Genomic DNA, 461,373 nt, shown 5'->3' on the forward strand with positions numbered 1-461,373 from the left:
GACCTCGAACCGGAACCACCGTAATGCTGGCCTTTCAAGATCTGTAGCGACGGCCATGATCCGCTCCCGCGTCGTCTTGTCCGCACCGCAGCGCCCCAACAGCGTGCCGATCTCCCACCCACTCGTACCGCGGCTACCGGTCTCCAGCTTGCTCAACTTGCCCAACGACCAGCCCAACGCCTCGGCCAGCAACCCCGACGACATCCGCGCCCGGCGCCGTACGCGGCGCAGTTCCTCCCCCAGCTCCCGACTACGAGCCGAACTCAACCTGACCGGCTGCTTGTCCTCGACGATGGTCTCCACGCCTGCTTGCGACACCACTGACCTCCCGGCAATATGCCAATGCGGACAATGTCGGTAGCGTCAATCAAATCGGGGAACACACCCCGGAAAAATCTTCCGGGTCAAATGGACGATCACCCGAGAGGATGAAGCGGTGCGCGGAATGACGAACGGCCTGACCATCGGAGAGCGCGTCGCCTGGTACCGCCGCCGACGAGGCGTGTCGCAGGAAGTACTGGCTGGGAGGGTCGGCCGCACCACCGACTGGCTGAGCAAGGTGGAGAACAACCGGATCGACCTCGACCGCCTCTCGGTCATACGCAGCCTCGCGGGTGCCCTGGGCATCTCGGTCGGCGACCTGATCGGCGAACCGACACTGCTCGACTGGAGTCCTGAGAGCGGCATGGCGAGCGTCTCCGCACTCCGAGCCACGCTCATGGACTACCGCCAACTCAGTCCACTACTTGCGACGCCCAACGGTGACGCTGGCCCTATCGACCTTGATGGCCTGCGTAGCGAAGTGGAAGCAGTCTTCAACGCCTACCAAGCCTCCAAGTACGGGTTCGTCGCTAATCGAGTCCCACTCCTGCTCGCCGACGCCGTCCAAGCGGTGCAGACCCACAGCGTCCAAGCTCAACGACTCCTGGCCCTCAGCTACCAGGCCGCGACGTCCCTGCTCACCAAGCTCGGAGAAGCAGACCTCGCCTGGATCGCCGCCGAACGCGGCCTTGCGGCCGCCCAGCAGACAGGCGATCCCGTCATCCTCGGCTCACTGTTCCGCTCAGTCGTACACGCCCTGCTCTCAACCGGCCGCTACGCACCAGCCATGCAGCTCACCGAAGCAGCAGCCGCGGTGCTCCACCCCGGGCTGCCTCGTGCTAACCGCACCATGCTCTCGATCTACGGCAGCCTGTTCCTCGCCGGGGCGATGGCGGCAGCGCGCGCCAACAACCGCACGCGCACCCAGGACTTCCTGTGCGAAGCGAACGACACGGCACAACGCCTGGGCGCCGACGCCAACCACATGTGGACCGCCTTCGGCCCGACCAACGTCAAGATCCACCAAGTCGCCACAGCGATGGAACTCGGAGACGTCCAGATAGCTGTAGACCTCGGTCCTACGGTCGACACCTCCGGCCTTCCCGTCGAGCGCCAAGTACGACACTCCTTGGAGGTAGCCCGCGCATTGAGCGCATGGAACAAGACCGACGAAGCGCTCACGATCATGCTCGACGCCGAGCAGCGCGCACGCGAACAGGTCCAACACCACTACCTCAGCCGCCAACTGGTGCTGACGTGGATGCGCCGACAACGCACCAAGCCCAGCCACGCCCTTGCCGACCTGGCCCAACGCCTGAACCTGGAGTAGCGCAGCCGTCCGACGACCTCCGTAGGCTCAACGCATGGCTACAGACGCCGACCGCTTCGCAACACCTCGCATGGCCGCCGGAGCCTTGTTCGTCGACGATCAGGACCGAATCCTGCTGGTGCACAAGACCTACAGCAACGGCTGGGATATCCCTGGTGGTTACGTAGACATCGGAGAGTCGCCAGCAGCGGCCTGCCGCCGGGAACTACGCGAGGAACTCGACCTTGACCGCGAGCCGCAACGCCTGCTCGTCGTGGACTGGGCGCCCAACGATGGTGAAGGCGACAAAGTGCTCTGGCTGTTCGACTGCGGAACGCTCGACGACGACGAACAGCGGATCATCCTGGATGACTCAGAATTGGACCGCTGGGAATGGGCTCCGGTGAACAAAATCGGCGACTACGTCATTCCCCGGCTTGTCCGCAGGCTAACCCAAGCTTATCGTGCATATGTTCATGGATATTCGGTCTATTTGGAGCACGGGCAACCGCCTGGTCGATGACCGTCAGCGGCATCCCGAAAAGTCGCTCTCATGTGATCAGGGCATCGTCATCACCGGAGCGCGCTCAATCACTATTGCGAACAGTAGATGCCTCAAGAACCCTCTTAACTGATTTCATCTGTTCTCCGCGATCATGTCACGCACGACTCCCGGGTCGCCACCCCGATCTCGCTCACGCTGGTAACCAGCGCTCCCATGCCGTCGCCTATCCGCGACGGCGGCGCGTCGACCGCCTCAACCGTTGGCGCCCAGTACGCGTCGCCGCAGTGCCGATCCACCGGATCGTGCGTTCGCGGTACGCGGTCTACAACGCCACGCGGCGCGTGCCACGCCTTCGCCTATGGTGTCGGGTCTGCGCATGGGCGCGGATTGCCAGAGGCGTCCCCGCCGCGTCGTTCGACATGTCCTGCAGCGGTTGGACGTGCTCGATCGGCCCGCGCACCGTAGGAGGCCAGCGTGCCTGTCGGGCCGGGTAGACGCCGAACGCTTCCAACCCGACACCGACCAGCCGGAACCCGACAACGTGTCGAGTTCCCACTGCTCGATCGGGCGGAGCAGCACGGTGGACGGTTGGCACGGCACGCGCCGTACGCATCGGATGGCATCGACACAACACCTGCCGTGCGGCGTCCAGCGCCTGCGCGAGCACGTCCCCATGGCCCTGAACCGCGCCCGCGTGTTCGCGTAGCTCGCCGAGGGGCAGCCTCGAAGCCCACTGGACGCTTCCGTTCCAGTAGCGATACTGCATTGGATCTTGTACTCGACACGAGGGCGGGCCCTCCGGAAGTCGAGAGTGTGTAGCCCGATCGGCCGTGTTGGCTCGACATGTCCAATCGAACGGCACTTGACGCCCACTCTCGGTGTGTTTTCCCTATTTTTCATACTACCCGTCAGCTGTACAGACAGTAAAGCCGGCTGTCGGTTTTCCTGGAGATCTTGGTCTTTCCCAGCATGACGGGAGCGGACTATGCCTGCCCGCAGAACGCCACGTCCCGAGACCGACTCCATCGACTTCGACCAGGTCATCGCCGCGTTCGGCCGTGAAGTGACAAAAAAGCTGCGAACCCGTGAAGGTTCACCCGAGGACCACTTGCGAGGGCCCTTCGAACACATGGTGTCCAAGATCGCTGACGGCTTGCTCCTCAAGGTCACGATGATCGGCGAGACGCGACTGCCCGACCTGTCCGTACGCCCGGACTATGCGGTCAACGTCGACAAGGCTCGCATCGGGTACGTCGAGTTGAAGAGACCCGGCTATGGCACGCCGGAGACTTGGACCGCCCCGACCAAGCACGACCGCAAGCAGTGGGAGGCGCTGCGTCTGTTACCCAACGTCCTGTACACGGACGGGGAGAGCTTCGCCCGCTACGCCTACGGCAAGCTCCAGGGCAGGGTGGCGCGCCTCGAGCCTGGCCTCGACCGGGCGGGCGGCAAGCTGCACACGGTCGGCTCGGACTTTGCGCAGGTGATGACCGGCTTCCTGCTCTGGCATCCCCAACCACCGCGCTCCCTGGACGACATGGTGCGCATGATCGCGAACCTGTGTCGCCTGCTCCGCGACGACGTGGCCGCGGAGTTGGAGCGCGAGCGGCGCGGCCAGTCGAGCAGCGGCACGTTCAGCGGGCTCGCGACGGACTGGCGTCAAGCGTTGTTCCCTAACCTGACCAACCAGGAGTTCGCCGACCAGTATTCGCAGACGGTGACCTTCGCGCTCCTGCTCGCCCGCGTGGAAGGCGTGGACTTCGACGGCAAGCCGATCCGTGAGATCGCCAGGCTGCTGGGCAAGAAGCACTCGCTGATGGGCCGAGCCCTCGCCGTTCTCACCGACCAACCTGAGGAGGAGCACAGCGTCGCGTTGACCACCATGCTCCGAGTGCTGGAGGTGGTGGACTGGACGCAGTTTCCAGACGACTCCTACGCGACGCTGTACGAGAGCTTCCTGTCCGAGTACGACCCGGAACTGCGCAAGAAGAGCGGCGTATACTACACCCCCGCGGAACTGGTCGCCTTCACCACCCGGTTCGTCGACGAGGTACTGCGCTCCCACCTCGGTCGCGGTAGAGGCTTCGCGGAGCGCGACGTCATCGTGGTCGACCCGGCGATGGGCACCGGTAGCTTCCTGGCCGAAGTCGTCAACACCGTGGCGCGCACCGTCGAGACCGAGGAAGGGCCTGGAGCTGTCGCACCTCACCTGCGTGAGTTCTCGGACCGCTTGATCGGCTTCGAGAATCAGGCCGCTCCCTACGCCGTCGCCGAACTGCGCATCCACAGCCTGCTCAAGAAGCGGCACCAGGCCGAGGCTCCTGCCAAGGAGCGCCGGTTCCTCGCCGACACCCTGGACGACCCTCGCGTGCAACGCCTGCCTTTGGGCAGCATGTACAGGCCGTTGGAGACGTCGCGGCGCGGGGCGAACCGGGTCAAGCAGGAGACGCCGGTCATGGTGGTGATCGGCAACCCGCCGTACGTCGACAAGGTGCGCGGCACGGCACCGTGGATCGAAGAGAAGTCGGAGAGCAAGGTCGCGGCACCTAGCCTTCATGCGTTCCGCACACCCGGTCAGGGCAGCCGCGAGTACACGCTGCACAACAAGTACGTCTACTTCTGGCGCTGGGCCACCTGGAAGGTCTTCGACGCCCATCCCGAGCACCCCGCCGGCGTTGTCGCGTTCGTCTGCTCCGCAGGCTTCACCACGTCTCCTGGACTCGCCGGCATGCGTCGGTACCTACGCGAGACCGCCGACGAGGGGTGGATCATCGACCTGACTCCGGAGGGGCACCAACCGCCGGTCAATACCCGCTTCTTCCGCGAGAACCAGCAACCCATCTGTATAGCCGTCTTCGTCCGCCGCGGCGAAGCCGACACCACCACGCCGGCGCGCATCCGGCGGATCTCGGTCACCGGAACCGTCACCGACAAGATCACCGCACTCGGCACCCTGCACGCAGACTCATCCGAGTGGCAGCAGTGCTCCGACGGCTGGCACGACCCGTTCCAGCCGGCCGCCCGTACGCAGTGGCTGTCCATGCCGGCAACGACCGACCTCATGCCGTGGGCATCTCCCGGCGTCAAGCCCAACCGCACCTGGGTCTACGCACCCGACGAGGACACACTCGCCCAACGCTGGCACCGACTCGTTTCGGCGCCACCAGGGGTCAAACCCGCCCTCTTCCAAGAGAGCCGAGACGCCGACCTGCGACGGATCAACCCGCCGCTCCCGGGCTTCCCGCACAGCAATGTCCCCTTTTCCCAGGAACGAGGAGACATGCCACCACCGGTCCACGTGGGATTCCGTGCCTTCGACCGACAGTGGCTGATCCCGGACTCCAGACTGATCGCCACGCCCAGGACGGCGCTCTGGTCGACTCTCGGCAGCAAGCAGATCTTCCTCGTGGAACAGCACGCCCACCCGATCGACACCGGACCAGCCCTGGTGTTCACCTCATTGCTGCCCGACATGCACCACCACTCGGGCAGAGGCGGCCGGACACAGCCCTTGTACGCAGACCCCGGAGCAGCACGCCCAAACATCACTCCAGGACTGCTCACCCACATGGCGGAGCAACTCGGCAGGCACGTCAGTCCGGCTGACCTGATCGCCTACGTCGCCGCCGTCACGGCCCACCCCGGCTTCACCCGGCACTTCGCCGCGGACCTGACAACCCCCGGTGTCCGCATCCCCCTGACCCGTGACCCACACCTATGGGCTGAGGCCGTCCGCGTCGGGAAAGAAGTCGTCTGGCTGCACACCTACGGCGAGCGCTTCGTCGACCCCGCTGCGGACCGCCCGGCCGGTGCTCCGCGCAACACCAGGGAGCGGCCACTGATCCAGGTCGCGATCCCGGACACCGAACAAGGCATGCCGGATCGGATCACCTACGACGAGAACACGAGGACACTGCACGTCGGCTCAGGCAGCGTCGCCCCGGTCGCCCCCGAGGTGTGGAATTACGAGGTCGCCGGCATGCGGGTGCTCAAGCACTGGTTCGGCTACCGCAAGAAGAACCCCTCCGGCAACCGCAAGTCCCCGCTCGACGACATCGTCCCGACCACCTGGACGCCGTCAGCCACCACCGAACTGCTCGACCTCATCCACGTGCTCGGACGACTCGTGGCACTCGAACCGCTCCAGGACGACTTGCTTCACCGCATCCTCGGAAGCCGACTGATCACGGTAGACGATCTGACCGACGCCGGTGTCCTGCCAGTGCCGCCCGCCGCGAAGAAGCCGACGAAGGAGAACACCCAGCCGGACTTGTTCTCGACGGATTAGAAGTTGCAGTTCACGGCAGGGGCCGACGGCTACGACACTGTGCGGACTGCGGCCACGAGCTGCGTCAAGTCGACCTCCAGCCGATCGGCGAGCTGGCTCACCTGAGGTGGAGCGGCGTCCAGCGGGTGCTGGCTTACCGCAGCTGGGAGCCCTTCCGGGTTGCCGAGCAGCGACAACGGGGTGCCGAGTGGCGAGAGCCGGTATACACGCCACCTTGGTGCGGTGGACTCGGCGAAGTAGAGCGTGGCGCCATCGCGGAGAACCAGAGCGGCCCGGCTGGCGTTGCGGGCGAGGACGGCGGACTGCTTCCCCGCCACGGTCGCCGCCTGGGCGGCGGTGCGTCGCGGGTTGCGGAATTCGCCGTCCACCACCCACACACCGTCCACCAGCCGTGCGGGCAGTCCTGCCTGCGCGAAGGCCGCCCGGACTTCGGCTCGGGGATCGTCTACGGCTGCTTCGGCGAGGTGGATGATCTCGTCCACCTCCGATTCGGACACCACCCTGGCGTGTGGCTGGGCGGCGCGGTGAAGGTATTCCACCGCGAGTCGACGGTCGGCGAACGCCACTGACTCGCGCGCAGCCTCCCAGGCGGCTTTGGCGATGATGTCGTGTTCACCTCCGCCGTGCGGCGAGGCGCCCTGGAAGAGCAGGGCGAGGCACACCGCCGTCAACGAGCACTGGTAGGAGATGGTGCGCCCAGGGAGCGCATCCGTTTCCTCATCATCGGGCAGCAGGGCATGAACGAGGTCCCGGACCTCCGTCCGCCAGCTCTCCTCCGTGCCCCACACACCTGCGGCGAGGAGGTCCAGGTAGAGCAGGACGACGGTCATCCGCAGTTCCAGGGGTGGACGGGCGGGACGGGACACCGCCTTGACCCATCGCGTCGCCCAGGTCCGCAGCTTGCGGTGTTCGGACGGCGGGATGGTCCGGTGCGTCGAGTCGGGCTCGATCTCGGTGTCCACGACGTCCTCGTCCTCGCCGTCGGCGAGTTCGGTGTCGTCCGGGTCCGCTCCGACCGTCCATCTCGTGACCGTGCCGTCGGGCAGCCGCGGAGAGGAGGGGAAGACGAGTCCCGTCAGTGACGGACCGAGCATCCCCTCCACGTGGTGCAGCCACGCACCCCAGCGGTCTTCGGAGGAGGCGACTTCGACTGCGGATGGTTGCGTTCGCAGAGCAGAGGTGCCGGTGGAGGGCCGCTGCTGCACCTGACCGAGCAGGCGCAGAAGATCGGCGTTGAAGCGGGCGGCCAGCGCGGGGTCGGTGATGGTCTTGTCCAGCTCGTAGTCACGGACGAGACGGGGCCGGTCCTGTTCATCCTCGCGCGGCAGGCAGCGCACGGGGTCCGTGAGGTACACCGCGGAGGACACGACGCGCTCACCCGAGACCTCCACCCACGCGCGCACGGCACCGCCGAGCTGTTCTGGCGTCGGGAACCTCAGGGTCGCCGAAGTCTCCCCGATGGGGCGCCAGACGTGGAACGCCGTCCAAGTCCCGGGGGTTCCGTCAGGGGACGATTCGATGGTGACCGGCTCGCGGGCGGTGGTCGTGAGCTCCACGACCAGGTCCTGTTCGTGGCGTCGCGCCCCCAGCAGGACCAGCTTGACCGCGTGGCGAGGTTGTGTTGCCAACGCGTGCGCCTGGCTGGGCGGGATCGTGGTCGCCGCGGTGCCCTCCGGGAGGAGGCTGTCGAGGACGGGTGCGAGAGCGACCAGTTCGCAGTTGCCGCCTGCCGAGGTGGTGCTCAGCATCGCGGCCGCTGTGCAGTTCGCGCTGCCCACCAACGCCGTGGTGGCCCCGTCGACAGCCCACTCCACGAGTTTGCCGTGATAGGTGCGGCTCTCGTCGAGCAACCGGAACCCGGCCGTCGGGACGGTCGCCGCGACTTGTATCAGGGCAGCGGCGTCGTACTGCGACAACGTCGGTTGCAAAGCCACGTCCAGTGCGGCGGGGGAGAACCGGTCGACCAGCGCCCGCAGGGCCGCGCCACGCGGGTCGAAGAACGGCGAGCTGACCCGCAGCGCGTCCACGGGCCCTGGCGACAGCCGGCTGAGGATCGGCTGTTGCAGGTTGCCGAAGATCCGCAGGTCCGGAAGCGAGTCGTCAACCTCGTCGGGGGCCACGTAGCCGCCCACGCGGACGACCGCGTCTGCGATCCACGTGGGCATCGCCACCACCTCGGGCAGATCGACCAACCAGGCGGCGAGGTCGCGTTGCGCGGCCGGTCCCTGCCGCGTCGACGTGCGCAGCACCAGCCAGAGCTCCTGGTTGTGCCCCCACCCGGACCACGTGGGGTTGCCCGAGCCGATAGCCGCCCACACGTCGTCGTCGCCCACCAGGACGACGAGCTTGGGGTGGAACGCCCCGGCGCACGCCGCGTGGCCGTGCTGGTAAGTCCTGCCCGCGTACCGGACGTCGACCGGTTCGTGCACGGCCTGCCCCGCGTCCCCGAGGACGGTGACGCGGGCGCCCAGGGCACGCGCGGTGGGAACGCAGTGGCGTTCCAGGAAGACCAGGTCGTGCGTGAAGCCGGTGATGAGGACTTCGCGCAAGCGGGCACCGTCAGACCGGTCGCGCCATGCGCGCAGCAGGGTCAGGGGGGAGTGGAACTCGTGATCCACCTGGCTCATCCGGCCAACTCCAGCAGTTCGGTGCAGAGCGGGGTGACCCCGTCCGCGGTGAAGAGGCCGAGCTGTTCGGCCATCGCCGAGAGTTGGTAGATGCGCAGGCCCACGTTGCCCGCGCCCTCCGCCTGCTCGGCGAAGTACCGGCCGTTGCGCTCGTGCAACTTGCTGAACACGGTCATCCGGCCGTCGTCACCAACCCGGAGCTTGCGCAGGGCGACCCTGCGGGACTGCGCGATCATGTCGTCCACGAAAGCACGGGCGAGTTCGGGCAGCGGCCGGTCCTCGTGCTCGAACCTGCGGAAAGCGACCCAGTTGGGGTCCAGGAACTGGCCGCGTCCGGATGAGCTGCGGCGACGTCCCAGGAACGCGTCGAGGCTGCGACCTTCCAGGTGCTCAAGGCGCCGTGCGCCGAGCAGCAGCACGGCCAGGTCGGCCTCCGGGGAGAACGGCTCACCGAGGAAGGACTCCTCCGCGGGCAACGGGTACCCATTCCGGTCCACGGCCGGCGGGAGGGACCGGGCGAACTCGCGAACGGTCACGTCGGAGACCTCGGAACTGATCCACGCGTGGAGGTCGTCCCTGGTCGCGGTTCCGCTCTTGTCGAGCACCTGCTGGACGAGCGCCGCCCACATGCGGCGCCACGCGCCCACCGAGTGGTGCCGGAGCAGCACACCGCGCCACGCCCGCGCTCGCCCGTCGCCGATCAGGACCGGATCGGTGTCCAGGGTGTCGCCGTAGGCCAGGTAGTGACGGAATGCATTGACGTGCGCCTTGCCGGGCATCCGCTGCACCGCTCGTGCCAGGAAACGCAGTGTGGCTCGCCGCGTGTGGTCGTCACCGCTCCACTCCTCCGGCACGTGACGCCCGTCGCGAGTCGCGGCGAAGAGATCGCGCAACGGCGGCAGGTCGGGAGTGTCCGGAGCCTCCATCGCCAGCGCGGCAAGCCGGTCGACATCGCCCATCTCCTCACGCGTCGCCAGGTCGACGAGCGGCCGGAACATCCGGCGCACCGAGGCGGGACACCGGTGCTTGCCGGCACGAAGCGCACCGGCCTCGACGGTGACGGTGCCCATGGCCATGCTCGGACCGTTGTACTGCGACCAGAAACCCCAGGAACGAGGCGAGTACGAAGAACGCCCAGGCTCCGCCAGACCGTTGGCCGAGCCTTTGCGTAACAGTGCTTTGACGGTATCGGTGCCGTGCGCGAACAGATCCCGGTCATGGGTTATCGATATGAGAGCCAGACCGACCTCGGTACGGCGCACCAGCGCCTGGCACGCCGCAGCGTCGAGGTCGTGTTCCTCCGCGTGGTCGGCCAGCGCCCAGTACAAGGAGTAATAGCGGACCAGTCTGGTCAGCGTGGACACACCGGGCACCAGTGTGTCCACCATGCTCGTCACCGGCGCCTCGACCGACAGCGGGTAGCGGCCACCGCGCCGGTCCAGGCCGGGCTCGCACCACCGGGGCCCGTCGACTTCAGCGGGGATCACAGTGCTCCGCCGGATCCGAACTCAATACCGCGCACCTCGTGATGATCGCTCGTGACCGCGTCTTCGTTTCACCACTGCCGGCCGGGTGCGGCATCCCTCGGCGCGACCGACACATGTGGCACGTAGTCCAGAGGTGTGTCGCCCAGATGGAGGGGTGGGGGTCGGCAAATGCGCTCGATGTGAACAACATCGGTCGGTTACGTGCTCCAGTTGCACTCGTGCGGCGGTCATATCTTCGATGGAATGGGTGCTGAGTCCGCATTTGTGCGGACTGGTGTGGTGTGGTGCTCACTAGCATCGGTACCAATTAGGCGGACTTGTCCGGGCAGGGTGTCGCTAAGCAGTATTGCCGGGATCACATCGAGTGCAAGGGGATTTCATGAGTCGCCCTTGGGAAGCCGACCCCGTCGCGCACTTCGCCAAACGTCTTGGCAGGTCAGCCGCGCAGTTGGGTGTCACGAACGACGACCCCTCGTGTCCGGACATCTGGGAGTTGGCCAACGGCGACATCGCGGTCATCGGTCGAGACCTCACAGCGGACTACGAATCCCGCCTACCCGACGGCGTTCACATCGGCGAGGACGAGAAACTCGTCGTAATCCCCGGTGTCATGCTGCGGGCAGCCAAGACGGACATCGCCGATGAGTGACCCCGAGACCGTCCTGAGCGGCACCAGACTGAGCGTCGACGAGTACCTCGACGACTTCAAGACCAACTTCTGGCACGACAACAGCGGCGTGAACTGGAAGCTGGAACGGCGTCAGGAGTTCGTCGAGTCCTCCAACGAGAGCTGGGAGGCGTCCAGGCGCAACGACTGGCGCAGATCGCTCGCCCTGCTGGAGGAAGGGCGCGCGAACGTCGCCGCTTACGAGCGCAGGATCAGCGACAAGGGCATGGAGGTGCGTCGTGTGCGGGTGGTGGAGAAACCGATCACGCCGTACCTGCTCTGGGAGTTGACCTCGCTCCACGTCCGCCACCAGGTGGGCGGGAAGATCCGGGTGGTCGAGCCCGCCCAGGTCCGCGCGCTCGAAACCGGCGGCACGGTGCTCCCCGAACTCTTCCTCCTCGGCCGGACCATCGCCTACCAGGTCCTCTACGACGACGAAGGCGTGTTGAGCGGTGCGGTGAGGTGCACGGTTCCCGATGAGGTCAGGCACTGGGGTGACATCGTGGCCTCCCTGTACGACCAGGGCGAAGAACTCGGCTCGTTCTTCGACCGTGAGGTGGCCGGGCTATTACCTCTGGCGGGCTGACAGGTCATGGCCGGACCCGACAGGCACGGATGGGGTGAATCGCACAACGACCTGAGCGGATCAGCCGAAGACGTCGTCCAAGCCCGTGATGTGATCGGCGGTGTGCACTTCCACCGTTCCGGGCGTCCCGCCACACCAATGCCGCGACAGCTGCCTGCCGACGTGCGTGGTTTCGTCAACCGTTCCGACGACCTCGAATCGCTCACTCTCACCTCGGCGGAGGTGGCGGATCGAGTCGTGGTGTGGGTGGTGGTCGGCACCGCCGGAGTGGGCAAGACGTCTCTGGCGGTGCGTTGGGCACACCAAGTTGCCGGTGACTTCCCGGACGGTCAGCTCTACGTCAACCTGCGCGGTTACGACGCCGGGCTGCCGATCAGCCCGGATGAGGCACTCGACCGCTTCCTGCGTGCCTTGGGAGTGCCTGGCAACCTCGTGCCGGCCGACCTGGACGCACGCTCGGCGATGTTCCGATCCCTCCTGGCGGGGCGCAGGTTCCTGATCCTGCTTGACAACGCGGCCTCACCCGCCCAGGTGAGGCCGCTCCTCCCGGGTACCGCGGGCTGCCTGGTGCTGGTGACCAGTCGCGACAAACTCGCAGGTCTGGTGTCCCGGGACGGCGCGCGTCGGCTGCGACTGGATGTCCTGCCACTCGACGAGGCCGTGTCGTTGCTGCGAGAACTGATCCACGAATATCGCTCCCAGGACGACGACGAAGATCTGGCACAACTGGCCAGGCTGTGCGCCCGCCTGCCATTGGCACTGCGCATAGCCGCGGAGCGGGCGATCGGCAAACCGCAGACGTCACTGCGGGACATGATCACCGAACTTCGCGACGAGTCGAGTCTGTGGGATGCCCTGGGATCGGACGACAGTGACGCCGTCCGCACCGTCTTCGCATGGTCCTACCGGGCACTGTCCAAGGAAGCGAGCCGGCTGTTCCGCATGCTCGGCCTGTACCCCGGTGACGACTTCGGCCCCGCAGCCGTCGCGGCGCTGCTCGGCGAACCCGTGCCCACCGTGCGGCGCCTGCTGGACGACCTGGCCGGCGTGCATCTGCTGGAGAGCACGGCATCGGACCGCTACGAGTTTCACGACCTGCTCCGCCTCTACGCTCAAGACCAGGTACGAACCGAGGAATCACCGGAGTCGGCGACCGCTGCGCTGGAACGCCTGACCGCCTGGTACCTGCACGCGGCGTGGAACGCCGTCCGGGCGCTGATCCCCGAAGCCGCTACCCGCGAGCTGCCGGCACTGCCCCAGGACGTGTCCGCCCCGGCATTCGCGGACCATCAAGATGCTTTGACCTGGTACGAGCACGAGCGCCGGAACCTCCGGTCGATGATCCGCGTCCTGGGCGAGCGGGCGCGGGACGAAGTGGTGGCGCTCTTGGCTGACGTCCTGCGTGAGATCTACGCCCGCTACAACCATTTCGACGACTGGATCACGACGGGCGTGGCAGGTCTGGACGCAGCCCGCCGATCGGGTAACCGCCGGGGCGAAGCAGATGCGTTGGAGAGTCTGGGCAAGGCATACACGCAGCAGGGAAACCGGACCAAGGGAATTGAACACCAAACACTGGCGCTGTCGATCAGGCAGGAGATCGGCGACCGGCGTGGCGAGCTCGCGTCCACCAACGCGCTCGGTCTGGCGTACCTGCGCAACCATGAACCGGATACGGCGCTGCGGCACTTCCGGCGTTCCCGGGAGATCGCGGATGACCTGGCCGACGGCTACTGGACAGCAGTGACGTCCAACAACAGCGCCAACGCCCTGATCGGACTCGATCGCCCAGAGGAGGCCGTTCCCCTGCTCCACGCCGCCTTGAACGGGTACCGGCGTCTGTCGATCCCAGGTGGCGAAGGCGACGCGTTGCGCGGGCTGAGCCACGCGCACCGCCTACTCGGTGTTCCGGATCAAGCACACCGCTTTATCAGCGACGCGCTGTCGATCGCAAGGGACCGCAAGAACCCCGCGTGGGAGGCGTTCTGGTCATTGGAGGCAGGGCAGGTGTCCTTGGCTCTCGGTGATCCCGAAGCGGCCTTGGTCCTCTACCAGCGCGCGGCGTCGCTCCAGCGGCAGCTGGGCGACCGGATCAGGGAGGCTGCTGTCCTGGACGCCACCGGTGAGGCGTACCGGCAGTCGGGGCGACCTGCGGATGCCGTTGCGTTCCACCAGTATGCGGTGGACGTGTTCCGTCGATCCGGTGAGAAGTGGCGGATGGCCGTAGCTCTTCAGAACCTGGGGGCCGTCCTGATCGCCACGGATGGCGCGGAAGCCGCAGCGAGCGCCCTCGACGAGGCCGCAGCCCTGTTTGCTGGGTTCGACGACCCAGCCGCCCACCGCCACAGCGCCGAGGTCGACGCACTCCGTCGAGGTGGAGCAGACGATCCTGCAACGTTCTGAGCGGCTCGTGCCCGGCAGAGGTACGGAGTCCTGGTCGTGCTTTGCTGAGGATGCGGACCGAAGCCGTCGGTCTGCGCCAACCATGTCCGCAGCCGGATTTGCGCAGGTTTGGGCGCAGGTCGAGGAGCGGTTTGGTTGTATGATCCGACGGGATAGGGGTGTACTGGACGAGGCGACCGCTGTGGCGTGGCACGAGCGGGGTGAGTGGTTGGCGGCGATGCTGCAGGTGCGGATCGAGTTCCATACCGCCCGCAGGATCGTGTGTTTCGAGGGATTAATCTCAGTGTGCGGCAAGTAGGAATCGTCTGCTCTTGTCGAAGCGGAGAACGGTGTAAATCCCGAGAAGCTCACCGCGCGTTTGATTGTCCGTACGGCTGATTGGTACTTCGAATACGGACCGGTGGTGCCTCTGGTGTGGAACCGGCCGATATGAGCTATTCGGGCATGTGTGACTCGTCAGTTCGACTGATCGGGTTACGTGTTCTCGATCCGACGGTCGTCCGTGGGTCGGTCGCGTACAAAGGCTGCTGTTCGTACCGCCGACGGGACGGGGAGGCTCGGGTGGCGTTCGAGGTGGTGCCCGGTGAGGTTCGGGAGCACGCCGGGCAGGTCCAGGGGCAGGGGGACGTGTTGGCGCAGGCGTTGGACGCGGCGCGTCAGGTGTCGATGTCCGCGGATGCGTATGGGGTGCTGTGTCATCCGTTCACGGTGATGCTCGACCCGCTGGAGAAGTGGGGCGTGGAGGCGTTGTCCCAGGCGGCGGAGGCACTTGACGCGATGGCGGAGTCGTTGAAGGCGACGGCCGAGGTCTACGAGCAGGTTGAGTCGGACAACGTCGACCGGTTCGACAGGTTGGGGCGCGGGTGAACAACCCGTTCGTCGCGGAACCGGAGGACGACACCACCGCGATCACAGGGATCGGCCTATTGGAGGCCGGGCAGGCCGCTTTGGATGGGATCAACAACGGGGATTGGGTCGAGGCGGGTCTGGGAGTCGTCGGCGCTGGGCTTGAAGCGCTCGGTGTCTACATGGACCCGGTTGGCACGTTGGCGGCCTATGGGGTCGGGTGGTTGATCGAGCACGTGCAGCCGTTGCAGGACATGCTGAACGACTTGGCCGGGACGCCGCCGGTCATCCGCGCTTATGCGCGGACCTGGCAGAACGTCAGCGAAGGCGTCGAGCGAGCGGCCGGGGACTTGCAGACGACGTCGCGTGATCGCACGGCCGGGTGGCGCGGTGCTGCGGGTGATGCGTATCGGGCGCGTGCTGGAGAAGTGGTCGATGCGCTGCGTGGTGCGTCGAGGGTGTGTAGCGGTGTGGGCGCCGTGGTCACGATCATGGGTGAGGTCGTGGCGGCGGTGCGGGAGTTCGTGCGCGACCTGATCGCGGATGCGGTCGGCAGGCTCGTGGTCTGGGGACTGGAACTTCTCGTCACGGGTGGTGCCGCGGCGCCGGTGGTGGCGATGCAGGCGACCAGCCTGGTCGCCAAGTACGCCGCCAAGATCGCGGACGTGGTGCGCAAGCTGCTCAAGACCATTTCCAACGTGGCCAAACGGCTCGACGGGCTCGCCGAGGTTTTGCGCATGGCCTGGCGCAAGCTCAAGGAGTTGGTCGACAGGCTTCGTCGGAAGGACCCGGATCCGCAGCACAAGGATCCGCGCGAGGTCGACCGGCAGCGTCGGGAGCGGGAGAAGCAGGAGCTCATCGACGAGGCGCTGCGTGATGGGGTCAAGCTCGATCCGGAGAAGGTCGTCGAGATCGGCAAAGACCCCAACGGGAAGATCGTCTTCCTGGAGGAGGGCGGGGTGAACCCGAGGACCGGTAGAGAGGCGGGTCTGGCGCATGTGATGAAGCACAAGGGCGAGTTCGTTGCCGCGGGCATTCCCGAGGAGAAGATTGCCGAGGTCGTGCACCGCGCCGCTACGGAGGGCCGGTACACGGGCTATTGCCAGGGCAGACCGCCGGGTCGACCGATCTTCGAGGTTGAGTACGGTGGGCAGACGCACTACATGTCGGTGCAGGTGGGCAGCAACGGCTTCATCGTCGGGGCGAACATGCGCAGTGCCAACGATCCGTTCGACGGTGCGCGACGCGATCCACGAGCCGAGACCGATGAGGACTACCGGGGGCGGGGACGATGAACGGCGTGATCTCGGTTCGGTTGGCACCTGAGTGGGGCACCGACCCGCTGTGGGTGCGTAAGGACAGTGATCCGATCCCGGCGAACTACTCGGCCGAGCGGCTTGCGAACGATTTCGGTGTACCCGCGGATCTCGTCGCGGCCATCGACGCGTGGGACGACGAGTTCCAGGCCGTCTACGACCCGGACGACCCGATGGACTCCGGATTTCCGGACGAGGCGACCACGGTGGCGTGGCACGAGCGGGGCGAGCGATTGGCCGAGCGGTTGGCAGGGGCGTTGCCGGTGCGGGTCGAGTTCCACACCGCGCGCGGGGACCGTGTGTTCGGGGTTTGAGGCGACACCTGTTGCCGCCGTTCACACTGCGGTGTGTGGAGCAAATCTGGAGCAGACGGAAGAGCCGAACGGCGTGCGACGGCTTCGAACGGCTGTGAACTGCGCCGGCTGACGTGCCGGTTCTCTGTTTGCGCTGGTCAGGGCACTTGTGGAACAGCACTGGCAGAGAGAGGCTCAGCTTGTTGGCTGCTCCTCGCCGCAGTTGGCATAGTTTGGCGGGTGCTGGACGCAGTTCGTTGATGCGGTGCGGTTCGTGCGTCTCGGGTGTGACTGCGGCACACAGCGGCGACGAAATTCCGCTCGGCGGCGCAGTGTTGAAGTTGCGTCGAGTTCACCGGGTTGCGGCTATCGCAGAGTATCGCGTTGGTGCAGCGCGGCGGTCGTCGTCGCTGAGGCCGAGAACGCAGCGGGCGGGCAATTCGACCACGGCACCTCGACGCCCCCCTGTGGCGAGCGACGACGGGATGCGATGCGACGCTGGGGGCAGCCTGGCGGGGTCAGCGGCTTACGGGGCGTCCGTCCGGGTCGGTCATGGTTATGGCGCCATCGCGTGCCTGCAGGACCACGTCCGCGTGGTATTCGCCCTCGGCGAGCGCGGCGAGTTGTCCGAGGCTGACCATCCGCATGGTCTCGCCGTCACGCTGGAACACCAGCAGGTTGCCGTCCTGGACGTAATCGCCGTCGTAGGTGCCGTCGCCGTCCAGTTCGACGGGCCGCCCCAACTCCCGCTCGATCCGCGTGCCGGATGCGGGCCCGGTGAGGACGCGCACTGAGGTCCAATCGCCGGGTACCAATTCCTTGAGCGGTCTGGAGTCGTCCGAGCGGGCCAGTTCGCCGATCGTCTTTTCGAGGTTCTCGTCGAATTCCACCGTCACTCCCGAGGCGGTCTCGCTGCATCCTGCCAGCAGGGTGAGGAGTGCGATCAGGGTCAGTATCGAGCGCATGGTCAGTACTGGTCCGGAGTAGCCGACGGCTTGCCGGGGTCGTGGTCGTCGTTGCGCCCGGGGTTGTCCGTGGGCCACGGTGTTTTCTTGGTCTCGCGAGTCTCGCCAGGTGGTACCTCGTTGGAGGGCACGAGGGTGTCGTTCTTGTCGATGACCACCATCTTGCCGTGCTTGACCGCCTGTTCGACCAGATTCGCCAACTGCTCGGGACTCGCGTCCGGGTTGGCCTGCGCGATGCTGCGGCCGACCTCGTTGTTGTGCAGGTCCATGCCCACCGGGATGTGGTGGCTCGACGGGTTGCGCTCGTGGGCGGTGGCGAACTCGCGGGCCCACTCCTCACCGTACCGCTGCGTCATCAGCGCATTCCAGTAGGCGTGCCGGAAGGCGTCCGCGTGCCCGTCGGTCCCGCCCTTGCCGTCGAACTTGCCCTCAGCGACGTGTAGCGCGTCCTGCCGGATGTCGCCGAACTCCTTGAGACCGAGCAGTCCCTTGCGCATCTGCAGGTCGTCGAGCATCTCTGCCTCGGCCTGGGTGACGCGCTCCTTCTTGATGCCTCTGCGTTCCGCGAGCCAACCGGTCAGACCGCTCGGCCAGATCGTCGTGCCATCGGTCTTGACCTGGTACTTCTCCAGCAGCTCGCGGTGCCGCCGCTCATCGACCACGTGGTCTTCGCCCGCCGTCGCGGCCGCCGCCAACGTGGTCGCCCCGGCGTCACCGATCCCATTGGACAGGATGCGCTTGAGCACGGAGTTCAACTCCGTGTCGATCTCGGCTGCGCGGGCGAGGATGCCCTGGACCTCGGCTTGGAGGATCGCGATGTCCAGGAAGCCGCCGACGTCCAAGGTCTTCACGACGGTGCCGTTCTCGATGCGGTAACCGTTCTGCGCGGCGAACTGCTCGGTCGCCTCGACGCTGCGGACCAGGTCCCGTGCGGACTGCTCGGAGTCGTCGACGACCTTCCCCGCCGCGGACAGTCGCGCGGCGAGCTCCTCGAGTTCCTGACGACGGGCGCGGAGGTCGTCAGCCGCTGCTTCCGATGCCTTCCCGGTCCACCCGACCGGCTTGGCACCGTCGAGTTCGTCCTGCAGGCCGATTACCTGTCTTTTCTGTGCGGAGAGGTGGTCGCCGACCTGTCCGATGACGTCCGGCTGCCACTGCCTGACCTCGGACCACGTGGCCATCAGCGGCCTCCTACCTTGCCGAACCCCCGCGCGGCGTCGTCGTCCTGCGCCTCGTAGTCGTCGGCGGCCGCGGTTAGCGCGTCCGCGTAGAAGTCCACGCCTCGGGCCCACTTGTCGGTGGTGGCCTCCCAGTGCGGACCGAGCTCGCCGGCGGTCCCGGCGGACTCCGTGCCCGGCAGTGCGGCGGCGAGTTCCGCCACCCGGCCGAGCTCCAACTTGCGCACAACCCCTGCGGCCTGCTTCGCGCCCTCGGCCGCGGCGCGCAGCGCTTGCGGATCGACATCGAACCCAGTCATCTGCCCCTCCCCGGACATGACCCAGAGTATCAGTGTCATCGCAGAGCGTATCCTGATTTATGCGGGCAGGAGAACACTGAACCCTCGACGTACGTCCTCGCCGTGAGGGCTGGGCCGCACGGTCTGTTCATGCCCGATGGGTGACCGGCCTGCCGCTGTCGTCGCGCCATCCACATCGGGCATTGTCACCGGTTCCGGCACGGCCTGTCTCCACGGCCGTGGAGACGCTCGAGTAGCCGTGGCGCGACCTCGAGGTGACGTAGGAGCGGGTGTGCCGGGCCGGAGACGAGCAGTTCGCCACCGAGTGGAAATAATGGGCAAGCCCCTCCGACGAGGTGGCGACGACGGCGTGGCAAGAGCGGGGCGAGCGGTCGACTGCGGCGCTGAGTGCGGGCCGAGTTCGCGCTGCACAAGGAAAACGTGTGTTCGACGGTTGGGTTCGACCTCTTCAACCATTCATGCTGCGGTGGGTGGAGCAAATCTGGAGCAGGCGGTGGAGTTGAACGACGTGCGACGGCTTCGAACGGCAGTGAACGGCACCCGCTGACGTGCCGGTTCTCGGTTTGCGCTGGTCAGAGACCTTGTAGAACAGTGCTGGCGGAGTGCGGCTCAGGTTTGTTGGCTGCACTTCGCCGCGGTTGGCGTGCATTGGTGGGTGTTGGGCGCAGTTCGATGATGCGATGGACTTGCGCGTCTCGGGTGTGACTGTGGCACGAAGATGGTCTGGCTGGACAGACCGCAGGCGACCTGAACCCGTGCACCCGCTTTGATCGAGGCCTGGCTCCAAACATGACACCGTCGGTTGGAGCTTCCCGCAGGTGTGAAGCTTGAACTGTTCGCCGTGCTTGTAGAGGACGTTGGGCTGCGGGTGCCCGGTGCCTGTCACTGCCTGAGGTCCTGCTGCTGGCAGAGGTGTAGTTCTCCGGTGTGCCATGGCTGTGTTTTTTCAGTTCGACCTACCCGATGCGTGCGCCGTTGAAGATCGCCTTCTTGGAGGAGGGCGGGGTGAACCCGAGGACCGGTAGAGAGGCCGGTCTGGCACACGTGATGAAGCACAAGGGTGAGTTCGTTGCCGCGGGCATTCCCGAGGACAAGATCGCCGAGGTCGTGCATCGCGCCGCTACGGAGGGCCGGTACACGGGCTACTGCCAGGGCAGACCGCCGGGACGGCCGATCTTCGAGGTTGAGTACGGTGGGCAGACGCATCACATGTCGGTGCAGGTGGGCAGCAACGGCTTCATCGTCGGAGCGAACATGCGCAGCGCCAACGATCCGTTCGACGGAGCGCGACGCGACCCACGAGCCGGGACCGATGAGAACTACCGGGGATGGGGACGATGAACGGCGTGATCTCGGTCCGGTTGGCACCTGAGTGGGGCACCGGCCCGCTGTGGGTGCGAAAGGACAGTGATCCGATCCCGGCGAACTACTCGGCCGAGCGACTCGCGCACGATTTCGGTGTACCTGCGGACCTCGTCGCGGCCATCGACGCGTGGGACGACGAGTTCCAGGCCGTCTACGACCCGGACGACCCGATGGACTCCGGATTTCCGGACGAGGCGACAACGGCGGCGTGGCACGAGCGGGGCGAGCGATTGGCCGAGCGGTTGGCCGCGGCGTTGCCGGTGCGGGTCGAGTTCCATACCGCGCGTGGGGATCGTGTGTTCGGGGTTTGAGGTGGCACCTGTGCCGGCGTTCACACTGCGGTGTGTGGAGCGAATCTGGAGCAGACGTAAGAGCCGAACGGCGTGCGATGGCTTCGAACGGCTGTGAACTGCGCCGGCTGACGTGCCGGTTCTCCGTTTGTGCTGGTCAGGGTGCTTGTGGAACAGCACTGGCAGAGTGATGCTCACCTTGTTGGCTGTACTTCGCCGCCATCGGCATGTGTTGGCGGTTGTTGGTGCAGTGTATTGATGTGATGTGATTTCTCCGCCTCCGGGTCCGACCTCGGCGCGCGGATCGTCTGGTGGGACCAAGGCCTAATGGGTGTTTTGAACCGCGTGCGCTGACTTGCGGTGTGAGGTCAGGTCCTGGTGTCGGATCCCGTTGGTTCGGTGGGGCTCGTGCCGGTACTGTCGATCTCTCCGGCCGCGTCGGTAGAGGTGTAGCGTCGCCGTTGGAGCTCGTCGCGTTCGGCGTCCGGGATCGTCATCGACTCCGCGAGCACGGCGGCGAGTGCGTTCACTTGATTGGTGTCGATGTCGGCGTGGAAGAGCCACCGGATGTTCTCGTCGCGCGTGATGAGGTCGATCGTCAGGCGTGAGCTGCTGTCCCGTGTGGTTGTTGCTCGGACGTATCGCACCTGGTCGATTGGGAATTCTTGGCGGATCTCCGCTTGCTCGAGGAACGCATTTGTCCTGGCCGTGATGATGCGGCGGTCCGTGATGGCGACCAGTGTATTGGTCGTCGTGGTCTTGTCCCACGCCGCCGTTAAGATCTCCTTTGCTCCGCCGACAATCGCGGAAATGGGGTCGAGGGTGTCGGGTTGGTCGGAAAAGCCGAGGGCGCGTAGGGTTTCATCGTCCTCGAAGTGCCATCGCAGAATGCGCAGGTACGGCTGTGGATCCAGCGATTCGGGTGCGCAGACGACGTCCGGAGCCTCGAGCGGGGGGACCGGTGGGTGGAGGGTGTCGGCAAGGGGCTCGATCGCCTCCAGAAGCCGGGCGGAGGCTTCGCGGGCTGCCTTTACGTCCTTCCGCTTCCCCAGCAGTGGCCACGCGTCGGGGCCGGGGAGTTCGGCGGTGATCCGCAGCTCCCGCGTCAGCGCGTCGACGAGGCTCGTCGTCTCGGCGAGCGTGGAGTCGAACTCCGCGCGGCTGTCGCGCGCGATGACCTCGGCGTACTGCGCCTCGGCGGCGTCCTCGCGTCCAGCGGCTCTCGCCCTCGCGGCGCGCAGCGCGTGATACCCGGTCCACGCCTGGAGGGAGGACAGGAGCGCGTAGACGTCGAAAGCGATCGCCTCGGCGTTCGTCTGCAGGTACTCGCGGTGGCTGCGTGTGCCGGCGCGACCGATCTGTTTGACGTGGTCGCGGATGTTCCCCTGATAGAGCTCGAGCTGCTTCTGCAGCAGCGCTCCACTGCCCGCGACGTCCTCCCACAAGGACGTCGGGACCGACTCGATCTCTCGCGCTTGGTCGACCGCGCGATCGATGGCGGCGACGAGCCCTGCCATTTCGGCCCACTGATCCTTGCGGATGGTGGTGAGGACTTGGTTCGTCACCGCGAGGTTGGTCCTGACGAGGCCCGAGACCTCACTCAGCATCATCTGAAGGGCGACCATGGCCAGCGCCGGCCCAATCGAGGCCGCGACCCGTGCCTTGCTCACCGCGTTCACGGAGTAGAAGCGGGCCTGGTGCACGATGCGGCCGGAAACCGTCACCGCCCCGAGGTTCCCGCCGTCTTTGACGGCGAGCGCCGCGCCGTTGTTCAGCAGGGCCTGTGCCTTGGCGCCGATCCGGTAGAGCCCCTGCACGCTGGAGAACGCGTTGCCGAGATTGCCGGCCACGGTCGCGGCGTTCCCGATCGAGGCGAGGATCGCTGAGATCTGCTCGCGGTCGGCAGCCGGCACGATCCCGAAGTCGATCAGATCGGGCTTCAGCTCCGGCGGGACCTCACCGGCGACGACAGCCACCCCTGGGAGCACCTCCACCAGGACCGTCGAGGTCGTCGTCGAGTCGATGTCCGAGACGGACTCCGAAGGGTCCTGCATGCGATCTCCTCCCACGGGCGCGCGCAACGGCCGAACCCGCTGATCGTTCAATCATCGCCACCAGGTCACCACCCGTTACCACCCATGCGCTCCGACATGCCGTGACGGCAGCAGCCCACTCACGGGCAGGCTTCACGATGGTGAGCGGTGCACGCGGTTGCCGTTCCCTGTGGGAGTCCGGTCAACGGATGTGGGAACCTCACGGTCGACTGCCATGAAGAGGGGGACGTGAACCCGGATGGATTCCTTGCCGGAGCTGGTTCGGTTCACCGAGGAGGAGGCCCTGGCCAACCTGCGCGCCGTGCTGGGACTGTGCGCGGCCGGGGAGGTCAGGTGCAGTGAGAAGACCGGTCACCCGTCGGCGGCGACCGTGCGAACCGTCGGTGCGCACTTGGTGCGCGGTGACTTCTACCCGGAAGAGCCCATCGCGGCGTTCGCGTGGCCGTTGCTGCTCCAGGCCGGTGGCTCGCCTCGCTCGACGGCAGCCGCCTCCGGTTGACCGTGAAGGGCCGTGCGGCGCTCGGGAAGCCGTCTGCCGATGCCATTCGGGGCCTGTGGCGGCGCTGGCTCAGCCAGCGGTGATCGACAAGTTCAGCCGGGTGGAGCAGATCAAGGGGCCAACAAGCCCGCAACGTGCTCACCGCGGCGAAGACCCGGCGACGGGCGGTCGCCGCGGCGCTGGCCACCTGCCCGCCGGACAAGTGGGTCGACGTGGACTCCCTGTTCACCGCCATGCGGCGCGGCGACCTGAGTCCCACGATCGCCCGCACAGAGATGGCGCTGTGGAAGCTCTACCTGGTCGACCCGGAGTACGGCAGCCTCGGCTACGGCGGGCACCACGACTGGAACTCCTCGAAGGTCGCTACACCCTGGCCGTGTTGTTCGAGTACGCGGGCCCGCTCGGGTTGATCGACCTCGACTACGTCGACCCGTCCGGTGCGTGCGACGACTACATCGACAACTGGGGCGGTGAGGACCTGGACGCGTTGAGCCGCGACGACGGGCTCGTGGCGATCAGGCTCACCGCGCTCGACAACGGCCGCGGCCTCGGTGAGTTCGTCGACTTCCTCGCCGAGCGGACCGAGCACGACCTGCCCGACGCGTTGCGCACGTTGATCGCGGACGTCGAGCGGCGGAGTTCGCAGCCGACCGATCATGGCCACGTCCGCGTCATCGAGTGCGCCGATCCCGCGCTCGCCGCGTTGATCACCCGCGACCGCGCGACCCGCGCGCTGTGCCGTCCGATCGGTGACCGCCACCTCGCCGTTCGGCCGGACCAGGAGCTGAAGTTCCGGAAGGCCCTGCTCAAGCTGGGTACGTCCTCCCGGCCGGAGTCGGCGGGGGTGGGCTCTGAGAGGGTGGGGGGCGTGCGCTCGTTGAACGGGCTCGATTCCGTCGCCCTGCGGCCCTTGTGGCGGGCCGTGCACGATCGGTTGTCGTCGGGGCGGCCGGTCAGTCGGGTGAAGGTCGGTCCGCTAGAGGAGGAAGAGCGGTCGGCGGTGGCCGATTTGTTGGGGGCCGATCGGCTGCCCGGTCGGTACGTGACGGTGTCGGTGGCTGGGCTTGACGAGTTGCTCCGGGAGTCCGTGGACGTGGGGGTGCGCGAGGTCGTCGTGGCGCTGCTCGGTCCGCTGGACGACCGGGCCGGGCGTCGGGCGCTCGCCGCCGATGCCCGGTCCGAGCTGTGGGTGTGGTTGGTCGAGCACCCTGTGGTGACGGCGCAGCCGGTGTTGAGGGATTGGGTGGACGCTGTTCGGCGGGCCGGGCTCGTCGGTGGTTCGGTCGAGCGCACCCGGGATGAGCTTGACCGCGCACTGCGGGTCGTGGCCGCGTTACCCGCGACGGGTGTGCCGCTGCCGGTGTTGGCGGAGGCGGTTCTCGGCGATCCGCACGCACTGGACGAGGGGACGCGGTGCGCCGGGTTGGTCCTGCGGGCGCTGGCGGCGCTCTACGGCGTGGACCTGCCGGGAGACGCGCAGGAGCGGCGGGCGCTGTGGGAGCGCGCCGGGGTGGTCGAGGACGAGTTGTCCTCGGTCGTCCTGGTCGCCGGCCTGCGGTTGGGTGGTGTCGGAGGTGACGTGCTGCGGGTGTGCGCCGACGCGGGGCACGTCGCGGCCTTGACGCTGGCGCAGGTTCGGGCGACTTCGTTCGTCGGGACACCCGAGGACGTGTGGGTGTTCGAGAACCCGAGCGTGCTCGCGCTGGCGGTGGCCCGATTCGGTGCCTCGTGCCCGCCGGTGGTGTGCACGTCGGGCTGGCCCAACAGCGCGGTGATCGTGCTCCTGCGCGGTCTGGCCGCGGACGGGGCCACGCTGCACTACCACGGGGACTTCGACGGCGAGGGTGTGCGGATCGCCGCGCACGTGATGGCGCGCACCGGTGCCGTGCCGTGGCGCATGGCGACCGACGACTACCTGCTGGCGTTGGGCGGCGCACGTGTCGGCACCTCGGTGGGGCGGGTCACCGAGGCGCCGTGGGACGGTGGGCTCGCGGACGCGATGCGCGAGCACGGGCTGGCGGTCCCGGAGGAACGGGTCACCGCACGGCTGTTGGATGAACTCGACGATTGCGGACGGGATGTCGGCGGTCTGCCGTAGCGTGCTCGACCGATGGCAGGAGGGTGGTTGGAGGCCATGCGCGTGCCGCCGGAGATGTTCCGGTTCACCACGGGCGAGCGGGCCGAGCTGTACGTGGCGATCCTGCACGCGTTCGGCGAAGCGAACGAGCGGTTGGAGACCGCTCTCGGGCTGGACGACGTGCGGGCCAGGCTCCGCTCGGTGGGGTGGCTCGACCCGCTGGCCGACAAGGACCTGAGCGAAGCACTGGGGAGCCTGCGCGACTGGCGGCTGCTCGACGTCACCCAGAACCACGCCGAGAACTACCGGACCGCCGACGAGTACGAGCGCCGCAACCTCCAGTACTCCTTGACCAAGCGCGGTGAAGCCGCACTGGCCGGTGTGGTGCACGCGATGGGCGTGCTGGCCTCGACGGGCGCTCTCCAGACGGCGGTGCTCGACGCGATCGCGGACCGGCTCGGCGAGCTGGTCGCGCAGCTGGGCGATCCCGGTGTGCCGGATCGCCGGATCTTCAGCACGCTGGTCGAGCTGGAGGGGCACCTGGAGGCGTTGCGGGGCAACACCAAGCAGTTCAACGGCGAGCTGCAGCGCCTGTTGCGGGCGGAGGGCGCCGATCAGGAGACGTTCCGCGAGGTCAAGTCGGCGACCGTGGCCTACCTGCAGGAGTTCACCACGAACCTGGAGCAGCGGGCGCACGCGATCGCCAACCGGGTCGAGTTGGTCGAGGACCGGGGAGTGGCTCTCCTGCACCACCGCGCGCTGGTGGGCGCCGAACTCCCGCCCACCCCGGGCGGTGATCCGGCGGCGGCGTGGCTGGAGCTGCGCCGGGCCAGGTGGGAGGGGTTGCGGGCGTGGTTCCTGCCGGTGGACGGCGGCACGCCCAGGGTTCGGCAGCTGTTCGTGGTCGCCAGGCGCGCGATCATCGCGTTGTTGCAGGTGCTCGACCGGATCACCGAGTCCAGGCGCAGGTCGACCAGTGCGGCGGCCGACTTCCGCGAGCTGGCGCGCTGGTTCGCGGTCGCGCCGACCGAGGACGACCTGCACCTGCTGTGGTCGACCGCCTTCGGGCTCGGCTCGGCCCGGCACGCGCACCTCGCGCACCCCGACCCGGAGCTCGTGGCGTCGTCCGCCCGGTGGGTCGACGCGCCACCGGTGGAGGTGTCGGCGTTGCTGCGCAGCGCGGGGCGGACCGAGCGGTTCACCCGCACCGGGCGGGTGCGCGACGTGGCCGCGGTCAAGGCGGCGCGCGCCGAGTCGGCTCGCGAGGAGCGGGCCGCGCTGAAGGCCGCCTGGGACCGGTTGGACACCGGTGGTGGCATCACGTTGTCGCAGTTCGGGCGGTTGGACCACGAGGTGCTCGAACGACTGCTCGACCTCCTCGGGCGGGCCTTGACCGCGGCACCGGACCGGCACGGCGTCCACCAGGCCACCACGGGCGACGGGCGGGTGGAGATCCTGTTGCGCCCGCCGGCGGCGCACCGCGAGCAGGCGGTGCTCAGGACGCCGCGCGGTGTGTTCACCGGCCCCGACTACGACATCGAGATCCGCAGTCCGGGTGGTCGGCGCAGGACTGCCGGAGGGGCGGCGACCGGATGAGCAATTTGGCGAACCAGCTGGTCATCGTGGAGCGCGAGGAGGTCGCGCGGGCGATCCGCTTGCTGCTGGCGACACCGCTGATCGGCGCTGAGGCCGCGCCGGAGGCCTTCGACCTCGTGCGCAGGCGCCGCGAACCCGTCGAGAAGTGGTTCGACTACTACTGCGGGTGGTCGCTGATCGTCGAACCCCGCCTGGGGTACGCGCGGTTGGCCAAGGTCCGGGTCGCCACCGACCCCACCCGTCCGGCGCGACGGCACCGCACGGGACGGGCACCGTTCGACCGCCGCCGGTACACCCTGCTGTGCGTGGTGGCCGCCGAGCTGCTGGGGGTGCCGGTGACCACGGTCGGACTGCTGGCGGACCGCGTCGTCCAGGCGTCGGCCGCGGATCCGGTGCTGCCGCCGTTCGACACGTCCAGCCGCGCCGAGCGGATGGCGTTCGTCGACGCGCTGCGACTGCTGGAGTCGGTCGGCGCGGTCGAGGTGGTGGACGGCGCCACGGAGTCGTTCGTGGACTCCGCCGACGCGAAAGTCCTCTACCGGGTGGACGCGACGCTGCTCATGCGCCTGCTGGTGCCCCCGGTCGGCGCGTCGCAGGTCGCGGTACCTGCCGACGAGGTGCCGCTGCGCTTCACCGAGCTGCTGAACCGGCTGTCCCTCGAACGGCGTTACGGCGATGCCGACGAGCCGGCGTCCGAGGTCCAGCGCAACCTGTGGCTGCGGCACTCGGTGTTCCGCAAGCTGGTGGACGACCCGGTCGTGCACCGCGATGACCTGACACCCGCGGAACTGGCCTACCTGTCGTCACCGACCGGCGGGCAGCTCTTGCGCCGGGCCGCCGATCAGGCGGGGTTGCTGGTGGAGGAACGTGCCGAGGGCGTCATGTTGATCGACCCGGACGGCGTGGCCACGGACAGCCGGTTCCCCGACGACTCCGGCAACGCCAAGGTCGCCGCCCTGCTGCTCCTCGACGTGATCACGTCCGCGCCCGGACCGGTCGCCGTCGAGCAGCTGCGCACCGAGGCCGACGCGCTGCTCGGTCGCTTCCCCAAGTGGGCCAAGGGCTACCGCGGCGAGGACGGGGCCACGCGGCTGGTCGCCGACGCGTTGGACGTGCTCAGGGCGTTCGGCCTCGTCCGGCTCGACAGCGGTGTCGTGCGCGCCCGGCCCGCCGCCGCCCGCTACGCGGTGACCCGAACGAGTACCGACGTCGAGGACGAGTCATGACGGTGACCGAGCTGCCGCGCACGGAGAGCGGTGCCGCGCCGGAGGCGGTGGCCAGGTGGGTGCCTGAACGCGCCGGAATCCTGAACGTGTGGCGCTACTACGACGAGGTGTTCAAGTTGCACAAGGGACGGTTGTTGCTACGCGGTCCCAACGGCACCGGCAAGTCGAAGGCGCTGGAACTGCTCCTGCCGTTCCTGTTCGACGCCAACCTGCGCGCCAACCGGCTCTCCACGTTCGGCACGTCCGAGCGCACGATGCACTGGAACCTGATGGGGGAAGGGGCGACCGGCACCACGAGAGTCGGGTACGTGTGGCTGGAGTTCCGCTTCCCCGGCGCGGACGGCTCACCGGACAGGTGGTTCTCGTGCGGCGCGCGGCTGGCCGCGACCAAGCACACCAACACGGTGCACCCGGATTACTTCACCACCGGTCAGCGCATCGGCGTGCCGGGTGGCCTCGACCTCACCGACCCGAACGGCGCCCCGCTGACCAGCAAGGCCCTGGAAGCCGCGCTCGGCGACCGGGGCACGCTCCACCAGAACGCGGCCGACTACCGGGCCGCCGTGCGCTCGGCCCTGTTCCCCGGCCTGAGCGAGCAGCGCTACGACGCGCTCATCACGGCCCTGCTCCAGCTCCGCACGCCGAAGCTCTCGCAACGGCTCGACCCCGGGCTGCTGTCCACGTTGCTGTCCAAGGCGCTGCCGCCGTTGGGCGAGGCGGAGATCAGCGACCTCGCGGAGGGCTTCGAGCGCTTGGACCGGCAGCGTGACCAGCTCAACCGCCTCGACGCGGAGGTCGAGGCCGCGCGGCAGCTCAAAACCAGGCAACGCGCGTACGCGCAGCGCGTCCTGCGCGCCGCGGCGGCGAAACTGATCTCCTCCACCACGGAGCTGGGCAACCTCGCGGACGCCGCGAAACTCTCCGAGGACGAGCACCGCCGCGCCGCTCGGCGCAAACAAGAGGCCGAAGAACGCGGTGAGCTGCTGGAGCAGCGCATCGTCGAGACGGAGGGGCGCATCCAGGGCCTCACCGGCAGCGAGGCGTACCGGAAGGGTGAACAGCTCGACCGGCTGCGGAGCCGCGTGCGGGAGGCTCGTGCGGCAGCCGGGAAGAGGCGCGCCGACGCGATCCGCCACCGCCAGGTCGCCCGGACCGACGAGGAAGCGGCCGACACCGCCGCCCGGCACGCGGAGGCACGCGCCGCGAACGCCGCAGCGCTGGCCGACGGCGCCTCGACCTCCGCCGCCCGGGTCGGTCTCGCCTCGGTGCACGCCGAGATCGCCCGCGTCCTCGCCGACCCCTCGCGGTCGCGCGCACTGCTGCGTGCCGCGGTTCAGGCACGTGCCGAGCAGGTCGAGGCCGTGCGCGCCGCGCTCAACGAGCACGAGGTCGCGGTCGCCGGCAGGCGGGACGCGGAACAGGTGCTCGAGGAGGCACGGGACGCCCTCGCGGAGGCCACCGAACGGCGAGCCGAGCTCGCCGACCGGCGCGAGGCCGCGCTCGCGGAACTCCGGGCCGCCATCCTGGCGTGGGTGGCCGGCTGCCGCGAGCTGACCTTCGCCGACTCCGAGGCGCTGGCGGACCTCTCGGCGTCGGAAACGGCCGTGCTGACCGAGATCGACTCCGCGGCGAGCCGCGTGCTGGGCACCATCACCCGGGAAGAGACCCTGGTCGGGACGGCGCTGGCGACAGCCGAGCGTGATCGGGATGCGCTGCGCGACGAGGTCCGGCGGCTGCTCACAGAGGAGGACCTGCCTCCCCAGCCGCCGCACACGCGCACTGCCGACCGCGGGACCATGACCGGCGCGCCGCTGTGGCGCCTGGTCCGCTTCGCCGACGCGGTGCCCGACGACGTCCGCGCGTCGGTGGAGGCCGCGCTCCAGGCATCCGGGCTGCTGGACGCCTGGGTCGGCCACGACGGCGCGGTGGCCGGGCACGACACGTTCGCCGTGCCCGGTGCCGTGCCGCCGGCGCCGGGTCGCTCACTCGCCGACGTCCTCGTACCCGAGATCGACGCGCCCGTGGCCGCCGACGTCGTCGTCCGCCTGCTCAGTGGCGTGGCTTATGGAGAAGTCCTGCCCGGAGCCCACCCGGTCGCCATCGGAGCCGACGGTGGTTGGCGCGTGGGCAACCTGCGCGGCACTTGGCGCAAGGAGGAGGCCTCGCACATCGGCGCGCTCGCCCGGCAACGTGCGCGGCAACGCCGGTTGGCCGAACTGCGTGAGCGGATCACCGTGGCGGAAGAGCTGATCGGGACGCACGCGGCCACCTTGCGGTCGCTGAGCAAACGCAGGTCCGACGTCGAGGCCGACCGGCGCGCTCGGCCCGACCACGGCAACGCGAACGCGGCGCTGGAGGACCTGACCCGGGCGGAGTCGACGGTCTCCAGTGCCGACGGGGTGGTTCGGCGTTCGTTGGACGGTCTGGCGAAGAGCGAGCAGCGCGTGGACCGCGCCCTGCGCGCGTTGACCGCGACGGCAGCCGAACACGGCCTGCCCACCGAGCGGAACGCGCTCACCGCCGTCCTGGCCGCCCTGGACGCCTTCCGGACCGCGTCCGACGCCTGGATCGACGAGCACGCCGTTCTGCTCGCGGCACGTCGGGAAGCGGACCGGACCGCCGAGCAGGCCCGGCGATCCCGGCTCGCCGCCGAGCAGCACGAGGACGAGGCGGACGAGGCCGAAGTCGTGGCCCGCGGGCTCGACAGCGAGCTGGACGCCGTGGAGGGCACCATCGGCGTCGACTACCGGCAGGTGCTGGACGAACTCGCCGCGCTGCGCGAGCGGTTGGGCTCGACCAGGAGCGAGGCGAGTGCCAACCAGAAGGAGATCGGCACCCTGGCCGTGCGCCTGGGCGAACTCACCGCCCAGCGGGCCACCGACGCGCGTGACCGCGACCGCGCCACCGAGGTGCGCGACCAGGCCGCGGTGCGATTCCGGCACCTGGCCGACGGCAGCCTGCCCGCCGACAGCGGTCTGGACGACCTGTCCGCGTTCAGGCAGGTGCTGACGGCGTCGAGTGGCGTCCGGGCAGCGCTGGACGCGGCGCGGTCGGTCGCGGCGGCGTGGCCGTCACTGCCGCACTCGCCGAAGAACCTCGGCGATGCCGCGCACCGGTTGGCTGAGGAGGTGCACGCCTCCCGCGAGGTGCTGGGCGGTCGCGCCGACCTCGAACTGGACTCCGACGAGGACGTCCAGGTCTTCTCCGCGATGGTGGACGGGGTGCGGATCGGTGCTTCGGCGCTGTTCGACCTGCTGCGGTCGGATGCGGAACGCAGCAAGGAGGACATCACCGCGCAGGAGCGCGAGCTGTTCGACCGGACCCTCACCGGGGACACGCGCCGCCACCTCGCCGCCCGGATCCGGCAGGCGCACGACCTGGTCGACGGCATGAACGCCCGCTTGGAGCGCGTGCGCACCGCCTCCAAGGTGGCGGTGCGGTTGGTGTGGGAGGTGTCGCCGGAGCTGCCGCCGGGCACGAAAGCGGCGCGTGACCTGCTGCTCAAGAACCCGGTGCGGCTGACCGAGGAGGACCGCGAGTCGCTGCACCGGTTCTTCCGTGATCGGGTGGAACAGGCCAAGGGCGACGCGACGGCCACCAACTGGGGACAGCAGCTGGGGCAGGTGTTCGACTACACGGCCTGGCACAGGTTCGTGGTGAAGGTCGACCGCATGAACGGGACGGGCTGGGAGCCCTTGACCAAGAAGCTCCACGGTGCGCTGTCGGGTGGTGAGAAGGCGATCGCGCTGCACCTGCCGCTGTTCGCCGCCGTGGCCGCCCACTACCAGGCCGTTGTCGGCGCGCCGCGGGTCATCCTGCTGGACGAGGTGTTCGTCGGTGTCGACAGCGTCAACCGCGGCCAGGTGTTCGCACTGCTGTCGGCGCTGGACCTCGACCTGGTCCTCACCTCCGATCACGAGTGGTGCACCTACCGCGAGTTGGACGGCATCGCGATCCACCAACTGATCAGCGGTGGCGACGACGACGCCGTCACCACCGCCCGGTTCGTGTGGAACGGCGCCGAGGTGGTCGACGCGGAGGTGGCGGAGGACGCCTGAGCCCGAATCGAGCAGAGGCCATGTCGCCGGCCATGTCGCGGCAAGGCGGAACCGGCCGCATCAGCCAGGGCGCAGCCGCGCTCGCCCGTCGGGCCGAGTGATCCGGTGAGGGGCCCGTGTCGGTCACCGGCTCAAGCGGGTCAGGCGGCGGCATATCGTCGGTGTATCGAAAAACGCATACGGGCCGGCAACACCGTGCTGTCTTGACTGGGGGCATGACCGACAGCGAACCGGCACGAACGTCGGTGCCCTGGGCCTCGTCGGCCGGCCCGATGACGGGGATCACGGTGTACGGGTGCGAGGCGGACGAGGCCGTCCTGTTTCGGGAGGTGGCGCCACGCTTCGGCGTTGTGCCGACAACCACCGGGGATGCGGTGTCCGAGGCCAATGTCGATCTGGTCGCGGGCAACCGTTGCGTCAGCGTCGGCCACAAAGCGCGGATCGCGAATTCCGTGCTGCTTGCGCTCAGCAGGGCTGGGGTGAGGTACATCTCCACGAGGAGCATCGGGTACGACCACATCGACGTGGACTACGCGGCGAGCGTCGGTATTTCCGTGGAGAACGTCGCCTACTCGCCGCACGGCGTGGCCGACTACACGGTGATGTTGATGCTGATGACGGTGCGGAACGTGAAATCCGTCATCACGCGTGCGGTCGTCCATGACTACCGGTTGCACGAGGTGCGCGGGAGGGAACTGCGCGACCTCACCGTCGGGGTGATCGGTACCGGGCGCATCGGTGCGGCGGTCATCGATCGGCTGTGGGGTTTCGGCTGCCAGACGGTGGCCTACGACATCCGTCCCCGGACCTCCGCCGATTACGTTCCGCTGGACGAACTTCTGCAGCGCAGCGACATCGTCACGCTGCACACGCCGCTCAACGCGGACACGCACCACCTGCTGAACCGCCGACGCATCGAGCAGATGAAGCACGGTGCGGTCGTCGTCAACACCGGGCGAGGTGCGCTCCTGGACACCGAGGTACTGGTCTCAGCGTTGGAAAGCGGCCGACTCGGTGGGGCGGCGCTGGACGTCCTCGAAGGCGAAGAGGGCATCTTCTACGCCGACTGCCGGGGTCGGCCCGTCGAAAGCGCACACCTGTCGCGGTTGCGGGAACTGCCGAACGTGCTCATCAGCCCGCACACCGCCTACTACACCGACCGCGCTTTGAGTGACGCGGTCGAGAACTCCATCATCAACTGCCGCGACTTCGAGCGCAGGAAGCAGCACTGGATATGAGAATCGGGATTGTGTTCGGCGGTCGCTCCGAGGAGCACGCCGTCTCCGTCAAATCCGCGCGGGAAGTGGCGAAGCACCTCGACACGGAGAAGTACGAACCGCACTACATCGGGATCACGAAGAGCGGTGCCTGGCGGCTGTGCGACGGGCCCGAAGGGGATTGGGAGAACGGTGGTGGCAGTCCGGTCGTGCTGTCGCCGGACAGCGGGGCGCGCGGACTGCTCGTGCTGGAGCAGGGCAGGTACCGGACGATCGACCTGGACGTGGTCTTGCCCGTCCTGCACGGCAGGTTCGGCGAAGACGGTGCGGTGCAGGGCTTGCTGGAGCTCTCCGGCATCCCCTACGCCGGTTGCGACGTCCAGAGTTCCGCGCTGTGCATGGACAAATCCCTGACGTACCTGGTCGCGCGCGGCGCCGGAATCGCCACGCCGGAGTTCTGGACCGTGCCGGCGGACGAGCACGTCGAACCGGATCGGCTGACGTATCCCGTCTTCGTGAAGCCGGCTCGTTCGGGATCTTCGTTCGGGGTGAGCAAGGTGTCCCGAAAGGAAGAACTGTTCGGCGCAGTGGAAACCGCCAGGCAGTACGACTCGAAGGTGTTGATCGAAGCCGCTGTCGTCGGCAGCGAGATCGGCTGTGCCGTCCTGGGCAACGACGGCGAGCTGTTCACCGGCGAGGTGGACCGGATCGCGCTGTCGCACGGGTTCTTCCGGATCCACCAGGAGAGCGAGCCGGAAAGCGGATCCGAGAACTCGACCGCGATCGTTCCCGCGGACATCCCGGCCGAGTCGCGTTCGCTCGTCCAGGAGGCGGCGAAGGCCGTGTACCGCGCCCTCGGGTGCAGAGGGCTGGCGCGCGTGGACATGTTCCTGAAGGACGACGGAACAGTGGTGCTCAACGAGGTGAACACGTTGCCCGGCCTGACCTCGTACAGCCGGTACCCGAGGATGATGGCGGCTGCCGGGTTGCCGCTCGGCGAAGTGATCGACCGGGTCGTGTCGCTGGCCCTGACCGGGAAAACCCGATGAGAGACGACTTCGTCTTCCTGGACGAGTTCGTGCCCGGCGTTCGCTGGGATGCCAAGTACGCCACCTGGGACAACTTCACCGGCAAACCCGTGGACGGCTACCAGGCGAACCGGATCGTCGGCACGAGAGCGTTGTGCGCGGCCCTGGAGAGCGCGCAGGAGAAGGCCGCCGCCCTCGGCTTCGGCTTGCTCGTCTGGGACGGTTATCGCCCGCAGCGCGCAGTGGACTGCTTTCTGCGCTGGGCGCAGCAACCCGAGGACGGTCGGACGAAGCCGCGGCACTACCCGGACATCGACCGCGCCGAGATGTTCGAGCAGGGGTACGTGGCCGCCAGGTCGGGGCACAGCCGGGGCAGCACCGTCGACTTGACGCTCTACCACCTGGCTACCGGTGAACTCGCACCCATGGGCGGCCACCACGACTTGATGGACCCGATCTCACACCACGGCGCACCGGGGATCACGCCGGTCGAAGCGAGGAACCGGCAGCACCTCCGTTTTATCATGGAGGCCTGTGATTTCAGGGCGTACGAACGCGAGTGGTGGCACTACACGCTCAACGGTGAACCGCACCCGGACACCTACTTCGACTTCCCCGTCACCTGCGCGCGACCGGCAGTCGCACCGTGATGCGAAGCCCTCCGCCGGGCCGCGGGGTGAGGGTGAGGGTGCCGTCGTGGGCTTGGGCGATGCTCTTGACGATGGCCAGGCCGAGCCCGACACCGGCGTGGTCGGCGCGTACGCGTTGGGTGCCGCGCTGGAACGGCTCGGTGAAGGTCGAGATCAGCTGCGGCGTGAGTGTCTCGCCGGTGTTCTCGACCGTGAGCACGGCGTTCTGGGCGTCGACACCGGTCGTGATCCACACGGTGCCTCGATCAGGCAGGTTGTGGACGATCGCGTTGTGCACGAGGTTCGTCGTCAGCTGCAGCAGCAGCGCGTGTGAGCCGCTGGTGGGGCTCAGGTCGCCGGAGGTCTCGATGGTGAGGCCGCGTTTCTCGGCGAGGGGGAGGAGCGTTTCCGCGACTTCCTCGGCGATGAGGGACAGGTCGACGCGTTCCCGGGTGAACGTCCGCTGGTTGACGCGGCTGAGCAGGAGCAGCGTTTCGGTGAGGTCGATCGCCCTGGTGTTGACGAAGTGCAGGCGTTCGACGAGTTCGTCGGCATCGCGGTCCGGGTCGTTGCGCGCGACGTCGAGCAGCGTCTGCGTGATCGCCAGCGGGGTGCGCAGTTCGTGGGACGCGTTGGCGGCGAACCTCCGCTGCTCGGCGTCGTGCGCTTCGAGCCGCGCGAGCATCGTGTCGAAGGCGTCGGCGAGTTCGCGGAACTCGTCCTGGCGGCCTTCCATCGCGATCCGGTGGGAGAGCGATCCGTCCGCGGCCAGGCGGGTGGCGTGGGTGATGCGGGTCAGCGGCGCGAGCATGCTGCCGGCGAGGAGCCACCCGCCCACGAGGCCGAACACCAGCAGGAGCGCCATGACCAGGCCCGCCTTCGGGACGAAGGCCCGTTCCAGGTCGGAGCGGTCGGGCACGGCCGGGCCGGGGCGGAAACTGCCCGGCGGGGACGTGTAGATCACCTCGGGCACGTAACGCAGCAGGAACACCCACACGACAGCGAGCAGCAGGCCACCGGCCAGCATGAGGAACCCGGCGTAGCTGAGGGTGAGCTTGAGGCGAACGCTCACACCGGGCTCCCTAGCCACGGTCACGACTTTCCGCCGTGTCGATGCGGTAGCCGACGCCGGGCACGGTGGCGATGATCCACGGTTCGCCGAGGCGCTTGCGCAGTGCCGAGACCGTGATGCGCACGGCGTTGGTGAAGGGGTCGGCGTTCTCGTCCCACGCCCGTTCCAGCAGCTCTTCGGCGCTGACCACACCGCCCTCGGCGGCGACGAGGACTTCGAGCACGGCGAACTGCTTCCTGGTCAGGGCGACGTACCGGCCGTCGCGGTAGACCTCGCGGCGGAACGGGTCCAGCCGCAGCCCGGCGATCTCCCGCACCGGCGGCCGGTTGTGCGCACGCCTGCGGTCGAGCGCTCGGAGCCGGAGCACGAGTTCTTTGAGCTCGAACGGCTTGGTGAGGTAGTCGTCCGCGCCGAGCCCGAACCCGGAGGCCTTGTCGTCGAGCCGGTCGGCGGCGGTGAGCATCAGGATCGGCAGGCCGCTGCCGGAAGCGACGATGCTCTCGGCGACCTCGTCACCGGAGGGACCGGGAACGTCGCGGTCCAGCACGGCGATGTCGTAGGAATTGACGCCCAACAGCTCCAGCGCCGTGTCCCCGTCACCGGCGATGTCCGCGGCGATCGCTTCCAGGCGCAGCCCGTCGCGGATCGCCTCTGCCAGATAGGGCTCGTCCTCGACGATCAACACCCGCATGTCCTCGATGCTACGGGCGGGTGCATATCGTCGGCATATCGAAAAGCTCGAACGTGACGGCAACACCGCGTCGCGTTCATTTGAGGTATGGGTTACCGCGAACCAGCACGTACAGCGACCCGCCCCACCCGATTGCCGGTGTCTCCGGCCGTTCGGCGCGCACACGGCGCGGTCCCCGTCCCCGTGACGGTCTTCGACGACGGTGTTCCGGCCGTGGCGAATCTCGACCCCGATCTGCTCGCCGCGCTGCGCCAGGCCGCGACCGCTGCGGCGGAGGACGGGGTCGGATTCTTGGTGAATGGCGGTTGGCGTTCTCCGGAATACCAGGAAGAACTGTTCCGGCAGGCGGTGTCGAAGTACGGGTCGGACCTGGCGGCGGCCCGCTGGGTGGCCACCCCGGACAGGTCCGCGCACGTGTCGGGGGACGCCGTCGACATCGGGCCGTCCGAGGCCAGGGCGTGGCTGTCCGCGCACGGCGCCGGGTACGGGCTGTGCCAGATCTACCGCAACGAACCCTGGCACTACGAACTGCGCCCCGAAGCCGTCACCAACGGCTGCCCGCCGATGTACGCCGATCCCACGCACGATCCGAGGATGTGGCGGTGATCAGGACCTGGCCAACGGCCGGCGATTGTCCGGATGGCACTTTCCTCTCGCTTTCACGGCGGTGAAAGTGCCCGGGTTGCCGGGAGTTGTGGCGATGTGAGGACATCTCGGTACCTGACGCGCTAACGTCCGCCCATGATCTTTCTGCGGATTGTCCGGGTCATCCTCATCGTCCTCGGCATCGGCACGGCGGCATTGGGGATAATCCTGATCGGGTTCGACGCCCGAATGACGGGCGGTCCCATCTCGGCGACGTGGAGCTGCAAGTCCGAGGGCAGCGGCGCTTCGGCGCGCATGACGTGCCAGACCGGCTCGGCCACCTACGCCGGGCCGGGTGGGCTGGTCGACACCCTCGGCTCCCTCAGCCTCACGGTCGGCGGCGTCGTGCTCATCGGCGCGGCCGTCGCGATCGGGCAGTTCGACCGGACCCGCATCTCGGCCGCGCCGGCGCAGGGTCCGGCGGGGCCACCGGCCGGCCCGCCACTGCCGCCGTCCGGCTACGGCCCTCAGGCCGCTCAGGGACGGGGTCCCGCCGGCACGTGGTGACGACCCGGCGCCCTGGACGGCCGGCACCCTGACGACGCGCGAGTCCGTCGTCAGGGTGCCGGCCGCCCACATCGGCGATTGTCCACTTTTTGTCCGGTACCGCGCTTATTGCCCACTTTTTTGTCTTTTTTCGACGTCTCGCGGCCACATATCATCTGCCGCGTGTCCGGCTACGAGTTCGACTTATTCATCAGCTACGCCCGTCGCGGCACCGTTCAGCAATGGCTGCTGAACCACTTCCTGCGGAAGCTCAAGGATTGTCTGGCCGACCAGTTCGCGCCGACACCGAAGGTCTACGTCGACCGTGAGATGCCCCGTGCGGTGCACTGGCCCTCCAACCTCCAACACGCCCTCCGGCACAGCAAGATCATGATCCAGCTGCTCAGCCCGCAGTACTTCGCGTCCAGGTGGTGCCTGGCCGAGTGGCACAGCATGTTGGAGCGCGAGAAAATGCTGGGCCTGGCCAGCCCGGAGAAACCGCAAGGGCTGATCTACCCCATCCTGTACTCGGACTCGGACAACTTCCCGCTGGAAGGGAAGACCCGAGCCTGGTGGAACTTCAAGGAATTCGCTTACCCGGATCCGGTGTACCAGCAGACGCACGAGTTCGTCCGCTTCCACCACGAGGTCAACGAGCTGGCCGCCGACCTCGTCGCGTTGCTCCAGCAGGTGCCTCCCTGGCGACCCGACTGGCCGGACGTGGACCCGCCTGATCCCGTGCTCCCGCCGACACCTCCGATGCCGAGGTTCTGATGACCACCGGGACTGTCATCACGTTCTACTCCTACAAGGGCGGGGTCGGGCGCAGCTTCACGCTGGCCAATGTCGCCGTGTTGCTGGCCCGTTGGGGCTTCCGCGTGCTGGCCATCGACTGGGACCTCGAAGCACCCGGCCTGCACCACTACTTCGAGCCGGTGCTGCCCACCGAACCCGAGGGCGGCGTGATCGACCTCGCCCACGACTTCCTCGCGGGCGCGGAAGGTCCTCGCCAACACGCCGTCCGGCTCAACGTCGAAGGAAACACCCTCGCGCTGCTGGCCGCGGGTCGAAATGACGACTCGTACGTGGAGCGGATGCAGAGCATCAACTGGGAGGACCTCTACCGGCGCGGATTCGGTGCCTTCCTGGAGCGCTGCCGGGAGCAGTGGACCGAGGACTATGACTTCGTGCTCGTCGACAGCCGGACGGGCCTCTCGGACATCGCCAGTATCTGCACCGCGCAACTGCCCGACCGACTGGCCGTCCTGATCACCGCCAACGAGCAGAATCTCAAGGACATCGTGAACGTGGTGCGGCGTGCCGACTCCGCTCGGGATCGCCTGCCGTACGACCGGCCGAGGCACCTCGTGCTCCCGATCCTGTCCCGGCTCGACACGAAGATGGAGTACGAGCGGGCCGAGCAGTGGCGGCGCAAGTGCGGCGAGGTTCTCGCGCCGTTGTTCCGCAACTGGCTGGTCAAGACCGTGTCGGAGGAGTTGGCGCTGCGGCACCTCACGGTGCCCTACGTCTCCTACTGGAGCTTCGGCGAGCAACTGTCAGTGTTGGAGGAGGTCGTCCCCTCCTCGGACCAGGTCTCGTTCGCCTTGGAGACGGTGGCGGCGGTGCTGGCGCAGCAGTTCGACCGCACCGACCTGCTCGCCGACAACCGGGACGCCTACGTGGCGGCGGCACGCGATCGGCGGCGGGACTTCGAGCTGGACGTGCTGGTCTCCAGTCCGCGAACCGCCTTGCGCATCGCGGACCAGTTGATCGAGGAGTTGCGCGTCCTCGGCGTGCGGGTCGAGCGGTCGGCGTCCGGTGACCTGGAGATCCTCGACCGGACCAGTGAACTCGCCGAGCACCTGTGCCTCGTGGTGGACGAAGGCTTGAGCCGCTGGCAGGTGACGGAGGTGGAGCGCTTCCTGCGGCACACGATCGGGCCGGACGGTGGTCAGCGGCGGTTGTTCTGCGTGCTGACCGACGGCACCGACCCCGAGAACCTGCCCGGTTTCCTGCGCAACCTGCGGTACCTCGGGTTCGAGCCGGGAGTGCGACCCACTCGCGTGGCACGAGAACTGCACGACCTCATCACCGGTACGCCCGCCGGTGCGGTGGACCCGGATCGGGAAGCCCTGCGCAACGCGGTGTCCGCGCTGCGCGCCGTGCCGGATCGGTTGCCCACCGCCGGGCGGTTGTCCGTCGTGGAGCAGGTGGTGCGCGACATGTCCGCCGCGCTCGACGACGGCGATCTCGCCGCGCTGCGCGACCTGTCGGTGGACCTCGACGTGCTGTCCAAGTCCCACTCGGACGGCGGCTGGTTCGCCCCGTCGAACGGCCTGCGGGCCGATATCCAGACCCTCCTCGACCGGATCGACCGTCGGATCGACGCGTCCACCAACTGAAAGGCGGCGCCATGCCGGAGGAATTCGCCAACGACGAGCGAGCGGCGCTCATCGTGCTGATGCTGGAGAACCGGGACGTGCGCAACCGGGAGCTGACCGAGGAACTCAAGGTCAAGCTCAGCAAGCAGGGCCGTGAGCGGCTGAACGAGATGGGGTTGCTCCAGTCGTGGAAGGAGAAGAACGGGATCCTGCACCGGATCACCGACGAGGGGATCGCGTGGTGCATGGAGGACTTGGCGGCGGGCGGGCCGCCAACGCGGTCGGGTCCGCTGTCCCGGGCCCACTTCGCGGTGCTGAAGCTCTTCATCCGCTACCACCAGCGGCGGAACACGCTGGCGGAGGTGATCCGGTCCGGCGGTGACCTGGAGTCGGTGATCCGGGCTGCCTACCAGGCACTCTCGGTCAAGCCGCAGGACTGGGTCGGCCTGGCCAGGCTCCGCCCCGAGCTCAACGGCGCGAACAGGGACGAGGTGGACAGCACGCTGCTGGAGATGTTCAAGAACGGCGAGATCCACCTGGTGCCGGAATCCAACCGCAAGGCGCTGACCGAGGCCGACCACGCCGCGGCGATCCGGATCGGCAGCGAGGACAAGCACCTCATGGCGATCGAGGAATCATGACCGAGCAGCAACGCGAAGCGCTGGCCGCCCTGCGCTTCAACTCCGCCGAGACGCCGGACGACGTCTGGCACACCCCGCCGTCCCACGTCGAAGGTCTGCACGTCGGCGCCGAGCGCCGCATCCGGGGCGGTATCGCGGACGCCGTCGCGAGCACCGGCTCCAGCCCGATCGGCCTGGTGCTCCAGGGGCAGAAGGGCGTCGGCAAGACGCACCTGCTGGGCTCGGTCCGGCGCATGGTGCAGGGGGAGGGCGGCTACTTCTTCCTGGTCGAGCTGACCACCGGCCCGGAGTTCTGGAACGACGTCGCCGACGCGTTGCGCAGCGAGCTGCGCCGGCCGACCGACGACGGCGAATTGCAGCTGACCGTGCTGCTGCGGCAGCTGTGCGAGCGGGCCGGTGTGCCGGGCATGGTCGCCGGGGCGATCAAGGGCGACGTGCCGCTCACGCCGGACGACCTGCGCAAGTTCCTCCACCACCTGGGCAGCCTGGACAGGTGGGTCGTGGTCGAGTGCGCGGACACGATCCGCGCGCTGGTGCTCTACGCGTCCGAGCACTTCGACGTCGGTCTCGCCCACCTCCAAGGCGTGGTGGACGCCGGCGACGAGCGGCGGTACTGGGGCATTCAGGGCAGGCCGAAGACGCCGCGCGAGCTGGTCCGGGACATCTCGCACATCCTGGCCCTGACCGGCCCGAGCGTGATCGCGGTCGACCAGCTGGACACGCTGGTCAACAAGAGCCAGGACGCCACCGACCGTGGAGGGGCGAACGGCGAGCTGGCGCAGGAACTCGCGCTGGTGTCCGACGGGTTGATGCAGCTGCGGGAGACGACCAGACGGACGCTGTCGCTCGTGGCGTGCCTGCCCCACACGTGGAAGCAGCTGCACGCGATCGCGAGTGACACGGTCTCCGACCGGTTCACCGAGATCCCGTTCCTGGGCTCGATCACGGATCCGCGCATCGGCCAGGCGTTGGTGGCCCGTTGGCTGGGGGTGGTCTACGAGCGCACCGGCTTCACGCCGCCGCACCCGACGTGGCCGGTGGCGCCGGAGGCGTTCGGTGCGGCCTGGCTGCCGCTGACGCCACGACAGATGCTCAGGGCCATCCACGCGCACGCCGAGTCCTGCCTGTACGGGGAGATCCGGGAGCTGGGCTCGTTCACCGAGAAACCCGTCGAGACGCCCGCGCCCCCGCCCGTGCCCGATGGGCCGGAACCCGACTACCTCCAGGAGTTCGACGCCCAGTTCGAGCGGCTGAAGGAGAAGGCGGAAGTGTCGGTGGCGGTGTTGCAGCGGCACAACGAGGATGAGGTGATGCCGGGGCTCCTGGTGGCCGGGCTCAAGTCGTGGATCAACGAGGTCGGTAACGACGACATGGCGTGGCAGGCCGAGCAGTTGCAGGGCGGGAGCGATGTGCACGCTCGGCTGCTGCGCACCGTGAACGAGGACCTGGACACCGACGAGCGCTGGGGTTTCCGGCTCATCGCCAGCGCCCACGGCACCTCCGTGCTGCACCGGATGCGGAAGGTGCGGGACGCGGCGCGGTTCGGGACGCAGAACCGGCACCTGGTGCTGCTCCGCAACGGGCATGTCGGGTGGAAGGGTGCGAAGACCAAGGCCGAGGTCGCGGAGTTGGAGCAGGCGGGTGGTCGGCGGATCGAGATCTCGGACGACGATCTGCGGACGTTGAGCGCCTTGAAGGAGATGTTGTCGTCGCAGACGCACCAGTTGTTGGCCTGGCTGGTGGCGCGGAAGCCGGCCAGTCGGACGACGTTCCTGCGGGAGGTCCTGCCGGGGTCGGCGCGGCCGGAGGCGGGGCACCAGGAGACCCGGCCGCCGCCGGCGGCGGACGAGATCGCGCTCGGCCAGGACGGCGGGATCCGCATCAAGTTGGAGTCGTTGCGCAAGCACGCCATCGTGTTCGCGGGTTCCGGCAGCGGGAAGACCGTGCTGCTGCGGCGGATCGTCGAGGAGTGCGCCCTGAGGGGGGTGTCGGCGATCGTGCTCGACCCGAACAACGACCTGGCGCGGCTGGGTGATGCGTGGCCCCGACCACCCGCCGACTGGCTGCCGGGTGACGCGGACAGCGCCGCGGAGTACCTGGCGAACACCGAAGTGGTGGTGTGGACGCCGGGTCGGGCGGGTGGACGGCCGCTCAGCTTCCACCCGTTGCCCGACTTCGCCGAGGTGCTCGGTGACCCGGACGAGTTCACCGCGTCGGTGGAAGCGGCGGTGGCCAGGCTCGTCCCGCACGCCAGGGTGGGTGGTGGTTCGAAGACCGCCGTCCGCGGCCAGGCAGTGCTGCGGGAGGGCCTGACGCACTACGCGCGCACGGGCGGGCGTGACCTGTCGGCGTTCATCGAGGTGCTGGCCGACCTGCCGGAGGGGGTGAGCAAGCTCAGCACCGCCCGCGCGACGGCGGCGGACCTGGCGGAGACGTTGCGTGCCGCGATGGTCAACGACCCGCTGCTCGGCGGCGCGGGCGAGCCGACGGACCCGGCCATGCTGCTGACCCCGGCGCACGGCAAGCGGGCGCGGATCTCGGTGATCAGCTTCATCGGGCTGCCGTCGGAGCAGCAGAAGCAGGGGTTCGTCAGCCAGCTCCAGCTGGAGGTGTTCGCCTGGATCAAGCGCAACCCCGCGGTGGACCGACCGCTCGGCGGCCTGGTCGTGATGGACGAGGCGCAGACGATCGCGCCGTCCGGCGCCTGGACGGCGAGCACGCAGAGCACGATCATGCTGGCCTCGCAGGCCCGCAAGTACGGGTTGGGCCTGCTGGTCGCCACGCAGGCGCCGAAAGGCGTGCACAACCAGGTCGTCGGCAATGCGACGACGCAGTTCTATGGCAGGCTGCAAACATCGGCGCAGGTCAACGCGGCGACCGAGATGGCGAGGGCCAAGGGCAGTTCGGTCGGGGACATCGCGCGGTTGGAACGCGGTCAGTTCTACGTCACCGGCGAGACGTTCGGCTTCCGCCTGATGCGCACGCCGCTGTGCCTGAGCCACCACCCGCCCAGCCCGCTGCGGTTGGAGGAAGTGCTCGACCGGGCACGCGACGGACGGCACTGAAACCGGCACGACGCGCTCCCCACCCGGACGAGTGGGGAGCGCGTCGCACGGTCAGCCGACGGTTGAGGTGAGCACGGCGTCGATCCGCTGCCAGAGCGCGGTGAACAGCTCCTCCCGGCGGTAGGTCCGCGGTGCGCCACCGCCGCCCAGCACCGAGAAGTCGTGCACCTCCAGCACGGCCGCGCCGACGGCGGTGTCGTAGACCGGACGTGCCCAGCCGTTGGTGAGGGCGACGCCGTCCTGCTTGCCGACCACGAAGTTCACCGTCTCGTCGCCGCCGATCCCGCCGCGCTGGACGTCGAGCGCGTACACGGTGTCACCGGCACGCTCGACCCGCACGGCGATCCGCGTCTCGCCGACGTGCGCGGTGCCGACGAATCCGCGCCGCTCCAGGCTCGGCAGCGCCGCGGCGAACTGCGCGCCCAGGTAGCGCAGCGTCGCGTCCTGCTCGGTGTAGCGGCTGAACGTGACGGGCACGACCGGCTCCGGCTCCTCCGCCACCGCGACGACGCCCTTGGCCCTGGTCACCACCTCGGCGACCGGCGCGCGTTCCCGGCCGACCGCCTCCGCCGCCTCGATCCGGGTGACCAGCGCCTCGGTGAGCTGGTCCGGCCGGTGGGCCGTGCCGCGGAGGTAGGCCACGTGCGGGTGCACCAACCCCGGCGGCACGGTCACCTCGCCGAACAGCACCGGCAGCACGTGCTCGTCCCCGTCCTTGACCGCGCGCAACGCGGCCGTGGTGAAGTCGTCCACCTCCGACACGAACGGGACGAAGAACCGCACCCGCGCGTCCGGCAGGTCGCCGCCCTCCTTGTGCGCCCACCACTCGTGGGTCTGCTCGGGCCCGTGCAGCACGGTCAACCCCCGCTGCTTGAACGCCTCGACCACGCCTTCGACCGCGGAGCGCTGCTCCTCGGCGAACGACACGGCGACGTCGTACTCGCTCACGACCGAACCTCCCTGTTCACACCGGCCCGGTGACCGGCTGTCCTGGTCTGCGGCGCACAGCATCGGCGGCCCGTGTCGACCAGAAGTGGACGAGGAGTGGATGCGCCGGTGTCACCCGTTGCCCGGACCGCTGGGAAACGGGCAACACCTGGTCACCCGCAGGTCGCCGATGAATCATTGTGGTGAGGGCGAAATGGTTGGGTAAAAGCCCTCGATCGCATTCATCGGATACCTGTGGAGGATTTCCCATGGCCAAGACCATGTCCTTTTTCGCGCCCAAGGCCGGTGTGGTGCTGGCCGGTTTGGCCGCCGTCGTCGCCGTGTTCGCGTCCAGTGGTGGTGCCACCGCCGCGACGTTCGAGGAGTGCCCGCCGCCCGCCACCACCACGGTCACCGTCGGCCCCGACGGCAACCCGTGGCACGGCTGATCGCGCGGCAAATGCACGTCCGGCCGTTCGCGAACATTTCGTGAGCGGCCGGGCGATTGCGTCGGATCAACAGCGGTGGTGTACTCGACTTCAGCCGGATCGGGAGGCTCACGTGGGTGGATCGTTTGGTGAATTATTGCGGGAATGCCGGGTCGCCGCGGGCCTGTCGATAGGTCAGCTGGCCAAGCGCGTGCACTACAGCAAGGGTTATCTCAGCAAGATCGAGAACGGCCTGAAGCTGCCGCACGACACGATGGCGCGGCTGTGCGACAGCGTGCTGGGCGCGGGTGGTGCCCTCATCGAGGCGGCTCGCGCGGCACGTGACCAGGTCGCCGAGCGGGCCGCGGACACCGGGCTGGCGCTCGACCGCCGCCAGGTGCTGGTCGCGGGCACGGTGCTCGGCATGGCGCTCGCGGGCGGACCGCGGCCGGTGCCGGACGAGCGGGTGGTCGCCGGGATGCGGACCTCGTTCGAGCACCTGAGGGCCCTCGGCATGCAGACGAGCCCCGTGGTGGTCCTCGAACCGCTGGTGGCCCTGGTCCGCACGGTGCACGCGCTCGCGCTGGAGAACCCGCAGCCGATCAGGACGCGGCTGCTGCTGCTCGCCGCGCGGATCGCCGAGTACACGGGGTGGATGAACCAGGAAGCCGGCGACGAGCAGAGCGCGCTGTCGTGGACCCGGCACGCGTCCGAGCTGGCGCGGGCGGGTGGTGACCGGGAGATCGTGAGCTACGCGTTCGTCCGGGAAGCGGGGCTCGCGCTCTACCGGCAGGACGCGCTCGGCACCATCGACCTGGCCCGGCAGGCGCAGCGGGTCGAGGCGAGCCCGCGGACCCACGCGCTGGCGTCCCGGCGGGAGGCCCAGGGCCACGCGCTGGCCGGTGACCGCGGCTCGTTCGACCGCGCCCTGGACCGCGCCGCCGACCTCCTCTCCAAGTCCACTGCGGACACGCGTGCCTACCCCGCGCTCGGCTCGACCGCGCCGGACCCGGCGGAGCTGGCCAGGGGGTGGTCGTTGTGCGACCTCGGGCGCACGGTCGAGTCGGCGGCCGTGCTGGACCGGGAACTGGCCGGGTTGCCCGCCGCGGCACGCCGTTCGCGGGCCCGGTTCGGTGCCCGCCGGTCGCTCGCGCACGCGCTCGCGGGCGAGGTCGACCAGAGTTGCGCCACGCTCGCGGGCACGCTGGACGACGCGGCGCAGGTCGACTCGGCGACCGTGCGGACGGACCTGCGGGAACTGGCCAGGACCCTCGGCCGGTGGCGCAACCACGGCGCGGTCCGGGAGGTCTACCCCGAACTGCGGCGCGTGCTGCAGCAGCGGTACTGATCCGCCGGTGCCCGGCCGGTCACGCGACCGGCCGGGCACGGCCGCGCGTTCAGCGGCACGCGCAGGTCAGGGCCGCGTGCTCGGCCCGGACCTCGCCCGCCTCCGGTTGGCCGAGCGCGACGAACCCCGCCTCGGCCGCGTCCCAGTGCTCGGCGGCGGTGGTGTGCCTGCCCAGCGCGTGCAGCGTCCGGGCGACGCCGCGGTGGGCGTGGGCGCCGTGGCCGCGGTTGCCGGTGCCCGCCGCCAGGTCCAGCGCGGCGCGGTAGGAGCGCAACGCCCCGTCCCGGTCGCCGGCCGCCTGCGCGGTCGCGGCGCGGTCGAGGTAGAGCCTCGTGCGCAGGTCCGCGTCGGACACCTCGGCCGCCACCGCCTTGGCCCTGTCCTGGTAGCGCGCGGCCTCGGCCAGCCTGCCCCGCGACCGGTGCACGTTGCCGGTGTAGTTGAGCGCGTAGGCCGCCAGGCAGTCGTCGCCCAGCTCGCGGGCCAGCTCGAATGCCTCCGCGTGCGCCGCCAGCGCCTCGTCGGCCAACCCGAGCCGCTGCTGCACCGAGCCCAGGTTGTTCAACGCGTGGGCCAGGCCCTGCCGGTGGTCGACCTCGCGCAGCAACGGCACCGCGGCCAGGTGCCGGCGCAGCGCGACGTCGAGGTCGCCGCGTTCCTCGTTGAGCATGCCGAGCATGCTCAACGCGTGCCCCTGGCCGCGCAGGTCGCCGCACCGCCCGTACTTCTCCAGCGCGACCTCGAAGTGCTCGATCGCCTCGTCGTGCCGTCCGAGTTCCATCAGCGGGATGGCGATCGCGCACAACGTGGCCGCCTCGCCGGGCACGTCGCCGAGCCGCCGCCAGACCGCCAGCGCCCGGGTGGCCAGGTCCAGCGCGTCCGCCAGCCGCCCGACCCGGTCGTAGGCGGTGGCCAGTCGGAGCATCACGTGCGCCCGGCCGTAGTCCTCGTCCGGTTCGGCGGACACGACCCCGTGCGCCAGCTCCATCGTCTCGACCCAGTCCTCGAACCGGCTCGTGGTGTGGAAGTGGCGCCAGATCAGCACCGCCAGCCGCCACGCGTGGCCGGGCAGGTCGTGCTCCACGGCGTGGCGGATGGCGGCCACCAGGTTGTCCCGCTCGGCGGCGATCCACGCCGTCGCGTCGCGCCGGTCGGCGAAGACGGGCACGACCCGGCTGGTGCGGTGCACCGCGGGCAGCTGCGCGCGGTCGAACGGGTAGGCGGTGCCCACCGCGTCCACCAGACCCACCAGGTAGAAGTCGAGCAGCCGCAGCAGGGCGTCCGCGCGCTCGGTCGGCGTGGACGGCGACGGTTCGGCGGCGGCGAACTCCTTGAGCGGGTCGAGCATCCGGTACCGCTCCGGCGCGACCTCCTCCAGCAGGCACACCTCGTGCAGGTCGTCCAGCACGGCACGGACACCGGTCACGTCGCGGTCCGCCAGCGCCGCCGCGCCGACCACGTCCAGGTCCGGCCCCGGCAGGTGCCCGAACAGCCGGAACACCTCCCGCTGCGGCCCGTCGAGCTGCTGGTAGGACACCCGCACCGCGGCGGTGCCGTCCGCGTCGGTGTCCGCGCGCCACGGCCCGCTCTCCTCCAGCAGCCGCAGCAGGTGCTCCAACGGCCACCGGTCGTGCCGCCGGAACACCGCCGCCGCCAGCCGGATCGGCATCGGCAGGTACCCGCACCGCTCGACCACCCCGGACACCCCGGCCGACCGGCCGTGCAGGCGTGACGGCCCGACCAGCGCCCGGAACAGCGCGAAGGCGTCCTCGGGCGGCAACGGCGACAGCCGGACGTGCTCGCCGGTGTCCGGCTCGCCCATCCGCCTGCTGGTCACCACGGCCAGGCAGCCCGACGCCTCGGGTAACAGCGGACGGACCTGCTCCGGTGAGCGCGCGTTGTCCAGCACCACCAACGTCCGCGTGCCGTACAGCTCCGTCTGGTAGAGCGTGAACTTCCGGTTCACCGAGGACGGGATCTGCTCGGGCGGCACGCCCAGCTCGACCAGCAGCTGGGTGAGCGCGTCCGAGACGGTCACGGGCGACAGGTTCGGCGTGAACCCGTTGAGCCGCACCAGCAGCTGCCCGTCCGGGAACCGGTCACGCAGCCGGTGCGCCGCTTCGACGGCCAAGCCGGTCTTGCCGACACCCGGCGCGCCGCTCACCCACACCGCGCGGCGTTCACCCGGTGTCGCCGCGACCGCCTCGATCGCGGCCAGCTCCGCGTCCCGACCGGTGAACCCGCCCGGCCGCGACGGCAGGGAACTGGCCGGCTCGCCGCGTTCCGCCCGCGCGGCGAGCTTGCGCAGCCGCGGCCCCGGCTCCAGCCCCTGCTCGGCGAGCGCGGCCCCGGTGCCGTGGAAGACCCGGATCGCCTCGACCCAGTCGCCGCCCGCGATCAACGCCCGCATGAGCAGCTCGGCGTGCTTCTGGCGGGTCGGGTCGGTGCGCACCACGGTGCGCAGCCGGTCGCGCGCCGACCGGTGGTCGCCCGCGTCCAGCTCCAGCTCGGCCAGGTCACCGACCGCGTCGAAGTAGGCCGGTTCGGGGGAGATCACCTCGGTGCCGCCCACCCGGTCGATGTCGATGTCTTCCAGGAACCCGCCGCGCCACAGGTCGACGGCGTCGCGCAACAACCCGATGGCCCGGCGCGGGTCCTCCGTCCGCACCGCCTCCGCCTCCTCGCGCAGCCGGGCGAACCGGGCGGTGTCGAGCTGGTCCCCGCCGACCCGCAGCAGGTAACCGGTCGGCGTCGTCTCGATCGACACGTCGTCGACCTTCCGCAACGCGGTGCGCAGCTTGCTGATGTAACCGCGCACGAGGCCGCGGCGCTCCGGGTTGCCGCCCCACACGACCTCCGTCAACTTCTCGGTGGACACCGGCCTGTTCGCGTGCAACAGGAGCACGACCAGGACGAACCTCTGCTGCTGGTCACCCAGCTGCAGTCGGGTGCTCCCGTGCCATGCCTCCAACGGACCCAGCATCCGAAATTCCACGCCGCCTCCCGGTTCACGAGCTCGATGTCTACTGCGGATGTCGCACGAAGGGCTGTCCGTGTGTCGGAATCCGCCTCGGGTCCACCTTCGGTAGACAAACACCGGTCACGCTCCGACCTGTCCGCAAAAGGTGTGCGAAGGGTGGAGCCGCATGGTTTCCGATGTGCTGCCGTGCTACGTGGTGTGCGACGTGTCGCTGTCGATGTCCGACCACCTCCCCGAGGTCGACGCCGGCCTGCGCGAGTTCCGCGGCGCCGTGCACGCCGACCCGTCGGCCACCGCGCGGACCAGGGTCTGCGTGGTCGGGTTCGCGGCGGCGGCCACCGTGCTGCAGCCGTTGCGCCCCGCGGCGGAACTCACCGACCTGGCCGTGGCCAGACCCGGCACGGGAACCAACTTCGGCCCGGTGTTCGCCCTCCTGCGCGAGACCATCGCGCACGACGTCCGCACCCTGAAGGCCCGCGACGTCCGGGTGCACCGCCCGGTCGTCTTCTTCGCCTCCGACGGACGGCCGACCGACCCGGCGACCTGGCCCGCCGCGTTCGCCGCGCTCGCGGACCCCGCCTGGCCGTTCCGCCCCACCGTGGTCGCCTTCGGCCTCGGCGCGGTCGACCGCGACACGCTGGACCGCATCGGCACCTACCGCGTCTACCTCGGCCAGGACGGAATCCGCCTCGGCACCGCGCTGGCGGTGTCGGTGACCCGGACGGCACGGCGCCCCGACCGCGGGTAGCACGGCGGGCGGACCATCCACGATCCGTCCACCGCCGGTCCACGGGCCGATCGCACGCTGCACGCGGAGAACACCGTGGAGATCGACGGGGGTGAGCCGATGAACGCCTACGTGGACCTGGTCCGGGAGCTGAAGTCGCTCCGCAAGGGTCGCGGCGTGCTGGCCGGCCGGATCGCGGAGCGGGTCGGCCCGACGCTGCGCGCGACGTGCGGGGTGACCGAGGCCGACGCGCCGGGCGCGATCCGCCGCAAGGTGGCGGACCGGCTGACCGAGCTGGCCGGGCAGCTGCCGGCGGACCTGCGCCTGGCCACGCTGGCGGCGTTCGCGATAGACGACGAGGCGCGGCTGCCGCTGTACCAGGACCGGGTGTACTGGGCGGCGGTCCGGATGGACCGCGACCCCCGCACGGTGCGCCGCCGGGTCGATGAAGCCATCAGCCACCTCGCCGAACTGGCCGCCGACGTGCCGCGCGACCGACCGGACGGGCGGACGGGCGGCTGGCGCACCACCGAACTGCACGCCGTGCTGACCCTGGACCGGCCGCACCCCGAAGTGATCGAGCGGCACCGGGTGCTCGCCGACCGGGACGGCCTGGGCGAGCTGGTCCTGACGCCGCCGCTGCCGCTCGACCGGCCGGACCTCGACGTCCGGGTGCTGTACGGCGGCACCCTCGTCCGCCGCACCACCCCGACCCTGGTGCTGCCGACCCCCGTCCTCGGCGGCCACTCCCACGACTTCGCGATCCGGTTCCGCCCGCCGACCGCGGACGCGACCAGGTCGTACCTCGTCTACGTGCCGCGGCACCCGGTGGACCTGCTCGACCTGAGGGTCCGCTTCGACGGCACGACCGCGCAGCCCCGCGTGTGGGCGCTGCACGGCGCGTACCCGCACGACGGCGTAGACCCGACCCACGGCCACCGGCACCCGGTGGACCAGGCGGGCGAGATCCACCTGAGGTTCCGCGACCTCACGCCGGGCTTGGCGTACGGCGTGCGGTGGGAGGCCCCGGGCTGAGCTTGGCGGCCAAGGTGGCGGCTTGGGGCATGCCCAGGCGGCGGTAGCGGGCCAGGGCGCGTCGCCAGTGGTCGATGGCCCCCTCATGGTCGCCGAGGGCGGCGTGGACGTCGCCGATGCCGGTCAACGCGTGGGCGTACCCGTCCCGCCGGCCGGCTCCCCGGACGGGTTCCAGCGCCTCGCGGTAGAGGCGGAGGGCTTCCCGGTGGTTGCCGGTGGACGCGTGCGCGGCGGCGAGGGCGTTCAAGGAGGCCACCAGTTGGTCGATGTCGCCGACGGCCCGGGCGATGTGCAGCGCCGTGTCGAGGTGGCGCAACGCCTGGTCCTGGTCACCGCAGTGGCGGTGGGCGACGCCGAGGATGCGGGTGGCGCTTCCTTCGAGGCTGCGGTGGCCGGTGGCGCGGGCGATGGCCAGGGCGCGGCGGGCGTAGTCCAGGGTCCGCGCGCACTGGCCTGTCGCGTCGCTGACCTCGGCCAGGCCGCACAGCGCGTTGGCCTCGCTGGTCCGGTTCCCGTTGTCCCGCGAGATGGTCAGCGCCCGCTCGAACAGCTCGAACGCCTCGTCGTAGCGGCCCAGGGCGTGGAGGATCCGCGCGTGGTTGTTGGTGGCGGGCGCGCGCATCCGCTGGTCACCGAGTTCCTCGTAGCCGGCCAGCGCTCGGTGGAAGTGGTCGGCGGCCTCGGCCAGGTTGCCCTGCTGCCAGTGCGCCACGCCGATGTTGTTCACCGTGGCGGCCTGCAACGACCGGTCGCCGACCTGGCGGTACAGGGCGAGCGCGCGTTCCAGGTGCTCGACGGCTTGGGCGGGCAGTCCCACGCGGAGCGTCGCGGCGCCGAGCACCCGTCGCGCGTTGGCTTCCGCGGCGACGTCACCGAGTGCCTCGGCGGCGTGCAGCGCCCGGGTGTGCAGGGTGATGGCGTCGTCGTGGTACCCGCCGATGATGAGGTAGCGCCACACCGTGTCCGACACCTTGACGACGTGGTCGAGCTCGCCGTGGTGGGTGGCGGCGAGCAGGTTGGCCCGTTCGCGGTCCAGCCAGCGGAACGCCGACTCGTAGCTGTCGAACGCCGGTGACCGGGTGCCGGGCGGTGCGACGTCCGGCCGCCGTTCGGCCTCGTGCGGTGCGATGACGTCCATCGCGGCGGACGCGGTGCCGAGGTAGTAGCCGAACAGGCGGGTCAGCGCCGCGGCCCGGTCGCCCGCGTCGTCGGTGCCGGCGGCCAGTTCGGCGGCGTAGGCGCGCAGCAGGTCGTGCGGCTGGTACCGCCCGTCCGGGCTCTGGTCGACGAGGTGGGCGCGCACCAGCACGTCGAGCGCCCGGCGGGCCTCGCGCGGCTCGGCACCGGCCAGCGCGGCGACCGCGTGCACGTCCACGTCCTGCCCGTGGTGCAGGCCGAGCAGCCGGAAGACCCCGGCCGCGGCGGGGTCGAGCCGCTGGTAGGACCAGGAGAACACGGCGCGCACGGCGGTGTGCGGGTCGTCGTCGCCCATCAGGACGTCCAGCGCGTCCTGCCGGTCGGCGAGCTCACCGGCCAGCTCGCCGAGGGCGCGACCGGGCCGGGACCGGACGATCTCGGCCGCGATCCGCAACGCCAACGGCAACCGCGCGCACCGCTCGACCAGCGCGGTGACGGCTTCCGGCTCGGCGTCGGCGCGCGTGCCGAGCAGTTCGCGCACCAGGGCGATCGCGTCGGCCGAGGACAGCCGGTCCAGGTCGATCCGGTGCGCGCCGTAGCGGGCGACCAGGCCCGCCAGCGAGTCGCGGCCGGTCACCAGCGTGAAGCAGGACGAACCGCCGGGCAGCAGCGGGCGCACCTGCTCGACGCTGTGGGCGTTGTCCAGCAGGATCAGCACCCGGCGCTGGTCGAGCAGGGTGCGGAAGCGGGCGGCGCGCTCGTCGAGGTGTTCCGGGATCGCGGCGCCGTCCAGGCCGAGCGACCGCAGGAAGCCCGCCAGCGCGTCGGCGGGCGACACCGGCTCGTCGGGCCCGTACCCGCGCAGGTCGGCGTAGAGCTGCCCGTCCGGGAACCGGTCGCGCACGCGGTGCGCCCAGCGCACGGCGAGCGCGGTCTTGCCCACACCGGCGGTGCCCGCGATGGTCGAGATCGGCACCGGCGGCTCGGTGTGCGGCAACCCGTCCAGCTCGGCGAGTTCGGCTTCCCGGCCGACGAAACCACGCACGTCGACGGGGAGTTGGGCCGGAACGTCCACACGGGACAGTCGCACCGCGGGCGCGTGCGCGGGCAGGTCGTCGGCCAGGATGCGGCGGTGCAGCTCGCGCAGCTCCGGCCCCGGCTCCAGGCCCAGTTCGGACACCAGCGCCTGCCGTGCCCGGCGGTAGGCCTCCAGCGCTTCGGACCGGCGCCCGGCCCGGTACAGGGAGGTCATCAGCAGCCCGTGCAGCCGCTCCCGCCACGGGTGCTCGCGCACCAGGTCGGTGAGCTCGCCGAGCACCGCCTCGTGCAGACCGCAGGCCAGCTCGGCCTGGTACAGCGCTTCGATCGCGGCGAGCCGGCGCTCGGCGAGGCGTCGTGCCCAGTCGGTGAGCACCGGCACCTCCAGGTCCGCGAACGGCGTACCCCGGCACAGCGCCAGCGCGGCGCGCAGCGATTCCACCGCGCGCTGCGGCTCCGCGTCCGCGACACCGGTCTTGACCAGCGCTTCGAACCGCTCCGCGTCGACCTCGTCGGTCCGCGCCCGCAACCGGTAGCCGCTCGCGCCGAACGACAGCCGGTCCGGGGTGTCCAGCACGCCGCGCAACCGGTGGACGTGCAGCTGCAGCTTCTGCGCCGCGCGCGGGTCCGGCCGATCACCCCACAGCGCGTCGGCGAGCACGTCCACCGGCACCGGCTGGTCGGCCCGCTCCAGCAGCACGCCGAGCAGCGTCCGCTGCAGCCTCCCGGACAACACGTCCACGCGGTCGCCGCACCGGACCTCCACCGGCCCGAACACCCGAAACTCCATGAGCCTTCGCCCCCCAGCGCTGCCACGTGACCCGCCGCATCGTAGACATCGCGGCCCTGCCGGGCTTGTCAGGCGTTCACCGGACAGGGGCCAAGTCGGGGACGGCTCAGTCGTCGCCCCGCCCCGGCCGCCAGCGGTCGGCCGAGCCGATGGCCGCCGCCGCCGACCACGACCACACCACGAGCCCGGCGACGAGCGCCGCCGCGCAGCAGACCGCGACGAACGTCGGCGTGACGAGGTCCAGCTCGGTAACGGCCAGGGGACGCACCACGAAGTCGCCGACCACGAGCCCGCCCGCGACCGCCGCCGTCAACGGCAGCAGCGACACGAGAGCCGAAGCGCGCCAGTAGATCCGGCGGTTCCCGGTGAGGACGCTCACCGGCGCGATCGACCGGCCGAAGCGGAGGAACTCGCCGGCGAGCCCCAGCCCGGTGGCCAGGATGAGCACGGCGAGCCCGTACCCGCCGATCACCGCGATCCAGTCCGACTGCTGCAACGGCGGCGCCGCGCCGACGTGCCAGGATTCGCCCGGCACGCTGGTCGCCACGCCGAACGGGAAGGCGACACCGGCGTTGTTCAGCACGCCCGGCGCGATGTCGCCTCCGTCAGGGGTGAAGGCGAGCAACGCGAAGGAGCCGTCCGCCAGGGCCGACGACGGGGTTCCCGGTGACACGGTCAGCGTCGGCTCGCGCCCGCCGCCCGCCGACCGAAGCCAGGCGGCGAACGCGGCCTCGGCGGGGTCGACGCGCACCTGCTGCTCCGCGGCGCACGGCAACGTCAGCGATGCGAGCGTGGCGCAGTCGCCCGTCACGTGGACCTGCGCGGTGCGGTTGGTCCTGGTGACCGTGTAGGCGGCCACTTCGACGCCGTCGGGCACGGCCGCCACGAAGGCGTCCACCGCCCCGGTGGTGGCCGGACCGCGCGGGTGCACGTCCACGAACGAGTGGCCGTGCTCCTCGACGAACCCGTCGGACCCCTCGGCGGTGGCGGCGAAGTTGCCCTGCATGGTGAGGGCGAACAACAAGAAGAGGATGCAGGAGCACACCCCGAGCACCTGCCGGGCGATCGCGTCGGGGCGGTGGGCCATCCGGCGTCCGGAGGTGAGCAGCGCCGGCCGTCCGCGCTCGTGGCCCACCCGGGCCAGCGCGCGGCCCATCGCGCCGACTCCGGCGCCGATCGCGGTCGGCATGGTCAGCACGACGCCGACCAGCCCCGCGTACGCGACGAGCACGTGCACCAGCTCGAAGGGGGAGAACAGCGACGGCCCCCAAGCGGCGAGGAGGGCGAAGCACGGGAACAGCGCGACCCGCGTGCCACGCGTGTGTCCGGCGAGTGCCCGCAACGGCCGGATGACGCCGAACGCGCCGATCGCGCCGCGCAGGACCGCCGCGGACAGCACGAATGCGACGGCCGCGAGCGTGCCGAGCCCGAACGCCCACCACAGGCCGCGGACGTCGGCGCCGGGCACGACGTAGTCCACGAGCGGCAGGCGCCGGTCGGCGGCGGCGAACCAGGCGATCACGCCGACCGCGCCGAGCGCGCCCAGGGAGACCGGCGCCCACGCCTCGCCGAGCGCGATCAACAGGCGGTGCGGCAAACGACCGCCCAGCGCCGTGATCAGGGCGTCCCGTCGATCCCGGGAGTGCGCGGCGACGCCGGAGGCCACCAGGGCCAGCAGCAGTGACGGGACCAGGCCCAACAGCACGAGCAGCACGACCAACGCGTCGGCGGAGAAGTCCTGGTCCGCCGCCAGCCAGTGGATGTTCTCGGCCGGCACCACGCGATCGGAGCCGCCGAAGGCCGACACCGCCGTGCCGACCGCCGGGGGGACGTCCTGCGCGGGTCGGACGTAGGCGAGCAGTTCGGTCGCGTCGGCCAGGCCGGGTGCGCCGATCGTGCCGACGAGCCGGCCGTAGCGTCCGGAGATCCCCTGGTCGGCGCCGTCCCGGAGCAGTTCGGGCGAGACCACGGCGGTGCCCCGCTCGGGCCACGCGGCGAGCCCCGGCGGAAGGGGTGCGTCGTCGCCGGCGGGCGAGAGGTAGGCGACCGTGTACTGCCTGCCCCCTTGCAGGTGGTCGATCACCAACTTGACCCGCACGGTCGATCCCGGAGGGGCCGACGGTGCGGCGGGCACGAGGTGGCCTGCCACCATGCGGCCCGCCCGGGAGGATTCGATCGCAGGCGCGGCGATCACCGCGGCCGTGGCCGAGGCCAGCGAGAGGCTCGCCAGCGCGAGCGCGACGAACCGGATGCCGCCGGACTCGGACCTGGTCGAGGCCGCCCGGCCGATGCCGAGCAGCCGGGACCGCAGGAGTCGGCTCACCGCCTGCCCCCGGCGGCCGTCCGCGGCACGAGGTCGCGGCTGCGGACGGTGAGCACGTGGTCGGCGCGTTGCGCCACCGTTTCGTCGTGGGTGACGACCAGCAGGCCGCACCCGTGCCGCTCCGGCAGTGCGAACAGCAGGTCGGCGACCAGGTCGCGGTTGCGCTCGTCGAGCGATCCGGTCGGCTCGTCGGCCAGCAGCAACCGCGGCCGGTTGATCAGCGCGCGGGCGACGGCGGTGCGCTGGCGCTCGCCGCCGGAGAGCGTGGCGACGGACCTGGACCGGGGCACGCCGAGTTCGCGGAGCAGTTCGGTCACCTCCGCGTCGAGGTCGGGTCCGGACCGGCCGGCGAGCAGCGCGGCGAGCGCCACGTTCTCCTCGGGGCTGAGCTCCGGGAGCAGTTCGGCGAACTGGAAGACCATGCCCACCGACTCGGCCCGCAGCCGCGCGAGGTCTTTCCCGCGCAACGCGGTGATGTCCCGGCCGTCGACCTCGATGGTCCCGGACTGCGGCTTGACCAGGCCCAGCGCGAGGGACAGCAGGCTGCTCTTGCCCGAGCCGCTCGGTCCCAGGACCGCGGTGGACCGGCCCAGCGGGAGCGTCAGGCTCAAGTCCTCGAAGAGCTGCCGGTCGCCGACGCGGTAGCTGAGCCCGTCGACCCGGAGCGCGTGGTGCGCGGTCATGTCGATCCCTTGCCTGGAACGGGGACGGCCCCACCTCCGGGTGAGGCCCGGAGGTGGGGCCGCAGTCGCCGGGGTCGGCTCACCACACCCACTCGTTCCAGGGGCCGCAGCTGTCCACGTGGTTGTTCCAGTCGGTGCACGCCTTGATCTCCAGGACGGCGTTGCCGGTGTCGCCCCAGACCTCGGTGTTGCACCCGTCCCGGTTGTTCTTCCGCTGGATGTCCGGGTCGCCGCTCTCCTTGACCTTGGCGTAGGCGGCGCGGCCGTCGCACTTGGTGTCCTTGACCACCCACGCCCCGTCGTTCCAGCCCCACGCCTCCGAGCCCGTGGTGTCGGAGCCGACTTTGTAGGCGGCGCCGGCCGGCGACGAGGCGCCGACCGCGGCGAAGATGGCCACCGCCGCGATGGCGGAGCGCAGCAGGAACTTCTGCTTCATGGTGGTGGATCGACCTCTCGTGGTGCGGGCTCGGCTGCTGGAGCCTCTTGGCTTCGGAGCGAGGTGAGGTCCCCCCGGACCCTCGACCTCGTGCTCCAGCGTCGGCCGCACGCTTTCGGTGGGCTTTCACCGCGGTGAAAGCGCGACCGCGTCAGTCGAGCACCGCGAACGCCTCCACCTCCACCAGCACGTCGGGCTCGAACAGGTAGTCGACGCCGATGAGCGACACGGGCGGGAGTGGCCGCGGGATGCCCAGTTCGTCGGCGACCCGGTCGATGCCGCCCATGAAGGTGTCCATCAGGTCCGGCCGCCAGCCCGTGACGAAGAACCGGAGCCGCACCACGTCGGTGAACGCCGCGCCGGCGCCGGCCAGGCCGATCGCGGTGTTGCGCAGGGCTTGCGCGACCTGGCCGGTGAGGTCGCCGGTCGCGACCGGGTTCCCCTCGGCGTCCCGCGCGATCTGACCGGCGACGTGCACGTGCCGACTGCCCGTGCCGATCGAGACGTGGTGGTAGGGAACGGGCTGGAACATGCCTTCGGGGGACAGCAGCTGCACGGTCACGGGAGTTCCTTCGCGCTGGTCATGAGTGGTATCCAAGGTCTACCTGGTACACGAAGGGAACTTCAACGAGACTAGGTGTCGTGCAGGAAACCGCCCAGGGCCCCCAGATCACCGCCCCACACCGCGAGCTGCTCGACCAGGTGCTCGACAAGTGGTCGCTCCAAGTGCTCGACAAGCTGTGCGGACAGCCGTTGCGCTTCAACGAGCTGCGCCGCGAGATCCCGGTGGTGACGCAGAAGTCGTTGACCGCGACGCTGCGGCGCCTGGAGCGCAACGGGATGGTCGAACGGGTCGTCACGAACACCCGGCCGATCGCCGTGGAGTACCGCATCACGCCGCTCGGCACGACCCTGCAGGACCTCATCGACGCGCTCCTGCGGTGGAGCACGGTCAACATGGCCGACGTCGAACGCGCCCGCGCGCGGTTCGACGCCGAGGCGTGACGGGTCAGCCGTCCAGGATGCCGCGCCGGTAGGCGGCGGCCACCGCGGAGGCGCGGTCGGTCACCTCCAGCTTGGCGTAGATGTGCAGCAGGTGGGTCTTCACGGTGGCCTCGCTGAGGTAGAGCCGGGCCGCGGTCTCGCGGTTGGTCCGGCCTTCCGCGACGAGCGCCAGCACCTCCCGTTCCCGGGCGCTCAGCCGTGCCTCGGTCAGCGGCGGCCGCGGCCGGATGCGGGAGAGCAGGAGGGCGGCGACGGACGGTGCCAGCACGGTCTCGCCGCGGGCGGCGGCACGCACGGCGCGGAACAGCTCCTCGCGCGGTGCGTCCTTGAGCAGGTAGCCGATCGCGCCCGCCTCGATCGCCGGCAGCACGTCCGAGTCGGTGTCGTGGGTGGTGAGCACGAGGACCCGGGTCGCCGGGACGCGGTCCAGCAGCTGCCGGATCAGGGCACCGCCGCTGGGGTCGGGCAGCCGCAGGTCGGTCAGCACGACGTCCGGCCGGGTCGCGGCGACCACGGTCAGCGCCTCGGTCCCGGACGCCGCCTCGCCGACGACGTCCAGGTCCGGTTGCGTGCCGAGCATGCCGCGCAGCCCGTCCCGCACCACCGGGTGGTCGTCCACGACCACCAGCCGCAGCGTCACCGGTCCACCCCGATCACCGGGACGGTGACGCTGACCGCCGTGCCGCCACCCGGCGCGGACTCGATGTCCACCCCGCCCGCCAGCGCGCGCACCCGCTCGCGCAACGCCGTGAGGCCGAAGCCGCCGGTCCGGCCGGGTGTGAACCCGCGACCGTCGTCGCACACGTCCAACACGACCACGTCCTCCATGTAGGACAGTGTGACGTCCACGCGTCGCGCCCCGGCGTGCCTGCCCACGTTGGACAGGGTTTCCTGGGCGGCGCGCAGCACGGTCACCTCGACCTCCGAGTGCAGCGGCTGGGGCGTGCCGGTGACGGTGAACGTGGCCGGCACCCCGTACTGCTCCCGCCACGTCGTCACGGCCTGCCGCACGGCGTCACCCAGCCTGGCGTCCTGCAGCGGTCCGGGGCGCAGTGCCTCGATCGAGCGGCGGACCTCCACCAGGCTGGTGCGGGCCAGGTCGGCGGCGATCTCCAACCGGGAACGCGCGGGCCCGGGTGGGAGTCCGTCGACCGCTTCCAGCTGCGTGACGATCCCGGTCAGCCCCTGGGCGACGGTGTCGTGGATCTCCCGGGCCAGTCGTGCGCGTTCTTCGGCGATGCCCGCGGCCCTGGCCTGTTCGACCAGGAGCCCGTGCAGCCGGGTGTTCTCCGCGGCCACGGCGACCAGTTCGGCGTTGGTCTCGCGGCGGCGGATCGCCTCCCGCTCCATCGCCCTGACCATGCCGCCGACCAGCGAGGCCAGCACCGTGCCCAGGGCGACGTTGATCAGCTGTTGGCGCAGGTCGTCACCGGAGAGCAGGAGGAACGGGACGTTCGCGGCGACCACGCCCGGGTACGCGCGCCACCCGGGCAGCGCGACGAACGCCAGCACGTAGCACATGGGGACGAACATCAGGAACGCGTCGCTGCGCAGCACCAGGACCGAGCTGAACGCGAGCATGCCCACGAAGTACACGGCCATCGCCCACACCCAGCGGTCCCACCACTGCGGGTGCGCCACCACGAACCACCAGTGCCACACCGCGAGTCCGGCGGCGACGCCCAGCGTGACCGCGTGGCCGGTCCCGTCGCGCGGGTCGGTGACCACCGACACCGCGCACGCCAGGACGAGCAGGCCGAACGGGGCCAACGCCCAGGTCTGGTTCCACCGCCGTTCCCGCGACAGGCCCAGCCGTTCCTCCACCGTCGTCACACCGCCATCTTCGCCGCCGTGCGGCGATAAGTCAGGCGGCGCAGCAACGCCTCCGCGGGTCCGCGCTTCCCGACGTGCCGCAGCAGAACGGCGAGGAACAGGGAAACCAGCCACGTCCCGAGCGCGACCGCGGACAGCCCGGCGGTGCCCAGCGTCGCGCCGAGCCCCAGGGTGTACGGCATCAGCAACGCCACGAACACCACCGACTGGAACAGGTAGCAGCTCAGCGAGTACTGGCCTCCGGCTTCGAGCAGTCGCACCACCGGTCCCCGGCGTTCGCCGACGCGGACCGCCACCAACGCGATGAGCGCCGCGTACCCGAGACCTCCCGCGACACCGGTGACGGCGTGCAGCGCCGCGATGCCCCACAGCGTGAGCGGGCCCGTCGGCTGCCAGAACTCGCCCACCGCCAAGGCGATCGGCAACCCGCCCGCCACGGCCGCCGTCAGCCCGATCACGGCGGTGCGGACCAGCAGGGCACGGTGCGCGGTCGGGTCGGTGAGCACGTTCCGCCTGGCCGCCCACGTGCCGATCAGGACGGCGCTGCCCACGCCGATCATGCCGAACGGCGTCAGCAGCCACTCCGTCGGCCGCAGGGCCGCCGCCGCGACGGGGTCCGCGGTCTCGAAGGACAGGAAGTGGTGCCGCGTGCCGTCCGACGGCGCCAGTTCGGACGCACCCTGCACCAGTGCCACGACGACCAGCCACAGGCCGGCGGCGACGAGCAGCTTGCGGTCCGACGCCCGCAGCCACCCCAGGACCAGGAAACCGAGGATCCCGTAGCTGATCAGGATGTCACCGGGGAACAGCAGCACCACGTGCACCGCGCCGAACACGATCAACCAGCGGCTGCGCCGCCGCAGCAGCCGCTTGGCCTCGCGGTCGTCCGCCCCGGCTTCGCGCTGGCGCCGGTAGGAGTGCACGACCCCGTAGGCGAAGAGGGCGGCGAACATCGGGTACGCGCGCCCGCCGACCGCGGTCACGTTCAGCACGGCGGCGATCCGGTCGAGCAGGCCGTGTTCCACGATGTGCTGGCGCACCCCGTACTGGCGGCCGTAGAGGTACGGCACGGAGTTGGCCAGCGCGATGAGGGCGAGCATGAGGCCGCGGGCCAGGTCGGGCGCGAGCACCCGTTCCCGGGTGGAGACCGGCCCCACCGCGGTAGTCGTCTGAGTCATGGGCTCAGCGTTGTTGTGGGGCACCCGGTCGCGGATCGACGATCCGACCGACTCGGGGCATCCACCCCGGACCTGTGCGGATCAACCGATCGGTCGATGGTGGCGAAGCGCTTCGATGCAGGTCATTGACAAGATCCGGGACGCGTCGCACAGTTTGGGAGCGCTCCCAGATCATCACCGTCGATGAAGGAAACGTCCTATGAGACCGCGTCTCGTCGTGCTCCCGGCGCTCGCCGCGCTCCTGGCCGCCCCAGCCGTGCTGATCTCCCCGGCACAGGCGGCCGACACCCCGGTCACCGTGACCGTCAACACCAGGGCCGGGTTGGAGGTGGTGCACGAGGCAGCGACCGGCGTCAACCACGCCATCTGGGACACCCACCTGGGCAGTGACGCGGTCGCCGACCTGCTCAAGGACGCCGGCGTGAAGGCGATGCGCTACCCGGGCGGCTCGTACTCGGACATCTACCACTGGGCCGACCACACCGCGCCCGGCGGGTACGTGGCGCCCAACACCGACTTCGACACGTTCATGAAGGGCGTGCGGAGGGCGGGCGGGCAGGCGATCGTCACCGCCAACTACGGCACGGGCACGGCCGAGGAAGCGGCGGCCTGGGTGCGGTACGCCAACGTCGAGAAGCAGTACGGCGTGAAGTACTGGGAGATCGGCAACGAGAACTACGGCAACGGGCACTACGGCTCCGGCTGGGAGGCCGACCACCACCCGGACAAGAGCCCGCGCTACTACGCCACCCTGGTCCGCGACTACGCCACGGCGATGAAGGCGGTCGACCCGACCATCAAGATCGGCGCGGTGCTGACCACGCCGGGCGAGTGGCCGGACGGCATCACCGCCGCGGGCGACAGCGGCTCGTGGAACGAGGTCGTGCTGTCCATCGCGGGTCCCGTGGTCGACTTCGGCATCATCCACTGGTACCCGGGCGGTGACACGGCGGCGCAGGTGCTGGCCAAGACCGACCGGGTCAAGGACCAGGTCGCGCTGGTGCGCGAGCAGTCGCGCCGGCTGGCGGGCAAGGACCTCGGCATCGCGCTGACCGAGGTGAACACGTCGTTCGGCCGCAACACCCAGCCGGGCGCGCTGTTCGCCGCCGACGCCTACGCGACCATGATCGGCCACGGCGTGTTCAACGTGGACTGGTGGAACGTCCACAACGGCATGGGCCAGGTGCGCGAGATCGCGGGCCACCCCGACTACGACGACTACGGCCTGCTCTCCAGCGGCAACTGCAACACCGACGGCACGGTGTGCCAGCCCGCGCTGAACACGCCGTTCGCGCCGTACCACGCGATCTCGATGGTGTCGAAGTTCGCCCGGCCCGGTGACCAGCTCATCACGGCCGCGTCCACCGACCCGCTGGTGCGCAGCCACGCGGCCCGGCGCACCGACGGCGGCCTGTCCGTGATGCTGATCAACCAGGACCCGGACGCCGCCAAGACCGTGGACCTGCGGCTCTCGGGCTACACGGCCGCCGCCGACGCGACCGTGCTGACCTTCGCCAACGGCGACACCGGCATCGCGACGGCCACCGGCTCGTCGTCCTCGGTGACGCTGCCGCCGTACTCGATCACCACCGTCGTGCTCAGGCCGCACGGCTCGGCGACCGGACCGGCCGCGCCCGCCCGCCCGGTCGCCGCCGAGGTCACCGACCGCACGGCCGTGCTGTCCTGGCCCGCGCCGCCCGCCGGCGTGAAGTACGAGGTGCACCGGGTCAACGGCGCGAACACCGAGCAGTGGGGCGAGACCACCGGCACCACGTTCACCGCCGCCAACCTCACGCCCGGCACGCCGTACACGGTCAACCTGGTGGCCCGGGACAACGCGGGCAAGGTCTCGTGGTCCTCGCCGCCGCTGACGTTCACCACCGGCACCCCGGCCGACTCGACGTGCGCGGTGACCTACAAGGAGAGCACCAACTGGGGCAACGGCTTCGTCGCCGACCTGCAGATCACCAACACCGGCACGCGGCCGGTCGCCGGGTGGACGCTGACCTACACCTGGCCGACCACCTGGCAGCAGGTCTCCAGCGGCTGGAACGCCACCTGGTCCCAGACCGGCAACCAGGTGGCCGTCGCCAACACCGCGACGCTCGCGCCCGGCGAGTCGACCACGGCCGGGTTCGTCGGCGCCTACCAGGGGCCGAACGTGCACCCCGTGAAGTACTTCCTCAACGGCAAGCTCTGCACCACCCGGTGACGTGACGCCGTCCCCCGCCGGCCGCCGGCGGGGGACGGCTCACCTGAGGTGCAGGTCGAGCCCGCTCGTCCCCTCCGGTTCCAGGTCCGGCAGCAGGCGCATGTCGCGGCCGTAGTCGGTGGTGAGCGACCGGTACGGGACCGGGTCGTCGGTGAACAGACCGGCCAGCCGGCGCCGGTACTCCTCCCGCGCCGCCGCGAACCGCTCCGCCGGCACGTCGACCGACTTGTACACGACGAACGGTTCGAGGGGCACCAAGCCGGTGAACCACAACACGCCGTGCTGCAACGGGAAGAGGACGTCCGCCAGCCGGCCGTGCGCGCCCCGTTCGGAGAACGCCGTCTCACGCGCGCCGATCGTCACCGACAGCAGCGCGCGCCGCCCGCCGAAGGCGGCCTTGTCCGAGTACGGCGGTGGCACGGCCGGTCCGTGCGCGAAACCGTTGGTGAACACGCGGTCGAGCCAGCCCTTGAGGATGGCCGGCACCGAGAACCACCACATCGGGAACTGCAGGATCACCGCGTCCGACCAGCGCACCTTCTCCTGCTCGGCGGTGACGTCGGCGGTCAGCCGGCCCGCCAGGGTGGCCCGCTCGTGCGCGGCCAGCACGTCCAGCGGCCGGTCACCGGTGTCGGCGGGGAAGTCGTCGGCGTCGATCGCGGCCTTCCACTTCATCGCGTAGAGGTCGGACACCCGCACCTCGTGCCCGGCCGCGCGCAGCTCCTCGACCGCGAACGAAGTCAGGGCGCCGTTGAGCGACCGCGGTTCGGGGTGTGCGCTCACCACGAGGATCTTCTTCCTGGTCATGTGATCACGTTCGCGTGAGTCGGACGCGGTAGCCAGCACCCGGTTCAACCGGCGGAACCGCGATCCTGGTACCGCGAGGGCCACGCATACTTGATCCCATGGACCGCGTGGAGATCCGCAGCGACGACGTCGACGGGATCGGTGACGTGGGGCGGGCGCTCGGCGGTTTCCTGCGCGCCCGCCGGGATCGCGTCGCACCGGAGCACGTCGGGCTCGCGGCGGGACGTCGCCGCCGGGTGCGCGGGCTGCGCCGCGAGGAGCTGGCCCAGCTCGCCGGGATCAGCGTGGACTACTACGTGCGCCTGGAGCAGGGGCGGGCGACGCAGCCGTCCCCCGAGGTCCTCGACTCGCTGGCCCGCGCGCTCGACCTCGACGCGGCGGAGCGCAAGCACCTCGCGACCCTGGCCGCCGCCGGGGAGGGCCCCCCGCCGCGGGCCCGCGTCAGCCCGCTGTTGCGGCGGCTCCTGGCCGCGGCGGGCGACTTCCCGGCGTTCGCGACGGACCACCGCCTCGACGTGGTGGCGTGGAACGACCTGGGGTCCGAGCTGTTCGGCGGCCTGGCCGACCCGGGCCGCCGGGACCGCAACAACGCCAGGTTCCTGTTCCTCGACGACGCCTCCCGGGCCGTGTTCCCCGAGTGGGAGCGGCGGGCGGCGGAGGCGGTCGGCCAGCTGCGGGTCGCCGCCGGGCGCTACCCCGACGACGCGGAACTGGCCGCGCTCATCACCGACCTGTCCGCGCGCAGCGCCGAGTTCCGGCGGATCTGGGCCGGTGGCGAGGTGGTGATGTGCGCGGCGGGGCGCAAGCGGTTGCGGCACCCGGTGGCCGGGCTGCTCACCCTGGACTACGAGACGCTGCACGTGCCCGCGTCGCCCGGCGAGACGGGCCTGGTCGTGCACGTGTTCAGCGCCGAGGAGGGCAGCGCGGAGGCCACCGCCCTCGCCCGGCTCCGCTAGGGAGACGCTTTCACCGCCCGTCGCCGCGTCCCCGGTCGTCCAGGACGAGCGGGGCGCGGCCCTGGACGGCGTAGCGGACGTGGGTGACGTCCGGGGCGTGCAGGACGCGGATCGACGTCAGCTCGATGCCCTCCTTGTGGCCCAGGCCGAGGTCGGCGTCCAGCAGGCGCAGGCCGGTGCCGAGGACCACCGGGGCGATGTGCAGGTCCAGCTCGTCCAGCAGGCCGGCGGCCAGGACCTGGCGGACCAGCGAGCCACCGCCCGCCACGGCGACGTCCTTGCCGCCCGCGACGGCCTTGGCCTGCTCCACCGCGCTCGCGACGCCGTCCGTGACGTAGGTGAAGCTGGTGCCGCCCTTGCGCTCCAGCTTCTGCCGCGGCCGGTGGGTCACCACGAAGACGGGCGCGCGGAACGGCGGCTCCTCGCCCCACGGCACCTCGCCGCCATCGGCCATCCGCCGACCCATCACGTACGCGCCGGCGGCTTCGAAGTTCTCCTCGATGACGTCGGAGTTGAGGTCGCGCTCGCCGCCCGCGAAGCCCTGCCGCTCCCGCCACGACATCGCGCTGATCGCCCAGCGGGTGACGCGGAAGAACGCCGCCGCCTCCGCCGAGGCCAGCCAGTCGCCGTCGCCGTCGTGGCGCGGCCCGGCGTAGAAACCGTCGAGGGACACCGACAGCTGCGCGGTCACCTTGGTCATGTGCGTTCCCTTCTCCCGGCGACGCCCGGACGGGGTCGCTCGGGAGGGGATCGGAGCCGTCGGGGTGATTTCTACGTCGACCCGGAAAAATCTTCGGCGGACGCGCAGCGGGCCGCCCGCCGCAGGAGGAACCGCTGCTCGGCGACGTTGCCGGCCAGTCGGGCGGCCTCGCGGAACGCCTCGCCGGCGGCGGCCGGGTCACCCGCCCGCTCCAGGAGGTGGGCCCGCACGGCGAACAGCCGGTGGTGGCCCGCCAGGGCTCCGCGCTCCAGGTCGGCGAGGACGTCCAGCGCGGCACGGGGACCGCGCACCTCGCCCAGGGCCACGGCCCGGTTCAGCGCGGTGACCGAGCTGGGCGCCAGGCGTTCCAGCACGTCGTACAGCGCGAGGACCTGCGGCCAGTCGGTGTCCTCGGCCGTGGCCGCCTCGCTGTGCACGGCGGCGATCGCCGCCTGCACCTGGTACGGGCCGACGGGGTGGGCCGCCAGGCTGCGGGTGACCAGCGCGGTGCCCTCGGCGATCGCCGCGCGGTCCCACCGCGACCGGTCCTGCTCGGCCAACGGGACCAGCATGCCGTCCGCGTCGGTGCGCGCGGCGGCGCGCGCCTCGGTCAGCAGCATCAACGCCAGCAGACCGGCGGTCTCACCGGAGTCGGGCAGCCGGTCGTGCAGCTCACGGGTCAGCCGCAGCGCCTGCCCGGTCAGGTCGGGACGGCGCAGCCGCGGACCGGCGCTGGCGCTGTAGCCCTCGTTGAACAGCAGGTACAGCACGTGCAGCACGACCGCCAGCGCCTTGTCCTGGTCGGCGGGCAGTTCGAACCGGGCGCCCGCCTCCAGCAGCCGCTGCTTGGCGCGGGAGATCCGCTGGCCCATCGTCTTGTCCGGCACCAGGAACGCCGCGGCGATCTCGGCGGTGGTCAGCCCGGCCACGGCTCGCAGGGTGAGCGCCATCTGCGACGGCGCGGTCAGCGCGGGGTGGCAGCACAGGAACAGCAGTTCCAGCAGGTCGTCACGCGCGGGCTCGGCGTCCGGCGGCGGTGCGAGCAGCTCGTCGCGCGGCACGGCGTCGAACAGCGCGTGCTCCCGGCGTTCCCGGGCGGCGTCGGACCGCACCAGGTCGACGTACCGGCGGTTGGCGACCGTCGTGAGCCAGCCGAGGGGGTGTTCGGGGAGGCCGCTGCGGTACCACGCTTCGGCGGCGTCGATCAACGCTTCCTGCACCGCGTCCTCGCACCGCGCGAAGTCGCCGTGCCGGCGCACGAGGATGCCGAGCACCCGCGGCGTCAGGGTGCGCAGGGCTTCCTCGACGGCGGTCAAAGCTCGTCGCCGCCGTGCCGCATGAGGGGCCACACCTCAAGGCCGCCGCCCAGGCCCCGGCTGTAGCGCAGGGCCGGGTAGGACCGCGCGATCTCCAGTGCCCGCTGCTCGCTGTCGACGTCGACCACGAAGTAGGAGCCGACGTACTCCTTGGCCTCCAGGTACGGGCCGTCCGTGACGACGGGTGCCTCGTCCACCACGCGCACCGCCTGCGGGCGGGACACCAGGCCCTGAGAGTCGACGAGCTCGCCGGACTCCCGCAGGTACGCGTTGAACGCGTCCACCTCGGCGACCAGCTTCGCGAACTCCTGCGCGTCCACGCTGTTCCACACCTGCTCGTTGCCGTAGATCAGCATCAGGTACTTCACCGCGGGCCTCCCGCCGTCGACTTCGGACAGTGGGGATTCTGCCGGCAGCTCCCGCTTTCGAAACTTTTGCGAAAGCTGACCCTCTTCTTGTCGGGTCGCGTGTCGGACCTGCGCCTTTTCGGGTGAATCGTTGCAGTTCAGAGCTTCGTTGTGTTTCGTGAGATTTCCGATAGTGTCGGACCGTGAGCGCGCTGAAGATCCTCGAACGCACGTGCGTCGCGCGCCGGGCGCGGAACGACCGGCCGCACCCTCCCGCGCCGGTGGTGGAACTGGTCTTCCCCGCCTTGAACAGCGCGTGGGCCATGGAGGTGATGTGGGGCGTCGTGGACTCCGGGCTCGACGTGGTGATGTCCACGGCGGTCGGTCGCGGCACGTCCTGGGCCGCCGACGTGGTCGAGGCGCGGCGCGCCGGCGTGCTGCTCGTGACGTGCCCGATCAGCGTCGCCGAGGAGCGGGTGTTCGCGCGCGCCGGGGTGCCGCTGGTGCACATCGACCCGGTCGACGCGGCCACGCCGGACCTGCTCAGCGTCGCCGCCACCAACCGGGCGGGCGGCGTCACGGCGGTGAAGCACCTGCTGTCGCTCGGGCACCGGCGGATCGGTGTCGTCGGCGGTCCGCGTGACGTGCTGTGCAGCCGTGCCCGCGTGGACGGCTACCGGTTCGCCCTCGAACGCGCCGGTATCCCGTTCGACACCGCGCTGGTGCGCCACGCGGATTTCACCCGGGAGGGCGGGCGGCGGGAAGCGGCCGAGCTGCTGCGCGGGCCCGACCGGCCCACGGCGGTCTTCGCGGCCAACGACGAGCAGGCCCTCGGCGTGGTCGAAGCCGCCCGCGCCGCGGGCCTGTCGGTGCCCGCGGACCTCAGCGTCGTCGGCTTCGACGACCTCCCGGCGGCCCGCCGCGGCACCCCGGCCCTGACCACCGTGCGCCAACCGCTGGCCGCGATGGGCAGGCAGGCGGGCTGGATGCTGGCCGATCTGATCGCCGGCCACCAACCACCCACCGACCACGTCGAACTGCCGACCGACCTGGTCGTCCGCGCCTCGACCGCCCCGCCGAACCCGTGGTGAAGCCCGCGCCGTCGCGTCAGCCGGTGGTCGTGATCGTGGTCGGCGGGACCGGTGTCGTCGGTGCGGGGGACTGGGTGGCGGACGACGGTGGCGCGGTGGTGGTGGCGGGCGGCACGGTGGGCATGACGACGGTGAACGGGACGCCCGGTTCTTCGCGGCAGCCGCGCTCGTCGTGGACCACGCGGGGGCGGGGGTAGCGGTTGTCGTGGCGGTCGTCGCCGGCGCAGCCGTACCACGGGGCGTTGAGCGGGCGGCCGTCCTCGTCGTAGAGGTGGACGTCGGTCAGCGGCTTGCCGTCCTTGTCGAACACGTAGATGTTCTGGCGGGCAGGCGGTGCCGGGTTGTACGAGACCGGGGCGCTCCTCGGGTAGCGGTCGAAGCTCGTGACCAGTCCGCCGAGGACGGTCAGCAGGACCCCCAGGGCGAACCCGGTCGCGGGCAGGCTGATCCACAGCCAGCGGCGGTCGGTCCTCGCCTTGGGGCCGGCGAACAGCGACAGCGCGGCCAGCACCAGGGCGAGCACGAACATGAGGTCCGGCCGGTAGACCAGGATGCCGCCCGCGGCGATCAGCAGCGCACGGCCGATCCACCACACCGGCTGGAAGACGCGCAGCGACTCGAACCCCTTGGCCAGGTCGGACTCGAGGGCCCGGGTGGACACGTCCTTGATGGCGACGGTCTCCGGCAGCCGCGTGATCGCGGCGAGCAGGTCCTTCTGCCGGAACACCAGCAGGGTGGCCGCCGCGGTGCACAGGCCGACGAGCAGGGTCGCACCCAGGGTGTCCCCGCGGGTGACGGCGAAGCCGAACGCCATGACCGTGCCGGCCAGCAGGCTCCACAGCGCGAACCGGGCCGCGAACGACAGCCGGTCGCCGTCGGTGTCCGGGGTGGTGGACGTGGGGGAGGGGTAGCCGGCCGCGGCGCGCAGTTCCTCGGCGTACGCGCGCGGCGTGCCCAGCCGGTCGATCAGGGCGGCCAGCGAGAACTCGTCGCCCATCTCCTCGGCGACCTCGGCCACGTGCGCGCCGGCGTCGTCCATGATCTCGGCGACCTCGGCGGCGGGCAGGTCGGCCAGCGCCTCGCGCATACCGTCCAGGTAGTGCTTGACCTCGGTGTTCGTCTGCGTGTTCATGCACCCTCCCCCAACAGGTCGTCCAACGCCCGCGCGAACGACTTCCAGGTCTGGCCCGATTCGACGAGCCGTTCCCGGCCCGGCTCGTTGAGGCTGTAGTACTTGCGGTGCGGGCCCTCTTCGCTGGGCACGACGTACGACGTGAGCAGTCCGGCGTTGTAGAGCCGGCGCAGGGTGCCGTAGACCGACGCGTCGCCGACGCCGTCCAGGCCGCCCTGGCGGAGTCTGCGCAGCACGTCGTAGCCGTACCCGTCCTCCTTGCGCAGCACCGCAAGGACGGCGAGGTCCAGCACCCCCTTGAGCAGCTGGCTGGTGTCCATGCGCTTCTCCCCGGTGGTGTGCGATCGATGGTACTACGGAAAGCGGAGTACCGCGTACGGAGGGGTAGTGCGAGGATCACGCCCGTGGCAACGGAGTTCGTGGGAGACCCGTCGTGGGTGTGGGGCCTGGTGTCGTCCGACGACGACGTCCGCCGGCAGGCCCTGGCCCGGCACCAGGCGTCGATCAAGGCGGCGGCGGACGCCCTGCGCTGGTCGAACGACGTGTGGGCGCGGGCGGGCACCCCCGCGCCGAGCGAGCCGCACCTGGCCGCCGAGATGGACCAGGCCCGCGCCGCCTTCCGCTACCACTACGGGCAGACGATCATGGAGCTGACCGCCTCGGCGTGGGGCGACGACCGGGAACTGCGGGACCGCCACGCGCCGTTCGTGCTGCTCTACCTGGACTGGGAGGGTCGCTACCCGGACGAGTGGGGTGCGCCCGCCTCACGGCTGTGGTCGGCGTGGGGTCGCAAGGCGGTGCTGTTGCGCGCGCTGGCCAAGGGCGGCGTGCCGGACACCATCCGGCCGGGGATGACCGACCTGATCGCCGACGTGGTCCGCCGCCGCTACCGCTGCAAGGACTGGCTGTACGCGCGGCTGGTCCGGCACATCGCCGACGATCGGTTCGAAGAGCGGATGCGGGCCCTGCTGGAGCACGACGACCCGGAGGTGCGGCTGCGCGCGGAGTTCCTGCTGCACGTGGCCGAGCACCCGGAGCCGAACGTGCGGGTGACCACCTGGGGCCGGTGGCTCGCCGCCCGCTGACCGGGGCCGTCCCGCGTGGGACGACCCCGGTGACCGGTGCTCAGGACTTGAGCACCGCCGTGCCGCCCGCGGGCACGTGCAGCTCGGACTCACAGTGCGTGCCGGTGAGCAGCTCGGTGCCGGACGCGGCCAGGCGCACGTCGTCGTCGGTGTGGTTGAGCACGAACAGGTAGTCGGCGTCGGCACCGCGCCGGCGCACCACCTCCACATCACGTGGCAGGTCGTCGCGCACCTCCACGCCCGCCGCCGGGTACACCTCGCGCAGCACCCGGTCGAGCGCCGCGCCGCGCAACCGGGTCGAGACGTACCAGGCGGTGCCCGTGCCGAGCCGGTGCCTGGTCACCGCCGGACCACCGGCCGCCGGACCGTCCACATAGGAGTGAACGGCTTCCGCGCCGTCCAGGCGGACGTGCTCGGCCCACACATCACCGCGCAGCCCGCCGTCCAGCGCGACCTCCTCGCCGGCGCGCAGCGGCAGGAACTCCTCCACCTCCAGGCCCAGCACGTCCCGCAACGCACCGGGGTGCCCGCCGGGGTGCACGGCGTCGTTGGCGTCCACGATGCCGGAGAAGTACGAGACGACGAGCGTGCCACCACCGGCCACGTACTCGTGCAGCACCTTCGCCGCCGCCATCGAGGTCAGGTACAGCGACGGCACCACGACGAGCCGGTAGCCGCCCAGGTCGGCCTCCGGTGCGACGAAGTCCACGGTCAGCCGGGCGTCCCACAGCTGCTCGTAGAACGCCCCGACCCGTTCCCGGTAGGACAGGTCCACCGACGGCCGCCAGGGCAGCTCCAGCGCCCACCACGACTCCCAGTCCCACAGCACGGCGACGTCGGCCCGCACCAGGCTGCCCCGCACCTCGTGCAGCGCGCCGAGGTCACCGCCCAGCCGCACGACCTCCTGCCACATCCGGCTGCGCGTGCCGGAGTGGGGCAGCATCGCCGAGTGGAACTTCTCCGCGCCGAAGCGGGAAGCGCGCCACTGGAAGAACATCACCGCGTCCGCGCCGCGCGCCACGTGGGCCAGGCTGTTGCGGCGCATCTCGCCGGGCCGCTTGGCGAGGTTGCGCGGCTGCCAGTTCACCGCGCCGGTGGAGTGCTCCATCAGCATCCACGGCCGACCGCCCGCCACCGCGCGGGTCAGGTCCGCCGACATGGCCAGGTCGATGTGGTTGCGGTCCGCCTCGGCGGTCAGGTAGTGGTCGTTGGCCACCACGTCGACCTCGCGGCCCCACCGCCAGTAGTCGATCGACTTGCAGTTGGTGGTCATGAAGTTCGTGGTGACCGGCACGGTCGAGTGCGCGCGCAGGATGTCCCGCTCGGCGGTGTAGCAGGCCAGCAGCTCGTCCGAGCAGAACCGGGCGAAGTCCAGCTCGTGCGCCGGGTTGCCGGTCGTGCCGGACACCCGCGGCGGCTCGATCTCGGCCCACTCGCCGTAGCGCTGGCCCCAGAAGCTCGTGCCCCAGGCCTCGTTGAGCGCGTCCAGCGAGCCGTGCCGGGCACGCAGCCAGCGCCGGAACGCCGTGGCCGACTCGGGGCAGTAGCACGCGCCGACCGGTGCGCCGTACTCGTTGTGCACGTGCCACAGCGCCACCGCCGGGTGGTCGCCGTAGCGGGTGCCGAGCTGCCGGGTGATCGACGCGGCGGCCTGGCGGTAGGCGGGTGCGCTGGGGCAGAACGTCGCCCGCGACCCGCGTTCCAGCTCCGTGCCGTCCTTCGTGACCGGCCGGATCTCCGGGTGCGCGCGGTAGAGCCAGGCGGGCGGCACGACGGTCGGCGTGGCCAGGTTGACCGCGATGCCCGCGCCGTGCAGCAGGTCGAGCAGCCGGTCCAGCCAGCCGAAGTCGAACTCGCCGGGGCGCGGCTCCAGCAGCGCCCACGCGTGGATGGCCACGCTGACCAGGTTGACCCCGGCCTGCCGCATCAGCTCGACGTCCTCGGCCCACACCTCTTCCGGCCACTGCTCGGGGTTGTAGTCCCCGCCGTAGACGAGGCCGTCCACGCCTACCGGCATCCGCGGTGCGAACGGGTCACCCAGGGCCCGTTCGTCGGCCTGGCGAGGCACCACAAACGTCATGAGCACTCCAGTGGCTGTGAACGTGCACGGTCTGATCGCAGATTACGGTGCAGATAAGAGGGGCCGTCAAGTGGTTGACAGGCGTAACCGTGGTCCAACTACTGTGCACGTTCACAGCGCGGTTCTCGCTGGCAGCGGCGTCAGCGACGCGGAACCCCCGGAGACCTCATGCGACTCGACATCGCGAAGAAGGCCGTGGCACTCGGCCTCGGCCTCGCCCTGCTCGCCGGCTGCGGCGGCGGCACCGAGCAGGCCGCCGACGGCCCGGTCGAACTGTCTTTCTGGGCCTGGGCGCCCAACATCGACAAGGTCGTCGACAAGTGGAACGCGAGCCACCCCGACACCAAGGTCGTGGTGAGCAAGCAGGCCCAGGGTGACGACCTGGTGACCAAGCTCCTGACCAGCGCGAAGGGCGGCAACCCGCCGGACCTGGCGCAGGTGGAGTTCCAGGCGCTGCCGACCCTGGTCAGCAACGACGTGCTGGCCGACATCTCCGAGGGCGCCGCCGCGGTCAAGGACAAGTTCGCGGCCGGCATCTGGGACCAGGTGACGCTGGGTGGCAGCGGTGTCTACGCCGTGCCCCAGGACTCCGGCCCGATGATGTTCTACTACCGCGCCGACCTGTTCTCCCAGTACGGCCTGAAGGTGCCGACGACCTGGGACGAGTACGCGCAGACCGCCCGTGACCTGCGGGCCAAGGCGCCGGACAAGTTCCTCGGCACGTTCTCGGCCAACGACCCGGGCTGGTTCGCGGGCCTCGTGCAGCAGGCGGGCGGCTCGTGGTGGTCGGTCGACGGCGACGCGTGGAAGGTCTCCGTGGACGACGCCGCGACCAAGAAGGTCGCGCAGTACTGGAGCGGCCTGATCGCCGAGGGCGCGATCGACAAGTCCCCGATGTACACGCCGGAGTGGAACAAGGCGCTCAACGACGGCGTCCAGATCGGCTGGCTGAGCGCGGTGTGGGCGCCGGGCGTGCTCAAGGGCAACGCGGAGGGCACGGCGGGCAAGTGGGCGATGGCCCCGATGCCGCAGTGGGACGCCGCCAAGCCTCGCACCGGCAACTGGGGCGGTTCGACCACGGCCGTGACGGCGGGGTCGAAGAAGCAGAAGGCGGCCACCGAGTTCGCCGTGTGGCTCAACACCGACCCGACCGCGGTCGAGCTGCTGGTCAAGGAGAGCGGCATCTACCCGGCGGCGACGTCGGCGCAGGAGGCGCAGGCCCAGCCGCCCGCGTTCTTCCCGAACCAGCCGGACTTCTACACCCAGGCCGCCAAGATCGCCGCCACGTCGTCCGGCTTCACGTGGGGGCCGAACGTCAACGTCACCTACACCGCGTACAAGAACGCGATGGGCGAGGCGATCAGCTCCGGCGCCGACCTGGTGCCCGCGTTGGCGAAGATGCAGGCCGCGACCGTGGACGACATGAAGGCCAACGGCTTCACGGTCGGCGGCTGAACCGTGGCGACTCGTGTGCGGGGCGGTACGGCGCCGAGGCTGGCGCCGTACGCCTTCGTGGCCCCGGCCGTGGTGCTGTTCCTGCTGGTGTTCGCGCTGCCGATCGCCTACACGGTGTACCTGAGCCTGTTCCGCACCGAGGTCAAGGGCCTCGGGCTGGGCAAGGGCAGCCGTTCCGAGGTGTTCGTCGGGCTGGACAACTACGTGCGCGCGCTGACCGACTCCGAACTCGGCGCGGGCGCGTTGCGGGTGCTCGGCTACGGCGCGATCCTCGTGCCGACGATGCTGGGGCTGGCGCTGGTGTTCGCGTTGCTCCTGGACGAGGAGCGGGTGCGGGCCCGCGGGTTCAGCCGGATCGCGATCTTCCTGCCGTACGCGGTGCCGGGTGTGATCGCGTCGCTGCTGTGGGGGTTCCTGTACCTGCCGGGCACCAGCCCGTTCAACCAGGCGTTGCGCGAGCTGTCGCTGCCTGGTGTGGACCTGCTGTCGCCGACCGGGATCTACTTCGCGCTGGCCAACATCGCGGTGTGGGGCGGTGTCGGCTACAACATGGTCGTCCTCTACACCGCGTTGCGCTCGATCCCGCGCGAGCTGTACGAGGCGGCCCGGATCGACGGCTGCACGCCGTGGCAGGTCGCGGTGCGGATCAAGATCCCGCTGCTGGCGCCCGCGCTGGTGCTGACGTCGTTGTTCTCGATCATCGCGACGCTGCAGGTGTTCGCCGAGCCGACCACGCTGGCGCCGTTGACCAACTCGCTCTCGCTCACCTGGACGCCGTTGATGAAGGTCTACCAGGACGCGTTCGGCCGCGGTGACCTCTACTCCGCCGCCGCGACGTCGGTGCTGATCGCCTTGGTGATGTTCGTGATCTCGTTCGGGCTGCTGCGGGTGACGCGGTCGCGGGCGTTCGGGGGTGAGCGGTGAGGGCGCGTCTGGGCGGGTTGCCGACGTTCGTGTTGTTGTTGGGTGCGGCTTACTGCCTGTTCCCGGTGGCTTGGGTGTTGATCGCCGCGACCAAGAGCACCGGTGAGCTGTTCTCCACCTCGACGCTGTCGGTGGGCTCGTCGCTGGTGGCGAACCTCGGCGAGCTGCACGGGTACCGCGGCGGTGTGTTCTGGCAGTGGGTGGCCAACTCGGCGCTGTACGCGGGCGTGGGGGCGCTGCTGTCGGCCGCGTTGTCCGGGGTGACCGGGTACGCGCTGGCCAAGTACGCGTTCCGGGGGCGGGCGCTGATCTTCAACGCGTTGATCGCGGGCGTGCTGGTGCCCGCCGTGGTGCTGGCCATCCCGCAGTACCTGCTGCTGTCGAAGGTCGGGTTGACCGACACCTACCTGTCCGTGCTGCTGCCGAGCGTGATCAGCCCGTACGGCATCTACCTGGCCCGCATCTACGCCGCCGCGTCCGTGCCGGAGGACGTGGTCGAGGCGGCCCGCACCGACGGGGCGAGCGAGGTGCGCATCCTGGGCTCCATCGCGCTGCCGATGATGGTCCCGGGCCTGGTCACGGTGTTCCTGTTCCAGTTCGTGTCGATCTGGAACAACTTCATGCTGCCCTACATCATGCTCGCCGACGACGGGAAGTTCCCGGTCACGCTCGGGCTGTACACGATGCTCAAGCAGGGCAACACCACGCCCGCGCTCTACACCCTGGTCGTCACCGGCTCGCTGGTGTCGGTGGTGCCTCTGATCGCGCTGTTCCTCACGTTGCAGCGATACTGGCGCATCGACTTGCTCTCCGGAGCGGTGAAAGCATGAGGGAGTCATGACCGGGAACAGGGCGCCGCGCAACCGGCCGACCATCCACGACGTGGCGGCCGCCGCCGGCGTGTCGCGAGGCACCGTCTCGCGCGCCCTGAACGGCGGTCGCAACGTCAGCCCGGCGGCGTTGGAGGCCGTGCTGAAGGCCGTGCGGACCACCGGGTACGTCGCCAACCCGGCCGCGCGCAGCCTCGTCACGCAGCGCGCGCACTCGGTGGCGTTCGTGCTCACCGAACCGCAGCAGCGGCTGTTCGAGGACCCCAACTTCAGCATCCTGCTCCAGGGCTGCACGCAGGAACTGGCCGAGGTCGACGTGCCGCTGTTGTTGATGACCGCGAACACGGAGGTCGAGCGCAAGCGCACCAGCCGCTTCATCGCCGCCGGTCACGTGGACGGCGTGCTGCTGGTGTCGTCGCACACGGGCAACCCGTTGCTGGAGGAGCTGCGCGACTCGGGGATTCCCGTGGTGGCCTGCGGCAAGCCGATCGGGCACGAGGGGCAGGTGGCCTACGCGGCGGCCGACGACCGTTCGGGTGCCCGGCTGATGGTCGAGCACCTGCGGTCACGCGGGCGTCACCGGATCGCCACCATCACGGGTCCGCCCGACACGCCCGGCGGTGTCGAACGGCTGGCCGGCTACCGGGACGTGCTCGGCGCCGACGCGTCCCCGGACCTGATCGCGCACGGCGACTACAGCCGTGCCGGTGGTGAGGCGGCGATGGCCTCGCTGCTCTCGCGGGCACCGGACCTGGACGCCGTGTTCGTCGCGTCCGACCTGATGGCGGCCGGTGCGCTGAACGTCCTGCACGACTCGGGCCGCCGCGTGCCCGAGGACGTCGCCGTGGGCGGTTTCGACGACTCCAGCATCGCCACCTCCACCCGCCCCGCCCTGACCACCGTGCGCCAACCGTTCCAGCGCATCACCCGCGAGATGGTGCGCCTGCTGCTGGACCAGATCCAGGGCGAACCGCCGGCGGCGTCGATCCTGCCGACCGAACTGGTCGTGCGCGCCTCGACCTAACGCTCACGCCAGGCGAGCGGCGACAACGTCACCGCCGCCTCCGCGATCCGGCGCGCGGTGTCGGTCTTGAGGCTCTTGCGGGCCGAGTCGATCCACCCGCCGACCCGTTGCACGCCGGTGTCGCGGTATTCGACGGCCTGGAGCAGCATCTCCAGCTTGTCGGCGTCACTCGCGCACCGCGCCTCGCCGGACTCCTTCGCCTCGTACTCCTCGACCGCCTCCCGCACCACCTGGCGTGACCTCTCGGGCAACCGCCCCGTCTGATCGGCCGTGATGGCCCGCGGGTCCGGCTTCACGACGTACCCGCTGATCGTGTGGGGCAGGTCCCCGGTGCGGGTCTCCTGCGTGTCGTGCCACAGGGCGAGGAACGACGCGCGAGCCGGATCGACACCCTCCTCGGCCGCTATGAGCGCCGCCAGCTGGGCGACCCGCATGGTGTGCTCGGCCACCGACTCGGGATCCCGCACCCCCGCGTGCCACCACCCGGCCCGCCGCATGCGCTTGAGCACACCCAACTCGTACCCGAAGGCGGCCAGTGCCGCGGCGTCGTCTGACACTCGTTCTCCTTAGCGACCGAAAATGCGGAGGGCGTACCGGAGACCGGCCACCTGGTCCCGTCCTGTCCGGGTCAGCGAGTCGCCGGAGGCCAGCCGGTCCAGGGACTCCGTCAGCGAGGCGCGCAGCCGCGGCCGACCGTCGAGCAGTTCCGGACGTGAGGCGACGAGGGCGTGCAGCGTGTGCAGGTTGAGCGGCAGGTGGGGCGTGGTCGGATCGAGGCGGTTCGAGAGGTGCGCGAGGAGCACGCTCCCGCTCCACGAGCGGGTGTCCACGTCCCGCATGAAGGAGTCGTCCGTCCGCACGTCGCCGAGTTCGCCGATCCAGTAGGCCCAGTAGTTCAGGTTCGCCACCTCGTCGCGGTCCGACATCCGACTCACGAAGTCGTGGATGTGCTCTCCCTCGCCGGTAGCGGCGAGGGCCACCGAAGCGGAACGTGCTTCGAGCAGTCCGGTGACGTCGTCGCCGGGGATCGTCCGGCGGCCGACCCGATGCCACTCGTCGCGCAGCCAGTCGACCACGTGCGCACGCCGGTCAAATCCGAGCAGGTACACGGCCTGTCGTCGCAGGAGCGGTTCAGACGCGTACCCGGCCCTTTCCGTGACGTGCACCAAGTGATCCAAGAAACGCGTGCGCTCGTCCACGTGCAACAGCGGGCGTGTGGTGACCGGGCCGCGTCGGGGCACCTTGGGGATGAATTCACCCAATTGTGGTGGTGTGCTGCCGGTGAATGGCCAGGTGATCAGGTTGGTGAGAGTCCTGCGGTGCACCGCGGCGGCGAGCGGGTGGTGATCCGGATCGACCCACGAGTCACCGGCCGTGATCCCGGTGGCGAGCACGAGGTCCGCCTCGATCGCCTCACCCAGATGTCGCCCGGTGGACGCCGGCGCACCCGCCCGGGAGAGCCTGGCGCCGAGCTTCAGCAGCTCACCGGCGCCGATGGCGGCCAGCGGGCGTCGTCCGGACTCCCACCCTTGCACGGTGGTGGGGTCGACGCCGAGGAGTTCGGCGAACTTCTCCTGGGTGAGCCCGGCGGCCTGCCGGCTCAGCTTCAGCACGAACCCGGCCACAACGCCCGTGGCACGTGAACCCCGACCACCGGTCAGTGTTGCGGCACCGATCCGCATGGACACCCCCGCGCCGCCGTTCGCCGTGTCGGACGCACTCGCACCATCAGTCAGTTCTCACCGTTCCCCGCCGATCGTAGCGTCTTGGTCGGGCATCAAGAGTTCTGTGGTCCGCCGAATACCGCACGAGGGAAGCGGGCCCGCGTCAAATGCTTGATCTCTGCCGAATGTGTGCGAACCAGGAAACGAGGAAGTGCAGTGCCGGGTATGACATCGAAGTCGCCTATCGCGATCGAGCCCTGGAGCGAGGAGGAGTTCGCCACGGTCATTCACAGGCTCGCGGCAGGTGAGGCGCCTCGGCTGTTCGCCATCGTGGAGGAGTACGGGGAAGCGGAGGACGCCCGCGTCGCGGGTTACGGCCTGGCCTACGCCGACCGCGCCGAGGTCCACGCCGTGGAGGGTGGCTTTCACCTGGGTTCCCGGAGTGCGGAAACCGCCCGGATCCTGTTCGAGGTCAGCTCCCGGTCGGCGGGTACGCGGCGAGCGCACCTGGTGTGGCTCGACGGGACAAGTACCGGCTGCTGGACAGAATAAGCCCAGCAGGCTTGGTGAACGGCGCCAGGCGGACCGGCTGTGCGGTACTCAGCGCGCGATTGCCTCCAGCGCGCTGCGCCGGGTGGTGACGTCGTCCGGGTCGTCGCCGTGGACCAGCAGTTGGAGGGTGCTCCCGTTGGGGTGAGTCGGGACGGTCGCGCCTGCCACACGGTGGTGTGGACGTCGATGCCGTGCGAACCCGCGTGACGCGGGTGTGAGCGGTGTGCCGTGCCGATGGGGCGTTCACCGTCGGCCCGCTCGATGCTCGGGCCCGGATTCGTGAACCGTGCGACCAGCCCGGATGCGGGCTGTGTGCGCTCAGCCTCCCACGCCGCCCTAACCTCACCCAAGCACCCGCCGCGAGAGTTCAACGACTCACGGGTTAGTGGGGGGTGAAGGTCAGGCAGAGGCGGAGGGGGTGTTCGCCCCACGTGTTCATCGCGTACATGGCCAGCATGCCGCCCGCCTCGATCGACTCGCGGGTGGCCGGTGCGGTCAGGGACGACTGGCCCAGCCACATCGGGGTCTCGGCGGGCGGGGTCGGTGCGGTTTGGGCGATCGACAGCTCGTCCTGCACGGCCAGCCGCACGTAAGGCTCGGCCAAGTCATCGGCGTGCGTCCCGGGCTCCACGGTGACGTACTCACCGCGCTCCGCCGCCGCCACGCTCACCCGCCCGATCCAGCGGAACGCCTCCAGCAACGTGTCGGTGGTCAACGCCTCGTGCGCCTCACGCCCGGTCACGCGCGTGAGCCCCGCCACGCCACTGGCGATACCGCCGTCCTCGGACCGGTACCGGTTGAGCAGCATGATCGTGCCCGACGACTCGTCCAGCGCGACCAAGTCGCGGAACCGCCGGTCGGTCAACGGCGTCCGCGCCAGCGCGCCGAGCGCCAACTTGGCCAGCACGGCGTCCGGCTCCGCCATGCGCCAGAACGTGCACTCGTCGTCGATCCACAACGGCAGGTAGCCGCCGATCGGCAGCCCCGGCACGACCGTCGTCAACGTCGAGCCCACCGAGGGCACGGCAGGGGCGGGGTCAGGAGCGGGGACGGCAGCGGGAGCGGGGTCGGGGGTGAACGGCGGCAGGGCGGCGAACCGCGGGTCGACGCGTGCGGTGCGGATGGTGTGGTGCGCCCAGGCTCGCACGCGGGACAGCGGGTGGTCGGCGAACTGCGCGTCGTACCGCGGGTCGTCACCCTTGTGGAACGGCAGCCGCCCCTCCACCTCCGGCGCGTACGGGTGCGGCATCACCCAGCCCTCGAACCCGAGCCGCGCCACCAGCACCGCCTCGCGCATCCCGGTCATCCCCCGCTCCACCGCCTGCAGCTTGAGCACGGCGCTGCTCTTCGCCTTGGGCACGGTGAACGAGCCGATGAACGCCTGCCCGGACGGCTGGTCCGGCAGCGGCACCTTCACCACCTGGAACAACGCGGGCACGTCACCGAGTCGCACGTGGTGCGCCTCGATGAGGCACCCGACCTGGCCGGCGGTGACCGCCAGGTCGTGCCGCAGCTTCGGCAGGTCGTCCAACGACGCGGGCAGGTCCGGGACCAGGTCGAAGTACGTGAGGCTGACCTGGTCGCCGTTCGCCGGGTTCACCCAGGTGGTCTGGTCGTGTTGCTGGAGGCCGGTCGTGTCGAAGGCGATAGGCACCCGTCGACCCTAGTGGGGTGACGCCCGATCGGGTCAGTTCATTGGTTGAGATAGGCCAGTACCGCCCGGACGCGGCGGTGGGTGTTGTCGGCCGGTGGCAGGTCCAGCTTGGTCAGGATGTTGCTGATGTGCTTCTCGACCGACGGCGGCGCGAGGACGAGTTCGGCGCAGATGGCCGAGTTGGACAGGCCCTGCGCCACCAGCGCCAGGACCTCCCGCTCCCGTGCGGTCAGGGTGGTGATCCGCTGGTCACGGGTGTTGCGCGCGAACAGCTGGCGGATCACCTCCGGGTCCATCGCGGTGCCGCCGGCGGCCACGCGTTCCAGGGCGTCGAGGAACTCGTCCAGTGCCGTCACGCGGTCCTTGAGCAGGTAGCCGATCGCACCGTTGCCGTCGGCCAGGAGTTCGGTCGCGTACGTGCGCTCGACGTACTGCGACAGGATCAGGATCGGCGCCTTCGGGTCCCGCTCGCGCACCGACAGCGCGGCGCGCAGCCCTTCGTCCCGGAAACCCGGCGGCAACCTGACGTCCACAATGGACAGATCCGGTCGGTGCTCCAGCACGGCGCGCTCCAGGTCGGGTGCGTTGTCCACGGCCGCGACCACGGTGTGCCCGGTGTCGGTCAGCATCCGCACCAGACCGTCGCGGAGCAGCAGCAGGTCTTCGGCGATCACGATGCGCATGGCAACTCCGCTTGGACGGTGGTGGGCCCACCCGGTGGACTGGTGACCTCCATCGTGCCGTCCAACGCCTCGACCCGGCGCTGCAGCCCGTCCAACCCGGAGCCGGACGGGTCCGCGCCGCCGCACCCGTCATCCCGCACGGCCAACGCCAGCACGTCACCCGACCGGCGCAGCGTCACCACGCACTCGTCCGCCGCGGCGTGCTTCACGGTGTTCGCCAACGCCTCCGCCACCACGAAGTACGCCGCCGACTCTACCGCCGCCGGCAGCTCGCCCAGCTCCGACGCCTCCACCACAACCGTCAGCGGCGCGTCACCGGCCAACGCCGTCAACGCCGCCACCAACCCCCGGTCGGTCAGGATCGGCGGGTAGATGCCGCGCACTAGGTGAACGACAGCAGGGCACTGGCCAGCGTGGTCAGCACCGCCCACCCGAACGAGGCAGGTCCGATCACCAGGCCGGCCACCAGGTGGACCAGTGCCCTGGCCGCTCGCGAAAACACCTGGTCAACCCTAGTGCCGTGACCGGCGGCCTTCACCGCGTCTTCCGGCGCTCGGCAGGGCGCCTCGCGGCACCGGCCCCACGCCCCCATCCGACCAGGATGAGGACGTGGGGCCGGCGCCACGATCCACCCGTCCGACCGTCGGAATACGGGGCAAAGGCCGCCGGTCACGGCACTAGCTCAGGCAATGCGCGGAACCGGACCACCGCACGGGCCGGCACGGCACCGGCCACCAGCCCGAGCACCCCCACCCCCGCCACCATCCCGAGGTACCGCAGGGGATCGGCGAACAGCCGCCACTGCCCGTCCTGCGCCACGCTGAACGCCCCGACCACGACCCCGCTGATCACGCACCCGAGCACCAGCGCGACCACCACCGTGATCAACGCTTCCCGGTCGAGCAGCCGGTGCACCTGCCGTGCCGTCGCACCGGCCAACCGCAACCCGGCGAACTCCCGCCGCCGCGCCCCGGTGGCGATGGCGAACGTGTTCACCACCGCGATCGCCGTGAAGCCGAGGGACACCGCGACCATCAACTCCCACGCCGCCTGCTGGTTCTCCGCCTCCGGCACGGCGCGGGAAGCCGCCACCACCGGGAACCCCGTCAGGTCAGGCTCGCCACGCAGGTAGACCGAGCCGACCAACCCCCGCGGGTCGTGCGCCGCGACCACACCCGCGTCCAGCACCAGATCACCGAACCCGCGCCAGCGCTCGAACACCGCCACCACGCGCAGCGCCACCCGCGTGCCGTCCGCCAGCCAGAACGTCGGCCGGTCACCGAGCCGCCAGCCGCGCTGCCCGGCCAACGGCGCGCTCACCGCCACCGACCCGCGGTCCAAGTCGGTCAGGGTCCCCGCCGTGACGCCCAGGTCGAGCGCGGGTTCACCGGCCGACCGCAGGCCTTGCGCCGGGTAGTCCTCCGGCTTGCCGTCCTGGTCGACCACGACCCGGGTGCCGACCGTGAGGGCGGATCCCGTGACGGACGGCAGGGCCGCCACCCGGTCCGCGACGGCCAGCGGCAGGCCGGGCGCGTTCGACGCCGTGATGCGAGTCGTCGCCGGTGCGCCGCGCGCCGCCTCCTGCTCGGCCGTCACCTCGCCGACGATGTCGCCGTTGACCAGCATGGTCGCGTTGATCGCGAACATCAGCGTCAACGGGATCGCCACGCCCACCACCCGGCGGCTCTCGACCCGGGTCATCGCACCGGCCACCCGGCCGAGCACCCCGGTCAACCCGACGAACCGCGACACGACCGCCGTGACGCCGCCCACCAGGATCGGCCCGAGCGTGGCGACGGCGCAGAGCAGCAACGCGCACGACACGAAACCCATCCCCATGCCGAACGGCCCGCCGAGCGGGACGAGCCCCAGGATCGCCGCCGCGCCCGCCGTCAGCAGGACCGCCGCCACGACCCTCGGCACCCGGCTGCCGCGTGCGTCCGTCACCGTTTCGCGCAACGCCTGCGTCGGCGGGATCCGCACCGCCCGCCGTGCCGCCACGGCCGTGGCCAGCCGGGCCACCAGCAGGCCCAGCACGGCCGAGGCGATCAGCACCACCGGGTTCAGCGCCACGGTGAACTGGGCCGGCACCGCGCCCAGTCCGCCGAACCGACCGGCCACCACCTGCGCCACCAGCACGCCGATCGGCAGCGCCGGCACCGTCGCCACCACCGTGACCAGCGTGGTCTCGGTGCCCAGGAGACGGCGCAACTGGCGCGGGGTCGCACCGGCCGTGCGCAGCAGGGCGAGTTCCCGCAGCCGTTGCCGCACCGCCAGCGACACCGTGCCGGTGAGCACGAACACCGCCGCGAAACCCGTGATGCCCAGGAGGAACCCGAAGATCGAGACGGCCCCGACGTAGTCGGGGACCGCGCCCGGGAGGTCGCCGTTGACCTTCTCGTCGCCGGTGAAGACGTCGGCGTCGAGTCCGGCGAGCGCGGAGACCACGTCGTCGCGGGAGGAGCCGGGTGCCACCCGCACCGCGACGGCCGTGGGGCCGCTCAGCCCGGACCACTCGCGGACCTGTCCGTCGGCCACGAAGATCGCCGCCTGTCCGGGCACCCCGCCGGTCACCACACCCGACACCCGTGCGTCACGCGTGCCCGTTTTCGTGGTCAGCCCCACGGTCTGGCCGACGGTCAACCCGAACTCGGTGCCCACTGCCACCTCGTCGGCGGCGGGCGCGGTCCCGTCACGCAGGACGTACGGGGTCAAGGCGGAGGAGGCCCAGCCGTGCGCCACGACCGCCGCACGCTCCGGTGCGCGCACCGGAACGCCGTCGAGGTGCAACGCCACCGGGAACGCCGAGTCGGCCACCACCTCGCCAACACCGGTCGTCGCCGCGACGGCCGTGACCAGTCCGGCCGGCAACGGCACCGCGCCGGTCAGGCGTTCGGTCTTGGTCTTCTCCTTGACCTCGTCGCCCTTGTCGTGCCTGGTCGTCAGCTCGACCGACCGCTTCCGGGCGACCACGACGTCCACGCTCGCGAACCGGTCGGCACCCGGTCCCGCGGTCAGCACCGAGTACAGCAGCAACCCACTGCCCGAGATCAACGCGACGGCCAGGAACGCCGTCAGGAACGTGCCGACGAACGCGCCCAGCCGTCGTCGCACGCTCGCCACCGCCAGCTTCAGCGTCATCGGGTCAGCTCCGTCATCCGGGCCGCGACCTGCTGCGCCGTCGGTGCGGCCAGCTCACCGGCGAGCCGCCCGTCGGCCAGGAACACCACCCGATCCGCCCACGCCGCCGCGGCCGGGTCGTGCGTGACCATCACGACGGTCGCCGCGTGGGTGTCCACGAACCCGCGCAGCAACCCCAGCACCTCACGCCCGGTCGACAGGTCCAGCGCGCCGGTCGGCTCGTCACCGAAGATCACCTCGGGCCGTCCCGCCAACGCCCGCGCCAACGCCACCCGCTGCTGCTGCCCACCGGACAACTCACCCGGCCTCGACCGTTCCCGGCCACCGAGCCCGACCCGCTCCACCACCTCCCGCGCCCACGCCTTGTCCGGCCGCACACCCGCGAACCGCTGCGGCAGCAGCACGTTGTCCCACACCGACAACGCGTCGACCAGGTTGAACGACTGGAACACGAACCCGACGTGCCGCCGGCGCACCGCGGTCAACTTCGGTTCGCGCAACGCGCCGACGTCCTGCCCGGCCAACACCACCCGTCCACCGGTGGGCAGGTCCAACCCGGCCGCGCAGTGCAGCAACGTCGACTTGCCCGACCCCGACGGCCCCATCACCGCGGTGAAGGACCCTTTGGTGAACCCGACCGTCACCCCGTCGAGCGCCCGCACCCGTCCCGCGTACACCTTCGTCACGTGGTCCAGCCGCACGACGTCCGTCGTCGTCGCCGGCGTAGCCGCCACCCGCGTTCCCGCCCTCAGCACCATGCCGAGAACCCTGCCGCCGTGCCGGCCGCGAACCCACCGGGCGACCTCGGATCTCCACGGTATGGCTGGCCATACCACGGTCACCGGACGAGACCGTGCTCGTACGCGTAGATCACCGCGTGCACGCGCGTCCGAAGGCCGAGCTTGGTGAGGATCCGGGCCACGTGGGTCTTCACCGTGCCCTCCTCGATGGTCAGCGCCGAGGCGATCTCCGCGTTGCTCAACCCGCGCACGACGTGCGCCAACACCTCCTGCTCGCGTGGCGTGAGCTGGTCGACCTCCCGGGGCACGGGCTGTGGTGACAGTTGTGCGAAGCGGGCGATGAGTCGTCCCGTCACCTTCGGGTCGATCAGGCCGCGGCCCTCGTGCAGGCCGCGCACCGCGTCGAGCAGCAGCGCGGGATCGCTGTCCTTCAACAGGAAACCGCCCGCTCCGGCGGCGAGCGCGCCGAACAGGTACTCGTCCAGGTCGAACGTCGTCAGGGCCAGGATCTTCGGCCTCGGCTCCACCTCACCGAGCCGGCTGATCGCGGAAATCCCGTCGCCGTGGGGCATCCGCAAGTCCATGACGACCACATCCGGTCGCCGGGTCAACGCCACGTGGACGGCTTCCGCACCGCCGGCCGCCTCACCGACCACCTCGATGTCCGGTTCACCGTCCAGCACCATCCGCAACGCCTCCCGCACGGCGGCCTGGTCGTCGGCGACGAGCACGCGGATCACCGGTCCGCCCTCCCCGTCGGCAACTTGGCCCGCACCCGCCACCCGCCCGCCTCGCCCGGCCCGACCGCGAGCGTGCCACCGACCTGCCGCACGCGCTCCCGCATCCCGCGGATCCCTTGCCCCTCGCCCTCGACGTCACCGGCCACCGATCCGTCGTCGACCACCGTCACGACCAACCGGCCCCGATCCCGGTGCAACGACACCTCCACCTCGCCGGCGGTCGAGTGACGCGCGATGTTGGTCAACGCCTCCTGCACCACCCGGAACGCCGCGTGGTCGACGCCGGGCGGCACGGCGGCAGCCGGACCGGACCGCCGCACGGTCACCCGGCGATCCGGTCCCGACAGCCTCCCGGCCACGCGGTCCACGTCGGCCAGCCCCATCCCGGGCGGCACGTCGCGCAGCGTGCTCAGCAGGTCCCGCACCTCGTCCAACGCGGACAGCGACAGCTCGGCGATGGTCCCCAGCGCCCGATCGGCGACGGGTGGTGCGCCGGCCAGCACCCGCCGGGCCGCGGTCGCCTGCAGGCGGATCGCGGTGAGGTGGTGGCCGACGCTGTCGTGCACGTCCCGCGCGAGCCGGGCCCGTTCCTCCGCGAGCACGCGATCGGCTTCGGCCCGCTGCACCCGCGAGGCCTGCTCCGCCCGTTCCCGGTGCAGGCGCAACGCGTACCCGGTGGCCACCGGCGCCACCCCCATCACGACGAGGTCCGTGACCGTGAAGACCCGCACCGGGCTGCCCGCGATCATCGCGCTGACCAGCACCCAGCACCCGCACACCGCGAGCACCAACCCCGGCCCGCGCTCGCGGTGGTAGACGGCGGCGGCGAACGCGCCCATCGTCACCAGCATCCCCGGCCACGCGGGCAGGAACCCGAGACCGCCCAACCCCACCACCGCCGACAGCACCGCCCCCGTCAACGGCAGCACGCGCCGCAGCAGCAAGGGCAGGCTGACGAACAGGGAGCCGACCACCGCCCCGGGCGGCAGGTGGCCACGCCCTTCCCAGAGGGTCAGGAGCACCAACACCACCGTGACCGTCACGACGAGCAGCACTTCCCGGACGTGTCGCATGACGGCCATCGTCTACGCCGCGCCGCAGGCCGTTCCGTCGGGTGGCAACGTGCCCGTCGTCAGGTAGCGGTGGACGTGCTCCCGGACGCACGGGTGCCCGCTCAAATACAAGGCGTGCCCACCCTTCACCGGCAGGTACCGCGCGTTCCCCCACTGCGCCGCCACTCGCCGAGCGTCCCGGGGCGGTGTGGTGCTGTCGTACTCGCCACTGGCCACCAGGATCGGCGCCGACCCGGAGACCCGCAGCCGGTGCGGCGGGTAGGTCCCGGTGTCCGGCAGCCCGGCGCAGTGGTAGGCCATCGGCCACGTCGCGACCCAGCCGATGTGGGGCGTGACCCGCCGCAACCCCGCCTCCCACGACTTGAGCACCCGGTAGTCGTCCGGGTAGGGGAAATCGGCGCAGAACACGACCCGCGACAGGTCGGGATCACGCCCGCCGGCCGGCTGCTCGGCGAACCGAGTGGCGTCGCCCGCATGTGCCTCGGCGATGGCCCGCGCCAACTGCGGCCACTCCGCCTCGAACCCGGGATTGGTCCGCGACACGATCCTCGACGCGTTCACCGTCGTGTCCCCGGCGGGGATCGGTTCCCGTGCCGCCCGCGCGAGCACCTCGTCCCAGACCCGCAACACGTCACGCCCGTGGAGCGCGCAGCCCGCGTCCCCGTCGCACCACTGCGCGAACCGCACCATGTTGCGCTCCATGGTCCGCGCCCGCGGCAACAGCCACTCGCTCCAGGACCGGGTCGTGTGGTCGAGCACGCTGTCCAGGTACACCCGCCCGAACCGCCCCGGGAAGAACCGCGCGTACGCCTGGGCGAAGACCGTGCCGTAGGAGTTGCCGTAGTAGTGCAGCCTCGGCTGCCCCAGCGCCACCCGGATCGCGTCCATGTCGTGCGCGACCTGCCGGGAGTCGAGCCGACCCGCCAGCGGCCCGGCGGCCACCCGCCCGCAGTCGACGCCGAACCGCCGGTTCGCCTCCCGGTACCGCTCGTACGCGGCCTGGTCCGGTGACGCCCACTCCAGGTTCTCGGGCAGCGGTGCCGGGTACGGGCAGGTGATCCCGGCGCTCGCCTCGAACCCGCGCGGGTCGGAGACCACGACGTCGAACCACCGCGTCAAGTCCTCGAACGCGCCCTTGGCGACGCGCAGCACCGAGATCTGCTGCGCGGGCCCACCGAGGTTGACCAGCAGCACGCCCTTCTTCGCGGCCGGGTCGCGGGCGGGCAACCGCGCGACGGCCACCGTCACCCGTGCGCCGTCCGGTTCGTCCCAGTCCGCGGGCACGACGACCTCACCGCACTGCAACCCGTCCCCGCAGTCGACCCACGACACCCGCGCCTGCGCTCCACCCACCGCCTGGGCCGCGCCCGGCGCGACGGTGAGCACGCCGATCAGACCCACCACCGCCGCCACACCTTTGATCGTCTTCCTCATGCGCCCAGCGTGCTCACCGCCCGCGTGCCCGCGCGTCTGCCTTTCGACAGATCTTCGGGCAAAAGCGGCACACGTGATTTCTGACCCGACGGACAACACATCGACTCGCGAGATGAACTCGCGATGAGGTGAAATAATCCCGACAACATTGTCGCAGCAGTTACTTGCTGATGGTGTTTCTTCCGCAGTGGTTCGGTGAAGTTCGGAGTGCTCGGGCCGCTCACCGTGTCCGGATCGGATGGTGCGCACGTACACATTCGGGGCCGACGTCTGCGGACCCTTCTCGCTGTTCTGCTGATGCACGCGGGCAAACCGGTTTCGGTCAACCACCTCGTCGACGCGATATGGGACGGTGACCCGCCGAAGTCGTACCTGTCCAACCTGCACACCTACGTGTCACGGCTGCGCGAACGGCTGCCCGGCCTGCGGATCGACCACGTCGACGGCCAGCGGAATGTGTGCGCGGGTGAGCCCGTGGCCCACCGGAATTGCGCGGCGCCGGGCCGTTCGTCGTTTCGGGGAAACGTCGGGGTAAATGACGCACGGGGCGTCGGCGTCGCATAGCCTTGCACGCGTCACCACACGCCCCGCACACACGCCGTGCACAGTTCGAGAGGGGGCGGCTTACCGCGCGGTGGGGTATTCCGATCGGGTCGGCTGGTCGACCTGCGGCAAGTCGTGGCCGAGTCGGTCGCGCTTCGCGGTGAGGTAGCCGATGTTGTGCTGGTTGGGCCGCACCAGGTGCGGCACGCGGGCCGCGACCGCGATGCCTTCGGCCTCCAGCGCCCGGACCTTGTCCGGGTTGTTCGACATCAACCGCACGGACGCGACACCGAGGTGCTTGAGGATCCGCGCGGCGGGGGAGTAGTCGCGGACGTCGACCGGCAGGCCGAGCGTGGTGGCGGAGTCGAGCGTGTCCAGGCCCTGTTCGTCCTGCAGCACGTGGGTGCGCACCTTCGCCACCAGACCGATGCCGCGCCCCTCGTGGCCGCGCAGGTAGACCAGGATGCCGCCGCCCTCGGCGACGATCCGGTCCAGCGCCGCGTCCAGCTGGTCGCCGCACTCGCAGCGCATCGCGCCGAAGAGGTCGCCGGTCATGCACTCCGAGTGCACGCGCACGAGCACGTCCTCGCGCGGTCGAGTGGTGCCGTAGACCAGCGCCATGTGCTCGTGCCCGTCGGCCTTGAACGCCACCGCGCGGAACGTGCCGCGGCGCGTGACCAGCTCGGACTCCGCCACGTCCTCGTCGTCGAACCCTTCTTCGCGCATCCGGCCCCCTCGTCACCCGACACCCGGCCCGTTGTTCACTACGCTCGGCCGGAGCCGCACCGTAACTCGCTCACTCGGCGGAGGTCACCCTGTTCAGCATCACCGTCCGCGATCACGTGATGGTCGCCCACAGCTTCCGCGGCGAGGTGTTCGGTCCGGCCCAGCGCCTGCACGGGGCAACGTTCGTGGTCGACGCGCGGTTCAAACGGGACGCTCTCGACGCCGACAACATCGTGGTCGACATCGGACTCGCGACCGAGCGGCTGCGTGCCGTCCTCGCCGAGCTCAACTACCGCAACCTGGACGACGTGCCCGAGTTCGCCGGGGTCAACACGTCGACCGAGTTCCTGGCTAAGCACATCGCGGACCGGCTCGCGGACGCCGTGCACGCGGGATCGCTCGGCGAGGGTGCGCGCGGTCTGGCCGGGATCGAGGTCACGCTGCACGAGTCGCACGTCGCTTGGGCGAGCTACGAACGCCCGCTGTGACGGTCCACTTCGTCCTGCCCGGCGGGGTGGACGACCCGGCGTCGCCCAGCGGCGGCAACGCCTACGACCGGCAGGTGGCCCGACGGCTCGCCGTGCGCGAGGTCGCGGTGCCCGGCGCTTGGCCGCAACCCGATCCAGGCGCACGCGCGGCGTTGGACCGGGCGTTGGGCGGGATCGAGGACGACTCGGTGGTGCTGCTCGACGGGCTCGTGGCGTGCGGTGTGCCGGAAGTCGTCGTGCCGCACGCTGGTCGGTTGCGGTTGGTGGTGTTGGTGCACCTGCCGTTGGCCGACGAGACGGGCTTGTCGCCGGCCGTGGCCTCGCGGCTCGACGCCGCCGAGCGGGAGTGCCTGCGTGCCGCCCGGGCCGTCGTCGCGACCAGCCCTTCGGCGGCACGGCGGCTCGCGGAGCACCACGGGTTGGCCCGGGTCCACGTCGTCCCGCCGGGTACCGACCCCGCGCCCTTGGCCACGGGTACGGACGGTGCGTCCCGGTTGCTCTGCGTCGCGGCCATCACGCCCCGCAAGGGGCACGACGTGCTGGTGCGCGCGCTGGCTTCGGTCGCGGACCTGCCGTGGACGTGCGCGTTCGTCGGGCCGCGGCGGTGGCCGGTCGGTGAGCTGATCTCCCGGCACGGGCTCGCCGGGCGCATCGAGCTGACCGGTCCCCTGCACGGTCCGGCGCTCGATCGCGCGTACGCGACGGCGGATCTCTTCGTGCTGGCGTCGTTGGCCGAGACGTACGGGATGGTGGTGACCGAGGCGTTGGCGCGGGGCTTGCCGGTGGTGGCGAGCGCCGTGCCGGACGCGCTCGGTGCCGGCGGGGTGCTGCTGCCGCCGGGCGACGTGGCGGCGTACGCCTCGGCCTTGCGGCGGTGGCTGACCGATGACGACTGGCGGCGTGACCTGCGTGACCGTGCCGCGCGGCGGCGTGGTGAGCTGTCCACTTGGGACGAGACGGCGGCCGGTTTGGCGGGTGTGCTGGTTAGTCTGCGGCCATGAGCACCTTCGCACCGGAATGGCTGTCCCTGCGCGAGAAGGCCGACGCGGAGGCCCGCGCGCTCGACCTGGTCGACCGGCTCCGGGAGATCGATCTGAACCGGACACCCCTCGTGGTGCGTGATCTCGGGTGTGGGACGGGATCGTTGGGACGGTGGCTCGCCGGACGGCTGGGCGGTCCGCAGCACTGGGTGCTGCACGACCGCGACGCCCGGCTGCTCAGCATCGCGGCGGCGACCATGAGCGGGGTGACGATCGAGACGCACGAGGGCGACCTGACCTGTCTCACCGCCGCCGACCTGGCCGGTACGTCGCTGGTCACCGCGTCGGCGCTGCTGGACCTGCTGACGGCGGAGGAGGTGGACGGGCTGGCGGGCGCGTGCGTGGGCGCGGGCTGCCCGGCGCTGTTCACGTTGTCGGTGGCGGGTCGGGTGGAGTTCGCCGAGCCGGAGGCTTTGGACGCCGAGTTCGAGGCCGCGTTCAACGCGCACCAGCGGCGGGTGGTCGACGGGAGGCGGCTGCTGGGCCCGGACGCCGTGCCTGCCGCGGTGGAAGCGTTCGAACGGCGGGGTGCTGAGGTGACCACGAGCCCCAGCCCGTGGCGGCTCGGCCCGGAGCAGGCCGCGCTGGCGGGGGAGTGGCTGCGCGGGTGGGTGGAGGCGGCGGTCGAGCAGGAACCCCGCTTGGCCGCCGAGGTGCCCGGGTTCCTGCGGCGGAAGCTCGAACACGGGCCCGGTGTGGTGGTGCACCACACCGATCTCCTGGCGGTGCCCCGGTGAGGCGGGCTTGGCCGTGGCTCCGGTTGGTGGGCGCGGTGGCCATCCTGGTGGCGTTGGGTCGGCAGCTGGGTGCCGAGGCGTTCTTGGCCGGGGTGCGCGCGATCGACGGCTGGGCGGTGGTCGCCGCGTTGGGCATCGGGCTGGTGACCACCGTGGCGAGCGCTGCGCGGTGGTGCCTGATCGCCCGCCGGCTCGGGTTGCCGCTCACCCTCGGCACCGCCGTCCCCGACTACTACCGCGGGCTCCTGCTCAACGCCGTCCTGCCCGCGGGCGTGCTGGGTGACGTGCACCGGGCCGTGAGCCACGGGCAGCGGAACGGTGACGTGGCGCGCGGGGTCCGGGCGGTGGTGTTCGAACGCGCCGCCGGTCAGGTGGTGCTGGTCGTCCTCGGTGTCGCCGTCCTGTGCACCGGTTCCCTGCCGATCGACGTGCCGGGTCTCGACGTGCCGGGTCTCGGCGTGCTGGGGCTCGGTGTGCTGGGGCTCGGTCCGCTGGTGGCCGCGTTGTCCGCGAGAGTCCGCCGAGCCGTGCGGACGACGTGGGCAGACGCCCGCACCGGCCTGCTGGACCGCGAAGTCCTGCCGAAGGTCGCCCTGCTCTCCACCGCGGTGTTGGCCGGGCACGTGGCGTTGTTCCTGGTCGCGGCACGGGCGGCGGGCAGCGGGGCGCCGATCAGCCGCCTCGTCCCGCTGGTCGTGCTCGCGCTGCTGGTCATGGCCGTGCCGCTGAACGTCGGCGGCTTCGGGCCGCGGGAGGCGTTCCTGGCGGTGGCGTTCGGCTCGGCCGGGCTCGGTGCCGCGCAAGGGCTCACCACCGGTGTCGTCTACGGCGTGTTGGCGCTGATCAGCAGCCTGCCCGGCATCTTCACGCTGGTCCGGTGGCCCTCACAGCACCGCCAGGTACGGCCCGAACGACTCGACCAGCGCCGCGAGCACGTCCCGACCCTTGTCGGCTGACGCCAGCGACGGCCGCCCCACCACCCCTGACGACGTGTACGGCGCGAGCCCCAGCGTGAGCAGGTGCGGCCGGTCGTCGGCCAGGTGGTCGCTCGTCTCGTAACCGGGCCGCACCAGCTCGGGGTGGGCGTGCAGGAGGATCGACGTCTCCAGCTCACCGGCGTGCATGTCGCTGCGGGACGTCGTCGCGATCCCGGCGGCGTCCCGTGCCGCGGCCCAGTCGCCGCTGCCCGGGAACAACGCCATCCCCTCCGACTCCTGCACGACGTTCGCCAGCACGTAGTTCCCGCCGTGCCCGTTGACCAGCACCAGGTGCGATACCCCGGCCCGCCGCAACGAGTCCGCCACGTCCCGCACCACCGCGTACAGCGTCCGCGCCGAGATGCTCACCGTGCCGGGCCAGGCGGCGTGCTCCTGCGAGCACGAGATCGTGATCGGGGGCAGCAGTTGGACCGGGTGGGCGTCGGCGATCGCCCGCGCGATCGCGCAGGCCACGACCGTGTCCGTGGCCAGCGGCAGGTACGGGCCGTGCTGCTCGTGGCTGCCGACGGGCAGCACCGCCACGGTCGCCGCCCGCGCCCGCACGTCCTCGGTGGTGTCAGGCAGGTACATGCCCGGCACCGTAGTCAACGCGGTGGCACAGCGGCGGCAGCGTGCCGGCCAGCACGGACGGCAGGTCCTCGAACCGACTCTCGCCGGTGATCAGCGCGTCGAACGCGGGATCGGCGAGCAGGTCCAGCGCCAACGCCATCCGCTCGCGGTAGGTGCGGTCCGGCCGCGCGACCACACCCACCTGGCTGCTGCGCAACCGCAGTCGTCGGGAGTGGAAGAACTCGCCCAACGGCACCGACACGCGCCGGTCGCCGTACCAGCTCAGCTCGACCACCTGGCCTTCCGGCGCGAGCAGCGCCAACGACCTGGCCAGCCCTTCCTCGGACGCGCTCGCGTGCACGACCAGGTCGCAGTTCCCCTGGGCCTGCGTGGGCGACGCGAAGTCCACCCCGAGCGCGGCGGCCACCGCCGCACGGTCCGGGTCGGCGTCCACCAGTTGCAGCCGCACGCCGGGGAACCGGGCCAGCAGGGCGGCCACGCTGCACCCCACCATCCCGCCGCCGACGACCGCGATCCGGTCACCGATCAACGGCCTGGCGTCCCACAGGGCGTTGACCGCCGTCTCCACCGTCCCGGCCAGCACCGCTCGCGCCGCAGGCACCGAGTCCGGCACCGGTGTCACGGAGTCGGCGGGCACCACGTAGTGCGTCTGGTGCGGGTAGAGGCAGAACACGGTGCGGCCGAGCAACGGTCCCCGCTCCACCACACCGACGTTGAGGTAGCCGTACTTGACCGGCCAAGGGAACTCGCCGTCCTGGAACGGCGCCCGCATCACGTCGTGCTGACTCTCCGGCACCCCACCGCGCAGGACCAGGCTCTCCGTGCCCCGGCTGATCCCCGAGTACAGGGTGCGCACCAGCACGTCGCCGGGTCCGGGGTCGGCCAACGGCACGGTCCGGATCTCACTTTTTCCCGATGAGGTGAACCAGAGGGCCCTCGCAGAGCGTGTCATCTGTACAACCTCCCGACGACGAGGGGCACGATGACCACACTTCAGCACAGCGCGCCCACCACCACCGAACCGTCCGCGTGGGCCGGCCTCCAGGTGATCCTGCTCGGTGTGCTGGAGGGCACGGTCGGGTTGGGGACCGCCGGGTGGCTCGCGGGCATCGCGTACGCGGTGGGCACTCAGGCGTTGCTCAGCGGTGCGGTGCAGCGGTCGGCGCAGATGTCGGCGCAGATGTCGGGGCGCGGGGTGCTGGGGCCCGCCGACCGGGTCACGTCGGCTAGGGGGCTGCTGGTCGGCGCGGTCACGGCGTTGGTGGCCGACGGCAGTGGGGAGACGGTGCTGCTGGTGGCGCTCGCGGCGGTCGCGTTGGCGTTGGACTTCGTGGACGGGCAGGTGGCCCGTCGCACCGGCACGGCGTCGGCGATGGGCGCGCGGTACGACATGGAGGTCGACGCCTTCCTGATCCTGGTGCTGAGCGCGCACGTCGCGTTGGGCGTCGGGCCGTGGGTGGTGGTCATGGGGGCGCTGCGGTACGCGTTCGTGGTGGCGTCCTGGTCACTGGTTCGGCTGCGTGGCGCGCTGCCGCCGAGTTATGCGCGCAAGGTGGTGGCTGCGGTGCAGGGAATCGCGCTCGTGGTCGCCGCGTCCGGTCTGGTGCCGTACCCGTCTGTCCTGGTTGGACTCGCGTTGGCGGCGCTCGTGTGGTCGTTCGGCCGGGATGTGGTGTGGTTGTGGCGCAATGCGCCTGAAAGCCTTGAAAAGCTTGAAAAGCGTCCTCGCCGGATGGGCAGATCAGCAGGATGACCTCCCGTTCGTCCCGTCTCGGTCTTGTTCCGTCGGGGATGTCCTGTTGCGTCGTGGGCCGGGGTACGTGTCATCCCACCGACCTCCCTCCGGGCTACCACACGCGTCAAGGGGGCCTCGAAGTTGGAGTATGAGGCAGCGCTTGCACGAGGCCCCCTTGACACGTGCGGTAGGGCTGCGCCAGGTCGGCGGGATGACACGAACCCCTCCCAATGAAAAGCGGGAGCAACGCCGCCGCACACGCCCCGGGCCCGTTCGTCCCCGCGCTCGTCGGCGCCGCTCGGCTCGTGCCACTGGCGGCGCTGTTTGCCCTTCCAAAGGTAGGGCTTCGTGTCATCCCGCCGACCTGGCTTTGCCCTACCGCACGTGTCAAGGGCGGCGCGTCCAACTTCGACTGTCACTTCACTGGGACCGCGCGCCGCCCTTGACACGTGTGGTAGCCCGGAGGGAGGTCGGTGGGATGACACGGAGTCCGGGACCACGACCCAACAGGGGGTTCCCAACGGGACAAGACGGAGACGGAACCGGGGGATGTCATCCTGCTGATCTGCCCGTCCGGCGAGGACGCTTTTCAAGCTTTTCAAGCTCTTACCCCCAACACTCAAGGAACCAGCCATGTCTGAGGCAGCTCAACCCAACCTCGCCCGCAATGTCGGCAACATCGCCCTCTGGGCGTTGCAGGTGCTGCTGGCCGCGTACTTCGCCTACAGCGGGGTGTCGCTGCTCGGTGACGACTTCGTCGGCAAGTTCGACAAGATCGGCTTCGGCCAGTGGCTCCGGTACGTGACGGGGGTGTTGGAGTTGGCCGGCGCGCTCGGCCTGTTGATACCGAGGCTGTGCGGCCTCGCCGCGCTGGGCCTGGTCGGCGTGATGTCGGGAGCGGTCGCTACGGAGTTGGTCATCCTGGGTGACTCGGACGGCGCGGTCTTGCCCGCACTGCTGCTCGTCCTCGCCGCCGTCGTGGCGTGGTTCCGCCGCGACACGATTCGGGCGTTGCTTCAGGCCTTCGGGAAGTAGCGCAGCACGGCGACGTCGCCCAGCTTGGTCACGTCCTCCAGGTGGAAGCGGCGGGCCGGGCCGCCCGGGAACTCGGCCGGGTTGAGGAATCGGGGCGCGGCGGCCTGGCCGATCAGCATCGGCGCCACCGCCATCCGGATCTCGTCGGCCAGCCCAGCCGACAGGAACGCGGTGTGGATCGTGCCGCCTCCCTCCACCATGAGCCGGTCCACGCCGCGTGCGCCGAGGTCGTCCAGCAGCGCGCCGAAGTCGACGGCCGGGCCGAGCGGCACCACGTCCGCCAGGTCGCCCACTGCCGCGACGGCACGCCCATGCCCGGACGACGAGGTGTAGACGAGCTTGTCGCCGCCGTGGTGCCAGAACGCGAGCGCCGGGTCCAGGTCGCCACTGCCGGTCACGGTCACCTTCACCGGGTACTCGGGGCGGCCCCGTGCGACCCGGGCGGCACGGCGGTGCGCGTCGTTGACCAGCAGGCGCGGGTTGTCGCGGCGGATCGTCGCGGCGCCGACCAGGATCGCGGCGGACTCCGCGCGCGCCTGGTCGACGTGGTCGAAGTCCTCGGCGTTGGACAGCGGGAACCGTTGCGCGCTGCGGTCGTCGATGTAGCCGTCCACGCTGACGGCCACGCTGAGCAGGACGTACGGGCGGGTCACGAGGCCACCGTACCGACGCCCACCAGACCCGGGTCCGTCGTACTTTAAGCCGATCCGACGCGGGCTCGGCGCTCGTACGATCAGCGGGTGCTCCCAGTCCTCCGCGCCGCCTGGGGTGAACCCCGGCCACACCAGCCGCCGCCGCGGGTGTGGCGTGACTGGGTGCTCGTCGGCGTGCTCGTGTCGCTCGCCGTGCTGGAAGCGGCCCTCCGGACGGACTTCCCGTGGCGGTGGTTGTGGGCGGTGGTGGTGATCGGCCTGGTGCCCGCGGTGCTGTGGCGCCGGACCCGACCGCTGCCCGTGCTCGTCATCGCCTTCGGCGTCACGGGCCTGGTGTCGCTGGCCATCGGCCACGACCGCGACGAGCCCCACACGGCGGCGTTCGTCCTGATCCTGGTGTACGCGGTGGTCAGGTGGGGTTCCGGGCGTGAGGCCGTCCTCGGCCTGGCCTTGGTGACCGGCGCCGCGACCCTGTCCATGGTCCTGCGCGACCTTTCCTTCGCCGACGCGATCGGCGGGCTGACCGTGCTGTTCGCGGCCACGGCCCTCGGTGTCGCCATGCGCTACCGGGCCCGGTTGCGGACCCGTGAGCTCGACCGGGTCAAGCTGCTGGAACGGGAACGGCTGGCCCGGGACCTGCACGACACGGTCGCCCACCACGTGTCCGCGATCGCGATCCGCGCCCAGGCCGGTCTCGCCGTGGCGCAGCCGGACGCCGCGACCGACGCGTTGCGCCTGATCGAAGCCGAGGCCACCCGCGCGCTCACCGAGATGCGCGCGATGGTGCGCGTCCTGCGGCGCGGCGAATCGGTCGACCTCGCACCGAGCCCCCGCATCGCCGACCTCGAACAGCTCGCGGCGGCGCACCGCTCCGGCCCGGCCGTCGAGGTGGGCATCACCGGCGACCTGGACGGCGTGCACCCGTCGATCGACGCGGCGGTCTACCGCCTGGCCCAGGAAGCCGTCACCAACGCGCAGCGGCACGCCCGGCACGCCACCCGCATCGAGGTCCGCGTCGCCGCCGACGACACCTCGGTGCACCTGCGCGTGAGCGACGACGGCGAGGGCTCCGCGCAGACCACCCCCGGCTACGGCCTGATCGGCATGTTCGAGCGCGTCGACCTGCTCGGCGGCACCTGCGCGGCGGGTCCCGACCGCGACCGCGGCTGGACCGTGACCGCCACCCTGCCCCGGACGGGATCGGCCGCGTGAGCGTCCGCGTGGTCGTGGCCGACGACCAGGAAATCGTGCGCACCGGCCTCACCATGATCCTCGACGCCCAACCCGGCATCGAGGTGGTCGGCGCGGCGGCCGACGGGCGGCGGGCCGTGGAACTCGCCCGGCGCCTGCGCCCCGACGTGTGCCTGTTCGACATCCGCATGCCCGGTGTGGACGGCATCGAAGCCACCCGGCTCCTGGCCGGGCCGGACGTGGCGGACCCGCTCGCGGTCGTCGTCATCACCACGTTCGACCTGGACGAGTACGTCTACGCCGCGCTGCGCGCCGGTGCCGTCGGCTTCCTGCTCAAGGACGCCGGACCGGCGCTGCTCACCCAGGCCGTCCACGCCGCCGCCGAGGGCGACGCGCTGATCGCACCGAGTGTCACCGCCCGGCTCCTCAAGACCTTCGCCGCCGGCGAACCCGCGGCGTCACCCGCGCAACCCCTCGAACCGCTCACGGACCGCGAGGAGCAGGTCCTGGCGACCGTGGCGCGGGGACGGACCAACAGCGAGATCGCCGCCGAGCTGCACATCACCCTGAGCACGGTCAAGACGCACGTCGCGAGCCTGATGACGAAGCTGGGCGCCCGCAACCGGGTCGAGATCGCCCTGTGGGCCTACGAGACCGGCCGGAAGTACTAGCCCGCACCCGGCCGCCGGTACCGCCCGGCTCCGGCCCTTCTCCCGATGTCCCGCGCCGCCCCGGTCCGCAGACTCGGACCGGCACCCGGACGCGAAGAAGGGCCTCCACCATGACCTCCTCCCGCAGCTGGCTCCTACCCGCCGCGCTGATCGCGCTCACCCTCATCCCGATGGCGGGCGGCGCGCTGCGCCTCACCGACCTGGCCGGCGGCGAGGTCACCCCGGAGAACGCGAGGTTCTTCGCCGCACCCGTGCCGGTCGTGCTGCACATCTTCGGCGCCGTCGCGTACTGCCTCGGCGGCGCCTTCCAGTTCTCGCCCGGGTTCCGCAGGCGCAAGCCACGCACCCACCGCTACCTCGGTCGGATCCTCATCCCCGCGGGCCTCCTCATGGCCCTCACCGGCCTGTGGATGACCGTCTTCTACCCCTACCCGGAAGGCGACGGCGACCTCCTGGCCGCGTTCCGCCTGGTCACCGGCTCGGTCACCACCCTGGCGCTGGTCCTCGGCTTCCTGGCGATCCGCCGCCGCGACCTGCCCCGCCACCGCGCGTGGATGATCCGCGGCTACGCGCTCGCCCAAGGCGCGGGCACCCAGGCGCTGGTCACCGTCGCGTGGATCGTGCTCGTCGGCCCGGCCACCGGCTTGACCAGGACACTCCTGCTCGGCCTCGGCTGGATGATCAACGCCGCCGTCGCAGAATGGGTCATCGCTGAACCGCGCCGCCGCCGGCGCACGTTGTACCGGGCAAAGCGAGCAGAGAGGACCGCATGACCGTCGCAGCCTGGGCACTCGTCCTGCTCGCCCTGCTCATGCCCGGCGACGTCGACTCGCTGACCCCGGCGACGTTCCTGCGCCTGCCGGTCGAGGCGCTGCTCGCGGTCGTAGTGGTGCTGGTGCTGCCGGAACGGGCGCGCCACCGGGCGGCCATCGCGGGCGGCGCGGTGCTCGGCGTCCTGCTCGTGGTCAAGGCCCTGGACCTGGGGTTCGACGCGGTGCTGCACCGGCCGTTCGACCTGGTGCTCGACTGGCCGCTGCTGGTGCCCGCGGTGGACTACGTGGACGCGACGGCGGGCCGGTTCGCCGCCGTCGCGGCCGTCATCGCCGCCGTGCTGCTGGCGGTCGCGATCGTCCACCTGACGGCACGTTCCGCCGCACGGCTGACCCGCGCGGTCGGCCGTCACCGCCTCGCCGTCACCCGCACGGTCGCCGTCCTGACCGCCTGCACCTTCGCCGCACCCACGCTGGCCTCCCACGACACCACGAGGTTCGTCCACGACCAGGCCGTCCGGGTCCAGGACAGCCTGCGCGACCGCGCCGAGTTCGCCGCGGAGTCGGCCGTCGACCCGTTCGCCACCGGCGAGCTGCTGACCGCGTTGCGGGGCAAGGACGTCATCGTGGCCTTCGTGGAGAGCTACGGCCGTTCCGCCGTGGAACACCCCGACATCGCGCCACGCGTGACCGCCGTCCTCGACGCGGGCACCGAACGCCTGGCCGGTGCCGGTTACGCCGCGCGCAGCGCGTTCCTGACCTCCCCGACCTCCGGCGGCGGCAGTTGGCTGGCCCAGGCCACCCTGTTGTCCGGCCTGTGGATCGACAACCAACAGCGCTACCGCACCCTGCTGACCGGTGACCGGTTGACGCTCGGCAGCGCGTTCCGCCGTGCGGGCTGGCGTTCGGTCGGGGTCATGCCGGGGATCACGAAGGCGTGGCCGGAAGGCGAGTTCTTCGGCTACGACCGGATCTACGCGTTCGACGACCTCGGCTACCGCGGCCCGCGCTTCGGCTACGCGACCACGCCCGACGAGTTCACCCTGGCCAGGTTCGAGCAGTTCGAACGCGGCGACGGGCCCGTCATGGCGGTCATCCCCCTGCTGTCCAGCCACGCCCCGTGGTCACCCGCGCCGACCACCGTCGGCTGGCCGAACCTGGGTGACGGCTCGATCTACCACTCCATGACCTCGGGCGAGGCACCGGCGGAGGCCATGTTCGGCCGCGACCCGGCGCTGGTGCGGGCCGACTACGCGCGGACGGTCGAGTACTCCCTCAACACCCTGGTGTCCTACGTGGAGACCTACGGCGACGACGACTTGGTGCTCGTGTTCCTCGGCGACCACCAGCCCGCGCCGTTCGTGACCGGTCCCGACGCGGGCCGCGACGTGCCGATCACCATCGTGTCCCGCGACCCCGCCGTTCACGCCAGAACCGCCGACTGGGGCTGGACCGACGGCCTCGAACCGGGCCCTCATGCACCCGTGCGCCCCATGAACACCTTCCGCGACCAGTTCCTGACCGCGTTCCGCTAAGCCAACCGCCGAACCGGTTGGCGGAGCACGGTCTTCAGCTTCGCCGGTTCGGTCCGGCGCGGGTCGCCGAGGTAGACCTCGTGGTGCAGGCCCGCCAGGGTCAGGCCGTTGCCCGGCACGTACTCGTCGTGGAGTTCGGCGAGCAGCGGGGTTTCGTCGTCGTACGAGCCGATGTGCAGCACCTGCGCGCAGGTGCCTTCGGTCAGGGTCTCGTGGCGGACGTCGGCGATCGTGGGCTGCTTCTTCTTCGCCGACGCGGTGGCGACGGCGTCGGTCACCTGGTCGGTGGTCACCCAGTCCGGCAGGCTGATCAGCATCCGCCAGTGCCACGACTCCTTGGCCCGCGCGGTGAACACGCTCGGGTCGTCTGCCCACCACAGGCCTTCGAGCGGGCCGACCACGAAGTCACGGCCGGCGCGCTTGCTCGCGAACTTCAGCGTGTACGCCACCGCGTACAACGCCTCCACGGCACGCGTGTAGTCCGGTGACGTGTTCGGGTCACCGGCGCCGTCCACCGCCAGGAACCGCTGGGTCGGCACCTCCACCAGCGCCCACGCGCGGTTCTTCGGCGCGTACAGCTCTTTCAGCTCACGCTTCACGTCGTAGGGCATCGAGTTCCTCTCGGTACGCGGCGAGCCACCGCTGTTCGGCTTCGAGTTGGCCGAGCGAGTAGTCGAAGATCGCGCGGACGAACGGCGGCGCGTCCGGCCGTGCGGCGGCCCGGACCTCGGCGACCTTGGCCGCCAACGCCTCCGCCCGCCGTGCCAGCGCGGCGCGCAGCCGCTCCGGCGGGATCACCGGCTGGTTCGCCAGGCCGACGAGCACCGGCGGGAACACCGGCCGGAGCGCGGCGACGGCCTCCTCGGCGGCTCGGGCGCAGGCACGGACACCGTCCGGGGTCGGGGCGAACACCTTGCGGGCCTTGCCGCGCGCCGGCCCGTCCGACCCCGCCTCGGCGATGAGGCCGCGGTCGCGGAGCTTGCCGAGCAGGTAGTAGATCGAGCTGAACCCGATCTCGGTCCACTCCCGCAGGCCGCGGGCCGTGATGACCTCCTCCAACTCGTAGCCGTGACGTGGTGCTTCCACGAGCAGGCCGAGGAGCGTGAGTTCGGCGGGGGTCAGGTCCACGGCGCTATTCTAGCGCTAGAATACGAGGTGCCGCACGACGGCGTCCGATGCACTACGGTCGGCGACGCAAACGGATCACTTCATGGGGGAGCGCAATGAGATCCTTCCGACGCAGGCTGCTCGCCGCCACCGCCCTCACGGCAACCGCGGTGCTGGTCAGCTCGGTGACCACGGCGACGACCGCGGGGGCGGTCGCGCAGGACGTCAACGTCCTGCTGGCCGAGCAACTGCGCCAGGCCGTGGCGGCGCAGAACTTCCGGGACGTGCTCGACCTGACCCCGCCGGAGCTGGTCGCGGCGTCCAAGGCCGGTGCGCCGGAGAAGTACGACCCGCTGTCCGCCGCCGAGGCGGGCACCGCCCGGTTCGACGCCGCCGCGGCCAGGCCGCTGCACCAGACGCCGAACCTGGACATCGCGGTGATCGAGCTCGACCGCTTCGGCCGGCCGAGCGCGATGGCCGACGTCCTGCTCAGCCCGCAGTACCCGAACGGCGTCGTGGTGCCGCTGGACCAGCGCAAGCTGTCCACCGACAAGGTGCGCTACCGCTGGTGGGACGACACCGAGTGGGACGTCAACGGCGGACGGGGCACCCGCGACGTGCTCGCCGGCCGGGAGGGCGCGCCCATCGACTTCTCCTCGCCCTACCCGGCGTCGGTGCTCAAGCTGATGGTGGGCTTCGGCGTGCTGCGGCTGGCCGACCAGGGCCGGGTGAACCTCGACGCGGTCTACGACTACGTGCCGGTGACGCCGCACCCGGTGTGCGGTGCCGCGTCCAGCAAGGTGATCCGCCAGCACTTCGACGAGATGATCACCAAGTCGCAGAACGAGTCCACCTGCGCGCTGATCAAGATGATCCACGACCTCGGCGCGTGGGACGAGATCAACCGCACGTTCGTCGAGCTGGGCATGCCGACGCTGATGGTCACCGGCACCAACCCGGAGAACGGCGGCCGGTGGATCGGGTCGAACATGAGCAGCATCGACACCGCGAAGCTGCTCCTGCTGGTCAACGGCGCCACGGGCACGCTGTGGACGACCGACGCGGGCAAGGCGGTCACCCGTGACGAGCTGAGCCTGGCGTCCCGGGTCCAGTTCCTGAAGTCGCTGGCCGGTCAGGGTCACAACGAGATGCTGTCCACCACGAACCACTGCGGTCGCGCCTACCCGGTGCAGGGCATCGCGCAGCGGACGCCGCCGCGCTGGGTCCAGCCCGACGGCACCATGAAGGTCGGCGACGCCGTGTACGACAGCGACGTGCGGCCGTGCGACGCGGTCGCCGAGGTGACGTTCGGCCACAAGACCGGCTGGGTCGACACGACCGGCAGTGACGCGGGCATCGTGAAGGCACTGCCCGGCAACGGCAGGCGCAACTACATCGTGGTCGTGTTCTGCAACCTCGGCACGGACTACGTCGACACCTACCGGCCCGCCAACCGCCCCGGCGTCTTCCCGGTGCTCTACACCGAGAAGTACGCCAAGCTGGGCGCGGCCGTGGACGACATCATGACCGCGCTGCAGGCGGTTCCGCGGATCGTCGCCCGCCCGGCTTAGTCGGCCGTGGGTGGCCACTCGGCGCAACGCCTGCCGAGTGGCCACCAGGGTCATCGCGCCGGCGCGTCCGCCGTGACGTACCGGCCCAGTCGCCAGGTCAGCCGGTGCCGGCCGGATCCCAGGTCTCGGGTGCCGTCCGGCCGGACCACCTCGGCCACCGCGTTCACCGGCACCTCCACGTCCAGCACGAGCGTGCCGCCGTCACGCCGCCAGGACACGCCGACCCGGCCGCGCACGGTGTCGAGCGTGGCGCTCGCGCTCGTCAGCACGGGCGTCGGCGCGACCCGGAACCGTGCCCACCCCGGTGCCAGCGGCTCCACCCCGACCACCCGTTCCACCAGCCACGACACCGGTGAGCTGAGCGTCGGGTCGTTGTGCCCGCGCGAACCCGCCTCCCACGACTCCCAGAACGTCGTCGCGCCCAGGTCGCGCAGGTAGCCGTAGGACGGGTAGTCGCGCTGCCCGAGCACGAGGTGCGCCAGCTCGGCCCGGCCGTGGTCGGACAGGGCGTACGGGAGCGCGCCGACGCCCAGCGCGCCCGTGTCCAGGTGCCGCGTGGCCTCGACCTCGGCGGCCAGCCTGGCGGCGACGGCGGCCGTGCGGCCGGCGGGCACCAGCCCGAACGCGAGCGGCACGGCGTTGCTGGTCTGGCGGTAGCCGGTGGGCACGTCGGTGCGGTAGGCGTCACCGTGCAGGAACACCTCGTTGAACCGCCGCGTGAGCTGCTCGGCCTGCGTCGTCCAGGCGGTGGCCTGCGCGGTGTCGCCGACCACCTCGGCCACCGCGACGGCGTCCCGCAGGGTGCTGATGACGTACGCCGTGCCGACGAGCGTGTTGCCCTCCGGCGGACGCGGGGTGGGGCCGGGCCGGGGCGGGTACCAGTCGCCGAACTGGTCGTCGGCGATGCCGTCGCGCAGCTTGCCGAGCAGCCAGCCGACGTAGTGCCGCACGGGCTCGTAGTGCTTCTCCGGCACGGTCCGGTCGCCGTAGGTGAGCCAGTCGCCAGGTGTCCGGGTCCCCGGAGGCGATGTACTCGTCCACCTGGAACCGGCCGTCGACCATCGAGTTCTCCAGGCCGCCGGGGGTCTGCACCTCGATCCGGCCGCTCGCGCCGAGCTTCTCGCTGTGCAGCAGGCGGATCGTGGTGCCCGCGGGCAGGGTCGCGGTGAACGACGTCCAGCCGGACAGGACCACGCCGAAGTCGTACAGCCACGCGTCACCGACCCGGGTCACCGCTTGGGGCTTGACGACGCCGCCCGCGCGCACGGGTGCGCCCACGTACGCCTCCAGCCTGCCGCCGGGCCCCTCCAGGGCGGAGCAGCGCGGTGACGTCGTGCGTGGTGTAGAGCGAGCGGACGTCGAAGTCCGTGCTCGACGGGGACAGCTCGCCGTCGCCGACCCTGGTGCCGTTGACCAGGGCGACGGCGTGACCCAGGCCCGCGAGGTAGAGCCGGGCGGACGCGACCGGCGCCGGGACGTCGAACTCGTCGCGCAGCAGCGGTTCGGCGGGCGGTGCGGGCGGGATCCCGCACACCCAGCGGTCACCGGTGTCCGCCCGGCCGTCCACGTGGGCCGTGCCGTGGGGGTAGGCGTCGTAGGGCAGGCCGTACCAGCGCACGTCACCGCTCGCGGCGGACAGCTCCACGTAGTACGGGCCGGGTCCGAGCGGTTCCGGGAAGTCCAGCCGACCGTGGGCCTGCCCGTAGCGGTCGGGGGTGAGGCCGTCGAGCCTCTTCGTCGCGACCACCGTCCCAAGTGGACCGTCACGGTGCAGCGCCATGGTGCAGCCGGTGGTGCCGGCCACCTTCAGCAGCACGGTGAGACCGGTGAGCGGGCCGTCCGACCGGAACGTCTGGCCGAGCGTGTGCCCGGCCTCCACCGGTACCGCGGCGTACTCGCGCGGCGGCAGCACCCGCAAGGCGGGCGGTACCGCGGCTCCGGTGCCGATCCAGTCGGCGGACCAGTCGTCCTCGGCGAGCAGCGCCGTCTCGAACCACCCGACCTCGCCGTGCCCCGGCCGCCCGGCCTCGTCCCACACCCGAACCGTCCAGTGGTACCGGGTGCGGCTGCGCAGCGGCGGCCCGGCGTAGACCCGCGCGGTCTGCTCGCCGGACCGGACCTCTCCGGAGTCCCACACGTCCGGCGTGCCCAGCCGTTCCGGTCGACTCGCCACCAGGATCCGGTAGGCGCTCTGCGACCGACCCGTCCCCGACGCGGCCAACCGCCAGGAGAACCGCGGCGCGCCCACGTCGATGCCCAGCGGGTCGACCACGTGCTCCACGGTCAGCCGCCGGGCCCGCATCTCGGCCGCTTCGGTCGCCTGTCCCCGCAACGGCGCGACCGTCAGCGCCGCCGCACCCGCCATCCCGCCGAGCACGACCCGGCGCGTCACCTCTGCCATGACCTGACCCCCTGACCTCGGACGTCGGCCCATCGTGGCGGCCACGCGCCGGTACCCGCGTCGGCCCAGGAGCGGCACTCCCGCGTACGCGGACCGACGTACACCCGATCGGAAAACCGGTTGGCGTGGTGCGGCGGAATCCGGTGCACTTCCGGTCATGAGCGATCAGCCCCTGGTGAGACCGGTGCCCGTCGGCGGCTTCCCCGAGTGGCTGCCGCATGTGCGCCTGGTCGAGCTGCGGTGGCTGGACCGGATCCGCGCGGCGTTCGAGCGGTACGGGTTCTGCTCCGTCGAGACGCCCGCGGTCGAGCGCATGGAAGTGCTGGTGGCCAAGGGGGAGACCTCGAAGGAGGTCTACGCGCTCGGGCGGGCGCAGGGCGCGGAGGAAGGGCAGCTCGGGCTGCACTTCGACCTGACCGTGCCGCTCGCGCGGTACGCGGCGCAGCACTTCAACGAGCTGGTGTTCCCGTTCAAGCGGTACCAGGTCCAGCGGGTGTGGCGCGGCGAACGGCCGCAGGACGGGCGGTTCCGCGAGTTCACCCAGTGCGACCTCGACGTGATCAACGTGGACGACGTGCCGCTGCACTTCGACGCCGAGCTGCCGCGCATCGTGCACGAGGTGCTGACCTCGCTGGACCTGCCCGCGTGGACCATCAACGTGAACAACCGCAAGGTGTTGCAGGGCTTCTACGAAGGCTTGGGCATCGCCGACCCGGTCGACGTCATCCGCGCCGTGGACAAGATCGACAAGATCGGCGCGGACGGTGTCGCGGGCCTGCTGGCCGACCGGCTGCGACCCGGGCAGGTCGACGCCGTGCTGGAGCTGGCGCGGTTGCGGGACGTCGAGGCGGTGCGGCGGCTGGGCGTGCGGTCGGCCCTGCTGGACGAGGGCCTGGCGGAGCTGGACTTCGTGCTGCGGGAGCTGTCCGACCTGCCCGAGGTCGTCGTCGACTTCTCCATCGCGCGCGGCCTGGACTACTGCACCGGCACCGTCTACGAGGGGAAGTTCGTGGACTGGCCGGAGTACGGCGCGATCTGCTCCGGCGGTCGGTACGACGACCTGGCCGGGTCGTTCATCCGGCGCAGGCTGCCCGGCGTGGGCATGTCGATCGGATTCTCCCGGATCTTCGCCAAGATGCTGTCCGCCGGGCTGCTCGACACCGGCCCGAGCACGCCCGCCGACGTGCTGGTCGTGCTGCCGAAGGACCGGCGGCGGGCGGCGACCGGGACGGCGAAGGCGTTGCGGGACAGGGGATACAACGTCGAGCTGTACCACCAGGAGGACAAGGTCGCCAAGCAGGTCCGGTACGCCTCGCGCAAGGGCGTGCCGTTCGTGTGGTTCCCGCCGTTCGAGGACGGTCGGCCGCACGAGGTGAAGGACCTGGCCACCGGCGAGCAGACCGCGGCCGACCCGGCGACCTGGTCGCGCGAGCGGGACTGACGCCCGCGCGACCGGACGCCGGGGTCAGCGCGCGGCCAGCCGGTTCGGGATGGGGGCCAACGGGTAGGCCTGCCAGAAGAACCGGTCGGCCGCGTGCTGGTCGGCGGCGAAGTTGACCGCCTCCACGATCCGCCGCGCGCGGATCCGGAACGCGAGCGCCCACGTGATGTCCAGGCCCGCCGGCCGGGTGCTCCAGCCGTGGTGCAGGTCGACCACCCAGTCGCCGTCCGCGGCCAGGAAGATCGGCTCCGCGCGGAAGCCCGCCTTGGCGAGTTCGGCGAAGAACGCCAGCACCTCCTCGACCCCGACCTTCGTGCCGGACAACGGGTGGTGGCCGGGGATCGTCCACCGGATGTCGGCGGCGAAGAACCGGCGCAGGGCGGCCACGTCACCCGAGCCGTAAGCCGCGTAGTAGTCCTTGATGAGCATCACGTTCGGGTGGTCGGCAGCGGCGGACGCGGTGCCGGTGCCGAGCAGCGAGCCCGCCGCCACGCCCACCGCCGTCGCACCCAGGCCGCGCAGCACGTCGGCCCGGGACAGGTGTTCGGTCATGTGCACTCCAGATGCCGATCGAGGGGGATCAACTGCTCCACTTGGTGCTCGCGCCCGCCGTCACGTCGAGCACGGTGCCGGAGACGTACCGGGCGCGCGGCGAGGCGAGGAACGCGATCGAGTCGGCCACGTCCTCCGGCTCGATCAGCCCGACCGGCTGCGTGTGGTAGGCGCGCAGGGCCTGCTCCAGGTCTTCGACCGTGGTGCCGCCCGCCCACCGGTAGGTGGCCTCGTTGAGCACCATCGGGGTCCGCACACCGGTCGGCGCGACGCCGCTGACCCGCACGCCCGCCGGCCCCACCTCCGTCGCCACGGCCTTGACCAGGCCGATCACGCCCCACTTCGCCGCCTGGTAGTGGGCCAGTCGCGGTGCGCCATGCCTGCCCTCGCTGGACGACACCACGATGATCGAACCGCTCCCGCGCGCGACGAGGTGCGGGATGGCGGCACGCATGGTGTTCGCCACGCCGACCAGGTTGACGTCGATGACGTCGGCGAACCGGCGCGGTGACAGGGCGTCCAGCGGCGCGTACGTGGTGATGCCCGCGTTGGCGACCACGATGTCGAGCCGGCCGAACTCGCGGACCGCCTGCCGTGTGACGTCCTGCAGCCGTGCGGCGTCTCGCACGTCCGCCTTCACCGCCACCGCGCGCCGACCGGCCGAACGCACCGCGCGCACCGTCTCGTTCAGCTCGTCCTCGCTGCCCAGCGGGTAGTCGAGCGCGATCGCGCGCGGTGACGCGATGTCCAGCGCCACCACGTCCGCGCCCGCCTTGGCCAGCGCCAGGCACGTTGCCCTGCCGATGCCCCGCGCCGCGCCGGTGACCAGCGCGACCTGACCCCGCAGTTCACCTGGGTCCGGCTGTTCGTGTTCGGGTTGCGCTTGGGCCGTGCCGATGCTCGCGGCGACCAGACCCGCCGTTCCGGCGCCTGCCAACAACGTCCGCCTGCGCACGCTCTGACCGTCGTCCATGGTTCCGATCGTGGGCAGCGGACGGGTGGGGTGTCCAAGACCTGTGCCCATGCCGTCTGGTTATGACCCGAAAATCGGGCGGCCGGAAAGGGCGGGGTGCGTCACGATGCGGGGGTGGAAGAACTGGAACGGCTGCTCGACCAGCCGCACCGCGTGGGTTGGGACGAGGTCGACCCGGTGTTCTTGTCGCTCGCCGCGATCGAGGCGTCGGGTGACGAGGCGGCAGGCTTGGCGGCGTTGGCGACGCTGGCCCGTCGGCCACGTGAGCTGATCCGGCTGGACGCCGTGGCGCGGCGGGTGCGGTGGTGGAGGTGGACCGCGCGGCCTGAGGTGTCGAAGAGCGTTTCCCGGATCGGCAAGGGGATCGCGTCGCCGTTGGGCATCGCGCTGGCGAGCACGCACGGCGACGGGCGGATTCGGGAACGGGCCGTCCGGGACATCATCGCCCGACCGCTGCCCGAGCTGGTGCCGTTCCTGGTGCTGCGGACCGGCGACTGGGTGCGCGAAGTGCGTGCCGTGGCCGGTGCGGGGCTGGCCGAGGTGCTGCACGACGATCCCGCGCGGAACCTGCCGGCCGCGTTGGGAGTCGGTCTGCGGGTCGAGCGGTGGTTGCGGGGGTCGTTCGTGCGCAAGCAACTCCTCGCCACGGCGGTGGACGCGCGGGCGCCGTTGGAGTCGTTGCTGGAGTCGCCGGACCGGGAGGTGCGCGCGTTCGCGTTCGGAGCGGGGACGTGGCGGATGGACCGGAAGGTGTCGGTCGCGTTGACGGCTCCCGACGTGCGGCTGCGGTCGTCGGCGGCGGAGGCGGCGGCACGGGACTGCGTGTGGACCGGGCGGGTGGAGGTGCTGCGGCGATTGGCCGCGTCACCGCACGCCGAGGTGCGGGTGCAGGCGTTGACCGGGTTGGTGCGGTCGGGGCGTGACGCGGAAGTGGTGGCGTACTTGGACGACACGTCGTCCCTGGTGCGCGCGTTGGCGCGGGTGGCGGCGTCACGGGAGGGCGTGGACGTGCCCGCCTACTACCGGTCGCGCGTGACGGCGGGCGCGATCGACGGGTTCGCCGAGGTGGGTGGCGACGGGCGGCACCTGGTGGAGCTGTTGGCGCACCCGTCGGCCACCATCAGGGCAAGGGCGGTCCGGGCGTTGCGGTTGTTGGACCAGGTGCCCGACGACCGGGTGCGGCCGATGCTGCGCGACCCGTCGTCGGCGGTGGTGCGTGAGGCGACCGTGGCGGTGCGGTCGGTGCCGGAGGAGTTGCCGTGGGAGTTGCTGGCCGACGAGCGGCCCGCCGTGCGGCTGGCCGGGTATCGGTTGGCGCGGCGGTTCGGGCCGGTGGCTGAGCTGCGCGCGGCGTTGACGGTGGTGGTTCGCGCGGACGAGCGGTTGGCTCGGCGCGGTCGTGCGGATGCCGCGCGGATGGCACGGTCCCTGGAATCGGTGCCGTGGCGGCGTCGGACCGTCGAGCCGTTGGAGGTGAGGGCGGCGGAGGCGCCGGTGCTGCGGGCGTTGCTCGAGCGGGCCGCGGTTGAGCTGGATGAACAAACCGGGTATCTACTGCGCAAGCACTTGGCCCGAGCACCTGGCTGAGCACCTGGCTGAGCACATGGCTGAGCACTTGGCCTGAGCCGGTGTGCCATGCTGTCGGCCGGCCTTGGGGGAGGAATCGCAGTGGAAGGCTTGGCACCGCCGGAAGTCCGGGACGCCGCCGAGTTCACCGCGGCCCTGCGCGAACTGCGGGTGCGGACGGGGTTGAGCTACCGGCAGTTGGAGCGTCGTGCGGAGCGGGCGGGGGATGTCCTGCCGGCGTCGACGCTGAGCACGGCGCTGTCGCGCAACACCTTGCCGAGGCAACAACTGCTGAGCGCGTACATCCGGGCGTGCGGTGGTGACGATCAGGTGGTTCAGGCGTGGACGGATTTGCGCACGGCTCTCGCGGTCGCCACGGTGAATCCGGTCGACGGGGCTACGGGCGTGGAGCGCGTCGCCGATCCCGCTCTCGATCCCGCTCCTGATCCCGCTCCTGCTCCCGATTCCGAAACCGCTCGTGATCCCGCTCCGGCCCATGATCCAGCGTCGGCGGGGTCCGCCACGTTCACCCGGCGGCGGTTGACCGTGGTGGCCGGTGTGCTGGCGGTGGTGGCGATGGTGGTGTTCGCGGTCGTGCTCGCGGACGGGAACCAGGCGCCGGCGCAGAACAACGCCGCCCCTACCAGCGCGACCACGACGACGGCCGAACCGGCACTCGCGCCGACGTCCACCGAACCGTCGTCCCAGCAGCCGCCGACGACCACCAGCGCACCACAGCCTCCCCCGCAGGCCCCACCCGTCACGACGACGACCACGAAGGTCGTCGCGCCCCAGCCACCCCCGGCGCAGGGGCCGAAGGACGGTGTCCAGCGGATCCGGCTCGCGCACTCCGGTCTGTGCGTCGGTGAAGGCCCGGAGCCGGCCAACCCCGACCGGATCGTCCTCGGCCAGTACGACTGCGCCGCGGCCACGCCGCCCACCGGGTTGGAGCGCCTCGCCGACGGCACCTACCGCATCAAGCTGCACAACGTGGAACACGGTCTGGGGTGCGCGACCGTGGACTACGGCGGTTCGGGGAACGGACTGCTCCTCGCCGGCGACTACTGCGACGAGAACCGGCCCGAGCAGCGGTTCACCCTCGAACCGGCCAATGGCGGCTATCGGCTGCGGTCGGTTCCCGGGGCGGCGTCGTGCATCGGGATCCTCGGGGGTCGTACGGGGTCGGGGGTCCAGCTCATCCAGAATCCGTGTGACGGTCAGGCGAGTCAGTCGTTCGTGTTCGGGTGAGGGGTCGGTGTTCCGGTCCGGCTCGATTTGACATGGGGCCCCTTACGGGTACTCCAGGCAGGCCGAAGCCGGGCAGGCCTGGCGGATAAAGCGCCCGCCAAGCCTGCCCGGCTTCGACCAGCCTAAAGCACCCGAACCCCATGTAAAATCGGGCCTTCTGCGGTTGGTTGCGGGTCCGTTGTGGGCGCGTTTGGATGCCTCGGCGGTTGGTTGCGGGTTCGATGGGGTGTCGTTCGATTGGGCGATAGATGCAACCTTTGACAACCTGAATCGCATTTCTCACGTTAGCCGGAGAAAACGGCCGGCCCGGCGGCGGGGAGGCGTGGGCAGGTGTGGTTGGGGTGGTGGTCAGGTGCGCATTTCGCGGGTTCGCCAGAGCACGAGGACGAAGTACGGGGTGCCGATCAGGGCGATCACCAGGCCTGCCGGTACCTGCGCGGGGGCGATGACGGTTCGGCCCACGGTGTCCGCGGCGCTCACGAGTATCGCGCCGACGGCTGCGGCGACCGGGAGGACGCGGCTGTGCCGGCCGCCGACCAGGGATCGGGCCAGGTGTGGTGCGACCAGGCCGACGAATGCGACTACGCCGATGGCCGACACGGCGGTGGCCGCCAGCACGCCGGCTGCCACCAGGATGACCAGGCGGGAGCGTTCGACTCGCATGCCGAGCACGCGTGGCGTGTCTTCGTCGAGGCTGTGCAGGTCCAGTTCGCGGTGTCGGGCCCACAGGAGGGGGGTCAGCAGGAGGAGGGCCAGTGCGGTGGGTAGGACCTGTTCGAGGGTTCGTCCGTAGGTGGAGCCGGACATCCAGGTCAGTGCCTTCGCCGTGTTCCACGGGTCCGAGGTCACGATCAGGAGCGTGATCAGCGCCATGCCGGCCGACCACATCGCGATCCCGATGACGACCAGTCGGTCCGAGTCCAGGCCCGACCGCCACGCCAGGCCGTAGACCAGCGCGAACGCCACCATCGCGCCGACGCCGGCGGCACCGGCGATGTGCCAGGCGCCGGCCATCGGCACGGCCGTGATCAGGGTGATGGCACCCAGGCCGGCGCCCGCGGTGATGCCCAGGAGGCCGGGTTCGGCCAAGGGGTTGCGGCTCACCGACTGGATGCCGCAGCCGGCCACGGCCAGTGCGGCGCCCGCCACCAGCGCGGCCAGCACGCGGGGCAGGCGTTGGTCGACCACGAACGTCAGCGCGGTGCCCGTGCGGCCCGCGAACCAGTTCGCCAGGTCGCCCAGCAGGACCAACCGGTCGCCGAGCATCAGGCCGGCGGTCGGTGCGGCGAGCAGCAGGACGGCCAGGACGGTCGAAGTGATCAAGAGGCGGCGGGAGGAGGTGGCGACGCCGACGCGGCCGGCCGGGGCTTGGCGCGGCGTGCCGCTGGACCGGCCGCGGCGCGCCAGCCAGATCAGGACGACGGCGCCCAGGATGGTGGTCATGACGCCGGTCGGGACGCGGACGGCGGCGGCGGAGCCCATGATGGCGCGCAGGAGCACGTCGGCGCCAAGGACGATCACGACGCCGACGAGGCCGGACACCGGCAGCAGTGCCCGGTGCTTGCCCAGGCCCGGGACGAAGGGCGTGAGCAGGCGGGTGATCACGGGGGCGCTCAGGCCGACGAAGCCGATCGGGCCGGCCACCGTGACGGCGGCGGCGGTCAGGGCGACGGTCAGCAGGACGGCGCCCACGCGCGTTCGTCGCACCTTCAGGCCGAGGACGGTGGCGTTGTCGTCGCCGAGGGCCAGGATGTCGAGGGACCGGCCCATGACGATCAGCGCGGCGACCGCCACGAGGACGACCGGGGTCATCTGGGCCGTCGCGTTCAGGTCGCTCACCGTCAGCGAGCCGGAGCCCCAGGCGAACAGGCCCGTGGTCTCCTGCTCGTACATCAGCAGCAGCAGGATGGTCGCCGACTGCAGCGTCAACATGACCGCCGAGCCGACGAGCACGAGCCGGGGGCTGGTCGAACCGCCGCCGGACAGCCCGAGCACGATCACCGACGAGGCGAGGCCGCCGACGAACGCGGCACCGCCCGCGGGCAGCGTGGGCAGGCTCAGCCCGAACGCCGCGATCGAGACCACGGCCAGGTGCGAGCCCGCGTTCACGGCGAGCGTGTCCGGTGAGGCCAACGGGTTGCGCGCCACCGACTGCATCCCCGCACCGGCGACGCCCAGAGCGACACCGAGCAGCAACGCGGCCAGCAGGCGCGGCACGCGCGAACCCTCCAGCACGGCGAGGGTCTGCGCGTCCCCGTTGCCCACCAGGGCTTGGAGCACGTCGAGCACACCGGTCGACGCGGTGCCCTGGGTGAGGTGGACGGCGGAGAGCACGGCGATGAGCGCCACGATCCCCGCCGTCACGACGGCGGTGCGCATCATCAGGCGGTGGCAGCCTTCACGAACTGCTCGGCGACCTTGATGACCGACTTCGGCCCGCCGAACGTCCACGTGCCCGGCTCCAGCTTGACGACCTTCTTGTTCACCACGAACGGCAGGCGCTGCCACACCGGGTTGGCGGCGAGGCCGGTGGTGAACACGTCGTCCTCGGAGGCGCTGTAGAACAGCATCGTCTTCGGGTCGGTGAGCGCGGTCAGGCCTTCGACGTCGGTGGCGCCCAGGCCCCACTGCGGGTCGACCTCGCCGGTCCACGCGTTCTTCAGGCCGACCGCCTCGGCGGTGTCGGAGACCAGCGAGCCCTTGCCGAACGGGCGGATGTTGACCGTGCTGCCCTGCAGCCAGCCGTCGGCCATGACGAACGGCGTGCCGGTCGCGCCCTTGGCCTCGACCGCCTTCTTGCCGTCGGCCAGCGCGGTGTCCAGTTCGGACAGCAACTTGTCGCCCTCGGCGGCCTTGCCGATCGCCTGGGCGATCAGCTTGGTGTCCTCGCGCAGCCGGTCGAGGTTGCGGGAGGCGTCGCTGGCCTTGGTGACGATCACGGGGACGTACTTCTCCAGCTGGCCGACCAGCGTCTCGCCCCGCCCCTCGGCCATGATCACCAGGTCGGGGTCGAGCGCGACGATGGAGTCGACGCTGGGCTCGTTGCGCTTGCCGACGTCCTTCACGTCACCGGTCAGCGGCACCGCCGAGTCCCACGTCTTGTAACCGGCGGCGTCCGCGACACCCACCGGCATGACACCCAGGGAGGCGACGGTCTCGGTCTCGGCCCACTCCAGCGTGACGACCTTCTTGGCCGGGGAGTCGAGCTTGACCTCCTTGCCGCGGGAGTCGGTCACCGTGACCGGCCCGCCGGCGGACTCGGTCGGCGTGGTCGTCGGCGTCTCGGTCGTGCCGCACGCGGACAGCAGCACGGCCGCCGTCACGAGGGCAGGGGCAAGCAAGCGCATCGCTGGTACCTCTCAGGGGTGAAGGGGGAAGTCGGATCAGACCGGTCGCGGGGTGTGCCTGCCCAGCGGGCGGCAGTGGATCGCGCCGGTCACCGGGTCGTCGGCGACGTGCACGGTGACGCCGTAGGCCCGGGTCAGGTGCTCGCCGGTGAGGACGTCGCGGACCCCGCCCGCGGCGACGACCCGGCCCTCGCTCAGCAGCACGACCTCGTCGGCGATGATCGCCGCGTGGTCGAGGTCGTGCAGCACGACGCCGACCGCCACGTCGTGGTCGTTCGCCAGGTCGCGCACCACGTCGAGCACCTCGACCTGGTAGCGCAGGTCGAGGTGGTTGGTCGGCTCGTCCAGCAGCAGCACGGAGGTCTGCTGCGCCAGGCACGACGCCAGCCACACGCGCTGCAGCTCGCCGCCGGACAGCTCGTCCACGCCCCGGTCGGCCATCGCGGTCACGCCGGTCAGGTCCATGGCGCGCTGGATCGCCGCGCTGCCCTCCAGGTCGACCCCGCGCCACCCGGTCCGGTACGGGTACCGGCCGTAGGAGACGACGTCGCGCACCGACACGCCCGACGGCGTCGGCCGCTGCTGGGTGAGCAGGGTGACGTTGCGGGCGAACTCCTTGCCGGACAGCGGGGAGTGCCCCCAGACCGACCGCTCGCCCACCCGGACGTTCCCCTCGCGCGGCCGGTGCAGTCGCGCCAGGGACCGCAGGACGGTCGACTTGCCGGACCCGTTGGGCCCGACGAGCGCCGTCACGGCGCCCGCGCGGAGTCCGAGCGAGACACCGTGCACCACCGCGCGGTCGTGGTGCGCGAGGACCAGTTCCTCACCGGCGAGCAGCGCGTCTCCCTTAGACATGAGGGGAGCCTAACCTAATCTCGCGAATCACCCATATGGGCGTGATCTACTGCACTTCTCGGCGTAGAAAGTAACGCTCCGCAAGCACGTTCAGGTGCTGAAGTGCCGCCTCGTGTCGGCGACCAGCGAGCCGAACACCACGGCGTTCAGCCGCGCGCCCACCGTGAACGCCGGCTCGTAGGCGAACGTCCACGTCAGCCGGCAGCCCTCGCCCGACCGCTCCACCAGGTAGTCCTCGCCGAATCGCCGGAACACCGGCAAGTTCGCCCGATCCACGGCGAACGACTGCCGCCGCCCCTCGTCCCACCGGATGAACACCTCGCGCAGCCGCAGCACGCCGAGCACCGCCGCGGTCCGCGTCGTACCCACCCCGAACGGGCGAGGGGAGGTGTACTCCACCGACGACAGCAGCCGGCACCACCACAGCGGGTTGGAGGCGGCCAACCCGCGCCACACACGTTCAGGTGACACCGGCAGGTCCAGCACGTAGCTGTGGCGCTGCGGTGCCGAGTCGAAGAAGTCCACGTCGAACGGCTCCAAGCGGGGCACGTCGTCCAGTGTGCAGCCTGCGTGGCGGTTTCACCGCTCGTCGCGTGCTCATCCGGGGCCCGCCCACCCGGCGACCACCCAAAGCAGCACCGCGTTGATCCGGTCGGGCGGACCCGGTGCCCGAACGTGTGGATCAGCACCGCGAGGTCTTGGCCGTCACGCCCCGGCACTGGTTGCGTACACCCGGTACACCCCGGTAGGTGACCGATGAGAGGTGCGAGCCGATGGCGCAGCCGTTCCTGCTGCCGGATTTCTACCTGCCCCACCCGGCACGGCTGAACCCCAACCTGGAACGGGCGCGGGCGCACACGAAGACCTGGGCGTACGAGATGGACATGATCGACGTGCCCCAGCACGGCACGGTCATCTGGACCGAGCGCGACCTCGACTCGCACGACTACGCCCTGCTCTGCGCCTACACCCACCCGGACGCCTCGCCGGAGGACCTCGACCTGGTCACCGACTGGTACGTGTGGGTCTTCTACTTCGACGACCACTTCGTGGAGCTCTACAAGCGTCACCCGGACGTGGCGGGCGCCCGGGCCTACCTCGACCGGCTGCCGCTGTTCATGCCGGTCGACGGCGCGATCACCGAGGAGCCGACGAACCCGGTCGAGAAGGGCCTGGCGGACCTGTGGCAGCGCACCGTCGGCAGCCACTCGGCGGACTGGCGCCGCCGGTTCGCCGACAACACCAAGCACCTGCTGGACGAGTCCATGTGGGAGTTGCTGAACATCTCCGAGGGCAGGCTTAGCAACCCGATCGAGTACATCGAGATGCGCCGCAAGGTGGGCGGCGCGCCGTGGTCGGCGAACCTGGTCGAGCACGTCACCGGCATGGAGGTGCCCGCCCGGATCGCCCTCACCCGGCCGATCGGCGTCCTGCGCGACACGTTCGCCGACGCCGTGCACCTGCGCAACGACCTGTTCTCCTACGAGCGCGAGGTGCTGGACGAGGGCGAGCTGAGCAACGGCGTGCTGGTGCTGGAGAAGTTCCTGGACATCCCGACCCAGGAGGCCGCCGAGGCGGTCAACGACCTGCTCACCTCCCGCCTGCACCAGTTCGAGCACACCGCCGTCACCGAGGTGCCGCTGCTGCTGGACGAGCACGCCGTCGACCCGGCGGGCAGGCTCGCCGTGCTGGCGTACGTGAAGGGCCTGCAGGACTGGCAGTCCGGCGGCCACGAGTGGCACGCCCGCTCCAGCCGCTACATGAACGAGGGCGCGGTCACCGCCGGCCCGGTGCTCGGCGGCCCGACCGGGCTGGGCACGAGCGCCGTCCGCGCGTTCGCCGCCACCGCGCCGCAACGACTGCGCGGCTTCAGCCACGTGCCGTTCGAGGAGGTGCCCCACCTGGAGTGGCCCGAGATGGCCATCCCCTACCCGCTGACCCTGAGCCCCCACTGGAAGGACGCGCTGGAGCACAACGTCGAGTGGTGCCACGAGATGGGCTACTACGACGACGTGCCGCGCATCTGGACCGAGGAGAAGGTCCGCGGCTTCGACTACGCGCTGTGCTCGGCGGGCATCGACCCGGACGGCTCGCCCGAGCAGATCGAGCTGTCCGCCGACTGGCTGGCCTGGGGCACCTACGGCGACGACTACTACCCGGCGGTCTTCGGCCGCGGCCCGGACCTGACCGCCGCGCGGGCCCTGACCGAACGGCTCAAGCAGCTCATGCCGGTCGAGGGCGGGGCGCCGATCACGCCGGTCATCCCGCTGGAGGTCTCGCTGGCGGACCTGTGGCGCCGCACCGCCGGCCCGATGCCGCCCGACTACCGGCGCGACTTCAAGCACGCCGTGTCGGAGATGCTCGACGCGTGGCTGTGGGAGCTGCACAACCACGCCCTCAACCACATCCCGGACCCGGTGGACTACGTGGAGATGCGCCGCCGGACCTTCGGTTCCACGTTCACCAAGAGCATGGCGAAGTTCGGGCACGGCAACGCGGTGCCGCCGGAGATCTACCGCACGCGGACCATCCAGAACCTGGAGAACACCGCCTCGGACTACACGTGGATGGTCAACGACCTGGTGTCCTACCGCAAGGAGGTCCAGTACGAGGGCGAGCTGCACAACCTGGTGCTGGTCGTGCGGAACTTCCTGGACACCGACCTGGACCGGGCCTACCGGGTCGTGCACGACCTCCAGGCCGCCCGGATGAACCAGTTCCGGCACATCGTGGACATCGAGCTGCCCGCGTTGTTCGAGGAATTCGGGCTCGACGACGACGCGCGGGCCGTGCTGACCCGGTACGTGACCGAACTCCAGGACTGGATGGTGGCCGTCCGCGAATGGCACCTCAAGACCTACCGCTACAGCGACGCCGCGCTGGAGGAGCACCACCGCCCGCAGTCCGTTGCGCCGCAAGCGTTGCGCGGGCCGACCGGTCTCGGCACGGCGTCCACCCGCGTTTTGGTGAACAACGGGTGACGTGCGGCTTAATGAAAACGGTCGGAATATCGAACAACGGGTCGAGGTGATTTACGAGACTTTTCCCTCCTGAATTCGCGGAATTCGGTGGCAGGATGAAGTCCGTGGTCGAGGGGGGAGTTCGCTACCGGTTGCTGGGCCCGGTGGCGGCGCACCTCGACGGCGAGCCGGTCCGGCTCGGCGGGCCCAAGCAACGCGCGGTGCTGGCCGCGTTGCTGCTCAACGCCAACCGCGTGGTCTCCGAGGAACAGCTGATCGGGCTCGTCTGGGACGGCGAGCCGCCGATCAGCGCGCGCGGCCAGCTCCAGGTGCGGGTCTGGGAGCTGCGCAAGCTCCTCGGCCGGTCCGCGATCGTGCGCCGCTCACCCGGCTACCTGATCGAGGTGGCACCCGGCCAGGTGGACGTGCAGGTGTTCGGCGACGCGGTCGCGGCGGCCCGGGTCGACCTGGCCGAGGGACGGCTGGACGCGGGCGTGGCCCGGCTGCGGGACGCGCTGGCGCTGTGGGAGGGCCCCGTGCTCGGCGGGGTGACGGAAGCGTTGCAGGACCGCGAGAGCCGGTTGCTGGACGAGCGGCGGCTGGCCGCCGTGGAGGACCTGTTCGACGCCGAGCTGCGCGCCGGGCGGCACGCGGACGTGATCGGCGAGCTGCGCCGGGCCGGTGGCGAGTACCCGTTCCGGGAACGGCTGCAGGCCGCGTTGATGCTGGCCCTGCACCGGTCGGGCCGCACGTCCGAGGCGTTGGCGGTGTACGCGCAGACGCGGCGGCGGTTCACCGAGGAGCTGGGCATCGAGCCGGGGCGCGAGCTGCAGGAGCTGCACGTCCAGGTGTTGCAGGGCGGAGCGCCGGCGGATGACGAGCCGGTGACCGCGTCGGTGTCTGCGCCGGTGGTGCGTCCCGCCCAGCTGCCGCACGACGTGCGCGGGTTCACCGGGCGGCAGGCGGAGCTGGCCCGGTTGGACGACGCCGGCATCTGGGTGATCACGGGTGCGGCGGGGGTCGGGAAGACCGCGCTGGCCGTGCACTGGGCGCGCCGGGCGCGGGACCGGTTCCCCGACGGGCAGCTGTACGTGGACCTGCGCGGGTTCGACGCCGACCACGAGCCCGTGCCGCCCGCCGCGGCGCTGGCACAGTTGCTGCGGGCGTTGGGGCAGCAGCGGCTGCCGTCCGGGGTGGATGAGCTGGCCGCGCTGTACCGGACCGTGCTGGCGGACCGGGACGTGCTGGTGCTGCTGGACAACGCGCGTGACGCCGACCAGGTCCGGCCGTTGCTGCCACCGTCCGGGATGGTGCTGGTGACCAGTCGGCACCGGCTGGGTGACCTGGTCGCGCGGACCGGTGCGCGGTCGCTGCCGCTGGCCGTGCTGCCCGCCGCCGACTCCCGGGCCCTGCTCACCGGGGTGCTGGGTATCGGGGCGTCCGACTCGCTGGACGAGCTGGCCCGCCTGTGCGGCCACCTGCCGCTGGCGTTGCGCATCGCCGCCGCGAACCTCGGGCCGGACGGGTCGGCGCACCGGGTCGACGACCTGGTGGCCACGCTGCGGGCCGACCCGTTGACCGGGCTGACCGTGGACGGTGCCGCCGAGAGCCCGCTGACCAGGGCGTTCGTCGTGTCGTACGCGGCGCTGGAGCCGGGTTCGCAGCGGCTGTTCCGGCTGCTGGGCCTGGTGCCCGGCGCCGATTTCACGCCGCGGGTGGCGGCGGCGCTGCTGGACGTGCCGGTGGCCGAGGCCGGGCGGCGGCTGCACCGGTTGGCCGCGGCGCACCTGGTGGAGCGGCACGGGCCGGGACGGTTCCGGTTCCACGACCTGGTGCGTGATTACGCGCGGACGTTCGGCGGCGAGGACGGGGCGTGGGAGCGGTTGGTGGAGTTCCACCTGGCGGCGGCGGACGCGGTGGACCGGCACTTCAGCCGCCACCCGCTGCGGCTGCCCCGGCACGCGGACCCGGTGTCCGAAGTGGACTTCGCGTCGTCCGCCGAGGCCGTGGCGTGGCTGGAGGCGGAGCACGCCAACCTGACCGCCGTGCTGCGGCACGCCGCCGTGCACGGCCCGCACCCGGCGGTGTGGTACCTGGCGGACGCGATCCGGTCGGTGTTCCTGCACCGGGGGCTGCGGGCGGAGTGGCTGGACGTCGCGTTCCCGGTGCTGGAGGCGGCGCGCGGCGTGCCGCGGGTGGAGGCGTTGATGCGGCAGGGCATCGGCGCGGCGTGCGTGCACCTCGGGCGGCGGGACGAGGCGATCCGGCACCTGGAGGCGGCGTTGCTGGCGCACCGCGAGGCTGATTGGCCGGAGGGCGAGGCGGCGACCGCGAACAGTCTCGGAATCGCACTGCTGGCGTCCGGCCGTTTCACCGAGGCGAGTGAACTGTTCACCCGGTCGCTGGACGCGGGGACGCGAACCGACCGGATGATGGCGTTGAACAACCTGGGTTTCGCCGAACGCCAGTCCGGCCGGCCGGACAAGGCGCTGGAACACCTGAGCCGCGCGCTGTCCATCAGCACCGAGGACGGCTCGCAGTGGGGTGAGGCCGTCGCGCGGGTGAACCTCGGGCACGTGCTGCGGTCGTACGGTGACCTGGCGGGTGCGCGTGAGCACCTGATGGCGGCGTGCGCGCTGCACCGGCACCTCGGCAACCGCTACGGCGAGGCGTCGGCGTTGATCGGCTTGAGCCTGGTCGACACCGACGCCGGCGAGCCCGACCGGGCGCGGTGTGCCGCCACCGAAGCCCTGGCCGTGGCCCGGCGTGAGGAGAACCGGGAGACCGAGGTGGGCGCGCTGATCGCCCTGGGCAACGCCGAATCGGCCGCCGGCCACCACCGCGCGGCCGCGTCCCACCACCGCCAAGCCGTCACCCTGGCCCGCCGCTGGTCCTCACCCTGGCAGCTCGCCGAAGCCGAAGCCGCCCACCGCACCACCCGCTAACCCGCGTGTCCTACCTCCGGAACGCGCGTGTCCTACGTTCGCGCACCCCGAGTTGAACATTCAGAACAAGATCAACTGTTCTGAACGTTCAACTCGGCTGTTCTGAACGTAGGACACGCGCGACGTGAACGTAGGACACGCGCGGTGGTGGAAGTGGAACGGAAGTCAGGTGGAAGTGAGAGTGCTTAGCGTCCCCGTCGGCCTGCTGGAGTCGACTGGGGGAGCGGTATGTCGTCGCGTGTGCGCAAAGCCGGGCTGCTCGGAGCGCTGTGGGCGTCCGGCCCGGCGAAAGTGGTCGCCGTCGCCGCGGTGCTGGCGGTCACCGCGACCAGCGGCGGGGACGCGGTCAACGGCTGGGGGCGGTCGGAGACCCATGCGGCGGACACCGCGCTCGAACCAGGTCCGGCGCAGCGGTGGGGTGAGGCGCAGGCCGACCCCGACCACCTCGAAGGCGCACCCGGCAACAACACCGTCCCCGAGTCGCTGAGATCCCGCTACCCGAAGGTCCAGTGGGACGTCCGGCCGCACAACACCGCCTCGGTCGAAGCGCCGCCGGTCATTGAGACCAAGGGCTTCGAGGAGGGCAAGAGCCAGGAGAAGCCCGAGGCGCGCACCAAGTACGAGAAGGTCTACACGAACCCGGACGGCACCGAGACCACCGAGTTCTCCGCCGGTCCCGTCAACTACCGCGACGGCGACCGCTGGAAGCCGATCGAGCCGCACCTCGTCCCGGACGACCAGGGCTGGCACAACGCCGCCGACGAGGTGGACGTCCGGGTGGCCCGCCGGGCCGACGCCGAACACCTGACCACGCTGCGAGTCGACGCCGACCACGAAGTCTCCTACGGCCTGGCCGGTGCCAGGAAAGTCGACGGCGCCGCGAACGGCACCACGGCCACCTACACCGAGGTGCAGCCCGGCGTGGACCTGGAGCTGGAGTCGCAGCCGGGCGGCGTGAAGGAGACCCTGGTCCTCACCCGCCCCGGCGCCACCACCTTCACGTTCCCCCTCACGCTCAAGAACCTCACCGCGCACGTCGAGCACAACCACGTGCTGCTCAAGGACCGCGCCAACACCACCAGGGCGGTCATCCCGCCCGGCGACATGGTCGACGCGAACGGCAACCGCTCCACCGCCGTCACCTACGCCCTGACCAGCCACAACGGCCGACAAGCCCTCCAGGTCACGCTCGACGGGGGCTGGCTTGCCCACGCCGCCTACCCGGTCGCGGTCGACCCCACCGTCCAACTCCCGGTCACCGGTGAAGCCGCCGACAGCAGCCTGTACGTCAACGGCACGTCGTCGTCCCCCGGCGGCAACACGCTCGTGGTCGGCCCCAACGCCGCCTCCTACCTGCGGTTCGGCAGCCTGGTGGACAAGCTCCGCCACCACACGATCTTCGGCGCGCAGCTCTGGCTGGTGAACTACGACGCCGACTCGTGCCGCCCCCGCGCCGTCACCGTCCACCCGGTCACGCAGAGCTGGGCGTCCAGCGACGACGTCGACTTCCCGGGCCCGGCCACGGGCCGCCGGCTCGCCGAACGCTCCTTCGCCCACGGCCACATCGCGTTCGGCCAGTCGTCCTCCGCCTGCCCCACCGCGGGCGAGCTGATCAACCTCGGCGGCGGTGGGCGCGACCTGGTGCAGAAGTGGGTGAACGGGGAGCAGGCCAACCACGGCATCTCGCTGCGCGCGAGCGGCGACGGCTCGGGCAAGAAGTTCACCGGCCCCGCCACCGCCAACCCGCCTCGCCTCTACGTCACGCACAGCCCGTACAACGCGACGTACGCGCTGGCCAACCCGGTGCCGAACCCACCGGTCCTGCAGAACCAGGATGGCAAGGTCAAGATCGCGGTCACCAACAAGAGCGCCTCGGCCTGGGCACCCGGCGACTACTACCTGGCCTACCGCGCCTACAACGCCAAGACCGGCGCGTCGGTCGTCCAGCAGCGCTCGGCCAACCTGACCGCCACGGTCAACCGCAACCAGCGCGTCACCCTCGACGCCACGGTCAAGGCGCTCCCGCCGGGCAAGTACTTCCTCGACTTCACCATGGTCAAGACCGGTGGCCCGGTGTTCACCGACCACCAGGTGCCGCCCGGCCGGATCGTGCTGGAAGTCTTCGACATCCCGCCGGTCGTCCAGGAGCTGTACCCGCCGAACGGCTACCAGACGCCCACCCTCACCCCGCAGCTGTGGGCCCGCGCGCTCGACATCGACGCGCCGCCGAGCGTCACCATGCAGTTCAAGTTCGAGGTCTGCGAGCGCGACGCCGCGAACAAGCCGGTCAACTGCGTGAACTCCGGCTACCAGGCCAAGACCGCCTGGACCGTCCCCGCCGGCACGCTCAAGTGGAGCAAGGCCTACGACTGGCGCGCGTACGTCAAGGACGCCACCAACGAGATCATCTCGCCGTACTCCACGATCTTCACCAGCGTGCCGCAGCCGGAGATCACCTCACGCCTGGCGGGCGGCCCATACGGCACGAAGGACCAGGAGTTCGACCCGCAGACGGGCAACTACTCCACCGCCGCCGTGGACGCCTCGGTCACCACGGTCGGCCCGGAGCTGCGCGTCGTCCGCACGTACAACAGCCTGGACCCGCGCCGGGACGGCCTGTTCGGCGCCGGCTGGTCCACCCGGTACGACATGAAGCTCGTCCCGGACGACGACGGCTCCGGCAACGTCGTGATCACCTACCCGGACGGGCAGCAGGTCCGGTTCGGCCGCAACCCCGACGGCACGTTCGCCGCGCCGTTCGGCCGCCAGGCCAAGCTCACCGTCGACACGACGGCGTGGCGCCTGCTCGACCTGTCCGGCACCACCTACCAGTTCTCCCTCAACGGCAGGCTGAACCGGATCACCGACAGCGCCAACCGCGCGGTCGTGCTGACCTACGACACCACCACCGGCAAGCTGCTCAAAGCCCAGGTGTCCAACAGCCAGACCAACACCGCGGGCCGGTTCGTCACGTTCACCTGGACCGGCAACCACGTCACCGCGGTGCAGGCCGACCAGACCACGTGGAGCTACACCTACACCGGCGACCTGCTCACCAAGGCCTGCGCCGGCACCGCCTGCACCACCTACGAGTACGCGGCCGGCTCGCACTACCGCACCACCGTGCTGGACTCGCGCCCCGAGTCGTACTGGCGGCTCGGCGAGCCCGAGGGCACGGCCGCCGCCGGCGAGGTGTCGATCAACCTGGGCAAGGACACCGGCACCTACAAGAACGTCACCCTCAACACGCCGGGCATCAACGCCACCGACACCGCCGCCTCCTTCAACGGCACCACGTCGTCGGTCGACCTGCCCAAGGGCACCCTGAAGAAGAGCCGTGACGGCGCCGTGGAGCTGTGGTTCAAGTCCTCGGTCACCGGCTCGGGCGGTCCGCTGCTCGGCTACCAGGACAAGGCGCTGGGCAGCGCGTCCACCACCGGCGTCCCGATCCTGTACGTCGGCACGGACGGCAAGCTGCGCGGCCAGTTCGGCGTCGGCGCGGTCGCCCCGATCACCAGCGGCACCCTGGTCAACGACGGCAAGTGGCACCACGTCGTGCTCAGCTCGATGGGCACCACGCAGACGTTGTTCCTGGACGGCGCGAAGGTCGGCGAGCTGACCGGCAAGCAGGTCGACCACGAGAAGCTGACGTTCAACCAGATCGGCGCGGCCCACGCGACCGGCACGTGGCCCGCCTGGGGCACCACGCCGCAGCGCCACTTCGCGGGCGTGATCGACGAGGTCGCCGTCTACTCCGGCCCGGTCGGCCCGCAGTCCACGACCGCGCACCGCAACGCCAACAACCAGGCCGACCTGCTGTCGAAGATCACCCTGCCCAGCGGCAAGGTGGCCGCCTCGATCGCCTACGACACCACCCGCGACCGGGTGAAGGAGCAGACCGACGACGACGGCGGCACGTGGCGGATCGGCCCGCCCGCGGTCTACGGCGGTGACGACGACCTGCGCCGCACGGTCGAGGTGCTGGACCCGGCGAACCGGCCGAGCCTGTACGAGTACGACGCGCTGGGCGGCTGGCTGCTGCGCCTGGGCCAACCGCTCGGCCTGGAGGCACGCTCCGAGGACCGGCCGGGCGAGCCGACCACCACGCCCACACCGCCCGCGGAGACGTGCGGCAAGCCCGACCCGAACGACCCGTCGTTCTGCACCGTGATCCCGGACGGCTCCGGCGGCCCGGTGTTCGTCCGCTACGGCGCCGAGGGCATGAGCATCCGCTCGTACTCCTACGACGACAAGGGCCAGCTCAGCGTCGTCACCGACGAGAACGGCGACACCGTCACCCTCGGCTACGACGCGCGCGGCAACATCACCTCGCAGAAGACCTGCCGTACCGCGACCGAGTGCCACACCACCTACCAGACGTACCCGACGACCGTCACCAACGAGCACGACCCGCGCAACTTCCTGCCGGTGGAGACGCGGGACGGCCGGTCGGCGAGCGCGACCGACCCCACCTACCGCACCTCGTTCAGCTACCACCCGACCGGCCAGGTGCTGCAGGAGACCGCGCCGGACGGCAGCTTCGTCAAGCACACCTACACCAACGGCGCCGAGGCGGCCGTCAACGGCGGCGCACCGCCCGCCGCGCTGCTCGCGTCCACTGTGGACGCACGCGGCAAGACGACCCGGTACGCCTACTTCAACAACGGCGACCTGGCCCGCGTGACCCAGCCGAACGGGCTGGTCGTCGAGTACACCTACGACAACCTGGGCCGCCGCGCGTCGGTCAAGGAGATCTCCGACAGCTTCCCCGCCGGCGTCGTCACCACGTTCACCTACGACGCCATGTCACGGCCGCGGACCACGACCGGCCCGCTCACCACGGACGCGGTCACCGGTGAGAAGCACCAGCTGCGGACCACGAACACCTACGACGTGGACGGCAACCTCACCCGGGTCGAGGAGACCGACACCCAGGGCAACGACGAGCCGCGCGTCACCACCTACGACCACGACCAGCACAACCGCGTGACCCGCGAGGTCGACGCCGAGGGCAACGAGACGTCGTACGAGTACGACGCGTTCGGCCACCGGACCTCGCAGACCGACCCGAACGGCAACCGGGTCGACTTCGCCTACACCAGCCGCGGCGCCCTGGCCGAGGTGCGGTTGCGCGACTGGCGCAGCGACCCGGCGGGCGCGCCCGCGCCGGCCAACGGGTACCTGCTGGTCAAGTCGCTGTCCTACGACTTCGCGGGCCGGTTGGCCGGCGAGACCGACGCGATGGGCCGCCGCACCGAGTTCCAGTACTGGGGTGACGGCCTGCTGCGCCGCAAGGTGCTCAAGGACTTCGACAACCCCGATGGCGGCAAGCGCGACTTCGTGCTGGCGGACAACACCTACGACGGCGCCGGCAACCTGACCCGTTCGGTCACCGCCAACGGCAAGTCCGTCACCGAGCACACGCACGACCGGCTCGGCCGGGTGGCGACGGTCGTGGTCGACCCGGCGGGCCTGCGCCGCACCACCACGTACTCCTACGACGGCGGTGACAACGTGACCCGCACGGTCACCGGCGGCAAGGCGTCCAACGTGCCCTGGGAGGTCTCCGAGACCCCGGAGACGGTGACCTACCGGCACGACGACGTGGGCAACGTGGCGGAGGAGACCGTCACCGACGGCATCACCAACCGGGTCAGCAAGTTCACCTACGACCAGCGCGGGCACCAGACCTCGGTCACCGACCCGCGGCTGAACACCACCACATACGGGTTCGACGAGCTGGGCCGCCAGGTCACGGCCACGGGCGCGGCGGTGTCGGTGGAACGCGACGGCGGCGCGCCGACGTCGGCCAAGCCGACCACGAAGACCGGTTACAACACGTTCGACGAGGTCGTGGCGTCCGCCGACGAGCTGGGCAACGTGTCGACCACCGAGTACGACCGCCTCGGCCGGGTCGTGGCCACGACATCGCCGACCCACCAGGGCATCACGCCGAGGGTGACCGCGTCCTACGACGGCAACGGCAACGTGAAGGAGGTCGTCAACGCCCGCGGCCACGCCACCAGGTTCGCCTACGACCAGCTGGACCGCCTGGTCGCCTGGGACGAGCCCGCGCACACCGGCCGCGCGATCTGGCGCTTCACCTACACCCGGTCCGGCCGGGTGCTGTCCACGACCGGCCCGGACGGCGCGCGGACCGAGGCGACCTACGACGACCTCGACCGCGAGATCAGCTCGACCCAGTACGAGCGCAAACCCACCACCGGCACGTTCACCGCGTGGCAGCGCTACGACGACCTGGGCAACGTGCTCTCGGCCGTGGCACCTTCCGGTGCCGCCTCGGCGTTCACCTACGACACGCTCGGCCGGTTGACCAAGGAGACGGACCCGGCGGGCGTGGCCACGCACCACGGCTACGACGCGGCGGGCAACCCGGTGCGGGTCACCGACGGCCTCGGCCGCACCACCCGCCAGGCGTTCGACCTGTTCGGCGACCAGGTGGCGCAGTCGGAGCTGAAGCCGGACGGCACGGTCCTGCGCACCACGAAGGTCGGCTACGACCCGGCGGGCAACCTCACGTCCGTCACCGACGCCAAGCTCAACACCACCACGTTCGAGTTCGACGCCGGGAACCGGCTGGTCAGGCAGGTCGAGCCGGAAGGCGTGGTGCAGGAGTTCGGCTACGACGAGGCGGGCAACCTGACCCGCTACACCGACCCGCGCGGGCACCGCACGATCACCACGTACAACCCGTGGGGGCTGCCGGAGAAGGTGATCGAGCCCGCGACCGCGGCGCACCCGACCGACCGCGCGTGGACGTCGGAGTACGACGCGAACGGCAACGAGGTGAAGCTGACCGCGCCCGGCGGCGTGGTGCGGACCCGGACCTACGACCCGGCCGACCAGCTCACCGCCGAGACCGGCAGCGGCGCCGAGAAGCCCACCACGGCCCGGGACATCGTCTACGACCTCCTCGGCCAGGCGACCCGCGTCGGCGCCGACACCTACACCTACGACGACCGCGGCAACCTGCTCACCACGGCCGGCCCCGGCGGCACGGCGGAGTTCGGCTACGACGCCGACGGCAACCCGACCACCCGACGTGACGCGGCGGGCACCGCGAACTACACCTACCTGAAGGGCCGGCTGAACACGGTCTCCGAAGGACTGGCGGGCCTGACCCAGACCTACGGCTACGACGCGGCCGGCGCGGTGAAGACCATCGGCTACGGCGCGGGCCGCACCCGCACCTACACCTACGACGACTACGGCCGACTGCAGACCGACGTCCTCACCGGTTCGACAGGCCAGGGCATTTCTGCTGTCGCCTACCACCGCGACGAGCTGGATCTCGTCACGAGCAAGACCGAGAACGGCGTCGAGACCGGCTACACCTATGACGCGGCGGGCAGGCTGAAGTCGGCGACGACCGGCGGCGTGACGACGGCGTACGAGTGGGACCCGGCGGGCAACCGCACCAAGGCGGGCGCGAAGACCGCGACCTACGACGAGCGCAACCGGCTGCTGTCCGACGGCGACTACACCTACACCTACAGCCCGCGCGGCACGATGGCGAGCCGCACCAGCTCCGGGCACACCGAGCCGTTCGCGTTCGACGCGTTCGACCGGATGGTGGGCGCCACCGGCCAGACCTACACCTACGACGGCCTGGACCGGGTCGCCACCCGCAACGGCGCCGCGTTCACCTACGCGGGCCTGGACGACCAGGTGGTGTCCGACGGCACCGCCACGTTCGCCCGCGGCCCGGGTGACGAGGTGCTGGCCACGAAGAAGGGCGAGACGTCACGCGTGCCGGTGACCAACGGCCACGGCGACGTGATCGGCGGCATCGCCCCGGACGGCCAGGCGCTGGCCGACCGGACCTCCTACGACGCGTTCGGCAGGGTCACCGCGAGGAGCGGGGACACCGGGCCGCTGGGCTACCAGGGCGACTGGACCGACCCGGCCACCGGCCAGGTCGACATGGGCGCGCGCTGGTACAACCCGTCGACGGGCGTGTTCGACTCGCGTGACGACATCCCGTTCCAGGGCGGCGACGGCATCCGCGCCAACCGCTACACCTACGGCGCGGGCGACCCGGTCGGCCAGGTCGACCCGGACGGGCACTGGTCGTGGCCGTGGGACTGGTTCGACGACGAGCCCGAGTACACCCCGCCGACCTACTGCCTCTCCCTCGATCCCAACGGCTGCAGCCCGTGCACCTTCACCTGCTACAACGACGACATCGCCCGGGCGATCCAGGACCAGGCGGACCGCTTCGCGGGCAAGAAGCGCAAGAAGCCGTCCGGCGCGAACGGCACGTACCCGGACTACGCGCCCGGCCCGGCGTACCGGGGCAGCGGTGGCAGCGGCCGTAGCTGCGGCGCCTGCTACAACGCGAGCGCGGCGGCCCGGGCGGAAGCGGCCCGGCGGGCGGAGTACGACCGCAAGCGGCGGGTGACCGCGCAGGCCAAGTCGGCGGCGCAGTACTCGGCGCGGCACACGCCCAGGACCGTGTCGGGCGCGGCGCACGCGCCGGTGACGAACATGCCGAAGACGGTGTCCTCCAACCCGAAGCTGCCCGCGAACCAGGTCGGGGTGAACCGCGACGTGGTGGCCGACGCCAAGCGCGGCACGGACCAGATTTACGACGCGGCCGTGCAGAAGGCGGGCAACCCGGTGAGCAACACGTCCGCGGCGAGCAAGTCCGGCTCGGGCGGCGGTGGCTTCGCGTGGAAGTGGCCGAAGTGGCAGGGCTGGAAGGCCGAGGGCAAGGCCCTGCTGAACGGCCTCGCCGAGATCAGCGGCTACAACGACGGCAAGCGGTGCGTCACCGAGGGCGACACGGAGAGCTGCATCTGGGCCGGGGTGACCGCGCTGTCGATGTTCGCCGGCCCGTACGGCGTCGGCGTGGTGCGCGCGGCCAAGGGCGTGCGGATGGGCGCCAAGCACGGCGACGAGATCGTGGGCGCGGCGTGCGCGCTGGTCGCGTCGAACAGCTTCACCGGTGACACGGCGGTGCGGATGGGCGACGGCTCGACCAAGCCCATCGCGGACGTCCGGGTCGGCGACCAGGTCGCGGCGACCGATCCGACGACCGGGCAGACCGGCGCCTTCACCGTGACCGACCTGATCGTCGGCACCGGCGTCAAGCAGCTGGTCGAGGTGACGGTGGAGGCCGAGGGCCGCACGTCCACCCTCACCGCCACCGACGGCCACCCGTTCTGGGCCGACGGCAAGTGGGTCGAGGCCGGTGACCTCGTGGCCGGGCAACGACTCTCGGAAGGCGCGGTCGTCGGCGTCCGGTCGTGGTCGGAACAGCGGACCGTGCACAACCTGACCGTCGACACCGTGCACACCTTCCACGTGGTGACCGGCGCCGCGGACGTGCTCGTGCACAACGCGGGCAAGTGCGGCAAGGCGCTGGCCAAGGTGCGCGCGGGCGTCACCGCGGTGAAGAACGGCGTGGTCGGCGGTGCGAAGGCGGTCGGGAACGGCGCCCGTGCCGTCGGGCGTGGCCTGCAGGCGTTCGGCCGCGGTGTGGCCAACCTGGGCAAGACCGTGGCCCGCAAGGCGCGCATCGAGGTCAAGCGGACCGGCATGTACGTGATGAACAACGCGGGCCGCGCGGTCCGCAAGTGCATCATCGGTCCCGCCGCCGCGCCCCTGGCGGGCGCGCTGGTCGACAAGACCCAGTACGGGATCGGTCTCGGGATCGCATGGGCACTTCGTTGCGCGGTCGACATGTCGCACGACGCCATGAAGACCAACAAGAACCACCGGTAGTTCCGAAGTTCCGAGTGAGGGGAAACGAGTTGTCCAAGAGATCCGGCGTGGGCTTGCTGGCGGTCGCCGCCGCAGTGCTCGCGATGGTGGTCGCGCCACCGGCCCAGGCGGATTCGTCCGGCGGCGGCGGGGACTACGTCTCGCTGAACGGGCACGCGCACGTGCTGGACACCCGTGACGGCACGGGCGGCGTGACCGGCCAGCGCGGCGCGGAGACCACCACGACGTTCCCGGTGCTCGGCGTCGGCGGCGTGCCGACCAGCGGCGTCGGTTCGGTCATGGTGCGGGTGGCGGTGCTCGCGCCGACCGCGGAGACGTGGCTGGAGCTGTGGCCCGACGGCACGTCCCGCAACGCGGACGCGACCGCCGTCACCGCCCGGCCGGGCGAGGACCTGTCCGCGTTCGTCGCGGTGAAGGTCGGCGCGAACGGCAAGCTCGCGGTGTACCAGGCGGCGGGCAAGGCGCACATCGTGGTCGAGGTGCACGGCTACTTCAAGTCTGCGCAGGGCACTAACGGCGGTGGGTTCGTGCCGGTGGCGCACACCCGTACGATCGACACGCGCAGCGGTCTCGGCGTGGCCACCGGGATGATCCCGGCGGGCGGCAGCCGGACCGTGACGCTGACCGGCGGGCTCATCCCGGCCGGCGCGTCCGCCGCGTACGTGAACCTGGCCGTGCCGGGCGCGTCGGCGAAGGGCTGGATGACCTACGCGCCGTCGGGCAAGGCCACCCGGCCGGTGCTGAACTACATGAGCGGCACCACTCAGCAGGCCGCGGTCGTCCAGCTGAGCGCGGACGGCAAGGTGACCTTCACCAACAGGGGCACCGCCGCCGCGCACTTCATGCTGAACATCGAGGGCTACTTCACCGGCTCCGCCACCACCGGCAGCGGTTTCCGCGCCAACGACGGCCGTTTGATCAACACCCGCACCGCGGGCGCCGGCCTGCCGATGGCCGCGAACAGCACCCTCGACGTCCAGGTCGGCGGCACGTTCGGGCTGCCGACCCGGGGTATCGCGGGCGCGTTGCTGTCGATCACGACCACCTCGGAGGCCGCCGGCTACGTCAAGGCGTGGCCGGTGGGCGAGGCCGAGCCGGGGCTGACGATGATGGACCACGGCATCAGCCGGCGGACCAACTCGATCGTGCTCAAACCCGGCACGGACGGCAAGATCCGCATCCGCAACGGCAGCTCCGACACCATGCACGTGATCGTGGACCTCCAGGGCTGGTTCGCCGAACCGCTGCCCACCGTGGCCACGGTGCAGAACAGCCGCACGACGGTGTTCCAGGCCGCGCCGGTCGTCGGTGCGCGCGTCGGCACGCTGGAGTACGCCTACACCGACAACGCGGGCCGGGTCGTCTACGGCCACCAGTCCGATGTGGACAACTTCGGCTCGATCCAGTGGACGGTGATCTCGGGCAACGAGGCGTTCACCGGCCAGCCCGCGATCGCGCAGCTGTCCGACGGTCGCATCCAGGTGACGGCGCAGCGCCGTGACGGCGATGTGTGGGCGGTGACCCAGACGGCGGCCGGCGCGGTGACGTGGGGCGCGTGGAAGGACTTCGGCGGTTCCATGGCCGCCGCGCCGACCGTGGCGAAGCCGGCCGACGGGACGCTCGCCCAGTTCGCCGTCGACGCCGACGGCAAGCTGTGGGTGTACCAGCAGAAGGGCACCGTGCCGTTCTGGCGGAACCTGGGCGACCAGAACCTGGTCGGCGCCCTGACCGTGGTCACGGTCCGCGACGGTGTCCGGGTCTTCGGCCTCGACGGTGCCGGTGTGGTCAAGAGCGTGCAGTTCTACCACGACGGTTCGGTGTCCCCGTGGACCAACCTGGGCGGTGCCGGCTCATCCGGCGCACCCGCCGTGGTCGTCAGGCCGGGCTACCAGCTGCAGGTCTTCGTGCGGGGCGCGGCGGGCACGATCGTCACCAAGCTCCAGGACGCCGCCGGCACGTGGCCGGGCGACTGGAGCGAGGTCGGCACCGGCACCGTGGCCCCGGCCGGTGCCCCGTCCGCCGTCCTCGACCCGGCCCTGGGCCGAGTCGCCGTCGTGGTCCGGGGAACGGACAACGAGATCTACCGGGTCTGGGAGACGGCGGTCGGCTCCAACACCTGGGGCGACTGGGGCTGGCTGATCGAGGGCATCTCGGACCCCTCGGCCACCGACCCGACCGCCGTCCCCTTCGCCAACGCCAACGGCGAATCGTGGCTGGTCACCTTCCGCAGCCCGAACGGCACGCCCCGCTTCGTGGACCGTCGGATCTAGCCGCTTTCCGGAAACGGGCCGGGGCACCACGCTCCGGCCCGTTTCACTTGCTGCGCAGCACCGATTGAACCGCGTCGGCGAACCCGGGCGCCGTCTTGGCGAACCGCGCGATGAACTCCTGTGCGGTTGTCTCCGGGTTGCGGTACTCGGCGATCTGCTAGTGCAAGCACCGGATCGTCAGAGCCGGGTACAGGTCGAGTTGGTCGAGCAGGAAGTCGTCGGGGTGCACGGCGTCGATGTCGTACGGCTTCATGGCGTCCGGGGGGAAGTCCTTGGTGTTCGCGGTCACGACCACTGCGGCGTCACCGCGAACGGCCGCCGCGAGCACGTGGCGGTCCTTCGGGTGGTTGGTCATCGATTCGACCAGTGACTCGTACCCGGTGACCAACGCGTCCGGAAAGGACTGTCGCATCAACGCGACTCGGCGGCGCGCGTTGGCCTCCGGCACACCGAGCTTGGGCAGGGTCCGCTCCACCTCGTCGAGCACCTGCCCGGACCACAGCAAGCGGTAGGTGCCTGCCTCGGCCAGCCGCAGCAGCAGGTCTGCCAGTCGGATCGGCACCAGTACGCAGGCATCGAGGAAGGCGGGGAAAGCCACCCGCTCAGTCTGGCGGAGAACTCACCGGGTAGGTGTGAACCCGTCCACCGTGTCGTAGGACTCGTCCTCCACGGCGAGGCGGGTCATCTCGTTCAACGCGGTTCGACGCTCGACCCGTGCGCGTTCGCGATAGGCCACCACATCGGCCACGCGGACCCGGCGGTGCCTTCCACGCTTGTCGAACGGGATCTCACCGTCTTGAAGGTGCCGTCCAGCGCGACGGTGGCGCCGCCGGTCGTCCCCTGGACCCACGCGACCAGCCGTCCCTGCTGGATCCGCGCCCACACCTGGGGCACGTCCGCGCCTTGCCCATAGGCCCAGAACAACGCCTGGTTACCGCTCGACCCACCGTGCCGGAACGAGGTCTCGACGGTGAAGTCCCGCGCGCCGACGTCCAGCGACCGCGAGTACGGCACGTCGGCGAGCCCGGTCAAGCCCGCGATCACCGTTCCGCGCACGTAGGCGTCGTTGGCGTGCACCGTCGTGTCCGGGGACGTGGGCCCCGCGGTCGGCGTGGCCTCGGCGGACGGGTTCGTGCCGCCCGGGATCTGCGCCTGCTGCGTGGTGAACCGGTTGAACCGGATCTCGTCCGCCGAGAACGACTCGCCGCCCTCGTAGAGCAGCCCGATCTCGCCGGTCGACAGCTCGGCCAGGTCCGAGTACCCCGCCCGGCCGGCGTGGATCAGGCCGCCCGCGGTCCAGGTGACGCCGTTGTCCGTCGAGTACCGGATGCGCATCAGCTCGCGGTCCCGCGGGTCGGACGGGCCGGAGAACAGCAGCGTGCCGTTCTTCAACGCCAGCACCGCACCCTGCACGGTCGGCGTGACCAGGCTCGGGATCGGGGTGGAGGCGGACACCGTCGTGCCGCCGTCCGTGCTGATGGCACGGGTGCGGTGGTGCCCGCCGTCGATCTCGTTGCGGCCCAGCACCAGCACGTCGCCGTTGGCCAGCTCGGCGACGGACATCTCACCGGGCCGGACCTGGCCCTCGACGTAGGAGTCGGGCGTCTGGCTGGCGTACCAGTTCTCGCCGTGGTCGGGGCTGTAGAGCACACCGGCCTGCACGACGTTGCCCACCGACTGGTGCGCGCCCACGACCAGCCGCCCGTCGCGCAGCTGGACGCCGTGCGACGGCCCGGTCGCGAACCAGCCGCGCGTGGTCCCGTCGAACGACGCCGGGATCTGCCGCGCGGGCGACCAGGTCACGCCGTCGTCGTCGCTGTGCTGCACCCACGGCAGCCGCGCACCGCCGGGCACCGCGGGCAGGGCCTCGTTCGACGTGGACAGCAGGAACACCCGCCCGGTCTCCCGGTCCACCACGGGCGCCGGGTTGCCCCTGGTGAACGGCTTGTCCAAGTCGTCGGACACCCCGCTCAACACCACCCGGACGGGTCCCCAGGTCCGCCCGTCGTTGGTCGACCGCCGCACCACGATGTCGATGTCACCGCGGTCCGCGCACGACGGCGACTCCCTGGCCTCGGCGAACGCCAACAGCGTGTCCGCCGCGGTCCGCACCAGCGCGGGAATCCGGTAACACCCGTACCCGCCGGTACCGGCCTTGAACAAGACGTGCTCGACACCGATGGACGACGGCGAACCCGGCACGCCGCTGCCCAACGCGGGCACCGGCGTGATCAACGCCAGCACCAGCACCAACCCCAGGAGTCTGCTCACCGAAGCAGGCTAGGCAACCCCACTTCCAAGCCGCTTCCACGCCACTTCGGCCGTCACTTCACCTCGGCCGGACACGGGGACGGCCGCCCCCAGGTCGGCCGTCCCCGTGAGCGTGAGGTGACCGCGTTCTCCCGAGAAGGGGGCGGACACACCGCGGCGTCCCAACCGGCAGGGGGAGCACCGGTCGGGACGTCGACCCCTCGAAACCGGCGGGGGGTGTGGGGCACTCCGCCGGGTTACTTCACCTATCCGCGGTCATGGGTACACCCTGCTGGGGCGAACGTGAGCGAACCTAGGATGAACCTTGAACCGGCTGTTCGAGGGGGATGGGCGTGGACTTCGGGCTGCTCGGCGGTGTCCGGGCTCGCGTCGGCGACGCCGACCTCGACATCGGTCACACCCGTCGGCGCAGCGTGCTGGCGGCGTTGCTGCTGGAAGCCGGTCGGCCGGTGCCCGCGGAACGGCTCGTCGACCGCGTCTGGGGCGATCAGCCGCCGTTGCGGGCGAAGGAAACCCTGTACGGGTACGTGTCCAAGCTGAGGTCGGCCGGGATCGACATCCAGCGCCGGCCGGGCGGCTACCTGCTGGAAACCGACCGGATCGACCTGGTCGAGTTCCGCGCCCTGGCCAAGCGGGCCCGCACCGCGCCGGACGACCAGGCCGCCGAGCTGTACGACCAGGCGTTGCGGCTGTGGCGCGGCGAGGCGTTGGACGGGCTGGACTCGCCGTGGTTCGCCCAGGTCAGGGAGTCGCTGCAGGCCGAACGGACAGCCGTCGAACTCGACCGCAACGACGTGGCGATCCGGCTCGGCGACCACACCGCCCTGCTGCCCGCCCTCCGCGACGCCACGCAGGCGCACCCGCTGGACGAACGCCTCGCCGGTCAGCTGATGCTCGCCCTGCACCGCAGCGGCCGGTCGTCGGAGGCGTTGCGGCACTACGACGCGTTGCGCCGCACCCTCGCCGACGAGCTGGGCACCGACCCCGGCACCCCACTGCAAGACCTCTACCTGCGACTTCTGGGTCAGCAGGCACCGTCGGAGACCACGAAGGCCGTGCCGCGGCAGCTGCCCGCGCCGCAACGGTGGTTCACCGGGCGGGAGAAGGAGATCGCCGACCTCGCCGAGCCGTCGTCCACCGTCGTGATCACCGCGATCGGCGGGGCGGGCGGCATCGGCAAGACGGCGTTGGCGCTGCACTGGGCGCACCAGCACGCGGACGACTTCCCGGACGGCCAGCTCTACGTCAACCTGCGCGGCTTCGACCCGGTCGGCGACCCCGTCACGCCGCAGAACGCGCTGCGCGGCTTCCTCGAAGCCCTCGGTGTCGGCGATCCGCCCGCCGACCTCGACGCCCAGGCCGCCCTCTACCGCAGCCTGGTCGCCGACAAGCGGATGCTCGTCGTGCTGGACAACGCCCGTGACACGACCCAGGTCACGCCCTTGCTGCCGGGTGGCGCGCACTGCACCGTGCTGATCACCAGCCGGCTGCAGCTGCTCGGCCTGCTCACCGCGCACGGCGCGCGTTCGGTCGTGCTGGACGTGCTGGACGAGCACGAGTCCCGCGCGTTCCTCGTCTCCCGCCTCGGCGCGCAACGGGTCGAGGCGGAGCCGGACGTCACCCGTGAGCTGCTGGAGCTGTGCGGCGGGCTGCCGTTGGCGTTGAGCATCATCGCGGCCCGTGCCGTGACGCAGCCGGACCTGCCGCTGTCCGCGCTCACCGAGGAGCTGAAGGACCAGCGGCTCGACGCGCTCGACGACCTCAGCGCCGACCTGCGCACGGTGTTCGCCTGCTCGTTACGGGTGCTCAGCCCCGAGGCGAAGCAGCTGTTCGGGCTGATCGGCCTGACCTCCGCGCCGGACCTGAGCCTGAAGGCGATCACCGCCCTCACCGGCCGGGCCGACACGCGCCGGCTGCTCCGCGAACTCGAAGCCGCCCACCTGGTGCAGCAGCACCGGGTCGGCCGCTACCGCATGCACGACCTCGTCCGCCTCTACGCGGCCGAGGTCGGGCCCGCGCACGCCGACGCGAACCTCCAGGCGTTCATCGGGTACTTCGCCGCCACCGCGCACGAGGGCGACCGGCTGATCGAGCCGCACCGACCGCCGATCACCCCGCCGGACGGTGACCCGGCGCCGCTGGCCGACGTCACCGCCGCGATGGACTGGTTCGACGCCGAGTACGAGTCGCTGCTCGCCGCGCAACGGCTGGCCGGTGCCCACCGCTGGCACGACGTCGCCTGGCACCTGGCGTGGGCGTTGACGAACTACCACCTGCGCCGTGGTCACGCCGCCGAGGACATCGAGGTCTGGGGTGCCGCGCTGGTGGCCGCCGACGCCCTCGGGGACCGGTTCAAGCAGGTCTCCGCGCACAAGTTCCTCGGCATGGCGCTGACCGACGTCGGCCGTTACGACGAAGGCGACCACCACCTGCGCCGGTCGTTGGAACTGGTGGAGGACGACTACGGCAAGGCCGCCGCGCACCGCGCCATGGCGTGGGCGATGGAACGCCGGGGTGACGTCGCCGGTGCGCTGGAGCACGCGCAGGCGCAGCTGGAGCTGTTCCGCGCGCTGGACATCCCGGTGCGCGTGGCGGAGGCGCTCAACGACGTCGGCTTCCGGATGGCGCGGCTCGGCGACTACGTGCGTGCCGAGGAGCACTGCCGGGAAGCGTTGGCGCTCAACGAGGAACTCGGCCACGTCGAGGGTGAAGCGGCCACTTCGGACAGCCTCGGCTACATCGCCCACCACCACGGGCGTGACGCGGACGCGGTCGAGCACTACCGGCACGCGTTGAAGCTGTACCGGCAGCTGGACAACTCCTACGAGGAAGCCAGCGTGCTGCGGCACTTCGGCGACGTGCTCGCCGCCGTGGGCCGGCACGACGAAGCGCGCGACGCGCGGCAACGAGCCCTCACCCTGTTCCGCGCCCAGGGCCGCGTCGAGGACGCCGACGAAGTGCTGGCGTTGCTGACCTGATCGTCGCCGCGCCACCCGATCGTGTGCTCCTGGTCCGGTCGCCGGCGGCGTCGGCGGGCCGACCATACGATTCGGCGATGTCCACTGGGAGCGGCACGCCACTGCAGGTACCTCCCGGGTACGACCTGGGCCTCGCCCGGACGTGCTCGTTCGTGGTCAACGTCGCCTGCGACATGTGCGAGCAGTGGAAGTCGGCCGGCTGCCCGCCCAACGGCCTCTTCCAGTGGCTGCCCGCGGACACGTGCCCCGTCACCAACTCGGTGTTCGACGTCGCCGACTTCACCTTCTCCGGTCCGATCTGGAGCAACTTCACCCTGGACGACGCGGTGGTCAGCGAGCCGTTCGGCATCCTGGCCCGCAGCAAGAGCGACCCGCAGACCCTCCACCTCGCCTTCCGCGGCTCGCAGACGAACGCCGACACGCGGATGGACCTCCAGACCGAGCTGGTGGACTACACACCGCCCACGGACCCGACCGCCGGCGCCAAGGTGGAGCGCGGGTTCTACGGCGTGTTCAGCGGGATCGACCGGCAGTTCCTGTTCCGGATCTTCCTGACGGCCTCGGCCACGGGCAGCCGGGTGATCGTGAGCGGGCACAGCCTCGGGTCGGCCCTGGCCACCCTGGTCGTGCCGATGGCCCTCGCCAACGGGATCACCAGCGCGAACACCCTCCACTACAACCAGGCCGGCCCCAAGGTCGGTGACCGGGGTTTCCAGAGCTACTACGACAGCCTGGACGTGACGACGTTCCGGCTGGTGAACACCTACGACGTCGTGCCGAAGTCACCGCCGCCGCCCTACGTGGCCGTCGGTGTGGAGGCGCCCTTCGGCGCCGACTACGACTCCGAGGCGGAACGCCACAACCCGTGCTGCTCCTACTCCTACGCCCTGTTCAACCCCACCGCGCCCGTCAACCCGGGGATGGGCGCGTGCATGGCCGCGTCGAAACCCGAGCTGCACGTCCCCTGAAGCCGCTCACCGGGGCCTGCCCGCCGCCAGCGCCACGACCCCCGCCACGGCCACCGCCGCCAACACCGCGACACCCGTGCGGAACCCGGCATCACCATCGCCCGCCCAGCCCGCCGCCAACGCCGCCACCGCGGGACCCACCGTCGTGCCGACCATCCGCGCGGTCGCGCTCAACCCGCCCGCCGCACCTTCCACGCCTTCCGGCGCACCGGCCATGACCAGCGTGTTCATCGCCGTGTTGAACAGACCCTGGCCGACACCGAGCACACCCAGCCGCCAGCACAGGTCCACCAACCCCGTCACCGGCAGCATGAGCAGCCCCAACCCGAGCGCGCTCACCACCGACCCCGCCATCGCCACCAGCCACGGCCCGTACCGGTCGGTCAGCGAACCCGACACCAGCGCCAGCGCCGCCACCCCGGCCACGAACACCAGCAGCGCCACCCCGACGTCCTCCGGCGAGCCGCCCAGCACGTCCGCCACGTGGTAGGGCACCAGGAAGAACATCACCCCGGCCAACGTCGACACCAGCGACAACGTCAGCAGCGGCAGCCCGAACAACCGCCGCCGCACCAACGTCAGGACCGGCCGTGACGCGGGCAGACGCCCCCACCAGACGGCCAGCACCAACCCCACCCCGAGCAGCCACACCCGGTCCTCGAACGCCAGCAGCACCGACGTGACCGCACCGCCCAGCAGCACCGCCTCCAGCACCAGCCCCCGGTCCGGCAGCGGCAGCCCGCGCCCGTCACCGCGCAGCGACCGCCACCCCAGCCACAACGCGACCGCCAGCACCGGCAGCTTCATCAGGAACACCGAACGCCACCCGAACGCACCGGCCACCAAGCCGCCCAGCGGCGCACCGGCCAGCCCGCCGACCGTCATGATCGTGATGACGTACCCGATGGCCCGCCCGCGCTGCTCCGGCCGCACCGCCGCGACCACGATCGGCATGTACCCGGCCAGCACCAGCGACCCGGCCACGCCTTGCAGCACCCGTCCCACCAGCAGCACCCAGAACGCGGGCGCGACCGCCGTGAGCACGCTCGCCACCGCGACACCGACCAGCGCCAACAGGAACGCCGACCGCACGTCCGCCCGGTCCACCCACCGCCCGGCCGGGATCGCCACCGCCGCCATCGGCAGCGTGTAGGCCAGCAACACCCACGCCGTGGCCGCCGGCCCCACGTCCAACTCGCTGCCCAGGCTCGGCAGCACCACCGCCGCGACCGTCATCTCGGTGGTGACCACCAACATCGCCATCGCCAACGCCACCACCGGCGCCCAACGCGTCCTGACCTGCACTTCCTGTGTCATGCCGGCGAAGCTACGGCCGGATGCCGACCGGTCGAATCCGTCAGGTGACCGGTCGTCCCGCACTCTCCGCGACTGATGGACGACCAGTCACGTGACAGATGCCCGTGCCTTCCGCCCGCTCCTAGCGTCGGGATCGACACACCCGAGGGAGGGAACACCCGTGATCAAGCTCGCGATCATCGTCGGCAGCACCCGCAAGGGCCGGTTCGCGCCGGTCGTGGCGAACTGGTTCACCGACCGCGCCAAGCAGCGCGACGACCTGAGCGTGGACGTGCTCGACCTGGACGACCTGGACCTGCCGGACCGGCTGCACGGCTTCGGCGAGGACCCGGCGCCGGAGGTCGCGCTGGTCTCGCCGCGCCTGCGTGACGCGGACGCGTTCGTCGTCATCACGCCCGAGTACAACCACAGCTTCCCCGCGCCGTTGAAGAGCGCCATCGACTGGCACTTCACCGAGTGGCAGGCCAAGCCGGTCGGGTTCGTCTCCTACGGCGGCGTCGGCGGCGGGTTGCGGGCGGTCGAGCAGTTGCGGCAGGTCTTCGCCGAGCTGCACGCCGTGACCGTGCGGGACACGGTCAGCTTCCACGGCGCCTGGTCGCGGTTCGACGACGAGGGCGCGCCGGTCGAGGCCGAGGCCGTGCACAACGCCGCCACGACCATGCTGGACCAGCTGGTCTGGTGGGGCACGGCGCTCAAGGAGGCCCGCGCCAAGCGGCCTTACGGGGCCTGACGTGCTGGCCGTGCGGCTGCACGCGTTCGGCTCGGCGCTGCGGTGCGAGGAGGTCGAGGACCCGGTGCCGGGGCCCGGCCAGGTGCGGATCGCGGTGCGGGCGGCGGGCGTGCACCTGGTGGACTCGGTGATCCGGCGCGGCATCTCCGACTGGGTGCCGTTGCCGGAGCTGCCCACCGTGCCGGGGTCCGAGGTGGCCGGCGTGGTCGACGCGGTCGGACCCGGCGTGGCGGAGTCGTGGCTGGGGGAGCGGGTGGTTGCGCAGCTCGGCCTGGCCGGCGGTGGGTACGCCGAGCTGGCGGTGCGGGAGGTCGGCGCGCTGCACGTGATCCCGGACGGGCTCGGCTTCGCGGCCGCGGTGGCGATGATCTGCACCGGCAGCACGGCATTGGGTGTCGTGGACGCGGCGGCACCGGCCCCGGACGACGTGGTCGTCGTCACCGCCGCCGCCGGAGGTGTCGGCACGATGGTGGTGCAGGCGGCGTCACGGGCCGGTGCGCTGGTGGTGGGCTTGGCGGGGTGCCGGGAGAAGCGGCAGGCGGTGCTGCGCGCGGGTGCCGCGATAGCCGTCGACTACCTGGCGGAAGGGTGGCAGCGGGAGGTGCTGGGCCAGTTGGGCGGACGGGAGGTGACCGCGGTGCTGGACGGCGTCGGCGGCGTGCTGGGGCGGGGTGCGGTGGACCTGCTCGCGCCGGGCGGTCGGCTGGTGATGTTCGGGTCGTCGTCGGGTGAACTGGTGCGGCTGACCTCGGAGGACCTGTTCGCCCGCGCCTTGACCGCGACGGTCGCCGTCGGGCCTCAGGTGGCCAAGCGCTCGGGCGGGCTGCGTGCTCTGGAGTCACGTGCCCTGCGTGAGGCGGCCACCCACCGCCTGACACCGTTCATCCACCCGTTCCCGCTGTCCGAGGCCGCGCGGGCGCACGAGGCGATGGAGAGCAGGCACACGGTCGGCAAGGTCGTCCTGCTCCCGGACGCCGGCTAGGGTCGGGGACATGCTGCACGGGAGGTCCGCCGAACAGGCCTTGGTGGATGAACTCCTCTCCACCACCCGCACCGGCCGCAGCGGCGTGCTCGTGGTGCGCGGCGAGGCGGGCATCGGCAAATCCGCCCTGCTCACCTACGCCGCCACCCGCGCCACCTCACCGGCTCTCGCCTCACCGCCCCCGTCGTGGCCGGCCTCTGCCTCACCGCCTCGATCCTGGCCGACCCCTGCCTCGCCGTCCTGGTCCTCGCCTGACCTGGGCCTGCCGCCCTTGGCCTCACCCGACCGGGCCTCACGAACCCCGGAATTGTCAGACCCCACTGGCACAATGAAAGCAGGGGACCCCCTGGCGGGGACCTCTGCGGAGCGACCGCCCGGCGCCCCGGGCAACAACCCGACCGCGATCGGCACCGACGGCAGCGGGACCGACGACACGACCGGCACCGGGGGCGGCGGGACTGGCGGCTCGGCCGGCATTGGCGCGCTCCCGACCTCCGCCTTCAGCGTCGGCGGCAGTGGCGGTACTGGCGCGTTTCCGACCTCCGCGTTCAGTGCTGGCGACAGCGGCGGTACTGGTGTGTTCCCGACCTCCGTGTTCAGCGCCGGTGGTGGTCCAGGTGACGACCGCGCCGACCGGGCGGTGGGGTTCCGGATCCTGCGCGGTACGGCGGTGGAGTCCGAGTCGGTCATGCCGTTCGCCGGGTTGAACCTGCTGCTCGGCACCGTCGTGGACCGCGTCGACGCCCTGCCGCCCAACCAGGCCTCCGCCCTGCGCGCCGCCCTCGGCCTGGCCCCGCCCGACGGCGGCGACCACCACCTCGTCGGCCTGGCCGTGCTCACCCTCCTCGCCGACCTGGCCGAGCAGAGCCCCGTCCTCTGCCTGGTCGACGACGCGCACTGGCTGGACCCCGCCTCCGCGCACGCCCTCGTCTTCGCCGCACGCCGCCTCCAGGCCGAGGGCATCGCGATGATCTTCGCCGCCCGCGACCTGCACGCACCGCCGTTCCCCGCACCCGGCCTGCCCGAGCTGCGCCTCACCGGCCTCGCCCCCGAACACGCCGCCGCCCTCCTCGAGGAACACGCCGCCGACCTCCCGCGCTACGTCCGCGACCAGATCGCCCACGAAGCGCGCGGCAACCCGTTGGCGTTGCTGGAACTCCCCGCCGCCCAACGCGAAGGCCACCTGCCGGCCGCGCACGCCTACCGCGTCGCCGCCCTCCCCACCCACAGCCGCATCCAGCAGACCTTCGCCGACCGCATCGGCACCCTCCCCGAACGCACCCGCACCCTCCTCCTGGTCGCCGCCGCCGACGACACCGGCGACCCGGGCGTGGTGTTCAAAGCCGCCGGCCTGCTGGGCGCGTCCGTGGACGACCTCGAAGTCGCCGAACAACGCCAACTCCTGCGTTCCGACGACGGCCGGCTGACCTTCCGCCACCCCCTGATCCGCGCCGCCGCCTACCAGAGCGCACCCCTCAAGAACCGCCTCGCCGTCCACCGGGCGTTGGCCGAAGCCCAAGTCCCGGACGACGCCCACCGCAGCGCCTGGCACCTGGCCGCCGCCACCACCGCGCCCGACGAGGACGTCGCCCGAGCCCTCGCCCGCACCGCCGACGACGCCCGCAGCCGGGGCGGTTACCTCGCCGTCGCCTCCGCCTACCACCGTGCCGCCGAACTCACCCCGGACCCGGTCGAACGCGGCCACCGGCTGGCGGCGGCCGCGGGTGCGGCGGGTGCGGCGGGCCAGTTCGACCGCGCGGTCGTGCTCGCCGAGCAGGCCTGGGACCTGGTGACCAACCCCGTGGACGGTGCCAGGGTCGCCCGCATCCAGGCGAGGCTGGCCGGTGAGCAGGGACGGTCCGCGCAGGCCGCGGCGCAGCTGGCCCGCGCCGTCTCATGCGCCGAGCACACCGATCGTGAACTGGCCGGTGAGCTGCTGTTCAACGCCGCCAACAACGCGTGGGCGGGCCGTGACTTCGAGGCGTTGAAGACCATCGCGGCACGCACCGAAGGCCTGCCGGGCGCCGACGACACCCGCACCCTGGCCAAAGCCGCCCTCGGCTTGGAGGGCGACGACGTCCCCGGCGGCATCGCCGCGTTGCGCGCACTGCTGGACTCCCCGTACGTGGGCGGGCCGGGCAACGCCGTCACCGCGTGGTGGCACCTCGTCCTCGGCGACGACCAGGCCGCCTACGCCTGGGCGTTCGACCTCGAACGGCAGTCCCGTGCGCAAGGCGCCCTCGGCGTGCTGCCCCGCGCCCTCGCCTACCTGGCCCGGGGCCGGCTGCACCTCGGCAGGCACCGGGACGCGCGCGCCACGGCCGAGGAAGGGCTGCGCATCGCCGCCGACATCGGCCAGGAGTTCAGCGTCGGCTTCCTGTCCAGCGTGCTCGCCGAGCTGGCCGCCATCGAGGGCGACGAGGCGCGCCTCGACGAACTGGTGGCGACGATGACCGGTGACGCGCCGCGGTCCGTGCGGGCCGCGTGCGCGTCGGCGCTGCTGGACCTCGGCCTCGGCCGGCACGAGGCCGTGCTGGACCGGTTGGCCGACGTGGCGGCGGGCGCGCACCGGCTGTACTCGCTGGCCAGCCTGCCCGACCTGGTCGAAGCCGCCGTCCGGCTGGGCAGGCACTCGTCCGCAGAGGACGCCGCCGCCTGGTACGATGAGTGGGCGTCGGCCACCGGTCGGCCGTGGGCACGAGCCGTCGCCGCACGCTGCCGCGCCCTGCTCACCGACGACGAGCAGTGGTACGCGAAGGCCGTCGAGCTGCACCGCGTGGACGAAGGCCGCCCGTTCGAACGCGCCCGCACCGAGCTGCTGTACGGGGAGTGGCTGCGCCGCGCCCGCCGCAAGGCCGACGCCCGCACGCACCTGCGGTCGGCGTTGGAGAAGTTCGAACGGCTCGGCGCGACACCGTGGGCCGCCCGCGCCCGCGCCGAGCTGCGCGCCACCGGCGAGAGCCGCGCCGTGCCGGGACCGGACCCGCTCAGCGCCCTCACCCCGCAGGAACTGCAGGTCGTGCGGCTGGCGGCCGAGGGCCTGAGCAACCGCGACATCGGCGCACAGCTGTTCCTGAGCCCGCGCACGGTCGGCTACCACCTCTACAAGGCCTATCCGAAGCTCGGCGTCTCGTCCCGCGTGGAACTCGGCAAGCTCGCCCTCGCGTAGCCAAATGGTCTAGACCCATTGACATCCCCTCCCGGGCGTACGCACGCTTGACGGCAGCCGCCTTGCCCGGAGGAGGACCAACGGTGAAACTCCCAGCGCGGACGGCGCGAGCGCTCGCCGTCCTGGTGGTGGTGTCCGCGGCGACCGTGGCGTGGAACGTCGCCTCCGACACCACCACGGCCTCGGCCGCCGAACCACTGCAGAGCATCATCCCGGCACCGGTCTCGGTGCAGCCCGCCGCCGGCGTAACGCACGCGATCACCGCCGACACCAGGATCCACACCACGGCCGCCGCGCGCGCCGTCGGCGACCACCTCGCCGCCCTGCTCCGCCCGTCGACCGGCTACGCCCTGCCCGTCACCGACACCACCGGCACCCCGGCGGACGGCATCGCGCTGCTCATCGGCGGCGCGCCCGCGTCCGTCGGCGACCAGGGCTACCAGCTCACGGTCACGGCGGCGTCCGTGCAACTGCGCGCCAACACCCCGGCGGGCCTGTTCGCGGGCGTGCAGACGTTGCGCCAACTCCTGCCCGCCAAGGTGGAGCACCGGACCGCCCAACCCGGCCCGTGGCCCGTACCCGGCGCGACGATCACCGACTACCCGCGCTTCGGCCACCGCGGCGCGATGCTCGACGTGGCACGGCACTTCCACCCGGTCGCCACGGTCAAGCGCTACCTCGACCAGCTCGCCCTCTACAAGGTCAACTACTTCCACCTGCACCTGACCGACGACCAGGGCTGGCGGATCGTGATCGACAGCTGGCCGCGGCTGGCCACGTACGGCGGCAGCACGCAGGTCGGCGGCGGACCGGGCGGGTACTACACCAAGGCGCAGTACCAGGAGATCGTGGCGTACGCGGCGGCACGGCACATCACCGTCGTGCCCGAGGTCGACCTGCCCGGCCACACGAACGCGGCGCTGGCGTCGTACGCGGAGCTGAACTGCAACGGCGTCGCGCCCGCGTTGCGCACCGACATCGCGGTCGGCTACTCGTCGTTGTGCGTGTCCAAGGACATCACTTACACGTTCGTGGAGGACGTGATCCGCGAGATCGCCGCGCTGACGCCCGGCCCGTACTTCCACATCGGCGGCGACGAGGCACACGCGACCACGGACCAGGAGTACCAGGCGTTCATGAACCGGGTGCTGCCGCTGGTCGGCAAGTACGGCAAGAAGCCCATGGGCTGGCACGAGTTCGTCAAGACGACCACCGACACCGGTGCGGTCGCGCAGTACTGGGGCACGACCACGTCCAACGCGGTCGTCCAGAACGCCGCCGCTCGTGGCCAGAAGATCCTGATGTCGCCCGCGAACAAGGCGTACCTGGACATGAAGTACCACTCCGGCACGCCCATCGGCCTCAGCTGGGCCGGTTACATCGAGGTCCAGGACGCTTACAACTGGAACCCCGGCACGCACGTCAGCGGCGTGCCCGAGTCCGCGGTGCGGGGCGTGGAAGCTCCACTGTGGACGGAGACCGTCGTGACGCCGGCCCACGTCGACTACCTGGCGTTCCCCCGGCTGTCCGCGATCGCCGAGCTGGGCTGGTCACCGTGGTCGACGCACAACTGGGACGCCTTCCGCCTCCGCCTGGGTGCCCAAGCACCCCGCTGGACCGCGATGGGCATCGACTTCTACCGCTCACCCCAGGTCCCCTGGGACAACGGCGGCACTACCACCACAACGACCACCACCACCCAACCGTCCGGCACCTGGGCCCCTAACCGCGCGTACACGACGGGCACTCAGGTCACCTACAACGGCGTCACCTACCAGTGCCGCCAGTCACACACGTCCCAACCGGGCTGGGAACCACCGAACGTCCCCGCCCTCTGGCAACGCCTCTGAACGTTCAACTCACGCGTCCCGAACGTAGGACACACCTGTTCCGAACGTAGGACACACGCGCGAGTCCTACGTTCGGAACGCGAGTGTCCTACGTTCGGAACAGCCGAGTTGAACGTTCAGGACGTGACGCGGGCGGCCGAGACCGGGCGTTCGGCCACCGCGAAGGTGCCCGCGGACGACGTGTTCACGCTCCACCGGTACCGGCTGAACTCGCCGGTCACGTCGGACGCGTAGAACATCATGTGCCCGTAACCCGCACCGTCGGTCGACGCGGTGGCGTTGAAGATCCGGTTGTCCGGGTACCGGAAGTAGTTGCCCACCCCGTACACGCCGTGCGGCTCGGACGTGCAGTCCACGACCTCCACCGCGTACTGCGTCTCACCGGCGAAGTTCAGCCCGCGGTTCGGCGCGGTGTACACGCCCTTCACCGAACGCACCATCACCACGTGCCCGGTGTTGGTGTCCTGGTCGTTGCGGTAGTCGACAGCGATCAGGTCACCCGGGCGAAGGTCAGCCACCCTGGTGACGCGCTCGAAGTGCGGGATCTCCCGCTCCGCGCACGCCTCCCGGTAGTCCCGCGCGAACGGGCTCGCCACCCCGAAGTGGGCGCTGAAGAAACCCGATGTCGCCCACCGGTACGTCCGCTTGAGCACGGCGGTCAGGAACGACGCGCACTGGCTCTGGTTGACCCACCCGGACGCGTCACCGGGCGAGCCCCATCGGACCACGTTCGGCTGGTCCGGCTCCTTGTAGGTGTTGTTCGCCAACGGGCACGTCGGCAACGACAGGTAGCCGACGAGCTGCTCGGCTTCGAGCAGGTGCGGCGCGGACGGCGGGTGCGGTGTGGACGGCCGGTGTGGACGCGGCGCCCGGGCCGGCGCGGCGGACGTCCCGAGGGTCGCGATCGCCCTGGTGGCGACGGCGGTTCCCCCGGAGAACGATCTGCGCGACAAGTCCATCGTGCGACTCCCCCTTCGATGCGGGCCCGCATACCGTAGTCGAAGGGGGTGAGCCGCACGTGGCGGTTCAGCGGGCGTAGACCAGCAGAACGGTGGTCAGCACGGTGCAGAGGGCGAGCATCGCGGCGATCCCGGTCATCGCCGCACCGGCCGACAGCATGACCCGGGTGAGCATCGCGAGAACGCGGCGCAGGAGCTTCGCCAGGCCCATGACCAGCGCCAACGCGCCGATCATGATCATGACCACGAGCGGCGTCCACTCGGTGGTCTCAGCGGTTTGAGCTAACGCGGTGAGCATGTTCATGACGACCCCCGGATGGCTTCCTGGGTGAACTTCACCTCGACTCACTGAAGTTGACTGAACCTCAGTAACTTGAGAGTAAGGTGTGGTGTAGTTGACTGACAAGCCCCTGATGGGGGTATCGGGTCGTGCCTTTCCGGCTCGATCGTGTATGTTTCACGCTTCAGCTAATACGCTGAAGTTCAGTGAAGGGCGCGGGGACGTGGTCGTTGCGGAGGACTCCCACTCGCTGGCACACCGCCTGAGGGCGTTGCGCGAGGTGCACTGGCCCGATGTGACGATCACTCAGAGTGATCTCGCGCAGGCGTTCAGCACCGAGAAGCCGGCCAGCGTCCCGCTCCTGTCGTCCTGGGAGAGCCGCAGCAAGCCGAAGACGCCACCGCTGCACCGCCTCGCCACCTACGCCACGTTCTTCGCCACCAAGCGCTCCGTCGCCACCCGCCCCTACCGGCTGATCCCGGTCGACGAGCTGACCGCCGACGAGCTGCGCCACCGCGAGGAACTGCTGCGCGAGCTGACCGAACTGCGCGCCGCCGCCGAGCGCGAGGACGACCCGACCCCCGCCCAGGACCGCGTCGACCGCGGCTTCTGGTACTTCGACGACCGGCACGACATCACCATCGTCGTCGCCCAGCTCCCGGCCGACATGCGGGCCAGGATGCCCTACTCGGACCCGACCCAGCCGGACTACGTCGAGCTCTACACCTACGCCGACCTCGACGCCCTGATCGAGCTGCACGGCCACATCCGCGCGCTCAACCCGCGCAGCCAGGTCAACTTCCGCATCGCCTCCGACCTGGCCCCCGACGACTACACCACGCACCTGGTGCTGCTCGGCGGCGTCGACTGGAACGTCGTCACCCGCGAACTCCTCGACCGCGTCGACCTCCCGATCACGCAGGTCGCCCGGCACGAGGAGGACGAGTCGGGCGGCTTCCTGGTCCGCGAGCCCGACGGCGGCGAACGCCTTTTCTCGCCCAAGCTCGGCAACCACCGCGGCCGCGAGGTGCTGCTGGAGGACGTCGGCCACTTCTACCGCGGCATCAACCCGTTCAACCACAAGCGAACGGTGACGATCTGCAACGGCCAGTACGGCAGGGGAACCCTCGGCGTCGTGCGGGCTCTGACCGACGGCAGGTTCCGCGACCGGAACGCGGAGTACCTGGAGCGGCGATTCCCCGGCCAGGCCTCGTACAGCATCCTCACCAGGGTGACGGTCGTGAACGGCCAAGTGGTCACGCCGGACTGGAACCTGCCGGAGTGCCGAGTCTTCGAATGGCCGGAGGGCCAGAGTTGAACGTCGCAGCTCCCGTGCTCGCCGCGGGCCCCGTTTCCGAGGTGGGCACCGCGGCCCCGGCACCGGTCGCGCGCCCCAGGTCAGCGAACCACCACGGTTCCCACCGCCACTTGCTGACCAGGGACGCGCTCGCCGTCCCGGCCGAGCTGGACGCGATCATCGTGCCGACCGCGCGGACCCCCACCTACCTGGAGCACGTCGTCGCGCTCGCCGCGCACCACCGCTGCGCCCTGGTCGTGCTGTGCAGCCGCCGCGCGTCCGCCGCTGCGGCCACCGCGCTCGCCGCACGCGCCGGGGTCGAGGTGATCGCCGTCGACACCGCCGAGGCACCCGCGGACCTCCTGCCCCCGTTCCGCACCACGGCGATGCTGCGAGGTGGCCGGTTCGACCGCCGCACCGACACCAGCTTCAAGCGCAACCTCGGGCTGCTGCTGGCCTCCGTGTCCGGATGGGAGCGGGTCGTCTACGTGGACGACGACGTGGTGATCCCGCAGCCGGACGACTTGGGTGTCGCGGCGGGCCTGCTGGACGCGTTCACCGGGGTCGGTCTCTCCGTCGGCGGCTACCCGGACAACTCGGTGGTCTGCCACGCGTACCGCGAGGCGGGTGGCGACCAGGACACGTTCATCGGCACGGGAGCGCTGGCGGTCGGCCGCGAGTCGTTCACCTCGTTCTTCCCCGACATCTACAACGAGGACTGGTTCTTCCTGCTCGGCGAGACCGGCCTGGCTCCTTCCGCGGTCACCGGCGAGGCGCTGCAGAAGCCGTACGACCCGTACCGGGACACCATGCGGGCCCGCACCGAGGAACTGGGTGACTGCCTCGCCGAAGGGCTGTTCGGCCTGCTCGACGCCGGCCGCGGCCTAGCCGAGGCCGGTGTCGGGTACTGGCGGTGGTTCCTGGGCCGGCGCAGGCGGTTCATCGACGAGGTCATCGCCATGGTGTGCGACACGCAGCCGGACGGCCCGGCCAAGGCCAGGATGATCGCCGCCCTCAAGGCCGCCGGTGGTCGCAACCGCCTCATCGAGCCGCAGCTCTGCGTCGACTACCTCACCGCTTGGCGTGCCGACCGCCAGGTGTGGCGCGACCACGTCGAGGGGGCGTGCCGCCGCCACCTCGGCCACGCCCTGCCGGAACTGCTGACCCGCCTGCGCCTGCCACACCACTACCGCCCGCGCGCGTGACCTCCCACCACGTCGCGACCCGGCCCAGCCCGTCCACCGCGGGCAGACCGAGCAGGAACGCCCGCCACACCGCGAGGTCGTGGGTCCAGTCGGCGACGAACGCGGCCAAGAGCACCGGCCAGTCGTCGCCGTGTGTCGCCAGGGCCGTGCGCGCGACCTCTTCGCCGCGCCCCGCCGGCCGGTCGGCGAGTTCAAGCAGCATGGTGCGCCGTCGCAGGAGGACCGGCCGCCAGAACTCCGGCCGGGCGGCGTCGTCGTGCCGCGACCGGCGGGCCAAGCCCTCCACCAGGACTTCGGGTTCGTCCGGCCCGTACCCGCGCAGGTTGAGGTAGAGCTGGCCATCGGGGAACCGGTCGCTGACCCGGTGCGCCCAGTGCGTGGCGAACGCCGTCTTGCCCACTCCCGCCGTGCCGGACACCGCGGAGATCACCATGGCGGCGGTGGGCGTTCCCTCGGTGGACGCGAGCAGCAGGTCCATCTCGGCGAGCTGCTCCACCCGGTCGGTGAACGCGTGCACGTCGGGCGGCAGCTGGTGCGGAGGCGGGACCGGACCGGGCTGGGTGGCGTGCAGGTGCACCCCACCCGCGATCGACGCGGCCTGCACGACGGCTCCTGCGGTACCCGACACGTCGTTGGCCTTGTCGCCCCGCTGCTCGCCCGCCACCCACTGCCTCCCGTCCCGCCCTCCGGAGCGTAACGGCGCGAGTCGCCGGGGAACCCGCCCTTCGGCGGCGACGCCCCGGGGGAACTTCCCAAGTCACCTGCGCGTTGACCCGTGCGCTCCCGATCACGTCGTCAACCGCCCTTCGAGCGGACGGAGGGTGGGCATTGGACCTGGCGGCGCCGACGGTGGAGAGTCATCACGGCTCGCACCGGAACCTCCTGGCCAGAGTCGGTGTCGAGGTAGCCGAGGCCCCGCCCTGCCGCGTCGATGCGATCATCGTGCCCACGAACCGGCCCTCATACCACCTGCGGGCGGTGGTCGAGACCGCTACTCGGCTCGCCGTGCCGTTGTTGGTGCTGTCGAGCGGCGCTGCGTCTTCCGGTGATAGTGCGAACATAGCCCTGACGAGCGACGTCGAGATGCTGGCGATCGACGTCCGCGGCCTGCCCGCCTCGCTGATGCCGCGGTCGGCCACCGCGGACCTGCTGCGTTCCACGGAGTTCGTGCGCCAGACCGACACCAGCTCCAAGCGCAACCTCGGCCTGCTGGTGTCCCGGGTGGTCGGTTGGGAGCGGGTGGCGTTCCTGGACGACGACATCACCGTGCCGAACTCCACCGACCTCGACGCGGCGGCCGGACTGGTCTCGCTGGGCTACGCCGCGGTCGGGCTCGACGTCGGCGGGTTCCCGGACAACTCGGTCGTCTGCCACGCCCACCGCGAGACCGGCGGCGACCAGGGCACGTTCATCGGCGGCGGCGCGCTGGTGATCGGCCGCGAGTCGATGACCTCCTACTTCCCGACCATCTACAACGAGGACTGGTTCTTCCTGCTCGACGACGCGGGCCTGCGCCGGTCGGCGGTCACGGGCCGGGTCTTGCAGAAGCGGTACGACCCGTTCGCCGACGAGAAGCGGGCGCAGATGGAGGAGTTCGGCGACTGCCTGGCCGAGGGGGTGTTCGCGCTGCTGGACGACAACGGGGGCTTCGAGGCAGCGGCGGACGAGAGCTACTGGGACGGGTTCCTGCGCGGCCGGATGGCCCTGATCGACGGCATCCTCGACCGCATCAGGTCCCGGGAACCGCGTGACGACCAGGCGTTGCCGATGGAGATGGCGCTGCGCGCCGCCCGCAAGCGCTGCCAGGCCATCGAGCCGTCGCTGTGCGTGCGGTACCTGGACGCGCTCGCCCGGGACCGGCGCACGTGGGCCGCGCACGTCGAGGCGTTCCCGAGTGGCGCGGTCGGGTTGGAGGACTCGGTGGCGGCGCTGGGCCTGGTCGGGCACGCCGGCTACGTGAGGCGCTGACCCCAGGCCTCCCATGTGGCGGAACGCTCAGCCCACGGCGCGCCGCGGCGATTAGGCTCGCCTGCTGGGAACGCGACGGCAGGAGGCAAGGCATGACGAGCACCGATGGTCGGCAGAAGTGGCTGACCGTCGCCGAGGAGCTGGCCGCGGCGTTGCGGGTGGACGCGGCGGAGCGCGATCGGCGTGGTGCGGAGCCCTCGGCCGAGGTCGGGGCGTTGCGGCGGTCCGGGTTGCTCTCGATCGGCGACTGGGCCACGCAGCAGGCCGTGACCAGGGTCGTCGGTGCGGCGGACGCCAACGTCGGCCACCTCCTCGGCTACCACTACCTGCAGGTCTGGCGCAGCGGCCTGTTCGACAACCCGAGCTTCCAGCCGGGCGACAACGTCTTCTGGGCGGGCGTCAGCAACCCGTTGGACGCGGCCTTGGAGCTGCGGCCGGTCGACGGCGGGTTCGAGGTCACGGGGCGCAAGACGTTCGCCACCGGCGCGTCGGTGGCCGACCGGCTGGTGGTCAGCGCCACCCACACCGAGACCGGTGACAAGCTCACGTTCACGCTCGACGCCAAGGCCGACGGCATCACCTACGCCGGTGACTGGGACAACATCGGCCAACGCCTCACCGCCAGCGGTGGCGTGGTGTTCGACCACGTGCACGTGCCGTCCGACCAGGTCCTCGGCACCCACGACGAGACCAGCCCGCGCCTGTCGCTGGCCGCGCTCGGCTTCCAGCTCGTGCTCGCCCAGCTGTACGTGGCGATGGCCGAGGGCGCGCTGGCCGAAGCCGCCCAGTACACCCGCACGACCACCCGGCCGTGGTTCCTCAGCGGCGTCGACACGGCCACCGCCGACCCTTACATCCTGGGCACGTACGGCGAACTGGTCGCCGAGGCGCAGGCCGCCGGGTTCCTCACCGACCACGCCTCGGACCTGCTCGACCAGGCCTCCCGCCGGGGCGCCGACCTGACCCGCGACGAACGCGCCGCGACCGCCGCCGCCATCTCGTCGGCCAAGGTCGTCGCCACCAAGGTCGCCAACCAGACCACCAGCCGGGTGTTCGAGCTGTGCGGCGCGCGGGCCACCGCCGCCGGCTACGCGTTCGACCGGTTCTGGCGCAACGCCCGCACGCTCACCCTGCACGACCCGGTGTCGTACAAGGCCCGCGAGGTCGGCGCGTACTACCTGACCGGCGAGCAGGCGCCGTTCACCGGGTACAGCTGATGGAGCCGTTGCTCGCGCGCAGCGTGCGCCTCGAGGACGACGGCGTGCACATCCTGGACCGGCGCGACTTCCCGTTCGAGAAGACCTGGGTGCGCTGCGGCACGGTCGGCGAGGTCGCCAAGGCCATCGAGGACATGGTCACCCAGTCCTCCGGCCCGTACTTCGCCGCGCTGTGGGGCATGGTGCTGGCCGCCCGCGAGGCCCGCGGCCTGCCCCGTGCCGAGGCCCGCGCCCACCTCGACCAGGCCGGACAGCTCCTGGTCGCCACCCGCCGCACGAACAACCACCTGCGCAAGGCCGTAGCCGCCGTGCTGGCCGGGGTCGACGCGCACGACGACCTCGAAGCCGGCGCGCTGGAAGGCGCGAAGGCGGGGGACGAGCGCTACCGCAGCCGCAGCCGCAGCCTCGGCACGCACACCGCCGAACTGCTGCCGGACGAGGGCGCCGTGCTCACGCACTGCTGGGCCGACCTCTACCTGACCGAAACCGTCGCCGCAGCTCAAGCCATGGGCAAGCGTTTGCGGTTCCTGTGCACGGAGACCCGCCCGTACCTCCAGGGCGCCCGCCTGACCGCGGAGACGCTGGGGGAGATGGGCGTGGACACGACCCTGATCACCGACGGCATGGGCGCGGCGGTCATGTCGACCGGCGACGTGGACGTGCTGCTGACCGCCGCCGACCGCGTCACCATGGACGGGCACGTGGTCAACAAGGTCGGCACGCTCGGCCTCGCGGTCGCCGCGCACGCGTTCGACGTGCCGTTCCTGGCCATGGTCCAGGCACCGGACCGCCTCGCACCCACCGCCGCCGACGTGCCGATCGAGTACCGGCCGGGCGACGAGGTGCTGCACACGCTGGGCCGCCGCACGGCCACCGACCGGGCCCGGGGCCTGTACCCGGCGTTCGACGTCACTCCGCCGCGGTTCGTGACGACGGTGGTGACCGACCGCGGTGCGTACGCTCCGCACGGGTTGGCCGATTACTACGTTGGGGACGTTCATGACTGAATGGGTCGTGCTGGACATCGAGGGCACGCTCAGCGCCACCGACCAGGTGCTGGTCACGCTGTACGACTACGCCCGGCCGCGCCTCGGGCCGTGGATCGACGAGCACGGCGACGACCCGGCCGTGGTCGATGCGGTGGCGCAGATCCGCGAGCTGTCCGGTGTGGACGGTGGCACGGACGAGCTGGTGCGGGTGCTGCACGGCTGGATGGACGCCGACCAGAAGGTCACGCCGCTGAAGACGTTGCAGGGCCTGATCTGGCAGCGCGGATACGCGCAGGGCGACCTGGTGGCCGAGTTCTTCCCGGACGTCGTGCCCGCGCTGCGCAAGTGGCACGCGGAGGGCGCCAAGCTGGCCGTGTTCTCCTCCGGTTCGGTGGCCGGTCAGGTGGCGTTCTTCAAGCACACCACGGACGGTGACCTCACGCCGCTGTTCGAGTACCACTTCGACACGGTGAACGCGGGGCCGAAGCGCGAGGCCGCGTCCTACCTGAAGATCGCCTCCGTGCTCGGCGCGGGCGACATCACGTTCTACTCCGACGTCCCCGCCGAGCTGGACGCCGCCGCCGAGGCCGGGTGGCGGACCGTGGGCGTGGCACGTCCGGGCGAGCCGTACGGCGACGCGGACTTCGGTCCACACCGGACGGTGAGCGGCCTGTGACGCCCGGTGAGGCGCTGGCCGCCGAGTGCGCCCGGTACACCGCGATGGGCTGGATGCGCGGCACGTCGGGCAACCTGTCCGTGGTCGTGGACCGCGACCCGCTGCGGCTCGCGGTCACCGTCAGCGGCAAGGACAAGGGCGAGCTGACGCCCGACGACGTGGTGGTCATCGACGCCGAAGGCCGCACGGACGACCCGGTGCGCGTCCCGTCGGCCGAAGCGGGCCTGCACGGGCGGATCGCGGCGGTGGCCGGTGCGGGCGCGGTGGTCCACGTGCACGCCCTCGCACCCGTCGTCGCGGCCGAGTACTGGCCCGAGGGCGTCGAGCTGCGCGACCTGGAGATGCTCAAGGGCTTCGGCCGCCAGGCGCACGAGTCCGTGGTGATCCCGGTCGTGCCCAACAGCCAGGACATGCGGGTGCTCGGCGACGCGTTCGAAGCCGGTTTCCGCAAGGACGTCCCGGCCTTGATTGTCGCCCGGCACGGGGTGTACGTGTGGGGTGACGACCTCTACCAGGCGCGGCACCGGCTGGAGTGCTTGGAGTGGCTGTTGCGCTTCAAAGCCGAGACCCACAGGAGGTAGGCGATGACGTTGCTGACCGTGTGGTCGGACACCGACCCGGAGAACGCCCTGGTGCGCACCGCCGACCCGGCCGAGATCGCGGTGGAGCTCAAGCAGTTGGGGGTCCGCTACGAGCAGTGGCCCGTCATCCCCGGTGTGACCAGCGAGAACGCCCTGGAGGTGTACGCCGAGCAGGTCGCCCGCGTCACCGAGACCGAGGGCTACATCCTGGTCGACGCGATGGAGATGACGCCGTCGGACGACCCGGAGTGGCTGGCCTCGGCGGGGCAGGCGCGGCTGAAGTTCCTGGCCGAGCACACCCACGACGACGACGAGGACCGGTTCTTCGCCCGCGGCTCCGGCGTGTTCTACCTGCACGTCAAGGAACGCGTGTACGCGGTGCTGTGCGAGGCGGGCGACCTGCTGAGCGTGCCCGCGAACACCACGCACTGGTTCGACATGGGCACCCGGCCGGACTACGTGTCGATCCGGTTCTTCCACGACGACGACGGCTGGGTCGGCAACTTCACCGGCAGCGAGATCGCCAAGGCGTTCCCGACGTTCGACGCGCTCATGGCGGGTCACCGAGCGAGCTGAGCTCGGCGGCCAGGTTGGCCCTGGCACGTGCCTCCCACCGGGCCCGTGCGCGCGGCGTGGCGTACAGCGGGTCGCGCGCGGCCAACGAGCGCAGGACCTTCGCCCGACCGACCCGCCACGCGTCGTCGGGTACGTGCGCGTACTCGGCGCGCACGGCGGTCCGGTAGCGCCCGTAGGTCGCCGGGTCGGAGCCGAGGATGGCCAGGTCGGCGTCCAGGAGCAGGCAGGTCAGCGGGTCGTCCGAGGTGTGCTCGGCGGTCGCCAGCACCAGCGAAGCCACCTCGTCGGCCTCGGGCAGGCCGGCGAGCCGCTCACGGGCCCACTCGGCGCTGCGACGCTCGTCCTCGCCCGGCACGCCGTCGTAGATCACGTCGTGCACCAGCGCAGCCAACGTCAGCACCGCGCGCTCGCGGGGCGTGCGGTCGTCGGCCAGGAGGTTCACGTCCCGCACGACGGCCAGCACGTGCTCGCCGTTGTGGTAGCCGCGGTGCGGTTCGGCGTACCGGTCGGCGAGGTCGCCGGGCCCCCGCGTGCCGCCCAGTTCACGGACCGCCTCGTGCCACCGCCGTTCCAGTTCGAGCATCAGGGCAACCTCACCGTGAACGCCGCGCCGCCCTCGGGCGCGGGACCGGCCTCGATCGTGCCACCCAACCGGGTCACCAGGCCGTGCACCAAGGCCAGGCCGACACCCGTGCCCACGGGCCGGGAACGCTCGTACTTCGCGTGCAGCGCACCCTTGTGGAACGCGACCCGGTAATCCTCTTCGGACAGCCCCGGACCACCGTCACGCACCTGCAGCACGTCGTGCAGCGCCAACACCACCGGCCGACCGGCGGGCGTGAGGCGCAGCGCGTTCTCCAGCAGCCCGTCCAGCACCTGCCGCAACCGGCGGGCGTCCGTCGTCCGCACGGTCGGGTGCGCGGGCAGCTCCAGCCGGAACTCGACGCCCTTCGCCGCGCACCGCGCCCGCCACACCTCGGCGGCGGCCGAAACGACCTCGGTCAGGTCGACCGGCGCGAGGTCGACCCGGAAGTCGTCCGCGCCCAGCCGGGCCAGGTCCAGCAGGTCGGTGACCAGCCGGTCCAGCCGGTGCGCCTCCGCGGAGATCGTGCGGCCGACCGCGGGCACCTCCGACCCGGACACCACGCCGTCGGCCAGCGACTCGGCGAACCCGCTCACCGCGGTCAGCGGCGTGCGCAACTCGTGCGACACCGACAGCAGGAACTCCCGCTGCCTGGCCTCGCTGCGCGCCAACGCGTCGGCCAGCGCGTTCACCGCGCCACCGACCTCGGCGACCTCCGCGGGACCGTGCTCGGGCGCCCTCAGGTCACGCCGACCACCGCTCATGGTGCGCGCGACGGCCGCCGTCTGCCGCAACGGGCGCGCGACCAGCTTGCCCAGCAACAACCCGGCCACCGCCGCCACCAGCAACCCGACACCCAGCGCGAACGCGATGTTGCGCACCAACCGGTACCCCGGTCCGTTGCCCGTCGCCGTCTCCTGCACCAGCGCGACACCGTCACGCACCTCGACCAGCCGGGTGCCCGCCAGGCCGGACCTGCCCCCGGCGTCACGGACCGCGCGCACCGCCCTCGGCTCACCGGCCAACCCACCGTCCGGCCCGATCAGCACCACGGCGATGCCCTGCCCGCGCAGCACCTCGACCACCCGCAGCCGCCCGGCCCGGCCCGCGTCCACCTGACCGGCCACCACGTCCGCCTGGTCGGCCAACGCCTGCCGGGCCGCCTCACGTGACGCCGTGAGCACCAGCCGCGCCGACACCAGCCCCGCCACCACCACCGCGACACCGGCCACCGCCAGGCACAACGCCGTGATCCGGAACGCCAGGCTCGTGCGCCTCACGACGCCTCGGCCGAGTAGCCGACCCCGCGCACGGTCCTGATCGGACTGCGCTCACCAAGCTTCGCCCGCAGCTGCGCCACGTGCACGTCCACCGTCCGCGTGCCTGCCGCCGCCGCGTAACCCCACACCGCGCTCAGCAGCTGCTCCCGCGCGAACACCCGCCCCGGATGCCGCATCAGGTGCGCCAGCAGGTCGAACTCGGTCGACGTCAACGCCACCTCGTCCGCACCGGCCCACACCCGCCGCCGGTCGCCGTCCAGCCGCACGTCGCCGACCACGTGCACCGGGTTGACCTGCGGCGTTCCCCGGCGCAGCACGGTGCGCACCCGGGCCACCAGCTCACGCGGGCTGAACGGCTTGGTCACGTAGTCGTCCGCGCCGAGCTCCAGCCCGAGCACCCGGTCCACCTCGTCGTCGCGCGCGGTCACGAACAGCACCGGCGTCCAGTCGCCCGCCGCGCGCAGCGCCCGGCACACCTCGACCCCGTCCAACCCGGGCAGGCCGACGTCCAGCAGCACGGCCACCGGCTTCAGCCGCCGCACCGCCGCCAACGCCGCGTGCCCGTCCGCCTCCACGTGCACCCCGAACCCGTCCCGGCGCAGGTAGAGGCAGATCAGGTCGGCGATGGCCCGTTCGTCCTCCACGACCAGCACGAGTCCCTGCACGCCGCGCATCGTGGCACGGCGCGGGTGGCGATCAGGGGCGCGGGAGTGTTCGGGTTCGGTAAAGGTCGCGCACCCGCGTCCAGCACACGCCGTAGAGGTCGCGCAGCTCCAGCCAGAACGGCACGTCCGCCGCCGGGTAGTCGATCGGCTCGTCGACCAGGCCGTTCGCGCACGCCACGTCCCAGCCGACCGGGCCGTGCCAGGCGTCCTCGAAGTCGTTCCACACCGGACCGGACGCGGTGACCAGCACGTTGCGCGCGTGCGCGTCGCCGTGCAGCGCCTGTGCGGGCTCCTCGGGCCAGCGCGCGGCCAGCGCGTCCCGTGCGGCGACCAGGTCCGCGGGCCGCCCGAGTAGTGACAACGCCGCGTCCAGATCGGTCAGCGGACCGCGTTCGGGCAGCTCACCGGGGTAGTGCCGCAGCTCGCCGTGCAGCTCGGCCAGCATCGCGGTGAACGACGCGCGGTCCGGCAGGCGTTCCGGGTCGTGCTCGACGTGCCGGGCGAACGCGACCACGAGCCCCGCGTGCCGCACCGGCCCCAGCCCGTACGGCTCGACCACCGGCACACCGCGCCCGGCCAGGAACCGGCTCAGCTCGTCGGCCCGGCGGAAGCGCTCGAACACGTCCGCCCGCACCACCGCCGTCACCGTGGCGACCCGGGCCACCACCGGCGCGGGACGGAGCCGGACGAGCAGGTTGTAGCCGTCCTTGAGCACCTCGGGGTCGTCACCGGGCAGCCCGATGCGGCGGGCCAACCGCCCCACCTCGCGCACCGCGGACCTCCCCGCCACGGGGGAATTCTGGCATTCCACGCGAGCGGCGCATAACGAGTTGGTCGCGGTGCACATCATCCAATCGGGCTACCGCGATAGAGGGGGACGGACCAGCCTGACCCGCCGATTGCCAGTTTGAACAGGAGGCTGGTCTTCGCCGGCATCTGCCTCCTGGTCGCCGGCGCGGCGTTCCTCGCCTCCTCGGAATTGCGCAAGCGCCTGCGCCGGTGAGCGCCTGGCTACTGACCGGCAACATCACCGACTCATAACGAATAGACGGCAACCCGCGTCATCTGAATGGGCTACCTCGATAGAGGGACGGCCGGTGTAGTTCTATCCCCCGGTCAGCCCTCGAACCTGCGGAGCAGCACCATGCGCATGACCTCCCGTCGCCTATTCGGAGCAGCAACCCTGCTCGCCCTCGGCACCGCCGGCCTGCTGGGCGGCACCGCCTCGGCTTCGCCCGAGCCCGACCCCGTCGACCCCCGCGCCGTCCTGGTCGAGGGCAACCTCGAGTGGAACCACGAGAACGTCTGCGAGAGGGCGGGCCTGACCGGCACGGCGATGGACGGCGACCTCCCGGAGGGCTCGACCTCGAAGACCCTGCCCCACACCGCCGACGGCCTGCGGTCGATCACCATCACGGGCGGCCTCGAGGGCTACACCGTGACCGGTGTCGTGGTGAAGGGCGGCAACGACTCCAACGTCTACTACGTCGACGCGCCCGACGGCACCGAGCCGCTGGGCGAGCTGTCGTGGGAGAAGCTGACCGCGCCGATCAACAACAGCGGCAAGGCCGCCGACATCAGCCACTGGTTCTTCTGCGTCGAGGAGGACACCTCGTCGGAGGAGCCGACCGGCGAGAACCCGGGCGAGAACCCCGGTGAAGACCCGGGCGAGAACCCTGGCGAGAACCCCGGCGAAAACCCGGGCGAGAACCCCGACGAGGAGAACCCGGGCGAGTCCGTCGCCCCGACGACCAACGAGTCGGTCGCGGCCACTCCGACCACCACCACGACGGTCCCGGCCGTCGCGGCCGGTGCCAACGACGGTGACCTGGCCAACACCGGCTACAACGGCGGCTGGATGCTGATCGCGGGCCTGGGCCTGGTCGCCGCCGGCGCCGCCTTCGTCGCCTCCCCGAAGCTGCGCGGCCTCCTGCGCCGCTGACCAACCGCACCACAGCACCTCTGGGCCGCTCCCGCTCCGGCGGGGGCGGCCCTCATGTGCTCCCTCACCATTCCCGCACGCTTCCCCGTCGCGCCCGGCTCGGACGATCGCCCTACCTCCACCTCGACCTCCCCGTCACACCCCCGCGAGGTCGCGTCGATCGTTCGCGTCCTGATTCCCGGCGATCACGCTTTTCGATCGTCGGGAATCAGGACGCGAGCGGTCGACTTCCGGGCGACCTCGCCCCGCGACGCCGGAGGCGGCGCCATCCAACACTGTGACCTGCGCTACCTCACTTGATCCAGGTAGCGGCCCAGCGCAGAGGCCCGGAACGCGGCCGTCTACGATCCGATGAGCCGGCGGCGCCACCCACCGGCGCAGCCAGAACCAGACAGTGCAGGAGGCACCGTGACGGCCGTAGCCCCGCAGCCGATCGCAACGCGGCCCTTCGGGACTCGCGAGGCGGTCAAGGGTTCGTTCCTGCTGCGGATGTTCCGCACCACGGACCACAAGCAGATCGGGATCATGTACCTGGTCACGTCGTTCGCCTTCTTCATGGTGGGCGGCGCGATGGCCATGCTGATGCGGACCGAGCTGGCCCGTCCGGGCATGCAGTTCCTCTCGCAGGAGCAGTTCAACCAGCTGTTCACCATGCACGGCACGGTGATGCTGCTGCTCTACGCGACGCCGATCGTGTTCGGCTTCGCCAACTTCATCCTGCCGCTGCAGATCGGCTCGCCGGACGTGGCGTTCCCGCGGCTGAACGCCTTCTCGTACTGGCTGTACCTGTTCGGCGGCCTGATCGTGATGGCGGGCTTCCTCACGCCGGGCGGCGCGGCCGACTTCGGCTGGTTCGCCTACACCCCGCTGTCCAACGCCATCCACTCGCCCGGCGTCGGCGCCGACCTGTGGATCTCCGGCCTGGTCGTCGGTGGTCTGGGCACCATCCTCGGCGCGGTCAACATGATCACCACCGTGGTCTGCCTCCGGGCGCCCGGCATGACCATGTTCCGCATGCCGATCTTCACCTGGAACATCCTGGTGACGAGCGTGCTGGTGCTGCTGGCGTTCCCGATCCTGACCGCCGCGCTGCTGGGCCTGCTGGCCGACCGCCACCTGGGCGCCCACGTGTTCGACCCCGCCAACGGCGGCGTGATCCTGTGGCAGCACCTGTTCTGGTTCTTCGGCCACCCCGAGGTCTACATCGTCGCGCTGCCGTTCTTCGGCATCGTGTCGGAGATCTTCCCGGTGTTCAGCCGCAAGCCGATCTTCGGCTACAACGGCCTGGTCTACGCGACGCTGGGCATCGCGGCGCTGTCCGTGGCCGTGTGGGCGCACCACATGTACGCCACCGGCGCGGTGCTGCTGCCGTTCTTCGCGTTCATGACGTTCCTGATCGCGGTGCCGACCGGCATCAAGTTCTTCAACTGGATCGGCACGATGTGGAAGGGGCAGCTGACGTTCGAGACACCGATGCTGTTCAGCATCGGCTTCATCGTCACGTTCCTCTTCGGTGGTCTGTCCGGCATCCTGCTGGCCGCGCCGGCGATCGACTTCCACGTGTCCGACACGTACTTCGTCGTCGCGCACTTCCACTACGTGCTGTACGGCACGATCGTGTTCGCCACCTTCGCGGGCATCTACTTCTGGTTCCCGAAGATCACCGGCCGGATGATGGACGAGCCGCTGGGCAAGCTCCACTTCTGGACCACGTTCCTCGGCTTCCACGCCACGTTCCTGGTGCAGCACTGGCTGGGCAACGAGGGCATGCCGCGCCGGTACGCGGACTACCTGCCCAGCGACGGCTTCACCACGCTGAACACGATCTCCACGATCGGCGCGTACATCCTGGGCGCGTCCACGCTGCCGTTCATCTGGAACATCTTCAAGAGCTACCGCTACGGCGAGACGGTGCACGTGGACGACCCGTGGGGCTTCGGCAACTCGCTGGAGTGGGCCACCTCGTGCCCGCCGCCGCGGCACAACTTCACCGAGCTGCCGCGCATCCGCTCCGCGCGGCCGGCGTTCGAGCTGCACTACCCGCACATGATCGAGCGGATCCACAACGAGGCCCACGTGACGTTCACCGGCAAGGCGATCGCGCACGAGGACGCCCCGAAGGCGCCGTCCGAGGTGGCCGCCGCGGCTGTGCAATCCGGCACAGCCTCGGAAGGGACCGAGGGCGACCACAAGTAACGCTTGTAACCTGAGCACAGGTTCAACGGCGAGCCCCGACGACCGTTCCCGGTTGTCGGGGCTCGCCGCTGTCTGGCATAGGAGCCATCAGTGACCAAGCCCAGCGCCACGCCCGTCCTGATCACGGTCACCGGACCGGACAAGCCGGGGGTCTCCTCCGTGCTCTTCGCGGTGCTGACCAGGCACGGCGTGGAGATCCTCGACGTCGAGCAGGTCGTCATCCGCGGCCGGCTGGTGCTCGGCGTGCTCGTCGCGGCCGACCACGACCCGGAGGGGTTGCAGGAGGCCGTCGAGCAGGCCATGGCGACGGTGTCCATGCACGTCGAGGTGGAGATCGGCGCGGATTCCAAGCGGACCGCGCGGCTGGAGTCCAGCCACGTGCTGATCCTGCTCGGCCGCCCGGTCACGGCCCGCGCGTTCACCGAGGTGGCGCGGCGGCTGGCGTCACTCGGCGTGAACATCGACGCGATCCGCGGCGTGGCTGACTACCCGGTCACCGGCCTTGAGCTGCGGGTTTCCGTGGCCGACGACACGCCGGAGAGTGACGCGCAGCTGCGGTCGGCGTTGGCCGAGGTGTCGGTGCGCGGCGGGCTGGACATCGCGGTGGAACGGGCCGGGCTGACCAGGCGGGCCAAGCGGCTGGTGGTGTTCGACGTCGACTCCACGCTCATCCAGGGCGAGGTGATCGAGATGCTGGCCGCGCACGTCGGGGTGGAGCCGCAGGTCAAGGAGATCACCGACGCGGCGATGCGGGGCGAGCTGGACTTCACCGAGTCGCTGCGGCGGCGGGTGGCGCTGCTGGAGGGCCTGGACGAGTCCGTGCTGGACGAGGTCGCGGGGTCGCTGGAGCTGACGCCCGGCGCGCGCACGACGGTGCGCACGCTCAAGCGGCTCGGGTTCCGCTGCGGTGTGGTGTCCGGCGGGTTCGGCCGGGTCATCCAGCGGCTGGTGGACGAGCTGGGCCTGGACTTCTGCGCGGCCAACGAGCTGGAGATCGTGGACGGCAAGCTGACCGGACGCGTCGTCGGCGAGGTGGTGGACCGGGCGGGCAAGGCGGTGGCGCTGCGGCGGTTCGCCGACGAGCAGGGCGTCACGCTGGCGCAGACCGTCGCCGTCGGTGACGGTGCCAACGACATCGACATGCTCGGCGCGGCCGGGCTGGGCATCGCGTTCAACGCCAAGCCGGCGTTGCGGGAGGTGGCGGACACGGCGCTGTCGCACCCGTTCCTGGACGCGGTGCTGTTCGTGCTCGGCGTGACGCGCGCGGAGGTGGAGGCCGCGGACGCGGCGGACGGTCTGGAGCTGAACCGGCTGTGAACCCGATCCTGCGGATGCTGGTGGACCGGCACTACTCGACCGACGAGGAGGACCCGGAGTCGGTGCGGGCGATGCCCGTGGTGCTGCGGATCGAGCGGTCCGCGCCGCCGTCCCGGACCGACGTGCTGGAAGCCGCCGCGGCCGCCGCCATCGCGGTGTGCCTGGACGACCGCGCGCTGCCGGGCGGCGAGTGGCACGACGAGCTGGTGGCGTGGGTGCGCGGTCGGATCCGGAAGGTGACGCGGCGGGCACGGGGCGCGCACTGGGAGGCCGTGCAGTCGTTGCCCGGGGTGACGATCACGGTCGGCAGCGCGTCGGTGCGGGCGTTCGTGCCCGGCCGGGTGGTGGACCTGCCCAAGGAGCTGAGCCGGTTGCAGATCTCGGGCAGTGAGCTGCCCGCCGACGAGCCCGGTCCGGTCCCCGCCGGTGCCCACGAGCTCTGGCTGAACCCCCGGGTCGAGATGACCGCGGGCAAGGCGGCGGCCCAGGTGGGTCACGCGTCGATGCTGCTCGCGCCGCACCTGTCCGACGCGGAGCTGAAGGAGTGGGCGGCGCTGGACTACCGGTGCGCGGTGCGGACACCGGCCGCGGCCGACTGGGACGCGTTGGTGGCGCGGCCGGACGTCGTGCTGGTGCGCGACGCCGGGTACACCGAGGTCGCGCCCGGCACCGCCACGGTCGCCGTCAACGTTTGACCTGCCCCGTTTGCGGTAACCATCCCCGGCGTGGGCCTGTTGGACGTGCTCGACGCCAAGCTCGGTGACGGGCTGGAGAGCTTGCTGTGCGCGCACCACGCCAGACGGTTGCGCAAGCTGGGTTGGGGCTCGACGTTCGGCTCCGAGGCCGGCTGGTGGACGCCCCACCGGCCGGTGCGGACCGGCAACCGGGTCGAGGTGCTGGTGGACGGGCACGAGGTGCTGCCCGCCATCGCGTCGGCGATCTCGTCGGCGCGCGAATCCGTGCACCTGGCCGGGTGGTGCGCCAGCCCGGACTTCCGGCTGACCCGTGAACCGGGCTCGCCGACGTTGCGGGAACTGCTGGCGTCGGCTGCGGCCCGCGTGCCGGTGCGCGTGCTGCTGTGGGCGGGACCGCCGATGCCGATGTTCGAGCCGACCCGCAAGCGCGTGCTCGCGGCGCAACGGGAGTTCCAGCGGGACAGCGCCGTGCGGTGCGAGATCGACGCCCGGGAGCGGACCCTGCACTGCCACCACGAGAAGATCGTCGTGGTGGACGACGAGGTGGCGTTCGTCGGCGGCATGGACCTGACCGCCGTGGAGGGCGACCGCCACGACACCGCCGAGCACCCGCCCCGCGAACCGCTGGGTTGGCACGACATCGGCACCCGCCTGCGCGGGCCGATCGTCGCCGACGTGGCCGAGCACTTCCGGCAGCGCTGGCAGGAGATCTCCGGCGAACGGCTGCCGGCTCCCGCCGTGCCGCAGCCCGCCGGCTCGTCGTCCGCCCAGCTCGTGCGCACGATCCCGGAGCGCACCTACGACTTCATCCCGCGCGGTGAGTTCAGCCTGCTCGACTCGTACCTGCGCGCCCTGCGGTCGGCGGAGAACCTGATCTACCTGGAGAACCAGTTCCTGTGGTCACCGGAGATCACCGAGGTCCTGCTCGAGAAGCTGCGCAACCCACCTCATCGGGACTTCCGCGTGGTCCTGGTCCTGCCGCGCAAGCCGAGCAACGGCGCCGACACCACGCGTGGCCAGCTGGGTCGGCTGCTGGACGCCGACGACGGCAACCACCGCCTGGTCGCCGCCACCCTGTCCTCGCACGACGGTGCCACGTCCTCGTCGGTCTACGTGCACGCCAAGCTGGCCATCGTGGACGACCGCTGGCTCAGCGTCGGCTCGGCCAACCTGAACGAGCACTCGCTGTTCAACGACACCGAGGTCAACGTCGTCACCGACGACCCGGTCGTCGCCCGCGACACCCGCCTGCGCCTGTGGTCGGAACACCTGCAACGCCCGCTGACCGCCGTCTCGGCCCCCGCCCACGAGGTCGTGGACCAGCTGTGGCGCCCGACCCTGACCTCCTCGGGCAAACACCGCGTGACGGCCCTCCCAGGCGTCTCCCGCCGCGCCGGCCGCCTCCAAGGCCCGCTCCGCGGCCTCCTCGTCGACGGGTGAGAATCGGTATCGCGGATCCGCTTGACCAACGCCATCGAATCCCTCACCAAGTCGTCCCGGGATAGGGTAGGTTGTGTCGTGTGTCAGGCGAACTGTTCTCGGTCGGACGCGGCTCTCCACCCGAGAAGACCGGTGCCAGTGCCGAGTTCAAACTGAGTATTACTCGTGCCCTCGCGGACCAGTTGGCTGACTCGCTGGGCAAGTTGCACCACGCACCCCTGACAGAAAAGAATCTCAACGCCCTGCAAGCGCGGCCAGGGGTCTACGAGCTGTTCCTTCCGAACGACTCAGGTGAATTCAAGCGGGTCTATGTCGGCAAGGCCAGCAAGGATCTCCCGTCGCGCCTGTGGAACCACCTGCGCAAGTTGTCCGGAAGGTCCAACATCTCGCTGAGTGACGTCCGCTTTCAATGCCTCTACGTGGACGAGGACCTGGAGGCTGCGGCCCCGGAAAAGATGTTGATCAAGCGCTATCGCGGTGAGGGTGGAGTTCCCTGGAACACCAATGGGTTCGGCAACAAGGACCCCGGTCGCAATCGCGACCGCTCGCTCGTGAAGGTCAACCACTTCGACGCGGAGTACCCGGTCAATCTGGACCTCGAGATCGAGTTCACCGCACCGGCACCGCGCACCCTCCAGCGTTATTTGGAGGCGGTGAAGGCCAACCTTCCGTTCAACTTCCGTTACGACAAGTCGGTGAGCGCGAAGAAGGCCTACTCGGCTGCTATTGTGGAATTGCCGAAACGGGCCACCGCCGCAGAGCTCATCCGCCGTGCGCTCGATGCGCTTCCGGACGGTTGGCAAGTCACCGCGTTGCCCGGTTACGTCATCCTGTACCAGGAAGAAGAGACTTACGACAGCGCCCGCATCATCTGGCGGAAGCAGGGTCGGCTGGTCCAGCGGTTCGAGGGTCCCAACCGTCGGGACGACGCAGGCGAGGTCGAGGAGACCGACCGTGACGAAGAGTGAGTCGATAGTGGTGTGACCTCGCTGGCGCATCCCGCGTCAGTGTGTCGTCCGACATCGTTCACCCCGGACACTGTGTCGCACATGCGTTCGAGCACGTCCTCGGGTATAGTTCCGCAGGTGATCAGCGATGCTGTGCAGTTGAGCCTGTCGATCGACGACCCGTCGGAGGTAGGCACCAGCATTGAGTTGTTCACCGGCGGTGGCGGTCTTGCCATGGCCATGCACAACGAAGGCTTTCGTCACCTGGTGGCGGTCGAACTGAACAAGCGCGCTTGTGCGACATTGCGTGCCAATATCGCCGAGCCGTTCGACCCGGAAGCCGGTCAAGCTACTACTCTGCATTCTCGGTGGCCATTGATCGAAGGGGACATCCGTCAGGTCGACTTCACCAGATGGATGGGCAAGGTAGATGTCGTCGCTGGTGGCGTGCCGTGCCAGCCGTGGTCGCTCGGAGGCGTCCACAAAGGATATGACGACGAACGCAATTTGTGGCCGGAATTGTTCCGGGTGATCCGCGAGACAAGGCCCCGTGCGATCATCGCCGAGAACGTCAAAGGTCTGCTTCGGTCATCCTTCAAGCCTTATTACGACTACATCCTCAATGAACTGAGCGCGCCTTTCGAGGAACGTATCGAGGGTGAGGATTGGCAAGACCACGACAAGCGACTTCGTAAGGCTCTGGCCAAGCAGGCTGTCGATCCGACTGAGCGCTACGACGTGAAGTACCTGCTTGTCAACGCCGCTGATTATGGCGTACCGCAGGTGCGCTGGCGCGTGTTCGTGGTTGCGTTTCGGAACGACCTTGGTTTGGAGGGCTGGAAGTTCCCGGCTGCCACCCACTCCGATGCCGCTCTCCTGCGAGCTCAGGCCGACGGGTCCTATTGGGACGAGCACAAGGTCGCAAAGCGGTACCGGTACACCCCGAAGATCGTTGCTGCTCAAGGTGAAGAGAACGAGGGCAAGCAACGTTGGCGCACGGTTCGGGACGCGATCAGCGGTGACTCCAGCCGTAACGAGCCGAGGCTGGGTGAACCGCTCGGCGACAAGGTTGAGCACCCCAAGCACCTCCATCACTACGGCTGGCCCGGCGCACGCCAGTACCCCGGGCACACGCCTAACGAACTCGATCGACCAGCGAAGACCGTGAAGGCCGGAGTGCACGGTGTTCCGGGTGGGGAGACGGTTCTCCGACGGGATGACGGATCGATCCGGTACATGACGGTTCGAGAGGTGTCCCGGGTCATGACCTTCCCGGACGACTGGAAGCTTGATGGACCGCGCGGCGAGCAGATGCGGCAACTCGGCAACGCTGTGCCGGTCGTTCTCGGCCAAGCCATGGCCCACTCGGTCGTGAAGGCGTTGCGGTCGAGCTCGCAGAGCGGATCATGAGCGGCAAGGTGTTCCGGAAAACCCTCGACGGCTCAGGGTGATCAACGAACGATGGCTGAGTCGTGGGCATCCAGCCCTGCCTCCCGTGCGGTCATGCGTGCCAATAAGGGTCGCGATACGCGTGCGGAGTTGGCGTTGCGGTCCGCGCTCCACGCCGTGGGTTTGCGCTATCGGGTAGGCACGCGTCCGATCAAGGAGGTAAGGCGTACGGCGGACGTCGTCTTCACGAAGGCCAAGGTGGCGGTCTTCGTCGATGGCTGCTTCTGGCACGGTTGTCCTGAGCACTATCGGCCGGCCAAAGGTGCCAACGCCGAGTTCTGGCGGGCCAAGATCGACGGCAACCGGCGGCGGGACAGCGACACCGACGAACGACTCCGGAGAGCGGGCTGGGAGATCGTGCGAGTCTGGGAGCACGAGGACCCGGTCGTCGCAGCCGCTCGGATCGCGAAAGCGGTTCGCCGCCAGTGACGGGTTCGTTAACCTGATCGAGTGACTGTCGAGTACCAGCCGGATCACTTCGACCCCTTGTCCACTCCGCTGCTCCAGGACACCATCTGCCGGCACTTCGAGCGGCAAGAGCCCAGGACGCTCGCCGCTGAACTGCCGCGGTTCGAGGGTTCTGGCCTCTATGCCATCTATTACGTAGGCAGTGGTCACTACCTTTACAGTCCTCTTTCATCGTTGACTATTCCTGTCTATGTCGGCCAGTCCGCATCCCACAACTCCGCGACCGGTAGGCCGGTCACGAATGGTGTCCGGCGACTGTGGGACCGGGTGAACCAGCATCGCAGGTCGATCGACGCCTGCGAGAATCTCGATGTCGCAGACTTCGCCGTCCGGTTGCTTCGCATGCCGGACGTGCATGCGAACTTGGGCGAGAACGGTCTCAGGGTGGAGTACCAGCCTGTGTGGAACTCGATCCTTCGCGGGTTCGGCGGTCATGAACAGGGGTCCACGACGAGGACGAGTGCTCGCTCGAAGTGGGACACCTTGCACCCGGGGCGCAGTCGTTCGTACGGCAGCCAGCCGCACGATGCAGCAGTCCTCGCGGAGCAGGTGCGGCGACACATCCGAAGGCAGATCGACACGAATTCGAACATCACCTGGCACAAGTGACCGCCTGGCGTTTCAAACGGGGTCAGTTGTTCGCCGCGTCGAGCCGCTTCAGCGCCGCCCGCACGACCTCCGGGTCGTACGTCGTCCAGAACGGCGGCAGGGAGGCGCGCAGGAACCCGCCGTAGCGGGCCGTCGCCAGCCGCGGGTCGAGGATCGCCACCACGCCCTTGTCGTTCATCGAACGCAGCAGCCGCCCGGCACCCTGAGCCAACAGCAACGCTGCATGAGTCGCCGCAACGGTGAGGAAACCATTGCCGCCACGCGATTCCACCGCCTTCTGCCGCGCCGACGCCAACGGGTCGTCCGGCCGCGGGAATGGGATGCGGTCCATCACCACCAGCGACAGCGACGGCCCCGGCACGTCCACGCCCTGCCACAACGACAAGGTGCCGAACAGGCACGTCTGCGCGTCCTCGGCGAACCGCTTCACCAACTGCCCCGTGGCGTCGTCACCCTGGCACAGCACGGGGTAGTCCACCTTGCCCCGCAACGCCTCCGCCGCCGCCTTCGCCGCACGCATCGACGAGAACAGCCCCAACGTGCGCCCACCCGCCGCGTTGACCAGCCCTTCGATCTCGTCTACATAGGACGGTGGTAGCCCGTCACGCCCCGGCGGCGGCAGGTGCCGTGCCACGTACAGGATCCCGGCGCTGCCGTGCGAGAACGGCGACCCGACGTCCAGCCCGCTCCACCGCGGCCCGCTCACGTCCGACGGCGGCTCCTTGTCCGTCGCCGTCCCCTCGGCCTTCCGGACGCCCGACGCCGCCGGCAGCCCCCACTGCCGCGCCAACGTGTCGAACGTGCCGCCCAACGTCAACGTCGCCGAGGTCAGGATCGTGGTCCGCTTCCCGAACAGCCGCTCCCGCAGCAACCCGCCGACACCCAACGGCGCCACCCGCAACGACGGCGCCTTGTTCCGGTCCGCGAAATCACCCGACACCCACACCACGTCGTGGTCTTCATCGAAAGCTTCCAGGATTCGCGTCGCGCAGTCGTGCACGTCGTCCAGCAACGACAGCGCGAGCTTGCGGGACGTCGCACCGTCGACGTCCTCCTTGCGCTCCGGACCCAACGACGTGATGCACGCGTGCGCCGCGTCCTTCGTCGCCCGCAACGCACCGGCCAGCGCCTGCGGCAGGCTGTCCAGCCGACCCACCGGCAGCTCTTCCAGGATCATCGCCAGGCCGTCGCTCGCCTCGGCCATCCGGTCGGCCACGCCCTGGTCGATGAGCCGACCACAGCGCCGCGCGGCCGTGGCGACCAGCGACGCGCTCAGCTCCTCCGTCGCCACCGACGTGACGCGGTCGACCAGGTCGTGCGCCTCGTCGATCACCACCACGTCGTGGTCGGGCAGGACCTGGTAGCCCTCCAGCGCGTCCACGGCGAGCATCGCGTGGTTGGTCACCACGACGTCCGCCTTGCCCGCCTCGGCCCGTGCCTTCTCGGCGAAGCAGTCGACGCCGATCGGGCACTTGTTCACGCCCAGGCACTCACGCGCGGTCACCGATACCTGACGCCAAGCCTGGTCGGTGACGCCGGGCACCAGCTCGTCCCGGTCACCGGTCTCGGTGTCGGACGACCACTCGTGCAGCCGCTTGACCTCGCGGCCCATCTTGGACACCGCGAACGGGTCGAACAGGCCCGCGTCCTCCGGCTCGTCCGGCGCGCCGGTGTGCAGGCGGTGCATGCACAGGTAGTTGCGGCGACCTTTGAGGATGGCGAACCGCGGCTCGCGGCCCAGCTCCTTGCGCAACGCCTTGGCCAGCCGGGGCAGGTCGCGGTCCACGAGCTGGCGTTGCAGCGCGATCGTGGCGGTCGAGATGACGACCGTGGACTCCTCGGCCACGGCGTGCCGCAGCGCGGGCACCAAGTACGCCAGCGACTTGCCGGTGCCGGTGCCCGCCTGCACGGCCAGGTGCTCGCCGGTCCGGATCGCCCGCTCGACGGCCTCGGCCATGGCGAGCTGGCCCTCGCGTTCGGCCCCGCCCACCGCGTCCACGGCGACGGCGAGCAACGTCCTGGTGTCGGGGATCGCGGTGGTGGCGGGCACGGCGAAGACCGTACCCGCCCGCACCGTCGGACCGGGTCGGACACCCCAACCCGTCCCGAGCGTTGAACTCGGGTGTTCCGAACGTAGGACACGCGCGTTCCGAACGTAGGACACGCGCGGGTTGAGGGGGTTACTTGCGGTTGACCAGGGCCCAGGTGGCGGGCAGGAGACCGGCGGCCAGGGCGATCTTCACCGCGTCGCCGAGCAGGAACGGCGTGACGCCCAGCTGCAGCGCCTTGCCGAAGCCGACACCGGCCGCGGCCATCAGCCACGGCACGCCGCACGCGTAGATCGCCAGGTTGCCCACCGCCATCGTGCCGACGGTCCGCAACGGCGTCCGGTCGCCACCGCGGGCGGCCAGGTGGCCGACCAGCGCACCGGCGAACACGAACCCGACCACGTAGCCGAGCGACGCGGGCGTGCCCGACGAACCGCCCTGGAACCACGGCACCCCGGCCACGCCGGCGATCAGGTACAGCACCATCGACGCGCCACCGCGCTGCCACCCGAGCGCCGCGCCCACCAGCAGGGCGGCGAACGTCTGGCCCGTCAGCGGCACGGGGCTGCCCGGCACGGGCAGCGCGACCTGGGCGGCCAGGCCGGTCAGCCCGGCACCCGCGACGACCAGGGCGATGTCACGCGCGAGAGCGCCCGGGACCAGGTCGGCGAGCACCGCGCGACGGCCGGGAACGGCGAGGACGGACACTTGGGACCTCCCAGAGGATCGACTTCACCGGGAGGTTAACCGGCGATCACTGGTTCGGTCTTTGTCGAAGCTCTACAAAGTTGGCCATCTCACGCGCGACGGCTCAGTGGTCCAGCGCCACGTCCCCGGTGATCCGCTCGGTGTTCCGGCGCGTCTTGGCCCACCCGTTGCGCCCGCGCGCCAGCCGGACCACGGCACGCCACGACGTGATGTAGAACGTGTAGATGTAGATCGCATACGCGAACCCGTAGCCGATCGCCCGACCCCACCCGATCGACGGCGCACACCGCATCCGGTACACCGGGCCCCAGATCAGGAACGGCAACAGCCCGAACAGCCCGTACACCGCGAACAGCACCCAAGCGCCATCGGTGAACCACGCCCACACCTCGCCCGGCGCACTCGCCGCACGGTGCCCCAGCAGCAATAACGGGATGGGGTAGACGAGCGTCCCGAGCAGCTGCAGCCACGGCTGGGACAGGTAGTACATCATCTCGGTCGCGCCCAGCGTGGACAGGTGCCGCGACGCCCAGATCCGCCGCACGTACCGCAGGCACTGCATCGTCCCCTGTCCCCACCGCGTGCGCTGCGCGAGGAACCGCCGCAGGCTGTAGAGCCCCTCCTGCGTCGCGGAAGCGGCGCACGACGTGCACGGTCCCGTCGTCGGAGTCGTCGTCGATGACCCACACGTGCGCACCGGGGAACGACTCGCGCAGGTAGCGGACCGTGCCGCCGATGACGGCCTCCTCGTCCCGGCAGGGCACCAGGAAGTGCCACTCGAAGTCGGCCGCCCGCCCCACCGGCCGCGGCTGGTGCCGCAGGTAGGGCACGACGATCAGGAACACGTACGTCACGAACGCCACGCTCATCGTCAGCGCCAACGCCTGGGTGAACCCCAGCAGCACGTCCAGGTTCACCGCCGCGTCGCCAACCACACGAACGCCACCAGCGCGGCGGCACCGCCGAACACGCTCACCATCGAACCGAGCAGCGTGTGGCCCCAGTGGTAGCCGGTGTCCACGCCCAGCCACCGGACCAGCCCGACCAGCGTCAACACCCTCAGCTGGTTCACCACGACCACCGCGGCGCCGGCCACCGCGAGCGCGCCCAGCACCCGCCGGGTGATCCGGGGCCGCAACGCGATCATCACCGCGCCCACCGCCAGCAGCGGCACCACCAGGAACGCCGACGTGCACTCGGGCGTCATCCGCAGGCCGAGCGGTGCGTCGGTGCCGAGCCCGAAGTACACGGTCTGCCGTGCCGCGACGACCTCCACGCCATCGGAGCCGAGCACGTCGAGCAGCAACCCGGACAGCACGATCTCGGCCGTCCGGTAAGCACGGTGTGCCACCACGAGGCCGGCCGCCGCCACCACCAGTGCGACGACGACCACCCGGTTGAGGTGTCCAGTACGGGGCACGGCAAGCGCCACTGAAGGAGTCCTTCCGTCGATCGGGGATCGCCCGATAGGGCTGCGTGGTGGTCATCGGAACCGCTTACCGCGAACCGCACCCCCGGAACGAGTGACAACGTGAAGCGATTTCGGGCGGTAAGTCCACGTTCGGTGGGCGCAGTTAGGCGATTCGAGTGGCCGCCGTCCCTCTTTACGGTCAGCAACCTCTAATCCGACGGGGCGAACGCCGATAGGGGAAATTGCTCGAACAAACACATCCCCAGAAAGGAGCTTCATGCGTCTGCGAATGACGCGTCGCGCCGCCGTGGCCGGACTGGTCGCCGTCGCGGCGGTGGTCGTCGGCGCCCCACCGGCCTCGGCGGCACCCGGGGACGCCTCGGCACACGGCGCGCGGCTCGACCTGTCGCTGCTCGGCCGGGACGCGGTCTCGGCGGGCCCGTTCGCCGCGTCCACCGCGGACGGCCCCGCCACCAGCACGTTCGCCGCCGTCGACCTGCCTGACGTGCTGCGCACCGGCGTGCTCGACACGTCCGCCTCGCGCGATGACAAGACCGGCGGCGTCAGCTCCTGGGCGAGCACCGCCGACGTCCGGCTCGACCTGCTCGACGTCGTTACCGGTGGCGTGTCCGCCGAACTGGTCGAAGCCGAGTGCGCGGCCACCCAGAAAGGCCTGATGGGCAAGGCCAAGCTCATCGGGCTCGACCTCGGCGAGCTCGGCGAGGTCGGTGTCGAACCCGCGCCCAACACGACGGTCGACGTCGAGCTGCTCGGCGTGGACATCGCGAAGATCGTGTTCAACGAGCAGGTGCGCAACGCCGACGGCAGCCTCACCGTCAACGCCGTCCACGTCACCCTGATCGGTGGCGCGCTCGGCTCGGTCGGCGCCGGTGACCTGGTGCTCTCGTCGGTCACCTGCGGTCCGGCCGGCCTGCCCATCCCGCTGGCGTCCGGCGCGGGCCTGTGGATCGGGCTGGGCCTGCTGGCCCTGTTCGGCGTGCCCGTCGCAGCCGCGGCCCTGCGCCGCCGGCAGGACCTCGCGGCGGTCTGAGCCATGTACAAGGTCCCCGGCAGCGGCGTCGCGGTCGGCACGGGAATCGGCTCGCTGGCGGCCACCGGCGCCGGAGTCGCGTGGTGGGTGGTGGCCGGTGTGGTCCTCCTGGTGGCCGGCCTGATCCTGACTCGCGCGGTCCGCAGGCGACGAGCGGCAGGCAGCGAGTAGCCCGCGTGTGCCCTGGTCGCGCGCCCACCCCCAGTCGCGCGGCCGGGGCACCGCATCCCCGAGTGGAGCGAGTGGAAGGAGCAAGGTGAAGGAAGTCGTGCTGCTCGCGGGCACCCGACCCGAGGCGGTGAAGATCGCACCGGTGGCGCTGGCGCTAGCCGACCACCCGGTGCTCCGGCCCGTGATCGTCCACAGTGGACAGCACAACGGCATGGTCGAGCAGGCCCTGCGCTCGTTCGGCCTGCGCGTCGACGTCGGGTTGGACGTGCCGCGGGCCACCGGCGGCCAGGCCGAGCTGCTGGCCCGGCTGGTCGCGGAGTTCGACCGGGTGCTGCGCCGGCGCGACCCGGCCGTCGTCCTCGTGCAGGGCGACACGACCACCGCGCTGGCGGGCGCGCTCGCCGCGTTCTGGCTCGGCATCCCGGTCGCGCACCTGGAAGCGGGCCTGCGCACCGGTGACCTCGGCGGGCCGTTCCCCGAGGAGGGCACCCGGCAGATGATCGCCCGGATCGCCACCCTGCACCTCGCGCCGACCGACGACGCGGCGGGCGCGCTCGTCCGCGAGGGCATGGCCGACCGCCGGATCGTGGTCACCGGCAACACCGTGGTCGACGCCGTGCAGCGGGTCGCCGCCGCCGACCTGCCCGCTCGCGACCCCGACCTGGCCCTGCTCGAACGCGTGCTGGACGAGCGTTCCGAGCGGTTGGTGCTGGTGACGGTGCACCGGCGCGAGTCGTGGGGCGAACCGCTGACCCGCGTGCTGCACGCCGTGCGGGCGATCGCCGACCGGCACCCCGACGTGCGCGTCCTGCTGCCCGTGCACCCGAACCCGAGGGTGCGTGCGGCGGCGCGTGACGTCCTCGGCGGGCACGAGCGGATCGTGGTGACCGAGCCGTTGGACTACTCCGACCTCGTGCGCGCGCTGCGGCGGTCCGCGCTGGTGCTCACCGACTCCGGTGGCCTGCAGGAGGAGGCGCCCACGTTCGGCGTGCCGGTGCTCGTGCTGCGGGACACGACCGAGCGGGTGGCCGCGGTGGACGCGGGCTGCGCGTGGCTGGTCGGCACCAACCCGATCCGGATCGTGGCCGAGGCGGGCTGGGTGCTCGGCGCGCGGCTGCGGCTGCCGCTCGGGCACAACCCGTTCGGCGACGGCCGGGCGGCGTCACGGGTGCGGGGCGCGTTGGAGCGACTCGTCGGCCTGCCGAGTGATTTCGCCACCGCGCCGCTGCCGGTGCGCATCCCGTGCTGACCACGTTTGGTCACTCGAACGGGTATTCGGTCTTCCTCTTCCGGGTGATGTGCGGGCGAGATCATCGGGTCGTGTCCGCCGGGTCGCCGATAGTCCTCACGTCCGTGAACAGCAGAAGGGCGACACGATGAAGCAGATCGGAGCGCGCCGGGTCGGCGCCGTGACCGCGGCGCTCGTACTCGGCCTGGTCGCCGCCGCGCCACCGGCGTCGGCGGCCAACCCCGCGGGGGTGGCGTCCGTCGGCTCCGCCGACTTCACCAAGGCGGGCACCAGGGTCACCGTCCTGCCGCTGGCGCCGTGCGCCGTCGGCGGCACGCCGTCGAACTCGTCCGAGGCGGTCAGCCGCAGAGGCGTCCGGTTCGGCCCCGGCACGTCGTCGTGCACCACGGCGGTCGTCGACCCGGACAACGGCACCACCACGTCCACGTCCGAGGCGACGGGCACCGACTTCGAGCTGTCGGCGCTGGTGTCGGTGGGCGGGCCGCGGCTGCGGGTGGCGCGCTGGAAGGTCACCTGCACCGGCACCGTGTCCGGCACCAACGCGGGCTGGGCGGCGGACGGCCTGCAGGGCTTCGACGGGCTGCCCGAGCAGATCGCGCCGAACCACGTGCACGAGGTGAAGGCGGGCGACGGCACGCTGCTGGCCACCGCGACGTTCGGCGAAACCGTGTTCCCCGAGCCGAACGACGGCAGCGTCGCGATGAACCTGCTGCACCTGCGCTTCACCGAGGCGTCCACCATCAGCGGCGACGTCGTCCTCGGCGCCACCGCCTGCTCCCCAACCCCCTGACCACCGAAAACCGCGAGAGTCCTACGTCCAGCGCCCGAGAGTCCAACGTTCACGCACCTCGAATTCAACGCTCACGACGAGCGGCGGGGTACGCGAGTGTTGAACTCAGGCGTCCTGAACGTAGGACTCTCGGGGCCTGAACGTAGGACTCTCGCGGGGTCAGGAGACGTGAGGGGTGCCGGAGAGGGTCACGCCGGCACCGCTGAGCTGCGTCAACGCGTCGTCCACCGTCGTACGCGCCACGCCTGCCGTCAGGTCGAGCAGCACGGTCGTCGCGAACCCGGCGTTCGCCGCGTCCAACGCCGTCGCACGCACGCAGTGGTCGGTCGCGATCCCCACCACGTCCACCTGCTCCACGCCCCGGGCCCGCAGCCAGTCCACCAACTGCTCACCCCCGCCGGACGCGCCCTCGAACCCCGAGTAAGCCGCCTCGTACGCGCCCTTGGAGAACACCGCCTCCACCGCCGTCACGTCCAACTCCGGGTGGAACGACGCACCGGCCGTCCCCGCCACGCAGTGCACCGGCCACGAGTCCACGAAGTCCGGCGTCTCGCTGAAGTGCGACCCGGGGTCCACGTGGTAGTCACGCGTCGCCACCACGTGGTCGTACGACGACGACGCGACGTGCGCCGAGATCGCCGCCGCCACGGCCGCCCCGCCCGCCACCGCCAACGACCCGCCCTCGCAGAAGTCGTTCTGCACGTCCACCACGATCAGCGCCTTGCCCATCACAGCCCTCACAGGAACGTCGTCGGAATCGCGGGCTCGCCGCGGGACAGCTTCAGACCCTCCCACGGCACCGTCACCAGGGCAGCGCGTAGCCGCTCCCGGCTCTCCACCAGGGTGTCCAGGCCGTCCACCCGTTGTCCAGCACGGATCATCGGCACGGCGAGCAGCCGGTCGTGCTCACCCATCGACGGCTGGGCGTCGTGCGGGAACACGACCTCCTCCAGCGCCGTCCCGGTCTCCTTGTGCCGCCGCAGCGCGCTCTTGCGCCCACCACGCGACTCCTTGTGCGAGCTGCGCTTGGCCACCGGCCGCCCGTCCACCTCGACCAGCTTGTAGACCATGCCCGCGGTCGGCGCACCGGACCCCGTGACCACGGACGTGCCCACGCCGTACGCGTCCACCGGCTCGGCCCGCAACATCGCGATCGAGTACTCGTCCAGGTCGCCCGACACCACGATCCGGGTGTTCCGCGCGCCCAACGAGTCCAGCTGGTCCCGAGCCTGCCGCGCCAGCACGCCCAGGTCGCCCGAGTCGATCCGCACCGCCCCCAGCTCCGGCCCGGCGACCTCGACGGCCGTCTTGATGCCGTTGGTGATGTCGTAGGTGTCCACCAGGAGCGTCGTGTCCACGCCCAACGTCTCGACCTGCGACCGGAACGCCGACTCCTCGCTGTCGTGCAGCAGCGTGAACGCGTGCGCGCACGTGCCCGCGGTCGGGATGTCGTGCCGCCGGGCCGCCTCCAGGTTCGACGTCGCGGTGAACCCGGCCAGGTACGCGGCCCGCGCCGCCGCCACCGCCGCCTCCTCGTGCGTGCGGCGCGACCCCATCTCGATCATCCGCCGACCGTTGGCCGCACCCACCATGCGTGCCGCCGCCGAGGCGATGGCGCTGTCGTGGTTGAGGATCGACAGCGCCAGGGTCTCCAGCACCACGCCCACGCCGAACGACGCCCGCACGGACAAAATCGGCGAACCCGGGAAGTACAGCTCGCCCTCCGGGTAGCCGTCGACGTCCCCGGTGAACCGGTAGTCGGCCAGCCACTCCAGGGTCGCCTGGTCCACCACGTTCGTGCGTTCCAGCAGCTCCAGGTCACCCTCGGTGAACGTGAAGTCGGTGATCGCGTCCAGCAGCCTCCCGGTGCCCGCGACCACCCCGTACCGCCTGCCCTCCGGCAGTCGCCGGGCGAAGACCTCGAAGACGCACGGCCGGTCGGCGGTGCCGTCGCGCAGTGCCGCGGCCAGCATCGTCAACTCGTAGTGGTCGGTGAACAGCGACGTCGACATGCGCGGAAGCCTAAGCGTTGCGGACAGGTGCCCCTGCGGGCTCCACCGCGCACCGGAACATGACACCATTGGCGGTATGACCACGCCCGTCGAGCATGAGCGGACGCAGGTTGACCCGGCCGGCGAGGAGGTCCGCACCGAGGACCGCCCGTGGCAGACCCTGGTCTGGAACGACCCGGTGAACCTGATGTCCTACGTGACGTACGTGTTCCAGAAGCTGTTCGGCTACAGCCGCGACCACGCGACCAAGCTGATGCTGGACGTGCACCACAAGGGCAGGGCGATCGTGTCGTCGGGTACCAAGGACAAGGTGGAGGCCGACGTGGCCAAGCTGCACGCGGCCGGGCTCTGGGCGACCATGCAGCGTTCGTCGTGAAGAAGTGGACACGCACCGGCGACCAGGTGCTGGGCCGGTTCGACCGGCAGGAAGCCGCCGTGGTCCGCGGCCTGGTGAGCCAGATCCAGGACATGCTGCTGGCACGCGCCGAGGAGGCGCCGCAGGACGAGCTGGCGGAGCTGACCGGCATCCGCACCGGCCCGTCCACGCCGCCCGACGACCCGATCCTGGGCCGGCTGCTGCCCGACTTCCACCGGCTCGACCCCGACTCGCCCGATCCGGCCGAGGTCGACTCGGCGAACGCGCTGCGGTCGCTGCACGAGCCCGAGCTGCTCGACCTGAAGACCGGGGTCGCGGCGGTGGTGCTGCAGACGTGCCCGCCGGACGGCGGTGAGGTGCGGCTGGCGCTGGAGCAGGCCGAGGCGTGGCTGTCGGCGTTGAACGACGTGCGGTTGGCGCTGGGCACGGCCCTGGACGTGCAGGAGGACATGCCGGACGAGCTGCCGCCGGACGACCCGCGGTCGCCGCACCTGGGCGTGTACCACTGGTTGACGTGGGTGCAGGAGACGCTGGTCGAAGCGGTCATGAACTGATGCTGGTCGGGCGTGCGCCGGGGGCGGTGGTGCTGCTGACGCCCGCCGGCGCGGTGGCCGGGGTCGACGTCCGGGGCGCGCCGGTCGGCACGCGTGAGCTGGACCTGCTGGACCCGTCCACGTTGGTGCGCCGGGTGCACGCCGTGGTCCTGGGCGGCCCGGCCACCGTGGACGGCGTCGTGCGCTGGCTGGCCGAACGCGGCCACGGGTTCCCCGTCGGTCGGCAGCCGCACGAAGTGGTCCCCATCGTGCCCGCCGCGCAACCCCTGGGCCTGCCCTCCACCGACGGCTACGCCGCGTACACCTCGGCCGTCCCCCTCGACACCCCCGCTTTCGCGCTCATCGGCGAGACCGCCGCAGGCCTGGTGGTGGTCGATGCCGACCTTGACCCGGCGGAGTGCCGAAGGGTCGCGATGTCGGCCCACGACGCCTTCGCCAGGGCCGGCGTGACCGTCCCCGCCACCGTCTTCGCCGTCGCCACCGGCAACCCCACCACCACCTCCCTCAACGACCTCTGCACCACCGCCACCACCGCCCTCCACCACGCCGTTCACGCGTCCTGAGCGTTCAACTCACGCGTTCCGAACGTTGGACTCTCGCGTTCCGAACGTTGGACACGCGCGTGAGTCCAACGTTCGCGTCGCGAGTGTCCTACGTTCGGAACGCCTGAATTCAACGCTCGGGAGCGGGTACCCCAAGGACATGTCGGGTGTGCAGAGGGCGTTCAGGTGGGTGCGGACCAGTCCGGCGGTGGACAAGGCGGCCGGGGCGTTGGCGGAGGCGGTGCCCGCGGCGTTGCGGCGACGTGAGGTGACGGGGCTGCTGCGCGCACGCGCGCTCGGCCGGCCGGTGCACCCGGCGGTCGTGGCGCTGCCCATCGGGCTGTACGCGGCCTCGGCGGCGTTGGACCTGATGCCGGGCAGCGCGAAGGCGGCCCGGACGATGATCGGCGCCGGGCTGGCCGTCGCACCGGCCGCGTTGGCCACCGAACTGGCCGAGTACGGCACGTTGGACGAGAAGCAGCGGCGCACGGCGTTCGTGCAGTTGACCGCCCTCGCCGCCGCGAACGTGTGCTACCTCACGTCGTTCCGCCTGCGCGGTCACGGGTTCGGCGTCGTGGCCAGGGCCGTCTCGGCCCTCGGGCTCACGGCCCTCGGCGCGGGCGGCCTGCTGGGCGTCCGCACGGCCGACCCGGAACCCCCGAAAGGCTTCGGCGAACCGGTGTAGTGCGGGTTCTCACACGGCGGGACACCTTCCCCCACCACGTAGGATGGAGGGGTGCTGGTGATTCGCCGTGACCTCGTGGACGCGATGGTGGCCCATGCCCGTCGCGACCACCCGGACGAGGCATGCGGGATCATCGCGGGCCCGGAGGGCTCCGACCGCCCCGAGCGGTTCATCGCGATGGACAACGCCGAGCGCTCGCCCACGTTCTACCGCTTCGACTCGATGGAGCAGCTGCGCGTCCACCGCGAGATGAGCGCGAACGACGAGGAGACGATCGTCGTCTACCACTCGCACACGGCGACGGAGGCCTACCCCTCCCGCACGGACATCTCCTACGCGAGCGAACCGCAGGCCCACTACGTGCTCATCTCCACCCGGGACCCGGAGCAGCACGAGCTGCGCTCCTACCGGATCGTGGACGGCGTGGTGACCGAAGAGCCGGTCGAGGTCGTGGAGTCGTACATGTTCGCCCACACCGGCGCCGACGACACCCCCGACTGTCCCTGAGCCCCTCCAGGTGCGCCCGCGCACCACTCGTGGCACCACCTTCACCAAACCCGGCTCCTCGGAGGTACCAGCATGGCCGTCACCGTCTCCATCCCCACGATCCTGCGCACCCACACCGGTGGGCAGAAGTCCGTCGAGGCCGCGGGCGCGACGCTCGCCGAGGTCATCGACGACCTGGAGACCAACCACGGTGGCCTGAAGCAGCGCCTGGTCAAGGAAGGCGCGCTCCACCGGTTCGTCAACGTCTACGTCAACGACGAGGACGTGCGGTTCGCGGGCGGCCTCGACGCGGCCGTCAAGGACGGCGACACCGTGACGATCCTCCCGGCCGTCGCGGGCGGCTGACCCCCACTCCGGAGGACTCATCGTGGCCCGGTACGAGTCACTGCTCGACGCGGTCGGCGGCACGCCCCTGGTGGGGCTGCCCCGGCTGTCGCCGTCGAAGGACGTGCGGCTGTGGGCGAAGCTGGAGGACCGCAACCCGACCGGCTCGATCAAGGACCGCCCGGTCCTGATGATGATCGAGGAGGCCGAGCGGTCCGGTGTGCTCACGCCGGGCTGCACGATCCTCGAACCGACGTCGGGCAACACCGGCATCGCGCTCGCCATGGCCGCCAAGCTCAAGGGCTACGGCCTGGTGTGCGTGATGCCGGAGAACACCTCCTCCGAACGCAGGCAGCTGCTGCAGGCGTACGGCGCGCGGATCGTGTTCTCGCCCGCGGCGGGCGGCTCGAACCAGGCCGTCGCGATGGCGAAGGAACTGTCGGCGCAGAACCCGGACTGGGTGATGCTCTACCAGTACGGCAACCCGGCGAACCCCGGCGCGCACTACCACGGCACCGGGCCGGAGATCCTCAAGGACCTGCCGACGATCACGCACTTCGTCGCGGGCCTGGGCACCACGGGCACGCTCGTCGGCGTCGGCCGGTACCTGCGCGAGCACAAGCCGGACGTGCAGGTCATCGCGGCCGAGCCCCGGTACGGCGAGCTGGTCTACGGCCTGCGCAACCTCGACGAGGGCTTCGTGCCCGAGCTGTACGACGCCGAGGTGCTGACCGGCCGCTACTCGGTCGGCTCGTACGACGCCCTGCGCCGCACCCGGCAGCTGCTGGAGGTGGAGGGCATCTTCGCGGGCATCTCCACCGGCGCGATCCTGCACGCGGCGCTGGCCGCGGCGGAGAAGGCGGCGGCGCGCGGCGAGTCGGCGGACGTGGCGTTCGTGGTCGCGGACGCCGGGTGGAAGTACCTGTCCACCGGCGCGTACGCGGGCACGTTGGACGAGGCCGCGGAACGGCTCGACGGTCACCTCTGGGCCTGAGCACAGGCGCGCGAAAGGGGTCCCGCACACCAGGTGCGGGACCCCTTTCGCGTGTCAGGCGACCGTGCAAGCGGCCCCGTTGAGCGTGAACGAGGTCGGCTCGCCGGTGTTGCCGGTGTGGGTGGCCTGGAACCCGATGCCGGTCGAGGCGCCGGGGTTGAGCGTCCCGTTGTACGAGACGTTGCGCGCCGTCACCGCGCCGCTGGTGGGCGAGTAGGTCGCGCTCCACCCGCTGGTGATGGTCTGCCCGGACGGCAGGGTGAACGCGAGCTGCCACCCGTTCACCGGGCTGGTGCCGGTGTTGGTGATGGAGATGCTCGCGGTCAGGCCGGTGTTCCACGAGCTGACCGCGTAGGTCACCCGGCACGCGCCCGTCGGGTCGGGCACGGTCGTGGTGGTCGAGTTGGTCAGGTCGGTGGTCGTCGGGCCGGTCCGGTCCAGCCCGAAGAACTGGATGGCGCGCAACGCCATGCCGGAGAGCAGGACGTTGTGCGTACCGCCCTGGATGGAGATCGCCTCGACCTTGTCGCCGTAGCGGGTGCGCGTCCAGCTCGACTGCGGGTAGTCGGTCGAGGTCGGCGTCGTGGACAGGCCGTGGACGTTGGTCCACTGCTCGATCTCTTCGGTGAAGTTCGGGTAGCGCAGCGTGTCGTCGTTCGTGCCGTGCCACAGCTGCACCCGCGGCCGGGTCCCGCTGTAGCCGGGGTAGGCGCCGCGCACCAGGTTGCCCCACTCCTGCGGGGTCTTGTTCACCTGGCCGTTGGCGCACGCGCTGTTCCACGACGAGCCGTCGGTGGTGGCGAAGCAGCTCGCCGGGACGCCCGCGAACGCCGCGCCCGCGGCGAACACGTCCGGGTAGTTGGCCAGCATGACGTTGGTGGTCATCGCGCCCGACGAGGTGCCCGTGACGAACACCTTGCCCGCGTCGCCGTTGTAGCGCTGGAGCACGTACCGGACCATCGAGACCAGGCCGATCGGGTCGCTGCCGCCGTCCCGCCGCAGCGCCTGCGGGCTCGACACGTCGAAGCACTGGCCGCTGCGGGTCGCCGACGGGTAGATCACGATGAACCCGTACTGGTCGGCCAGTCGGGCGAACTCCGTGCCGGAGTAGTAGTTCGGGCCGGTGCCGGTGCAGTAGTGGACGGCCAGCAGCACACCGGGCCTGGGCTGGGTGCGGTCCGGCACGTACAGGTGCATGCGCAGGTTGCTGGGGTTGGTGCCGAAGTTCGTGACCTCGGTGAGCGTGGCCGCCGAGGCCTGGGGTGTGACCACGAAGGCGAGCACGAAGGCCGCCGCGGCGGCCAGGGAGGTCACGATCGCGCCGAGGACCTTCACGGAGCCACCACCCGTCCGGGGTTGTCGGTGCGACCGGGATGCGGGTTCTTGACCGCCGGGCCCCGCTTGGTGCGCGGCACGGCGTCGACCAGGGTTCTCAAGACCATTCCCTCCTCCTTGAGGATCACGGCGAGAGCTGTCGTCACTATCTGTCGCGGAGTGGTCGCGGACAATGAGTTTCGTGAATGTTGCGAGTCTCAAATGGCCTGATGAGCTGCGGCAATGCGCCCCTCGTCCGTTCGGCGGGTATCGGCGCTAATTGCCGTGTGACCGCTCCGGCTTCGGAGACCCGCAGCCGCCGACAGGCTTCCGACCTCGGTTGATGCATTCGAGTGAACTTGCGCGGCGGTCGAATTCAATGGGGCGCACGGACGGTGTTCCCGCATTTTTGCGATCGGTCCGGCTGCTATCGTTTCGCCCATGCAATTGACGGTGCTCGGGTGTTCGGGCAGCGCGCCGGGCCCCGATCTGCCCACCTCCGGGTACCTGGTGGAGGCGGGCGGCGTGCGGATCGTGCTGGAGCTGGGCAGCGGTGTGTTCGGCCCGCTCACGCGGCTCTGCGACCCGTTCGACCTCGACGCCGTGCTGCTGTCGCACCTGCACCTGGACCACTGTGCGGACTTCAGCTCGCTCACCGTCTACCGGCGCGAGCACCCCGAGCCGCCCTACGACGTCACCGAACGCCGGTTGCCGGTGTTCGCGCCGGCGCACGCGCCGTCCCGCCTGGCCAACGCGCACGCGGCGAGCCGTGCCGACCTGGCGCGCACGGACCTGACCGAGACGTTCGACTTCGTGCCGCTCGCGGCCGGTCGGTACGCCGTCGGCCCGGTGGAGGTCGAAGTGGCCGCCATGCGGCACATCTGCGAGGCCTACGGGTTCCGCATCTCGCACGGGGGAGCGTCGCTGGTGTTCTCCGGCGACACGGTGCCGTGCCCCGAGCTGGTGCGCCTGGCCGAGGGCGCCGACCTGCTGCTGGCCGACTCGGCGTGGCGGGCCCAGGCGGGTCGGGCGAACTACCTGCACATGAGCGGCCGGGAAGCGGGCGAGGTAGCCAGGTCCGCGGGTGTCGGCAGGCTGGTCCTGACCCACGTGCTGCCGTGGTCGGACCGCGACGGCGTCCTGCGTGACGCGACCGAGGCGTTCCCGGGCCCGGTGACCCTCGCCACCCCGGGCGCCACCTACACGATCTGACCCGTTCAGCCCGCGAACGCGGCGGACGGCAGGCCCTCGCCCACGCCCGGGAGAACCAGGACCGAACCGGCCAACTCGCTCAACGCGCCCTCGCTCAACCCGACCCGGGCGGTGGTCACGTACAGGTCGGTGAAGTCGGGACCGCCGAAGCAGCACGCCGTCGGCTGGCCCACCGGCAGCTCCACCTCACGGTCCAGCACGCCGTCCGGCGTGTACCGGTGCAGCGCCGCCCCACCCCACAACGCGACCCAGATCGCGCCGGACGCGTCCACGGTGAGGCCGTCCGGCAGCCCGCGGGGCACCTCGGCCAGCGGGCGTCGGTTCGTCGCCTCACCCGTCTCGCGGTCGTAGTCCAGCACGTCGATCCGCCGTTCCGCCGAGTCGACGTAGTACATGAGCGTGGCGTCGGGGCTCCAGCCGATGCCGTTGCTCACGCTCACCTTGTCCAGCACGACCTTCGCGTCACCGTTGGGCTCCACGCGCGCCAGCCAGCCGCCCGGGTCCTCGTCGTAGCGCATCGTGCCCGCCCACAGCCGTCCCGCCGGGTCGACCGCGGCGTCGTTGCCCCGCACGCCGTCACGCGCCCAGTAGACGAGCCACGTCTTGACCCCGTCCCGGTCGATCAGGGCCACGCCGTCGCGCAGGTTCAGCACCAGCCCGCCGCGGGAGCGGGGCTTGGCCGCGCCGACGTGCTGCGGCACTTCGAGGACGGCGTCGTCGTCCCGGGTCGGGTTGTACCGGTGCACCTCGTTGCCGAGGACGTCCACCCAGAGCAGCGTTCCGCTGGCGTGGTCCCACGTGGGGGCCTCACCCAGTTCCGCTTCGGCCCGCACCGCCACTTCGATCGACACCGGCACAGCCTACGGTCACGCCCCCGCCACCAACCCGAAGACGCCGCAACCCGCCACCTGCCACCGGAACCACGCCATCGGTTGCCGGAACCCGCGCGAACTCGCCGCTGATCCGGCTGATCCGCGCGTAGCCTGGTGACGTGGACCCCACCGGCCCCTTCACCCCGCCGACGCCCGAGCCGGTGGTCGCCGCGCCGAAACCGGCCAGGCAGCCCAAGCCGTTGGCCAGGCGCGTCGTGCCGCCCAGGCCCGTGCTGTCGGCCGTGGTCGTGCTGGCCTTCGTCGGCCTGCTCTACGTCGTCGAGGCGATCGACACCGTGCTCGGCGGCAGGCTCGACGACGACGGCGTGATCCCGCGCGACTTCGGCGAGTGGGACAACATCCTGTGGTTCCCGCTGCTGCACGGCGACTGGACCCACCTGACCGGCAACGCGGTGCCGCTGCTCGTGCTGTCCTACCTGGCCACGTCCGCGGGCATCAAGCAGTTCTTCCAGGTCACCGCGGTCATCTGGCTGACCAGCGGGCTCGGCGTGTGGATCTTCGGCTCCTACGGCAGCCACATCGGCGCGTCCGGCCTGGTGTTCGGGTTCCTGGTGTTCCTGCTGGTGCGCGGCATCTTCGCGCGCAGCGCGCTGCAGATCCTGCTGGCCGTGGTCGTCTTCGCGGTCTACGGCGCGGCGCTGTGGGGCGTGCTGCCCGGTCAGCCCGGCATCTCCTGGGAAGGTCACCTGTTCGGCGCACTCGGTGGAGTCCTGGCGGCGTGGGGCGTCGCCCGGGATGCCAGGAAGAGCGCGCGGACTACGCTCGACGCGTGACCGTCACCGCCGATTCGCCCATCGCGATCTTCGACTCCGGCGTGGGCGGGCTGACCGTCGCCCGGGCGATCATGGACCAGTTGCCGGGCGAGCGGATCCGGTACGTGGGTGACACGGTCAACTGCCCGTACGGCCCGCTGCCCATCGCGCAGGCGCGCAAGTATGCGCTCGAAGTGATGGACCGGTTGGTGGCCGATGGCGCGAAACTGCTGGTCATCGCCTGCAACACGGCGTCCGCGGCGTGCCTGCGCGACGCGCGGGAGCGTTACGACATCCCGGTGATCGAGGTCGTGCTGCCCGCCGTGCGACGCGCGGTCGCCACCACCCGCACGGGCCGGGTGGGCGTCATCGGCACGGTCGGCACGGTCGGGTCGGGCGCGTACCAGGACGCGTTCGCCGCCGCCCGGGACATCGAGGTCACGGCGGTCGCGTGCCCCCGGTTCGTGGACTTCGTGGAACGCGGCATCACCTCGGGCCGCCAGGTCCTCGGCCTCGCCCAGGCGTACCTGGAACCGTTGCAGCGGGCCGAAGTCGACACGCTCGTCCTCGGCTGCACGCACTACCCGCTGCTGACCGGCGTGCTGCAGATCGTCATGGGTGACGGCGTGATGCTCGTCTCCAGCGCCGAGGAGACCGTGAAGGACGTCGTGCGGGTGCTCACCGAGCGCGACTTGTTCCGCGCCGGCGACCCCGACCAGCGGTTCGCGTGCACGGGCCCGGTGGAGCCGTTCGCCAGGCTCGCGCGCCGATTCCTGCCCGGGTTGGAAAGTGCGTCCTTCCAAGCCCACGGCTGACCTGGCAGGCTCCACAGGTGCTGTTGACCATCCTCGGCTGCTCGGGCAGCCTGCCGGGACCGCACGGGCCCGCATCCGGCTACCTCGTCGAGGCGGATGGCTGCCGACTCGCGATCGAACTGGGCAGCGGAGTCCTGGCCTCGCTGCAGTCGCGTCACGACGCGTTCTCGTTGGACGCCCTGCTGTTCTCCCACCTGCACCCGGACCACTGCGCGGACTTCACCACGCTCGCCGTCATCCGCCGCTACCACACCCACCCGCCGCACGACACGCGGGAACACCGGCTGCCCGTGCACGGGCCCGCCGAGACCGCCGACCGGTTTGCCCGCGCGTACGCGGAGACGGCCGACGAACTGCTCACCACCGACCTGGGCGACGTGTTCGAGTTCCACACCCTCGCCGACGGTGCGGTGACGCGCGTCGGGCCGTTCGAGATCACCTCGGTCCGGGTCGACCACCCCACCGAGTCGTACGGGTTCCGCATCGCCACCAAGACCGCGACCTTGGCCTACACCGGCGACACCGGGCCGTGCGAGGCGTTACGGGGCTTGGCGCGGGACGTGGACGTGCTGCTGTCCGAGGCGACGTGGACGCACTCCGAGGACCGGCCGCCCGGCAAGCACCTGTCCGGTGTGCAGGCGGGGCAGGTGGCGGCGGAGGCCGGTGTCGGGCGGCTGCTGCTCACCCACATCGCGCCGTGGACCGATCGCGCCGCCGTGCTGGCCGAGGCGCGCAGCCGGTTCACCGGGCCGGTGGACGTGGTCAACCAGGGTGACACCTATGCGGTTGACGAGACGGAGGTCCGGGTAATCGGCGGCCATGGCAACTGATGTCGTCGAGCTGATCCTGGCCGATCACCGCAGGTTCGAGGAGCTGTTCCGCACGTTGCGCGACCGGGACTCCGACCGGTCCACCGCGTTGAGCGAGCTGGCGGCGCTGCTCGTCGCGCACGCGGAGGCCGAGGAGTCCAAGGTGTACCCGGCGCTCAAGCGGTACAAGGAGGTCGACAACGCCGAGGTCGACCACGGCGCGGAGGAGCACGCCGAAGGTCACCAGGCCCTGTTGGCGTTGATGGAGGTCTCGGACACGCAGTCCGACGAGTGGGAGAGCAAGCTGGAGGAGCTGGTCGAGGCGCTCAACCACCACGTGGACGAGGAGGAGCGGACGATCCTCAACGACGCGCGGCAGGAGGTGTCCGACGAGCGTCGCGCCGAGCTGGGTCGGCTGTTCGCGGAGATCCGGCAGAGCCGGTTGGACGACGACTGCGGTGACATCGCCTACGTGCGCAAGATCGCAGCGGCCACGGAGGATCGGATCGACTAGCGTCGATGGCGTGGCGAACGTCGAGGTGCGTCGGGTGGGTCAGCACGACTTCGTGGCGACGAACGGCCGGGGCGCCTCGGTGCGCGTCGGCCGCAAGGGGGCCGAGGGCGCGTTCACACCGGTCGAGCTGCTGCTCGCGGCGGCGGCGGGCTGCGCGGTGGTGACGGCGGAGACCCTGGTAACCCGGCGCGTGGACGGTGACCTGGTGGCGCGCGCCGACGACGTGCGCTCACCGGACGGCCACACGCTGACCAGCGTCCCGGTCACCTTGGACTACGACATCTCCCAGCTCGACGACGCCCAGCGCGCCGCCCTGGAGACCGCCGTCCTGCGCGCGATCGACCAGCTGTGCACCGTCACCCGCACCCTGAAGGCCGCCCGTCCCACCCCGCTGACCCTCCCCGACGGCGAGAGTCCAACGCTCACGCCGCGAGAGTCCAACGTTCAGGAGCGGTGAGTTCAACGCTGAGCGTTGAACTCGGGGTCCGCGAACGTTGGACTCTCGCGCTGTGAACGTTGGACTCGCGGGGGTCAGGAGGTGCCGAAGCCGTCCCAGACCGCGGTGGAGCCGCTGTGGCCGATGCGCACGGTCTGGACCGTGGCGGCGGTGCTGGCGGCGATCACCAGGACGGCGACCACGACGGCGATCCGGCGCCACGTCTTCGGCACGGACGGGTCCTCCACGGCGGCGGCGCGTTCCCGGTCGGCCAGGCGGCCCGCGACCAGCATCGCCACCACAACCACGAAGAACCCCAGCGCGAACGGCAGCAGGTCGTTACCCAGCTCGGCGTGCCGCTGGATCAACGGGTTGCCCAGCTCCACGAAGTGCACGTACAGCTGGTCACCCGCCCACTGCGCCAACGGCACCGAGCCCACCCCGAGCAGCGTCACGCCCAGCAGCGGCCACGCGTACCGCTGCCGCCACCGCGGCACCACGGCCAACGCCGCCGCACCCGCCGCGGCCATCGGGAGCAGCACCACCACCGCGTGGACCAGCAGCGGGTGCGCGGGGAGACCGAAGATCGTCACCAGGTCGTTCGCGAGTGCCATGTCTCTCCCTACGCCGGTGGGTTGCTCCCGGGTTCAGCGACATAGGGTAGTGCCGTGCTGAGGACCGATGGCAGGAACGACGACGTACTGCGCGACATCCGGATCACCCGCGGCTTCCAGCAGTGGCCCGCCGGGTCGGTGCTGATCGAGTTCGGCAACACGCGGGTGTTGTGCGCGGCCAGCGTGACCGAGGGCGTGCCGCGGTGGCGGTCCGGCTCGGGTCTCGGCTGGGTGACCGCCGAGTACGCGATGCTCCCCTCCGCCACCCACACGCGCAGCGACCGTGAGTCGGTGAAAGGCCGGATCGGGGGACGCACGCACGAGATCAGCCGCCTGATCGGGCGATCGCTGCGGGCGTGCATCGACCTGGCCGCTCTCGGCGAGAACACGATCGTGATCGACTGCGACGTGATCCAGGCCGACGGCGGCACCCGGACCGCCGCCATCACCGGCGCGTACGTCGCCCTGGCCGACGCCGTCACCTACCTGGGTGCCGCCGGCCGCCTGGCCGATCCCCAGCCGCTCTCGTGCGCCGTGTCGGCCGTGTCGGTCGGTGTCGTGGACGGACGGGTGCGCCTCGACCTGCCGTACGAGGAGGACTCGCGCGCCGAGGTCGACATGAACGTCGTGGCCACCGACGCCGGCACGTTGATCGAGGTGCAGGGCACCGGCGAGGGTGCGACGTTCGCCCGGTCGACGTTGGACAAGATGCTCGACCTGGCCTTGGCGGGCTGCGCGCAGCTGAACCGGATCCAGGCCGAGGCACTGGCCCTGCCGTACCCCGGCGTCCTGCCCGAGCCGAAGGCGAAGAAGAAGTGAAGCTCCTCCTGGCGTCCCGCAACAAGAAGAAGCTCGGCGAACTGCGCCGCATCCTGCTGGCCGAGGGGCTGGCGGGCATCGAGGTCGTCGGTCTGGACGACGTGCCGGAGTTCCCGGAGGCTCCGGAGACCGATCCGACGTTCGAGGGCAACGCCCTGGCCAAGGCCCGTGACGCGTTCAACGCCACCGGCCTCCCCTCGGTCGCCGACGATTCCGGCATCGCCATCGACGCCCTGAACGGAATGCCGGGCGTCCTGTCCGCCCGCTGGTCCGGCCGCCACGGCGACGACCAGGCCAACCTCGACCTGGTGCTGGGCCAACTCCGCGACGTCCCGGACGAGCGCAGGGGCGCGGCCTTCGTGTGCACGGCGGCGTTCGTGGCGGGCCCTGACCAGGAGATCGTCGTGCGCGGCGAGTGGCGCGGCACCATCACCCGCGAACCGGCCGGCGAAAACGGCTTCGGCTACGACCCGATCTTCCGCCCGGAAGGCCACGCCATCACCTCCGCCGAACTGACCCCGGCCGAAAAAGACGCCCTTTCCCACCGCGGCCGCGCCCTGCGCCTGCTCCTGCCCCACCTGCGCGAGCTGGCTCAGTAGTAACTGACCTTCACCCCGGGCCCGAGCTCGTCCAAGCCGACGTACTCGTCTTGGCGGCTGAGCCTGACTTCGAGGTTCATCTGTTGGAGTGGGCGCAGATCGAGCGGTCCGGAATCCTCGGCGTACAGGGTCAGGACCCGCAAGCGCTTGAGCCGCGATGCGGCGCGCAGGTTCTGCGCCGCCGCTCCCTCCAGCTCGAGATTCACCAGGTCAGGCAGGTGGGCACCGATGTCGTCGATGACCTCGGGGGTGGCCGATTGCACGCAGAGGGCGCGCAGGGCGGGTAGCCGAGGCAGGAGTGCCAGGTCCGCTCCGCCGCGGGGGATGCTGATGTCCAGGTATTCCAGCTTCTGCATTGCCGGTAGGGCGTCCAGCTCGACCGAACCGCTCAACGAGAGCGCGAACAGGTCCGGTAGGCGTTCGAGCAGAGCCAGGTTCCGGTAGCCGGACGCCTCGCCGAGGTAGATGTTCCGCAGAGCGGAGTGCTCGGAGAGCGGCGTCAGGTCGATCTCACCGGTGCACACCTGGTACAAGAACGAGAGGTGCGGGACCCCTCTGAGGTGGTCGAGATCGGCGCACGGTCGGTCCAGCAGCCAGAGCGTGGTGTCGGTCAGGTTCCGCAGCGAGCCCAGGAGCGGCAACAACCGGAGTGACCGCACGTCGATGTGGCCACGCCGGAGCGGGGCGTCGGCCAGCACCTCGCGTGCGTACCGCTCGGGCTCGAAGTACTCCCAAGCGTTGATGATCTCGTTCTGCACGTCCGTCCGGGCGTCCCGGGCGTAGCGCGTGAGGCGGGGATGGCGTCCGCGCCACCGGTCAGCGCGACCGCGCGCGTGGTGGCGGCTGCCGCGGCCTCCGACAACTCGTCCAAGGACTCGGGCAGGTAGCGCAGCAGGCGGTGGCCGATGGAGGCCAGAGAGCGGGTTTCCTTGACGCTCCGGGGCGGCACGAGGTGGTCGTGGATCACCCGGTCGATCCGCTGGTGCACCTCGGCGTCCACATCCGGGACGGTCTCCAGGCAGGCGGCAGCCAAGAGTCGGAGGCGACGGGCGTTGCGGGGCTCGGTGTCGGCGCGGTCCAGGATGGCGGTCAGCAGGGTCCGGGTCTGTGAGCGCTTGCCGTGACCGCACGCCATCACCACGGTCTCGCGCCACGTGTCCAAGTGCGCGTTCCGGGCCAACGTCTCGATGTGCTCCTGCTCGGTCGCCTCACTCGCCGCCAAGTACTCCTGGAACGTCCGGTGCACGAAGTCGACCCGCCCGGCCACTGGCTCGCGCAGCACCCCGCTGCGCTCCAGCAGGTGAGCCAAGACCGTCTCGGCCGGGGAATCCACGGTGGGCATCGAGGTCAGCTTCAGTGACACGAAAGAGATCGCCCGATCGAGCGGCAGTTCGCTCCGGCCGGCCTGGATCAGTCGCCACGCCAGGTCCCGCAGCAACACGGTCTTCTCGGTCCCGCTCAACATCCCCGCGATCTCACGTTCCGCGTCACGCAGGTCCAGCAGCATGGTCAACGCGGCCTGGTACAGCTCCATCCGGCTCTGCGGCAGCTCGGAAGTCCGACCCAGGTTCAACGCGCACAACATCGCGCACAACAACGGCGAAGCCGCCAACGCCCGCAGGTGCGGCCGGTTGTCCAACTGCCGCAACAGCCGCCGCTCCGCCACCGGCAGGTCCTCCGGCGCGCAAGGCAGCGACTCGGCGTCACGGGCGGCCTCGTGCCACCGCTGCAGGAACACCCGCACGTCGGCCGGGCTCATCTGCTCCAACAGCACCGAGCCGAAGCCCTCGTCGTGCAGCCACCGCTGGTCCGCCGCCGCCGGCCGTGACGTCACCACGACCCGCGCCGAAGGGAATGCCGTCACCAGTTCCCGCAACCAGTCGCGCACCAGCCGCCGCTTCCCGGCCGGCACCTCGTCCACCCCGTCGACCAGCACCAACCCCTGCCCGGACCGCAGCACCCGGTGCACCCAGCCCCGCGGCATCAACCCGACCAGCCACCTGGCCGCGTGGTCCAGGAACTCCTCGGGCCGGGGCAGCGGCGAGTCCGCGTACCGCCGCAGCCGCACCACCAGCGGCACCAGGCCGTTCCACGAGGACAACCGGTCGGTGAACGCCTCGCGCGCCGCCGTCACGGCCAGCCAGTCCAGCAACGTCGTCTTGCCCGACCCCGCCTCACCGCGCACCAACGTGCGGTCGGCGTTGCCGATGGCCGCCTCGACCCGCAGCGAGCCGTGCCCGTGGTCGACGTCCGCGCCGAACCACCGGTCGAACTCGAAGCGCGAGCCGCGGCGGTCCTGGTCGGTGACGCTCAGGCTCAGGTAGGCCACGCTCAACGCCAGCTTCGGCCGGTGGCGCATGGTCAGGCCGAGCAGTTCCAGCCGGTCGAGGGTGTTGCCGACGTACCGCAGGTACTCGTCTCGGAACTCCTCGTCGGTCTCCGCGCCGGCCGGGGCGTGCAGGCTGGTGCGCGGCAGCCGGGACAGCACGTCCTGGAGCAACGCCGCCTGCTGGGACGCCCGGTTCAGCACCTCGGCCAGCGCACGCGGCTGGAACGCGGGCAGGTGCCGGATCACCTGGACGAGGTACCGGCACGCCTGGTCCAGCGCGATCTCGTACAGGCGGGTCGCCTGTTCGGACAGCCCGGCGTCACGGACGAGCGTGGCGCGCACCTGGCGGGCCAGCAGCTCGGGGTCGGCGTCGGCGGCCAGCAGCGCCTCGTCGGACAGGTCCAGCTCGCCCAGAGCGTCGACCACGGCGTCCAGGGCCGCCTCGACCTCACCAGGGGGCAACGACGCGAACTTGGCCGCCAGCAGCGGCTCGAGCTGGTCGCCGACCTGGTGGCCGATTCCCTCGATCAGGTGATCCAGCCGGGCGCGTTGGCGCACCGACGACAGCTCCTCGGCGGCCAACGAGGCCAGCGACGCCGTGCGGTCGCGCGACTTGCGCCGGTGTGCCAGCCACGACTTCGCCGCGTGCTGCGCCACGGCCTCACCGATCTTGCCGGCCGCCGCCTCCAGAATGGCGATGGTGCCCTCCCCGTGCTCCCAGCGGTCAGGTTCGAGCAGGGGAGGACGCCCGGCAATCGGTCGTACGGGTGATCAGGCGGGCAGTTCGCGCAGCAGCTTGGCCACGTGGCCGGTCGCGCGGACGTTGTACATGGCCTTCTTGACCTTGCCCTCGGGGTCGACCAGGAACGTCGAGCGGATCACGCCCATCACGGTCCGGCCGTAGTTCTGCTTCTCCCCGAACGCGCCCCACTCGGCCAGCACCTTGCGGTCGACGTCGGACAGCAGCGGGAAGTTCAGGCCCTCCGCCTCGGCGAACTTGGCCAGCTTCTCCGGCTTGTCCGGCGAGATGCCGACGACCTCGTAGCCCGACGACGCGAGGTCGCCGACGTTGTCGCGGAAGTCGCACGCCTGCTTGGTGCAGCCCGGCGTGCCCGCGGCCGGGTAGAAGTAGACGACCACGGAGCGGCCGAGGTAGTCGGAAAGCGAGACGGGCTTGCCCTCGCTGTCGGGCAGCGTGAACGCCGGGGCCTGGTCGCCCGGTGACAGGCGCTTCTGCTCGGTCATGGCCCCAGACGCTACAAGGTCAGGCGACACCCTCGAACGTCGCGCTCGGCTCCTGGTTGGCGCCGTTGGGCTCGACCACCAACTGCAGCCGCACGGGGTCGGCGGGCACGGCGAACGCCATCGTCAGCACGGTCTCCGCACCGGGCGCCACCTCGTTGACCGCGGCACCGAGGCCGTTGAGCCCCTGCACGGAGTCGCGCACCTCGGCCACCGGCGAGCCGTCGACCGACGCGCGCACGGACAGCTGGCTGGTCCGGTAGGCGGTCTTGGTCCCGTTGACCAGGGTCAGCGTGAACACGGCGGTGCGCGGCGACTGCGGGAACGACGTGTCGCTCGGTCTCAACGACGTGGGTGGCGCCACGGTGATCGCCATGCCGTTGCTCCACACGCGCTGCGTGCCGAAGGCGGTGAACTCCGAGGACGACAGCAGGTCGCCGCGTTGCTCGGCCACCGCGGACGGCCCGGAGGGCGTGGAAATGTCGGAGGGGTCCGCACATCCCGCCATTGCCAGGCCGAGGCACACGCCTGCGGCCAGTCTGGCGAACTTCACGAACCTCCCCTTCCCGCCCCGGCGGTGGGCTTGACTGCGACTGCCACCACCATGACGGTGCCGAGGGGTGCCCGGTGACCGAACCGGGGCCTTGATTCGTACCTGGTGCCTGCCTGTGGCCAAGCCGTGATGACACACAGCTGCCCGCGTGGGCGGCGCCACACCTGGCGGCGGCGCCCACGCGTCGGCGGCGGCCGGGCATCGGGCGAGCGGAACGCCCGGAAGTTGGGGAGCGCGTCGGGGGGCGTGCGCGCTCCACTACGATCATCGCGGCCCGTGGCCGAACCGCTACACCTCTACTTCAGTCTTCACCCTTTCGGACGAACCCTGGATGGGCGAACGTCCCGCGAGTTCGGCCAGCAGTTCGTAAGACCGGAGCCGGTCCGACTGCTCGGCGACCATCGTCGTGACCATGAGCTCATCGGCCCGCGTGTCCTCCAGCAACCGCTCCAGCCCCGCCGCCACGGTCTGCGGCGAGCCGATGACCTGCGACGCGATCCGGTCCTCGAAGATCAGCCGTTCGACATCGGTGTACGGGTAGTCGGCGGCCTCCTGCGAGGTGGCCAGCGGCCCGGGCCGCCCGCTGCGCAGCGTGACGAACGCCAGCGCGCCGGGACCGGCGATCCACTGTGCCCGCTCGTCGGTGTCCGCCACGATCACCGACGCGCAGACCAGCGCGTACGGCTCCGCCAGCCGTTCGGAGGGGCGGAACCGCTGCCGGTACAGGGCCAGCGCGGGCAGCGTGTTCTCCGCGCTGAAGTGGTGGGCGAACGCGAACGGCAGCCCGAGCACGCCCGCGACCTGCGCGCTGTACCCGCTCGACCCGAGCAGGAACACGTCCGGCTTGTTGCCCTCGGCGGGCATCGCGTTGAGCTCCTCGGTGCCGTCGAAGTAGCCGGTCAGCTCGCTGAGCTGCTGCGGGAAGTCGTCGACCGAGAGCGGGCCGGTCGTGCGGCGCAACGCCCGCGCGGTGCGCTGGTCGGTGCCGGGCGCGCGGCCGATGCCGAGGTCGATGCGGCCGGGGTGCAAGGCGGACAACGTGCCGAACTGCTCGGCCACGACCAGCGGCGGGTGGTTGGGCAGCATCACGCCGCCGGAGCCGACCCGCAGCGTGGTGGTGGCGTCGGCGACGTGGCCGATGAGGATCGCGGGGGAGGAGCTGGCGATACCGGGCATGTTGTGGTGCTCGGCCAGCCAGAACCGGGTGAAGCCGAGCCGTTCGACGTGTTGTGCCAGCTCACGCGTGTGCTTCAGCGCCGTGCGCGCATCCGTCGCCGTGGTGACCGTGGCGAGGTCGAGGGCGGAGAGCGGCACGTCACGAAGTCGACTCATGTCTTCGACCAACGCCGAACACCCCGAATGCCTTCCTGGTGTGACGGTCCCGACACCGGGAAGCGACCGACCGGGCCCCGGCGTTGCCCATGACATGGACGTCGTGGTCATCGGTGCAGGTCAGGCGGGGTTGTCGGCGGCGTACTTCCTCAAGCGCGCCAACCTCGACCACGTCGTGCTGGACGCGGACGCGGGTCCCGGCGGCGCGTGGCGGCACCGCTGGCCGACCCTGCGCATGGCGACCGTGCACGGCATCCACGACCTGCCGGGCATGCCGTTCGCCGAGCCGGACCCGGCCGCGCCCGCCAACGAGGTGCTGCCCGCCTACTTCGCCGAGTTCGAGCGCCGCAACGGCCTCGACGTGCGGCGACCGGTGCGCGTGCACGCCGTCCGCGACCACGGCGGCCTGTTGCGCGTCGAAACCGACCACGGCGTCTGGGAGGCGCGTGCCCTGGTCAACGCCACCGGCACCTGGACCCGCCCGTTCTGGCCCCGCTACCCGGGCCAGGAGCTGTTCCGGGGCAGGCAGCTGCACTCCTCGCAGTACCGGGGGCCGGAGGGGTTCACCGGGCAGCACGTGGTCGTGGTCGGCGGCGGCACGTCGGCCGTGCAGCAGTTGCTGGAGATCGACCGGCACGCCGCGGGCACCACCTGGGTGACGCGCCGCGAGCCGGAGTTCTTCGACGAGCCGTTCACCCCGGAGCTCGGCCGAGCCGTGGTGGCGAAGGTGGACGAACGCGTCCGCCGGGGCCTGCCGCCCCGCAGCGTGGTCAGCGTGACCGGCCTGAACCTCACCCCGGCCGTCCGCGACGCCCTCCGGGCCGGCGTGCTGGCCCGGCGGCCGATGTTCGAGCGGATCACCGAGGACGGCGTGGTCTGGCCGGACGGCACGCACCAGAGGGCCGACGCCATCGTGTGGGCGACGGGGTTCCGCGCCGCCCTCGACCACCTGGCACCGCTGCACCTGCGCGAACCGGGCGGTGGCGTCCGGGTCGAGGGGACCAGGGTCGTCGCCGACCCGCGCGTGCACCTCGTCGGCTACGGCCCGTCGGCCAGCACGGTCGGCGCCACCAGGGCGGGCCGTGCGGCGGCGCGCGAGATCAAGGCGTTGCCGTCCCCCCGACGGGCGGCCGCCTGAACAGCCGGGACGCCTTCTGCGCCAGCAGGTTCGCGCCCACACCCAGCTTGTACCGCAGCACGTCCAGCCGGCCGACGTTGCGCCGGGCCAGGAACTCCCGGGTTGCCGCCGCGTCGAAGAACCACGGGAACAGCGACGACGGGTCGTTGAACCCCTCCCACAGCTGCTCGCCGATGTCCTCGCGGCGTGACGCGGCCAGCATCACGGTCTTCTGCTCGTCGGTCAGCGGCGCCAGCAGCCCGTTGGAGAAGTCGCTGGTGTAGCAGCCGCGCTCCCACCACTCGTCGAACCGCTCGGTCAGCCACGACGCGGTGAACGGCCCGCCGTGCGCGGCCAGCTCCTCGGCGAAGAACCGGGCCATCCGGGTGGCGTTGTTCGCGCCCTGGCCGGCCAGCGGGTCGTTGAGCACGACGGCGTCGCCGAGGCCGAGCACGTGCCGCCCGGACGGCAGCACGGCGACGGGCTTGCGCACCACCGGCACGATCTGGCCCTTCATCCAGGTCACCGGGCTGGTCGGGCGGGCGGGCCGCAGGAACGCCGACTCGTGGGGGAACACTTCGTCCACGACTTCCTTGAGCACGTCCAGGCCCTCGTCGGCCGAGGTCACGTCCCGGAAGCGGTCGGCACGGCCGCCCGGCGCCGCCTCGACCACGATGCTGCGCGACTCGCCGACGTCCTTGTCGAAGAACGGGATCCAGAACACCTCCAGCGTGCCCGGCAGGAACGAGAACACGCCCTCCCGGTGCTCGGGCCGCGCCGCCATGTCGTAGTCCTGGATGTTCACCATGAACAGGCTGCGCTGCGGCTCGGAGTGCACCGACCGCGCCGGATCGCGCTCGAACAGGCCGGTCAGCGACTTGTGCCCGGCCGTGACGACGACCAGGTCGTGCGACGCGGCCAGCCGGTCCAGGTCGTCCACGTCGACCGTGCCGATCTTCACCACCGCGCCGCGTCTCTCGACCTCCCGCAGCCCGGCGGAGAACTTCAACCGCTGGTCAACCGCCAGCGCGGGCTTGCGCAACGGCGCGTCGACTGAGAACGCGAGCGAGCGGTCGTCCGTGAACAGGTCCAGGTGGATGCGCCGCATCCGGGACGCCTCGGGCCAGAAGTCCAGGCCCAGCTCAGCCTCGTACTCGACCTGGTCGCCGAACAGGCAGGCCGTCGGTCGACCGCGGTCGCCGAGGTGGTCCTCCGCCGTCCGGTCGGAGTAGAGGGTGACCCGCCATCCGGCGCGCAAGAGCGCCGCCGATAACACCAGACCCGCCTGACCTGCACCGATGACCGCGATTGTCGCCACGCTACAGATCCTCGGTAGAGGATGTGCGATCGCCAATAGCACATTCGGGTCGAGTAGCCTCGCCCAGGTGCACAGGGGGTTGCGCGTCGTTGCCGGTCTGTTGCTCGGCTTCGGAACGGCGCTGGTCGACCTGGTCGTCGTGGTGTTCGCCCGGAAGGCGGCGGTCGCGGTGGCCGGACTGGAACGGCGGCGGCTGAGGGCGTTCCTCGGGATCGACAGCGCGGAGCCGACGCGGGCGCAGGCCGTGCGGTACCTGGCCGTGCGGGCGCCGGTCGGCCTGTTCGGCGGTTTCGTGCTGGCCTGGCTGTTCTACGGGCTGGCGATGGGCGTGATCGTGGTCTACCGGCTGTTCGCGGGCGGCCCGCGCAGCGGCCTCGACCCGTCCGACGACTGGAGCGCCTTCCTCTGGACCGGGCTGATCGGCCTCGTCCTGTTCTACATCGAGGTGCAGGGCATCATCGGCGTGGTCGCGCTGGAGGGGAAGGTGGCCCGGCGCTGGCTCGGCCCGAGCGAGGCCGAGCTGCTGCGCCTGCGCATCGATGAGCTGGCCGCGAGCCGGGCGGGCATCGTGGCCGCGGTGGACGCCGAACGGCGGCGCATCGAACGCGACCTGCACGACGGCGTGCAGCAGCGGCTGGTCGCGCTGGGCATGCTGCTCGGCCGCGCCCGCCGCAACCCCGGCCACGCCCACGACCTGCTCGCCCAGGCGCACGAGGAGTCCAGGCACGTGCTCGAAGACCTGCGCGAGGTCGCCTGGCGGGTCTACCCGGCGGCGCTGGACTCGTCGGGCCTGGCGGAGGCGTTGGAGGCGGTGGCGGACCGGTCCGCGATCCCGGTGCGGATCCGGTGCGCGCCGCTGGACGCCGCGCCGCAGGTCGAGACGGCGGTGTACTTCGTGGTGTGCGAGGCGGTGACCAACGCGGCCAAGCACTCGGGTGCGACCATGATCGACGTGGACGTCACGGAGGAGGCGGGTGCGGTGCGCGTGCGGGTCGCGGACGACGGCGTCGGTGGTGCGGACCCGGCGGGTGGCGGGCTGGCCGGCCTGTCGCGGCGGGTGCTCGCGCTGGACGGCGCGTTCGAGGTGACCAGCCCGGCGGGCGGCCCCACGGTGATCACCGCGGAGGTGCCGTGCGGGTGATCCTGGCCGAGGACTCGACGCTGCTGCGCGAGGGCCTGGTGCGGCTGCTGGTCGAGGAGGGCCACGACGTGCTCGCGGCCGTGGGCGACGCGGAAGCGCTGCTCAGCGCGGTGGCCGCGCACCTGCCGGACGTCGTGGTGACCGACGTGCGGATGCCGCCGACGAACTCCGACGAGGGCCTGAAGGCCGCGCTGGAGATCCGCAGGCGGTTCCCGGGCGTCGGTGTGCTGGTGCTGTCGCAGTACGTCGAGCAGCGCTACGCCGTCGACCTGCTCACCGAGCACGCCGACGGCGTTGGCTACCTGCTCAAGGACCGCGTGGTGCAGGTGGAGGAGTTCCTGGACGCGCTGCGCCGGGTCGGCGCGGGTGACGTGGCGTTCGACCCGGAGGTGGTGCGGCGCCTGCTGGCCCGCACGAGCCACCCGCTGGACGTGCTGACCGAGCGGGAGCGCCAGGTGTTGGCGCACATGGCGGAGGGGCACACGAACAACGCGATCGCGTCCCGCCTGCACGTGTCGCGCAGCGCGGTGGAGAAGCACATCAACTCGATCTTCGACAAGCTCGGCCTGTCCGACGTGGACGGCTACAGCCGGCGGGTGCTGGCGATCCTGCGCTACTTGCGGGCGTGATCCTTCTTGCGGGTCAGGCGTGACACCACGAACCAGCCCACCGCCAGCACCACCAGGCCGATCACGACCTTCGACACGATGCCCATGTACTGCTCGACCAGGTGGTAGTTCGCGCCCAGCACGTACCCGGCGAGGATGAGCGCGGAGTTCCAGATCAGGCTGCCCGCCGCGGTCAGCAGCAGGAAGCCGGGCAGCGGCATCCGCTCCACGCCCGCCGGGATGGAGATGAGGCTGCGGAAGATGGGCACCATCCGGCCGAAGAACACCGTCGCCTTGCCGTGCCGGGCGAACCACTCCTCGGTCCGGTCCACGTCGGACACGTCGACCAGCGGCAGCCGTTGCGCGATGGCCCTGATCCGGTCACGGCCGAGCACCGCGCCGAGGTAGTACAGCGCGAGCGCGCCGGCGACCGACCCGGTGGTGGTCCACAGGATCGCGGCGAACAGGTTCATCTTGCCCTGGCTCGCGGTGAAGCCGGCCAGCGGCAGGAACAGCTCGCTGGGCAGGGGCGGGAACAGGTTCTCCAGCGCGATCGCAATTCCGGCGCCGGGTGCGCCGAGCGCTTCCATCAGGTCGGTGACCCACGAGACGACATCCATGATCACAAGTTACGAACGCGCCGATGCCGCCACCATGAAGCCGACCGCACACCGCGGTGTGGGAAACCTCAGTTCCCGGACGCGGCGCGTGCCGCGAGCCCTTCCGCGTAACGCGCGATGACGCTGCGCAGCACCCGGCGGTAGAACCACCCCGTCCCGGGCACCTTCGGCTCGAACGACGAGTGCCAGCGGATCGTCGTGCCGCCGCCGTCCGGCGCGAGGTCGATGAACGCCCGGTAGTCGCGAATGGCGAGACCCGACAGCAGGACGTAGCCCACCCGCCGGTTCGGCGTCAGTTCGACGACCTCCTCCCTGGTCGGGACCTTGCGGCCTTTGTTGTGGAATACCCGCACCTCGCCGACGCCATTCGCGTCACCCTCGCGTTCCACCTCGTACCGCAGCACCGGTGACCACTCCGGCCACGTCGACACGTCCGCGGCCAGCCGGTAAACCCGTTCCGGCGGTGCGTCACTGCGCACCTTGACGTCCACTCTCTGTACCATGCGGTACATGTACCATTCGGTACATGACGGGACAAGGGGTGGCGCGGGAACGCCTGCTCGCCGCCGTGGTCGAGCACCTGGCCGAGCACGGCCTGGCCGACCTGAGCCTGCGCCGGCTGGCCGAGGCCGTCGGCACGAGCCACCGGATGCTGATCTACCACTTCGGCTCGATGGAGGGCCTGTTGGTCGAGGTCGTCCGCGCGGTCGAGGCCCGCCAACGGGCTCTGCTGGCCTCGCTGCCGCTGGACGACCCGGCCGAGGCCGCCCGCGCGTTCTGGCGCACGTTGACCGACCCGTCCCTGCGCGCCCACGAACGCCTGTTCTTCGAGCTCTACGCCCAAGCCGCTCAGGGTCGGCCGGGCACCACGCCCCTCCTGGACGGCATCGTCACCGACTGGCTGGCGCCGGTGGCCGCCATCCAGCGCTCGCTCGGCCACCCGCCCGAGGTCGCCGAAGCCCGCGCCCGCCTGGGCCTGGCCGTCGCCCGCGGCCTGCTCCTCGACCTGATCGCCACCGACGACCTGCCCGCCGTCAACGCCGCCATGGACCAGTTCATCGCCCTGATGACCACCTGACCCCGCGTGAGTCCTACGTTCAGAACGCGCGTGTCCTACGTTCGCGCACCCCGAGTTGAACACTCAGAACAGTTGATCTTGTTCCGAGTGTTGAACTCGGGTGTTCTGAACGTAGGACACGCGCGACGCGAACGTTGGACACGCGCGGGGCACGTAGGATTTGGTGCCGTGAAGCGGATCCCGGTGGTCGTGGTGGCGGGGTTCCTCGGTTCCGGCAAGACGACGCTGCTCAACCACCTCCTCAACAGCAGTCGCGGCACGCGGATCGGGGTGGTGGTCAACGACTTCGGCGCCATCGGCATCGACGCGATGAGCGTGGCCGGGCAGGTCGACTCCACGGTCTCGCTGAGCAACGGGTGCCTGTGCTGCGCGGTCGACGTCAGCGAGCTGGACGAGATGCTGGCCAAGCTGGACTCGCAGGTCGACGTCATCGTGATCGAGGCCAGTGGCCTGGCCGAACCGCAGGCCATGGCACGGATGGTGCTCGCGAGCGAGAACCCCCGACTCGCCTACGGCGGCCTGGTGCTGCTGGTCGACGCCGCGGAGTTCCCCGACGACCTGGCCAAGCACCTGCGCGTGGCGGACCTGGTGGTGCTGAACAAGGTCGACCGCGTCACGGACCCGGAAGCGCTCGCGGTCGAGATCGACCGGCTCAAGCCGGGTGTGCCGGTGGTGCGGTCGTCGTTCGGGCGCGTGGACCCGGCCCTGCTGTTCGACCCGCGGCCGCGTGAGCGGTTCGGTCAGCTGTCCTTCGAGGACCTGCTGGACGAAGAGCACGACCACGTCCACTACGACAGCGTGGAGTTCACCGGCGGTGCGATGAACCCGTTGCGGCTCATGGCTTTCCTCGACGCACGGCCCAAGGGCCTGTACCGGATCAAGGGCTTCGTGCGGTTCGACGTGCCGGGCCACCGGCAGCGGTTCGGCCTGCACACCGTCGGCGCGTTCCTGCGGTTCGAGCGCTCGGCGTGGCCGGGACCGCGGCGCACCGAGCTCGTGCTGATCGGCACGGGTCTGGACGTCGCCGCGATCCGCGCCGGGCTGGCCGCCTGCGAGGAACCGGACCCGTCCGCCGTCGACCCGCAGTCGATGCTGGAAGTCCTGCGCTACACGGCCTGAACGGCGGCGGCCCCCGGCGCGCGAACGCCGAGGGCCGCCGGTGACGTGGGCTCGGAGAGACTCGAACTCTCACTGGCACGGACCTAAACCGTGTGCCTCTGCCAATTGGGCTACGAGCCCGGCCGCGCAAGCTTATCGGCAGACCGGAAAGCGCCACGCCGAGGGACACCACTGCCCCACTTGACTGAAAACAGTGTTATAGAAGCTTTTGTCGGCCGGTCAGGTCAACGCCCGCCCCACGGCTCAACTACGGTTGTGACCAAGGTGCAGCAGCTAGGAGGAGATGTGGCCCGCGATCCCGACACCATCCAGCGCGAGATCGAGCAGGCGCGCGACGCGCTGGCCGTGACCCTCGACGAGCTGGGGACCAGGGCGAACCCCCAGCGCTTCGTCGAGTCCGGCAAGCAGAGCGTGCGCGCGAAGCTCGACGAACCCAAGATCCGGTACTCGCTGATCGCGGTGGCCGTGCTCGTCGGGTTCGCCTTGCTGCGCAAGCTGTTCCGCTGAAAGTGGCCTACTGCCCCTTGGCGACGAGGGGCATCAGCACCTGATCCACCACGCGGTCGACGAACGGCAGGTCGAGCGGGTCACCGGTGAGCATCAGCCGGTAGATCAGCGCGGCGCCCGCGAGTTCGACCGCCATGCCGCGCGGTGCGTCCTGGCGCAGTTCGCCGCGCTCCTCCGCGCGGTCCAGGATGCGCCGCAGCACGTCCCGCTGCGCGGTCAGGAACGTGCCGCGGAAAGCCGAGGCGAGCTCCGGCTCGTGCGGCAGTTCGCCGACGAGGGCCTGCGCCGCCTTGCCGATCGGGCCGGACAGGAACGCGGCGAACGCGCTCAGGAACTCCCGCAGGTCGCCGGCGAGCGAACCGGTGTCCGGCTCGGCCAGGTTCTGCTGCGCCAGCTGCGTGCACGTGTCGATCACCAGGTCGAGCTTGGACTCCCACCGCCGGTAGATCGTCGCCTTGCCCGCACGGGCGCGCGCCGCGACGGCGTCCATCGTCAGCGCGCGGTACCCGACTTCGGCCATCACCTCCAGCGCGGCCTGTCGCAACGCGTCGTCCCGGGTGGCGTCCCTGGGTCTGCCCCGCTGCGGGTTCCGAGCGGCCCCGCTGTACACCGGTGTGGCCATGTCGCACTCCTGTCGCCTTTGGCCGGACATCCTAGGCCGCGAGCGCCCGGAATCAGGTTCGATCATCCGCCCGGGCGCCGCGCCGCTTCGGGTTCACCCCGTCGGCGGTGGCGTGAGGCCCGCACGGGTGTGCAGGTACGCCACGGAGAACGCGAGCGCGTCGCCGTCGAGCAGGTGCACGACGGCCCGCGCGGAGCAGCCGAGTGCGATCTCCTCGACCAGTTGGTCGGCGGCCAGTCTGGCCGCGATCAGGCCCGGTGCGGTGGCGTCGAGCTCCTTGCCGGCGGCACGCACGGTGACCGCCCAGTCGTCGCCGTTGCGCCGGTAGTTCGCGGTGATCGGGAGTGTGGACACGGCACTCTTCTATCGACTAAACGCCGGACATGGGGCCGCGACGTCCCCGCGCGCCACCCGATCGTGTACTCGAAATCCCTGTACGGACGGTGCATGAGCGGTAACGGGCGGCCATCGGGTGCCGATAGGCTATTCGGAGTAATCGCCTTGGTCTGAGAGGTCGTCATGAGCCGTCGAGTGGTCGTTCTGGTGTGTCTGGCGCTGGGGTTGGCGGTCGCGCCGGGTATGGCGATGGCCAGTCCGCCGTGGCCCGTGCCGGACGGGTGGGGCGACCGGGTCCGGGGTGACGTCTGCAAGCACCGCGGCGACCCGCCGTGCCACACCACGACCACCAAGCCGACGACGACCACGTCCACGACCACGACGCCCCCCACGACCACGACGCACCCGACGACCACGACGCCGTCGACCGGCGGGACGTCCACCGGGGCCACCACCACGACGACCGCCGTGTCCGGCACGTCCGCGACATCGGTCACCGCCACTACGACGGGTGTCGCGGGCACCGCCACCGCGTCGACCACCTTGTCGACCACGCCGTCGTCGACCACGGGTGTCACCACGACCAGCCCGGTCGGCGCCACCGTGCCCGCCGGTGCGCCGCCGGCGCCACGCGTGATGTCGGCCGATCACGGGCTGGCGAGCACGGGTGCCGCGCCACTGTGGACGGGTCTGGGCGGCTTGGCCGTGCTGCTCGCCGGCGGGGTGCTGCTGCTGTTCAGCCGTCGTCGCCGCGCCTGACCCCGCCGTTCACGTCGTGAGCCGGCTCGCCACGCCGCGCCACACGACGTCCATCACATAGGCCGTCGCGAGCGCGGGACCCACTTCGGGCCTGCGCTCGCACCACAGCGCCAGCCGCTCGGTCGAGCCGACCACGATCTCCGCGAACGCCTCGGCCTCGACCGCGTCCACATCGGAGTCGAAGCTGCCGATCACGGCCGCGATCAGGTCGGTCTGCTGCCGCCGGATGCCCTCGACCTCCTCGACGGCCGACGGCACCGTGATCGCCGCCTCCTGGCGCAGCAACGCCCACGACTGCTTGTGCTCGGCGATGAACTCGAAGAACGCCAGCAGGCCGCGCCGCAGGATCTCCTCGGGACCGTCCGCGCCGGTGATCGCCTGCTGCGTGCGGTCGAGCAGTTCCGTGCGCGCCCGGTGGATGCAGCCGATGAGCAGGCCCTCCTTGGAGCCGAAGTACTCGTACAGCATCGGCTTGGACACCCCGACCCGTTCGGCGATCTCGTCCATGGACGCCGCCAGGTAGCCGCGTTCGGCGAAGACGCCCTCGGCGATGTCGAGCATCTGCGCCTTGCGCTCGGCCTTCGGCATCCGTCGGCGGCGCGGCTCGGTCGTGGTCACGAAGTCGAGACTACCGGAGGTAACTTACTTCGAGTAACCTACTCGGCAGTATGTACGCGGACGTGGAGGAGACGGGCATGCACCGAGAGGTCGAAGTCCTGATCGTCGGCACGGGCTTCTCCGGCCTGGGCATGGCGATCGAGCTCAAGCGCGCCGGGAAGCGCGACTTCGTCGTGCTGGAGAAGGCGGGCGACCTCGGCGGCACCTGGCGGGACAACTCCTACCCCGGCTGCGCGTGCGACGTGCCGTCCCACATGTACTCGTTCTCGTTCGAGCTCAACCCGCGCTGGTCGCGGATGTTCGCCCGGCAGCCGGAGATCTGGGACTACCTCAAGCGGGTCGCCGAGAAGTACCGGCTGCGCGAGCACATCCGGTTCAATAGCAAGGTCGGCGGCGCGCGGTGGGACGAGGACGACAAGGTCTGGCACGTCACCGTCGAGAACGGCGACACGTACACGGCGAAGTCCGTGGTGGCGGGCGTGGGTGCGTTGCACATCCCGAACGTCCCGACCCTGCCCGGTATCGAGGACTTCGCCGGCAAGGCGTTCCACTCGGCCGAGTGGGACCACGACTACGACCTGCGCGGCAAGAAGGTCGCCGTGGTCGGCACGGGCGCCAGCGCGATCCAGTTCGTGCCGCGGATCGCCGACGAGGTCGGTCGGTTGACGGTCTTCCAGCGCACGCCGCCGTGGATCATGCCCAAGATGGACCGGTCCATCAACACGTGGGAACAGAAGCTGTTCCGGGCGCTGCCGTTCACCCAGCGCTTGTACCGCGACTTCGTGTACTGGACGCGGGAGTCGAGCGCGCTCGGCTTCGCCGTGAACCCGAAGATCATGGAGTTCGCGCAGAACATCGCCCGGCGGCACATGCGCTCCCAGGTGCCGGACGAGGCGTTGCGGGCGAAGCTGACGCCGGACTACACCATGGGCTGCAAGCGCGTGCTGATCAGCAACGACTACTACCCGGCGCTCGCCAAGCCGAACGTCGACCTGGTGACCGACGGCATCACCGAGGTGCGGGCGAACAGCATCGTGGACGCGGCGGGCGTCGAGCACGAGGTCGACGTGATCATCTACGGCACCGGGTTCCACGTGGTCGACTCGTTCGACTACCTGGACATCACCGGCAAGGGTGGCGTCGACCTGGCCAAGAAGTGGCGCGAGGAGGGGATCGAGACCTACTACGGCATCACCGTCTCGGGCTTCCCGAACCTGTACTTCCTGCTCGGCCCGAACACCGGCCTGGGGCACAACTCGGTGGTGTTCATGATCGAGTCGCAGATCCGGTACGTCCGCCAGTGCCTGGAGCTGCTCGACCGCCACGGCGCGGACGAGCTGGACGTGCGGCCGGACGTGCAGGCGCGGTTCAACCGGCAGCTGCAGCGCAAGCTGTCCAAGGGCGTGTGGACCGAGGGCGGCTGCAAGAGCTGGTACCTCGACGCGCAGGGCATCAACCGCACGGTCTGGCCCGGCTTCACCTGGCGCTACTGGATGCGCACCAAGACCGTCCGCGCCGAGGACTACACCCTGACCCTCGCCCGCCGCACCCGCGTCCCGGCCTGACCCGACCGTTCAACTCGAGGTACCTGAACGTAGGACACGCCTGTTCTGAACGTAGGACACGCGCGGCGTGAGCGTTGGACTCTCGCGCGTGTCCTACGTTCGGAACGCGAGAGTCCAACGCTCAGGACCGGTGAGTTCAACGCTCAGAGCGCGACGCCGGCCGCTTTGGCGCGTTCGGCGCGCAGGCGGGTCACGTCGGGCAGGTCGAGCGGGCCGAGCTTGGTGCCCGTGGCCCACTCGATCAGCAGGTCGGCGATCTGCGGGTTGCGCGGCAGGACGGGACCGTGCAGGTAGGTGCACAGGATCCGGCCCTGGACCGCGCCCTCCACCGAGCCGTCGTTGCCCGTGCCCACCTTGACGTGCGCCAACGGCCGGGCGGACGGCCCGAGCACGGTGCGGCCCTGGTGGTTCTCGAACCCGGTCAGCAGGCCCTCGAACAGCCCGTCGGCCGGCGTGGCGATGACCTCGCCGATGGCACGGCTGCCACCCGCGTGCGACGTCGAGTCGATCAGCCCGAGACCGGCGTGCGTCACCTGGTCGGCCCGGGTGAACGACTCGCCGAAGATCTGGATCCCCGCGCACACACCGAGGATCACCGCCCCCCGCGCCGCCGCGCGCTGCATACCGGGGTGCTCGCGCAGGTGCCGCACGGCCAACGTCTGCGCCGTGTCCTCACCGCCGCCGACCACGTAGATGTCGCACGACTCCGGCACCGGCTCGCCGAACCGGATGTTGACGATCTCGGCGGAGATGCCCCGCCACGTCATCCGCTTCTCCAGCACGACCGCGTTGCCGAAGTCGCCGTACGTGCCCAGCAGGTCGGGCAGCACGAGCGCGATCTGGACCTTGCTGGTGCTCACTGGGCGGCCCTCGCGTTCAGGTCGCGGAATGCGGTGTAGTTGGCGATCACCTCGACCGGCCCCGGCGGCATGGCGTCGATCGCCAGCAGCGGGTCCGGCACGATCGTGTGCTCGACCTCCGCGTAGGTCAGCCGCACGGCCAGGTCCGTCGCCCGCTCGCCGGACGCGATCACCTGACGACCGCGCAGCCGCTCGAACGGCACGTCCCACAGCCACGACAGGTCGCGCCCGTCGGCCTCGTGCGCGTTGATCACGAGCACCGCGGGGTGGTCGGCCTCGCGCACCACGGTCAACGTCTCGCTCCACCCGGCCGGGTTCTTCGACAGCAGCAGCCGCGCCCGGTGCCCGGACCGCTGGATCGTCCGGTACCGACCGGCCACGTTGGACACCGCGCGCAACCGCTGCACGGCCTCCTCCACCGGCACGCCCAACGAAGCCGCGGCGGCCGTGGCCATCACGGCGTTGGCCTGGTTGAACTTGCCGGGCAGCCGCAGCGACAGCTCCACCTTCACGCCGTTGGGCGTGACCAGGTACCCGTCGCCGGTCACCCACTGCGGCCGCGGCCGGGCCAGGTCGCACCCGGTGCACTGCCAGTGCTCGCCCTGCCAGCGGATCGGGTCGCCGCAGCGCGGGCACGAGGCGGCGTCGTTGTGCCAGCCCGTCCCGGTGGCCACCCACACCACGTTCGTCGAGTCACGGGCCGCCGACGTCACCATGATGTCGTCGCAGTTGGCCACCACCACCCCGGTCACCGACGCCAGCGCCGTGCGCAGCGACTTCTCGATGGTGCGCACCTCGCCGACCCGGTCGAGCTGGTCGCGGCTGAGGTTGAGCAGCACGGCCACCGCGGGTGACGCGGCCCGCACGACCTCGGGGAAGTACCCCTCGTCGACCTCGAGCACCGCGTACGGCGCGTCGGGCTGCTTGGACAGCGCGGTCACGTGCCCGTCGGGCATGTTCGCGCCACCGTGGTTGGTGGCGACCTCGCCCAGGAACGACACGGCCCGGCTGAGCATCATCGTGCTGGTGGTCTTGCCGTTCGTGCCGGTCACCAGCGCGACCTGGCGTCCGGACGTCAAGTGCGCCAGCGCCTGCGGGTCGAGCTTGAGCGCGACCCGGCCACCGATCATGCCGCCCGCGCCCAGGCCCATCTTCTGCGACAGCTTGGAGCTCATGTTGCCCAGTCGCACGGCCGCCGCGGTGCGCAGCGGCAGGCGGGCTGGGTCTGCACCTGGAGTGTTAGGCAACCGACTTCCCGGATCTGTCAGGGGAGGGAGATCCCCCGATGCTACCGGGGGCCGTGGTGGTCGAGCTCCCGCAGGGTCCTGATCAGGTCCACCGTGCTGAGCTGGCACAACTGGGCCATGTACTCCAACGCGGGCAGGTCGAGGTGCACCTCGGGCGGCTGGCCGGGCACCAGGTGCGCGAGCCTGCCCTGCGCCCAGCGGCGCAGCGGCATCAGTTGCGGTCGCGTGTCGGCGACGACCGTGGCCAGGTCCACCGCGAGGTGCCCGGCGGGCGTGTCACCGAACACGCGTTCGTGGACGCGCGCGAGCACCTGGTGCGCGGGCACGCCGAGCGCGACGCAGATCTCGACCAAGCGGACCACCGAGCACTGGCGGGTACCCAGTTCGTAGGTGGCGAGCGTCTGCAGCGAGATGTCGCTCTGCAGCCGGCGGTTGAGCTCCTTGCGGGTCCATCCGCGCTGCTTGCGCAGGCTGCGGAGCTCGTCGCCGAGCACGCGCTGGTACGCCGCTGTGTCGATCTGCACCGTCGATCCTCCAGTCCGCTGGGGCCCCGACAGACCCCACGCAGATGGAAAGCGCGACAGGACGTTCGCTTACGCGGGTTGTCCGATTTATCGCCCGATTAGGCTAATCGAGTGGTACTGACAGTAGCGTTTCAACGCTCCAAGGCGCTGGTCACGCCGGTTTCCCGCGGTCCGAGGAAGAGCGGGTCGGGCTTGGCGACGACGCCGTCCCACATCGCCTTGCCCGCCGCGAACACCTCCCGGAAGTGCCCGTAGGCGGTGGTCGACACCCGGTCCGACGTGTCGTGGCCCACGCCGAACGCATCGATGCCCGCCGAACGGCACAGCGCCACCGCGCGGGGCAGGTGGAACTCCTGGGTCACCACGGTCGCCCGCTCGACGCCGAAGATCCGCTTCGCCCTGGTGCACGAGTCCCACGTGTCCAGGCCCGCGTAGTCGGCCACCACGTCGTCCGCGGGCACGCCCCGGCCGATCAGGTACGTGCGCATCGCGGTCGGCTCGTCGTACTCCGTGCGGCTGTTGTCACCGCTGACCAGCAGCACCTCGACCTTGCCCCGCCGGTACAGGTCGGCGGCCACGTCCAGCCTGCCCGCCAGGAACGGCGTCGGCGTGCCCGCCCTGGTCAGGCCCGCGCCGAGGACCAGCGCCACCGGCGCGTCCGGCACGTCCGCCGCGTCGTGCCGGTAGGCGGCGCTGCTGGTCTGCACCCACACCCACGGCGTGGCCGCGACCACGGCCAGCAGGCCGAGCGCGACCAGCACGCGCTTCCACCGGATCCGCCTGGTGAAGCTCCCCACGGCTACCCCCCGAGTAGGCGATCAGTTGACGCAGCGCACCCCGTCCGCCGTGATGGGCGGCTCGGTCGTGGTCGTGGTCGGCTGCTGCCGTGCGCCGTCCAGGCCGACCAGCGGCTTGGCGAGGAGGTTCTGCGCACCCGGCCCGGCGTAGTCCGCGCCCACGAACACGCGCACGTGACCGGCCGGGATGTTGGGGTCCTCTTCCACTTCGAGGCCGCCCAGGCTCTCCGACACGGCCTCCGCCGCCGCCTCGCCGCCCACGCCGTAGCGGACCACCGACGTGGCCATGGGCGAGGCGTTGTCGGCGCCGCCATCGACGAACCGCTCGGCCACCAGCGCCTGCAGCACCCGACCGGCCAGGCCCGGCAGGCCCGAGGCGTTGCGCACCTCGACGGTGACGGTCGCGTGGTCGACGGCCGGCGCGGTGGTGCCGGTCGCGTTCGGGTCGGCGCTGAGGTTCTTGAAGAACCTCTTCACCTCGCGCTCGTCGACCTCGACCGCCATGCCGTCCTCGGGCGTGTTCAGCTCGATGCTGCCGGTCGGGATCGTCTCGAACTTGAGGTTGCCGCCGCTCAGGTCCTTCATCTGGGTGGCGAACCGCAGCACGTCCCAGTCCTCGTCCAGCACGATCGACTTGGTCAGCGCGTCGATCAGGGCGCGCAGCTTGCCGGGGTCCGACAGCGTGCCCGCGGACAGGATCTGCTTGGCCAGGCCCGCCATGAACACCTGCTGGCGCACGATCCGGTCGAGGTCGCCGCGCAGCAGCCCGTAGCGCTGCCGGACGAACGCCAGCGCCTCGCGACCCTGGATCTTCTGCTGCCCGGCGGCGAAGTTCGCGCCGGACATGTTGTCGCGGGTGGCCTGGTTGAGGCACACGTCCACGCCGCCGATGGCCTTGGTGATCTCGTAGAACCCGACCAGGTTGATCTCGGCGTAGTGGTCGATCGTGACACCGGTCAGGCCCTCGATGGTGCCGATGAGGGTCTTCGCGGCGCCCTGGCGGGACTTGACCTCCAGCTCCGCGGGGTCCTTGACGCCCTCCTCCTGGAGCTTGGCGACGGCGTCGTTCTTGCCGTAGCCGTAGGCAGAGTTGATCTTGTGTCGGCCGTAGCCGCCGGCGATCTGCACGTAGGAGTCGCGCGGGAACGACACCGCGACCGCCCTGCCGCCGTCGTTCGGCACGTGCATCAGGATCAGCGTGTCGGTGTTCAGGCCGCCGTCGTTCTCGTTGCCCGCGTGCAGCTCCCTGAGGATCTCCTCGGGCAGCGGGTTGCCCTTGGAGTCGGTGCGGCTGTCCATGCCGACCATGAGGATGTCGACCGAGCCGTCGGCGGGCTTCTCGCCGCCGCCCGCGTCGCTGATCACGTCGGTGGTGCTGATGTTGCTCATCAGCGTGCTGAGGTTCGCCCACGCGTAGCCGGTGCCGAGCAGGACGGCGACCGAGAACAGGGCGAGCAGCGACCGGCCGAAGATCGCGCCGCCGCTCGTGGGGCGCGTCGGCGGCCTGCGGCGCGGCGGACCACCGCGGCCCGCGGGTGGCCGGGGCCGCTGGCCGGCAGGCCGCTGACCGGCGGAAACGCGTTGAGGTGCGGCCGGCCGCCGGTCGTCGTCCGCGCGGGACCGGCCGGGCTCGCTGCCCGCCCTCGCCCGCGGCGCACTCGCACGGGGTGCGGGGTCGGTCACCGGGCGCTTCGGGCGCTCGCCGGGTGCACGGCGTTCACCGGTCGCACCGGGCACGCGTCGTTCACCGGAGGGACGCTCACCCGCACCGGGCGCACGGCGTTCCGGCTGGCCGGGGGCACGGCGGTCACCGGTCGGGCGCTCGGGCCCGCGCCGCGGCGGGTCGACGCGGCCGCCCGGCTCGGAGCGCCGGGGCGGCTCCTGGCCGCGCGGCGGTTGCCCGGAGGAAGGATTCCGAGGGGGAACGGGTCGCCTGCGGAACCCATCGGGTTCGCCTGGCCTCGGCGGCCGGTTGTCCACTCCCACTCCTCCCATGTACCCGGGTTCACGCCAATGGACGCATGACAGGCCGCCCAGGTTGCCACCAGCGTCGCACAGCCGCGTCGCCGGACGTGGTGATACCGGGCCGCGGCCGGGCTGACCAGGTCGGTTACCCGATTGTGAGGTCGCCGGTGGTGCGTTCGTAGACTGCCACCGTGCTGACCATGCAGGATGCGCTGCTCGCGCTCACCAGGTACTGGACCGAACGGGGCTGCGTCGTCGTGCAGCCGTACAACACCGAGGTCGGCGCCGGTACGTTGAACCCGGCCACCGTGCTGCGGGTGCTGGGTCCCGAGCCGTGGCGCGTGTCCTACGTCGAGCCCAGCGTGCGGCCCGACGACGCGCGGTACGGCGAGAACCCGAACCGGCTGCAGACCCACACCCAGTTCCAGGTCATCCTCAAGCCCGACCCGGGTAACCCCCAGGAGCTGTACCTGGGCAGCCTCGAAGCGCTGGGCATCGACGTCCGGGCGCACGACGTGCGGTTCGTGGAGGACAACTGGGCCTCGCCCGCGCTCGGCGCCTGGGGCCTGGGCTGGGAGGTGTGGCTGGACGGGTTGGAGATCACCCAGTTCACCTACTTCCAGCAGGCCGGCGGCATGTCGCTCGACCCCGTGTCGGTCGAGATCACGTACGGCATCGAACGCATCATGATGGCGTTGCAGGGTGTCGACCACTTCAAGGACATCGCGTACGCGCCCGGCATCTCCTACGGCGAGGCGTTCGGCCAGGCCGAGTACGAGTTGAGCCGCTACTACCTCGACGACGCCGACGTGGAGGCGAACAAGCGGCTGTTCGAGGAGTACGCCTCCGAGGCGCGCCGGATGCTCGACGCGCGCCTGCCCGTGCCCGCGCACAACTACGTGCTCAAGTGCTCGCACACGTTCAACGTGCTCGACGCCCGCGGCGCGATCAGCACCACGGAGCGGGCCCGCGCGTTCGGCCGGATGCGGGGCCTGGCCCGCGAGGTCGCCGGCCTGTGGGCGGCCCGCCGCGAGGAGCTCGGCCACCCGCTCGGGCTGGCCGAGGCACCCGCCGCGGCCACGACGCCGGACACGTTCGCCGAGGTCACGGACCCCGCCACGTTGCTGTTCGAGATCGGCACGGAGGAGCTGCCGCCCGCCGAGGTGACCCGCACCGTCGAGGCGGTCGGCAAGGCCGTCACGGACAAGCTGGGCACGACCAGGCTGGCGCACGGCGCGGTCGAGGTGCACGGCACGCCGCGCCGGATCGTGGTGCTCGTGCCCGACGTCGCGCCGCGCGAGCCGGACGCGGAGAAGACCGTGCGCGGTCCCCGCGTGTCCGCCGCGTTCGACGCCGACGGCAACCCGACCAAGGCCGTGCAGGGCTTCGCCCGCGGCCAGGGCGTGGACGTGGACGCGCTCGGCCGGGTCACCGAGAACGGCGTCGAGCACGTGGCACTGGTGCGCACCGACCCCGGTCGCGGCGCGGTCGAGGTGCTCAGCGGGCTGCTCGGCGAGGTGGTGTCGGAGCTGCGCGCCGAGAAGAACATGAAGTGGAACGACCCGAAGCTGTCGTTCACCCGCCCGATCCGCTGGCTGCTGGCCCTGCTGGGCACGACGCCGGTGCCGGTCGCGGTGTCGTCGCTGGCGGCCGAGCCGAAGACCCGCGTGCACCGCACCGCCGCCACGCCCGTGGTCGAGGTGTCCACGGCGGACGGTTACCTGGACTTCCTGGCCGGGCACGGCATCGACGCCTCGGCGCGGGCACGCCGGGACGCGATCGTGGCGCGAGCCGAGGAGCTGGCCGCGTCCGTGGGCGGCGTGGTGGACTTCGAGGGCGTGCTGGACGAGGTCACCAACCTGGTCGAGCGGCCGACGCCGATCCTCGGTTCGTTCGAGGAGCGCTACCTGGAGCTGCCCGCACAGATCCTCACCACCGTGATGCGCAAGCACCAGCGGTACCTGCCGGTGCGCGCGCAGGACGGTTCGCTGCTGCCGCACTTCGTGGCCGTGGCCAACGGCGAGGTGGACGCCGACTTGGTCCGCGCGGGCAACGAGGCCGTGCTGCGGGCCCGGTACGAGGACGCGGCGTTCTTCTGGCGGGCCGACCTGCGCACGCCGTTGGCGGACATGAAGGCCGGGCTGGAGAAGCTCACGTTCGCCGACAAGCTCGGTTCGATGGCCGACCGGGCGGGCCGGATCGCGGCGTTGGCGCGGCGGCTCGCAGAGGAATTGAGCACAGGCGAGGTCGGGCCCGGAAAGGTGAGCACTGCCGACGAGACCCTGGCGCGGGCGGGTGAGCTGGCCAAGTTCGACCTGGGCTCGCAGATGGTGATCGAGCTGTCGAGCCTGGCGGGCGTGATGGCCCGCGAGTACGCCGAGCGGGCGGGGGAGGCCCCGGAGGTCGCGCGGGCGCTGTGGGAGATGGAGCTGCCGCGGTCGGCTGGTGACGCGCTGCCGTCGTCCACGCCCGGCGCGCTGCTGTCGCTGGCCGACCGGTTCGACCTGCTGGCGGGGCTGTTCGGCATCGGGGCCAACCCGACCGGCAGCTCCGACCCGTTCGGGTTGCGGCGGGCGGCGTTGGGCGCGGTGAGCGTGCTGCGGGCGTTCCCGGACCTGAAGGACATCACGCTGACCAAGGCGTTGGCGTTGGCGTCCCAGGGGTTGGAGGTGTCGGCCGAGGCGTTGGACACCGCGCGGGAGTTCACCGTGCGGCGGTACGAGCAGCAGTTGCTGGACGCCGGGCACGACCACCGGTTCGTCAACGCCGTGCTGCCGCTGGCCGACGCGCCCGCGGTGGCCGACGCGACGTTGGCGGAGCTGACCGGGCTGGCCGGTGACCCGGACTTCGCCGCGCTGGTGGCCGCGTTGCAGCGGGTGCGGCGGATCGTGCCGGCGGACACCGTCGGCGAGTACGACCCGCAGGCGCTGGTGGAGCCGGCCGAGGTGGCGCTGCACAAGGTGCTGGCCGAGGTGCCGGCGGGCGTCACGGGGTTGGCCGCGTTCGCCGCCGCCGCGAACGGGCTGACCGGGCCGGTGAACACGTTCTTCGACGAGGTGCTGGTGATGGCCGAGGACGCCGACGTGCGGCGGGCGAGGCTGGGGCTGCTGGCCGCGATCCGCGACCTGGCCGCGCCGGTGCTGGACTGGCAGGCGCTGGGCACCGCGCTCGGCTGAGCCCTTCCTGTACGAACGACGATCCCCGCCCTCCGGTGCACGGTGGGCGGGGATCGCCGTTCTGCCTACATGTCGCGGTTGTCGTTCAGAACGCTCGTACTGGCGACGGCGACGGTGTGGTCCGGCGTGACCTGTTCGGCGGCGGCGGACCCGGCGCCCAAGGCGAGCAACGCCGCGGCGGCCACGGCCACCAGCGCTGCGGGGACGATTCTCACGCTGCTACTCCTCACACACCCGGCCAGGGTTCGGCAGGCGACACCATCGCACATAAATCGTCCGAACGGGAGTCCCCTTTCGCCCGTGCCGGCTGCGTAACCAATCGGGTGCGGAGCGTGATAAGAGCGGACTGTAACGGTTCGACCTGCGGGTTCGATGTTCGGAGAAGGTCAACTGACCGAATGGCGCGGACCATTCGGAGCTGCGGGGTTGCTACGTCTTGACGAACCCGCCGCCGGAGGGATGGAATTCCGCAACAATCCGTATTTCCGCCGTCCACGACGATGTTGCCCGGGCAAGGGGTTGGCGAATGCGAAGGCTGGTCCGAGCCGTGTCCTGCGGTGTGCTCGTCCTGTTCGTCGGCGCCTGCGGCTCGGCCGTCGACCCGCTGGCACCGCAGACCGGCAGCCGCGCGCCCAAACCGGTCGTCGGCGTGATCCTGCCGGACCGCTCGTCGTCGGACCGGTGGGAGGAGCAGGACCGGCCGCTGCTGCTGCAGGCGTTGAACTTCGCGGGCGTCGAGGGCGTGATCGAGAACGCGGACGGTGACGAGGCCAAGTTCGCCAGCATCGCCGACGAGATGATCGCCCGAAAGGTGAAGGTGCTGATGACGACGCCGCTGAGCCCCGAGGGCGGCGCGGCGGTCGAGCGCAAGGCGAGGGAAGCGGGCATCCCGGTCATCAACTACGACCGGATCAGCCTGGGCGGCCAGGCCGAGTACTACGTGTCCTTCGACAACCTCAACGTCGGCGAGCTGCAGGCCGAAGGGCTGCTGAGGTGCCTGGGCGACAAGCCGGGCGCGCGGATCATCGAGCTGCAGGGCGCGCCGACGGACAACAACGCCACCCTGTTCTTCGACGGCCAGCGCCGCACGCTCGGCCCCAAGTACGACACGGGCGCGTTGCGGCTGGTCGACAGCAAGCCCATCGACAAGTGGGACCCGGTGCTCGGCAAGGCCGCGTTCGAGCAGATGCTGGCCGCGGGCGGCGGCACGGTGGACGGCGTGGTCGCGGCCAACGACGGGCTGGCGGGCGCGGCGATCGAGGTGCTCAAGGCCAAGGGCCTGGCCGGGCGGGTGCCGGTGACCGGCCAGGACGCCACGCTGGAAGGCCTGCGGTCGATCCTGCGCGGCGACCAGTGCATGACGGTCTACAAGCCGATCCGCGACGAGGCCGAGGCGGCGGCGCGGTTGGCCATCGCGGTGGCCCGCGGCGACCTCAGCGGCGCGGACGACCTGGCCACCGGCAACACCCGCGACCTGGTGGCGAAGCGGGACGTGAAGTCGGTGCTGCTGGGCGCGGACCTGATCACCCGGGACAACGTGCGCGGGCTGGTGGCCGAGAGCGTGGTCAAGCCGGTGGACCTGTGCGCGGGCGACACCGCGGACGACTGCGACGAGCTGGGCATCCTGGTCAACTAGCGGGTGCCGCGGCGCCGGGTCCGGGCAGCACGTCGATGTTGTCCGGGCCCATCGGCTCGCCGCACTCCGAGCAGTGCAGCTCCACGTGGGCGATGCGGCCGCACGCGTGGTGGCGGTAGAGCGCGGGTGGGCCCGCCTCGCCCGCCGTCCAGCGGTCGCCCCAGCGCACCATCACCATCAGCAGCTCGACCAGCTCGGTGCCCTTCGGCGTGAGCGCGTACTCGTGGCGCGGCGGCCTGGCCGAGTACTCGCGCCGTTCCAGCACGCCCTGTTCCACCAGCCACTTCAACCGCTCGGCGAGCACCTTGCGGGAGATGCCGAGGTCTTCCTGGAGCTGGTCGAAGCGGGAGACGCCCACGTAGACGTCCCGCAGGATCAGCGGTGACCACGGCTCGCCGACGACGTCCATGGTGCGCGCGATCGAGCAGGTCATGTCGCCGAACCTGGTCCGCTGCACGACCCGAGTCTACCGCTTAGGGTTCCTTCAGGGAACTGACCGCGCTAGGGTGAGTTCCCTCAAGGAACTCGGAGGTGTGTGATGGCTCGACCGACCGTCGTCTCGCCGCGGGACTGGCAAGCCGCCCGCGACGACCTGCTGGTCAAGGAGAAGGAGCTGACCCGCGCGCTGGACGCGCTGGCCGCCGAACGGCGCAGGCTGCCCATGGTGCGGCTGAGCACCGACCACGAGTTCACCGCGCCCGACGGCGCCGTGGTCGGCCTCGCGGACCTGTTCGCGGGACGCCGCCAGCTCGTCGCCTACCACCACATGCTCGCGCCGGGCCAGGACTGGCTGTGCTCGGGCTGCTGCTCGTTCACCGACAACCTCGGCGACCAGACCCACCTCAACGCCCGCGACACCACGTTGATCCTGATGTCGCGCGCGCCGCAGGACGAGATCGCCGTCGTGCGCGAGCGGATGGGCTGGACCGTGCCGTGGTACTCGTCCGGCCAGGCGTTCTACGACGAGCTGGGCCTGGGCGGCGGCTTCGGGCTGAGCGTGTTCCTGCGCGACGGCGACGAGGTGTTCCGCACCTACTTCACCACCGGGCGCGGCGTCGACCGGCTCAGGCTGGACTTCAACCTGCTCGACCTGACGCCGTTCGGCCGCCAGGAGCAGTGGGAGGACTCACCCGCGGGCTGGCCGCAGACCCCGACCATGGCGTGGCTGCGCCTGCGCGACGAATACGAGGTGTGACCCGACGTGGACCGCGTCCTGACCGAAGCCGAACGTGACGACTTCCTCGACCTGCCGCACGTCGCCGTGCTCGGCGTCGCGGCCGAGGACCGCCCGCCGCTGCTCGTCCCGGTGTTCTACGCCTACCGGGACGGCCGCGTCTCGTTCTTCACCGGCACGCAGGGCCGCACGGCCCGCAAGACCCGGCTGCTGGAACGCGCGGGCACCTTCAGCCTCAACGTGCAGCAGGCGACCTACCCGTACCGGTACGTGACCGCCGAGTGCGTGGTGGAGCGAGCCGACCGGGCGCCGTCGACCGACGAGGTGGTCGCCGTCGCGAGCCGGTACATGCCCGAAGCCGACGCGCGGGCGTTCGCCGAGTCGGAGACCACCGCGCCGTCGGGCACGTTCGTGCTGTTCACCGGCCGTCCGGTGCGGTGGCTGACGAACTCCTTCGAGGAGGACTGAGCCCCTTCTCCGATGAGAGCTAAGCCTCTTCGTCGTGCCGACCCGAGATGAACTCCTGCACCCGGATCTTCGCCCGGATCAGCGGCTGGCGGATCCGGGCCTCCCGGCGGTAGGCCTTGCGCAGCTTGTTCGAGCCCTCGGTGTACCGCCAGCGGGCCCACGGCGAGCCGGGCCGGGCCAGCCGCACCGCGCCGATCTCCGGCAGCACGGGCACCAGCAGCCCGAGCAGCCCGGTCCACACCTTGCCCTTGAGCAGCGCCACGATGGCGAACCCGAGGTTGACCAGGATGATCAGCACGCGCAGGGCGACGCCTTCGCCGTAGAACTCGTCGTAGCCCAGCGGCCGGGCGCCGAGCAGCAGCAGGCCGGTCATCCCGATCGCCAGGAACACCGCGTCGACCGACAGCCGGCCGTCCTTGGTCCAGTACACGTCGCGCAGGTGCAGGATCAGTGCGAACTCGTCGAGCACCAGGGCCGCGCCCACGCCGAGCAACGCGGCTGCGGCAACCCGCACCCCGTGCTGGTCGTCCGGCACGGCCAACCCGATCACGCCGCCGAGCAGCATGAAGACCGCGCCGAACACCACGTGGTGGATGTGCGTCCCACCAGGGGTGATGTTGCCCGGCCACCAGCGGACCTTCGCCCGGATCAGGCGGACGCTGATCCGGATGAAGACGAAGGTGAGCACCAGGCCGAGGAAGAAGAACAGCAGCCGGGACTGGGGCAGGTGGAGCGCGTACACCTCCCCATCTTCACCCGGCGGGGTTACTTGAGGTTGATGCCACCCGTGACGTCGCCCGCCTGCACGACGGTGCCGTGCACCGTGCCGGAGATCTGGTTGTTCACCCGGCCGGTCTGCGTCACGGCGTGGTGGGCGCGCAGTTCGGCCCCGAAGGCAGGATCGGCCTGGATGGCCCGCTCCAACGTCTCGCTCAACGCCGCGACCTGCGGCGAGTCCTCGGCCGCGCCTTCGGCGGCGGTGAGCGCCGCGGTCGCGACGGGGTCGTCGGCGAACTTCGCCCGGACCAGCTCGTACAAGCCCGCGACCGCCCGCGTGGCGAGCGAAGCGGCGATGGAGACCAGCATCGGTTCAGGCATCGGGGACCCCCTGTGATCGCAGCCTCGCCCACGGTAGCAGTGCGACTCGCCGCATTCTTCCGCTCGACTGCCGGCGGGATCTCATGGTTGACTGTCTTCGGTCGTACCTTTCTGTGTTCGTGTTCCACCACGCTCGCGGAACGGAGTTGCGGGCGCCGAACTTTCCTCGCCAGGAAGGGCCGGGGCCCTAGCTGACCCGGTGGTCGCAAGCGCGATCCGGCACCTGTTAGAGGAGAAGTAGCAAGATGGCAGTTCAGGGCACCGTCAAGTGGTTCAACGCGGAGAAGGGCTTCGGCTTCATCTCCCCGGACAACGGTGGCGCCGACGTGTTCGTGCACTACTCGGAGATCCAGAGCAACGGCTACCGCACCCTGGAAGAGAACCAGCGGGTGGAGTTCGAGATCGGCCAGGGCCAGAAGGGCCCGCAGGCGCAGACGGTTCGACCGCTCTGACCTAATCGGGGTCACCACCAGGACCTCGATCTTTTCGGGCCGCCACTCCTCGCAGCAGCGGGGGTGGCGGCCTGAATCGTCTCGTTCAGCTCGTCAGCGCGGGCGCCTGGCCGACGTGCTCGCCGTACACCCGCTTGCCGACCAGCCGGGCGTCGTCGAAGACGAAGAACGCCGTCGTGCGCACCCGGTAGGCCCGCCCCGCGGGCTCCTCGCCGCCCAGGTGGGTACCCCGCAGCTCCAGTTCCACGATCACCGCGTCGTCGGCGTGGTGCAGCTCGACCACCGTGCTGCGCCGGTCCGGGAACTCGTCACGGACGCGGGCGTAGTACCCGGACACCTCGGCCCATCCGTCGAACACCTGCCCGGTCGCCACGATCTCGCACCGCGGGTGGTCGAAGGCACCGACGGCGGTGTCGAACTCGTGCTCGTTCTCCGATTCCAGGTGTTCCAGCACGATCGCCTCCCGCAGGGCCCGCAGTGCCTTGGACGCGGTCATGCGTGCGATTCCCCTCCGGTTCGTCGGTAGCTGACGACGAAACACGGACGTGCACCTACCAGTCAAGACGCATCTTCGACCGGGGGTGCGCGTTGAGCCACCCGGAGGTGCGCGGCACCGTCCGGTCGGAGTTGTCGCGAATGGTGCCGTTGTCCTACCGGGCTTGGCCCACAGGCGCATTTCGCAGGCCCGGCAGCCCTCCGACACGGTCGAAGCGGGCCTGGTCCAGCACCAGCCGGCCGTCGACGACCAGTGTGAAGAGGTGGTACCGAACCGGTCCGAGGCCCTGCCTCGGCTACTGCGCCAGCCGCCGGTAGAGCGGGCGCAGCGCGTCGGTGACCGAACGGCCGTCCACGACGAGCGGTTCCAGCTGGTCGAGCAGGGCGTCCGGGCGCCGGGTGGTCGGTTCGAGGACGTCCGGCACGACGTCTGCGACCTTGGGGCGTGCCCAGAAGGCGTCGAACGAGTCGTCCGGCGGTTCCCGGCGTGCCTCGGGCTCGTGGGGCGGGATGGGGGCGCGCAGGTCGCGGAGCCGGTCCAGCAGGTCTTCGCGGGACCGCCCGCGCCAGGCCAGGATCTCGAACGGGTCGGTGTCGAACGACTCGGCGAGCAGGTAGCAGGTGGCGGCGAGGTGCTTGCACGGCACTTCCCAGTCCGGGCACGTGCAGTCCATGTGCAGCTCGCGCGTCGTGCCGGGGAACAAGGTGAGGCCGAGGTCGCGGAACACGTCCTCGATCTCCGGCGGCATCTCGCCGGCCAGCAGCTTGGCCGCGAAGATCGCCTGATCGGCCAGCGCGTGCTCGATGCGCCGCCAGTCGTCGTCGCTGAACTTCCGCACCCCGATCCGCGCCCGGTACGGCTCCGGGCGGGTGCCGGTCACCAGCGCCACGACCAGGCTGGTGGACAGCGACAGGCTCATCACCTGGCCCGTGCGCGCGTACGTGCGGCCGCGGGCGAGGCGGCCGGCCATGCCGAACGACTCCAGCACCTCCAGGAACCGGCGTGACCACCACGTCCGCGCGATGTCACCCCGCTTGCTGCGCAGCGTGAGGCCGCCCTCGACCCGGATGGGGCGCGACGGCGGGCGGTAGCCGTGCCAATCAGTCACCGACGGCCTCCCCCGACAGGGCGAACAGGTCGCGCAGCTCACCGGTCGACAGCTCGGTCAGCCAGTCCTCGCCCGCGCCGACCACGAGGTGCGCCAACCCCCGCTTGTCCTCGATCATCCGGTCGATCCGCTCCTCCAGCGTGCCGACGCAGACGAACTTGCGCACCTGCACGTGGTTGCGCTGGCCGATGCGGAACGCCCGGTCGGTGGCCTGGTCCTCCACCGCCGGGTTCCACCAGCGGTCGAGGTGGATGACGTGGTTGGCGGCGGTCAGGTTCAGCCCCGTGCCGCCGGCCTTCAGCGACAGCACGAAGATCGACGGGCCGTCCTTGTCCTGGAACCGCCGGACCATCTCGTCGCGCTGCCGCTTCGGCGTGCCGCCGTGCAGGTAGAGGACCTCGGTGTCGAAGCGCGCGGCCAGGTGCGGCACGACCAGGGAGCCGAAGGCGGTGAACTGGGTGAAGCACAACGCCTTGTCGCCGTCGGCCAGCGCCTCGTCCAGGATCTCCTCCAGCCGGGCGAGCTTGCCGGAGCGGCCGGCGACGCGCGAGCCGTCACCGAGGAGCTGCGCCGGGTGGTTGCAGACCTGTTTGAGGCGGGACATAGTGGCCAGGACCAGGCCCTTGCGCTGGACGCCCTCCGCCTCGGAGATCTTGGCCAGCATGTCGTCCACCACGGCCTGGTAGAGCGTGGCCTGTTCGGGGGTCAGCGTGCACAGCTGCTTGACCTCGATCTTGTCCGGCAGGTCGGTGATGATCCGCGGGTCGGTCTTGAGCCTGCGGAGCACGAACGGGCCGGTGATCCGGCGCAGGCGGACGGCGGCGTCCTCGTCGTGGTGGCGTTCGACGGGGACGGCGAAGCGGGCGCGGAACGTGTTGACCGTGCCCAGGATGCCCGGGTTGACGAAGTCCATGATCGACCACAGCTCGGCCAACCGGTTCTCCACCGGCGTGCCGGTCAACGCGACCCGGTGCCGGGCGGGCAGCGCGCGCACCACCTTCGACTGCCGGGTGGAGCTGTTCTTGATGTTCTGCGCCTCGTCCAGCACGACCCGGTCCCAGCTGATCTCGGCGAGCTTCCCGGCGTCCCGTGCGACGACCGCGTAGGTGGTGATGACCAGGTCGCAGTCGGTGTCGAGGGCCCGGTCGGCGCCGTGGTAGACGCGAACCTCCAGGTCGGGCGTGAAGCGGGCGGCCTCGCGCTGCCAGTTGCCGACCACCGACATCGGGCAGACCAGCAACGTCGGCAGCCTCTTGCCGTGGGCGCGGTTGTGGGCTTCCAGGGCCAGCAGCTGGACGGTCTTGCCGAGGCCCATGTCGTCGGCCAGGCACGCGCCCAGGCCGAGCCGGTCGAGGAACGCGAGCCAGGCCAGGCCGCGCTTCTGGTACGGCCGCAGTTCGGCGACCAACCCTCGCGGCGGCTCGACCGGTTCGAGGTGGTGCTCCACCTCGCCGGACAGCAGGTCGCCGAGCCAGCCGGTGGCGCTGACGCCGTTCAGCGGGAGCGGCAGGTCGGCGTCCTCGGGGTGCAGGCCCGAGTGCAGCAGGACCTGGGCGGCCGTCATCTGCCCGCCGCCCCGCTTCAGGAACGCGAGGCCCGCGGCGAGGCGTTTCTGGTCGACGTGCACCCACTGGCCGCGGACCCGGACCAGCGGCACCTTCGCCTCGGCCAGTGACTGCAGTTCGGCCTCGGTCAGCCGTTCGTCGCCGACGGCCAGTTCCCACTTGTAGTCGACCAGGACCTTCAGCCCGAGTTCGCTCTCCTTCGCCACCTGCCCCGCCGTGCCGCGACTGGTGGCGGTGAGCCGGAGCCCGAGCCGGTGGGGCTGACGCCACCACGAGGGCAACATCACGCCGTACCCGGCCTCCGCCAACACGGCCGCGTGCTGCAGGAAGTCGTAGGCGCCCTCGACGTCCAGCTCCAACTCCACCGGCCGTCGTGCGGACAGCGCCCGATCCAGCGCCGGGTAGAGCCGCCCCGCCCGGCCCAAGTCGCCGAGCAACACGTCCTCGGGCCGACTCACCCACCGCCGCAGCACCGCGTCCTGCTTGTGCCACAGCTGTTCGGCGGTCACCACCACACTCGGCTCGTCCACCGCCTGCAACAGGAACTCGACCCGCCACCCGTCCTTGGTCATGCCGCCCTGGTCGGGCGAACTGAGCCGAAAACACGTCCGAACAGGACTCTCCTGCAACCCACTGGCCCGCCAACCCGCCAACTTCGCCCGCAACCCACCGACATCCCCGACGACGCGCGGCTCACCCACCAACCCGGCCAACCACCGCCCCACAACACCATCGCCACCGACGTCCACACCCCGCAGCGCCGCCCTGACCTCACGGTCAACCGCCCTGTCCACCACTTCCTGGACCAGGTCACCAGCCCCATCACCACCCCGGAACGACGGCGGCACACTCGCCCGCAACGCCGCGTAACGAAGCGCGTCCACCCCCGCCAACACCGCCCGCCACCGCGCCACCCCATCCCCGTCGACCGCAGGCAACACCCGCCCCCGCCGCACGAGTTCCCTCACGAACTCCTGCACATCACCCAGGAACTTCCACGAAGCCCCACCCCGACCATCGGGCAACGACCGCGGCAGCACCCCCTCCACCCACACCACGGGAACCACCCACTCCCGCCACCGAACCACCCCTCGCCGACCACCGGTGACCTCACGAACCAACTCAGGAGACCCCACCGGCCCACCGGCGAACGAGGGCAACCGAACCACAACCTCCCCCGCGACCCCACCCCCTACCAACCGGACAAGCCCTTCCCCACCAACCGCAAACGGATGCCGAACCGCCCTCCGCGGCAACCGCCCACCAACCCGCTCCGGCAACGCCGAATCCTCACCCCAAACCCCAACCCGCCCGCCACTCACGCCCAACGCGTGCAACACCAACACACCAGCACTATGCGCCCACCCCACCCCCACCCTCCAACCCGCCCCCACCAAACCCCCAACACCACCACCCCCACCGCCGCGAGCACCCACCCCAGGCACCAGGTCGCCCCGACCCGCCTCCGCCTTCACCCCACCCTTCCCCGACCAGGTTCGCCAACCAGCCGGCCCAGCCAGGCCCCGCCGGGCCGGGCCCCGCCGGGCCGAGCTGAGCGGGGCCGAGTGGAGTCAGGCCGAGTCGAGCCGGGCCCAGCCGGGCCGAGCTGAGCCGGGCCAGAGCGGGCCAGCCGAAGCCAGCCCAGCCGAGCAGAACCAGGCCGTGCCAGCTCAGTCAGCCCAGCCGTGCGAGCTGAACCGGGCCGTACCAGCCCCGTCGAGCTGGCCCGCCGGGAGCCGAACGGGATCGGGCCGGGTTGAACCGAGCAGGCCGAGGGGTGCGGCAGCAGGCCCCGTCGAGCCGGGCCGGGTCGGGCCGGGGCAAGCCGGGCCGAGCCGAGCCGGGGCAAGCCGAGCCGGTCCGCGCCTGGCCAGAGGCGGGCCGAGTCCAGCCCAGCTCGGTCTGCCCAGCTCTGCCGAGCCAGCCCAGCTCTGCCGAGCCAGCCTGGCCGGTCGAGCTGGGCCGAGCTGGGCCGAGCGGGCTGGGGCAGCCGGGGCCGTGCGTCCGAGGGCGTGCGGGCCCAGCTCTGCCGAGCCGTCGGTTGGCCGGCCCGACCGAGCTGGGCCGATCGAGGCTGGCCCACCCGTCAGTACTCGTGCCAGGCCCACCCCCTCGCCCTATGCGTCCACCACGAGCATCACTCCACGCCCTCCTCTCCCGAATCGGGTTTGCCCCTGACCCGCCCCTGATCCCGACCCTGAACGTGGAACACCTGCGCACCCTCGGCGGACAGCGCCCGACCCGGCACGTCCGGGTCGCAGCCCACCCTCGCCAGACGTGACCTGATCGAGGTGGGTGAGCGTTCCAGCCGCCGTGCGATCGAACGGATCAGCTCGGTGGTCGGGGTCTCGGTGGTCGCGGCCAGCCATTCGGTGCGCAGTGCCGTGTCCAGGTCCGGCGTCCACGGTTGGTTGGCGTTGGCCGGGCGGTCGCGAGGCGTGGGCAAGGTCGGTGTGCTGAGCCTGGCCAACGCCTCCAGCACCTGGGCCAGCAGCTTGCCGATCTTCGCGCCCGCGGTGGCGGGCAGGCGGATGGTGCCCTCGGCCACCAGGGCACCCGAGGTGTCCACACCGGTCAGGTCGACGGAAAGGTCCGGGTCGGCGGTGGCCACCACCTGGTAGGTCGTGGAGCCGATGCGGACCGCGTTCTCGTACGTGGTTGTCGTCATGGTGATGACGGTAGCGGAGGGGTCTGACAATTTCGGGGGCGACGAGGTGTCAGGGGCAGAGCGGGCAGCTCGGCGCGGTCGGTTCGGCGCCCGTCAGGTACGGCTTGAGGTGCTCGGCGATGGCCCTGGCCAGGGACGGGGGCACGGCGTTGCCGATCTGCCGCGCCACCTCGACCTTCGTGCCGCACCACTCGAACGAGTCCGGGAACGACTGCAGCCGCGCCGCTTCCAGGTGCGTGATCGGCCGGTCCACCCGGTGGCCGTCCTCGCCCGGCTCCCACTGCGGGTGCAGGTAGCGGCCCTTCTCCGGCTTGTAGAACTCGGTGCGGATGGTCAGCGACGGCTCGTCCCACCGCATCCGGCCCATCACGTCCGTGGTGCCGGTCTTCTTCTCCCGCCAGCACCGGGGCAGCAGGTGCTGCGGCACGTGGAAACGCCCGCCACCCGGCGGGACGTGGCGGTACCGCTCCAACGACAACGGCGTGGGGTTGCGACCGATGTGCAGGTCCGGGCTCTTGAACGGCCCGGGCAGCTCCCGCCCGAAGAACTCCACCACCGAGTCCGGGAACGCGGTCGTCACCGGCCGTTCCGGCAGCCCGCGCAGCACGTCACCCACCGTGTGCCAACGTCCACGCGGGTGGGTCGCGATGGGCAACGGGATCGGCCCGATCCGCGAGCCGATCACGATCGTCCGCCGACGTCGCTGCGGCACGCCGAAATCCGCCGCCAGCAGGATGCCGTAGCTCAGCTCGTAGCCCTCGGTCTCGGCCTGCAGCAACGCGAACTCCGTCGACGCCAGGAACCGGTCGACGTTCTCGATCACGAACACCGACGGCCGGGCCCGCCGCACGAACCGCAGGTACTCGCGCCACAGCGAGTTGCGAGGGTCGTCGACGTCCTTCGAGCCCAGGTTCGAGAAACCCTGGCACGGCGGACCGCCGACGATCACGTCCACCTCGGGGATCTCGCCGTCCGGCACGGCCGCGATGTCCGACCAGCGGATGTGGTCCTCGCCGAAGTTCGCCGCGTACGTGGCCGCCGCGTGCAGGTCCCACTCGACCGCCATGACCGGCCGGTAGCCGCCCGCCGCGGCGAACCCGGAGGTCATGCCGCCGCAGCCGGCGAACAGGTCGATCATGGACAGCACGGGCTCAGGCTAGCCGACCGCGCCGCCGCAGGACCGTGGTCCGCACCCGACTCGCCGCGTCGGTCGGGTCCTCGTGCTCCCACACCCGCACCGCGAGCCACCCCGCCTCCGCCAGCACCTGGTCGGTGTTCGCGTCACGCTCCCGGTTCGCCTCGATCTTGGTCCGCCAGAACTCGCCGTTGCGCTTGGGCCACGTGCCGTGCTCCGGGCAGCCGTGCCAGAAGCACCCGTCCACGAACACCGCCACCTTGGCCGGCCCGAACACCACGTCCGCCTCACGCCGGACCGCGCGCACCGGCCGCTGGTGCACCCGGTAGCGCAGCCCCAGCCGGTGCAGTTCACGCCGCAACGCCACCTCGATGCCCGTGTCACGGGAACGCTGCTTGCTCATCCGGGCGCGGACGTCGTCCGTCGTCTCCAGGTTCGGCACCCGGCCATGATGGCACCCCGCCGCGCACGCCGGACGCGGCCTCACGCCGGGTGCAGCACGTCCCGCAACCGCCGCGCCGCACGGTCCAGCTGTGCCCGCGCCGGCAGCACGGCCGCACCCACCCGCGTGTACTCGCTCACCCCCAAGTCCGCGAAGAAGAACGGCGGCATCGCGTGCACCAGCAACTCCTCCGACCGCTGCCGACCGCCGCGCGGGTTGAGGATCAGCCGCTCCACCCACGCGTCCACCCGGAACACCGTGTCCGCCAACGGGTGCACCCGCACGTCCAGCCCGTGCCCGCGCAGCACCGCGAGCACGTACACGTCCCGCAGGAACCCCAGGAAGTCGGACACGACCCGGTTGCGCACCGCCTCCCGCCCCGCCGCCCCGACCTCGGCGATCACCTCACGAGCCGGCGTCCACAACATCGCCCGCGCCCGCTCGTCCGCCTCGCAGAACTCGCGGAACTCAGGCCAACCCGGTAATCGACCCAGCGCCTCGACCACGTGGTGCGCCACGTGCGTGACGGCGAAATCGGGCCGCCAGTCCCGGATCTCCGGCACGTCGGTCGGACCCGGTCGCGGCGCGCTGCGGCACGCGGCCTCGACCTCATCGACGGTGATCCGGTGGACGGCGACGGACTCGTGCGCCATCACGTGCGCCACGACGTGCTTGCGCCTGCTGTACCAGTGGTTGAAGTGGAACCGGGTCTCCTGCGTGACGTTGAACAGCCTGCGCACTTCCATCGCGGTGGTCATGACGCAGAGGGTACGGACGGGCACCGACAGTTCAGGTGAAACCGCGGGTCAGGTGATCGACAGGTTGGCCCGGTCCGCCGCCGAACGACCCGCGTCCCACCCCGCCGCGCTGCGCACCGGGGTCGTCTTGGCCACGGTCCGGCTGAACATCGCGCCGAAGTACTCCTCCACCGCCTTCTTCCGCTCCGCCAGCACGGGCAGCAGCCGGTCGTCCTCGGGCACCTCGTTCGCCGCACGCAGCCGTTCGCCGATCCGGTGCGCGTAGGACAGCAGGAACGACTTGCGGAACACCGCCGACCGCTCCTCGTCGCCCTTGCGCGCCTTCTCACCCGCCGCGACCATCGCCCGCGTCGCCTGCACCAGCAACGACGCCGACAGCAGCTCCACGATCTCCAGGTCGAGCTCCTCGCCGACCAGCGCCACGAAACCCAGGTCGTACACCACGGCCCGGCAGCGGTTCGCCTCCGCGACCACGTGCACGACCTGCGCCTTGCCGTCGAAGTACCGCTTGTCCAGCCACAACCGGCGTGACGTCGTGGTCGGCGCGTCGAGGGGCATCCGCTCCAACGCGTACCGCGTCACCAACTCCTGCGCCTTCGCCGACAGCGCCTCGGCCTCGTCCGGGAACGCGGTCGACTCGGCCTTGGCCAGCAGCCCCCGCACCCGGTTGAGGATCTTCGGGTCCACGTGGTGGTGGTCGACCGCGGCCAGCGGCGACCCGGGCTTGGGCACGATCACCGGCAGTCCCGGCAACGTGATCAGCACCGCCAGCACCGCCACCGCGGCGGCCACGGCGTCGTCGCGCAGCTCGATGTGCCTGCTCGCCCACTGGTCGACGTGCGGCTGGTCGACGTCCCACCAGACCGTCGCCTCGATCTCCGCCAACTGCTCGCGCCAGCGCGGGTGCAGCGCGGGGTAGCGGGACGCCTCCAGCGCCAGCGAGTCGACGAGGAACGACAGCGCGCGCTCGTCCTCGTTACGCCGTACGACCTCGTACACGTCGTACGGCAGCCAGCCGTGCTCCCACAGGTGCTCGAAGGCGCGCCTCAGCACCGCCTGCACCGCGTCGTCCACTTCGGCCGGTGGGAGGGAGGAGGTGCGCGGCAGCCGGGCCCGGCGGTTCGCCGCGGCCCGCCACAACGCCTCGCACAGGGAGTCCACGACTGCCGATTGTCCCCTTTCGGGTGTGGTGTCGGCGCAGCCGGTGCGCGTTGCCGCCCGCACGCGCCCCGACGTGCCAGCCTCGCGCGGTGAGCCGGAAGACGCAGTCGCCGAAGCGGCGGCCGATCGTGGTGGTGCACCGTCCACAGGGGACGCCGCTGACCACGGCGCAACGACAGGTCGTCCACCGCTGCCGCGCCCTGCCGCAACTGCTCGACCCGTTGGAGGCCGAGCTGACGGTCAGCAGCGCGGTCGCTGACATCGGCCCGGACGAGGAGTTCTGGGCGGGCCTGATCGAGCACGCCGTGTCGCTGCCGAGCCGCCGCAACCACGCCCTGCTGCGCGTCCTGGCCGCCGTGCTCACCGGCCGCCCGCGCGAGTGGGCGGCGAGCGCCGTCACCCCCGCGGGTCCCGCCCTGGCCGTCGGCGGCGCCTGGATCTGCGACCGTTCGCTCGATGCCGGCTACCTGGCCCTGATCTGCACGTACCGGTTCGCCGCCGACGAGCACGCCATGGTGTTCCTGATCGACGAGTTGGCCGGCGGCGAGGTCCGCACCGCCTTCGTGACCCGTGACGTCACCACTGCCCGCCGCCGCCTGGCCGAACAGGGCCCGCTGACCCCGATAGGGGCCGAGGCCGCGCACTGGCTGCTGGCCAAGTCCTACCACCGCCTGGACCGCAACGCCGAGGCCGTCATCGACGCGGACGTGCGGCGGACCCGATTGCTGGCGGGCCGCCGGATCGCGCTCGCCTTCGGGTGAGCGCGATCCGGCGACAAATGTGACGTGAATCGCGCAGCAGGTGTCCGACGGCATTGGCGAGGCCGCCGCGGAAAGTGGCGGAAATAGCAAAGAGCCAGGTCGGCGGAATGCCGACCTGGCTCTTTGTGTTGTGCGCCGCCAGGGACTCGAACCCCGAACCCGCTGATTAAGAGTCAGCTGCTCTGCCAGTTGAGCTAGCGGCGCTCGGACTCTCTTGCTCTGTCCGACGCGAAGAACATTAGCACAGCGCCTCTCCCAGCTCCCAATCGCCTGGTCAGGGCCGGTGTGCCGCCCTGGTGCAGGGGGAACTTCGCCTTCGTAACGATCCAGCATCTCGGGCAACATCGTCAACCCTCTGGGCGTCACCTTGTCAGGGGACGCCAGCGGACTCCTGTGGCGGGCTGTCACGGCGTTCTGGGGACGAAGCGGAGGACGGGGATGTACCGCAAGCGGGGGGCGCGCAGAGCGCTGGGGATCGTCGCGATCGGGTTGGTCGCGGCGTTGATCACAAGTTGTTCGTCCGGCTCCGCCTCGACCGAGGCCGCCGCCGGTGAGACCTCCACCACCACGTCGTCCACACCGCCGCCGAAGCCCGTGACGCTGAGCACGGGCCCGGCGGACGCGGCGGTCGACGTCCAGCCCGGTGTGCCGGTCGTGGCCACGGCCACCGACGGCAAGATCACGTCGGTCTCGTTGACCAACCCCGAGGGCAAGGTCGTGGCCGGTCAGGTGAGCCCCGACGGTCTGCAGTGGACCAACACCGAACCGCTGGGCTACCAGAAGACCTACACGCTGTCCGTGACGGGCGAAGGCGCGGACGGCAAGGCCGTCACCAAGACCTCCACCTTCACCACCGTCAAGCCGCGCACGCTGACGTACCTCTCGGTCAACCCGCAGGACGGCACGACGGTCGGCGTCGGCCAGCCGCTCGCCTTCTACTTCGACGAGCCGATCGCGGACAAGGCCGCCGCCGAGGCGATGATCTCCATCACCACCCAGCCGCGCGTCGAGGGTGCGTTCTACTGGTTCGACGAGAAGACCGTGCACTGGCGCCCCCAGGCCTACTGGACGCCCGGCACCAAGATCACCATCAACGCCAAGATCTACGGCAAGCACGTGGGCAACGGCATCTACGGCGAGGAAGACCGCCTGATCAACACCACCATCGGCGACGCGGTCATCCACGAGGCCGACGGCCAGACCCACCAGGTCGTCACCAAGGTGAACGGCCAGGTCGTGCGCACCATGCCGACGTCGATGGGCGACGCGCAGAACCCGACCCCCACGGGCACCTACGTGCTCATGGAGAAGCACGCCCACATGGTGATGGACTCCCGCACGTACGGCCTGTCGCTGGAGGCGGGCGGCTACGTGACGCCCGTCGACTGGGCCTACCGGATGTCCAACTCGGGCATCTTCTTCCACAGCGCGCCGTGGTCGATCGGCGACCAGGGCAGGCGCAACGTCAGCCACGGCTGCCTGAACCTCTCGCCCGAGAACGCCAAGTGGGTGTTCGACAACTCCAAGCAGGGCGACGTCGTCATCGTCACCAACTCCGGCGGCCCGGTGCTGGAGTCCTGGGACGGCTTCGGCGACTGGCAGATCCCGTGGGACCAGTGGATCAAGGGCAACCGCTGACGCTAGAGCTCTGACACCCGACCCGCCGCCACCACCAGGCGGCGGGTCGTCCGCACCGCGTCCGACATCCGCCGGTCGTGCGTGACCAGCAGCAACGTGCCGGTGTAGGAGTCCAGCGCGGACTCCAGCTGTTCGATCGCGGGCAGGTCCAGGTGGTTCGTCGGCTCGTCCAGCACCAGCAGGTTCACCCCGCGTGCCTGGAGCAGCGCCAACGCGGCACGCGTGCGTTCACCGGGGGAGAGGGAAGCGGCGGTCCGCAGTACGTGCGCCGCCTTCAGCCCGAACTTCGCCAGCAACGTGCGCACGTCGGCGGGCACGAGGTCGGGCACGGCGGCACCGAAGGCGTCCAGCAGCGGCTCGTCGCCGAGGAACAGGCCGCGGGCCTGGTCGATCTCGCCCACGACCACGCCGGAACCCAGGGACGACGACCCGGAGGCCAACGGGACGCGGCCCAGCAGCGCCGCCAGCAACGTCGACTTGCCCGACCCGTTGGCGCCGGTGATGGCGATCCGGTCGGCCCAGTCCACCTGCACGTCGACCGGCCCCAAGGTGAACGACCCCCGCGTCACCACCGCCGACCGCAGCACCGCCACCACGGCACCGGACCGGGGCGCGGCGGCGATCTCCATCCGCAGCTCCCACTCCTTGCGCGGCTCCTCGACCACGTCCAGCCGTTCGATCAGCCGCTCGGTCTGCCGCGCCTTGGACGCCTGCTTCTCGGTCGCCTCGGTGCGGAACTTGCGTCCCACCTTGTCGTTGTCGGGCGCCTTGCGGCGGGCGTTCTTCACGCCCTTCTCCATCCACGCCCGCTGCGCCCGAGCGCGCTCCTCCAACGACGCCCGCGTGGACGCGTACTCCTCGTACTCCTCCCGCGCGTGCCTGCGGGCGATCTCACGCTCCTCCAGGTACGACTCGTAGCCGCCGCCGTAGGAGCTGACCTGCTGCTGCGCCAGGTCCAACTCCACCACCCGCGTCACCGTGCGGGCCAGGAACTCGCGGTCGTGCGACACCACTACGACGCCCGCTCGCAGCCCCGTCACGAACCGCTCCAGCCGGGCCAGGCCGTCCAGGTCGAGGTCGTTGGTCGGCTCGTCGAGCAGGAACACGTCGTACCTGCTCAGCAGCAACGACGCCATGCCCACGCGAGCCGCCTGGCCGCCCGACAGCGCCGTCATCGGCAGGTCGAGCGAGACCTCCAGCCCCAGCTCGGCAGCCACCTCCAGGGACCGTTCCTCCAGGTCGGCGCCGCCCAGCGCGAGCCACCGCTCCAACGCGTCGGAGTAGCCGTCGTCACCCGACCCGGAGGCCAGCGCCTCGGTCGCCCGGTCCAGCTCGACCTGCGCCGCCGCCACGCCCGTGCGGCGGGCCAGGAACGCCCGGACCGTCTCGCCCGGACGCCGGTCCGGCTCCTGCGGCAGGTGGCCGACCGTCGCGGTCGTGGGTGAGAGGCGGATCACACCCTGCTCGGCGGGCAGCAGGCCCGCGAGGGTCCGCAGCAACGTGGACTTGCCCGCGCCGTTGGCGCCGACCAGCCCGATCACGTCACCGGGCGCGACGACGAGGTCCAGCTCGGAGAACAGCACGCGGTCGCCGTGCCCGGCGGCCAGGTCTTTCGCGACGAGGGTGGCGCTCACGACGACTCCAGGGCAAAAGAAGACGCCCCTCGACTCGGGCGTCGAGGGGCGTTCCGCTTGGGGTGAGTGACGGGACTTGAACCCGCGACACCTGGGATCACAACCCAGTGCTCTGCCAGCTGAGCTACACCCACCAAGACCGGCTGACCCGGCGGATGAAGCATACAGTGCCCTACCGCCGGGTCTGAAATCGACCCTATTTCAGGCCCTCGTCGGCCAGCAGCTCGGCGGCGACGGCCTGCGCCTGCTCCGACGTCGGCCCTGGCTGCGGCACGAACGCCGTGCGCCGGTAGTACGCCAGCTCGCGGATCGACTCCTTGATGTCGGCGAGCGCGCGGTGCGCCAGGCCCTTGCCCGGCTGCGCGTAGTAGATGCGCGGGTACCACCGCCGGCACAGCTCCTTGATCGACGACACGTCGACCATCCGGTAGTGCAGGTGGGCGTCGAGCTCGGGCATGTCACGGGCGATGAACCCGCGGTCGGTGGCGATCGAGTTGCCCGCCAGGGGAGCGGTGCGCGGGTCCGGCACCCACTGCTTGATGTAGGCCAGCACCTGCGCCTCGGCGTCGGCGAGCGTCACGGTGGACCGCCGCACCTCCTCGGTGAGCCCGGACTTGGCGTGCATCTGCATGACGACGTCCGGCATCGAGTCGAGCGCGGTGTCGTCGGCGTGGATCACCACGTCGACGCCTTCGCCGAGCACGTTCAGCTCCGCGTCCGTCACCAGCGCCGCGATCTCGATCAAGGCGTCCTTGCCCAGGTCGAGGCCGGTCATCTCGCAGTCGATCCACACCAAGCGATCCATCACCCGCGCGAGCCTAGTCGCCCGGTCGCGCCGGCCCCGCGTCGCTTCGGGTGGCGGCCCCTTCCAATCTCATTACGCTCATCGCAATGACGGCCCAGAGCGACATCGCTGCCGGCTACGCCTCGGAGGGCGCGGCCATCGAACTCGGCGCCGTGCTGGTCGACGGCGAGGTGGAGCCGACCGCGCGCGTGCGGCTCCCGCTGGCCACGCTGAACCGGCACGGCCTGGTCGCGGGTGCCACCGGCACCGGCAAGACGAAGACGCTGCAGCTGATCGCGGAGCAGCTGTCGGCGGCGGGCGTGCCCGTGGTGATGGCGGACGTGAAGGGCGACCTGTCCGGTCTGTCCCGGCCGGGCGAGGGCGGTGAGCGGGTCACCGCGCGGGCCGCCGAGACGGGTGACGACTGGCAGCCGGCGGCGTGCCCGGCGCAGTTCCTGTCCCTGGGCACGGGCGGGGCGGCGGTGCCGGTGCGGGCGACCGTCACCAGCTTCGGGCCGATCCTGCTGGCGAAGGTGCTCGGGCTCAACGACACCCAGGAGTCGACGCTCGGGCTGATCTTCCACTGGGCGGACTCGCGCGGGCTGCCGTTGGTGGACATCAAGGACCTCCGGTCGGTGATCACGCACCTCACGTCCGACGAGGGCAAGCAGGACCTGAAGGGCCTGGGCGGTGTGTCGTCGGCCACGGCGGGGGTGATCCTGCGGTCGCTGGTGAACCTGGAGGCGCAGGGCGGTGACACGTTCTTCGGCGAGCCGGAACTGGACCCGCTCGACCTGATGCGGGTGGACGGCGGTCGCGGTGTGGTGTCGCTGCTGGAGCTGGCGGAGCTGCAGGCCAAGCCGGCGCTGTTCTCGACGTTCCTGATGTGGCTGCTGGCGGAGCTGTTCGAGGTGCTGCCCGAGGAGGGTGACCTGGACCAGCCGAAGCTCGTGTTCTTCTTCGACGAGGCGCACCTGCTGTTCGCCGACGCGTCGAAGGCGTTCCTGGAGCGGATCACGCAGACGGTGAAGCTGATCCGGTCCAAGGGTGTCGGTGTGTTCTTCTGCACGCAGCTGCCGACCGACGTGCCGAACGCCGTGCTGTCGCAGCTGGGCGCACGGGTGCAGCACGCGTTGCGGGCGTTCACGCCCGAGGACCAGGCGGCGCTGGCGAAGGCGGTGAAGACGTACCCGACGACGCCGCACTACGAGCTGGACGAGGCGTTGACGTCGTTGGGGATCGGCGAGGCGGTGGTGACGGTGCTGAGCGAGAAGGGTGCGCCGACGCCGGTCGCGTGGACGAGGATGCGCGCGCCGCGGTCCTTGATGGACACCATCGGGCCGGACGCGATCGAGCAAGCCGCCGAGACGTCCGAGCTGCACGGCAAGTACGCCGAAACGGTGGACCGCGAGTCGGCGTACGAGAAGCTGACGGCGAAGGTCGCACCCCCACCCGACCAGGAGCAGGCACCACCCGCCGAGCCTTCCGAACGGCGTGCCGAGCGCGAGGAACCGGGCGTGGTGGCCCAGGTGCTCGGCAACACCGCCGTCAAGTCGTTCCTCCGCTCGGCCGCGAGCGCGCTGGGCCGTGAGATCACCCGCGGGCTCTTCGGCACTTCTCGCAAACGCCGGTGAGCAGGTGCGCGGATCATTCGGGTGGTCCGGGCTCCAGGAACGGGCGCAGCAGGTCCGGGACGGCTTCGTCGGCGAACGCCAGGCCGGCGGACTCGCCCACGTCGATCACGTGGTACGCGCCGTCGCCCGCAGCGGTGGTGGCGGTGACGGTGACCAGGCCCGCGCGGCGCTGGAAGAACGAGCGGGAGATCCGCCAGCCGATGATGCCGGTCCGTTGCAGCGCCACGGTTTCCCGGATCGCCGAGCCCGCGCGGGCGAGCAGGTGGCGGTCGGTCAGCGCGTGGCCGAGCGAGCGGTAGCGGTCCCAGCCCAGGGCGGCGGAGAACGGGACCAGTGCCAGGACGACCTGCCACGTCCAGTTCGGTGCGAACCACGCCAGGACCGCCGCGAGCACCAGCAGCGGTGCCACGGCGCGCACCATCCGGCGGCGCAGGGCGGCAGGCGGGTGCCGGCGCAACGGCGTCCGCGTCGGCGAGTCCGCGGTACTGCCGGTGGGGTGCCGTAGCACCTCCGCGGACACGCGGTGCGCCTCGGCGACCGGCGCGGGTGGCAGCAGCAGGTTGCTCTCGCCCTTGCGGCCCAGACCGGTCGTCACGGTCTTGGCGTGCGCACCCCGCCCGGCGCGCAACAGCAGCGGCTCGACCAGTTCCACGCCGCGGAGCCGTTGCTCGGCAACGGAAACCGAACGCGTGGTGAGCAGGCCGCGGCGCACGCGGACCGTGTCGTCCGGCTCGCGGGTCAGCCGGTAGCCCCAGAACTGCACCACGTACACCAGCACCGAGCCGAACGTCGCGACCAGCAGCACGACACCAGCGAACACCGCGACGGTCAGCCCGAGCGGCTGTGCCACCACCCAGTGCGCGGCCTCGGTCATCGGCTCCAACACCTCGATGTCGAGCTCCCGCGCGAAGTTCATCACGAACCCGAACAGCGCACCGGCGGCCACCAGACCGGACAGCGTCAACGGCGCGTACCGCAGCCACCGGTTGTCCCATTCGGACAGCACGACCCCGGGCCGCTCCTCGGCCGCCGCCGGGGCCTCGGTCTTGGCGATGGTGAGCAGCAGCACGCGCAGCCGTTCCGCCTCGGCCGACGACACCGCGTCCAGCGTCAACCCGTCCTCGCCCGGCTGGTCGCGCTGCCCGGTACCGACCCGGATCGCGGACAGCCCGAACAGCCGGTGCCCGAGCTTCGCGGTCAGGTCGACGGTGCGGATCCGGTCGCGCGGCACGGCCAGGCGCTTGCGCACCAGCAGACCGGTGTGCAGCTCGACCTGCTCGGTGGTGATCCGGTACCGGGTGGTGATCCAGCGCAGCAGGCCGAACAGCACGATCGCGGCGATCACGCCGACGCTGACCAGGATCCGCCACGTCTCACCACGGCCGAGCACCAGCAGGCCGACGAACAGCGGGACCAGGCCGATCAGCTCGTTCAACGGCCGCACGATGAGCATCCGCACGTCCAGCCGGTGCCAGTCCACCACCGGTTCGGCGTACTCGGGCGCGGCGGGCAGGTCCGTGGTCACGTCGCATCACCCGGCGTGGCCTGCGTGGTGGTGGTGAGCTCGTCGGCCAGCCGCACCGCGTCTTCGTGTTCGAGGCCCTCGATGAGCACGGGACCGGCGGCCGAGGCCGTGGTCACGGTGACCGTGGACAGCCCGAGCAGCTGCTGCAGGGGACCGCGCTTGGTGTCCACGGTCTGGATGCGCGAGACCGGCGCGATCCGCCACTCCTGGTTGAGCCAGCCCGCCAGCGTGTACACCGCGTCCGGGGTGGCCTCCCAGCGGTGCACCCGGTACCGCCAGCGCGGCATCACCAGCGTGTGCGCGGTGCCGAGCACGAGCGTCGCGACGGCGGCGGCGACCTGCCACGGCGAGGCGGCGAAGATCAGCACGACCAGCTGCGGCACCAGCAGCACCGCCCAGCCGATCAGCGCGTGCAGGGTCCAGAGGGTGATCGACTTGCGGCTCACCTGGTGCCGCGGCGCACGCAGGCGCAACACTTCGTTGCTCACGCCGTCCACTGTGCCTCAAGGCCGAGCCCGCGTGCGCGCGAACCCGGCCCCGTCACCGACCGGTTACGGCTGCGGTGCGTACGGCGCCTGGAACACCCTCGCGTGGGTGCTCTCGCCCTGGACGGCCACAGCGGCGGGCACGCCGACGACGACCGCGAGACCGGCGCAGATGACGAGCGCAGCCATGATCTTGTGCAGGGAGTGCACAACCATCGTCGAACTCCGTTCGATCGTCGCGGCTTCGTCGGCAGGGGGGAGCCGGACCAGATCCGCGGGTGACGCCCGGAAGCGTCCAAGCGGAGCATCGCACAGACGGGTTGTCACGGTCACCACCCACTTCTGCCTCTGCCCACTAGGCAATACCCCCGGAGCGGTCGCCCCGATCGTCGGGGACATCCCACCACTACGGTAACGAGCCGAAAACCCGGAAGTGACTCAGTCGATCACGACCCGTCCCCGCGTTTCCTCGTCGAGGTCCACCCACCACACCGCCGCGCCCGCCCGGTCGCGCACGCCGATCGTCCGGTAGATGCGCTGGAGGTGGTTCTGCACGGTCTTCGGCGACAGCGACAGCTCGGCCGCGATGTCAGCGGTGCTCCCACCTGCCGCGACCCGCCGCAGCACCTCGATACCGCGCTTGGTCAGCCCGGACCGCAACGCCCGCGCGATCCGCCGGTTGTCCTGTTCGGCGGTGGCCGAACTGCGCAGCGGGTCCGGCGCCGACCGGTGCTCCCGGTGCGGCCCGAACGTCCGCTCGGCCAACTGGTCCACCAGCCGCGCGGACAGGTCGTGCTCGCGCATCCGCAGCAGGTCGCGGCCTTCCTGCAGCTCCCACAGCCGGTACTGCTCCAACTGGGACCGGGCGTGTCGCAGCGCCGAGTCCAGCTTCCCGGCCCGCTCGTGCGCCACGCTCAACGCGCCGTGCGCCCGCACCGCGACCTCCCGCGCGAGCACGCCCATCGCCAGCTCCGCCGCACGGGTCAGCAGCCGCACCTGGTCGTCGTGCCGGCCGCGCACGCCGTTGATCCGGGCCCACGCCATCAGCAGCTCGGCCCGCAGCACGGGCCGGTCCTGCTCGTCGAGCAGCCGGTCGGCCCGCCGGCACGAGCGCAGCGCCCGTTCCACCTCGCCCAGGTCCAGCCGCACGTGCGTGAGCAGCAGGTTCAGCCGGGCCATCCGCCACGGCTGGTCGAGGTGCTTCCACCGGTCCCGGACCTGCGCGCACAGCGCCTCCGCGCGCCGGAGCTTGCGCGTGCACGGTTCGCCGTCCGGGCTGCACCGGCTCGCCGCCGTGCGCACCAGGCAGTGCTCGTGGTACTGCGTGCGCAGCACGTTGGCCTGCTCGAACAGGATCGAGCCGATCAGCTCGACGTCCTTGGTCAGCTCGGCCAGGCCCAGCGCCCGCGCCAACGAGTGCAGCGACCGCTCCCGCGAGTCCAGCCGCAGCTCCACCACGGCCTGCGCGAAGCCGCACCACGCCTGCAACCCGACGTGCCGGTTGGCCACCGCGATCGCCCGCACCCGGTCGATGGTGTCCAGCGCGCCCGGCAGCAGGCCGCGCTTGCCCAGCGCCACGGACTGGGCCAGCACGCTGTGCGCCACGCCCTCGGCGTCGTCCAGCCAGGAGAACGCGGCCAGCGCCTTCTCCGCGGCCTCCAGCGCGTCACCGGGACGGCCCTCGTCCAACGCCAGCCGCGCCTCGCGCAGGTTGGACACCGCGGCCTCACGCGGATCGGCCGCTCGCTGGACGGGAATCGTCATCGTTGCCCCCCGGCTGGCGAGCGTACTCACCCCAACTCGCGCTTGAGCACCTTCCCGGTCGCGTTGCGGGGCAGGGCGTCGAGGAAGACGACCTCGCGCGGCACGGAGAACTTGGCCAGGTTGCCGCGCACGTGCTCGCGCACCGCGTCCTCGTCCAGCACGCCCGGTTCCTCGCACACGACGTACGCGGCGAGCCGTTGGCCGAACTGCTCGTCCGGCACGCCGACCACGGCCACCTCGCGCACCCCGGCCAGGCCCGCCAGCAGGTCCTCGACCTCGCGCGGGTACACGTTCTCACCGCCGGAGATGATCATCTCGTCGTCCCGGCCCGCCACGAACAGCAGGCCGTCGCCGTCGCGGTAGCCGACGTCGCCGGTCGCCATGAGGCCGTCGCGGACCTCCTTGTTCGCGCCGTTGGTGTAGCCGTCGAACAGCATGTCGTTGGCCACGAAGATCCGGCCGGTGGTGCCGGCGGGCACCGGGTTGCCGTCGTCGTCCAGGATCGCCAGCCGGGTGCCGTGCGGCGGCACGCCCGCCGTGTCGGGGCGCCTGACCAGCTCGTCGGGCCGGGCGATGCTCACCCAGGACACCTCGGTGGAGCCGTAGAGGTTGTAGAGCACGGGACCGAACTCCGCCAGGCACCGCCGGGCCACCGGTGGCGGCAGCGCCGAGCCGCTGGACGCGATCACCCGCAGCCGCGGCAGGTGCGGGCGCCCGGTCAGCTCCAGCACGCGTTGCAGCATCACGGGAACGACGAACAGCGCGTCGCTGCCGTGCTGACGCGCGTCGGCGAGCACGAGCGCCGGGTCGAACTTGCGGCGCAGCACGAACGTCGCACCCAGCACGAGCCCGATCTGGAACGCGGCCAGGCCCCAGGTGTGGAACAGGGGCGCGGGCACGGAGAACCGGTCGCCCGCCTTGAGCGGGATGCGCGACAGCAGCGCGGCGGCGGGCGTGAGGCTCGCCGGTTCCGGCCGCTTGGCGCCCTTGGGCGCGCCCGTGGTGCCCGACGTCAGCACGATCATCCGGCCGCGCGGCGGACGCTTCGGCAGCGGGGTGGCGGGGGAGCCCGCGATCAGCTGGTCCAGCGTCTTGCTCTTGGTGGTGCCGTCGACCCACGCCATCACCCGGCGCACCTTGCGCGGCGCGTTGGCCAGCAGGTCGCGGAACTCCGTGTCGGCGACGACCACGGACACGTCCTGCTCGCGCAGCACCACGGCGATCTGGGACGCGCTGAGCCCGGTGTTGAGCAGCACGGTGTGCGCGCCGAGCTTCACGCACGCGGCCACGGTCTCCACGAAACCCCGGTGGTTGCGGCACAGCACCGCAACCTTCGAACCGGCGCGCACGCCCAAGTCGTGCAGGCCGTGCGCGAGCCGGGTGGTGCGCTCGTCGACCTGGGCGTAGGTGAGCGTGCCCGCGTCGTCGATGATGGCCGGCCGGTCGGGGTGGCGCGCCGCGCCGTGGGCAAAGCCGAACGCCACCGTGATGTCCCACTGCAGGTAGGCGTCCACCACGCCGAGCAGCCTGCCCGGACCCATCGGCCGCACGACACCGGCGCGCACCAGCGTCACCAACGCGCGCAGCGCTCCCAGGACCCGGTTCACCGCGTCGCCCGCAGGACCAGGCGGGTGACCCCGGCGGCGACGGCGGCCAGCGGCGACGTGCGCGGGGCGCCCCGCTCCGGCATCGCCCGGTACGCCAGGTGCAGCAGCGACCGCACCTGCTTCGGCGCGGTCTTGCGGGCGAGTTCGGCCAGCACCCCGAACGGCCGGTCGACCTCTTCGGGACGGCGTTCCAGCGCGTGCACCACCCACTGCGCGGCACGCTCGGGCGTCGCCGCCGGGAACCCGTCGTAGACCTTCGTCGGCCCGATCATGGGCGTGCGCACCAGCGGCATCCGCACCGAGGTGAACGTCACACCGTCGGCGACGGACTCACTGGCCGCCACCCGGCTGAACGCGTCGAGCGCGCTCTTCGAGGCCAGGTAGGCGGAGAACCGGGGCGTGTTCAGCTGCACGCCCATGCTGGAGATGTTCACGATGTGCCCGAACCGCCGTTCTCTCATGTGCGGCAGCAGGCCCAGGACCAGCCGCAGCGGTGCGAAGTAGTTCAACGCCATGGTGCGCTCGTAGTCGTGCAACCGGTCCACGCTCAGGTGCACGCTGCGCCGGATCGACCGGCCCGCGTTGTTGACCAGCATGTCCACGCCGTCGTGCTCGGCGAGCACCTGCTTGAGCAGCGCGCCGACGGCTTCGGCGTCGGTCAGGTCGCACGGGTAGGCGTGCGCCGTGCCGCCCTCGGCGCGGATCCGCTCGGCGACGTTCTCCAACTCGTCGGCCCGGCGTGCGACGAGCAGCGGCACGGCCTTGCGGCGGGCCACGGCGAGCGCGGTGGCCGCGCCGATGCCCGACGACGCGCCGGTGATCAGCACGGTGCGCCCGGCCAGGCCGTGCTTGCGGGCGGCGCGCAACGGGTCGAGGTGATCCGCCCAGTATCGCCACACGGTGTGTGCGTAGGTGGTGAAGTCGGGCGGTTCCAGGCCGGTGACCGTGCGGGTGGCGGTGGAGTCGAACTCGGCGCGCACCGCGAGGTGGGGCACGACCTGCGGCGGGATGCCCAGCTCGGTGAGCACGCCGGTGACGATCGCGCTGGTCGGCGCGGCGGGCAGCGGCAGCGGCACGGTGAGGCGGACCTTGGGCGCGCCGGTGGCGTCGGCCAGCGCGTTGTAGACGGCGTCCAGCGGAAGCGAGCGGCGCGCGGTGAGGTGGAACGTGCCGCCGGCGGGCACGTCGGCGTGGATCAGCTCCAGCAGCGCCGCCACCACGTAGTCGACCGGGACCAGGTTCACGGCGCCGAAGTGTGGCGCGACCAGCGGCAGCAGGCGCGGCAGGCGGGCGAGCGCGGCCAGTGCCGGGAAGAAGTAGTAGGGCCCGTCGACCTTGTCGATCTCGCCGGTGCGCGAGTCGCCGACCACCGCGCCGGGCCGGTACACCCGCCACGGCACTGCGCCCTGGTCGCGGACGATCTTCTCGGCGGCGTGCTTGGTCGCGTGGTACGGCGAGGGCAGGTGCTGGCCGAGGTCGAAGTCGTCCTCGGTGAACGGGCCGCGGTGGTCACCCGCGACCGCGATGGACGACACGTGGTGCAGCAGCCCCGAGCCGGTGCGCTCGGCGTACTCCACGACCCGCCGCGTGCCCTCGACGTTGACGGCGTGGTGCTCGTCCGCGGACGCGGTGAAGTCGTAGACGGCGGCCAGGTGGACGACGTGGTCGACCCGGTCGGCGTCGATCGGTGAGCCGAGGTCGCCGAGTACCGCGGTCAGCTTGTCGTGCCGGGCCAGCTTGTCCGCCGACTGTGGTCTGACCAGCGCGAACACCCGTTCGCAGTCCGGTCGCCGGAGGAGCTCGGCGACCAGGCGCCTGCCGAGGAAACCCGTCGCGCCGGTGACGAAGTAGGTACTCACGACCCCGATACTGACACTACCTACCCGTGAGTAGGAAGAGTGCGGTCCGAAATCGGAACGCTGGTGATCAGTTTTCCGGGGTGCCGGAGGCGTTCACCACCGCGTCGCGCAAAGCCGCGCGCAGGCGGCCCACCTCCAGTGGCGTCAGCACGGCCGCCTCACCCGGCGGCACGGTCACCACGACGTGGCCCTGGCTGACGAAAACGGTCATGTCACGGCGACGTGACGCGATGTCGCGGCACGAGATCTGCCACTCCTTGCCTGTGCTCACGGCCCCCAACCTCCAGCTGTCTCCACACGGGGTGCTCGGACCAATCCGGGCGCTCGCGAGGAGGAGACGCACGCGGGTTGGTGCCATGACGGGACATCCGTCGGGCGACCGTGCCGAGCTGTCGCTAGCGTCGCATGCGGCTGTCGTCGCAGTCACCTGGAAGGGTGAGAAAAATGGCTGAACCGCAACGGATCGTGATAATCGGCTCGGGTCTGGCCGGCGCCGCCGCGGCGGGTGCGTTGCGCGACCGGGGTTACGCCGGTGATCTCGTCCTCTTCGGTCGGGAGAGGCACCAGCCGTACGAGCTTCCGGCGCTGTCCAAGCAGGTGCTGCTCGGTGACGCCGACGAGCCGAACCGCGTGCACGAGCCCGATTTCTACGCCGACCGCCACGTCGAGCTGCGTCTCGGGGTCGAGATCGTCCGCCTGGACGTCGCCGGGCGGTCGGTCGAGGACTCCACCGGCGCAACGCATTCGTACGATCGGCTGATCCTCGCGACCGGCTCGACACCGCGTCGACTGGCCGTGCCGGGCGGAGAACTCCCAGGGCTGCGGGTGTTGCGCACGGTGGAGGACTCGCTGGCGTTGCGCGGGAGCTGACCGACGGCGTCGAGGTGGTGATCGTCGGTGCCGGGTGGATCGGCTGCGAGGTCGCCGCCGCGGCTCGCAAGGTGACGTGGACGCCCGCGAGTTCACCGCGTTCTGGCTGCGCGACGGGCGCGTCCAGGCGGCGATGAACGTCAACCAGTGGGACGACGGCGAGGCGTTGCAGCTCTTGGTCGACGCACGGGCCGAGTTGACGCCGGACCAGCTGCGTCAGAGGCAGGAGCCGCTGTCGGGGCCGTGACCGGTCGCGATCAGGCGTTCCAGCAGCACGCGCAGGGTGTGGGCTTCCTCGGGCGTGAGTTCGGCGGTGAACTCGCGCTCCACCTCGACGTGCAGCGCCTCGACCGCGCCTTGGACGGCCCGGCCCTGCTCGGTGATCATCGGCACGCGCACGCGCCGGTCGTTCGGATCCGGCTTGCGCACGATCAGACCCGCTCGTTCCAACCGGTCCAGCTCCGCGGTGAGCGTGGTCTTGTCGACGCCGAGCGCGTGGCCGAGCGCGAGCTGGGTGCGCTGGAACTCCTCGCTGACCAACGCGGTCAGCACGATCTGCCCCCGGGTGGTGATGCCGTGCCGCACCGCCGCTTCCTGCGCGACCGTGCCGAGCTTCTGCGCCGCGCGGTGCAGCAGCCAGTTCAGGCCCGCACGGCTGGTGCAGCCGAGGTCAGGGGCGAGATCCATGGCCCGATCATACGCGAGGCGCGAGATATTCTCGGGTCAGAACATCTTGACTCGGAATACCTCTAGTCGTATGTTCTCAATCAAGAACTTCTTGGGAGGAACTATGGCGGAACTGCTCCACCTCGACACCAGCCTGCGGTTCGAGGGTTCGGTGTCACGCGAGGTCACCGGGGCGTTCGCGGAGGCGTGGCGGTCGGCGCACCCGGACGGCGGGTACACGTACCGGGACCTGGCCGCCGACCCGTTGCCGCACATCGACCCCGAGGTGCTGGCCGTCCGGGAGGCCGACGGCGACCGGCCGCTGGAGCAGCGGCTGGTCGCGGAGGTGAAGGCGGCGGACACCGTGCTGCTCGGCGTGCCGATGTACAACTACGGCGTGCCGTCGAGCCTCAAGGCCTGGCTCGACTGGATCGCGGTGCCGGAGCTGTTCGCCGACCAGGAGACCGGTGAAGGCGTGCTGACCGGCACGCGGGTCGTGGTCGTGACCGCGCGGGGCGGCTCCTACGCACCCGGCACGCCCCGGCACTCGTTCGACTTCCAAGAGCCGTACCTGCGGGCCGTGTTCGGCACGCTGGGCATGGGCGAGCACCTGGAGTTCGTGCACGCCGAGATGACGCTGGCCGGCGTCATGCCGCACCTGGCCCAGTTCCGCGACCACGCGGTCGCCTCGCTGGAGGACGCGCACCGGGCGGTGCGCGAGCTGGCCGTCGCCTGAGGGGGTATCGGGTGACGGGCCGTGGTCGAGGGGGCGGCCCGTCACCCGATGGAGGAGGCTTGTTCGGACTGCGACACTGTGGGCCATGTCCGAGTCGATCGCCGCGGTCCTGGTGCGCGCCGCCGAGCTGACCGCGCGCGGGTTGCCGCGCAAGGCGATCGAACTGCTCCAGCCGGCCCTGGTGGTCAACCCCCTGCACGGCGAGGCGTGGTGCCGCCTGGCCGCCGCGTACCTCGACGCGGGTGAACCCGACCCGGCCCTGAACGCCGCGAAGCGAGCTTTGGTCCTCGACGGCGACCCGGTGTGGGCCCAGCGGCTGACCGCGTTGGCGTTGAGCGAACTCGGCCGGCACCCCGAAGCGGTGGTCGCGGCCCGGGAGTGCGCGCGCCGCAAGCCCGGCGACTGGCGTTGCCAGGTGGTGCTGGCCGAAGTGCTGGCCAACAGCCCCGAAGGTCGACGGGAGGCCGTGGAGGTCGCCCGCGAGGCCGCGCACCTCGCGCCGACGGAGGCCCGCGCGTTCCAGGTGCTCGGCGACGCCGCGCTGCGCGTGCGCGACTGGGGCACCGCGGAACGCGCCTACCGCACCGCGCTGCGCCTCGACCCCGACGCCGACGACGTGCGCGCGAACCTCGCCACCGTGCGGCGAAAGCGCGGCGGCGCACCGATCCCGCCACCGTCCGGCGAAGCGCTGCACGCCGCGCACGTGCTGGTGTGGCCCGCGTTGTCCCGGTTGGCCGCGCTGCTCGTCGCGGGCGGCCTGGTGCTGCTGCTGGCGGGCATGCCGAAGCCGACGCCGCTGCTCGGCGCGTTCTCCGGCCTGCTGGTGCTCGCCTGCCTGGCGGTCGTGGGACTGCTGCTGCTCAAGGCGCGGCGCGGGGTGCGACGGGCGTTGCTGCGCCTGCCCGTGCACCGGCCGAAGGTCGCGATCGTGGCGACGATGTTCGGGCTGTCGGCGGTGATCCTGGCCGGCTGGTCGGTCGCGCTCCTGCTCGGCGCCACGACGATGCAGCCGCTCGTGGTCGCCTGGCTGTGCGCGCTGACCGGCGGAGCCGTCGTCGTGCTCGGCGGCGGTCGCTAACCTGGACGCCGGGAAGGAGGCCGATGACCCGGCGCACGCTGCTCGCGATCCTGGCGTTGATCGCGGGTTTCGTGGTGTCCGGACCCGGCCCGAGCGCCCCCGTCGACGTGGTCGCCGTCTCCTCGACCGTCGACGCCACCCACCTGCCCGGCACGGCCACCCGCGGCACGAACGCGGTGCACCCCGTGCAGGTGCACGTGGGCCAGCCGCTGGACGGCGTCCAGCCCGCCGTGCACGTCCCACCCGCGCCACCGGTGCGGGTGCACGTCGTCGACCCGACCCACCGCACCCCCGAGCGCAACGGCCAGACCCCGCTCGGCGAACGCGCACCGCCCCCGACCCCCGGTAGCTGAACCGCACCCCGTTCACCTCAGCCGGAGGTCCCTTCACCATGCCGCGCCCCAGCGCGCGGCGAGCGCTACTCGTCCGCGGGCTGCTAGCCCTCGGCGTGCTCGCCGCGTCCACGTTCACCCTGCTCACCGTCCAACCCCGCCTCGGGCTCGACCTGCGCGGCGGCACCCAGATCGTGCTCGAAACACCGTCCGAGGCCACCTCCGACGCCACCGACCGGGCGATGGAGGTGCTGCGCCGCCGGGTCGACGAACTCGGCGTGGCCGAACCCGTGCTGGCCCGGTCCGGAGACCACCGCATCGTGGTGGAACTGCCCGGCGTGCAGGACCCGACCGAGGCCATCGAAGTGCTCGGCCGCACGGCGCAGCTGCGCGTGCAGCCGGTGACCGGGCCCGGCGACGTACCCACGCCCGAAGGTGACGCGGTCGGCCTCGGCGAGGTCGTGATGACCGGCGAGGGCATCGAGGACGCCCGCGCCACGCCCAACACCCAGGGCGTCGGCTACCTGGTCGGCGTCGACTTCCAGGGCGACGCACCGCGGGCGTGGCAGCGGGTGACCGCCGAGGCCGCGTGCTCACCGCCGGGCGACCCGAAGCGGCGGGTGGCGTTCGTGCTGGACGGCGAAGTCGTGTCCGCGCCGCAGGTGGATCCGTCGGTGGTGTGCGGCACGGGCATGATCGGCGGCAGCACGTCGATCACCGGGCGGTTCAGCCAGGCCGAGGCCCAGGAGCTGGCGCTGGTGATCCGGTCCGGCGCGCTGCCCGTGCCGGTCGAGGTGGTGGAGCAGCGGACCGTCGGGCCGACGCTCGGCGCGGAGGCGATCGAGGCCAGCGCGCGGGCGGCGATCATCGGCGTGGCGCTGACCGGGTTGTTCCTGGTGTTCGTGTACCGGCTGGCCGGGCTCGTGGCGGTGCTGGCGCTGGGCGGTTACGCGGCCCTCGCGTACGCCGCGATGCTGGCGATCGGCGCCACGCTGACGTTGCCGGGACTGGCCGGGTTCGTGCTGGCCATCGGCATGGCGGTGGACGCGAACGTGCTGGTGTTCGAGCGGTCGCGGGAGGAGTTCGCGCGGCGCAAGCGCCTGTCCCGGTCGGTGGACCAGGGTTTCCGCGGCGCGTTGAGCGCGGTCGCCGACTCGAACGTGACCACGCTGCTGGCCGCGGGCCTGTTGTTCTGGCTGGCCACCGGGCCGGTGAAGGGGTTCGGCGTCACGCTGTCGATCGGTGTGCTGGCGTCGCTGTTCAGCGCGTTGGTGCTGAGCCGGGTGCTGTTGCAGCTGGTCATGCCGTTGCTGGACCGGCGGTCCGGGTGGAGCGGGCTGCACACCTTGGGACGCGTGCGCACGTGGCTCACCTCGCGCGGCCTCACGCTGTTCCGGCGGCCTCGGCGCTGGCTGCTCGCCGCCGGTCTCGTGCTGCTCGCGGCCATCGGCGGCCTGCTCGTGCGCGGGCTGGAGCTGGGCGTCGAGTTCACCGGCGGTCGGGTGCTGGAGTTCACCGCGTCTTCGGTGGACACCGGTCGGGTGCGGGCGGAACTGGCGAGCGCCGGGTTCGCCGACGCGGTCGTGGTGACCTCGGGCTCCGACGGCATCTCGGTGCGCACCGGCCCGATCGACTCGGCCGCGGCCGTGCGGGTCGGTGAGGCCGTCGACCGCGCGACCGGTGGCGCCGAGCAGCTCAGCAACGAGCTGATCGGCCCCAGCCTCGGCTCGGAGCTGCGCCGCAACGCGCTGATCGCGCTGGCCATCGCGGTGGCCGCGCAGCTGGTCTACCTCGCCGTGCGGTTCGACTGGCGGCTCGGCGTGGCCACCGTGGTCGCGCTGGTCACGGACGTGGTCGTGCTGGTCGGCGCGTTCGCGTGGCTGGGCAAGACGGCCGACGCGGTGTTCCTGGCCGCGCTGCTCACCGTGATCGGGTACTCGGTGAACGACTCGGTGGTGGTGTTCGACCGGGTGCGCGAGCTGCGGCGGACGCGGGCGCCGTTCCCCGATGTGATGAGTTCCGCGGTGCTGCAAACCCTGCCGCGGACGGTGAACACGGGTATCGGCGTGCTGTTCGTGCTGGCCGCGCTGCTGGTGCTCGGTGACGGCTCGCTGGCCGACTTCTCCACCGCGCTGCTGATCGGGCTGGTCGCCGGTACGGTCTCGACCGTGTTGACCGCGGCGCCGGTGGCGATCGTGCTGGAGGACCGATGAACACAGGCCACGCGTTGCTCGCGGTCGGCGGTGCGTTCCTGGCCGCCGGTGTCATCGCCCGCGCGGGAGTCCGGATCGGACTGCCCACGATCCCGCTGTTCATGGTGGCGGGCATCCTGTTCGGGCCCAACACACCCGGACTGTCGCTTGTGGACGACCCGGGCGAGATGGGTGTGCTGTCCAGTCTCGGCCTGGTGTTCCTGCTGTTCTACCTCGGCCTTGAGTTCTCCGTGGACGACTTGGTGTCCGGCGGGCGTCGGCTCGCCCTGGCGGGCACCGGGTACCTGGTGCTCAACATCGGCGGCGGGCTCGCGTTCGGGTTCGCGCTGGGGTGGGGCACGCGCGAGGCGCTGGTGATCGCCGGCGCGATCGGCATCTCGTCGTCCGCGATCGTGACGAAACTGCTGGTCGAGGCCCGGCGGCTGCGCAATCCCGAGTCACGGCTGGTGATGGGCATCATCGTGATCGAGGACGTGTTCCTCGCCCTGTACCTGGCCGTGCTGCAGCCCGTGCTCAGCGGCACGTCCGGCGTGTCCGCGCTGGTGGACTTCGGCAAGGCGTTCGTGTTCCTGCTGGTCCTGGCCGCGATCGCGCGCTGGGGCGGCGGGGTGGTGACCAGGCTGTTCCGCTCGGCGGACGACGAGCTGCTGGTCGTGTGCTTCGTCGGCGTGGCGGTGACGGGTGCGGCTCTGGCGCACGAGCTCGGGGTGTCCGACGCGATCGGCGCGTTCATGGTCGGCGCGGTCCTGGGAGGCTCCGGCGTCGCACCGCGCGTGCACAAGCTCGTCCTGCCGCTGCGGGACGCGTTCGGGGCGCTGTTCTTCTTCATCTTCGGGCTGAGCATCGACCCCGGTGCCGTGGGTACCGTCGTGCTGCCGATCCTGGCGGCCGTCGGGGTGACGATCGTGCTGAACCTGGGTGCCGGCCTGTTCGCCGCCAAGCTGCACTCGTTCGACCGGCAGCAGGCCGTCGACATCGGCCTGACCGTGCTGACGCGCGGCGAGTTCTCCCTGGTCCTCGCCGCGATGGCGGTGGCCGCCGGCCTGGACTCCCGCGTCGCACCATTCGTCGCCGGCTACGTCCTCCTGCTGGCCGTTGTGGGTCCACTGGCCGTGCTCCGCTCGGACCGCCTGACCTGGCTCCTGCCGAAACGGTTGTTCGTGTAGCAAAGTGTCCCCATGACCGCATTCGCCGCGTACCAGAACGAGATCTACCTGCAAGGCCTGGCGGGGAACGTGCCGCCGTTCACCACCGATCCCGAAGCGCTGGAGGCGTCCGCCCGGGAACGGCTCGGGCCCGGGCCGTTCTGGTACGTGGCGGGTGCGGCTGGTGGAGGGCACACGGCCCGGGCGAACCGGGAGGCGTTCGACGACTGGCGGATCGTGCCGCGGATGCTCACCAACGCCACCGAGCGGCACCTCGGGACGTCGTTGCTGGGCACCGAGATGCCCGCGCCGGTGTTGCTGGCGCCGGTCGGCGTGCAGTCGATCCTGCACCCGGACGGTGAGCTGGCGACCGCCCGCGCGGCGGCGGAGCTGGGTGTGCCGTTCGTGCTGTCGACGGCGTCCTCGCACACGATCGAGGAGGTCGCGGAGGCGGCTGGTGACACGGCACGGTGGTTCCAGCTCTACTGGCCCAACGACCCGGACGTGGCGGCGAGCATCCTGGACCGGGCGCGCAAGGCCGGGTACCGGGTCCTCGTCGTCACGCTCGACACGTGGACGCTGGCGTGGCGGCCGCACGACCTCGACCAGTCCTACCTGCCGTTCCTGCGCGGTGTCGGGACGGCGATCCCGTTCTCCGACCCGGCGTTCCGGGCCGGGCTCGCCGCGTCACCCGAAGAGGACCTGCCGATGGCAATTTTGCGGTGGGTGCAGCTGTTCACCGGCACCGACAAGTCGTGGGACCAGTTGTCGATCCTGCGCGAGCACTGGGACGGGCCGATCGTGCTCAAGGGCATCCAGCACGTGGACGACGCGCGCAAGGCCGTGGACGCGGGGGTGGACGGGATCGTCGTGTCCAACCACGGCGGACGGCAGGTGGACGGCGCGGTCGGGTCGCTGGAGGTGCTGCCGGAGATCGCCGACGCGGTCGGCGAGCGGGTCGACGTGCTGTTCGACTCCGGCATCCGCAGCGGCGCGGACATCGTCAAGGCGCTGGCGCTGGGCGCGAAGGCCGTGCTCGTCGGCCGTCCGTTCGCCTACGGCCTGGCGCACGGTGGTCAGGTCGGCGTCCGGCACGTGCTGCGCAGCCTGCTCGCCGACTTCGACCTGACCCTCGGCCTGTCCGGGCACCGCAGCCCGGCCGAGCTCAACCGCGAGGCGCTGCGTCGGCGCTGAGCTGCCGCAACCGGTTCTGCAACGTGGTGAAGTCGGCCGGCTGCACGGTGATCCACGGCGTGCCGTCGCCGCCGGTCGTCTTCGCCGACAGGTAGCGGCCGGTGATCGTGTCGAAGTACGTCAACGGCGCCGCGCACCGCTGCTTGCGGCCGAACCGGTCACGTCGTGCGGCGTACAGCTGGCCGCCGCCGGTGCGCTGCTCGGCGAGCAGCTTGCGCACCTGCTGCGCCTCGGCCACGTGCGCCCCGGTCGGCCTGCTGGCCTGCAGGAACGACCCACCGTCCTCGTCGTGCCTGCGGGGCTTGTCGCTCAACGCGTCCGCGGGCAGCGAGATCACCCCGCCGCGCCCCGGCTTGGCCTCCGGCAGCGCGGACACCAGGGACTGCACCACGTCTTCGACCCGGACCGGCTCCAGCACGAAGTGCTTGTCCGCCCGCAGCACCACGCGCAGCGCGTCGTCACTCGACTGCACCACCAGGGCGGTGCGCGTCTCGTCGTCGCCCTGGTTGAAGAACGCGTAGTACTCGACGCTCGCGTCCGCGATCAGGCGCAGCGCCCGGCTCAGGTCGGCGTGCACCTGCCTGCCGCGGGCCAGGCCGAGCCGTTCCAGCTCGGCCCAACCGCGACGGGCGAGGTCGGCCAGCACCGTGACGTCACCCTCGGCGAGCTGGTCGCCGTCGAAGTCGACCTGGGCCAGCAGCGCGTTGTGCAGCGTCGGCAGACCTTCGGCCTGCCAGGCGTTGTAGAGCGCGACGACCGGGATGGCCACCCTGGTGCGCAGCACTTTCCCCCCTGTTCCCGCTATTCACCGATGACCGGTGGGGCCACCATCGTGCCGTCGCCGAAGACGTCCTCGGTCTCCTGCAGGTACGACGCGGCCTTGTGCTCCGTGTCCTCGTCACCCTGACCGCGGGCGCCACCGGCACCCATGCCCGCCGCACCCATACCGGCCGCACCGGGCCCACCACGCCCGCCGGCCGCACCACCGGGCCCGAACCCGCCCGCGCCGCCGGGACCGAAGCCACCACGGCCCTCACCGGGACCCAGGGCACCGGACATGCCGCCGGGCCCGAACCCACCCGGGCCCATGCCGCCGGGGCCGCCCAGGCCGGGAATCCGACCGGCACCGATGCCGCCACCACCACCGCCACCGCCGCCCCCACGGCTGCCGCCCCCGCCGCCGGGAACGCCGGGACCGGTGGGGACGCGCGGCACGCCTGGCGGCGTCGTCGGCGGCCGGTTACGCGGGTTGTTGGGGTTGCGCGGGTCGTTCGGGTTGCGCGGGTCGTACGGCAACCGCGGGTCATAGGGCAACCGCGGGTCGTACGGCTGACGCGGGTCCTTCGGAAGCTCCGGCGGCCGGTAACCGATGTCGGGCTGGGGCCGGTTGGTGTCGGGGTTGATCCCTTGCGGCCGGGTCGTGTTGTCACCGCCCGTGCCACCGGGCCCCGGGATGGTGGGGTCGGTCCACGACGGGTTCGTCGTGCCCGTGCTGCTGTCACCCGTGCCGTCACCGTCCCCGGTGCCCGTGCGGTCGTACTCGCCCTTGCCGGGCTTGGGCGGCGGGATCTCGATCTTCTCCTGCTCGACGTTCGCCCCGATCTCGTCGGGCGACTGGAACGTCGGCATGCTCGCGGTGGCGGAGTTCGCCGTCTCGCCGTAGGAGCTGAGCACGGCGACGTTGTGCGAGTTGACCTGCTGGCTCTGCTCGACCGCGTCGTCGTAGTCGGTGTCCCAGGGGACCACGCCGTTGTACCAGGGCTTGTCCGGCACGTCGACGGGCTTCTGCAGGCTGTCCTTGGCCTGCCGGAACGCCCGGCTGATCTCGGCCGTGCTCTCGCCCGCCGTGTCCGCGCTGGTGCTGGCCGTGTCGGACCAACTGGCCAGCGGCGTGGTGGAGGCTCGCGCCTGATCACCGGCCGCACCTTCCCACGCCGCACCGGAAGCCCGGACGGCCTGGTTGATCAAGTCGCTGACCTCGGTCTGGCCACGTGCGATGTTGCTCCAGCCTTCGTTGCCGGAGTCGGTGGTCTGCTCCGGCCCCTTGCCTTCGTGGAACCAACCGTAGATCTTGTCGGCGCCTATCCCCATCTGAAGGAGTACGAAGCCCCCCAGGTCCATGTCCACATCGCCGGCCATGTCCCTACCCCTTCAGGTTTCCGACGATCGTCTCCGCTATGTCGCCGGAGACGGAGCAAGGCTTGGTGTACTCAGGCAGTTTCTCGTCGTTCACGTTGACCTGGACGACGAAGCCCTGGCCCTCGGCCACGCCGACACCGGTGGTGCAGGAGCCGCTCTTGAGGTCTGTGCCACTGCCGTTGAACGCCGGGTAGTTCGCGATCTCGATGGCCTCGAACTCGGCGAGGCGGTTCCGGTAGAAGCCCTCGATACCGTCGGTGCCCTCGAGGATCGTGGCGCTGAAGCTTGTGCCGAGCACACGATCCTTGGGGCGCCACGCGCACGTCGGGCCAGTGGACGTGTCCTCCGCCTTGCCGGGCTCGGCGACGTCGAGTTCGGCCAGCTGGTCGGCCTTGAGCAGGTCGCACACCGAGAAACTGGACAGATCCAGCTCGGGCTCGGTGATGGGCGGCATTCCGCTGTCATCCGGTTTGGACGGCGAGGTGCCGGCGGCGTCGGAGGTCGTCGTAACGGGAGTCGGGTCGCCGCCTACCGACGTGCAGGCCGAGAGAACCGCGACTGCGGAGATGACTGCCAGTACTGCTCGCCTCACGACAGATTCCCCTCGCCCTTGAAGGCGTCTGCGGTTTCCTGGTCCTGGTTCTTGTAGGACTCCAGGGCCGCTTGGACGTTCAGAATGGTGTTGGTCAGTGCCTTATAGGCTTGCTTGTTCGCCCACAGGTACCCGCCCTCTTCTGCTCCGGCGGATCGGCGGATGGCCAATGTGGCAAAGCCGCTGTAAGGGTCCTTGCCGGGTGACTGGACGGCCGATAGCCGTTCGGCCTCCCTGACGAGCACTTGAAGCTTGTCACGTGCCTCGACCAGGCCGTCGATCAGCTTCTGCGCCTGCTCCGGGTCGACGCTGAACTGGGTCTGGCTCGCCGTTAGCCCTGAACCCGCTGGTCCGGCGGACACGGTGTCGGCCATGAACCCGATCCGCTTGACGCCCCCGCCGCCTCCGGCGTCCAACATCGTCGTGCTCCCCTCACCCCTGAACCACCCGAAGTGATGATGGCACAGGGCCTTCGCCCCTCTGGGGGTGATCGCAGAGGTTACTCCTGGTGGGTGATGGACGTCCGATTTGTTCAAGACGCAGTAGTGCGGACAGGCCTACCGTCGGGGGCATGATCGAAGCAGCTCGTTACTTCATGTGGCTCAACGCGCGCGTCCTCGAGTAGCGGCGGTTCCGGTACCTCTTCGACGGTGGGGCGGGGGACGCCGTGGTGACCGCTGTGTTGGGGTACCGCAACGACGACGGCGGCTTCGGGCACGCCTTGGAGCCGGACGGACGTGGGCCGGACAGCCAGCCGTTGCACACCTACACGGCGTTGTCGCTGCTGGAAGAGGTCGGCGACACCGAGTACGCGAAGTCGGCGTGCGACTTCCTCACCACGATCACCAACACCGACGGTGGGGTGCCGAACTGCCTGGACACCGGGCACGACGGTCTGCGGGCGCCGTGGTGGCAGCCGTCCGGCGACTCCGACCTGCTGGTCACGGGTCTGTTGGCGAGCGTCCTGCACAAGATGGGTGTCGAGCACGCCTGGCTGGACGGTGCCACCGCGTTCTGCTGGCGGCGCATCGCCGACCTGGCCAAGACGCACCCCTACGAGGCAGGAGCCTGCGCCCGCTTCCTCGACCACGTGCCCGACCGGCCGAAGGCGGAACGGGAGGCGGAGCGGTTGGGTGCGTTGGTGCGCGAGCAAGGGCTGGTGGACCTGGGCGACGGGCAGGCGCACGAGGGGTATGCGGCGGGGGAGACGCACAAGCCGCACCACTACGCGCCGACGCCGGACTGCCTGGCCCGGAAGTGGTTCGGTGACGACGAGATCGACGCGGACCTCGACGCCTTGGCGGCGGGGCAGCGGGACGACGGCGGGTGGACGTTCCCGTGGCCCGCGTGGACCCCGGTGACGACCTTCGAGTGGCGTCCCGTGGTGACCATCGAGGCGTTGCTGACGCTGCGCGCCTACGACCGGATCAGCTGACCCAGCGGCACGCCCGCCAGGTCGCGCACCTCGCGCGCCAGGTGTGCCTGGTCGGAGTACCCGGTGCGGTGGGCGATGTCGGCGAACGGCACGCCCGCCCACGCCAGCTTGACCGCCCGGTCGAACCGCAGCACGCGGTGCAGCACCTTGGGCCCGTAGCCGAACGCGGCCAGGCTGCGCCGGTGCAGTTGCCGGGTGCTCAGGCCCAGCGTCCACGCCAGGTCGCCGACGTTGCCCGAGAACGACGCGATGGCGCCCACCGAAGGGTCCGGCGGCGTCTCCCGCAGCCGTGCCAGCGCCGCCGCCGCCAACACCGAGCACGGGTCCGACGCCGCACCCAGCGCGTCCTCCAGCCGGGCCGACGGCCCCCACAGCTCCGACAGCGGAACGCGCTGGTCACGCAGCTCCACCGCAGGCAGGCCGAACGCCGAGGGCCCCACGCCGGGACCGAACCGCACGCCGAACAACGTCCCGGGCGCCATGGACGTCACGTGCCCGACCGTGTCCGGTCCGGCCACGTGCACCTGCCCGGTGGCGGTCGAGTAGATGATGTCGGTGCACCCGTCCGGCACGACCCGCCCCACGGCGGCCGACGACGTGGTCCGCTGCCACACGCAGGCCAGACCGGGGAACGGGCGTTCCGCGTACACGCCGACGATGGTAGTGGCGGGCCGCGCGGAAGGAGGGTCGCGCGGCCCGCCACGAGCACTCACGTGCCGAAACGGATCCAGTTCACGCTCACGTAAGGCGCGGGCTGGCCGCTGGTGAACGTGATGTAGACGTCGTGCGTGCCGGTGACGCCGGAGATGTTCGCGGGCACCGTGCGCCAGCTCTGCCAGCCGCCGGTGTTGGCGATGGCGAAGCTGCCGATGGGTGCCGCGGTCGGGCTGTCCAGCCGCACCTCCACCAGGCCGCTCACCCCGCCGGACGCGCCGGATGCGACCCGGCCGACGAACTGCGTGGCCGTGCGCGAGCCGAACCTGACGCCGGAGAACCGCAGCGAGTTGCCGTTGGCCAACTGCGCCACCGCCTGACCGCCGTCACCCGACACGATCGACCCGCCGGACCGGGACGTCGCCTGCTCGGCCTGGATGTCGGCGAACGCGTCCCAGCCGCTGCCATCGGGCTGGGTGGTCGTGGTCGTCGGCTGCGTGCCGCCTCCCGCCGTCCACACGGCGACGTAGTCCACCAGCATCGAGTGACCGGGCACCGTCGCGGACGTGGGCGTGGCGTGGCCCGCGACGCCGTTGGGGAACGCGCCGCCGATGGCCAGGTTCAGCAGCAGGAAGTAGCCCGCGTGGCTGGTCATGTTGTTCCACATGGTCGCGTCCATCTGGTTCTGGGTGACGCTGTGGAACTGCTGGCCGTCGACGTACCAGCGCAACGCCTTGGGTGAGGAGCTGTCGTCCCACTCGAACCGGTAGGTGTGGAACGCCGACTGGCACGTCGAGCCGGGGCACGCGCGGCTGGCGCCGAGGCCGTTGGTCTCGTTGCACGGCCCGCCGGGGTTCACGCCGCAGTGCAGCACGCCCCACACGGCGTTGATGCCGTTGACGTTCTCCATGACGTCGAACTCGCCGATGGCGGGCCAGTTCCAGTAGTTGCCCCGGTACGGCGAGCCGAGCGCCCAGAACGCGGGCCAGTAGCCGAGCGCGGCCTGGCCGGTGACGTTGGGCATCTGGATGCGGCCCTCGATGGCGAGCTTGCCGCCCGCCGGCGGCTTGAAGTTCGCCCGCTGGGTCTCGATGCGGGCCGACGTCCAGTTGCCCGCGCCGTCGCGCAGCGCGGTGATGCGCAGGTTGCCCGAGCCGTCCAGCTTGATGTTGTTCGTGCTGTTGGTGTAGTTCTGGATCTCGCCGGTGCCCCAGTTGGCGGGGCCGCCCGGGTAGCCGTGGCCGAGGTCGAAGATCCAGTTCGAGGACGACGGCAGCGTGTTCGCGGCGCCGTTGAAGTCGTCGCTCCACTGCAGCGTCCAGCCCGGTGGGGTGGACGGCACGGAGGCGTTGGCCGACATCGTGGCGAGGACCGCCAGCGGCACGGCGGTGATCAGGGCGGCAGCGGTCGCGATGACCCGTCGTCGTCTGCTCCGGCTGAACTCCATGAGCGGTGACCTCCTTGTCACAAGGCACGACCACTTCATGAGAGCGCTCTCACAGTGATCGTTCAAGCGCCGAACGGCCCAATGGCCGCTACTTGGCGTCGGCGTAGGAGTCCACCGCCACGGCCTTGAGCGGAAACCGCACCGGTGTCGCGCCGAACACCAGCCGGGACGCCTCCTCGCCCGCCGCCGTCACCTCCGCGCACACCACCTCGGCCAGCTCCGCCGGGCAGTGCACCAGCACCTCGTCGTGCTGGAAGAACACCAGGTGCGCGCCCCGGGCCGACTGGTGCAGCCGCCGCCGCAGCACGCCGAGCAGCGCCGCCGTCCAGTCCGCCGCGCTGGCCTGCACCACGAAGTTGCGGGTGAACCGGCCCCAGTCCCGAGCGGCCCGCCGCGACTGGCGCAACGCGTCCTCGCCGTCGTCGGTGCTGCCGGTCATGGCGCGCCACGCGTCCGACGGCGGCGGGCTCGTGCGGCCCAACCGCGAGCGCACCACCCGACCCTGCTCGCCCGCCAGCGCGGCGGCCTCCACGTACCCGACGGCCTCCGGGAAACGGCGGCGCAGCACGGCCATCGCGGGACCGGCGTTGCCACCCGTGCCGCCGTACATCGCGGACAGCATGGCGAGCTTCGCCTTGCCCCGGTCGCCGTCGAACGCCTCCGCTGCCAACGACGTGTAGAGGTCGTCGTCCGACGACACCTCGGTGAACTTGTGGTCGTTCGACAACGCCGCCAGCACCCGCGGCTCCAGTTGCGCCGCGTCCGCCGCCACCAGCTTCCACCCCGGGTCGGCCCGCACCGCCGTGCGCAGCATGCGCGGGAACTGCAACGCCGCACCGCCCCGCGTCGCCCACCGCCCGGACACCACGCCGCCCACCACGTAGTCCGGCCGGAACCTCCCGTCCGCGACCCACGCGTCCAGCCACGACCAGCCGTGCGCCACCCACAGCCTGGCCAGTTCCTTGTACTCCAGCAGCGGCTGCACGGCCGGGTGGTCCACGCCCTTGAGCACCCAGGCACGCGCCGACGGGATGTCGATGCCCTCCCGGGCGAACGCGCGCACGATCCCCGGCGGGTGGTCCGGGTTGACCTGCTTGCCGCCGAGCGCCGCCGTGATCCGGTCGGCCAACTCGGCCAGCCGTGCCGGGCGTGCGCCGTTGGCCGGACGCGGGCCCAGCGTGTCCACCAACAACTGGTCGTGCACGTCGGCCCGCCAGGGCAGGCCGAAGTGCGTCATCTCGGCGGCGGCCAACGCGCTGGCGGACTCGGCCGCGAACAACAGTCGCAGCCGGTCGGCGTGCGGGAGCGTGGCGGCCAGCCGCTGCTGCTCGGCGTGCACCTCGACCACCGCGTCGAGCGGGTCGGCGTCACCGGGCAGCGGTTGCTGCTCGGGCTCGAACAGGGTCGGCTGGGTGTCGCGCTTGCGCGGCCCGTGGTCGTCCGGCACGGGCAGCCCGCGCAGCCGGGCGAGCGCCGCACCCAGCCCACGCGGCTCACCGTGCCGCCCCTGGTAGGCCAGCAACAGGTACTCGACGTGCGCCAAGTCCTGGCACCGCTCCACCCGCACCCCGCGCGCCAGCAGGTCGGGGTAGACCTCCGCCGTCTCCGCCCACAGCCACCTGGGTCTGTGCCGATCCTCCAATTCGGACACCGCCGCCGCCAGGTCCGCCGTCGCCACCACGGGTCCCTCGGGCACCCCGGCATCGGAGAGCACGCGGAACCGACCCGCGTTCTCCCCTTCCGGCACCAGGGCGATGAGCATGCCTCGATTGTGTAGGACAGCACCGACAGTGTTGGACTGCGCCGCCTTCGGCGTCGCGGGCGACCTCGCGGGGGTGTGGTGGCCGGTCGCCCGATCGTGGCGGAGAGCTGGGAGCACGATGTGCCGGTGAACCGCACACTGTCGCCCGGTGAGCTGCTGGACCCGCGGTACGAAGTGGTGTCGTTCCACGGGCGCGTGGAAGAGCTGGCTGAACTGGAGCGGTGGCGTGACGGTGACGCGGCGGCCTCGGTGCTGCTCCTGCACGGCCCGGCGGGCGTCGGCAAGACGCGGTTGGCCCGGCAGTTCGCGGCCGGCTCGGACGTCGTGCTCGTGGACGACGCCGACCTCGTCCCCCGGCTCGACCTGCGGCAACCCCGCGTGCTGCTGGTCGCCCGGACCACCGGCTGGTGGTGGTCCTCGATCAGCCAACGCGCCGCGCGCCTCGGCTACCGCACCGCGGACCTCGCCGTCGAGCCGTGCCCGGACGAGCACGAGACGTCCTTCGCCACCGCCTGCGCCCACTTCGCCTACGCCCTGGGCCTCCCGCTCCCGACCGTGGCCGCACCGGACGCGCCGACGTTGCACGACCTGCACCTGGCGGCGCTGATCGCGGTGTGCGGCCCACCCGCCCACTGGCTGATCCCCACCGACCCGGTGCACGGCCGGCTCGCGGAGGACGTCCTGGCCGCCGCGCTGCTGGACGATCGGATCACCCCCGACCGCACCCCCGAGGCCCTGGAGACCCTGCTCCGCGCCGCCGCACGCCTGCCGCACGCCCGCCGCCGCGCCGAGGAGCTGTTCACCACCCACCCGGAACTCGCGGACACCGCCACCGCCGCCACGCTGAGGATCCTCGCCGAGTGGCCCGCACCGGCCGCCACCATCGCCCGCCGCGTCTTCGACGACCCCCGCTTCGCCGGCGACCCGCTGCCCGCCATCCTCACCCGGACCCTCGCGCGGGAGACCGAGCAGAGGCTGGAACGGGCCGAGCTGCACGGTCTGCTGGCCGCCCGCGCGGCCCTGGCATCACTGCACGAGGAAGCGCTCGCGGCGGCACGCCAAGAGGTCGCCCTGTACCGGGAACTGGCCGAAGAGGACCCCGCCGAACACCGCCCCGCGGTCGCGGACGCGTTGGCGGACTTGAGCTTGCGCTACCTCGCGGTCGGCCGGCCCGAGGACGCCCTCGCCGTGTCGGAGGAAGCCGTGGCGCTGTGCCGGGTCGTCGCCGCCGAAGACGACGACTGCACGCCGCAGCTGGCCCGCGCGCTCGACCAGCTCAGCCGGCGGCACGCCGCGCTGGGCCACCGCGACGAGGCGTTGGCCGCGCTGGAGGAGGCCACCGAGCTGTACCGCGAGCTCGCCGAGGCCCACCCGAAGCTGTTCCGGGTGGACCTGGCGAACCTCACCCACCAGCGGACCGGGCTAGCCCGTGGTGACCAGTGAGCGCAGGAAGAAGGCCACGTTCGCCGGGCGCTCCGCCAGCCGCCGCATGAAGTAGCCGTACCACTCGTCGCCGTACGGCACGTACACGCGCATCCGGTTGCCCGCCGCGGCGATGCGGCGCTGCTCGTCCGGACGGATGCCGTACAGCATCTGGTACTCGTAGCTGTCCGGCGACCGGTCCTTGGCCAACTCGCCCGCGATCGCGACCAGCCGCGGGTCGTGCGAGGCGACCATCGGGTAGCCCTCGCCCGCCATCAGCACCTTCAGGCACCGCACGTACGACCGGTCGACGTCGGTCTTGTCCTGGAACGCCACCGAAGCCGGCTCCTGGTACGCGCCCTTGCACAGCCGCACGCGTGAACCCGCGTGGGCGAGGTCCCGGCAGTCCTGCTCGGTCCGCTTCAGGTACGCCTGCAGCACCGCGCCGACCCACGGGAAGTCGACCCGCAGCTCGCGCAGGATGCCCAGGGTCGAGTCGGTCGTGGTGTGGTCCTCCATGTCGAGGGTCACCGTGGTGCCGACCGCGCCCGCCGCCGCGCAGATGCGGCGGGCGTTCTCCAACGCGATCTTCTCGCCGTCCGCGGGCAGGAACTGGCCCACCGCGGACAGCTTCACCGACACCTCGGCCCGCTCGGTGTGCCCGGCCAGTTCGAGCCGGCGCAGCAGGTCCAGGTACGCCTCGACGGTGGCCGTGGCCTGCTCGGCGTCCCGGGTGTCCTCGCCGAGGTGGTCGAGCGTGACGTACCGGCCGTCGGCCAGCACCTCGCCGGTGGTGCGGACGGCCGCGTCCACGTCGTCACCGGAGATGAAGCGCTTGACCACCGGCCGGGTCAGCGGCGTGCGTTCGACCAGCTCGCGGATGGCTCCGGAGCGCGAGGCGGCGAGCAGCGCGGAGCGGAGCATGGTCACCCCTGGTGCGGGTAGCGGTAGGAGGTCGGAGCCGCGAACGTCTCCTTGATCGAACGGGGGCTGACCCAGCGCAGCAGGTTGTGCACGGAGCCTGCCTTGTCGTTCGTGCCCGACGCTCGGCCGCCGCCGAACGGCTGCTGGCCGACGACCGCGCCGGTCGGCTTGTCGTTGACGTAGAAGTTGCCCGCGGCGAACCGGAGCTCCCGCTGCGCGTGCGCGATGGCGGCCCGGTCCTGCGCGATGACGGCGCCGGTCAGGGCGTACGGTGCGGCGCTCTCCATCTGCTTGAGCACGGTGTCGTAGTCGGAGTCCTCGAACACGTGCACCGCCAGCACCGGCCCGAAGTACTCGGTGGTGAACACCTCGTGCTCGGGGTTGGTGCCCAGCAGCACGGTCGGCCGCACGAAGAAGCCCTCGGAGTCGTCGGCCGTGCCGCCCGCGACGACCTCCAACGCGTCGTCCGCGTGCGCGGCCTTCAGCACGCCGTTCAGCTTGTCGAACGAGCGCCGGTCGATCACCGCGCCCATGAAGTTCGACAGGTCCGTGACGTCACCCATGGTCAGCGACTCGACGTCGGCCAGGAAGTCGTCCTTCACCCGGTTCCACACCGACCGCGGGATGTACGCGCGGGACGCGGCGGAGCACTTCTGGCCCTGGTACTCGAACGCGCCGCGGACCAGCGCGGTGCGCAGCACGTCCACGTCGGCCGACGGGTGCGCGAGCACGAAGTCCTTGCCGCCGGTCTCGCCGACGACGCGCGGGTACGAGCGGTAGTTGGCGATGTTCGCGCCCACCTGGCCCCACAGGTGCTGGAACGTGCGGGTGGAGCCGGTGAAGTGGATGCCCGCGAGGTCCGGGTCGGCCAGCGCCACCTCGGACACGGCCAGGCCGTCACCGGGCAGCAGGTTGATCACGCCGGGCGGCATGCCGGCCTCTTCGAGCAGGCGCATGGTCAGGTGCGCGGCGAAGCTCTGCGTCGGCGACGGCTTCCACAGCACCACGTTGCCCATCAGGGCGGGCGCGGTGGGCAGGTTGCCCGCGATGGCGGTGAAGTTGAACGGGGTGATCGCGTAGACGAAGCCCTCCAGCGGGCGGTGGTCCGTGCGGTTCCACACGCCGGGGGACGACTGCGGCTGCTCGGCCAGCAGCTGACGGCCGAAGGAGACGTTGAAGCGCCAGAAGTCGATCAGCTCGCAGGCGGCGTCGATCTCGGCCTGGACGGCGGTCTTCGACTGGCCGAGCATGGTGGCCGCGTTGAGCGTGGCCCGCCACTTGGTCGCGAGCAGGTCGGCGGCGCGTAGGAGGATCGCGGCGCGGTCGTCGTAGGACATCGCACGCCACGCGGGCGCGGCTGCCTTCGCGGCGGCGACGGCGTCACGGGTGTCCTGCTGGGTGGCGCCGTGCAGCGTGCCGAGGACGGCGCGGTGGTTGTGCGGCTGCACGACGTCGAAGCGCTCGCCGCCGCCGACCCGCTGCTCACCGCCGATGGTGAGGGTCAGCTCGGTGGGCTCCTTGGCCAGTTCCGCCAGCTTGGCCTGCAGCTGCGCCCGTTCCGGGGTGCCGGGGGCGTAGCTCAGGACGGGCTCGTTCACCGGTGCGGGGACCGTGGTCACGGCATCCACAAGCAGCTCCTTCGCCACAGGGTTGGGGTTGTCCCAACGGTAGGACTTCCAACCATGCGTCCCGTTGTCCGGACGTCTAGGCTTGGCCACCCCTCGTTGTGGAACTGGACAAAAAGATGAGCCTGCGGCAGGTCTTGATCGCGCTCGGCGATCCGCTGGTCGAGGTGCAGGTCGCGCCGCACGGGCTGGAGGCCGACGTCCTCGACGTGGTGATCCTCGACCCCGACGACACGCCCGACGTGCGGCCCGGTGACCTCGCGCTGGTCATCGGTGCCCGCGGCCGTTCGGCGTCACCGCTGGTCAGGGCGGCCGGAGCCGGGGGAGCGGTGGCCGTCGCGGTCAAGGTGGACACCCCGTCACCGGTGCTGCGGCAGGCGGCGGCGGACGCGGGCGTGGCGCTGCTGGCGGTGCGGCCGGAGGTCCGCTGGGAACACCTCGAATCACTCGCCCGGGGCGTCGTGCACAACGCCCGCCTGACGGCCGACGCGGGCGTGGGCGAAGTCCTCGGCGACCTGTTCGGCCTCGCCCAGACCATCGCCTCGCTGACCGGCGGCATCGTCAGCATCGAGGACACCGCCAGCCGCGTGCTGGCCTACTCGCGCTCCACCGACGAGGTGGACGAGCTGCGCCGGCTGTCCATCCTCGGCCGCCAAGGCCCCGAGCCGTACCTCAAGATGCTCCGCGAGTGGGGCGTCTACCAGCGCCTGCGTTCCGGTGAGGAGGTCGTCCGCATCGATGAACGGCCCGAGCTGGGCATCCGCCGCCGCATCGCCGTCGGCATCCACGCGGGCGCGCAACCACTGGGCACGATCTGGGTGCAGGAGGGCACCACGCCGCTGACCGAGCAGGCCGAACGGGCGCTGCTCGGCGCCGCCCGCGTCACCGCCCTGCACCTGGTCCAGCAGCGCGAGCCCGCCGCCGCGTTCCGGGAGAACCTGCTCGCGTCCCTGCTCGACGGCCGGATGGACGCCGAGGCGATCGCCGAGCAGATCGGCGCCGACCCGGACAAGCCCGCCGCCGTCGTGGTCTTCGCGCTGCGCGGCCAGGAGCACGCCGACCGCACCGAGCACGAGCTGCGCCGGGCCGAGATGACCAGCCTGATCTCCGTGCACGCCGCCGCGTACCGGCGCAGCGCCCTGGTCAGCCAGCGGAGCGGGCGCACGTACGCCCTGCTCACCGACCTGCCGCCGAAGGCGCCGCTGCTCACGTTGACCAAGGAGATCGTGGCCGCCGCGCGCAAGCACATGGGCCTGCGGGTGCAGGGCGCGATCGGCTCGACGGTGCCCACGGTGGACGAGGTGATGATCTCCCGCGACGAGGCCGACCGCGTGCTCGACGCGATGTCGCGCGACCTCGACGCCGAGGTGGCCGTGCTCGAAGACGTCCGGTCCCGGGTGTTGATCAGTGAAACGCTCGCCCTTTTGGGTGAACACCCCCGCATCCGCGATCCGCGGCTCAGCCGGCTAGATGGGGAACTGGCTCGTTCTCTTTTGGCGTACCTGGACGAATTCGGCGACGTGAAAAGCGCGGCCGCGAAGCTGCACGTCCACCCGAACACGCTCCGGTACCGCGTCCGACGTGCGGCGGAGGTCGGCGGATTCGATCTCGACGACCCGCTGCTCCGGTTGTTCGCCCAGTTGCAACTCAGGCTGGGCTGAGCCGGTGACGCCGCGCGCCGTACCCTCCCGGGGGTGAGCACCCAAGCCCGCGGCAGCGACTTCGCTGAATTGTCCAGGTTGGTCAAGCAGCAAGGTCTGCTCGACCGGCGCATCGGTTTCTACATCACGTTCTTGGTCGGCGTGCTCGCCGCGTTCGGCCTCACCGGGGTTTCCATGGTGCTGATCGGCGACTCGTGGTGGCAGCTCGTGCCCGCCGCCGTGCTCGCCGTCGTCTTCACCCAGATCGCGTTCCTCGGGCACGACGCCGGCCACCGGCAGGTGTTCGCCGACCACAAGGCCAACCAGACCATGGGCCTGCTGCTCGGCAACCTGCTCATCGGCGTCGGCTACGGCTGGTGGATGGGCAAGCACACCCGCCACCACGCCAACCCCAACCACGAGGACGAGGACCCGGACGTCGACATCGCCGTCCTCGCGTTCAGCGCCGAGCAGGCCGAGCGCAAGCGCGGCTTCTTCCGCTGGGTCGTCAAGCACCAGGCGTGGCTGTTCTTCCCGTTGCTGCTGCTCGAAGGCTTCAGCCTGCACGTCATCAGCACCGCCGCCGCGGTCCGCCGCGAGGTCAAGGGCTGGAAGCTGGAACTGGTGCTGATGAGCGTGCACGTCGTGGTCTACCTGGGCACCTTGTTCCTACTGATGTCCCCGGCGAAGGCGCTCGTGTTCATCGCGGTCCACCAAGGCCTGTTCGGCGTCTACATGGGCATCTCGTTCGCGCCCAACCACAAGGGCATGCCGGTGCTGCAGGCCGGCCACCAGCTCGACTTCCTGCGCAAGCAGGTGCTGACCTCGCGCAACGTCACCGGCGGCTGGTTCACCGACTTCCTGCTCGGCGGCCTGAACTACCAGATCGAGCACCACCTGTTCCCGAGCATGCCGCGACCGCACCTGCGCCGGGCGCAGGCGCTGGTCCGCGACTTCTGCGAGCGGCACTCGGTGTCCTACGCCGAGTGCGGCCTGTTCACCTCGTACGGCTTCGTGCTGAAGTACCTGCACGAGGCGGGAGCTGAACTACGCGGTACAGCAAAGCTCGCTCCAGCAGGGTCCAGGTAGTCGTCGTCACGAGGTAGATCCCGGCCGCCAGCGGCAGCACGGCGGCGATCAGCACGGTCCCGAACGGCAGGAGCCGCAGCAGCCGCGCGAACGGCGGCTGCGGCCCACCGGTCTTCGCCGCGATGGCCGCCTGCCAGCGTGACGTGGCGAACGCGACCGCCGTGAGCACGGCGAACAGCGCCAGGAACACCGGTGTGTGGGCCCAGGTCCCGAACCAGGACGTACCGAGCGGCACGCCGAGCAGCGTGCCGTCCAGCAGCGGGTTCGGGGTCGTGACCAGCCGGTACATCACCATGAAGAACGGCGCCTGCACCAGCGCGGGCAGGCACCCGGCCAGCATCGACGTGCCGTTGGACCGGTAGAGCTCCAGCGTCTTCTCCTGGAGCTCGACCCGGTCCTTGCCGTACTTCTCGGTCAGCTTGCGGACTTCGGGCGCCAACGCGGCGCGGGCTTTCTCGCCGCGCACGGCGGCACGGCTGAGCGGGTGCATGAGCAGCCGCACGACCACGGTGAACGCGACGATGGCCAGGGCGGGCGTAGCGAACGCGGCCAGGGCTGAGCCCAGGGCGTGGAACAAGGGTGAACTCCGTCCTCAGAGCGGGGAACTGCGGGCCTCAGGAGCTGAGGCCGAGTCCGGGCGCTCGAGGACGGGGACGGCCCGCCGCGTCGGGGTCGCGCAACCGCAGGAACGCGGCGCGCAGGGACTTCTCGCGGATCGACAGCGACCGCACCCACGCGGGCGCGGCCTGCACCACCGGCGTGGCGGTGAGCAGCAGCACGACCAGGGCCACAGCCGTCACGGCGGCCAGCACCTCGGTGGGCGTGCTCAGCAGGGTGAGGGCGTAGAGAGCAGGCAGGTACAGCGCCAACAGCAGCCGCAGCCTGGTCATGCCCTCACCTCCCCTCACTGCACTGTACTCACCAGAGCGGGCCGAGCGGGGTGGTCGTAGCGCACCGTCACATCGGCCTGTGGCTCGTAGGAGGCGTACGCGGGCCGCGTCCACCGCCACTCGTCGGACAGCTGCCGGTCCAGCGCCCCCGACGACAGCCACAGGTGCACGGTCAGCTCAGCGGGCAGCCACTTGTCCAGCAACACCGTGCCGTCGAGCAACAGCACGCCACCGGCGCCGAGCGTCACGTAGTCGGCCCGGTGCGCCCGGTCGGTCTCGGCGTTCCACAACGCCGGCAGCACCCGTCCGGAGCCGTCGGGGTCGAGCGGTTCCAGCACCTCGCGCAGCAGCCCGCCCACGTCCAGCCACGAGTCGCGGAACGAGTCCGGGTCCTCGTGCCCGTACTCCAGCCGCACGGACGCGGGCCGCAGGAAGTCCCACGCCGACACCCGCAGCACCGGACGTCCCAGCGCGCGCAGGGGCTCCACCAGGGCGTCCGCCAGCTCACCCGGCTTGGTGGGCAGGGCGCCGTCGACCAGCACCCGGGCCCACGTCGTGCGCGGCAACGCGTCGATCCGCCCGACCAGCTCGGCCACGAGGGTCTGCGGCGAGAGGGGGACGACCTTCACGGCAGCGGGTAGTCCTCCCAGCCGGCGGGCAGCACGGGCACCGGCCAGTCCGGATCCGGCTCCCAGGACGCCCACTCCGGGTCCCACCACGTCGTGCCGGCCGTCAGCATCGCCTCGATCTCCTTGCCGGTCGCGCGGATCGACTCGGCCTGCTCGGCGCTGTACTTGCCCTGCACTACCTGCGCCTCGAACTCCTCGCGGTCTTTCTCCACCCAGTCGCCCTCGGCGGGCACCCAGTAGTCCAACTCGTGGTCGAGCGTGTCGAAGCCGAGCGACGTGCGGCGGAACGGATCCTGGAGGTTGAGGTACCAGCCGTGGAACCGGCGTTCTTCGCCCACCCAGTACAGGTCCACGGAGTACGCGTCACCGGGCCGGTGCAGCTGGAGCTTGCCGTTGCCGCGCCAGTGCGTGTTGCCCGCGACCTGCCGGCCGTGCGGCCAGTGGTGCGGCGGGAACCCGAACCGCGCGCCCGGCACGGTGAACACCGCGAGCAGGTCCGGGCCGTCCTCGACGACCCTGGTCGGCGTCACGGCCCACGGCTTGCCGTGCAGCACTTCGCGGCGCAACGCCACGTCCCCCGGCTCGAAATACCCCATGTGGATCAGGCTAGTGCGCGGCGGAGGCGGGTGGCCGCCACTTCACGGCGAGGGTCGGTGCGGGGCAGCAGTGCGACCAGGCGTTCCAGCACCGTCATGTCCTCGGCCACCAGCCCGAACGCCCACAGCGCCTCGACGTCACCGCGCTCCAGCAGCCCACGGCGCAACGCCGCCGCCAAGTCCTCCCGCTCCTCGCACACCACCGGCGCCTCGGAGCGGGGGAGCAGCTCACCCCGGTACGCCGCAGAGGCGGTGCCGACATCACCGGCTCGCAGGGCGTCGCGCACCGCCAGGAAGTCACCGCGCACGTCCGCCGACAGCCGATAAGGCCTGGTCAGCAGCACCCCGCCCAACTGCGCGCGCAGCCTGTGCAACTCGGCCCGCACGGTCGTCGGGTTGCCGCGCTCGCCGTACAGGTGCAGCGCCAGCTGCTCGGCCGTCAGTCCGCGCGGGTGCAGCGCCAAGGCCGTCAACAGCTCCGCGTGCCGCAGCGACAGCGGCAGCGCCCGCCCGTCCAGCGAACCCTTCGCCCCGCCCAGGAACCGCAGCGACAGCACGGGTCTTCGAGTGCCCTGTCGTGGCACCCGCAGCAGATATCCCTCGTCCAACTGCTCCCGGACCGCTTCCCGGCCGTCGGCCAGCCGCACGCTGCCGTCGTGCACGTCCACCCGAGTGGCCAGCAGGCCGTGCGGTTCGGCGGCCAGCACCCGGCCGCTGGGGCTCAGCAACGCGCCCGGCTCGCCGCGCAGGCTCGTCGGCCCCGTGGTGTGGGTGAGCGCGTTCGACCACTTCGACGACGCGGTGAAGGAGCTGGGAGGCGCCGCGCCCGGCGTCGGCCTGTGGTCCAGGGAGGCCGGCGTGGGCTTCCGGGCCGGTCGGCGCGTCGCCGCACGCCGCGTGCGGGTCAACACCTTCCGGTCCGGCGATGGCCGCGAGGACCACCGCGCCCTGCTCGACCAGTACCAGCGGACGAAGACGGTCCTGGTCGAGCAGGGCTGAACCCGGTTTACCAGGGCACCTGCGGCGAGGCGTAGTAGTTCACGCCCAGCACGTCCCACCGGTCGGCCTGCGCCGCCAGCCGGACCTTGAACTTCTCCCAGTCGTGCGTCGACCACGGCGACCAGCCCAGCTCGGCGATCGCGGGCAGCCGCGGGAACGCCAGGTACTCCAGGTCCGCCGTGTTGGTGATGGTCTCGCTCCACAGCGGCGCCTCGACACCGCGCACCGCCTCGGCGGGCAGGCCCTCCAGGTACGCGCCGGGGTTCCAGTCGTAGGCGTCCTGCACGTCGGTGTACCCGGCCCAGCTCAACCCGAGCTTGGTGTTCGCGTCGTACTTCATGTCCAGGTAGGCCTTGGTCGCGGGCGACAGCACGATCTCGCTGCCCCGCGCGGCGGCCGCGACCATGTCCGGCGCGACCGTCTTCGTGCCCCAGAACTGCGGCACCGCCGAGGCGGGCGGACCGGACTTCACGAACTCGTGCCAGCCGGTCGCGGTCTTGCCGTGCTTGGCGACCAGCGGCAGCACCTTGTCCATGAACAGGTCGAAGTCCGGGTCGGTGGTGGCGTGCGCCTCGTCGCCGCCGATGTGGATGTACTCGCCCGGTGTCAACGCGGCCACCTCGCGCAGCACGTCGTCCACGAACTTGTACGTGATGTCCTTGTTGATGCACAGGGAGCTGAAGCCGACCTCGATGCCGGTGTAGAGCGGCGGGGCGACGCCGTCGCAGTTCAGCTCCGGGTACGACGACAGCGCGGCGTTGGTGTGGCCCGGCATGTCGATCTCCGGGATCACCGTGATGTGCCGTGCGGCGGCGTAGGCGACCAGGTCCTTGTACTGCTCCTGCGTGTAGAAGCCGCCCGGACCGCCGCCGACCTCCGTGCTGCCGCCGTGCGCGGTGAGGTTGGGCCAGCTCTTGATCTCCAGTCGCCAGCCCTGGTCGTCGGTCAGGTGCAGGTGCAGCCGGTTGACCTTGTAGAGCGCGATCTGGTCGATGTACCGCTTGACCTCGTCGGGCGAGAAGAAGTGCCGGGCCACGTCGAGCATCGCGCCGCGGTGGGCGTAGCGCGGGTAGTCCAGCACCCGGCCGCCGGGCGCCGTCCACGGACCGCGCTGCTTGGTCTTCGCCTCCACCTTCGCGGGCAGGATCTGGCGGAACGTCTGCACGCCCGCGAACAGGCCCGCCGCGGTCCGCGCCCGGATCAGCACGCCCCGCTTGGTCACGTCGAGCTGGTAGCCCTCCGCACCGACGCGGGGGTCCGCGCCGACGAGCAGCAGCGAGATGTGCCGCCCGGACGCACCGGGCACGACCGGCAGGCGGTAGCCCGTGGACGGGCGCAGCACGCCCGCCAGGAACTCGCCGACCTGCCGCGCCTCGGCCGAGCCGGGCTGGGTGTGGATCCTGGTGTCCGGGCCGAGCGTGAACGTCACGCCCGGTCGCGGTGTGACTGTGACGGGAGCGGGCACGATGTGCTGCAACGGCGTCTCCGGAGCTGCTTGGGCGGGGACCGCCGCGCCCACCGCGCCGACGAACAGCAGCGCGACGAGCACTCGACCGAACCCGCGCCGTCCGGCGCCTTCTGTAAGAAGCACTGACGTCCTCCTGGCCAGCGTGGATCACCGAGCGGCGGCTCACGCCACCGTTTCAGCCGCATCAGGAGGTGTCAAGGTCCAGACCAATTACCGCAGCTTCGGCTTGCCGAGAGCACGCCACACGGCGGGGAACCGGTCCTCCACGCGCCGCGCCGCAGCCGCCTCCAGACCGTGCAGCAGGCCGAACGTGAAGCCGTTCTCGTTGTCGAGCTGCGCCTTCGCGCCCAGCTCGCGCAGCACCGGCCGCGCCACCACGCCGTCCTGGTGCTCGCCGAGCAACTCCTGCACCGCCTTGACCTTCTTGCGGTACTTCGCGGCCCGCTTGCCGAACCGCGGCTCGGACACCTCCACCGCGTAGCGCAGCCGCTTCGCCGCCTTGCGCGCCTCGTGCAGCTCGACGTCGTCGTGCGCGCCTTCGGCCCGCTTCGCCAGCCTGCGGTAGGTCTTGTCGACCAGAGCGGGCAGCACCTTGGTGGCCTTCTGACCCGCCACCGCCGTGAACGGCGGGTCGGCGATCAACGCGTCGACCGCGTCCAGCAGGGCGAAGTACCGGTCGCTGTCCAACGCCGCCACGGCCGCCTCGTGCGCGGCGGCCTCCAACGGCCCGAAGTGCCGGGTGAGCTGCGCCCGCACCGGGCCGAGCACCAGCTCCTGATCGAGCGCGCCGACGGCGTCCTCGAACCGGGTCCGCAGCACCTCCAGGTCACGGGCTTCGCCGAGCACGCCCGCGAGCCACTTCAGCTCTTCGGTCAGCTCACGCGTGGCGTCGCGCTCCACGATCGTGCCGAAGGCTTGGAGCGCGCTGCGCATCCGCCGTGTCGCCACCCGCATCTGGTGCACGGCGTCGTCCTCGCCCCGGCGCACCCGCGGGTCCTGGTGCTTCAACGCGTCGGCCTGCTCGCGCAGGTAGGCCAGCACGACCTCGCCGGCGGACCTGGCCGACTTGGCCGCCGCCTTCGGCTTCGGTGGCGCGGTGGCGGCCATCCGGTCGGCCAGCAGGCGGGTCAGCTTCGCCGACGACGTGGACCGGGTGATGCCCGCGTCCGCCAGCCGTGCCTCGACCCGGTCCAGCAGTGCGACGTCACCGCGTTCGCCCAGCTCCACCTCGATCTCGCGCCACGAGTCGACCGGCGAGTCGTCCGCGAGGGCCTGCCCGGACACCAGGTCCTCGACCACTTCGGTGAGCAGGCGGCCCTTGTCGTCCACGAGCTGCCACCGCTGCCGCGTCGTCTGGATGCGCGCCACCGGCGCCAGCTCGTGGCCGCGGGCGTGCACCTGGACCAGCGAGCCGAGCTGCTTCGGCGGGTGCTTGGCCGCGCGGCCCGGTGGGAGCCGCACCTCTTCCCGCGTGTCCACGCCCGCGGGCAGCTTCAGGTGCCAGCCCGCGTCGTCACCGCCCGTGCGGCGGCGCAACGTCAAACCGGCCCGTGCCAGCCTCAGGTCAGCAGTGTCGTAGTACACCGCTTCCAGTCGTTGCTCCTCCGGGCCCGCCACGGCGGCCACGCCGGGCAGGTCGGCCAGGTTCGGCAGCGCGGTGCCACCGGAGGCCTCGTACTTGCGTTCCGTCTCGTGCACCGACCTCGACATGTACAAGACATACACCGTTTGATCGCCGTTCAGGCATGTCACCGTGCGTGATCGACCGTTAACCAGGCCGGGGGTTTGTGTCGGCCCGTACGCGTGGTCTTCCGGTTTCGTCCCTGGACTGGACCTTCCCGTGCGGTTGGCTGGATCGCGTGCCCACTGAGAAGGAACGGCTCGACGAGGTCGAGCCGACCGTCGCTGATCTCGTCGCCACCACCCAGGCGCTGACGGCCGAGCTCGGTCGGGTGAGCGCCCGCCTGCTCGTGCTGGAACGGCGGTTGTCCGGCGCCGGGTCCGGCCCGGACGAGGACCTCGACTCGACCGAGGGCATCACCGAGACCGTGCACGCCCTGCGCGCCGCTTGGGACGCCGAGCAGGACCTGCTGGCCGACTCCGTCCGCGCCGAGCTGCGGGCCGAGGTCGCCGAGTACGAGTCGTTGAAGGAGCAGATGGACGCGGGCCTGGCCAAGCTGTCGGCGGGCCGGATGCCGCGCTTCGAGCGCGACGCGTTGCAGCACGAGGTGCAGAACCTGGAGTGGCGGGTCAACGCCCAGCAGGCGGGCGCGATGGCCGCCGCCCAACGATTGGCTGCCGACCAGTTGGCCGCCGAGGAGCCGTGGCGCGCGGAGGCGGTGATGGCAGGCGACAAGGCACGCGAGGAAATCCTGGACATCGCCCGCCACCGTCTGGACCGCGCCCTGGCCGCCGACACCCGCCTGCCCCTGTGGTTCCGCGTGGGCCTGGGCGAGATCACCAGCCCCGACCCGTCACGCTGGGTCGAAGCCGCCGTCGCCCTGGTCGCCTACCGCCTGGAGTACGGCGTGACGGATCCGATCTCCCCACTGGGCGAAATCCCCTCCGCCACCTCGGGCTTCGCCGCCTGGGTCCGCCGAGCGGAGGCGCACACCGACATCGTCGACCAGCTCGAATCCCTGCGCCCCTGAGCTTGTCGGCCTAGCAGGTCTTCAGCATCACGGCCAGCGCGTCGCGCTCCGCCTCGTCCACCGTCAACGCGTACAGCGTCTTCACCGAAACCACAGCCCGCGCATAGGTGCACCAGTAGGTCTCCACCGGTGGCTTCCACTTCGCCGCGTCCTGGTCGCCCTTGGCCCGGTTGCTGCTCGCCGTCACGGCGATCAACTGCAACCCGCCGAGGTCGTTGGCGAACTTCTCCCGCTGCTCGTCGGTCCACTTGTCCGCGCCCGAACGCCACGCCTCGGCCAGCGCCACGACGTGGTCGATGTCCAGCTCACCGGGATCGGTCGCGACCTTGCCGTCGTAGGCGCTCGTCCACGTCCCCGACGTGATCTTGCAACCGGCACCGGTCCGCACGTCCGCGCCCTGTCGTTGCAGCACGACGTCCCGCGTGTCGCACCCGTCGCCCTGGCCGCTCCAGTGCGGGAAGCGGTCGCGGCTGTAGCCGGCCATCTTGCCCTCGGGCGCCACCGGCAACGCGGCCAGTTGCGCGGCCGGGTCGTCGCCGGGCGCGGCCGGGCCCGGTGGGACGTCGGCGGTTGACGAGGTGTCGGGCGGCAACAGGTCGGTGCCGCAGCCGGCGATGATCATGAAGATCACCAGGACACCGCTGATCACTGCCGCCGACCGCTTGCCGCTCATGCACCCCATGATCAGCGATGATCGCCCCGACCGGAACACCGGGGCCGAAATCGTCCGGAATAATCCCGAACCGTGCGCCGCATTCGACAGTCGTTCGACGTGTTAGTGCCGGCCTTGGTGGGGGTGCTCGTCGCGTTCATGGTCGTCGCGACGTCCGCCTTCACGGCCGCGATCGCGGCACCCGCCGCACTCGTGGCGCTGGCGTCCGGTGCCGCGCTGTGGTGGCGCCGCCGCAATCCCGTGCTGGTCATGGCCATCGCACTGGTCGGCGGCCTGGTCGTGCAACTCGTCGCGCCGCTGACGGTGTTCCCGCTCGCCGCGCTGGTCGCCATCGGCTCGCTGGCCGCCGCCCGCTCGCCGTTGTTCTCCTTGCCCGCCTTGGTGTTGTTGCTCGGCGTGATCTCGCTGAACTTCCGCACCACGACCGCCGAGGACACGCAGTTCGTGATGGCGGTCGCGGTGGTGGTGTGCGCGGTGGGTGAAGCGGTGCGCAATCGGCGGGTCGCGTTGGCGCAGGCGGCGCAACGCGCGGTCGGTGAGGAACAGGCCCGGATCGCACGGGAACTGCACGACGTCATCGCGCACGGCGTCTCGGTGATCGTGGTGCAGGCCGCGGCGGCGGACGACGTGTTCGACCAACGGCCCGACCGGGCACGGGAAGCGTTGCGCTCGATCGACGCGACGGGTCGGGCGACGCTCGAGGAGTTGCGCAAGCTGCTCGGCGCCGTGCGGCCGGAGGAACGTCCGGGACTGGACCGACTGGCCGATCTCGTGGAACCGCTGCGGGCCGCGGGGTTGCACGTCGACGTGCGCCGCGACCCCGTGCCGCTGCCCGCCGGTGTCGACCTGTCGGCCTACCGGATCGTGCAGGAGGCGCTCACGAACACCCTCCGGCACGCGCACGCCAGCCGTGCCGATGTGGTGGTGCGCAACGATTCCGGCGTGTTGGAACTCGAAGTCCGCGACGACGGCCGGGGTGGCGTGGCGGGATTCGGACGCGGCATCACTGGGATGCGCGAACGTGCGGCGCTGCTCGGCGGCACGGTCGACGCGGGCCCGTTGCCCGAGGGCGGTTTCCGCGTGCGCGCCCGCCTGCCGCTGGCGGTGACCGCGTGATCCGCGTGCTCATCGCGGATGACCAGGCGTTGGTGCGCGGTGGTTTCCGGATGATCCTGGAATCACGCGACGACCTGGACGTGGTCGGTGAGGCGGCCGACGGCGCGGAAGCGGTCGCCCTCACCGCGTCCCTGGACCCGGACGTCGTGCTCATGGACGTGCGGATGCCCGGCGTGGACGGCCTGGAGGCGACCCGCCGCATCGTCACGTCCGGCAGCCCGGCCCGGGTGCTGGTCCTCACCACCTACGACGTGGACGACTCGGTGTACGCGGCGCTGCGCGCGGGTGCGAGCGGGTTCCTGCTCAAGGACGTGCGTCCGTCCGAACTCGTGGAAGCCGTCCGCGTCATCGCCCGCGGCGACGCCCTCCTGGCACCGTCGGTCACCCGCCGCCTCCTCGACCGCTTCGTCGACACCCTCCCCGCGCCCTCGCCCCGTGCGCTGGACGCGTTGACCGGGCGTGAGATCGAGGTGCTGCGGCTGGTCGCGCTGGCCCTGTCGAACGCCGAGATCGCCGAGCACCTCGTGCTCACCGAGGCCACGGTCAAGACGCACGTGTCCGCCGTGCTGCGCAAACTGGGCCTCCGCGACCGCGTCCAAGCCGTTGTGCTGGCCTACGAAGTGGGGCTGGTCCGACCTCGCTCCATCTGAAGATGGAGACCGGACACCGTTCTCACGCCTGATGTCCAAGGCCTTCGGCGCTCCTACCGTTGCGCTCCATGTCCCGCAACCTCCGCGCCGCGTTGGTCCTGTTCCTGCTCGCGCCACTGGTGGGCGAGTTCGTGCTCGGCAACATCCCGTTGTCCGAGATCGCCGCGCTCATCGTCCTCGCACCGATGTACGGCGGGGGAGCGCTGCTGATCCGCGAAGTCGCCCGGCGCACCGGCCGCGGCTGGCCGACCATGCTCGTGCTCGGCCTGGCGTACGGCGTGCTGGAAGCCGGCCTGTTGGACCAGTCGCTGTTCAACCCGTCGTTCGAGGAGTACGAGTTCCAGGCCGTGACACCGGTGCCCGCGCTCGGGATCAGCGCGTTGAACGGCTACGCGTTCATCGTCGGCCACGCCGTCTGGAGCATCGGCGTGCCGATCGCCCTGGTCGAATCACTGGCGTGGCGGCGCCGCACCACCCCGTGGCTCGGTCGCACCGGCCTGATCGTCTTCTCGCTGGTCTTCCTGGCCGGTTCCGCCCTCGTCTTCCTGATCCTGCTCAAAGAAGAAGGATTCATGGCCACGCCCGTGCAACGCATCGGCGCCGCAGTCGTCGTCCTGGCCCTGATCGCGGTGGCGTTCCTGATCCGGCCGCGTGCCGCTGTGGAACGACGTGTGCCCCGCCCGGGGTTCGTGGGCGTGGGCACGTTCGTCGTCTCGTCGGTTTTCGTCGCGGTACCGGAGGACTGGACCGGTTTCGGCCTGAAGGTCGCGCTGACGATCGTGGCCGCCACCGCCCTGGCGTGGTGGGGCCGGAGCACGGCGTGGGGCGCCGCCCACCGGTTCGCGGTGGCGGCCGGCGCCCTGGTCACCTACACGTGGGTGGGGTGGATCCTGGTGGAGAACTCCGCCGGGGCACTCATCGCCCACGCCGTCCTCGTCGTCCTCACGTGGGCTTTCCTGTTCGTGGTCCGACAGGCCTCGCTCAGGGTCGGCTCGTGAGGTAACCGCCCATGTGCGTGAAGTACTCCGTGGCACCCAGCTCCGTGCCGTCCTCCGTGCGCACCCGCTTGACCAGCAACGCGTGGTTGCGCCCACGCCGTGCTTGCGCGCCCGCGACGATCGCGACACCGTCACCCTCGCGGTAGAAGATCCGACCGGGCGTGCCGCCGTAACGCTCCTGGGACACCTCGGCCTCCAGGATCTCCAGCCGCTTGCCCTTGTGGAACGCGAACGCGCTCGGGTACGGCGGGCACTGGGCGCGGACCAGCCGGTCCAGCTCGTCGGCCTCCCACGTCCAGTCGATGCGCAGGTCCTCTTCCGCGCGCTTGTGGAAGAAGCTGGCCTTCGACCGGTCCTGCTTGGTGAAGTCCGTGCGGCCCTTGGCGATCTCGGCCAAGCCGTCCACGGTGATCGGCCCGAACAGCTCCAGGGTCTTGTGGAACAGGTCCGCCGTGGTGTCGCGCGGTCCGACCGGGACGGCGCGCTGGAGCACGATGTCACCGGCGTCCAGCGTCTCGTCCATCATGTGCGCGGTGACGCCGACTTCCTTCTCGTCGTTGATCAGGGCCCAGATCAGCGGCGAGAAGCCCGCGTAGGCGGGCAGCAGCGAGTCGTGCACGTTCAGCGTGCCGTGCTTGGGGAGGGTGAAGATGTGCGGCGGGATCCAGGTGCGCCAGTTCGTGGCGACGATGACGTCCGGCTCGACCTCCTTGAGGCGCTGGAACAGCTCGTCGTCGTCCGGGCGGTTGCGGGTGATCGTCTCGACGCCGTGCTCGGCGGCCAGGTCCGCGACCGAGTCGCTCCAGATGCGCTCGTAGGCGTGGTCGCTCTTGGGGTGCGTGACGACCAGCACCACCTCGTGCTCGGAGTCCAGCAGTGCCTGGAGCGTGCGGTGACCCCAGGTCTGGTAGCCGAACATGACGACCCGCATGGGAGCTCCTCCTTGGATAGGCTCGCCTAAGTTATCCAACCCTAACCTAAGTACCTTGGGCTAGCCTTTGCGGGTGATCCTCGATCTCAAGGTGGTGGGCGGGCGGGTGGTGACCATGGACCCGGCCCGGCCGGTGGCGTCCGTGATCGGTGTCTGGGCCGGGCGGATCGTCGGTCTGGACGACGACGTCGCCGACCTGCCCGCGCGCCGGGTGGTCGACCTCGGTGGCGCGACCGTGCTGCCGGGTTTCGTGGACGCCCACAACCACCTCGCGTGGACCGGACGCGCGGCGCGGACCCCGGACGTGTCGTCCTGCGCCACCGTCGCCCAGGTCCTGGACGTCCTGCGCGACGCACCGCGTTCGTCGGGCTGGGTCGAGGCGGCCGGCTACGACCACCGCGCCCTGGATCGCCCGTTGACCTCGCGCGACCTGGACCTGATCGGGCCGCGGACCTACGTGCAGGACCTGTCCGGGCACGCGTGCGTGGTCAGCGGTGACGTGCTCGCCGAGCTGCCCGCGGCGGCGTTGCGGGACGCCCAGCGTGACGCGACCGGCATGCCGACCGGCTTCCTGGCCGAAGCCGCGCAGACGGCCGTGCGCGCGCTCCGGCTGCCGTACGCGTTGGACGACATCGCGGCGGACGTCGAGTCGGGCGCGCACCAGTGCCTGCGTGAAGGCGTCGTGCTGGCCGCCGAAGCCGGTGTCGGAGGCGGGCTGATCGGCAGCAGCCCGTTGGAGGTCGAGGCGTACCAACGGGCTTCCCTGCCCATCCGGATCCAGCTCATGGTGTCCGCGGACCGGCTGGAACCCGTTGCCGCGCACGCGACCGACGGCATCCGCCGCGCCGTGCCGCTCGGCCTGCGCACCGGCCTCGGCGACGACCGCCTGTCGATCGGCCCGCTCAAGCTGTGGACCGACGGCGGCATGATGGCCCGCACGGCGGCGTTGACCTGGCCGTACGAGGGCATGGACACGGCCGGTCAACTGCAGGACGACCCGGACCTGATGCGTGCCGCGATCGTCGACGGGCACGCCGCCGGCTGGCAACTGGCCGTCCACGCCATCGGTGACCGCGCCGTCGACTTCGCCCTGGACGCGGTGGCCGAAGCGCAGCGCGCCGTGCCGCGCCAGGACGCCAGGCACCGGATCGAGCACTGCGGGCTCGTGCGGCCCGAGCAGCTGGACCGGATCGCCGAGCTGAACGTGATCCCGGTGATCCAACCGTCCTTCCTCTGGGCGTACGGCGACGACTACGCCAGGATCATGGGCGCCGAACGGGCGCCGTGGATGTACCGGGGCAAGTCCTTCCTCGACCGCGGCATCGTGGTGGCGGGCAGCTCGGACCGCCCGGTGGCCGACGGCAAACCGTTGCGCGGCATCCAGTTCATGGTGGAACGGCGGTCGAAGGAAGGACACCCCATCGGCCCGGACGAGGCCGTCGCGGTGCGCGAGGCCATCGCCGCCTACACGATCGGCGCGGCCTACGCGTGCCGCCGCGAACACGCGCTGGGCACGATCACGCCGGGCAAGCTGGCCGACTTCGCCGTCCTCGAAGCCGACCCGCTGACCTGCGACGTCTCCGAGATCGGCGACATCGGGATCGCGGCCACCGTCGTGGGCGGCGACTTCGCCCACGACCCGGCCGGTTTCACGACGGCGTGATGGTCAGGCGCTCATCCGCCAGTGCACCACGTACCCGGCCGCCTCGGCCGCGATCAGCGCGTCCAGCTTCGCCAGGTTCGTCCGCCGGGACATCCGGAACGCCCGCCCGCGCCGCGCGTCCAGCACCAGCGGCACCGCGCCCGGCAACGTGTCGGAGACCGTCTGCTGGAGGATCCGCAGCCCGACGTTGGCCGCCTCCTGCGTCATCGGTGTCTCCTTCACGTACACCAGCACCGCCGCCCGCGACCCGTCCGGCATCCGCAGCCCCAGGTGCGGCCGAACGCGCAACGCCAGGTCACCGGCCTGCCACCGGGCCGCCGCCGTCGGCACGCCGGTCGCCCTCGTCGCCAGCAGCCACGGCAGGAAACCCTCCCGCAGCTCCTCGAACGCACGCGGCTGACCGGCCCGGGGCTGCCGGTGCGCCGCCTCCACCGCCTTCTCCAGCTCCGCGGCCGGGTCGGGCGAGTTCGCCGCCCGCCGCATCGCGTCCCGCATCGGGTTGTAGAAGCCCGCCACCCACTGCTCGGACGACAGGTAGATGCGCCGCTGCTCGGACACGATGCTGATCCGGCCACGCTGGCCGCTCATGACGTACTCGGTGAAGGACAGGGCGGTGACGCTGATCGGCTCCACGACAAGCTCCCCTCGCGCGCGATCGAACTCGTGTTCGATTCTACCGAGGGGGTCCGACAATCCGCGGGCTGCGAACGGGCTATCCCACCGGCCACGCGCCCCCGTCCCACGAGCGCCTAAGCTGCCGGTCGGGGGAAGGAGCGAGCCGTGGGTGAACGACCGGACATCGACCTGACCAGGCCGAGCGCCGCCCGGGTGTACGACTACTACCTCGGCGGGGCGCACAACTTCGCCGTCGACCGGGAGATGGCCGAGCAGGCGATCTCGATGTGGCCCGAGCTGCCGCTGATCATGCAGGCCAACCGGGCGTTCCTGCGCCGGGCCGTGCAGTTCTGCGTGCGCGAGGGCGTGACCCAGTTCCTCGACCTCGGCTCCGGTATCCCCACTGTGGGCAACGTGCACGAGGTGGCCCGTGAAGCCGCTGCCGACGCGCGCGTGGTCTACGTCGACAACGACCCGATCGCGGTGACGTACAGCCGCACGATCCTCGGTGACGACCCGCGGACCACCGTCGTCCAGCAGGACCTGCGCGAGCCGGCCGAGGTGCTGGCCGCACCCGAGGTCACCGGCCTGCTCGACTTCGACCGGCCGGTCGCGGTCATGCTGGTCGCGGTGCTGCACTTCGTCCAGGACGACCCGGCGAAGATCATCGCCGCCTACCGCGACGCCGTGCCGCCGGGCAGCTACCTGGTCATCTCGCACGCCACCCACGACGGCCAGGACACCCAGGCCGACGAGCACACCGACCTGTACCGGCGCCGCACCGCGACCCCGATGACCATGCGGTCCAAGCCGGAGGTCGAGGCGCTGTTCGAGGGGTACGAGCTGGTCGAGCCGGGTGTCGTGCACCTGCCGCTGTGGCGTCCGGCGTCGTCGGACGACGTGGACGAGCACCCGGAGCGGTTCGCCGGCCTGGCCGCGGTCGGCCGGAAGCTCCGACAAAACCGAGGGGTTCGCACCTTCGAGTGATCGCGCCCCGTCGGCCATCGCCGTTGTTGTAGTTTTGTGACCTGGCAGGTGCGGCTGCCGCCGAGGCTCCTCCCGACCCGGAGGGAGTGGGTGCCTCCAGAGCGCGTTCTGGTGAGCGTGTACCGCATGTCCGCCGGTTCCCGGGGTTCGGCGTTGGCGCGTTGGCGAACCCGGTGGCGTCGACCGGGAGGCGTCCGCGGAGGTTCCTCGTGTCGACAAGCTCTCTGGTCAAGCGCAACCGGTGCACCGGTGAGACACCGAACATGGTGCGCAGGCAACGCGGTGGCGTGCCGCCCGACGGTGTCGTGCCCAGTGCCCGCACGCCCGGCCAACGCCGGTTCGAGGCGGCGTTGCTGGCGGCGGCCAACCGGACGATGGCGGGCATGCGCCGGCGTGGCCACCCACTGCGGCCGACGTCCCTGGTGAGCCGGGTGCGGCCGGACGCGAAGGTGCTCGGCCTGCGGGTCCACGACACGGCGCTGGACGACCTGCTGGCCCAGCTGCTGCCGGTGGCGGCGGGCGACCGGGTCGACGGCGTGCCGGGGCTGCGCGTCCACCCCCGCCGGGACCACCTGGACCTGCGTTCACCCGATGGTGAGGCGCGCCTGCTCGGCGTGACGCGGGAACGCTGGCGGCGGGCCGTGGCCACCGGTCTGCCGGTCGAGCTGGCCCTGACCGGCGGCCTCGACCCCCGTGAGGCGGCACCCCGGCCGGACCTGCCCGTGGACCTGATGAGCGGGGTGTTGCGCCGGTTGCCGCTGTGGCGGGGAGCCGCGTGGCTGGACGGCGTCGTCGTCGGCGACGTGCTGGAGCTGTACTGGCGAGGTGGTCCGCCGAGCGACTCGGTGGCCGCGATCCTGGCGCGTTCCACGTGCGGCATCCCGGCGTCGTCCGCCGTCCCGTACCGCTTCCGCAACGCCGTGCGCGGCGTCGCCCTGTCCGCGGCCGACCCGCGCGCCGTGGCCAAGGTGGCGGAACCGGAGTGGGCGTGGGTCGACTGGGACGCCGCCACCGCGCCTGGGCCCGCCGTGGACGAACGCGCCGTCCGCCCCGTCCAGGCGCGCCCCGACCTGCCGGACGTGTGGGAGCAGCACGAGATGCGCGACGCCTTGGCGTTGCGCGACATCACCACCGTCTACCGGCTCCTGACCCACCACGGCGTGCCACGTGACCGGATCGCCGCGTTGACCGGCCAACCGGCCCACGACGTCGACCAAGTCCTGTCCGGCACCAAGGTCGAGTCCTACGACACGCTGACCGCCATCGCCGAGGGCCTCGGCGTCCCACTGGGGTACATGGGCCTGGCCCACAACGAAGCGACCCCGCCCAGCCCCACCTGCGACTGCGCCACCCTGGACGAACGCACCAAACGCGACCGCTTCCTCGCCCACGCCGCTCTCGTCACCGTCGGCGGGACGACTTCCACCTGGAGCTGCCGCGCCGAAAGCTGCCGCTCGACCCGCCCGCTCTGACCTTCACCGCCCGACCAAGACTCGGGCGTGGTGTGGGCCGATCCTGACCAAAGACCGGCCACACCGCTCCTGAACAACGCTCGCGCGCCCCCGGCAGGATTCGAACCTGCGACCTCGGGATTAGAAGTCCCTCGCTCTCTCCACTGAGCTACGGAGGCTGGAGGGGCTGTTGACCACGAGCTGTAGCAGCGTAGCCGCCCCACCGGACACATCGTCCGGAAGACTCGTCGCGTTTCCGTCCAGGTGCCAGAAGGGTGATCAAGATGGCCTAAAAGTGATGTGGATCACTTTGGAGGCGCCGTCGAGTCGCGCGAAACGAGGGAAACCGGCAGTCTGGTCGGCTCTCCCGGTCTGCCGCCGTCGAGCAGGCGCAGGGCCAGTTCGCCCGCGTGCCTGCCCTTCTCGGCGAGGGGTTGACGCACCGTAGTCAACGGTGGGTCTGCGTGTTCGGCGGCGGGCACGTCGTCGAAGCCGATGACCGACACGTCGGTCGGCACGCGCAGCCCGAGGTCTCGGACCGCTTGAAGCGCGCCGAACGCCAACTCGTCCGAAGCGCACAGCAGCGCCGTGGGACGGGGGGAGGTCGAGAGCAGGGCGCGAGCACCCGCACGGCCCAGTTCACGGCTGCTCCGCGCGCACTCCCACACGGGCGTGTCCGTCCCCGTCACGTCGAGGTACCCGTGCAGCCGGTCCCGCGTCACGCGGAACGACGTCGAAGCCAGCCGTGCGGGCGTCACCGGGCCGTTGTGCCCGTCCGGGTGCAGCGCGAACGTCACCACGCCGAACCGCCGGTGCCCCGAGGCCCACAGCGAGGACGCCGCCAGCCGGGCGCCGCCGAAGTCGTCCACCTCGACGCGTGCCGTGTCCGGCAGCACGGGCTGGTCGATCACCACCATGGGCAGCCCGCGCGTCCGAGCCGCGGTCAACGCCGGCGCGTCGTCGGGCAGCGAGTAGGCCACCACGACGTCGGCCTGCGCCCGCGCCACGGTCTCCGGCCGCGGTCCGCCCTTGTCCTTGCCCGGCATCAGTACCAGGCAGTGGTCGTGCCCGTCCACGGTCGACGCCAGCCCGTCCAGCACGATCGACAGCGCCGCGTCGGCGAACGAGGCCGACAGCCCTTGCCCGAGCATGAACCCGACGGCGGCGCTGTGCCGGGTCGCCAGGCTGCGGGCCACCGGGTCGGGCCCCGCGTACCCCAGGGACGCCGCGGTCTCCAGGATCCGTTCGCGCAAGGCGGCGGACAGCTGATCCGGCCGGTTGTAGGCGTTGGACACCGTGGCGCGCGACACGCCGACCGCGCCGGCCACCGTGTCGAGCGTCGGCTTGCGAGGGCGGTCCACGTGATGAGCGTAACCAGGTAATCGGTTGGACGTTCTGAAGCGCTCTAGTTCACACTCGAAAGCATGCCGACGCCACGTCTCGCCGTCTTCGCGGTGTTCCTGTTCAACGGGGCGCTGTTCCTGTCCTGGGCGGCGCGCATGCCCGCGCTGGCGGCACAGGTCGGCGCGACCGAGGCGACGCTGGGCCTGGCCCTGTTCGGCGCGAGCGTCGGCCTGGCGGCGACGGCGCCGTTCGCGGCCCGGATCTGCGCGCGGGTGGGTGCGCGGAAGCTGATCGTGGTGGGTGCGGCGGTCACCGTGCTGGCCGTGCCCTCGCTCACGCTCGCCGACACGCCGTTCCAACTCGGCCTGGTGCTGTTCGTGCTCGGCGCGTGCGGCGCGTCGCTGGACGTCGGCATGAACGTCGCCGCCGTCGCCGTCACCCGCAGCCTGGACCGGCCGCTGATGCCGCAGTTCCACGCGGGCTTCAGCGTCGGCGGCCTGGTGGGCTCGCTGGGCGCGGCGGCCGCGGCGGGTGTCGGCTGGGGTCTGACCAGGCACCTCATCACGGTCGCGGTGATCGGCGCGGTCACCATCGCCTGGGTGATCAGGGCCGTGCCCACCACGACCGGCGAGACCACCGACGCGGTGCGGGAGGACCGGCCGGTCCTCAAGCGGCCGCTGTTGTGGCTGCTGGCCACGATCACGCTGTTCTCCGCGATCGCCGAGGGTGCGGCGTCGGACTGGTCGGCGCTGTTCTTCGTCAACGAACGCGGTGTGGGCGAGGCCGCTGCTGCGGCGGCGTACGCGGGGTTCTCCATCGCGATGGCCACCGCCCGCCTGCTCGGCGAGCCCGCGCAACGCCGCGTCGGCCCGTACCGGCTGCTCGCGTCGGGTGCCGTGGTGGCCGCGCTCGGCCTCGCGCTCGCCGTGCTGGTGCGGTCGGCCGCCGTGGGTTATGTCGGGTTCGCGCTCGTGGGCCTAGGCCTGGCGTTCGCGTTCCCGGTGATCATGGACCTGGCCGGTGACGCGGGCAGGCGCGCCGACGGCACGGGCGGTGAACGCGAGATCGGCCTGGTCACGACGGTCGCCTACACCGGTTTCCTGCTCGGCCCACCGGTCGTCGGCGGTCTCGCGCACGCCAGCAACCTGTCGATCTCGCTGGGTTTCGTGGCGTTCGTGATCGCGTTGATGGTGCCCGCGGTGCTGCTGGCGCGCCGGTCGCGCGCCCGTGAGCTCAGGCGGGCGGGAGTCGGCTCAACGCCGCTTTGAGCAGCGGCTGCATCGCGGCCAGCATCCGGTCGGGCACGCCCGCGGGCTGGGCCATCGCCACCAGGACGCTGCGGTTGGCGTTCACCGCCAGGGTCGCGGTGCACGCCGTCTCGCCGCCGGTCGGCTCGCACAGCACCCACGTCGAGTGCCCCTCCACGACCACCTCGCGCCCGTCGGCCTGCCGCGTCCGCACCTGCTCGTACTTCTGGTAGAGCGCGGCGATCACGGTCCGCCCGGCCTGGGAGCCGTCGTCCAGCACGTACTGGCACGACTCCTGGATCACGTCGTCCTTGCGCGCCGGGTCCTTCTTGTACGGGCCGATGGACTTCAGGTCGGCCGCGGTGAGCAGGGAGCACGGCTCCACGCCGACGACCGTGCGCGGCTTGGCGATCTTCGGCGCGCCCGAAGGCTCGTCCGCGGACGTCGTCGAGGGTGTGACACCGGCCTGGGGCAGCGCGTCCCCGTTGATGGAGTAGCTGCACCCCGCCGACAGGAGCAAGGCGAGGGCCATCAAGAGCACCGTGCGAGAACTGGTCACGTCCGGCAACGGTAGTGGGTGTGATCTGCGCACGTCCGGCGGTTGGTGGCGGTGTGGCCGGGCCGCCTACGCTCGTCACGTGCCCACTGACGCGCCTTCCCGCACCCGGCGGACCGGTCTCATCCCCTTGCTGATCGTCGGCACGGCGATAGCCGCCCTGGTGGCGGCGGGGCTGCTCGTCCTCACCGGCGGTGACGCGTCCGCGCTGATCGTCGTGCGCGTGCTGACCGAGGCCGCGGCCGTGGTGACGGTCGGCTCGCTGCTGCTGGCGGCGTTCCTGGTGCCGCCGCAGGAGAGCGGCACGCTGGCCGCCGACGGTTACGCGGCCGTGCGCACGGCGGCCTGGGCGGCGTTGGTGTGGACGTTGGGCGCGGTGCTGTCGGTGCCGTTCACGGTGGCCGACGCGCTCGGGCAGCCGGTGACGGCGCTGTTGGAGCCGTCGGTCCTGGTCCAGGTGGCCGGGCTGGTGGAGCAGGCGAAGGCGTGGATGATCACGGCGGTGATCGTGGCGCTGCTGGCGCTGGGCTGCCGGTTGGTGCTGTCGTGGGGCTGGACCGTGCCGCTGTTCTTCCTGTCGGTGTTCGCCCTGATCCCGGTGGCGGTGACGGGGCACTCGTCCGGCGGCGGTTCGCACGACGTGGCCACGAACAGCCTGCTGTACCACCTGATCGCGGCGGCGTTGTGGGTCGGCGGCCTGATCGCGTTGCTGGCGCACGGCAGGCGGGGCGGCGACCACCTGGGGCTGGCGACGGCGCGGTTCTCCCGGCTGGCGCTGGTCTGCTGGATCGTGATGGCCGCCTCCGGCGTGATCAACGCCTGGGTGCGGCTGCCGGTGAGCCAGTTGTTCGGCAGCGAGTACGGGCTGCTGGTGCTCGGCAAGGCGCTCGCGCTCGTCGTGCTGGGTGTCGTGGGGTACTTCCAGCGCGAGAAGAGCGTGAAGGAGGTCGTGGCCACGGGCTCCGGGCGGTCGCTGGTGAAGCTCGCGGGCGTCGAGGTGCTGCTGATGTTCCTCACGCTGGGCCTGGCCGCGGCGTTGAGCCGCACGCCTCCGCCGGTCGAGGGCCGGGTGCTGCCCAGCACGGTGGAGCTGCGCATCGGCTACGACCTGTTCGGCGCGCCGACGTGGTCGCGGCTGCTGTTCGACTGCCGGTTCGACCTGGTCTTCGGCACGGTCTTCATCGCGCTCGGCGTGCTGTACCTGCTGGGCGTGCGGCGGCTGCGCAAGCGCGGTGACGCGTGGCCGGTCGGCCGCACCGTCGCGTGGGTCGCGGGGTGCCTGACCGTGGTGTTCGCCACGTCGTCCGGGGTGGGCCGGTACGCGCCGGCGATGTTCAGCATCCACATGGAAGCGCACATGCTGCTGTCCATGCTGGCGCCGATCCTGCTGGTGCTGGGCGGTCCGGTGACGTTGGCGATGCGCGCGCTGCCCGTGGCGGGCAGGGGCAACCCGCCGGGGCCGCGGGAGTGGCTGCTGGCGTTCGTGCACTCGCCGGTAACGAAGGTGCTGACCAACCCGTTCGTGGCGTTGGCGCTGTTCGTGGGCTCGTTCTACGGCTTGTACTTCTCCGGCTTGTTCGACAGCGCGTTGGACTACCACTGGGCGCACCTGGCGATGAACGCCCACTTCATCCTGGTCGGGTACGTCTTCTACTGGCCGGTGATCGGCATCGACCCGGCGCCGAACCGGCTGCCGCCGCTGGGACGGCTCGGCCTGCTGTTCGCCTCGATCCCGTTCCACGCATTCTTCGGCATCGTGCTGATGAGCTCGCAGACCGTGATCGGCGAGAACTTCTACCGCTCGCTGGGACTGCCTTGGGTGACGTCGCAGCTGGAGGACCAGCGGCTCGGTGGCGGTATCGCGTGGGCGGCGGGCGAGTTGCCGCTGATCGTGGTGATGGTGGCGCTGCTCGTGCAGTGGGCGAGGTCGGACAGCCGTGACGCCCGCCGGGCGGACCGGCGGGCGGACGCGGACGGTGACGCGGACCTGGCCGCGTACAACGCGATGCTGCGCAAGATGTCAGGCAAGGACTCCTAGAGAGGCCTGCGGAAGCCCTTGACGGCGGCGATCCATCCCGCGACGGCCAGCACGGCACTGGTGACCAGCGCCCCGACCACACCGGTGACCGGCTGGGCCAGCGCCAACGACCGTGCCGCGAACGTCAACGGGTTGACGTTCGCGACGGCCTGCAGCCAGCCGTGCAGCCCGCTGATCGGCACGTACGCGCTGGACGCGAACATCAGCGGGAACATCGCCAGGAAGCCCACGGTCTGCATCAGCTCGGCGTTGCGCAGCCACGCCGCGATGGCCAGGAAGATCCAGCCGAGACCCCAGCCGACGGCCAGTGCCAGCGCGAGCGCCGCGACGGTGCCCACCACGCCGCCCGCGGGGGAGTAGCCGAACACCACGACCGCGAACACCAGCATCAACAGCAGCTGCGCGGCCGTGCGCACCAGGTCGGACAGGCTGCGCGCGACCAGCACCGAACCCGACCGTATGGGCAGTGAGCGGAACCGGGCCAGCACGCCGTTCTTCATGTCCGTGACCAGGCCGACGCCCGCTTGCAGCGCCGATTGCATGGCGGTGTTGACCAGGATCGCGGGCATCAGGAAGTCGATGTAGGCCACGCCTTGGGGGAAGCCGGGCGTGGTGGCGATGCTCGCGAAGATCTGGCTGAACAGGGTCAGCATGATCAGCGGCTGGAGGATGCTGAACACGATCATGCGCGGGTCGCTGACCAGCGTGCGCAGTGATCGTTGGGTCAGCACGAGCACCTGGGTGCCGAAGTCGGTGCCGCGCCAGGCGGTGATGGTGGTCATCCGAGGGCTCCCGTTCAGGCCGCGTGCTGCGCGAGGGTGAGGTAGACGTCGTCCAGGGTCGGTTCGCCGAGGGCCAGTTCGGTGGCCTCCAGGCCGACCTCGTCCAGCGCGCGGACCACCGTGGCGATCTCGCGGGACGAGGTGACGGGCGCGGTCAGCGTGTTCTGCGCCGTGACGGGCTGCAGGCCCGCCCGTTCCAGGGCTCCGGTGGCTTTGGGGACGTCCGAGACGTCCGCCAGGGTCACGGTGACCGTGCGTTGGCCGACTTGGGCCTTCAGCTCGGCGCTCGTGCCCGCGGCGACGACCTTGCCCTTCGAGAGCACGGTGATCGAGTCGGCCAGGCGGTCGGCCTCGTCCAGGTACTGGGTGGTGAGCAGGACCGTGGTGCCGTCGGTGACCAGCCCTTCCACGATCTCCCACAGCCCGAGCCTGCTGGCCGGGTCCAAGCCCGTGGTCGGCTCGTCCAGGAAGATCACCTCCGGGTGGCCGACGAGGCTCGCGGCCAGGTCGAGGCGTCGCCGCATGCCGCCGGAGTAGGTCCGGGACGGCCGCTTCGCCGCGTCGGCCAGCCCGAACAGCTCCAGCAGTTCGGCGCCCCTGGCCCTGGCCTCACGCGGGGTCGCGCCGAGCAGCCGGGCGATCAGGACCAGGTTGTCCAGGCCGGACAGCTGCTCGTCCACGGCGGCGAACTGTCCGGTCAGGCCGATCCGGCTGCGCACCTGGTGCGCCTGTGCCACGACGTCGAACCCGGCCACCTCCGCGCGGCCCGAGTCCGGCGGGAGCATCGTGGTGAGCACGTTGACCAGCGTCGTCTTGCCCGCGCCGTTGTGGCCGAGCAGGCCGAGCACGGAGCCTTTGGGCACGGCGATGCTCACGCCGTCCAGGGCTTTCTGCGCACCGAACGCCTTGCCGACGTCCGTTGCCTCGATCATCAGGTCCGTCACTGCTTCCCCCTCAGTACGCCGTGCAGGAAGAGCTGCACGAGCTGGTCGGCGTCGGCGGTGGAGTCGCCGAAGCCCTCGCCCTGCATGCGGTTGGTGAACACGAGCCCGAGCAGCAGGCGTGCGGCCAGGGACGGGTCGACGCGCAGGTCGTCGTCCGGGCCGAACAGCGAGGCGACGTGCTCGGTGATGCGCTGCATCTCGACCGGCGGTCCCTTGTGCTCGCGCTCCTTGCCGTGCCCGTCGTGCGGGTCGTAGCCGGAGTCGCGCAGGACGCTGCTGAGCTGCCACATCCGGTCCAGGTAGCCGGAGACGGCGCTGATGGCCCAGGAGAGGCGTTCGGCGAGGGTCCTGGCCTGCCTCGCCTCCTCGATGAGCGCCAGTTCCGAGTCGACGGCCAGCACGCTCCGCACACACGTGCGGATGAGTTCCTGCTTGTCCTTGAACGCCCGGAAGACGGTGCCCTCCGCGATGCCGGCCGCCTTGGCGATCTGGCTGGTGGTGACGTTGGCGCCGTGCGTGAACAGCAGTGGGACGGTGGCGGCGACGATCGCCTCACGGCGGTCCTCGGGGCTCATCGCGGGCGCGCGGCGACGGCGTTGGGTTGTCTCGTCGGGCATGGTGCCAGCTTATGAGTGAGTCCTCACTCATATCAACGAGTGAGCGCTCACTCATTGCGATTATGCATGCTTCAGGGACTTGTCCACAGATTCGGAACCGCAGCTGTCCGCCCAGCTCAGCGCCCGGCAACCTGGTTGCAGGAGATCAACCCCAAGGAGGCGGACATGGCTTACAACGAGACCCGGGTCACCATCTGCGGCAATGTCGCGAGTTCGGTCACCCACACCAAGGTCGGCACCGGCTTCAGCCGCGCGAAGTTCCGGCTGTTCAGCGCCGAGCGGGTGTGGGACGACGCGGAACGTCGCTGGTCCGACGGCTCGCGGATGTTCCTGACGGTGTCCTGCTGGCGCATGCTGGCGGACAACGCGCAGGCATCGCTGAACAAGGGCGACCCGGTGGTGGTGACCGGCCGGTTGACGATCAAGGACGTCGAGTTCGACGGCAAGTCGCAGCCGGTCCTGGAGCTGGAGGCCACCGCGATCGGTCCCAACCTGGCCCTGTGCACCGCCATGCCGACGCGCACCAGGCACACGCCGGACGCCGTCGAGGCCAGGGCCGCGCCCGAGATCGTCGCGCCGCGCAAACCGGACGAGTTGCCGCTGGTCCTCCCGGGTGAGGCCGAGCGCCCGAAGGAGGTGGCCGAAGTGCCGTTCTGAGCCGATCGAGCGACAAGGGCTTCCGCCGGCGCGATCGGGGCGGAGAATGCGCGGGCAGTCGTCGCCGTTGCGAGCGTGGAGGAGGGAGGTCGTCGGGCCGGCGCCAGGGCCGGGTCCGCACGCAGGCACCGGGGGTTGACAGCGCACCGAGTTCGCGCATCCGGTCGGAGTCGCTGGTCGCAGGGTCGCGCCAGGCGGGGTCGACGGGCGTGTTACGTCTGTGGGTGACCCACGTTCGCGTTAACTCTGCGTTGTGCCCACGTCCGTTGCCGGCGTCCGAGGTTCGGGCCCGATCGGCACCGCTCTACGATCGCGGGCATGGCCGAGTACGTCTACACCATGAAGAAGGTGCGCAAGGCGCACGGGGACAAAGTCATCCTGGATGACGTCACCATCATGTTCCTCCCCGGTGCGAAGATCGGCGTTGTCGGTCCGAACGGCGCCGGCAAGTCGAGCGTGCTGAAGATCATGGCCGGCCTGGACACACCGGGCAACGGCGAGGCCTTCCTCTCGCCCGGCTACACGGTGGGCATCCTTCAGCAGGAACCGCCGCTCAACGAGGAGAAGACGGTCCTGGGCAACGTCCAGGAAGGCCTCGGCGAGATCAAGGTGAAGCTCGACCGCTTCAACGAGATCGCCGAGAAGATGGCCGTCGACTACTCCGATGAGCTGATGGAGGAGATGGGCCAGCTCCAGGAGGAGCTGGACCACGCGAACGCGTGGGACCTCGACTCCCAGCTGGAGCAGGCGATGGACGCCCTCCGCTGCCCGCCGCCGGACGCCGACGTCAAGACGCTGTCCGGTGGCGAGCGCCGCCGGGTCGCCCTGTGCAAGCTGCTGCTGAGCAAGCCGGACCTGCTGCTGCTCGACGAGCCCACCAACCACCTGGACGCGGAGAGCGTGCTGTGGCTGGAGCAGCACCTGGCGCAGTACGCGGGTGCCGTCCTGGCCGTCACCCACGACCGGTACTTCCTCGACAACCTCGCCGAGTGGATCCTGGAGCTCGACCGCGGCCGGGCCCACCCGTACGAGGGCAACTACTCCACCTACCTGGAGAAGAAGGCCGAGCGGCTGGCCGTCCAGGGCAAGAAGGACCAGAAGCTGCAGAAGCGGCTCAAGGACGAGCTGGAGTGGGTCCGGTCGGGCGCCAAGGCCCGCCAGGCCAAGTCCAAGGCCCGCCTCGGCCGCTACGAGGAGATGGCCGCGGAGGCGGAGAAGACCCGCAAGCTCGACTTCGAGGAGATCCAGATCCCGCCGGGCCCGCGTCTGGGCAACGTCGTGGTCGAGGTGGAGAACCTGAAGAAGGGCTTCGGCGACCGGGTGCTGATCGACAACTTGTCGTTCAGCCTGCCGCGCAACGGCATCGTCGGCGTCATCGGTCCGAACGGCGTGGGCAAGACGACGCTGTTCAAGACCATCGTCGGCCTGGAGGAGCCCGACTCGGGCACCGTCCGGATCGGCGAGACGGTCAAGCTGTCCTACGTCGACCAGAACCGCGCGGGCATCGACCCGAAGAAGAACGTGTGGGAGGTCGTCTCCGACGGCCTGGACTACATCCACGTCGGTAACGTCGAGATGCCGTCGCGGGCGTACGTCAGCGCGTTCGGCTTCAAGGGGCCGGACCAGCAGAAGCCGGCGGGCGTGCTCTCCGGTGGCGAGCGCAACCGGCTGAACCTGGCGCTGACGCTCAAGCAGGGTGGCAACCTGATCCTGCTGGACGAGCCGACGAACGACCTGGACGTCGAGACACTGGGCTCGCTGGAGAACGCGCTGGAGCAGTTCCCCGGCTGCGCCGTGGTCATCTCGCACGACCGGTGGTTCCTCGACCGCGTCGCCACGCACATCCTGGCGTGGGAGGGCACGGACGAGGACCCGTCGCAGTGGTACTGGTTCGAGGGCAACTTCGAGGGCTACGAGAAGAACAAGATCGAGCGCCTCGGCGCGGAGGCGGCGAGGCCGCACCGCGTGACCTACCGCAAGCTCACACGGGACTGAGAGCCGGGTACCTACATCGTGGCGGCGAGGGGCGAGGCGCAGGCGGACGTCGAGGTGAGCACGCTGGTCGTGCCCGCCTGGCGGCTGCGTTGGCGGGCACCGGAGCTTGCTCTGGTGCTGGGCGAGCGCGCAGTGGCGCTCGCCTCCACCCGCCGTGACGAGGTGGACCGGTTGCGCGCGGAGGCCCTGGTGGTCTTCGCGAGCAACCGGATGGGCCGGGGCGTCCGGATCGCGGACCGGGCACTGGACGCCCTCAAGGCGGCCGAGGCCGCGTCCGAGCGGGAGACGGCTTGGCGGCTGCGGGTCGAGTTGGCCGACAGCGCCAGGGCGGTCGGCGCGCCCCTCACGGGCTTCGCCGCCGTCCGGCCGGTCCTGGAAGCCGACGACGTCCCGCCGGGCCTGCGGGCCACGGCCCTCGTCCAGGCCAGCGAGTGCCTGGTCTCGGTGGGCCGCGGCGCGGCGCTCGCCCAGGCGCTGGAGGAAGCGGACCAGCTCTACCAGGCCGATCCGCTGCTGGACCACGACACGACCCTGCTGCACCGGGGCCTGCTCCGCGCGTCCGCCGCGGGGCAGCACCGCCGTTGGGGCGACCTGCAGGCGGCGGTCGCCGCGGCCCGTGACGGTCTCGCCGTGCTCGACCGCCTCAAGGAGGCCGAGTCCGACAACGGCCAGGTCAGGGGCAGGCTCACGGTCGAACTGGTCTGCGCCCTGATGGACCTGAACAAGCCGGGGGAGGCGTCCGAACTCGGCACCCCGCTCCTGGAACGCCCGGTCCGGGCGCCGTCCGCGGCCACCGCCGGCTGGCTCCGGTTGGCCCTGGCGACCAGGGTCCACCTGCCCGCCGGCCGCGTCGACCAGGCCCGCGACCTGCTCCGTGACGCGGCGGACAGTGCCGAACGCCACCAGTTGGACACCCTCCTGGCGGAGAGCTTGCTGGCGCTGGCGCACGTCCACGAGGTGGCGGGCGACCTGGCGGAGGCGTTGGCCAACCTGCGTTCCGCCCACGCGGCCGAACGCAGGCGGGCCCGGGCGGTCTACGCGGTGCGGGCGAGGCTCGCCGCCGAGTTCGCGGGCGTCCACCGCAAGCCGGCCGGTGGCCTGCACGACGAACTGGCCGCGCTGCTGCGCACCGGAACCCCGGCGACCGTGCCGCCCACCGACCCGAACCTCGCCCCGGACGTCAAGCAGCAACTCCGCCAGTGGCGGCCGGTCCAGATGCACCGCAGCGAGGGGGTCCGGGTCAAGCGCTCCCGTCGAGCCGCCGAGGACATGACGGTGGACGGCATCTCCGCCGCGAGGGCCCACGCCGCCGACCGCTGGCGCCTGGTCCAACCTTTCGGCGAGGCGGAAGGCGACCCGCAACCGGGAGGCCGCCGCCGTGCCCCGGAACCGGAGGCCCACCCCACCCACGGTCGGCCGGAACACGCCAGGAGCGTCGAAGCACGCCCCGCCACCCCGCGCCAAGCCGCCGACACCGCCCCTGCGGTCCCGGAACCCCCATCTCCCGCAGCCCCGGTTCCTGCGCCCCTGGTTCCCGCGCCCCCGGTTGCCGCAGCCCCTGTATCCGCACCCCCGGTTGCCGCTTCGGCACCTGAACCCCAGAGCCCAGTGCCCCATGCCTCGGGCTCCGAGTCCCCGACCCGGACCGCCGACCCGACCACGGCACCCGCCAACCCCCAACCGGCCGCCCACCCGCCATCGGACGTGACCACCGGTGGGGAGGCTCCGGCGGAGGTGGCTTCGCCCGCCCCCGCGCACGAGGGTGGCGAGCGGAGTGTGCCCGCGGCCGGGTTGATCGCCGCGGCGGGTGCGGTGCGCAGTGGGCGGCGGCGGGCGGCTCGTGAGGCGGCGGATGGGGAGCGGTCGCCCGGTGAGTCCGGGGCCGATTCCAGTGTGTTGGACACGTTGAAGGCGGCTGGGCTCCTGGACCCGCGACGTGCCGGTGGCCGGCGGCGGGCGCCCGACGCCGATGATGAACCGGTCGCTTCCCCATCGGTGCCGGTCCGGCCTGAGCCCCGGCTCGCGCCGCAGGCCGAGCCCGCGCCCGCGCCGCCGGGGCAGCCCGAGCCCGAGCCCGCGCCGCCGGGGCAGGCCGAGTCCGAGCCCACGTCGCTCGGGCGGCCCGAGCCCGCGCCCGCGTCGCTGGGGCAGGCCGAGCCCGCGTCCGCGCCGCCGGGGCAGGCCGAGTTCGAGCCTGCGCCGCTGGGGCAGACCGCGCCCGCACCGCAGGCCCAGCCCGTGCCCGAACCGGTGCCGGTCCGGCAGGTGCGGTCCGAGTCCGAGCCGGCGCGGCAGGACCAGTCTCGAACCGAGGCCCCGCAGCAGGCTCAGTCGGTGCGGCCGGTCGGGGCTGAGTCCCAGTCCGCCGGGCGGACGGAGGCCGAACCCGTCCGTCAGGATCGGCCTGAACGCGAGTCGGCGCCGGAAGCCCGGTCCGGGCCTGAACCGGCTGAGCCGGTGCGGCAGGTCGAGCTCGCGGCCGAGTCGGGGCAGCACGACCGGCCTGAAGTGGAGCGGACGCGGCCGGAACAGCCTGAGTCGAGGTCGGTGCAGTTGGTGCAGCCCGAGCCGCAGTCGGCGCGGTCGGACCAGGCTGAGTCCTGGCCGGTGCAGTTGGTGCAGTCGGCAGAGCCGGAGCAGCTTGAGCCTCAGTCGGTGCGGCCGGAGCAGCCTGAGGCCCAGCCGGTGCAGCAGGTCCAGATCGCGCCCGAGCCCGTGCAGCAGGTCCAGATCGCACCCGAGCCCGTGCCGCAACCCCAGCCGGAACCCGAGCCGGTGCAGTGGCGGGTGGAGGCGCCGTCCCGGCTGCGGACTGAGGAGCCGCCGGCGCCGGTCGACATGTTCGACTCGCCGACGATGGTCCAACCGGCCGTGCGCGATGACGTGCCGCCGGTCGGGCTTGGCGCGGCTTTTGTGAAGGGGCCCCTCATCCCCACCGCCCGCGTGCCCGACCCGCCCGACTACCCGGTGCCGCCGGTGAGCGATTTCGGCCTGCCGGTGGCCGAGTCCGGCGGCGGGGTGGTGGCGCACACGGTGCCACCGCAAGGGATGAGCGTCGAAGGACCGCGGACCAAGGATCTCGACGAGCGGCCGGTTTTCCCCTCCACGGACGTCGATTCGGTCGCCGCGGACTTGTCGACGCCGCAGCCCGAGCCGGATCAGGTGCCGGGCGTGCCCGAACCCGACCAGGTGCCGCCGGTGCCCGTGCCGGACCCGGTGCCGGCCGACCCCTCGCTCGAGGCCACGCCGCCGTTCAGCCCGACCGGGTTCCTCAGCGCCGCCGACGTCGAGCACGACGACACACCGCCGGTCGAGCAGACAGCCGACCAGGCAGCCGAGCCGGCCGCGGACGCGGAAACGCCCAAGGAGCCGTTCGTCACCGCGGTCGTGGTCGGTGGCAAGACGATCGACCTGCCGGCGATCGCCGAACCGACGCCACCCGCCCCCGACTCGCCCAGCGCCACCCGCGCTTCACGCCGCCACAAGAGCGACCTGAGCCTGGCCGAACTCCTCGCCGAGGCCCTCGTCGCCTACGAGGACGCCCGACGCGAGGACGAAGCGGCCGGACGCGTCGAGGTGGACGAGGACACCGTGCCGATCTCACCTGTCGGGAACCCGCCGCCGGCCTCCGAGAACGAGACCACCGCCCCGATCCAGCGCGTCGACCCGCCGCGGCGGTTCGACACGTGGACACTTCCCGAATCGTGAAATGATTTGAGCTGGTAATAAGGTTTCCGGCCGGTAACAAAGCGGGAAATAGCCCACGTCACGAGTGAATTCGCCACTTGACGGCAAGTTGTTCGATTCAGTGAGAGGGTTGTGGCGAACGGGTTCACGTGCGTCTGGTTAAGTTGTGCGCGGACCCGGTACACAGAGGTGCCGGATAGCGTGGAGTCGCCTGAACATGACCTCGACTGGAGCCCCGTCCCGATCCGAGCAGACCGCGCGTGATGTCGACGCGGCCCGCCCGGCCAGTCCCGAACAGGCTCGTGACGAATTGATCGAACGAGCCGCCGCCAACGCCCCCGAGCTCGCCGACCTGATCCGCCTGTACTACCGCCACGTCCCGGCCGAGGAAGTCAACGACGACGACCCGGTGGACCTGGTGGGCGCGGTGCGCTCGAACTACCAGCTCGCCGAGACCCGGGTGCCTGGTCGTCCGGTGGTGCGGATCATCAACCCGACCCGCGCGCACGACGGCTGGACGTGTCCGGCCACGGTGGTGCAGGTGGTCACCGACGACATGCCGTACCTGGTCGACTCGGTGGCCTCCGAGCTGACCCGCGGCGGCGTGCAGGTGCAGCGGGTGGTGCACCCGATCGTGGTGGTGCGCCGGGACCTGGTGACGGGCGCGCTCCAGGAGGTGCTGCCGACCGCCGACCCGGCCGACCCGCCGGGCGACGCGCTGGCCGAGTCGTGGATGTACATCGAGGTCGACCTGCTCACCGACCCGGACCGGGCGCGTGAGCTGGAAACCAAGCTGCACACAGTGCTCAACGACGTCCGCGAGGTCGTCGAGGACACCGACAAGATGGCGGGCACGGCCCTGCAGCTGGCCGAACAGCTGGAGTCCGACCCGCCGCCACTGCCCAGCCACGAGGTGGCCGACGGCGCGAACCTGCTGCGCTGGCTCGCCGACGACCACTTCACCTTCCTCGGCTACCGCCAGTACGAGCTGGTCCGCGACGACCCGGCCACCGACGGCGAACCGGCGCTGCGGGCGGTCCTGGCCAGTGGCCTGGGTGTGCTCAGACAGGACAGCCTCGCGGCACGCAGCCTGACCGCGGGCCCGGACGCGGGCGCGCAGGCACTGTCACCCGAACTGCTGGTCTTGACGCAGGCCAGCGCGCAGTCGAGCGTGCACCGCTCGGTGTACCCGTACTACGTCGGCGTGAAGACCTTCGACGCCGACGGCAACGTGACCGGTGAGCACCGGTTCCTGGGCGTGTTCTCCACGACGGCCCTGCACGAGGACGTGCTGGACATCCCGGCCGTCGAACGCCGGGTCCGCGACGTCATCCACCGCGCCGGCTTCCCGCTGCACTCGTACTCGGGGCAGCGGATGCTGGAGGTGATCCAGAACTACCCGCGCACCGAGCTCTTCTCAGTCGACACGGACACGCTCTACCAGACCGTGACGGGCGTGATCGCGCTGGCCGAACGCCGCCGGCTGCGCCTGTTCCTGCGCCGCGACCCGTACGGCCGCTTCTACTCGTGCCTGGTCTACCTGCCGCGCGACCGCTACACCACGACGTCCCGGCTGGCCATGCAGGAAGTCCTGATCGACCAGCTCGGCGGCGTGAACCTGGAGTACAGCGCCCGCGTGGGCGAGTCGGCGCTGGCCCGCGTGCACTTCACCGTGCACACCGACCCGGCGCGCCAGGTCGAGCCGGACACCGGCTACATCCAGCAGTTGCTGGCCGAGGCGGTGCGCTCGTGGGACGACCGCATGGTCGAGGCGGTCCTGGACGACCACGGCACCGGCCTGGGCGCGGAGTCGTCGTCGGAGCAGGGCCAGCGGATCGCCGCGGCGTTCCCCGAGGCGTACAAGGAGGACTTCACCGCGGTCGAGGGCATGGCGGACTTCCGGCGCATCGAGGCCCTCAAACCCGGTGACCTGGACCTGGCGTTCTACACGCCGCGCGACGCCGAGCCGGGAGAGCGGCGGTTCAAGCTGTTCCTCGTCGGCGCCCGGTTGACCCTGTCGGACGTGCTGCCGATGTTGCAGCGCATGGGCGTGGTCGTGGTGGACGAGCGGCCCTACGAGCTGTCCCGCGACGACGGCGTCCAGTGCTGGATCTACGACTTCGGCCTGCGCATCGACCAGGTCACGCTGGACAAGCTGTCCGCCGAGGACGTGGAGTCGGTCCGCACCCGCTTCCAGGACGCGTTCGCCGCCGCGTGGCGCGGTGAGGCGGAGGTCGACGGCTTCAACACGCTGGTGCTCAAGGCCGGTGTCACGTGGCAGCAGGCAGCGACGCTGCGCGCCTACGCCAAGTACCTGCGCCAGGCGGGCACCCCGTACAGCCAGGACTACATCGAGGACGCCGTGCTCGGCCACACCGAGGTCGCCACGGCCCTGGTGCGGCTGTTCGAGGCGCGGTTCGACCCGTCGCTGTCGGACGAGCACCGCACCGGACGCACCGAGCACCTGGTCGACGAGATCACCGCGATGATCGACGACGTGACCAGCCTGGACGCGGACCGCATCCTGCGCAGCCTGCTCACGCTGGTGCAGGCCACGCTGCGCACGAACTACTTCGTCCGCGACGCCGACGGCAACCCGCGCCCGTACCTGGCGGTGAAGCTGGACCCGCGCGCGATCCCGGACCTGCCGCAGCCGCGGCCCCGGTTCGAGATCTTCGTGTACTCGCCGCGGCTGGAGGGCGTGCACCTGCGGTTCGGCCCGGTGGCCCGCGGCGGGTTGCGCTGGTCCGACCGGCGCGAGGACTTCCGCACCGAGATCCTGGGCCTGGTCAAGGCGCAGGCGGTGAAGAACGCGGTGATCGTGCCGGTCGGCGCGAAGGGCGGGTTCGTGCTCAAGCGCCCGCCCGCGCCCACCGGCGACCCCGGCCTGGACCGCGAGGCGCTGCTGGCCGAGGGCATCGCCTGCTACCGGCAGTTCATCTCCGGCCTGCTGGACCTGACCGACAACCTCAACTCCGGCACGGTGCTGCCCGCGCCGCAGGTCGTCCGCCACGACGGTGACGACACGTACCTGGTGGTCGCGGCGGACAAGGGCACGGCGTCGTTCTCCGACATCGCCAACGAGGTGTCGAAGTCCTACGGCTTCTGGCTGGGTGACGCGTTCGCGTCCGGCGGTTCCGTGGGCTACGACCACAAGGCGATGGGCATCACCGCCAAGGGCGCGTGGGAGAGCGTGAAGCGGCACTTCCGCGAGCTGGGCACGGACACGCAGTCGGAGGAGTTCACCGTCGTCGGTGTCGGCGACATGTCCGGTGACGTGTTCGGCAACGGCATGCTGCTGTCCGAGCACATCCGGTTGGTGGCCGCGTTCGACCACCGGCACATCTTCATCGACCCGAACCCGGTCGCCCAGATGTCCTACTCGGAGCGCAAGCGGCTGTTCGAGCTGCCCCGCTCGTCCTGGGACGACTACGACCGCTCGCTGATCAGCGAGGGCGGCGGCGTGTGGCCGCGCACGGCCAAGTCGATCCCGGTCAGCGAGCACGCCCGGGTGGCACTGGGGCTGCCCGAGGGCGTGGCGAAGCTGTCGCCGCCGGAGCTGATGAAGGCGATCCTGCTCGCCCCGGTGGACCTGCTGTGGAACGGCGGCATCGGCACGTACGTGAAGGCGGGCGCGGAGTCGCACGCCGAGGTCGGCGACAAGGCCAACGACGCGATCCGGGTCAACGGCGCCGACCTGCGGGTCAAGGTCGTCGGCGAGGGCGGCAACCTGGGCCTGACCCAGCGCGGCCGGATCGAGTTCGCCCGCACGGGCGGCAAGGTCAACACCGACGCGCTGGACAACTCCGCCGGTGTCGACTGCTCCGACCACGAGGTCAACATCAAGATCCTGCTGGACGAGCTGGTCCGCGACGGCAAGCTCGACCAGGATCAGCGCAACGAGCTGCTGGGCCAGATGACCGACGAGGTCGGTGAGCTGGTGCTGGCCGACAACTACTCGCAGAACGCCGTGCTCGGCGTCTCCCGCGCCCACGCCGCGCCGATGCTCTCGGTGCACTCCCGACTGGTCGCCGACCTCGAAGAACGCGGCGTGCTCGACCGCACGCTCGAAGCCCTGCCGAGCCCGGCCGAGTTCAAGGCGCTGGAGAAGGCGGGCGACGGGCTCACCTCGCCGGAGCTGGCCACGCTGCTCGCGCACGTGAAGCTGGCGTTGAAGGAGGAGGTGCTGGCCAGCGACCTGCCGACGATCGACGTGCTGGCCCGCCGGCTGCCCGACTACTTCCCGAGCGAGCTGCGGGAGCGGTTCGCCGACGCCATCGGCAGCCACCCGCTGTCCCGCGAGATCATCACGACGGTGCTGGTCAACGAGGTCGTGGACGGCGGCGGCGTGTCGTACGCGTTCCGGCTGACCGAGGAGATCAGCGCGTCGGCCACGGACGCGGTGCGCGCCTACACCGTGGTGACCGCGATCTACGACCTGCCGTCGATCTGGCAGCAGATCCGGGCGCTGGACAACGTCGTGCCGACCGACGTGCAGGACGACATGGTGCTGGAGACCCGCCGCCTGCTCGACCGGGCGTCGCGCTGGCTGCTCACCAACCGGCCGCAGCCGCTGGCGGTCGGGTCCACGATCAGCCGGTTCGCCCCGGTGGTCGCCGAACTCGCGCCGCGCACGATCGACCTGCTCCAGGGGCACGAGAAGGAGTCCGTGATCGAGCACGTCGAGCGGCTGGTGGGCCAGGGCGTGCCGGTGGACCTGGCGCGCCGGATCGCCGGGCTGCTGTTCACCTACGGGCTGCTGGACGTGACCGAGGTGGCCGAACTCGCCGAGCGCGAGGAGGGCGAGGGCGCGACCGGGCAGGAGCGGACGCACGAGGAGACGGCGGAGCTGTACTTCGCGCTGTCGGAGCACCTGGACGTCGACCGGATGCTCAGCTCGGTGTCGAGCCTGGAACGCCTGAACCGCTGGCACTCGCTGGCCCGCCTCGCGTTGCGGGACGACTTCTACTCGTCGCTGCGGTCGATCACGATCGACGTGCTGCGGTCCGCCGAGCCGGGCGACACCCCGGAGGAGAAGATCGCGGCGTGGGAGCAGGCCAACTCCTTCCGCCTGAGCCGCGCCCGTGCCGCCCTGGAGGAGATCAACCGGGTCAGCAAGCTCGACCTGGCGACCCTCTCCGTGGCGGCCCGCCAGGTTCGCAGCATGATCCGCTGACGCTGCGAGGTGTCGCGGTCGACCGCACCGCGACACCCCGGAACCGCCGAGACCCGAATCGGACGACGACCCGCCGTTCCCGGCATGTCGTCCGCTGAACGCACCCTTGTGGAACACCAGCGAGACAGGTGGAGACCCGATGGGACCAAATGGCACCGGCAGCAACGATGACGTAGCCGACTTCTCCGGCGGGACCGGCTACGGGCCGCCCGCGGATCGCGACAAACCCGTGTGCGAACGTCCGACGTGGAGGCCGCGCCGGCGTGTGCCCCGCGTGCCGGGGCCGGTGGTGCGCCGGGGTTCCGGACCCGCACCTCGGCGGCAACCGGCGCGTCGCCCGAAGTGGGATCACGCCCTGGCCATCCGGTACGTGTACGCCTTGGTGGCGCTGCTCGTCGCCGTCACCGGGCTGCTCGCCCTGTTCCTGCACTAGCCCCTGTGCGGGGCCACTTGGGCCGGAATTGTCGTACCCCTCTGGGAGAATGAAAGCAGGGGTCCCCTTGGCGAGGACCCCTGCGGAGCACGCCATCGGGCGGTCCGGCCCCTGGCGCCGGACCCGCCGTGAGGAGGCGGGTCCGGCGCCGGGCCGATCGCGTCGTGTGACGGCCGGGTCCGGCTGCGGTCAGGTGGTTGTGGAGCCGGCCGGGTCAAGCTGGGGCCGGTGGTCCTGTGGAGCAGGCCGGGTCCGGCTGTGGCCGAGTGTCCCGTGGAGCAGGCCGGGTCTGGTGGTCCCGTGGAGCGAGTGGGTCCGGCTGTGGCCGGGGTCCCGTGGAGCGGAGGGTCTGACCGCGACGGATCCTCGGTGCGGCGGGCGGGTCTAGTTGCGCCAGGTGTCCGACAGCGTCGCCGGTGAAGTGGCGGTGCGGTTCGTCCCGCTCTCCCAGGTCACCGACCCGTTCGACTCCTTGCGGAGGTACTTGTACTGGAACGAGGTCCCCGCGGGCAGTGACACCGAGCCCCGCCAGGTCGGGTAGGTGGCGGAGGACAGGGCGATCGCGGCGGCCGGGTTCCAGGAGCCCAGCGACGGGTGGTCGCCCACCACGAAGATGTTCTGCCCCAACGAAGTCGTGGCGTTCACCGCGAACGACGTCGTCCCGGCCGGCGGGTTGCCCACGCCCGTCGCACCGACGTGCAGCGCCAACGCCTCACCCGCGCCCAACGTCGCGGTGAACTGGCCGTTCGACCCCACCGCGACCGCGACGCACCCCTCCCGCTGCACGTTGCAGTACGACCCGGCGGGCAGTGAGGTCTGGAACGTCCGCGTCACCGCGAAGGACTCCCGGTTGATCGCGACGAAGCCCTTGTTGCCCCGCCCGAACGCGATCGCGTCGCCGCCGTTGTCCCACCAGTTCACCACCGACGTCCCGGCCACGGCGTTGCGGAACTGGACCATCGACGCGATCTGCGTCCACCGGTGCTGGCACTTCCACCCGGACGTGTAGCACTCCGACCCGGACGGCGGCCCGGCGTCGTGGTTCGAGAACTCGTAGCCCGAGTGCACGTTCGGCGAACCGTAGGGCCAGGCCAGCATGAACACGTTCGCCAACGTGTAAGTCGACCCGTCCTTGTACGTCAGCGTCGACCCGTTGCGCTCGGTGTCCCAGTTGTCGACGAACGACCGCGCCTGGCCGCTGGGCAGGTAGCCCCACGACTGCCCGAACGTGCTCAGGTACGCCAGGTTCTCGTTGTTGAAGATCCGCTTGAGGTCGTAGGCGTACCGGAACTCGTCCACGTCACCCGACCCGGTGTACTCGCCCGGCTGCACGGCCTCACCGGCGCCGTAGATCACCTCGTGCACCCAGAACACGTTCGGGTTGCTCAACCGCGACTTGATCGCCGACAGGTCGGCCGCCGCCATGTGCTTGGCCGCGTCGATCCGGAACCCGTCCACGCCGAGCGAGATCAGGTGGTTCAGGTACGACGCGATCCGCCCGCGCACGTAGTCGCTGCCGGTGTTCAGGTCCGACAGCCCGACCAGTTCGCAGTTCTGCACGTTGTCGCGGTTGCGGTAGTCGCTGATGTGCGACCGGCACGAGTGGAAGTCCGGGTCGCTGTAGATGCCGGGGTAGTTGTACTTCGTGTACGACGAGCCGCCGGTGCCCGTGCCCGACCCGGCGCTCATGTGGTTGATCACCGCGTCCGCGATGACCTTCACGCCCGCCGCGTGGCAGGTGTTCACCATGTTCCGGAACGCGGCCTCGTCACCGAGCCGCCCGGCGATGCGGTAGCTGACCGGCTGGTACGAGGTCCACCACTGGGGACCCTGGATGTGCTCGGTGGCCGGCGAGACCTCCACGAACCCGTAGCCGCGAGGCCCGAGCACGTTCGTGCACTCACTGGCGACCCGCGCGAACGGCCACTGGAACAGGGTCGCGGTCACGTCCTTCGCGGACGGTGGCGCTGCAAAACTTTGCGGAACCGCCAAAAGGCTGAACAGGAGTACGGCTATCGCGCCCAAAGCGCGTCGACTAGCGGAAACCACGTTGTCTCCTAGCTGGCAGGGATGTGCTGTAGGTCATACCAGCTGCCAGACTTGCTGAAAACACTTGCAAAGTATTTCATTGCCCTCCGGCGGAACCGATCCGGAAGGACACCCCATGACGCAGGACTGGTGGCGCGATGCCGTCATCTACCAGGTCTACGTGCGCAGCTTCGCCGACTCGGACGGCGACGGCGTCGGTGACCTGCCCGGTATCCGCTCGCGGCTGCCCTACCTGGCCGACCTGGGTGTGGACGCCGTGTGGATCACGCCGTTCTACCAGTCCCCGATGGCCGACGGCGGCTACGACGTGGCCGACTACCGCACCGTGGACCCGCTGTTCGGCACGAACGACGACGCCAAGGCCCTGGTCGAGGACGCACACCGGCTGGGCATCCGGGTGATCGTGGACCTGGTCCCGAACCACACCAGCGACCAGCACGTGTGGTTCCAGCAGGCCCTCGCGGCCGCGCCGGGCTCACCGGAACGCGCGCGCTACCACTTCCGCGACGGCCGCGGCGAGCAGCCGCCGAACGACTGGGAGTCCGTCTTCGGCGGCCCCGCGTGGACCCGGGTCCCGGACGGCCAGTGGTACCTGCACCTGTTCGCGCCCGAGCAGCCGGACCTGAACTGGGACCAGCCGGAGGTGCGCGACGAGTTCCTCGACGTGCTGCGCTTCTGGCTCGACCTCGGCGTGGACGGCTTCCGCATCGACGTCGCGCACGGCATGGTCAAGGCCGACGGCCTGCCCGACGTCGGCACGCCCGGCCACCTCAAGCTGCTGGGCACGGAGGCGCTGCCGTTCTTCGACCAGGACGGCGTGCACGAGATCTACCGCGACTGGCGCAAGGTGCTCGACTCCTACCCGGGCAACCGGATCGGCGTGGCCGAGGCGTGGACGCCCAGCCCCGAGCGCACCGCCCGCTACCTGCGCTCCGACGAGCTGCACCAGGCGTTCAACTTCCACTACCTGACCGCCGAGTGGGACGCCGCCGACGTCAAGCAGGTCATCGACGACTCCCTGGCCGCGATGAGGCCGGTGGCCGCGCCGACGACGTGGGTGCTGTCCAACCACGACGTGCAGCGGCACGTGACGCGGTACGGCAGCGTGGCGCGGGCGCGTGCGGCGGGGTTGCTGATGCTGGCGCTGCCCGGCAGCGCGTACGTCTACCAGGGCGAGGAACTGGGCCTGCCCGAGGTGCTGGACCTGCCCGAGGACGTGCTGCAGGACCCGGTGTGGGAGCGGTCCGGCCACACCGACCGGGGCCGGGACGGCTGCCGCGTGCCGATCCCGTGGACGGCGGACGGCCCGTCGTTCGGCTTCGGCGACGGCGGCTCGTGGCTCCCGCAGCCCGCGGACTGGGCCGGGCTCAGCGTCGCGAGCCAGGTCGGCGACCCGAACTCGGTGCTGGAGCTGTACCGCAGTGCGCTGCGCGTGCGGCGGGAGCACCCGGACCTCGGCGCCGGCTCCGACGTGGACTGGCTGGACGCGCCTGCAGGCGTGCTGTCGTTCCGCCGCGGCGCGTTCACCTGCGTGGTGAACTTCGGCCCGGACGTGGCACGGGTGCCCGCCGACGGCGACGTGGTGCTCGCCTCGGGTGGTTTCGCGACCGAAGACGCGGACGTCCTCGTGCCGCCGGACACGACCGTGTGGCTCTCGCGCCCGTAGAGTCACCCGGTGTGACAGCGCGGCTCAGTGACATCGCGACCCAGGCAGGCGTGAGCGAGGCGACGGTCAGCCGAGTGGTCAACGGCAAGCCAGGCGTCTCGGCCGCGACCCGCCAGGCCGTGGTCGCCGCGATGGACGTGCTCGGCTACGAGCGCCCACCCAGGCTCCGCCAGCGCAGCGCCGGGCTGATCGGGTTGATCACCCCCGAGTTGAACAACCCGATCTTCCCGGCGTTCGCGCAGGTCATCGAGCAGGTGCTGACGCGAGACGGCTACACGCCGGTGCTGTGCACGCAGACGCCCGGCGGCTCGACCGAGGACCAGCTGACCGAGATGCTGGTCGACCGGGGCGTCACCGGGATCGTGTTCGTGTCCGGCCTGCACGCCGACACGACCGCCGACAAGGACCGGTACGTCAAGCTGGCCGGGCGCGGCGTGCCGTTCGTGATGATCAACGGTTACACCGACCAGGTGTCCGCGCCGTTCGTCTCGGTGGACAACCGTGCCGCCGTCCGATTGGCGGTCACCCACTTGGTGGAACTCGGGCACGAGATGATCGGGCTGGCGGTGGGTCCGCCGCGGTTCGTGCCCGCGCAGCGGATGGTGGAGGGCTTCACGCTCGTCCGCCCGCAGGCGTCCGACCTGGTGGAGCACTCGCTGTTCACGGTCGAAGGCGGCCAGGCGGCGGCCAACGCCCTGCTGGACCGCGGCTGCACGGCGATCGTGTGCGGCAGCGACCTGATGGCGTTCGGTGCGATACGCGCGGCCCGGCAGCGCGGGCTGGGTGTGCCGCGGGACGTGTCCGTGGTCGGGTTCGACGACTCACCGCTGATCGTGTTCGCCGATCCGCCGTTGACCACGATCCGGCAGCCCGTCGAGGCGATGGGGCAGGCGGCGGTGCACGCGTTGCTGGAGGAGATCGGCGGCACGCCCGCTCCGCACGCGGAGTTCGTGTTCCAGCCGGAGCTGGTGGTGCGCGGTTCGACGGGTGCTCGTCCCAGATGACCCTGCTCGCCCAGCGGATGCGGGCACAGCGGCTCTCGCACCCGGCAGCCGACGTGGACGAACTGTTCGCCTCCGTGTTCGCACTGCAGGCCCAGGACGTCCCCGCGGTACGGCTCGCAGCGCGCGCTCGGGGTGTGCGGTCCTTGGAGGGCCCTCTGGTGCGCACGTGGGCGATGCGCGGCACCCTTCACTTGCTGCACGAGGACGATTTGTGGGTCGTAGGGTTGTTGGGGCCGACGTTCATCGCCGCTGGACGCCGTCGTCGTGAACAGCTCGGGCTCACCGATGAGCTGTGCGAGCGCGCGCTACCCGCGCTCCGGGAAGTGCTGACCGAGCCGTTGGAGCGTGCTGAGCTCGTGCGCCGGCTCGGCGAGGTCGGCATCGAGATCGACCCGAAGTCCCAGGCGCCCGCGCACCTGTTGGCGTTCGCGGCGCACTCCGGTGTGCTGTGCCGGGGGTTGGACGACACGTATCGGCTGCTGCGGATCGAGGGCGAGCCGCGTGGCGTGGACGAGTTGTGGCGGCGCTACCGGCAGGCGTACGGGCCGGCGACGCCCGATGACTTCGCCGCGTGGAGCGGTCTGCCCAAGCGGCACCTCAAGGGTCTGCCCGCGGTGGACGACGAGTCGGCGCAGCCGAGCGGTGTGGTGCGGATGCTGGGCCACTTCGACACCTACCTGCTCGGCTACCGCGACCGGTCGGCGGCGTTGGCGCCCGAGCACGCGTCGCTCGTGCAGACCGGGGGCGGTGTCCTCACGCCGCAGGTGGTGGTCGACGGGCGGGTGGTCGCGGTGTGGCGGCGTGACGGCGCGCTGATCACCGTGCGGCCGTTCGGTGAGCGTCCCGATGTGCGGGAAGAGGTCGCCGACCTGGGGCGATTCCTCGACGTGGACGCGCGCTTAACCTGGGTGTAGCACGTGGATAAGGTCACTGCCACCACGCATCGACACCGGGAGGCGCGTTCAACTTGGGTGTGTTCGTCACGGGCGTGCGCCCGCGCTGGTCGGACATGGACGTGTTCGGCCACGTCAACCACGCCAACACGGTGACCTTGCTGGAAGAGGCGCGGATCGACCTGCTGTTCACCGAGGCCGCCCGGCACGGGGTGGCGGAGATGTCGAAGGGCATGGTCGTGGCCCGGCTGGTGGTGGACTACCTCGCGCCGCTGGTGTTCACCGGTGACGAGATCGTGGTGGAGATGTCGGTGCGGGAATTGAAGTCCGCGTCGTTCACGTTGGACTACACGGTCCGCGGCAGCCGTCAGGAGGGCAGCGCCGTCGTCACGACGGCCGAAACCCTGATGGTGCCCTACAACCTGACGGCCGGACGCCCGCGCCGTCTTCTCGAAGCCGAGCGCGACTTCCTCGCGGGCTGGCGTGCCGGAGGTAATGGTGCCTGAGTTGGTCCTCGCCGATCCCGCGGAGCGGGACGACCTCGGCGCGTTCGTCGCCCGCGCCGTCCGCTTGGACGCCCAGACGGTGGTGCGGCTGCGCAACCGTCCGGCCGGCGACCTGGTGGACGCGTGGGTCGCGACCCCGTTTGACACGCTGGCCACCCGCACCGTGGCCGGTCGGATCACGCCCGGTGACGTGACGGTGTCCGGCAGCGACCTGCTCACCGGCCTGGCCGTGGTGCGCAGCGAGACCGTCGACCCGGGCCCGTCGCGGGACATGATGTGGCGCTCGGCGCTGCCGCCGTCGGCGGGCTGGCTGCCCGTGGACCGGCTGCCCGGCAGCGTCGTGTCGGAGTTGGCGGAGAGGGGGGTGGAGGTGGCGCGCGAGAACGCGGGCCCGCGCGGCACGCCGCCCGCCTCGCTGCTGGACCAGACCGTGATCACGGTGAGCGGTTCCGGGTTGGACGTGAAGGTGCCGATGCGGTGCCTGTTCGCGTTGTCCGGCATGGGGTTCCTCGGCGGTGACGACGTGCGCATCACGGCCACCGACTCGTGGCTGCGCATCGACGCCCGGTTCGGCGCCGTGGTCCGCCGCCGCCACTCCATGCTGCCGCTACTGGTCTGATCCCCGCCGGTCCGTGACCCTTGCCGGTCCGGCCGGTCCTGACCCCAGCCGGAGTGGCCCCTGCCGGGCCGTGAGCCTTGCCGGTCTGGCCTCTGCCGGTCCTGAGCCCTGCCGGTCTGAGTCGGGCACAGCCCTCGCTGCGCAGGGGTCCCCGCCAGGGGACCCCTGCTTTACTCTGCCACGAGGGACCGACAGTGCGGGGCGCTCGCCGGGGGCCTGTGGACAACCGCTGCGAGGGACCGGAAACGCGGCGGTGCCTGTGGATAACCGCGGAGCTACACCAGCCAGACCGCTGTGTCCGGTGGTAGTTGGTTGCCGTCCATCGGGCCGCTGGACAGCAGGACCTCGCCGGGTGGGAGGGGGACCGGGCCGCCGGAGGTGTTCAGGGCGCAGATGAGGCCGCCGCCCTTGCGGCGGAACGCGAAGCAGCCGGGTGGGGCGCCGTACCACTCCAGCTCGTCGCCGTTGAACGCGCTGTGCGATTTCCGCAGTTCAAGCGCGTGACGGTAGAACGAGAGCATCGAGTCGGGGTCTTCCAACTGCGACTCGGCGGTCAAGCCGGCCCACTCGTTGGGTTGCGGTAGCCAGGTGGTGACGGCCTGGGAGAAGCCGAACGGTGGGGTGTCGCCCTCCCACGGCAGCGGGACGCGGCAGCCGTCGCGGCCGCGGTCGGTGTGGCCCGAGCGCAGCCAGATCGGGTCTTGTAGCGCCCACTCCGGTAGTTCGACGTCGGGCAGGCCGAGTTCTTCGCCGTTGTAGAGGTAGACGACGCCGGGCAGCGCCAGTTCCACCAGGGTCATCGTCCGTGCGCGCTGCGTGCCGATCGCGCCGCCGCCGTACCGCGTCACGTGCCGCGTCACGTCGTGGTTGGACAGCGTCCAGGTCGGCGGGGTGTCCAGGCCGCGTACGGCGCCCAGCGAGTGCTCGATCGCCGAACGCACGCCGTCCGCGTCGAACGGTGCCTCGACCAGCCGGAAGTTGAACCCCAGGTGCAGCTCGTCGGGGCGCACGTAGCGGGCGAAGCGCTCGTCGTCCTTCACCCAGATCTCGCCGACGGCCATCCGGCCCGGGTACTCGTCGATGACCTTGCGGATCATCCGGTGCACCTCGTGCACGCCGTCGTTGTCGAACCGGGGGTCGATCGCGTTGTCGTGCATGACGCCCGCACCCAGCTCGGCCCGCGGGTCGATGTTCGGCAAGCCGTAGGGCTTGGCCATGCCGTGGGCGACGTCGATGCGGAACCCGTCGACCCCGCGGTCCAGCCAGAACCGCAGCGTGCGCGCCAGGTCGGCGGCGACCTCCGGGTTGTCCCAGTTCAGGTCGGGCTGCTCGGGCGTGAACAGGTGCAGGTACCACTGCCCGTCCGGCACCCGGGTCCACGCCGGTCCGCCGAACTGGCTCGGCCAGTTGTTCGGCGGCACGGAACCGTCGAAGCCGCCGCCGTCGCGGAAGATGAACCGGTCCCGCTCGATCGACCCCGGCCCGGCCCGCAGCGCGGCTTGGAACCACGCGTGCCGGTCGCTGGTGTGGTTGGGCACGAGGTCGATGGTGACCTTGAGGTTGTGCGCGTGCGCCTCGGTGACCAGCCGGTCGAACGCGGCCAGGTCGCCGAACAGCGGGTCGACGTCACGGGGGTCGGCCACGTCGTAACCGTGGTCGGCCATCGGCGAGGTGAAGAACGGCGTGAGCCAGAGAGCGTCGACGCCGAGCAGTTCGAGGTAGCCGAGCCGGGAGCGGATACCGTCGAGGTCGCCCACGCCGTCACCGTTCGCGTCGGCGAAGGATCGGACGTAGACCTGGTAGAAGACGGCGTCACGCCACCAGGCGGACTCGTCGGCGATCTCTGGTTGTAGATCGGAGGATCGTCGCACGAGGAGTCATCCTGCCATTCGCGGCCGACACCACGACCACGTTCGAGTGATCAAGAATCAGACCCAGGCGTTCATCATGCTGTTGGCGGCCATCTCGAGGTACGCCCACAGCTGTTTGCGGTGCTCAGGGGACAGCTCGACGGAGTCGACGCCGACCTTGGCGCAGCGCAGCCAGGCATCCCGCTCCACGGGACCGATGACGAACGGAGCGTGACGCATCCGCAACCGGGGATGACCGCGGTTGTCGGAGTACGTGTGCGGCCCGCCCCAGTACTGCATGAGGAACAGTCGGAAGCGCTCCTCGGCCGGGCCGAGGTCCTCTTCGGGGTACATGGGACGCAGGACGGGATCGTTGGCCACTTCCTCGTAGAAGCGCGCGACGATCTTGTGGAACGTCTCGTACCCGCCCACTGCTTCGTAGAAGTTCTCCGGAGGAGTGGTCACCCCTCCATCCTGCCTCAGTCCCCGGGGTGCTACCCACGCCGACCCCGGGGACGGGCTGCCGGCAACGACCGGAGTAGGTGGGTCAGGAGGACTTCAGCGAGATGCCGGCCTCCTCCAGGGCGGGCATCAGCTTGGCTCTCAACGCCCGCTGGACGGCCCACTGGCGGCCCGGCCGCACCTTCACCGTGACCCGCATGGTGATGCCCTCGGGCGTGACCTTCTCCACGCCGAGCACCTGCGGCTTGTCGGTGACGTCCTTGGCCAGGACCTCCTCGCCCGTGGCGTCGACCACTGCCTTGGTCAGCACCTCGGTCGCCGACGCCAGGTTGGCGCCGTACGCGAGCGGCAGGTCGACCACGGCCACCGCGAAGCCCTGCGAGGAGTTGCCGACCCGCAGGATCTCGCCGTTGCGGACGTACCAGACGGTGCCGTTGGTGTCGCGGATCGTGGTGATCCTCAGCGCCACCGCCTCTACCGTGCCCGTCGCCGGGCCGAGGTCGACCACGTCACCGACGCCGTACTGGTCCTCCAACATCATGAACATGCCCGACAGGAAATCCTTGACCAGGTTCTGCGCGCCGAAGCCGAGGGCGACGCCGAGGATGCCCGCCGAGGTCAGGATCGGCGCGGGGTTCATGTTCAGCTCGGTGAGGATCTGGATGAACGCCACCCCGAACACGAAGATCGTCACGAACGACTTGAGCACCGAGCCGATGGTCTTGGCCCGCTGCTCGCGCCGCTCGGACACCAGCGCGCCCAGCGCCTGGGGCGCGCGCTCCCGCAACGGCCTGAGCAGCTTCGGCTTCCGGCCGCCGTTGCCGCGGGTCATCCGGTCGATGAACCGGCGGAGCAGGAACCGGACAAGCACCGCGATGACCAGGATCAACGCGATCTTCGCGGCGCCCGCGGCGATCTTGGGGCCGTTGACCACCCACCACTCGACGGCGAGGGTCGACTCCACGTTGAACACCGGTGACGGCGTCGGCTGCACGTCCAGCACCTGCTCAGTCCTCCATCACAACTCGAGGCCGGTAGCCCGGGCCAGGAACGTCAACTGGTCCACGGCCAGGCCGACCGACCGGCTCACCGATCGGCCCGCGTGCCCCACCTCGGTCTCGCGGCGGAGCAGCACGGGGTGCTTGGTCGGATCACTCGACGTCGCGTGCTGCAGTGCCGCGCACATCTTCCGGGCGTGGTTGGGGTCCACGCGGCTGTCCGACTCGAAGACCGTGAACAGCACCGAAGGGTACTCAACTCCCGGCCGCACCCGGTGGTACGGGGAGTAGGCCAGCAGCCACGCCAGCTCTTCGGGCACCGACGCGGAGCCGTACTCCTCCGCCCACAACCGCCCCAGCAGGAAGTTCTCGTACCGCACCATGTCGAGCAGTGGCGCTGAGCACACCACCGCCGCGTACAGCTCCGGCCGCTGCGTCAACGCCGCGCCGACCAGCAGCCCTCCGTTCGACCCACCGATGATCGACAACTGCTGCGGCGTGGTCCACCCGTCGCGGATCAACCGCTCGGCCGCCGCGTGGAAGTCGTCGAACACGTTCTGCTTGCGCTCCCGCATCCCCGCCCGGTGCCATTCCTCGCCCTCCTCGTCGCCGCCCCGCAACGACGCGTGCACCCACACGCCGCCCGCCTCGACCCACGCCAACGTGGTCGCGCTGTACCCCGGCCCGCGGCCCACCGCGAACCCGCCGTACCCGGTGAGCAACGTCGGCCGGGGCAGGTCCGGGTGCTGTTCCCCGGACACCACGAACATTCGCACGACTGTGCCGTCCGATGACGTGTACGAGATCTGTTGTGTGGACAACTCCGGAATCGCCACCGTTCCGGGGGCCGCCGCGTCCAGCTCGGTCCGGCCCTCCGAGAGCGAGTACCGGTACACCGACAAGGGCGTTGTGAAGTCCGACCACCCGAACCACAGGACGCCACGATCGGCAACGGTCAGCGCGTCGACTGTGGACAACCCGTGCAGCGACCCCGTCCCGGGCAACGGGATCTCACCGAGGTGCTCGCCCGTGGCGGGGGAGTGCAGGTGCAGTTCCGACACCGCGTGCCGGGTCCGCAGCAGCACCAGCGACCCGTCCAGCCACGTGACCGCGTCGAGCACCGAGTCCGGCTGCTCCGGCACCAGTTCCGCCCACGACGTCGGCGCCGACGGGTCCGCCACGCACAGCCGGAACCGGGGCGCGTCCTGGCTGGTCCGCAGGTAGAGCCGACCGTCCGGCGCCACCCACGCCGAGCACTGCACGTCGTCGGCGTCCCGCACGACGGGCACCAGCTCACCGGAACCGCGCAGGTCGGCGATCCACACCGAGTCACGCCGCACGGTGCCGGGCGCCCCGTTCACGAGCAGCCACCGCCCGTCCTCCGACAGCGACAGCCCGTAGTAGTAGGTGTGGTCGAGGCCGTCCCCGTGCACGTTCACGTCCTCGGACGCGGGCGAGCCGACCCGGTGCCGCCACACCCGCCGGTGGAACTGCCGCTCGTCCTCGGGCACCAGTGCCGGGTCGATCCGCCGCACGTAGAAGAACTCCTCGCCACCGGGCAGCCAGCCCACCGGCGAGTACCGGCACCGGTCGATCGGCCCGTCCAGCAGCTCGCCCGTGTCCACGTCCACGACGTGCAGCAACGAGTGCTCGTCACCGCCCACGGACACCTGGTAGGCCAGCCGCGTGCCCTCCCGCGACGGCGACCAGCGGTCGAGCGTGGTCCGCCCGGACGGGTCGAGTTCCGACACGTCCAGCAGCACCCGTTCCACGCCGTCCACCCGCACGTACAGCACGGGGTGGTCCTGGTCCGGCCCGCGGCGCGTGTAGAAGGCCCGCCCTGCCCGCCACACCGGCGTGCCCACGGCCCCCGTCCGCATCAGCTCACCCAATCGGGCGGCCAGCGCGTCCCGTCCCGGCATGGCGTCCAGCCACGATCGCGCCAGCCCGTCCTGCTCGGCCGACCACGCGGCCGTGCGGGGGTCCGCAGGGTCTTCCAGCCAGCGGTACGGATCTTCGACCGCGTGTCCGTGCAGGTCGTCCACGAGGTCGAGGCGCGGAGCGGCGGCGTAGGCGATCGTCGCAGGCAGTGCTGCGCGGGAGGCTTCGGTCACCCCGCCGAGCGTAGCGAGGGTGATGAAAACCATGTCCGATAGGGGTGCGTTCACCGAAGTTTTGATCGCGGCTTCGTGACACGTCACATATCACAGGTGATTTTTGGGGTCGATCTGTGGTCTGCTAGGGCTGAACCGGTGGAGGTGGTCGCGTGCCAGACCGACAACCCACCCCGATCGGCGCCCTGGTGAACGCCGGGATCGCGTCGTCGGTCCCGTCCGGCCAAAAACAGCTCGCGCTGAACACCGTGCACGCCGTGGCCGACGGGCAGGGAGCCGGTCCGGCGCCCGTGGTGCTGCCTTGGGGAAGACGCAAGGTCCTGCTGCTCAACGCCACGTTCGAACCGCTCACCGCGCTGCCGCTGCGCCGCGCGGTGGTCCTCGTCGTGTGCGGCAAGGCCGAGGTCGTGCACGGTGACCCCGCCGGGGCCGTCGTCCACTCCTCGACGTCCGAGGTCGTCGTGCCGTCGGTGATCCGGCTGGCGAACTACGTGCGCGTGCCCTACCGCGGCCGGGTGCCGCTGACCCGGGCCGGGCTGATGCACCGCGACCGGTACCGCTGCGCGTACTGCGGCGGGCGCGCCGAGACGATCGACCACGTCGTGCCGCGCAGCCGCGGCGGCCCCCACTCGTGGACCAACTGCGTGGCGTGCTGCGCGAAGTGCAACCACCGCAAGGCCGACAAGCTCCTCTCGGAGCTGGGCTGGCGCCTGCGCGTGGTGCCGAACGCGCCCCGCGGGCCGCACTGGCGGCTGCTGGCCGGCGTCACCGAGGCCGACCCGCTCTGGCTGCCCTACCTGGGCGAGCCCGCGGCTTAGCGCCACCCTCTCCCGTCACGCCGCCAGGACGTAGTCCTCGCGGTCGTCGGTGATGCGCACGGAACCGGACGTGATCCGGACCGAGTCGTCCACGTCGGACGTGATGCGCACCGAACCGGCCATCGTGATGCGCACCGAATCGGCCTCCGACCCGGTGATGCGGACCGACGCGGGGTCCGCCGCCGTGATGCGGACCGAGTCGTCCAGCCCGGACGTGATGCGCACGGAGCCCTGAGCGGTGATCCGAACGGAGTCTTCGGAGGTGATGCGCACCGACTCGGCGAGCACTGTCTGAGGCTGAACAGTGGTAACGCTCTGCTCCGATTGGGTGTACGACGAAAGAGTGAGGGCGGCGACCAGAACAAGGTTCATGGTGTACATGTCGTGTCCTCCGAGACTCATCGGGCGGGAATTGGTCTCCGGAATCGGATGCGCAAGACCCGTACAGGTGAAAAGCTAGAAGCCGAGTGGGCCCAGGACAAGACGCCAAACCGGCCGCCATTCGCCTCCGTCCGGGGGAAGACCGTCCGGGTGTACGCACTGCGACGATCGAGCACGGGAGCTAGTGCATCCGGCATCGATGGATACCGAGGGTGACGTTGTCGCAGGTAGGGGGCCGGGTAGATCACAGCGCGTGGTATGCCATGTGCCGGGGCCCATCCCGGCGGCGGACGTGAGGTCGCGGCCGGCCCGGCGTCCCGAGGCGTGGTCACCGCACTTACGCGTGATCGGGAGCCGCCCCGGCGCGCCCGCGTTCACAGTCGGAACCCGCCCCGGACGGCACCCCCGCACCGCGCCGGACCCCCACCAGTGCGGAAACGGGTGCCCTCGCCCCGGGGTGAGCAGGACGATCGGTTACCGTAACCGGCGTGACCATCGTGGAGACCGTGCTCGTCTTCGCGCTGATCCCGCTGGCCATCTACGGCGTGATCACGCTACTGACGCTGAGGCCGAAGGCCACCCGCATTCAGCGGTACCGCCCGGGCCAGGAGTGGAACTACGCCCCCGTCTGGTGGACGGCGAACCCCGCGGGCTTGCCCGGCGGCGCGCACCAGGCCGTCCCGGCGCCGGCCGAGGGCCGCACCGCCAAGGGAGGTGCCCGTGGCAACTGGTGAGCTGACGAGGGTGGAGGTGGACCCGTCGACCCTCCCGGAGGGCGCGGTCGTCACCAACAGCGGCCGGGTGTCCGCCGCGAAGATGTACGAGCCGCACGCGCCGAGCCTGCCGTTCACGCCGGTGCAGCTGGCGAGCCTGGACGAGGCGCTGACGCTGGCCAGCCGCACCACCGGGCTGGACTTCAGCGTGTACCTCGGCGAGCTGGGCGCCGACTCCCGCGCGAAGGCCGAGGAGCTACACGCGAGCACCACGCGCCCGACGCACGCCGTGCTCGTCGCGGTGTCGCCCGGTGAACGCCGGGTCGAGGTGGTGACGGGCGAGGAGTCCCACCGCCGCATCGCCGACCGCGGCGCCAAGCTCGCCGTGATGAGCATGGTCGCGTCCTTCAAGGAGGGCGACCTCGCCGGCGGCCTGGTGAGCGGCCTGCGGATGCTGACCGATCAGGCGGGTCAGGCGCCGAAGAACGCCTGACGCACGAACCGAAGTGAAGGCCCCGGCGCGCACGTCGCCGGGGCCTTCGCCGTCATCGGGCCTTGAGCGCGTCCACGAACGCCCTCAGCCGCGCCGGGCTGACCCCGAGCACGACCCCGGGGTTCTTGCTGTCCCGCACCGCGCCCAGGTGGTTCGCCACCTCGACGCAGTCACCACTGGCGCTCTTCCCGGATTTCTTCCACCGAAGTGTCATGCGACTCCCGTCGTCCGCCGCACCTCCTTCGCGATCAGCTCGAAGGACTCCTGCGGGCTCATCGCGACCTCCAGCAACTCTGGCACGGAGCGCTCGAAACCGGCTACCGCCTCGGATTCTTGGACGAAGACGGCGCTGACCGGGTTCTCCAGGTGCACGAACGACGTGCCGTCGCACTTGATCAGCTGGAACGAGCCGCAGAGCCCGGGGTGCCAGCCGGTGGCGGTGGGCACGATCCGCAGGTCGACGTTCTCGTGCGCGCTCATCATCAGCAGGTGGTCGAACTGCTCGGCCATGACCGCCGGGCCGCCGATCGTCTGGTGCAGCACACCTTCGCCGATGAGCGCGGTGAAGCGGACAGGGTCGCGGCGGGTGAGGATGTCGCGTCGGCCCATCCGGACGGCGACGCGGGTGGCGATCTCCTCGTGGGGTACGGGAACGGCCTCCATGATCGTGCGGGTGTAGGAGCTGACCTGGAGCAGGCCGGGGATGATCAGCGGCGACCAGCTCACGACCTCCTTGGCCATCTGCTCGACCTCGACGAGTGCGGCGATCTGGCTGCGCCGCTCGGGCAGTTCGATCACGGCGAGGGGCGATCCGCTCGGGTCTTCGGTCATCTCCAGGATTTCTTCGCGTTCCCGATCGGGTAGTTCGAGGGGCGCCAGGATGCGGATGACCTCCGTGCGGGTCGGCACGCGTTGGCCGTTTTCGTTGCGCGAGAGCAACGAATGTGCGACGCCAATCTTCTCCGCGAGTGCGCGTTGGCTGATGTTATTGGCCTTGCGGGCGTTGCGCAAACGCGCTCCCAAAGCGATGGCTTTCGAGGTGTTGCGGTTCATGGGAATGCATCTTAAAGCGGGGCCAGTGGCCAACGCTGTCGCTCGAAATGGGTATTGACCAAGGTGTTGCGGGCCGGACAAAGTGTTGTGCACCAGGCCACCGACCAGCCCGCACACTGGTCGGACATGTGCGGCGGGTGGTGAAGCACGCAAGGAGGAACGCGTCGCCCATCACCCGCCGCGCCCTTTGCTCTTGTGCGGTGTAGGGGGATTCGTGGAGTCCGAAGAAAAGCCGGTAACCCGGCTGAGCACTGCCCGTAGCCGTGAATTGGGAGAAGAATTGCGCCGGGTCCGCCACCGGGCCCGGATGACGTCCGGTTTCGTCGCCGACGCCCTGGGTTGGTCCGTGGGCAAGCTGTCGAAGCTCGAAACCGGCAGCCGTGGCACGAGCCCGTGGGAAATCGGGACGCTGCTCGGCCGTTGTGGCGCGGACAAACCGACCCGCGACCGGATCCTGGCCATCGCCAGCGAGGCCGACACGGGCAACTTCGTGCGCCGGCACGAGCCGTGGTCGGACACGCTCACGGCGTTGACCGTGCACGAGTACGCGGCCAGCACGTTGACGACCTACGAGCCGCTGGTGATCCCGAGCCTGGCGCAGACCGAGGACTACGCGCTCGCGCTGACCCAGGACCGCAGTGTGGTCGATGCGCGGATGGCCCGTCAGGAGACGCTGCGCAGGCCGGGCGGCCCGGAGACGGTCATCTACGTCCACGAGGCGGCGTTGCGGGTCGTCGTCGGCGACTCGAAGATCATGCGCGACCAGATGCTGCGGCTGACGCTGATGTGCGGCTGGGCGCGGATCAGCCCGCGGATCATCCCGATGAGCGCGCAGGCGCACGCCCTGCTGCGCCACTCCGGTGCCCTGCTGACGTTCCCGGCACCGATCAAGCCACTGGCCTACGCCGAAACCGAGACCGCGACGGTGTTCCACGACGACCCCGACGCCATCGCCGCCTACGAGGCCAAGATGCGCCAACTCGAACGGCTGGTCCTCTCACCGACCCACTCGCGCGACGTGTTCGCCCGCTGGGCCGACGCCTACGACCGAGACCACCGCTCCGCCCCGGAAGCGAAACGGGGCGACACCTGAAGCGCCGCCCCGTTCACATCACACGTCGTCAGGACCGGTCGAACTCCTGGGCCGCCAGGGCGCGCACGATGCCCGCACGACCTTCCGACACCAGTCGCCGCAGCGCAGGCAGCCGTTCCTCGGCCAGCCACGCGTCCGACGCCTCGACCGTCTCCTTCGAGATCGACCACGACGGGAACAGGCCGACGACCATCGACTGCGCCCGCTCGCTCGACCGGCGCTCCCACACGTCGGCCACGTCGGCGAAGTACCGCGCCACGAACGGCTGCAGCAGCGCCTTCTGGCCGGGGTGCTGGATGCCCGCGATGATCGCCTCCGACACCGCGTTCGGCAGCTCGTCGTCGTTCACCGCGCGGTCCCAGGCCTCGGTCTTGGCGTCCAGGGTCGGCCGCAGGGCCCGAGCCGACTCGGCCTTGCGGCGGCCGGTGGCGGTCGGGTCGCGCTCCTCCTCGGCGCGGATCTCGTCCAGGTCGGCGGCACCGTGCGCGACCAGCGCGTGCAGCAGCCGCCAGCGCAGGTCGGTGTCCACGTCGAGGCCTTCGAGCACGTCCGTGCCCTCCAACCAACCCCGCACGACCGCCAACGTCTCGGCATCCAGCACCGAACCGGCCAACGCGTTCACGAACGCCAGCTGGTGGTCCGAGCCGGGCTCGGCCGCACGCGCCAGCTCCAGCGTCCGCGAGCTGAACTTGCGCCAGCCCTCGTCGCGCCACGACACGTCCGCGTACGAGGAGAGCGCCGTCTGCGCCTGCAGCAGCAGCCGCTGCACCACGCCGACCTCGGTCTCCGCGTGCAGCCCGCCGAGCACCAGGTTCACGAAGTCGCGGGCCTTCAGCTCCGCCTCACGCGTCATCTCCCACGCCGCCGACCAGCACAGCGTGCGCGGCAGCGGCTCGGCGATGTCGGCGATGTGGTCGATCAGCGACGCCAGCGAGTCCGCGTCCAGCCGCATCGTGCAGTAGGTGAGGTCGTCGTCGTTGACCAGCACCAGCTTGCCGCGCGGCACGCCCACCAGCTCAGGCACCTCGGTGCGTTCGCCGGACACGTCCAGCTCCACCCGGTGCGTGCGCACGAGCTTGCCGTCGTCGTCGGAGTCGTAGACGCCGATCGCCAACCGGTGCGTGCGCAGCTCGCCCTTGCCCGGCCGGGCACCGCCCTGGAGCACGGCGAACTCGGTGAACCGGCCCTCGGCGTCGACGGAGTACTTGGGCCGCAGCAGGTTCAGGCCGGTGGTCTCCAGCCACTGCGCGCTCCACCACGACAAGTCGCGGCCGGAGGCCTCTTCCAGCGCGTTGAGCAGGTCGGCCAGCGTGGCGTTGCCCCACGCGTGCTTGCCGAAGTAGACCCGCAGGCCGGACAGGAAATTGTCCAGCCCCACGTACGACACCAGCTGCTTGAGCACCGAGGCGCCCTTGGCGTAGGTGATGCCGTCGAAGTTGACCTCGACCGCCTGCAGGTCCGGGATGTCGGCGGCCACCGGGTGGGTGGACGGCAGCTGGTCCTGCCGGTAGGCCCACGACTTCTCGATCTTGGCGAACGTCGTCCACGCCTGCCGGTACTCGGTCGCCTCGGCCTGCGCCAGCACCGACGCCCAGGTGGCGAACGACTCGTTCAGCCACAGGTCGTCCCACCAGCGCATGGTGACCAGGTCGCCGAACCACATGTGCGCCATCTCGTGCAGCACGGTCTCGGCGCGGCGCTCGTACAGGTAGCGGGTGACGCGGCTGCGGAAGACGTAGTCCTCCAGGAACGTGACGCAGCCCGCGTTCTCCATCGCGCCCGCGTTGAACTCGGGCACGAAGCACTGGTCGTACTTGCCGAACGGGTAGGGCACCCCGAAGGCGCGGTGGTAGAACCCGAAGCCCTGCTTGGTCTCGGTGAACAACCGCTCGGCGTCCATGTGCGGCGCCAGCGACGCGCGGCAGTAGATGCCCAGCGGGATCGTCGTGTCGCCGTCGGTGAACTCGTCGCGCCACTCCGCGTACGGGCCCGCGACCAGCGCGACCAGGTACGTCGACATGGGCTTGGTGGTGGCGAAGGTGTGCCGGTCCGCGCCACTCGGCTCGTCCACAGTGGACTCGATGGCCGAGTTGGAGACGACCTTCCAGTGGTGCGGCGCGATCACCGTCAGGTCGTAGACCGACTTCAGGTCGGGCTGGTCGAAGCAGGCGAACATGCGCTTGGCGTCCGCCGTCTCGAACTGCGAGTACAGGTAGACCTCGCCGTCGACCGGGTCGACGAACCGGTGCAGGCCCTCGCCGGTGTTCATGTACCGGCAGTCGGCCTCGATCGTCAGCTCGTTGACCTCGGCCAGCTCGGGCAGGTGGACGCCGTCCTCCTCGCGGTAGGAGGAGACGTCCAGCTCGTGCCCGTTGAGCACGGCGCGATGGACGTTGGCGGCCACGATGTCCACCCACGAGGACGCGCCGGGCGTCCGGCTGCGGAACGCGACGGTCGTGGTCGAGCGGAACGTGTCCGAGCCGGGCTTGCCGCCACCGTCGGTCAGGTCCAGCTCGATCCGGTAGGAGTCGACCTCCAGCAGCGCGGCCCGCTGCTGCGCCTGGTCGCGGGTGAGGTTGGGTGCCGCCACTGGTCACCTCGTCTGCCGGCGCCACGGGACCTCGGCGCCGACCTCGTCGGAACGGGAATGGTGTCGTGTCGGTGAACACGACAGTCGCATCCAATCACGTGGGACCCCCGGAAGTGGACTGGCGTCCGAGGGAAGACTGCGTGCGGTCGGCTGGTTGAGCACGATGGGAGCGCCGAACCTGGCGCACCGCTCACGAACAGCCACGGAGGGAACACCGCATGTCGACAGAGGGACGCACGAAGGTCGACTTCTACTTCGACCCGATCTGCCCGTTCGCGTGGATCTCGTCGCGGTGGATCCTCGAGGTGGAGAAGCAGCGCGACCTCGACCTGAACTTCCGCGTGATGAGCCTGTCCGTGCTCAACGAGGGCCGTGACCTGCCCGGCGACTACCGCGAGATGCTCGACCGCGGCTGGGGTCCGGTGCGGGTGGCCATCGCCGCCGCCAAGCTCAAGGGCGACGGCGTGCTGCGGGACCTCTACACCGCGCTCGGCACCCGGATCCACAACGAAGGGCTGGGCAAGACGCGCGACTACGACCAGGCCATCAAGCTGGCGCTGGAGGACGTCGACCTGCCCGCGGAGCTGGCCGCCGCCGCGCACACCGATGAGCACGACGAGGAGCTGCGGGCCAGCCACCACCGCGGCATGGACCCGGTGGGCATGGACGTCGGCACGCCCACCATCCACATCGACGGCGTGGCGTTCTTCGGGCCCGTGCTGTCCAAGATCCCGCGTGGTGAGGACGCCGTGAAGGTGTTCGACGGTGCGCGGGCGCTGGCGGGCTTCCCGTACTTCTTCGAGCTCAAGCGCACCCGGACCGGGGGACTGGACTTCTCCTGACGCGTTCGGTGTGACACTCTTGGGCACGTTTCGTCTGGGAGTGTCACACCGTTCTCGGGGAGTCCGCAGTGATCGAGGTCGTCAACCCGACTACCGAAGAGGTCGTCGGCACGGTCCGCGCCGGCACGCCCGGTGACGTTGACGAGGCCGTGACCAGGGCTGTTGCCGCTTTTCCGGAGTGGGCCGCGACGTCGTTGGAGTCGCGGGTGGCGCTCGTGCGGGCGGTGGCGGACGCGCTGGAGGCGCGCGCCGAGGAGTTCGCCGCGACCATGACGGCGGAGATGGGCACGCCCATCACGTTCGCGTCACGGGTGCAGGTGCCGAACCCCGTGGGGATCGCGCGTGGCGTGGCCGACGCGGTGGCCGACGGGTTCTTCGCCGAGTCCGAGATCGGGAACTCGGTGGTGCTGCGGGAGCCGATCGGCGTGGTCGCGGCCATCACGCCGTGGAACTTCCCCTTGCAGCAGATGGTGGCGAAGGTCGTGCCCGCGTTGGCGGCGGGCAACGTGGTGGTGCTCAAGCCGAGTGAGCTGGCGCCGCTGACGGCCGACTTGCTCGCCTCGGTGCTCTCCGACGCGGGCGTTCCTCGTGGCGTGTTCTCGCTGGTCCACGGCACGGGCCCGGTGGTGGGCGAGGCGTTGGCCGGTCACCCGATGGTGGACATGGTGTCGTTCACCGGGTCGACGCGGGCCGGTCGGCGGGTGTCCGCGCTGGCCGCCGAGACGGTGAAGCGGGTGGCGCTGGAGCTGGGCGGGAAGTCCGCGAACGTGGTGCTGGACGACGCCGACCTGACGCGTGCGGTGAAGATCGGCGTGGGTAACGCGTACATGAACAACGGGCAGGCGTGCAGCGCGTGGACCCGCCTGCTGGTGCCCGCTTCCCGGCACGACGAGGCGTTGGAGATCGCGGTCGCCGCGGCGGCCAAGTGCGAGCCCGGCGACCCCGCCCTGCCGTCCACCCGCATGGGTCCGGCCGTGACGGCGGCGCAACGCGACCGCGTCGTCGGCTACATCGAGCGCGGCATCTCCGAAGGTGCCAAGCTCGCCCTCGGCGGCCCCTCCCGGCCTCTTGACCGCGGGTTCCACGTGGCACCGACCGTGTTCGGTTCGGTCCGGTCGGACATGGCGATCGCCCAGGAGGAGATCTTCGGCCCGGTCCTGTCCGTGATGCCGTACGCGGACGAGGACGACGCCGTGCGCATCGCCAACTCCACCATCTACGGCTTGGGCGGCGCGGTGTTCTCCGCCGACCCCGCCCGTGCCCTGTCCGTGGCCAAGCGCCTGCGCACCGGCCAGGTGGACATCAACGGCGCCGCGTTCAACACCAGCGCCCCGTTCGGCGGCTACCGCCAGTCCGGCAACGGCCGCGAGTTCGGCACCCACGGCCTCGCCGAGTTCACCGAACTGAAGTCCATCCAGCGCTGACCGCATTTCTGCGCCCGCACCGCTTCATGCTTTCAGTCTATCGTCGCCGACTGCATTCAGCCCTACGCTGAGGTCTGCACGGGGGAATTCGGGGGAATCGATCACCATTCCCGGGCATCCCGCGCGGCCAATCACTCATTCCAGCGGGGAGCGAATGATGAAGCAATTCCGCACGTCCTTGGCCGTTGTCGGCGCGGTTGTCGCGCTCACGGCGGCCGGCGTCCTCACCCAGTACGACGTCGGTTCGGCACAGCCCGCCGCCCCGGCCGATCAGGGGATCGCGCACCTGGGCACGCAGGTCAACCTGCCGGCAGGGGTCTGGACGGCAACGCCCCTGGTCGTGACGCTGCCGTTCGCCGGCACGTACGAGCTCGACGCCGACGTGCGCGGACGCCTGTCCGGAGTGCCGGCGGTGAACACGTACATCAGCGCCAGGTTGTGGAACGACACGGCCAACACCGTCGTCCCCCAGAGCGAACGACTGGTCCACCAGGTGATCGACTCCAACGCCGGCGACGGGCAGACCGGCGGCAACCAGACCGCGCCGATCAGCGAGCTGATCCACGTGGACGAGCCCACGACGATCCGGTTGCAGGCCCGTCGGATCGACGCCGCCGGTACGGCCGTCGTCGCCCAGATCTACTCCGACGGCGCCGGCTACACGTCACTGCGCTACGACCGGGTCGGCGACTGACCAATCGCGGAGAACACCGTCGGTCAGGCGCGGAACGGCGGTGCTGACATTCACCTGAGAGGCGAGGGCCACGTCACCGACGTGGCCCTCGGCAATGAGCTCGCGGCCGGAAACGCAACCGTGGAGAATGTCCTCCACCGACGCCCACGCGTACATTTCCCCGGCGAGAGCCGCTTCCACCGAAGCCGAGCCGTAGCCCAACAGGGACGACATCACCGCGCCCGCGCCGAGCAGGTCCTCCACCGCCGGCCGCAGCGGCCCGACCTCGGCGTGGTCCGACAGCGTCACGCCCCACCGCTCACCACCCGGCACGACCCCGATGGGCCCACCCGCCGCCAACTCCCGAGCCGCCACGGCGACCGCCCGAGCGTTGCGCAGGCACCCCGCCAACACGACCGCACCGGTCGACGCGGCCAACGCGCACAACGTCGCACCGTTCGCCGAAGGCAGCTCCAACACCGTCCCCGCGGGCACCGACACCAGCGACGACGGCCGCAACGTCCACGACGGGTCCGCCGGGGGCGCCGCCGAAGCCCGGTCCCTCCAGTGCACCGGCCGCACGGCCCCACCACGCGCCACCACCACGTCCACCGCCGTGGAGAACGACAGCACGTCCACGATCACGAGCACCGCGCACTGCTCCCCGAGCGCGGCGACCCCCTCCGGTCCCCACTCCAGCCGCAGCCGGCAACCCTCTTGTCCGAACACCCGGCCAAGGATGGCAGACTTGCTGACGTGCGCGTTTACCTGGGATCGGACCACGCGGGCTTCGAGCTGAAGACCCACCTCGTCAAGCACCTGACCGACGCGGGCCACGAGGTGGTCGACGTCGGGCCGGCCGTCTACGACGCCGAGGACGACTACCCGCCGTTCTGCATCGAGGCCGCCCGTCGCGTCGTCGCGGACGAGGGCAGCCTGGGCATCGTCATCGGCGGCTCCGGCAACGGCGAGCAGATCGCCGCGAACAAGGTGCCCGGCGCCCGTGCCGCGCTCGCCTACAGCGTGGAGACGGCGAAGCTCGCCCGCGAGCACAACGACGCCCAGCTCATCGGCGTCGGCGGCCGGATGCACACCACCGAGGAGGCGGTCGCGATCGTCGAGGCGTTCCTGGCGACCCCGTTCTCCGGGCAGGAGCGGCACGCCCGCCGCATCGACATCCTCAGCGAGTACGAGCGCACCGGCGAGGCGCCGGCCCTGCCGTAATGCCCGAAGGCCACACGCTGCACCGCCTGGCGAAGCTGCACCAACGCCGGTACGCGGGCTCGACGGTCCGGGTGTCGAGCCCGCAGGGCAGGTTCTCCGCGTCCCTTGTGGACGGTCGGCTGTTCGAACGCGCCGAGGCGCACGGCAAGCACCTGTTCCACGTCTACGGCCCGGACGCGACCGTGCACGTCCACCTGGGCCTGTACGGCACGTTCACCGAGTCGCCGCACCCGGTGACCGAACCGGTCGGCCAGGTGCGGATGCGGCTGTCCGGGCCCACCCACTGGACCGACCTGCGCGGCCCGAACCGGTGCGAGATCCTGACCGACGTCGAGGTGGCCGCGCTGCGCGCCCGCCTCGGCCCGGACCCGCTGCGCCGTGACGCGAAACCCGACCTCGCCTACACGCGCATCTCGCGGTCACGCCAGTCCATCGCCGTGCTGCTGCTGGACCAGACCGTGCTCGCGGGCGTCGGCAACGTCTACCGCGCCGAAGTGCTGTTCCGGCACGGCGTCCACCCGCTGGTGCCCGGCAACCGGGTCGACCGGGCGTTGTGGGACGACCTGTGGCGCGACCTGGTCGTGCTCATGCGCGCGGGCGTGAAGGTCGGCCGCATCGACACCGTGCGGCCCGAGCACCTGCCCGAGGTCACCGGCCGCGCGCCGCGCCAGGACCGGCACGGCGGCGAGGTCTACGTCTACCGCCGCACCGGTCAGCCGTGCCTGGTCTGCGGCACGCCCGTGGCCGCCGCCGAACTGGCCGGCCGCAACCTCTACTGGTGCCCGACCTGCCAACCGGCCTGACCTCAGAACCCGCCGAAGTCGCCACCACCGAAGTCGCCGCCGCCGTAGTCCCCGCCGTAGTCGCCACCGGCGTCGCCGCCGTCACCACCGTCGCCGCCGTCATCGGTGCCGCCGGGGTCCTCTGACGCGACCGCCGCCGGCACCCCGACCATGCCCGTGAACATCGCGCTGAACAGCATCATCGACGCGAAGCCCCACGCGCCCGCCACCAGCGCGGGCTTCCACCACGGCTCGGAGTACCAGCCCTCCGGCACCGGACGGCCCGCCACCACACCGCCGGGGTAGTAGTGGGGCGTCTGCGAACCCGGCCGCGGCGAGGCGACGTACCGGTGACCCTTCACCGTGACGTCACGCTCCTCCGACACCTTGCCCGCACGGCTCTGCCCGGTGAGGTCCGGCAGCTCGGGGCCGGGGTCGAGGTCCATCGCGACGCGCGCGGCCCGCACGTAGTACAGGCCCTCCATCGCGGTCTGCGTCACCAGGCGGCACTGCTCCACCGTGCGCGCCTGCTCCATCTGCGACCCGGCCGCGGTGAACCGCTCGGACGCGTCTGCCATCGCCTGCTGCGAGGCGACGTCCGTGCCGGTCAGGTTCATCACCTGGCCGCCGAGCCGCTCCACCCAGCGACGTGCCTCGGCCTGGGCGTCCTCCAGCTCACGGCGGCGCTTCTCGGCGGCGGAGCGGACGGCGAACCCGATGGCTCCCGCCAGGACCAGCAGCACGAGCAACACGACGATCGTGGTGGTCATTCGACCCTCCCGGTGCTTGGTGTCCGGAGAACGCCCCACGTCGGGCGGAGGTTCCCGGAACGGTCAGAACACCTCCGGGCAGTGGGGGTCCCGATCACCCAGAAGTGCATGTGACAGGGCGTTCAGCGCACCGGTCGTGACCTCACGCACCCGCTGGGCGCGGGCCAGCGACGTCAGCCTCGTCCCGCCCAGGTACGCCGCGCCCAACGCCTGCACGTCCAGCACCACGTCCGGGTCGTCGTCCACCCGCTGCACGGTCGCCGTGCCGTCCTTCACGGTGAACCGCCACCGGGCCGCGTTCCAGGGGCAGAACTCGTCGGCCACGTCCAGCACGACGTCCACGTCCGAGCCGTAGCGGCGCTGGGTGAGCGCGCGGTCGACGTCCACGATCCGCACCCACAGCGAGTCCGCCCGGCCGCGCAGCGCGAGCCGCGAGTCGTCCAGCAGGTGGGTGACGGGGTCGTCGGAGGCGGTGAAGGACTTCAGCTCGCCGACCATGTCGACGTCCAGCAGGTACCGGTAGAGCGCCGCGTACGCCTCGTCGGTCCGTGCCGCGATCTCGCGCACGTGCAGCTGGTTGCGCGGACCGCGTTCCTGCCAGTCGTGCTTGATCCGGTAGGCCGCGTAACCCTGCGGGTGCAGCACGTAGCGGTACGCGGTCAGCCCGTCGCGGTCGCGCTCGGTGTCGGCGAACTGGTGCTCCCAAACGGCGTCCGTGCGGCTCAGCCACCCCGTGCGACCCGGCCGCAGGTCCTCGTACACGGCCTTCATGACCGGCATCGCCTCGTCCCGCGACACCTCGCGCACTCGGTCGTCGCCGATCGAGACCCCGGGCCGGAACTTCGCGCCCCGCGGCACTTCGAGCCGGGTGAACTCGGCCGCCAGGCCGTAGCCGAACCGCGGGTAGATCGCCGCTTCCGACGCCCAGAGCGCGGCGATCGCCTCGCGGCCCTCGTCGTGCAGGCCGTGCAACTGCGCCCGCATTACGCGCGTGAGCACGCCCCGGCGGCGGTGGCCGGGTTTCACGCCGACCGCCGTGACCGCCGCGACGGGCCGCGGACCGGCACCGGGCAGCGTGATCTCGCGGCTCTGGATGCCGCCGCCGCCGATCAGCTCGTCGCCGTCGAAGAGGAACGAGGAGTTGAAGACCCGCTGGAACTCCGGGAGGTCGGCCGCGGTGAGGGTGCGGAGGGTGAGCGCCATGGCATCGTTCATACGCCGGTCGTCCGCGTCGCGCGATCCAATTGAGGGCCGCGTCCAGGCCGTCGGTTCCGCGATGCCGCGCCGATGGATGCACACTCGTTGGAGTTGCTGCGCCTGTGGCTGGGCTGCCACCAACCGCCGGGGGTACACACGTCCGGGCGAGCCGTGACGTTGCGTGTGCCGGGCCGTGAGTGGACCGTGGCGCTGCACGAGGAGTGCCCCGGGGCCGACCCCGCCGCCGTGGTCAGCGGCTCGCCGTCCGCCGTGACCTGTGGCTGTGGGGGAGGGCACGTGTCGGTGGAGGGGGATGTCGGCGTGGTGCGCGCTCTCCGTGCCGCCGTAGCTGCCGCGACGGGCTGATTCCGGGCCGTGGTAGGGGGCACACTGTGCGCGTGACGAAGCTGCGGGTGATCCTGAGATGCCTGGCGACCTTCGCCATCGGCGTCTTCATGGTGGTGCTGGCGATCCGCTTCGGCGAGGCGCTGTGGCGCGCCGTGACTTCGTGACCTGCCTACCGGTCACGTGTGCGCCTTGACGAAGCAGAACTCGTTCCCCGCCGGATCGACCAGGACCTGGAAACTGCCCTGCTCGTCAACCTGGACCGAGCCCTGCGGCGTCGCACCCAACTCGGTCGCCCTCTTCGTCGCCTCTGCGATGTCGTCCACGTCGATATCGAGGTGCAGCCGATTCTTCACCGACTTCGCCTCGGGCACCGGCTGGAAGGAAATACGCGGCCACCCGGGCGGAACGACGTGCGCCCACCCGTGCTCCCGTTCCACCGCCACCCCACCGAGCAACTCCGCCCAAAAACGCACAAGGCGTGAGGGCTCAAGACAATCCACCACGATCTGGTCCAGACGCATGGCTACATGATGCGCCGACCAAGGCCCGTCCCCGTACCCACCCGCCGGCCCCTGGACACCACCACGCCTGCGACCAGCACTTCCACCCCGATCGCCAAGTCCGGGTTGCGGGAAGCGCGCAATGCCCCTACTCGCTTCCCGCAACCACACGACGAGCCCGCACGTGCCAAGGGGGTGGGCAACAACTCGTCACGCCGAGCCTAATACCCGCGGAGGTGCAATTGCCAAGCCAAAACCCGCCCCAACAGCGTGAATTCACGTCACCAATATCCCACCGGGGCGCGACATCGCCCCAATTCCATCGCATGACCGCAGGACATCGCCCACCTGATCCCCGCAAGTCCCACCCCACCGGGCAAGAGACGATCACCACCGTTGAGCGGCACGCACCGAAGCGCAAGGCGAACCGGAGGGGCGGAGGGACCCACCGACGCCGAACCGTCCATTGAGGACGTTGGGCAGGGCGGGGGTGGAGGAGGTGGAGCGGGTGACGGGAATCGAACCCGCATGACCAGCTTGGAAGGCTGGGGCTCTACCATTGAGCTACACCCGCATCGCGCCTACCGGGGTGGGCGCGTGGTCAGCTTAGCCGGTCGCGATAGGCTGGGGTGGACCGGGGCGTGGCGCAGCTTGGTAGCGCACCCGCTTTGGGAGCGGGGGGTCGCAGGTTCAAATCCTGTCGCCCCGACGGTTGCCCTGGCCGGCCGGGTGGTTGGTCAGGGCCTTTTCTTGGGTAACCCGGCCCCATGACCACCGCGCCGTTCGAGCCGAACCCAGAGTTCGGCAAGCCGCGGATCGCCGCGGCGGATCCCGGGCAGGGTGCGCCTGAGCAGGCGCAGGGCTTCGGGGTCGAGGCTGAAGAACCCGATGTGACCGAGGACGAGGACGACGGCAGCTAGGCGCCCAGCTCGTTCACGGCGGTGGAGATCGTGGCCGCTTGGCGTTCCAGTTCCTCGTCCGGCGAGGTCTCGTCGACGCCCCGGCCGAGGAGTTCGGTTCGGGAGACCAGGAGCAGTGCGCCGCGGAAGCGGTCGGTGTCCAGGTCGTCCACCGGGATGACCGCCAGCCTGCCCTCGATCAGGACCAGGGTGGGGTCGGGCAGGTCGGAGGTCAGCAGGTCGCGCAGATCACTCGCCTTGACGGTCATGTGTTCGTGCTACCCGGCCCTCGCACCGCGAAACGCGGGCCGTTCTTGAGCACACCCGCGCCCGGGTGCTCAAGAACGGCTCCCCAGTGTCATGCCGGAGTCGCCACCTGCTCGCTGACCACCTGCGCCGCGGCCGACACGAGTGCCGTCACCGACGGGTTGGTGGAGTTGTCCTGCCGCCACGCGAACTGGGTGTAGACCCGGAACGGCGGGACCCAGGGCAGGCGGCACAGCCTGCCGTCGGCGAGCTCCGCGGCGACCGTCACCTCGGGGACAAGCGAGATCCCCAGACCCGAGGCGACCGCCCGCTTGGCGGCGTCGATCGAGTCGAGCGCCAGCACCGGCGACTTCGACTCGGCATCCTGCAGGCCCAGTGCCTGCTCGAACTGCTCGTAGTAACTGGCGCCGTTCTCGGCCCGGATGAGCGTGCTGCCGCGCAGCTCGTCCTCAGTGATCACCGAACGCCTGGTCAGGGCGTGGGTCGGACCAGCGACCATCACCAGCGGCTCCGGGCACAGCACCGTCGTCTCCAACCCCTCGCGGGGCTCCACGGAGCCGATGAAGAAGGTGCAGTCCAGCCGCCCCTCACGCACCGAGGTCAGGTTCGCCTGGGTGTTGCGCGAGTGGAGTGAGATCTGGACGCTCGGGTAACGCCAGCACATGTACTCGATCAGTGGTAGCAGACGGTAGTCGGTCAGACTCTGTGCGCTGCCGATGACCAGCTTGCCGTGCGGCTCGCCGTTCATCGTGATGGCTTTCCTGGCCTTGTCGGTCAGGGTGATGATGTTCCGCGCGAACGGCAATAGCTCGACACCGGCAGAGGTCATCTGGATGCCGCGCGGAAGTCGACGGAACAGCGGCACGCCGAGGGTCTCTTCGAGTGCCTTGATCCGAGTGGTTATAGTGGGTTGTGAGCAATTCAGCGTGGCGGCTGCCTTGGTGAAACTGCCCGTTTGAACCACAGTTGTGAACGCCAAAAGCTGACGCGTCTCCATGGAGCTCCCCAACGGTGCGTGTAAGTGGTCCACGATGAGGCCGGTGCGGGACGGCATCGTGATCTCTTCTGCGTGGCGGCAGTTGACCTGGCTGCGCTTCTGCGTGCGCGTGGCCTGAGGTCGATCAACATCGCCGCGCTACCGCGAGGGGTGGTACGCGGTGGCCGGTGGGTGCCTGCGGGGCCCGTCGGACCCCGAAGTCACAGCCGGCGCCCAGTGGTGGTCCTGGGTTAGTGTTCGGCAGCGGCGGAATGGATCTCATCAGGTCATCGGCACCTTGTCTGGTAGGTGGTTAAAGAGCTCGATGACATTGTCTCGCTCGTTCCTGTCGGTCCCGGTTGCCGGTTGCGTCCGCTGCTGACCCCCCAGAACGTCCGGCAACGTCAATTATTGCTGGTCCAACATGCGGATCCCGGCGTCACGCTACCTGAAACCCACACTAATGGACTACGGCGGTTGGAGTCATCTCGACAAGTGAAACTTTTCCGTCGGGCACTACTCCAAACGGCCTCAATTCACTCTTTCTGGCGAACCTCCCCTCGCTGGCGGTTGCCGACTGTTAGTCGTCTCTACGACATACGTGTTACACGAGGCGGCGCCAGCCCCGCTCTGTGATGACGTGCTCCGCTGTGCTCACGGCTCCCAGTGCCACTCGAACGGCCTAACGAATCGCCGTGTCGATCGACCGTTGAGCCGCATAGGTGCGGCCGAACCGCCGCTGGCGAAACCGCGAAATTGCGGTCTCGGTCACCGAGGTGCGGAGGCTGTCCGGGTCGAGGGGCCGACGGGGCGGCGTCGGAGCGCGCCACCGGCGCCCGAACCCTGGGTTAAGAACCACTGTTGTGATTTTCGCCGCGGGCGCGGGCAGGCGGCGAGGAGTGCCCGAGAGGCGGAACGGACGCGCGGTCGCAAGGGCGTAATTCCACCGACGCCACGAATTCACCGCGCGTTGTCGTGAACCGATTCGCGCCCACGGGGTATTGCCACGCCAATGGCCGCACGGCCCCGTCACGCAGGGTTGCCGCACCCGCTGCCGGGGTGCGGGCGCCGCGCGGTCGGCCGACCGCCTAGACTCAGACGGAATCCCGGCGCGCCCCTACGCGTTCACGGGGTGTTCCGCACGTCCTGCCCGTTACGAGGAGACCACGTTGAAGAGCACCGTCGAGCACCTGAGCCCGACGCGGGTCCGGATCAACGTCGAGGTGCCGTTCGACGAGCTCAAGTCGGACTTCGACCGCGCGTACCGCAAGCTGGCCAAGCAGGTCCGCATCCCCGGCTTCCGCCCCGGCAAGGCCCCCGCCCGCGTGCTGGAGAGCCGCATCGGCCGCGCGCCCGTGCTGGACGAGGTCGTCCAGGAGGCCATCCCGGCCAAGTACCTGGAGGCCGTCAGCTCCGGTGAGCTGCGCACCCTGGGCCGCCCCGACTTCGAGGTGACCAAGATCGAGGACGGCGAGTCCCTGGCGTTCACCGCCGAGGTCGACGTCCGCCCCGAGATCACCGTGCCCGCCTTCGGCGAGCTGACCGTCAGCGTCGACGACCAGGAGGTCACCGACGAGGACGTGGACACCCAGCTCGACGAGCTGCGCGCTCGCTTCGCCACCCTCACCGGCGTCAAGCGCCCGGCCCAGAACGGCGACTTCGTCGTGGTCGACCTCTCGGCGACCGTGGACGGCGAGGAGGTCGAGGAGGCCAAGACCACCGGCCTGTCCTACGAGATCGGCTCCGGCCAGCTCGTGGAGGGCATTGACGAGGCCCTGGTCGGCGCCTCCGAGGGCGAGTCGAAGAACTTCACCACCACCCTGGTCGCCGGTGAGCACGCCGGCCGCGACGCCGAGGTCACCGTGGTGCTGAACTCGGTCAAGGAGCGCCAGCTCCCCGAGCTGGACGACGAGTTCGCCCAGCTGGCCAGCGAGTTCGACACGCTCGACGAGCTGAAGGCCGACCTGCGCACCCGCCTGGGCCGCGTGAAGAAGATGCAGCAGGGCGTCCAGGCCCGCGACAAGGTGCTGGAGGCGCTGCTGGCCAGCGTCGAGGTGCCGCTGCCCGAGGCCGTCGTCGCGGGCGAGGTCGAGGCGCGGGCGCACGACGCCATCCACGCCCTCGACCACGACGAGGCGCGCTTCGCCGAGTGGCTGGCCGAGCAGGGCCAGACCAAGGAGCAGTTCGACGCCGAGGTGCGCGAGGCCTCCGAGCAGGCGGTCAAGACCCAGCTCGTGCTGGACGCCATCGCCGACGCCGAGCAGCTGAACGTGACCGACGCGGAGCTGACCGAGCGGATCATCTACCAGGCCCAGCGGTTCGGCATCAGCCCGGACGAGTACGTCAAGCGGGCGCAGCAGTCCGGCCAGCTCGGCGCGATCTTCGCCGACGTGCGCCGCGGCAAGGCGCTGGCCACGGTCGTGCGCCAGGCCACCGTGACCGACTCGGCGGGCAACGCGCTCGACCTGGACGAGCTTTTCGGCGAGGCGAAATCCACCGAGGAGCAGGAACCCGCGAACGCGGAGTGAAGCCCTGAGCGAACGCGGGCGGTGTCGGGACGTCGACGCCGCCCGCCTTCGTTAAGGTCGTTGCTACGAGACTCTTTTCGGCACAGCTAGTCGGCGAAAGTTAGGCAGGCAGACGTGACGCAGCACTCTTTCTCGGAGCCCATGATGCGAGCGGCCTCGGGGATGAACCTCAACGACTCGGTCTATGAGCGTCTGCTCCGCGAGCGCATCATCGTGCTGGGGACGCAGGTCGAAGAGAACATCGCCAACCAGATCGTGGCCCAGCTCCTCCTCCTCGCCGCCGAGGACCCGGAGAAGGACATCACGTTCTACATCAACTCGCCCGGTGGGTCGGTGACCGCGGGCATGGCGATCTTCGACACGATGCAGCTGATCGAGCCCGACGTGGCCACCTACGCGATGGGCCTGGCCGCGTCGATGGGGCAGTTCCTGCTCTCCGCGGGCACGCCCGGCAAGCGCCACGCCCTCCCGCACGCCCGCATCCTGATGCACCAGCCGTCGGCGGGTGTCGGCGGCACGGCCGCGGACATCGCGATCCAGGCGGACATGCTGACGCGGACCAAGCACGAGATGGCCGAGCTAATCGCCCAGCACACCGGTCAGCCGGTCGAGCGGATCATCGCCGACTCCGACCGCGACCGCTGGTTCAACGCCCAGGAAGCCTTGGAGTACGGCTTCGTGGACAAGGTGATCACCCGCGCCAGCCAGGCGTCGACCAACTGACCGCGAGCAGAGCACCAGGAGACCTGAAGTGAGCCAGTTCCACGCGCCGCAGTCCCGGTACGTGCTCCCGTCGTTCGTCGAGCGCACGAGCTACGGCATCAAGGAGTCCAACCCGTACAACAAGCTGTTCGAGGAGCGCATCATCTTCCTCGGCGTGCAGGTGGACGACGCGTCGGCCAACGACGTGATGGCCCAGCTGCTCGTGCTGGAGTCGGAGGACCCCGACCGCGACATCCTGATGTACATCAACTCGCCGGGTGGCTCGTTCACCTCGCTGATGGCCATCTACGACACCATGCAGTTCGTCCGCCCCGACATCCAGACCTACTGCCTGGGCCAGGCGGCCTCGGCGGCGGCCGTGCTGCTCGCGGCGGGCACCCCCGGCAAGCGGCACGCGCTGCCGAACGCCCGGATCCTGATCCACCAGCCGGCCACCGAGGGCGTCTACGGGCAGGTCTCCGACCTGGAGATCCAGTCCAACGAGATCCAGCGGGTGCGCAGGCTGCTGGAGACCACGCTCGCCAAGCACACCAGCCGCACGCCGGAGCAGGTGCGCGCGGACATCGAGCGGGACAAGATCCTCACCGCCGAAGAGGCGAAGGAATACGGCATCGTCGACAGCGTTCTGCCTTACCGGAAGCTCTCGGCGAAGTAATTTCGGCGTGGCGCCCGACACGCCGAGCTGACCAGGGGTCCTGGGCGGTTCGGCGCGTCGGGGGCACGCTGGTCCTCCCGCGCAGCGGGGTTGGACAGGTACCGTCGAGGGGAACGGGCGGACCCCGCACCCAGCGGGCACTCGCCACATCAGCAGTCAGGCGCACCTCACCAGGTCGTGCGCCGGAGGGGACAGAGGTCAGCGGTCATGGCACGTATCGGTGACGGCGGCGACCTGCTGAAGTGCTCTTTCTGCGGCAAGAGCCAGAAGCAGGTGAAAAAACTCATCGCCGGCCCCGGTGTCTACATCTGCGATGAGTGCATCGACCTCTGCAACGAGATCATCGAGGAAGAACTCGCGGAGGCCGGTGACGTCAAGCTCGACGAGCTGCCCAAGCCCGCCGAGATCCACGAGTTCCTCGACCAGTACGTGATCGGCCAGAACGAGGCCAAGCGCACGCTCTCGGTGGCGGTCTACAACCACTACAAGCGCATCCAGGCCGGTGACCGCGGGCGTGAGGGCCGCGACGACGGCGTGGAACTCGCCAAGTCGAACATCCTCATGCTCGGGCCGACCGGGTGCGGCAAGACGTACCTGGCCCAGACGCTGGCGAAGATGCTGAACGTGCCGTTCGCCATCGCCGACGCCACGGCTTTGACCGAGGCCGGCTACGTGGGCGAGGACGTGGAGAACATCCTCCTCAAGCTCATCCAGGCCGCGGACTACGACGTCAAGCGGGCCGAAACCGGCATCATCTACATCGACGAGGTCGACAAGATCGCTCGAAAGAGTGAAAATCCGTCGATCACGCGGGACGTTTCCGGTGAGGGCGTGCAGCAGGCGCTGCTGAAAATACTGGAGGGGACGACGGCGTCGGTGCCACCGCAGGGCGGTCGCAAGCACCCGCACCAGGAGTTCATCCAGATCGACACGACGAACGTGCTGTTCATCGTGGCGGGCGCCTTCGCGGGCCTCGACAAGATCATCCAGGACCGGGTCGGCAAGCGCGGCCTCGGCTTCGGCGCCGAGGTGCGGACCAAGGCCGAGGTCGACGCGGCGGACTACTACGCCGAGTCGATGCCCGAGGACCTGATCAAGTTCGGGCTGATTCCCGAGTTCATCGGCCGGTTGCCGATGGTCGCGAGCGTCACGAACCTGGACAAGGAATCACTGGTCCGCATCCTCACCGAGCCGAAGAACGCGCTGGTCAAGCAGTACCAGAAGCTGTTCGAGATGGACGGCGTGGAGCTGGAGTTCACCCGCACGGCGATGGAGGCGGTCGCGGACCAGGCCATCCTGCGCGGCACCGGTGCGCGTGGCCTGCGGGCGATCATGGAGGAAGTCCTGCTGCCGGTGATGTACGACATCCCCAGCCGCACGGACGTGGCCAAGGTCGTCATCACGGAGCAGACCGTGAAGGAGAACGTCAACCCGACCATCGTGGCCCGGCAGCCTTCGCGCCGGGAACGTCGTGAGAAGTCGGCCTGAGTTGTCCCTGCCGCACACGCTGATCCTGCACGGCCTGGGTGGTTCCGGGCCGGAACACTGGCAGAACTGGCTGGCGGGTGAACTGGCCCACCACGGTGGGGCGGTGGACCTGCCCCAGTTCAGCTCGCCCGACGCGCCGAGCTTGTCGGTGTGGCTGGACGAGCTGCGGTCGCACCTGGCCGCGATGCCCGCGGCCGGGTCGGTCGAACGGGTGGTCGTCGCGCACTCGCTGGCGGGACTGCTGTGGCTGCACCACGCGGCCGGGGAGTGCGATCCCGGGTTGCGGGTGGACCGGGTGCTGTTAGTGGCGCCGCCCGCGCCGGATTTCGACGGAGAGCCGTTGATCTCCGAGTTCCTGCACCCCGTGCTCGACCCGACGGTGGTGCGGCGGGCGGCGGTGTCGACCCGGTTGGTGGTGGGCGAGGGCGACCACTACTGCACGTTGACGCAGGCCAAGGAAGTGGCCGAGGCGTTGCGGATCGACCTCGACGTCATCGTGGGTGGCGGGCACTTGAACGTCGATGCCGGCTACGGTTCGTGGGGTGCGGTCCTGAAGTGGGTCCGGAGCGGGCGGGTCCCGCTCACGCCGCGCTGACCGTCACTCGGAAGAGGGTGAAGGCGGCCAGGAACGGGCCGGTGGTCAGGTCCTCCAGCCAGGTGTCGGCGGCCGTGTGGGTGATGCGGCCGGCTTGGACGGCGCGGTGCGCGTTGCGGGTCAGGCCCAGTAGGTCGTCGGCTGCGGTGAAGTCGTGCAGGAGTTGGGTGTCGGCCTCGATCGAGGTGACGGTGAGGCCGGCTTCGGTGCTGAGCCGGGCCAGCTGCCTGCCGATGACGGGGTTGGGGACGATCCGGTCGCACACGAAGCGGTTGAACGCGAGGTTGGTGGCGACCGAGCCGGGGTCGATGGCGAGGGTTTCCCAGTCGGGTTGGGCGAGCACGGCACGTCCGGTGGGGCGCAGGACGCGGCGCAGTTCGGCCAGTACCGCGGCAGGGTCGGCGACCTGGTGCAGGACCCGGTCGATCCGGGCGCGGTCGACGCTCCGATCGGGCAGCGGGAGCCCGTGGGCTTCACCCTCGCGCACGTCGACCCGCAGGTGTGAGGTGCGCCGTCGCGCCTCCTCGACCATGACCGGGTCGACGTCCACGCCGATGACCTCGCCGGCGCGTTCGGCCAGGGCGGGGAGGTCGGTGCCGGGTCCGCAGCCGATGTCGAGGGCAACGTGGTCCGGGTGGAGGTCGAGGGCGTCCAGGAGCCGCTGCTTGTAGGCGCGGCCTGCCTCGGCGGCGTGGTCCAAGTAGGTGATCGGGTCCGGGGCGGTGGCCGATTGCGTCGTCATGCGGCCAGGCAACCACAGGCGTGTGCAGGTCCTGTGGACGTCCTGTGCGCTATCGGGGGACGCGTTTGCCCAGGAAGCGGATGACGTCGGGGATTACCTTGCGGTACAGGGTGTCGTTGTGGCCGCCGGGGACGATGGAGGCGACGGCGGGTTTGGCGGCGGCGATGAACTGGCGGGTGCCGGTGATGAAGGTGTCGCGGTCGCCTGCCCAGACGCCGATCGGGGCGCTGCCCAGCTTGTCGAGGTTCTTGAGCGGGTCGAGGGAGGCCCAGTCCTGGGGGCTCGCGAAGGCGTTGCGCTTGGACATCTCGGCCCAGTCGGTGAGCAGGGCCGGGGCGATGACGGCGATGGCGCTGGTCGGTTCGCGGCGCTCGTGCCGCCTACGGGCGTAGAGGAGGGCGCCGAAGCCGCCCATGGACACGCCGGTGCAGGCGAACGGTGCGCCGTAGCCGCCTTCGGCCAGCCAGCGGGGTACTTCTTCGAGGAGCATCGCCATGGGGTCGTCGCCGGGGACGTTCTCGTGCCAGTAGTGGTCGCCGCCGTCGACGGCCACGAAGCCGAACGGGGGCACCTGGCCGCGGGCGACGGCTGAGACCAGGACTTCCGCCATGCCGCCCACGTGTGCCTGGCGGGCGCTGCCGAAGCGGCCGTGCAGGAGGATCGACATGGGCAGGTCCCTGGTGGGCACGCCCGGCGGGACCATGGTGAGCAGGTCCACCTCGCGGCCCCGGTGGTGCGAGTGGACGCGTTCGACCTGGACGACGGCCCGCTTCACGGCGGGCACGGGACCCGCCACGCCGACCGCGTGGCGCAGTGCCTCGCCGAGCGGTGCGTTGCCGTGCCACGCGGCGGTGACGCCGGCGGTTGCCAGCGCGCCGCCGGCCAGGGCGGCGAGCACCGTTCGTCGCGCGACCATCGTCCTACCCCCACGCTCGATCCCCTCCTGTCATCGCTGTGAGCGGGGTTCGTGTTTCGTCAGATCGCCGACTGTGCCCGAAATTCCGCGATCCGTTCCGCCGAGTAGCCGAGTTCGCGCAGCACGTGGTCGGTGTGCTCGCCGAGGGCGGGCACGGGTGCGGGCGTCCAGTCCCAGGCGGTGGAGTCGACGGGTGGGCGCAGGGCGGTGATCTCGCCGTCGGGCACCGGGATCCGGGTCCGGCGGTCGCGGGCGGTGAGCTGGGGGTGGTCCGGCAGGTCGGCGACGCCGCGGGTGCGGGCGGCGGGTACGTCGGCGCGGTCCAGTGCGACCAGCAGGTCGGCGGCGGTCCAGGCGGTGAAGTCCAGTTCGGCGTGCAGGGCCGGGCGGTGTGCCACGCGGGACGTGACGGTGGTGAAACGGGGGTCGTCGGCGAGGTCGGGGCGGTCCAGGAGGTGGCAGAGGCGGCGCCACTGGGGGTCGTTCTGGACGGCCAGGTGGACGGTGCCGTCCGCGCACGGGAACGGGCCGTAGGGCGCGATGCTCGGGTGGTGCGCGCCGGTGCGTGGCGCGGCCTGGCCGGTGCCTGCGGCGTAGAGCATGGGCTGGTGCATCCACTCGGCCATCGCCTCGAACAGGGACAGGCTGAGCGTGGCGCCTGCACCGGTCCGGGCGCGGTGGAAGAGGGCGGCCAGGACGGCGGACTGCAGTTGCACGCCCGCGGCGATGTCGGCCACCGAGATGCCGGCGCGGGCGGTGACGTCGTCCTGCCCGGTCAGCTCGATGAGCCCGGTTTCGGACTGGACCAGGGCGTCGAACGCCTTGCGGGACGCGTACGGGCCCGAGTCGCCGTAGCCGGAGAGCTCGCCGATCACCAGGTCGGGTTTCACCCGGCGGAGTGACGCAGCGTCCACGTTGAGGCGACGCGCGGCGTCGGGCGAGAGGTTGCACACGACCACGTCGGCCCTCGTGACCAGCCGGTTCAGCACCTCCTGGGCGGCCGGGTGCTTCAGGTCCAGGGTCACCGACTGCTTGCCGACGTTCGTCCAGGCGAAGTACGACGACACCGAGCCGCAGGTGGTGTCGTAGTGGCGGGCGAAGTCGCCACCGTCCGGCCGCTCGACCTTGACCACGCGGGCGCCGAGGTCGGCGAGCAGGCGGGTGGCGTAAGGCACGGCGACGGCCTGTTCGAGGCTGACGACGAGGACGCCGTCCAGCGGTCTCACGCGGCGATCCGGTCGTGGCGGGTGTAGACGTTCATCGAGTCGCCGCGCAGGAAGCCGACCAGGGTCACGCCCTGCTCCTCGGCCAGGTCGGCGGCCAGGGACGACGGCGCCGACACGGCGGACAGCACCGGGATGCCGGCCATGGTGGCCTTCTGGACCAGCTCGAACGAGGCCCGCCCCGAGACCATGAGGACGGTTCCCGCCAGCGGGACCCGGTCGTTCAGCACGGCCCAGCCGAGGACCTTGTCCACCGCGTTGTGCCTGCCCACGTCCTCGCGCACGACCAGGGCCTCACCGGTGGTGGTGAACAGGCCCGCCGCGTGCAGGCCGCCGGTCGCGGCGAAGACCTTCTGGCGCTTGCGCAGCTCGTCCGGCAGGGCGGCGAGGACGTCGACGTCGACGGTGCAGCGGTCGGCCGCGGGGGAGTGGTGGGTCTTGAGCTTCACCGCGTCGAGGGCCGCCTTGCCGCACACACCGCACGACGACGTGGTGTAGAAGTTGCGCTCCACGCCCGGGTCCGGTGCCGCCACGCCGTCGGCCAGGGTCAGGTCGAGCACGTTGTAGGTGTTCAGGCCGTCCGGTCCGGTGCCTTCGCAGAAACGGGCGACCGAGATATCCCTCAGACCGCTGATGACGCCTTCGCTGAGCAGGAAACCGTGCGCCAGCTCCACGTCGTGGCCCGGCGTCCGCATGGTCACGGTGAGTGCCTTACCGCCCACCCTCAGCTCCAGCGGCTCCTCGGCGGCCAGCGCGTCGACCCTCTTGCGGGACGTTCGTCGCGCATACGTGACCACTGGGCGACGCACGGTGACTCGCCCCATCGGCGAACTCCTTCTCTTGGCTAAGTTTTTTCGCAAGCCACTCACCAGGTTACGGAGGTGTCGGGCAGTGGGTTTCCTGGACCGCTCCGGATCGTGTGGTCGTCCACGTCGGACTTGGTGGGGCGCAAGAACGTCTACCGGCTGTACTTGGGTGTCGGTGCGGTGACGTACCTGGTGCTGGCGTTGGCGGGGAACGCGTCGCTGCCGTTGTTCGTGGTGTGCGCGATGGTGATCCTGTCGTTCTACGGCGGCGGGTTCGCCACGATCCCGGCGTACCTGAAGGACCTGTTCGGCACGTACCAGGTGGGTGCGATCCACGGTCGGCTGCTCACCGCGTGGTCGTTGGCCGGTGTGCTGGGGCCGTTGATCGTGAACGCGATCGCGGACGGGCAGAAGGCGGCCGGGAAGAGCGGGCCCGACCTCTACACGGCGTCGCTGTTCATCATGATCGCGTTGCTGGTGGTCGGGTTCGTGGCGAACGAGCTGGTGAGGCCGGTGGCGACGAAGTACCACGAGCCCGAAGTGGAGGCGGTCCGGTGAAGGGTCGAGGGATGGTCGTGTTCGCGTGGCTGTGGGTCGGCGTGCCGTTGGCGTACGGCTTGGTCGAGCTGATCCGCAAGGTCACGGCGTTGTTCACTGGATAGAGTCGCCCCTGTGGAGACCTACGACGTGGTGGTGGTCGGCGGCGGGCACAACGCGCTGGTGGCGGCGGCCTACCTGGCGCGGGCCGGGCGCACGGTGCTGGTGCTGGAGAAACTCGACCACGTCGGCGGCGCGGCGGTGAGCGAACAGGCGTTCGCGGGTGTCCTGGCGCGGCTGTCGCGGTACTCGTACCTGGTCAGCCTGCTGCCCGACCGGATCGTGGCCGACCTCGGGCTGCGGGTGGCGTTGCGGTCGCGGTCGGCGTCGTCGTACACGCCCGCGGGTGACCTGCTGGTGGAGCGCGAACCGGGTGAGGCGACGGCGGCGTCGTTCCGGGCGTTGACGGGGTCGGACGCCGAGTGGGAGCGGTGGCGCCGGTGGTACGACGACCTGGAGGTGCTGGCCGAGGCGTTGTCGCCGACGATGCTGGAGCCCCTGGTGTCTCGCGAGCACGCACGGCTGCGGGTCGACTCGGTGGCGCGGGTGCGGCTGTGGGATCAGGTCGTGGAACGGCCGCTCGGCGAGACGTTGGAGGAGCTGTTCACCGACGACGTGGTGCGCGGTGTCGTCGCCACGGACGCGTTGATCGGCACGCACACGTCGTTGCACGACCTGAAGGCCAACCGCTGCTTCCTCTACCACGTGATCGGCAACGGCACGGGTGAGTGGCAGGTGCCGGTGGGCGGGATGGGTGCGGTGACCGGGGAGCTGCTGCGGGTGGCCAGGGAGGCGGGCGCGCGGATCGTGACCGGCGCCAAGGTGACCCGGGTGGACGCGGACGGCGTGCGGGCCGAGGTCGAGTACGACGGGCGCGTGGTGGGCGCTAAGTTCGTGCTGTCCGGCGTCGCACCGTCTACTTTGGACTTCCTGCGCGGCCGGTCCGCCCGGCCCGTGGCCGAGGGCTGCCAGGTGAAGGTGAACATGCTGCTGGAACGGCTGCCGCGGTTCCGCAGCGGGGTCGACCCGCGAGTGGCGTTCGCGGGAACGCTGCACGTGGACGAGTCGTACGGGCAGCTGGAGACGGCGTACCGGGAGAGCGCGGCCGGGCAGGTGCCGGCGGTGCTGCCGGCGGAGATGTACTGCCACACGTTGACCGACCCTTCGATCCTCGCGCCGGAACTGGCCGAACGGGGATGGCACACGTTGACGTTGTTCGGCCTGCACACGCCGGCCGCGTTGTTCGAGCAGGACAACGACCGGTTGCGGGACGAGCTGGTCGGCCGGTACCTGGCCGGGCTGAACGCCCACCTCGAAGAGCCCATCGAGTCGTGCCTGGCGAAGGACGCCGACGGTCGTCCCTGCCTGGAAGCCCGCTCGCCGTTGGACCTGGAGGCGGAACTCGGCCTGCCGCGCGGCAACATCTTCCACGACGAACTGGCGTGGCCGTTCGCGGAGCACGAGGACGAGATCGGCCGCTGGGGCGTCGAGACCGACGTGGCGAACCTGTTCGTCTGCGGCGCGGGCGCCCGGCGCGGTGGTGGTGTGAGCGGGATCGGCGGTCACAACGCGGCGATGGCCGTGCTGGAGCGGTGACCTTCAGAGGGCGGCGAAGAGGTCGTTGACCAGCCGTTGGGCCCGGTCGGTGGTGGCGCCGGTGGTGACGGTGATCTGGACCGTGCCCGCGCGGGCGGTGACGGAGGTTTGGACGACTTCGCCCGTGACGGCGGTGGCGTGGTAGGCCTCGTCGTGGAAGCCGGGCAGGTCGGTCGCCCGGGCGTGTTCGGCGCGGCTCTTGGCGAACGACGCGGCGTCCGCGCCGGTCTCGAAGCGGACCTCGGTGGTGCCGCCGTCGTAGGTGCAGCGGACGACGTTGTCGGTGATGGTCTGACGTGTGTGGTTCAGCCGCAGGCCCAGGGCGGTGCCCACGACGTCCGCCGGGGCGTCCGCGCAGTTCACGCCCGCGGAGTCGGTCGCGGTCGATGGCGGTGGTTGGTCGGTGGTCGGGGTGCTCGGTGGCGTGCTCGTGCACGCGGCGAGCGCGAGCACGGTCACGACGGCGAGCGCGGTCCTCCTCACGTGGGTTGGTTCGCCCGAACGGCCGCAGGCGTTACCGGAAGCTTGTGCGCCCACCGACTCACACGTCGACCTTCTCCAGCCGCACCACGATCGACTTGGATGTCGGCGTGCCCGACACGGCGGCCGTGGAGTCCAGCGGCACCAACGAGTTCGCCTCCGGGAAGTACGCCGCCGCACAGCCGCGCGCCGTCGGGTAGGCCACCACCCGGAACCGCTCGGCACGCCGTTCCGTGACGCCGGTCGGGTCGTCCGGCCACTCGCTGACCAGGTCCACGTGCTGACCGTCGAGCAGGTCGAGCGCGTCGAGGTCCTCGGGGCTGACGAACACGACCCGCCGGCCGTCCTTCACGCCCCGGTAGCGGTCGTCCAGGCCGTAGATCGTGGTGTTGTACTGGTCGTGGCTGCGCATGGTCTGCAGCAGCAGCCGCCCCGGCGGCACCCGGAGCACGGTGAGGTCGTTGGCCGAGAAGTGCGCCTTGCCCGACCGGGTGCCGGTGAACTCGCGGGCGTCACGGGGTGCGTGCGGCAGCACGAAACCGTCCGGCCGGCGCACCCGCACGTTGTAGTCGCCGCAGCCGGGCACGACCCGCGCGATCCGGTCCCGGATGAGGTCGTAGTCCTTCTCGAACTCCTCCCACGGCACGGGGTGCGCCGGCCCCAGCACGGCCCGCGCCAACCGGCACACGATCGACACCTCCGACAGTAACCGGTCGCTCGCGGGCGCCAGCCGGCCCCGCGAGCGGTGCACCACCGACATCGAGTCCTCGACCGTGACGAACTGCTCGCCGGTGTGCTGCAGGTCGCTCTCCGTGCGGCCCAACGTGGGCAGGATCAACGCCGTCCGGCCGTGCACCACGTGCGACCGGTTCAGCTTGGTCGACACGTGCACGGTCAGATCCAGCTTGCGCATGGCCGCCTCGGTCACCGCCGTGTCCGGGGTGGCCGCCACGAAGTTGCCGCCGACGGCGAAGAACACCTTCGCCGCGCCGTCGCGCATGGCCCGGATCGACGCCACCGTGTCGAACCCGTGCTTGCGCGGCACGTCGATGCCGAACTCGGACTCCAGGGCGGACAGGAACTTCTCCGGCATCTTCTCCCAGATGCCCATGGTCCGGTCGCCTTGCACGTTCGAGTGGCCGCGCACCGGGCACAGGCCCGCCCCGGTCCTGCCGATCATGCCGCGCAGCAGCGCCACGTTCGCGATCTCGCGGATCGTCGGCACCGAGTGCTTGTGCTGGGTCAACCCCATGGCCCAGCAGAAGATCGTGCGCTGCGACTCCGCGAGCATCCGGGCGAACAGCTCCACCTGGGCCCGCGGCAGGCCGGTGGCGACGTCCACCGAGTCCCAGTCCACCCGCCGCACGTGGTCGGCGTACTCGGCGAAGCCCTCCGTGTAACCGTCCACGAACTCGCGGTCCACCGCGTCCCACGACAGCAGCAGGTTGCCGACGGCCTGGAACAACGCCTGGTCGCCGCCGAGCCGGATCTGCAGGAACTCGTCGGCCAGCTTGGTGCCCGCACCCACCAGGCCGCGCACGTTCTGCGGGTTCTTGAACCGCAGCAGCCCCGCCTCCGGCAACGGGTTCACCGCCACGATCTTCGCCCCGCCGCGCTTGGCATCCTCCAACGCCGACAGCATCCGGGGGTGGTTCGTGCCCGGGTTCTGGCCCACCACCACGATCAGGTCGGCGCGGTTGAAGTCGTCGATGCCGACCGAGCCCTTGCCGATGCCGGTGGTCTCCGACAACGCCGCACCGGACGACTCGTGGCACATGTTCGAGCAGTCCGGCAGGTTGTTCGTGCCGAACGAGCGCACCAGCAGCTGGTACAGGAACGCGGCCTCGTTGCTGGTGCGGCCGGACGTGTAGAACACGGCCTCGTCGGGGCTCGCCAGACCGTTGAGGTGCCCGGCGATCAACGAGAACGCGTCGTGCCAGTCGATCGGCTCGTAGTGCGTCGCGCCCTCGCGCAGCACCACCGGCTCGGTGATCCGGCCCTGCTGCCCCAGCCAGTAGTCGGTCTTGCCGGCGAGCTCGGCGATCGGGTGCGCGGCGAAGAACTCCGGCCCGACGCGCCGCCTGGTCGCCTCCTCGGCCACCGCCTTCGCGCCGTTCTCGCAGAACTCGGCCAGCTTGCGGTGCCCCTGCGGCTCCGGCCACGCGCAGCCCGGGCAGTCGAAGCCCTCGCGCTGGTTGAGCAGCCGCAGCGTGGTCGCCGTCCGGGCCACGCCCATCTGCTCCACACCCCGCTGGAGCGACACCGCGACACCGGGCAGCCCCGCCGCCCACCGCTTGGGCTCGCTGACGTCGAGCTGCGACTCGTCGATGTCCTGCCGGGGCGGGTTGCGGTCCATGCCCCCTATTGTGCGTCCGCCGTGCCACCGCGCTCGCGGTCGGCCGCCGGCGCACCCCGCGCGAGCGCGCCGGCGGTCTGTCCGATCGCCGAGCGCGCCAGGCCGACGCGGGACCGCTGTCACGGGCCCCAAGGGGTTGCGAACGGCCCGTGCTCCCGGCGTTCCCACCTGCGACGATTCTCGGTGATCACGGTCAATTGTGATCGGCGCCACTGTGCCGCGAATCGTCCGAACGGGTGACGGCCTCAGTCCGGGCAGCCGTCGGCGGGCGAGGACGGCGCGCTGAGGTCGAAGTCCAGCCCGGGAGGCAGGGACGGCTCGGTGAACGCGGGCGCCAGGTAGCCCCGCTTGGCACTGGAACACGCGATCGAGTGCAGTGAACCCACCGACGCGTCCGCCCACAGCCCCTCCACCCCGGGACTGCCCGTGCGCACCGAGTACCGCACCTGGAACCGCGACAACGCCACCACGTCCAACGGGCCCCGCACCGACTCCGGCCGGTCCGGCGCGAACGCGTACGCGAACGTGTAGTCCGTCCGCACCGACAACTCGCCCTGCGCACCCACCTCGGCGACCATCTCGCCACGCACCTTCGGCTCCACCTCGGCCAACCGCGCGCCCCGGTCCACCCGCGTGGCCACCAACGCCGCCTCGCCGTCGTTGCGGCCGTCGAACAACACCCGCAGCGACTCGCGCAGGTCCGGCGCGAACAGCCCGAACAACGGCTCCAGGTCGTGGTCGCGCACCACCCGCGGGTCCAACCGGGCCGCGACCACCGCCTCCCGCACCCGCTGGTACGCCGCCTCCACCTGCTCCGCCGAGTACGCGCCCACCGGCACCGCGTCCGGCACCACGACCCCGTCGGCACCGTCCGCCCACGACGCCGCCGACGTGCCCGCGAACGGCTCGTCCAGGTCGACCCCGCGCTGTCCCGTCGGCGTGCCCGACTCGGTCGCGATCACCGCCCAGCCCAGCAGCGCCGCCGCCACCACGATCGCCAAGCCCACCCAGAACCGGCGCCGGGGCCTTCGCGGCACCGACCGCAGCCGCTGCACCCTGGCCTCGCGCTCGGCCCGCTTCACGGCCTCCCGCGCCCACGCGGCGTCCTTCAGGTCGGGGTGGTCCTCGATCCGGTACTCGTCCACGTTCCCCCCGCTCGCCGATCGCTACCCAAGGCGTTACCAGCTCAGGGCGGAGAAGTCGATACGGGACCCGTCCGAGTGGCCGCGACACCCGCTACCAGGTATCTGGTTAGAAGTCGATACCCGCGCCTCCGTAGACTTCGACCGTGACTGAGACCCCCACCGCACCGCAGCGCTCCGAACTCCCGCCGGCCTGGAACCCGGCCGAGGTAGAGGCCGGGCTGTACGAGCGGTGGGTCGAGCGCGGCTACTTCACGGCGGACGCGTCCAGCGACAAGCCGCCGTTCTCCATCGTGCTCCCGCCGCCCAACGTCAACGGCAGCCTGCACATGGGCCACGCGCTGAACCACAGCATCATGGACGCGCTCACCCGCCGCCGCCGCATGCAGGGCTACGAGGTGCTCTGGCTGCCCGGCACCGACCACGCCGGCATCGCCACCCAGACCGCCGTCGAACGCGACCTCGCCGGCGAGGGCAAGTCCCGCCACGACGTCGGCCGCGAGAAGTTCGTCGAACGCGTCTGGGCGTGGCGCGAAGAGGTCGGCGGCAAGATCCTCGGCCAGATGCGCCGCCTCGGCGACGGCGTCGACTGGACCCGCGTCCGCTTCACCATGGACGAGGGCCTGTCCCGCGCCGTCCAGACAATCTTCAAGAAGCTCTATGACGACGGCCTCATCTACCGCGCCGAACGCATCATCAACTGGTGCCCGCGCTGCCAGACCGCGCTGTCCGACATCGAGGTCGACCACTCCGACGACGACGGCGAGCTCGTCTCCATCCGCTACGGCTCGGGCGAGAACTCGATCGTCGTGGCCACCACGCGCGCGGAGACGATGCTCGGCGACACGGCCGTGGCCGTCCACCCGGAGGACGAGCGGTACCGCCACCTGATCGGCACCGAGGTCGAGGTGCCGCTGACCGGCCGTTACGTGCCGATCGTCGCCGACGAGCACGTCGACCCCAAGTTCGGCACCGGCGCGGTCAAGGTCACCCCCGCGCACGACCCGAACGACTTCGAGATCGGCCAGCGCCACGACCTGCCCGCGCTCACCGTCATGGACGGCCGCGGCGTGATCACCGCGCACGGCCCGTTCGAGAACATGGACCGCTTCGAGGCACGTCCGGCCGTCGTCGCCGCCCTGCGCGAACAGGGCCGCATCGTCGCCGAGAAGCGCCCCTACCAGCACTCGGTCGGCCACTGCTCGCGCTGCGACACCGTCATCGAGCCGCGCCTGTCGATGCAGTGGTGGGTCAAGGTGGAGCCGCTGGCCAAGCCCGCCGCCGACGCGGTCCGCGACGGCCGCACCACCATTTACCCGCCCGAGCTGGCCAAGCGCTACTTCGACTGGGTCGACAACCTCAACGACTGGTGCATCTCGCGCCAGCTGTGGTGGGGCCACCGCATCCCCGTCTGGTACGGCCCGAACGACAAGGTGATGTGCGTCGGGCCCGACGACGAGCTGCCCGGCGAGGGTTGGGTGCAGGACGAGGACGTGCTCGACACGTGGTTCTCGTCCGGCCTGTGGCCGTTCTCCACGCTCGGCTGGCCGGCGCAGACCTCCGACCTGGCCAAGTTCTACCCGACCAGCGTGCTGTCCACCGGCTACGACATCCTGTTCTTCTGGGTCGTCCGGATGATGATGTTCGGCCTGTACGCGATGGACGGCAAGCAGCCGTTCGACCACGTGTTCCTGCACGGCCTGATCCGCGACCAGTTCGGCAAGAAGATGTCGAAGTCGCGCGGCAACGGCATCGACCCCATCGACTGGATGGACGCCTACGGCGCCGACGCCACCCGGTTCACGCTGCTGCGCAGCGCCAACCCCGGCTCGGACATGGCGCTGGCCGACGAGTGGGCCGCCGGGTCGCGCAACTTCACCACCAAGCTGTGGAACGCGTCCCGGTTCGCGCTGAACAACGGCGCCACGGTCGACCGGCCGCTGCCGCCGCGCGAGGAGCTGACCGACGCCGACCGCTGGATCCTCGACCTGCTCGACGGGCTCGTGGCCGAGGTCGACGGCCACTTCGAGGCCTACCAGTTCGCCAAGCTCAGCGAAGCGCTCTACCACTTCACCTGGGACGAGTTCTGCGACTGGTACCTGGAGCTGGCCAAGGTCCAGCTCGCCGAGGGCGGCGCGCGCGCCGAGGCCACCCAGTCCGTGCTCGGGCACGTGCTCGACGTGGTGCTGCGGCTGCTGCACCCGCTGACGCCGTTCATCACCGAGACGCTGTGGACCACGTTGACCGGTGGCGAGTCGCTCGTCATCGCGGACTGGCCGAAGCCGACCGGCGCGGCGCGTGACGAGGTGGCGGCGTCCCGGGTCGAGGGCCTGAAGAAGCTGGTCACCGAGATCCGCCGGTTCCGCTCCGACCAGGGCCTCAAGCCCGCGCAGAAGGTCGCGGGCAAGGTGCGGGGCGCGTGCTGCGTCGACCTGACCGACCAGGTGCCCGCGGTGCGGTCGCTGACCCGGATGACCGAGCCCGGCGACGACTTCAACGTCAGCGTCTCGCTGGACGTCGGCCTGCCCAAGGGCACGGTCAAGGTCGAGCTGGACCTGTCCGGCGCGGTCGACGTCGTGGCCGAGCGCAAGCGGCTGGCCAAGGACCTCGCCGTGGCCGAGAAGGAACGCGCCCAGTGCGAGGGCAAGCTCGGCAACGCCGCGTTCCTGGACAAGGCGCCCGCCGAGGTCGTGGCCAAGATCCAGGCCAGGCTGGCGGCGGCCAACGCCGAGATCGACCGAATCCACGCCCGCCTGGAGACCCTGCCGCAGGACAACTCGTGACCGGGTTCGAGACGGGCGGGCTGGAGGAGCTGCGGCAGGTCGAGTCGGAGCTGAACACCCGCTGGCCCGAGACCAAGATCGAGCCGAGCCTCGACCGGATCCGCGCGCTGGCCGACATCCTGGGCGACCCGCAGAACTCGTACCCGGTCGTGCACATCGGCGGGACGAACGGCAAGACGTCCACGTCGCGGATGGTCGACGCGCTGCTCACCCGGATCGGCCTGCGCACCGGCCGCTACACCAGCCCGCACCTGCAGCTGGCGACCGAGCGCATCAGCGTCGACGGCGCGCCGATCAGCCCCGAGCGGTACGTCGAGATCTACCGCGACATCGAGCCGTACCTGTCGATCGTGGACGCGCGCGGCGACGTGCCGATGAGCAAGTTCGAGGTGCTCACCGGCATGGCGTTCGCGGCGTTCGCCGACGCGCCGGTGGACGCCGCCGTCATCGAGGTCGGCATGGGCGGGTCGTGGGACGCGACGAACATCGCCGACGGCCGGATCGCCGTGATCACGCCGATCGGCCTGGACCACGTCGAGTACCTGGGCGGTGACCTGGCCGGGATCGCGGAGGAGAAGGCCGGGATCATCAAGCCCGGTGCGGTGGCGCTGCTGGCCAAGCAGGAAGCCGCCGTCGAGCAGGTGCTGCTGCGGCGGTGCGCCGAGGTCGACGCCACGGTCGCCCGGCTGGGGTCGGAGTTCGGCGTGATCCAGCGCGACGTCGCCGTGGGCGGCCAGATGCTGCGGCTGCAGGGCCTCGCAGGCGAGTACGACGAGGTGTTCCTGCCGCTGCACGGCGCGCACCAGGCCGCGAACGCGGCGCTCGCGCTGGCCGCCGTGGAGGCGTTCTTCGGCGCGGGTGCCGACCGCAGGCTCGACATCGACGCCGTCCGCGAGGCGTTCGGCACGGTCACGTCACCCGGTCGCCTGGAACGCGTCCGCACGGCGCCCACCGTGCTCGTGGACGCGGCGCACAACCCGCACGGCGCGGAGGCGCTGGCCAAGGCGCTGGACGAGGAGTTCGGCTTCCGCAAGCTCGTCGCGGTGGTCGGCGTGATGCAGGAGAAGGACGCCGTGGGCATCCTCAGCGCGCTCGAACCGGTCGTCCAGGAGGTCGTCCTGACCTCGAACTCCTCGCCGCGCGCGATGGACCCCGACCTGCTCGCGGGTGTGGCCATCCCGATCTTCGGCGAGGACCGGATGGTCGTCCAGCCGCACCTCGACGACGCGATCGAGGAGGCCGTGCGGCTGGCCGAGGAGAGCGACGACGGCGACGTCATGTCCGGCGGTGGCGTCGTGGTGACCGGCTCGGTCGTCACGGCGGGCGACGCGCGGGCGCTGTTCGGCAAGGAGCCGTCGTGACCTCTCCCGCACCGGCGCCCAAGGGCGTTCCCGCGCCGAAGAAGGACCCGATGAAGTCCTTCCGCGGCATCATGGCGGCCACGCTGATCCTCGAGGTGATCGTCGTCGCCCTGGCCCTGCCGGTGGTGGCGAAGCTGGGCGGCGGTGTGGGCACGGGCACCGGCTACCTGGTGCTCGGGCTGATCGTGGCGCTGATCGGCACGTGTGCGTTGTTGAAGCACTCGTGGGCGGTGTACCTGATCGCGGCGATCCACGTCGTCATGGTGGCGTCGTGGCTCTGGCTGACCGCGCTCGGCGCCATCGGCGTGCTGTTCAGCCTGGTGTGGGCGTACCTGCTGTGGCTGCGGCACGACGTGGCCAAGCGCATGGCCGAGGGGCGGCTGCCGAGCCAGCAGCAGGGCTGACCAGCCCGGCTCCGCCGTGCGCTGGGCCTGCGCGCGACGGTTCCCGTTCACCCGGAATTCGGCTTCACCGATTACAAACCCGCGCATGAGCGATGGTGTGGTGAACCGGCGGACGCTGCTGCGCGCCGGTGCGATCGGTACGGCCGCGGCGCTCGTGCCCGGCGGTGTGGCGTTGGCCCGCGGTGGGGATCGGCCGGTGCTCACGCACGGCGTGCAGTCCGGTGACGTGACGCTCGACGGCGGTCTGGTGTGGACGCGGGCCGACCGGCCGTCGCGGATGCTGGTGCAGGTGTCGTCGGACCCGTCGTTCCGGCACGCGCGGACCGTGCGCGGGCCGCTGCTGACGCCGGAGACCGGTGGCACGGGCCGGGTGCGGCTGCGTGGCCTGCCCGGCGGGCGCGAGGTGCACTACCGCGTGGTCGCCGAGGACCTGGACGGCCGCACCCGCAGCGAGGCCGCGGTCGGCAGCTTCCGCACCGCGCCGCTGGGCCGTGACGACGTGCGGTTCATGTGGGGCGGTGACGTCGCGGGCCAGGGCTGGGGCAGCAACCCCGACCTGGGCGGTATGCCGATCTTCGGCGCGATGGCCGCCCGCCGCCCCGACTTCTTCATCAACAGCGGTGACACGGTGTACGCGGACGGTCCGCTGAAGGAGTCCGTGACGCTGCCCGACGGGCGGGTGTGGCGCAACGTCGTCATCCCGGAGAAGCTCAAGGTCGCCGAGACGCTGGACGAGTACCGCGGCCAGTTCGCCTACAACCTGCTCGACCCGCAGTACCGCTCGTTCGCCTCGCGGGTGCCGATGATCGTGCAGTGGGACGACCACCACGTCAGTCAACCAACAACACTCTAGCACCCCCACCAGGCCATGGCCGTCAGGCCCTTGCGTGTCTCCAAATGGCGTGCTGAACCTCCCTTCGCGCCTAGGATCAATAAACTATCTCGTACGGTTAGACGTACGCTTGGTCATCCAATAGTTGAGTGGGGACGAGCGCCCGCCAAGGCGGTCAACCTTAGCGGGCTGGAACGATCAGATGGCCACGACCTCAAAAAGGTCTTCAAAGCTCATCGGGGCAAGCGCCGTCAATGCCCCACCGATGAAAGCCGGGCCAGGTTTCAGGTGCCCGGCACACACGCGCATGACCGTGGACCGCGCAACGTGCATCTGTTTGGCTAGTGCGTAATCGCTTTTGAATCCGGCGAGCGCCACGGCTTTGGAAAACTGATCTGTCCTGAGTTCAACTGTGTATCGATGGGGCATATGTGCCGCCTCACGGTGTGGCGCGAAGCAATACTCGGCCTAATCGACGGCGTTTGCAACGTCGCCGAAGTCGTTGAGCCCAAGGACGCTCAACACCTTGACCGCCTCGCCCATAAAGTTCCTAAAAGCGTACTCGTCGGTGAAGTGCAAGCTGACCATGCCGTCTGCAAACGAGAAGAACGCCTCTTTGCCTACAATCTCGTGATCAATCGTGCAGTTCGCGTCGATCTCCGCACTCGTACGGACTCGTGAAGTTCCAGAATCGGCTTGCATGTACTTGGTCACACTTTCTGGTGATAGTAGGTCTTGCTAACCCGGACGATTTACAGATATAGGATCTCGCCGACTCGATTCGGCAACTTGAGTCGAGTTAGCCTGACCACCGGTGCACGTGTCTTCGTGGTCGGCTAATTTGGCCTGATCGGCTATCTGCTTACCGCAGCGATAGCAAGATTGGTCTAGTCGGTCGAGTAGTTGTTTACGTGTCTCACCGCCGCGCTGTTGCATCCAAGGTTTTGCGTTAGCCACCGCCGGCCCCTTGAGTCAGTACTCCGGTCAGAATGCGTCATAGGGACGCCATTCGATGCAAGTCGGCCTTCTCCGGGTCGTCAACCATTCGCTTAAAGCGGATCGCGCATCCGATATGGGGATGGCAGCACTACGCGGAAAGACAGTGCCTGTGGATCCACTGAAGACCAGGTCGATATCCGGCAGTGGGCGTATCGGGTTGTACGAGTTTGCGATTACAAGATCCGAGTCATCTTGGTCTGTATAGTTGAGTGCGGCGAAGCCGCTTACCGGACGGACGCTTACCCGTAGTTGATGGTTTGGGTGGGGGCCCTCCCGTGTGACTCGAAACTCCCTTTCGCCGATATACATCAAGGTCTCCCACTCCGCGTGGTCGGTACGTAGAACGTCGTCCACGAGTCGCATGGCGTCGCGAATTCCTTCGGCGACGCGGGCAACTCCGGTCGTAAGCACCGCCGTGACAATCATGCGCTTCCACTCGAATCCTGGCGCGACTTGCGGGAAGGACTCCCGTCGATAGGTTTCTTTCGCGGCAACGGTCCTACCGGGTACCGGCTAATGTCTATGCCGAGTTCGACATGCTCCACGCCCGCTCGGCATAACGCCTGCTAAGCATTGGACTCGTGGTGATCGATCTAACCCGATGGTGTACCTACAGACCCGTAGTACCCTGGTCCGAGGTAGGGCGTCCGCCGCGACACTGACGGGGGAAGTCGAGAGATGGGTGCAGCTGGTTCACGGGGCGGTGGCCCCGGTAGTAGCCGCCGTTGTCAGGGCTGTGACGCTGTGCTGGCTGCTGACAACACCGCCCGCTTGTGCGGACGTTGTCACCGCGAGCAGCGGGATCAACTGAGGACCCCTCCCGCTCAACTTAGGCATGAATTCTTTGAGACGGACGAGTTTCGAGCCGCCTTTGCGAGTCAGCACATCGGACGCGTATTTAAGGCATACCGGAACCATCCACGCCACTTGACTCTATTTGGCAAGGCTCTGACGCAAGAGCTACTTGGACGATGGTTGGGCTTGACTCAGGCTCAGGTGAGCAGGATTGAGAACGGGAAGCCTGAGCAATACCTTGAGACCTTGCAAAACTGGGCCAAGATTCTGCACCTTCCGCCACACATGCTCTGGTTCGATCTTCCGGGTCAAACCCGCTTGCGGCTACCTGAATCGAAGTCCGGCCGAGGATTCGGCGGACCAGTGGATTCCGAGGATCAGGACAAAATCCTGGTCGTGAACACCGGTATGGACACGGCCGAGTTGATACAGCGCGTACGTGCCTCGGCAATAGACCAGCCAACGATTGATGCCCTGAGCCTAACTGTCGAACAACTGTGCTGTGATTACGCGCACGCTGACGCGCGCGAACTTGTGCGCAAAGGCAGGTACTGGCTCAATCACGTCAGTGTGCAACTGGAGAAGCAACTGACGCTTCCGCAACACCGTGACCTGTTGCATAACGCTGGCTTGCTCGCACTGCTGGTCGGCTGCCTTGAAAATGACTTGGGCGACATGGACGCGGCCAAAGCGACTCGCAAAATGGCGCTAGAACTGGGAAATGAGTCCGGCGACGCTTCAATCGTAGGCTGGGCTCATGAAATGCTGGCATGGTTCCACCTCACGGCGGGAAACTATCGCGCCGTGATTCCGGCTGCACAAGCCGGAATCATCGCGGCCCCGTCCCAGTCGGTGGCGGTGCAGCTTTATGGGCAGCAGGCTAAAGCGTACGCCCGGATGGGGATGTCGGAGGAAGTGTACACAGCCCTTGAGCGCGGCAGTGAACTACTCGGCCAGTTGCCATATCCCGAGCGACCGGAGAACCATTTCGTGGTCGATCCTGAGAAGTGGGACTTCTATGCTATGGACACCTACCGGACCGTTGGGCGCGATGACTTGGCGAAGCGGAATGCCGAGGAAGTGATCCGGCGCAGCGTCACCACCGATGGGTTCGTTGTCGCTCCAATGCGCAGCGCAGAAGCAAAGCTGACGCTCGCCGTTGTGGCAGCAAGGGCGGGTGACGTGGACGGCGCTGCCGAGATGGGTATGGAAGCATTGCAGCACGGCCGTCAGAGCCGTCCATCCCTCCTCATGGTCGCATCGGAGTTGGACACGGAGTTGAGTACGTACGGCGTGCGCGCCGGCGGCGACTTCCGTGACCTGTTCGAGCAGGTTAAGCAGGGCAAGACACCTGAAACCGATGGTAAGTGACGGTCCGCTGATCAACATCCTGGCCGTGAATATTCCTGCCAGCGAACATTCTTCCTGAGCATATCGCGCCAGGGTGCACCCCGGTTGACCTGCGATATATTGTCTCGTGCATACGCATACTTCTAGCGCGACATAGTCGTCATCGCGACGTTCCGGCCTACTTGATGGCACGGCCCGCAAATCAGCGAGCCGAAGCCTCAAGTAAGGAATAACAATCATGCGTTCGTCGCGTACTGAGTTGCTGTCTATAAGGCAAGTTGCGTGGCTGACTGGCGGCAGTGTCGCAACCGTCTGCCGCGCGGTTCGTGTCGGCACGCTGCCCGTGGTGTGGCGGCGTGGCGAGTTGCGGGTTCCTGCCTCCGCTGTTGCGGACCTGGCGGGCGGTGGCCACCGATGAGTGAGGTCCACGAGAGGATTGCCGCCGATCTTGACGAGTGCGCGGGGCTGGCGGATGACCAGCTCGCGCACGCGGTCCGGAATCGGGGCCTGTGCGGGTGGCTGTCGACCAGTGGCGAGTACCCGGAGTGGACGGGTGACTTCCGGTCAGATCAGGAGTTGGCCGCACGTGTGTGTGCGGCGTGCCCTGTCCAGCGTGAGTGCTTGGAGTGGGAGTTCCGCACTCGTGGTCACGCGACGGCCGGCGTGTGGGGTCCGCTGCCGGAGGACGAGCGGCGCGCGGTCTACGAGTGCTGGGAGGAACGCCGCGACGGCGGCACCGTGGCGGGTGAACAGCCATGACCGAGTCTGAGTTGTCTCCAGAGCTCGTGCTGGTCGGCCTGGCTGCTGTCTTGGCGCTCTGGGTGGCGTGGCGACTTTCGGTCAGGAGGGCGCGTAAGGCGTCCGAGGCGGCCCGGGACGGCGTGCGGCTGCTGTCGCTGACTGGTCGGGTGGTCGTCGGCGCTCTGCTCATCTCAGGGGCGCAGTGGCTGGCGTTGACGCACCCTGGCGCGTCGGGGTGGGTGAAGTTGGCCGCCCTCGCCGTTCCCGCGATGCTCGCATCGTGGGTCTTGGTGCGGGCGCTGACCGTGACCGCCGTTAACGATCATGTGCGAGGTCGGCGGCGATGACTCCCCGCGATGATCGTCAAACAAGCAGGGGAGAACTCGTCCGCCAAGTCCTAGATGGAGAGTTGGTCGACAGTAAAACTGTTGTGCCACAACGGAAAGCGTCATCGAGGGTCAATTCCGCGGTGCGGTCTATCGCTGATCTTGATGCGGTAGTCCGGGCGCGGTCGGTGGTGGCGTACCGGGCGCGCACGGCGCCCCGCGATGTCGTCCGCTTGGCGTGGTTCCTCACCCGGGGAGCCGGGCGCTGGATCGCCAAGGCGTGGCGGTGGGCGTCGTATGCGGACCTTCGCGCCGATGCCCGTGCGGCCCGGATCGCCGGCGACGTGGAGGCGCGGCGGACGGCTCAGGAGTTGATCAGGTCCGACGCCAAAGCGCGGTGGGCGAAGTTCGGGAACTTCCTCCGGCGGACCCTCGTCGGTGTGGCTGCCGTAACGGTGCTGCTGGTCCTCCTGGCGCTCGTGGACGCTGTTCTGGACCGGTCGGCCATGCCGGGGTGGCTCAGGGCCGTCTACGCCGTTAGGGACGCTCTGACGGCCGCTGTGTCGGCGGCGTGGCCGTGGATTCCTCCGCTGACCGTGGTCGGGATGGTCGTGGCGGCCATGTGGGAGGGCCGTGACCGCACACCGGGTGCGGGATGGCTCACGAGGCCAGATCGCGATGACTCCGATTCGTGGGTAGACGAGCGGATGATTAGCCGGGCGCTTGCGCACCTGGGAATCGCGCCGCTGAATTCATTCCTCAAAGGTGGCGGCGAACTGGTCTATACGGTTGCGGCGCGAAAGGACGGTGACGGAACCCAGGCGCAAATCCGCCTGCCGCTCGGAGTTACAGCGGAGATGGTGTCCGATCGGCGCAAGGTGTTGGCGGCCAACCTGGGGCGCGCGTCATTGGAGACCTGGCCCACCACGGGCGAGGAAGACGGAGTTCTGGACCTGTGGGTTGCCGACAAAGGCACGCTTTCCGGTGGCGCTGGTGATTGGCCGCTGTTGCATGACGGGGCCGTCGACGTGTTCGAGGGTGTGCCGTTTGGTCTGACGCAACGCGGACTGGTAATCAACGCGCCGTTGATCGGAAGTAACTGGCTGGTCGGCGGCAGGCCCGGACAAGGAAAGACCAATCTTCTTCGGGTTCTCATGGTTGGGGCAGCGCTCGACCCCACCGCCGAACTGTGGGCATTCGTGATGGGTGAAAGTCCCGATTTCGAACCTCTGGCACCGCGTCTAACTCGGTATCGCATGGGAATGGATGACGCGGTTGCCGCCGATGCCGTTCGAGCACTAGACGACCTTCTCGGTGAAATGGAGCGTCGTGGCCATATCCTCGGAGAGCAACCGGGCCGGCCGCCGAAGGTATCGCGCAGGCTTGCCGACAATCCGCGCTTGGGTCTACACCCGATCATCCTGTCAATCGACGAGTGTCACGAACTCTTCCAGCACCCAAAGTATGGCAAGCGAGCGGAAGAACTCGCGGTCAAGCTGATCAAGCGCGGTCGTAAGTACGGGATTGTTCTTCTGCTGGCCACCCAGTCTCCGACAAAGGACAGCATTCCGAAGGAGATTACGCGCAATGTGTCCTCTGGCGTGGCGTTCGCCGTCGCCGACCACATTGCCAATGATGGACTGTTAGGCTCGGGTAAATACCGGGCCGGCGTCCGAGCAACCGAACTCAGGATGCACACCGACCGGGGAACCTGTGTGGCGGTTGGCGTCACGCACAACTCGTTCGAACTTGTGCGCACGTTTTACCTGCCGTTCGAGGATGGCATCGATGAAGTGACGCCCATCATTACGCGCGCCATCTCGAATATCGGAAACCTGCCCATTACGGCCGGCTCGGACTTGAAGGGACTTGATGCCGCGCCGGTAGATCACCTGCATGACATTCAATCAGTGATCCAAGGAGAAAGTCGTGTCCGCACTCAAACCGTTCTCTCGCGACTTGTTGCGCTCAACCCGAAAGAATACGAGCCGTGGACCGCGCGTGATCTCCGTGCCGCGCTTCTCGGGTTCGGAATTCAGCCTCGCAAATCTGACGGCGCAATGGTCGTTCGATCTGAGGACGTCGCCGAAGCGATCACCCGTCGCAGTCGTGACGAGAATGTCCTGGAGACCTATGTGGACGGAAGGGAGGTGCCAGGGAGCCAGGGACGTTTCCCTGCCCCCTCCCTAGACCAAGGTCCCTCTGTTGACCAGCCAGAACAGCCGGCAGGGAGGCGAGGCGGCCCGTTCCTGGACGGCCCGGCAACAGGCCGGATTCCCCGGTCAGGCCGGCACGTCGGAGGCTCCCTCCCTGCGGGGTCGGACAGTGAATGACATGACCGTCGGAACGTCCACAGAGGATGGTGATCAACAGATTCCGGCGACGCTCACGGCAGGACCTGACGGAGCGCTTTGGGTCACCGTTGACGGCGCAGACACTCGACAGTTAGCCGCCAGGATCAGTGCGGTATGTGATGTGCTGATCCCGAAACAGCAACGTAGACAGTAAACCTGCCGACTTAATGACAGAGAGCCCCTCCGCAAATTACGGAGGGGCTCTCTGTCGTTGGTCGCCTAGTTCAGTTTTCGTCGTATTTCGACTCCGTAGGTCCGACCGTTGTCCAGTCGAGCAGATCGGTAACCTCTACCGTCTCTCCAGTGCCGCTGATCCGGTCGTGCCATTCGGTTAGTTCCGGCATTGCTTCCTGCCAGCCATCCGGCAAACGCCAGCCAGCGGACCAGGTACCATCGGCCCGTTTCTGCACCGCGAACGCGAACCCCAATTCGAGCCACCTGAGGCGTCGATCTTCCGGTGACATTCCCGCTAGCTCTTGCTGCCAAGTCCGGTCGGTAGGAACCCATTGCACGCCGCCAGGGTCAGCCGGAAGTGCCCTAAGCATGTCGATATCGGCTAGGATCTTGTCCCCGTCGTCCATGATCCGACGCCTGGCTTCCGGTGACTCAGACCGAGCAATCCCGGACATGAGCTTGCCGTGTTCACGCTCCAGTTTTGCGATTTCGTTGGCATGGGTGGTAGGCGGCAAAACGATACGTTCCCGAACGGGAACCATCGCAAAGATTTTGTAGAAAGCCTGTTCGGCCAGCGGTTCGATTTCTTCCGCTCGCATGGACGGGCCGTGCTTGCGTGATGGGCAACGCCAGTACCGGTATACGTACTCGCTCTTGCTTCCGTCTTTCCGGGTGCGTGTATTGGTCGCGATGCGGTGCCACAGGGGTTCGAGGCATTCCGGGCACACCAGGACGCCGGAGAATTGGTAAGGCTGGTTGCTGCCTCGTGCCTTCCGTCGCGCCTTTTCTTCCAGTCGGGCGGATATGTCCGCTTGTTCGGCGGGTTCGAAGATGCCGAAGTCTACTAGCGCGGGGTCGACCAGCAAGCGGCGGAGCGAAGTCAATTGCCACGTCTTCTCTTTTAGCTCGACCGTTGCGGGGTCCTCGCCACGTCGCTCCGCGCCTAGCTGCAATTGCCTGTCCCGTGGTGTTACGACTTTATTTTTCGTCAGCCAGTCGCACACCTCGGTAAGACTTTTTCCCGACCGTGCCATCTTGGAAAGAGTGTGGAGGATTTTGACTGCGTACGGGTCAAGTCCCAAGATCCAGCCCCCCTTGGGCAACTCAACCGGCATAGTGCCGTAGATGTGGCCTTCCCCTGCCCAGCGGCCGGCTTCCTTGAGGGCCGCTTTCGAATCGCGGAACCGCTCCCTCATTCGTTCGCGCTCCATGCGTGCGAACGCGGCAATCAGAGTGATCATGAACTCGGACATCGAGTTACTCGAATCGATGCCTTCCGCAATGCTGACAAGCCGCTTGCCTCTGGCCCTCAGCCATTCAAGCAAGGTGAGCGCGTCCATCACGTTGCGAACCAGTCGATCAAGCTTGGAGACAACCAACGTCTTCCACGGTTTCGGCGGCGCATCGGACAGCCACGCCTTGAGCCCATCCCGCTTGTAAGGTTCCAGGTCTCCGGAAACGTGCAGGTCTTCCACGGTCTCAGCGATCGGAACGTCGTAGGCGTTCGTCCACCTGTGCGTGTCCCGCGTCTGGACCTCGGTGGAAGTGCTCTCGTCCGAGAAGTGTGATTGCCGCAGGTAGCACAGTGCGGCATCGTTGTCCGGAGTGAACGGGACGACCGGAGGTCGGGTGCTTGCCTGCTTCTTGAGCCGGCGGCGTTTCCGGGCGGGGGTCGGTGCGCTCATGATCGGCATCCTCGCTGGTCGGGGCCCATGTCGACTGTAGTTGGCTGACTCACGTCGTGGGACCACGAGGTGACCAACAACTGGTACCCGGGCGAGATCCTGACCTCGCCGGCGTACACCGAGAAGCGCGTCGACGTGCTCGCCGCACGGGCCTTCCAGGCGTTCCACGAGTGGCAGCCGATCGACCCGCGGCAGGCGGTGGACGGCCGGGTGTACCGGAAGTTCCGCTACGGCGCCCACGTCGAGGTGTTCGTGCTGGACATGCGGTCGTACAAGGACGCCAACACGTCACCGCGCGACGGTCGGGGCGTGGTGCTCGGCGAGGCGCAGGCCCGCTGGCTGGTGGACTCCCTGGACCGCAGCCGGGCCACCTGGAAGTTCATCGCGGCCGACCTGCCGATCGGCTTGACCGTGCCGGACGGCACGGACATCGAGGGCGTCGCCAACGGCCTGCCGGGTGCGCCGGGCGGCCGTGAGCACGAGCTGGCGTGGGTGCTGGGCGAGCTGAAGCGCCGGCGGGTGCGCAACACCGTGTGGCTGACCGCGGACGTCCACTACACGGCCGCGCACCACTACTCGCCGGAGCGCGCGACGTTCCAGGACTTCGACCCGTTCTGGGAGTTCGTCTCGGGTCCGCTGAACGCGGGTGCGTTCGGCCCGAACACCCTGGACCCCACGTTCGGCCCGGAAGCGGTGTTCGTGAACGCGCCGCCCACCGCCAACACCACCCCGTTGGACGGCTTCCAGCACTTCGGCGAGGTCGAGGTGTCCCGGGACGGCGAGCTGACCGTGTGGCTGCGCGACATCAAGGGCGCGTCGCTGTGGAGCAAGACGCTGCGGCCCGAGCGGCGGTGACGTAAGAAGTTGCAAGGACTTGCAGCCGTCCGGCTCTTGTCCAGCCTTCGTTTGTCGTGGTTTCGTGCACCCCGTCCCGGCGTCCGACCGGGGCGGGGTTGCAAGAATTTGCGACAAGGAGGTCGCTGATGCGTCGGGCCGTCGCCGCGCTCATCGCCTTGGCCGTTGTGCCTTTCGTACCACCACCCACCGGCGCCGCGCCCGAAGTCCAGCGGCTCGCCGTGGGTGCCGTCACCGACATCGCCCCCGGCGTCCGGGACGGTGACAAGGCGTTGGCCAAGGACGCGCTGCGGGCCGACCTGACCGGTGAGCGGTTCTACTTCGTGATGCCCGACCGGTTCGCCAACGGCGACTCGCGCAACGACCGCGGCGGCACGGCGGAGACCGACCGGCTCAAGAGCGGCTACGACCCCGCCGACAAGGGCTTCTACCACGGCGGCGACCTCAAGGGCCTGCGCGACAAGATCGGCTACCTGGACGAGCTGGGCGTCACCGCGATCTGGATGACGCCCATGTTCGCAAACCGCTGGGTGCAGGGCTCCGGCGACGACGTCTCGGCCGGCTACCACGGCTACTGGACGACCGACTTCACCAAGCTCGACCCGCACTTCGGCACGACCGACGACATGCGGCGGCTCATCCAGGACGCGCACCGCCGCGGCATCAAGGTGTTCTTCGACATCGTCGCCAACCACACCGCGGACCTGATCGACTACGCCGAGGGCCGGTACGACTACGTCGGCACCGCCGCGCAGCCCTACCTGGACGAGCAGGGCAGGCCGGTCGACATCGCGAAGATCGCGGGCCAGGAGGACTTCCCGAAGCTCACCGCGCCGTACACGCCGGTGGTCAAGGGCGAGAAGACCCCGTCCTGGCTGAACGACCCGCAGCTCTACCACAACCGCGGCGACTCGACGTTCAGCGGCGAGTCCAACGAATACGGCGACTTCTTCGGGCTCGACGACCTGATGACCGAGCACCCCACGGTCGTCAACGGCATGAAGGAGATCTTCACCAGCTGGATCGACACGCTGGGCATCGACGGCTACCGGGTCGACACGGTCAAGCACGTCAACATGGAGTTCTGGCAGGCCCTCGCGCCGCACGTGAAGCAGTACGCGGCGATGCGCGGCAAGAAGGACTTCTTCGTCTTCGGCGAGGTGTTCGACGCCAACCCCGCGGTCACCTCCCGCTACACCACCAGCGGCCGGATGCAGGCCACGCTGGACTTCCCGTTCCAGAGCGGCGCGGCCAGGTTCCTGTCCGGCCAGGGCGCGGCCCGGCTCGGCGAAGTGCTCGTGGACGACGACCGGTACACCGACGCCGACTCCAACGCGTCCTCGCTGCCGACGTTCCTCGGCAACCACGACATGGGCCGCATCGCGTGGATGATCCGGGAGAGCCGTCCGGGCATCTCCGAGGCCGAACTGCTGGACCGGCTCGAACTGGGCAACGCGCTGATGTACCTGTGGCGCGGCAACCCGGTCGTCTACTACGGCGACGAGCAGGGTTTCGCGGGTACGGGCGGCGACAAGCTGGCGCGCCAGGACATGTTCGCCTCGAAGACCCCCGAGTACGCCGCCGAGGACCTCGTCGGCAGCGACCGCACCGGCGCGGTCGACAACTTCCGCACCGACCACCCGCTGTACCGCCAGCTCAAGGACCTGGCGAAGTTCGTGGACCGCGACCCGGTGTGGCGTGACGGCAACCAGGCGCTCCGGCTCGTCCAGGGTGACGTGATCGCGTTCAGCCGCACGGCCCGCGCCCGGCAGGTCGAGCACGTGGTCGTGGCCAACGCGGGCACCGCGCCCGCGACCGTGGACGTCCCCGTGGCGGGCAAGGGCTACCGCCCGATCTGGCCGTCGGCGGGCTCCCAGGTCAACCCGGTGAACGGCAAGGTCACCGTGACCGTGCCCGCGCTGTCCGCCGTGGTGCTCAAGTCCACCGGCAACATCCCGTCCGCCACGCCGACGCCGACGTTGGCCGTGCCGACGACCGGCACCGTGCTGGACGACCGGGTCGAACTGCGGGCGGATGGCGTCACCTCGCCTTACGCGCAGGCCACGTTCGCCGCCCGGGTCGAGGGCGAGCGGGACTGGCAGGTGCTCGGCACCGACGACGCCGCGCCGTACCGGGTGTTCGCCGACCTGGCCGGGCTGCCGGGCGCCGCCGCGGGCAAGAACGTCGAGGTCCGCGTGGTCGCCAAGGACGCCAGGGGCACGCTGGGCGCGGACGGCGCGAAGGTCGGCCTGGTGGCCGCGCCCGCCGTCGAACCGCCGACCGCCGTGACGTCCGACTGGCTGGTGGTGCACTACAACCGCCCGGCGGGCGACTACGACGGCTGGGGCCTGCACGCGTGGGGCGACGTCGCGAACGCGCCGACGTGGGACGCGCCGTTGCCGTTCGCGGGTGAGACGCCGTACGGCCGGTTCGCGTGGGTGAAGCTCAAGCCGGGTGCGCGCTCGGTCGGCATCATCGCCCACCGGGGCGACGAGAAGGACACCGACGCCGACCGGTTCATCGACCCGAGCGCGACACCGCAGGTGTGGCTCAAGCAGGGCCAGACCGCGGTGCACGCCAGCGAGGTCGCCGCGACCGGACAGGCCGTGATCACGCACACCGGTGACGCCACGGGGCTCGTGGTGCGCGCCGGCGGCGTCGACCACCCGTTCACCGGGGGAGTGGCGACCGTCCCGGCGACCGCGCCGGTGGAGTTCTCCGTGGTGCGCAGCGGCACCGTCGAGGCCACCGGTCGTACGGCGGGCCGTGCGTGGGTCAACGGCGACAAGGTGCACGCGAGCCTGGCCGCCGCGCAGAACCGCGCGGTGATCCACTACAACCGCCCCGACGGTGACTACACCGACTGGACGCTCTACCACTGGACCGGCTCGCTGGAGCCGAGCCCCGGCTGGAACCAGTCGCGCGTGCCGGACGGCCGGGACGGTTTCGGCGTGTACTGGTCCGTGCCGCTGGAGCCGGGCGCGGGCGGGCTGAGCAACATCATCCACAAGGGTGACGCGAAGGACCCGGGGCCGGACCAGTTCCTCGACGTCACGGGTACCGGCTACGAGGTCTGGTACGTGTCCGGCTCCACCAAGCCGGACGGCTCGATCTCCTACGTGCTGCCGCCGTCGGGCGGCGAGGGCGTGGAGGACGACCTGACCAAGGCCAAGGCCATCTGGGTGTCGAAGGACCTGGTGGTGTGGGACGTGCCGGTGGTGGCGTCCGACGGCTACCGGCTGGAGTACGACGGCAAGGTGCTGCGGCTGGAGCCGTCGTCGGAGGCCGTGCCCGACCGCTTCCCGCACCTGCGGGGCAAGCCGGTGTTCCGGGTCCGTGACGGCGCACGGCTGGACGAGGCGTTGCGCGGCAAGTTGTCCGCCGTGCACGTCGACTCGGGTGGTGGTCTGCGGCACCGCACGGGCGTGCAGATCGCCGGTGTGCTGGACGACCGGTTCGCCGCCGCCGCGTCCGCGCTGACCTACGGGCCGACGTTCGCGGGCGACCAGGTGACCGCGCGGCTGTGGGCACCCACGGCGTCCTCGGTGAAGCTGCAGGTGTTCGACCAGCCAGGTGGCACGGCGACCGTCGTACCCATGGCGCGGGACGACGCGTCCGGTTCGTGGTCGGCGTCCGGTGCGTGGCGGGACGAGTTCTACCTGTTCGAGGTGACCGTCGCCGGGCGCACGGTGACCGTGACCGACCCGTACTCGGTGGCGCTGGCGGTGAACTCGACCCACTCCCAGTTCGCCGACCTCGGTGACGCGCGCACCATGCCCGCCGACTGGGCCGGGCACGTCGCCCGCGGGCTGGACGGCGACCCGACCGAGCACGGCATCACCGAGCTGCACGTCCGGGACTTCTCGATCGGCGACACGTCCGTCCCGGAGTCCGACCGCGGCACGTACCGCGCGTTCACGCACTCGTCGTCGGTCGGCATGACGCACCTGCGTCAGCTCGCCGCCGAGGGCTTGGACACCGTGCACCTGCTGCCGACGTTCGACATCGCGACCATCCCGGAGAAGCGCTCGGACCAGCAGAAGCCGGCCTGCGACCTGGCCGCCCTGCCCGCGGACTCGCCGGCGCAGCAGGAGTGCGTCTCGGCCGCCGCGGCCAAGGACGGCTTCAACTGGGGCTACGACCCGTACCACTACGACGTGCCCGAGGGCTCCTACGCCACGGACGACGCGCAGACCGGGTGGGTCCGCTCCAAGCAGTACCGCGAGATGGTGAAGTCGTTGCACGACAACGGCAACCGCGTGGTGGTGGACGTGGTCTACAACCACACCGCCGCCTCCGGTGACGCGCCGACGTCCGTGCTGGACAAGGTCGTGCCGGGGTACTACCAGCGGCTCGACCTCGACGGCACGGTGGCCAACTCGACGTGCTGCGCGAACACCGCGACCGAGCACGCCATGATGGGCAAGCTCGTCGTGGACTCGGTCGTGCGCTGGGCCCGGCTGTACAAGGTGGACGGTTTCCGGTTCGACCTGATGGGTCACCACCCGAAGGCGAACATCCTGGCCGTGCGCGCGGCGCTGGACGCGTTGACCGTGGAGCGCGACGGCGTGGACGGGCGCAAGATCCGGATCTACGGCGAGGGCTGGGACTTCGGCGAGGTCGCCGGCAACGCCCGGTTCGAGCAGGCCACCCAGGCGAACATGGCCGGTACCGGCATCGGCACGTTCAGCGACCGGCTGCGCGACGCGGTGCGGGGCGGTGGGCCGTTCGACGCGGACCCGCGCGTGCAGGGCCTGGCGTCCGGCCTGGCGGGCGATCCGAACGGTTCCCCGGCCAACGGCGACGTGGCCGCGCGGCTGGCCAACTACACCGACCTGGTGAAGCTGGGCATGGCGGGCAACATGGCGTCGTACCGGTTCCAGTCCACCTCCGGCGGTGAGATCACGGGCCGTGACGTGACGTACAACGGCTCACCCGCCGGGTACACGGGCGCGCCCGCCGACGTGATCACGTACGTCGACGCGCACGACAACGAGACGTTGTTCGACTCGCAGACCTACAAGCTGCCCGTCGGCACGTCGATGGCGGACCGCGTGCGGATGCAGAAGGTCGCCCTCGCACCCGTTTTGCTGGGTCAAGGCCAGCCGTTCCTGCACGCGGGCGCGGAGTTCCTGCGCTCGAAGTCGTTGGACCGCAACAGCTACGACTCGGGCGACTGGTTCAACCGCTACGACCCGTCCCTGCAGGACAACGGCTTCGCCCGCGGCCTGCCGCCGGCCGCGGACAACGAGGACAAGTGGCCCTACGCCGCACCCTTGTTGGCCAACAGTGCCCTGAAGCCGTCGTCGGCCGACATGCGCGCCGCCGTGGACAACACGTTGGAACTGCTCCGGATCCGCAGGTCGTCCCCGCTGTTCACGCTGAACGACGCGGCACTCGTCCAGCAGAAGCTGTCCTTCCCGACCACCGAACCGGGCATCGTCGCCGCCCTCCTGGACGACACCGTCGGCCCGGACATCGACCCGACCCTGAACGGCATCCTGGTACTGATCAACCCGTACCCGACCACGAAGTCCGTCACGGTCACCGGCACCTGGCAGAACCACGCACTGACCAGCGACAAGGCCACCATCGCCAACGGCTCGGTCACCATCCCGGCCCGCTCGGTGGTCGTCCTGACCCGCTGACGACCAACCCGGCCCACCACCGGCGCGCAGGTCGCGGAACTTCGCTCCGCGCCGGTGGTGGCTTGCCGGTGGTCACGGGCAGGCGGTGTCGCAGCTCCGGCTACCCTGGTCCGAGTTGCACAATCCCGTACGAAGGAGTACTGACCGCCGTGAGCGAGCGCACCCTGGTCCTGGTCAAGCCCGACGGCGTCAGCCGTGGCCTGGTCGGCGAGGTCATCTCCCGCATCGAGCGCAAGGGCCTGAAGCTGGCCGCGCTCGAACTGCGCGTCGTCGACCGCGCGACCGCCGAGCAGCACTACGCCGAGCACGACGGCAAGCCGTTCTACAACGACCTGGTCGAGTTCATCACCGGCGGTCCGCTGGTGGCGCTGGTCGTGGAGGGCTCGCGGGCCATCTCGGCGTTCCGCCAGCTGGCCGGCGGCACCGACCCGGTCGAGAAGGCCACCCCCGGCACGATCCGCGGTGACTTCGGCCTGGAGGTCCAGTTCAACCTGGTCCACGGCTCGGACTCGCCGGAGTCGGCCGAGCGCGAGATCAAGCTCTGGTTCCCGAACCTCTGAGCCGTTGACCTGAACGGCCCGGATCGCCACGCGGTCCGGGCCGTCGCGCTATCCGCCGACCGAAGCGCGCACCGGGGACGAGCCCAGGCCGCCCGCCGCCGAGCCGTGCAGGATGACGCCGGGCCGGTGGCCGAGGGGCAGGTACATGCGGACGTCGTCGAACCGGACGTCGCCCACCGCGATCACGTTCGGCAGGCGGCCCCACTCGCGGAAGCCCAGGCTCTCGTACAGCTGGATCGCGCCGTGGTTGTTGCCGCGCACGCCCAGCGTCAGCATCTCCAGCCCGGCCGCGCGGGCGTGCTCGATCACCGCGCCCAGCAGCCGCGCGCCGAGCCCGAGCCCCCGTGCCGCAGGGTGCGCGGTGACCCGCCGCACCTCGGCCATGTGCTCGAACACCTCGCTCTCCGACCGCTTCCACGTCGCCGTGCCGCGCAGCACACCGTCCACCCGCGCGACGACGAGCGCACCGTCCGAAGGCGACGCGAGCACGCCGTCCAGCCACGCGTCCGTCTCCGCGCGCCCCGGCGGCGACTGCCAGCCGATGGCACCGCCGGCGGCCACCACGGCGTGCAGCACCTCGTGCACTTCGGTCCGAAGTCGTTCGTCGGCCCGCACCGGCCACTCGAGGTCGATCTCCACGGCGCCACCCTAAAACGGTTCCGGGAATGTCGGACCCCGCGGCTACCGTGACGAACGTGACCACCACGCTCGTCAACGCCAAGGGCCTGACCAAGCACTTCGGCTCCTTCGAAGCCGTCCGGGGCATCGACGTCGAGGTGAGCCGGGGCGAGGCGTTCGGCTTCCTCGGGCCCAACGGCGCGGGCAAGTCGTCGACCATGCGGATGGTGTCGTGCGTGTCACCGCGCACCGGCGGCGAGCTGCGCGTGCTCGGCCTGGACCCGGACACCGACGGCCCGCGCATCCGTGCCCGCATCGGCGTGGTGCCGCAGCAGGACAACCTCGACACCGAGCTGACCGTCCGGCAGAACCTGCAGGTCTACGGCCGCTACTTCGGCCTGTCCCGGTCCGCGGTGCGGGCCAAGGCGACGGAGCTGATGGAGTTCGCCCAGCTCGGCGACCGGGCCGACGCCGAGGTGGAGCCGCTGTCGGGCGGCATGAAGCGGCGGCTCACCATCGCCCGCTCCCTGGTCAACGACCCGGACCTGCTGCTGCTCGACGAGCCGACCACGGGCCTGGACCCGCAGGCCCGCCACCTGCTGTGGGACCGGCTGTTCCGGCTCAAGCAGTCCGGCGTCACGCTCATCATCACCACGCACTACATGGACGAGGCCGAGCAGCTGTGCGACCGGCTGGTGGTGATGGACGGCGGTCGGATCGCGGCCGAGGGCTCGCCGGGCGAGCTGATCCGCCGCTACTCCACGAAAGAGGTTCTGGAGCTGCGCTTCCCGCCGGGCGAGCAGAGCGGTGACGAGGTGCGTGACCTGGCCGAACGGATCGAGGTGCTGCCCGACCGGGTGCTGCTCTACACCTCCGACGGCGAGGCGGCGCTGGCCGCGGCGCACGCGCGGGGCGTGCGGCCGGTGTCCAGCCTGGTGCGCCGCAGCACGCTGGAGGACGTGTTCCTCCGCCTGACCGGTCGGACGTTGGTGGACTGAGATGAGCACGCACGTCGTCAGCCCGTGGCGCGCCCCGCTGCTCGCGGTGGAGCACCACTGGACCTGGTACCGCCGCAACTGGCGGGCCACGGTGATCTCGAACTTCCTGCAGCCGGTGCTGTTCCTGCTGGCCATGGGCGTCGGCTTCGGCTCGCAGGTGCGGGAGGGCGAGGCCACCGGCGGCCACCCCTACCTGGTGTACCTGGCTCCGGCGCTCCTGGTCATCACCGCCGTGCAGAACGCCGTGTTCGAGTCGACGTGGGCGGTGTTCTCGGCGTTCAAGTGGCAGCGCACGTACCTGGCTGCGGCGGCCACCCCGATCACGCCCGCGCAGGTGCTGCACGGCCAGCTGCTGTGGATCGCGCTGCGCCTGGTGGCGGGCACCGCCGTGTTCCTGCTCATCGCGGTCGCGCTGGGCGCGATCAACAGCCCGTCGGCGGTGCTGGCGGTGCCGTTCGCGGCGCTGGCGGGCATGGCGTTCAGCGCGCCCGCGGTCGCCTACACCGCCACCCGCGAGAAACCGGACTCGTTCAACGCGATCTTCCGCTTCCTGGTGATGCCGATGACGCTGTTCACCGGCGGTTTCTTCCCGCTGAGCCAGCTGCCGGACTGGATCCACCCGCTGGCCTGGCTGACCCCCGTCTGGCACGGCATCGAGCTGGCCCGCGGCGCGACGTTCGGCACCCTGCGCCTGCTGCCCGCGCTGGGCCACGTCGCCTACCTGTCCGCCCTGGTCGCGCTCGGCGTGGTCCTGGGCCGCCGCTACTTCCGCCGGAGGCTGGCCGTATGACCAACGAGACCTCCACCGCCGACGTGCCCGCGCCGAGCCCGCCCGCCGCGCCACGCGGCCGTACCGGTCTGCTGCTCCGGATCGTCCCGCCGGGCCTGTACGCGGGCCGCGCCCACGTCCTGGTCGAACGCTCGTACCTGGTCAGCACGCGCGGCTGGATGTCGGTGCTGTCCGGGTTCTTCGAGCCGCTGTTCTTCCTGTTCTCCCTCGGCTACGGCCTGGGGCAGCTGGTCACCACGGTCGCGGGCCCCGGCGGGCCGATGCCGTACGCCGAGTTCGTCGCGCCCGCCCTGCTGGCCGCCTCGGCGATGAACGGCGCGGTGTTCGAGGCCACGTTCAACCTGTTCTTCAAGTTCAAGTACGCCAAGACCTACGACGCCGTGCTGGCCACCCCGCTCGGCCCGGTCGACATCGCCCTCGGCGAAGCCGCGTGGTGCCTGATCCGCGGCGGCCTGTACTCGGCCGGGTTCATCGTGGTCATGCTCGGGTTCGGGCTGGTCAGCTCGCCGTGGGCGCTGCTGGCGCTGCCCGCGTGCCTGCTCGTCGCGCTGGCGTTCGCGGCGGTCGGCATGGCCGCGGCCACGTTCATGCGCTCGTGGCAGGACTTCGACCTGGTGCAGCTGGCCGTGATGCCGCTGTTCCTGTTCTCGACCACGTTCTACCCGCTGTCGGTCTACCCGGGCTGGCTGCAGACCGTGGTGCAGTGCACGCCGCTCTACCACGCCATCGAGCTGATGAGGGCGCTGACCACGGGTTATGTCGGCTGGGGCGCGTTGGTGAACGTCGCGTACTTCGTCGTGATGGCAGCCGTCGGAGTGGTTGTCGCCGCACGCAGGCTGGGCAAGTTGCTGCTGACCTGACCTGCCCAACACTGGACGAACCCCGTGTATGGGAGGTCGTCATGGACGTCATCGCACTCATCGGCCGCATCCTGTTCGTGTTCCTGTTCTTCGGCTCGGCGATGGGCCACCTCACGCAGACCGCGGCCATGGCGGGCTATGCCGCGTCCAAGGGCGTCCCCTCGGCGAAAGCCGCCACGTTCGCCAGCGGCGTGCTCATGTTCTTCGGCGTGTACGCGGGCCCTGGCTCCGAACTGGGCCTCACCGTCACCGGACCGCTGTTCTGATGCGCGTCGCCGCTGCCGTTACCCTGGTCGTGTGAGTGTCGAGTCGGTCTTCCCCGCCCTGGAATCCCTGCTGCCGAGGGTGTCCAAGCCGGTGCAGTACGTCGGCGGAGAACTCAACGCCACCGTGAAGGACTGGGACGCCGCCGCGGTGCGGTGGGCGCTGATGTACCCGGACGCCTACGAGGTGGGGCTGCCCAACCAGGGCGTCATGATCCTCTACGAAGTCCTCAACGAGCAGCCGGACGTGCTGGCCGAGCGGACCTACGCGGTGTGGCCCGACCTCGAGAAGCTGATGCGCGAGCACGGCGTGCCGCAGTTCACCGTGGACGGCCACCGGCCCGTCGGCGCGTTCGACCTGCTCGGGGTCAGCTTCGCGACCGAGCTGGGCTACACGAACCTGCTCAACGCGCTGGACCTGGCCGGCATCCCGCTGCACGCCGCCGACCGCACCGAGGACCACCCGATCGTGGTGGCGGGCGGGCACGCGGCGTTCAACCCGGAGCCGATCTCGCCGTTCATCGACGCGGCCGTGCTCGGTGACGGCGAGGAAGCCGTCCTGGAGATCACCGACATCGTCCGCGCGTGGAAGGCCGAGGGCCGTCCCGGCGGTCGGGACGAGATCCTGACCAGGCTGGCCGAGACCGGCGGCATCTACGTGCCCCGGTTCTACGACGTCGAGTACCTGCCCGACGGGCGCATCCAGCGCGTGGTGCCCAACCGCGAACGCGTGCCGTACCGAGTGTTCAAGCGGACCACGATGGACCTCGACGCGTGGCCGTACCCGAAGCAGCCGCTGGTGCCGCTCGCGGAGAGCGTGCACGAGCGGATGAGCGTGGAGATCTTCCGCGGCTGCACGCGCGGCTGCCGGTTCTGCCAGGCGGGCATGATCACCCGGCCGGTGCGCGAGCGGTCCATCGAGGGCATCGGTGCGATGGTGCAGCGCGGCCTGGAGGCGACCGGGTTCGAGGAGGTCGGCCTGCTGTCGCTGTCCAGCGCGGACCACTCGGAGATCGCCGAGATCACCAAGGGCCTCGCCGACCGCTACGAGGGCACGAACACGAGCCTGTCGCTGCCGTCGACCCGGGTGGACGCGTTCAACATCGACCTGGCCAACGAGCTGTCCCGCAACGGCCGCCGCTCGGGCCTCACGTTCGCCCCGGAGGGCGGCAGTGAACGCCTCCGGCGCGTGATCAACAAGATGGTGTCGGAGGAAGACCTCATCCGCACGGTCAGCGCGGCGTTCAGCGCGGGCTGGCGGCAGGTGAAGCTGTACTTCATGTGCGGCCTGCCCACCGAGACCGACGACGACGTGCTGCAGATCGCGGAGATGGCCAAGAACGTCATCCGCGCCGGCCGCGAGGTCTCCGGCCGCAAGGACATCCGCTGCACGATCTCCATCGGCGGGTTCGTGCCCAAGCCGCACACCCCGTTCCAGTGGGCCGCCCAGTGCGACCCGGACACGGTGGACGACCGGCTGAAGAAGCTGCGTGACGCGGTGAACTCGGACCGCGCGCTGGGCCGCAACATCGGCATGCGCTACCACGACGGCAAGCCGTCGCTGATCGAAGGCCTGCTCTCGCGCGGCGACCGGCGCATCGGCCTGGTGATCGAGCGGGTGTGGCGCGAGGGCGGCCGGTTCGACGGCTGGTCCGAGCACTTCTCCTACGACCGCTGGGTGCGGGCCGCCGAGGCCGAGTTGACCCCGTTGGGCGTGGACCTGGCCTGGTTCACCACGCGGGAGCGCGAGGAGCTGGAAGTCCTGCCCTGGGACCACCTGGACTCGGGTCTGGACAAGGAATGGCTCTGGGCGGACTGGCAGGACGCGCTGGACGAGCGCGAGCAGGACGACTGCCGCTGGACGCCGTGCTTCGACTGCGGTGTGTGCCCGGCCATGGGCACCGACATCGAGGTCGGGCCCACCGGTCGGACGCTGCTGCCGATCTCGCCGGTCGGCAAGGGCTCCCCGGTGCGCAACCCGGCGTTGACCAAGGGCTGACCGCTCACGGGCGGGCTCGCGCGGCGTCGACCAGGATCGCGCGCATCGGGCCTGCCCGTGCCGCGGCACGCACCTGCGGCGCCTGGTCGGCGTCGGGGTTGCGGGCGTAGCGCAGCCGAGCAGCGGCTGTCCCTGATGGCGATCAACGACGTGATCGGCAGGCTCGGCGAGGAGCACCGCGCCGCGATCTGCGAGACCTACGTGCGCGGTCGCACGGTGCGTGAGGCGGCGGCGGTGCTCGGCATTCCGGAGGGCACCGTGAAGTCGCGGGTCTACACCGCGATGAAAATCCTCCGCCGCGCGGTGCGGGAGTGGCACTGAGAAAGGCTTTCGCCGATCGACCGGAAGAAATAGGCGATCGATCGCGTGCCTGTTGTTCGCGGGCCGGTCGAATCGGCTCGCGAAAGTCGGACCTCGATTCTCGCCGAACTCCGGCGTGGTGTCTCTACGGTGGGTACCGAAGAAAATTCCGCGATCCCGCGCGTGATCCTTCGGTACCGAAGGTGCTCGACAGGTGTCCTACCGTGGTGGTTCCGATCCACCGCACGGCCGCGCCGCAGCAGATCGGAGCTTCCCGGTGACCGCATCGAGTCCGCCACTACCCGGTCGGGACCGCGAACCGCGCGCCGCTCGCGCGCTGCTGCACGGCGTGCTCGCCGGCCGGACGACGACCCTCCTGGTCACCGGGGAGATCGGGATCGGCAAGTCGGCCCTGCTGACCGCGATCGCCGACGACGCCCGCGCCCTCGGCTTCCGGGTGGCGACCGCGATCGGTGCGCGGCTGGAGAGCGACCTGCGCGGCGGCGTGATCACCAGGCTGGCCGAGGGCCTGCGCGACGGCGCGGCCGACTCGCTGGACCGGTTCCACCGCGTGGTCCGGGACGCACTGGGGCGGGGACCGCTGCTGCTGGCCGTGGACGACGTGGAGCTGTCGGACAGCTGGTCCCTGCGCTGCCTGGCCTACGCGCTGCGCCGGGTCGCCGACCAGCCGCTGGCCGTGGTGCTGACCGCCACCACCGGCCAGGCACCGGTCGGCGAGGTGACGTTGCCCGAACTCCTCGGCGCGCACCACGAGCACGTCGAGCTGACCGGCTTGGACGTGGACGCGGTGGCCGCCTTGGTGGGGGATGTGTCTGCGGCGGCCTGCCGCGAGGTGACCAGGGGCAACCCGAAGCTGCTCCGGGCGTTGGCCGATCAGCTGCGCCCTGGCGTCACCGCGGCCGAGGTGCACGCGCTCGGGTCGGCGGAGATCGGTGCCGCGCTGCGCGCGCGGCTGCGCCGTCACGAGGGCGCGGCGGAGGTGGTGCGTGCCGCGGCCGTGCTGGGGGAGGACGCGACGGTGGACCGGCTCGCCGCGATGACGGACGTCGAGCCACGGCGCGCGCTGCGGCTCATCGACGGCTTGGTGCGGCTGCATGTGTTCCGCGACGACTACCCCCTCGGCTTCGCCTACCACCTGCGCAAGGGCACGGTCGTGTCGATGGCGCACGGCATGGACTTCCTCGCTCGCGGCGACCTGGTGCGCGCCAAGACCTTCCTCAAGTGGCAGCTGCGGCTGTTCGACGAACTCGGTGCGGTCGCGGTGTGCCCCATGGCGATCCTGTGCGCGGCCCGGCTGGCGGAGGTGCTGGTCGACCTCGGCCGGTTCGACGAGGCGCGGGACCTGCTGGCGCGGCACGGTTTCGCCGACGAGCTGCCCGAGCTGTTCCAGCACAACGTGACGCTGTTCGCGCGGGGCAAGCTCAAGCTCGCCACCGACGACCACGCCGACGCCCTGGCGGACCTGCTCGAGTGCGGGCGCAGGCTCACCGCGTCCACAATAGACAGTCCGGCGATCCTGCCGTGGCGGTCACTGGCGGTGCGGGCGCACCTCGCGCTGGGACGTCGGGACGCCGCCGCCCACCTGGCCGCCGAGGACCTCGCCCGCGCCAAGCGCTGGGGCACGCCGAGGGCCATGGGCACCGCGCTGGTCTCCGTCGGCCTCACCACCGACGACGAAGCCGCGACCCGCGCGTTGCTCAAGGCGGTGGAGTACCTGACCGGGTCGGTGGCCCGCCTGCTGCACGCCGAGGCGTTGCTGGAACTGGGCGCCCGGCTGCGCCGCCGCGGTCACGCCGAACGCGCCATCCCGCACCTGCGGCAGGCCGTCGAGCTCAGCGCCCGCTGCGAGTCCAAGCCGCTGATCCGCCGTGCCGCCGAGGAACTGCGCGCGTGCGAGCCGGCCACCGCGCACGGCACGGTGCACGGGTTGACCAAGCAGGAGGCCCGGGTCGCCGGCATGGCCGCGCAGGGCCTGACCAACCGGCAGATCACCGAAGCCCTGTTCCTCACCCGCCGCACGGTCGAGCTGCACCTGTCCGGCGCCTACCGCAAGCTCGGCATCGCCGGCCGCGCCGACCTCGCGGGCGCGTTGCGCCGCCACCAGGACCAGTGCTCGGCCTGACCTACTCCTGGACCGCGGCCAGCGCGTCGACCAGGCCGTGGCCGTAGAAGCCGTTGTACTCCGAGTGGCCCGTGCAGAACGCGTCCTGCGCGCCCGTGCCGTTGAGGTCGTAGTCCGCCGGGCACGGCAGCGTCTCCGCCTGCGAGTTGAGCATCTTCGACAGGTCGAACGCGCTGGCCTCGGGGTGCGTGGACGCCAGCAGCGCCGCCACCCCCGACACGTGCGGCGCGGCCATCGACGTGCCGCACGAGTAGTCGTACCCGGCCGAGGGCACGGTCGACAGCACGCAGCCGCTGCGCCCGTCGTCCGGCGCCTGCCTGCGGTCACCGCCCGGCGCGGCCACGTCCACCGCGCCCAGCCCGTACGAGCTGTACCCGGCTTTCACCTTGTCCGCGCCCACCGACGACACCGCCACCACGTTGCGCAGCTGCGCCGGCAGCACCAGGCACGTGTTGTCCACCGGCCGCGGCTTGACGTCCTCCGGCGCGGCGTTGGTCGGGCTCAGCGCGTCCCGGCCGGGCTTGGTCAGGTCGGCCGCCGTGTTGCCCGCCGCCGCCACCGCCAGCACACCGCGCCCGGACGCGTGCTCGACCGCCCGCCGCACCGCCTCGTACACCACGGACTGGCCCTGCTCGTCCTGGCAGGTGAACACCCACGGGTCGATGAAGTAGCTGTTGTTGGTGATGGTCATGCCCCGTTCGGCGGCCCACATGAACCCGCACACCGCGTACTCGGGGTAGATGAACCCGGCGTCGTCCACGACCTTCACCGACGCGATCCGCACGCCCGGCGCCACGCCCGTGGTGCCGAGGCCGTCGTCGGCCGCCGCGATCGTGCCCGCCACGTGCGTGCCGTGCCCGGACGTCGTCGGTGCCCACGCGGCGGGAGACGGGTCGGCCACGCCGGTCGTGCAGCCGGCCGACAGCGCCGGGTCCAGCGCGCCGACCAGGTCCGGGTGCGCCGGGTCGATGCCCGAGTCGAGCACGCCCACCACCACGTCCCGGCTGCCCTTGCTCACCGCGTGCGCCTCGGCCGCCCGGATCAGGTCCATGTCCCACTGCTCGGCCGTGCGGTCCACCGCGCCGGCCGAAGCGCGCGCCCCGGCCGTCTCGTCGTCCTTCTTCTTCTGCCGGGCAGGTGCGCCGTTGCGCTTCGACAGGCCGTCGGCCTGGGCGCTGTACGCCCGGTGCGCGCCGATGTGCCGCCCGAACCGGGGATCCGGCGACACGGCAACGGCCACCGCGATCTGCGGGTAGTAGTGGGCGGTGGTGCCGCACGCGGCGGCGATCTGCGCCTCGGCCAGCGGCACGCTCGTACCCGGGTCGAACACGACCAGGTAGCGCAGCGTCGGACCGGGTTGGACGCAGTTCACCGCGGGTACCGGCTCCTCGGGTTCGGCCGCTGACGCGGTCACCGAGAAGCAGCCGGTCGCGAGCAGGGCCGCGCTGACCGCGGCCGCTTGGACGCGGCGGTGCAGAGGCACGGGGGACCTCCAGGGCTGGACCGGTGACGGGGGAGCCGTCGGTCCGACGTCGGGGCGAACCGTCGATCGGACTGCTGCTGCCGGACCGTAGCCAGCCGGGGCGGAGCAGACAAGCGCAACGGTGCCGAACAGGTCCAAGGTACCGTCCTCGTGGAGTAGGAGCGTGGACCGTTGGGGTGCGAAACCCCGTCGCGGCCCACCCGGCACCCAAGGGGAGTAGCTCTGAGCCGCCAGCAGCAGCCCAACCCGTCGGCCGCACCTGTGCAGAAGCTTCGACTGCGCTACGCCAAACGCGGTCGGCTGCGGTTCACGTCACACCGTGACATCGCGCGCACGTTCGAGCGCGCGCTGCGGCGGGCAGGCGTCCCCATGGCCTATTCCCAGGGCTTCAGCCCTCACCCGAAGGTGTCATGGGTCGGCGCGGCGCCCACCGGCGTGGCGAGCGAGGCCGAGTACGTCGAGGTGTCCGTCGTCGACCGGGTCGACCCGGACGCGCTGCGGACCGCCTTGGACGCCGTGCTGCCGCCCGGGCTCGACGTGCTGGAGGTCGTCCAGTCGGCCGGCGGCACGCTGCCCGAGCGGATCGAGGCCAGCGCGTGGCGGGTGGAGCTGCCCGGCGTGTCGCCCGAAGAGCTGACCGAAGCCGTGACGGCGTTGATGGCTTCGGGGTCCGTGCAGGTCGAGAGGCTGACCAAGGACGGCAAGAAGATCGTGGACGTGCGGCCGGCGATCGTATCGGCCGAGGTGGAGGCGTCGGCGGGCGTGCATTCGAGCGACGCCGGACACGATGCACGAGATTTGTCACAGCCGTGTGGGATACTCATGACGGTCGTACGGCAGACAACCCCTACCGTGAGGCCCGACGACGTGCTGAGTGCGCTCCGAGTCGTCGCCGACCTGGTTCCGCCGGTCCCCGCGAAGGCGACCCGGATGGCGCAGGGGCGGCTGGACGATGAAGGCGGCCTGGTCGACCCGCTTGCCCTGGACAGGGCGGCGGAGGTCTGACCGGGCGGTGATCGGTGCGGCGCTGACGGCGTCGTCGACAGAGTTATAGGACCTGCTGTGCCGCGTGCCCCCACGGGTGGGCGCCACAGCGCGAGGCAAGGATTCCCGCCGCCAGCCGCGGCGGTGAGTGGACAAGAGAGGCCCCTGCGCGGCCGCGTCGGTTGGGACGCGCCCGGGGGCGGAGGAGCTGCATTGTCGAACACGGAAAAGCCTGCCGGCGCCGCCGGCGGGGGTAACGCCACACCCGCACACCCGGACCTGGCGGATCTGCCCGCCAAGCTGCGGGTGCACGCGCTGGCCAAGCTGCTCGGCGCGAGCAGCAAGGACGTGGTGGCCGCCCTCGCCGACCTGGGTGAGCCGGTCAAGGGCGTTCAGTCGAGCGTGAGCCGCGATCTCGCGCTCAAGGTCGCCGAGAGCCTGCTGGGCTGGGACGACATCGTCACCGGCGAGGTGGACGAGCAGACCGAGGAACCGGTGGTGGTGGCCCGCGAGGTCGCGCCGCTGGTGCCGCTGTTCGCGCCACCGTCCGCGGTGTTCCTGCCGCCGACCCCGGTGGCCAAGCCCCCGGCGGTCAAGGAAGTCCCGGTGGGCCGGGACGACGACCTCGACGACACCGAGGACGAGGCCGACGAGCACGCAGCCGCCGACGACGCCGGCGACGAGGGCGAAGGCCGCCGCCGCCGCCGTCGTGGCCGGCGTGGCCGCGGCCGCGGCAAGGGCGTCGAGGACAACGGCGACGACGAGCAGGGCGAGGAGCAGGCCGAAGCCGCCGAGGTTGAGGCCGAGACCCCCGAGGAGGCGTCGGCCGATGAGGAGGGCTCGGGCAGCCGCCGCCGTCGGCGTCGCCGTCGCCGCAAGACCGGCGCCGACGAAGAGGCCGCCGCGCCGAGCGAGGACGACCCGCCGAACACGGTCGTCCACGTCCGTGAACCCGCCCGCGACGCCCGTGACGACAAGGCCGACTCCGAGGCCGCGCAGAGCGAGGTGCGCAGCGTCCGCGGGTCCACCCGGCTGGAGGCCAAGCGCCAGCGCCGCCGTGACGGCCGCGAGGCCGGTCGCCGCCGTGCCCCGGTGCTGTCCGAGGCCGAGTTCCTGGCCCGCCGCGAGGCCGTGGAGCGCACGATGGTGGTGCGCGAGCGCGGCGACCGCACGCAGATCGGCGTGCTGGAGGACGGCGTCCTGGTGGAGCACTTCGTGACCTCGTCGGGCAGCGGTTCGCTGGTCGGCAACGTCTACCTCGGCCGGGTGCAGAACGTGCTGCCCTCGATGGAGGCGGCGTTCATCGACATCGGCCGCGGCCGCAACGCGGTGCTGTACGCGGGCGAGGTCGACTGGGACGCGGCCGGCCTGGAGGGCAAGGCCCGCAAGATCGAGCAGGCCCTGTCGACCGGTGACAGCGTGCTCGTGCAGGTCACCAAGGACCCGGTCGGCCACAAGGGTGCCCGGCTGACCACGCAGATCAGCCTGCCGGGTCGCTTCCTGGTGTACGTGCCCGGTGGCGGCGCCACCGGCATCAGCCGCAAGCTGCCCGACAACGAGCGCAAGCGCCTCAAGGACATCCTCAAGCGCGTCGTCCCCGAGGACGCGGGCGTCATCATCCGCACCGCCTCGGAGGGCATCGCCGAGGAGGAGCTGGCCCGCGACGTGACCCGCCTGCAGGCGCAGTGGCAGGTCATCAAGGACAAGGCCGACACGCCCAAGGCCCAGGCGCCGCAGCTGCTGTACGAAGAGCCGGACCTGCTGGTCAAGGTCGTGCGCGACCTGTTCACCGAGGACTTCGCCGCGCTCGTCGTCCAAGGCTCGGACGCGTGGGAGACCATCGACGGCTACGTCCGGCACGTCGCGCCGGACCTGCAGGAACGGCTGCGCAAGCACGTCGGCAACAGCGACGCGTTCACCGAGTACCGCATCGACGAGCAGCTGCTCAAGGCGCTGGACCGCAAGGTCTGGCTGCCGTCGGGCGGCTACCTGGTCATCGACCGCACCGAGGCGATGACGGTCATCGACGTCAACACCGGCAAGTTCACCGGATCGGGTGGAAACCTCGAAGAGACGGTGACCCGGAACAACCTGGAGGCGGCCGAGGAGATCGTCCGCCAGCTCAGGTTGCGCGACATCGGCGGCATCATCGTGATCGACTTCATCGACATGGTGCTGGAGTCGAACCGCGACCTGGTGCTGCGCCGGCTGACCGAGTGCCTCGGCCGCGACCGCACCCGCCACCAGGTGGCGGAGGTGACGTCGCTGGGCCTGGTGCAGATGACGCGCAAGCGCGTCGGCACCGGTCTGCTGGAGGCGTTCTCGACGACGTGCGAGCACTGCCGCGGGCGTGGCCTGGTCGTGACGACCGAGATGCACGCGCACGGCAACGGCAACGGCGGTGGTCAGTCCCAGCAGCAGCAACAGCAGCAGGGTGGTGGCCGCAAGTCGCGCCGCGCCAAGCACGCGGACGTCCCGGAGCCGGTGGCCGAGCAGACCGTGGAGCCGACCGAGGAGCCCGAGGCGGTCGCCGAGCAGCCGACGTCGGACGAGCCCGTGGCCGCCGTGGTGGAGGAGGAGGCCGCGCCGGAGACCCCGAAGCGCGACCGCCGCCAACGCCGCCGCGCCCGTCGGGAAGCCGGTGCCGTGATCAAGCACGGTGACGAGGAGTCCGTGCCGTCGGCGGAGCCCACCGAGCAGCTCGCGCCGGAGCAGTCCGTGGTGGAGCCGCCGGTATCCGAGCTGCCGGTGGTCGAACAGCCGGCGCCGGAGCAGCCCGCGCCGGAGGAGCCCGAGGTCGAGCAACCCGCCGCCCGGCAGCCGGCTCCTGAGCCGTCGGTCGCCGAGCAGGCCGCTCACGCGCCAGCCGACCCCGTCGCGGCCGAGCAGGCTGCCGAGGAGCCCGTCGAGGCCCCGTCGGCGCCCGTCGCCGAGCCGGTCAAGACGGGGCGGATCCGCCGGCGGGTGACCAAGCCCGCCATGGTCCCCGAGCCCGTCACCCCGCCCGTGGAGGTGGCCCCGGTCGAGGTCCCGCCCGTCACCCGGACGAGCGCCCCGGTCCAGGTCGCCGAGCAGCCGATCAACGGCCACGTCGAGCCGAGCACACCCGCGGTGACCACGCGTCGCCGCACGGCCCGTCGTGCCGCCTCCCGCCCCGCCGGCCCGCCGCTGGACGGGGTCAAGGAGAGCTGAGCCACCACCACACCGTCGAACCGCTGTCCGGCACCGCTGGGCAGCGGTTCGGCGGTGTCCGGGCCCTCGTCCCGGAACGGGGCGGTGACCAGCGCGAACCCGGTTCACGGACCCCGGTTTGACCACGCCGTCCACCGCCACGTAACCTGATACGCGGCCCGCCGTCCGGTGGGCCCTGTCGCGTGAAGCCCAGCGTGCTCGTCAGCAGTGCGGCCGAGGCGCGCGCGATCCCGTCCCGTCGAGTAGCAGGAGACTTCCGTCCCGATGTACGCGATCGTCAAGACCGGCGGCAAGCAGTACAAGGTGGCTGTCGGCGACGTCATCGAGGTCGAGAAGCTCGAAGGCGAGCCGGACACCGAGATCACCTTCGCGGCGCCGCTCCTCGTTGTGGACGGCGATGACGTCACCTCCGCGGCGGACGCCCTGGCGAAGTTCTCGGTGACCGGCAAGGTCGTCGAGCAGACCAAGGGCCCCAAGATCCGCATCCACAAGTTCAAGAACAAGACCGGCTACCACAAGCGCCAGGGTCACCGCCAGAAGTTGACCCGCGTCGAGGTCACCGGCATCACCGGTAAGTGAGGATCTGACTAGCCATGGCACACAAGAAGGGTGCATCCAGCTCCCGCAACGGCCGTGACTCGAACCCCCAGTACCTCGGGGTCAAGCGGTTCGGCGGTCAGGTCGTCAAGGCCGGCGAGATCCTGATCCGCCAGCGCGGCACCAAGTTCCACCCCGGCGTCAACGTCGGCCGCGGCAAGGACGACACGCTGTTCGCGTTGGCGCCCGGTGCGGTCGAGTTCGGCACCAAGCGCGGTCGCAAGACCGTGAACATCGTCCCGGTCGAGGCTGCTGCCTAAGCAGTTCCGAGCGAGACGGATCGACCTCAAGACGAGGGGCGGGACCGGTGCATTCCGGCTCCCGCCCCTCGTTGCTTCTGCTAGAGAGGAATCCCCGTGTCCCGCTTTGTCGACCGGGTCGTCATCCACGTCGCCGCAGGTGACGGGGGCAACGGGGTCGCGTCCGTGCACCGCGAGAAGTTCAAGCCGCTCGGCGGCCCGGACGGCGGGAACGGCGGCAAGGGCGGCGACGTCGTGCTGGTCGTCGACTCGCAGGTGCACACGCTCCTGGACTTCCACTTCCGCCCCAACGCCAGCGCCGGCAACGGCAAGGGCGGCCAGGGCGGCAACCGCGACGGCGCGAACGGCGCGGACCTCGAACTGCGCGTGCCCGACGGCACGGTCGTGATGACGCCCGAGGGCGAGGTCGTCGCGGACCTCGTCGGCGAGGGCACCCGGCTCATCGCCGCCCAGGGCGGCCGTGGGGGCCTCGGCAACGCCTCGCTCGCGTCCAAGGCCCGCAAGGCGCCCGGCTTCGCCCTGCTGGGTGAACCGGGGGAGCAGCACGACCTCGTGCTGGAGCTGAAGTCCGTTGCCGACGTCGGCCTGCTGGGCTTCCCGTCGGCGGGCAAGTCGTCGCTGATCTCGGTGCTGTCCGCGGCCAAGCCGAAGATCGCCGACTACCCGTTCACCACACTGGTGCCGAACCTGGGCGTGATCACCGGCGGCGAGACGATCTTCACCATGGCGGACGTGCCCGGCCTGATCCCCGGCGCGTCCGAGGGCAAGGGCCTCGGCCTGGACTTCCTGCGGCACATCGAGCGCTGCGCGGTGCTGGTGCACGTCGTGGACTGCGCGACCTACGAGCCGGACCGCGACCCGCTGTCGGACATCGACGCGCTGGAGGAGGAGCTGGCGAAGTACACCCCCTCCCTGGCCGACGACCTGGCCGAACGGCCGCGCGTCGTGGTCTTGAACAAGATCGACGTTCCGGAGGCGCGCGAGCTGGCCGAGCTGGTGCGCCCGGACATCGAGGCCCGTGGCCTGCCGGTGTTCGAGGTCTCCACGGCCAGCCGCGAGGGTCTGCGTGAGCTGACGTTCGCGTTGGCGCGCGTGGTCGAGGAGTACCGGGCGTCGCGGCCGAAGCAGGAGTCGACCCGGATCGTGCTGCGGCCCAGGGCCATCGACGACCAGGGCTTCACCGTGGTGGAGGACCCGGAGACCGAGGGCGGCTTCATCGTGCGCGGCGAGCGGCCCGAGCGGTGGATCCGGCAGACCGACTTCAGCAACGACGAGGCCGTCGGCTACCTGGCCGACCGGCTCGCGCGCCTGGGCGTCGAGGAGGCGCTGGTCAAGAAGGGTGCCGAGCCGGGTTGCCAGGTCACCATCGGGAACCTGGTGTTCGACTGGGAGCCGACCACGCCGTCGGGTATCGCGATGACCATGAGCGGTCGCGGCACGGACGCGCGGCTGGAGGCGAGCAACCGGGTCGGCGCGGCCGAGCGGTTGGCGGCGAAGAAGGCCCGCCGCCTGCCCGGTGTGTACGACGAGGACGGCGACGACGAGTTCGAAGAGGACGACGAAGAGTGATCGGTTCGGTGGCGGCGTCGCCGGCCAGGCAGGCTGTGGCCGCGGCGTCCCGGGTCGTGGTGAAGGTCGGGTCGTCGTCGTTGACCACCGCCGAGGGCGGGCTGGACCGGTCCCGGCTGGACGCGTTGGTGGACGCGGTCGCGGCCCGGTGCGCGGCGGGCAGCCAGGTGGTGCTGGTGTCGTCGGGTGCGATCGCGGCCGGTCTGGCGCCGCTGGGCGTGTCGCGGCGGCCCCGTGACCTGGCCACGCAGCAGGCGGCGGCGAGCGTCGGGCAGTTGGCGTTGGCGCACGCGTACGCGAACTCGTTCGGCCGGTTCTCGCTGACCGTCGGGCAGGTGCTGCTGACCGCGGACGACGTCGTGCGGCGGTCGCACTACCGCAACGCGCAGCGCACGTTCTCCCGGCTGCTGGCGCTCGGCGCGGTGCCGGTGGTGAACGAGAACGACACGGTGGCCACCGAGGAGATCCGGTTCGGCGACAACGACCGGTTGGCCGCCCTGGTGGCGCACCTGGTCGGCGCGGACGCGTTGTTCCTGCTCTCCGACGTCGACGCGCTCTACGACGGCGATCCGCGCCTGCCGGGCGCGCAGCGCGTCACCGAGGTGGCCGGTGCGTCCGATGTGGACGGCGTGCGGGCCGGTTCGGTCGGCGCGTCGGGGCTGGGCACCGGTGGCATGGCGTCGAAGCTCACGGCGGCCCGGTTGGCGGCGTCGGCGGGCATCCCCGTGCTGCTGGCGGGTGCGGCGGACGCGGCAAGGGCGTTGAGCACGGCGGACGTCGGCACGGCGTTCGCGGTGACCGGCCCGAGGCTGTCCGCGCGCCGCTTTTGGCTCGGGCACGCGGCCGACGCGACCGGCAGGCTCGTGCTGGACGACGGCGCGGTCGCCGCGGTGGTCGGCCGTCGGCGTTCGCTGCTGGCGGCGGGCATCACCGGGGTCGAGGGCGCATTCGAGGCCGGTGACGTGGTCGAGCTGGTCAACCTGTCCGGTCACGTGGTGGCCCGTGGCGTGGTCGGTTTCGACGCCGCCGAGCTGCCCGCGCTGATCGGCCGCAAGACCGGTGACCTCCCGGCCGAGCAGCGACGGGAGGTCGTGCACGCCGACGACCTGGTGCCGTTGCGCGCCTGAGCTTCAGGACCGGTTGCGCAGCCACCGGCCCGCCGTGCGCCAGATGAGGTGCGGGTCGACGTCCTCGGTGTGCCACGTGGTGGCGCGGGTCGTGCCGAGATCCCGGTACTTCCGCATGATCGCGACGTGCGCGGGCAGGCCGACGAAGCCCCGCAGGCCCGTGCGGTCCCGCCACACCGAGACCGAGCCCATGCGCTTGTGCAGCGGTTCGGCCCACAGCCACAGGCCCACCGCGCCGGTCAACCGCGGCCACTCGCGGCTCAGCGCGATGCCCGCCCGGTAGGCGCCGGGCGTGTGCCGGAGGCCTGCGAGGGTGAACTCGGTAACGCTGACCAGCACCTCTCCGGCGAAGTCCGCTTCCGGGCCGGTGATCCACTTGCTCCTGCGCACGTCCACTCCTCAAGTCGTCTCGATTCAAGATAGTTGTAAACCAAGACGATCTGTAGTGGATATCATCACGGCATGGTCGAGGAGGAACGGCAGGACCTCGCCGCGCTGCTGCACCGGCTGACCAAGGCCCTCGTCGCCGCGGAGCTGCCGCTGCTGGAGCGGCACGGGCTGGGCATGTGGGCCTACGTGGTGCTCACCGAGCTGTCCCACGGCCCCGCGCCGACCCAGTTGGCGCTGGCCAGGGCGGTCGACGTGGACAAGACCAAGATGGTCGGCATCATCGACGGCCTGGAAGCCGAAGGGCTGGTTTCCCGGCGACCCGACCCGGACGACCGGCGGGCAAGGATCATCGAGCCGACCGCGGAGGGGCGCAAGCGGTTGCGCGCCGCCCGCGCCGAGATCCGGCGCATGGAGGACGACTTCCTGGCCGGGCTGCCACCCGCCCGGCGCGCCACGCTGCTGACCGACCTGCACGACCTCGGCGGCGAGCCGGCGGCGCGGCTGACCGCCAGGTCGTGAGCCGCTACCGGAGGGTCTGGCCCTTCGTCTCGGGCATCGTGAGGATCACGACGAACGCGATGGCCGCGCCCGCCGCGACGTAGAAGAAGAACGTGCTGCCCGGCAGCCACTGGATCACCAGCGGCGCCGTGCCGCCGAACAGCGCCACGGTCAGGTTGTACCAGGAGCCGATGCCCAGGGCCCGCAGCTCCGTCGGGAACAGCTCGCTCATCACGGCGGGCGCGATCGACGTCATGGCCGTGTAGAGCCCGAGGCCGACGCAGAACACCACGAGCAGGTTGCCCACACTCGGCCCGATCAGCGTGGACAGCGGCACCACCAGCGCCGCCGTCGCGGCCGACCAGGCCAGCAGTTGCGGCTTGCGGCCGAACCGGTCCGACAGCGCGCCCATCGGGTACTGCAGGACGATGAACAGGCAGGTCGCGATGGACAGGGCGAGGAACACGTCCCCGTCGTCCGCGCCACGCTTGGTTATTGCGAACGGCGTCAGCGCGCTGAAGAACGTGTAGTAGCACAGCGTCGACAGCATGGTGAAGCCCACGAGCCGCCCGACCGCCTTGGGGTGCTCGCGCAGGGTCGTCAGCAGCGGTCGCTTGAGCTGCTGCGCCTTGACCTTGTTGTGCTCGAACTGCTCGGTCTCCTCCAGGCTGCGCCGCAGCCACAGGCCCACCAGCCCCAGCACACCGCCCACCAGGAACGGGATGCGCCAGCCGTACGACGCCAAGTCGGCCTTGTCGAGCGTGCGGGCCAGCACGTACCCGAGCAGCGACGCGGCCAGCACCGCGGCGCCGGTGGAGATGTAGAAGAACGCCGAGTACCGCCCCCTCCGGTGCGGCGGCGCGATCTCCGCCAGGTACGCCGAGGCGTTGGAGACCTCACCGCCCAGCGACAGGCCCTGCGCGACGCGGGCCAGCAGCAGCAGGACCGGCGCCAGCCAGCCGACCTGGGCATAGGTCGGCAGCAGGCCGATGGCCACCGAACCGCCCGCCATCAGGATGATGGTCAGCAACATCGCCGTCCGCCGCCCGCGCAGGTCGGCGAATCGCCCGAGCAGGTACCCGCCCAGCGGCCGGAAGAAGAACGCGATCGCGTACGCCGCGAGCGTGTTGATCAGCGCGAGCCGCGGGTTGTCCTTAGGGAAAACCTGGGTGGCGAAGTAGATCGAGAACGTCGCGTAGATGGTCCAGTCGTACCACTCGATGGCGTTCCCGATGCTCGCCGCGACGAGCTTGCGGATGGGCAGGCGGTGCTTGGTCTCGGTCTCCGTCTCCGAAGCAGCCATGGGTTGGACACAACCACAAAGCAGCCGAAGTCGGTAGATCCTTCACCGAACCCCGTCGTGCTCAGCCCCGCGAGTCGTCCGCCGCGCGCCACTCGCCGGCCAGCAGCCCGAACAGCAGGTCGTCCGTCCACTCTCCTTTCAGCCACGTGCTCGACACCCGGTGCCCCTCCTGCCGGAACCCGAGCCTGGTCAGCAGCCTCGCCGACCGGACGTTGCGGGCGTCGCACTCGGCGGACACCCGGTGCAGGCCACGCACCTCGAACAAGTACGCCAACACCCGCCGCACGGCTTCCGCCGCGTACCCGCGCCCCTGGTGGGCGGTCGCCAGCGTGTACCCGATCTCGGCCTGCATCCGGTTCTCGTGCAGCCCGACCCCGACGTCGCCGACGAGCACCCCGCCCGCCTCGACCGCGAACTGGTACCAGCCCGGTGCGGTCGGGTCGGCCGCGGCGACGTCCCGCACGAACTCCTCGGCCTGCGCCAAGGAGAACGGTGCCTCCCAACCCTGGTACCTGGCCACGTCCGGATCCGACCGGTACTCGGCCAGCGTCGGTGCGTCGGCCGCGGTGAAAGGCCGCAGCACCAACCGTTCCGTCGTCAGTCTCACCCCGTCGCTCCCACCCCTCTCGTCACGCCGTCACCGCCAACGCGAACGGCAGCACCGCCGACGCGCCCGCCCGCCTCAGCAGCCGAGCGGCGACCGTCATCGTCCACCCCGTGTCGACCTGGTCGTCCACCAGCAGCACCGGACCGTCCACACGGGACAGGTCTGGCACGTCGGTCTCCCGCACCAGCCCCGCCAACCGCTGCGCGCTGTTGGCCCGCCGCGTCGCCGGGCCCAGCCACACCTGCCCGAGCAGCGGCAGCCGGCCCACCCCGGCGATCCGCTGCCCGAAGCTGCCCACCAGCGCGGGCCTGCTCCGCGACCCGACCGTCACCACGCCCACCGGCCGGTCCGCCCACCCCCACGCGGACAGCACCTTCACGCACGCGGCGAGCACGTCCTCGGGGATCTCCTGGTCCTCCGCCGCGAACAGCGACCGCAACCGGTTGCCCCAGCCGATGTCGGTCAACCTGCCCAGCGCCCGCCCCGTCGCCGCGACCTCTCCCGGCGGGATCTTCCCGGACAACGACACCCCGGCCGCCGCCATCCCGGTCGGCCACATCTTGCGCGGCTCCACCTCGACGCCGGGCCGCAGCAGCCGTTCCCGCGCCGCCGACGCCGCCGCGTCCGACACCTCCGCCGACGGACGCTGCCCCGTGCAGTTGTCACACCGCCCGCACGGTGCCGCGTGCGGGTCGTCCAACTGCCGCAGCAGGAACTCCATCCGGCAGCCGTCGGTGGCCAGGTAGTCCAGCACCGCCTGCCGCTCCACCTGTCGCGCCGCCTCGATCCGCTCGTACCGCTCGGCGTCGTAGGACCACGGCTGCCCCGTCGACACCCACCCGCCGCGCACCCGCCGCACGGCGCCGTCCACGTCGAGCACCTTCAGCACCACTTCCAGCCGGGTGCGCGACAGCTCCACCATCGGCTCCAACGCCGCCGTCGACATCGCCCGGTCCGACGGCAGCACGTCGAGCACCTGCCGCACCACGTGTTCCGGCGGGAACGCCAGCGACGCGAAGTACGCCCAGATGTCCTTGTCCTCCGGTCCGGGCAGCAACAGCACCTCGGCCCGCTCCACGCCACGCCCGGCACGGCCGATCTGCTGGTAGTAGGCGATGGGGGAGGGCGGCGCGCCGAGGTGCACCACGAACCCCAGGTCGGGCTTGTCGAACCCCATGCCCAGCGCCGAGGTCGCCACCAGCGCCTTGACCCGGTTGGCCAACAGGTCTTCCTCGGCCCGCTGGCGCTCGGCCGGGTCGGTGCGCCCCGAGTACGCCGCCACCTCGTACCCGCGTTCGCGCAGGAACGCCGCCACGTCGTCCGCCGACGCCACGGTGAGCGTGTAGATGATCCCCGAGCCGGGCAGCTGCTCCAGCCGCTCGGCCAGCCACCCCAGCCTCGCCTCGGCGGTCGACAGCCGCACCGCCGACAGCCGCAGGCTCTCCCGGTCCAACGGCCCGCGCAGCACCAGCGCGTCCGTGCCCGCGCCCAGCCCCAACTGCTCGGCCACGTCACGCACCACCCGGTCGTTGGCCGTGGCCGTGGTGGCGAGCACCGGCACCCCGGCCGGCAGCTCGGTCAGCAACGTCCGCAGCCGCCGGTAGTCCGGCCGGAAGTCGTGGCCCCAGTCGGAAATGCAGTGCGCCTCGTCCACCACGAGCAGCCCCGCCGACGCGGTCAACGAGGGCAGCACCGTGTCCCGGAAGTCCGGGTTGTTCAGCCGCTCCGGCGACACCAGCAGCACGTCCACCTCACCGGACGCCACCCGGTCCTGCACGTCCTGCCACTCGTCGGTGTTGGCCGAGTTGATCGTCGCCGCGTGCACCCCCGCCCGCGCGGCGGCGTCGACCTGGTTGCGCATCAGCGCCAGCAGCGGCGACACGATCACCGTCGGCCCCTCGCCCAGGGACCGCAGCAACGCCGTGGCGATGAAGTAGACGGCGGACTTGCCCCACCCCGTGCGCTGCACCACCAGCGCCCGCCGCCGGTCGGACACCAGCGCGTGGATCGCCGTCCACTGGTCGTCACGAAGGACCGCCTGAGGGCCCGCCAAAGCCCTCAGCCGTTCCTCGGCCAGTTCGCGGAGTGCGCCTTCGTCCATCGTTGGTGGTCCTCGCTCGCTCGGACGATTCGGTCGCCAGGGAAGTCGGTCGTCCGGTGCTCATCTCACGACGATCGAAAAGCGTGATCGTCGTGAGATGAGCGCCGGACGACCGACGCGACCTCATGGCCCACACAGTGGCAGACGCCCCCGACAAGATGGACACCTGTGCGACCGTTCCGCGCCGACTTCACTCGATCGTGGACGGGTGTCCGATCGGCGGGAACCTCGGCGACAGCCACGGCCGGGTGACCGTAGGCTGAACGACGTGACTGATGACCTGCGCGAACAGGTGCACGCCGCGGCCCGGCGCGCCCGTGTCGCCGCCAACGAGCTCGTCCTCGCCACCCGTGAGAGCAAGGACGCCGCACTGCACGAGATGGCCGTCGCGCTGCGCACCCGCGCCGCCGAGGTGCTGGAGGCCAACGCCAAGGACCTCGAAGCGGGCCGCGCCGCCGGCCTCACCCAGGGCCTGCTGGACCGCCTCACGCTCACCGAGGCGCGCATCGACGGCGTGGCCCAGGGCCTGGAGACGGTCGCCGGCCTCCCCGACCCGATCGGCGAGGTGCTGCGCGGCTCGATCCTGCCCAACGGCTTGGAGCTCAAGCAGGTCCGCGTGCCGATGGGCGTGGTCGGCATGGTCTACGAAGCCCGCCCGAACGTCACCGTCGACGCGGCCGGCCTGGCGCTGAAGTCGGGCAACGCGGCCCTGCTGCGCGGCTCGTCCACCGCCGAGCACTCGAACACCGCGCTGGTCGCGATCCTGCGCGACGCGCTGGAGACCGCGGGCCTGCCCGCCGACGCCGTGCAGCTGCTGCCGTGCCACGACCGCGCCTCGGTCACCCACCTGATCACCGCGCGCGGCCTGGTCGACCTGGTCATCCCGCGTGGCGGCGCGGGCCTGATCAACGCCGTCGTGCAGCAGGCCACCGTGCCGACCATCGAGACCGGCGTGGGCAACGTGCACGTGTACGTGGACGCGAGCGCCGACCTCGACATGGCGCAGCGCATCGTGCTCAACTCCAAGACCCGCCGCACGAGCGTGTGCAACGCGGCCGAGTCCCTGCTGGTGCACGCCTCGATCGCGGACGAGTTCGTGCCCCGCATCACCGACGCCCTGAACGCGCAGGACGTCACCATCCACGGCGACGAGCGGTTCGCCCGTGACCCCAGGGTGCAGGCCGCCACCGACGACGACTGGGACACCGAGTACCTGTCGCTGGACATCGCCGCCCGCGTGGTCGGCTCGATCGACGAGGCCATCGCGCACATCGCCGAGCACGGCTCCGGCCACACCGAGGCCATCGTGACCAGCGACCTCAACGCGGCGCGCCGGTTCACCACACGCGTCGACGCGGCGGCGGTCATGGTCAACGCCTCCACCGCGTTCACCGACGGCGGGGAGTTCGGCATGGGCGCGGAGATCGGCATCTCCACCCAGAAGCTGCACGCCCGCGGCCCGATGGGGCTGACCGAGTTGACCTCGTCCAAGTGGGTGGTCTGGGGCGAGGGGCACGTCCGGCCGACGTCGTGAGCAGGCCCCGGGACGCCGCCGCGACCAAGGCGGCGTTGCTGGACGCCGCCACGAAGCTGTTCGGCGAGCGCGGCTTCGACCGCACCACGGTGCGTGACATCGCGAGCCTCGCGGGCGTGAACCAGGCCTTGCTGTTCCGCTACTACGGCAGCAAGGACGCCCTGTTCGCGACCGTCCTGGCCACGCAGAGCCGTGAGCTGCTGGAGGACTCGCCCGCCGAGCACCTGCTCCGCAACGTGCTGCTGCGGATCATGGAGGAGAGGCCGAGACCCGAGGACCACCCGTTGTACGCGGTGCTGCGGTCTTCGCACCACGACTCGGCGGCGGAGGTCGTGCGGCGGCAGATGGGGGAGGAGTACGCGCGCGCTCTGTCGTCCCTTACGGACGCGGAGGACGCGGAGCTGCGCGCGGACCTCGTCCTGGCGTGGGTCGTGGGCATCGGCGTGCTGCGCGGCGTGTTCGGCAAACAGCCCCTCGCGGACGCGGACGCCGCCACCGTCACGGCTCTGGTGACGCAAGCGGCCTCCGTCCTGTTGGAGCACACCCGGCTCGGTTGACGGTCCGTAGCGATCTGCCTACTGTCGGATGTAAGCGAATGCTTACATGGGGGTAGACGATGGAGACCAGGTCCTATCCGTTCGCCGAGCTCGACCACCTGCAGATCAACCCCACCTACTTCGAGCTGCAGCGGGACGAGCCGGTGGCCAGGGTGCGGCTGCCCTACGGCGGTGAGGGGTGGCTGGCCACCCGCTACGAGGACGTGAAGACCGTCCTGGCGGACCCGAGGTTCAGCCGCGCGGCGGTGATGGAGCCCGGCGCCGACGTGCCGCGCACCCTGCCCACGATGCCGACCGAGACGAACATCCTGAGCATGGACCCGCCGGACCACACGCGGCTGCGCAAGCTGGTCGCCAAGGGGTTCACCTCGCGGCGCACCGAGCAGCTGCGCGAACGTGCCCAGGAGATCGTGGACGGCCTGCTCGACGCCATGGAGGAGCAAGGGCCGCCCGTCGACCTGGTCGAGGCGCTGGCCATGCCGCTGCCCATCACGATCATCTGTGAGCTGCTGGGCGTGCCGTTCGAGGACCGAGGCCAGTTCCGCGCCTGGTCGGAGGCGGCGGTCGCGATCACCGCGTTCACCCACGAGGAGATCCTGGCGGCGAACCAGGCGTTGCGCGCCTACATCGGCGAGCTGGTCGAGCGCAAGCGCGCCCAACCCACCGACGACATGCTCTCGGTGTTGATCGCCGCGCGTGACAACGACGACCGGCTCAGCGAGGAGGAACTGGTCTCCTTCGGGGTGACGCTGCTGGTCGCGGGCCACGAGACCACCGCGAACCAGATCGGCAACTTCGTCTTCCAGTTGCTCCGCATGCCGGACCGGCTGGCCGAGCTCCGGGCGGACCCGTCGCTGGTGCCCGCCGCGATCGAGGAGCTGCTGAGGTTCACCGCGCTGGGCGGTTCCGCGGGCTTCCCCCGGATCGCGACCGCCGAGGTCGAGCTGTCCGGCGTGACGATCAAGCCGGGTGAGGCGGTGTTCGTCAACAACGTCACGGCGAACCGCGACCCGTCGGTGTTCGAGAACCCGCACGAGGTGGACTTCCACCGTGCGCACAACCCGCACATCATGTTCGGCCACGGCGCGCACCACTGCATCGGCGCGCCGTTGGCCAGGATGGAGCTGCAAGTCGCGATCGGCACGCTGCTCAAGCGGTTCCCGCTGCTCCGGCCGGCCGGCGACGTGACGTTCAAGAGGGGCCGGCTGATCCGCGGTCCGCAGGCACTGCCGGTGAGCTGGTGACCCCGAGCGGCTCTTCGAGGTTGCTCAGTGCGGTCCGGATGTCGAGTTCCGCCGGCCGGCGCGGGCAGACTGTCACGAGACCCGAAACGACTTCCGGTGAGGTGGTAGACCGATGAGCGAGTGGACGATCGAGGTCGACCGGGCCGCGTGCCTCGGCACGGGCATGTGCACGTCGATCGCGCCGGGTCACTTCCGGCTGGACGGCAGCACGTCCACGCCGGTCAAGTCGGAGGTCGAGCCGGACGACGCGGTGGTCGACGCGGCGGAGTCGTGCCCGATGGAGGCGATCCTGGTGCGTTCGGCGGACGGCTCGGTGCTGGCGCCGCAGCTCTGAGCAAAAAAGTTCGCCGAATCGCGTCATAGCCGCGTGACGTGCACGTTCCTCCTTCGTGCGGCTCTCATTCGGGGATGGGCCGCGCGATCCGCGGATGCGGCCCACTCCCCCGGGCCGCGACCGGGGGACCAGTGCGCGGGCGGCCTTTCGGGGAGCGACCGGCCGCCCGCGCACCATCCGAACCAGCGCCGCGACCGGCAACCTCCACCGCGTCTTCCGGCGCTCGGCAGGGCGCCTCGCGGCACCGGCCCCGCGCCCACGGCCAACCAGGATGAGGACGCTGAGCCGGCACCCCGATCCACCCGTCCGACCGTCGAATACGGGGCGAAGGGTGCCGGTCGCGGCACTAGGCTCACGTCTTATGTCGAATCGGCGGATCGGCGTCATGGGTGGCACCTTCGACCCCGTGCACCACGGCCACCTGGTCGCGGCCAGCGAGGTCCAGGCCCGCTTCGACCTCGACGAAGTCGTCTTCGTGCCGACCGGTCAGCCCTGGCAGAAGAGCGAGCGCGCGGTCAGCGCCGCCGAGGACCGCTACCTGATGACGGTCATCGCCACCGCGTCCAACCCGAGGTTCTCGGTCAGCCGGGTCGACATCGACCGGCCGGGACCGACCTACACCATCGACACCCTGACCGACCTCAAGGTCAAGTACCCCGATGCCGACCTGTTCTTCATCACCGGTGCGGACGCGTTGGAGCAGATCCTGTCCTGGCGGCGGGCCGACGACGTGTTCGGGCTCGCCCACTTCATCGGTGTCACCCGGCCGGGTTATGAATTGGTCGACACACACCTGCCACCAGGCGCGGTATCGCTGGTGGAGGTGCCCGCGATGGCTATTTCGTCGACCGCTGTACGGGCCCGGACGGCGTCCGGACTGCCCGTCTGGTACCTCGTGCCGGATGGTGTCGTCCAATACATCTCCAAGCGCCGGCTTTACTCGATGCCGGACTGAGCCCGGACGCCGGTACCCTCATTGACTCGTGTGGGCGTAACGGCGTCCGCCGGTGTGATGAGGAGTGACGTGGCAGCCACCGACGAGGCACGACGGTTGGCGCTGGTCGCCGCTAACGCGGCAGCCGACAAGAAGGCGCACGACGTGATCGTGCTCGACGTGTCCGACCAACTGGTGATCACGGACTGCTTCGTGATCGCCTCCGCTCCGAACGAGCGGCAGGTCGGCGCGATCGTGGACAACGTTGAGGAGAAGTTGCGCGAGGCCGGGCGCAAGCCGGTCCGCCGTGAGGGCGCGCGCGAGGGTCGTTGGGTCCTGCTGGACTTCGTGGACGTGGTCGTGCACGTCCAGCACGTCGAGGAGCGCACCTTCTACGGCCTGGAGCGGCTGTGGAAGGACTGCCCGCGCATCGAGTTCGACGCCGGGCCCCCGGCCGACGAAGTCGCCGAGGCATGACCCTGAACCGGCTCGTGCTGTGGCGGCACGGTGAGACCGACTACAACGCGACCGGCCGCATGCAGGGCCACCTGGACTCGAACCTGACCGAGACCGGGTGGAACCAGGCGCGGTTCGCGGTGCCGGTGCTCGCCGGGTTCGCGCCCGAGCTGGTGGTCGCCTCCGACCTGCACCGCGCCCGGGACACCGCGACGGTGTTCACCGATGCGACCGGTGTCGGGCTGCGCATCGACGAACGGCTGCGCGAGACGCACCTGGGCAAGTGGCAGGGGCTGACCTCGACCGAGATCGAGGTGGAGTGGCCGGGTGCGCTGGACCTCTGGCGCGCGGACGGCACCCTGGCCCCGCCGGACGGTGAGACGCGCGTGGAGGTCGCCGAGCGCGCGCTCGCCGTCGTGAACGAGGTGGACGCGGAGTTCTCCGGCACGGTCATGCTGTGCGCGCACGGCGGCCTGATCAGCGCGTTGACCGGGCGGTTGCTGGACCTGCCGGTCGACCGCTGGGCACTGCTCGGCGGCATCGGCAACTGCCACTGGACGGTGTTCACCCGCCGGCCGCACGGCGACGGCAGGTGGCGGCTGTCGTCGTACAACGCCGGAATCACCCGGTGAGACTGCTCGTCGTCGGCGATTCGCTGTCGTTCCACGGTCCGGAGGGGCCGTTGCCCGCCGATCACCCCCGGTTGTGGCCGAACGTCGCCGCGTCCGCGTTGGGTGGGCACGCGGAGCTGGCGGCGGGGTTCGGCTGGACGGCCCGGGACGCCTGGTGGTCGTTGACCGGGGACCCTCGGGTGTGGTCGCTGCTGCCGCGCACGGACGTGTTGGTGCTGGCCGTGGGGCACATGGACACGCTGCCGTCGCCGTTGCCGACCTACCTGCGGCAAGGGCTGCGCTACCTGCGGCCGGACGGGTTGCGACGGCGGGCGCGGGCCGGGTACCGGACGTTGCAGCCGGTGCTCTCGCGGGCGTTCTGCGGGTATCCGGTGGCGCTGCCGCCACGGTTGACCGTACGTTACCTGGACGACTCGGTGCGTGCTGTGCGTGCTCTCGCGCCGGGGATCAGGGTGGTCGGGATGACGCCGTCGGTGCACTGCTCGGCTGCTTACGCGGGCGTGCACAGCGGGCGTGCGGCGGCGGAGCGCGCTGTGCGTGAGTGGGCGGACGGGGCGGGCGTGCCGCTGCTGGACGTGCCGCCGGTCGTGGGCGAGCACGTTCGGTCACGGCGCGGCAACCCGGACGGCCTGCACTGGGGCTGGGAAGGGCACGAGCTGGTCGGGCGGGCGATGGCGGAACTGATCAGGTCCGTGGCGGTCGGCCACTCGGGTGCGGCGGAGCCGTAGTCTCGGCACTCGTGTCCACCACGATCGTCACCGACTCCACGGCGTACCTGCCCGAGGGGTTCGCCGAGCGCAACGGCGTCCGGGTCGTGCCGCTGCACGTGGCGGTGGACGGTCGCAGCAGGTTGGACGGGGTGGACTTCGGTCCGGCGGAGCTGGCCGCGGCGTTGGGGGAGCACCGCCGGGTGACCACGTCCCGGCCGACGCCGGGTGAACTGGCCGAGGTGTACCGGTCCGTGTTGGCGGAGGGCGCCGAGGCGATCGTGTCCGTGCACCTGTCCCGTGAGCTTTCGGGCACGTGGGAGGCGGCGCGGCTGGCGGCGGAGGAGGTTGATCCGACCCGGATCCGGGTGGTCGACTCGCGGGCCACGGGCATGGGGTTGGGGTTCGCCGTGCTGGCCGCCTGCGCTGCCGGTGATGACCCGGCGTGCGCGGAGGAAGCCGCGGTGGCCGCCGCCGCCCGGGTCAGGATGTTCTTCTGCGTGGAGACGCTCGACCACCTGCGCAGAGGCGGGCGGATCGGCGCCGCCGCCGCGCTGGTGGGCACGGCGCTGGCGGTGAAGCCGTTGTTGCACGTGGACGACGGTCGAATCGTGCCGTTGGAGAAGGTGCGCACGATGGGACGGGCGATCGGCCGCCTGGTCGACCTGGCCGCGTCGGCGGCGGGTTCCGGACCGGTGGGCCTGGCTGTCCACCACTTGGCCGCGCCGGAACGCGCGGCGGAACTGGCGACGTTGCTCGACGAACGCGTTCCCGGCTCGACCGGCTGCCTGATTTCCGAGGTCGGAGCGGTGATCGGCGCGCACACGGGCCCCGGTGTGCTGGGCGTGGTGGTGCTGCCCGGAGGGGTGTCCTAGCCGCAGTTATCCAGCATTCAGCGAGTTATCCACAGATCCCGAACTGACACCCCGCCGCCTGCTCCATCCGGCCTAACGTCGACCGCATGTTCGACAGAAACCCGGAAACCACCACCGCCCGCCTCAAGGCCCTGGTCTCCCAGGAACGGGGCAGGCACCGCGCGTCGGATGCCGAGACGCTCGTGTTCGTCTCGTCGGCGGGTGACGCCGCCCCACCCAACTCCCTCGGCCGCCTGCTGCGCCGCTGGCTGCCCGAACAAGTCATCCCCCACCGCCGCAGATTCCTGCTGGCAGGCGTCATGGCCGGCGTGGCGTTGGCGGTCGCGCTGGCCCTGTGGTGGCAGCGCCCCGAGCCGGAAACCCCACCCGACCTCCCCGTAGCCGAGGCCGCGGCCGTCACCCGCGCCGAGGACCAGTTGGTCGTCAACGTCGTGGGTCAGGTACCCACCCCCGGCCTGGTGACCGTCCCGAACGGCGCCAGGGTGGCCGACGCCCTGCGAGCAGCGGGCGGAGCGAACCCGGGCGCCGATCTGACCCCGCTCAACCTCGCCCGCAAGGTCACCGACGGCGAGCAGATAGCCGTCGGCATCCCCGCACCCCAACCGGCCGAAGCGACCACCGGACCACTGAACCTCAACACCGCGACCAAGGACCAACTGGACACCCTGCCCGGCGTCGGCCCGGTGACCGCACAACGAATCATCGACCGAAGGCAGAAGCGCGGCCCCTTCACCTCCCTGAACCAGCTGGGCGAGATCGAGGGCATCGGCGACGCCAAGCTGGCCAAACTCCGCGACCTGGTCCGTCTCTAAGCGCACACCCGGAGACCTCATGCACCCCATCGACGGCGGCCCAACCCACGGCAGCCCACAAACCCCACCCACCCCGACCGACTCCACAGCGGACCGCGTCACGCCAACCCCCTACCCGCCAAGCATTCCCACCCAACGAACCGCACCGAACCTCCAGCAGACCAACAGCAGTCACGCCGACTCCCGCCACCGCACACCCCACCTCCTGACCGAAGCCCGCCGCGCCATCCACACCGCCCGCACCCGTCTCACCACCCTGTCCAGGTTCCGCTGGGTGAGCTCATGAGCCCGACCTGCGCACCGCTCGAACTGATCCGCTCACCACGCAACGGGCCACCCTCACCACCCACTCAGCCGTCACCACTCCCGGCATCCCCAACCAGGCAGGGAGGCCGAAGTCCGCCCGCACCGGCCTGCTCCTGGCGGCGCCGGTGGTTGTTCGAGAACGGTGTGAGCCGTTGGCTGCGCTCTGCCGTCGGCTTGGCCGCTGCCGTCCCCGTTGGCCCCGCAGTCCGCTTCGTTGTTGTCGCCGTTCCCGGCGGTTTCGTCTGGAGGTCGAGTCGTGAATCCCCGCGCGTACTTGGTGCCGGCGGCGCTGGCGGTGTGGGCGACGGCGTTGGCCGGGCTGCTCTGGGCGTGGTGGGCGGCACCGGCGGTCGGTCTGGTCGCCGCGCTGCTCGGCGGCTTGGTCCTGCGCCCGTGGCGGCCGGCGGCGGTGGCGGTGGTCGTCGCGGCGCCGGTTGCGGCGTTGTGGATCGGTGCCCAGGTCCACGGAGCTGCCCGCCACCCCTTGCGGGAGGCGGCGGAGACCGGGGCGTCGGTCACGGTCCACTTCGAACTCGACAACCGGCCGCACGGGCTGCGCACCAGCGGCTTCGGTTCGCGGGCAGGCGGGGTCGACCTGGTGCTGGTCCGGGGGACGCTCGAGGACGGTGGTCGGATCGTCGTGTTGGCGTCGGCGGCCCGGTGGCGGGATCTCCTGCCCGGCCAACGGGCCACCGCACGCGGCACCCTGGCCCTTCCCCGGGGTGGCGAGCTGACGGTCGCGGTGCTGCGGGTTCGTGGGCCTCCGCAGGACGTGACGGAAGCACCGGTGTGGCAGCGGGTCGCCGAAGACCTGCGGGCTGGACTGCGAAGAGCGAGCACCGCGCTCGACCCCGAACCGGCCGGGCTGCTGCCCGCGCTCGTCGTGGGCGACACCTCCGCCCTCCCGCCCAGGGTGGTGGAGGAGTTCCGCACGGCGGGTCTCGCGCACGTCCTCGCCGTCAGCGGGGCGAACCTGGCGATCCTCTGCGGCGCGGTCCTGTTGCTGCTGAGGCTGCTGAGGATCGGTCCGCGCGGGTGCGCGGCGGGGGCGATGGTGGCGCTGGTCGGGTTCGTGGTGCTGGCCGGGCCGGAGCCGAGCGTGTTGCGGGCCGCGGTGATGGGTGCGGTGGCGTTGCTCGCGTTGGTGCTGGGTCGGGAGCGGTCGGCGTTGCCGGCGCTCGCCGCGGCGGTGGTGGTCCTGGTGCTCTACGACCCGGAACTCGCCACCGATCCGGGGTTCGGGCTGTCGGTCGTGGCGACGGCGGCGCTGGTGCTGCTCGCGCCGAGGTGGGCCGCCGCCATGAAGGACCGGGGTGTCCCGGTGGGCTTCGCCGAGGCGCTGGCGGTGCCGGTGGCCGCGAACCTGGCGACCGCGCCGCTGGTCGCCGGGCTCTCCGGCCAGGTCAGCCTGGTCGCGGTGCTGGCGAACCTGCTGGTCGCCCCGGTCGTCGCCCCGGCGACGGTGCTCGGGGTGCTGGCCACCCTGCTGGCACCGGCGCACGAGCCGACGGCCCGGCTGGTCGTCGAGGTGGCCGGTCCGGCGGCGAGCTGGCTGATCACCGTCGGCAGGCACGCGGCGGCCGTGCCGGGAGCGGCGGTCGCGTGGCCCGGCGGCTGGGTCGGCGGGGTGTTGCTGGCCGGGGTGCTGGTGCTCGGCTACGCGATCACCAGGCTGCGCCGGGTGCGGACGCTGGCCGTGGCGGCTGTGGTCGGCGCGGTGGTGGTGATCGTGCCGCTGAACGTCGTCTCGCCGGGCTGGCCGGTGCCCGGCTGGTCGGTCGTGGCCTGTGACGTCGGGCAAGGCGACGCCGTCGTCCTGGCCACCGCCGAGCGCGACCGGGCGGTGCTGGTCGACACGGGGCCGGACCCGGTGCCGGTGCTGTCGTGCCTGCGCCGGCTGGGCGTGCGGCGGATCCCGCTGGTGGTGCTCAGCCACCTGCACGCCGACCACGTCGGCGGGTTGGCCGCGGTGATGGCCGAGCGGGGTGTCGGCGCGGTGGCGGTGGGGCCGTCGCGGCAGCCGGAGTGGGCGTGGGAGGAGGTGGTGGAACGAGCGCGGGAGGCCGGGGTCCGCGTGGTCGAGCTGGGCGCCGGGCAGCGGCTGAGCTGGCCGGGATTGGACCTCGACGTGCTGGGCCCGCGTGCGGACCCGGTGGGTGAGACGAACACGGCGGTCAACGACGCGTCGCTGGTGCTGCGGGCCACCACCGCGGCCGGGCGGGTGCTGTTGACCGGCGACATCGAGCTGGCCGGGCAGGCGGACCTGCTCGGCGGGCACGTGGACCTGCGGGCCGACGTGCTCAAGGTGCCGCACCACGGGTCGCGGTACTCGTCACCGGCGTTCCTCGCGGCCGTCCGGCCGCGGATCGCGCTGGTGAGCGTCGGCGCGGGCAACCGCTACGGCCACCCCAGCGGGGTGCTGGTCGACGCGTTGACGAGCCGAGGCGCGCTGGTGCTGCGCACGGACCGGGACGGCGACACCGCCGTCCTGGCAGGCCCGGACGGGCCGCGGGTCGCCCGCCGGGGCGGCAGCCATTCCCACAACGGACAAGGGGAGAACGATGAGGAACGACGTCTGGATCCGATTGCACTCCGGCTGGTCGCCGCGAGGCGGCAACCGGGCCGTGGCGTGGGCGCTGTGGCAGCCGGGCTACACCGCCGAACCGTGGCCGCGGGACGAACTGCGGCCCGCCTTCACCTATTACGTCTGCGAGGACCTGCCCGGCGGCGAACGCGGCATCGTCGCCAGGGCGACGGCCGTCGGCGTGATCCGACTGGCACAGGTGCCCTCGGCGGACACCGCCTACCGCCTGGTCGCCGACGCCCTGTTCGACGCCGACCTCATCATGCAGCCGGAGGAGTGGCACGCCGAGCGCTACAACCAGGAGAAGGCGACACGTCCCTGGCCTCAGATGCTCACCGCCTGGCGCGTGGTCACCGAACCGGTCGGGCCGCACGTCCTGCCGGAGCTGTCCGCGTTCCCCCGAACCGGCTGGCTGCGTTCGTCCCGGATCTCGCTATGAGAACCAGGAGGACGGAGACGGTCGTGGCAGTGCCCAGGCCGACCGCGGTACCGCGATCAAGCCGACCAGCGCCGGACAGATCGCCGAACCCGTCGACGGGCATCCCACCGCCGGGCTGACCCGGACCGTGACGTCCGGGCGGCCGGCATCGCGGTCGGCCGCCCGGACATCGCCGGGATCAGTCCTGGAGGGCCTTCAGGACGGCCTCGGCCGACGGCGGGACGTTGGCGCGGGGGCCGACGCGGTCGCCCAGGGCGTCGAGGGTCTTGAGGCCGTCACCGGTGATCAGGAGCACCGTCTCGCCGTCCGGGTCCAGCCGGCCGGTCTCGATGAGCTTCTTCGCGGTGGCGACGGTGACGCCGCCGGCCGTCTCGGCGAAGATGCCCTCGGTCCGGGCCAGCAGGCGGATGCCCTCGACGACCTCTTCGTCGGTGACGTCCTCGATCGCGCCGTTGGTGCGGCGGACGGCGTCCAGCACGTAGGGGCCGTCGGCGGGGGCGCCGATCGCCAGCGACCGGGCGATGGTGTCCGGGCGGACCGGGGTGACCACGTCGTGGCCGGCCTTGAAGGCGGCCGCGACGGGGGAGCAGCCGGTGGCCTGCGCGCCGAACACGCGGTAGGGGGTCTGCTCGACCAGGTCCAGTTCGCCCAGCTCGCGGAACGCCTTGTCGACCTTGGTCAACTGGGAGCCGGAGGCGATGGGCACCACGATCTGGTCGGGCAGCCGCCAGCCGAGCTGTTCGGCGACCTCGTACCCGAGCGTCTTGGAGCCCTCGGCGTAGTAGGGGCGGACGTTGACGTTGACGAACGCCCAGTCCTCGTGCTCGGCGGCCAGTTCCTGCGCCAGCCGGTTCACGTCGTCGTAGTTGCCGTCGACGGTGATCAGGTTGCCGCCGTAGACGGCGGTCATGAGGATCTTCGCCTGCTCCAGGGTGGACGGCACGAGCACCACCGACTGCCAGCCCGCACGGGCCGCGGCGGCGGCGACGGCGTTGGCCAGGTTGCCGGTGGAGGGGCAGGCCAGGACCTTGAAGCCCAGCTCGCGGGCGGCGGCGAGGGCGACGCCGACCACGCGGTCCTTGAACGAGTGGGTGGGGTTGCCGGTGTCGTCCTTCACCCACACCTTGCGCACGCCCAAGGCCTTGGCGAGGCGGTCGGCCTCGACCAGGCGGGTGCCGCCGGGGTTGGTGTTGGGGTGCGACTCGACGGTGGTCGGCACGGGGAGCAGGCCGCGGTAGCGCCAGATCGACCGGGGGCCCGCCTCGATGTCCTCGCGGCGGACCCGGCCGAAGTCGTAGGCCACTTCCAGCGGCCCGAAACACTCGAGACAGGCGTATTCGGCGGCGAGCGGCGTCTCGTGGCCGCACTCGCGACACGACAGTGCGCGGGCGGGACCGAGGTCGAAGGAGGTGGTGGCCGAGGGCACACTGACAGCAGTCATCGCGAGGTATCTCCTCATCTTTCCCGCGCGTCGCGGGTCGGAATTGGCACCGTGGTCGCCAGCGGACGCTGTGCGACGGGTTGCCGGGGCTTCTTCGGGCCGATCCCTCTGCCCCTCTGGATGAGCGGTATTCAGTTGTGGCCTCAACTTACGTCACCATCCCGACCTTCAGCCAGAGACGTCCACCATCCGGACGCCGGACGCGCGTGGGAGGATCGCGTCCGTGAGTGCGCCCGCTGACACGCCCGACGCCGTGCACCTGATCGTCGGCGAGGAGGAGTTGCTGGTCGAGCGCGCGGTGCGCGGTGCGTTGGCGGCGGCGCGGAAAGCCGATCCGCAGGCCGACCTGACCCGCGTGCGCGTGACCGATCTCACCCCGCCTGAGCTGGCTGAACTGGTGAGCCCGTCGCTGTTCGCCGAGGGCCGGGTGGTCGCGCTGGAGGCCGCGCAGGAGTGCGGCAAGGAGATCGCCGACGCGATCATCGGCTACGCCAAGGCCCCGGCGGACGGGGTGACGCTGGTGGTCGTCCACACCGGTGGCGGGCGCAGCAAGGTGGCCAAGGACCTGCCCGCGGCGCTGCGCAAGGCCGGTGCCCGGGTCACCGAGTGCCCCAAGATCACCAAGGCGGCGGACCGGGAAGCGTTCGTGCGCAACGAGATCCGGGCGGCGGGTGGTGGCAAGGCCGATCCGGAGGCCGTGGCCGCGCTGATCGAGGCGATCGGATCGGACCTGCGCGAGTTGGCGGCGGCGGCCTCGCAGCTCGTCGCGGACACGGGGGGCAAGGTCGACGCCGAGGCGGTCCGCCGCTACCACCGGGGCAGGGCCGAGGTGACCGGGTTCGCGGTGGCGGAGAAGGCCGTGATGGGCGACCGGGCCGGTGCGCTGGAGGCGTTGCGGTGGGCGATCCAGCTCGGCGTGCCGCACGTGCTGGTCGCCGACGCGCTGGCCGACGCGGTGCGCACGATCGCGCGGGTGTCGGCGGTGGGGCGGGGCGACCCGTTCAAGCTGGCGGGGGAGCTCGGCATGCCGCCGTGGAAGGTGAAGAAGGCCCAGGGGCAGTCGCGCGGCTGGGAGGACCGGGGGCTCGCGGCGGCGATGACGGTGGTCGCCGACCTGAACGCCGACGTCAAGGGCGTCGCCGCCGACTCGGGCTACGCCCTGGAACGCGCAGTGCTGAAGATCGTCGCGGCGCACGGCCGCCGCTGACCGGGACGCGGGTCGCGCTGGACGGGCCTGATGGGGCTCGGGGTGGGCGGGGCTCGGGCCGGGCTGGATGGGGTCTGGCGGGGGCTCGGGCCAGGCTGGGCGCTGGATGGCGCCTGGTGAGGGCGCGGGTCAGGCTGGGCGCTGGATGGCGCCTGGTGAGGGCGCGGGCTGGGCTGGGGCGCGGGCAGGGCTGGACGGGACCTGGCCGGGGCGCGGGCCGCGCGGATGGGGCCAAACCCGAACGCGGGCCGACAGAGATGCGGGTTGACCGGGGTGCGGGGCGGCCGGGGCGCGGGCTGATCGGGACGACAGAAAGGGCCGCCCACCCCGCGCGGGGTGGGCGGCCCTTTCGGCAAGAACCAGTGGCGTGAGGACCAGATCAGATCTGGTTGGCGCGCCGCGCCAGCGCCGACTTCTTGTTGGCGGCCTGGTTGGCGTGGATCACGCCCTTGGTGACGGCCTTGTCCAGCTTGCGGGAAGCCTCCCGCGCCAGGACGGTGGCCTTCTCCTTGTCACCGGCCTCGGCGGCCTCACGGAACTTGCGGATGGCGGTCTTGAGGGACGACTTGACGGCCTTGTTGCGCAGGCGCGCCTTCTCGTTCGTCTTGATCCGCTTCATCTGGGACTTGATGTTCGCCACGCGAAAGCCACCTTTTCCTCGGTCTGGAGAGTCGCACCGCGCTTGTCACCGGCTCCGCCCCACGAAGGGGCGGTTTTCCTCCACAGCGGAATGCCGCGCGGTACGGCAGAGAAGGATATCAGGGCAGCTCACCGCACCGTGAATCGAGTCCTCTCCTCGCCGACCACGACCTCGTAGTCGCCCTTGGCCACCTCCGGCTTGCCCGCGCCGTCCATGTCGCCGGACGTCACCGCCAGCCGCCGCACGTCGAACGTCACCTCGACCGCCCGCTCCTCGCCCGCCTTCAACGCCACGCGCGTGAAGCCGACCAGGCGCCGCTCCGGCGTGAGCACCTTGCTCACCGGCTGGTGCACGTACACCGGCACGATGAGGGTGCCGTCACGCGCCCCGGTGTTGGCCACGGTCACCGACACCTTCACCTGCTCGTCCCGCCGCACCTCCGCCGACTTCAGGGTCGGCGCGGACGTGGTGAAGGTCGTGTACGACAAGCCGTGCCCGAACGCGAACGCCGGGTCGTACCCCGAGCTGGCCACGGTGTTCGCGCCACGCGGCTGGTCGTAGGAGAACGGCTGGTCACCGACCGTCTTCGGCCACGACACCGGCAGCTTGCCGCTCGGGTTAACCGCGCCGAACAGCACGTCGGCGATCGCGCTGCCGCCCTCCGAGCCCGGCAGCCAGCCCGCGACCAGCGCCGGGGCGTCCGCCACCGTGCCGAGCACCTGCGGCCGACCGGTGAGCAGCACCACCACGACCGGCTTGCCCGTCGCACGCACCGCGTTCACCAGGCCCTGCTGCTCGGCGGTCAGCGCGGGCTCCTCGGTGTCCGACTCGCCCTCGGCGCCCGGGTCCTCACCGAGCACCACGACCACCGCGTCGGCGTCACCGGCCTGCGCCACCGCGTCGGCCTGCGCGGGCGCGCTGACCACGTTCGCCGACGGCGCGGCGGCCCGGATGCCCTCCAGCACCGTCACCGCGTCCGGCATCGGCGACCAGTTCGGCACGCCCTGCCAGCCGACCGACCAGCCACCGAGTTGGCGGGGCACGGAGTCGGCCGCGTCACCGGTCACCACGAGCTTGCCCGCGCCGGTCGACAGGGGCAGCACGCCGTCGTTGCGCAGCAGCACGGTGCTCTCCGCCGCCGCCTGGCGGGCCAGCGCCCGGTCCGCGCCGTTGACGATCGCGTCGGCCTTCTCCACGTCCACGAACGGCTTCTCGAACAGCCCCAGCTCGAACTTGAGCTTCAGGATCCGCCGCACGGCCTGGTCGATCCGCTTGCCGGGGATCGCGCCGCTGCGCACGCCCGCCAACAGGCCGGAGGTGAAGCCCGCCGCGTCCGACGGCTCCATCGCCATGTCCACGCCCGCGTTGACGGCCATCGCGATGGCCTCCTCGTAGTCCGCCGCCACGTGGTAGCGGTCCACCAGGAACCGGATGTCCTCCCAGTCGGTGATCGCCACGCCCCGGAAGCCCATCCGGTCGCGCAACTGCGTGGTCAGCAGGTACTTCGACGCGTGCGCGGGCACGCCGTTCACCGCACCGGAGTTGATCATCACGGTGCCGACGCCCGCGTCGAACTGCGGCTGGAACGCGGGCAGCACGGTGTCCTGCAGGTACCGGATCGGCAGCTGGGCGGGCGCCCGGTCGTGCCCGTTGAACGGTTCGGAGTAGCCCGCGAAGTGCTTGGCCGTCGCGGTGAGCTTCGCGGTGCCGTCGGTCGGCTCGGCCTGCTGCCCGCGCACGTTCGCCGCCGCCAGCGCGCCGGCCAGCACCGGGTCCTCGCTGTAGGTCTCGTAGTACCGGCCCCAGCGGGTGTCGCGGGCGATGTCGGACACGGGCGCGAAGTTCCAGAACACGCCGGTGGCGCGCATGGCCCGGCCGGTGGACACGCCCAGCTGCTCCTGCAGCTCCGGGTTCCACGTCGCGCCCAGGCCGATCTGGTGCGGGAACATGGTGGCGCTGAGCACGTTCGAGTGGCCGTGCACGCCGTCCGCGCCGTAGATCAGCGGGATCCGCAGCCTGCTGTGGTCCAGCGCGTACTTCTGGATCTCGTTGGTCATCTCCGCCCACGCGCGGGGCGTGTTCGGGTTCGGCGCGTCACCGCCGCCGGACAGGATGGAGCCGACCTTGGCGTCCTCCAAAACCGCCTTCATGCAGTCCTCGCGCAGCGGACCGGGGTTCCACTCGCAGTTGCCCCGCAGCTTGCCCAGCCGGATCTGGGTCATCTGGCCGACCTTCTCCTCCAGCGTCATGCGCTTGAGGAGGCTCTCGACGCGTCGGTCGACCGGGGCCCGCGCGTCCAGGTAGTCCTGTCCGGTCGGCTCCATCACGCCGCTGGCTTGCGCGCCGGTGACCAACAGGGCCAGCGAGACCAGCGCGGCGACCGCGGTCCGCTTGCGGGATCTCAACACCGAGGACCTCCAGGTGGATCGGAGAACACCGGATCACCCTCCCCGTGTGAATCGGCCCACAACAGGGCCGAACGGCGCATTCTGGGAGCGCTCCCACCGTGGTAAGGGGTGAAATGCAGTACGCCCGTCTTGTTTCATGTGCGGGTGACCACCGCACTCGACTGGCCCGGCTTCGGGCAGATCTCGCTCGCCGCCCTGCTGTTCCTCTGCCTGGCCGCCGTCCTCGCGGGCGCGGTCGACGCGGTGGTGGGCGGCGGTGGGCTGGTCCAACTGCCCGCGCTGCTGCTGATCGCACCCGGCGGCCAGCCGCTGTACGCGCTGGCCACGAACAAGGTCGCCTCCGTGGTCGGCACGGCGGCAGCGGTGCGCACCTACTCGCGGCAGGCGGCGATCGACTGGTCGTCGGCGCTGCCGATGGCGGCGGCCGCGTTCGCGGGCGCGGTGGGCGGTGCGGCGTTCGCGGGGGCGTTGGCGCCCGGTGTGCTCAACGGTGTGGTGCTCGTCGCGCTGGTCGGCGTCGGCCTCTACACGTGGCGCAAGCCGGAGCTGGGCGTGGCGGAGGCGCCGAGGTTCACGCGGTTCGCCCAGATCGCCGTGATGGCGCTGGGCGGCGCGGTGATCGGCTTCTACGACGGTCTGGCGGGGCCGGGCACGGGCGCGTTCCTGGTGTTCCTGCTCGTGGGCCTGGTGGGGTTCGCGTTCCTGCGCGCCTCGGCCACGGCAAAGGTTGTGAACGTCGCCACGAATCTGGGTGCGCTTCTGTACTTCATCCCGGCGGGGAAGGTGCTGTGGGGCTTGGGATTGGTGCTCGCGCTGTGCAACGTGACCGGCGCGGTGTTCGGTGCGCGGCTGGCGGTGCGGCGCGGATCGGCGTTCGTGCGCCGGGTGTTCCTGACCGTCGTGGTGGCGCTCGTGGTCAGTCTGGGGTGGAAGGCGGCGACTGGATGACCCGGAACGTCGCGCCCATCGGGTCGCCGACGGTGGTGAACCGGCCGAACCGCGACTCGACCACGTCGCCGACCGTGACGCCGCCCAGCTCGGCCACCCGCCTCGCCGCCGCGTCGGCGTCGGCGACTGCGAAGTAGGTCATCCAGTGCGGCGGGATCTCGGCGGGGATCTCGTTCGCCATCCCGAACACGCCCGCCACCGCACGGCCCTCGACCCGCAGCTGCGTGTACGGGAAGTCCGGCAGCGGGTCCAGCCCGACGCCGAACACCTGCTGGTAGAACTCCGCCGCGCCGAACGGGTCACGCGTGGCCAGCTCGTTCCACACCACCGAACCGGGCTCGTTGACCACGTACGCGCCGATGTGCGTGCCCGCCTCCCACAGCCCGAACGCCGCGCCGTACGGGTCCACCGCGATCGCGCCGCGGCCCGGACCGCCGGTGTCGAACTCCGGTACGAGCACCTTGCCGCCGTTGGCGTTGAGCTTGTCCACCGACTCGTCCAGGTCGTCGGTGGCCAGGTAGGTCGTCCACACCACGGGGAACATCACGTCCGACGGCATCTCGCCGAACCCCGCCACGGGCAGCCCGCGCACCAGCGCCATCGTGTAGTGCCCGGTCTCCGGGCCGCCGATCTCGAAGTCCCAGCCGAACAGGCCGCCGTAGAACTCCATGGTGGCCCGGCGGTCGGTGGTCATCATGTCCACCCACGCGGGCGTACCCGGCGGGTACGGGGAGTTCAGCTCGCTCACCTCGCCAACGGTCGCACCGGTCACGTCACTCCGCGAGTCGATCACCCGAACGTGTGCCTCAAGGCAGGTGGGCCCGACGGCCGATCTACCGAGGGTGAAGAATCTGTGGCTGGAGTTCAAGGGCTTCGCCTTGGGCGGCAACATGTTCGACCTGGCGCTGGGCTTCATCATCGGCACCGCGTTCGCCGCACTGGTCGAGAGCCTGGCGGGCAACGTGCTCATGCAGCTCGTCGCGGCGATCTTCGGCCAGCCCGACTTCGGCGGGTTCGTGTTCACGGTCAACAACGCCGAGATCCGCTACGGCGCGTTCCTCACCGAGCTGCTGACCTTCGTGCTGCTCGGCCTGGTGCTGTTCGGCCTGGTGAAGCTGATGAAGCTGGCCAAGCTCGGCAACTTCCGGGCGCAGGGCTCCCGCGAGTGCCCGCGGTGCAAGGAGTTCATCGCGGTGGACGCCGACAAGTGCAAGTGGTGCACCGCCGACGTCCACCCCGAAGTGCTGGACGAGGAAGGCGGCGCGTCGCCCGCCTAGTCCGGTCCCGGTTCCTTGTCCTGCTTGCGCGGTCGGCCGCGCCTGGGTTGGTCGGCGGCCCCGGTGGGCAGCCGACCGGCTTCGGCGAGCGCGCGGCGCAGCAGGAACTCGATCTGCGCGTTGGTGCTGCGCAGTTCGTCGTTCGCCCACCTCGTCAGCGCGTCGTGCACCGCCGGGTCGAGGCGCAGCAGGACGCTCTTGCGCTCGGCCACGTCAGGTGTACAACGACCCGGCGTTGACCACGGGCTGCGTGGATCGGTCGCCGCAGAGCACGACCAGCAGGTTCGACACCATCGCCGCCTTGCGCTCCTCGTCCAGTTCCACCACGTCCTCCTCGGCGAGCCTGGCCAGCGCGAGCTGCACCATGCCGACCGCCCCCTCCACGATCCGCGACCGCGCCGCGACCACCGCACCGGCCTGCTGGCGCTGCAGCATCGCCTGCGCGATCTCCGGAGCGTAGGCCAGGTGCGTGAGCCGGGACTCGATCACCTTCACCCCGGCCGACTGCACCCGTGCCGCGATCTCCAGCGACAGCGTCTCGGTGATCTCGTCCGCGTTCTCCCGCAGCGACAGCCCGGTCTCGTCGTGGTTGTCGTACGGGTAGCTGGTCGCGATGTGCCGCACGGCCGTCTCGGTCTGGATGCCGACGAACCGCACGAAGTCGTCCACCTCGAACTTGGCCCGCGCGGTGTCCTCGACCTGCCACACCACCACGGCGGCGATCTCGATCGGGTTGCCGTCCGCGTCGTTGACCTTCAGCGTGGCGGTCTCGTGGTTGCGGATCCGGGTGGACACCTTCACCTTCGTGGTGAACGGGTTCGCCCAGCGCAAGCCGTCCTGGCGGACGGTGCCGGTGTAGCGGCCGGCGAACTGGAGCACCCGCGACTCGCCCGGCGCCACGGTGAACAGCCCGATGCTCGCGATGCCGCTGCCCGCGATCAACAGGCCACCGCCGACGATCGCCGGGACGCTCGGCCCGTCGTCACCCGGGATCGTGCCGAGGACCAGGATCGCCGCGCCCAGCAGCGCGCCGACCACCACCGCGGCCAGCACGCCCCAGCCCGACACCGCTCGTGCCTCCCGCTCCCGGACCACCGGAACCGGCATCCGCACCGCCACGTCCGTCGTCGCGTCCATGTTCCACCCCTCGATGTCATATCTCGTGCTTAGCAAAGTGATATCACTTTTCCGTGCCGCCGGACAAGCAGACCCCGAGACGAGGACAGAAGTTGACCGCAATGAGCCCTACGGTGATCGCATGACCCCGGTACTGAGCCGTCGCGCCCTCGGCCGAGCGACCCTGGCCCGCCAGTTCCTGCTGGCCCGCACCGAGGCGACCGTGCCCGAGGTCGTCGCGCACCTGGTCGGGCTGCAGGCCCAGACACCGCACACCTGGTACACCGGCCTGTGGTCGCGGATCGCCGGGTTCACCCCGGACCGGGCTGCGGACCTGCTCGTGGACCGGCGGCTCGTGCGCATCGCCGTGATGCGGTCGACCATCCACCTGGTCACCGCCGAGGACGCCCTCGCCCTGCGCCCGGCGGTCCAGCCCTCGCTCGACCGGGATCTGTTCCGCAACTACACCCACGGCCGGGACATGCGCGGCCTGGACGTGGACGCCGTGGTGGCCGCCGGGCGCGTGCTGCTGGCCGAGAAGCCGCGCACCAACAAGGAGCTGGGCACCCTGCTGCACGAGCGGTGGCCCGACCGCGCGCCCGCCTCGCTGGCCTACGCGATCCGGTGCCTGGTGCCGTTGGTGCAGGTGCCGCCGCGCGGGGTGTGGGGACGCAGCGGCTCGATCGCGCACACCAGCGTGGAGACGTGGCTGGGCGCGCCGGTGGCGGACAAGCCGTCGTTGGACGACCTGGTGCTGCGCTACCTGGCCGCGTTCGGCCCCGCCACGGTGAAGGACGTGCAGACCTGGTCCGGCCTCACCCGGCTGCGCGAAGTGGTCGAAGGGCTGCCGTTGCTGCGGCTGCGCGACGAGGACGGCCAGGAGCTGTTCGACCTGCCCGAGGCGCCCCGGCCGGACGCGGACGTGCCCGCGCCGCCGCGGTTCCTCTACGACTTCGACAACGTTCTGCTCTCGCACGCCGACCGGCGCCGGGTCGTCACCGAGGACGTGCGGGCGCAGAACTACGACCCGCACGGCCCCGTGCCCCAGTTCTTCCTGGTCGACGGCGTCACGGGGGGTGACTGGAAGCTGCACCGCACCGACGACGTCGCGACGCTGGAGCTGCGGCCGTTCCGCCGGTTGACCGCGGTGGACGAGCTGGAGCGGGAGGCCGAACGGCTGCTGGCGTTCCTCGCGCCGGACGCGTCGCGGCACGAGGTCCGAACAACCTCACCGGCGGTGCCGCGTCCCTGAGTGCATGGGGACGATCACCGTGCGCCCACCCCGGGCGGAGGACAACCGGCCGCTCGTCGACGTCTACGTCAAGGCCAGGCGCAGCTACTACGAGGGCCACGTGCCGGAGGCGGAACTCGCCGAGTGGGAGCGCTCGGTCCGAGACACCACCTTCACCTTCGACAAGCCGGACCGGGTGTGGCTGTCCGCCGAACTGGACCACGCGTTCGCCGGGTTCGCGCTGGTCACGCCCGACGGCTCGCTGCTGCAGCTGCAGGTGGACCCGGCGTGCTGGGGCAAGGGCGTCGGCCACGCGCTGCACGACGCGGCGATGGACGCGCTGCGGGACCTCGGCGTCACCACCGCACGGCTCGACGTGTTCGCCGAGAACCACCGCGCGCGGCGCTTCTACACCGACCACGGCTGGCGCGAGGAGGGCCGCGACGGCGACCACGTGCGAATGGCGCTGCGGCTGGACGTGTGATCGCCTGGACGCCGTGGAGATCCTGAGCAGCCGCGTCCTCGTCCGCTCCCACGACCCGGAGCGCGCGCGGGCGTTCTACCGCGACGTGCTGGGCCTGGCCGTGTACCGGGAGTTCCCCGGCGGCACGGTGTTCTTCCTCGGCCAGGGCTTCCTGGAGGTCTCCGGCACCTCCTCCGAACCTCCCACGGACGCCACGCAGCTGTGGCTGCAAGTGCGTGACCTGCGGCGGGCCGCCGAAGAACTCGCCGACCACGTCATCCGGCCCGCCCGGCGCGAACCGTGGGGCCTGGACGAGCTGTGGATCACCGACCCGGACGGCAGGCACGTCGTGCTGGTCGAGATCCCCGCCGATCACCCGCTACGCCGGGACACCCGCCAGTAGCTGCACCGCGGGCCCCACCACGCCGCCGTACTGGTGCAACGACGTGCGAACCCCGGTGAACCCCGCCGCTTCGGCCTCCTGGATCAGGTCGTACTCGGAGGTGTCCAGCGCCCGCCGGTGCACCGAGACGACCAGCCTGCCGCCGGGCCGCAGCACCCGGAACAGCTCGTGGAACGCGGCCGGCCGGTTGCCCCACAGCTGGAGGTTGTTCACCGAGATCACCACGTCCACCGAGTCCTCGGGCTGACCGGTGCGGGTCGCCGCACCCTCGCGCAGCTCCACCCGGCCCGCCACGATCAGCTCCGCGCACCGCTCACGCGCGTCGTCCAGCATGACCTGCGACGGGTCGACGCCGATGGCCTTGAGCGCGCGTTCACCGGCCAGCTTGAGCCCCACGCCCGGACCGGGGCCGAGCACCAGCACGACCTCCTCGGGCGTCGGCGCGGCCACCTCGGTGACGTGCTCCTCCACCTTCGCGTTCAGCACGGCCATGACCCGGCCGCCCAGCTCGCCCACCTTGCCGCGCGGGTGCCCGAACGCCGCGTCCAACGCCTTCATCAGGTTGTTCGCCATGCACCCAGCGTCGCCGCGGTCTGCTCCCGCGGCATCGGGGACCGCCCGGAGACCGGCCCGGAGATGGCCCCCGGGGGTGGTCTCAGCGCCAGCCCAGCCGCCGCAGCGCGTCCACGACCAGCGAGAACCGCTCCGGCTCCAGCACCGAGCCCTCGCGGCGGATGTCGTCCTCGGCCAGTTCGAACACCCGGTCCAGGCGCAGGTAGGAACGCCTGCCGTCGCGGTCCCAGCGGCCCGAGCCCAGGTCGAGGCAGTCGTCGACCTCGTGCCGGTCGGGGGTCTTGCTGGTCAGCATCAGGCCGAGCAGTGCGCGCCGGTGCCGTCCCACGACCAGCAGCGGCCGGTCCTTGCCGCGGCTCGGGTCCTCCTCGAAGGGGACCCAGGCCCACACCACCTCGCCAGGATCGGCCAGGCCGTCCAGGTCGGGTGAGTACTCCAGGGTGGCCGCCACCGCGGCCGTGTGGACCTCGCGCACCGCGCCCCTCGCCGGGCGGGCGTCTTCACCGTTCGCGTACACGGCGGGCAGCATATGGTCTCGGTCACGTACGCGCGGAACGCCGCGACGCCGTGACGTGAGAAGATGGGTCGATCCCCCGTCCTTCGTGTGCGAGGAACCTGAGTGACCACGTTCGCCGACCAGACGTTCACGCCTCCGGAGCTCATCCGGAACTTCTGCATCATCGCGCACATCGACCACGGCAAGTCGACCCTGGCCGATCGCATGCTGCAGCTCACCGGCGTGGTCGAGGAGCGGGCCATGCGCGCGCAGTACCTCGACCGCATGGACATCGAGCGCGAGCGCGGCATCACGATCAAGGCGCAGAACGTGCGGCTGCCGTGGCAGGTCGAAGGCCAGGACCACGTGCTGCACATGATCGACACGCCGGGTCACGTCGACTTCACCTACGAGGTCTCGCGTGCGCTGGAGGCGTGCGAGGGCACCGTGCTGCTGGTCGACGCCGCGCAGGGCATCGAGGCGCAGACGCTGGCCAACCTGTACCTGGCGATGGAGAACGACCTCACCATCATCCCGGTGCTGAACAAGATCGACCTGCCCGCGGCGGACCCGGACAAGTACGCCAAGGAGCTCGCGCACATCGTCGGCTGCGAGCCCGAGGAGGTGCTGCGCGTCTCGGCCAAGACCGGCCTGGGCGTCGGCGCGCTGCTGGACGAGGTCGTCAAGCGCGTGCCCGCACCGGTGGGGGAGGCCGACGCGCCCGCCCGCGCGATGATCTTCGACTCGGTCTACGACACCTACCGCGGCGTGGTCACCTACATCCGCGTGGTCGACGGCAAGATCACCCCGCGCGAGCGGATCAAGATGATGTCCACCGGCGCCACGCACGAGCTGCTGGAAGTCGGCATCATCTCGCCCGAGCCCAAGCCGAGCCGCGGTCTGGGCGTCGGCGAGGTGGGCTACCTGATCACCGGCGTGAAGGACGTGCGCCAGTCGAAGGTCGGCGACACCGTCACCTGGGACAAGAAGGGCGCGACCGAGCCGCTGGCCGGGTACCGCGAGCCCAAGCCCATGGTCTACTCCGGGCTGTACCCGGTGGACGGCTCGGACTACCCGGTGCTGCGCGAGGCGTTGGAGAAGCTCCAGCTCAACGACGCCGCGCTGACCTTCGAGCCGGAGACGTCGGCCGCCCTCGGCTTCGGCTTCCGGTGCGGGTTCCTGGGGCTGCTGCACCTGGAGATCACCCGTGACCGGCTGGAGCGCGAGTTCGGCCTGGACCTGATCTCCACCGCGCCCAACGTCGTGTACCGCGTCGTGATGGACGACGGCACCGAGCACGTGGTGACCAACCCGTCCGACTGGCCCGAGGGCAAGCGCGCCGAGGTGTACGAGCCGGTCACCAAGTGCACGATCATCGCGCCCAGCGAGTACATCGGCGCGATCATGGAGCTGTGCCAGTCCAAGCGCGGCCAGCTGGGCGGCATGGACTACCTGTCCGAGGACCGCGTCGAGCTGCGCTACACCATGCCGCTCGGTGAGATCATCTTCGACTTCTTCGACGCGCTGAAGTCGCGCACCCGCGGTTACGCGTCGTTGGACTATGAAGAGTCGGGCGAGCAGGACGCCGACCTGGTGAAGGTGGACATCCTGCTGCAGGGCGAGCCGGTGGACGCGTTCAGCGCGATCGTGCACAAGGACCACGCCTACGGCTACGGCACCAAGATGGCCTCGAAGCTGCGCGAGTTGATCCCGCGGCAGCAGTTCGAGGTCCCGATCCAGGCCGCCGTCGGCGCCCGCGTGATCGCCCGCGAGACCATCCGCGCCATCCGCAAGGACGTGCTCGCGAAGTGCTACGGCGGTGACATCACGCGTAAGCGCAAGCTGCTGGAGAAGCAGAAGGAAGGCAAGAAGCGGATGAAGATGGTGGGCCGCGTCGAGGTCCCCCAGGAAGCCTTCGTCGCCGCCTTGTCCACCGACGACTCCGGCGGCAAGGACAAGGGCAAGAAGTAAGTACCACCGGCCAAATCCGCGCCTACCGGCACATCTTCGGGTGATCCGGTAGGCGCGGAGGCCGAATTTCGCGTTTTCCTCCTGCCATGGTTGGCGCACCAACCGGAAGGAGGGGACCATGACCGTCATGGCGTATGACCACGAGGGGCCTCTTTACACAGTCGAAGACCTGGAGAGGATGCCCGATGATGGCCGTCGTTATGAGCTCATCGACGGGATGCTGCACGTGAGCCCGGCGCCGAGCTTCCGACACCAGAAAGTCGTGCTCAAGCTCGCAGGTCGGCTCGACAGGGCCTACCCGAGTGACATGCACGTGCTCGCGGCGCCGTTCGCCTTCCAACCGACGAAGTCGACCGAGCTGCAACCCGACGCCCTCGTCGCCTACGAGGAGGACTTCACCGAGAAGCTGCTGCCGGTGGCACCGCTGCTCGCAGTGGAAGTGCTGTCGCCGAGTACGGCGATGTACGACCTCAACCTCAAGAAGCGCACCTACGCACTGCTGGGGGTCCACAGCTACTGGGTGGTTGATCCACAGGAGCCGAAAATGACCGTGTTCGAGCTCGACACCGAGGGCTGCTACGAATTGATGACCGAAGTGAAGGGCGAGGATCCGTTGGATGCGACCATGCCGTACCCCGTGCGAATCGTGCCGGTCGAACTGCTCGGCACGTGGGGGGCAGTCCGGCCGGAAGTGACGAAAGGGCCTTCAGAACGCCCCTGTTCTGAAGGCCCTCGAAGGGGTGCGGCAGGCTCAGCTGTGGTTGCGCAGCGTGGTGCTGAGCGCCTGGCGGCGGAGGATCGCTTCGATCTCGCGCGCCTCGTGGCTGGAGTGCCGGGCGAGGATGGCTTCCATGTCCATCCGGGCGCTCGGGGTGTCGTAGGCGGCCAGCTCGCGGTTCAGGTCCGCTTCGCGCTTGCGGATCTGCCGGCGGGTGGCGAAGTACGTGCGAACGGTCTTCAGAGCGTTGGTCATGTCGCCTTTCGGTCGTCTTCTCTGTATCGGTTCACCTACTATGATGCCGCACGTCAGAGGCTTGTGGGGCCAGATCGGGCGTGATCTCCACCGCAACTGTCACAGGGCGGTGAAGACCACGTCACCGGCCGAGGATGTCGAGGGCTCTGGAGTACTTCGCGCGTAGCCGGTCCTGGGTGGCGGTGTCGAGCAGCGCGAGTCGCGGCGGTGAGGTGTTGTCGGCGATGTCGGCCCGCTTCACGGCCACCGCGACCGGGTCGGTCAGCACTCGGGCGAGGTAGTCCTCCTGTGCCTCGCCGTCACGGTGCGTCAACACCAGCACGGTCGCCACCACCTCCGGCGGGCACCCGGCGGCGAGCAGGTCGTCGGCGGTGACGGAGGTGTCCTCGACGACGTCGTGCAGCACGGCCGCCATGCGCGCGTGCTCGCCGGACACCCGTCCCATCACCCGCAGCGGGTGCCCGATGTAGGGCTGGCCGGACTTGTCGACCTGCCCGTCGTGGGCCGCCCGCGCGATCCGGATCGCGTCATCAACGGTGAACGTCATCGGATCATTGTTCACACCCTTGACAAGGCCCAGTGGTCTAGTCCATTTTTCGAGTGGCCCACGTCACCTGTGCTGGGCTTTGGCCGCCGACGAGAACGTGGAGGTGGACGTGGTTTCGAGGACGAGACGCGCACTGGGCGCGGTGCTGGCGGGTGTGCTGGCCATCGCGGGCCTGACCCTGGTGGTGGTGGGCAGCGCGTCGGCCGCCAACCTGGTCGCCAACCCCGGTTTCGAGGGTGGCACGGGCGGGTGGACGTGCAGCGCCGCGGCGACGGCGGCCACCACCACCAAGCGCAGCGGCACGCACGCCATGGCGGGCACCCCGGCGGGCCACGACAACGCCCGCTGCTCGCAGACCATCTCCGTGCAGGCCAACACCGCCTACAAGCTGTCGGCATGGGTCCAGGGCAGCTACGTGTACCTCGGCGTGACGGGCACCGGCAGCGGAGACAAGAGCACCTGGACGCCCGGCTCGACGGGCTTCAGCCAGCTCTCGATCGACTTCACCACCGGCGCGACCAGCAGCGTCACGATCTACGTGCACGGCTGGTACGGCCAGCCGCCGTTCTACGCCGACGACGTGAGCCTCGACGGCCCCGGCACCGGCCCGACGAGCACGACCACCAGCACCACCACCACGACAACGACCACCACCACGACGACGACCACGACGACGACCACCGGCAACCCGAACCCGACGCTGCCCAAGCACGCGCTCACCGGCTACTGGCACAACTTCGACAACGGCTCGCGCCTGCTGAAGCTCGCCGACGTGCCCACCACGTACGACATCGTGGCCGTCGCGTTCGCCGACGCCACCACCACGCCGGGCGCGGTCGCGTTCACCCTCGACCCGACGTTGTCGAGCAAGCTCGGCGGCTACACCGACGCCCAGTTCAAGGCCGACGTGCGCACGCTGCAGAGCCGCGGCCAGAAGGTGATCATCTCGGTCGGCGGCGAGAAGGGCACGATCAGCGTCGGCAACTCGACCGCCGCGACCAACTTCGCCAACAGCGTCAAGTCCCTGATCGCGAACTACGGGTTCGACGGCGTGGACATCGACCTGGAGAACGGCGTCAACGCCACCTACATGGCACAGGCCCTGCGCGCCATCCACGCGGGCGGCGGCAAGGTCATCGCGATGGCGCCGCAGACCATCGACATGCAGTCCACCGGCCAGGAGTACTTCAAGCTGGCGTTGGCCGTGAAGGACATCCTCACCGTGGTCAACATGCAGTTCTACAACTCCGGCACGATGCTCGGCTGCGACCAGAAGGTCTACGCCCAGGGCACGGTGGACTTCCTGGTCGCGCTGGCCTGCATCCAGCTGCAGAACGGCCTGCGCCCCGACCAGGTCGGCCTCGGCCTGCCCGCCTCGCCGTCCGGTGCGGGCGGCGGCTACCAGTCGCCCGCCAACGTGAACCGGGCGCTCGACTGCCTGGCCAAGGGCACGAACTGCGGCACGTTCAAGCCGTCGCAGACCTGGCCGGGCATCCGCGGCGCGATGACGTGGTCGATCAACTGGGACGCCTCCAACAACTGGCAGTTCGCCAACACGGTCGCGCCGCACCTGGACACGCTGCCGTAGCGCGGCGGACGCCGTCCCTCCCGTCGCGCCACGGGAGGGACGGCGCCGGCGCTACCCGATCCGCTGCGTGCCGGACCGCACGGTCACCGTCTTCGCCAACGCGGCCGGTGAGTCGGGCCGGGTCCGGTCGGCCAGGAAGTACCAGTTCATCCGCACGTGCTCGCGCCGCACGTCCAACACGGTGTAGCCGTGCGAGTCCAGTTCGACCCACCTCAGGTGCCGGTTGAGCCCGACCAGCGCGGCCTCGATCGCCAACGACGTGGTGCGCGGCGGCGAACCCGTGAGCTCGTCGATGTTGTCCGAGGTGACCGACGGGACGACCAGTTCGGTGGCGACGGTCTTCGTCAGGGGGTACAGCGCCTCGTCCACCGGCACCTCGAACGCCCACGAGCTGTGCACGTCGCCGGTGAGGAACACGGTGTCGCGCACGTCGTGCTCGTCCAGCAGCCTGATCACCGCGGCGCGGTCGTGCGGGTAGCCGTCCCACTGGTCGGTGTTGGTCGTCGGCCCGACCAGCTGAGCCACGGCGCCCGCCTGCGGCACCGGCGGGATGAGCAGCGGCGAGAAGATCACCGGGTTGCCGATCAGCTTCCACTGGACGTCGGTGTGCAGCAGGCCGTCGCGCAGGAACGCCATCTGGTCCGGGCCGGTGAGCGTGCGGCCGGGCTCGTCCACCTGGTCCTGGTCGACCTGCCGGCTGCGGTACGAGCGCAGGTCGAGCATGGTCAGCTCGGCGAGCGTGCCGAAGCGGAGGCGGCGGTAGACGCGGTCGCCGTCGAGCCGCACGGGCATCCACTCGCGGTAGGCGCGCATGGCGGCGGCACGGCGGTTCGTCCAGGTGCCCTCGGTGGTCTCGTCGTGGTCGGGGGAGCCGTCGGACCAGGCGTTCTCCGCCCACTCGTGGTCGTCCCAGGTGATGATCCACGGGTAGGTGGCGTGCAGGTGCTGCAGGTCGGGGTCGGTCTTGTACTGGGCGTGGCGACGTCGGTAGTCGGTCAGCGACACCGCCTCACCCGGTGGCTCGTGCGTGCGGAACTGCGTGCCGATGTAGTCCTCGTACAGGTAGTCGCCCAGGTGCACGACGGCGTCGAGGTCGCCGCGCTCGGCGAGGTGCCGGTAGGCGGCGAAGTGGCCCGCGACCCAGCTGGAGCAGGAGACGACGCCGAACCGCAGCTGGTCGGCGTCGGAGTGGTGGGCCGGCGCGGTGCGGGTGCGCCCGACGGGGGAGTGCACGCCGTCGAACGTGAAGCGGTAGAAGTACCAGCAGCCGGGGCGCAGCCCACCGACGTCGGGCTTGACCGTGTGGTCGCGGTCCGGGCCGGTGGTGACCTCGCCGCGCCGGACGACTTGGCGGAACTGCGCGTCCTTGGCCACTTCGTAGCCGACCACGACGGTCGGGCCCACACCGGAGCCGGGTGTGCTGTCCTCGGTGGGCGTGACGCGGGTCCACAGGACGACCCGCTCGGGCAGCGGGTCGCCGGACGCGACACCGTGCCGGAAGTGCGAAGTCGAGGCCTCGGCGGCCGACGCGGGCAGCGCGGGTGCGAGCAGCGCGACGCCGGCGAACGCGCCGAAACGCAACGCGTCCCGCCGCGGGTGTGTGTTGGGCATGCCCTCTACAACGGCGTGGCGGCCGCAGCGGTTGCCCGTGTCCCGCCCGGCGGGCACCACCCCGCGCGTGTCCTACGTTCAGAACGCGAGTGTCGAACACTCAGAACGCGCGTGTCCTACCTATGGGCCCCTGGTGGGGCCACCAGCGTTGATGCTGGTCGGCGCGGTCTGTAGCGGCCAAGTGTGGCCAGGTGTGGCGGGTAACGGCCGTCCGGTGCTCCCCGTGGGATCACGCGGTGGTCGGTACTTGTCCCCACCTGACCGGTGTTGGCCGGGTGGGTCCGGACAACCACGTTAGCCACGGTTCTTGGTGTGCTCCGCGGACCGTTCGGGTGATCCTTCCCGTAGGTCGTGGGAGCACCATCCGGGGAGTACCGGCCCGGCCGGGTCTGCCTGAGGTCACGTACGGGCACGTGATCCGGTGACGTACTCGGCCGGGCCCCGCGCTACGTCGATCATCTCTGCGGCGTCCGTTCAGGCGGCTCGTTCGTCGCCGGGCACGGCAATCTGCGGACGGGTCGTCAGGTACGCGTCTCCCGGTCATGGCGGAGCCCCACTCGCCAGACAGGCCGAGTGGGGCTCCGCGTTCCAGGTGCCTGTTGCCGTCAACGCTCGATAACGCCTACCTCCCTTCTGCGTCGTGCCGAGAAGCCCGCAAGCGGGTGGTCAGGTGAGGCGGTGGCTGGCGGCGATTTCGCGCAGCTCGGGAATCTTGTTCCCGATCATCCAGAACAGCTTCTCCGCCGCGTCGCCGGTCATGGCCAGCGTCGCCACGCCCCCAAAGGTGATCTCATAGTCGCCATCAGCAGTCATGGACTCCTTGTAGTCCGTCTCCGACAGGATTCGGACGTAGGTCGTCTGCTCGACCGCGTCGGCGGGGGACGTCTTTTCCATCTGTAAACAATCTCCTGTCAAATCGGTACAGCATCTGCGTCGCCGTTTAGTCAGTGCTGACGCATGTTGGTGTGCTTACTGTGAGCGGGTAGAGATTGGACTGGTCGGATCGCTGGTGGTTCGCTCTCCATTGGCGGACGGAAGCGCCGTAGAGTGGTACCGGGGGCAGGATTCCGAGTCGCATCCCGCACATGTCCGCGTGAACCCAAGGAAGAGCGACGTAGCACCCTCTCGGCCGCCTACGATGACTACGCCCGTTCCGTGGCAATTCGTGCCGCGTACTCGCACTCCCGGGATCATCTCGATTGCTGTCACGACGTCTTCCTGTTTTCTTCTGTCCCGGGTTTGCGTCGTTGCACAGGATGTAGTGCTGACGGGTCGTTGGTCTTGCGCCACTGGCGACTGTCGGCACCCTTCGGAAGGATCGTCCCGCCCGCTTCCACGATCAGTTCGCGTATGTCTGCGGACTCGACTTTGTACCTGCGTGCAAGTTCCACTAATCCGAAGTGTGGTCCGCCGTGCCGCTTCGGTTCGTAGAGGCTTCGAAGCGTGGTGCCGACCCTGTGCCGGACCGGGCACCCTATGCGATGGTCGTTGACCGCGCCTGCAACCGTCGCCGTTACGTCCTCATTGCACCGACCCTCGCACGGCAAGGAAGTATTTGGATTCTCGACGTCCACGACTCGAAACAGCTTGTAGAAGTCTGCTGGCTCTAGTGCTCTCAGAGCACCCGCAATGAACCCCGGGCCCGGTTGCAACTCGCCAGCAAGTGCCCGACTTAAGGTAGCCCTATCCACTCCCATTCTTTTGGCTAGTTGGTAGTCCGATCCGAAGCCGGCCAGCTTGGCGAGCATGATCAACTCTTCTGTGACTACTTCAATCGTGTATTTCGGCATGGCCCCCGGTCACTCCACTGCGTTCCTCACCCGCCATGCGCCCCTTCGCCGGCGGAACCGACGTTCGAGGTGATCTGTTCCGGTAGGTCGATCTTTTCGTGGGGTCGAATGGGCGACACGGCGGGGTGTTCCCCAGGTCGCAGCACGTATGTCACACGCCGAACCTGCTCAGGAATGCGGATCTCGCGGGTCGGGTTCTCCGATCCGGTTTTGATCGCGCTCAAAGCTTCACCGACCCAGGTAGGTTCACCCTTGGGGTTCACACCGGCACCCCTAGTCGCACCAGGTGTCGTGGTGCGCGCTTTGATTCGGGCCACATGCCTGGCGATTTCTCTCCTCGCCTCGCGTTTCGCACGGAAGCTCATATAAAGCATAAGGCCAACTAGCAGGAGGATGAGCAGCACGCAGGCGGCAAAAACGTACATGGCGGTCAAAGCGATTGAGTCTGCGTTCAACTGGTCTCGCATGACCGCGTCTACATTTCCGTTGCTAAAGCGTCGGTACGCGCTGGGTCGGTGGCCGTACGCTCCACCCCTGCCGAACCGGTGACACTGAGGACCGACCCGAACCAGTCCGGCCCCGACCACCGACCGTGCCCTGCGGTCGGACACCACTTCGCGTGAGTCACGTTCCCCGGCCTTCCTGCTGCGTATGGCGTGCCTAGCCACGCAGCGCGTGTCTGTCGGTGGCGGCGCTGGATTCAGGTAGGAGGGCCGTGGCCACCGGTCCCGCCTGGTCGGAACGCTAGATCCACTTCGTGTGCGCAACCCCAAATCTCTGTTGGGGTCCGTTGGCGAAGTGCGGTGTGGGTACCCTGGGCGTATGCGGCTAGACGACGGGGCGACAGTGGGTGAGCGCATCGCCTACTACCGCAAGCGCCAAGGCATGACCCAAGAAGTGTTGTGCGGTCTGGTCGGGGGTCGCACAACCGAGTGGCTTAGGCAGATCGAGAGCGGCAAACGCGACGTGGACAAGCTGTCCACCATCGTGGCCGTGGCTGAGGCGTTGCGAGTTCCACCGTCGGTGCTGTTGCCAGGACCCTTTCGGGTGACGGCGAGGCGTAACGACGCTCTGGGCACTGCTCCAAGTATCGTGCCGAACATTGAGGCCGCAATGTTGCGCTATAACGGCATTTCTCCACTACTAGGCGTGCCGGATCGTATGCCTGTTTCGCCGGAGCATCTTCGGATTCGCGTCGAAAAGGCGTTTCTGTATTCCCAAACGGAACGATGGTCCGAGATGGCACCGCTCGTTCCGGACATGATCGCGGACGCCTGGCATCTGGTGCATGGCGCGCAAAATGATGAGCAAAAGCGGGAAGCGTCAAAACTTCAAGCTCTGGTGTATCGAGTGACATCCGGAATGTTGGATCGCCTAGGTGAGCCCCACTTGCCGTGGGTTGCCGCCGAGCGCTCAATGCACGCTGCCGAAGAGTCCGACGACCGATTGCTGATTGCAGGCGGAGCATGGCGACTGGCCGTTGTTCTTCGTCACGCTGGTCGACTTACAGAATCAACCGATGCTCCCATCGCTGCGGCAGATGCCCTCAGATCCAATCTAGACGTTCCAGAGGCTTACAGCATGTACGGATCGCTCATGCTGAAGGGCGCTGTTGGCGCGGCAACCCTAGGTGACCATCGCGCGGCACGCGACTACTTGAACGAAGCCTCGCGGGCTGCGGAAAGAATTGGGGACAGGAACGATTTCTGGCTTGCCTTCGGGCCGACGAACATCACCATTCATCGCGTATGGCTCGCGCTCGAACTGGGTGATCCAAGTCAGGCCATCTCGGAAGCGGACCGTGTACCGTATGACAATTTGCCTACGGAATTGTCTGAGCGCAGGACTTCGCACCTGATCACTGTCGCCTGGGCCTATTACTTGCGACGGAAGGACCGCGAGGCATTGGACGCACTCAACTTGGCACGGATGGCCGCCCCGGAGCAGTTGCTGTTTACCGGTCGAGTCCATTCAATGCTGCGTGGAATGCTGAAGCGCGAGCGACGCTCGGTGAAGGGCGACCTGCGCAGGCTAGCGGACTTCGTTGGTGTAGCAGCCTGACATGTCGACGCTGTAGGTGAACGCCCACCTACTTGCCCCGCTTGCCTGGCCTTGGCGTGAAGGGCTAAACCCCGGCGCGGGTTCGGGTGCTATGACGATCCGATGGGGGGATGGTCGGGGGTGGGGTTATCTCCCACCCCCGACCATTGGTGTTACGCGGCGTCGGTCCACCGGTTGTCGAGTTCACGAATGAGGTTGGCGCGCGTGTCCATGTTGGGAAGGTCGTAGAAATGCCGATCGACCCACGCACGCGCTTCCCGGTAGGTGCGCAGCGTGAGGCGGGCCCCACGGCGGCCCAGGACGCGCAGGCGGTGACGGCCATCGTCGGGGAGCGTCGGCCAGCCAAGGCCGGTCAGGCCAAGGTCGTTGGCGTTGCCGCCGTGGGTAATGGGGTCTTCCACGAGCTGGACGACGGTGGACACGGCCGGGTCGCCGGGCTGGTTGACGCGGTGGGTCCGTTCCACGTCGAGGGCGAGTGACACGAACGCGTCCATCGTGGACAGTTCACGCCATGCCTGCTGGAGTTCTTCCCTGGCGTGGAAGGCGTGGCCGTCGTTGAAGTCGGCCGGGATCATCCGGGCCAGCTCAGCCAGGTCGTCACTGCGGGCGGCCAAGGCGTTCCTCAGTCCGGAAAGGACGGTGCGGCCGGTGGTGTGCCAGGCGGTGACGACGCGCTGAGCGGCGGTCCACGCGATCGAGGTCACGAGGGACTGTCCGGTGTCGGCCAGGGTGGCCGTGTCGTTGATCTCCCGGACGGCGTCGGCCAGGTCGGCCACGGTGTAGCCGTCACCGGTCTTGCACAGGTCGGTGAGACGTTCGGCCCACGTGTTGCGCACGGTTTCCACATGCGGCATGTCGAGGCTCTGAGCGGTGTTCTGCGCGATCCGGTGGGCGGTCACGGCTTCCGTCACGGTGGTGAGGGTTTCGGTCGGGAGAACGGCGCTCAGGCGGTCGTAAAGCGCGGCGTACTGGTCGGCCTTGTCGATGAGTTCGTAACCGTGGGTGCTCAGGTTGAGGATGATTCCCATTGGGCTGCTTCTCCGTTGGTCAGTCGGTGGTCTCGTCCGGGCGCGGCCCGGTGTATTCGATCGGGTAGGCCACGAAGTCGTCCGAGAGACGGATACCGGGGTCAACGATGTGGCCGCGACCGTTCGCGTCAATGTCGATCTTCAGGTTTCCGTGGGTGCGGATGAGATCGTCAAACGTGACCGGATGGCCATCGTTGTGGTTGGTCATGTCGTGTCCTTGTCATGTATGGGAATGGGGCCCACATTTGGGCAGCCGACACCCTTCCGGCCACTAGGCCCGCAAGGTCGGACTAATGGCACCGTAGACACGTTTTCGTGGCGTGGTCGAGGGTTGGCGGAAAAGTTGGCCGCGTGGGGCCGTTCACTCGTGGAGAACGGTCCGGGTGAGTTGGCCACTTGCCCACTTGCCCACTTGCCAAGGTGTAGGAACCGGGGGCAAGTCGAACACGAGTCCGCCCACGGGCCCGTCACGGATTCCGCTCGGAAGACACGGGCGGTGGCGGCCACTTGGCCACTTGGCCACTTGGCAAGGTGTAGGGAACCGTGGCCAAGTCGGCACGTTCGTCACTCAATGATCGTCACCGAACGCAGCGCGTTACGGACTTGCCAACTTGCCAACTTGCCAAGGTGTAGGGAGGGGTGGCAAGTCGGGCGGCAAGTCACAGACCGCGAACCATTCCCACTCGGCGTTACGGACTTGCTCACTTGCTCACTTGCGCAGATGTAGGGAAGGTGCGCAAGCCGCAGTTCCACGCTCGGTTACGTGCTGCACATGGCTCTTGCGGATCGTTACGGACTTGCCCACTTGCTCAGGTGTAGGGGAGGTGGGCAAGTGGCGTGCTCACCTCTCCCCGGCCCGCGCAAGTGAGCAAGTGGGCGATGCCGCGACTTGCCCGCGTTCCCTACACGTTGGCAAGTGGGCAAGTGGGCAAATCCGCCACGGTCCGTGTCGCCTCGGTCACTGTCGGACCCCTGTGCGACGCTGCCGCCGGGGAAGGGAACCGGGTGGCGTCGATCGAGGAAGTGGCCAAGCGCGTGTCTCAGGCGTGCGATCAGGCGTCGAAGTGCCGGGACGCGCTGGGCCAAGCCCAGGACTTGGCCGAAGAGGCGCACGACCTGTTGGCCGCGAACCTGCGCGGGGCCGTAGACCTGGAGTCGGACACGGAACAGACCCTGGCCCGGTTCGACGCGGTGAAAGACGGCATCACCGACTTGTGGAAGATCCTCGGTACGGGCATGGACCGGGCACAGGCAGCCTTGACCGCCCTCACGGGTGAGAACACCCCAACGCCGGCCCCGAACGCTCCACAGTCCGCACAGTCACCTCAACAGCCACCCGAAGAACAGCCATTCACGCCACCCCCGGCCCGTCAGGCCGAACCCGACCCGCCCGTGATCGAACCGGAGAAGGTCGAGGAACTACGGCGCGAACTGCCGCCGCCCGTCGTGGGCAACACGGGCCAGAAAACACACGGCCGATGGATCGGCCCGAACGGCACCGCCGAGCCGATCGTTAGCGGCCGGGATGAACACGCCAAGGCAGCCGACGCCCGACTCAAGGACATGGGCTTGCCCGGTCCCTCCGCGAAGACCGGAGACGTGGAGATCAAGTTGGCAACCCGCATGGTCGAGGAAGGGATTCAGCACGCCACGGTCGTGATCAACAACGTCCCGTGTGTCGGGCGGTTCGGTTGCGACACCCTCGTGCCGATCCTGCTCCCCGAAGGGGCCACACTCACCGTGCACGGTACGAACGAAAAAGGTGAACGGTTCCGCAAGCGGTACACAGGAGGTGCCCGCCCGTGGTGGCGCTAGAAGCATGGTTCGACCGGAACGCCGAAGGGCCCACCATCGTGCACACCCCGGCCGAGTTGGACGCCGTGTTGGACACCGTCGTGGAGTGGAACATGCCCACCACCGTCCAACTGCTGACCGCAGACAACCCCGGACACGTGCTGTTGGACGTGGGCTTGGATGCCAGGACCGGGCGCGGAGTCCTCTACTACTTCGGGCCGGACAAGCCCGACGGCTGGATCAGCAAGGGGCCGTACGCCGCCGAGCCACCGCCCATCTACTACTTCACCGGCTCGGACACCGAATTCCCCGCAGACGCAGAGATCCCGCTGGCCGACGCACGCCGCGCGGCCCACGAGTTCATGCACAACGGGGGCGGATGGCCGAACGGCATCGAGGGGCAACCGCGCTGGGACTAGCCACCCGACGCGAACGGGGCCCGGACGTTCCCGGGCCCCGTGGTGGGTTCTGCGGCGTTCTCAGCATCTTCTAGGCGGCTACCGCGTCCATCGGCACGACCGCGTGCACACGCCGAACCGTGGCCGGGGCCAGGGCGGCCCGCCGGTTGATCAGGACAGCCCGGATCGCGTCGTCACCCTCGGGCAACAGGTGCCCGTAGATGTCGGCCGTGATCCCGATGGACTCGTGGCCCAGACGACGCGACACCGCCAACAGCGGCACCCCATCGGTGAGCAGCCACGCCGCGTGGGTGTGGCGCAGGTCGTGAACGCGGGGCGTCTTGACCATCCCGGCGCGCTTGGCGGCCGTGCGGGCCCGCTCGAACGCCTTGCCGAACACGCCCTGTCCCCACCAGCCGCCCGCCACCGGGTGCGGGAACACCGGGGCGTCCGGGGCCAGGCCGTCCACCAGCCGGGCCAGCACACGCGCCGTGGCCGAGTCCAGCGCGATCCGCCGCCGTGACGCGTCGGTTTTCAATGACACCCGCCGGGACTCCGGGCTACCGGTCGTCGCGCGGGAGAGCTGCATCTCCACGTCGATCCACGCCCGGTCCACGTCGTCCACGTGCACGTCACCGGCCACTAGGCCGAGCGCTTCCGAGATCCGCAGACCGGTACCGAGGATCACGTCGACCACGTCCGCCAGGGCGGCCCCGACGTTGGGCAGGGCCCGGCAGGCGTCCAGCAACAGACCCGCGTCGGTGTTGCTGAGGAAGTTCACCGTCCGGGGCCGCCGCTTGGGAGGCTCCACCCCGTTCATCGGGTTGACGGCAAGCGACGTCTTGACGACCGCGTACCGGAAGACGCCGCGCAACAGGTCGTAGATCATCGCGGACGACTGGCCCGCGTCGGTGATGCCGGACAGCAGAGCACTCACGTCGTCGTCGGTGATGCTCTCGACCGGCCGGGCCAGCAACGCACCCGCGCGGTTCCTGAGCGTGCGCCGGTACAGGTCTTTCGTGGTCGCCTTGGCGCGGGTTCGGGTGGTGACGTACTTCTCCGCGACCTCACCGAACGTCGGGGCCGTGTAGGCGGTCGGCTTCTGCCCGGTGACCAGCTCGAACGAGATCACGCGCGGGTCGGTGTCGTACACGTGGTGGCGCAGAGCCTCGACCGCGCCTTTCATGCTCTTGGCGTCGTCGTGCTCGGCGTAGGTGATGCTCTGCTGCGCCCCCTCACGGCCGCCCCCGAACCGCCACTTCAGCCGGTATGCGGTGGTGCCGTCCTTACGGGTGCGCTTCTCGATCGTCGCCACGTCCGGGACTCCCTGGAAGAGTGGTGCTCCCCTGGGAGTCCCAAGACGACGCGCATACCCACATATTACCTGGTCAGAGCCACTACGTCCCGCAAGTCCTACGTTCAGAACACCCGAGTTCAACGCTCGGAACGCGCCCGTTTTGCCCTTGAACTCGTGGACCTGCAAATACGTGACCGCGACGGGAGCGCGGGTTAGGGTCGCGCCATGTTGGACAGACTCGAAGTGCCCGTCATCGCCGCACCGATGGCCGGTGGGGCGTCCACACCCGCGCTCGTGGCCGAGGTCGGTCGGGCGGGTGGGCTCGGGTTCCTGGCCGCCGGCTACCTGTCCGTCGAAGCCCTCGCCGAGCAGATCACCGCGACGACCGCGTTGACCGATCGGCCGTTCGGCGTGAACCTGTTCGTCCCCGGTCCGCGCTCCACCACCGACCTGTCCGGCTACCGCGACCGGGTCAAGGCGCAGTCGCCGACCGAGCCCGGCGAACCGCGGTGGGACGACGACTCCTACGCCGCCAAGCTCGAACTCGTGATGGCGTTGCGCGTTCCGGTGGTCTCGTTCACGTTCGGCCTGCCCAACCCCGAGGACGTGCACCGGTTGCACGCGGCCGGTTCCACGGTCGTCGTCACCGTCACGACACCGCAGGAAGCCGCGCAGGCGGCCCAGGTCGGTGCCGACGCGCTGTGCGTGCAGGGCAGCGACGCGGGCGGGCACCGGGGCACGTTCGCCGACGACGGCGTCTCGCCCGGAGGCGGCGAGCTGTTCGGCGTGCTGGCGGCGTTGCGGCTGGTGCGCGCCAAGGTGGACCTGCCGCTGATCGCGACCGGTGGCCTGGTGCACGGCGCGGACGTGGCCGCCGTCATCACCGCGGGCGCGGTCGCGGCGCAGCTGGGCACCGCGTTCCTGTCCACGCCGGAGGCGGGCACGTCCGCCGCACACCGCCAAGCGCTCGCCGAAGGCACCCGCCGCACGGCGTTGACCAGGGCGTTCAGCGGACGTCCGGCGCGTGGCCTGGTGAACAGGTTCGTGGTGGACAACCAGGAACAGGCACCCGCCGCGTACCCGGAGGTGCACCACCTGACCCGGCCGGTGCGCGCGACCGGCGACCCGGAGCTGATGTCGTTGTGGGCCGGGCAGACCTACGCGCTGGTCCGACCGGCCCCGGCGGCCGAAGTGGTGGCCCGGTTGGCGGCCGAGGCCCGCCAAGCCATTTCCGTCGCGATCACGCGCATTTCCCCGGCGTAGCCCCACAGAATGGCGACGTGACCACCGCGCGCGAGCTCGCCGACGAGATGCTGACCCTGGTCCTGGACGCCGATCCCGTGATGGCGACGCTGCTCGGCATCCCGGGCTGGGACAACCGGTTGCCGGACCCGAGCGCCGAAGCCGCAAGCAGTCTGTGCGCCCGTGCCGAGGACATCGCACGGCGTGTGCGTGGCGGGGACGACGACCCGGTGACGCGTGCGGTGGTCGCGCAGCAGGCGTGGAGCCTGGTGTACCGCCTCAACTCGCACCTGGTCGAGCACACCCACGCCGAAGGCCTCAACGCGCCGCTGGCGGTGCTGCTCGTGGCGTTGCCGCTGGTCCGCCCGTCCGATGACGCGGCACGCCAGGCCTACCTGACCCGGCTGTCGTCGCTGCCCGCGTACCTGGACGCGCTCACCCGAAGACAGCGCGACTCCGTCCGCCGTCCGCTCAAGCACCTGGTGGAAGCCGCCGTCCGCCGCATCGACCGCCACCTCGCCGAGGAGACCGACCCCCTCGGCACCCCGCTGCACGGCACGCCGTTCGCCGCGGTGTGCGCCCGGCTGCTGCACGAGACCGCGCGCCCCGCGATCGCCCGCTACCGCGACTTCCTGCGTGCCGAGGTGGTCGACCGGGGCAGGGGCGAGGACAGGCCGGGCCTGTGCTGGCTGCCCGACGGCGACCTGATCTACGCGGACCTGGTCCACATGTACACCACGACCGGGCACACACCCGAGGAACTGCACCGGATCGGGCTGAACCTGATCGAGGAACTGGACCGGGAGTACGAGGAGATCGGCAGCCGGGTGTTCGGCCCCACTACGGCCGCCGGCGTGCGCGCCCACCTGCTCGCCGACCCGGAGCTGCGCTGGCGTGACGCCGACGACATGGTGGCGTTGGCGGCGGCGACCATCGCCCGTGCCGAAGAGGTCGCGGGTGACTGGTTCGGCTCGGTGCCACAGGCCGGGTGCGCGGTCGAGGCGGTGCCGGCGGCGGACGCGCCGAACGCGCCGCTGGCCTACTACGTGGACCCGGCGATGGACGGCTCCCGACCGGGTACCTACTTCGTCAACACCCACCAGGCCGAGCAGCGCGAGCGGTTCAGCGCCGAGTCCACCGCGTTCCACGAGGGCGTGCCGGGCCACCACTTCCAGATCTCCCTGGCCCAACAGCTGCACGACCTGCCGCTGCTGCGCCGGTTCGCGTCGATCGAGGCGTACCTGGAGGGCTGGGCGCTCTACACCGAGCGGTTGGCCGACGAGATGGGCCTCTACAGCGACGACGTGGCCCGGCTGGGGATGCTGGCGGGCGACTCGCTGCGCGCCGCCCGCCTGGTGGTCGACACCGGCCTGCACGCGTTGCGCTGGACGCGCCAGCAGGCCGTGGACTACCTGCGCGCCAACGCCGTCATGCCGGACGTGGACATCTCCTCCGAGGTCGACCGGTACATCGAGAACCCCGCGCAGGCGCTGTCCTACATGGTGGGGCGGCTGGAGATCCAGCGCCTGCGCGGTGAGGCGGAGCGGAGGCTGGGCGACCGCTTCGACATCAAGGCGTTCCACGACCTGGTGCTGTGCGGCGGGCCGCTGCCGATGGCCGTGCTCGCCGACGTGGTCGACGAGTGGTGCGACTCAGTCCTCGCGTGAGTTGAGCAGCGACTTCCGCTTGCTGTAGGCGAAGTACACGACCAGGCCGATGAGGAACCAGAGGCCGAAGCGCAGCCAGGTCTCCGGCGCCAGGAACGTGATCAGCCACAGCGAGAACACCACGCCGATGATCGGCACGACCGGCATGCCCGGCGTCTTGAACGTGCGCGGCAGGTTCGGCTGCTTGTACCGCAGCACGATCACGGCGATGCACACCACCACGAACGCCAGCAGGATGCCGATGTTGGTCAGCTCGGCCGCCTCGGCGATGGGCAGGAAGCCCGCGATGACGGCGGACGCGATGCCGAGCACCCACGTGGTGCGCGTCGGAACGTGCTTGACCGGGTGCGTCTTGGCGAACCACTTCGGCAGCAGGCCGTCACGCGACATCGAGTAGCCGACCCGGGCCGCGCCCATGAGGAACGTGAACAGCACCGTGGTGATGCCCAGCACCGCGCCGACCGAGATGATGATGCCCAGCGCCGGCAGGCCGATGTCGGCGAACGCCGAGGCGAACGCGCTCTCCGAGTCCACGTCCTTGTAGTTGACCATGCCGGTCAGCACCAGGCAGGCCAGCACGTAGAGGACCATCGAGATGGCCAGCGAGTAGATGATCGCCTTCGGCATGTGCTTCTGGGAGTCCTTGGACTCCTCGGCGGCCGTGCTCATCGCGTCGTAGCCGAACACCGCGAAGAACACCGTGGCCGCACCGGTGAGTGCGCCGGAGATGCCGAACGGGAAGAACGGGTTGTAGTTGCCGGTGTTGATGTGGAACGCGCCGACCACGATCACCAGCAGCACTACGGCGACTTTCAAGTACACCAGGGTCGTCTCGAATCGGGCCGCGTTCTTCATGCCCATGTTGAGCACGAACGCGATCAGCAGGCACAGCAGCACGGCGAACAGGTTCACCTTGTAGCTGCCCGCCGCGACGTCCGCGCCTTCCGTGCCGGGCGCGCCGAGCATCCACACCGGCAGGTCGATGCCGAGCAGGTTCAGCAGCTCGTTGAAGTAGCCGCTGATACCGATCGCCACCACGGCCACGATCGCGGTGTACTCCAGCAGCAGGTCCCAGCCGATGAACCAGCCGACGATCTCGCCGAGCACGGCGTAGCCGTAGGTGTAGGCCGAGCCCGCCTTGGGGATCAGGCCCGCGAACTCCGCGTAGGAGAACGCGGCAGCGGCGCTGGCGATGCCCGCCACGAGGAAGGAGATGAGCACGGCGGGGCCCGCGGTCTTGTTGGCCACGGCCCCGGCCAGCGAGAAGATGCCCGCGCCGATGATGCCGCCGATGCCGATCGCGGTGAGCTGCCACAGCCCCAGGGTCCGGGTCAGCGCCGTCTTCTCGTCACTGATCTGCTCGATCGGCTTGCGGCGGAACACGCCGCTGCCCCGGCCGAATCCGTCCTGCACCGTCATGCGTCCAGCTCCCTCGGTGGATTGGTGTGCGGCGAACCGTACGCCGGTCGACTGTCACCGGGTTTGTTCGATTGCACCATTCGAGGGAGTGGTTTTTGTGCGGCCGTACGGGTTGACGAAGGTCAGCCGCGGGTGAAGACGATCTTGCCCGCGGTCTCGCCGTCGAGCATCGCGCGCAAGCCCTCCTCGACCCGCTCGAACGGCAGTTCCGCGCCGATCTGCGGGCGCAGGCCGGTCAGGTCGCAGAACGAGAGCAGGTCGCCGAGCTCCTCGCGCGTGCCCATGGTCGAGCCGACCACCCGCAACTGCAGGAAGAACAGCCTCGGCAGCTCGGCCGCCGACGCGTCACCGCTCGTCGCGCCGGAGATGACCAACGTGCCGCCCGGCTTGAGCGCCTTCATCGAGTGCGACCAGGTGGCCTTGCCGACGGTCTCGAACACCGCGTCCACCCGTTCGGGCAGCCGTGCGCCGGACTCGAACGCCTGGTGCGCGCCCAGGCTCTCGGCCAACGCGCGCTTCTCCTCCGTGCGACCGGTCACCCACACCCGGAACCCCGCCGCACGGCCCAGCTGCACCAACGCCGTCGACACGCCACCGGAGGCGCCCTGCACCAGCATCGTCTGACCCGGCCGCAGGCCCGAGTTCACGAACAGCATCCGGTACGCGGTCAGCCACGCCGTGCCCATGCACGCCGCCTCGGCGAAGCTCAGGCCCGCGGGCTTCGGCAGCGCGTTGCGCTTCGGGACGACGACGTAGTCGGCGAACGTGCCCTGGTGCTTCTCGGTGAGCAGGGTGCGGCGTGGGTCCAGCGTCTCGTCACCGGACCAGTCCGGGTCGCCGATCACCGAGTGCAGCACGACCTCCGTGCCGTCCTCCAGCACGCCCGCGCCGTCGCAGCCGAGGATCATCGGGAACTGCTCCGGCTTGATGCCGACGCCGCGCAGCGTCCACAGGTCGTGCATGTTCAGGCTCGCCGCTTTCACGGCCACCTTCACCCAGCCCTCCGGGACTCCGGGATCCGGCCGTTCGCCCACGCGCAGGGCGGCGATCGGGTCTTGCGGGCTCGGCTCGGCTGCGTAGACGGCGAACATGCGGGCAACTTACCGAGTGGTAGCGATCCGTGTGCGGTGAAGCGCGTCACGGGACTAGGCTCGGTGACGTGGTCGACGCGTTCGAGCAGTGGTGGGACTCGGTGGAGCTGTGGCTGGCACAGCTGCCGTTCCCGTTCCAGTTCGCGCTGCTCATGTGCGTGCTGCTGCCGTCGTCGCTCGGGCTGGCGCGGCTGATCGACCGGGTCGTGGACAACGCCTCGACCAGGTTCAACCCGGTGCCGAAGGTCCCTCCGCCCGGTGACGACGCGCAGCCCCGGAAGGTGGAGGCGGGCGAGCCTTCGTAGGCTCTGGGACCGTGACTCCCGCCCGGCGGCTCTCCGTCGCACTGCTCGGCCTGATCGCGCTGGTCGTGGTCGGCTACTTCGCCAAGGACCTGACCGGCACGTCGTCGGACCCCGCGCCGTCTTCGGCGTCGGCTTCGGGGGTGCCGGGCGCGGATTCGGGTCTGCCGGTGAAGTCCCTGTCGAGCCTGCCCGCGCAGGTCAAGGACACGTGGGAGCTGATAGAGCGGGACGGGCCGTTCCCGTACCCGCGCAACGACGGCGTCACGTTCCAGAACCGCGAGAAGCTGCTGCCCGCCAAGCCGTCCGACTACTACCGGGAGTACACCGTGCCCACGCCAGGCAGCGACGACCGGGGCGCGCGACGGCTCGTGACCGGGTCGTCCGACGAGGTGTACTACACGGCCGACCACTACGGGTCGTTCGTCGTCGTGGACGTGAGCAAATGACCTACCGACACGTGGTGCGCCGGGGCGCGCGCTCGAAGAAGGACGCTCTGGCGGCGATTGCGGAGGCGTTGAGCTTCCCCGACTGGTTCGGCCACAACCTGGACGCGCTGTACGACTGCCTGACCGACCTGTCCTGGCTGCCCGAGGGCGAGCACGTGCTGGAGTGGGAGGGCGGCAACGCCGACGTGGAAGCCGTCCTGTCCGACGCGGCCGCCCGAGCCACCGAACTGGGCGACCGCATCCTGACCGTCGTCTACACGGATTAGTCCGCCTCGGCGAGTTCGCGCAACTTCGGCAGCGCTTCCCCGAGCATCGTGTGGATCTTCTCGGCGGCGTCGGGAGTGAGGGCCAGGTCCACCACCCCGTCGAAGTTCAGCTCGAACTCGCCGTCACCGTTGATGTGCGATCCGAACTCCGCGTCGGCGTAGATCTTGATGAACGAGGAGTGGTCCACTCCGTTTCCGCTGTACTTGACCATCTGAGGCAGCTCTCCTGTCATGTGGGGAAGGTCTTCAGCTCGTGCGGGAAGAAGTTCCGGTAGACCCCGGTCGCGGTGTCCCTCGCGGAGATGCACCCGCGAAGCTCCCGGACCAGCCGCTGGTCGAACGGCTGAACCACGACCGTGCGGACTTCGCCGTAGAGCCGGACGTACCGCGTCTCGCCGGGGTTCGGCAGGTCGTCCATGCATCGAGCGTAGGACAGCAACTCAATCTATGAGGCGGGCAAATGGGTGAAAGATTGAGTTGCTGTCGGAACCGCTCGATCAGGTGGCGTAGTCACGCTGGGTCTCTACGGCACACTCCGGCGCATGGTTGGTGACGACGACTTCGACCCGGTGATCGCACGGCTCCAGTTTGGCGAGCTGTCTCGGCAACTCCGGGAAGCCGCGCGGGTCGAGTTCGGTGAAGCGGACAGGGCCGTGGGCGGCTACCTCGGCAAGCTGTCCAAGATCGAGACCGGCTCCATCGCTCCACGACCGCAGGACGTCGACTGGATGATCGAGCGGTACCAAGTCACCTCGGCTCAGGCCGAGGAACTGCGATCGCTCGCCACGGTCGCTCGCCGCCGTGCCAAGCCAGCGAAAACCGTGTACACATCGCGGCAGTACGTCTCGCTCGAACGACGAGCCGCCGAGATCCGCATGGTCTACAACGAGATTCCCGGCCTGCTCCAGACCGCCGAATACGCCTTCGCGGCGTTGTCGATGTCGCCGGTCGTCGTCGCCGCCGACGTGGCGGGTCTCGCCCAGGAGCGAGCCGAGCGCGGGCATCGCGTCATCCGGCCGGACGGTCCGGCGGTCTGGATCGCACTCGGCGAGGACGCTCTTCACCGTTCCAACGGCGGGCCGGACGTGCTCCGCCGTCAGCTCGAACACCTCCGCGCTGTCGCCGGGATGCCGAACGTCCGCTTTCGCGTCCTGCCCCGGTCCGCGACAAGCGGGATCGTTCCGGCGCTGAGCTGTCCGTTCACGCTCCTTCAGATGGAGCCGGGGAAGACGATCGCCTACGTGTCGTCGTTGACCCGGACCGACTACATCAAGGCGACCGCGCCCTATGTCGCCGCCTTCGAACAAGCATGGAACCTGGCGTCCTCGGAGGAGAGGTCCATGGTGATACTGGAGGAGAGGATCAGCGACCGGCACGACAGCTAGGAGCACGGACCATGTGGACCGAGGCAAGCGCCCTCAAGGGTGCGCGGTGGCGGAAGAGCAGTCGCACGAATGGTGGCAATGACGCACAGTGCGTTGAGATGGCGCACGTCGAGATGGGCACGGCGGTGCGGGACAGCAAGGCTCCCGCCGGGCCGGCTCTGGTCTTCCCGCCCCGGGCCTTCATGGCCTTCATTGCGGAAGTGGCGTCCGGGAGTGTGGACGGGCGGTGACGGCAGGGGCGGGAACGATTGGGTCGTCCCCGCCCGTACCGCGTTCTAGTCCTCCGTCGGCACCCAGGACGGCTTGCGCTTGCCGACGAACGCGGCGATGCCCTCTTGGCCCTCGGGACCGCCGAAGTGGCGTGCGGACAGGGCCAGCATGTCGGCGAACACCTCGTCCAGGTCGTTCGACCTCGGCTCCTGGAGCATCCGCTTGGTGGCGGCCAGGGCGTTCGGCGCGCCCAGCGCCAGCATGTCGGTGTAGCGGGTGACCTCGGCGTCGAGGTCGTCGACGGGCACGGCGGAGTTGATCAGGCCGATGGCGACGGCCTTCGGTGCGGCGAACGTCTCGCCGGTCAGGAACAGTTCGTGCGCGCCACGCGGGAGCAGGCGGGGCAGCACGGTCACCGAGATGACGGCCGGCACGACGCCGATGCGGACCTCGCTGAACGCGAACGTGGCCGTGTCCACCGCGACCGCGATGTCGCACGCCGCCACGATGCCGACACCACCCGCGCGGGCCGGGCCGGCCAGCCGTGCGACGACGGGCTTCGGGCTGGTCCACAACTGCTGGAGGATCGCGGGGAACTCGTTGACCCCCTGCTTGTCGGCACTCGCGCCGCCCGCCTCCTTGAGGTCCATGCCCGAGCAGAACACCGGTCCGGTGTGGCTCAGCACGATCACGCGCACGGCGTCGTCGGCCGTCGCGGTCTTGAGGTGACCGGTCAGCTCGGCGCGCAGCTGTGCGGACAGGGCGTTGCGGTTGTGGGGGGAGTCCAGCGTGATCGTCGCGATGCCACGCCGCACCTCGTAGTGGACCAGCTCGTCTGCCATGGGTCGCACTCTACGATCCTCATCGGTTGACAGCGTGCTGTCAAAATGACAGGATACTGTCATGATGACGAAGACGGTCCACCTCGCTGTGTACGACACGCTGGCCGACTGGGAGTTCGGGTACGCGACGGCGCAGATCAACACCCCGCAGTTCCAGAAGGTGCCCGGCCTGTACCAGGTGCGGACCGTCGGCGCGACGCTCGACCCGGTGACGTCCATCGGTGGCCTGCGGATCACGCCGGACCTGGCGCTGGCCGACGTCGACCCGGCGGACAGCGCGATGCTGATCCTGCCCGGCGCGGGAACGTGGGAGAGCGGTGACAACGCGGTGTTCGCGGCGGCGGCGCGGCGGTGGCTGGACGCGGGCGTGCCGGTGGCGGCGATCTGCGGCGCGACGATCGGCCTGGCCGCCGAGGGCTTGTTGAACTCGCGGGTGCACGGTGGCAACGCGGTGGAGCAGTTGGCGGCGGTGCCGGGGTACACCGGTTCGGAGCTGTTCGGCTCGGAGCGCGCGGTGCGGGCCGATGGCTTGATCACGGCGGGTGCGGCGTCGGCGCTGGAGTTCGCGCGGGAGATCTTCGCGGAGCTGGACCTGTACGAGCCGGCCGTGCTGGAGGCGTGGTACGGGCTGTACCGGACGGGCGACCCGGCGTGGTTCGGCAAGCTCGTCGCCGCGGTGTCGTGAGCGAGGTCGAGCCCCGTACGGAGGCGGGGGACGTGCTGACCGAGGTCATCATGCGCACGTTCCGCCTCTACGGCGGCTTCCTGGAGGCCGCGGAGGTGATGACGAAACCGGTCGGCCTCACCGCCGCGTGGTGGCAGGTGCTCGGCGCCGTCCTCCGGCAGCCGTTGCCGGTGTCCGGCATCGCCCGGGAGATGAGCCTGACCAGGCAGAGCGTGCAGCGCATCGCCGACCTGCTGGTGGAGAAAGGTCTGGCCGAGTACCTGCCCAACCCGGCCCACAAACGCGCCAAGCTGTTCCGGCCGACGGCGGCCGGGTACGAGGCTGTTTCGCGGCTGGCGCAGGCCCAACACGCTTTCGCCAACCGGATCTCGGCCCAGGTGGACCTGGACGACCTGCGCACGACGCTCAAGGTGATGGAAAGCCTGGTGGTGGCCTTGGACGCGGAGGAACGGCCGGGTACCTGACCGTCGACCTGCCCGCGCCGGTGCCACCACCTACCGTGGCGGGCATGGATCTCGGTGAGACGTTCGCGTGGCAGGGCAGGCGAATCGCCTGGGGTAGTGCCGGTGCCGGGCCCGCGGTGGTCTTCTGCCACGGGACTCCGTGGTCGTCGTGGCTGTGGCGGCCGTTCGCGGAAGCGCTGAGCAGCGACTTCACCGTGTACCTGTGGGACATGCCCGGCTACGGCCGTTCGTCGAAGGACGCCCAGCACCCCGTCGACTTCGGCGTCCAGGCGGAGGCGTTCACGGCGCTGCTCGGGCACTGGGGCCTGGACCGGCCGCACGTCGTCGCGCACGACTACGGCGGCGCGGTCTCGCTCCGCGCGCACCTGGTGCACGAGGTGCCGTACGCGTCGCTGCTGCCGGCGGACGTCGTGGCGATCCCGCCGGCCGGATCGCCGTTCTTCCGGCTCGTCCAGCAGCACCCGGACGTGCTGGCCCGCGTGCCGCCGTACATCCACGAGGCGCTGGTCAAGGCGTACATCGGCAACGCGAGCCACCGCGGGCTGCGCGAGGACGACCTGGTCGAACTCGCGGCGCCGTGGCTCGACGAGGACGGCCAACCGGCGTTCTACCGGCAGATCGCCGCGTACGACGAGCGTTACCTCGCGGAGAACGAGGCGCTGCTGGACCGCGTCGACATCCCGGTGACCGTGCTCTGGGGCACCGAGGACACCTGGATACCGCTGACGACCGGCGAACGGCTCGCCGCCGACATCCCCGGTGCCACCCTCACCCGGATCGACCGGGCGGGACACCTGCTCCAGCTCGACGCGCCGGTGGCCGTGGCGGCGGAGCTGCGTTCGTGGCTGACGAGGGTCTCCCGCTAGCCGCGGTCGCGCCGTTCTGAGCGTTGAACTCGGGTGTTCCGAACGTAGGACACACGGGACGCGAACGTAGGACACGCGCGGTTCAGGCGTCGTAGCCGTGACGCAGCACCTCCCAGGTCAGTTGAGCGTCCTCCGCGCTCTCTCCGGCACCCGACCAGGCGGGATGGGCGGGATCGTCGAGGACTGCCGCTAGGCCGAGGTGACCCTCGGGTGGCTTTGGTCCGAGCGCTTCGAGGATCTCGCCGGGATCCTCGACCACGGAGGCCAGGAATGCGAGGTCGAGCAAGTGCCGCGAAAGGAAGGCCTCTGCCGGGCGTGAGCGCGCATGGGCGCCGTAGGCGGCTGTCTTGATCGCCAAAGCGCGTGCCAGGTCGGGCACCACGATTTCGGCTGTCCGCCCCCCGAAGGCTGCCTTGACGTGAAGAGAGCGGGCCACAACGTGTCGTCGTGCAGCTGTGGCAAGTCGGCTGAACCAAGCACTGGAAGGTCCGGCCACCTGTCGGAACTCATGCGCCGACAGGCTAGTCGACTCTTCTCAACAACTCGGCCGCAGCGCGGCGGGAACGGTCGTCACCGAGATCCAGCAGATCGGCTGCCGCGGTTGCGCGCGAGACCTTGACGTCGTCGGAGATCTGCGACACGAGTGCGGCCGGCAGACTGTCCGGCACGACGCGGATCACCACATCGGGTGAGGCCGATTGCCAGCCGATGCCCCTCATCGTCCGCAAGGTGTCGAAGGCTGCTGGAGCGAGGTACCACTCGTCAGGTTCACCGTCCGGCAGCACCAGGTTGGCACCGTGCAGCCGAGCGGCCCAAAGTCCGCCGACCGCGACGTTGGTCAGCGTCCGGACACGTTTCCGAGCGGCGCTGGGCATCCGCACCCGGTGCACCTGAGCCCGTCCGGCCAGTAGTCGAGGCCACTCCGCCAACGGTCGGCGGGCGTAACGCCAGGCCCGGACCAGTTCCGACGAGGACACCCAGAGTGGCTTCACGTCCGATACCAGCCACAACACCGCCCACGCCATCGAAGGCGACAGCGGACGTCCAGCCTTGGGCTTCACCACGGTCGCCCGACGCTCGACCGACTCGGAACGCACGAGCACATCGCGGCCGGGCTTGATCGCCTCGAGATCGCCGGATCGGACGAGGTCGCGGACCTGCTCAGGCGAGACCCCCAACCGGACCGCAGCCGTACGGACCGGTATCCAGTCTCGAAGCTCCCCTGTCATGACTGCCTCCTACCAGCGCAGATTTACACAATACCCCCTACAGTCGGGGGTATTGTGCAGCAACGACGCCGTTACGCGGAGGCGGCCAGGCCGGTGGTCAGGGTGGCGAAGTAGCGGTGGAGGATCAGTTCGGCTACTTCCGGGTCCGGGCCCAGGGGTGGGGCGATGATGGCCTCGGGGCCCGCCAGGCGGGTCACGCGGTCCGGGAGGAAGCCCGGGGCCAGGAACCACGACGCCACGGCGATGCGGCGGGCGCCGGCGGCACGCAAGCGCGCCACGGCGGTGGGGACGTCGGGCTGGGCGCTGGCGGCGAAGGCGGCTTCCACGCCGGCCCAGCCGGAACCGGCGGCCCAGCGGGCGGCGATGGACGACACCAGGGCGTTGGCCGGGGCGTGGGACGAGCCCGCGCCCGCCAGGATCACGCCCAACGTGCGGTCACGCGATCGAACGCCCACGGAGACCAGGCGGCGCAAGGCGGCCGACTCCAGGCGGGGATCAGGACCCAGCACGTCGGCAATGGTCACGTCCAGGCCGGGCAAGCGGGCATCGGTCACCGCACTCGGCACGTCCACCCGCGCGTGGAAAGCCTTGCCCAGCAGCAGAGGCACCACCACGGCCGAACGGTGACCGTCCGCGTACGCGCCCCGCAGCACGTCACCCAGCAGTGGCACGGAAAGGTCCAAAAAGGACCCACGGACGTCCAACGACGGCGCCAAAGCCCGCACGACGTCCAACAGCTCGTGCACCACCGCCGCCGACCGCGGGTCGCGGCTGCCGTGCGCCACGGCCACCAACGCGGTCACAGCGCACCGGTCAATCCGCGCGCCCGCAGCACCGCCCGCTCCAACGGCCGGAACACCAGCAGTTCGATCCCCACGCCGACCAGCAGGATCAGGAAGATCGCCGCGATCACCATCGAGATGTCGTTCAACGCCGACCCGTTGTGCAGGTACTGCCCCAACCCCTCACCGAGCTGCGGCGACGTGGCGATGATCTCCGCCGCCATCAGCGACCGCCACGAGAACGCCCACCCCTGCTTCAACCCCGCCAGGTACCCGGGCAGCGCGGCCGGCAGCAGGATGTGCCGAGCCGCCGCGAACCGACTGGCACCCAGGGCCTGACCGACCCGCGGCAGCAGCGGCGGGATCTGGTCGACGCCCGACACCAGGCCGTTCGCGATCGACGGCACCGAGCCCATCAGCACCACGAAGTAGATGGTCGCGGGCGTCGCGCCGAACCACAGGATGCCCGCCGGCACCCACGCCACCGACGGCAGCGACTGCAGGCCGGTCAGCAGCGACCCGATGGCCGCGCGCACCACGCGCACCTTGGCGATCAGCAACCCCAACGGGGTGGCGATCACCACGGCGGTGAGGAACCCGAGCACGGCCCGGCTGACCGACGTCCACAGCACCTCGAACGCCCGGCCGGTCTCGATCGCCTCGGCCACCGCCGCCCACACCGACCCGGGCGACGGCAGCTGGTACTCGGGCCAGAACGCCAACGCCCACAACGCCTGCCACACGCCCAACAACAGCGCGAACGCGATCAGCGGCGGCACGGCGGTGCGGACGAACCGCTTGCGGAACGACGGCCGCCGATCCTCCGACGGCGCGTCGAGCGCGTCCAGCCCGGCGCCGACCGCCGCGAGGTCCGTGTCAAGCTGCGGCATGACCGCTGATCACCTCTCGCAGGTGGGTCGTGATGTCCTCGATGACGGCGGGCTCGTCGCAGTCCACAGTGGACCACTGGCGCACCACGCGGCCGGGGCGCGAGGACAGCAGCACGACCCGCTGACCCAGCCGCACCGCCTCGCGCACGTCGTGCGTGACGAACACGATCGCCGTCCCCGTCTCCCGCCACACCCGAACCAGCTCGGCCTGCAGCACGTCGCGGGTGATGGCGTCCAGCGCGGCGAACGGCTCGTCCATCAGCAGCAGGCCGGGCGTGCCGTCCTCGGCGCTGCCCAGCGTGGACGCCAACGCCCGCGCCAACGCCACCCGCTGCCGCATGCCGCCGGACAGCTCGTGCGGGCGCTTGTGGCCCGCGCCGACCAGCCGCACGAGCGACAGCAGCTCACTGGCCTTCTCCCGGCGCGGCCCGCGCTTCAGCCCCGCCAGCCGCAACGGCAGCTCGACGTTGCGCGCCGCGGTCAGCCACGGCATCAGCGCGGCCTCCTGGAACATCACCGCGGGCCGTGACGTGGTCACCTCGATGCTCCCCGAGGTGGGCGCGTCCAGCCCGGCGACCAGGTTCAGCAAGGTCGACTTGCCGCAGCCGGACGCGCCCAGCAGGCACACGAACTCACCGGGAGCGACCGACAGGTCGACGCCGTCGAGCGCGACGACGCCGGTCGGACCGTGGCCGAAGACCTTCCGCACCCCGGACAAGGTCACCGCGGCGTCCACGGCCGTCGGGGTCTCAAGCGTGGCGGTCATGGCGTGCCTGCCTTCCTCGAGTCACTTCTCGTCCAGCCCGGCGGTGTCCACGGCCGGTTTGCCCGCCGCCGAGAGCACCTTGTTCAGCAGCGTGAAGTCGGCGAGCCCGGCCACGTTCGCGGCCTTCTTCGCCACCCCGGCGGTCACCGCGTCCTGCGCCAGGCGCGGGAAGCTGTCGACCTCGGGGTCCGCGGTCAGTTCGATGTCGTCGAACGCCCGGTCGAGCACGTCCTCGCCCAGCGCCTTGCCCGTGAGCCGCTGCAACGCCGCGTTGACGACCTGCTTGGCCTCGACCTCGTGGCGCGACGCGAAGTCGATGGCGGCGAGGTGGCCGCGCAGGAGCGCCTCGACGGTCCGCGGGTGCTCCTGGAGGAACTTCGTCCGGACGAGGACCACCGTGGTCGGGAACGTCCCGCCCGGCCACAGGGTCTTCTCGTCGACCAGCACCTTCGCGCCCGCTTCCAGCACCAGCCGCGACGACCACGGCTCCGGCACCCACGCGCCCTCGATGTCACCCCGCTTGAACAGGTCCAGCGCCTGCGCGTTGTCGATGTTGGTGACCTGCGCGTCGAGCCCGGCGTCGGCCAGCCACTTCTTCACCGCGATGTCCTGGGTGCTGCCGAGCTGCGGGCTGGCGACGACCTTGCCCGCGAGGTCGGCCGGTGAGCCGATCCCCGGCTTGACCACGAGCTGCGCGCCGCCCGACGCGGCGCCGGCGACCAGGCGGACCGCCTCGCCGTCGGACTTGGCGTGGGCGTTGATCGCCGGGCCGGTACCGATGAACGACACGTCCAGTGAGCTGCCCAGCAGCGCGTTCACCGCTTGTGGCCCGGCGTTGAAGGCCTGCGTGACGAGCTTGGTGCCACCCAGTTCCGCGGCGAAGTAGCCCTTGTCCACGCCGATCAGCGCGGCGGCGTGGGTGACGTTGGGCAGGTAGCCCAGGCGCACCTCCGCCGCGGCGCCCTTGTCCTGCGCCGGGGCGTCACCGCGGTCGATCCGCGAGCACCCGGCGAGTGCGGTCAGCACCACCAGGGACGTGACGAGGAAGCTGCGCTTGGCGCTCACTGCCGCGGACCTCTCTCACGGACCGGGGGAGACGAGGGCGTGGGAGTCCGACTGCACCGCGTCCTCCACGTCGTCCACTTCCGGCAGCGGCGCGCCCACGAGCCCGGCGGCGAGCGTGCTGCCGTCGGCGGCGTCGATGACCAGGAACGCGCCCGTGCGGCGGTCCTTGGTGTAGTCGTCCACCGGGATCGGCTCGGCGGTGCGCACCGCGACCTGGCCGATCTCGTTGAGGGTCAACGAGTCGGGGGCGTCGGTGCTGGCGAGCTTCTGCTCGTCGAACCGGGTGCGCAGCTCGGTGACGATCGCCTGCACGGTCCGCGTGCCGTGCTTGACCAGCACGCGGGCGCCCGGCGTCAGCGCCTTCTCCGACAGCCAGCACACGGTGGCGTCGAACTCGTCGGTCACCTTCGGCGGCTGCCCGGCGGTGGTGATCAGGTCACCGCGCGAGATGTCGAGGTCGTGCGCCAGCAGCAGCGTCACCGACTGGCCCGCGGCGGCTTCGGTCAACGGGCCGTCCGCGGTGTCGATGCCGGTGACCGTCGAACGCAGCCCGTTCGGCAGCACGGCGACCTCGTCACCGACCCGCACGGTGCCCGCCGCGACCTGGCCCGCGTAACCGCGGTAGTCCGGGTGCTCGGGGGTGCGCGGCCGGATCACGTACTGCACGGGGAAGCGGAACGGGGCGTCGTGGGCGTCCGGCTCCACCGGCACGGACTCCAGGTGCTCCAGCAGCGTCGGGCCGTCGTACCAGGGCGTCCGCGTCGAACGCTCCACCACGTTGTCGCCGGCCAGCGCGGACACCGGGATCTCCACCACGGCGTCCTCGGCGTACCCGAGCGCGGTGGCGTGCGCGGTGAACTCCTTGGCGATGCGGGAGAACGTGACCTCGTCGAAGTCCACCAGGTCGATCTTGTTGACCGCCAGGACCAGGCGCGGCACGCCCAGCAGTGCGAGCACCGCCGCGTGCCGCCGGGTCTGCTCGATGACGCCCTTGCGCGCGTCGACCAGCAGCACGCCCAGCTGGGCGGTGGACGCGCCGGTCACTGTGTTGCGGGTGTACTGCACGTGCCCGGGGGTGTCGGCCAGCACGAACGAGCGCTTCGGCGTGGCGAAGTACCGGTAGGCCACGTCGATGGTGATGCCCTGCTCGCGCTCCGAGCGCAGGCCGTCCACCAGCAGCGACAGGTCCGGCGTGGTCAGGCCGCGGTCGGCGCTGGCGCGGTGCACCGCGTCCAGCGTGTCGGCCAGCACCGACTTGGTGTCGTACAGCAACCTGCCGACCAGCGTGGACTTGCCGTCGTCCACGCTGCCCGCCGTCGCCAACCTCAACAGGTCGCTCATCTAGAAGTAGCCCTCCCGCTTGCGGTCTTCCATGGCGGCCTCGGACAGCCGGTCGTCCGCGCGGGTCGCGCCGCGCTCGGTGAGCCTGCTGGCCGCCACCTCGGCGATGACGGTCTCGATGTCGGCGGCATCGGATTCGACCGCGCCGGTGCACGACCCGTCGCCGACGGTGCGGTAGCGAACGGTCTTCTCGATCTTCTGCTCACCCTCGCGCGGACCGCCCCACGGGCCTTCCGCCAGCCACATGCCGTCGCGCAGGTACACCTCGCGCCGGTGGGCGTAGTAGATCGACGGCAGCTCGATGCCCTCGCGGGCGATGTAGTGCCACACGTCCAGCTCGGTCCAGTTGGACAGCGGGAACACGCGGACGTGCTCGCCAGGGCGGTGCCGGCCGTTGTAGAGGTTCCACAGCTCCGGGCGCTGCCGGCGCGGCTCCCACTGGCCGAACGCGTTGCGCAGGCTGAAGATCCGCTCCTTGGCGCGGGCCCGCTCCTCGTCCCGGCGGCCGCCGCCGAACACCGCGTCGAACTTGTGGTTGGTGATCGCGTCGAGCAGCGGCACGGTCTGCAACGGGTTGCGGGTGCCGTCGGGGCGCTCGGCCAGCCGACCGTCGTCGATGTAGTCCTGCACCTTGGCGACTTCCAGCCGCAGCCCGTGCTGGGCCACGACCTTGTCGCGGAACTCGATGACTTCCTCGAAGTTGTGCCCGGTGTCCACGTGCAGCAGCGGGAATGGCACCGGCGAGGGCCAGAACGCCTTCACCGCCAGGTGCAGCAGGAGGGTCGAGTCCTTGCCGCCGGAGAACAGGATCACCGGCCGGTCGAACTCGCCCGCCACCTCGCGGAAGATGTGGATCGCCTCGGACTCCAGGCGGCCCAACGTGTCCAGAGCTGTCGCGGTGGTCATCCGTGCAACCCGCATTCGGTCTTGGCCAGGCCCGCCCACCGGCCGCTGCGGGCGTCGGCGCCCGGCAGCGGCTTCGCGGTGCACGGCGCGCAGCCGATGGAGGGGTAACCCGCCTGCACCAAGGGGTTCTCGAGGATCCCGTGCTCGGCGATGTAGGTGTTGAACTGCTCGTCGGACCACGGCGCGATCGGGTTGACCTTCACCAGCCCGTTGCGCTCGTCCCACTGCACGATCGGCGTGTTCGCCCGGGTCGGCGCGTCCACGCGGCGCACGCCGGTGACCCACGCGTCGTAGTTCTTCAGGGTGCGCTGCAACGGGATGACCTTGCGCAGCCGGCAGCACTCGGTCGGGTCGGTCTGGTTCAGCAGACCGAACTGCGCCTCCTGGTCGGCCACCGACTGCTCGGCCGCGGCGTTGACGATGTGCACGTCCGGGTAGACCAGGTCGACGGCGTCCCGCGTGCCGATGGTCTCGGCGAAGTGGTAGCCGGTCTCCAGGAACAGCACGTCCACGTCCGGCTTGACCTTGGTCGCCAGGTCGATCAGGACGGCGTCCTGCATGTTCGACGCGACGATCCAGCTCTCGCCGAACGTGCGGGCGGTCCACGCGAGCGCCTCTTCGGCACTGGCATCCGCCAGTTCGACCGAAGCGGCTTCCGCGATCACCTTCAGTTCCTCGACCCTGGTGGGGGCGGTCATCGCTGCACCTCCTGAGGAAGGTTGAGACCAACGAACTTGACGGTGAACACGCGGCGACAGGAGGCGCACAGCCACGAGTAGCTCGGCTCCTCCTGCGGACGGAGGTCCTCGTCGCCGCAATACGGGCAGTAGAAGGGAGTCGCTCGTTCGCTCATTTCAGGTCCGCCTCGTCGGCGCGGGCGACCCACTGCGCGAACCGCTCGTCCGGCTCGCGCTTGGCCACGAAGTTGCGCACCACGCGCTCGACGTAGTCCGACAGCTCGGCGGCGGTGACCTTGTGGCCGCGCAGCTTGCGGCCGAAGCCGGCGTCCAGGCCGAGCCCGCCGCCCAGGTGCACCTGGAAGCCCTCGACCTGCTTGCCGTCGGCGTCGGTGACGATCTGGCCCTTGAGCCCGATGTCCGCGGTCTGGATGCGGGCGCACGAGTTCGGGCAGCCGTTGATGTGCACCGAGATCGGCTCCGTGACGCCCGCCACGACGTCGGCCAGCCGGGACTCCAGCGCCGACACCAGGTCCACCGCGCGCGCCTTGGTCTCGACGATCGCGAGCTTGCAGAACTCGATGCCGGTGCACGCCATCACGCCCCGCCGCCACGGCGACGGCTCGGTCTGCAGGCCCAGCTTCGCCAGGTCGGCCTGCAGGTTCTTCACCTCGGCCTCGGGCACGTCCAGCACCACGAGCTTCTGCTGCGGCGTCAACCGCACCCGGTTCGACCCGGCCCGCTCGACCACCTTGGCCACCTCGACCAGCGTGGAACCGGACACCCGGCCCGCGATCGGGGCCGCGCCGACGTAGAACAGGCCGTCCTTCTGCTTGTGCACGCCGATGTGGTCACGCGGGATCGCGGGGTTCTCCGGCGCCGGACCGTCGATCATCTTGCGCTTGAGGTACTCGTCCTCCAGGACCTGGCGGAACTTCTCCGGGCCCCAGTCGGCGACCAGGAACTTGATCCGCGCGCGGTGCCGCAGCCTGCGGTAGCCGTAGTCGCGGAAGACGCTGATCACGCCCTCCCACACGTCCGGCACCTCCTCGGACGGCACCCAGGCGCCCAGCCGCTTGCCGATCATCGGGTTGGTGGACAGGCCGCCACCGACCCACAGGTCGAAGCCGGGGCCGTGCTCGGGGTGGTCCACCCCGACGAACGCCACGTCGTGGATCTCGTGCGCCACGTCCGGCAGGCCCGAGATCGCCGTCTTGAACTTGCGCGGCAGGTTCGAGAAGCGCGGGTCGCCGATGTAGCGGCGCAGGATCTCGTCGATCGCGGGCGTGCCGTCGACCACCTCGTCCTCGGCGATGCCCGCCACCGGCGAGCCGAGCACCACGCGCGGGCTGTCGCCGCAGGCCTCCATCGTGGTCAGGCCCGCGTCCTCCAGCTTCCGCCAGATCGTCGGGACGTCCTCGATGCGGATCCAGTGGTACTGCACGTTCTGCCGGTCGGTGATGTCGGCCGTGTCACGCGCGTAGGTCTGGGACAGCTCGCCGATCAGCGCGAGCTGCTGCGTGGTGAGCCTGCCGCCGTCGATGCGGACGCGCAGCATGAAGTACTCGTCGTCCAGCTCCTCCGGCTCCAGCGTCGCCGTGCGGCCGCCGTCGATACCGGGCTTGCGCTGGGTGTAGAGGCCGTACCAGCGGAAACGGCCGCGCAGGTCGGCCGGGTCGATCGAGTCGAAGCCACCGTGGGCGTAGATGTTCTCGATCCGCGACCGGACGTTGAGCGGGTTGTCGTCCTTCTTGCTCCGCTCGTTCGGGTTCAGCGGCTCGCGGTAGCCCAGCGCCCACTGCCCCTCACCTCGGCGCTGCTTCGTGCGCTGAGGCGTCGTCGTCGGGGGGACCATCCTCGTCCTCCGGGGATTCGGGGCGCTGGTGCGCGTGCGAGTCCCGGTGGAGCTGTGGTGGGGGTCTCGTCAGCGCACCCGGCGCCGACGGGAACAAAAAGGCAGGCGCGGGTTATGCCGAACGACGGCACATCGCGCTGGAGACACGCCGGAAGTCGACGTGGCGGCGGACCACCAGGCGCACTCCGGTCGATGTCATGTCAGTCAGCGTGCCACGCGTCCAACTCGTGGTCCACCTGCATCCGCATCGTGGGACGGGGTTGCGTTGCTGGTAGATGGGACAATGGGTGACATGCCCTCCGCTCTGCCGATCGGTGAACCCGCGCCGCCCGACGGCTCACTGCCCACCTCCGCGCTCACCGGTCTGGGCGACCGCCCGTTCGGGGTCTACGTGCACGTGCCGTTCTGCGCGACCCGGTGCGGCTACTGCGACTTCAACACCTACACCGCCGGTGAGCTGGGCACTTCCGCGTCACCGGCGTCCTGGCTGGAGGGCCTGCGGCGGGAGTTGGACCTCGCCGCGTCCGTGTTGGGTGACCCACCGGCGGTGGACACGGTGTTCATCGGTGGTGGCACACCGTCGCTGCTCGGCGCTTCGGGGCTGGGCCAGGTGCTCGACGCGGTGCGGTCGTCGTTCGGCCTCGCGCCGGGCGCGGAGGTCACCACGGAGTCCAACCCGGAGTCCACGTCGCCGGAGTTCTTCTCAGCCATTCGTGACGCTGGTTACACCCGGGTGTCGCTCGGCATGCAGTCGGCCGCCCGGCACGTGCTGGCCGTGCTCGACCGCGTGCACACCCCGGGCCGCCCGGTGGCCGCCGCCCGCGAGGCGCGTGCGGCGGGCTTCGAGCACGTGAACCTCGACCTGATCTACGGCACGCCGGGGGAGACCGTCGCGGACCTGCAGTCGTCGCTGGACGCCGTGCACAGCGCGGGCGTGGACCACGTGTCGGCGTACGCGCTGATCGTGGAGGAGGGCACCGCCCTGGCCCGCCGGGTGCGTCGCGGCGAGCTGCCGATGCCCGACGACGACGTGCTGGCCGACAAGTACGAGCTGATCGACGCCGCCATGGCCGCACAGGGTCTGACCTGGTACGAGGTGTCGAACTGGGCCGCTTCGGCGGACGCCGCGTGCCGGCACAACCTGCTGTACTGGCAGGGCGCCGACTGGTGGGGCGCGGGCCCCGGCGCGCACAGCCACGTCGGCGGCGTGCGCTGGTGGAACGTCAAGCACCCGGCCAAGTACGCCGAACTGCTGGCCACCGGCACCTCACCCGCCGTCGGCCGCGAGATCCTCAGCGACGACGACCGCCGGGTCGAACGCGTCCTGCTGGAACTGCGCCTGGCCACCGGCCTCCCCCTGGACGTCCTAGACCCCGCCGCCCAAGCCGAAGCCAAAACCGCCGCCGCCGACGGCCTGCTGGACGCCACCGCCCTCGACCACGGCCGCTGCGTGCTCACCGACCGGGGCCGCCTGCTCGCCGACGCCGTCGTGCGCCGACTCACCTGATCACGCCGGCTCGAGGCTCGGCCTTGTCATCACGCGGACTCGCACAGCGTCGGCGATTATGCGTCACCGCTCCTTCGAACAAGGGCGATGGAATTGCCGAAAGAGACGCGGGATAGAAGTTGGAACGACCTGGTCAGAAGTAGCATGATGCCATGGCTGATTTTCTTCAAGTCACCACGACAGCCGCCGACCGCGAGGTGGCGGCACGTCTCGCTCGCTCCGCTGTCTCCGCACGCCTGGCTGCCGGCGCACAGGTGGTCGGCCCAGTGACATCATTCTTCTGGCACCTGGGCGAGCAAAGCGAAGGCGAAGAGTGGCAGGTGACGCTGAAGACGTCTGCCGAGCGGTATCCCGAACTGGAGGCACATCTGCGGCGCGAGCACCCTTGGGACAACCCGGAGGTGACCGCCGTACCGCTGGTCGCAGCCTCCGAGGACTACCTCGCCTGGCTACGCCGGACGGTCACCCCTGAGCGGTAGTCAGCAAAGCCGCGGCGTCGATCGCACCGGCCACGGCCGGCAAGGAGCGGTGTGGCTTCAACCGCCGCACCACCTTTTGGATTTTCTCCGCAGGCCGCACCGACCCCACCCCGGCTGCCAGTCGCGCGGCGCGCTCGGTGACAGCGGCGGCCCGCTCGACCTCTTCCGCATCGAGGTAGGCGTGAGCGAGCGACGCCAGGTACATCGCCTTGTCGCGGGCGTGGGTGTCGCCGTAGCGGCTGAGCACTTCCTCCAGGACGGGCACGGCGCGCAGCGGGCGCCGCAACTGGGTCCAGCACCGCCCGGCCATGATCTTCATTTCGTCCTCGTCGACCCAGAAGACCCAGTCGGGCTCCGGACGGTCGTCGTGCCGGTGAACGATCTCGGAGGCCTCCGCGAGCGCGCGTTCGGCGGCGTCGGCCTGACCGGCGACGGCGTACGTCCAAGCCATGCGGTCCAACAACAGCGCACGTACTTTTGGTGTGGCGCGCCGTTCGGCCGTGGCGTACGAAGCGGTAGCCGTCTCGATGTCCGGCTCGCCCGTGGTCACCCGCGTTGGCCGACAACTCCGGGTTCGCCGTGTTCCCGACGCCGGTGCTGGCCTTCCCCAACATGCCGATCGCCTACTTCCTGGTCCGACCGCCCATGCCATCGGTGCTGCTGAGCCATGAGGCACACGTCGTGGGAACCGGGATGCCCATGCCTCTGCCGCCCAGCGCTCTGGGCACCACGCCCGTGGTCTGGCTGGTCACTCCAGAACAGGCCGGCAACCGGCTGGTGCCCGGTGACGCGCTGGCCGATCTGATCTACCGCGTCGAGGGGAAGTGCGCGTGAACGAGCTGGACGAGCGCGCCCCGAAACCGGGTGCACAGCCGCTGTGGACCGAAGGTGAGTTCGCCAACGTCATGCACCTGATCGCCAAGGAGCAGGCCCCGCGGCTGTTCGCCATCGTGGAGGAGTACGGCGAGCGGGAAGACGCCCGAGTCGCGGGTTATGGCCTGGCTCATCCCCACCACGTCGACGTCAACTCGGTGGAAGGTGACTTCCATCTCGTCTCGCAGAGCCCCGAGCGCGCCCGGCAGCTTTTCGGGATCTCTGCCGGTTCCCGTGGGGTGCGGACGCATCTGGTGTGGCTGACCAACCTGCCGGAAGGCGACGAAGGAGAGGGCTGAACGGACCGCGGTCGGCGACGAGGCATCAGGTCGCCGCCCGCGACTGTCGCGGCGGCGTCGGGCACTACGCGCGGGAGCGCACCTGCTGGGGCTTCCTGTCTACTGCCCGCCACTCGCGCTCGACAGTAAGATCAAGAAAGCGCTTCACCCGTGGAAGCCCTGGCTGTCCGGACCCCGTCGATTGTCGGACCCCGTCGGTAGAATTACGACAAGGGTTCCCCTTGGCGGGGACCCGGGCGGAGCTCATCCTTCGAGGTGATCGGCTCTTTCAGGGTGATCGATGCCGAGTGGCCGATCGTCCGGTAGCCGAGCGGTCCGTAGAGGCGGTCCACCTTGGCGTCCGGTTCGGTCTCCAGGAATGGCGTGCAGCCCGAGTCGAAGACGCGCGCGGTGAGGTCGGCGCACACAGCCGAAGCGATGCCACGCCCCCGGAACGACGGCGGCACCGCGATCCCCGCCACCTGCGACAGGCGGTACCGCGGCGCGGTGTACGCGCCCGCACCCGCCGGTTCGCCGTCCAGCCGGGCCAGCACGACGACCCCGCCGTCGCGCAACAGCGACCGCTGCCGCGCCACGTCCTCCGCGCCGGCAGCCTCACCCATGCCGAACGCTGTGTTCTGCACCACGGACACCGCCAGCAGGTCGTCGTCCGACGTCACCGCCTCGACCGTCAACCCGGCCGGCACCGGCGGCGCGACCAGCGAGTCGATCGCCATCATCGGCAGCAACTGGTCCACGGTGAACCCGGCCGCCTCCAGCGCCGCGTCCACCACCGGCGACGGCCGCAGGTACTCCAGCCGAGGCGTGCGCGACCGCGCCCGGAACGCCGCCACCAGTGCGTCCACCTCGGCACGCGTCGGCGCGGCGCCCTCGTCGGGCACGGCGTAGTTCATGAACAGGTTGTCGCTGTGCGCGTCGAAGCGGATCAGGAACGGTCCGACGCGGTCGGCGTCGGCGCTGATCGCGTCACGCAAAGCGGCCTGGATGCGGGTGAGCACCACCAGACGCTAACGCGGCACCGAAGCCCGACGAACGGGTTTTCCGATCCGGGCCCGAACCTCCGTAAACTCAAGGTGAAGCAGCCCGGTCCGTACCCTGGAGGTGACGTGCGTGAACGCCGATGAGCGCCGGTTCGAGGTCCTGCGCGCGATCGTCGCCGACTACGTGTCGAACCAGGAGCCCGTCGGCTCGAAAGCCCTGGTCGAACGGCACAACCTCGGCGTTTCGAGCGCGACCGTGCGCAACGACATGGCCTCCCTGGAGGAGGACGGGTACATCACCCAGCCGCACACCAGCGCCGGCCGCGTGCCGACCGACAAGGGCTACCGGCTGTTCGTGGACCGGCTCAGCGAGGTCAAGCCGCTGTCCACGCCCGAGCGCCGGGCCATCCAGAACTTCCTCGAAGGCGCCTACGACCTCGACGACGTGCTGCGTCGCAGCGTGCGACTGCTCGCCCAGCTGACCCGCCAGGTCGCCGTCGTGCAGTACCCGACCCTGAGCCGCTCCACCGTCCGGCACATCGAAGTGCTCGCGATCACACCGGCCCGGCTGATGCTGGTGCTGATCACCGACACCGGCCGGGTCGACCAGCGCTCGGTCGACCTCGGCGACGTGATCACCGAGGACAACGTCGCCCGCATCCGGTCCATGCTCAACGGCGCCATGGTCGGCAAGCGCCTGTCCGACGCCTCCGCCGAGGTCGCGAAGCTGCCCGACGAGGCGCCGGGCGACCTGCGCGACATCGTGCTGCGGGTGAGCACGGTGCTCATCGAGTCGCTGGTGGAGCACCCCGAGGAACGCCTGGTGCTGGGTGGCACGGCGAACCTCACCCGCAACGTGGCAGACTTCCCCGGTTCGCTGCGCCAGGTGCTCGAGGCGCTGGAGGAGCAGGTCGTGGTGCTCAAGCTGCTCGCCACCGCCCGCGACCCGGGCCGGATCCTGGTGCACATCGGCGAGGAGAACGAAGCGGCCGAGATGCGCAGCACCTCGGTCGTGTCCATCGGCTACGGCAGCCGGGACAACCTGCTCGGCGGCATGGGCGTGGTCGGGCCGACCCGCATGGACTACCCCGGCACGATGGCGGCGGTGCGAGCGGTCGCCAACTACGTGGGTGAGATCTTGACCGGACGGTGACAGCGGGGGAACACCGCGGTCCCGCAGGACGTTCCGCAAGCGAGCGGGCGCGTGTCGAAGCGCGTTCGCAGGAGGAAACACGGTGGCGAGGGACTACTACGGCACGCTCGGGGTCGCCAAGAACGCGACTCCCGACGAGATCAAGCGCGCCTACCGCAAGCTCGCGCGGCAGCTGCACCCCGACGTCAACCCCAACGAGGAAGCGCGCTTCAAGGAGGTGACCGCCGCCTACGAGGTCCTGTCGGACCCGAAGAAGCGGCAGGTCGTCGACCTGGGTGGCGACCCGTTGGAGCCGGGCGGCGGTGGTGGCGGCGGCATGCGCGACCCGTTCGCGGGATTCGGTCTCGGCGACATCATGGACGCCTTCTTCGGTGCGGGCGGCGGTGGCGGACGCGGTCCGCGCAGCCGGGTGCAGCCCGGCTCGGACGCGCTCATCCGGCTGTCGATGACGCTGGAGGAGTGCGCGGCCGGTGCTTCGCGCGAGCTCACCGTGGACACGGCGATCCTGTGCGACCGGTGCGTCGGCAGCGGCTGCGCGGACGGCTCGTCCCCGGTGCGCTGCGACACGTGCGGCGGCCGGGGCGAGGTGCAGTCGGTGCAGCGCTCGTTCCTGGGCCAGGTCGTCACGGCGCGGCCGTGCCCGGTGTGCCGCGGCCTCGGCGAGGTCATCCCCGACCCGTGCCAGCAGTGCGCGGGCGAGGGTCGGGTGCGCTCGCGGCGCACCATCTCGGTGCAGATCCCGGCCGGTGTGGCCGAGGGCATGCGGGTGCGGCTCGCGGGCCAGGGCGAGGTCGGCCCCGGCGGCGGACCGGCCGGCGACCTGTACGTCGAGGTCGAAGAGGTGCCGCACGAGGTCTTCGAACGTGACGGCGCGAACCTGCACTGCTCCGTGCGCATCCCGATGACGACGGCCGCGCTGGGCGCGGTGCTGCCGCTGCAGACGCTGGACGGCGAGGAGGAGCTGGAGATCGAGCCCGGCACCCAGCCGAACACCGAGCTGGTGCTCACCGGGCGCGGCATGCCCCGGCTGCGGTCCAGCGGCCGCATCGACGGCCGCGGCGACCTGCACGTGCACCTCGAAGTCGTCACGCCGACCAAGCTGGACGCCCGGCAGGCCGAACTGCTGCGCGAGCTGGCCGTCGTGCGCGGCGAGGACGAGCCGACGCTCGCGCACAACGGCAAGGGCGGCGGCGGGCTGTTCTCGCGGCTGCGGGCCGGCCGCAACCACCGGTGACGCTGCCGGTCTTCCTGGTCGCCGCGCTGCCGCCCGGTGACTCCGCCGTCCTGGACGGACCGGAGGGGCGGCACGCGGCCACCGTGCGCCGGTTGCGCGCGGGGGAGGAGCTGGTGCTCTCCGACGGCACGGGCGCCCAGGTGCGGTGCGTGGTCGAGGAGGCGTTCAAGGACTCCCTGAGGCTGCGCGTCGCCGAACGGTGGGTCGTGCCTTCGCCGTCCGTTCGCGTGGTCGTGGCGCAGGCGCTGGTCAAGGGTGACCGGGGTGAGCTGGCCGTGGAGCTGGCCACCGAGGCGGGCGTGGACGGGGTCGTGCCGTGGCGTGCCTCGCGCTGCGTGACGAAGTGGGAAGACGGGCCGCGGGGGGCGAAGGCCCTCGAACGCTGGCGCAGCACCGCCCGTGAGGCGGCGAAGCAGGCTCGCCGGGCACGCGTGCCGTCGGTCTCCGAACCCGTTTCGACGTCCGGGCTCGTGCGGTTGGCGTCGTCGTCGACGGTCACTTTGGTTTTGCACGAATCCGCTTCCGTCGGACTTGGATCGGTTCAGTTGCCCGCTTCGGGTGATGTGCTGCTGGTCGTCGGACCGGAAGGCGGCATCACCGACGAGGAATTGTCCGCGTTGACCGGGGTCGGCGCGCA

421 protein-coding genes, 6 tRNA genes, 9 pseudogenes and 1 riboswitch (1 of these 437 only partly in view) are annotated in these 461,373 nt (G+C 70.7%); of the genes and pseudogenes, 235 read left to right on the top strand and 201 right to left on the bottom strand.

The genetic code is table 11. The annotated features are described in order from the left end of the window. On the bottom strand, positions 1–318 hold a 318-nt coding region (locus A6A25_RS12725), incomplete at its 3' end, for a helix-turn-helix domain-containing protein (protein WP_143193129.1). Positions 319–445: 127 nt separating this feature from the next. Between A6A25_RS12725 and A6A25_RS12730 the strand changes: the two genes are divergently transcribed. The 3 genes from A6A25_RS12730 to A6A25_RS12740 all read left to right on the top strand — a co-directional run bounded on the left by A6A25_RS12730 (position 446) and on the right by A6A25_RS12740 (position 6,423). Further along, positions 446–1,651 (top strand): helix-turn-helix domain-containing protein, encoded by a 1,206-nt coding sequence (locus A6A25_RS12730; RefSeq protein ID WP_073888865.1) that lies wholly within the window; start codon positions 446–448, stop codon positions 1,649–1,651. A 34-nt stretch (positions 1,652–1,685) separates the two neighbouring features. Continuing rightward, on the top strand, positions 1,686–2,153 hold the full coding sequence (locus tag A6A25_RS12735; RefSeq protein ID WP_073888866.1) for an NUDIX domain-containing protein: 468 nt from the start codon (positions 1,686–1,688) through the stop codon (positions 2,151–2,153). Between the two features lie 967 nt (positions 2,154–3,120). Beyond that, positions 3,121–6,423: a type ISP restriction/modification enzyme gene (locus tag A6A25_RS12740; protein WP_083668288.1), complete on the top strand. Its 3,303-nt coding sequence runs from the start codon at positions 3,121–3,123 to the stop codon at positions 6,421–6,423. Between the two features lie 29 nt (positions 6,424–6,452). On the opposite strand, the gene A6A25_RS44000 is transcribed toward A6A25_RS12740, so the two are convergent. Together A6A25_RS44000 and A6A25_RS12750 are read right to left on the bottom strand one after the other, a co-directional pair. Further along, the gene (locus A6A25_RS44000; protein WP_073888867.1) at positions 6,453–9,050 is read right to left on the bottom strand and encodes a hypothetical protein; all 2,598 of its coding nucleotides are present in this window, start codon (positions 9,048–9,050) and stop codon (positions 6,453–6,455) included. Continuing rightward, positions 9,047–10,537 carry a hypothetical protein gene (locus A6A25_RS12750; protein ID WP_083668289.1) on the bottom strand — a complete coding sequence of 497 codons (1,491 nt, stop codon included), beginning with the start codon at positions 10,535–10,537 and terminating at the stop codon, positions 9,047–9,049. The genes A6A25_RS44000 and A6A25_RS12750 overlap by 4 nt, the downstream gene beginning before the upstream one ends. Before the next feature lie 448 nt (positions 10,538–10,985). On the opposite strand from A6A25_RS12750, the gene A6A25_RS12755 reads away from it, so the two are divergent. From A6A25_RS12755 to A6A25_RS12785, 6 genes are all read left to right on the top strand, one after another. Beyond that, positions 10,986–11,186, top strand: a complete 201-nt coding sequence (locus A6A25_RS12755; RefSeq protein ID WP_241828621.1) for a hypothetical protein — start codon at positions 10,986–10,988, stop codon at positions 11,184–11,186. Next, a complete protein-coding gene (locus A6A25_RS12760) occupies positions 11,179–11,790 on the top strand; it encodes a DUF6879 family protein (RefSeq protein WP_073888868.1) in 612 nt (203 codons plus the stop codon). Before A6A25_RS12755 ends, A6A25_RS12760 begins: the two co-directional genes overlap by 8 nt. A gap of 6 nt (positions 11,791–11,796) precedes the next feature. Beyond that, positions 11,797–14,193, top strand: a complete 2,397-nt coding sequence (locus tag A6A25_RS12765) for an ATP-binding protein (RefSeq protein WP_073888869.1) — start codon at positions 11,797–11,799, stop codon at positions 14,191–14,193. 561 nt (positions 14,194–14,754) lie between these two features. Next, positions 14,755–15,060 carry a type VII secretion target gene (locus A6A25_RS12775; protein ID WP_073888871.1) on the top strand — a complete coding sequence of 102 codons (306 nt, stop codon included), beginning with the start codon at positions 14,755–14,757 and terminating at the stop codon, positions 15,058–15,060. Beyond that, a complete protein-coding gene (locus A6A25_RS12780; protein ID WP_073888872.1) occupies positions 15,057–16,334 on the top strand; it encodes a WXG100 family type VII secretion target in 1,278 nt (425 codons plus the stop codon). The genes A6A25_RS12775 and A6A25_RS12780 overlap by 4 nt, the downstream gene beginning before the upstream one ends. Then, positions 16,331–16,669 (top strand): hypothetical protein, encoded by a 339-nt coding sequence (locus A6A25_RS12785; RefSeq protein ID WP_073888873.1) that lies wholly within the window; start codon positions 16,331–16,333, stop codon positions 16,667–16,669. Before A6A25_RS12780 ends, A6A25_RS12785 begins: the two co-directional genes overlap by 4 nt. A 497-nt stretch (positions 16,670–17,166) precedes the next feature. Here A6A25_RS12785 and A6A25_RS12790 read toward each other — a convergent pair whose 3' ends face one another. Genes A6A25_RS12790 through A6A25_RS12800 form a run of 3 tightly spaced genes read right to left on the bottom strand, consistent with a single transcriptional unit; the run spans position 17,167 to position 19,090 of the window. Then, positions 17,167–17,613 carry a hypothetical protein gene (locus tag A6A25_RS12790; protein WP_241828622.1) on the bottom strand — a complete coding sequence of 149 codons (447 nt, stop codon included), beginning with the start codon at positions 17,611–17,613 and terminating at the stop codon, positions 17,167–17,169. Between the two features lie 2 nt (positions 17,614–17,615). Then, positions 17,616–18,794: a DUF6973 domain-containing protein gene (locus tag A6A25_RS12795; protein WP_073888874.1), complete on the bottom strand. Its 1,179-nt coding sequence runs from the start codon at positions 18,792–18,794 to the stop codon at positions 17,616–17,618. Further along, the gene (locus A6A25_RS12800; RefSeq protein ID WP_073889900.1) at positions 18,794–19,090 is read right to left on the bottom strand and encodes a hypothetical protein; all 297 of its coding nucleotides are present in this window, start codon (positions 19,088–19,090) and stop codon (positions 18,794–18,796) included. Before A6A25_RS12800 ends, A6A25_RS12795 begins: the two co-directional genes overlap by 1 nt. Positions 19,091–20,065: 975 nt before the next feature. Between A6A25_RS12800 and A6A25_RS12805 the strand changes: the two genes are divergently transcribed. Continuing rightward, entirely contained in the window at positions 20,066–20,431 is a 366-nt protein-coding gene (locus A6A25_RS12805) for a hypothetical protein (RefSeq protein ID WP_143193131.1), read from the top strand. Next, on the top strand, positions 20,428–20,766 hold the full coding sequence (locus tag A6A25_RS12810) for a hypothetical protein (RefSeq protein ID WP_073888876.1): 339 nt from the start codon (positions 20,428–20,430) through the stop codon (positions 20,764–20,766). The genes A6A25_RS12805 and A6A25_RS12810 overlap by 4 nt, the downstream gene beginning before the upstream one ends. Before the next feature lie 347 nt (positions 20,767–21,113). On the opposite strand, the gene A6A25_RS12815 is transcribed toward A6A25_RS12810, so the two are convergent. Beyond that, complete coding sequence (locus tag A6A25_RS12815; protein WP_198932684.1) at positions 21,114–22,799, bottom strand: hypothetical protein; 1,686 nt, start codon at positions 22,797–22,799, stop codon at positions 21,114–21,116. A 238-nt stretch (positions 22,800–23,037) separates the two neighbouring features. Between A6A25_RS12815 and A6A25_RS44695 the strand changes: the two genes are divergently transcribed. From A6A25_RS44695 to vanX, 9 genes are all read left to right on the top strand, one after another. Next, complete coding sequence (locus tag A6A25_RS44695; protein ID WP_073888878.1) at positions 23,038–23,298, top strand: hypothetical protein; 261 nt, start codon at positions 23,038–23,040, stop codon at positions 23,296–23,298. Positions 23,299–23,432: 134 nt separating this feature from the next. After that, positions 23,433–23,708, top strand: a complete 276-nt coding sequence (locus A6A25_RS44700; RefSeq protein WP_073888879.1) for a hypothetical protein — start codon at positions 23,433–23,435, stop codon at positions 23,706–23,708. Beyond that, the gene (locus tag A6A25_RS12830; protein WP_241828624.1) at positions 23,675–25,396 is read left to right on the top strand and encodes a TIGR02679 family protein; all 1,722 of its coding nucleotides are present in this window, start codon (positions 23,675–23,677) and stop codon (positions 25,394–25,396) included. Before A6A25_RS44700 ends, A6A25_RS12830 begins: the two co-directional genes overlap by 34 nt. Positions 25,397–25,408: 12 nt before the next feature. After that, on the top strand, positions 25,409–26,971 hold the full coding sequence (locus A6A25_RS12835; protein WP_083668291.1) for a TIGR02677 family protein: 1,563 nt from the start codon (positions 25,409–25,411) through the stop codon (positions 26,969–26,971). Continuing rightward, a complete protein-coding gene (locus A6A25_RS12840; protein WP_073888880.1) occupies positions 26,968–28,197 on the top strand; it encodes a TIGR02678 family protein in 1,230 nt (409 codons plus the stop codon). Before A6A25_RS12835 ends, A6A25_RS12840 begins: the two co-directional genes overlap by 4 nt. Further along, the gene (locus tag A6A25_RS12845; protein ID WP_073888881.1) at positions 28,194–32,255 is read left to right on the top strand and encodes a TIGR02680 family protein; all 4,062 of its coding nucleotides are present in this window, start codon (positions 28,194–28,196) and stop codon (positions 32,253–32,255) included. Before A6A25_RS12840 ends, A6A25_RS12845 begins: the two co-directional genes overlap by 4 nt. A 272-nt stretch (positions 32,256–32,527) precedes the next feature. Further along, on the top strand, positions 32,528–33,493 hold the full coding sequence (locus tag A6A25_RS12850; RefSeq protein ID WP_073889909.1) for a D-isomer specific 2-hydroxyacid dehydrogenase family protein: 966 nt from the start codon (positions 32,528–32,530) through the stop codon (positions 33,491–33,493). Next, a complete protein-coding gene (vanA, locus tag A6A25_RS12855) occupies positions 33,490–34,521 on the top strand; it encodes a D-alanine--(R)-lactate ligase (RefSeq protein ID WP_073888882.1) in 1,032 nt (343 codons plus the stop codon). The genes A6A25_RS12850 and vanA overlap by 4 nt, the downstream gene beginning before the upstream one ends. After that, positions 34,518–35,150 (top strand): D-Ala-D-Ala dipeptidase VanX, encoded by a 633-nt coding sequence (vanX, locus tag A6A25_RS12860; protein ID WP_073888883.1) that lies wholly within the window; start codon positions 34,518–34,520, stop codon positions 35,148–35,150. Before vanA ends, vanX begins: the two co-directional genes overlap by 4 nt. On the opposite strand, the gene A6A25_RS12865 is transcribed toward vanX, so the two are convergent. Together A6A25_RS12865 and vanR-Sc are read right to left on the bottom strand one after the other, a co-directional pair. After that, on the bottom strand, positions 35,119–36,219 hold the full coding sequence (locus A6A25_RS12865; protein ID WP_073889913.1) for a sensor histidine kinase: 1,101 nt from the start codon (positions 36,217–36,219) through the stop codon (positions 35,119–35,121). The two genes, vanX and A6A25_RS12865, sit on opposite strands and share 32 nt — an antisense overlap. After that, positions 36,212–36,892 (bottom strand): VanSc-type vancomycin resistance response regulator transcription factor VanR, encoded by a 681-nt coding sequence (gene vanR-Sc, locus A6A25_RS12870; RefSeq protein ID WP_073888884.1) that lies wholly within the window; start codon positions 36,890–36,892, stop codon positions 36,212–36,214. The genes A6A25_RS12865 and vanR-Sc overlap by 8 nt, the downstream gene beginning before the upstream one ends. A 213-nt stretch (positions 36,893–37,105) precedes the next feature. Between vanR-Sc and A6A25_RS12875 the strand changes: the two genes are divergently transcribed. From A6A25_RS12875 to A6A25_RS12900, 6 genes are all read left to right on the top strand, one after another. Further along, the gene (locus A6A25_RS12875; RefSeq protein WP_380734230.1) at positions 37,106–37,498 is read left to right on the top strand and encodes a M15 family metallopeptidase; all 393 of its coding nucleotides are present in this window, start codon (positions 37,106–37,108) and stop codon (positions 37,496–37,498) included. 135 nt (positions 37,499–37,633) lie between these two features. After that, positions 37,634–38,044, top strand: coding sequence for a hypothetical protein (locus A6A25_RS12880; RefSeq protein WP_073888886.1), 411 nt, complete (start codon positions 37,634–37,636; stop codon positions 38,042–38,044). A gap of 162 nt (positions 38,045–38,206) precedes the next feature. Continuing rightward, positions 38,207–38,797 carry a TIR domain-containing protein gene (locus A6A25_RS12885; RefSeq protein ID WP_073888887.1) on the top strand — a complete coding sequence of 197 codons (591 nt, stop codon included), beginning with the start codon at positions 38,207–38,209 and terminating at the stop codon, positions 38,795–38,797. Beyond that, entirely contained in the window at positions 38,797–40,425 is a 1,629-nt protein-coding gene (locus tag A6A25_RS12890) for a KGGVGR-motif variant AAA ATPase (protein ID WP_073888888.1), read from the top strand. The genes A6A25_RS12885 and A6A25_RS12890 overlap by 1 nt, the downstream gene beginning before the upstream one ends. 11 nt (positions 40,426–40,436) lie before the next feature. Next, entirely contained in the window at positions 40,437–41,045 is a 609-nt protein-coding gene (locus tag A6A25_RS12895; RefSeq protein WP_073888889.1) for a hypothetical protein, read from the top strand. Beyond that, positions 41,042–44,110: an ATP-binding protein gene (locus tag A6A25_RS12900; RefSeq protein WP_073888890.1), complete on the top strand. Its 3,069-nt coding sequence runs from the start codon at positions 41,042–41,044 to the stop codon at positions 44,108–44,110. Before A6A25_RS12895 ends, A6A25_RS12900 begins: the two co-directional genes overlap by 4 nt. A 51-nt stretch (positions 44,111–44,161) precedes the next feature. Here A6A25_RS12900 and A6A25_RS12905 read toward each other — a convergent pair whose 3' ends face one another. Beyond that, on the bottom strand, positions 44,162–45,058 hold the full coding sequence (locus A6A25_RS12905) for a toll/interleukin-1 receptor domain-containing protein (protein ID WP_073888891.1): 897 nt from the start codon (positions 45,056–45,058) through the stop codon (positions 44,162–44,164). Between the two features lie 248 nt (positions 45,059–45,306). On the opposite strand from A6A25_RS12905, the gene A6A25_RS12910 reads away from it, so the two are divergent. Together A6A25_RS12910 and A6A25_RS46295 are read left to right on the top strand one after the other, a co-directional pair. Further along, positions 45,307–45,486 carry a hypothetical protein gene (locus A6A25_RS12910; RefSeq protein WP_073888892.1) on the top strand — a complete coding sequence of 60 codons (180 nt, stop codon included), beginning with the start codon at positions 45,307–45,309 and terminating at the stop codon, positions 45,484–45,486. A 136-nt stretch (positions 45,487–45,622) separates the two neighbouring features. Further along, a complete protein-coding gene (locus tag A6A25_RS46295) occupies positions 45,623–46,813 on the top strand; it encodes a helix-turn-helix domain-containing protein (protein WP_274534307.1) in 1,191 nt (396 codons plus the stop codon). A gap of 49 nt (positions 46,814–46,862) precedes the next feature. Here the strand turns inward: A6A25_RS46295 and A6A25_RS12920 are convergent, their stop codons facing one another. Further along, positions 46,863–49,796: an AfsR/SARP family transcriptional regulator gene (locus A6A25_RS12920; RefSeq protein ID WP_073888894.1), complete on the bottom strand. Its 2,934-nt coding sequence runs from the start codon at positions 49,794–49,796 to the stop codon at positions 46,863–46,865. Between the two features lie 163 nt (positions 49,797–49,959). Here A6A25_RS12920 and A6A25_RS12925 point away from each other — a divergent pair, with 163 nt between their 5' ends. Both A6A25_RS12925 and A6A25_RS12930 read left to right on the top strand, forming a co-directional pair. Then, positions 49,960–50,541, top strand: a complete 582-nt coding sequence (locus tag A6A25_RS12925; RefSeq protein ID WP_073888895.1) for a vWA domain-containing protein — start codon at positions 49,960–49,962, stop codon at positions 50,539–50,541. A gap of 75 nt (positions 50,542–50,616) precedes the next feature. Next, positions 50,617–51,555 carry a hypothetical protein gene (locus A6A25_RS12930; protein ID WP_241828626.1) on the top strand — a complete coding sequence of 313 codons (939 nt, stop codon included), beginning with the start codon at positions 50,617–50,619 and terminating at the stop codon, positions 51,553–51,555. On the opposite strand, the gene A6A25_RS12935 is transcribed toward A6A25_RS12930, so the two are convergent. The 5 genes from A6A25_RS12935 to A6A25_RS12955 all read right to left on the bottom strand — a co-directional run bounded on the left by A6A25_RS12935 (position 51,509) and on the right by A6A25_RS12955 (position 58,524). After that, positions 51,509–54,508, bottom strand: coding sequence for an AfsR/SARP family transcriptional regulator (locus A6A25_RS12935; protein ID WP_158073724.1), 3,000 nt, complete (start codon positions 54,506–54,508; stop codon positions 51,509–51,511). The two genes, A6A25_RS12930 and A6A25_RS12935, sit on opposite strands and share 47 nt — an antisense overlap. A 118-nt stretch (positions 54,509–54,626) precedes the next feature. Beyond that, positions 54,627–56,843: a hypothetical protein gene (locus A6A25_RS12940; RefSeq protein WP_073888897.1), complete on the bottom strand. Its 2,217-nt coding sequence runs from the start codon at positions 56,841–56,843 to the stop codon at positions 54,627–54,629. Then, entirely contained in the window at positions 56,840–57,526 is a 687-nt protein-coding gene (locus tag A6A25_RS12945) for an ABC transporter ATP-binding protein (protein WP_073888898.1), read from the bottom strand. Before A6A25_RS12945 ends, A6A25_RS12940 begins: the two co-directional genes overlap by 4 nt. Before the next feature lie 79 nt (positions 57,527–57,605). Further along, complete coding sequence (locus A6A25_RS12950; RefSeq protein WP_073888899.1) at positions 57,606–57,962, bottom strand: hypothetical protein; 357 nt, start codon at positions 57,960–57,962, stop codon at positions 57,606–57,608. Positions 57,963–58,113: 151 nt separating this feature from the next. Next, positions 58,114–58,524, bottom strand: coding sequence for a RidA family protein (locus tag A6A25_RS12955; RefSeq protein WP_073888900.1), 411 nt, complete (start codon positions 58,522–58,524; stop codon positions 58,114–58,116). Between the two features lie 80 nt (positions 58,525–58,604). Here A6A25_RS12955 and A6A25_RS12960 point away from each other — a divergent pair, with 80 nt between their 5' ends. After that, positions 58,605–58,967 (top strand): winged helix-turn-helix transcriptional regulator, encoded by a 363-nt coding sequence (locus tag A6A25_RS12960; protein WP_073888901.1) that lies wholly within the window; start codon positions 58,605–58,607, stop codon positions 58,965–58,967. Positions 58,968–58,971: 4 nt separating this feature from the next. Here A6A25_RS12960 and A6A25_RS12965 read toward each other — a convergent pair whose 3' ends face one another. Genes A6A25_RS12965 through A6A25_RS12975 form a run of 3 tightly spaced genes read right to left on the bottom strand, consistent with a single transcriptional unit; the run spans position 58,972 to position 61,978 of the window. Next, the gene (locus A6A25_RS12965; RefSeq protein WP_073888903.1) at positions 58,972–59,607 is read right to left on the bottom strand and encodes a response regulator; all 636 of its coding nucleotides are present in this window, start codon (positions 59,605–59,607) and stop codon (positions 58,972–58,974) included. Next, the gene (locus A6A25_RS12970) at positions 59,604–60,800 is read right to left on the bottom strand and encodes a sensor histidine kinase (protein ID WP_083668293.1); all 1,197 of its coding nucleotides are present in this window, start codon (positions 60,798–60,800) and stop codon (positions 59,604–59,606) included. Before A6A25_RS12970 ends, A6A25_RS12965 begins: the two co-directional genes overlap by 4 nt. Further along, on the bottom strand, positions 60,797–61,978 hold the full coding sequence (locus A6A25_RS12975; protein ID WP_073888906.1) for a DUF418 domain-containing protein: 1,182 nt from the start codon (positions 61,976–61,978) through the stop codon (positions 60,797–60,799). Before A6A25_RS12975 ends, A6A25_RS12970 begins: the two co-directional genes overlap by 4 nt. Positions 61,979–62,177: 199 nt before the next feature. Between A6A25_RS12975 and A6A25_RS12980 the strand changes: the two genes are divergently transcribed. Beyond that, the gene (locus tag A6A25_RS12980) at positions 62,178–64,190 is read left to right on the top strand and encodes a cellulose binding domain-containing protein (protein WP_073888909.1); all 2,013 of its coding nucleotides are present in this window, start codon (positions 62,178–62,180) and stop codon (positions 64,188–64,190) included. A 39-nt stretch (positions 64,191–64,229) separates the two neighbouring features. Here A6A25_RS12980 and A6A25_RS12985 read toward each other — a convergent pair whose 3' ends face one another. Beyond that, entirely contained in the window at positions 64,230–64,997 is a 768-nt protein-coding gene (locus A6A25_RS12985) for an NAD(P)H-dependent oxidoreductase (RefSeq protein ID WP_073888913.1), read from the bottom strand. A 98-nt stretch (positions 64,998–65,095) separates the two neighbouring features. On the opposite strand from A6A25_RS12985, the gene A6A25_RS12990 reads away from it, so the two are divergent. Then, complete coding sequence (locus tag A6A25_RS12990; protein WP_073888917.1) at positions 65,096–65,953, top strand: helix-turn-helix domain-containing protein; 858 nt, start codon at positions 65,096–65,098, stop codon at positions 65,951–65,953. Between the two features lie 10 nt (positions 65,954–65,963). Here A6A25_RS12990 and A6A25_RS12995 read toward each other — a convergent pair whose 3' ends face one another. The 3 genes from A6A25_RS12995 to A6A25_RS13005 all read right to left on the bottom strand — a co-directional run bounded on the left by A6A25_RS12995 (position 65,964) and on the right by A6A25_RS13005 (position 68,337). Beyond that, positions 65,964–66,653 carry a dihydrofolate reductase family protein gene (locus tag A6A25_RS12995; protein WP_073888920.1) on the bottom strand — a complete coding sequence of 230 codons (690 nt, stop codon included), beginning with the start codon at positions 66,651–66,653 and terminating at the stop codon, positions 65,964–65,966. A gap of 71 nt (positions 66,654–66,724) precedes the next feature. Then, complete coding sequence (locus tag A6A25_RS13000) at positions 66,725–67,969, bottom strand: RNA polymerase sigma factor (protein WP_073888923.1); 1,245 nt, start codon at positions 67,967–67,969, stop codon at positions 66,725–66,727. After that, positions 67,966–68,337 (bottom strand): YciI family protein, encoded by a 372-nt coding sequence (locus A6A25_RS13005; protein ID WP_073888926.1) that lies wholly within the window; start codon positions 68,335–68,337, stop codon positions 67,966–67,968. The genes A6A25_RS13000 and A6A25_RS13005 overlap by 4 nt, the downstream gene beginning before the upstream one ends. A gap of 182 nt (positions 68,338–68,519) precedes the next feature. Here A6A25_RS13005 and A6A25_RS13010 point away from each other — a divergent pair, with 182 nt between their 5' ends. Then, positions 68,520–69,407 (top strand): substrate-binding domain-containing protein, encoded by an 888-nt coding sequence (locus A6A25_RS13010; protein WP_073888928.1) that lies wholly within the window; start codon positions 68,520–68,522, stop codon positions 69,405–69,407. A 16-nt stretch (positions 69,408–69,423) separates the two neighbouring features. On the opposite strand, the gene A6A25_RS13015 is transcribed toward A6A25_RS13010, so the two are convergent. Continuing rightward, positions 69,424–70,539: a DUF1700 domain-containing protein gene (locus tag A6A25_RS13015; RefSeq protein WP_073888931.1), complete on the bottom strand. Its 1,116-nt coding sequence runs from the start codon at positions 70,537–70,539 to the stop codon at positions 69,424–69,426. Next, complete coding sequence (locus A6A25_RS13020; protein ID WP_073888934.1) at positions 70,536–70,859, bottom strand: PadR family transcriptional regulator; 324 nt, start codon at positions 70,857–70,859, stop codon at positions 70,536–70,538. Before A6A25_RS13020 ends, A6A25_RS13015 begins: the two co-directional genes overlap by 4 nt. Before the next feature lie 84 nt (positions 70,860–70,943). On the opposite strand from A6A25_RS13020, the gene A6A25_RS13025 reads away from it, so the two are divergent. Continuing rightward, positions 70,944–71,624, top strand: a complete 681-nt coding sequence (locus tag A6A25_RS13025) for a hypothetical protein (RefSeq protein WP_073888937.1) — start codon at positions 70,944–70,946, stop codon at positions 71,622–71,624. Positions 71,625–71,664: 40 nt separating this feature from the next. On the opposite strand, the gene A6A25_RS13030 is transcribed toward A6A25_RS13025, so the two are convergent. Further along, positions 71,665–73,704 (bottom strand): beta-galactosidase, encoded by a 2,040-nt coding sequence (locus tag A6A25_RS13030; RefSeq protein WP_083668294.1) that lies wholly within the window; start codon positions 73,702–73,704, stop codon positions 71,665–71,667. Positions 73,705–73,872: 168 nt separating this feature from the next. Here A6A25_RS13030 and A6A25_RS13035 point away from each other — a divergent pair, with 168 nt between their 5' ends. Genes A6A25_RS13035 through A6A25_RS13050 form a run of 4 tightly spaced genes read left to right on the top strand, consistent with a single transcriptional unit; the run spans position 73,873 to position 77,937 of the window. Then, a complete protein-coding gene (locus A6A25_RS13035; RefSeq protein ID WP_073888940.1) occupies positions 73,873–75,159 on the top strand; it encodes an extracellular solute-binding protein in 1,287 nt (428 codons plus the stop codon). A 3-nt stretch (positions 75,160–75,162) separates the two neighbouring features. After that, on the top strand, positions 75,163–76,083 hold the full coding sequence (locus tag A6A25_RS13040; protein ID WP_073888943.1) for a carbohydrate ABC transporter permease: 921 nt from the start codon (positions 75,163–75,165) through the stop codon (positions 76,081–76,083). After that, on the top strand, positions 76,080–76,913 hold the full coding sequence (locus A6A25_RS13045; RefSeq protein ID WP_073888946.1) for a carbohydrate ABC transporter permease: 834 nt from the start codon (positions 76,080–76,082) through the stop codon (positions 76,911–76,913). The genes A6A25_RS13040 and A6A25_RS13045 overlap by 4 nt, the downstream gene beginning before the upstream one ends. Positions 76,914–76,920: 7 nt before the next feature. Further along, complete coding sequence (locus A6A25_RS13050) at positions 76,921–77,937, top strand: LacI family DNA-binding transcriptional regulator (RefSeq protein WP_073888949.1); 1,017 nt, start codon at positions 76,921–76,923, stop codon at positions 77,935–77,937. Here A6A25_RS13050 and A6A25_RS13055 read toward each other — a convergent pair. Continuing rightward, complete coding sequence (locus A6A25_RS13055; RefSeq protein ID WP_274534308.1) at positions 77,934–78,494, bottom strand: HD domain-containing protein; 561 nt, start codon at positions 78,492–78,494, stop codon at positions 77,934–77,936. The genes A6A25_RS13050 and A6A25_RS13055 overlap by 4 nt on opposite strands. 9 nt (positions 78,495–78,503) lie before the next feature. Then, positions 78,504–79,562 (bottom strand): helix-turn-helix domain-containing protein, encoded by a 1,059-nt coding sequence (locus A6A25_RS13060; RefSeq protein WP_158073725.1) that lies wholly within the window; start codon positions 79,560–79,562, stop codon positions 78,504–78,506. A gap of 264 nt (positions 79,563–79,826) precedes the next feature. Here A6A25_RS13060 and A6A25_RS13065 point away from each other — a divergent pair, with 264 nt between their 5' ends. After that, a complete protein-coding gene (locus A6A25_RS13065; protein WP_073888955.1) occupies positions 79,827–80,153 on the top strand; it encodes a hypothetical protein in 327 nt (108 codons plus the stop codon). A 382-nt stretch (positions 80,154–80,535) separates the two neighbouring features. On the opposite strand, the gene A6A25_RS44705 is transcribed toward A6A25_RS13065, so the two are convergent. The 8 genes from A6A25_RS44705 to A6A25_RS13105 form a co-directional block, all read right to left on the bottom strand. Further along, on the bottom strand, positions 80,536–81,807 hold the full coding sequence (locus tag A6A25_RS44705; RefSeq protein WP_073888958.1) for a hypothetical protein: 1,272 nt from the start codon (positions 81,805–81,807) through the stop codon (positions 80,536–80,538). Between the two features lie 38 nt (positions 81,808–81,845). Beyond that, a complete protein-coding gene (locus tag A6A25_RS13075; protein ID WP_073888961.1) occupies positions 81,846–82,490 on the bottom strand; it encodes a response regulator in 645 nt (214 codons plus the stop codon). Then, positions 82,478–82,873 (bottom strand): sensor histidine kinase, encoded by a 396-nt coding sequence (locus A6A25_RS13080; protein WP_241828632.1) that lies wholly within the window; start codon positions 82,871–82,873, stop codon positions 82,478–82,480. Before A6A25_RS13080 ends, A6A25_RS13075 begins: the two co-directional genes overlap by 13 nt. 286 nt (positions 82,874–83,159) lie before the next feature. After that, positions 83,160–85,631: an FtsX-like permease family protein gene (locus A6A25_RS46300; RefSeq protein ID WP_073888964.1), complete on the bottom strand. Its 2,472-nt coding sequence runs from the start codon at positions 85,629–85,631 to the stop codon at positions 83,160–83,162. Continuing rightward, complete coding sequence (locus A6A25_RS13090; protein ID WP_073888966.1) at positions 85,628–86,389, bottom strand: ABC transporter ATP-binding protein; 762 nt, start codon at positions 86,387–86,389, stop codon at positions 85,628–85,630. The genes A6A25_RS46300 and A6A25_RS13090 overlap by 4 nt, the downstream gene beginning before the upstream one ends. Before the next feature lie 80 nt (positions 86,390–86,469). Continuing rightward, positions 86,470–87,111 (bottom strand): response regulator transcription factor, encoded by a 642-nt coding sequence (locus A6A25_RS13095; protein ID WP_073889930.1) that lies wholly within the window; start codon positions 87,109–87,111, stop codon positions 86,470–86,472. Then, on the bottom strand, positions 87,108–88,184 hold the full coding sequence (locus A6A25_RS13100) for a sensor histidine kinase (protein ID WP_143193133.1): 1,077 nt from the start codon (positions 88,182–88,184) through the stop codon (positions 87,108–87,110). The genes A6A25_RS13095 and A6A25_RS13100 overlap by 4 nt, the downstream gene beginning before the upstream one ends. Before the next feature lie 12 nt (positions 88,185–88,196). Next, positions 88,197–89,618 carry an alpha/beta hydrolase gene (locus tag A6A25_RS13105; protein WP_073888972.1) on the bottom strand — a complete coding sequence of 474 codons (1,422 nt, stop codon included), beginning with the start codon at positions 89,616–89,618 and terminating at the stop codon, positions 88,197–88,199. 195 nt (positions 89,619–89,813) lie between these two features. Between A6A25_RS13105 and A6A25_RS13110 the strand changes: the two genes are divergently transcribed. Beyond that, complete coding sequence (locus A6A25_RS13110; protein WP_083668296.1) at positions 89,814–90,182, top strand: AfsR/SARP family transcriptional regulator; 369 nt, start codon at positions 89,814–89,816, stop codon at positions 90,180–90,182. 60 nt (positions 90,183–90,242) lie between these two features. Here the strand turns inward: A6A25_RS13110 and ribA are convergent, their stop codons facing one another. Next, positions 90,243–90,887, bottom strand: a complete 645-nt coding sequence (gene ribA, locus A6A25_RS13115; RefSeq protein ID WP_073888974.1) for a GTP cyclohydrolase II — start codon at positions 90,885–90,887, stop codon at positions 90,243–90,245. An 89-nt stretch (positions 90,888–90,976) separates the two neighbouring features. Between ribA and A6A25_RS13120 the strand changes: the two genes are divergently transcribed. From A6A25_RS13120 to A6A25_RS13135, 4 genes are read left to right on the top strand one after another with little or no spacing between them, the layout of a single operon-like run. Beyond that, positions 90,977–91,375: a 6-pyruvoyl trahydropterin synthase family protein gene (locus A6A25_RS13120; RefSeq protein ID WP_073888975.1), complete on the top strand. Its 399-nt coding sequence runs from the start codon at positions 90,977–90,979 to the stop codon at positions 91,373–91,375. Further along, the gene (locus A6A25_RS13125) at positions 91,372–92,376 is read left to right on the top strand and encodes a glycosyltransferase family 4 protein (protein ID WP_083668297.1); all 1,005 of its coding nucleotides are present in this window, start codon (positions 91,372–91,374) and stop codon (positions 92,374–92,376) included. Before A6A25_RS13120 ends, A6A25_RS13125 begins: the two co-directional genes overlap by 4 nt. Beyond that, entirely contained in the window at positions 92,373–93,152 is a 780-nt protein-coding gene (locus tag A6A25_RS13130) for a class I SAM-dependent methyltransferase (RefSeq protein ID WP_073888977.1), read from the top strand. Before A6A25_RS13125 ends, A6A25_RS13130 begins: the two co-directional genes overlap by 4 nt. A gap of 35 nt (positions 93,153–93,187) precedes the next feature. Further along, positions 93,188–94,108: a lysylphosphatidylglycerol synthase transmembrane domain-containing protein gene (locus A6A25_RS13135; protein WP_241828637.1), complete on the top strand. Its 921-nt coding sequence runs from the start codon at positions 93,188–93,190 to the stop codon at positions 94,106–94,108. On the opposite strand, the gene A6A25_RS13140 is transcribed toward A6A25_RS13135, so the two are convergent. Then, positions 94,037–94,720, bottom strand: coding sequence for a creatininase family protein (locus tag A6A25_RS13140; RefSeq protein ID WP_073889933.1), 684 nt, complete (start codon positions 94,718–94,720; stop codon positions 94,037–94,039). The two genes, A6A25_RS13135 and A6A25_RS13140, sit on opposite strands and share 72 nt — an antisense overlap. Then, positions 94,707–95,672 carry a zinc-dependent alcohol dehydrogenase gene (locus A6A25_RS13145; RefSeq protein WP_073888979.1) on the bottom strand — a complete coding sequence of 322 codons (966 nt, stop codon included), beginning with the start codon at positions 95,670–95,672 and terminating at the stop codon, positions 94,707–94,709. The genes A6A25_RS13140 and A6A25_RS13145 overlap by 14 nt, the downstream gene beginning before the upstream one ends. A gap of 30 nt (positions 95,673–95,702) precedes the next feature. Here A6A25_RS13145 and A6A25_RS13150 point away from each other — a divergent pair, with 30 nt between their 5' ends. Together A6A25_RS13150 and A6A25_RS13155 are read left to right on the top strand one after the other, a co-directional pair. Beyond that, positions 95,703–96,473, top strand: a complete 771-nt coding sequence (locus A6A25_RS13150; RefSeq protein WP_073888980.1) for a CDP-alcohol phosphatidyltransferase family protein — start codon at positions 95,703–95,705, stop codon at positions 96,471–96,473. A 615-nt stretch (positions 96,474–97,088) separates the two neighbouring features. Then, positions 97,089–97,490: a DoxX family protein gene (locus A6A25_RS13155; protein WP_073888981.1), complete on the top strand. Its 402-nt coding sequence runs from the start codon at positions 97,089–97,091 to the stop codon at positions 97,488–97,490. Here the strand turns inward: A6A25_RS13155 and A6A25_RS13160 are convergent. Further along, entirely contained in the window at positions 97,472–98,143 is a 672-nt protein-coding gene (locus A6A25_RS13160; RefSeq protein ID WP_073888982.1) for a RibD family protein, read from the bottom strand. The genes A6A25_RS13155 and A6A25_RS13160 overlap by 19 nt on opposite strands. An 87-nt stretch (positions 98,144–98,230) precedes the next feature. Here A6A25_RS13160 and A6A25_RS13165 point away from each other — a divergent pair, with 87 nt between their 5' ends. The 4 genes from A6A25_RS13165 to A6A25_RS13180 all read left to right on the top strand — a co-directional run bounded on the left by A6A25_RS13165 (position 98,231) and on the right by A6A25_RS13180 (position 102,310). Continuing rightward, complete coding sequence (locus A6A25_RS13165; RefSeq protein ID WP_073888983.1) at positions 98,231–99,355, top strand: sensor histidine kinase; 1,125 nt, start codon at positions 98,231–98,233, stop codon at positions 99,353–99,355. Beyond that, positions 99,352–100,005, top strand: coding sequence for a response regulator (locus A6A25_RS13170; RefSeq protein WP_073888984.1), 654 nt, complete (start codon positions 99,352–99,354; stop codon positions 100,003–100,005). Before A6A25_RS13165 ends, A6A25_RS13170 begins: the two co-directional genes overlap by 4 nt. A gap of 110 nt (positions 100,006–100,115) precedes the next feature. Further along, entirely contained in the window at positions 100,116–100,778 is a 663-nt protein-coding gene (locus A6A25_RS13175) for a DUF2306 domain-containing protein (protein ID WP_073888985.1), read from the top strand. Then, entirely contained in the window at positions 100,775–102,310 is a 1,536-nt protein-coding gene (locus A6A25_RS13180) for a sulfatase-like hydrolase/transferase (protein WP_073888986.1), read from the top strand. The genes A6A25_RS13175 and A6A25_RS13180 overlap by 4 nt, the downstream gene beginning before the upstream one ends. Here A6A25_RS13180 and A6A25_RS13185 read toward each other — a convergent pair. Then, positions 102,307–102,921 carry a GyrI-like domain-containing protein gene (locus tag A6A25_RS13185; RefSeq protein WP_073888987.1) on the bottom strand — a complete coding sequence of 205 codons (615 nt, stop codon included), beginning with the start codon at positions 102,919–102,921 and terminating at the stop codon, positions 102,307–102,309. The two genes, A6A25_RS13180 and A6A25_RS13185, sit on opposite strands and share 4 nt — an antisense overlap. Then, the gene (locus A6A25_RS13190; protein WP_073889937.1) at positions 102,899–103,432 is read right to left on the bottom strand and encodes a PadR family transcriptional regulator; all 534 of its coding nucleotides are present in this window, start codon (positions 103,430–103,432) and stop codon (positions 102,899–102,901) included. Before A6A25_RS13190 ends, A6A25_RS13185 begins: the two co-directional genes overlap by 23 nt. 101 nt (positions 103,433–103,533) lie before the next feature. Between A6A25_RS13190 and A6A25_RS13195 the strand changes: the two genes are divergently transcribed. Further along, the gene (locus tag A6A25_RS13195; protein WP_073888988.1) at positions 103,534–104,988 is read left to right on the top strand and encodes a serine hydrolase; all 1,455 of its coding nucleotides are present in this window, start codon (positions 103,534–103,536) and stop codon (positions 104,986–104,988) included. A 50-nt stretch (positions 104,989–105,038) separates the two neighbouring features. Here A6A25_RS13195 and A6A25_RS46795 read toward each other — a convergent pair whose 3' ends face one another. From A6A25_RS46795 to A6A25_RS42930, 4 genes and pseudogenes are all read right to left on the bottom strand, one after another. Then, on the bottom strand, positions 105,039–105,338 hold the full coding sequence (locus A6A25_RS46795; RefSeq protein ID WP_443217053.1) for an alpha-L-rhamnosidase C-terminal domain-containing protein: 300 nt from the start codon (positions 105,336–105,338) through the stop codon (positions 105,039–105,041). Continuing rightward, positions 105,327–106,037, bottom strand: a pseudogene (locus A6A25_RS46800) (alpha-L-rhamnosidase-related protein); the annotation flags it as partial. The gene A6A25_RS46795 and the pseudogene A6A25_RS46800, both read right to left, overlap by 12 nt. Then, positions 106,000–106,266, bottom strand: a pseudogene (locus tag A6A25_RS46805) (family 78 glycoside hydrolase catalytic domain); the annotation flags it as partial. The pseudogenes A6A25_RS46800 and A6A25_RS46805, both read right to left, overlap by 38 nt. After that, on the bottom strand, positions 106,205–107,389 hold the full coding sequence (locus A6A25_RS42930; RefSeq protein WP_073888990.1) for a glycoside hydrolase family 78 protein: 1,185 nt from the start codon (positions 107,387–107,389) through the stop codon (positions 106,205–106,207). The pseudogene A6A25_RS46805 and the gene A6A25_RS42930, both read right to left, overlap by 62 nt. Before the next feature lie 157 nt (positions 107,390–107,546). Here A6A25_RS42930 and hisS point away from each other — a divergent pair, with 157 nt between their 5' ends. Then, positions 107,547–108,830, top strand: a complete 1,284-nt coding sequence (hisS, locus tag A6A25_RS13210; protein ID WP_073888991.1) for a histidine--tRNA ligase — start codon at positions 107,547–107,549, stop codon at positions 108,828–108,830. 24 nt (positions 108,831–108,854) lie between these two features. Here the strand turns inward: hisS and A6A25_RS13215 are convergent, their stop codons facing one another. After that, positions 108,855–109,382, bottom strand: coding sequence for a nuclear transport factor 2 family protein (locus A6A25_RS13215; RefSeq protein ID WP_073888992.1), 528 nt, complete (start codon positions 109,380–109,382; stop codon positions 108,855–108,857). A gap of 28 nt (positions 109,383–109,410) precedes the next feature. After that, positions 109,411–110,355 carry a mycofactocin-coupled SDR family oxidoreductase gene (locus tag A6A25_RS13220; protein WP_158073727.1) on the bottom strand — a complete coding sequence of 315 codons (945 nt, stop codon included), beginning with the start codon at positions 110,353–110,355 and terminating at the stop codon, positions 109,411–109,413. A gap of 114 nt (positions 110,356–110,469) precedes the next feature. Here A6A25_RS13220 and A6A25_RS13225 point away from each other — a divergent pair, with 114 nt between their 5' ends. Together A6A25_RS13225 and A6A25_RS13230 are read left to right on the top strand one after the other, a co-directional pair. Then, positions 110,470–111,942, top strand: coding sequence for a hypothetical protein (locus A6A25_RS13225; protein WP_198932685.1), 1,473 nt, complete (start codon positions 110,470–110,472; stop codon positions 111,940–111,942). Positions 111,943–112,023: 81 nt separating this feature from the next. Next, on the top strand, positions 112,024–113,169 hold the full coding sequence (locus tag A6A25_RS13230) for an XRE family transcriptional regulator (RefSeq protein ID WP_073888993.1): 1,146 nt from the start codon (positions 112,024–112,026) through the stop codon (positions 113,167–113,169). Positions 113,170–113,517: 348 nt separating this feature from the next. Here A6A25_RS13230 and A6A25_RS13235 read toward each other — a convergent pair whose 3' ends face one another. From A6A25_RS13235 to A6A25_RS13250, 4 genes are all read right to left on the bottom strand, one after another. Then, the gene (locus tag A6A25_RS13235) at positions 113,518–115,551 is read right to left on the bottom strand and encodes an iron ABC transporter permease (protein WP_073888994.1); all 2,034 of its coding nucleotides are present in this window, start codon (positions 115,549–115,551) and stop codon (positions 113,518–113,520) included. After that, the gene (locus tag A6A25_RS13240) at positions 115,551–116,516 is read right to left on the bottom strand and encodes an ABC transporter substrate-binding protein (protein ID WP_073888995.1); all 966 of its coding nucleotides are present in this window, start codon (positions 116,514–116,516) and stop codon (positions 115,551–115,553) included. Before A6A25_RS13240 ends, A6A25_RS13235 begins: the two co-directional genes overlap by 1 nt. A gap of 36 nt (positions 116,517–116,552) precedes the next feature. After that, entirely contained in the window at positions 116,553–117,371 is an 819-nt protein-coding gene (locus tag A6A25_RS13245) for an ABC transporter ATP-binding protein (RefSeq protein ID WP_073888996.1), read from the bottom strand. A gap of 90 nt (positions 117,372–117,461) precedes the next feature. Then, entirely contained in the window at positions 117,462–117,920 is a 459-nt protein-coding gene (locus tag A6A25_RS13250) for an SRPBCC family protein (RefSeq protein WP_073888998.1), read from the bottom strand. A gap of 224 nt (positions 117,921–118,144) precedes the next feature. On the opposite strand from A6A25_RS13250, the gene A6A25_RS13255 reads away from it, so the two are divergent. From A6A25_RS13255 to A6A25_RS13270, 4 genes are all read left to right on the top strand, one after another. Then, a complete protein-coding gene (locus tag A6A25_RS13255; RefSeq protein WP_073889001.1) occupies positions 118,145–120,352 on the top strand; it encodes a terpene synthase family protein in 2,208 nt (735 codons plus the stop codon). Positions 120,353–120,447: 95 nt separating this feature from the next. After that, positions 120,448–123,276 carry an AfsR/SARP family transcriptional regulator gene (locus tag A6A25_RS46305; protein WP_073889003.1) on the top strand — a complete coding sequence of 943 codons (2,829 nt, stop codon included), beginning with the start codon at positions 120,448–120,450 and terminating at the stop codon, positions 123,274–123,276. 228 nt (positions 123,277–123,504) lie between these two features. Further along, positions 123,505–133,023 (top strand): polymorphic toxin-type HINT domain-containing protein, encoded by a 9,519-nt coding sequence (locus A6A25_RS13265; RefSeq protein WP_073889006.1) that lies wholly within the window; start codon positions 123,505–123,507, stop codon positions 133,021–133,023. Positions 133,024–133,052: 29 nt separating this feature from the next. Next, positions 133,053–135,293, top strand: coding sequence for a hypothetical protein (locus A6A25_RS13270; RefSeq protein ID WP_143193136.1), 2,241 nt, complete (start codon positions 133,053–133,055; stop codon positions 135,291–135,293). A 157-nt stretch (positions 135,294–135,450) separates the two neighbouring features. On the opposite strand, the gene A6A25_RS13275 is transcribed toward A6A25_RS13270, so the two are convergent. Together A6A25_RS13275 and A6A25_RS13280 are read right to left on the bottom strand one after the other, a co-directional pair. After that, positions 135,451–135,891, bottom strand: a complete 441-nt coding sequence (locus A6A25_RS13275) for a PIN domain-containing protein (protein ID WP_083668300.1) — start codon at positions 135,889–135,891, stop codon at positions 135,451–135,453. Between the two features lie 92 nt (positions 135,892–135,983). Continuing rightward, on the bottom strand, positions 135,984–137,564 hold the full coding sequence (locus tag A6A25_RS13280) for a sialidase family protein (RefSeq protein ID WP_073889012.1): 1,581 nt from the start codon (positions 137,562–137,564) through the stop codon (positions 135,984–135,986). Between the two features lie 326 nt (positions 137,565–137,890). Here A6A25_RS13280 and A6A25_RS13285 point away from each other — a divergent pair, with 326 nt between their 5' ends. After that, complete coding sequence (locus A6A25_RS13285) at positions 137,891–140,542, top strand: AfsR/SARP family transcriptional regulator (RefSeq protein ID WP_073889015.1); 2,652 nt, start codon at positions 137,891–137,893, stop codon at positions 140,540–140,542. Positions 140,543–140,619: 77 nt separating this feature from the next. Beyond that, on the top strand, positions 140,620–141,510 hold the full coding sequence (locus A6A25_RS13290; RefSeq protein WP_083668301.1) for a lipase family protein: 891 nt from the start codon (positions 140,620–140,622) through the stop codon (positions 141,508–141,510). 6 nt (positions 141,511–141,516) lie between these two features. Here the strand turns inward: A6A25_RS13290 and A6A25_RS13295 are convergent, their stop codons facing one another. Continuing rightward, on the bottom strand, positions 141,517–142,827 hold the full coding sequence (locus tag A6A25_RS13295) for an MFS transporter (RefSeq protein ID WP_073889022.1): 1,311 nt from the start codon (positions 142,825–142,827) through the stop codon (positions 141,517–141,519). A 160-nt stretch (positions 142,828–142,987) separates the two neighbouring features. On the opposite strand from A6A25_RS13295, the gene A6A25_RS13300 reads away from it, so the two are divergent. The 5 genes and pseudogenes from A6A25_RS13300 to A6A25_RS13315 all read left to right on the top strand — a co-directional run bounded on the left by A6A25_RS13300 (position 142,988) and on the right by A6A25_RS13315 (position 149,558). Beyond that, entirely contained in the window at positions 142,988–143,557 is a 570-nt protein-coding gene (locus A6A25_RS13300; protein WP_073889025.1) for an NADPH-dependent FMN reductase, read from the top strand. A 1-nt stretch (position 143,558) separates the two neighbouring features. Next, positions 143,559–144,539 carry a zinc-binding dehydrogenase gene (locus A6A25_RS13305; protein ID WP_073889028.1) on the top strand — a complete coding sequence of 327 codons (981 nt, stop codon included), beginning with the start codon at positions 143,559–143,561 and terminating at the stop codon, positions 144,537–144,539. Positions 144,540–144,549: 10 nt separating this feature from the next. After that, positions 144,550–144,690 (top strand): annotated as a pseudogene (locus tag A6A25_RS46810) (ATP-binding protein); the annotation flags it as partial. A 426-nt stretch (positions 144,691–145,116) separates the two neighbouring features. Further along, complete coding sequence (locus A6A25_RS13310; RefSeq protein WP_241828644.1) at positions 145,117–147,708, top strand: helix-turn-helix transcriptional regulator; 2,592 nt, start codon at positions 145,117–145,119, stop codon at positions 147,706–147,708. A gap of 83 nt (positions 147,709–147,791) precedes the next feature. Further along, entirely contained in the window at positions 147,792–149,558 is a 1,767-nt protein-coding gene (locus A6A25_RS13315) for a family 20 glycosylhydrolase (protein WP_073889032.1), read from the top strand. A gap of 116 nt (positions 149,559–149,674) precedes the next feature. On the opposite strand, the gene A6A25_RS13320 is transcribed toward A6A25_RS13315, so the two are convergent. Together A6A25_RS13320 and A6A25_RS13325 are read right to left on the bottom strand one after the other, a co-directional pair. Then, positions 149,675–150,517, bottom strand: coding sequence for a hypothetical protein (locus tag A6A25_RS13320; protein WP_073889035.1), 843 nt, complete (start codon positions 150,515–150,517; stop codon positions 149,675–149,677). A gap of 67 nt (positions 150,518–150,584) precedes the next feature. Continuing rightward, positions 150,585–150,821, bottom strand: coding sequence for a hypothetical protein (locus A6A25_RS13325; protein ID WP_073889038.1), 237 nt, complete (start codon positions 150,819–150,821; stop codon positions 150,585–150,587). Between the two features lie 199 nt (positions 150,822–151,020). On the opposite strand from A6A25_RS13325, the gene A6A25_RS13330 reads away from it, so the two are divergent. From A6A25_RS13330 to A6A25_RS13370, 8 genes are all read left to right on the top strand, one after another. Then, positions 151,021–152,115 carry a hypothetical protein gene (locus A6A25_RS13330; RefSeq protein ID WP_073889041.1) on the top strand — a complete coding sequence of 365 codons (1,095 nt, stop codon included), beginning with the start codon at positions 151,021–151,023 and terminating at the stop codon, positions 152,113–152,115. 110 nt (positions 152,116–152,225) lie between these two features. Beyond that, positions 152,226–153,299, top strand: a complete 1,074-nt coding sequence (locus tag A6A25_RS13335) for a hypothetical protein (RefSeq protein ID WP_143193137.1) — start codon at positions 152,226–152,228, stop codon at positions 153,297–153,299. 1,083 nt (positions 153,300–154,382) lie between these two features. Next, complete coding sequence (locus A6A25_RS13345) at positions 154,383–155,267, top strand: hypothetical protein (protein WP_073889050.1); 885 nt, start codon at positions 154,383–154,385, stop codon at positions 155,265–155,267. A 92-nt stretch (positions 155,268–155,359) separates the two neighbouring features. Then, positions 155,360–156,484 (top strand): acyl-CoA dehydrogenase family protein, encoded by a 1,125-nt coding sequence (locus A6A25_RS13350; RefSeq protein WP_073889053.1) that lies wholly within the window; start codon positions 155,360–155,362, stop codon positions 156,482–156,484. Further along, entirely contained in the window at positions 156,484–157,491 is a 1,008-nt protein-coding gene (locus A6A25_RS13355; protein WP_073889056.1) for a s-methyl-5-thioribose-1-phosphate isomerase, read from the top strand. Before A6A25_RS13350 ends, A6A25_RS13355 begins: the two co-directional genes overlap by 1 nt. Continuing rightward, positions 157,484–158,149 carry an acireductone synthase gene (gene mtnC / locus A6A25_RS13360; RefSeq protein WP_073889059.1) on the top strand — a complete coding sequence of 222 codons (666 nt, stop codon included), beginning with the start codon at positions 157,484–157,486 and terminating at the stop codon, positions 158,147–158,149. Before A6A25_RS13355 ends, mtnC begins: the two co-directional genes overlap by 8 nt. Next, positions 158,146–158,730: a methylthioribulose 1-phosphate dehydratase gene (mtnB, locus tag A6A25_RS13365; protein ID WP_073889062.1), complete on the top strand. Its 585-nt coding sequence runs from the start codon at positions 158,146–158,148 to the stop codon at positions 158,728–158,730. Before mtnC ends, mtnB begins: the two co-directional genes overlap by 4 nt. Positions 158,731–158,733: 3 nt before the next feature. After that, positions 158,734–159,306, top strand: a complete 573-nt coding sequence (locus tag A6A25_RS13370) for a 1,2-dihydroxy-3-keto-5-methylthiopentene dioxygenase (protein WP_073889065.1) — start codon at positions 158,734–158,736, stop codon at positions 159,304–159,306. Here A6A25_RS13370 and A6A25_RS13375 read toward each other — a convergent pair. The 4 genes from A6A25_RS13375 to A6A25_RS13390 are packed head-to-tail and all read right to left on the bottom strand — an operon-like array spanning position 159,281 to position 162,624. Beyond that, positions 159,281–159,889, bottom strand: coding sequence for an HD domain-containing protein (locus tag A6A25_RS13375; RefSeq protein WP_073889068.1), 609 nt, complete (start codon positions 159,887–159,889; stop codon positions 159,281–159,283). The two genes, A6A25_RS13370 and A6A25_RS13375, sit on opposite strands and share 26 nt — an antisense overlap. Then, on the bottom strand, positions 159,889–161,169 hold the full coding sequence (locus A6A25_RS13380) for a HAMP domain-containing sensor histidine kinase (protein WP_073889071.1): 1,281 nt from the start codon (positions 161,167–161,169) through the stop codon (positions 159,889–159,891). Before A6A25_RS13380 ends, A6A25_RS13375 begins: the two co-directional genes overlap by 1 nt. Next, entirely contained in the window at positions 161,166–161,843 is a 678-nt protein-coding gene (locus A6A25_RS13385) for a response regulator transcription factor (protein ID WP_073889074.1), read from the bottom strand. Before A6A25_RS13385 ends, A6A25_RS13380 begins: the two co-directional genes overlap by 4 nt. Positions 161,844–161,865: 22 nt before the next feature. Next, entirely contained in the window at positions 161,866–162,624 is a 759-nt protein-coding gene (locus tag A6A25_RS13390) for a phosphotransferase (RefSeq protein WP_158073728.1), read from the bottom strand. A gap of 354 nt (positions 162,625–162,978) precedes the next feature. Here A6A25_RS13390 and A6A25_RS13395 point away from each other — a divergent pair, with 354 nt between their 5' ends. The 9 genes from A6A25_RS13395 to A6A25_RS13435 all read left to right on the top strand — a co-directional run bounded on the left by A6A25_RS13395 (position 162,979) and on the right by A6A25_RS13435 (position 172,897). Then, positions 162,979–163,776 carry a hypothetical protein gene (locus A6A25_RS13395; protein ID WP_143193138.1) on the top strand — a complete coding sequence of 266 codons (798 nt, stop codon included), beginning with the start codon at positions 162,979–162,981 and terminating at the stop codon, positions 163,774–163,776. A 408-nt stretch (positions 163,777–164,184) separates the two neighbouring features. Continuing rightward, the gene (ctaD, locus tag A6A25_RS13400) at positions 164,185–165,972 is read left to right on the top strand and encodes an aa3-type cytochrome oxidase subunit I (RefSeq protein ID WP_073889083.1); all 1,788 of its coding nucleotides are present in this window, start codon (positions 164,185–164,187) and stop codon (positions 165,970–165,972) included. Between the two features lie 90 nt (positions 165,973–166,062). Further along, a complete protein-coding gene (serB, locus tag A6A25_RS13405) occupies positions 166,063–167,289 on the top strand; it encodes a phosphoserine phosphatase SerB (protein ID WP_073889086.1) in 1,227 nt (408 codons plus the stop codon). 14 nt (positions 167,290–167,303) lie between these two features. Next, complete coding sequence (locus A6A25_RS13410) at positions 167,304–167,984, top strand: peptidyl-tRNA hydrolase (protein WP_143193168.1); 681 nt, start codon at positions 167,304–167,306, stop codon at positions 167,982–167,984. A gap of 30 nt (positions 167,985–168,014) precedes the next feature. Beyond that, positions 168,015–169,424, top strand: a complete 1,410-nt coding sequence (locus A6A25_RS13415) for a phospholipase D-like domain-containing protein (protein ID WP_083668303.1) — start codon at positions 168,015–168,017, stop codon at positions 169,422–169,424. Between the two features lie 80 nt (positions 169,425–169,504). Further along, positions 169,505–170,392: an Eco29kI family restriction endonuclease gene (locus A6A25_RS42935; protein ID WP_158073729.1), complete on the top strand. Its 888-nt coding sequence runs from the start codon at positions 169,505–169,507 to the stop codon at positions 170,390–170,392. 117 nt (positions 170,393–170,509) lie between these two features. After that, positions 170,510–171,781: a DNA cytosine methyltransferase gene (locus A6A25_RS13425; protein ID WP_073889098.1), complete on the top strand. Its 1,272-nt coding sequence runs from the start codon at positions 170,510–170,512 to the stop codon at positions 171,779–171,781. Positions 171,782–171,832: 51 nt separating this feature from the next. After that, positions 171,833–172,249 (top strand): very short patch repair endonuclease, encoded by a 417-nt coding sequence (locus A6A25_RS13430; protein WP_073889100.1) that lies wholly within the window; start codon positions 171,833–171,835, stop codon positions 172,247–172,249. 21 nt (positions 172,250–172,270) lie between these two features. Next, positions 172,271–172,897, top strand: a complete 627-nt coding sequence (locus A6A25_RS13435) for an Eco29kI family restriction endonuclease (RefSeq protein WP_073889103.1) — start codon at positions 172,271–172,273, stop codon at positions 172,895–172,897. Between the two features lie 22 nt (positions 172,898–172,919). Here A6A25_RS13435 and A6A25_RS13440 read toward each other — a convergent pair whose 3' ends face one another. The 4 genes and pseudogenes from A6A25_RS13440 to xrtP form a co-directional block, all read right to left on the bottom strand. Further along, a complete protein-coding gene (locus A6A25_RS13440; RefSeq protein WP_073889949.1) occupies positions 172,920–174,947 on the bottom strand; it encodes an ATP-dependent DNA helicase in 2,028 nt (675 codons plus the stop codon). A gap of 130 nt (positions 174,948–175,077) precedes the next feature. After that, the gene (locus A6A25_RS13445; RefSeq protein ID WP_073889106.1) at positions 175,078–175,653 is read right to left on the bottom strand and encodes a biotin transporter BioY; all 576 of its coding nucleotides are present in this window, start codon (positions 175,651–175,653) and stop codon (positions 175,078–175,080) included. Positions 175,654–175,756: 103 nt separating this feature from the next. After that, positions 175,757–176,522 (bottom strand): annotated as a pseudogene (locus tag A6A25_RS13450) (glycosyltransferase). Positions 176,523–176,566: 44 nt separating this feature from the next. Next, positions 176,567–177,085 carry an exosortase P gene (xrtP, locus tag A6A25_RS13455; protein ID WP_241828646.1) on the bottom strand — a complete coding sequence of 173 codons (519 nt, stop codon included), beginning with the start codon at positions 177,083–177,085 and terminating at the stop codon, positions 176,567–176,569. A gap of 256 nt (positions 177,086–177,341) precedes the next feature. Here xrtP and A6A25_RS13460 point away from each other — a divergent pair, with 256 nt between their 5' ends. From A6A25_RS13460 to A6A25_RS13475, 4 genes are all read left to right on the top strand, one after another. Continuing rightward, positions 177,342–178,115 carry a choice-of-anchor P family protein gene (locus tag A6A25_RS13460; RefSeq protein ID WP_073889111.1) on the top strand — a complete coding sequence of 258 codons (774 nt, stop codon included), beginning with the start codon at positions 177,342–177,344 and terminating at the stop codon, positions 178,113–178,115. Between the two features lie 3 nt (positions 178,116–178,118). Further along, positions 178,119–178,286, top strand: a complete 168-nt coding sequence (locus tag A6A25_RS13465) for a peptidase (protein ID WP_073889114.1) — start codon at positions 178,119–178,121, stop codon at positions 178,284–178,286. An 85-nt stretch (positions 178,287–178,371) separates the two neighbouring features. Further along, positions 178,372–179,535 carry a non-hydrolyzing UDP-N-acetylglucosamine 2-epimerase gene (wecB, locus tag A6A25_RS13470; protein ID WP_073889118.1) on the top strand — a complete coding sequence of 388 codons (1,164 nt, stop codon included), beginning with the start codon at positions 178,372–178,374 and terminating at the stop codon, positions 179,533–179,535. A gap of 127 nt (positions 179,536–179,662) precedes the next feature. After that, positions 179,663–180,325 (top strand): hypothetical protein, encoded by a 663-nt coding sequence (locus A6A25_RS13475; RefSeq protein ID WP_073889121.1) that lies wholly within the window; start codon positions 179,663–179,665, stop codon positions 180,323–180,325. A 159-nt stretch (positions 180,326–180,484) separates the two neighbouring features. Here the strand turns inward: A6A25_RS13475 and A6A25_RS13480 are convergent, their stop codons facing one another. Then, on the bottom strand, positions 180,485–181,054 hold the full coding sequence (locus A6A25_RS13480; protein ID WP_073889124.1) for an isochorismatase family protein: 570 nt from the start codon (positions 181,052–181,054) through the stop codon (positions 180,485–180,487). A gap of 8 nt (positions 181,055–181,062) precedes the next feature. Continuing rightward, positions 181,063–182,337, bottom strand: coding sequence for a nicotinate phosphoribosyltransferase (locus tag A6A25_RS13485; RefSeq protein ID WP_073889127.1), 1,275 nt, complete (start codon positions 182,335–182,337; stop codon positions 181,063–181,065). Positions 182,338–182,413: 76 nt separating this feature from the next. On the opposite strand from A6A25_RS13485, the gene clpS reads away from it, so the two are divergent. The 7 genes from clpS (at position 182,414) to A6A25_RS13520 (ending at position 186,319) form a co-directional block, all read left to right on the top strand. Then, entirely contained in the window at positions 182,414–182,713 is a 300-nt protein-coding gene (clpS, locus tag A6A25_RS13490; protein WP_053717098.1) for an ATP-dependent Clp protease adapter ClpS, read from the top strand. Then, positions 182,710–183,267, top strand: a complete 558-nt coding sequence (locus A6A25_RS13495; RefSeq protein ID WP_198932686.1) for a DUF2017 domain-containing protein — start codon at positions 182,710–182,712, stop codon at positions 183,265–183,267. Before clpS ends, A6A25_RS13495 begins: the two co-directional genes overlap by 4 nt. Beyond that, positions 183,267–183,830 carry a peptidase S58, DmpA gene (locus tag A6A25_RS13500; protein ID WP_241828648.1) on the top strand — a complete coding sequence of 188 codons (564 nt, stop codon included), beginning with the start codon at positions 183,267–183,269 and terminating at the stop codon, positions 183,828–183,830. The genes A6A25_RS13495 and A6A25_RS13500 overlap by 1 nt, the downstream gene beginning before the upstream one ends. A 139-nt stretch (positions 183,831–183,969) precedes the next feature. Beyond that, positions 183,970–184,494 carry a hypothetical protein gene (locus tag A6A25_RS13505; protein ID WP_073889131.1) on the top strand — a complete coding sequence of 175 codons (525 nt, stop codon included), beginning with the start codon at positions 183,970–183,972 and terminating at the stop codon, positions 184,492–184,494. Positions 184,495–184,545: 51 nt separating this feature from the next. Then, on the top strand, positions 184,546–185,001 hold the full coding sequence (locus tag A6A25_RS13510; protein ID WP_073889135.1) for a Mov34/MPN/PAD-1 family protein: 456 nt from the start codon (positions 184,546–184,548) through the stop codon (positions 184,999–185,001). A gap of 72 nt (positions 185,002–185,073) precedes the next feature. Then, the gene (locus tag A6A25_RS13515; RefSeq protein ID WP_073889138.1) at positions 185,074–185,346 is read left to right on the top strand and encodes a MoaD/ThiS family protein; all 273 of its coding nucleotides are present in this window, start codon (positions 185,074–185,076) and stop codon (positions 185,344–185,346) included. 22 nt (positions 185,347–185,368) lie between these two features. After that, positions 185,369–186,319 (top strand): PLP-dependent cysteine synthase family protein, encoded by a 951-nt coding sequence (locus tag A6A25_RS13520; RefSeq protein WP_073889141.1) that lies wholly within the window; start codon positions 185,369–185,371, stop codon positions 186,317–186,319. Positions 186,320–186,373: 54 nt separating this feature from the next. Here the strand turns inward: A6A25_RS13520 and A6A25_RS13525 are convergent, their stop codons facing one another. Further along, the gene (locus tag A6A25_RS13525; protein WP_073889145.1) at positions 186,374–187,654 is read right to left on the bottom strand and encodes an extracellular catalytic domain type 1 short-chain-length polyhydroxyalkanoate depolymerase; all 1,281 of its coding nucleotides are present in this window, start codon (positions 187,652–187,654) and stop codon (positions 186,374–186,376) included. 420 nt (positions 187,655–188,074) lie between these two features. Between A6A25_RS13525 and A6A25_RS13530 the strand changes: the two genes are divergently transcribed. Further along, a complete protein-coding gene (locus tag A6A25_RS13530; protein ID WP_073889148.1) occupies positions 188,075–188,845 on the top strand; it encodes an MBL fold metallo-hydrolase in 771 nt (256 codons plus the stop codon). 5 nt (positions 188,846–188,850) lie between these two features. On the opposite strand, the gene A6A25_RS13535 is transcribed toward A6A25_RS13530, so the two are convergent. Then, positions 188,851–189,696 (bottom strand): SMP-30/gluconolactonase/LRE family protein, encoded by an 846-nt coding sequence (locus A6A25_RS13535; protein WP_338013206.1) that lies wholly within the window; start codon positions 189,694–189,696, stop codon positions 188,851–188,853. A gap of 140 nt (positions 189,697–189,836) precedes the next feature. Between A6A25_RS13535 and A6A25_RS13540 the strand changes: the two genes are divergently transcribed. Genes A6A25_RS13540 through A6A25_RS13560 form a run of 5 tightly spaced genes read left to right on the top strand, consistent with a single transcriptional unit; the run spans position 189,837 to position 193,085 of the window. Next, entirely contained in the window at positions 189,837–190,511 is a 675-nt protein-coding gene (locus A6A25_RS13540; RefSeq protein WP_380735024.1) for a rhomboid family intramembrane serine protease, read from the top strand. Further along, the gene (gene murI, locus A6A25_RS13545; RefSeq protein ID WP_073889154.1) at positions 190,508–191,305 is read left to right on the top strand and encodes a glutamate racemase; all 798 of its coding nucleotides are present in this window, start codon (positions 190,508–190,510) and stop codon (positions 191,303–191,305) included. Before A6A25_RS13540 ends, murI begins: the two co-directional genes overlap by 4 nt. A gap of 17 nt (positions 191,306–191,322) precedes the next feature. Then, positions 191,323–192,135, top strand: a complete 813-nt coding sequence (locus tag A6A25_RS13550; RefSeq protein WP_073889157.1) for an MBL fold metallo-hydrolase — start codon at positions 191,323–191,325, stop codon at positions 192,133–192,135. After that, positions 192,125–192,628 carry a hemerythrin domain-containing protein gene (locus A6A25_RS13555; protein ID WP_073889160.1) on the top strand — a complete coding sequence of 168 codons (504 nt, stop codon included), beginning with the start codon at positions 192,125–192,127 and terminating at the stop codon, positions 192,626–192,628. Before A6A25_RS13550 ends, A6A25_RS13555 begins: the two co-directional genes overlap by 11 nt. Before the next feature lie 10 nt (positions 192,629–192,638). Next, complete coding sequence (locus tag A6A25_RS13560; protein WP_073889163.1) at positions 192,639–193,085, top strand: OsmC family protein; 447 nt, start codon at positions 192,639–192,641, stop codon at positions 193,083–193,085. Between the two features lie 74 nt (positions 193,086–193,159). Here the strand turns inward: A6A25_RS13560 and A6A25_RS13565 are convergent, their stop codons facing one another. After that, entirely contained in the window at positions 193,160–193,678 is a 519-nt protein-coding gene (locus A6A25_RS13565) for a DUF2231 domain-containing protein (protein WP_073889166.1), read from the bottom strand. A gap of 54 nt (positions 193,679–193,732) precedes the next feature. Between A6A25_RS13565 and rph the strand changes: the two genes are divergently transcribed. Beyond that, positions 193,733–194,497: a ribonuclease PH gene (gene rph / locus A6A25_RS13570; RefSeq protein WP_073889169.1), complete on the top strand. Its 765-nt coding sequence runs from the start codon at positions 193,733–193,735 to the stop codon at positions 194,495–194,497. Further along, complete coding sequence (gene rdgB, locus A6A25_RS13575; RefSeq protein ID WP_073889172.1) at positions 194,494–195,096, top strand: RdgB/HAM1 family non-canonical purine NTP pyrophosphatase; 603 nt, start codon at positions 194,494–194,496, stop codon at positions 195,094–195,096. Before rph ends, rdgB begins: the two co-directional genes overlap by 4 nt. On the opposite strand, the gene A6A25_RS45450 is transcribed toward rdgB, so the two are convergent. The 5 genes from A6A25_RS45450 to A6A25_RS13595 form a co-directional block, all read right to left on the bottom strand. Next, positions 195,090–195,794, bottom strand: coding sequence for a hypothetical protein (locus tag A6A25_RS45450; protein WP_241828650.1), 705 nt, complete (start codon positions 195,792–195,794; stop codon positions 195,090–195,092). The two genes, rdgB and A6A25_RS45450, sit on opposite strands and share 7 nt — an antisense overlap. Beyond that, positions 195,707–198,181 (bottom strand): NACHT domain-containing protein, encoded by a 2,475-nt coding sequence (locus tag A6A25_RS13580; protein WP_380735041.1) that lies wholly within the window; start codon positions 198,179–198,181, stop codon positions 195,707–195,709. The genes A6A25_RS45450 and A6A25_RS13580 overlap by 88 nt, the downstream gene beginning before the upstream one ends. Before the next feature lie 15 nt (positions 198,182–198,196). Then, the gene (gene bcp, locus A6A25_RS13585; RefSeq protein WP_073889174.1) at positions 198,197–198,670 is read right to left on the bottom strand and encodes a thioredoxin-dependent thiol peroxidase; all 474 of its coding nucleotides are present in this window, start codon (positions 198,668–198,670) and stop codon (positions 198,197–198,199) included. A 19-nt stretch (positions 198,671–198,689) separates the two neighbouring features. Then, entirely contained in the window at positions 198,690–199,220 is a 531-nt protein-coding gene (locus tag A6A25_RS13590; protein WP_073889176.1) for a hypothetical protein, read from the bottom strand. Between the two features lie 288 nt (positions 199,221–199,508). Then, positions 199,509–200,552 (bottom strand): LLM class flavin-dependent oxidoreductase, encoded by a 1,044-nt coding sequence (locus tag A6A25_RS13595; RefSeq protein WP_073889178.1) that lies wholly within the window; start codon positions 200,550–200,552, stop codon positions 199,509–199,511. A 94-nt stretch (positions 200,553–200,646) separates the two neighbouring features. Here A6A25_RS13595 and A6A25_RS13600 point away from each other — a divergent pair, with 94 nt between their 5' ends. Further along, positions 200,647–201,690: an FAD-dependent oxidoreductase gene (locus A6A25_RS13600; protein ID WP_073889180.1), complete on the top strand. Its 1,044-nt coding sequence runs from the start codon at positions 200,647–200,649 to the stop codon at positions 201,688–201,690. Here A6A25_RS13600 and A6A25_RS13605 read toward each other — a convergent pair. Continuing rightward, on the bottom strand, positions 201,653–202,987 hold the full coding sequence (locus A6A25_RS13605; RefSeq protein WP_073889183.1) for a styrene monooxygenase/indole monooxygenase family protein: 1,335 nt from the start codon (positions 202,985–202,987) through the stop codon (positions 201,653–201,655). The genes A6A25_RS13600 and A6A25_RS13605 overlap by 38 nt on opposite strands. A gap of 67 nt (positions 202,988–203,054) precedes the next feature. Here A6A25_RS13605 and A6A25_RS13610 point away from each other — a divergent pair, with 67 nt between their 5' ends. Next, positions 203,055–204,128 (top strand): sensor histidine kinase, encoded by a 1,074-nt coding sequence (locus tag A6A25_RS13610; protein WP_073889185.1) that lies wholly within the window; start codon positions 203,055–203,057, stop codon positions 204,126–204,128. After that, a complete protein-coding gene (locus A6A25_RS13615) occupies positions 204,119–204,757 on the top strand; it encodes a response regulator transcription factor (RefSeq protein ID WP_073889186.1) in 639 nt (212 codons plus the stop codon). The genes A6A25_RS13610 and A6A25_RS13615 overlap by 10 nt, the downstream gene beginning before the upstream one ends. Here the strand turns inward: A6A25_RS13615 and A6A25_RS13620 are convergent. Together A6A25_RS13620 and A6A25_RS13625 are read right to left on the bottom strand one after the other, a co-directional pair. After that, positions 204,742–205,356, bottom strand: a complete 615-nt coding sequence (locus A6A25_RS13620) for a DedA family protein (RefSeq protein WP_073889962.1) — start codon at positions 205,354–205,356, stop codon at positions 204,742–204,744. The two genes, A6A25_RS13615 and A6A25_RS13620, sit on opposite strands and share 16 nt — an antisense overlap. A gap of 68 nt (positions 205,357–205,424) precedes the next feature. Beyond that, positions 205,425–205,859: an SRPBCC family protein gene (locus A6A25_RS13625; protein ID WP_073889966.1), complete on the bottom strand. Its 435-nt coding sequence runs from the start codon at positions 205,857–205,859 to the stop codon at positions 205,425–205,427. A gap of 23 nt (positions 205,860–205,882) precedes the next feature. Here A6A25_RS13625 and A6A25_RS13630 point away from each other — a divergent pair, with 23 nt between their 5' ends. Together A6A25_RS13630 and A6A25_RS13635 are read left to right on the top strand one after the other, a co-directional pair. Continuing rightward, positions 205,883–206,434 carry a TetR/AcrR family transcriptional regulator gene (locus A6A25_RS13630; RefSeq protein ID WP_073889189.1) on the top strand — a complete coding sequence of 184 codons (552 nt, stop codon included), beginning with the start codon at positions 205,883–205,885 and terminating at the stop codon, positions 206,432–206,434. A 168-nt stretch (positions 206,435–206,602) separates the two neighbouring features. Beyond that, on the top strand, positions 206,603–207,553 hold the full coding sequence (locus A6A25_RS13635; protein ID WP_073889190.1) for a CobW family GTP-binding protein: 951 nt from the start codon (positions 206,603–206,605) through the stop codon (positions 207,551–207,553). Between the two features lie 46 nt (positions 207,554–207,599). Here the strand turns inward: A6A25_RS13635 and A6A25_RS13640 are convergent. Further along, a tRNA-Leu gene (locus A6A25_RS13640) sits at positions 207,600–207,673 on the bottom strand. Positions 207,674–207,838: 165 nt separating this feature from the next. Here A6A25_RS13640 and A6A25_RS13645 point away from each other — a divergent pair. Beyond that, positions 207,839–208,060, top strand: a complete 222-nt coding sequence (locus A6A25_RS13645; RefSeq protein ID WP_073889191.1) for a DUF3618 domain-containing protein — start codon at positions 207,839–207,841, stop codon at positions 208,058–208,060. Positions 208,061–208,067: 7 nt separating this feature from the next. On the opposite strand, the gene A6A25_RS13650 is transcribed toward A6A25_RS13645, so the two are convergent. Together A6A25_RS13650 and A6A25_RS13655 are read right to left on the bottom strand one after the other, a co-directional pair. Then, a complete protein-coding gene (locus tag A6A25_RS13650; protein ID WP_073889192.1) occupies positions 208,068–208,682 on the bottom strand; it encodes a TetR/AcrR family transcriptional regulator in 615 nt (204 codons plus the stop codon). Positions 208,683–208,775: 93 nt separating this feature from the next. Further along, positions 208,776–209,036 (bottom strand): hypothetical protein, encoded by a 261-nt coding sequence (locus tag A6A25_RS13655; protein ID WP_073889193.1) that lies wholly within the window; start codon positions 209,034–209,036, stop codon positions 208,776–208,778. Between the two features lie 165 nt (positions 209,037–209,201). Between A6A25_RS13655 and A6A25_RS13660 the strand changes: the two genes are divergently transcribed. Then, positions 209,202–209,777, top strand: a complete 576-nt coding sequence (locus A6A25_RS13660; RefSeq protein ID WP_143193140.1) for an LPXTG cell wall anchor domain-containing protein — start codon at positions 209,202–209,204, stop codon at positions 209,775–209,777. Positions 209,778–209,786: 9 nt separating this feature from the next. On the opposite strand, the gene A6A25_RS13665 is transcribed toward A6A25_RS13660, so the two are convergent. After that, positions 209,787–210,395: a TetR/AcrR family transcriptional regulator gene (locus tag A6A25_RS13665; RefSeq protein WP_241828652.1), complete on the bottom strand. Its 609-nt coding sequence runs from the start codon at positions 210,393–210,395 to the stop codon at positions 209,787–209,789. Between the two features lie 77 nt (positions 210,396–210,472). Here A6A25_RS13665 and A6A25_RS13670 point away from each other — a divergent pair, with 77 nt between their 5' ends. Next, the gene (locus A6A25_RS13670; protein ID WP_073889974.1) at positions 210,473–211,960 is read left to right on the top strand and encodes a flavin-containing monooxygenase; all 1,488 of its coding nucleotides are present in this window, start codon (positions 210,473–210,475) and stop codon (positions 211,958–211,960) included. A gap of 143 nt (positions 211,961–212,103) precedes the next feature. Here A6A25_RS13670 and A6A25_RS13675 read toward each other — a convergent pair whose 3' ends face one another. From A6A25_RS13675 to A6A25_RS13695, 5 genes are all read right to left on the bottom strand, one after another. Continuing rightward, positions 212,104–212,820 carry a type 1 glutamine amidotransferase gene (locus A6A25_RS13675; RefSeq protein ID WP_073889202.1) on the bottom strand — a complete coding sequence of 239 codons (717 nt, stop codon included), beginning with the start codon at positions 212,818–212,820 and terminating at the stop codon, positions 212,104–212,106. Continuing rightward, positions 212,817–213,995 (bottom strand): Mur ligase family protein, encoded by a 1,179-nt coding sequence (locus A6A25_RS13680; protein ID WP_083668307.1) that lies wholly within the window; start codon positions 213,993–213,995, stop codon positions 212,817–212,819. Before A6A25_RS13680 ends, A6A25_RS13675 begins: the two co-directional genes overlap by 4 nt. 113 nt (positions 213,996–214,108) lie before the next feature. Beyond that, positions 214,109–214,591, bottom strand: coding sequence for a helix-turn-helix domain-containing protein (locus A6A25_RS13685; RefSeq protein WP_073889204.1), 483 nt, complete (start codon positions 214,589–214,591; stop codon positions 214,109–214,111). A 131-nt stretch (positions 214,592–214,722) separates the two neighbouring features. Beyond that, on the bottom strand, positions 214,723–215,388 hold the full coding sequence (locus A6A25_RS13690) for a SanA/YdcF family protein (RefSeq protein WP_073889205.1): 666 nt from the start codon (positions 215,386–215,388) through the stop codon (positions 214,723–214,725). Between the two features lie 21 nt (positions 215,389–215,409). Continuing rightward, entirely contained in the window at positions 215,410–217,071 is a 1,662-nt protein-coding gene (locus A6A25_RS13695; RefSeq protein WP_241828653.1) for an LCP family protein, read from the bottom strand. Between the two features lie 482 nt (positions 217,072–217,553). Here A6A25_RS13695 and A6A25_RS13700 point away from each other — a divergent pair, with 482 nt between their 5' ends. Continuing rightward, on the top strand, positions 217,554–220,529 hold the full coding sequence (locus A6A25_RS13700) for a glycine--tRNA ligase (RefSeq protein WP_073889982.1): 2,976 nt from the start codon (positions 217,554–217,556) through the stop codon (positions 220,527–220,529). Between the two features lie 65 nt (positions 220,530–220,594). On the opposite strand, the gene A6A25_RS44005 is transcribed toward A6A25_RS13700, so the two are convergent. Then, the gene (locus tag A6A25_RS44005) at positions 220,595–220,744 is read right to left on the bottom strand and encodes a hypothetical protein (protein WP_158073730.1); all 150 of its coding nucleotides are present in this window, start codon (positions 220,742–220,744) and stop codon (positions 220,595–220,597) included. Positions 220,745–221,055: 311 nt separating this feature from the next. On the opposite strand from A6A25_RS44005, the gene A6A25_RS13705 reads away from it, so the two are divergent. After that, complete coding sequence (locus A6A25_RS13705; RefSeq protein WP_073889207.1) at positions 221,056–222,165, top strand: sugar ABC transporter substrate-binding protein; 1,110 nt, start codon at positions 221,056–221,058, stop codon at positions 222,163–222,165. On the opposite strand, the gene A6A25_RS13710 is transcribed toward A6A25_RS13705, so the two are convergent. Then, positions 222,158–222,622, bottom strand: a complete 465-nt coding sequence (locus tag A6A25_RS13710) for a winged helix-turn-helix transcriptional regulator (RefSeq protein WP_073889208.1) — start codon at positions 222,620–222,622, stop codon at positions 222,158–222,160. The two genes, A6A25_RS13705 and A6A25_RS13710, sit on opposite strands and share 8 nt — an antisense overlap. Positions 222,623–222,703: 81 nt before the next feature. Here A6A25_RS13710 and A6A25_RS13715 point away from each other — a divergent pair, with 81 nt between their 5' ends. Next, a complete protein-coding gene (locus A6A25_RS13715; RefSeq protein WP_073889209.1) occupies positions 222,704–223,360 on the top strand; it encodes a DUF899 domain-containing protein in 657 nt (218 codons plus the stop codon). Positions 223,361–223,366: 6 nt separating this feature from the next. Beyond that, on the top strand, positions 223,367–223,807 hold the full coding sequence (locus A6A25_RS13720; protein ID WP_083668309.1) for a pyridoxamine 5'-phosphate oxidase family protein: 441 nt from the start codon (positions 223,367–223,369) through the stop codon (positions 223,805–223,807). A 19-nt stretch (positions 223,808–223,826) separates the two neighbouring features. On the opposite strand, the gene A6A25_RS13725 is transcribed toward A6A25_RS13720, so the two are convergent. Together A6A25_RS13725 and A6A25_RS13730 are read right to left on the bottom strand one after the other, a co-directional pair. After that, on the bottom strand, positions 223,827–224,549 hold the full coding sequence (locus A6A25_RS13725; protein WP_073889210.1) for a hypothetical protein: 723 nt from the start codon (positions 224,547–224,549) through the stop codon (positions 223,827–223,829). Positions 224,550–224,572: 23 nt separating this feature from the next. Beyond that, entirely contained in the window at positions 224,573–224,905 is a 333-nt protein-coding gene (locus A6A25_RS13730; RefSeq protein WP_073889212.1) for a hypothetical protein, read from the bottom strand. A 245-nt stretch (positions 224,906–225,150) separates the two neighbouring features. Between A6A25_RS13730 and cspE the strand changes: the two genes are divergently transcribed. Then, complete coding sequence (gene cspE, locus A6A25_RS13735; protein WP_053717138.1) at positions 225,151–225,357, top strand: transcription antiterminator/RNA stability regulator CspE; 207 nt, start codon at positions 225,151–225,153, stop codon at positions 225,355–225,357. A gap of 85 nt (positions 225,358–225,442) precedes the next feature. Here cspE and A6A25_RS13740 read toward each other — a convergent pair whose 3' ends face one another. The 8 genes from A6A25_RS13740 to A6A25_RS13775 all read right to left on the bottom strand — a co-directional run bounded on the left by A6A25_RS13740 (position 225,443) and on the right by A6A25_RS13775 (position 234,690). Further along, positions 225,443–225,853 carry a nuclear transport factor 2 family protein gene (locus A6A25_RS13740; protein ID WP_073889214.1) on the bottom strand — a complete coding sequence of 137 codons (411 nt, stop codon included), beginning with the start codon at positions 225,851–225,853 and terminating at the stop codon, positions 225,443–225,445. Between the two features lie 295 nt (positions 225,854–226,148). Beyond that, positions 226,149–226,961: an SWIM zinc finger family protein gene (locus tag A6A25_RS13745; RefSeq protein ID WP_073889217.1), complete on the bottom strand. Its 813-nt coding sequence runs from the start codon at positions 226,959–226,961 to the stop codon at positions 226,149–226,151. Continuing rightward, on the bottom strand, positions 226,954–229,584 hold the full coding sequence (locus A6A25_RS13750) for a DEAD/DEAH box helicase (protein WP_338013207.1): 2,631 nt from the start codon (positions 229,582–229,584) through the stop codon (positions 226,954–226,956). The genes A6A25_RS13745 and A6A25_RS13750 overlap by 8 nt, the downstream gene beginning before the upstream one ends. A 1,079-nt stretch (positions 229,585–230,663) precedes the next feature. Continuing rightward, on the bottom strand, positions 230,664–231,194 hold the full coding sequence (locus tag A6A25_RS13755; RefSeq protein ID WP_073889222.1) for a hypothetical protein: 531 nt from the start codon (positions 231,192–231,194) through the stop codon (positions 230,664–230,666). A 49-nt stretch (positions 231,195–231,243) separates the two neighbouring features. Further along, positions 231,244–232,332 (bottom strand): DNA cytosine methyltransferase, encoded by a 1,089-nt coding sequence (locus tag A6A25_RS13760; RefSeq protein ID WP_073889990.1) that lies wholly within the window; start codon positions 232,330–232,332, stop codon positions 231,244–231,246. Between the two features lie 13 nt (positions 232,333–232,345). Next, positions 232,346–232,732, bottom strand: coding sequence for a very short patch repair endonuclease (locus A6A25_RS13765; RefSeq protein ID WP_073889992.1), 387 nt, complete (start codon positions 232,730–232,732; stop codon positions 232,346–232,348). A gap of 80 nt (positions 232,733–232,812) precedes the next feature. After that, positions 232,813–233,529: a hypothetical protein gene (locus A6A25_RS13770; RefSeq protein WP_073889225.1), complete on the bottom strand. Its 717-nt coding sequence runs from the start codon at positions 233,527–233,529 to the stop codon at positions 232,813–232,815. A gap of 48 nt (positions 233,530–233,577) precedes the next feature. Beyond that, entirely contained in the window at positions 233,578–234,690 is a 1,113-nt protein-coding gene (locus tag A6A25_RS13775) for a DUF2786 domain-containing protein (protein ID WP_083668311.1), read from the bottom strand. Positions 234,691–234,779: 89 nt separating this feature from the next. On the opposite strand from A6A25_RS13775, the gene A6A25_RS13780 reads away from it, so the two are divergent. Beyond that, positions 234,780–235,451 carry a hypothetical protein gene (locus A6A25_RS13780; protein WP_241828654.1) on the top strand — a complete coding sequence of 224 codons (672 nt, stop codon included), beginning with the start codon at positions 234,780–234,782 and terminating at the stop codon, positions 235,449–235,451. 131 nt (positions 235,452–235,582) lie between these two features. Here the strand turns inward: A6A25_RS13780 and A6A25_RS13785 are convergent. Next, a tRNA-Lys gene (locus tag A6A25_RS13785) sits at positions 235,583–235,655 on the bottom strand. Between the two features lie 234 nt (positions 235,656–235,889). On the opposite strand from A6A25_RS13785, the gene A6A25_RS13790 reads away from it, so the two are divergent. After that, entirely contained in the window at positions 235,890–237,089 is a 1,200-nt protein-coding gene (locus A6A25_RS13790; RefSeq protein WP_073889235.1) for a L,D-transpeptidase, read from the top strand. A gap of 2 nt (positions 237,090–237,091) precedes the next feature. Here the strand turns inward: A6A25_RS13790 and A6A25_RS13795 are convergent, their stop codons facing one another. The 3 genes from A6A25_RS13795 to orn all read right to left on the bottom strand — a co-directional run bounded on the left by A6A25_RS13795 (position 237,092) and on the right by orn (position 239,531). Then, complete coding sequence (locus A6A25_RS13795) at positions 237,092–238,723, bottom strand: ABC-F family ATP-binding cassette domain-containing protein (protein WP_073889238.1); 1,632 nt, start codon at positions 238,721–238,723, stop codon at positions 237,092–237,094. Between the two features lie 58 nt (positions 238,724–238,781). Further along, positions 238,782–238,857, bottom strand: a tRNA-His gene (locus A6A25_RS13800). Positions 238,858–238,919: 62 nt separating this feature from the next. Next, the gene (gene orn / locus A6A25_RS13805) at positions 238,920–239,531 is read right to left on the bottom strand and encodes an oligoribonuclease (RefSeq protein ID WP_073889240.1); all 612 of its coding nucleotides are present in this window, start codon (positions 239,529–239,531) and stop codon (positions 238,920–238,922) included. An 83-nt stretch (positions 239,532–239,614) separates the two neighbouring features. Here orn and A6A25_RS13810 point away from each other — a divergent pair, with 83 nt between their 5' ends. After that, positions 239,615–241,141: a helicase HerA-like domain-containing protein gene (locus tag A6A25_RS13810; protein ID WP_073889244.1), complete on the top strand. Its 1,527-nt coding sequence runs from the start codon at positions 239,615–239,617 to the stop codon at positions 241,139–241,141. 13 nt (positions 241,142–241,154) lie between these two features. On the opposite strand, the gene A6A25_RS13815 is transcribed toward A6A25_RS13810, so the two are convergent. The 7 genes from A6A25_RS13815 to A6A25_RS13840 all read right to left on the bottom strand — a co-directional run bounded on the left by A6A25_RS13815 (position 241,155) and on the right by A6A25_RS13840 (position 248,652). After that, positions 241,155–242,594 (bottom strand): PH domain-containing protein, encoded by a 1,440-nt coding sequence (locus A6A25_RS13815; protein ID WP_143193169.1) that lies wholly within the window; start codon positions 242,592–242,594, stop codon positions 241,155–241,157. A gap of 68 nt (positions 242,595–242,662) precedes the next feature. Continuing rightward, the gene (locus tag A6A25_RS13820; RefSeq protein WP_241828658.1) at positions 242,663–243,154 is read right to left on the bottom strand and encodes a PH domain-containing protein; all 492 of its coding nucleotides are present in this window, start codon (positions 243,152–243,154) and stop codon (positions 242,663–242,665) included. 63 nt (positions 243,155–243,217) lie between these two features. Further along, complete coding sequence (locus A6A25_RS44010; RefSeq protein WP_158073731.1) at positions 243,218–243,367, bottom strand: hypothetical protein; 150 nt, start codon at positions 243,365–243,367, stop codon at positions 243,218–243,220. A gap of 222 nt (positions 243,368–243,589) precedes the next feature. Continuing rightward, entirely contained in the window at positions 243,590–244,915 is a 1,326-nt protein-coding gene (locus A6A25_RS13825) for a helix-turn-helix transcriptional regulator (protein WP_073889252.1), read from the bottom strand. Between the two features lie 26 nt (positions 244,916–244,941). Beyond that, on the bottom strand, positions 244,942–246,522 hold the full coding sequence (locus A6A25_RS13830; RefSeq protein WP_241828660.1) for an AMP-binding protein: 1,581 nt from the start codon (positions 246,520–246,522) through the stop codon (positions 244,942–244,944). Next, positions 246,519–248,381, bottom strand: a complete 1,863-nt coding sequence (locus A6A25_RS13835) for an SDR family oxidoreductase (protein WP_073889255.1) — start codon at positions 248,379–248,381, stop codon at positions 246,519–246,521. The genes A6A25_RS13830 and A6A25_RS13835 overlap by 4 nt, the downstream gene beginning before the upstream one ends. Before the next feature lie 67 nt (positions 248,382–248,448). Next, the gene (locus tag A6A25_RS13840; RefSeq protein WP_053722955.1) at positions 248,449–248,652 is read right to left on the bottom strand and encodes a hypothetical protein; all 204 of its coding nucleotides are present in this window, start codon (positions 248,650–248,652) and stop codon (positions 248,449–248,451) included. 173 nt (positions 248,653–248,825) lie between these two features. Here A6A25_RS13840 and A6A25_RS45455 point away from each other — a divergent pair, with 173 nt between their 5' ends. Together A6A25_RS45455 and A6A25_RS45460 are read left to right on the top strand one after the other, a co-directional pair. After that, on the top strand, positions 248,826–249,251 hold the full coding sequence (locus A6A25_RS45455) for an FAD-dependent oxidoreductase (protein ID WP_073889258.1): 426 nt from the start codon (positions 248,826–248,828) through the stop codon (positions 249,249–249,251). Positions 249,252–249,327: 76 nt separating this feature from the next. Beyond that, on the top strand, positions 249,328–249,498 hold the full coding sequence (locus A6A25_RS45460; protein WP_241828662.1) for an oxidoreductase C-terminal domain-containing protein: 171 nt from the start codon (positions 249,328–249,330) through the stop codon (positions 249,496–249,498). Here A6A25_RS45460 and A6A25_RS13855 read toward each other — a convergent pair. Then, on the bottom strand, positions 249,468–249,938 hold the full coding sequence (locus A6A25_RS13855) for a MarR family winged helix-turn-helix transcriptional regulator (protein ID WP_073889261.1): 471 nt from the start codon (positions 249,936–249,938) through the stop codon (positions 249,468–249,470). The genes A6A25_RS45460 and A6A25_RS13855 overlap by 31 nt on opposite strands. A gap of 103 nt (positions 249,939–250,041) precedes the next feature. Here A6A25_RS13855 and A6A25_RS13860 point away from each other — a divergent pair, with 103 nt between their 5' ends. The 6 genes from A6A25_RS13860 (at position 250,042) to A6A25_RS13885 (ending at position 256,615) form a co-directional block, all read left to right on the top strand. After that, a complete protein-coding gene (locus tag A6A25_RS13860; RefSeq protein WP_073889264.1) occupies positions 250,042–250,653 on the top strand; it encodes an FMN-dependent NADH-azoreductase in 612 nt (203 codons plus the stop codon). Positions 250,654–250,738: 85 nt separating this feature from the next. Continuing rightward, complete coding sequence (locus A6A25_RS13865) at positions 250,739–251,731, top strand: tetratricopeptide repeat protein (protein WP_073889267.1); 993 nt, start codon at positions 250,739–250,741, stop codon at positions 251,729–251,731. 23 nt (positions 251,732–251,754) lie between these two features. After that, complete coding sequence (locus A6A25_RS13870) at positions 251,755–252,084, top strand: hypothetical protein (protein ID WP_073889270.1); 330 nt, start codon at positions 251,755–251,757, stop codon at positions 252,082–252,084. 38 nt (positions 252,085–252,122) lie between these two features. Further along, positions 252,123–254,276 carry a protein translocase subunit SecD gene (gene secD, locus A6A25_RS13875; RefSeq protein WP_073889273.1) on the top strand — a complete coding sequence of 718 codons (2,154 nt, stop codon included), beginning with the start codon at positions 252,123–252,125 and terminating at the stop codon, positions 254,274–254,276. Beyond that, positions 254,273–255,442, top strand: a complete 1,170-nt coding sequence (locus A6A25_RS13880; RefSeq protein WP_073889276.1) for a cation:proton antiporter — start codon at positions 254,273–254,275, stop codon at positions 255,440–255,442. The genes secD and A6A25_RS13880 overlap by 4 nt, the downstream gene beginning before the upstream one ends. 12 nt (positions 255,443–255,454) lie before the next feature. After that, positions 255,455–256,615, top strand: coding sequence for a lactate 2-monooxygenase (locus A6A25_RS13885; RefSeq protein WP_073889280.1), 1,161 nt, complete (start codon positions 255,455–255,457; stop codon positions 256,613–256,615). Here A6A25_RS13885 and A6A25_RS13890 read toward each other — a convergent pair. Genes A6A25_RS13890 through A6A25_RS13905 form a run of 4 tightly spaced genes read right to left on the bottom strand, consistent with a single transcriptional unit; the run spans position 256,587 to position 259,765 of the window. Then, entirely contained in the window at positions 256,587–257,399 is an 813-nt protein-coding gene (locus A6A25_RS13890; RefSeq protein WP_073889283.1) for an ESX secretion-associated protein EspG, read from the bottom strand. The genes A6A25_RS13885 and A6A25_RS13890 overlap by 29 nt on opposite strands. 17 nt (positions 257,400–257,416) lie before the next feature. Further along, positions 257,417–258,706, bottom strand: a complete 1,290-nt coding sequence (locus A6A25_RS13895; RefSeq protein ID WP_143193141.1) for a hypothetical protein — start codon at positions 258,704–258,706, stop codon at positions 257,417–257,419. A gap of 52 nt (positions 258,707–258,758) precedes the next feature. Continuing rightward, positions 258,759–259,346 carry a DUF3558 domain-containing protein gene (locus tag A6A25_RS13900; protein ID WP_073889289.1) on the bottom strand — a complete coding sequence of 196 codons (588 nt, stop codon included), beginning with the start codon at positions 259,344–259,346 and terminating at the stop codon, positions 258,759–258,761. Beyond that, the gene (locus A6A25_RS13905; protein WP_073889292.1) at positions 259,343–259,765 is read right to left on the bottom strand and encodes a hypothetical protein; all 423 of its coding nucleotides are present in this window, start codon (positions 259,763–259,765) and stop codon (positions 259,343–259,345) included. Before A6A25_RS13905 ends, A6A25_RS13900 begins: the two co-directional genes overlap by 4 nt. A gap of 251 nt (positions 259,766–260,016) precedes the next feature. Here A6A25_RS13905 and A6A25_RS13910 point away from each other — a divergent pair, with 251 nt between their 5' ends. Then, a complete protein-coding gene (locus A6A25_RS13910) occupies positions 260,017–260,781 on the top strand; it encodes a hypothetical protein (RefSeq protein WP_241828663.1) in 765 nt (254 codons plus the stop codon). Here A6A25_RS13910 and A6A25_RS13915 read toward each other — a convergent pair. From A6A25_RS13915 to A6A25_RS13925, 3 genes are all read right to left on the bottom strand, one after another. Continuing rightward, positions 260,763–261,431 (bottom strand): helix-turn-helix domain-containing protein, encoded by a 669-nt coding sequence (locus tag A6A25_RS13915; RefSeq protein WP_073889296.1) that lies wholly within the window; start codon positions 261,429–261,431, stop codon positions 260,763–260,765. The two genes, A6A25_RS13910 and A6A25_RS13915, sit on opposite strands and share 19 nt — an antisense overlap. Positions 261,432–261,490: 59 nt before the next feature. Further along, positions 261,491–262,882 carry a carbohydrate-binding protein gene (locus A6A25_RS13920; RefSeq protein ID WP_073889299.1) on the bottom strand — a complete coding sequence of 464 codons (1,392 nt, stop codon included), beginning with the start codon at positions 262,880–262,882 and terminating at the stop codon, positions 261,491–261,493. Between the two features lie 88 nt (positions 262,883–262,970). Next, on the bottom strand, positions 262,971–264,644 hold the full coding sequence (locus A6A25_RS13925) for a bifunctional 3'-5' exonuclease/DNA polymerase (protein WP_073889303.1): 1,674 nt from the start codon (positions 264,642–264,644) through the stop codon (positions 262,971–262,973). Between the two features lie 126 nt (positions 264,645–264,770). Between A6A25_RS13925 and A6A25_RS42940 the strand changes: the two genes are divergently transcribed. Continuing rightward, positions 264,771–266,087, top strand: coding sequence for a tetratricopeptide repeat protein (locus tag A6A25_RS42940; RefSeq protein ID WP_143193142.1), 1,317 nt, complete (start codon positions 264,771–264,773; stop codon positions 266,085–266,087). On the opposite strand, the gene A6A25_RS13935 is transcribed toward A6A25_RS42940, so the two are convergent. Next, complete coding sequence (locus A6A25_RS13935) at positions 266,067–266,990, bottom strand: proline dehydrogenase family protein (RefSeq protein WP_073889310.1); 924 nt, start codon at positions 266,988–266,990, stop codon at positions 266,067–266,069. The two genes, A6A25_RS42940 and A6A25_RS13935, sit on opposite strands and share 21 nt — an antisense overlap. A 2-nt stretch (positions 266,991–266,992) precedes the next feature. Beyond that, positions 266,993–268,618, bottom strand: a complete 1,626-nt coding sequence (gene pruA, locus A6A25_RS13940) for an L-glutamate gamma-semialdehyde dehydrogenase (protein WP_073890003.1) — start codon at positions 268,616–268,618, stop codon at positions 266,993–266,995. A gap of 116 nt (positions 268,619–268,734) precedes the next feature. On the opposite strand from pruA, the gene A6A25_RS13945 reads away from it, so the two are divergent. Next, positions 268,735–270,276, top strand: coding sequence for a PucR family transcriptional regulator (locus A6A25_RS13945; RefSeq protein ID WP_073890007.1), 1,542 nt, complete (start codon positions 268,735–268,737; stop codon positions 270,274–270,276). Between the two features lie 33 nt (positions 270,277–270,309). Next, complete coding sequence (locus A6A25_RS13950) at positions 270,310–271,344, top strand: fatty acid desaturase family protein (RefSeq protein WP_073889313.1); 1,035 nt, start codon at positions 270,310–270,312, stop codon at positions 271,342–271,344. On the opposite strand, the gene A6A25_RS13955 is transcribed toward A6A25_RS13950, so the two are convergent. From A6A25_RS13955 to A6A25_RS13975, 5 genes are read right to left on the bottom strand one after another with little or no spacing between them, the layout of a single operon-like run. Beyond that, positions 271,253–271,921 (bottom strand): YidC/Oxa1 family membrane protein insertase, encoded by a 669-nt coding sequence (locus tag A6A25_RS13955; RefSeq protein ID WP_073889316.1) that lies wholly within the window; start codon positions 271,919–271,921, stop codon positions 271,253–271,255. The two genes, A6A25_RS13950 and A6A25_RS13955, sit on opposite strands and share 92 nt — an antisense overlap. Positions 271,922–271,958: 37 nt before the next feature. Further along, entirely contained in the window at positions 271,959–272,234 is a 276-nt protein-coding gene (locus A6A25_RS13960) for a DUF6412 domain-containing protein (protein WP_073889318.1), read from the bottom strand. A 14-nt stretch (positions 272,235–272,248) separates the two neighbouring features. Further along, on the bottom strand, positions 272,249–272,863 hold the full coding sequence (locus A6A25_RS13965; RefSeq protein WP_198932689.1) for a uridine kinase: 615 nt from the start codon (positions 272,861–272,863) through the stop codon (positions 272,249–272,251). Further along, the gene (locus A6A25_RS13970; RefSeq protein WP_073889321.1) at positions 272,860–273,459 is read right to left on the bottom strand and encodes a DUF402 domain-containing protein; all 600 of its coding nucleotides are present in this window, start codon (positions 273,457–273,459) and stop codon (positions 272,860–272,862) included. Before A6A25_RS13970 ends, A6A25_RS13965 begins: the two co-directional genes overlap by 4 nt. Before the next feature lie 5 nt (positions 273,460–273,464). Further along, complete coding sequence (locus tag A6A25_RS13975) at positions 273,465–274,187, bottom strand: helix-turn-helix domain-containing protein (RefSeq protein ID WP_198932690.1); 723 nt, start codon at positions 274,185–274,187, stop codon at positions 273,465–273,467. A gap of 43 nt (positions 274,188–274,230) precedes the next feature. On the opposite strand from A6A25_RS13975, the gene A6A25_RS44710 reads away from it, so the two are divergent. Then, entirely contained in the window at positions 274,231–274,458 is a 228-nt protein-coding gene (locus A6A25_RS44710) for a hypothetical protein (protein WP_198932691.1), read from the top strand. A 7-nt stretch (positions 274,459–274,465) separates the two neighbouring features. Here A6A25_RS44710 and A6A25_RS13980 read toward each other — a convergent pair whose 3' ends face one another. Next, positions 274,466–276,007 (bottom strand): beta-N-acetylhexosaminidase, encoded by a 1,542-nt coding sequence (locus A6A25_RS13980; protein WP_143193143.1) that lies wholly within the window; start codon positions 276,005–276,007, stop codon positions 274,466–274,468. Positions 276,008–276,136: 129 nt separating this feature from the next. Further along, positions 276,137–277,636: a CYTH and CHAD domain-containing protein gene (locus A6A25_RS13985; RefSeq protein ID WP_073889327.1), complete on the bottom strand. Its 1,500-nt coding sequence runs from the start codon at positions 277,634–277,636 to the stop codon at positions 276,137–276,139. Between the two features lie 149 nt (positions 277,637–277,785). Between A6A25_RS13985 and A6A25_RS13990 the strand changes: the two genes are divergently transcribed. Continuing rightward, complete coding sequence (locus A6A25_RS13990) at positions 277,786–278,577, top strand: hypothetical protein (RefSeq protein ID WP_073889329.1); 792 nt, start codon at positions 277,786–277,788, stop codon at positions 278,575–278,577. A gap of 10 nt (positions 278,578–278,587) precedes the next feature. On the opposite strand, the gene A6A25_RS13995 is transcribed toward A6A25_RS13990, so the two are convergent. Beyond that, positions 278,588–279,250, bottom strand: a complete 663-nt coding sequence (locus A6A25_RS13995; RefSeq protein WP_241828665.1) for an HNH endonuclease family protein — start codon at positions 279,248–279,250, stop codon at positions 278,588–278,590. A gap of 99 nt (positions 279,251–279,349) precedes the next feature. On the opposite strand from A6A25_RS13995, the gene A6A25_RS14000 reads away from it, so the two are divergent. The 3 genes from A6A25_RS14000 to A6A25_RS14010 all read left to right on the top strand — a co-directional run bounded on the left by A6A25_RS14000 (position 279,350) and on the right by A6A25_RS14010 (position 282,014). Continuing rightward, entirely contained in the window at positions 279,350–280,366 is a 1,017-nt protein-coding gene (locus A6A25_RS14000; RefSeq protein ID WP_198932693.1) for a sensor histidine kinase, read from the top strand. Beyond that, a complete protein-coding gene (locus A6A25_RS14005) occupies positions 280,363–281,016 on the top strand; it encodes a response regulator (RefSeq protein ID WP_073889334.1) in 654 nt (217 codons plus the stop codon). Before A6A25_RS14000 ends, A6A25_RS14005 begins: the two co-directional genes overlap by 4 nt. Before the next feature lie 68 nt (positions 281,017–281,084). After that, entirely contained in the window at positions 281,085–282,014 is a 930-nt protein-coding gene (locus A6A25_RS14010; RefSeq protein WP_073889337.1) for a hypothetical protein, read from the top strand. Here the strand turns inward: A6A25_RS14010 and A6A25_RS14015 are convergent. Then, positions 281,998–282,945, bottom strand: a complete 948-nt coding sequence (locus tag A6A25_RS14015; protein ID WP_073889340.1) for a methionyl-tRNA formyltransferase — start codon at positions 282,943–282,945, stop codon at positions 281,998–282,000. The genes A6A25_RS14010 and A6A25_RS14015 overlap by 17 nt on opposite strands. Before the next feature lie 73 nt (positions 282,946–283,018). Between A6A25_RS14015 and A6A25_RS14020 the strand changes: the two genes are divergently transcribed. After that, a complete protein-coding gene (locus tag A6A25_RS14020) occupies positions 283,019–284,608 on the top strand; it encodes an amidohydrolase (protein ID WP_198932694.1) in 1,590 nt (529 codons plus the stop codon). A 3-nt stretch (positions 284,609–284,611) separates the two neighbouring features. On the opposite strand, the gene A6A25_RS14025 is transcribed toward A6A25_RS14020, so the two are convergent. Beyond that, positions 284,612–285,241 (bottom strand): hypothetical protein, encoded by a 630-nt coding sequence (locus A6A25_RS14025; protein ID WP_073889343.1) that lies wholly within the window; start codon positions 285,239–285,241, stop codon positions 284,612–284,614. Positions 285,242–285,388: 147 nt separating this feature from the next. Between A6A25_RS14025 and A6A25_RS14030 the strand changes: the two genes are divergently transcribed. After that, positions 285,389–286,210, top strand: coding sequence for an SAM-dependent methyltransferase (locus A6A25_RS14030; RefSeq protein WP_073889350.1), 822 nt, complete (start codon positions 285,389–285,391; stop codon positions 286,208–286,210). Positions 286,211–286,419: 209 nt separating this feature from the next. Next, positions 286,420–287,682 (top strand): hypothetical protein, encoded by a 1,263-nt coding sequence (locus tag A6A25_RS14035; protein WP_073889353.1) that lies wholly within the window; start codon positions 286,420–286,422, stop codon positions 287,680–287,682. Between the two features lie 85 nt (positions 287,683–287,767). Here A6A25_RS14035 and A6A25_RS14040 read toward each other — a convergent pair. After that, positions 287,768–287,840: transfer RNA gene (locus A6A25_RS14040), tRNA-Arg, on the bottom strand. Between the two features lie 126 nt (positions 287,841–287,966). Then, positions 287,967–289,022 carry a LacI family DNA-binding transcriptional regulator gene (locus A6A25_RS14045; protein WP_073889356.1) on the bottom strand — a complete coding sequence of 352 codons (1,056 nt, stop codon included), beginning with the start codon at positions 289,020–289,022 and terminating at the stop codon, positions 287,967–287,969. A gap of 138 nt (positions 289,023–289,160) precedes the next feature. Here A6A25_RS14045 and A6A25_RS14050 point away from each other — a divergent pair. Next, positions 289,161–289,976 (top strand): annotated as a pseudogene (locus A6A25_RS14050) (MFS transporter); the annotation flags it as partial. Between the two features lie 262 nt (positions 289,977–290,238). On the opposite strand, the gene A6A25_RS14055 reads toward A6A25_RS14050, so the two are convergent. Continuing rightward, positions 290,239–290,811: a DUF3558 family protein gene (locus A6A25_RS14055; RefSeq protein WP_143193144.1), complete on the bottom strand. Its 573-nt coding sequence runs from the start codon at positions 290,809–290,811 to the stop codon at positions 290,239–290,241. A 79-nt stretch (positions 290,812–290,890) separates the two neighbouring features. Between A6A25_RS14055 and A6A25_RS14060 the strand changes: the two genes are divergently transcribed. Beyond that, positions 290,891–292,846 carry a cytochrome c oxidase assembly protein gene (locus A6A25_RS14060; protein WP_073889366.1) on the top strand — a complete coding sequence of 652 codons (1,956 nt, stop codon included), beginning with the start codon at positions 290,891–290,893 and terminating at the stop codon, positions 292,844–292,846. Here the strand turns inward: A6A25_RS14060 and A6A25_RS14065 are convergent. Genes A6A25_RS14065 through A6A25_RS14075 form a run of 3 tightly spaced genes read right to left on the bottom strand, consistent with a single transcriptional unit; the run spans position 292,843 to position 295,189 of the window. Further along, on the bottom strand, positions 292,843–293,628 hold the full coding sequence (locus tag A6A25_RS14065) for an ABC transporter permease (protein ID WP_073889369.1): 786 nt from the start codon (positions 293,626–293,628) through the stop codon (positions 292,843–292,845). The two genes, A6A25_RS14060 and A6A25_RS14065, sit on opposite strands and share 4 nt — an antisense overlap. Before the next feature lie 14 nt (positions 293,629–293,642). After that, positions 293,643–294,572 (bottom strand): ATP-binding cassette domain-containing protein, encoded by a 930-nt coding sequence (locus A6A25_RS14070; RefSeq protein ID WP_198932695.1) that lies wholly within the window; start codon positions 294,570–294,572, stop codon positions 293,643–293,645. Further along, on the bottom strand, positions 294,569–295,189 hold the full coding sequence (locus A6A25_RS14075; RefSeq protein ID WP_083668315.1) for a TetR/AcrR family transcriptional regulator: 621 nt from the start codon (positions 295,187–295,189) through the stop codon (positions 294,569–294,571). The genes A6A25_RS14070 and A6A25_RS14075 overlap by 4 nt, the downstream gene beginning before the upstream one ends. 165 nt (positions 295,190–295,354) lie before the next feature. On the opposite strand from A6A25_RS14075, the gene A6A25_RS14080 reads away from it, so the two are divergent. The 5 genes from A6A25_RS14080 to A6A25_RS44015 all read left to right on the top strand — a co-directional run bounded on the left by A6A25_RS14080 (position 295,355) and on the right by A6A25_RS44015 (position 307,137). After that, positions 295,355–295,846: a single-stranded DNA-binding protein gene (locus tag A6A25_RS14080; RefSeq protein WP_073889375.1), complete on the top strand. Its 492-nt coding sequence runs from the start codon at positions 295,355–295,357 to the stop codon at positions 295,844–295,846. 318 nt (positions 295,847–296,164) lie between these two features. Beyond that, entirely contained in the window at positions 296,165–297,841 is a 1,677-nt protein-coding gene (gene ettA / locus A6A25_RS14085; protein WP_073889378.1) for an energy-dependent translational throttle protein EttA, read from the top strand. Positions 297,842–297,859: 18 nt separating this feature from the next. Further along, the gene (locus A6A25_RS42945; RefSeq protein WP_073889380.1) at positions 297,860–301,549 is read left to right on the top strand and encodes a hypothetical protein; all 3,690 of its coding nucleotides are present in this window, start codon (positions 297,860–297,862) and stop codon (positions 301,547–301,549) included. Positions 301,550–301,745: 196 nt separating this feature from the next. Then, a complete protein-coding gene (locus A6A25_RS14095; protein ID WP_073889383.1) occupies positions 301,746–306,704 on the top strand; it encodes an NAD-glutamate dehydrogenase in 4,959 nt (1,652 codons plus the stop codon). Positions 306,705–306,969: 265 nt separating this feature from the next. Further along, entirely contained in the window at positions 306,970–307,137 is a 168-nt protein-coding gene (locus tag A6A25_RS44015) for a hypothetical protein (protein WP_158073732.1), read from the top strand. Between the two features lie 384 nt (positions 307,138–307,521). Here A6A25_RS44015 and A6A25_RS14100 read toward each other — a convergent pair whose 3' ends face one another. Further along, positions 307,522–309,084, bottom strand: a complete 1,563-nt coding sequence (locus A6A25_RS14100; protein WP_241828667.1) for a carbohydrate-binding module family 20 domain-containing protein — start codon at positions 309,082–309,084, stop codon at positions 307,522–307,524. A gap of 217 nt (positions 309,085–309,301) precedes the next feature. Between A6A25_RS14100 and A6A25_RS14105 the strand changes: the two genes are divergently transcribed. Genes A6A25_RS14105 through A6A25_RS14125 form a run of 5 tightly spaced genes read left to right on the top strand, consistent with a single transcriptional unit; the run spans position 309,302 to position 313,874 of the window. Further along, positions 309,302–310,852: a glycoside hydrolase family 13 protein gene (locus A6A25_RS14105; RefSeq protein ID WP_073889389.1), complete on the top strand. Its 1,551-nt coding sequence runs from the start codon at positions 309,302–309,304 to the stop codon at positions 310,850–310,852. A gap of 11 nt (positions 310,853–310,863) precedes the next feature. Further along, positions 310,864–311,856: a LacI family DNA-binding transcriptional regulator gene (locus A6A25_RS14110; RefSeq protein ID WP_198932696.1), complete on the top strand. Its 993-nt coding sequence runs from the start codon at positions 310,864–310,866 to the stop codon at positions 311,854–311,856. Then, positions 311,853–312,770 (top strand): DNA glycosylase AlkZ-like family protein, encoded by a 918-nt coding sequence (locus A6A25_RS14115; protein ID WP_073889395.1) that lies wholly within the window; start codon positions 311,853–311,855, stop codon positions 312,768–312,770. Before A6A25_RS14110 ends, A6A25_RS14115 begins: the two co-directional genes overlap by 4 nt. A gap of 53 nt (positions 312,771–312,823) precedes the next feature. Further along, a complete protein-coding gene (locus A6A25_RS14120) occupies positions 312,824–313,255 on the top strand; it encodes an acyl-CoA thioesterase (protein ID WP_073889398.1) in 432 nt (143 codons plus the stop codon). Continuing rightward, positions 313,248–313,874 (top strand): hypothetical protein, encoded by a 627-nt coding sequence (locus A6A25_RS14125; RefSeq protein ID WP_073890025.1) that lies wholly within the window; start codon positions 313,248–313,250, stop codon positions 313,872–313,874. Before A6A25_RS14120 ends, A6A25_RS14125 begins: the two co-directional genes overlap by 8 nt. A gap of 275 nt (positions 313,875–314,149) precedes the next feature. On the opposite strand, the gene A6A25_RS14130 is transcribed toward A6A25_RS14125, so the two are convergent. From A6A25_RS14130 to A6A25_RS14145, 4 genes are all read right to left on the bottom strand, one after another. Next, positions 314,150–315,745 (bottom strand): glycoside hydrolase family 13 protein, encoded by a 1,596-nt coding sequence (locus A6A25_RS14130; RefSeq protein ID WP_083668317.1) that lies wholly within the window; start codon positions 315,743–315,745, stop codon positions 314,150–314,152. A 57-nt stretch (positions 315,746–315,802) separates the two neighbouring features. Continuing rightward, positions 315,803–316,189 (bottom strand): globin, encoded by a 387-nt coding sequence (locus A6A25_RS14135; protein ID WP_073889401.1) that lies wholly within the window; start codon positions 316,187–316,189, stop codon positions 315,803–315,805. A gap of 82 nt (positions 316,190–316,271) precedes the next feature. Beyond that, complete coding sequence (locus A6A25_RS14140; RefSeq protein ID WP_073890032.1) at positions 316,272–317,186, bottom strand: mechanosensitive ion channel family protein; 915 nt, start codon at positions 317,184–317,186, stop codon at positions 316,272–316,274. Between the two features lie 18 nt (positions 317,187–317,204). Next, positions 317,205–319,298 carry a prolyl oligopeptidase family serine peptidase gene (locus A6A25_RS14145; RefSeq protein ID WP_073889405.1) on the bottom strand — a complete coding sequence of 698 codons (2,094 nt, stop codon included), beginning with the start codon at positions 319,296–319,298 and terminating at the stop codon, positions 317,205–317,207. Between the two features lie 152 nt (positions 319,299–319,450). Between A6A25_RS14145 and A6A25_RS14150 the strand changes: the two genes are divergently transcribed. Further along, on the top strand, positions 319,451–320,116 hold the full coding sequence (locus tag A6A25_RS14150) for an HNH endonuclease (protein WP_241828668.1): 666 nt from the start codon (positions 319,451–319,453) through the stop codon (positions 320,114–320,116). 15 nt (positions 320,117–320,131) lie between these two features. On the opposite strand, the gene A6A25_RS14155 is transcribed toward A6A25_RS14150, so the two are convergent. Further along, the gene (locus A6A25_RS14155) at positions 320,132–320,404 is read right to left on the bottom strand and encodes a hypothetical protein (protein WP_073889409.1); all 273 of its coding nucleotides are present in this window, start codon (positions 320,402–320,404) and stop codon (positions 320,132–320,134) included. Positions 320,405–320,985: 581 nt separating this feature from the next. Between A6A25_RS14155 and ctaJ the strand changes: the two genes are divergently transcribed. Both ctaJ and A6A25_RS14165 read left to right on the top strand, forming a co-directional pair. After that, a complete protein-coding gene (ctaJ, locus tag A6A25_RS14160) occupies positions 320,986–321,231 on the top strand; it encodes an aa3-type cytochrome oxidase subunit CtaJ (RefSeq protein ID WP_073889412.1) in 246 nt (81 codons plus the stop codon). Beyond that, positions 321,218–321,703 carry a DUF5130 family protein gene (locus A6A25_RS14165; RefSeq protein WP_073889415.1) on the top strand — a complete coding sequence of 162 codons (486 nt, stop codon included), beginning with the start codon at positions 321,218–321,220 and terminating at the stop codon, positions 321,701–321,703. Before ctaJ ends, A6A25_RS14165 begins: the two co-directional genes overlap by 14 nt. Before the next feature lie 52 nt (positions 321,704–321,755). On the opposite strand, the gene A6A25_RS14170 is transcribed toward A6A25_RS14165, so the two are convergent. Both A6A25_RS14170 and A6A25_RS14175 read right to left on the bottom strand, forming a co-directional pair. After that, complete coding sequence (locus A6A25_RS14170; RefSeq protein WP_083668319.1) at positions 321,756–321,917, bottom strand: DUF397 domain-containing protein; 162 nt, start codon at positions 321,915–321,917, stop codon at positions 321,756–321,758. After that, positions 321,914–322,789 (bottom strand): helix-turn-helix domain-containing protein, encoded by an 876-nt coding sequence (locus A6A25_RS14175; protein WP_143193145.1) that lies wholly within the window; start codon positions 322,787–322,789, stop codon positions 321,914–321,916. The genes A6A25_RS14170 and A6A25_RS14175 overlap by 4 nt, the downstream gene beginning before the upstream one ends. A gap of 181 nt (positions 322,790–322,970) precedes the next feature. Between A6A25_RS14175 and A6A25_RS14180 the strand changes: the two genes are divergently transcribed. Then, positions 322,971–323,849: a helix-turn-helix domain-containing protein gene (locus A6A25_RS14180; RefSeq protein WP_274534309.1), complete on the top strand. Its 879-nt coding sequence runs from the start codon at positions 322,971–322,973 to the stop codon at positions 323,847–323,849. A gap of 28 nt (positions 323,850–323,877) precedes the next feature. On the opposite strand, the gene pepN is transcribed toward A6A25_RS14180, so the two are convergent. Further along, positions 323,878–326,439: an aminopeptidase N gene (pepN, locus tag A6A25_RS14185; RefSeq protein WP_073889425.1), complete on the bottom strand. Its 2,562-nt coding sequence runs from the start codon at positions 326,437–326,439 to the stop codon at positions 323,878–323,880. Positions 326,440–326,657: 218 nt separating this feature from the next. Here pepN and A6A25_RS14190 point away from each other — a divergent pair, with 218 nt between their 5' ends. The 3 genes from A6A25_RS14190 to A6A25_RS14200 all read left to right on the top strand — a co-directional run bounded on the left by A6A25_RS14190 (position 326,658) and on the right by A6A25_RS14200 (position 329,399). Next, positions 326,658–327,281: a mycothiol-dependent nitroreductase Rv2466c family protein gene (locus tag A6A25_RS14190; RefSeq protein ID WP_073889428.1), complete on the top strand. Its 624-nt coding sequence runs from the start codon at positions 326,658–326,660 to the stop codon at positions 327,279–327,281. Positions 327,282–327,349: 68 nt separating this feature from the next. Beyond that, the gene (locus A6A25_RS14195) at positions 327,350–328,705 is read left to right on the top strand and encodes an aldehyde dehydrogenase family protein (RefSeq protein WP_073889431.1); all 1,356 of its coding nucleotides are present in this window, start codon (positions 327,350–327,352) and stop codon (positions 328,703–328,705) included. 157 nt (positions 328,706–328,862) lie between these two features. Further along, positions 328,863–329,399, top strand: coding sequence for a hypothetical protein (locus tag A6A25_RS14200; protein ID WP_073890036.1), 537 nt, complete (start codon positions 328,863–328,865; stop codon positions 329,397–329,399). On the opposite strand, the gene A6A25_RS14205 is transcribed toward A6A25_RS14200, so the two are convergent. Further along, positions 329,370–330,107, bottom strand: coding sequence for a 2-phosphosulfolactate phosphatase (locus A6A25_RS14205; protein ID WP_073889434.1), 738 nt, complete (start codon positions 330,105–330,107; stop codon positions 329,370–329,372). The genes A6A25_RS14200 and A6A25_RS14205 overlap by 30 nt on opposite strands. Positions 330,108–330,134: 27 nt before the next feature. Between A6A25_RS14205 and A6A25_RS14210 the strand changes: the two genes are divergently transcribed. After that, on the top strand, positions 330,135–330,602 hold the full coding sequence (locus tag A6A25_RS14210) for a ribose-5-phosphate isomerase (RefSeq protein WP_073889437.1): 468 nt from the start codon (positions 330,135–330,137) through the stop codon (positions 330,600–330,602). Beyond that, the gene (locus A6A25_RS14215) at positions 330,602–331,405 is read left to right on the top strand and encodes an Fpg/Nei family DNA glycosylase (RefSeq protein WP_073889440.1); all 804 of its coding nucleotides are present in this window, start codon (positions 330,602–330,604) and stop codon (positions 331,403–331,405) included. The genes A6A25_RS14210 and A6A25_RS14215 overlap by 1 nt, the downstream gene beginning before the upstream one ends. A 2-nt stretch (positions 331,406–331,407) precedes the next feature. On the opposite strand, the gene A6A25_RS14220 is transcribed toward A6A25_RS14215, so the two are convergent. Then, on the bottom strand, positions 331,408–332,154 hold the full coding sequence (locus tag A6A25_RS14220; protein ID WP_073889443.1) for a hypothetical protein: 747 nt from the start codon (positions 332,152–332,154) through the stop codon (positions 331,408–331,410). A gap of 63 nt (positions 332,155–332,217) precedes the next feature. Then, a complete protein-coding gene (locus tag A6A25_RS14225) occupies positions 332,218–333,357 on the bottom strand; it encodes a GNAT family N-acetyltransferase (protein ID WP_241828669.1) in 1,140 nt (379 codons plus the stop codon). Positions 333,358–333,441: 84 nt separating this feature from the next. Between A6A25_RS14225 and A6A25_RS42950 the strand changes: the two genes are divergently transcribed. Continuing rightward, the gene (locus A6A25_RS42950) at positions 333,442–333,717 is read left to right on the top strand and encodes a hypothetical protein (protein WP_143193146.1); all 276 of its coding nucleotides are present in this window, start codon (positions 333,442–333,444) and stop codon (positions 333,715–333,717) included. A 158-nt stretch (positions 333,718–333,875) separates the two neighbouring features. Here A6A25_RS42950 and A6A25_RS14230 read toward each other — a convergent pair whose 3' ends face one another. Both A6A25_RS14230 and A6A25_RS14235 read right to left on the bottom strand, forming a co-directional pair. Next, positions 333,876–334,220, bottom strand: a complete 345-nt coding sequence (locus tag A6A25_RS14230) for a VOC family protein (protein ID WP_073889449.1) — start codon at positions 334,218–334,220, stop codon at positions 333,876–333,878. 479 nt (positions 334,221–334,699) lie between these two features. Beyond that, positions 334,700–334,773 (bottom strand) — tRNA-Gly (locus A6A25_RS14235). A gap of 61 nt (positions 334,774–334,834) precedes the next feature. Between A6A25_RS14235 and A6A25_RS14240 the strand changes: the two genes are divergently transcribed. Both A6A25_RS14240 and A6A25_RS44715 read left to right on the top strand, forming a co-directional pair. Beyond that, a tRNA-Pro gene (locus tag A6A25_RS14240) sits at positions 334,835–334,908 on the top strand. A 58-nt stretch (positions 334,909–334,966) separates the two neighbouring features. After that, positions 334,967–335,119, top strand: coding sequence for a hypothetical protein (locus A6A25_RS44715; protein ID WP_198932698.1), 153 nt, complete (start codon positions 334,967–334,969; stop codon positions 335,117–335,119). Here A6A25_RS44715 and A6A25_RS14245 read toward each other — a convergent pair. Both A6A25_RS14245 and A6A25_RS14250 read right to left on the bottom strand, forming a co-directional pair. Continuing rightward, positions 335,116–335,367, bottom strand: coding sequence for a hypothetical protein (locus A6A25_RS14245; protein ID WP_073889452.1), 252 nt, complete (start codon positions 335,365–335,367; stop codon positions 335,116–335,118). The two genes, A6A25_RS44715 and A6A25_RS14245, sit on opposite strands and share 4 nt — an antisense overlap. Before the next feature lie 89 nt (positions 335,368–335,456). Then, the gene (locus A6A25_RS14250; protein ID WP_073890071.1) at positions 335,457–336,362 is read right to left on the bottom strand and encodes a LysR family transcriptional regulator; all 906 of its coding nucleotides are present in this window, start codon (positions 336,360–336,362) and stop codon (positions 335,457–335,459) included. A 1,148-nt stretch (positions 336,363–337,510) separates the two neighbouring features. Between A6A25_RS14250 and tig the strand changes: the two genes are divergently transcribed. The 5 genes from tig to A6A25_RS14275 all read left to right on the top strand — a co-directional run bounded on the left by tig (position 337,511) and on the right by A6A25_RS14275 (position 342,330). Then, complete coding sequence (gene tig, locus A6A25_RS14255; protein WP_073889455.1) at positions 337,511–338,869, top strand: trigger factor; 1,359 nt, start codon at positions 337,511–337,513, stop codon at positions 338,867–338,869. A gap of 114 nt (positions 338,870–338,983) precedes the next feature. Beyond that, entirely contained in the window at positions 338,984–339,592 is a 609-nt protein-coding gene (locus A6A25_RS14260) for an ATP-dependent Clp protease proteolytic subunit (RefSeq protein ID WP_073889459.1), read from the top strand. 28 nt (positions 339,593–339,620) lie between these two features. Beyond that, positions 339,621–340,247, top strand: a complete 627-nt coding sequence (locus A6A25_RS14265; RefSeq protein WP_073889462.1) for an ATP-dependent Clp protease proteolytic subunit — start codon at positions 339,621–339,623, stop codon at positions 340,245–340,247. 207 nt (positions 340,248–340,454) lie between these two features. Beyond that, the gene (gene clpX, locus A6A25_RS14270; protein ID WP_053722864.1) at positions 340,455–341,735 is read left to right on the top strand and encodes an ATP-dependent Clp protease ATP-binding subunit ClpX; all 1,281 of its coding nucleotides are present in this window, start codon (positions 340,455–340,457) and stop codon (positions 341,733–341,735) included. Next, entirely contained in the window at positions 341,719–342,330 is a 612-nt protein-coding gene (locus A6A25_RS14275) for an RBBP9/YdeN family alpha/beta hydrolase (RefSeq protein WP_241828671.1), read from the top strand. Before clpX ends, A6A25_RS14275 begins: the two co-directional genes overlap by 17 nt. Here A6A25_RS14275 and A6A25_RS14280 read toward each other — a convergent pair. From A6A25_RS14280 to fdhD, 4 genes are read right to left on the bottom strand one after another with little or no spacing between them, the layout of a single operon-like run. Then, positions 342,317–343,072 (bottom strand): methyltransferase domain-containing protein, encoded by a 756-nt coding sequence (locus A6A25_RS14280; protein ID WP_073889469.1) that lies wholly within the window; start codon positions 343,070–343,072, stop codon positions 342,317–342,319. The genes A6A25_RS14275 and A6A25_RS14280 overlap by 14 nt on opposite strands. Before the next feature lie 49 nt (positions 343,073–343,121). Continuing rightward, positions 343,122–343,988 (bottom strand): alpha/beta hydrolase, encoded by an 867-nt coding sequence (locus tag A6A25_RS14285; RefSeq protein WP_143193147.1) that lies wholly within the window; start codon positions 343,986–343,988, stop codon positions 343,122–343,124. A 59-nt stretch (positions 343,989–344,047) separates the two neighbouring features. Beyond that, on the bottom strand, positions 344,048–345,214 hold the full coding sequence (locus tag A6A25_RS14290) for a CaiB/BaiF CoA transferase family protein (protein ID WP_073889474.1): 1,167 nt from the start codon (positions 345,212–345,214) through the stop codon (positions 344,048–344,050). Continuing rightward, the gene (gene fdhD / locus A6A25_RS14295) at positions 345,211–346,035 is read right to left on the bottom strand and encodes a formate dehydrogenase accessory sulfurtransferase FdhD (protein ID WP_073889477.1); all 825 of its coding nucleotides are present in this window, start codon (positions 346,033–346,035) and stop codon (positions 345,211–345,213) included. Before fdhD ends, A6A25_RS14290 begins: the two co-directional genes overlap by 4 nt. Before the next feature lie 87 nt (positions 346,036–346,122). Between fdhD and A6A25_RS14300 the strand changes: the two are divergent. The 3 genes and pseudogenes from A6A25_RS14300 to A6A25_RS14305 form a co-directional block, all read left to right on the top strand. Then, positions 346,123–346,575 (top strand): annotated as a pseudogene (locus A6A25_RS14300) (MFS transporter); the annotation flags it as partial. After that, positions 346,572–346,679: an MFS transporter small subunit gene (locus A6A25_RS46815; protein WP_443217052.1), complete on the top strand. Its 108-nt coding sequence runs from the start codon at positions 346,572–346,574 to the stop codon at positions 346,677–346,679. The pseudogene A6A25_RS14300 and the gene A6A25_RS46815, both read left to right, overlap by 4 nt. Positions 346,680–346,689: 10 nt before the next feature. Continuing rightward, positions 346,690–348,210, top strand: coding sequence for a phytoene desaturase family protein (locus A6A25_RS14305; protein ID WP_073889480.1), 1,521 nt, complete (start codon positions 346,690–346,692; stop codon positions 348,208–348,210). A gap of 3 nt (positions 348,211–348,213) precedes the next feature. On the opposite strand, the gene A6A25_RS14310 is transcribed toward A6A25_RS14305, so the two are convergent. The 3 genes from A6A25_RS14310 to A6A25_RS14320 form a co-directional block, all read right to left on the bottom strand. Beyond that, the gene (locus A6A25_RS14310) at positions 348,214–348,693 is read right to left on the bottom strand and encodes a hypothetical protein (RefSeq protein WP_143193148.1); all 480 of its coding nucleotides are present in this window, start codon (positions 348,691–348,693) and stop codon (positions 348,214–348,216) included. Positions 348,694–348,751: 58 nt separating this feature from the next. Further along, positions 348,752–351,046: an FdhF/YdeP family oxidoreductase gene (locus A6A25_RS14315; RefSeq protein ID WP_073889487.1), complete on the bottom strand. Its 2,295-nt coding sequence runs from the start codon at positions 351,044–351,046 to the stop codon at positions 348,752–348,754. A gap of 245 nt (positions 351,047–351,291) precedes the next feature. Further along, the gene (locus A6A25_RS14320; protein ID WP_073889490.1) at positions 351,292–352,191 is read right to left on the bottom strand and encodes a hypothetical protein; all 900 of its coding nucleotides are present in this window, start codon (positions 352,189–352,191) and stop codon (positions 351,292–351,294) included. 143 nt (positions 352,192–352,334) lie between these two features. On the opposite strand from A6A25_RS14320, the gene A6A25_RS14325 reads away from it, so the two are divergent. From A6A25_RS14325 to A6A25_RS14340, 4 genes and pseudogenes are all read left to right on the top strand, one after another. Then, positions 352,335–354,971, top strand: coding sequence for a valine--tRNA ligase (locus A6A25_RS14325; RefSeq protein WP_073889493.1), 2,637 nt, complete (start codon positions 352,335–352,337; stop codon positions 354,969–354,971). After that, positions 354,968–356,332, top strand: coding sequence for a bifunctional tetrahydrofolate synthase/dihydrofolate synthase (gene folC / locus A6A25_RS14330; RefSeq protein WP_083668321.1), 1,365 nt, complete (start codon positions 354,968–354,970; stop codon positions 356,330–356,332). The genes A6A25_RS14325 and folC overlap by 4 nt, the downstream gene beginning before the upstream one ends. After that, positions 356,329–356,736, top strand: coding sequence for a DUF4233 domain-containing protein (locus A6A25_RS14335; RefSeq protein WP_073889499.1), 408 nt, complete (start codon positions 356,329–356,331; stop codon positions 356,734–356,736). The genes folC and A6A25_RS14335 overlap by 4 nt, the downstream gene beginning before the upstream one ends. Before the next feature lie 85 nt (positions 356,737–356,821). Beyond that, a pseudogene (locus A6A25_RS14340) lies at positions 356,822–357,568 on the top strand (alkaline phosphatase D family protein); the annotation flags it as partial. Positions 357,569–358,036: 468 nt separating this feature from the next. Here the strand turns inward: A6A25_RS14340 and A6A25_RS14350 are convergent. Both A6A25_RS14350 and A6A25_RS46820 read right to left on the bottom strand, forming a co-directional pair. Beyond that, positions 358,037–358,282 (bottom strand): hypothetical protein, encoded by a 246-nt coding sequence (locus A6A25_RS14350; RefSeq protein ID WP_073889508.1) that lies wholly within the window; start codon positions 358,280–358,282, stop codon positions 358,037–358,039. A 270-nt stretch (positions 358,283–358,552) separates the two neighbouring features. Further along, positions 358,553–358,993, bottom strand: coding sequence for an Imm1 family immunity protein (locus tag A6A25_RS46820; RefSeq protein WP_073889511.1), 441 nt, complete (start codon positions 358,991–358,993; stop codon positions 358,553–358,555). Positions 358,994–359,245: 252 nt separating this feature from the next. On the opposite strand from A6A25_RS46820, the gene A6A25_RS14360 reads away from it, so the two are divergent. The 4 genes from A6A25_RS14360 (at position 359,246) to A6A25_RS14375 (ending at position 364,112) form a co-directional block, all read left to right on the top strand. Next, entirely contained in the window at positions 359,246–360,733 is a 1,488-nt protein-coding gene (locus A6A25_RS14360) for a helix-turn-helix transcriptional regulator (RefSeq protein ID WP_338013208.1), read from the top strand. A gap of 393 nt (positions 360,734–361,126) precedes the next feature. Next, positions 361,127–361,471, top strand: coding sequence for a WhiB family transcriptional regulator (locus A6A25_RS46310; protein WP_073889517.1), 345 nt, complete (start codon positions 361,127–361,129; stop codon positions 361,469–361,471). Beyond that, the gene (locus A6A25_RS14370) at positions 361,468–361,800 is read left to right on the top strand and encodes a hypothetical protein (RefSeq protein ID WP_073889520.1); all 333 of its coding nucleotides are present in this window, start codon (positions 361,468–361,470) and stop codon (positions 361,798–361,800) included. The genes A6A25_RS46310 and A6A25_RS14370 overlap by 4 nt, the downstream gene beginning before the upstream one ends. A gap of 212 nt (positions 361,801–362,012) precedes the next feature. Further along, positions 362,013–364,112 carry an FtsK/SpoIIIE domain-containing protein gene (locus A6A25_RS14375; protein ID WP_241828673.1) on the top strand — a complete coding sequence of 700 codons (2,100 nt, stop codon included), beginning with the start codon at positions 362,013–362,015 and terminating at the stop codon, positions 364,110–364,112. Positions 364,113–364,357: 245 nt separating this feature from the next. Here A6A25_RS14375 and A6A25_RS14380 read toward each other — a convergent pair whose 3' ends face one another. Continuing rightward, positions 364,358–365,992 (bottom strand): recombinase family protein, encoded by a 1,635-nt coding sequence (locus A6A25_RS14380; protein ID WP_158073734.1) that lies wholly within the window; start codon positions 365,990–365,992, stop codon positions 364,358–364,360. 60 nt (positions 365,993–366,052) lie between these two features. On the opposite strand from A6A25_RS14380, the pseudogene A6A25_RS14385 reads away from it, so the two are divergent. From A6A25_RS14385 to ndk, 3 genes and pseudogenes are all read left to right on the top strand, one after another. Next, positions 366,053–366,847, top strand: a pseudogene (locus A6A25_RS14385) (alkaline phosphatase D family protein); the annotation flags it as partial. A 128-nt stretch (positions 366,848–366,975) separates the two neighbouring features. Then, positions 366,976–372,495, top strand: a complete 5,520-nt coding sequence (pulA, locus tag A6A25_RS44020; protein ID WP_083668324.1) for a pullulanase-type alpha-1,6-glucosidase — start codon at positions 366,976–366,978, stop codon at positions 372,493–372,495. A 149-nt stretch (positions 372,496–372,644) separates the two neighbouring features. Beyond that, positions 372,645–373,055, top strand: coding sequence for a nucleoside-diphosphate kinase (ndk, locus tag A6A25_RS14400; RefSeq protein ID WP_073889533.1), 411 nt, complete (start codon positions 372,645–372,647; stop codon positions 373,053–373,055). A gap of 48 nt (positions 373,056–373,103) precedes the next feature. Here the strand turns inward: ndk and A6A25_RS14405 are convergent, their stop codons facing one another. Then, positions 373,104–373,694 (bottom strand): GNAT family N-acetyltransferase, encoded by a 591-nt coding sequence (locus A6A25_RS14405; protein WP_073889535.1) that lies wholly within the window; start codon positions 373,692–373,694, stop codon positions 373,104–373,106. Between the two features lie 26 nt (positions 373,695–373,720). On the opposite strand from A6A25_RS14405, the gene A6A25_RS14410 reads away from it, so the two are divergent. The 7 genes from A6A25_RS14410 (at position 373,721) to A6A25_RS14440 (ending at position 381,026) form a co-directional block, all read left to right on the top strand. Further along, a complete protein-coding gene (locus tag A6A25_RS14410) occupies positions 373,721–374,671 on the top strand; it encodes an ABC transporter ATP-binding protein (RefSeq protein ID WP_073889538.1) in 951 nt (316 codons plus the stop codon). 1 nt (position 374,672) lies between these two features. Next, a complete protein-coding gene (locus tag A6A25_RS14415; protein WP_073889542.1) occupies positions 374,673–375,461 on the top strand; it encodes an ABC transporter permease in 789 nt (262 codons plus the stop codon). After that, positions 375,458–376,321, top strand: a complete 864-nt coding sequence (locus tag A6A25_RS14420; protein ID WP_083668325.1) for an ABC transporter permease — start codon at positions 375,458–375,460, stop codon at positions 376,319–376,321. The genes A6A25_RS14415 and A6A25_RS14420 overlap by 4 nt, the downstream gene beginning before the upstream one ends. A gap of 41 nt (positions 376,322–376,362) precedes the next feature. Continuing rightward, positions 376,363–376,587, top strand: coding sequence for a hypothetical protein (locus tag A6A25_RS14425; RefSeq protein WP_073889545.1), 225 nt, complete (start codon positions 376,363–376,365; stop codon positions 376,585–376,587). Positions 376,588–376,618: 31 nt separating this feature from the next. Continuing rightward, positions 376,619–378,583, top strand: coding sequence for a TIGR03960 family B12-binding radical SAM protein (locus A6A25_RS14430; protein ID WP_073889548.1), 1,965 nt, complete (start codon positions 376,619–376,621; stop codon positions 378,581–378,583). 135 nt (positions 378,584–378,718) lie between these two features. Then, positions 378,719–378,904 (top strand): sigma factor-like helix-turn-helix DNA-binding protein, encoded by a 186-nt coding sequence (locus A6A25_RS14435; RefSeq protein ID WP_083668326.1) that lies wholly within the window; start codon positions 378,719–378,721, stop codon positions 378,902–378,904. Between the two features lie 256 nt (positions 378,905–379,160). Continuing rightward, positions 379,161–381,026, top strand: coding sequence for a helix-turn-helix transcriptional regulator (locus A6A25_RS14440; RefSeq protein WP_073889551.1), 1,866 nt, complete (start codon positions 379,161–379,163; stop codon positions 381,024–381,026). A gap of 1 nt (position 381,027) precedes the next feature. Here A6A25_RS14440 and A6A25_RS14445 read toward each other — a convergent pair whose 3' ends face one another. Next, the gene (locus A6A25_RS14445; RefSeq protein WP_073889554.1) at positions 381,028–382,509 is read right to left on the bottom strand and encodes a S8 family peptidase; all 1,482 of its coding nucleotides are present in this window, start codon (positions 382,507–382,509) and stop codon (positions 381,028–381,030) included. 261 nt (positions 382,510–382,770) lie between these two features. Between A6A25_RS14445 and A6A25_RS14450 the strand changes: the two genes are divergently transcribed. From A6A25_RS14450 to proB, 6 genes are all read left to right on the top strand, one after another. Beyond that, the gene (locus A6A25_RS14450; RefSeq protein ID WP_073889557.1) at positions 382,771–383,514 is read left to right on the top strand and encodes a TIGR03936 family radical SAM-associated protein; all 744 of its coding nucleotides are present in this window, start codon (positions 382,771–382,773) and stop codon (positions 383,512–383,514) included. 192 nt (positions 383,515–383,706) lie between these two features. After that, on the top strand, positions 383,707–386,685 hold the full coding sequence (locus tag A6A25_RS14455; RefSeq protein WP_073889560.1) for a translation initiation factor IF-2 N-terminal domain-containing protein: 2,979 nt from the start codon (positions 383,707–383,709) through the stop codon (positions 386,683–386,685). A 264-nt stretch (positions 386,686–386,949) separates the two neighbouring features. Then, a complete protein-coding gene (gene rplU, locus A6A25_RS14460) occupies positions 386,950–387,264 on the top strand; it encodes a 50S ribosomal protein L21 (RefSeq protein ID WP_053722830.1) in 315 nt (104 codons plus the stop codon). Positions 387,265–387,278: 14 nt separating this feature from the next. Next, entirely contained in the window at positions 387,279–387,542 is a 264-nt protein-coding gene (gene rpmA, locus A6A25_RS14465; RefSeq protein WP_073889563.1) for a 50S ribosomal protein L27, read from the top strand. A 96-nt stretch (positions 387,543–387,638) separates the two neighbouring features. After that, positions 387,639–389,111: a GTPase ObgE gene (gene obgE, locus A6A25_RS14470; RefSeq protein ID WP_073889570.1), complete on the top strand. Its 1,473-nt coding sequence runs from the start codon at positions 387,639–387,641 to the stop codon at positions 389,109–389,111. Continuing rightward, positions 389,108–390,238, top strand: a complete 1,131-nt coding sequence (proB, locus tag A6A25_RS14475) for a glutamate 5-kinase (RefSeq protein WP_083668327.1) — start codon at positions 389,108–389,110, stop codon at positions 390,236–390,238. Before obgE ends, proB begins: the two co-directional genes overlap by 4 nt. A gap of 3 nt (positions 390,239–390,241) precedes the next feature. Here the strand turns inward: proB and A6A25_RS14480 are convergent, their stop codons facing one another. Beyond that, positions 390,242–390,628, bottom strand: a complete 387-nt coding sequence (locus A6A25_RS14480) for a hypothetical protein (RefSeq protein ID WP_073890081.1) — start codon at positions 390,626–390,628, stop codon at positions 390,242–390,244. A 72-nt stretch (positions 390,629–390,700) separates the two neighbouring features. Here A6A25_RS14480 and A6A25_RS14485 point away from each other — a divergent pair, with 72 nt between their 5' ends. Continuing rightward, on the top strand, positions 390,701–391,147 hold the full coding sequence (locus A6A25_RS14485; RefSeq protein WP_073889573.1) for a MarR family winged helix-turn-helix transcriptional regulator: 447 nt from the start codon (positions 390,701–390,703) through the stop codon (positions 391,145–391,147). 4 nt (positions 391,148–391,151) lie between these two features. On the opposite strand, the gene A6A25_RS14490 is transcribed toward A6A25_RS14485, so the two are convergent. From A6A25_RS14490 to A6A25_RS14500, 3 genes are all read right to left on the bottom strand, one after another. Next, complete coding sequence (locus A6A25_RS14490; RefSeq protein ID WP_073889575.1) at positions 391,152–392,429, bottom strand: MFS transporter; 1,278 nt, start codon at positions 392,427–392,429, stop codon at positions 391,152–391,154. Positions 392,430–392,490: 61 nt separating this feature from the next. Further along, positions 392,491–393,036: a GNAT family N-acetyltransferase gene (locus A6A25_RS14495; protein WP_073889577.1), complete on the bottom strand. Its 546-nt coding sequence runs from the start codon at positions 393,034–393,036 to the stop codon at positions 392,491–392,493. Positions 393,037–393,058: 22 nt separating this feature from the next. Then, on the bottom strand, positions 393,059–395,137 hold the full coding sequence (locus tag A6A25_RS14500; protein WP_073889579.1) for a RecQ family ATP-dependent DNA helicase: 2,079 nt from the start codon (positions 395,135–395,137) through the stop codon (positions 393,059–393,061). Positions 395,138–395,405: 268 nt separating this feature from the next. Here A6A25_RS14500 and A6A25_RS14505 point away from each other — a divergent pair, with 268 nt between their 5' ends. The 11 genes and pseudogenes from A6A25_RS14505 to A6A25_RS14555 all read left to right on the top strand — a co-directional run. Then, positions 395,406–396,671, top strand: coding sequence for a glutamate-5-semialdehyde dehydrogenase (locus tag A6A25_RS14505; RefSeq protein WP_241828678.1), 1,266 nt, complete (start codon positions 395,406–395,408; stop codon positions 396,669–396,671). Further along, positions 396,668–397,228, top strand: a complete 561-nt coding sequence (locus A6A25_RS14510; RefSeq protein WP_073889581.1) for a TetR/AcrR family transcriptional regulator — start codon at positions 396,668–396,670, stop codon at positions 397,226–397,228. Before A6A25_RS14505 ends, A6A25_RS14510 begins: the two co-directional genes overlap by 4 nt. Before the next feature lie 59 nt (positions 397,229–397,287). After that, entirely contained in the window at positions 397,288–398,472 is a 1,185-nt protein-coding gene (locus tag A6A25_RS14515; RefSeq protein WP_073889583.1) for a cytochrome P450, read from the top strand. A 112-nt stretch (positions 398,473–398,584) separates the two neighbouring features. After that, positions 398,585–398,806, top strand: coding sequence for a ferredoxin (locus tag A6A25_RS14520; RefSeq protein WP_073889585.1), 222 nt, complete (start codon positions 398,585–398,587; stop codon positions 398,804–398,806). 361 nt (positions 398,807–399,167) lie between these two features. After that, entirely contained in the window at positions 399,168–399,761 is a 594-nt protein-coding gene (gene nadD, locus A6A25_RS14525) for a nicotinate-nucleotide adenylyltransferase (protein ID WP_073889587.1), read from the top strand. A gap of 69 nt (positions 399,762–399,830) precedes the next feature. Next, positions 399,831–400,217 (top strand): ribosome silencing factor, encoded by a 387-nt coding sequence (gene rsfS, locus A6A25_RS14530; RefSeq protein WP_073889589.1) that lies wholly within the window; start codon positions 399,831–399,833, stop codon positions 400,215–400,217. Continuing rightward, positions 400,214–400,828, top strand: a complete 615-nt coding sequence (locus A6A25_RS14535; protein WP_073889592.1) for a histidine phosphatase family protein — start codon at positions 400,214–400,216, stop codon at positions 400,826–400,828. Before rsfS ends, A6A25_RS14535 begins: the two co-directional genes overlap by 4 nt. Continuing rightward, positions 400,825–401,556, top strand: coding sequence for a diglucosylglycerate octanoyltransferase (octT, locus tag A6A25_RS14540; protein WP_241828680.1), 732 nt, complete (start codon positions 400,825–400,827; stop codon positions 401,554–401,556). The genes A6A25_RS14535 and octT overlap by 4 nt, the downstream gene beginning before the upstream one ends. A gap of 11 nt (positions 401,557–401,567) precedes the next feature. Next, positions 401,568–402,410: a DegV family protein gene (locus tag A6A25_RS14545; protein ID WP_073889596.1), complete on the top strand. Its 843-nt coding sequence runs from the start codon at positions 401,568–401,570 to the stop codon at positions 402,408–402,410. 86 nt (positions 402,411–402,496) lie between these two features. Then, a complete protein-coding gene (locus A6A25_RS14550) occupies positions 402,497–403,222 on the top strand; it encodes a ComEA family DNA-binding protein (RefSeq protein ID WP_083668329.1) in 726 nt (241 codons plus the stop codon). Between the two features lie 562 nt (positions 403,223–403,784). Continuing rightward, positions 403,785–406,055 (top strand): annotated as a pseudogene (locus A6A25_RS14555) (DNA internalization-related competence protein ComEC/Rec2); the annotation flags it as partial. A gap of 674 nt (positions 406,056–406,729) precedes the next feature. Here the strand turns inward: A6A25_RS14555 and thrC are convergent. Then, positions 406,730–407,992 carry a threonine synthase gene (thrC, locus tag A6A25_RS14565; RefSeq protein ID WP_073889598.1) on the bottom strand — a complete coding sequence of 421 codons (1,263 nt, stop codon included), beginning with the start codon at positions 407,990–407,992 and terminating at the stop codon, positions 406,730–406,732. Positions 407,993–408,003: 11 nt separating this feature from the next. Further along, positions 408,004–408,119: riboswitch (SAM riboswitch) on the bottom strand. A gap of 96 nt (positions 408,120–408,215) precedes the next feature. On the opposite strand from thrC, the gene holA reads away from it, so the two are divergent. Then, on the top strand, positions 408,216–409,199 hold the full coding sequence (gene holA / locus A6A25_RS14570; RefSeq protein WP_073889600.1) for a DNA polymerase III subunit delta: 984 nt from the start codon (positions 408,216–408,218) through the stop codon (positions 409,197–409,199). Between the two features lie 379 nt (positions 409,200–409,578). Here holA and rpsT read toward each other — a convergent pair whose 3' ends face one another. Further along, positions 409,579–409,839: a 30S ribosomal protein S20 gene (rpsT, locus tag A6A25_RS14575; protein WP_073889602.1), complete on the bottom strand. Its 261-nt coding sequence runs from the start codon at positions 409,837–409,839 to the stop codon at positions 409,579–409,581. Between the two features lie 128 nt (positions 409,840–409,967). Further along, complete coding sequence (locus tag A6A25_RS14580) at positions 409,968–412,247, bottom strand: glycoside hydrolase family 3 N-terminal domain-containing protein (protein ID WP_073889604.1); 2,280 nt, start codon at positions 412,245–412,247, stop codon at positions 409,968–409,970. Positions 412,248–412,391: 144 nt separating this feature from the next. Between A6A25_RS14580 and A6A25_RS14585 the strand changes: the two genes are divergently transcribed. Next, positions 412,392–413,195, top strand: a complete 804-nt coding sequence (locus A6A25_RS14585) for a TSUP family transporter (RefSeq protein ID WP_073890096.1) — start codon at positions 412,392–412,394, stop codon at positions 413,193–413,195. Here the strand turns inward: A6A25_RS14585 and A6A25_RS14590 are convergent. Continuing rightward, complete coding sequence (locus A6A25_RS14590) at positions 413,164–413,943, bottom strand: VOC family protein (protein ID WP_073890099.1); 780 nt, start codon at positions 413,941–413,943, stop codon at positions 413,164–413,166. The two genes, A6A25_RS14585 and A6A25_RS14590, sit on opposite strands and share 32 nt — an antisense overlap. A gap of 94 nt (positions 413,944–414,037) precedes the next feature. Between A6A25_RS14590 and A6A25_RS14595 the strand changes: the two genes are divergently transcribed. Further along, a complete protein-coding gene (locus A6A25_RS14595; protein ID WP_073889607.1) occupies positions 414,038–414,472 on the top strand; it encodes an MscL family protein in 435 nt (144 codons plus the stop codon). Here the strand turns inward: A6A25_RS14595 and A6A25_RS14600 are convergent. Further along, on the bottom strand, positions 414,469–414,684 hold the full coding sequence (locus A6A25_RS14600; RefSeq protein ID WP_073889611.1) for a hypothetical protein: 216 nt from the start codon (positions 414,682–414,684) through the stop codon (positions 414,469–414,471). The genes A6A25_RS14595 and A6A25_RS14600 overlap by 4 nt on opposite strands. A gap of 1 nt (position 414,685) precedes the next feature. Then, a complete protein-coding gene (locus A6A25_RS14605; protein ID WP_073889614.1) occupies positions 414,686–415,609 on the bottom strand; it encodes an SPFH domain-containing protein in 924 nt (307 codons plus the stop codon). A 121-nt stretch (positions 415,610–415,730) separates the two neighbouring features. On the opposite strand from A6A25_RS14605, the gene A6A25_RS14610 reads away from it, so the two are divergent. From A6A25_RS14610 to A6A25_RS14620, 3 genes are read left to right on the top strand one after another with little or no spacing between them, the layout of a single operon-like run. Continuing rightward, positions 415,731–416,840 (top strand): winged helix DNA-binding domain-containing protein, encoded by a 1,110-nt coding sequence (locus A6A25_RS14610; RefSeq protein ID WP_073889617.1) that lies wholly within the window; start codon positions 415,731–415,733, stop codon positions 416,838–416,840. Between the two features lie 4 nt (positions 416,841–416,844). Next, positions 416,845–417,303, top strand: coding sequence for a GNAT family N-acetyltransferase (locus A6A25_RS14615; RefSeq protein ID WP_073889620.1), 459 nt, complete (start codon positions 416,845–416,847; stop codon positions 417,301–417,303). A gap of 13 nt (positions 417,304–417,316) precedes the next feature. Next, positions 417,317–417,685, top strand: coding sequence for a VOC family protein (locus A6A25_RS14620; RefSeq protein WP_073889622.1), 369 nt, complete (start codon positions 417,317–417,319; stop codon positions 417,683–417,685). Here A6A25_RS14620 and A6A25_RS14625 read toward each other — a convergent pair. Both A6A25_RS14625 and A6A25_RS14630 read right to left on the bottom strand, forming a co-directional pair. Further along, positions 417,662–418,258: a class I SAM-dependent methyltransferase gene (locus tag A6A25_RS14625; protein WP_073889625.1), complete on the bottom strand. Its 597-nt coding sequence runs from the start codon at positions 418,256–418,258 to the stop codon at positions 417,662–417,664. The two genes, A6A25_RS14620 and A6A25_RS14625, sit on opposite strands and share 24 nt — an antisense overlap. A gap of 82 nt (positions 418,259–418,340) precedes the next feature. Beyond that, on the bottom strand, positions 418,341–418,775 hold the full coding sequence (locus A6A25_RS14630) for a type II toxin-antitoxin system PemK/MazF family toxin (RefSeq protein WP_198932699.1): 435 nt from the start codon (positions 418,773–418,775) through the stop codon (positions 418,341–418,343). 102 nt (positions 418,776–418,877) lie between these two features. On the opposite strand from A6A25_RS14630, the gene lepA reads away from it, so the two are divergent. Together lepA and A6A25_RS46620 are read left to right on the top strand one after the other, a co-directional pair. Next, positions 418,878–420,725: a translation elongation factor 4 gene (gene lepA, locus A6A25_RS14635; protein WP_073889631.1), complete on the top strand. Its 1,848-nt coding sequence runs from the start codon at positions 418,878–418,880 to the stop codon at positions 420,723–420,725. 118 nt (positions 420,726–420,843) lie between these two features. After that, positions 420,844–421,782, top strand: coding sequence for a Uma2 family endonuclease (locus A6A25_RS46620; RefSeq protein ID WP_338013209.1), 939 nt, complete (start codon positions 420,844–420,846; stop codon positions 421,780–421,782). Between the two features lie 37 nt (positions 421,783–421,819). On the opposite strand, the gene A6A25_RS14650 is transcribed toward A6A25_RS46620, so the two are convergent. After that, positions 421,820–422,245, bottom strand: coding sequence for an HD domain-containing protein (locus A6A25_RS14650; RefSeq protein WP_073889634.1), 426 nt, complete (start codon positions 422,243–422,245; stop codon positions 421,820–421,822). A gap of 109 nt (positions 422,246–422,354) precedes the next feature. On the opposite strand from A6A25_RS14650, the gene A6A25_RS14655 reads away from it, so the two are divergent. Beyond that, positions 422,355–423,833 (top strand): chitinase, encoded by a 1,479-nt coding sequence (locus tag A6A25_RS14655; protein WP_073890105.1) that lies wholly within the window; start codon positions 422,355–422,357, stop codon positions 423,831–423,833. A 51-nt stretch (positions 423,834–423,884) separates the two neighbouring features. Here the strand turns inward: A6A25_RS14655 and A6A25_RS14660 are convergent, their stop codons facing one another. The 3 genes from A6A25_RS14660 to A6A25_RS42970 form a co-directional block, all read right to left on the bottom strand. Then, complete coding sequence (locus tag A6A25_RS14660) at positions 423,885–425,444, bottom strand: alkaline phosphatase D family protein (RefSeq protein ID WP_073889637.1); 1,560 nt, start codon at positions 425,442–425,444, stop codon at positions 423,885–423,887. A 666-nt stretch (positions 425,445–426,110) separates the two neighbouring features. Further along, positions 426,111–426,338: a hypothetical protein gene (locus tag A6A25_RS14665; protein ID WP_073889640.1), complete on the bottom strand. Its 228-nt coding sequence runs from the start codon at positions 426,336–426,338 to the stop codon at positions 426,111–426,113. A 922-nt stretch (positions 426,339–427,260) separates the two neighbouring features. Then, the gene (locus A6A25_RS42970) at positions 427,261–427,701 is read right to left on the bottom strand and encodes a hypothetical protein (RefSeq protein WP_143193152.1); all 441 of its coding nucleotides are present in this window, start codon (positions 427,699–427,701) and stop codon (positions 427,261–427,263) included. Positions 427,702–428,080: 379 nt separating this feature from the next. Here A6A25_RS42970 and A6A25_RS14670 point away from each other — a divergent pair, with 379 nt between their 5' ends. Further along, positions 428,081–429,295, top strand: coding sequence for a helix-turn-helix domain-containing protein (locus A6A25_RS14670; protein WP_158073736.1), 1,215 nt, complete (start codon positions 428,081–428,083; stop codon positions 429,293–429,295). Positions 429,296–429,447: 152 nt separating this feature from the next. Here the strand turns inward: A6A25_RS14670 and A6A25_RS14675 are convergent, their stop codons facing one another. Further along, the gene (locus A6A25_RS14675) at positions 429,448–430,323 is read right to left on the bottom strand and encodes a hypothetical protein (protein WP_073889646.1); all 876 of its coding nucleotides are present in this window, start codon (positions 430,321–430,323) and stop codon (positions 429,448–429,450) included. Positions 430,324–430,342: 19 nt separating this feature from the next. After that, positions 430,343–430,531 carry a hypothetical protein gene (locus tag A6A25_RS14680; RefSeq protein WP_073889649.1) on the bottom strand — a complete coding sequence of 63 codons (189 nt, stop codon included), beginning with the start codon at positions 430,529–430,531 and terminating at the stop codon, positions 430,343–430,345. 797 nt (positions 430,532–431,328) lie between these two features. On the opposite strand from A6A25_RS14680, the gene A6A25_RS14685 reads away from it, so the two are divergent. Then, on the top strand, positions 431,329–432,138 hold the full coding sequence (locus A6A25_RS14685) for a DddA-like double-stranded DNA deaminase toxin (RefSeq protein ID WP_073889652.1): 810 nt from the start codon (positions 431,329–431,331) through the stop codon (positions 432,136–432,138). Further along, complete coding sequence (locus tag A6A25_RS14690) at positions 432,129–432,536, top strand: Imm1 family immunity protein (protein WP_158073737.1); 408 nt, start codon at positions 432,129–432,131, stop codon at positions 432,534–432,536. Before A6A25_RS14685 ends, A6A25_RS14690 begins: the two co-directional genes overlap by 10 nt. Before the next feature lie 70 nt (positions 432,537–432,606). Here A6A25_RS14690 and A6A25_RS14695 read toward each other — a convergent pair whose 3' ends face one another. Next, the gene (locus A6A25_RS14695) at positions 432,607–433,830 is read right to left on the bottom strand and encodes a tyrosine-type recombinase/integrase (RefSeq protein ID WP_073889658.1); all 1,224 of its coding nucleotides are present in this window, start codon (positions 433,828–433,830) and stop codon (positions 432,607–432,609) included. Between the two features lie 207 nt (positions 433,831–434,037). Between A6A25_RS14695 and A6A25_RS14700 the strand changes: the two genes are divergently transcribed. Together A6A25_RS14700 and A6A25_RS14705 are read left to right on the top strand one after the other, a co-directional pair. Then, positions 434,038–435,075: an NAD(P)H-dependent flavin oxidoreductase gene (locus tag A6A25_RS14700; RefSeq protein WP_073889661.1), complete on the top strand. Its 1,038-nt coding sequence runs from the start codon at positions 434,038–434,040 to the stop codon at positions 435,073–435,075. A gap of 17 nt (positions 435,076–435,092) precedes the next feature. Then, a complete protein-coding gene (locus A6A25_RS14705) occupies positions 435,093–436,721 on the top strand; it encodes a DUF885 domain-containing protein (protein WP_073889664.1) in 1,629 nt (542 codons plus the stop codon). Here A6A25_RS14705 and A6A25_RS14710 read toward each other — a convergent pair. Then, positions 436,707–438,140: an amino acid permease gene (locus tag A6A25_RS14710; RefSeq protein WP_073889667.1), complete on the bottom strand. Its 1,434-nt coding sequence runs from the start codon at positions 438,138–438,140 to the stop codon at positions 436,707–436,709. The two genes, A6A25_RS14705 and A6A25_RS14710, sit on opposite strands and share 15 nt — an antisense overlap. Before the next feature lie 122 nt (positions 438,141–438,262). Beyond that, positions 438,263–439,231 carry a zinc-binding dehydrogenase gene (locus A6A25_RS14715; protein ID WP_073889670.1) on the bottom strand — a complete coding sequence of 323 codons (969 nt, stop codon included), beginning with the start codon at positions 439,229–439,231 and terminating at the stop codon, positions 438,263–438,265. 68 nt (positions 439,232–439,299) lie between these two features. Between A6A25_RS14715 and A6A25_RS14720 the strand changes: the two genes are divergently transcribed. From A6A25_RS14720 to A6A25_RS14730, 3 genes are read left to right on the top strand one after another with little or no spacing between them, the layout of a single operon-like run. Further along, positions 439,300–439,536 carry a hypothetical protein gene (locus tag A6A25_RS14720; protein WP_073889673.1) on the top strand — a complete coding sequence of 79 codons (237 nt, stop codon included), beginning with the start codon at positions 439,300–439,302 and terminating at the stop codon, positions 439,534–439,536. A gap of 11 nt (positions 439,537–439,547) precedes the next feature. Then, entirely contained in the window at positions 439,548–439,982 is a 435-nt protein-coding gene (locus tag A6A25_RS14725) for a ribonuclease domain-containing protein (protein WP_073889676.1), read from the top strand. Next, positions 439,979–440,248, top strand: coding sequence for a barstar family protein (locus tag A6A25_RS14730; RefSeq protein ID WP_073889679.1), 270 nt, complete (start codon positions 439,979–439,981; stop codon positions 440,246–440,248). The genes A6A25_RS14725 and A6A25_RS14730 overlap by 4 nt, the downstream gene beginning before the upstream one ends. Here the strand turns inward: A6A25_RS14730 and A6A25_RS14735 are convergent. Both A6A25_RS14735 and A6A25_RS14740 read right to left on the bottom strand, forming a co-directional pair. After that, the gene (locus tag A6A25_RS14735; protein WP_143193153.1) at positions 440,245–440,481 is read right to left on the bottom strand and encodes a hypothetical protein; all 237 of its coding nucleotides are present in this window, start codon (positions 440,479–440,481) and stop codon (positions 440,245–440,247) included. The two genes, A6A25_RS14730 and A6A25_RS14735, sit on opposite strands and share 4 nt — an antisense overlap. Continuing rightward, positions 440,478–440,666, bottom strand: a complete 189-nt coding sequence (locus A6A25_RS14740) for a hypothetical protein (protein WP_073889685.1) — start codon at positions 440,664–440,666, stop codon at positions 440,478–440,480. The genes A6A25_RS14735 and A6A25_RS14740 overlap by 4 nt, the downstream gene beginning before the upstream one ends. A 124-nt stretch (positions 440,667–440,790) precedes the next feature. Here A6A25_RS14740 and A6A25_RS14745 point away from each other — a divergent pair, with 124 nt between their 5' ends. Beyond that, positions 440,791–441,633: a helix-turn-helix domain-containing protein gene (locus A6A25_RS14745; RefSeq protein WP_073889688.1), complete on the top strand. Its 843-nt coding sequence runs from the start codon at positions 440,791–440,793 to the stop codon at positions 441,631–441,633. Between the two features lie 11 nt (positions 441,634–441,644). After that, on the top strand, positions 441,645–441,863 hold the full coding sequence (locus tag A6A25_RS14750; RefSeq protein ID WP_073889690.1) for a DUF397 domain-containing protein: 219 nt from the start codon (positions 441,645–441,647) through the stop codon (positions 441,861–441,863). Between the two features lie 45 nt (positions 441,864–441,908). Here A6A25_RS14750 and A6A25_RS14755 read toward each other — a convergent pair whose 3' ends face one another. Next, positions 441,909–442,685: an enoyl-CoA hydratase-related protein gene (locus A6A25_RS14755; protein ID WP_073889693.1), complete on the bottom strand. Its 777-nt coding sequence runs from the start codon at positions 442,683–442,685 to the stop codon at positions 441,909–441,911. Between the two features lie 64 nt (positions 442,686–442,749). On the opposite strand from A6A25_RS14755, the gene A6A25_RS14760 reads away from it, so the two are divergent. Genes A6A25_RS14760 through A6A25_RS14770 form a run of 3 tightly spaced genes read left to right on the top strand, consistent with a single transcriptional unit; the run spans position 442,750 to position 444,700 of the window. Beyond that, a complete protein-coding gene (locus A6A25_RS14760) occupies positions 442,750–443,370 on the top strand; it encodes a DJ-1/PfpI family protein (protein ID WP_241828682.1) in 621 nt (206 codons plus the stop codon). After that, complete coding sequence (locus A6A25_RS14765; RefSeq protein WP_241828688.1) at positions 443,367–443,834, top strand: MarR family winged helix-turn-helix transcriptional regulator; 468 nt, start codon at positions 443,367–443,369, stop codon at positions 443,832–443,834. Before A6A25_RS14760 ends, A6A25_RS14765 begins: the two co-directional genes overlap by 4 nt. A 44-nt stretch (positions 443,835–443,878) precedes the next feature. Beyond that, positions 443,879–444,700, top strand: coding sequence for an alpha/beta fold hydrolase (locus tag A6A25_RS14770; protein WP_073889697.1), 822 nt, complete (start codon positions 443,879–443,881; stop codon positions 444,698–444,700). A gap of 82 nt (positions 444,701–444,782) precedes the next feature. On the opposite strand, the gene A6A25_RS14775 is transcribed toward A6A25_RS14770, so the two are convergent. The 11 genes from A6A25_RS14775 to A6A25_RS14825 form a co-directional block, all read right to left on the bottom strand. Beyond that, positions 444,783–445,082 (bottom strand): hypothetical protein, encoded by a 300-nt coding sequence (locus tag A6A25_RS14775; protein ID WP_143193154.1) that lies wholly within the window; start codon positions 445,080–445,082, stop codon positions 444,783–444,785. 139 nt (positions 445,083–445,221) lie between these two features. After that, positions 445,222–445,929 (bottom strand): helix-turn-helix domain-containing protein, encoded by a 708-nt coding sequence (locus tag A6A25_RS14780; protein ID WP_143193155.1) that lies wholly within the window; start codon positions 445,927–445,929, stop codon positions 445,222–445,224. A gap of 71 nt (positions 445,930–446,000) precedes the next feature. Further along, positions 446,001–446,732, bottom strand: coding sequence for a sirohydrochlorin chelatase (locus A6A25_RS14785; RefSeq protein ID WP_073889703.1), 732 nt, complete (start codon positions 446,730–446,732; stop codon positions 446,001–446,003). After that, positions 446,729–447,601: an ABC transporter permease gene (locus A6A25_RS14790; protein WP_073889705.1), complete on the bottom strand. Its 873-nt coding sequence runs from the start codon at positions 447,599–447,601 to the stop codon at positions 446,729–446,731. Before A6A25_RS14790 ends, A6A25_RS14785 begins: the two co-directional genes overlap by 4 nt. Next, the gene (locus A6A25_RS14795) at positions 447,588–448,367 is read right to left on the bottom strand and encodes an ABC transporter ATP-binding protein (RefSeq protein WP_073889707.1); all 780 of its coding nucleotides are present in this window, start codon (positions 448,365–448,367) and stop codon (positions 447,588–447,590) included. Before A6A25_RS14795 ends, A6A25_RS14790 begins: the two co-directional genes overlap by 14 nt. Positions 448,368–448,388: 21 nt before the next feature. Further along, positions 448,389–449,432 carry an ABC transporter substrate-binding protein gene (locus tag A6A25_RS14800; protein WP_073889709.1) on the bottom strand — a complete coding sequence of 348 codons (1,044 nt, stop codon included), beginning with the start codon at positions 449,430–449,432 and terminating at the stop codon, positions 448,389–448,391. 15 nt (positions 449,433–449,447) lie between these two features. Next, entirely contained in the window at positions 449,448–450,773 is a 1,326-nt protein-coding gene (locus A6A25_RS14805) for a sulfate adenylyltransferase subunit 1 (protein WP_073889712.1), read from the bottom strand. Beyond that, complete coding sequence (gene cysD / locus A6A25_RS14810; protein WP_241828693.1) at positions 450,774–451,679, bottom strand: sulfate adenylyltransferase subunit CysD; 906 nt, start codon at positions 451,677–451,679, stop codon at positions 450,774–450,776. Further along, positions 451,676–452,377, bottom strand: coding sequence for a phosphoadenylyl-sulfate reductase (locus tag A6A25_RS14815; protein ID WP_073889716.1), 702 nt, complete (start codon positions 452,375–452,377; stop codon positions 451,676–451,678). Before A6A25_RS14815 ends, cysD begins: the two co-directional genes overlap by 4 nt. Further along, positions 452,374–452,532 (bottom strand): hypothetical protein, encoded by a 159-nt coding sequence (locus A6A25_RS45480; protein ID WP_015098919.1) that lies wholly within the window; start codon positions 452,530–452,532, stop codon positions 452,374–452,376. The genes A6A25_RS14815 and A6A25_RS45480 overlap by 4 nt, the downstream gene beginning before the upstream one ends. Continuing rightward, positions 452,529–454,211 (bottom strand): nitrite/sulfite reductase, encoded by a 1,683-nt coding sequence (locus tag A6A25_RS14825; RefSeq protein WP_073889718.1) that lies wholly within the window; start codon positions 454,209–454,211, stop codon positions 452,529–452,531. The genes A6A25_RS45480 and A6A25_RS14825 overlap by 4 nt, the downstream gene beginning before the upstream one ends. Before the next feature lie 292 nt (positions 454,212–454,503). On the opposite strand from A6A25_RS14825, the gene hemW reads away from it, so the two are divergent. Both hemW and cutA read left to right on the top strand, forming a co-directional pair. Continuing rightward, positions 454,504–455,718 carry a radical SAM family heme chaperone HemW gene (gene hemW / locus A6A25_RS14830; RefSeq protein ID WP_073890110.1) on the top strand — a complete coding sequence of 405 codons (1,215 nt, stop codon included), beginning with the start codon at positions 454,504–454,506 and terminating at the stop codon, positions 455,716–455,718. A gap of 152 nt (positions 455,719–455,870) precedes the next feature. Then, positions 455,871–456,197, top strand: coding sequence for a divalent-cation tolerance protein CutA (cutA, locus tag A6A25_RS14835; RefSeq protein WP_073889720.1), 327 nt, complete (start codon positions 455,871–455,873; stop codon positions 456,195–456,197). Here cutA and A6A25_RS14840 read toward each other — a convergent pair. Beyond that, positions 456,181–456,747 (bottom strand): hypothetical protein, encoded by a 567-nt coding sequence (locus A6A25_RS14840; protein ID WP_073889722.1) that lies wholly within the window; start codon positions 456,745–456,747, stop codon positions 456,181–456,183. The genes cutA and A6A25_RS14840 overlap by 17 nt on opposite strands. 5 nt (positions 456,748–456,752) lie before the next feature. Between A6A25_RS14840 and A6A25_RS14845 the strand changes: the two genes are divergently transcribed. Together A6A25_RS14845 and A6A25_RS14850 are read left to right on the top strand one after the other, a co-directional pair. Continuing rightward, entirely contained in the window at positions 456,753–457,031 is a 279-nt protein-coding gene (locus tag A6A25_RS14845) for a hypothetical protein (RefSeq protein WP_073889724.1), read from the top strand. Further along, positions 457,028–457,369, top strand: coding sequence for a hypothetical protein (locus A6A25_RS14850; RefSeq protein ID WP_083668355.1), 342 nt, complete (start codon positions 457,028–457,030; stop codon positions 457,367–457,369). The genes A6A25_RS14845 and A6A25_RS14850 overlap by 4 nt, the downstream gene beginning before the upstream one ends. 203 nt (positions 457,370–457,572) lie before the next feature. Here the strand turns inward: A6A25_RS14850 and A6A25_RS14855 are convergent, their stop codons facing one another. Then, the gene (locus A6A25_RS14855; RefSeq protein ID WP_143193156.1) at positions 457,573–458,367 is read right to left on the bottom strand and encodes a GNAT family N-acetyltransferase; all 795 of its coding nucleotides are present in this window, start codon (positions 458,365–458,367) and stop codon (positions 457,573–457,575) included. A 112-nt stretch (positions 458,368–458,479) separates the two neighbouring features. Here A6A25_RS14855 and hrcA point away from each other — a divergent pair, with 112 nt between their 5' ends. From hrcA to A6A25_RS14870, 3 genes are all read left to right on the top strand, one after another. Then, a complete protein-coding gene (hrcA, locus tag A6A25_RS14860; RefSeq protein WP_073890114.1) occupies positions 458,480–459,502 on the top strand; it encodes a heat-inducible transcriptional repressor HrcA in 1,023 nt (340 codons plus the stop codon). An 82-nt stretch (positions 459,503–459,584) separates the two neighbouring features. Next, the gene (gene dnaJ, locus A6A25_RS14865) at positions 459,585–460,736 is read left to right on the top strand and encodes a molecular chaperone DnaJ (RefSeq protein WP_073889730.1); all 1,152 of its coding nucleotides are present in this window, start codon (positions 459,585–459,587) and stop codon (positions 460,734–460,736) included. After that, a protein-coding gene (locus tag A6A25_RS14870) for a 16S rRNA (uracil(1498)-N(3))-methyltransferase (RefSeq protein ID WP_073889732.1) crosses the window boundary here: on the top strand, positions 460,733–461,373 show its 5' portion. 94 nt of this gene lie beyond the right edge of the window; only the first 641 of its 735 coding nucleotides appear in the window; it begins with the start codon at positions 460,733–460,735; the stop codon falls past the right edge of the window. The genes dnaJ and A6A25_RS14870 overlap by 4 nt, the downstream gene beginning before the upstream one ends.

It is taken from the genome of Saccharothrix sp. CB00851 (genome assembly GCF_001905065.1).
GTDB lineage: Bacteria > Actinomycetota > Actinomycetes > Mycobacteriales > Pseudonocardiaceae > Actinosynnema.

Coding starts and splice junctions, on each gene's coding strand:
- A6A25_RS12730 (WP_073888865.1), top strand. CDS start 446: ATGACGAACGGCCTGACCATCGGAGAGCGCGTCGCCTGGTACCGCCGC.
- A6A25_RS12735 (WP_073888866.1), top strand. CDS start 1,686: ATGGCTACAGACGCCGACCGCTTCGCAACACCTCGCATGGCCGCCGGA.
- A6A25_RS12740 (WP_083668288.1), top strand. CDS start 3,121: ATGCCTGCCCGCAGAACGCCACGTCCCGAGACCGACTCCATCGACTTC.
- A6A25_RS44000 (WP_073888867.1), bottom strand. CDS start 9,050: ATGAGCCAGGTGGATCACGAGTTCCACTCCCCCCTGACCCTGCTGCGC.
- A6A25_RS12760 (WP_073888868.1), top strand. CDS start 11,179: ATGAGTGACCCCGAGACCGTCCTGAGCGGCACCAGACTGAGCGTCGAC.
- A6A25_RS12765 (WP_073888869.1), top strand. CDS start 11,797: ATGGCCGGACCCGACAGGCACGGATGGGGTGAATCGCACAACGACCTG.
- A6A25_RS12785 (WP_073888873.1), top strand. CDS start 16,331: ATGAACGGCGTGATCTCGGTTCGGTTGGCACCTGAGTGGGGCACCGAC.
- A6A25_RS12790 (WP_241828622.1), bottom strand. CDS start 17,613: ATGCGCTCGATACTGACCCTGATCGCACTCCTCACCCTGCTGGCAGGA.
- A6A25_RS12795 (WP_073888874.1), bottom strand. CDS start 18,794: ATGGCCACGTGGTCCGAGGTCAGGCAGTGGCAGCCGGACGTCATCGGA.
- A6A25_RS12800 (WP_073889900.1), bottom strand. CDS start 19,090: ATGACTGGGTTCGATGTCGATCCGCAAGCGCTGCGCGCCGCGGCCGAG.
- A6A25_RS12810 (WP_073888876.1), top strand. CDS start 20,428: ATGAACGGCGTGATCTCGGTCCGGTTGGCACCTGAGTGGGGCACCGGC.
- A6A25_RS12815 (WP_198932684.1), bottom strand. CDS start 22,799: ATGCAGGACCCTTCGGAGTCCGTCTCGGACATCGACTCGACGACGACC.
- A6A25_RS44695 (WP_073888878.1), top strand. CDS start 23,038: ATGGATTCCTTGCCGGAGCTGGTTCGGTTCACCGAGGAGGAGGCCCTG.
- A6A25_RS12835 (WP_083668291.1), top strand. CDS start 25,409: ATGGCAGGAGGGTGGTTGGAGGCCATGCGCGTGCCGCCGGAGATGTTC.
- A6A25_RS12840 (WP_073888880.1), top strand. CDS start 26,968: ATGAGCAATTTGGCGAACCAGCTGGTCATCGTGGAGCGCGAGGAGGTC.
- A6A25_RS12845 (WP_073888881.1), top strand. CDS start 28,194: ATGACGGTGACCGAGCTGCCGCGCACGGAGAGCGGTGCCGCGCCGGAG.
- A6A25_RS12850 (WP_073889909.1), top strand. CDS start 32,528: ATGACGGGGATCACGGTGTACGGGTGCGAGGCGGACGAGGCCGTCCTG.
- vanA (WP_073888882.1), top strand. CDS start 33,490: ATGAGAATCGGGATTGTGTTCGGCGGTCGCTCCGAGGAGCACGCCGTC.
- vanX (WP_073888883.1), top strand. CDS start 34,518: ATGAGAGACGACTTCGTCTTCCTGGACGAGTTCGTGCCCGGCGTTCGC.
- vanR-Sc (WP_073888884.1), bottom strand. CDS start 36,892: ATGCGGGTGTTGATCGTCGAGGACGAGCCCTATCTGGCAGAGGCGATC.
- A6A25_RS12880 (WP_073888886.1), top strand. CDS start 37,634: ATGATCTTTCTGCGGATTGTCCGGGTCATCCTCATCGTCCTCGGCATC.
- A6A25_RS12890 (WP_073888888.1), top strand. CDS start 38,797: ATGACCACCGGGACTGTCATCACGTTCTACTCCTACAAGGGCGGGGTC.
- A6A25_RS12895 (WP_073888889.1), top strand. CDS start 40,437: ATGCCGGAGGAATTCGCCAACGACGAGCGAGCGGCGCTCATCGTGCTG.
- A6A25_RS12900 (WP_073888890.1), top strand. CDS start 41,042: ATGACCGAGCAGCAACGCGAAGCGCTGGCCGCCCTGCGCTTCAACTCC.
- A6A25_RS12910 (WP_073888892.1), top strand. CDS start 45,307: ATGGCCAAGACCATGTCCTTTTTCGCGCCCAAGGCCGGTGTGGTGCTG.
- A6A25_RS12920 (WP_073888894.1), bottom strand. CDS start 49,796: ATGCTGGGTCCGTTGGAGGCATGGCACGGGAGCACCCGACTGCAGCTG.
- A6A25_RS12925 (WP_073888895.1), top strand. CDS start 49,960: ATGGTTTCCGATGTGCTGCCGTGCTACGTGGTGTGCGACGTGTCGCTG.
- A6A25_RS12945 (WP_073888898.1), bottom strand. CDS start 57,526: ATGACCGCGCACCACGCGCTCCGGGTCGACGGGCTCAGCTACCGCGTC.
- A6A25_RS12950 (WP_073888899.1), bottom strand. CDS start 57,962: ATGAAGCAGAAGTTCCTGCTGCGCTCCGCCATCGCGGCGGTGGCCATC.
- A6A25_RS12975 (WP_073888906.1), bottom strand. CDS start 61,978: ATGACTCAGACGACTACCGCGGTGGGGCCGGTCTCCACCCGGGAACGG.
- A6A25_RS12980 (WP_073888909.1), top strand. CDS start 62,178: ATGAGACCGCGTCTCGTCGTGCTCCCGGCGCTCGCCGCGCTCCTGGCC.
- A6A25_RS12985 (WP_073888913.1), bottom strand. CDS start 64,997: ATGACCAGGAAGAAGATCCTCGTGGTGAGCGCACACCCCGAACCGCGG.
- A6A25_RS12990 (WP_073888917.1), top strand. CDS start 65,096: ATGGACCGCGTGGAGATCCGCAGCGACGACGTCGACGGGATCGGTGAC.
- A6A25_RS12995 (WP_073888920.1), bottom strand. CDS start 66,653: ATGACCAAGGTGACCGCGCAGCTGTCGGTGTCCCTCGACGGTTTCTAC.
- A6A25_RS13015 (WP_073888931.1), bottom strand. CDS start 70,539: ATGAACACGCAGACGAACACCGAGGTCAAGCACTACCTGGACGGTATG.
- A6A25_RS13020 (WP_073888934.1), bottom strand. CDS start 70,859: ATGGACACCAGCCAGCTGCTCAAGGGGGTGCTGGACCTCGCCGTCCTT.
- A6A25_RS13030 (WP_083668294.1), bottom strand. CDS start 73,704: ATGACGTTTGTGGTGCCTCGCCAGGCCGACGAACGGGCCCTGGGTGAC.
- A6A25_RS13035 (WP_073888940.1), top strand. CDS start 73,873: ATGCGACTCGACATCGCGAAGAAGGCCGTGGCACTCGGCCTCGGCCTC.
- A6A25_RS13050 (WP_073888949.1), top strand. CDS start 76,921: ATGACCGGGAACAGGGCGCCGCGCAACCGGCCGACCATCCACGACGTG.
- A6A25_RS13065 (WP_073888955.1), top strand. CDS start 79,827: ATGACATCGAAGTCGCCTATCGCGATCGAGCCCTGGAGCGAGGAGGAG.
- A6A25_RS13075 (WP_073888961.1), bottom strand. CDS start 82,490: ATGCGCATCGTGATCGCCGAAGACCTGCTGCTGCTCCGCGACGGTCTG.
- A6A25_RS46300 (WP_073888964.1), bottom strand. CDS start 85,631: ATGACGCTGAAGCTGGCGGTGGCGAGCGTGCGACGACGGCTGGGCGCG.
- A6A25_RS13090 (WP_073888966.1), bottom strand. CDS start 86,389: ATGGTGCTGAGGGCGGGAACGCGGGTGGCGGCTACGCCGGCGACGACG.
- A6A25_RS13100 (WP_143193133.1), bottom strand. CDS start 88,184: ATGCGACACGTCCGGGAAGTGCTGCTCGTCGTGACGGTCACGGTGGTG.
- A6A25_RS13105 (WP_073888972.1), bottom strand. CDS start 89,618: ATGAGGAAGACGATCAAAGGTGTGGCGGCGGTGGTGGGTCTGATCGGC.
- ribA (WP_073888974.1), bottom strand. CDS start 90,887: ATGCGCGAAGAAGGGTTCGACGACGAGGACGTGGCGGAGTCCGAGCTG.
- A6A25_RS13130 (WP_073888977.1), top strand. CDS start 92,373: ATGAGCACCTTCGCACCGGAATGGCTGTCCCTGCGCGAGAAGGCCGAC.
- A6A25_RS13140 (WP_073889933.1), bottom strand. CDS start 94,720: ATGTACCTGCCTGACACCACCGAGGACGTGCGGGCGCGGGCGGCGACC.
- A6A25_RS13145 (WP_073888979.1), bottom strand. CDS start 95,672: ATGACACGCTCTGCGAGGGCCCTCTGGTTCACCTCATCGGGAAAAAGT.
- A6A25_RS13150 (WP_073888980.1), top strand. CDS start 95,703: ATGACCACACTTCAGCACAGCGCGCCCACCACCACCGAACCGTCCGCG.
- A6A25_RS13155 (WP_073888981.1), top strand. CDS start 97,089: ATGTCTGAGGCAGCTCAACCCAACCTCGCCCGCAATGTCGGCAACATC.
- A6A25_RS13175 (WP_073888985.1), top strand. CDS start 100,116: ATGACCTCCTCCCGCAGCTGGCTCCTACCCGCCGCGCTGATCGCGCTC.
- A6A25_RS13180 (WP_073888986.1), top strand. CDS start 100,775: ATGACCGTCGCAGCCTGGGCACTCGTCCTGCTCGCCCTGCTCATGCCC.
- A6A25_RS13185 (WP_073888987.1), bottom strand. CDS start 102,921: ATGCCCTACGACGTGAAGCGTGAGCTGAAAGAGCTGTACGCGCCGAAG.
- A6A25_RS13195 (WP_073888988.1), top strand. CDS start 103,534: ATGAGATCCTTCCGACGCAGGCTGCTCGCCGCCACCGCCCTCACGGCA.
- A6A25_RS42930 (WP_073888990.1), bottom strand. CDS start 107,389: ATGGCAGAGGTGACGCGCCGGGTCGTGCTCGGCGGGATGGCGGGTGCG.
- hisS (WP_073888991.1), top strand. CDS start 107,547: ATGAGCGATCAGCCCCTGGTGAGACCGGTGCCCGTCGGCGGCTTCCCC.
- A6A25_RS13215 (WP_073888992.1), bottom strand. CDS start 109,382: ATGACCGAACACCTGTCCCGGGCCGACGTGCTGCGCGGCCTGGGTGCG.
- A6A25_RS13220 (WP_158073727.1), bottom strand. CDS start 110,355: ATGGACGACGGTCAGAGCGTGCGCAGGCGGACGTTGTTGGCAGGCGCC.
- A6A25_RS13235 (WP_073888994.1), bottom strand. CDS start 115,551: ATGATGCGCACCGCCGTCGTGACGGCGGGGATCGTGGCGCTCATCGCC.
- A6A25_RS13240 (WP_073888995.1), bottom strand. CDS start 116,516: ATGCGCTTGCTTGCCCCTGCCCTCGTGACGGCGGCCGTGCTGCTGTCC.
- A6A25_RS13245 (WP_073888996.1), bottom strand. CDS start 117,371: ATGTCTAAGGGAGACGCGCTGCTCGCCGGTGAGGAACTGGTCCTCGCG.
- A6A25_RS13255 (WP_073889001.1), top strand. CDS start 118,145: ATGGCGCAGCCGTTCCTGCTGCCGGATTTCTACCTGCCCCACCCGGCA.
- A6A25_RS46305 (WP_073889003.1), top strand. CDS start 120,448: ATGAAGTCCGTGGTCGAGGGGGGAGTTCGCTACCGGTTGCTGGGCCCG.
- A6A25_RS13265 (WP_073889006.1), top strand. CDS start 123,505: ATGTCGTCGCGTGTGCGCAAAGCCGGGCTGCTCGGAGCGCTGTGGGCG.
- A6A25_RS13285 (WP_073889015.1), top strand. CDS start 137,891: ATGGGCGTGGACTTCGGGCTGCTCGGCGGTGTCCGGGCTCGCGTCGGC.
- A6A25_RS13290 (WP_083668301.1), top strand. CDS start 140,620: ATGTCCACTGGGAGCGGCACGCCACTGCAGGTACCTCCCGGGTACGAC.
- A6A25_RS13295 (WP_073889022.1), bottom strand. CDS start 142,827: ATGACACAGGAAGTGCAGGTCAGGACGCGTTGGGCGCCGGTGGTGGCG.
- A6A25_RS13320 (WP_073889035.1), bottom strand. CDS start 150,517: ATGGACTTGTCGCGCAGATCGTTCTCCGGGGGAACCGCCGTCGCCACC.
- A6A25_RS13325 (WP_073889038.1), bottom strand. CDS start 150,821: ATGAACATGCTCACCGCGTTAGCTCAAACCGCTGAGACCACCGAGTGG.
- A6A25_RS13345 (WP_073889050.1), top strand. CDS start 154,383: ATGCTGGCGATCGACGTCCGCGGCCTGCCCGCCTCGCTGATGCCGCGG.
- A6A25_RS13350 (WP_073889053.1), top strand. CDS start 155,360: ATGACGAGCACCGATGGTCGGCAGAAGTGGCTGACCGTCGCCGAGGAG.
- A6A25_RS13355 (WP_073889056.1), top strand. CDS start 156,484: ATGGAGCCGTTGCTCGCGCGCAGCGTGCGCCTCGAGGACGACGGCGTG.
- mtnC (WP_073889059.1), top strand. CDS start 157,484: ATGACTGAATGGGTCGTGCTGGACATCGAGGGCACGCTCAGCGCCACC.
- A6A25_RS13370 (WP_073889065.1), top strand. CDS start 158,734: ATGACGTTGCTGACCGTGTGGTCGGACACCGACCCGGAGAACGCCCTG.
- A6A25_RS13375 (WP_073889068.1), bottom strand. CDS start 159,889: ATGCTCGAACTGGAACGGCGGTGGCACGAGGCGGTCCGTGAACTGGGC.
- A6A25_RS13385 (WP_073889074.1), bottom strand. CDS start 161,843: ATGCGCGGCGTGCAGGGACTCGTGCTGGTCGTGGAGGACGAACGGGCC.
- A6A25_RS13395 (WP_143193138.1), top strand. CDS start 162,979: ATGCGCATGACCTCCCGTCGCCTATTCGGAGCAGCAACCCTGCTCGCC.
- A6A25_RS13410 (WP_143193168.1), top strand. CDS start 167,304: ATGCTGGTGGACCGGCACTACTCGACCGACGAGGAGGACCCGGAGTCG.
- A6A25_RS13430 (WP_073889100.1), top strand. CDS start 171,833: ATGGCTGAGTCGTGGGCATCCAGCCCTGCCTCCCGTGCGGTCATGCGT.
- A6A25_RS13460 (WP_073889111.1), top strand. CDS start 177,342: ATGCGTCTGCGAATGACGCGTCGCGCCGCCGTGGCCGGACTGGTCGCC.
- A6A25_RS13465 (WP_073889114.1), top strand. CDS start 178,119: ATGTACAAGGTCCCCGGCAGCGGCGTCGCGGTCGGCACGGGAATCGGC.
- A6A25_RS13475 (WP_073889121.1), top strand. CDS start 179,663: ATGAAGCAGATCGGAGCGCGCCGGGTCGGCGCCGTGACCGCGGCGCTC.
- A6A25_RS13480 (WP_073889124.1), bottom strand. CDS start 181,054: ATGGGCAAGGCGCTGATCGTGGTGGACGTGCAGAACGACTTCTGCGAG.
- A6A25_RS13485 (WP_073889127.1), bottom strand. CDS start 182,337: ATGTCGACGTCGCTGTTCACCGACCACTACGAGTTGACGATGCTGGCC.
- clpS (WP_053717098.1), top strand. CDS start 182,414: ATGACCACGCCCGTCGAGCATGAGCGGACGCAGGTTGACCCGGCCGGC.
- A6A25_RS13500 (WP_241828648.1), top strand. CDS start 183,267: ATGCTGGTCGGGCGTGCGCCGGGGGCGGTGGTGCTGCTGACGCCCGCC.
- A6A25_RS13505 (WP_073889131.1), top strand. CDS start 183,970: ATGTCGGGTGTGCAGAGGGCGTTCAGGTGGGTGCGGACCAGTCCGGCG.
- A6A25_RS13515 (WP_073889138.1), top strand. CDS start 185,074: ATGGCCGTCACCGTCTCCATCCCCACGATCCTGCGCACCCACACCGGT.
- A6A25_RS13530 (WP_073889148.1), top strand. CDS start 188,075: ATGCAATTGACGGTGCTCGGGTGTTCGGGCAGCGCGCCGGGCCCCGAT.
- A6A25_RS13555 (WP_073889160.1), top strand. CDS start 192,125: ATGGCAACTGATGTCGTCGAGCTGATCCTGGCCGATCACCGCAGGTTC.
- A6A25_RS13565 (WP_073889166.1), bottom strand. CDS start 193,678: ATGGCACTCGCGAACGACCTGGTGACGATCTTCGGTCTCCCCGCGCAC.
- bcp (WP_073889174.1), bottom strand. CDS start 198,670: ATGACCGAGCAGAAGCGCCTGTCACCGGGCGACCAGGCCCCGGCGTTC.
- A6A25_RS13595 (WP_073889178.1), bottom strand. CDS start 200,552: ATGAGTCGACTTCGTGACGTGCCGCTCTCCGCCCTCGACCTCGCCACG.
- A6A25_RS13600 (WP_073889180.1), top strand. CDS start 200,647: ATGGACGTCGTGGTCATCGGTGCAGGTCAGGCGGGGTTGTCGGCGGCG.
- A6A25_RS13620 (WP_073889962.1), bottom strand. CDS start 205,356: ATGGATGTCGTCTCGTGGGTCACCGACCTGATGGAAGCGCTCGGCGCA.
- A6A25_RS13625 (WP_073889966.1), bottom strand. CDS start 205,859: ATGGTACAGAGAGTGGACGTCAAGGTGCGCAGTGACGCACCGCCGGAA.
- A6A25_RS13630 (WP_073889189.1), top strand. CDS start 205,883: ATGACGGGACAAGGGGTGGCGCGGGAACGCCTGCTCGCCGCCGTGGTC.
- A6A25_RS13650 (WP_073889192.1), bottom strand. CDS start 208,682: ATGGCCACACCGGTGTACAGCGGGGCCGCTCGGAACCCGCAGCGGGGC.
- A6A25_RS13660 (WP_143193140.1), top strand. CDS start 209,202: ATGAGCCGTCGAGTGGTCGTTCTGGTGTGTCTGGCGCTGGGGTTGGCG.
- A6A25_RS13670 (WP_073889974.1), top strand. CDS start 210,473: ATGCACCGAGAGGTCGAAGTCCTGATCGTCGGCACGGGCTTCTCCGGC.
- A6A25_RS13680 (WP_083668307.1), bottom strand. CDS start 213,995: ATGAGCTCCAAGCTGTCGCAGAAGATGGGCCTGGGCGCGGGCGGCATG.
- A6A25_RS13700 (WP_073889982.1), top strand. CDS start 217,554: ATGCAGGATGCGCTGCTCGCGCTCACCAGGTACTGGACCGAACGGGGC.
- A6A25_RS13705 (WP_073889207.1), top strand. CDS start 221,056: ATGCGAAGGCTGGTCCGAGCCGTGTCCTGCGGTGTGCTCGTCCTGTTC.
- A6A25_RS13715 (WP_073889209.1), top strand. CDS start 222,704: ATGGCTCGACCGACCGTCGTCTCGCCGCGGGACTGGCAAGCCGCCCGC.
- A6A25_RS13730 (WP_073889212.1), bottom strand. CDS start 224,905: ATGCCTGAACCGATGCTGGTCTCCATCGCCGCTTCGCTCGCCACGCGG.
- cspE (WP_053717138.1), top strand. CDS start 225,151: ATGGCAGTTCAGGGCACCGTCAAGTGGTTCAACGCGGAGAAGGGCTTC.
- A6A25_RS13740 (WP_073889214.1), bottom strand. CDS start 225,853: ATGACCGCGTCCAAGGCACTGCGGGCCCTGCGGGAGGCGATCGTGCTG.
- A6A25_RS13755 (WP_073889222.1), bottom strand. CDS start 231,194: ATGACGACAACCACGTACGAGAACGCGGTCCGCATCGGCTCCACGACC.
- A6A25_RS13760 (WP_073889990.1), bottom strand. CDS start 232,332: ATGATCGACCTGTTCGCCGGCTGCGGCGGCATGACCTCCGGGTTCGCC.
- A6A25_RS13765 (WP_073889992.1), bottom strand. CDS start 232,732: ATGAGCAAGCAGCGTTCCCGTGACACGGGCATCGAGGTGGCGTTGCGG.
- A6A25_RS13770 (WP_073889225.1), bottom strand. CDS start 233,529: ATGACCACCGCGATGGAAGTGCGCAGGCTGTTCAACGTCACGCAGGAG.
- A6A25_RS13790 (WP_073889235.1), top strand. CDS start 235,890: ATGTACCGCAAGCGGGGGGCGCGCAGAGCGCTGGGGATCGTCGCGATC.
- A6A25_RS13810 (WP_073889244.1), top strand. CDS start 239,615: ATGACGGCCCAGAGCGACATCGCTGCCGGCTACGCCTCGGAGGGCGCG.
- A6A25_RS13815 (WP_143193169.1), bottom strand. CDS start 242,594: ATGCTCATCGTGCGGCCGTTGAACGAGCTGATCGGCCTGGTCCCGCTG.
- A6A25_RS44010 (WP_158073731.1), bottom strand. CDS start 243,367: ATGGTTGTGCACTCCCTGCACAAGATCATGGCTGCGCTCGTCATCTGC.
- A6A25_RS13825 (WP_073889252.1), bottom strand. CDS start 244,915: ATGACGATTCCCGTCCAGCGAGCGGCCGATCCGCGTGAGGCCGCGGTG.
- A6A25_RS45455 (WP_073889258.1), top strand. CDS start 248,826: ATGGCTGAACCGCAACGGATCGTGATAATCGGCTCGGGTCTGGCCGGC.
- A6A25_RS13855 (WP_073889261.1), bottom strand. CDS start 249,938: ATGGATCTCGCCCCTGACCTCGGCTGCACCAGCCGTGCGGGCCTGAAC.
- A6A25_RS13860 (WP_073889264.1), top strand. CDS start 250,042: ATGGCGGAACTGCTCCACCTCGACACCAGCCTGCGGTTCGAGGGTTCG.
- A6A25_RS13865 (WP_073889267.1), top strand. CDS start 250,739: ATGTCCGAGTCGATCGCCGCGGTCCTGGTGCGCGCCGCCGAGCTGACC.
- A6A25_RS13870 (WP_073889270.1), top strand. CDS start 251,755: ATGACCCGGCGCACGCTGCTCGCGATCCTGGCGTTGATCGCGGGTTTC.
- secD (WP_073889273.1), top strand. CDS start 252,123: ATGCCGCGCCCCAGCGCGCGGCGAGCGCTACTCGTCCGCGGGCTGCTA.
- A6A25_RS13880 (WP_073889276.1), top strand. CDS start 254,273: ATGAACACAGGCCACGCGTTGCTCGCGGTCGGCGGTGCGTTCCTGGCC.
- A6A25_RS13885 (WP_073889280.1), top strand. CDS start 255,455: ATGACCGCATTCGCCGCGTACCAGAACGAGATCTACCTGCAAGGCCTG.
- A6A25_RS13895 (WP_143193141.1), bottom strand. CDS start 258,706: ATGGGGATAGGCGCCGACAAGATCTACGGTTGGTTCCACGAAGGCAAG.
- A6A25_RS13905 (WP_073889292.1), bottom strand. CDS start 259,765: ATGTTGGACGCCGGAGGCGGCGGGGGCGTCAAGCGGATCGGGTTCATG.
- A6A25_RS13920 (WP_073889299.1), bottom strand. CDS start 262,882: ATGGAGTTCAGCCGGAGCAGACGACGACGGGTCATCGCGACCGCTGCC.
- A6A25_RS13925 (WP_073889303.1), bottom strand. CDS start 264,644: ATGCTCATCGCCCTGGTGCCGGAAGGGGAGAACGCGGGTCGGTTCCGC.
- A6A25_RS13935 (WP_073889310.1), bottom strand. CDS start 266,990: ATGCTCCGCTCCGCGCTGCTCGCCGCCTCGCGCTCCGGAGCCATCCGC.
- A6A25_RS13945 (WP_073890007.1), top strand. CDS start 268,735: ATGAGCCTGCGGCAGGTCTTGATCGCGCTCGGCGATCCGCTGGTCGAG.
- A6A25_RS13960 (WP_073889318.1), bottom strand. CDS start 272,234: ATGACCAGGCTGCGGCTGCTGTTGGCGCTGTACCTGCCTGCTCTCTAC.
- A6A25_RS13970 (WP_073889321.1), bottom strand. CDS start 273,459: ATGGGGTATTTCGAGCCGGGGGACGTGGCGTTGCGCCGCGAAGTGCTG.
- A6A25_RS13985 (WP_073889327.1), bottom strand. CDS start 277,636: ATGTCGAGGTCGGTGCACGAGACGGAACGCAAGTACGAGGCCTCCGGT.
- A6A25_RS13995 (WP_241828665.1), bottom strand. CDS start 279,250: ATGAGCGGCAAGCGGTCGGCGGCAGTGATCAGCGGTGTCCTGGTGATC.
- A6A25_RS14010 (WP_073889337.1), top strand. CDS start 281,085: ATGTCCCGCAACCTCCGCGCCGCGTTGGTCCTGTTCCTGCTCGCGCCA.
- A6A25_RS14015 (WP_073889340.1), bottom strand. CDS start 282,945: ATGCGGGTCGTCATGTTCGGCTACCAGACCTGGGGTCACCGCACGCTC.
- A6A25_RS14065 (WP_073889369.1), bottom strand. CDS start 293,628: ATGACCACCATCACCGCCTGGCGCGGCACCGACTTCGGCACCCAGGTG.
- A6A25_RS14075 (WP_083668315.1), bottom strand. CDS start 295,189: ATGCCCGACGAGACAACCCAACGCCGTCGCCGCGCGCCCGCGATGAGC.
- A6A25_RS14080 (WP_073889375.1), top strand. CDS start 295,355: ATGGCTTACAACGAGACCCGGGTCACCATCTGCGGCAATGTCGCGAGT.
- ettA (WP_073889378.1), top strand. CDS start 296,165: ATGGCCGAGTACGTCTACACCATGAAGAAGGTGCGCAAGGCGCACGGG.
- A6A25_RS14095 (WP_073889383.1), top strand. CDS start 301,746: ATGACCTCGACTGGAGCCCCGTCCCGATCCGAGCAGACCGCGCGTGAT.
- A6A25_RS14105 (WP_073889389.1), top strand. CDS start 309,302: ATGACGCAGGACTGGTGGCGCGATGCCGTCATCTACCAGGTCTACGTG.
- A6A25_RS14115 (WP_073889395.1), top strand. CDS start 311,853: ATGACCCTGCTCGCCCAGCGGATGCGGGCACAGCGGCTCTCGCACCCG.
- A6A25_RS14170 (WP_083668319.1), bottom strand. CDS start 321,917: ATGACACTTCGGTGGAAGAAATCCGGGAAGAGCGCCAGTGGTGACTGC.
- A6A25_RS14190 (WP_073889428.1), top strand. CDS start 326,658: ATGTCGACAGAGGGACGCACGAAGGTCGACTTCTACTTCGACCCGATC.
- A6A25_RS14200 (WP_073890036.1), top strand. CDS start 328,863: ATGAAGCAATTCCGCACGTCCTTGGCCGTTGTCGGCGCGGTTGTCGCG.
- A6A25_RS14215 (WP_073889440.1), top strand. CDS start 330,602: ATGCCCGAAGGCCACACGCTGCACCGCCTGGCGAAGCTGCACCAACGC.
- A6A25_RS14220 (WP_073889443.1), bottom strand. CDS start 332,154: ATGACCACCACGATCGTCGTGTTGCTCGTGCTGCTGGTCCTGGCGGGA.
- A6A25_RS14225 (WP_241828669.1), bottom strand. CDS start 333,357: ATGGCGCTCACCCTCCGCACCCTCACCGCGGCCGACCTCCCGGAGTTC.
- A6A25_RS42950 (WP_143193146.1), top strand. CDS start 333,442: ATGGATGCACACTCGTTGGAGTTGCTGCGCCTGTGGCTGGGCTGCCAC.
- A6A25_RS14230 (WP_073889449.1), bottom strand. CDS start 334,220: ATGCGTCTGGACCAGATCGTGGTGGATTGTCTTGAGCCCTCACGCCTT.
- A6A25_RS44715 (WP_198932698.1), top strand. CDS start 334,967: ATGACCACCGCGCCGTTCGAGCCGAACCCAGAGTTCGGCAAGCCGCGG.
- A6A25_RS14245 (WP_073889452.1), bottom strand. CDS start 335,367: ATGACCGTCAAGGCGAGTGATCTGCGCGACCTGCTGACCTCCGACCTG.
- A6A25_RS14250 (WP_073890071.1), bottom strand. CDS start 336,362: ATGGAGACGCGTCAGCTTTTGGCGTTCACAACTGTGGTTCAAACGGGC.
- clpX (WP_053722864.1), top strand. CDS start 340,455: ATGGCACGTATCGGTGACGGCGGCGACCTGCTGAAGTGCTCTTTCTGC.
- A6A25_RS14280 (WP_073889469.1), bottom strand. CDS start 343,072: ATGACGACGCAATCGGCCACCGCCCCGGACCCGATCACCTACTTGGAC.
- A6A25_RS14285 (WP_143193147.1), bottom strand. CDS start 343,988: ATGGTCGCGCGACGAACGGTGCTCGCCGCCCTGGCCGGCGGCGCGCTG.
- fdhD (WP_073889477.1), bottom strand. CDS start 346,035: ATGGGGCGAGTCACCGTGCGTCGCCCAGTGGTCACGTATGCGCGACGA.
- A6A25_RS14315 (WP_073889487.1), bottom strand. CDS start 351,046: ATGGACCGCAACCCGCCCCGGCAGGACATCGACGAGTCGCAGCTCGAC.
- A6A25_RS46820 (WP_073889511.1), bottom strand. CDS start 358,993: ATGATTGTCACGGCGGTGCTTACGACCGGAGTTGCCCGCGTCGCCGAA.
- A6A25_RS14360 (WP_338013208.1), top strand. CDS start 359,246: ATGGGTGCAGCTGGTTCACGGGGCGGTGGCCCCGGTAGTAGCCGCCGT.
- A6A25_RS46310 (WP_073889517.1), top strand. CDS start 361,127: ATGAGTGAGGTCCACGAGAGGATTGCCGCCGATCTTGACGAGTGCGCG.
- A6A25_RS14370 (WP_073889520.1), top strand. CDS start 361,468: ATGACCGAGTCTGAGTTGTCTCCAGAGCTCGTGCTGGTCGGCCTGGCT.
- A6A25_RS14380 (WP_158073734.1), bottom strand. CDS start 365,992: ATGAGCGCACCGACCCCCGCCCGGAAACGCCGCCGGCTCAAGAAGCAG.
- pulA (WP_083668324.1), top strand. CDS start 366,976: ATGCGTCGGGCCGTCGCCGCGCTCATCGCCTTGGCCGTTGTGCCTTTC.
- A6A25_RS14410 (WP_073889538.1), top strand. CDS start 373,721: ATGTCGGACCCCGCGGCTACCGTGACGAACGTGACCACCACGCTCGTC.
- A6A25_RS14415 (WP_073889542.1), top strand. CDS start 374,673: ATGAGCACGCACGTCGTCAGCCCGTGGCGCGCCCCGCTGCTCGCGGTG.
- A6A25_RS14420 (WP_083668325.1), top strand. CDS start 375,458: ATGACCAACGAGACCTCCACCGCCGACGTGCCCGCGCCGAGCCCGCCC.
- A6A25_RS14425 (WP_073889545.1), top strand. CDS start 376,363: ATGGACGTCATCGCACTCATCGGCCGCATCCTGTTCGTGTTCCTGTTC.
- A6A25_RS14435 (WP_083668326.1), top strand. CDS start 378,719: ATGGCGATCAACGACGTGATCGGCAGGCTCGGCGAGGAGCACCGCGCC.
- rplU (WP_053722830.1), top strand. CDS start 386,950: ATGTACGCGATCGTCAAGACCGGCGGCAAGCAGTACAAGGTGGCTGTC.
- rpmA (WP_073889563.1), top strand. CDS start 387,279: ATGGCACACAAGAAGGGTGCATCCAGCTCCCGCAACGGCCGTGACTCG.
- A6A25_RS14485 (WP_073889573.1), top strand. CDS start 390,701: ATGGTCGAGGAGGAACGGCAGGACCTCGCCGCGCTGCTGCACCGGCTG.
- A6A25_RS14490 (WP_073889575.1), bottom strand. CDS start 392,429: ATGGCTGCTTCGGAGACGGAGACCGAGACCAAGCACCGCCTGCCCATC.
- A6A25_RS14500 (WP_073889579.1), bottom strand. CDS start 395,137: ATGGACGAAGGCGCACTCCGCGAACTGGCCGAGGAACGGCTGAGGGCT.
- A6A25_RS14515 (WP_073889583.1), top strand. CDS start 397,288: ATGGAGACCAGGTCCTATCCGTTCGCCGAGCTCGACCACCTGCAGATC.
- A6A25_RS14520 (WP_073889585.1), top strand. CDS start 398,585: ATGAGCGAGTGGACGATCGAGGTCGACCGGGCCGCGTGCCTCGGCACG.
- nadD (WP_073889587.1), top strand. CDS start 399,168: ATGTCGAATCGGCGGATCGGCGTCATGGGTGGCACCTTCGACCCCGTG.
- A6A25_RS14535 (WP_073889592.1), top strand. CDS start 400,214: ATGACCCTGAACCGGCTCGTGCTGTGGCGGCACGGTGAGACCGACTAC.
- A6A25_RS14550 (WP_083668329.1), top strand. CDS start 402,497: ATGTTCGACAGAAACCCGGAAACCACCACCGCCCGCCTCAAGGCCCTG.
- thrC (WP_073889598.1), bottom strand. CDS start 407,992: ATGACTGCTGTCAGTGTGCCCTCGGCCACCACCTCCTTCGACCTCGGT.
- A6A25_RS14605 (WP_073889614.1), bottom strand. CDS start 415,609: ATGGACGCGACGACGGACGTGGCGGTGCGGATGCCGGTTCCGGTGGTC.
- A6A25_RS14610 (WP_073889617.1), top strand. CDS start 415,731: ATGACCCCGGTACTGAGCCGTCGCGCCCTCGGCCGAGCGACCCTGGCC.
- A6A25_RS14615 (WP_073889620.1), top strand. CDS start 416,845: ATGGGGACGATCACCGTGCGCCCACCCCGGGCGGAGGACAACCGGCCG.
- A6A25_RS14625 (WP_073889625.1), bottom strand. CDS start 418,258: ATGGCGAACAACCTGATGAAGGCGTTGGACGCGGCGTTCGGGCACCCG.
- A6A25_RS46620 (WP_338013209.1), top strand. CDS start 420,844: ATGACCGTCATGGCGTATGACCACGAGGGGCCTCTTTACACAGTCGAA.
- A6A25_RS14650 (WP_073889634.1), bottom strand. CDS start 422,245: ATGACGTTCACCGTTGATGACGCGATCCGGATCGCGCGGGCGGCCCAC.
- A6A25_RS14660 (WP_073889637.1), bottom strand. CDS start 425,444: ATGCCCAACACACACCCGCGGCGGGACGCGTTGCGTTTCGGCGCGTTC.
- A6A25_RS14665 (WP_073889640.1), bottom strand. CDS start 426,338: ATGGAAAAGACGTCCCCCGCCGACGCGGTCGAGCAGACGACCTACGTC.
- A6A25_RS42970 (WP_143193152.1), bottom strand. CDS start 427,701: ATGCGAGACCAGTTGAACGCAGACTCAATCGCTTTGACCGCCATGTAC.
- A6A25_RS14675 (WP_073889646.1), bottom strand. CDS start 430,323: ATGGGAATCATCCTCAACCTGAGCACCCACGGTTACGAACTCATCGAC.
- A6A25_RS14680 (WP_073889649.1), bottom strand. CDS start 430,531: ATGACCAACCACAACGATGGCCATCCGGTCACGTTTGACGATCTCATC.
- A6A25_RS14700 (WP_073889661.1), top strand. CDS start 434,038: ATGTTGGACAGACTCGAAGTGCCCGTCATCGCCGCACCGATGGCCGGT.
- A6A25_RS14710 (WP_073889667.1), bottom strand. CDS start 438,140: ATGACGGTGCAGGACGGATTCGGCCGGGGCAGCGGCGTGTTCCGCCGC.
- A6A25_RS14715 (WP_073889670.1), bottom strand. CDS start 439,231: ATGTTCGCCGTCTACGCAGCCGAGCCGAGCCCGCAAGACCCGATCGCC.
- A6A25_RS14730 (WP_073889679.1), top strand. CDS start 439,979: ATGACCTACCGACACGTGGTGCGCCGGGGCGCGCGCTCGAAGAAGGAC.
- A6A25_RS14735 (WP_143193153.1), bottom strand. CDS start 440,481: ATGACAGGAGAGCTGCCTCAGATGGTCAAGTACAGCGGAAACGGAGTG.
- A6A25_RS14740 (WP_073889685.1), bottom strand. CDS start 440,666: ATGGACGACCTGCCGAACCCCGGCGAGACGCGGTACGTCCGGCTCTAC.
- A6A25_RS14745 (WP_073889688.1), top strand. CDS start 440,791: ATGGTTGGTGACGACGACTTCGACCCGGTGATCGCACGGCTCCAGTTT.
- A6A25_RS14750 (WP_073889690.1), top strand. CDS start 441,645: ATGTGGACCGAGGCAAGCGCCCTCAAGGGTGCGCGGTGGCGGAAGAGC.
- A6A25_RS14755 (WP_073889693.1), bottom strand. CDS start 442,685: ATGGCAGACGAGCTGGTCCACTACGAGGTGCGGCGTGGCATCGCGACG.
- A6A25_RS14760 (WP_241828682.1), top strand. CDS start 442,750: ATGACGAAGACGGTCCACCTCGCTGTGTACGACACGCTGGCCGACTGG.
- A6A25_RS14770 (WP_073889697.1), top strand. CDS start 443,879: ATGGATCTCGGTGAGACGTTCGCGTGGCAGGGCAGGCGAATCGCCTGG.
- A6A25_RS14780 (WP_143193155.1), bottom strand. CDS start 445,929: ATGACAGGGGAGCTTCGAGACTGGATACCGGTCCGTACGGCTGCGGTC.
- A6A25_RS14790 (WP_073889705.1), bottom strand. CDS start 447,601: ATGCCGCAGCTTGACACGGACCTCGCGGCGGTCGGCGCCGGGCTGGAC.
- A6A25_RS14795 (WP_073889707.1), bottom strand. CDS start 448,367: ATGACCGCCACGCTTGAGACCCCGACGGCCGTGGACGCCGCGGTGACC.
- A6A25_RS14805 (WP_073889712.1), bottom strand. CDS start 450,773: ATGAGCGACCTGTTGAGGTTGGCGACGGCGGGCAGCGTGGACGACGGC.
- cysD (WP_241828693.1), bottom strand. CDS start 451,679: ATGACCACCGCGACAGCTCTGGACACGTTGGGCCGCCTGGAGTCCGAG.
- A6A25_RS14815 (WP_073889716.1), bottom strand. CDS start 452,377: ATGACCGCCCCCACCAGGGTCGAGGAACTGAAGGTGATCGCGGAAGCC.
- A6A25_RS45480 (WP_015098919.1), bottom strand. CDS start 452,532: ATGAGCGAACGAGCGACTCCCTTCTACTGCCCGTATTGCGGCGACGAG.
- A6A25_RS14825 (WP_073889718.1), bottom strand. CDS start 454,211: ATGGTCCCCCCGACGACGACGCCTCAGCGCACGAAGCAGCGCCGAGGT.
- hemW (WP_073890110.1), top strand. CDS start 454,504: ATGCCCTCCGCTCTGCCGATCGGTGAACCCGCGCCGCCCGACGGCTCA.
- cutA (WP_073889720.1), top strand. CDS start 455,871: ATGGCTGATTTTCTTCAAGTCACCACGACAGCCGCCGACCGCGAGGTG.